Below are 457464 nucleotides of genomic sequence, written 5' to 3'. Positions count from 1 at the left end.
GATGTCGAGCAGTGTCATTCCCGATCGCAGGTCGAGCTTCCCGAGCGAGAGATCGATCTTGGCGCGCTGCGCTTCTTCGAGCGTCATGTCGGGGCGCTCGAAATAGGCGCAGCTATAGGTCATCGAGGGGTCGAGGAACAGCGCGTAGAACTCGTCCGAGACGTCGTAGTGCGTTTGCACTTGCCGATAGAACGGCCGGAGGTCGGTCATCGCGTTTCTCCTGTTCAACGGGTTCATGTCCTGATACCCGCGCACACCGCGAAGCGTTTCACCCCTTGCGGACCGATATCGAACCGATGCCGAGATCTCGGGTGCGCAACGCCCGCAGGATCTGCTTACCTGCGGGGTAATCGACCCCACGCGCGGCGGCAGGGCAGGATCGCGCCCATGATCGACGAAACGGGCACCGAGCTCTTCCACAAGACCATGCCGTTCACCGAACGTCTCGGCATCGAGGTCCTCGCGCACGGAGCCGAGCTGGTACGCAGCCGATTGGCCTGGGACGAGTCGCTGTGCACCCTCGGCGGCGTGCTGCACGGCGGGGTGCTGATGTCGCTTGCCGACGCGACCGGCGCGGTATGCGCCTTCCTGAACCTGCCGCACGGCAAGCAGGGCACCACGACGGTCGAGTCGAAGACGAACTTCCTGCGCGCCGTCCGCTCCGGCTACGCCACGGCAACCGCGATTCCGCTGCACGCCGGACGTTCGTTCATCGTGGTCGAGACGGCGATCCGCGATGACGCGGACAAGCTGGTCGCGAAAGTGACCCAGACCCAAGCGGTGCTCTGACCCCGACACCGTCCCGCCACCGCGGGCGCCACGGCGACAAGATCACCCGGCACGGTCGAACCCGGTCCTGGCCGGCAGCGCCCGCACCAGCGGAATGCCGATGAACATCACCGGCTTTCCCGCCAGGCCGAACCAGCCGGACCGCAGCTACCGCACACACCCCACGAGACCGCGGCCACGGAGCGCGCACAGGCCAGCCGAGGGCTCCCGGAATCGAAGACAACATCGACCGACCTCCCACGGGCGAAATTGTCCCCGGCTAACGATACCGTTGCCGGGTGATTGTGACCGCCACCCCAGAAACCCGGCAGCAGCCGAGTGCCGTGGCGTGTCATCCCTTCTCTGGCGCCTTCGTCCTGGCCGATCCGGACCGTTCTCGGCTCGGCGAGGTCGCTGGTTCCCCATCAGCAAGCCCGAGGTCGATCTTGACAAGTACGCGATCCATTACCCCACCCACCGAGCGCACGTCCGCTTTGTCTGATTCGAGACAGGAGTTGCCGTTCGCCGGGCGGAGACGGAGACCGATTGTCATCGAACCCAGGACGACGCCGTCTCGATCGTCGGATATCACAGCGACGCAAAACATTTGGCATAACGACCGTGGGTGTTACTCTCTATCACATAGAGTCTCAGTGACGACACTCACCTCCGACACGCACCTCCCGGCGGGTGCGCCCGCTCTTCGTAGCCCGCGACCGCGGCCCCACCTCACGCTCTGCCCGCCAATTCGTGCGGCAAGGACGGAGATATCTGTGCGCGATGAACCACGATCAGCTTTCCGGACCGAGCGAATCGATGGTGCATCGATCGGAACCGAAGTCGTTCCCCTGGTACTGCTTCGGCGACGTGGCTGGGTGCACACCACCCTAACGGGCCTATGCGTCACGGCGTGACCGTGTTTGGGGAAGCGGAAGCGATGAGCAAGCAAACTGCCGGAATGACCGAACTAGCCGTGCGTCCGCGCGCCGCACCGGAAGCGATGAACACCGCACTGCGCGATCGCCTGATCGACGCGACCGTGGAGGTCGTGTCCACCGAGGGCCTGCACGCCCTCACCGTCCGCCGTGTGTCGCGCATGTGCGGAGTCTCCACGATGGCGGTGTACTCCAATTTCGGTGGCATGCCCGGCCTGATCCGCGCCGCGGGTTCCGCCGGCTTCGCGCAGCTGGGCAAGCGCATGGCCGAGGCGGGCGTGACCGACGAGCCGGTCGCCGATCTCCTGATGCTCGGCTTGGTGTTCCGCGACGAGGCACAGCGCAGGCCGGAGCTGTTCCAGCTGATGTTCGGCACCGGAACGCGCATCGATATGAAGATCAACCGTGGCAATGTGCTGGTGGCCGGGCATGACTCGGAGTTCGAGCACTACCAGGAAACGTTCGACCACGTGGTCGGGGCGGTGCGGCGGGCGCAGGACGCGGGACTGATCGATACTCCCGACGTCCGTTCGGCGGCCGCACAGTTGTGGATGGGCCTGTTCGGCTTCATCCAACTGGAGATGGCGGGGCACCTCGGTGACGACGGCCTCCTCGAGGTGCTGGTGCCCGCCATCGTGAATCTGCTCGTCGGCATGGGCGCCGAAATGGAGACCGTCGGCACCGCGGTCATCGTGGCGATGGAGCGGTTCACCGCCGCGCCCGGCGACTGATCCCCCGGCTCAGAACGGGAGCCGGGACCTGACCCGCTGGGCGCGCGCCATCGCGCGTTCGGCGGCGCTGCCGCGCGGCGGCATCAGGCCCAGTTGCAGCAGCATCTCCTGCAGGTCCCAGGAGGCCTGGCTGCGCCAGATCAGCCCGGAGCGGAACTGCCAGAGATCGATCACCAGCAGGTCGAACTTCTTGCCGGTGCCGGCGAACCCGGGCGGGTCGATCAGACCGAGATGCGTGCCGGTCATCCGCCACGGCACGATGGCGAGCCGGTTGTCCGCGGCCAGCACCGGTGCAAAGGGATTGGCATAGGCCACGTCCGGAAACGAGCGCACCGTGTCGGCGACGAACTTCTCGACTCCCGCGCGACCGTGCGCGGTCTCGGACATCGACGGATCGTGCCAGATGGTGTCCTCGGTGACGCATTTCGCGACGGCCGCCGGGTCCGCGCTGTTCCAACCCGCGATGTATTTTTCGGTGAATTCGGCCAGCCATGCCACGCTTTCGATGGGTTCGGCCTCCGCCTCGATTCGGAACTGTCCGGTGTTGTACGGATCCACGGCGCGTCGCCTTTCACCCCGAGTGCGTAATCGACGAGTCATAGTAGCCACTCCCCCGCCTCTCCGCACCTTCAGGCCGTACCAGTCGGGTGGCGGGTGGATTTGCGTTCAGGTCCTGCGTTGGGGCCGTTCGAGTTCTGGGGTTCCCGGCGAGTTACCCATGTGCTCACGAAATCAGTTGTCACGTTGGCATGGACATGTCGGCAACCGGATCGCGGCAGGAGTGAATAACGCTGTAATTCTGCGGGATTCGGCACCCGATAACCATGTAATAACAGGGGAATAATGCTGTCATACCAGCTCTTACCTGCGGTGATGCTCGATTTGGTATCAGCAAATGACGCAAGGGTTTTCGCCCGTGTACCGCACGATTACGTATTGACCTCCGCTAATCGACGCTCCTACCATGGGTGGACACTGACCTCCGACCACGGAACTACTTCACCTCCGGACGGCGCCTGCGACGGAACATGTTTGCCGGCGTCTCATTCCGGTTGTCTCCACGCTGATTCGATGGCGCCGTATCTGAAACCGCGGGCGTTTTTCGAATACCTGAGCATCAGGGGATTTTGCATGTCCAATGTAGCAATTGTCGGTATCGGCTGCCGTTTTCCGGGCGGCATCGATGACCCGGCGTCTTTCTGGGACTTCGTCGTACGCAAGGGCGACGGCATCGTGGAAGTGCCGCCGGACCGCTGGAACCTCGCGAAGTTCTATGACCCGGACCCGGACGCGCCCGGCCGGATGTACACCAGACACGGCGGATTCCTGACCCAGCCGCTGTGGGAGTTCGATGCCGAGTTCTTCGGTATCTCCCAACGCGAGGCCTCGATCATGGACCCGCAGCAGCGGCTGTTGCTCGAGGTCGCCTGGGAGGCGCTCGACGACGCCGGGATGGCGGGCCGAGTGAGCGGTCGCGAGGTCGGGGTGTTCGTCGGCGGCTTCATGAACGACAACGCGCTGGTGCGCAGCGGAGCGGTGTCCCGCGCCTCGATCAACAGCCACAGTCCGACCAGCTCGTCGCACACCCTGCTGTCGGCACGCATCGCGTTTCTGCTGGACCTGCTCGGGCCCACCATGACCATCGATACCGCCTGCTCTTCGTCACTGGTCGCATTGCACCAGGCGGTGCTCGCGCTGGAGTCGGGGGAATGCGAGACGGCGATCGTCGGCGGCGCCAACGCGATGTTGCGGCCGGAGGCGTTCATCTCGATGTGCAAGGGACGCTTCCTCTCCGTCGACGGCCGGTGTAAGTCCTTCGACGCCGCGGCCGACGGGTACGGCCGCGGCGAGGGCGCGGGCGCGGTCGTGCTGAAGTCGCTGGAGGCGGCCGTCCGCGACCGCGACCGGATCTACGCGGTGGTGCGCGGCAGCGGCGTCAACCAGGACGGCCGCACGCTGGCCATCCCGGTGCCCAACCCGGACGCGCAGGCGACCCTGGCCCGGCGGGTGCACCGGCTGGCGGGCATCGACGCGCACGACATCCGCTATGTGGAAGCGCACGGTACCGGGACGCCGGTCGGCGACCCGCTCGAATTGGCCGCGCTGGGTGCGGTGTACGGCGCGGTCGAGGGCCGCGACGAGCCGCTGCCGGTCGGTTCGGTGAAGAACAACATCGGGCACACCGAAGCCGCCGCGGGCGTCGCGGGCGTCATCAAGGCGGCGCTGACCTTGCACCACGGCGTCATCGCGCCGCAGCTACGGCTGGACAACCCGAACCCGGAGATCCGGTTCGACGAGCTGCGGGTACGGATTCCGCTGGAAGCCGAGCCGCTGCTCAACTCCGACGGGCAGGCCGCGGTGGCGGTCAACAGCTTCGGCTACGGCGGAACCAACGCGCACGCCGTCCTCACCCGCGCGCCCGAAGCGCCAAGGCAGGATGCCGAGCGGACATCGATCACGGTGCTGCCACTGTCGGCGCGCAATGAGACCGCGCTGCGCACCATGGCCACCCAGCTGCACGAGCTGACCGAGGCCGCACCCGTCGGCGCGGTGACCGAGGCGGCATGGACCCAGCGCGCGCACCATCCGATTCGCGCCGCGTTCGCCTACCGCGACCGCGACGACCTGCGGGCCCAGCTGGCCGATTTCGCCACGGGCGCGGGCAAGTCGCCCGCCCGCGCACTCACCAACGGCTCCACCGAGCCGGTGTTCGTGTTCAGCGGAATGGGCCCGCAGTGGTGGGGCATGGCTCGCGGCCTGCTCGAGGCCGGCGGTCATTTCGCCGCCGCGGCGCGCTCGATCGACGAGACCTTCCGTGAGATCGCGGGATGGTCGATCGTCGAGGAACTCCTGCGGCCGGAAGAACAGTCGCGGATCACCGAGACCGCCTACGCCCAGCCGGCGAACTTCCTGGTGCAGGCCGCGCTCACCGAGGAACTGGCCGAACTCGGCATCCGCCCCGCCGCGGTGGTCGGCCACAGCGTCGGCGAGGTGGCGGCGGCGTATGTCTCGGGTGCGCTGTCGCTGCGCGACGCGCTGCTGGTGAGTTACCACCGCGCCAGGTTGCAGGCCACCACCGCGGGCACCGGCGGCATGCTTGCCGTCGGGCTGTCGGAAGAGCAACTGCGCGAGCGTCTCTCGGGTATCGACGGCGTCTGCGTCGCGGCGGTCAACAGCCATTCCGCGGCCACGCTGTCCGGCGATCCGGCCGAATTGGACCGGATCCGGGCCGAACTCACCGACGAGGGCATCTTCGCCAAGGCGCTGCGCGTCGAAGTGCCTTACCACAGCCATTTGATGGACCCGATTCTCGGTGATCTCACCACGGTGCTGGGCGATCTCGCGCCGCAGTCCGCGCGGGTGCCGATCTGGTCCACCGTCACCGGCGGCGAACTCTCCGGTCCGGACTGGGACGCCGCCTACTGGTGCCGCAACGTGCGCGAGCCGGTGCTGTTCGGCGCGGCTGTGGACAGTCTGCTCGACGCGGGTCACCGGGTCTTCCTGGAAGTGGGGCCGCACCCGGTGCTCAGCGGCAACATCCGGGAGGCATTCGTGCGCCGCAGCCTCGACGGCGCGGCGATCAGCACGCTTTCCCGCGACGCCGACGACCGCGACAACTTGCTGCGCGCGGTGGGCCAGCTGTACCAGGCGGGCGGGATGGACACCACGTCCGTGCCCGGCGCGCCGGAAACCCCTGCCCCGCACCTGGATCTGCCGCGCTACCCGTGGCAGCGCCGCACCCTGTGGACCGAGGACCCCGCGACCGAAGCCGATCGCGTCGGGGCGACCGACGGGTACGTCATGCTGGGCCAGCGCACCGCGGCGTCCGCGCCGGAGTGGCAGGTCGAGCTGTCCGTGGCCGCCCTGCCGTGGCTGCCCGATCACGTGGTGGACGGGTCGGTCGTGCTACCGGGCGCGGCCTACCTGGACGCCGCGCTCAGCGCCGTCGCGGTGCGCACCGGCCGCACGACGTTCGGGCTGGAGTCGGTTCAGTTCGTCGCGCCGCTGGTCATCGGCCAGCACGACGTGCCGGTGCTGCGCCTCACGGTCGAGGAGACCACCCGCCGGTTCACCCTGCGCTCGCGCGCCGCCACCGGCACCACCTGGACGGTCAACGCGCACGGCAGGCTGATCGAGGCGGACGTCGACGCGCGCACGATCGACCTCACCGCGCCGGTGGGCGCGGTGGACGTGGCGGCGGAGACGCTCTACGACGGGCTCGCCGCGCACGGGCTGGCTTATGGCCCGAGCTTCCGGCTGATCACCGCGGCCCAGGTCGGCACGGACTCCGTGCTGGCCCGGCTCGATCTCACACCGTTGGCCGACAGCGCGCCGAGCCTGCCGCACCTGGCTCATCCCGCGGCGGTCGACGCCGCGCTGCAGTGCTTCGCCGCCCTCTACGCCCAGACCGCACAGGGTCCGAGCGTCGTGGTGCCGTCCTCGGTCGCCGGGGTCCGCTGGACCGCGCCGCTGCCCGAGCAGGCCGTGGTCCTGGTCCGCCGGGTCGACGGCGATCCGCTGCACGCCGACATCACCGTGGCTTCGCCGGAAGGCGCTGTCGCGCTGGTGCTTTCGGGCGTCCGATTCGCGACCCTTGCGGCCGAGCCGGATCTGCACGACCAGCTCGACGCGCTGTTCTACGAGCCGGTGTGGTCCATCGTCGAAGACGCCCCGGCCACCGACGAGCCCGCGGACGGCGAGGAGTTCCTGCTCGTGGTCAGCCTGGGCAGCACCGTGTCGCAGCGGGCGAAGGAAATCGCCGGCGCCCGCACCGCGTCCGAGATCCTCACCCTGGTGCCGGAGGAAACCGGCGCCGCCGACCATGTGCTCGCGGCTTTGCGCGCCGCTCAGCAGGAATCCGACGTGGCGCGCACACGCCTCGTCGTGGTGTCCGGCGCCGAACTGGACGCCGTGCCCAACGCCTACGGGCTCGCACTGGTCGCCAAGGCGGTCGGCGAACTGGTGATGGGCGAGGAGGAGCGCGAAGCCCCGGATGCCGAGGTGCGCGCGGTGGTCGTCACCGAGCGTGCCTTCTGCCTGCCGACCGACGACTTCGCGCAGCCCGCGCAGGCGGCGCTGACCGGCGCGCGACGCACGTTGCGCAACGAACAGCCCGCGGTGCAGTGGCGGCTGGTGGACACCGAACCCACCACCCGCGCCGCCGACATCGTCGATCAGGTGCTCGGCGACGGGTCGGCCGACGAAGTCGCGCTGCGCGCGGGCGCGTGCTGGGCTCTGCACCTACGCCGGTCCCTGCGCGAGCGGCTGGCGAGCTGGGACGAGCCCGCGCCGCTGGCGGATCCGGAATCCTCGTTCCGCCTGGAGATTCCGCGTTCGCGGATGCTGACGGATCTTGCCTGGCGCGCCGCGGACCGGGTCGCGCCAGGGCCCGGCGAGATCGAGATCCGGGTGGAAACGGTCGGCCTCAACTACAAGGACGCGCTGAAGGTGCTCGGCGTGCTCACCGAGAAAGAGCTGGCCGGAACGTATTTCGGCACCACATTGGGCATGGACGGTTACGGCGTCGTCGAGCGGGTCGGCCCCGGCGTTACCGAAGTCGCGGTGGGCGACCGGATGTCGGTGTGCACCAGGGACATGGTCCGCCGCTACCTCACGATCCGGCCCGACGACGGCGCCACGATGCCGCTGGACTTCGTGGACGCGGAGATCGACCCCTGCCACTCGAGTTCGGCGCTGCCCGCTCTCACCGCCGAGTACGCCTTCGACGACCTCGCGCACCTGCAACCAGGCGAAACGGTGCTGGTGCACGGCGCAGCGGGCGGCATGGGCATGGCGGCGGTCCAGGTCGCGGTGAACCGCGGCGCGCGGGTGATCGCGACGGCGAGCTCGGACGAGCGGCGCGCGATGGCCACGGCGCTCGGTGCGCACGAGGTGATCAATTCGCGCTCGATCAGCTTCGTCGACGATGTGCTCGCCCTGACCGGCGGGCGCGGCGTCGACGTGGTCTACAGCTCGGCCCCCGGCGAGATCCTCCAGCAGAACTTGCGCGTGGCCGCCGAGTTCGGGCGGATCATCGAGATCGGCAAGGCCGACATCTACGGCGGCGGGACCATCGACCTGCGCCCGTTCGACCGCAACCTGTCGTTCTTCGCCGTGGACATGGACCGCATCCTGGCTGTGCGGCCGGAAATCGTCCGCAACGGGATTCGCCGGGTGACGGAAGCGTGCGTCCAGGGCATCTACGAATACCTGCCCTACACCGCGTTTCCGCTCGACGCGACCGCCGAGGCATTCGAAACCGTGGTGCGGTCCAAGCACACCGGCCGGGTGGTCCTCGATCTGCGCGAGCCGAATCCGGTGGTGCTGCCCAAGCGGCCCGGCCTGCCCATCGATCCCGAAGGCAACTACCTGGTGACCGGAGGGTTCGGCGCGTTCGGTCTGGCTACCGCGCGCTGGCTGGTCCGCGTCGGCGCCCGTCGCCTCGTCCTGGCGGGGCGCAGCGGCGCTACCGGGGACGCGGCCCGTGCCGCGGTGGCCGAATTCGCCGCCGCCGGAGTGCAGGTCGTCGAGGAACGCCTCGACATGGCCGACTACGACGCCGTCGCCGCGCTGATCGAGCGCATCCAGCGCAGCGGTCACCCGCTGCGCGGGGTGTTCCACGCCGCGGGTGTGGTGAACAACCGCGAGGTCCCGCAGATCACCGCCGAGTCGCTGGCGGAGATCTTCGGGCCGAAGGTGGCCGGTGCGCTGAATCTGGACACCGCGATCACCGCCGCGGACATCGACCTCGACATGTTCGTGCTGTTCTCCTCGGCGAGCAGCGTCATCGGCATCCTGCCGCAATTCGGTTACGCGGCAGCGAATTCCGTGCTCGACATGATCGCTGCCGCGCGGCGCGCCCGCGGCGCCGCCGCACTGGCGGTGAACTGGGGCTTCATGAGCGGTGGCGGCGGGATGGCGGACTACGAGGCGGTCACCCGGTACGCGGAGCGGACCGGTTACCGCTCGGTGGACATGGACCTGGCCACCGACCTGCTCGGTGAATGCCTGCGGCTGGACCTTTCCCAGGCCGTGGTGTTCGACGTGGATTGGAGCCAGTGGGCACTGGCGCACCAGGCGTCCGCACGCACGCCGCGCTTCGCCGAGCAGGTGGCGGCCGCGGGCGGAGGAGCATCCGGGGCCGACGCGCTGCGGGCGGAAATCCTGCAGCTGGGTGTCGAGCAGCGCGGCGAAGTGGTCGCCTACCTGCTCGCCGAACAGCTCGCCGCGGTGCTCGGCGTCGACCCCGAGACCGTGGATCTGAACACTCCGCTGCCGGAACTCGGCATGGACTCACTGATGGGTATGGAGTTCGCCGCACGCGTCGTGCAGGTGCTCGGGACCCAGCTGTCGGTGCTGGCGGTGATCGGACTGACGTTGCGGGGGCTCGGCGCGCGAATTGCCGAGCAGATTGCCCAAGAAGAAGAGCGTGCGGCGAGAGCGAGGACGAATTGACCGCCAACAACTCCCGTGACCTGGCCCGCGCGCTGCTGGCCAGGCACGCGGGCGGCGAAACGACCGCCGCCCCGGCGACCACGAAGGTGGCGCAAGCCGGCAACGGCTCCGCCAAGGCCACGAACGGATCCGCGACGGCCACGTCGACCGCGGCCAACGGCAACGGCGCGCGGCGCGGGGCCGCGCACACGTCCTTCCGCGACCACCCCGGCGTGCTCGACGCCGCGCAGCGGTTCGGCCGGTTCGACACCTGGGTCCAGCAGATCGGTCTGGTGAACCCGTACTACCTGCCGCACGAGGGCATCAGCGGTGCGGTGACCCGGATGGCCGACCGGGATGTGGTGAACTTCAGCAGCTTCGGCTACCTGGACTTGGCCGCCGACCCGCGGGTGCGGCAGGCGGCCAAGGACGCGATCGACCAGTACGGCACCTCCGCCGCCGCGGTCCGCATCGTGGCGGGCGAGCTGCCGATCTACCGGGAGCTGGAAGCCGAGCTCGCCCGCATCTACGACACCGAGGCCGCGCTGGTGACCGCGAGCGGTTACCTGACCAATGCCGCCGCGGTCGGATTCCTACTCGGCAAGCGCGATCTCGCCGTCTGCGACGCACTGATCCACCACAGCGTCGTCTCCGGCACCGAATGGTCACGCTGCAAAAGGGTTTCGTTCCGGCACAACGATCCCGAGTCGCTGGAGGCCATCCTGAAGATGTCCCGGCGCAGTTTCGACCGGGCCATGGTGATCATCGAGGGGCTCTACAGCATGGACGGCGACGTGGTGCGGCTCCCCGAGATCATCGAGGTCGCCCGGCGCTACGACTGCTCGATCATGATCGACGAGGCGCATTCGTTCGGCACCCTCGGCGCTACCGGCCACGGTGTGCGCGAACTGTTCGACCTGCCCGGCGACGCCGTGGACGTCTGGATGGGCACGCTGTCCAAGGCGCTCGGCAGCGTCGGCGGCTATCTCGCGGGCAACCGCGAACTGGTCGACGGATTCAAATACGTCGCAGGCGGATTGAGCATGTACACCGCCGCACCCGCCCCCTCGGCCATCGGCGCCGCGCTGGCCGGGCTGGAGGTGCTGCGCGACGAGCCGGAGCGCGTGACGCAGCTGCGGCGAAACAGCGAATACTTCCACCGCCGCGCCAGGGAGTTCGGCTTCGACATCGGCACGTCCGAGGATTCGCCGATCATCCCGGTCATGACCGGCGCCGACGAACCCGCCGTGCTGGCCGCGCTGGCGATGTTGCAGCGCGATTTCAGCGTCAACGCCATCACCCACCCGGTCGTCCCGGCCGGGGAGGCCAGGCTGCGGTTCTTCATCAACTGCAGGCACACCGAGCAGCAAATGGACCAGGCGCTGGCCACGCTGCGCGAGGTGCTCGACGGTCTCGCGGATACCGCGGGAAAGCAATTCACTCTCGCTCATGAGGAGGAACAGCGCTCGTGAAAATTCCCATCAACCCATCCCTCCTCCGAAAAGCCGTGGTACCCGCGGTAGCCCTGCTGCTGATGGGCTCGCTGTTCATTCCCGCCCGCTCGGCGCTGCTGCCCATCCACGACGACGCGGGCGGGCCTATCGCGAGCAAGTTCGACTTCACCCCGATGCCGATCGCCCTGCCCAAGGGACTGCCGACCGATCGCAAGATCCGCCATGTGCGTCCGGCCTACGACCACCTGGCGGCCTGGATCTCATCGATCGGCGCGGCCATCGCGATGAACGACTTCGACGGCAACCGGCTGGCCGACGACCTGTGCGTCGTCGATCCCCGCTCGGACACCGTCTTCCTGAGCCCGACGCCGGACAGCAACACCAGCCGCTACGAGCCGTTCGTGCTGGATCCCAAGCCGCTGCCGATCGACGAGTCCAGTGTGCCGTCGGGCTGCACACCCGGCGACTTCAACGGTGACGGCCGGATGGACGCGCTCGTTCAGTTCTACGGCCGCACGCCGATCCTCTATCTCCAGCGCTCGAACGCCAACCGCTTGGACAGCAAAGCTTTCCGTCCGGTGGACCTGGTCCCATCGCCCGAGTCCCCGCCGGGCAGCTATCACGGCCAGCGCTGGATCACCGCGGTGGTCTCGGTCGCCGACTTCGACGGTAACGGCAAGCCGGACATCTTCCTGGGCAACTACTTCCCCGACATGGACGTGCTGACCGACGACGCCAAGCTCGCGCTGCGGATGAGCGACTCGCTGTCCAACGCGCGCAACGGCGGCAAGGCCCGTATCTTCACGCTGGCCTCCGCCAAGTCGGGCGACGAGCCGACCGCCGACTTCCGCGAGGCGGCCAATCCGTTCCCGATCGGCACGGACACCGGATGGGCGCTGGCCGCCGCGTCCAGGGACCTCAACGGCGACCAGCTCCCGGAGCTGTACGTGGCCAACGACTTCGGCCGTGACCGCCTGTTCGTGAACCAGTCCACGCCGGGTGACATCCGCTTCCATCTCGCCGAAGGCGAGCGCGGCCTCACCGACCCGAAGTCATATGTGATGGGCCATGATTCGGACAAGGGCATGGCCGCGGAATTCGGCGATCTGAACGGCGACGGCATGCCGGACCTGTTCGTCAGCAACATCGCGGTGCGGTTCGCGCTGATGGAAGGCCACTTCGCCTGGTACAACACGGCCAAGGACACCGCGGACGCCGCCCGTCAGCTGGCCGAGGGCGTCGCGCCGTTCGAGAACCGCGGGACCGATGTCGGCCTGGCCTGGGAGACCTGGGGCTGGGACGCCAAGACCGGCGACTTCGACAACGACGGCCGCAACGAGCTGGTCCAGGCCACCGGCATGATCAAGGGCGACACCAACCGGTGGCCGCAGATCCAGGAACTCGGCACCATGAACGACGAACTGGTCAAGTACCCGTGGGCCTGGCCGGTCGTCGGTGCGGACGCCGATCTGGCCGGCAGCGATCCGATGGGCTTCTTCAGCCGCGGTGACGACGGCAAGTTCGCCAACCTCACCCACGCACTCGGGATGGACACCCCGGTCCCCTCGCGCGGCATCGCCGTCGGCGATACCTCCGGCAACGGCGCGCTCAGCTTCGCCGTCGCCCGCCAGTGGGGCGATCCGACCTTCTATCACAACAACAAGGCGAACAACGGCCAGTTCCTCGGCCTGAAGCTGGTCAAGCCGACCTGGGAGGGCACGACCACCACGACCACCGCGGCCGGGCTCCCGGTCCAGGGTGTTCCCGCGGTGGACGCCCAAGTGGAGGTGCGCACGCCGGACGGCCGGCTGATCACCAGCTACGTCGACGGCGGCAGCGGGCACACCGGAAAGCGCGCAACCGAAGTACATCTCGGCCTCGGCGATGTCGATCCGGCCGCACCGCTGAACGTCCTGATCCGGTGGCGTGCGAACAACGGCACGCCGCACGAACAAACCCTCCAGCTCGCGCCGGGCTGGCACACCGTGAACCTCGCCTCGGACGCGCAGGAGGTCAAGCAGCGATGAGCGACAACGACAAGAAGGATCCGGACGACGCGGTGGCCGCGTCGAACGGCCATCCCGAAACCACTGGCAGTCCGGACGGCAACGGCAGCGCGGCCAACGGCGGCCCCGGCGGCAAGGGCACGGCCACCACCGCGGAACGCATCTCGGCCCTGCAGAAGTCGGGAACCGAGTTCGCCAAGGAGTGGGTGGAAGCGCCAGCGCCCACGAAAGATCCGCGTTACCTGGCGCTGCGCAACTTCGCCATCTCGATCACGGTCTTCAATGTGATCGGGTTCCCGCTGCTCGGTTTCGAGCAGCCGTTCCTGTGGCCGTTCATCGCGCTGGCCACCGCGTACTCCACCGAAATCGGCTTGGAAGTCCTCGCCGCCTGGGCGTACAAGCGGCCGCCCGCCTTCATGGGCCGCGGCCCGCGCGGGCTGTTCGAGTTCCTGCTGCCCGCGCACATCACCGGTCTGGCGTTCAACTTCCTGGTGTTCGCGCACGACAAGCTGTGGCCGGTGATCTTCGGCGTCGTGGTCGCGGTGGGTACGAAGTGGGTGCTGCGCGCCAAGATCAACGGCAAGTGGCGGCACTTCATGAACCCGTCGAACTTCGGGATCGTGGTCGCCTTCCTGGTGTTCCCGATGATCTCGGTGGCGCCGCCGTACCACTTCACCGAGTACATCTCCGGGCCACCGGACGCGATCATCGTGCTCCTGCTGCTGACCACCGGCACCATGCTGAACGCCAAGCTGACCAAGAAGATGCCGCTGATCTTCGCGTGGGTGACCGCGTTCGCGTTGCAGGCCATCGTGCGCGGGATCTTCGAACCGAACATCTCGATCCTGGCCGGTCTGAGCATGATGACCGGCCTGGCGTTCGTGCTGTTCAGCAACTACATGGTCACCGACCCCGGCACCACGCCATCGGGCAAGAAGCAGCAGATCATGTTCGGCGCGTCGGTCGGCATCCTGTACGGCGTGGTCACCGCGCTGCACATCTCCTACGGGTTGTTCTTCGCGCTGGTCATCGTGTGTTCGGCCCGTGGCATCTACTGGTGGGTGCGCAGTGGCGTCGAATGGTGGCAGCAGCGCTCGGAGACGCCGAGGGCACCGGAGCCGACCGGGCCGGTCGCCCCGGATGAGGACGAGCCCGCCGAGTTGGCGACGGAGGCGGCCCGCCCATGACCGACAGCGCCGAGCTGCGCCGCGTGCTCGGCGCTTTCACCACCGGTGTCACCGTGGTCACCACCGGGTGGCCACGGCCACACGGGATGACCGCCAACGCGTTCACGTCCGTCTCGCTGGATCCCCCGCTGGTCCTGGTGTGCGTCGCCCACACGGCGCGCCTGCACCGGGCGATCCACGAGGCGGGCGCGTTCGCCGTTTCGGTGCTCTCGGCAGGACAGGAGCCGGTGGCACGGTATTTCGCCGACTCGGCGCGGCCCGACGGCAGCGCGCAATTCGACCAGGTCGAGTGGTTTCCCGGACCGCACACCGCCGCGCCGATGCTGGCGAACGCGGCGGCGGGCCTGGAGTGCAAGCTCGACGCCGTCTTCGACAGCGGCGACCACAGCATCGTCATCGGCGAGGTCGTACACGCCGAACGCGACGCCGAACTGGCCGCCTCGGGAGCGCTGACGTTCTTCGACGGCGGCTTCCGTCCTTTCATCCCTCGAATCCCTTGACGATTGGAGAACCCCATGTCCTCGCCGTTGGGTCCGCTGCGCGCGGCCCTGTTCGTCCCAAGCCCGGCCAGCGTCCGCCGAGTGATGAGCGGATTCGAGCAGCCCGACCAGCAGACCGCGCTCGAGCTCGAGCAGGTGACCATGCATTTGGTCAGCGGCATCGACTCCGCGGTGCGCAGCTCGAACAATGACGAGCTGATCGCCGCTCTGCTCGCGGTGCCGCCGAAGTACCGCGGGTTCGCCTACGAGGGCGCCGCGGTCGGCCTTACCGCGATCGACTCGCTGTCCCCCGGCCGCCGCGCCGCGGAACTGATCAGCGGCCCGGCCAGTCAGTACGCCCTGACCATGTACGTCGGGGTCGGCCTGGCGATGTCGAAGATCCCGAAGTTCCGGTGGAACAAGGTCTTTCCGGAGCACCCGCTGTTCCGCTGGCTCGCCATCGACGGCTACGGCTTCTTCAAGGCGTTCTTCCAGATGCAGCGTTACGTGCGCGACAAGCACGTCGAGAACCGCTTCCCCGGCTGGCTCGGTGACCGAGACAATCTGAAGCGCATCATGACTCAGGGCACCGGCCGTGCGCTGTGGTTCATCGGCGGCGGCAGCCCGGCCGGTGTGGTGCGGATGATCAGCGAGTTCGACCCCAAGCGGCACGCCGATCTGTGGAGCGGCGTCGGCATCGCGGTCACCTTCGCAGGGGGTGTCACACTCGACGCTATGGAAGAACTCTGGGACCAGGCCGGTGAATTCCGTCCGCAGCTCTCCTTGGGTTCGGCGATGGTGGCGCGGATCCGGCAGCAGACCGACAGCGTCAACGAGCACAGCGAGGCGGCCGCGCAAGTGTTCTGCGGTACCACCGTCGCGAAAACCGATGCGCTGATCGAGAGTGCGCTCGAGGGCCTGCCCGACGACGGCACGTCCGGCACCTATCTGCTGTGGCGGGACCGGATCGCCGAGATCGTCACCGCGAGCCGGGCCTGAGGATCGCCGCGATGGCACGAGGCAGCGACTGGGTCGGCAAGCACGTCATCGTCACGGGCGGATCGGAAGGGATCGGCGCCGCGGTGGCGGGTGCCTTGGCGCGGCGTGGCGCGCGAGTCTCCGTCATCGCGCGCCGGAAACAGCCGCTGCGCGACACCGCGAAGGATCTCGGCGCGGACTGGGCCACCGCCGACGTGACGCGTCCGGACCAACTCGCCTCCGCCATCTCGGAATTGGAGCGGCGGAACGGGCCGTGTGAGGTCATCGCCTGCTGCGCTGGACTCACGCTGCCCGGCCGGTTTCTCGAGGTGGACGCCGGCGAGTTCGAGGTGCAGATGTCGGCGAACTATCTCGGCGCCGTGCAGGCGGTGCGTCAGGTACTGCCCGGCATGGTCGAACGGTCGCGGGGGAAGATCCTTCTGGTCAGCTCGACGTCGGCGTTCCTCGGCATTCCGGGCTACAGCGGCTACGGTCCGACCAAGGCGAGCATCCGGCAGTTGGCGCTCTGTCTGCGCTACGAGGTCGAGCCGAAGGGCGTGGACGTCACGGTGGTCTACCCCGCCGACACCGATACGCCCGGGTTGGCCAAGGAGAACCTGCGCAAGCCGGTGGAGACCAAGGCCGTCACCGGATCGATCGAGCCGATGCCGGCCGAGCGGGTCGCCGAGGCCGCCGTGCGCGGCATGGAACGGGGCAGGCATCACATCGCCCTCGACCCGCTGACCCGGTTCTTCCTGACCTGGGCGAATCTGCCCGAGGATCTGGCGCGGCCGTTCCTGCGCCGCACCATCGCGAAGGCGCTCGGCTCGGAGTGAGCGTTCGCCCCGGTCGGCGTCCCTAGCCGAAGCCCGGCCGGGCAGGTCCCAGTGGTGTTGTGCTGTTCCGGGGCCTCGGTCAGCCGTGGAGGCACGGTAGGTAATCACGCTGGCGGCGAAAGGCCCGCCCGCGCATAGGATTTCGATGCGCGGGCGGGCCTTCGTCGTGTTCAGCCGATCAAGACGATCACGCAGGCCCCGATGAAGACAACTTGGACCAGCGTCCGCAGCGGCAGCGGCATGGTCTTGATGCCCAGGTCGGCACGGGCGGCGCGGACGTTCGCCGGGAACATCACCACCAGCAGCGCGATCAGGCATGCCGCCGCCAGGTCGGCGGTCGCGGGGATGAGCAGGCCGACCGCGCCCACCGCTTCGAGCACGCCGGTCAGCGTCACCAGTGCGGGCGGATTCGGCAGTCGCGGCGGCACCATGGCAATCAGTGCGTCGCGACGTGGCTGGAGGAAATGCGCGCTCGCCGTGAGGACGAACATCGCGGCCAGCCCGAGCGCAGTCGCGTGCGCCCACGAATCGAGCCAGGCGGGGCCGAGCAGCCAGCCGATGAGCCGGGTGGTTGCGGTGACGACGGCGAGGACAACCAGCGGTGCCATCGGGACTCCTGTGGATCGGAACCAAATCTTGACAGTGACAAGATACGACTGCGCGCACAAACTTGTCAATGTCTAGATAATCGGCCACCATCAAGGTATGGCGAAGGACAGCTACCACCACGGCGATCTGCGCGCGGCATTGCTGACCGCGGCCGCGGAACGCATCGCCGCCGACGGCGTCGACGCCCTCTCCCTGCGCAACTTGGCGCGGCACGCGGGCGTCTCGCATGCCGCGCCCGCACATCATTTCGGCGATCGAGCGGGCCTGCTCACCGCGCTGGCCATCGAGGGCTTCGAGCTGCTGGCCGAACGACTCGAACAGGCCGGCGGGGATTTCCGCGAGGTCGCGGTGGCCTACATTCGCTTCGCGCGCGAGCACCCCGGGCATTTCGACGTGATGTACCGGCACAGCCTGCTACACGCCGATGAGCCGAAACTGCGAGCGGCACGGGAACGTTCGGGCACAGCGCTGCGCTCGGGCGTCTCGGCGATCCAGCCGGAGCACAGCCGAACGCACCAGCAGGCGACGCAGCTCGCCGCATGGTCCTTGGTGCACGGCTTCGCGTCGCTGTGGCGCGAAGGGGCACTGCACAATTCGGAGCTGGTCACCGATCCCGATCCCGAAGTCCTCGCGCGTACGATGCTGTCCACCGTCCGGCTCGACTGACCGGAAACCGTGTCGCGCCGAGCCACCACCGTGTTAGCTGGACATCCGGAAGGAGCAGGCGGCCCCATCCCGGCTGCCGTCGACACATGGACATCCACGCCTACCCGACCGAGGCGCCCACGCCCGTGGACCTCCCCGAGGCCCACCGGATCACCGACCGCTACCTCACCGGCGACGACCACACCGCACGCGGAATCACCTACCGGATCACGGAATTCGACATCTGCTTCGTCGCCATCGCCGTGTTCGACGGGCCGCCACACGCCGACCCGAACGCACCGGTGGTAGTCGGCGGCTCGGTCTGCGTCATCGACAAACCCACCGGCGCGGTCTCCTATTGGCCCACCTACCCGGCCACAATGATCGCCGACCAGTACACCGCCGCGCTCCAGGACGGCCGTCTGATCATCGAAGACGGTTGGCCAGAGGAGGACGAACAGTCCGGTGGCGCCGAATCACCTTCCGGCTGAAGCGAGTTCGCCAAACCCGTCGACAGCAGAGCTGCGCCACCAGTTCGATCGGCTGCCGCCGAGGGGTACTCCACGATTCCGCCCTGCGGTACGAGAACCGTTGGTAGCCGTTTCCTCATGCCGGCCGGAACGCTGTCCCCCAGTGTGTCCAGGACCACCAGACCTGTAGCGTGACCGGACCGCGGAGACCAGTTCGGCAGGTCATTCATACAGCGTCGGCACGTCGATCAGTGTGACCTCGTCCGACTCCGCCGCCCTTCGGGCATTGCCGTTGAAACCGGCGCCGCTGAAGCACAATAGTCGAGTCCGGCTGGTGTCGTACCGGCCGTTTCGCGCCACGACATCCCGGATATGCCTGAGACGATCAAGATGACCTTGCCCCATCGTGTCGTTCCACTTCGCCTCACCGATCGCCAGGAGCGGCGGCTTGCCGCCGTCCGATATCCCGATGACGGCGACATCGATCTCGTGATTTGTTCGAGTCCTGGCGTCGTGTACCACCCCATGGCCGACTTTGGCCGGGATTTCGGCGAACAGTTCAGGATCGGCGTGGTGCAGCGCCCAGTCTCGGCATATCTGCTCGAAATGTGGCCCCAGCACGTTGCTGGCGAACCTGCGGCCGCTGGCACGCCACACGCGGTTCGCACTTCCAGGACGTTCGAGCTGATCCCAGACCGGACGCATGATCGCGTGGTAGAACCGAATCAGTGGCTCGGAGATGCGATATATGGATCTATTGTCGCGGAAGATGTCGGCGTCACGGTAGAGAAGTCCGACATCTTCGAGAACATTGAGGGGGTGGGCGATATCGGCCGCCTTACGCTCCAAGTAGCTTGCGATGCCGCCGCGCGTCGTATTGCCGTCCGCGACAGCACCCAGCACGGAGAGATACAATGCGGTGTCCCGTAATTCGGGTTCCTCGGCCAACAGATATCGCGGCTCGCGAAACAGTGGCGTCTCCGGATTCATGACGGTTCGAACAACCCAATCGTCGAAATCCTCGGGGCCGGTAGGGGCATCGCCACGCGCGAACTCCCGCCGATACGCAGGGGTACCTCCGACGATCGAATTGACCTGCAGCGCCAGACGGGCATCCGTGATTCCCCAGAACTCGGCCGCCGAACGATAGTCGAGCGGACGAACCAGCAACTCGAGCCCGGCGCGACCACGCAAAGGTGCGCTACCGGACAGGATTCGCCCCATGAACGACAGGGCGGAACCGCACAGCAGCAACCGGGTCCGTGAGTTCGTTCGCTGTTCACGCAGAGGCCGCAGGGCTTCCTGAATCACCGACGGAAGCTCAGGATTCGCCTTCGCAAGATAGGGGAACTCGTCGATGACCACAGGTACCGGCCGTTCAGCTCCCAGGCTGAGCAGCGTGTCGATCACCTCCGCCCAACCATGGAAATGGAACGGGCTCGCAGGCCGGACATGAGCAGTCAAGGCAGTGCTGATGCGCCGCAGCGATTCGGCTTCGGTCGCCTCGGTCGCACCGAAGTAGAACCCTCCCGCCGCCTGGCAGATCGCTTCCAGCAAGAAGGTCTTGCCCTGGCGGCGCCTCCCCGAGACCACTCCGAGCGTCGCGCCCGGCTGCTCGTCGGAGACGAAGCGGGTCAGCGCCGACCACTCGTGGTCACGATCGAACATGTCCGTCGGTTTCCGCACGACCCTCCTCACAGTTTGTAGGGTTACAGTTTATATAACTGTACCCCTACAAACTAGCGAATGGTCGTAGGACGCACTACCGAACGCAACAGCGCATTCAGGCTTCAGCCAACTTGACCAGCAAAGGTAGCCGAGGTGGCAACCGCGTTCCCCGCTCGATGCCCTTCAACCAGGAGGCAGACATGCCGACCAGCCCCGCGAGGACCGGTCGGCTGAGCCCCTTGCGCTCGCGCAGGATTTGAATACGCTCACCAGTCCGCTTCCCGGCGAGATCATCATCGGTCACCTCGGGCTTGTGCTCGGTCACTCGTAATCGCCAGCGTAGGTCCGAACAGGCGATCAGGACGCCGGTCACCATGCTTGATCGGCTATATCTGTCGATTCCGGCGAGATCGCGCGACTTCGGCCGCGTCCCCGCCGTCGAGACTGGGATTCATCGGTCAGCGGAGCCCGGCGGCCTGTTTTGCGGTTATCTCCAGCTTGGCGCGATATTGCTGCCACCAGGTCGAGTCGCTGGTGGGCATGTTGTCGTTGCCGTCGAGCAGGCCGACGACGCCGTCGATGAGCTCGCGGATGATGTCGGCGTGTCCGGCGTGCCGGTTGGTTTCGGCCGCTACGTGTATCAGGATCCGATGGAGCGTGACGGTCCGCCGGTCCTCGGGCCACCACTGGACCGAGCCTTCGGCGGTGAGGTCGAGGCTGTCGATCGTGGCGTCGGCATGCGCCCAGGCCCGACGGTAGAACCCGATGATGTCCTCGCGCGACTGTTCGGGGGTAGCCCACATGTCGGCCGTGGGATCGGCCTCGAAGTCGTGTTCGGTGAGGGGTTCGTCGTATGGGCGGGCGAAGGTGTCACCGAAATAGCCGAACTCGACGGTGCCGAGATGTTTGACCAAGCCGAGCAGGTTTGTGCCGGTTGGGGTCATCGGGCGACGCACGTCGTACTCGGATAGGCCGTCGAGCTTCCACAGCACGGCTTCGCGGGCATAGCGCAGGTAACGGTGCAGATCCGCTTTGGGGTCGAAGACAGTCATGTCGGAAACTCTGCCAAGGCACGCCTCCGATCCCCGACTGATTTTCCCTCTCAGCCAACACCATTCACTCGACAGACGCGGTCTGCTCGGTCAGCTCTGTTCAACGGAGACGATTTGATCACACCCACGTCGGCATTGTGGTGCGTTCGGCGTCGAGGTCGGTCACGGCTGAACCGGAGTCGCTGTGTAGCTCTGGCCGGGCGTCGCTTTCGGCGAGGACGGGTACAAGGACAGCCGGGATATGGGCCGAACTTGCTGCGGCGTGTTGTAGTGCCTGGCCGGTGAGCTGGATGTCGGTGAGGATGTGCAGGGGCGAAGAAGGATGCGCGTGGAGGTCGGCGCAAGCGCTGCCGTCAGCAGAGCTGTCCTGTCGGTCGCCATGTCATGGTCACGGTTTGCGGTCGCCGCATCGACGCTGTCAGGATTCGGCGGTGACGACAGAGTACAAAGCGACATACAACACCCTGGCTGTTCGTTTGATCTCGCTTGGCATGATCTCGACTGATACCGCGCGCCGTCTGCTCGCCGACCCCGACGGGCTGGACGACGAGCTGGACGGCGAATACTTGTCCGAGGCACTAACGGATTTCGGGGTGGCGATCGCGGTGCACGGCGACAAAGTCGACGATCTGGAGGGCAGCTACGATTACCTGTTGCGCGATGCGGCAGCTTGCACCGGTGGCGCCGTCGTCGTCGACGATGTCGAGCTGAGCAGCGATCCCGACGGTGGGGAGATCCTTCGGTTCGTATGCAACGGCTCGGTTGTGGAGTGGTCACTGCAACACGATTTCGACGGCTATCTCGACTACATGGGTATCCTGAACCACATTCATTATCTCGATCCGCCCGGTGCGGATGATCACAGGAGGTTCCGGTCGGTCGAGGTCGATGAGGCGGGGGCCAACTATTACGTACTCGCCACCGACGAGCAGGCGCTGGCGCTGGTGAACGAGTTCGGTCTGCGCCTCGACTGAGGCCTGAACGCGACTTTCTCGTCGGCATCGGCATCCCTCCCGACTCCTGCCCCACCACCAGACCCCCCGATGACGAGCCGCCCTTTCGACCAGAGCCCGCTATAGCGGTTTCCGGGACTGGCGATCATGGTCGGCTGGTGCACAGTCTGGTCGGTCGCTGCGGCGCATCGCGGTGTACTGCACCCAGGTTCGGGCGGACAGAGTGGCCCAGCGGCTGGCGGTGGTGGGTGAGATTCCGAGGAGTTCGGCGAGGACGGGTGTGGGCATGCCCGCAGCGAGGTGGAACATCGCGGCGTGGCGAGCGTGGTGGGGGCGTATGCCGTGGGCGACGAGTTCGCTTCGGATGTTCTCGGTGACCAGATGCTTTCCGGGCAGGCGACCGGGGAAGAGCCAGGTACCGGTGTTGGCGTAGGAGGCGGGCCCGCCCTGGTCGAGGTGTTCGCGTAGCAGTTGGTCGAGCGGTTCGGGCATTTCGATGGCGACGGTGTCGAAGGTGACGGTGACCGTGTCGGGTAGGAGCGCGATTTGGTCGGGGCGCATTCGGCAGATCCGCGCCAGCGGCTGGGCGAACAGCAGCATGAACAGTCCGGCGATGCGGGTATATCTGCGGATCGTGCTGTCGTGCAGCAGGGTCTCGACGTGCTGCCATCGTCGGTCATCGGAGAGCAGAACTTTCGGTGCGTCACGGCCCGGAGCGGAGATCTGCAAATCGTGGGTGAGTCTGGTGTGGTTGGTCCACTTCAGGAACCGAATCAGGACGGGCCCGCGGCCGGGGGGTAGTGAGCCAGGTAGCGGTCGAGGTCGGACTGGGTGGCTTGGCCGATCGCGATGTCATGTTCGTCGAGCCATTCCAGCAGCCGGATGGCTGTCAGGATGTCGGCCCGAGCTCGTTGGACGGCGCCGCGGGTGACCTTGTCCTGCGCTTCGAGCATCCGGAGGCGCCGCAGCAGTTGCCATTGTGCGAACGGGCGGATGACCTCGGCGTGATGCTTGGGGCAGTTGGGCGATGAGGTCGTTGAGCCAGTGCGTGGTCCGGGCGATCAGTGGTTGGTAGGGCTCGATCACGCCGGTGGCGGCGAGCAGATCTCGGATGTAGCTGACGCGGCGGTTGCAGGGTAGATCGTCGAACACGGCGTGTGAGATCGGCAGTTCTCAGGCGTCTGCTTGGAGGGGAAGAGGTCGCCCTACGCCACGTGACCGAGCCGAAGGCCGTCGGTCCCGGCTTGCCCTTGGCGAACGAGAGCATCGGCGACGCGGTCAGGCCCGGGCAGAAGCCACGAACCTGTCGTACCCCACCGTTAGCCTCGGAGCCATCAGGGTTGCTCGCTTAGCGAACTCAGTTGGGGGATTGCATGTTCGACACTTCATCAGCCGACGGGATCGGTCAGCGGCGAACGGAGCAGCCACCGACGGCGCCAGAGATAGACGAGCTGATTCGCGACTGGCACGAAACCAGCCCGGGCGGCGTGCCAGACACCAAATTGTGCCTCGCCGTCACCTTGACGACGCTGCTCGGCGCGGACGATGCCGCCGAGGCGGATCGGTTGATGACACTGGACCTGGGAGATGGAGCCGACTCAGCCGCCCACCGGACTGCGGTCTCGCAGTGGCTGCACGCGCGTTACCCGGGTGACCGGTATCTCAACCCGCCGCCCGACCGGCTCGGCGATTCGCTCGTCGGCCGCGTGCTGCGCGATGAGGACGACGGTGGTGTGCGACTGCTGGCCGACAGCGTGCACGGCGCCTCAACCAGTCAGTTCGAGCGGTGTCTCACGGTCCTCACCCGGCTCTGCACGGACGACCCGCACATAAGATCGGCGAACGCGAAATATGTTGCGGCACATCACCGCCAATTGGTGGAACACGTCTCGAGCTCATCGCACGGCGACCGGAAGGCTTCGAGCCGCAGCGCGCTCCTCGGCACGATCGCCCGCTTCCTCACGCGATCGATGCCCGGAGACCCGCGCATGGACGACAGTATGATCGCCGAGAACAAGCACGAACTCTCGCTTTCCGCTGTCCAATTGGGCGATATCGCCCGGGCCGAAGGAAACACGCGCGCCGCCGGGCGGCTGTACCGCCACGCGTTTCTCTTCGGCCGTGACGATGACGAGCTCGCAAGCCCGGGCGGCGAAGAACTCTTGTCCAACGACGAACTCACACCGAACCCGAGCGGGCCCGCCGAGGCGAAACGCCTGTACAGTCGCTCCATCGCGATCGGCGAACGCATCGCCGCCGCCCAACCGTCCGACTCGGGACACCGTCGCGAGCTTTCGGTGTCCTACGGCAAGCTTGCCGATCTCGAACGGACAGCGGGCGACATCGATGCGGCAGCCCGACTGCATTACTGCGCACTGGCCATCGCCGAGGAGCTCGCCGAGGCCGAGCCTTCCAACCGCTTGTATCGCCGTGACCTCGCCGTCGTCAACGAGAAGGTGGGCGATATCGCCCATGCCGCGGGCGATATCGACCTGGCCATGCACCACTACCGGGCCTCGTTCCTCCTCACCGAGGAACTCGCCGCCGCCGAGGCCGGAAATCCGCTCTACCGGCGGGACCTTTCCGTGTCCTACGCCAAGCTCGGCAATCTCGCGTTGTCCGGCGGTGACCTGAACGAGGCCGCACGGCTCCATCAGCTGGCGCTCGCCGTGACCCAAGAGCTGGTCGATGCCGCCCCGGACAACGTGCAATACCGTCGCGATCTATCGATCGGTTACGACAAGTTGGGCGAGGTGTCGCGCGCCCGTGGTGATCTGGCCGAAGCGATCCGCCTGTATCGACGCTCGGTGCAGGTAGCTGAAACGCTCGTCGCGGCGGAGCCGTCCAACCATTCCTACCGGCGCGACCTCTCGGTGAGTGTGGACCGGCTGGCCGGGGCGATCCGCGCGAACGGCGATCCGCACGACGCCATCCGGCACTATCACCGCGCCCTCGCCCTCACGGAGGAACTCCTCGGCGCCGACCCCACCCATCCGCAGTACCGCCGCGACCTCGTCGTCACCTGCAATGTGCTCGGTGATATCGCCAGGGAATGGCGCGACTTCGCCGAAGCGGCCCGTCTCTATCGACGTGCGCTGGACGGTACCGAGGATCTGATCGCGAGTGCACCCGGCAACCTCCAGTACCGCCGCGACCTTTTGATTGTCCATGAGGCACTGGGTTCACTCGGGATTGATCAGGGCGACCACGATGCGGCCGCGACACACTATCGTCGCGCTCTTGCCCTATCGGAGGAACTCGTCGCTGCCGCTCCCTCGAACCTCGGGTATCGACGCGATCTGCTCCTCGCCTACACCGCCCTCGGCAAAGTCGCAGCGGTGCAGGGAGATTTCGACGAAGCGAGGCGGATGTCCGAACATGCCACCGCGGTCGCCGCGAGCCTGGCCGAGTCCGCGCCGGATAATCTCGCCTACCGCAGAGATCTCGCGGTCTGTTACCACAAACTGGGCGACAACGCCCGCGCCCGAAACGATCTCGCCGAAGCCGAGAGAGCATACCGAAACGCGCTGGTCATCGATCTCGCGCTGGTGGACGCCGAGCCCTCGAACCTCTCCTACCGCCGCGACCTCTCGATCACCTACGACCGGCTCGGCACGCTTGCGCGCTCGGCAGACGACCACCCCACCGCGCGCGACTGGTACCGCCGCTCGGCCGACATCGCCGACGAACTGGCGGCCACCGACCCCGGCAACCTCGGATACCAGCACGACCTGCTCTCTTGCTGCGACAAGCAGGGCGCCCTCGCACGCGACACCGGAGACCTGGCAGGCGCAGCCCGGTATTTCCGCCGCGGCATCGCCATCGCCGATCATCTGGTGCGAGCCGCGCCATCCGACATCGGCTACCAGCGTGATCTGGCTCTGATGTACGAGCGTCTCGCCGACCTGGCGAGCGGAATCCGATGAATCCATCGCGGTGATGATCACCGAAATGTCGCTCACGGACGCCATCCGCGCTCGCTTGCCCCGCAGATACAGAAGCTTGTCACTGCGCGGCCGCGGTGGCGAATACGTCAGTGTCCTATAGCTCTGTGATGGCAAAATGCTCATGCAACCGGCCCCGCCAAGTGCGCCCTTAGATCACAGAAGTTTCGCATTCACTGGCTGGGTGGACCGAACAAGGCTGGGAGGTTGCGAATCTAATTGTCGCAGTGGATGACACGGGTACATAACAAGTCGCTATAGACGTAACGGAAGCCACAGCCGGAACGGTGTGCACGGTGTGAAGCTCACCAGAGGAGGGAACGCTGCGGTTACCGCACCGAGCGTTACCGTGCTGCTCGAATGGGGGTCCCGGCACGAGATCGATCCGCAGGCTCTACTACTGGCCGACACCGGGAAGATCCGGACCAACGACGACTTCGTGTTCTACAACGCGGCGAAGCATCCATCCGGTGCCGTCTCCCTGGAGGAGTCCGCGGCGGGTTCGGCGACACTCACTGTTTCCCTCGCTACCGTTGAAAGCTCGGTTTCCCGCATCGTCATCTCGGGATCGGTCGACCAAGGAACGTTCCGAGACATCCGCGACCTCACATTGACCGTACGTGACGAGACCAGCACGCTCATCGTGTTCGACGTCGACCAACCCGATGCCGTCACAGCGATGATTCTCGGTGAGTTCTATCGCCGAAACGGGGCATGGAAGTTCCGCACAGTCGGCCAAGGGTGGGTGAGCGGACTACGCGGGCTCGCCGAGGAGTTCGGTGTCGAGGTCGACGATTCGCCCGCCGCCGACAATGCGCCTACCGCGCCGAGAGAGCCATCCGCTCCCACAACTGGCTATACCGCCGCGTGGGAACCGTCGACACGGATGGAACCGGCGTGGTATCCAGACTCAGCCGATTCCGGTCGTGTCCGCTGGTGGAACGGCACCTCGTGGACCGGCGACACCAGACAGCTGTTTCCCTCCGATCCGTCGATCTGCGAACGCTGCGGCCGAGCGAAACGGACTCCGCGGTTCGGCACCCCGCCGCCATGCCGCTGGTGCGAGTCCGACGTCAATGGCTTCATGGAGACGTGGAGGTCGCAGGCATGGCAGGTGCTGACCACTTCGGGTCCGCGCGGCACCGCGTGGGACGAGCTGTGGGTCGCCCTCCGATTCCAACGTATTCATGAAAACAGCGGGAGGGAAGCATTGCGGCCGCTCGCCATGGCCTATCTGGAGCGAGTCGTCGCCTTCGCTTTCGCGGACGACGAGATCGAGCAGCATGAGCTGCGCAGCTTCGAGCAGGCCGTGACCGAGCTTCAAGCGGCCATCGATCTGGGCGCAGCGCAACTACGCGTCAACGAGCTTCGACAGCGCATGGTCCGCGGTCGGTCGCTCACCCAGGTACGGGCGGGAGACCTGCCCCGCTTACAACGATCCGGGCTGCACCTGGAAGCCGACGAGACGCTTTACATCGACGTCGCCGCGGCACAGGTCAAGTACCTGGCCAGCGGTCCTCGCCACACCAGCGGCAGGCTGATAGGCAGCAGCAAGAAACTCCGGTTCGTCGGTGCAGGGGCGGGCACCGAACTGCCATGGTCCAGAATCGTGTCCATCGCCAGCGAGTACGGGAATGTCATCGTCTCAGCCACCACCGCGCGCGGCGGTGGAACGTACAGCGTCGCGGACCCCCAGTATGTTGCCGCCGTGCTCGAAGGGGCACTTCGGATCGCAAAGCGATTGGTACTCGCTCCGGGGCAACGCGACGCCCGCTCGATACCGCCGGACGTGAAATCCGAAGTCTGGCAGCGAGATGGCGGCAAGTGCTGCCAATGCGGGGACAACCACTACCTCGAATTCGACCACATAATCCCATTGAGCCGCGGCGGCGCTACGAGCGTCGCGAATCTCCAAATCCTGTGCCGTAGGCAAATTCCCGAAAAGGGAGCCCGCCTCTGACCGAATCATGCCCGCGGTAAGCGCTCATTTCCTCGCATGTACAGGAACATCTGAGGCGTTCACGGAGCGGGCGATGGGAGCCCGGATGCCGGTTGGGCAGGCAGGTTCGGGGCGGGCTCGCCCGCGTCGGGGACCTCGGTGCCGCGCAGGGAGGTTCCGGCGGTTTCGCGGAGGAAGGTCCAGGCGACCAGGCCGATGAGGGATGCGCCGATCATGTAGACGGCGGGGAACAGGGACCAGCCGGTTGCCTCGATCACCGCTTCGTTGATCAGCGGGGCGGTGCCGCCGAAGGCCGCGGTGGAGACGTTGTAGGCCAGCGCGAAGCCCGCGTAGCGGACGTGGGTCGGGAAGATGGCCGGGAAAGTGGAGCTGATGGTGGACAGCTGTGGCACGTAGAACAGCCCGAGCACGATGAAGCCGGCGATGGCCCACCCGGTGCCCTGCCCCATCAGCCAGTACATCGGCACCGCGAGCACCGCGAGACCCACCAGCGAGAACAGCCACATCGGGCGTCGCCCGACACTGTCGGACAGCCGGCCGAAGAACGGCAGCACCAGCATCATCACCAGCTGCCCGACCAGCATCATCGCGGTGGTCGCCGACTCGCCCATGCCGATCGTGTTCTGCAAGTAGGTGGGCTGGTAGGTGAGCAGCGTGTAGTTCACCACGTTGAGCGCGACGACCAACCCGGCCAGCGTGAGGGTTTCGCGCCGGTAGGTGGTCAACACTTCACGCAACCCGCCCGGCGGACGCTTGTGCTCGGCGACCTCGCTGAATACCGGGCTCTCGGTCAGCTTGGCCCGCAGATACCAGCCGGTCAGGCCCAGCGGGATGGCGATCAGGAACGGGATGCGCCAGCCCCAGTCGTGCATGGCGTCCGAGCCGAGCACGAGCTGGCAGGCCAGCACGGTCGCGGAGCCGCCGACGAAACCGGCGAGCGTGCCGAACTCCAGGAAGCTGCCGAGGAATCCGCGCCTGCGGTCGGTGGCGCACTCGGCCAGATACGTTGCGGCGCCGCCATATTCACCACCGGTCGAGAATCCTTGCACCACACGCAGGGTGATCAGCAGGATCGGAGCCAGCACACCGGCGGTGGCATGGGTGGGCAGCAGGCCGATAGCTCCGGTTGCCGCGGCCATGAGCAAAATGGTGGTGGCCAGCACGGCTTTTCGACCGATCCGGTCACCGAGCGGTCCCCACACCATGCCGCCGAGCGGCCGGAGCACGAACGAGATGGCGAAGCCGAGCATGGTGCCGAGCGTCCCCAATTCCCCGGGGAAGAAGACGTCGGTGAGGTACGTCGCGGTGGCGGCGTAGACGCCGTAGTCGAACCATTCGGTGGCGTTGCCCATGGCGGACGCCGCCACGGAACGCCGCAGCGGGAAACTCTCGGATGTGGTCACGTGCACGTCCTCTCCAGCCCGTACACGGACCTAGGTTCGTTCCACCTCCGGTTCCTGGCTTCCGGAGGTTCGGCACGAAACAGGGCGATACCCAGGTTTCTCACCCAGCAAACAGCAACCCCTGGGAGGCCCCTCCGGAACAGCCGCCCTGAACTGCTGATTCAGCAATTTTGTGACGCCAGTCACAAATGAGTCACCAGACGTCGTGGGTGGACGGAAAACTACAGCGGCGTCACATACGCACCCGCGATGCCGCCATCGACCAGGAACTGCGAGGCGGTGATGAACGAGGCATCGTCACTGGCGAGAAACGCGACGGCCGCCGCGATCTCCTCCGGTTCGGCGAACCGCCCGAGCGGCACGTGGACCAGACGGCGGGCGGCGCGCTCCGGGTCCTTGGCGAACAATTCGCGCAGCAGCGGCGTGTTCACCGGACCGGGGCACAGGGCGTTGACCCGAATACCATTGCGCGCGAACTGGACTCCGAGTTCCCGGCTCATCGCCAACACCCCGCCTTTGGAGGCGGTGTAAGAGATCTGCGAGGTCGCCGCGCCCATCACCGCGACGAACGACGCGGTGTTGATCACCGAGCCCTTGCCGCGCTCCAGCATGTGCCCGATCGCGTACTTGCTGCACAGGTATACCGAGGTCAGGTTGACCTCTTGCACGCGGCGCCAGGCGTCGATGCCGGTGGTCAGGATCGAGTCGTCCTCCGGGGGCGAGATGCCCGCGTTGTTGAACGCGATGTCCAATCCGCCGTAGGTGTCCACCGCGGTCTGGAACAGCGCCTCGACCTGCGCTTCGTCCGTGACGTCCACTTGGACGTACCGCCCTGCGACCTCCTCGGCCGCCGCTTTGCCGGTCTCGGCGTCGATGTCGGCGACGACCACCTTCGCGCCCTCGGCCGCGAATCGGCGGACCGTGGCCAGACCGATACCGCTCCCGCCGCCGGTGACGACGGCGACTCGATCCTGTAAGCGCTGCAACGTATCTCCTGTCGGATGTGCTGGGGTCACTGGGTGGCGAGGAAGACGTTCTTGGTCTCGGTGAACGCCAGCGCGGCGTCCGGCCCGAGCTCACGCCCCAGCCCGGACTGCTTGAAGCCGCCGAACGGCGTCCAATACCGCACGGACGAATGCGAATTCACCGACAGGTTGCCCGCCTCCACGCCGCGCGCCACCCGCAAAGCACGGCCAACGTCATTGGTCCAGATCGACCCGGACAGGCCGTAGTCCGTGTCGTTGGCGATCCGCAGCGCGTCGGCCTCGTCCTCGAACGGAAGCACCGCGACCACCGGGCCGAACACCTCCTCGGTGAGCACCCGGTCGGTGGGCGCGCCGGGCAGCACGACCGTCGGCGGATACCAGAATCCGGGGCCGCCTGGCGCGTTCCCGGTGAACGCGACCTTGGTCGACGGCTGCACGAACTCGGCGACACGCTCGCGGTGCGCGGCCGAGATCAACGGGCCCATCTCGGTGGACTCGTCGGACGGATCGCCGACCCGCACGCCACGCACCGCCGGTTCCAGCAACTCGAGGAAACGGTCGAACACACTGCGTTGCACCAGGATTCGAGAGCGGGCGCAGCAGTCCTGCCCGGCGTTGTCGAAGACGCCGTACGGCGCCGTCGCCGCCGCCCGCTCCAGGTCGGCGTCGGCGAATACGATGTTCGCGCTCTTGCCGCCGAGTTCCAGCGTCACCCGTTTCACCTGCCGCGCGCAGCCCGCCATGATCTGCCTGCCCACCTCGGTGGAGCCGGTGAACACCACCTTGCGGACCGCGGGATGGGTGACGAAGCGCTGACCCACCACCGAGCCCTTGCCGGGCAGCACCTGGAACACGCCCTCGGGCAGCCCCGCCTCCAGCGCGAGTTCCCCGAGCCGCAGCGCGGTCAGCGGCGTGAGCTCGGCGGGCTTCAGCACCACCGTGTTGCCCGCCGCGAGCGCGGGCGCGAACCCCCACGCCGCGATCGGCATCGGGAAGTTCCACGGCACGATCACCCCGACCACGCCGAGCGGTTCGTGAAAAGTGATGTCGACCCCGCCCGCGACCGGGATCTGATGGCCCAGCAATCGTTCCGGCATCCCGGCGGCGTAGTGCAGCACGTCCCGGACGTTGCCCGCCTCCCAGCGCGCGTTGCCGATGGTGTGCCCGGCGTTCTCGACCTCGAGCCGCGCGAGGTGCTCGAGGTCCGCGTCGACCGCTTCGGCGAACCGGCGCAGCAGCCGGGCCCGGTCGCCCGGCGCCACCTCGCGCCACGCGACCGAAGCGCGCTGGGCCGCGGCGATGGCCAGGTCGGTCTCCGCTTCGCCGAGCAGCTCGATGGACGTGACGACCTGTTCCGTCGCCGGGTTGACCACTTGCGCTGTCGTCACGAGTTCCGCTCCCTTCGGTAGGTGTCCGCCGACTCGACCAGGGCCCGGGTCAACCGGCGATCGGTGGCGTCGGCCTCCGGATGCCATTGCACACCCACCAGGAACGACCCGTCGGACGCCTCTACGGCCTCGATCGTGCCGTCGGCGGCGTGGGCGGTGGCGGTCAGACCGTCCGCGAGCCGGTCCACGGCCTGATGGTGGTGGCAGTAGACCTTCACCTCCGGACCGGCGAGTTCCGCGACCCGGCTGCCCGCGGCGGTCAGCACGCGGGTGGCGGTGAACCCGCCCGCGACGCCGGAATGCTCCTCGTGGCCGACGACGTCAGGTAGATGGGGAATCAAGGTGCCGCCGAGTGCCACGTTCGCCAGCTGGAGCCCGCGGCACACCGCGAGGATCGGCATGCCCGCGGCTCTGGCCAGCTCGAACAGACCGAACTCCGATTCGTCGCGATCCGGCCTGGTGTAGCCGGGAACCCCGGCCGATGGGCCACCGTAGCGGGCGGGATCGATGTCGGCGCCACCGGTGAGCACCAGCCCGTCGAGCCGCCGCACCAGCTCCGGACGCGCGGCCCCCGCGGGCGGCAACAGCACCGGGATGCCGCCTGCGGCCACCACCATGTCGACGTAGGCGTGCGGCAGCACCGCGCTGGGCATATCCCACGCGTTGAAGCGGGTTTGCTCCACATAGGTGGGCAAGCCGATCACGGGACGGGCTCCCGCGACCTCAGAGTCGTTCGAAACCACGGATACGCTCCCAATCGGTGACCGCGGCGTCGTAGGCGTCCAACTCCACCCGGGCCGCGTTGCGGTAGTGCTCCACTACATCATCACCGAAGGCCGCGCGCGCCACCGTGCTGTCGCCGAACAGCTGGGCCGCCTCGCGCAGCGTGTGGGGCACGCGCGGGCGCTCCGAGTGGTAGGCGTTGCCGTGGAATTCCGGCTCCAGCGGCAGCCGCCGATCGATGCCGTGCAGGCCCGCCGCGATCAGCGCGGCGACGGCCAGGTACGGATTCACGTCACCGCCGGGCACGCGGTTCTCGAACCGCAGCCCGTGGTCCTCGCCCACCACGCGAATCGCGCAGGTCCGGTTGTCCCGGCCCCACGCGATCGCGGTGGGCGCGAAGCTGCCCGCCACGAATCGCTTGTAGGAGTTGATGTTCGGGGCCAGCAGGTAGGTGAACTCGCGCAGGCAGTCCAGCTGTCCCGCGATGAAATGCCGCATCAGCGCGGATGTTCCGTCGGCTCCGTCGCCCGCGAACACCGGCTCCCCCGCCTCGCTACGCAGGCTCAGGTGAATATGGCACGAATTGCCCTCTCGCTCATTGTATTTCGCCATGAACGTGAGGCTGCGCCGCTCTTGGGCGGCGATCTCCTTCGCGCCGGTCTTGTAGATGCTGTGGTTGTCACAGGTGACCAGGGCTTCGTCGTACCGGAACGCGATCTCGTGCTGGCCGGGATTGCATTCGCCCTTGGCCGACTCCACGTACATCCCCGCCCCGTCCATCTCCTTCCGGATGCGCCGCAGCAGCGGCTCGATCCGCCCGGTCCCGAGCATCGAGTAGTCGACGTTGTACTGGTTGGCCGGTGTCAGCCCGCGATATCCGGCGTTCCAGGCCGCCTCGTAGCTGTCGTCGAACACCAGGAATTCGAGTTCGGTCCCGACGAACGCGCGCAGTCCACGCTCGGCCAGCCGGTCCAGCTGCTTGCGCAGCACCTGGCGCGGTGAGGCGGCGACCGGTCGACCCTGCGGCACCACGTGCTCCACGTCGCACAGCACCAGCGCCGTGCCCGGCCACCACGGCGCCATCCGCAGCGTGCGCAGGTCCGGCCGGAGCACGACGTCCCCGTACCCGGTTTCCCAGGACGAGAGGGCGTAGCCGTCGACGGTCGCCATGTCCACGTCCACCGCGAGCAGGTAACCGCACGCCTCGGTCGCGTGCTGGAGCACCTCGTCCAGGAAGTAGCGTGCCGCGCAGCGCTTCCCCTGCAGCCGGCCCTGCATGTCGGTCATCGCGACGAGCACCGTGTCGATCTCCCCCGTGTCGACATGGTCCCGCAACTGCGCCACACTCAGCATCCCGCTACGCATCCAACGACCCCTCTCGGCACCAACCGTGCTCACGCTAGATCAAAACGGACACGTTCGTGACCTGACACACGAATCTCGGACCAGGACGTCGTGTGAGATCTTGCCTGTTCAGCGGCGCGATGCGAGGGAAGGGATCAGGTCAGGACAACGGGTTGCGCAGTGCCGCGGGAATGATGGACAGGCGGCGGGGACGGATACGCGGTGCCGCGAGCACGCGCGGCGCGCGGATGGGCAGTCCGAGCCACATCCGGACCAGCAGGCCGGCGAAGCGCAGGTGACCGGTCAACCACGGTCCGGCGAAGGCGAGCGACCAGACGGTCTCGGTGCCCGCGGGAGGCAGCTCGCGGTCGGCGAAGCGCGCCGCGATCCAGTCGACCATCACCGGCAGTGCCTGGAATTGCAGCAGCAGGTGGGTGCTGAGCCGGTCGCGCAGGTAGCGCACGTGCACGCCCGCGTCGGCGTAGCGCGCCACGTGGCCGTCGACGTCCTCGACCGCGATCACCTCGTCGTGCACGCCCTGCAGCACGAACATGGGCATGGCGGGGGCGCGACGGCCGGGATGGATGTCGTCGAGAATGCGCCGCACTCCGGGCTGGGCGAGGATGGTGGCGAGGTCCTTCCCGCTGTGCTTTTCGACGTCGCGCCGGGCGAATCGGTAGAGCAGCGGGAAGGTCGCGGACTTCTCGGCCTGGGCCATCCAGCCGAGGTACCTCGCGTCCAAGTGTGCGGTCAGCAGGCGGTCCAGTTCCGGATACCCGCGCCGCAGTCCCGCGGTGAAGACGGCGGCGAACCCCGCGAACAGCGTGCCGTTGAGCCGGACGAACGCGGCCGCCGGGTCGCCGACCGGCGATCCGGCGACCGCGCCGACGATGTTCAGCTCGGGCGCGTACTCGGTGGCCATCTCCGCGGCCCAGGCGGTTGCCAATCCCCCGCCCGAATATCCCCACAGCGCAACGGGTGTCGTCGCGTCCAGCCCCAGCGGGGCGAAGGCAAGAGCCGCGCGGACGGCGTCGAGCGCGCGATACCCCGGCTCTCTGGCGACGCCGAAACGGCCCGTGGTTCCCCCGTGATCGGGGATCGATACCGCCCAGCCGCGCGCCAGCGCGCTGACGATCAGCGGCAGCTCGAGCTGCGGAATCGACCCCGGCGCCCGCGCACCGCGCCGCAGCGCATACGACGGAGAGCATTTCGAGGCGACCGCGTCGATCGCGCACTGGAAGGAGACCAGCGGCCGCGGTTCGGCAGGATCCGCGCCCCACGGCAGCAGTACGGTGGTCACCGCGACCTCGGGAACGCCGTCGAGATCACAGGTGCGATAGAGCAGCTGCCACGCCGAAATACGCTGGCGCACAAGACCGAAGAACCCGATGTCCACTGCGCGCGAGCGGATGATGGCGCCGGGACGCAATCGTCCGACCGCGGGAGGCGGTGTGTAGAACGGATCGTCTTCGGGCAGGATCGGCCGATGCGAGAACGCCGCCGGATCCGGCGACACCGCACCCGCATCCCACTCGGTTTCCACACTCATCCGGTTCATCCTTTCCGACGGCACCGCGGTGGTTTCCGGCAGCGCCGGCGATAAATGCCGGCGTGCCCTTACTCCACCCAACCAATGCGGCGGACGGAAAAGAATTGTCCCGGGTGCCAATTAGCCGGTCGTGGTTTCTCCTGTCGATGCAGTGACAGCGCCGCTCACAGGCTGCCGTTGCCGCCGACCATCCACGGATTGAAGGTGCATTCCAGCGCCGGGTGCGCGACCGGATCGAGCGAATGCAAAACGATGGACGCCGAACGCGGGGAGTACATGATCGTCAGATGGTCGGAATAATCCTGCTCACATCCGTCCTGCAGCGTGATGTTGTCCACCGTCGCGCCGGGGCCCGGCTGCAGGAAGGTCCAGTGGTAGGGGTTCATGATTTCGTCGTAGCGGGAGGCGACCGATGTGTAGGCCACACCGGGTACCGTGTCGCCCTGCGCGTTCAGCTTGGCGTAGAACGGCGAGCCCACCGCCTGCTGGATATTCGACAGGCCGACCAAGGGTTCGTAGAAGCCGAGGATGTCGACGCCCAGGTTGTTGATGGTCCGTCCCAGCGTCGCGATGCCCATCAGCGAGGTGCCGTGGTGTGTGGCGCCGAAGCTGATCAGCTTGCCGACTTTGCCCTCGCCGCCGTCGAATTTCAGATAGTGGTTGGCGACCGTGCCGCCTTGGGAATGCCCGACGATGTCGACCGCCGACGCGCCCGTCGCGGCCAGCACGCGATCCACGAAATCGCGCAGCTGGCGGGATGAATCCTCCATCCGGCCCAGTCCGTAACGTCCGGGCATGATCGCGCCGAGCCCCCCGCCGTCCAACAGAGCGGAGCGCCCGAAGTTGAAGGCGAACACGCAGTAGCCGGCGCGCGCCAGGCGCGGCGAGAGGTAGGCGAAGCTGTCGTAGGCGTTCAGCCACGTAGCGTGCAGCAGGACCACCGGCCGCGGGTGTTCGGCCGTCGGCGTGCAGTTCCAGCGATTCGCCCCTGGCGGGGCGACGTCGGGATGGACCAGGCCGTAGGCGTACGCGGCCAGATACGCCGACATCTCCGGCCCCTCCCCCACCGTGTCGGAAGCCACGCTGGTCGCCCATCCCGACGAGTTGCCGGAGTCCACGATCGCCCGCGGCTGCCTGCCGTCCGGAGCTGGGGCCAGGCCCGCGTCGATGTACTCCGCGAGCGCCTGCTGTGTCGGTTCGACCTCCTCCTGCGCGTGCGCCACCCCGGTACCGAGCGCCGTCGCGATGGTCATGCCCGCGATCACCGCGGCCCCCAGAATTGCCCGTCGAGCGTTGTGCCGCATTGCAAACATCCGATTCACTTCCGTTCCCGCCGAAGATGCGCGGCCCCGGCGCCGAATAGACCACCGCCACACAATGTTTGCCACGACACATTCGAACGGTTATGTGATCGGGACCATATTCACGAGCCGCGGTCCGAATCTATGGCGATGCCCGGGCCGGTGTCACTGCACCGCGAGGAGAAGATTCCGTCCGGAAATTGGTGTCGGAGCCAAAATTCGGGCGCTGCCTCGCAGAACCTTGCCGCAGGTTGTGTGGTCGGAAACAATCGGCCCATGTCCGTCGCGTTGTCCCCGGTTGCCGGTGATGCCCCCTTGGTTGCCCGGCTGCTCACCCGCTGGCCGCAGATCGCCGAGCGCATGTTCGCCGCGGGGCTCGGCACCACCCCACCGGCCGCCGATCTGCCGGAGGGGCATTTCACCGCCGAGGTGCTGCCCGCGATCTACGCCTGCGGCCGCGCGGTGCTCCAGGCGATCGGCGAACAGCGCAGCTTCACCAAGGCCGAGGTCGCGACGTTCGTCGCCCCGGTGGCCGAACGGCATGCCGAGGACCGGTTTCCGCTGCCCATCCTGATCGAGGCCATTCACGGTTCCGCGCAGTCGGTGCTGAAAGAGGCCGCGGCTCTGGCTTCCCGCGAGGAGCTCGACGACCTCGTCCTGATCGGCAGCCGCCTGCTCGATCTGCTGATGCAGATCAACATCACCGTCGTGGAGACCTACACCGAGGTCGAGCAGTCCATCTACAACGCCGAACGGGAAGCACGGCGCGCGCTGTGCTCGGCGCTGCTGCACGGGTTGCCCGCCGCGGAGCTGGCAGCCAGGGCGGACACCGCCCTGGCGGAGCACTACACCGTGCTCGCGATCCACATCCGGCACGACGACCAGCCGAGCACCGTCGCGACGCTCGTGGGCCGGCGCCGCATCCGCATCCTGCACCGCGCACTGGACGCCCTCGCGGGCACGACGACGCTGGCCACCTTCGACGGCTGGACGGGTATCGCGTTGCTGCCCAGCGCCTCCGACGCCGAGCTCGACGACACGCGCTACGCGCGGCTGGCCGCGGAGCTGACCGAACAGTTCGGCGTGCCGGTTTTCCTCGCCGAGTACCCCTCGGTGCCGATGAATGCCATACCGCAAACCGCGAAGGAAGCCACCGACCTCGCCGAACTCGCCCGGCTGCTCGGCCGTCCCGCGGGTGTCTACCAGCTCGACGACCTGCTGTTGGAATACCAGCTCACCAGACCGGGCACCGCCCGCGCCCGGCTGGCCGAGCGCATCGCCCCGATTCTGGACAGCCCGCACCTGCTCGAAGCGCTCGACGCGCACCTGCGTCACGGCTCCGACCGCAAGGCCGCCGCCGCCGAGATCCACGTGCACCCCAACACCTTCAGCTACCGCTTGCGTCGCGTCGCCGAACTCACCGGTATAGATCCCACCGATCCGCACGACTCACGGTTGCTGGCCGCCGCGCTGACGATCCAGCGCCTGTATCCGGGCCAGCCGACCGGCTCCGGCCAGAGTTAGCGCGCGGAAACTCGCTCTTGCTTTCCGCAGATGCGGAAATAAACTGCTCTCCATGTCGAATTTGCGGATCAGTGAGGCGGCGGCGCTGCTGGGGGTCAGCGACGACACCGTGCGGCGCTGGATCGATCAGGGCAAGCTGACCGCCGTCCAGCTCGACAGCGGGCGCAAAGGCGTCAGCGGCCGGGAACTCGCCGAATTCCTCCGGGCCAACGCGGAGGCGCCGGAGCCCGGCGTCACCGTGGCCGCGTCGGCACGCAATCGGCTGCGCGGCATCGTCACGCGGGTGGTGAAAGACACCGTGATGGCGCAGGTGGAGATGCAGGCCGGCCCGTTCCGGTTGGTCTCGCTGCTGAGCCGGGAATCGGTCGACGAACTCGGACTGGAGGTCGGCAGCGTCGCGGTGGCGTCGGTCAAATCGACGCACGTCGTGGTGGAGGTACCGGAAAGTTGACCAGGATGATTCGATCGCTGAGCGTGGCGGCCGCGGCTGTGGCGTTGACGGGCTGCGGCACGGACCAGGCCGGACCCGCCGGTCCGGACGGGATCGGCGGCACCGTGACGGTGTTCGCCGCCGCTTCCTTGACCGAGACGTTCACCGAACTCGGCACCCGGTTCCAGGCCGCGCACCCCGGAGTGCGGGTCGTCTACAGCTTCGGCGCCAGTTCCGCGCTGGCCGAGCAGATCATCCAGGGCGCCCCCGCCGACGTCTTCGCCTCGGCCGCGCCGAAGAACATGCAGCAGGTCGTGGACAAAGGCGAAGTGACCGCCGTCCCGGCCACGTTCGTACGCAACCGGCTGGAGATCGCGGTACCCAAGGGCAATCCCGGCCGGATCACCGGGTTGGCCGACTTCGGCAAGACCGAGCCGAAGATCGCGCTGTGCGCCGAGCAGGTGCCGTGCGGGGCCGCCGCCGAGACGGTCTTCCAGGTGGCGGGCATCAACCCCGAGCCCGATACCCGTGAGACGGACGTGAAAGCGGTCCTGACCAAGGTGAAGCTCGGCGAAGTCGACGCCGCCCTGGTCTATCGCACCGACGTGCAAGCGGGCGGCGGCCAGGTGGAGGGCATCGCCTTCCCGGAGGCCGACAAGGCGGTCAACGATTACCCGGTCGCGCCGCTGGCGCACGCGCCGAACGCCGCGGCGGCGGCCGCGTTCGTCGAGTTCGTCCGGTCCGAGGAGGCGCGGGCGGTATTCGCGAAGGCGGGATTCGACACACCGTGATCCGATCGGCGCGGCGCCGGGCACCGTCGGGACGACGACCGCTCGTTCTGGTGCTGCCCGCACTGTGTGCGCTGGCATTCCTGGTCGTCCCGCTGCTCGGGCTGCTGCTGCGGGCGCCGTGGCGAACCCTGCCCGATCGGCTGTCGACCGCCGAAGTCGGCCAGGCGCTGCGGCTTTCGCTGCTGTGCGCGAGCCTGGCCACGGTGCTCTGCCTGGTGTTCGGCATTCCGCTGGCCTGGCTGCTGGCCCGCGGGGAGGTGCCGGGGCGTGGGCTGATCCGGGCGCTGGTCACCGTGCCGCTGGTGTTGCCGCCGGTGGTCGGCGGCGTGGCCCTGCTCCTCGTGCTCGGCAGGCGCGGGCTGGTCGGCCGGTACCTGTACGAATGGTTCGGCGTCGCACTGCCGTTCACGACCGCGGGCGTGGTGGTCGCGGAAGCCTTCGTGGCGATGCCGTTCCTGGTGATCTCGGTGGAGGGTGCGCTGCGGGCGGCCGATCCGCGGTTCGAGGAGGCGGCCGCGACGCTCGGCGCGTCACGCTGGCTGACATTCCGGCGGGTCACGCTGCCGTCGGTACTGCCGGGCATCGTCGCGGGCGGGGTGTTGTGCTGGGCGCGGGCCCTCGGCGAATTCGGCGCCACCATCACGTTCGCGGGCAACTTCCCCGGGCGGACCACCACGATGCCGCTGGCCGTCTACCTCGCATTGGAGACCGATCCCGACGACGCGATCGTGTTGAGTCTGGTGCTGCTCGCCGTTTCGGTGGCGGTGCTGGTCGCGTTGCGGGAGCGGTGGATCCGGGGTGCGATATGACGCTCGAAGCGCATCTGCGGGTCAGCCGGGAGCGGTTCCGGCTCGACATCCCGCTGAACGTCACGGCTGGCGAGGTGATCGCCCTGCTCGGGCCCAACGGCGCGGGCAAGACCACGGCGTTGCGCGCGCTGGCCGGATTGACGCCACTCACCGGCGGAGCGATCCGCCTGGACGGCGACACCTGGGACGCACCACCGAAGGTGTTCCTGCCTGCCGAGCATCGCCGGGTCGGCGTCGTCTTCCAGGACTACTTGCTGTTCGCGCATCTGAACGCGCTGGACAACGTCGCGTTCGGCCTGCGCGCCCGCGGACATCGTCGCGCCGCGGCACGCGACCGCGCCGCGCATTGGCTGCGCCGCGTCGGCCTTGCCGAGCAGGCCGGGGCCAAACCGCGCACCTTGTCCGGTGGCCAGGCCCAGCGAGTCGCGCTGGCCAGGGCGCTCGCCACCGACCCGGCGCTGCTGCTGCTCGATGAGCCGCTGGCCGCGCTGGATGCGAGTACGCGTGCACGGGTCCGATCGGATCTCGCCCACCACCTCGCCGACTACCCCGGTCACACCGTGCTGGTCACGCACGATCCGCTCGATGCGATGGTTCTCGCCGATCGCCTCGTGATCATCGAACACGGCGCCGTGGTGCAGGAGGGCCCGCCCGCCGAAGTGGCCCGGCGTCCGCGCTCCGACTACGTCGCCAACCTGGTCGGCCTCAACCTCTATCGCGGCACCGCACGCGGCACCACGGTCGAGCTCGCCGACGGCGGCGTCTTCACCGTGGCCGAGCCCGGCCGAGGACCGGTTCACATCGCCTTCCCGCCGACGGCGGTCGGTCTGCACCCCGCGCCCCCGGAGGGCAGCCCACGCAACAGCTGGCCCGTCACCATCGCCGGTATCGAGCAGCACGCCCACACCATCCGGGTCCGCCTGGACGGGAATCCGCCCGTGCTCGCCGACGTCACGCCCGCCACCGTCGCGGAGCTGCGCCTACGGCCGGGCATGCGACTGTGGGCCGCGGTCAAGGCCACCGAAACACACACCTACCCCGCCTGAGAACGTGCCTCTGGACGACATGGCCGGTGCTCGGCCAGCCGGTAACGCCGTGGTATCGGTCGTCGTGATCGCCCGGGCAGGCGACCGGGTCCGGGTGAGTGGCGCAGTCTGCCGTGTGAGATCACGGGACCATCCCGGCCGGGCGGCGCGGATAACGAATCGAACTTCAGACGCCTGCGGCTCCAGCGAGAGCGCCCGCGCGAACGCGAATGCGCTTCTTGCGTACCGCTCAGACCTGCGGAAATGCGACCCGTTTCACGATTTCGCGGTGATCTCCATCACATAACGGAGTCATAACAGCAGATCCGTATCGGCGTGTTTCCCGCAATCGACCAGCGAGTATGGCTATTACTCTCGACCAGTGGTTCACGCTATTCGGACGTTATCGACACGTGATCTGTCGCGACTTCTCCGCTAACGTCGGTCACGGCTCGGAGCAACACCGAGATCGAGCTCGAATCGCTGAACGCCGGAAACCCTGTCCCGCGGTTCGAGTATCCCCGACATCACCTGGGGGCAGGGACGCGGCGAACTTCGCCGAGTCGGTGGGCGCAGGCGGGAATCCACATGTCGCAAAACCGTAAATTCACCACTCGTGTCCTCGGCTTCACCGCGGCTCTCGGCGCCCTCGTCGCCGTTCCGTTCGCTCTGTCCACTGCCACCGCCACCGCGTCCGGCCACAACTGGGATGCCGTCGCACAGTGCGAGAGCAGTGGCAACTGGAGCACCGACACCGGCAACGGTTTCTCCGGTGGTCTGCAGTTCACCCAGAGCACCTGGGAGGCCAACGGTGGCACCGGCCGCCCGTCCAACGCGAGCAAGGCTGAGCAGATCCGCGTCGCGGAGAACGTGCTCGCCACCCAGGGCCCGGGCGCTTGGCCCGTGTGCGGCTCCTACCTCTGATGATGCGTGATCCGGCGCCTACCGTGCAATGCGGTAGGCGCCGGGCTATTTCATAGCGACACTGCCGATCGCCGTATTCACTCGGTGCGTCCGCAATTCGCAATTCAATTATCGAGCCGGATCCGGATATCTCACGCGAGGATTCGCCATTGTCTTCGGTACCGGATCTCCTCAGTCCGATCGCGGCCCGGTAACGGGGCGCAGGCCCGCCCGACCAGGGCGCGCGCCACTGGCGCCGCAGTGCCGTTACTTCCCGTGTGCCCGCAGCTGATAGAGCCCCTCGGTTTCGGCGACCACCACGCCGTCGGCGTCGGTCACCACCGCCCGCAAGGTGAAGTCGGCCTTGCCGTTCGCGGAGGCCTCGGCGGTGATGCGCGCGATCTCGTCCTCCGACAGCGTCGCCTCCGCGCGCACGTCGGTCTTGGCCGGCTTGCGGAAGAAGATGTGCAGGTCCTTCACCAGCGGATAGAACGCCGCGGTGTCGAAGGTGGCGATGGCGATCGCGCCGCCGAGGATCTCCGCGACGGTGAACAGCACGCCCGCGTACATCACGCCGAAGTGGTTGCCGTTGCCCTCGGCGGGCACCGAGGTGGCCGCGAAACCGCGCCGCACCTCGACTGCCTGTACGCCCATCTTGTGCGCGATCGGAATGGTGAATTCCAATGCCCCGTTGACGACATCCTTGAACGGAGGCGTATCGACGTCGCTCATCCGCGCGACCATCCCTTCACACCGGAGGTGGCCAGCACCTCGTTGTCTCTGCCACGGCCACCTCGGTGGACCTCAGCGAAGCGTAGGCCCTCGTCAGCCGCGTCAACAGAGTATTGGCGCATTGCCAATACTTGCGACCCGGGGTTGGTCGGCGCGACCAGCGGTTGCTCGCCCCGTCGGTCTCGTCACGTCAGCGCGAGGCGGGAACCAGTTCTCGCGTGATGGCGGTGATGAAGTCGGGCAGGTCGCCCGGGTTGCGTGAGGTGAGCAGGGTCCAGCCGTCCTCCGCGGAGCGGACCGCCGGTTCGTCGACCCACGCACCACCCGCGTTGACCAGGTCGGCGCGCAAGGTGAAGTACGAGGTCAGCGTCTTACCGCGGACCAGTTCGGCATTCACGAGCAGCCAGGGGCCGTGACAGATCGCGGCGATCGGCTTGCCCGCACCCGCGAACTCCTTGGCCAGCTCGACCGCCCGGTCGGTGACCCGCAGCTTGTCCGCGTTCACCGTGCCACCGGGCACCACGAGCACGTCGAAGTCGTCCACGGAGACCTCGTGCAGCGACGAATCCGGTTGCACGACAGTGTCTTTGTCCACGTCGTGCCGGAACGTCTGCACCTGTTCGTTCTTGGGCGCGGCATGGGTGACCTGCGCGCCCCGCTTGCGCAACTCATCGCGCGGCACCAAAAGTTCGTCCCGCTCCACCCCGATGTTCGAGGTGATGATCAGGACCCTCGTGCCGTCGAGCTGATCGGTCATGAGCGATTCCCTAAGTTGTAGGTGTCTGGGGTTGGTGCCCTGGATGCCCAGGACGGTGGGGTGTAGCTGATGTGGCGCTTGCTTCTGTTGTGGCTCGGAAGGAATGGCTGCCCCACCGTGCTGGACGCTCCGGCCACTGATTGAGATCTGATGCGGTTCGTCGCTGGTTAGGGACCTGATGGCGGGGTTGTCCACGGGCTTCGGTTGGGTGAACTGGAGTGTGAGAGTGGCGCTGCGCCAACGGATCTGGGTCGGTATCGATGTCGGCAAGGCCGGCCACCATGTGTGCGTGGTCGATGAGAACGGCAAGGTGTGCTGGTCGGGCAAACTCGCCAACGATCAGCGGGCGATCGAGGCGGTGATCGACCGCGCTCGCAAGACCGGGATCGAGTTGCGGTGGGCGATCGATCTGACCAGCCCACTGGCCGCGCTGCTGATCACGGTGCTGCTGGCCGCCGGTGAGTCGGTGGTGTACGTGCCCGGCCGCATGGTGGCCACCATGACCGGCATCTTCCGCGGTGAGGGCAAGACCGACGCCAAGGACGCCCGCGTCATCGCCGACACCGCCCGTATGCGCTCGGATCTGCAACCGGTGACCGCACCCGACGAACTGATCGCCGAGCTGACCCAGCTGTCGAGCTACCGCACCGACCTGATGGCCGAGTGGGTGCGTGGAGTCAACCAGCTGCGCGCCATGCTCGCCGCGATCTTCCCGGCGTTGGAGGCCGCGTTCGATTACTCGACGCGTTCGCCGCTGATCCTGGTCGCCGGACTGTGCACCCCGGCCGAGATCCGCAACGCCGGAATCAACGGTGTCACAACATATCTCACCGACAATGGGGCGTGGCGCAAAGGGATCGGCGCGATGGCCGCGCAGGCGGTCGCCGCGGCCGGAACCCAGGACATCGCCGTGCCGGGCGAGGCCACCACCGCCGCGCTGATCAAACGGCTCGCAGGCAAGCTGCTCGACCTCGACCGCGAGATCAAAGACCTCGACAAGCAGACCACCACCCGATTCCGGCAACATCCGCAGGCGGGGATCATCGAGTCGCTGCCCGGCATGGGCCCGCACCTGGGCACCGAGTTCCTCGTGAGCACCGGCGGTGACGCCCTGGCCGAGTTCACCACGCCGGGCCGGTTGGCCTCCTACGCCGGGCTGGTGCCGGTTCCGCGCGACTCCGGCCGGATCAGCGGCAACCTGCACCGGCCCAAACGCTACAACCGCAGGCTGCGGCGTGTGTTCTTCATGGCCGCCTTGTCCTCGATCAAGAACGAGGGGCCCTCGCGAACGTTCTACCAGCGCAAACGCGCCGAACGGCTCATTCATACCCAAGCCCTCCTAGCGTTGGCCCGACGCCTGGTCGACGTGCTGTGGGCCCTGCTGCGCGACAACCGCCCCTTCGACACCAAGCCCCCGAGCATCAACCAGGTCCCCACTGCGGCTTGACATCGTCATTGAGATTCCTTTCGATCGGAAATGGTCCTACTTCGGACATGCCGCTCGACGTCGCGGCTAAACCTCGCCGGAGGCGGAAGACGTGGCCTCGCGCGGCGGCAACAGCGTGCTGGAGAGATGTTCCTGAGCCAGGCGGCGCAATGCCGAGAGCAGAGTGTCGCCGAGGATCGTTCCGACGATCGCGGTTTCGGTCATCCGCTCGAGGCCGCGTTCGTTGCCGACCAGGGCGATGTCGGTGGCGGCGATGGCTTCGCTGGCGCCCGCGTACTCGTCCATCGCCGCGACCACGTCGGCGTGACCGAGCAGGCGCAGGGCGGCGCAGACGTCGACGAGGGTGCCGCGAGCAGGGCTGTCTTCGTGGATTCGCCAGCCCCGCCGGTCGAGCAGGGCGGCGACATCTCGGGCGGCCGCGTCCCGCTGCTCGTCACCGACCGGCGACCTACGCCCGCCCAGCGCGTACTGGACGTGGCCGAGTGAGTCGCGCGCGGACAGGCTGCCGCTGTCGAGCACCGCGAGCAATTCCTTGGCCGCCTCGATGGACAGGCCGCCGATATCGAGCAGCGCCCTGATCAGCCGCAGGCGGCTGACGTGGTCGTCGCTGTATTCCGCCTGGTTGCGATGGGTTCGCACGCCCGGAGGCAGCAGCCCCTCGCGCACGTAGTACTTGATCGTCGCGGCAGAAACGCCGCTGACGCGGCTGAGTTCGGCGATCCGCATCGGAGTACCTCGGTCTCGGTCCATGTATTGACAGTGGAGAGTACAGCTATCCATAATCATGGTGATAGTGCAACTATCGATAGCTCATCTTCCGAAAGGCTGCGACTCGTGACCGCCCTCTTCCAGCGCTATCCCGCTCTCTCCTGGCATCGCCCGCTGATGCTGCTCGCCGTAGCGATGGCGTTGCTCGTCGTCTGGTCGATCGCGGGCATGGTGGTCGACGATCGCACCCTCACCGGTCTGCCGATCTGGGCCAAATCGGCCAAGTTCGCCCTTTCCGTGCTGATCTACGCCGTGACCTGGGCATGGTTGATCGCCCAGCTCACCCGCTGGCGCCGGACCGCGTGGTGGGCGGGCACGATCGCGGCGCTCGGCCTCGCGCTGGAGTTGGTCATCATCGTGACCCAGAGCGTGCGGGGTACCACCAGTCACTTCAATTTCACGACGCCGTTGAACGCGGCGCTGTGGGAGATCATGGGCTCATCGATCGTGGTGGTCTGGATCGCCACTTTGGTCGTGTCGGTGGTGCTGTTCGTCCATCCGACGGCCGACCACGCCCGCAACACGGCGATCCGGTGGGGCACCGTGCTTGCCCTCGCAGGCGCAGCACTGGGGTTCTTGATGCTTCGGGAAACGCCGGAACAGAAGGCCGCGGGCGGCTCGATCAGCGGGGCCCACACCGTCGGACTTCCCGATGGCGGACCAGGGTTGCCGATTCTCGGCTGGAGCACCGCCGGAGGCGATCTGCGGATTCCGCATTTCCTCGGAATGCACGCGTTGCAGGTGATTCCCCTGGTTCTGCTCGCGGTGGAACTGGCGGCGCGGTGGATGCCGGTACTGCGATCAATGGAGACCAGAAGAACGCTCGTCAAGATCGCCGCGACGACCTATGGCGCTGTGCTCGCGGTGCTCACCTGGCAGGCGTTGCGGGGGCAGTCGGTGGTGCATCCCGATGCGGCGACGCTGGTGGCCTTCGGTGTGATCGCAATTGCCGCCGCAGGTTCGGCGGCTGCGGCACTGCGACCGAAACCGGTGGTAGCGGAACGCGCACCGGTAGGTGCCAGCCGATGACGAACCTTCTTTTCGACCTCACCTTCTGGTTCGCCGCGCCGTTCTGGGCCCTGATGATCCTGGCGCCGAGATGGGAGCGGACAAGCGCTGTGGTCGCGTCACCGCTCATCTGTCTTCCACCGCTGATCATCTACACGGCACTGGTCGCCCCCGAGTTCGGCGCATTCGCCGGTGCACTGATCAACCCGAATCTGCCGGGGCTGCAGGGCATCCTGGGCGACGGAACCGGCGCGGCGGCAGCCTGGGCACACTTCGTGGGATTCGATCTGTTCCTCGGACGATGGATCTTCCTCGACAGCCGCACTCGCGGTCTGCCGTCACTACTGATCAGCCCACTGCTGGTGCTCACCATCCTGTTCGCGCCGATCGGCGTCCTGCTCTACCTGCTCATCCGGCTCACCAAAGCTCCGGCGCCCAACCGATCCGTCCCCATGGAGGCATGATGGAAACCCTGCTCGTTCTCCTGACCACGCTGCTCTTGCTGCGCGCGGCAGGCGCACTCGGCGCTCGCCGGTTCACCGACTGGCCCACCTGTGCCGCATACGCCCTCGGCGTGATGCTGATCATGACCGGCACCACGCACTTCCTTCCCGAGGCATTCGCGGACTCCCCCGCGCCCACACACGCGGATTTCATCCCCATGGTGCCGCCGTTCGTGCCGCTCCCCAGCCTGATGATCTATCTGACCGGGGTCTTGGAACTGCTCGGCGCACTGGGGCTGTTCCGCACGCGAACCCGCAGACCCGCCGGACTCGGGCTCGTCGCGCTGTTCGTCGTGATGCTGCCCGCCAATATCCACGCCGCCGTCTCCGACGTGCCGTTCAATGGCGCGCCCGCGACACCGCTGTGGGCGCGAATCCCCGAGCAGGTGCTGTACATCGGCGTCGCCCTGTGGGCAGCCGGAGTGCTGCGGCTCCCGCGACGAGACCGTACGCGAATCGCGGGCGACCACGTGATCGCCTGACGGCAACCATGACCGCACGTGGCTCGCCCAGCGGACCTCGGTGATTCCGGTGCGTCGTACTTGTCAACGGCCGGAAGCCATGAAGTCGACCGCCTGTCTCGATTCCGGAGCGCCCGGATCGACCGACACCGCTGGCCTATCGCCAGGCCAGCGGTGACCGAGCGCACACCCAATCGGACATCCCATACGGTATGGTATGGACATCGGCGGTAGAGGAGGTTCCGATGGCCAAGCGGGATTGGCTCGACGCGGGGTTCGCGGTGCTGGCCAAGGACGGAGCGCGCGCACTGACGGTCGATCGTTTGTGCGCCGACCTCGGACTGACGAAAGGGTCGTTTTACCACCACTTCCGGGGCATGTCGGGGTACAAGACGGCCCTGCTCGAGCATTTCGAGAGCGAATTCACCGGCCGCTACATCGCCGAAGCGGAACAGGGTGATGCCCCCGCGCACGACAAGCTGACTCGCTTGCGGAATCGCATCCTCGCGGATCACGAAGCCGAGCGCGCGGTGGAGATCGCGATGCGTGCCTGGGCGATGCAAGATCCCGAGGTGTACCAACTCCACCAGCGCGTGGACCAGCGGCGAGTCGACTACGTCGCATCCCTGCTGCGCGATATCGGCGAATACGGCGACGAGACAGAGCCTTTGGCGCGCCTCTACTACCTCGCGCTGATCGGGGCGCAGCAGGTGATTCCGCCGCTGCCCCCGCAGGACCTCGCCGAGATCTATGCCTTCGTCAGGCGACTGGCGACGAAGAAGGAGAAGTGATGTCTGCACTCGGCCCCTGGGTACCACGGCTGATCTTCGCGACGGCCGCCATCCATTTCGTGTGGGCTTTCGTCCAGCCCAACGATTGGGCGGGCATCGCGGGCGAAGGGTTCTGGGCGACCGCCGCCGATGTCGACGATCCGGACTACTTCGCGCGCGACGCCAGCGTGTGGTTCATGATGTGCGGAATCGCACTGTTGTCCATCGGCACGCTCACACGCGACGCTCTGGCCGCCACCGGCCGCGTTCCCGCCCACGTCGGGTGGTACATGATCGCGATCGGAATTCCCTTGACCGCCATCTACTTTCCCGTCACGGGCGGATGGCTGATCCTGGCCATCGGGGCGGTGGCGATGGGAGCCGCGCGCCGCTCAGGCAAGGAGCTGGTCGCCGGTCGGCCACACGGGACCTGATTCCGACTTCTCTTCCTGCACAACTCTTCAGAGCTCGGCCTAGCGATATCTCCCCCGGCTCAGCCGCTTCTCCGACCCGCGGTCATCGCGTCATTCGCCGCACGTAACCGGGGTAGCGCTGTCGCGCGCTGGATGCGGATCACTGCGGCGTGTCGCCTCCGCCGATACCGCTCTCGAAATTCACCGCCACGCCCGTACCGGCACTTGGTCGGCAACCGAGGCCAGACGTGCCTGCCGGGCTGATCGATAACCGATTCGCACGAGATCGAAAGGACTCCCCCATGAGGGTTGTGCTCGCGGGAGCGACCGGAACATTGGGATCAGAGCTGCTCCCCCTCCTGCTGGCCGCCGGTCACAGCGTCACGGCGCTGACACGGTCGACGACCGGCGCGCGGCGTGTGCGTCGTGCCGGTGCATCCGCGCTGGTGGTCGACGTCATGGATCGGCAGGCGTTGCTGCGAGCCGTCGACGGGCGCACCGCCGACGCGGTGATCCACCAAGCAACCGCGCTGTCCACCCTGCCGCGCAGGCATCGTGACCTCTACGCCACCGACGCCCTGCGCGAAGAGGGCACCGCGAATCTGCTCCGCGCCGCCGAAGAGCTCGGCGCGCGGCGTTTCGTCACACAATCCTTCTTCCTCGGTTACGGCTATCACGATCACGGGGACGAACCGGTCACCGAGGAGGCGCCCTTCGCCCCACCCGCCCGCGGCGAGTTCGAACGACATGCGCGGTCGATGCGCGCCAACGAGCAGCAGGTGCGCAACGCCCACGGCATCGAAGGGATCGCGCTGCGCTACGGGCTGTTTTACGGGCCGGAACCGAGTACCCGAACGCTGATGGACATGGCCCGTGCCCGTCGGCTGCCGATCGTCTTGCCCGGCGGTACGACGTCGCCGATCCACATCGCGGATGCCGCGGCGGCGACCGTCGCGGCTCTCGAACACGGACGGCCCGGCGCGGCATACAACATCGCCGACGATCATCCGCTGCCGTTCGCCGAGTACGTCCAGGCGCTGGCCGCGGCCGCCGCGGCGCCGCCGCCACTACGGGTGCCCGCCCTGTTTCTTCGTCCGCTTCCGTACATGTACGCCCTGATGGTGCGGAGCCGGATCCGGCTCTCGAACGCGAAGGCGAAGGACGAACTCGCCTGGACACCGCAATTCCCGTCGGTGCACGACGGCCTCGCCGCCATGACGGAATCCCGCTGACCCTGCCCTGATCCGAACTACGCGAAAGCCGAGGAGCAATGAATCCACCAGCTACGAAACAGATCGCAGCGACCGATCCGGCCGTGTCGGCGATGTCGGTGTCGCGCAGGGTGTTGTCGCTTGCGGTGGCCCCGGTGGGCGCTCTGCTCGGTGCCGTGCTGGCCTTCCGCATGTATCACCCGCCGCGGCGCAAGCACCACCGTTCTCCGGAAGATTTCGGGCTGAACGCGACGGAACGGACGGTCGAGTTCGCGCCGGGAAAGCACATCCACCTGTGGCTGTGCGAGGGCGATGCCGATCGGGTCGTGGTGCTCGGTCACGGCGTCGGGCTGAGCAAGTCGGCGTCGCTCGCCCACGCGAAATTCCTCCACGAAGCCGGGTACACGGTGTGCCTGTTCGACCACCGCAACCATGGCGCCAGTAGCGCCGATCGCCGGTTCCGCCGGGTCGGTGAGCATTTCACCACCGATATCGTTTCCGTGGTGTCGGCGCTGCGTGGATCGCCGACCTACCGTTCGGCCAAGATCGCGTTGTACGGTTTCTCGTTCTCGACCTTTCCGTCGGTGAACGCGCTGACCCGACACGAGTTCTCGGTAGACGCCATCGTCTGCGACAGCGGACCCGGTGACGACGGACGCGAGATCTTCGAAAGCTTCCTCCGCGCCGGCGCGTTGCCACTGCCGGGCCTCTTCTCGGCGGGCCCCGCCGGAAAGGTCACGGCCGCCTCGATGAGCGCCACCGCGCTGCTCATGCTGGGTGTCGACTGGCCTCCGGCTCCGACACCAGCCCTCGAACGCGTTCCAGCCCTACTCATCTCAGGTGGCGACGATCAGATCGTCTCGCCCGGCTCGGTCCGATCCTTCGCCGGACGCTACCCACGATTCCGAGCCCGCATACTGGCCGACGTCGAACACCTGGCCGGACTGAAGACCGAACCGCGTACCTACACCGAGACCGTCCTCGAATTCCTCGATCGGGCCCTGCGGGTCGACCGGAACACTGTCGACTGATACGCCCTCCGGGGCATCCTTGCCGCAACGACTACGCAGCCGAAGGGACCGGCTCGCGAATTGGAGTCGGTCCCTTCGGTGATCGCCCATACGCTCAGGCCGAGGCCCGTGCGGGCGGTGCCATCAGCTGTAGGTGTAGGACACCCCAGCGCTGACACCGCCTGGGCCGACAACCGTGACGGGCACGGTACCGAGGCCCGCTGGAGCGACCGCGGTGATCTGCGAATTCGAGTTGACTGTGAACGACGTCGCCGGAGTAGCACCGAACAACACCGCAGTGGCGCCCGTGAACCCCGTACCGGCCAACGTGACCGTAGTCCCTCCGGACGCCGACCCGGAAACCGGACTGATCGCAGTCAGCGTCGGAGCCGGCACATACGTGAACGAAATCCCGGCACTCGTACCAGCCGCAGTCGTCACCGTGACCGGCACCGTCCCCGTTCCGGGCGGAGCAAGCGCAACGATCAACGAATCGGAGAACACGCTGTAGAACGTCGCCGGAGTAGCACCGAAATTCACCGCGGTAGCACCCGTGAATCCCGTACCGGTCAAGGTAACCACGACCCCGCCGGTCACCGGCCCCGAACTCGGACTGATCGAAACCACCGAAGGGACTAACGGAGCTCCCACATACGTGAACGGAAGCCCGTTACTCGTACCCGACGCGGTGGTGACCGTCACCGCCACCGTACCCGTCCCGGGCGGAGCCACAGCCGTGACCTGGTTATCCGACACGACGGTGAACGAAGTCGCTGGAGTGGCACCGAAATTCACCGCCGTAGTACCCGACAGGCCCACACCCGTGAGAGTCACGGTAGTCCCGCCGGTTTGCGGTCCCGACAGCGGACTCGAGAAGAACAGGATCGGCGGCAGCACATAGGTGTAGTTGACCGCGTTACTGATACCACCTGGGGTGATCACCCTGACCTGCACGGTACCGAAGCCCACTGGAGTGACCGCGGTGATCTGCGTATCCGACACGACGGTGAACGACGTCGCCGGAAGAAAGCCGAAAAGCACTGCTGTCGCACCCGTGAACCCCGTGCCGGTCAACGTGACCGTCGTCCCGCCGGTCACCGGACCCGAGGTCGGAACGATCGAAGTCAGCGTGGGAACCGGGACATACGTGAACGAAACACCGGCACTCGTCCCAGCCGCTGTCGTCACCGTGACCGGCACCGTCCCCGTTCCGGGCGGAGCAACCGCAATGATCAACGAATCGGAGAACACGGTGTAGAACGTCGCCGGAGTAGCACCGAAATTCACCGCGGTAGCGCCCGTGAATCCCATACCGGTCAAGGTAACCAGGGCCCCGCCGCTCACCGGCCCCAAGGTCGGACTGATCGAAACCACCGTGGGAACTACCGGAGCCCCCGTATATGTGAACGGAAGCGCGTTACTCGTACCCAACGCGGTCGTGACCGTCACCTGCGCCGTACCTGCACCGGCGGGAGCTACCGCCGTGACCTGGTTATCCGACACGACGGTGAACGAAGTCGCGGGAGTGGCACCGAAATTCACCGCCGTGGTACCCGACAGACCCACACCCGTAAGAGTCACGGTCGTCCCCCCAGCGGGCGACCCTTGGGTGGGGCTGAGCGAGGTCAACTGGGGAAGCTGAACGTAGGAATAGGGAACCCCATTACTCGTTCCGTCCGCGTTGGTGACGGTGACCTGTACCGTACCCGTTCCCGACGGAGCGACCGCCGTTATCTGCGTAGGGGAATTCATCGTAAAAGTGGTTGCGGTGGTACCGAATCGCACCGTGGTCGGTATGAATGCAAACCCGGTACCGGTGATGACGACGTTGTTGCCCCCGGAGGTCGGCCCCGAGGTCGGTGATACAGAAGTGATAGTAGGCATAGTGCTGCCTCCTTGTTGCTGGTTCCTCTGCACCGGGGGGTGCGCAACCTTTTAGGCGCCCGGCTCTACACCATTAACTGCCCTGGACCAGTGCCGAGGCAATGCGTATTCCGTTCCGGTTTCGTCCGTTTTCGGATTTGCTGTCGCGAGTTGACGACACACGCGCGTTCACGGCTGATGCGTGATCGACAACATTCGGCAGGTAGTCGGGTAGTCGGTGTTCGGTACCGTGGGGAGCGGCGTAGTGCAAATTTGCTGCCGAATTACCTTGCAGGGCAAGAGTCTATCCACAGTCTCGGCGGTTCGAGCTTCGTGGCGTTTGCGATGAGCTCGGGCACTGCCGGATGTCTGTGGCACGGCACCGACAACGGACCTGTTGCACCGGAGGTTCTTTCGCGCTCAGCCGTCTCTGACCAGATGCATGCGCGGTTGATGTGTCGAGTGCATCGCCGACGGATGGGTACAACGTAATCGTGAGTGCTTCAAAGTATTTGGGCGCGCTGCTCAGCGCGCTGGCGACCGCTGTTGCGGCGTCCGTGTTCTCCGTCAACCCTGCCGAAGCCACCCCCACGCGAGCGCACGTGGTCGGCCGGACTTCCCTCGGTGGTTCCGTATCGCAGATCGATGTCTACTCGCCCGCGATGGATCGTGTGGTCACCCATCGGGTGATCCGGGCCGCAGGCGGCGGACCCGCGCCTACGCTGTACCTGCTCACGGGCATCGGTGGTGGTGTCGACGGGATCTCGTGGTGGGACGACACGGACGTCCGAGAGTTCTTCGCCGACAAGCATGTCAACGTGGTGATGCCGCTCGGGGGCGCCTACAGCATGTACACCGACTGGCTCGCCGATGACCCAGCGGTCGGCCGCAACCGGTGGCAGACCCATTTCACGCGAGAACTTCCGGCGACCCTCGACCACGAGCTGGGCGCGACCGGACGAAACGCGATCGCGGGAGTCTCGATGAGCGCGGCCTCCGCGATCGACCTCGCGATCCAAGCACCCGATACGTACCGCGCCGTGGCGGCCTACAGTGGGTGCCCCTGGGCAGCGGATGCCGCCGGCGTGGCGATGGTCAGCGCGCAGGTGATTCGCGGCGGGGGCAACCCGGCGAACATGTGGGGCGCACCCGGCGAGGCGATCTGGCGGGTCCACGACGCGTTCGCCAATGCGTCCGCTCTCGCCGGGAAGACCATCTACCTGTCCGCCGCCTCCGGCACTCCCGGCGAGATCGATCGAGGCGGGCTGCCGTTCCCGCCGATCGAGGCGATCGCGAGCTCGTGCACGGCGGCCTTCGCGGACCGTCTCGCCGATCTCGGCCTTCCCGCGATCCATGTCAACCGTCCGGAGGGCTCGCACACCTGGGGCCAGTTCGAGACGGACCTGCACGATTCCTGGCCACACCTGGCCCGCGCGCTCGGCGCGTGAAAGACGCCGCGTGGGGCGAACCGAGGCAGGCGTGCGTATCTCGGCTCCTGCGGTCAGCGCTGGGTGGGCGGTGCGGCCTCGCTGCCCTGTGCCGCAGCAGAATCGGTTCGCCGAACACGCAGCAGCAGGACCGTGAGCAGGCAGCCGAGCAGCGCCAGCGTGGCGGCGGTGGCGAAACCGGCACGGATACCGTCGACGAAGGCCGCACTTCCCGTGGATCTTTCGGTCACCGTTTGGGCGAGCAGCAGCACTGCGGTCACACCGATCCCGGAGCCGACGCGCTGCGCGGTGTTCACGACACCCGCGGCGATGCCGCGATCGGCCTCGTCCACCGCGGTGACGGCCGGGACCGTGACACCGACGAAGGCGGCGGGTAGCCCGATGCCGAACACGATCGCCGCGGGCAGCACGTCCGGGACGTACGACACGTGGTCGGGCAGCCTGGCGAACCAGGCCAGTGCCGCGGCCTGCAACGCCATTCCGGCAGCCAGTACGCCGCGCGGGCCGATCTGCGCCAGCGCGAACGGGATCAGCGTGCGGGAGACGGCGATGTTGACCACCGCGACGGGCAGCACCGCCAAGCCGGACGATGTCGGGCTGTAGCCCTGGGAGTTCTGCAGATACAGCGCGAGCAGCGCGAACGCGGGAACATGCGCCGCACCGACGAGCGCGTTCACCGCCGAGGAACCGGTCACCTGGCGAATCGCGAACAGCCGCAACGGCATCAGCGGGTGCGGGCTGCGCATCTCGATGACCAGGAAAGCGGCGAAGAGGACGACGCCGAGACCGAGCAGGGCCGTGGCCGGAACGCGGGTACCGGGATCGCCCCACGCCCCGATCGCGTATCCGATGATCAGCAGCGCGGCCGTTCCGGTGAGGGCACCGGGCACGTCGAGCCGCCCGTCGGCCCGTTCCGTGGCGGGCGGATCCGCGGGCAGCGATCGGAGCAGCGCCAGCGCCAGCACACCGACCGGCAGGTTGATCAGGAAGATCGACGGCCAGCCGAAAGCGTCCGTCAGCGGACCGCCCACCGCGGTGCCGATCGCCGCACCGGCCGCGCCCATCGCACTCCACACGCCGAATGCCCGGCGGCGCGCGGCGGGTTCGGTGAACGCCGCGGTCAGCAGGGCCAGCTGTGCCGGAATCACCACGGCCGCACCGACACCCTGCAAGGCCCGCGCGGCGATCAGCAGCCACGCCGTGTTCGCGAATCCGGCCAGCGCCGAGGCGACGGTGAAGACCGCCAACCCGATGCCGAACATGCGACGTGGACCGTACAGATCGGTCGCACGACCACCCAACAGCATGAACCCGCCGAACGCGAGGAGATAGGCGTTGGTCACCCAGCCCAGTCCTGCTTCACCCAGGTCGAAGTGCCTGCCGATCTCGGGTAGCGCCACGTTCAACACCGTGGTGTCCAAGAAGATCACCAGCTCGACAACGGTGATCAGCAGCAGTCGCAAACGCCCTTTCCCACCCATCGCTTTCCCTTTCGCTAGAGCATAGGTCTAGCGAAATATTCCACTAGAGTCACACTCCAGTCAAGTAACATGTGATCTATGCCGAAGAACACCGGAGTGCGCGCCGCTCGGACCTCAGCCAACCGCGCCCGCATGCTCGCGGCCGCGCGGGAACTGTTCACCACCCGCGGCTACACCGCGACCACCATGAAGGCCATCGCCGAGGAAGCCGGAATGGCCGTGCAGACCCTGTACTTCACCTTCGCCACCAAGCGCGCGATTCTGACCGAGCTGCTCGACGTCGAGATCGCGGGCGACACCGAGCCCATCGCCACGCTCGACCGCCCCTGGTTCGCCGAGGCCGTGAATGCACCTGCGGCCGAACAGATCCGGCTTCAGGTGGCCGCGGCAGGCGCGATCCTGGGCAGGGTCACTCCCCTGCTGGAGGCGGTCCGCTCGGCCGCGGCCACCGATCCGGAACTGGCCGAGCTGTGGCAGACCAACATCGCCCAGCGCCATACGGTGCAACTACGCCTCAGCGAGGCCCTGGCCGCCAAGACCGCCCTCCGCGCGGGAATCGATCCCGAGCGCGCCGCCGACATCGCCCTGGCCGTCCTCGCGCCCGAGACCTACCACCTACTCGTCCACGAACGCGGCTGGACCAGCCAGGACTGGCAAGACTGGGCCACCGACGCGCTCACCCGGCAACTGCTGCCCTGACGGGAACGCATGCGGATCTGCGGGTCGTGCCGCCCGGAGATGATGCGCCGGAGGATGTTCCGATTCCCGGCACCGAGGAGCGGTGAGTTGGGCTATTCCCCTTGGTTCTTCCGGTCGGGTGCAGGCCGGTGCGCGTCGCGCCGGGGCATGCGCAGCCACAGGACCATGGCCAGTCCCAGGGTCACGAGGAGAGCCGCGAGGGCGAAGACCCGCTGAGTTCCCCTGGCGACCTCCGCCGAGGCGGCCGAAGTGACATCACTCGTGCCGACCGCGAACGTGAAGACCGCCCCCATGACCGATGCGCCGGTGATGAGACCCAGGTTCCTGGACAGATTCAGCATGCCCGACACCAGGCCACGCTGGTCCGCGGAGACGTCCTTCATCACCGCGGTGTTGTTGGCCGCTTGGAATATCGCGTATCCGGCAGTCGTGAGGACCAAAGGCAGGGTGTATCCGAGAACGCCTGCGGCCGTCGGCATCACAGCGAGCACCGTGGTGCCGCCGATGACGCCACAGAGCCCGGCGACCACCATGAATTCGGCGCCGAAGCGATCGGTGGCGCGTCCGGCCGGGACACCGGTGAGGGCGGACACCGCGGGGCCTGCCGACATCACCAACCCGACGACGGCCGGATCGAGGTCGAGTGCCAGGCCGAGGTGAAATGGGCCGACGACGAGGGTGGTCATCATGACGGTCGAGACCAGCGCACTGGTCGTCAGACCGGCGGCGAGCACGCGATCACCGAACATCGACAGAGTGAGCAGCGGGGCGGCGACACGGCTCTCGGCCAGCACGAACAGGCCGAGGCTTGCCCCGGATGCGATGAGCAATCCGATGGCGAGTGGGCCGAAATCATTTCCTTCGATTGTCATGGCCAACGCGTACGCGCCCAGGGTGATCGCCAGCAACGCGGTACCCGTGACGTCGAAACGCCGTCGCGCGGAACTCGTTACCGGTGCGGAGGCGGGCAGCACCCATATCGTGAGCATGAGCGCGAGCAGCCCGAGCGGCACAACGAGGAAAAAGATCGCGCGCCAGCCGAAGAGGGCGATGAGAGCTCCACCGGCCGAGGGTCCCAGCGCGGTGCCGACCGCCGACATCGTTCCGAGCAGCCCCATGACGCTGCCGGTGCGGTCCTTTGGCACGGTCTCACCGACGAAAGCCATGGTCAGCGCCATCATGCACGCGGCACCGACGCCTTGCAGCGCCCGGGCCGCGACCAGGGAGACCAGATTCGGGGCGAGACCGCACAGCAGCGTCGCGATCGTGAACACCGTGATACCGCCGAGCAAGAGGCGACGCCGGCCGGTGAGGTCACCGAGTCGGCCTGCCCCGACGATCAGTGTCGTGATGGCCAGCAGATAGGCGATCACGACCCACTGGACCTCGTTGAAGGAAGCGTCGAATGCCACGGCCATGGCGGGCAGGCCGACGTTGGCGATGCTGATGCTCAGCGAGGGCAGCAGCATGGACAACGACAGGGCGGTCAGCGTCCAGCCCAGTGGTGGACGTCGCGCAGGCGAGGCCTGCTGAGCTTCGGGGCCCGGAGGCGTTGCTGATCTCACGGGTGTCCTCTTCTTGGGGTCGATGGGGTCGTCATGGACGGTAGGTCTCCACATGACCTGGCGGAAGACGCAAAGATGGAAAGGTATTTGTGCACGCGACGCCAGGTATGGCTGATTTGTGAGATCGTGGGCGCATGGCGCGGCCCGATCTGAATTTGCTGGTCACCCTGGATGTTCTGCTCGAGGAGGGCAGCGTGACCAGGGCGGGGGAACGACTCGCGCTCAGCCCGTCCGCGATGAGTCGCGCGCTCGCTCGGTTGCGGAGAGCCACTGGCGACCCACTCCTGGTGCGGGCCGGCCGAGAACTGGTGCCCACGCCCCGCGCCCTGGAACTCCGCGATCGGGTCCACGGCCTGGTCCGCGCGGCCGAAGAGGTCCTGCGGCCGGCGGCGGAGCTGAACCTGGCGACCCTGAAGAGAACTTTCACCGTGCGCAGCAGCGATGGGTTCGTCGAGAGGTTCGGACCCGAATTGGTGGCCGAGGTCGGGGCCGACGCACCCGGAGTGCGGCTGCGTTTCGTGCAGAAGACGAAGAAAGACGTCGGTCCCTTGCGAGATGGCAGCGTCGACTTGGAGACGGGCGTCATAGAGCAGGCTCCGCCTCCCGACATCGTGAGCAGCCCGCTGTTCACCGACCGGTTCATCGGTGTGGTGCGCGGCGAGCATCCGCTGAGTACCGGGAAAGTCACCACCGACCGGTATGCGTCGGCACGGCATGTGCACGTCTCACGACGCGGGCTGACCGAGGGGCTGGTGGACGAGGCACTACGCCCGACCGGACGCCAGCGGGAAGTCGTGACCGTGGTGGACGGCTTCAGCGCCGCCTTGGCTCTGGCACGAGCCTCCGATCTGGTTGCCACCGTCCCCGGGCGGCACACCACCAACCTCCGGCGCGGAATGCACTCCTTCGAGTTGCCTTTCCGCGCCCCGGAGGTGACGGTGTCACTGCTCTGGCACGCCCGGCTCGACGCGGACCCGGCTCACCGGTGGCTGCGCAGCCGCGTGCTCGACGTGTGTCGACGGCGGACCGAACCGGGAGAGACCGGTAGCGAACGCGACGTCTCCTAGCCCTGATCGCTGCCGATCTTCACAGACCCTCGTCGAGCGGATACCGGGCGCTGAGGGCGGACCGATCGCCGATCGCGAAGTTCATGACGAGATCGTCGGCGACCTGGACCAGCACATCGCGTCCCTCGACCGCGCCGGCCCAGTCCAACGGCAGCGCCGAAACACCATGGACGGCACCGATCAAGTTACCGGCAACCGCACCGGTGGAGTCGGAGTCACCGGAGTGGTTGACCGACAGCAGCAGCGCCGCACGCACATCACCGGTCTTCGCGGCGTGCAGCGCGCAGTACACCGCGATGGCCAGGCACTCCTCGGCGACCCATCCGGCGCCGACCTGCTCGACCAGCTCGGCGGCGGCCGGTTGCTCGGACAGCTCGACGGCTCGGGTCAGCGCGGCCGTCGTCTCCTCACTCGCGGGGAACTCCGTGAGCTGAGTGACCGTCTGCTGCACCGCGATCGGCAGCTCGACACCGCTCAGCACGCGATCAACCAGCGCCGCGAACGCACCCGCGGCGATGTATCCGGTTGGATGCCCGTGGGTCAACTGCGCGGCCCGTGCGGCGGCGGTGAAAGCACGATCAGGCCCCAGCCCGGCGAGCCCGAACGGCGCGGACCGCATTACCGTGCCGCATCCCTTCGACTGCGGATTCACCCGACCGGCCGCACCGATCGGACGCGGTGCGAGGTATCCCCGTGCCTGCTGGCCGAGCCCCGACATGCACGCATTTCCCGGCGCGCGGACCGCGTAGAGAAACGGCAGACTCACCAGCCACCCATCCGCCTGTGCCGCGGGCTCGTCCTGTCGCTGGGTTTGCAACCAGCGCAAGTACGCCCGGCGCAACGCGGGCACCGGATCAGCGCCCGGCTCCGACCGCAACAGCCCTTCAGCGGTGAACAAGGTCATCTGGGTGTCATCGGTGATCTGCTGCGGCGCACCCGCGACGTGTTGCGGCAGAAAACCCGTCACCCCTTCGGCCCCGTAACGTTGGCGAATCTGCTTCAGCTGCAGGAATTCGATGGGCCACCCGAGCGCGTCACCAACCGCCCCACCCAGCAGAGAACCCCTGACCCGGTCGAAAACCGTCATGTAATCCACCACAAGACCCCATCATCGCATCCAGTCCGCACGGAACTGACCATCGCAGCCCTCGACGTCCGGGCCGGACAGCCCGCGTTCCTCCGAGTAGGGCGGTCGGGGCACACCTCGCGGGAAGCGGTGGCGGTCCGACCAATTACGTTGGAGGACAGCAGATTAGCGCGTGCCCGCCGTCCGTCGGCTCGGATATCGGTGGTGCCGCGATCATCAAGATCGGACAGGATCGTTCCATGACGACACAAGGACCGTATGTTGCGCGGTGAGCTCTACCGCGACAACGATCCGCAACTGATTGCCGAGCGCCGGTCCTGTCAGGAGCTCCTGGATCGCTTCAATGCGACGCGGTCGGGCGAGGACGACGAACGCCGCGAAATCCTCGAGAAGCTGCTCGGCGCCATCGGTGCGGGCTCGTGGATCATGCCGCGGTTCCAGTGTGACTATGGCTATCTGATCCGCCTGGGCCGCAATAGCTTTCTGAACTATGACGCGATCGTGATGGACTGCGCTCCGGTCGTCATCGGCGATGACGTATCCATCGGTCCTCGGGCCCAGCTACTGACGGCCCTGCATCCTATGCAGGACCATGAACTGCGCCGTGAACGCTGGGAGACCGCCGCTGCGATCGAGATCGGCGACAACGTGTGGCTCGGCGGCGGAGTCATCGTCTGCCCCGGCGTCACGATCGGCGCGAACACCGTCGTCGGCGCCGGCAGTGTCGTCACCAGGGATCTGCCGGCGCGCGTCTTCGCCGCAGGCAATCCGTGCCGGGTCATCCGGCAGCTATAGGCCCGGTGTCTGGTTCTCGGCAGCGCCGGCGCGGCCGTTCTGGGTGAGCGGCGCGGCACAGCCGGAACAAGATCCGGGGCGAAAGCTTCAGTGGCTCAGTGACTTGCGCCTCCGATCATCCACGGGTTGAAGGCGCAGTCGAGGTTCGGATTCGCGTCCGGATCGAGAGCACGCAGGGCGATCGAGGCCGCGCGCGGGGAGTGCACCAAAAACTAGCAGCGTAAGTTTCCGTCTAACCGTAGGACAGGGAATCCAGCGGCGCAAGCTTCACTGCGAGAATGCGAGGATCGAAAGGAGGCCCATGGCCAGACCGCGCAAGCCGCTGCTGACCCGCGAGCGCATCATCGAGACCGCGCTCGCCCTCGTCGACGCCGAGGGGCTGGCGGCCGTCTCCACGCGGCGGCTGGCCACCGAACTGGGCGTGCAGGGACCGTCGCTGTACAACCACGTGCGCACCAAGGACGACCTCATTGACGCCGTGGTCGACGCGGTGCTCGGCGAAGTCGACATCTCCATGTTCGATCGCCTTTCCGCCGACAACCCGGACTGGCGATCGGCACTGCTCGCCTGGTCGCGCTCCTATCGCACCGCGATGGCCGCGCACCCCCGCATCGTCCCCGCCCTAGCGGGCGGCCCAGGACACCGACCGAACGCACTGCGCATGGCCGACGCGGTCTTCGGCGGCCTGGTGGCGGCGGGCTGGCCGCGCCGCGAGGCCACCACCGTCGGCACGCTCATGCGCTATTTCCTCACCGGCGCGTCCCTCGGCTCGTTCGCCGGGGGCTTCCCGTCCGACGCGGCCGTCTACGCCGACGAGTATCCGCACTTGAACGAGGCGCACCTGCTGGCCGATCGGCAGCAGCGCATCGATCGGGACGCCTTCGAGGTCGGCCTGGAGTCGCTGCTCGACGGTTTGGCGAGCAGGTACCGGCTACTTGCTGGTGACGTGTAGCTCGATCGCCACATAAGTCGCGACCACATGAAAACCCCGCCGCCCTCGTCTCATCGGCGAAGGGGCGGGGCTATCCGTTTTTCGACTACGCGCGCTTGAACTCGCCATCGGCTACGCCAGCGGTGAACGCGTCCCACTCGCCAGGGGTGAAGACCAGCGCGGGGCCGGTCGGGTTCTTGGAGTCCCGCACGCCGACCATGCCCCTGTCGAGAAACGCAACCTCAACACATTCCCTTCCGGACTGGCTACGGCTGCTCTTGAACCACTTTGCCCCGGATAGATCAACGTCCACGCTGCTCATGCTCCCTTGCTACCTGCCTCAGCAGGCTTCTACTCGCGTTCGCATCCAAGGCGGCTTCCCGGATGCGGTCGTACCGCTGATTGTAAAGCCGCAGGTCGGTAGCATCCTCAAGGTACATGTCACCGACTATGGCTTCGAGGTAGACCACCGGCGGTTCGACCTGTCCGCCAAGAGCGGTCTCGCCGAACTCCAGGATGACAAACGGCGGCATAGAAATTCCTCCGGGGAACCCGGCATCGAACGGCAGTACGCGAATCGTGACGTTGTCTCTGGTGGACATGTCCGCCAAGTGACGCAGTTGGGCGGCCATGATCGCAGGGTTGCCCGCTACGCGCCGTAGTGCGGCTTCGCCGATCACAACGTCGAGCGTGACCGGCTGTGCCTTGCGGGTCACGATGTTCTGTCGCTGCTGCTTGATCTGTACACGCTGCTCCCACTGCTCGGGCGTTTCATCGGGCCAGGCAAGCGGCGCGAGCGCGCGATCGTAGTCGGCGGTTTGGAGCAAGCCCGGAATCAGATCTGGCTGGTATGACACCAACTTGACCGCTGCGGCTTCGAGCCCGACGTAGAAATCGAAGGTCTTGGGGATGAGATCGCCGTACTGGTGCCACCAATTTTTGACGTTCGCCTGCTTCGCCAGCCCGATGAGTGCCTCTGTCAGATCCTTCGGGACGCCGTACAGGTCGCAGGCTGCCCGGATGTCACGCGACTTGATCCGCGAGTTCTGTCCAGTCTCCAACCTTTGAACACTGCTCGCTCCGATCTCCAACAGCTCGGCAGCCTTCACCTGCGTCAAGCCTGCACGTGTGCGCCACTCGAGCAGGTACCGACCAAGCTGACGACGCGGCAGAGTGGAACCGGTCTCTGACATGTTGACCTCCCCTTACCCGTTGCGGGTACACCGAAATACCCGCCTCGCGCACATCGTCGCACCGTTTGCGGTGCGCATGCTGGGCTTTCGGGGAACTTCTTTCGGTGTACCCGATTCGGTGGGCCATGGTGTGCGCGTGGGTGTCTCATGATGATGCGCCTGGTAGGGAGCGCGGAACCGCCGACACCGCAAGGCTTCCCGCCCTCGGGTACCGCTCAGGGGGTTGTCGAGGACCGGGCGCACCCCTAAGTCTTTCCGATACGAGTAGAGGTCTTCATGGGCCACATAGCGTTTGGAGACACCCCGGTGTCTCGATGCCACTTCTACCGGCGAGTGTGTGACCTGCCCGCGGTGATCGACCCGCCCGAACTGGGCCGCATCATCATGCGCACATCGCACGTTGGAGCGCTGACCATGCCAGCGCCGTTAGGGCGAGCCGTCAGGCAAGTCATGCAGCGCCGGAGAGACGCGTCAGGGCCGATCGTGGCGCATCCTCGCTCGAACAGGTGGACCTATTTGGTGAGGCACGATCTACCCGAGGACACAAGGCTTTTCGCGGAGTTGTTCCGGCTCGACGTGTCGATTGTCCGCGAGGGCGGAACGGTCGCGTTGCCCTCGCCCACGGCAGAGTCCGGAGCGATCCGGCATTGGATAGAGACACCCCGAGACAGGTTCCGCCCGTCCGGAATGGTTGTGGTCGAGTGCATCCGGGCGTGTAGTGGTCCGGGTAGGCGTTGGACGGTGGCTCATTTCTAACTGCACGGTTCTGTTGACGCAGTGTCGATGGTGGGCGACAGCGGACGGAACACCGAACGGGAGCGGTTTCGTGACGCACGTCCGCTGCCCGGACAGCCGACATTGCCTGCGCCTGGTCCCGTTGGTCGACGGCACCATCGGACAGCACGAACGCAACATCCCCGGTGCCTGCCCGTGGATCGGGTACCGGGTGGTTGACGACCGGAGGGAAGGGCGATGACTTCCCCGCTCCCGGACGATCCGGATGTGCATCTGTCGGTGTTCCTGCACGGCGTCCGGTTGGACTTCGCGGCGTGTCTCACCGCTGCGCTGACGTTCGTTGAAGAGCACCGGAAACGCCACTACGTCGACGCGGTGGACGTGCTTCCGGATGCTGAGGGCTGGCCCAGGTTACCGAACGAGAGGTTGTACCTGGAGCGATGATGGTTCGGATTCGGACACGTCAGGAACGTGCCCCGCCCGCCCGGCTGGACGGCAGAACACACGCGTTTGGTCATGGTCCCTCTAGGACCCCTCATCAGCTAGAGGGACAGTCACAGTCAACCCCGGTAGCCGACGATGTGCACATTCCTAGATCCCGTGGGGGAACGAATGCAGGATGACGAACTGGGTGAGCCGATCGCAACCCGTGAGCTGTGCTGTGATGGCAGCCCTGTGGTTGTGACATTCGGTAAGCCGGTGCAGGAGAAGGACGGCTGGTCGTGCGGTTTCCGCATCGAAGGCATTGGCCGTAAGCCGGTTACGCGGCGGAGCCGTGGCGTCGACTCGGTGCATGCGTTGTTGCTGGCGATGTCGGCTGCTCGTCGCATACTGGCCCACCGGAAAGAGCTGTACACGTACAGGGGCAGCGCCGACCTTGGATTCCCGTCAGTTGTGTAGCGGCGGTGTTTGTCACTGTGGCATGCGACACTGACCTGTTCGGGTCACGACGCGAAGGAGGCAGACGTGGGGAATGACGAGCAGATGACCATGGATCTCGGCGTACCCGTCGAGCAGACCGCATGGGGAAAATGGGTCGACCCTGAACGGCGCAAGGCGCAAGCCCAGAAGTTCATGGACCACGCCGGATTGCAACGTATTCCGCCGGAGCCATGGCCGGAAGGTTCGGAGGAAGTGAAGCGGTTAGACCCAATTGTCGCCGAACTGTTCCCCACCAGGGCTGCCGCTGCGGCGGCACCCGATGACGCCGATATGGTTGATGCGTTCGTTTGTTTCATCGGCGCGTGCTTCGAAAAATTCGCAGGGGCTAGATTTATAGATGAAGAATGGTTCGGCCGCGAATACTCGTTTTACGACGACGTGAATCCAGCATTAGTGATGGACACGGGCGACGAAGAAGACGTCGAGACCGTATGGGGATTAATCGGCCGCATGATCGAATATAGCCCAGAGGAGCACGAGGGGATGTTTTCCAAAATGTCTGCGGCCATTCGCGAGTACGCATCGCTCCACGAGGACTATCACAGCCGCTGAGCTGCCCTAACTGCTTCCCAACGGCTACGGCCAAGAATTTCTCGATATCGCTCCACGCTCCTGGGGGATCGGTTGGACGAATACGAAAGAGACCGAGAGAACTATAAGCCTCACGAGCGTGGGAGGATATTCGAGAACGGTATCGAAGCGTACTTCAAGGACCGTGAGCGTGGATATCTCCCCAGTTCCCGCATATACAAGACCCCGGAAGGTCGGATTAAGTTCGACCACGTCAGAGAGGAGCAGGGTAAAACTTTCTCCATCGAGGATAAATCCGGCAGAATTGAAGGACCCAAGGACGAAAAGCAGCTCAAGGCGTTGCGTGTTCTTCTCGAGACAGGCGTCGTGCAGGAACATACGCTACGGTCAGTAGAAGGTGAGACAGTATCGAAAGACTGTCAGGTACTTATCAACGGTTTGAAGCAAGACTTCCGCGACAGATTCACCCACCTAGAAATCTCGCGAGCTGAAGCCCGGACAATTTGGGCATTGGGTGTGGATTTGGAGCGAAGTAAGCAGCTCGAACTGCCAGGGCAAGGTAAGCAGCTTGAGTTACCGGGCGTAGCAGAGAAGGCGCGAGAGGAGAAAGCGCAGGAGCTACAAAAGCGGAGAGATAAAATCGCGTTGCTGGCGAAGGCGCGGGGGCAAGCCGAGAAGTTCCGGAATATGTTGCGATTCCGCGACGGTGCTACACGTGGCCGAGCGGAAGCCCCCGAGCGAGTCGAGCGCGAGCGACAAGCGCGAGAAGAAGCCAAGCTAGCCAGGCAGGCACGCGAAACACCGAGTGCGCGGATTGAACGGGCGGCGGCCGAACGCGTGGCGCTGGAATTCCCGGTGCCCGAACAGTTTCAGGAACGGGAAGCCGCCGACACTGGGGAACATGCAGCCCGAGATGCGGCCGACGCTGCCAGCCTGGAGCGTGCAGCAGCCGACGCCCGCGCAGCGGAAGAGAAAGCGCGCGAACAAGCCCGCATCGAGCGTGAGGCAGCCGACAACAAGGAACGCGCGGAACAACTGGCGCGACTGCAAGCGCGGGGAGTGCCCCCGGAAGTGGTGAAGCTTCTCGGGCTCGGGCAAGCGCGACCACCATCAGCGGCGGTGCGGGAGCCGCCGGGGCAGGCTCCGCAGGTGCAGCGCGGCGGCACTGGCTACGGGCACGAACGCAGCCGGGGAGTCGAGCGCGGCCGGTGAATCGCATGCGCCCCATCGACGCCGTGGTGTCGGGGCAAACGTGGACACTTCCGGTGACAGAGTCGGGTGCTTCCGGCGTATCGAAGTCGACCAACTCAGCGAACTTCACTCGGCGGCGCTGAGCGAAACCGCGCTCCGCTGCCGCCAGGCTGCCGAAATGCGCCGCCCGATCACACCCTGCCTGGGCGCGAACAAATACGCGGCCGTGAAGGCGAGGCCCTGGACGACGACGACCATGCCGCCCGGCGCGGTGTCGAGGTGGTAGCTCACGTACAGACCCGTCACCGCACAGGCCACCGACACGGTCGGAGCGATGATCAGCATGCGGCCGAAACGGTCGGTGAGCAGGTAGGCGGTCGCTCCCGGGATGATGAGCATGGCGACCACCAGGACGACGCCGACCGCCTGGAGAGCGACGACAGCCGTCAAGGCCAGGAGGCCGAGCAGGGCGGTGCCGAGCAGCCGGGGACTGAGACCGATGGCGTGCGCGTGCGTGGGATCGAAGGCATACAGCGTGAAATCGCGGCGTTTGAGGATCAGCGCGGCGAGGGTGATCGCCGCCAGAAGCACCACTTGGATCAGCTCCGCGCGGCTGACGCCAAGCAGGTTGCCGAACACGATGTGGTTGAGGTCGGTCTGGCTGGGCGTCACCGACACCAGCACCAGCCCGAACGCGAACAGCGTGGTGAAGACGATGCCGATGGCGGCGTCCTCTTTGATCCGGCTGGTGTCGCGAACCACCCCGATCAGCGCTACCGCCAGGAACCCGAACACGATCGCGCCCACCGCGAACGGCAGCCCGAGGATGTAGGCCAGCACCACACCGGGCAGCACCGCATGGGAAACCGCGTCCCCCATCAATGACCACCCGATGAGGACCAGCCAGCAGGACAACACAGCGCACACCACCGCCGCCGTCACGGTGGTCGCCAGCGCGCGCACCATGAATTCGTAACGCAGTGGGTCGATGAAGAATTCGATCGGAGTCATTGGCCTGTCTCGCACTCAGCCGGGTTCACACCCGGTCCATCACATCCAGGCCGAACGCCCTCGCCAGGTTCTCCGGCCGCAGTACTGAATCGGGATCGCCGTGTGCGAGCACCGTGCGCATCAGCAGCACTGCCTCGTCGGCGAGGCCGGGCAAGGCGTTCAGGTCATGCGTCGACACCAGGATCGTGGCGCCATCGGCGGCCAGCCCACGCAGCAGCGTGGTGATCGTGGCCTCGGAACGTTTGTCGACCCCGGCGAACGGCTCGTCGAGCAGCAGGACGGTCGCACCCTGCGCCAAGCCGCGCGCCACGAACGCGCGCTTCTTCTGCCCGCCGGACAGTTGGCCGATCTGCCGGTCGGCGAGGTCGGTCAGCTCCACGCGTTCCAGCGCATGTGCGACAGCCTCGCGGTCGGCCTTGCGCGCGCGGCGGGTGAATCCCAAGCGGCCGTATCGACCGGTCATCACCACGTCGCGCACCGAGAGCGGGAAGCTCCAGTCGACATCCTCGCTCTGCGGCACATAGCCGAGGACGCCCGCCCGCCGCGCCGCCACCGGCGCACCGCCGTTGATCCGCACGGTTCCACGATCGGGCTGGACCAGGCCCATGATGGACTTGAACAACGTCGACTTGCCGGAACCGTTCATGCCGATCAGACCGCAGACCCGGCCGGAATCCAGGGCGAGGTCGACCCCGTCGAGCGCCAGCACGTCGCCGTAGCGGACCGTGACGCCCCGCACCTCGATCGCCGGCGCGCTGATCGCCTGCGCCTCGCTGACGCTCGGCTCCGGCATGACCACCGGGGTGGCTGTGTCGATGGTTCGCTCGCTCATGGCCTGCGTCCCGTCAGCGCAGAACCGATCGTCTGCGCGTCGTGGCGGATCAGCGCCAAGTAGGTCGGCACCGGGCCGTCGGCCTCCGACAGCGAATCGACGTACAGCACGCCACCGAACCCGGCGCCGGTGGCCTCGACCACCCGCCGCATCGGCGCGTCCGACACGGTGGACTCGCAGAACACGGCAGGCACCCGGCGCTGCCGGACGAAGTCGATGGCCGAGGCGATCTGCTGCGGCGTGGCCTGCTGCTCGGCGTTGACCGCCCAGATGTACTTCTCGGTGAGGCCTGCGTCGCGGGCCAGGTAGGAGAACGCGCCCTCGCACGTCACCAAGGCGCGTTCGTTCGGCGACAGCACGCTCAGGGTGCCGACGAGTTCGTCTTGCACCTGGCGCAGTTCGGTCTTGTACCGCTCGCCGTTGGCACGGAAATCGGCCGCGTGCTGCGGGGCCAGCTCCTCGAAGGCGCGCACCATGTTGTCGACGTAGATCTGCGCGTTCTGCGGCGACATCCACGCGTGCGGGTTCGGTTTGCCCTGGTAGGCGTCCTCGCTGATGCCGATCGGCGCGACGCCGTCGCTGACCACGGCGTGCGGCACGCGCACATCGGCGACGAACTGGGTGAACCACGCCTCCAGGTTCAGGCCGTTGTCCAGGATCAGGTCGGCCTTCGAGGCCTTCTTGATGTCGCCGGGAGTCGGCTCGTAGCCGTGGATCTCCGCGCCCGCCTTGGTGATCGACTCGACGGTCAGGTGCTCGCCGGCCACATTCCGCGCGATGTCGGCGAGCACGGTGAACGTGGTGAGCACCACCGGTCGATCATGACGCCCGGCCTCACTCGCCCCGCAGGCGGTGAGGACAAATGCCAGGGCGCCCACGGTGGCGGCAGCGACCAACCGGCGCGGGGACAGAGCAAGCAAACGCCGAGCCTTCATACACTGAGATCATAATGTTCGCCTCCCCTAACTTTCAAGTTGGAGTCATTGAAACCCCGCCGTTACTCCACAGGCAGCGGAGGTGCCGGCTCGAACACGACCGGCAGAGCGGTCAACGCGCGGTGGAAGGGGCCCGGCCGCCAGGTCAGCTCACCGGGCGACACCGCGAGGCGAATCTCCGGCAATGCGTCGAGCAGCTGGTCGATGGCGTCCTGGGCGATCAGGTAAGCCAGCGAACGGGCAGGACACACGTGTGGCCCGCCACCGAAAGCCAGATGGGCGCGATTGCCCGCGTATTGGTCCGTCCTGATCGCCGGGTCGGTGTTGCAGGCGGACATGCTGATCACGACCGGTTGATGGGCGGGTACCCAGAAGTCCTCGATCAGGATCGGCTGCTTCGGGAAGCTGAAACAGAAGTTCGCCATCGGCGGGTCGTTGAACAACACCTCGTCGAGAGCGTCCCTGGTCGAGAGGCTCCCGCCGAGCACACTGCCACCGAACCGCTCGTCGGTCAGGATGAGCCGCAGGGTGTTGGCGATCAGATTCTGTTGCGGTTCGATGCCCGCGCCGTACATCGTGCCCACCTGATTGGCCATTTCCACATCGGTCAGCTCAGCCGGATGTTGCAGCATCCGAGTCGTCACGTCATCGCCGGGTTCGGCCTTCTTGTGTTCGATCAACTCCGCCAGCGCGGCCATCAACAGCTTGTTCCCACGCTCCGCGTCGACGGCGTTGAACATCGCGGCCATCGCGGTCGCGGCGCGCTGCGCGATCTCGGCCGGGCAACCGAGCATAGCGTTCAGCACCGCGAAGGAGAGCGGAAGCGCGTACTGGCGGACCAGGTCCGCGGACCCGTCCGCACAGAACGAGTTGATCAGTGGGACGGCGAGTTGCGCCACGGTGTCGTGCAGTTTGTACCGGTCGACTTTGTCCAGAGCCGCGGCGTTGGCCTGCCGGTAACGGGCGTGCGCCGCGCCGTCGTTACGCCGCGCGTTCGGCCGCCACTGCATGAGCGGCAGCACCGGGCAGTCGGCCGGAACGCTCTTCTGCCAGGTGCGCGGATCGGCCGGAAAGTGGTCCGGGTCGTTGAAGATCCGCACCGCGGTGTAATACCCGATCACCAAGGTCGCGGGCACGCCCGGCGCCAACTCGATCGGCACCAACGACCCGTAGCGTTCGCGCATCTCGCGATAGGCGCGTTGCGGATCCGCCGCGAACTCCGGTGCGTACAGCGCAATCCGCGGACCGTCGGTATCGGCCGGTGAACCGTGCGGCGCGTGACCGGTTCGGCTGTGCGTTGGGGACGGAGGCATCGTCATCGAAGAAACTCCATGCGGTCGAACAACAAGACCAGTGAGCCTAGGCAGCTTGCGCAGCGTGCGTACCGAAAACGGCCGGTATGAAATCCCGGCCGCTACTGGGCAGGCAGCGGAGGCGACGCCGGGAAGACGACCGGCAGTGCGGGCAATGCTCGGTGAAACGGGCCTGGTCGCCAGGTCAGCTCGTTCGGTGGCACCGCGAGGCGAATCTCCGGCAATGCGTCGAGCAGCTGGTCGATGGCATCCTGGGCGATCAGGTAAGCCAGCGAACTGGCCGGACACGCGTGCGGCCCGCCCCCGAAAGCGAGATGGGCGCGATTGCCCGCCAACCGGTCCGCGCTGATCGCCGGGTCGGTGTTACAGGCGGCGATGCTGATCACGACCGGTTGGTGAGCGGGCAGCCAGAAGTCCTCGATCAGGATCGGCTGCTTCGGGAAGCTGAAACAGAAGTTCGCCATCGGCGGGTCGTTGAACAACACCTCGTCGAGAGCGTCCCTGGTCGAGAGGCTCCCGCCGAGCACACTGCCACCGAACCGCTCGTCGGTCAGGATCAGCAGCAGGGTGTTGACGATCAGATTCTGCTGCGGTTCGATGCCCGCGCCGTACAGCGTGCCCAACTGGTGCACGATTTCCGTATCGCTCTGCGAGGCAGGGTGCCGGAGCATCCGGGTGGTCACGTCATCGCCGGGTTCGGCGCGCTTGAGTAGGGTCAGCTCCAGCAGCGCATCGATGAGCATCTTGTTTCCGCGCTCCGCGTCGATGCCCTCGAAGATCGCGGCCATACCACTTGCGGCGCGCTGCGCGATCTCGGCCGGACAACCGAGCAAGGCGTTCAGCACCGCGAAGGAGAGCGGAAATGCATACTGGCGAACAACATCCGCGGACCCGTCCGCACAGAACGAGTTGATCAACGGGATCGCGATCTCCGCCACGGTGTCGTGCAGGCGGTAGTGATCGACCTTGCTGAGACCCGCGACGTTGATTTGCCGGTAGCGGGCGTGCTCGGCGCCGGCATTCCGCAGCGCGTTCGGCCGCCACTCCATCATCGGCAGCACTGGGCAGTCGGGCGGAATGTCTTGCTGCCAGGTGCGCGGATCGGCCGGAAAATGGTCCGGGTCGTTGAGGATCCGCACCGCGGTGTAATACCCGACCACCAAGGTCGCGGGCACGCCCGGCGCCAACTCGACCGGCACCAACGACCCGTACCGTTCGCGCATCTCGCGATAGGCACCGTGCGGCTCGGTCGCGAACTCCGGTGCGTACAGCGGAATCCGCGGTCCTTCGGTATCGATCGGCGAACTGAGCGGTGCGCGGCCGGATGGGCTGTGCGCTGGGGACGGGGACATCGTCATCGAGCAAACTCCAGGCGGTCGAACAACAAGCCCCGTGAGCCTAAGCAGCTTCCGGAGCGTGCGCACCGCAAACGACGGGTCTGGTCACCGGACCGACCCCACCCGCAGAATTTGCTATAGAATTGCCAGATATTCGACTCGTATGCCTGATCGAAGGCTGATCGCACCCGTTGGGGTGCGGCGATCGCGCGACGACCGCGGGCCGGTGCCGCGCAGAACTCCAACACGAGGGCGGCTTCCATGACAGATGTCGACTATTGCGTAATCGGCGCCGGATTCGCGGGATTGGCGGCCGCGCTGCGGCTGAAACAGACCGGCCGATCGGTGGCCGTGCTGGAAGCGCGCGACCGGCTCGGCGGGCGGACGTTCACCGAAGTGCGCCCGGACGGGTCCTGGATCGATCGCGGCGGCGCCTGGATCGGGCCGGGGCAGGACCGGATCCAGGCCTTGATGACCGAGTTCGGGGTACCGAGTTACAAGCAGTACACCGACGGTGAGGCCATGATGGTGGTGGACGGCAAGCAGCACCGCTACACGGGCACGATTCCGTGGACCATGAGCCCGTGGGCGGCGATGAACCTCGGCGCGGTCCTGCTCGAGCTGGGGCACCTGTGCAAGTCGGTCCCGCTGGAAGCCCCGTGGGCCGCGAAGAAGGCCGACAAGTGGGATCAGGTCAGTCTGGCGCATTGGCTGGATGGCAACGTCCTGTCCAAACCCGCCCACGACCTCCTGGAGACCGCCATCGCCGGCTGCTACACCTCGGCCGCCTCCGAGGTGTCGATGCTCTTCGTGCTCTACCAGATGGCATCCGGTGGCGGGCCGGGCTTCGTCCTCGGCGTCAAGGACTGCGCGCAGGACGCCCGCCCGGTCGGCGGCATGGGCGCCATCTACCGGCCCATGGCCGCCGAGATCGGCGAGTCCATCCGTCTCTCCCAGCCGGTCCGGCGCATCGAGCAGGACCCGGACGGAGTGACGGTTCGCACCGATCAATTGAGCGTGCGCGCACGTCGTGCGATCGTGGCCGTTCCCTTGGCGGTCGCGAGCCAGATTTGCTACGAACCGATGTTGCCGGTCGATCGCTCGTTCCTCCACCAACGCATGCCGAGCGGCTCGATCATCAAGATTTCCGTCGTGTACGACGAACCGTTCTGGCGGCACGACGGGTTGTCGGGTCAGTCGGTCTCGCCAGGATCACCCGCGACCATCACCATTGACGCCTGTACGGACACCGGGCGACCCGGAGTTCTGTGCGTCATCATCGAGGGCCCCATCGCGCGGCAGGTCGGACAACTCGACGCGACCGAACGAAAGAAGGCGATACTCGGCGAACTCGGCGATCGATTCGGCGAAAAAGCGAGATCTCCCATCGACTACATCGAGCAAAACTGGAGCGCCGAGCGCTACTCCGGCGGCGGGATGCTCAGCCACGCACCGACCGGCGTGCTCACCCAGTTCGGCCACGCCCTGCGCCAACCTTGCGGCCGGATCCATTGGGCCGGAACCGAAAGCTCCGCGGTCATGTGCGGTTGGATCGACGGAGCCATCCGCTCGGGCGAGCGGGCGGCGAGCGAAGTGCTGGAACATGAAACCGCGGTGGTGGGCTGAGGAACGCCGCACCGCAGCCCACTCCCCGTGCGCATGGGCACCATCGATACATGCTGCTTGCGGATGTGGACGAGGTCCGGCGCGTGCTCATCGTCGCCTATGACGACGCTCAGATTCTCGATATAGCCTGTCCGAGTGGAGCTTTGGATCTGGCGAATCGGTTCGGGGCGCAGCCGTCCTACCTGATCGAACTGGTCACCGTCGCCGGGCGGCCGGTGCGGACCTCCGCTGGGATCGGAATGGGAAGCGGCCGGTTGGAAGCGGTGAACGGCCCATTGGACACGCTCATGGTGGTCGGTGGAGTCGGGGCCGAACACGCCGCCGCGGATGAGCGGTTGCTCGTGCAGCTGCGGAGGCTGGCGCGGCGCAGCCGGCGGATCGCATCGATCTGTACGGGCGCTTACATATTGGCGGCCGCAGGCCTGTTGGAGCAGCGGCGGGTCACCACGCACTGGGGTTACGGGGCCGAGCTCGCGGCCCGCTTCCCGACTGTGGCGGTCGACACCGCGCCTCTGTACATCCGCGACGGGAACGTTTACACCTCGGCGGGCGTCACCAGCGCCATCGACTTGACGTTGTCGCTGATCGACGACGACCACGGTCCCACCCTGGCGCGCACGGTGGCCCGTGGGCTCGTCACCTATCTGCATCGTCCGGCCGATCAGGCGCAGATCAGCATGTTCCTGGCCGCACCACCGGCCGAGGAGCGGCTGGTCGCGGACCTGATGCGGTATGTCGCCGGCAATCTCGCACAGAATCTGACGCCGCGCGCGCTCGCCGCCCGCGCCGGTGTCAGCACGCGGCATCTGACCCGGCTGTTCGCCGCCCATCTCGGCATCACCCCGGCGCGCGCCGTCCGCACGGCTCGCGCGGAAGCCGCCGCGCAACTGATCCGCTCGACGAGTCTGCCGCTGGCCGCGATAGCCCGGCGATGCGGATTCGGCTCGGCGCAGACGCTCCGGTCGGCGCTGCTGGACCGGTACGGCATCAGCGGGGACACGATGCGCAAGATCGCGGACATGCCGGTGGCCGAGAGCAACGCGGGTGACGACACTTCGGTGGCGTGATCGATTCTCCGACTTCCCCGCGGCGAAATGTCTTGCGCGGCGCCGCGGCACTGGTCGCGGCCGGTGTCGCCGGTGCCAGCGCCGCCCACGCCGCAGCCCGCCCGGATGGCGGCGGCCCAGTCGTCGGCATCCTGCTCTATGACGGTTTCAGCCTGCTCGATCCCACCGGTCCGGCGGAGATCCTGTCCCGGGTGCCGGGCGCGCGGGTGCGGATGCTCGCCGAGCGGCCGGGGCCGGTCCGCACCGATACCGGTGACGTGGCCGTGGTCGCGGATTGTGCTCTCGACGAGGTGGACCGCCTCGATGTCCTGCTCGTCCCCGGAGCCGGGAACCGCGGCACGGTGAGCGCCATCGGGAATACTGGCCTGCTGCAATGGATCCGGGCCGTGGACGAGACCACCACCTGGACCACCTCCGTCTGCACCGGTTCGGTGATCCTCGCGGCCGCGGGACTACTGGACGGGCGCGAGGCGGCCACCTATTGGGCCGCCGCCCCCTACCTGGAGGCCACCTACCCGGTGAAGTACCTGCCGCACCGCTACGTGAGATCCGGCAAGTACATCACTGCCGCGGGCGTCTCCGCAGGCCTGGACATGGCGCTCCACCTCGCGGCCCAACTCACCGACGACGACACCGCCCGCGCCATCCAACTGGGAATCGAATACGACCCCCAGCCGCCTTTCGACGCGGGCGACGCCGCTCGCGCCGACCCCGGCCTGCGCGCGCGGGCCCTCGCAGTGGTGCAGCAGTCCCAGCTGTAACCGCCCGGCTATCGCCCGACACGATCGCCTTGCCGCCGTCTGCGTCTGCCGCTCGACCAGCAGGCCATCCGGCCGCGGTAGCCACCGGCACCAGCCGATGTGCATGACCGTGTGCGCGGTCTGTTGGCCTGCCTGATCCTGACGCTGCCGTCTCAGTGGTGTCGGCCGAGACGGAGGTGTTCGGACACGGTCGATGCCACCGCCGATGAGGTCGGGGACCGGTCATCGCCGGGTCCGACGGCGGGATGACGCGCCTGCTGCTGGACCGATTTCCGGAAAGAATACGGCCGCTGCGAGCGTTCTCCTGATACGAGGAGCTTCGTATCGAGCGTGGGCGACCAGCGATGTTCGGTTTCTACGATTCCGGCTATGTCCTGGCCCGGCTGATCTTCGAGCGGCTGCTGGGCCTGGTGTATCTCATCGCATTTCTGTCGACTTTGGCCCAATTCCGGGCACTGTGCGGTGAGCGGGGCTTGCTGCCCGCGCCCCGGTATCTGCGCGCGGCGGGGTTCCGGCGGGCGCCCAGTCTCTTCCATCTCCACTACTCCGACCGGATGGCCGCCGCGCTGGCCGCTCTGGGTGTGGTGCTGTCCGGCGCGGTCGTGCTCGGTCTGACCGACATGGTGCCGCTGCCGGTGGCGATGGCGGTGTGGGCAGCGCTGTGGGTGCTGTACCTGTCGTTCGTCAACGCCGGGCAGACTTTCTACGGCTTCGTCTGGGAGATGCTGCTGCTGGAGGCAGGCTTCCTGGCGATCTTTCTCGGGAACGCGGACACGGCCCCACCGATCGCGGTGGTGTTCCTGCTGCGCTGGGTGCTGGTGCGGCTCGAGGTGGGAGCGGGCCTGATCAAGGTCCGCAACGATCCGGCGTGGCGAGATCGCACCGCGCTCTACTACCACCACCAGACCCAGCCGATCCCGAACCGGTTCAGCTGGTACTTCCACCATCTGCCCAAGCCGATCCATCGCCTCGAGGTACTGGGGAACCATGTCGCGCAGCTGATCGTGCCGTTCGGGCTGCTGTGCCCCCAGCCGATCGCGTCGGTGTCCGCCGGGATCATCATCGTGACGCAGCTGTGGCTGATGATCAGCGGGAACTTCGCGTGGCTGAACCTGCTCACGATCGCACTGGCCACGCTGGCGCTCGACGGCCGGTTCCTCGCGGCGCTGCTACCGATCGAGCCGACGCCGGCGCCGGACGGCCCGCTGTGGTTCACGATCATGGTGTCGATCCTGGCGGTGGCCATGGTGGTGCTCAGCTGGGCGCCGGTCCGCAATATGGCGTCACGGAACCAAGTGATGAACGCCGCCTTCAACCGGCTGTACCTGGGCAACACCTACGGCTTGTTCGGGCACATCACCCGCACGCGGCTCGAGCTGGTCATCGAAGGCACCGACGACCAGCCCCAGCCGGACACGATCTGGAAGGCGTACGAATTCAAAGCCAAGCCCGGTACCCTCACCCGCCGCCCGCGGCAGGTGGCCCCCTATCACCTACGGCTGGACTGGCTGATGTGGTTCGCCGCCATGTCCCCGCCGTACACGGAAGCCTGGCTCCTGACGATGGTGGTCAAACTGCTGCAAGGCGACACCGCCATGTTGCGCCTACTGGCGACGAACCCCTTCCCTGAGCGACCCCCGAAGTACCTGCGGATTCTGCTCTACGTTTACCGCTTCACCACGCGCGAGGAGCGCCACCGCACCGGGGCTTGGTGGACTCGCCGCTGCGTTGTCGAGTACCTGCCGCCGGCCACACTGCGCGCGACCCCGGATACGGACCGGTCCGCACCGGCGTCTGACGCCGCCGAACCGGAGACGTCGAATCCTGCCGATCGATCCTCCCGAAAGGCTGAATGAGGCGTGCTGATGTGCGGGCGCGGCCCGGCTCTGGGCGCACAGTGCGTCTCTCAGTGAACCGCGCTGTGGGGCTCGCCCTGGTTACTGACAGCCGTGTCAGTGCGCGCGGAGCGCGTCGAGGATCATCGGACGAGCCGTAGCGAGCGCTTGCTGCCAGTAGGGCCACGTGTGCGTCCCGTTGACGAAGTCGATGCGAGCGGCGATGCCCAACGCCGCGACTCGATCACGGAACATCTGGGCGGCGGTCAAGGTCATCGCCTCCAGACTCATCGCGTTCACCGTGTTGCCGACCCCGTTCGGCAGGTCGAGCGGGCCAGGCGCGCCATTACCCGTCGAGACGTACATCGGCAGTCCGCGCAACAATTCGGCCTGCACAGTGGCATCGTTGCGATTCCAGGCAGGATCACCGGCGGTACCCCACATGTCGTCCACATTGAAGTTGCCCTCGTCCCACATGGCAGCGCGCATCGCTTCGTTCCAGAGCGGAAACGTCGGGTGCACGAATCCCGAGAAGGACCCGGCGAACTTGAACTGGTCACGATGGTGCCCGGCCAGCGTCAGGGCGGCGTTGCCGCCCATGGAGGCCCCGACGATGGCGTTGTTGGTGCGCGACACGCCATACCCTGCCAGGAAGGCAGGCAGCTCCTTGGTGAGGAACGTCTCCCACTTGTACGTCGTCGCCTGACGATTGGTGCTGCTCGGCCGGTACCAGTCGGTATAGAAGCTCGACCGACCACCGACCGGGAACACCAACGTGACGTTGTCACTGGCGAACTGGCGCAGTGCGTCGGTGTCGCTCGTCCACTGATTGTGATCGCCCGGCGCACGCAGACCATCGAGCACATAGAGCGCCGCGCTCCCACCACGAGCCGCCCACTGCACCTGAACCTTGATCGGCCCCATGCTCGACGGCACCAAGAGCTCCTGGTAACCACCTGCCGGCGCGCGCAATACCGGCGCGTGGGTCGGCGCGGCAGTAGCCACCGCCATACCGATCCACGACACCAGCGCAGCTATTGCAGTGACAGCACCGGTCTTCCTCACCCAACCACGTACCCGCTGGCTCCCAGATCGCGCTGCCGCGCCCACCCCGCACCTCCTACTTCCCCGGCAAGCCGCCGAAGAGACCCGAATCCGGCTTTCGCTCAGGAAAGCGTACTTCCTGCGAGTTTGCGGCTGCGCCCACGAGCGGGAACACCGTGTGGTCACGCCATGAGTGCGTGGTGTCGGAGTTGTGTCGCGCCTCGTCGGCGACGATCGGCCCGTGTCAGCGGTGTGCCCATGGTCCGACGCACGAGCTTGCGTTCTGGGATATTGCCGGGTGCGCGTCAGTTCATCGTGCCCTGCATGGGGATGTAGATTTCGGCGGCTTCGACGAAGGCCGAGCCGGTCAGTTCGGCCAGCGCCAGGGCTTCGTCGATCTTGCGGAGGGCCTTGCGGACGTAGGGTCGGTCGTCCCATTGGTCGCCCACCGCGGCGAGCGGTTCGGCATTGCGGGACAGCCAGTTTCGCAAGGGCTGGATGTTCGAGGGCGCGGCGTAGCCGCCGATCGCGTAGTTGGCCGGGATGGTCCAGTTGGATTCCCAATTCAGCGACGGGAATTCGGTGGGCAGGGACCCGAACAGTGGCGTGTTGTCCGACAGCGGTGCGTAGCCGTCGGTTGTGGCGTGTTCGGCCAGTTCGGTGGGCCACACCTTGCCGCGCTCGATCCAGCCGGGGAGCAGGGCGGCGAGGAATTCGACCAGGCAGAATTGGGCGTTGCCGGTCAGCGCGCCCGCAGCGGAGATCTCATCGCCATCGCCGTTACGGATGGTCGGGCGGCCAGCGCGGACCGCCGACGCCGCCCCGCGGAGCAGGTCGAGCTTCCAGCGGAAGCCGACGGCGAGGTCTTCGTCGGCGGGCAGGGTGCCGTTCATATCGGGTTCGACATGTTTCAGCAGGGCCGGATCGAGGAGCGCGATCTGGCTGCGGGCCAGGTCGTCGACCTCGTCGACGGTGGAATTGCAGTAGCGGACAACGGTTTCGGCGACCGTCGCCGGATCGTCGGCGGTGACGAAGAAGGGCCGACCCCAGATGTAGAGCGACGTGTCGAAATCCGTGCCGTCGTATGCCTTTCGGACACCCAGACCCCACGCATTCGCGCGGAAGCGGACTTTCGCCTGCCGTACCGCGTCGGCGATCAGATCGTCCAGATCGTCATCGCTGCCGCGGCCGGCCAGGAATGGAACGACCCGTTCGTCGACCAGGCGCATATCGACAGGGTGAAAGCTGATGTCATAACCCACGTTCGGCCCCCGTTGTAGCAGTTCTCCGCGGTCACTGTAGTGGCCGTGGCGGACATGTTGCGATGGCGGTATCCCAGGCGCCGGGAGGGACCGAGACGAAACTCGGTTTGCGGCGGTCGAGTCGGGCGCGCATTCCTTCTGCGGCGTCGGGACTGCCCATGACCCGCAGGTGCAGTTCGGTTTCGAGATCGGCGACGCGGGTGGGGTCGTAGCCGTGGATCGCGGTGTCCCACAATAGTCTTTTGCTCAAAGCCGCCGACATCGGTGAAACGTTGACGGCCATGTCAGCGGCCATCGCGAGAGCGGCAGGCAGCACGTCGGCGGCGGGTAGGCAGCGGGTGGCGAGGCCGAGTCGCACCGCTTCGGCACCGTCGAAAGTCCGTCCCGACAACAGGATGTCGGCCGCGACCGACATCCCCGCCACCTTGGCGACGGTCCAGTGCGCCATCGCGTCGGGTACGACGCCGAGACGCACCTGGGGAATGGCATAGCTGGCATCGTCGGCGACGATGCGGATGTCGGCCTGCATGGCCAGGGTCAGCCCGATGCCGATCGCGTGCCCGTTCACCGCGGCGATCACCGGTTTATGCAGGGCGAAGGCGGGCGGGTCGACCGGCGACGCGGAAAATGTTGCGCTGTCGGGCTTTTCGAACGTCGTCGCACCACCATCTAGATCCGCTCCGGCGCAGAAGGCCGGGACGGCCCCGGTCAGCACGATGACCCGGACCGCGTTGTCGGCGTCCAGATCGCGGTACGCCAGGCCGAGCGCGCGGCCCATCGCGGCGGTGAAGGCATTGCGGCGCTCGGGCCGGTCCAATGTCACCTCCGCGACGCCGTCGGCGATGTCGATCCGCACGCCGCTCATGCGACCTGCAATTCGGCGACCAGGTCCCTGATGTACGCGTCGGCGACGGCGTAACCCGGGAAATAGCAACAGATCCGGTCGGCGACGGCACCGAAGCGCGCTACGATCTCGGCGGCACATTCCTCGGGCGTGCCGTATACGGCCAGCGTCTCGAGCATCCGCTGATCGATCAGCTCGGTCATCGCGCCGACCTGGCCACGCTTGGACAGCGCGTTCAGTTCGGGCTGTAGCTCACCCCAGCCCTCGACATCCAGAACCGGACGGTAGGCGGGCGTCGACCCGTAGAAGGCCAGCAGACGACGAGCACCGACGGCGGCGGCCGCCAGCTCGCTCGGGGTCCGGCCCATCGCGACGATCACCTGCGGATAGATCGCCAGCTCGGCGGCATCGCGACCGGCGCGGGCAAGACCCTCGTCGATGGCGGGCTTGGTGCGCTCGGCGAAATGCCGGGCACTATTGAACGGCATGACCAGCAGCCCGTCGGCCACCTCGGCCGCGGTTCTGGTCATGATCGGGCCGAGCGCGCCGAGGCAGATCTCGGGCGCCCCATAGGGATTAGGGCCGGGATCGAAGGTGGGCGGCATCAGGGTGTGCCGGGTGAATTCGCCCTCGAAGCGCAGCGGGGTGCCGTGCTGCCAGGAGCCGAGGATGGCCTTGACCGCCAGCACCACCTCCCGCATCCGCGCCGCCGGCCGCGACCACTCGCCGCCGTACCGCTTGTCGATGTGCGCTCGAGTCTGCGAACCGAGCCCCAGCCGGAACCGCCCGCGGCTGAGCAGGTGCAGGTCGTAGGCGGCGTGCGCCAGGTGCACCGGGCTGCGCGGGAGGGCGATGGCGACATTGGTCATCAGGTCGACGGGTTCGGCACCGGTCGCCGCCAGGGTCAGCGGCAGGAAGACATCGTGGGCGCCCTCGAAAGTGAACAGGCCGTCGGCGCCGCACCCGATCAATTCAGCTGCCCGCGAGACAGCTTCGTCGGGACGACCGTTCAGCTGGAGGTCGATCTTCATCGATCCACCGCGAGCTGCGGAAGCACTGCGATCACAATTACATAGTAGCATGTAACGTTATAGAACGTAGATCACAGCCCCCGCCTACCGGACTCAGCCGCGATCCGGCGCCGCGCCCGCGGCTACGAGCGCGTACAGAGCATCGGCCATGCTCGACACGAACAGTTCGGCGTCTTCGCTGCCACGCGAGAGCGCGTGGAACGTTGTTGTCCCCGCGAGTATCTCGAAGACGAGTTCGGCATCGACGCCGGGCGCGATCCGGCCGTCGTCGACCGCGCCACCGAGCAGCTCGGCGAACGCCTTGCGCACCGGCGCCCCGATCGCCAGCAGTCGCCGCCGCGCCTCCTCGGTCTGCGAATCGGCCAGCAGGCCCGGCACCCCGGCCCGCGCGGCGGGACTGTCCGCACGAGCGAGGAAGATGCGCACCCAGGTCGCCAGGTCGGCCCGCAGATCCCCGGTGGGCTCGGGCGGTGCATGCCCGCCCGGACCGTGAATGGCCTCCTCCAGCAACGCCTGCCGAGTCGGCCAGCGCCGATAGATCGCCGGCGAGTTCACCCCGGCACGCTTGGCGATCGCCACGACCGTGGTCTGCGGGTATCCCACTTCGGCCAGCAGCTGCCGTGCCGCGATGAGCACGGCGAGGTCTTTGTCGGCATCACGCGGCCGACCGGGGCGCGGCGAGGTCTCCGAAGGCACAATTACATACTAACCTGTAACGTTATTCAACCAGCCGCGACCCACGGCCCCACCTAGGCGTCGGGGAGCAGCTGATCGATCCGTGCGGCACAGAACGCGGTCACATCGGTTTCCGGCGGCAGCTGCAACCGGTGCGCCATCCGCAGCAACGGGATACTGAGCAGGACGGCTGCCAGAATCTCGTTGTAGCGCAGGTTGCGCACCGTCATCCCGCTGCGTTCCTCGTAGCGAGCGATCGTCTCCTCCCGGGTGGGTGTTCCCGGAAGTCGTTCGGTTTCCTGGAATTCCGAGCACGCCCAATCCAGGAACAGCATCCAGGCGAGGTCGGCTTCGTGGTCGCCGATGTAGGCGATCTCCCAGTCGAGGACACCGGTGACCCGGAATTCGGTGTCGTAGAGGATGTTCGACATGCGAGCGTCGCCCCAGCAGAGGGTGACGTGCTCGGGCTCGTAGAGGTTGGCCCGCAACCATCCGGTCGCGCGGCGCAGGGCGGGCGGCGGGGTATCCGACGCCCACGCCAGCGCGGACTCGATGTAGCCGATGAGCTGTTCGAGCGGGGCCTCGCCGAACTGAGGGAACGCCAGGAAGTCCAGATTCAGCGCACGCCAGTCGAGTTGATGGATCTCGGCGATGGTGTCGACACACCCCCACCACATCCGGGCCCGCTCTTCCGGCTCGGCGTCGAAGTACAGCCCGGCGCAGTGATAGGACGGCAGATCGCCGGGCGCGCTGCCCTCGATGCGGTCCATCACGAAATACGGACTGCCCAGCGCGGTTCCCTCACGGTCGAGCCAGCGGACGGCGGGAACGGCGATGGGGGTATCGGCGAGTCGTCGCATGACCAGCACCTGCCGCAGCAGGTCGTAGTCGGGAAACAGCGCGACCTCGGGGGGCCTGCGCAGGACCAGCGATACCGTGGCGTCGTCGGCGGCGAGATCGAACAGAAAGGTTTCGGTGGCCAAGCCGCGCGGACTGGCCGTCCAATTGCGAACCTCGGCCGAATCGGCGCCGGGAAACTGGGTGCGCAGCACCGGGGCCACCGCGAACGGCAGGTCGTCTGCCGTGGGACGTGCTGTCATCAGTACCCCTCGTACCCGTAGCGGGCGTTGCGGCCCATGAACACCATCTCCACCAGGCCGTAGCCGACCTTGCCGTCATTGCTCTCGACCTTGCAGAAGGTTTCGGTGAGCATGCTGACCTGCCGCAGTTCGTCGGTGTCGTTCAGATCGACGGTGAACCCGTCGCTGTAGAACGGGCCCTTCCAGATACCGGAGGCATAGCCGCGATACATGTCGTAGCCGGCCAGACCGGGCCAGAAGTCCGCGATCGGGGTGACGGTGAACGAACGGGTGGTGCCGTCGGCGGCGTCCGCGGTGAAGGTGCCCGCGGACACGATCCGGAAGTCGTCACGGAACTCGAGGTCGTGGGTGACGCCGACGATCGGCACGGTCGGCGCCGCGACCTCGATGGGCTGCTGAATGGAACCTTCGAAGTGCCAGCGCTGCCCATCGGCGGTCTCGCGCTGCGCGAAGTGCACCAGCTCGTCGTCGAACTGGAAGATGCCCATGAAGTACAGGACGCCGTCCGGGATCTCCGGGGGCTGCAGGCCATCGCCCTCACCGAGGCTGCCGCCGCCACCTCCGTGCCGGGTACCCCACGAGTGGTCGCGACCGAACCACCAGGTGCTCGGATCGATGTCGATGCGTTCGCCGTCGACCTCGAGCCAGCCGGAGATCTCGCCGTTCTGGTAGTAGCGCCGCGCGTCCTCGCGGACCCGGCCGCGGGTGCGGAAGAAGGCGGGTTCCTGCTCGTAGGCGGGGAACTGGCCCGAGAAGTTGAGCTCGAGGCGGAGACCGTGGTCGTTGTCGGCCAGGGTGGCCCGTACCCCGCGCAGCGGCTCGGTGATCTCGTAGCGGTAGGGGCCGACCTGCCAGGCGCCCAGGTCGTCGTAGCTGCCACCGATCTCGCGCGACAGGCGAGCCACGTGCGCCTTGCCGTCGACAGTGACCATCGCGTACGCGTCCATGACATTGCGGTTGGGGTAGCGGGCCATGCCGGTCATGACGCTCACCCGGCCGGTGGTGTCGAAGCCGTAGAGCACGATGCGCTCTGTCCAGCGCAAATCGCTCTGGACAACGTGGTCGAACGTCGTCGGCAATTGATGGCAGAGCAGTTCGTCCTGGGGAGTCAACATGGGCGTTTCCTTCGAGAGTGGGGGGGTGGAACACGTTTCAAGTTAGCTAATTCGAATACACTATGAAGCGTTTTTAAAAAGATCCCGATCTCGGCTACGCTCGGCCGACGTCGAAGGAGGAATGAACGGTGAGTGAACGCCGCGAGGCCCGACCGGGACCGGGCCGCCCTCGGGACCCGCAACTGGATGATCAGGTGCTGCGCGCCACCCAGGAACTGCTGGTGGAGCAAGGTTTTCAGGCCACCACCATCCAGGGGGTCGCGCGGCGGGCCGGAGTCGTCGCCACCTCGATCTACCGTCGGTGGCCGAACAAGATCCACCTCGTCGAGGACGCGATCTTCGCCCTCGACACCGGCGCCGTCCCGCAACCGACGGGCGATATCGGCGCGGATCTGCTGGCGTGGACCCGCCTGTTCTTCGCCGCCGCCACCCATCCCGCCGCCCGGTCGGGCATCCCCGGCCTGCTCTCGGCCTACCACGACGACGAGCAGAGCTACCGACGACTGCGAGAACGCGGCGAAGACCTCGCCCGGGTCGGGCTGCGCGCCACCCTCGACGCGGCGATCGAGTCCGGTCAGGCCGCCCCCCGCTGCGATCCCGACCTGATCTTCGAATTCCTGCGCGGCGCGACGCTGCTGCGCGCCCTCACCCGCGGCGACGAGGACGGCGAGCACTTCTGCCGCCAGACCGCCGCGGCCCTGGTCACGCTGGCTACTCACCACGAAAGTACGACATGAGAACTTCCCATCGCCGCCTGCTCGTCGCCGCCGCGGCCGTGCTGCTGGTTCCCTCCGCCGCTGGCATCGCACAGCCCGACTCCCCGGGAGTCGTTCTGGAAAACCGCGACATCGCCGATACCGCTGTCGCCCGCGCCACCTGTGCCGGCGACTCGCTGCCCGAACCCGGCCTGCAGGGCGACGTGCCCGCCGCCGAACGCGACAGCGGCCGCAGCACCCAGGGCTACCGGTGCAATATCAGCCGTATCGGCGGCTACGCGGGCCGCGGCGCCGGGATCACCTCGACGCAGTTCGAGCACTGCGTCTACCTCGGCAGCTTCTTCCCCGGCAACCTGCTCGGTCCCGCGCAGGGTGTGCAGGTGATCGACGTCGCCGATCCGGCGAACCCAGTGCTCACCACCACGCTCACCGAACCCGCCATGCTGGCGGGAACCTGGGAGAGCCTCAAGGTCAACGCCGCGCGAAAGCTGCTTGTCGGCACCGGAGCGCCCGCGTTCACCGGAGCCGGGCTGATCTCGGTCTACGACATCTCCGACTGCGCGCACCCGCGCCTGCTCAACCCGGGTCCCGGCACCGATCTGAGACTGCCGGTCCCGATCACGGCACACGAGGGTGGCTTCTCCCCCGACGGCCGCACCTATTGGGCTTCGGGCGTCATCCCCGGCATCGTCAGCGCCGTCGACCTGACCGATCCGGCCGATCCCCGCGTGATCTGGCAGGGCATGCCGGGCCAGTCCATGCACGGCATGGGCCTGCGCGCCGACGGCAGCCGCCTGTACCTGGCCGACAACATGGGCGGGCTGACCATCCTCGACACCTCCGCGGTGCAGCGGCGCGACCCCGACCCCCATGTGCCGATCATCGCCCAGCTGACCTGGACCGACGGCTGGGCGACGCAGCAGAACGTCCCCGTCACCTATAACGGCGTGCCCTACTTGTTCAGCGCCGACGAGGCCGGGTCCGGCGGCGTCAAACTCATCGACATCTCCGACGACACGCATCCACGCGTGGTCAATACGATCAAGTTGGAGATCAACCTGCAGCAACACCGCGACAGCGCACTCGCCTCCGGGATGGGCGGATCGATCTTCGCCTACGACGCCCACTACTGCTCCGCCGACCGCCCGGTGAACCCCACCGCGCTCGCGTGTGGCTGGATCTCCTCCGGTATCCGGGTATTCGACGTGCGCGATCCGTTCCAGGTGCGCGAGATCGCCTACTACAACCCGCCCGCGCGCACCGGCCAGAACAGCGAACTGTGGAACTCCCCGCATGCACTCGCCTCGATCATCGGCATGCCGCTACTCAGCGCTCCCTCGGTGATGCAGGCCGTCGAGGCGGGCGCCTTCGATCCCGAGCAGGCCCAGAGCTCGCGCACCGGCGACGTGGCCTTCGGTGACCTCTCCACCGATTGGTGCTTCTCCGCCCCCGAGTGGCGCGGCAATCAGCTGTGGGCCGCCTGTGCCGACAACGGCCTGCTCACCCTGCAGTTGTCCCCCGAGGTGTACACCCCACCCGCCGACCAGCACTCGACGGTCGGCTCATGAGCGAACTAGTTGAGTACAGCATCGCGGAGCGATTCGATGAGGGGCGGTGGCCGGGCGGAGGGTGGGCGCGAATCATGTGCCAGCGCGCCGTGCGCATGCCGGAGCCGAGCGTCAGCGAGGCGCAGGCATGAGCCGGCGGGTGCTGCTCGGCGCCGCGGCCGCCGCGTCGGTCCTGTTCCTGCTGGTGCTCGGCGCGGCTATACGACCGCTCATGGTCTCCGAGACCGCCACTGCCGCACAGATGTTGACTCCTACCGAGGTCGGCTTCGCGCAGGACATGGCCGGTCACCATCAGCAGGCACTGATCCTGGTCGAGCGCCTCGCCGCAGACGTCGACCCCACCGTGCGGCGACTGGCCGACCAGATCGCCAATGCTCAGCGCCTCGAGATCGGCATGATGCTCGGCTGGCTCCGGTTGGCCGGAGCGACCCCTACCAACCCGCACCCCATGGCGTGGATGCCCACCGGCCACCACACGACCGCGTCGACGACCATGCCCGGCATGGCCACCCGCGCCGACCTCGACGCCCTCGCCCGAGCGCGCGGCACCGAAGCCGAAGCGATGTTTCTGCGCCTGATGTATCGCCACCACCAGGGCGGCGTCGCCATGGCTCAGACGTTCGACGAGTTGTCCACCGGCGGCCCGGTCGAACAGGCGGCCCGCGACATGATCAGCACGCAGAGCCAGGAATCCGGGATCATCGGCCTGTTGCTCACCCAGCGCGGTGCGACAGCGACCGGCTGAGTAGCTGAACTCAGGGGTGCGCGACCAGCTCGCGGATCGTGGTACGGACCTCGCCGACTGCCGGGACCGCGGCGAATTCGACCGACTCGTGCAAGAAGTCCGACAGTCGGGCGGCCGCGCGGCCGTGCGGGCGGCCGTCCAGCGACAACGCCAGACCGACCTGCTCGACGGCGTGTTCGGGCTCGCCGAGCATCAGCTGGAGGCGTGCCGAGGAGATCGCGGCCATCGCCGGTGTCACGAATTCCCGCGGCAGTGGCGTGTGGATATCGCCGAAGGCGATGCGTGCCAGATCGGGGCGGGTGGCGATGAGGTGACGGTAGCTCTTGCCGAGTAGCCGCGACTGCTGCCCCGGCCCCGGCCAGTCCCGGCGCGGTCCCAGGAGCATGCCGAGTGCGGCCGCGGTGAGACTGCGGTCGGCAGCGCAATCACCGGCCGCGGTCTCGGCGGCTTCGCCACGGCACTCCGCGGCGACGACGATCGCGCGCTGGAACGCGGCCTGTTCACCGAGAATGCCGTGCGCGTACGCCTCCAGCTCGGCGAGGGCGACCCGCAGCAGGGGCGTCGCCGTGCGGCGTGCCAGATACTGGGCGAGCTGGGCCACCTCCAGTCCCTCCGCCGGCCTGCCGCTGTCGAGTAGCTGCCAGGTCGACTCGGTAAGGATCGCGGCGGTCAGCACCGTGTCGCCCGCGGTGTGGGCCAGCCGCGCGGCGGCGACCGAGTACCGGCGCGCGGCGGTGATGTCCTCCACGTCCCAGCTCATGGCGGCCGCGACAGCGGCAAGCTCCGCGCCGACCCGCAGGGCGCGTCCGTGCCTATTCGAGGCCGAAAGCTGCTGTAACCGGGACAGATTCGCGGACAGCCAGGCCATGACGGCGCGGCGCGGCGCCGGCCCGTCGTCCCACTGCCTGGCGCGCGCCCAGGTCACGAGCTGCTCGGCGGCCGCCAGCTCTGTCGCGGCGAAGGTCGGATGAGCACCGCGCGTGTGCGCGACGGGCGGCAACAGCAGCGACGACAGTTGTCTGGGCAGATCATCCAGCTCGTCGACCGATTCGACGGTCAGCCGGTCGCGCAGGTGATCCAGTGGCGTGTGCAGCGCCGACTCGTAGGCGGCCACGTGCTCGGCACGCACCACACGGGCCCCGGTCTCGAGCTGGCCGAGGTACGGCTTGGAGTAGTTCGTGCGCGCGGCCATGCCCTGCAGACTGATCCCCGCAGCCGTTCGTGCGACGCGCAGCGCCGAGCCGACCTCGCTCATGCCCGCGCCTCGCTGGCGCTCGGCTCCGGCATGCGCGATGCGCGCTGGCACATGATTCGCTCACGTCGTTCGCTCATGCCTGCGTCTCGCTGGCGCTCGACTCCGGCACGAGCGAGTGCTCGGCTGTGTCCATCGTTCGCTCGCTGCGCTCGCTCATGCGAGGTCCGCGACAGTGCGGGTCGACTCGTTCATCACTTCGAGAATACGTGGCCGGTATTTCCCCGCGTGGGGTGTCTGCAAACAGTCTGCAAGATGGCGCTGCGCGCCTTGCGGACCTGTTCATCTCCCTATCGTCCGACATCGTGAGCAACAAAAATGTCCCATCCGGTCGGCGCCCGCGCGATGGCGCGCGGGTCGCGCTGACTTCCCTCGCGCTGCTCGTCGCCACGGCGACCGGGGTGACACCGTCAGCGGCGACGCCGTCCTACCAACCCGCCGCCCAAGTCGAAGCCACCTATTACGCGCCGGGCCCCTGGACGGTGGCCGAGCGGACCGGCGTCGACTGCTGCACATCGACCGGCGACAGCTACGACATCTGGTATCCGGCCGAGCTCCGGGCGGGCGGCGTCCTCCACCCGGTCATCACCTGGGGCAACGGCACCATGGCCCACCCGCGCGAATACGCGTACCTGCTCTCGCACCTCGCGTCGTGGGGATTCGTGGTCATCGCCGCCGACCGGACCGATACTGGCACCGGCATCCAGATGCTCGACGCGGTGCGGTACCTCGCCCACCAGAACAGCGACCCGAACAGCATCTTCAGCGGCAAGATCGACACCAGCGCGGCCGGGGCGACGGGGCATTCCCAGGGCGGCCTCGGCGCGATCAACGCCCTCGCGCGCGGCGGCGGCGCCGTCAGCACCGCGGCGACCCTCGAGATGCCGTTGTCGGCGGCCTGTGCGTCGCTGCCGTCCGTCAACGGCCAGAGCGCCTGTATCGACCCCACCGCGGTGACCTCGGGTTCGGTGCTGCTGGTCAACGGTTCGGCCGACGGTATCTCGCCCGCGACGCAGCCACTCCCGCCGGAGCTGATCGGTCTGCAGTCGATGCAGGCGTACTACGACGCGCTGCCCGGCGAGCTGCCCAAGGCCCGCGCAGCGCTGGTGGGCGCCCAGCACAACGACATCCAGGGCCAACCGGACTGCACCAACTACAGCTGCACCGAGGGCGTCTACCGCTACCTCGGCTACCTGACCGCCTGGTTCATGGACCGGCTGCGCGGCGATTCGGCCGCCCGCGGCGCGTTCCTCGCCGGCACCGGCGAACTCCTGCACAACCCCCACTGGTCCGATCAGGCCAGCACCATCACCCGCTGACCGACGAAAGGTTGCACTCTTCATGGAAGACCACATCGAGGAACTACTCGCCAAACTGGATCTGGACGGCAAGCTACGGCTGATCTCCGGCGCGAGTCTGTTCCGGATGGCCGGTGACCCCGCGCTCGGACTCGCCGAGATGCCGGTCTCGGACGGACCCTCCGGTGTGCGTGGCGAGAACTGGGACGAACGCGACCCGTCGGTGAGCCTGCCCTCCGGCACCGCGGTCGCCGCGACCTGGGACACCGAACTGCTCACCGAGATCGGCGCACTCATCGCCGCCGAGGCCCGCCGCAAAGACGTCTACGCGGTACTCGGCCCGACGATGAACCTGCACCGCTCCCCGCTGGGCGGCAGACATTTCGAGTGCTTCTCCGAAGACCCGCTGCTCACCGCCGAGATGGCCGACGCCTACGTACGGGCGGTGCAGGCGCACGGGGTCAGCGCGTGCCCGAAACACTACGTGGCCAACGATTCCGAGACCGATCGCTTCACCGTCGACGTCCGCGTCGATGACCGGGCACTACGTGAGCTGTACCTCTACCCATTCGAGCGCACCGTCGAAGCCGGGGTGTGGATGATCATGGACGCCTACAACGCCGTCAACGGCACCACCATGACCGAGAATCCCCTGCTCGACGAACCACTCAAGGGCACATGGGGATTCGACGGCGTGGTGGTCTCGGACTGGACCGCCGTCCGCACCACTGAGAGCGCGGCTCGGGGCACCGACCTGTGCATGCCCGGCCCGCCCTACCTCTGGGGTGAGCCGCTGGCCGCCGCTGTCCGCGCCGGCGAGATCGCCGAGTCGGCCATCGACGACAAGGTGCGCCGCATCCTGCGTTTCGCCCAGCGCGTCGGCGCGCTGAACGCAACACCGCAGCCCACACCGGTTTTCAGCGACGAGCAGGCCCAGGACCTTGTCCGCCGGGTCGCCGCGCAGGCGATGGTCCTGGTGCGCAACGACGGCGTCCTGCCCCTGGCGCCGAACACGACCGTCGCCCTGCTCGGACCGTCGGCGGGCGAACCCCGCTTCCTCGGCGGCGGCAGCGCGACCGTGATCCCCGGTCACACCACCACACCGGTGGAGGGCCTGGCAGGCCAGCTGCCGCTGACCCACACCGCGGGGGTCCACCTGTCCGAGGACCTGATTCCCGCCCCGCTGGCGATCATGACCGATCCCGAGACCGGCGAACCAGGACTGTCCGCGCGGTACCTGACGGGGGACACCGTGCTCGGCACCCAGCACCGCACCACCAGCCGCCTCGTGCTGCTCGGCGAACCGCTGGCCGCGCAGTCGAATGTGGTCGAGATGCGCACCCGCCTGCGTGCCGACATGGCCGGTGACTGGCAGATCGGTTTCGGCGGCGTCGGCCATATCCGGCTCGGCATCGACGGCGAGACCGTGCTGGACGAGAACGTGACCCTGGATTCCGGCGATCCGGCGGCGGCGCTGCTCAACCCACCCCAGCGTCACGTGACCCGCACGCTCGCCGTCGGCGACGAGCTCGAGGTGCGACTAGTGACCAGCATCGAGGAGGCGACACCCGGCCTCGGCATCATCCTCGGCGCGACCCTCGGCATCCGGCGTCCCCAGCGCGACGACGACGAGGAGTTCGCGGCCGCGGTCGAACTGGCGCGCGCGGCCGAAGTGGCCGTGGTCGTGGTCGGCACCACCGAACAGATCGAGAGCGAGGGCGTCGACCGCACCTCCCTGCGACTGCCCGGCCGTCAGGACGACCTCGTCGCCGCCGTCGCGGCGGTGAACCCGCGCACCATCGTGGTGGTGAATTCCGGTGCGCCGGTGGAGATGCCGTGGCGCGACGACGTCGCCGCGGTGCTGCTGGCCTGGTTCCCCGGCCAGGAATTCGGCGCGGCGCTGGCCGACGTGCTCACCGGCGCCGCCGAACCCGGCGGCCGACTGCCGACCACCTGGCCGAAGACCATGGCCGACGTCCCCGTCCTGAACACCACGCCGGTCGACGGCGTCCTCGACTACACCGAAGGCATCCACATCGGTTACCGCGCGTGGCTGCAGGCGGGGACCGAACCTGCCTACCCCTTCGGCCACGGCCTCGGCTACACGACGTGGTCGACCGACGACCTCGTCATCGAAGGGCGCACCGTCTCGATCACGGTGACCAACACCGGTGATCGCGAAGGCAAACAGGTCATTCAGGTCTACCTCTCGCGCCCGGACAGCGCCGTGGATCGACCGGTCCGCTGGCTGGCCGGCTTCACTACCGTCACCCTGCCGCCCGGCGACTCCCGCAGGGTCTCCATCGCCCTGCCCGAGCGCACCTTCCAGCATTGGGGACCCGGCGGCTGGGAGACCGAACCGGGCGAATTCACCGTGCAGGTAGGCACCTCGGTCGCCGAACTCCCCCACACCGCCTACATCTACTGACCCAATTGATCGACCATCTCGAACGCAGTTCCCGAACAACGGAGCGTGGCCATGTCCACCAGTACCCCTCAACTCGACAACGACAACGACACCGGTCGGCTCGACGGCGCCTCCCGCACACGGATCTTCACGGTGCTAGCCGTGATCGTCCTGTTCTCCGAGATCGCCCCGATGCAGTACACGATCGTCGCGGCGGCACTACAGAAGATCGCGCCGAGCTTCCCCGGCGTCGGGGCCAATATCAACTGGGCCATCATCGTTTTCGGGTTGATCGGGGCGGCCGCGTCTCCGTTGATCGGCAAGATGAGTGACGTGTGGGGCAAGAAGCGGATGTTCCTCATCTGCGGCGCCCTGTTCGTCATCGGCTGCGTGCTCGACGCGACGACCTCGAACTGGGCCGTCTTCCTGTTCGGTCGCTGCCTGCAGGCCACCGCGATCGCGACCGCGGTGATCGCCTACGGTCTCATCCGAGACCTGATGCCGCGCAACATCGTTCCGCTCGCACTCGGTCTCACGGCGACCGGTTTCGGTGTCGCCTCCATCGCGGGCCCGATCCTGGGCGGCTACCTGGTCGACAACCACAGCTGGCGAGCCATCTTCTGGGTACTCGGCTCGTTCACCTTGGTGATGCTGCCGCTGGTGTGGCTCATCGTGCCCGAATCCGATCTTCGCGTTTCCGAGCGCATCGACGTCATCGGCGCCGCACTGCTGTCCGGTGGCGCCGCCCTCACCCTGATCTACGTCGACAAGGGCCACGACTGGGGTTGGGCGAAGCCGACCACGCTGGCCTGGCTGATCGCGGGCATCACGCTGCTCGTGCTGTTCGTCGTCGTCGAAAAGCGCGTGTCCACACCGATCATGGACATGGAGCTGCTGTTCCACCCGCGCGTCGCGCTTGTCCTCGCCGGTGCGCTCCTGGCGTCCCTGCAGATCGGCATCGTCTCCTACGCCATCGCCTACATGGCCCAGACTCCACCGGAGTCGACGGTCGTCGCCGGCGTCGGCCAGGGCACGCTGGCCGAGATCCAGGAGATGACGGGTCAAGCGCTGCCGCCCGAGGCCGTGCAGGTCGCCCTCGATCCCGGCTACACCTACGGCAGCGGGTACACCCTGCTCGAGTTCGCCTTCCGAATCGCGCTGCTCGGTTCGGTGATCACGATGATCTTCGGCGCGGTAGCGGGACTGCTGGCCAAGCGGGTCGGCGCCCGCTTGCCACTGGTCGTCGCCCTGTTCATCTTCGCGGGTGCGGGCATCGCGTTCGCGATGCTGCCGCTGACCACCACCAACTTCCTGATCGTGAACTCGATCTTCAGCATCGGATTCGGCATGTACTACGCCTGCATGCCGATCCTGCTGGTCGAGGCAGTTCCCCAGGAACAGCAGGGCATCAGCCTCGGCATGCTCGGGGTCATGCAGTCCATGGGTGTGGCGATCGGTCTCGCCGTCGTCACCGCATTCCTGCACAACAACGGCATGAGCGCCTTGGTAAGCGTCGGCGGGCAAGCCCAACCGGCTACCCCGCTGCCCGACCTGTTCGGTGATCACGGCTACCGGTTGAGTTTCTGGGTCTGCGCGGCCGCCTCGGTGCTCGCCCTCTCGCTCGCGCTGGTGATGAAGCACGGCCGCACCCCGGCCACCGGTGGCATCGCGCACTGACATCGTGGTGTTGGTTGCGGCACCGGGCTGGACTCTCAACGACTTCGACTTCTCCGCTCAGTCCGGCGTCGACGGCCGCCGCACGGTTGCTGTTGACCCATCTCCCCTGCCGATCTCATTACCCCCGACACGCGGATGCCGACCTTCGGTGAGGCGATCCGGAAGGTCCGGGCACGGTTGTCCGAAGGCGCGCTGCGCACCTGCAACACGCATTTCGAGCACCTGCTCGCACACTGGTCCGAGCGCCGCCTGGACGAGCCGACCAAACCCGACTTCGAAGAGATGGCGGCCGGTATCAGGCCGGTCGTCCCACCACTTGTGCGTCGCGGGGATCGTCGAAGGTCTCCGAGGATTGCCGGCGTCGGCCGTCGGTGTCGTAGTCCCGTTGTTGTGGCCGTGACGCCGGTGCAGCTTTCGCGACATCTCCCGAGTCACACCGTGTACAGATTGCTCCACGTGGTGACCGTCGGTCGGAGCCGCTCGGGGAACTGATCGCTCGACATCCGCGCGCGGCCCGCCTTCGGTTGCGCCTGGGCTTCGTAGAGGGCAATGGCGCTTTCTGTAACCAGTACGGCGCAGGCAATCGCGTCGGCAATCATCGAAAACACGTTGCCGTTTCGGCCGTAATCGACTGTCCACGGGAGGCCATGAGTGAAGCCAGACGTCAACGAGTACAGCATCGTTGCGAGATCATGAAGATTGGCACGCACGAGATCGGTGGCATGGGGCGGAGGGTTCGCGACCAGCCATTCGCCTGCTTCGGTCGTCGCGTCGAGGTGACCGATCATTTTCGGAAGTCCAGTGGCATGAATCCTCAGGTCGTTGAGGTATCTTTCCTGTTTCGTCTGACGCAGTTTCGCATCGATATCGGCTGGGTTGACCGCCGTCAGGAATTGAAGGAAGTTGCTTTCCTGACGTGCGTCTTCACGCATCGCTCGCGTGATCCGGTTGCGGCGTTCTGCGCGGTCCAGCGGGCTTAGCAGCCAGACCGCCCGTGACGCGGATTCGAGTGCACCGCGACACTCGGCAAGTACCGGACCGACTCGAGTCTTTCGGGTCTCATGCCGTTGGCCAAATATGTATCCGGCTGCCGCCATGCTCTCTGTTGCCATGGCTATCGGGTAGGACGCCATCCACATAACAGGGTTGCTAGAGAAGTCGGTGAGAAATCCGTTCTCGTCAGCAGCCATGACCGAGCCCGGTTCTGAGGGATGCGGATTGGTGCCCCATCGGTGGAGTTCAGCGGCTCGATCGAACCGTTCTTCGATCCGGTCGACAACCGGCCCCAGCAATGTGCGTTCAACCATCCGAAGTTGATCGGGGGTCATTGATGTACTCATGGGCTCTTCCTGGTTGATAGGTTGCGGGAGATCTGAATTCCCTTGCTGATGAGCGCCGGTCATCAGTACCACGCCACCGCGTGTCGCTCGGAAGCGATACGCATTGACCTGGCGTCGGCTTCTTCTCGATTTCTAATCCGCTCTTGAGTATCCGCGGACACCCGGCGGCTCAGAGACAGCCCAGGCAGGCGATACCGGGGGCGATTCGCCGCACCTGTGACACCGCGGTGACACCGAGGACTATCTCGGGAATCTGCCTCACAGTCCATCGAGATCAGTGTGATGGCGGCCATCCTGGCACAGGCAAGGACTCGGTCCCCAGAGAGGCAACGCGCCACTCATCGCCATCGAACCGCATCGCGATCGGGAAGATGTGCCGGACTTCGCCCGGTTGCCAGGCGCTACCCTCGCGGCCCGCTTGGTCGTGTATGTGCAGCAACTCGACATCAGGTGCCAGTAGCCGAGTGTTGGTACCAGTGCCGCGGACGGCGGGTATGGCTGCTTTGATCGAGCGCACGTGGACTCGTTCGAAGTGTGTCCACAACGGATGGTCTGGGTTTTCCTCTGCGAGAGCGGCTGCAACCGTGTCGCGGTCATAGCCATCAGCATCGAACTGTGCGGCGTTATCGAGGATCCATCGCTGGGCCATGGCCAACCTGAGTGGCGGGTCGACTATGGACCATACCGCCTTGAGGTTGCCCTCCTTGCACACAGAATCGAGGAAGGTGTCAGCCGCCTTGGCTATCCGCGCGTGCCCGAGAAACCTTGCGCGCTCGGCGGGACCCATCTCGCGCAGCTGTTCGTACGCGCCTCGTTCAGATTCGGACATATCCGCGCGCTGTTCGGGCGTCAGCTCTGGCAACTCGTCGAAACCGCTCAAAAGTCGTGGTCCTGTCGGTGGGTTGTGGGCTACGACTGGATCTCGGTGATGTCCGACACAGCGTTACGCCAGGGCGGATTTTAAGGTTGCCCTTTCGGATCCTTGCAGGTCACGGCAGTGTTGGTGGTTGTGGGCAGAGTAGCGCGACCTGGGAAAACAGCCGTTGTTGACGTTGGGTTGGTTGGTGGGGGCCGCTGCTGCTGCGGACTCAGTGCGGACTGGCGTACACCGTCGGCCTTCTGATTGGTACGCATAGACGCGCCTTGCGGTCCGTTTCGAGCTAGTTCTCATCTGGGCCGAGCCTCACGTGGTGTATCAGCGGCGCGAGAGCCAGCGATACTGAACTTATAGGCGCCAAGAAGGGGTTGAAGTGGACAATTTCGAGGCAGAATTCAAATCTATCAACAATCACACAAGAAATCTGCTGAAAGAATACGTAAAATGGGGTCCCAAGATTACTATCGCAGACACTCAGCAATTGATGTACAGCGAGCTGGTAGATTTCGTAAATTTCAGAATGGAGACCGCCGATAGCTGCCTCCTCTTGTCACAGTCAGACAGGATTGCGGACTGTTTAGGACTGTGCCGCTCCCTGTTGGAGAATTATCTATTGTTCATTTTGATGTGCCGCGGACGCAAGACATTCCAGATACGCGATTGCTCACATCTTACCAATGGCCAGTTTAAAGTCCTCCTAGAAGAAGAGCGAGTGAAAGTTTCGGAGAATTATACTTCTGGCAAGAGTAACTACATCGCCGTTATGAAGCATCCCAAGCTGACACGTCGGCTCATATACATATTTGAAGGATTTCGCGGTGAAGATGACCCGGAATTCATTGTTCCTGCACACTACTTCCAGTTCCAAGAATTTCGACCCGACGCTATGCGCCTGACCGGGAGGGCGTACTTCGAGTACATAGAGCATTCGTCAAGGTTCACAGAATCGGAAAGGGAGTACCAGGAAGAGTTGACCCTCCTGTATAGAGAGTTTCTGTCCTACGATGGACTACTCAGGTGTTTAGATATAAATGGGCTTGCAGATTCGGATGATATCGACCGCATCGAAGTCCACTACGTCTTCACCGGTCAATTCTTGCACCCAACGCACGGAGTATCCCGCAACCTGCATGAGAGAAGTAACCATTTCGATGGTAACCCAGCCATCGGATTGAGACATGCTCATCTCCCTCATGCGCGCCTGCTGGCCGCCCTCTACGTCTGCTATCTAACTGCTGGCATTCTCGATGAAATCGTCAGAGTCCACGAAAATGCACCTGCGAAGTACATCAAAGATGCCGGGGTGTCGAAAATTAGAGAGCTAATACAAGAGGTACCGCGTCGGTTTGACTACTTCTGGTTTATATTCAATAAGCCGGCGCCATTCGATAAATACAGGCGCTTTCAATACTCGACTCCCGCTGAGCGTGCACAGTGGAGTGACTGGATGACTGTCCCCGACAATGAACCGAAGTTCAATAAGGACATCTTGAGACATCTCCGAGAATCATTCACGTACTCTCAGGCGTTGCGGTAGGTCAAACAGTCTGTCTGAAAAGCGGAAGGTCGCCGGTTCGATCCCGGCCCTGGCCACCTGTTTCCCCCCTGGCATATCACCTGGTCAGGGGGATTTTTCGTGTCCAGCGCCTGATAGCGCATCCTGCACGTCTTGACCGTGGTTTACCGGCGAGAACCGGGCTGTGATGCACGCAGGGTGCACAGGGTTGGCCCTGTTGGGTGGTGGGTTGCACCCATAGGCGGGCTGGCTGCGCCTGCCCCTTATCGGCCTGCCCTTCGCGCGTAGAGGCTCCGGGGTCAAGAGTCGGCGAATGCCGATCACGCAGTGACGCCGTAGGCGCTCTTGACGCTGGAGGGGCGCGGGAACACAATGCAGGCCACCACACAGCAGGGCCAAGCGGCCGAAGGACGCTCAGAATCGTTCCTGGACACCGTGAAAGGGGCCGAAGCCCCCTCCGGGATCAGTACGGGTGCCGGGCCATGGTCTCGATGTTACGGCGGATGCGGGCGTCGCACTGGTGGCAGCGCCAGCGGATCTCCTGGCGCTCGCCGTGGGTGGGGAACTCGTAGAGGAACGGGACCGCGGCGGGGTTGCTGCATCCGCGAAGCTGGCAGGTGGTGGGCTCGGTGACGTTCATTTCGGTTCCTCTCCGGTCGGGGTGGTCTGGCTGAGGGCGTCTCGATCACGGCTCCGGCGGGTGTCAAGAGTGGCGGTAGCCATCACGGAGTGACGCCGTAGGCGCTCTTGATGCCCGCTGGTGGCGTGATAGCCCTCGGATCAGTCAGACCGCCACGGCCGGAGAGGAACTGGTGACCACCGAGCCCTGTCGGCTGGATGCGGTAACCCTGCTCGTGAATCGGGGGAACCTCGACGGGACCACAGCCGGTCGACCGGGCAGGGCGCCGACGGATTCGTGCACGGCTGCGGGAGGTAAGTCGGGTACGGCTCCCGGCGTGCCCAGCACTGCGAGGACGTTGCGAAAGCGGCCAGACAGGAACGAGGGACGTTCTGCCACGTCGCCAAAACGTGGGGCAACGCACCGACGCGCCCGCCTGCCGCAGCCTGCGGAGGCCGGCGGTTGCGCGTCGCGGCGCGGTGCGCCGCGGAGGCGGCGCGCCAGCGCCGCCCTTGTGGGCGGTGGCGTTGGCGATGGGATTGCGCCGCGGTGAAGCGCTCGGTTTGGAGTGGCATCACGTCGACCTGACTGTCGGGCGCCTGGTGGTCCGTCGCGGACTGCATCGGGTGGACGGAGAGCTGAAGCTCGAGGAGGTCAAGACCGATGGCTCTCGTGCGACGCTGCCCATCCCCCGGCCGCTGCTGGCGATTCTGCGTGAACATCGCAAGCGGCAGATGGAGGAACGGTTCACCGCCGGCAACCAATGGCGTGAGTCCGGGTTGGTATTCACGACGAAACTCGGGCGTCCGATCGAGCCGCGCAATGTCAATCGCATGTTCAAGCGGCTGTGCGAGAAGGCGGGTGTGCCGCAGGTACGAGTGCAGGATCTTCGCCATTCGTGCGCGACGCTGCTGTTCACGAAGGGTGTAGAGGCCGCGACGGTGCAGAAGATACTCCGACACAGCTCGATCACCGTGACGACCGGCATCTACTTGGAGGTGATCGAGGCGGTGAAGCGTGACGCGCTGGATTCAATGGACACCCTGTTCGACTCCACCGACGACACCGCGATCTGAACTGTCGTCAGTTGTGTCGTCAGCCCGGGATTCGAGAGGTGCCGGAACGGCAACGACCAGACCCGGAAACTCGCCGGACCTGGTCTTTTGTTCGAGTGGAGCTAAGGGGACTCGAACCCCTGACCCCCACACTGCCAGTGTGGTGCGCTACCAGCTGCGCCATAGCCCCTAGTGGGTTGCGCTCCGGGCTTTCCCCGCCGCGCTTGAATGAAGTTACACCAACGGTGTGTCGGCCACCAAATCGCCCCGATTCGGGGGCGACAAGACCGGGCTTACGGGATATACTCGAACATGCGTTCGATCATAGGTGGGACGATATGACATCTCGAGGTGCGGTCTAGGAGCAGGGGGCCAGACCGTGCTGTCGAGTGCGCGGGCCGGGTGTCGGCAGGTGGAGCCGACGCCCGGCCCATTGACCAACTGAAAGCTCGGTGGTGGCGATCTCGGGGGCTGGGATGTCGGATTGCGCCGTCGAGTGGGCCGGGGCGTCGACGTGGTGGAGTCGGCGTCTCGGCCCTTCCGTTGGAGATGTCCGTACCCGAGGGTCGATGGACGGACCCACTGATCACTGGGTGAGTGAAGTCACCCAGTTCTCGTCGTTGGCGTCGACCTTGGTCGTGCCGTCGAAGACGGCGGGTGTGGCCGCGGAGCCGCCGAGTGCTTCGCCGAGCGCGGCGGTCTGGGCCATGGCGGTGGTGCGTGCGACGTCGACCTTGGCGCCGGTCGTGATGCACTGCAGCGCCGGTTCGGGGGCTCCCGCGTCCCGGGCGATGGCGGCGAGTGCTTCGTTGTTCAGGTCGCTGCCGCCCTCACTGGGCCGCTTCGTGGTGAACAGCTCGGTGTGGAACTTCGAGTAGACCGGGCCGGAATCGGCTTCGGCCACACACTGATTCGCGGCGACGGCGCGGGTCGAGTAGTCCTTGCTCTGGGAGCGGGCATCGAGGAAGTTCACCAGGCGGTAGCGCACCGCGAGCGCGCCCGCATCGATCTTCTGGGCGATTTCCTGGCCGTAGATGCGCTCCAGGTTGCCGCAGCCGGGGCACAGCGGGTCCTCGAAGAGGTCGATGGTCTTCTTCGCGTCCGGCCGGCCGAGCAGGATCGAGCCGTTCTGCTCGAGCACCGAGTGCACCGCCGGGTCCCGCACCGGACCGTAGCCGTCGTTGCGGACGGTCGCTTCGTCCCGCCCCCATCGGATCGCCGCGATCACGATGAACACGATCAAGGCAAGTGCGACCGCACCCAGCGCATACGTGGTCGTACTCGACATCGGCCGGGGCGTGTAGTTCGAACGAGATTCGCTCACATTGACACTTTGCCGCACCGAACCACTCCAGCCGCCGCCGGGCCATATATCCGCAGGTAACAAGCACCTTGCCGCATACCCCTGATTGCCAGCACATGCCTGCGCCACATGTAGGCACGTGCTGCCGGTCGGCCGCCGCTGCGACGTCCTCTACGCCATGCTCAAAAGCAAACAGCCCTACCGAAATACGGTGGTCCAAGCATCGCCGTGGTGCCACGATGACCTGATCCGATTCGTCATGATGATCTCCGCTGAGAGGATGCCGCATGATCGAGGATCTCCGCATCCGTTTCTCCGTCGACGATGCGATGCTCTCGCGGCTCCACACCGAGGCATTCGGCGGTGACCACGTGCTCAGCCCGTGGAAGGCGCGTCTGGAACGGCACAGCAGATCGTGGGTCGGCGCATTCGTCGGCGATCGGCTTGTGGGGTTCGTGCACGCGGTCTGGGATGGAGGTCGGCATGCGTTCCTCCTCGACGCCATGGTCGCCCCGGACCTCCAGCATCGACGCATCGGAACCAGCCTGGTCACGGCGCTCATCGGCGACCTACGCCAACTCGGTATCGAGTGGCTCCACGTTGACTACGAACCGCACCTCAACGGCTTCTATCGCGACACATGCGGGTTCCGAACCACCGACGCGGGCCTACTGCGACTGAACTGACATCGACAGGCCACGACGAGCGCCGCAACCGCTCAACGAGTCACCGATGTCAGCCTTCGCGTCCCACCGACCAGCTACATAGAGCCTGCCGTTGCGCTTGGACGAGCGCGGCGACAAATCACGAGATCCGTTTCACCGAGTGCGCCCGGTTCGTGGGGCGGCCCGTCGGCGTTTGCGGCGGGAGACAGCACTGCGTGGAGTGGTCGGTGATGCATCCGATTCGGCAACTGCTGTGCCCGGCACGGCCACTGCAGCTCGGAAGTCGCCCGCTCGAGGGTCACGCGACTCACCTGCCAGCGCTTCGTTTCCACCGCCGACCGTCGCGGGCTCACCTGGCACCGCTGTTCCAGGGTCACGATCTCCCGACGAACCGCTCACTATCGCTCCGGACTCCGGCGCAACCGGCACCGGCCGCTCGGCCACCAATGCACCAGGCGAGCCGGCCTCTCGGCCAGGTACGGAGTAATCACCACCGAGCCGATCCGATGGGCTTTCCGCGTGCACCGGACGGCGTCGCAGCGGCTCGGGGACGACGGACCAGACGATCGCGGCGAGGGCGAGCAGGGCACCGGTCACGCCGAGCGCGAGCTCGTAGGACACCTGCTGCGCGAGGGCGCCGACCGCGACCGGGCCCAGCACGGTGCCGAGGTCGGCGGCCATCTGGAAACCGGCCAGAACAGGTCCGCCGCGCGCTTTGGGGCCGATGATGTCGGCCACCGCTGCCTGCTGGGTCGGGGTGAACATGCCGGAACCGAGTCCGGCGAGGAACGAGGTGGCCAGCAGCCACGGCAGGCTCGTCGCCATGCCGAGTCCCGCGGTGCCCGCGGCGCACACCAGCGAGCCTACGATCACGAACGGTTTCCGCCCCCACCGATCGGACAGCCGTCCCGAGGCGAACAGCACCGCGACGTTGCCCGCCGCGAATACCGTCAGCGCGACGCCCGCCATCCCGGGCGCCTGGTGCAGCACCTCGACGACGAGCAGCGGCACCAACGCCATCCGCACTCCGAACACGGCCGCGCCATTGGCGAAGTTCGACAGCAGCACCGCCCGGTACTCCGGCCGCGCCCATCCCTCCCGGAACGACATCATCCGGACGCCGCCGACCGGCTCGGGCGCGGCCAACGCCGAATTCCGCAGGCTCAGGTGCACGACGACGCTCACGACGAGCAGCGCGACCGCGTAGATCACGAACGGCCACCGCAACCCGAGGCCGGACAACGCGCCGCCGACCAGCGGACCGCTCACCGAGCCGACCAGGAAGCTGGTCGACCACAGGCCGGATACCCGGCCGCGCTGTTCGGGCGGAGACATCCGGATGACCAGTGCCAGCGACGACACGGTGAACATGGTCGACCCGATGCCACCGAGCGACCGCAACACCATCAGCTGCCAATAACTTTGGGCCAGCGCACTGGCGCCGGTGGACAGCGCGACGATCAGCAGCCCGCCGAGGTAGACCGACCGCTCCCCCAGCCGCTGCACCAGCCGCCCGCTCACCGGCGCGAACAGCAACCGCATCAGGGCGAACGCGGAGACGATCGCCGAAGCGGCCGCCACGCCGACACCGAACCCACGCGCGAACTGCGGCAGCACCGGGGCAACCAGACCGAACCCGATGGCGATCACGAACGCGCCCCCGACCAGCACCCAGATCTCGGTGGGCAGGGGCTTGGATCTACCGGTCACCGGACAACGCCCGCCCGACCAATTCCTCCGCGGCCGTCTGCACCTCGGCCAGGTGCTCGGGGCCGTGGAACGACTCCGCGTAGATCTTGTACTTGTCCTCGGTGCCGGAGGGGCGGGCGGCGAACCACGCGTTCTCGGTGGTGACCTTGAGGCCGCCGAGTGGCGCGCCGTTGCCCCGCGCCCTGGTGAGCACGGCGGTGACCGGTTCTCCGGCGATCTCCTTCGTGGTGATCATGTCCGGAGTCAACTTCGCGAGCAGCTGTTTCTGTTCCGCGGTGGCGGATGCGTCGATCCGCGCGTAGGCGGGGCTGCCGTAGCGGCGTTCCAGTTCGACGTAGCGCGCCGAGGGGCTCTGCCCGGTGACCGCGGCGATCTCCCCTGCCAGCAGTGCCAGCAGGATGCCGTCCTTGTCGGTGGTCCACACGGTGCCGTCCATCCGCAGGAACGACGCGCCCGCGCTCTCCTCGCCGCCGAAAGCCAGGCTGCCGCTGAACAATCCGGGTACGAAGAACTTGAATCCGACCGGCACCTCGTGCACGTCCCGGCCCAGCACGGAGACCACCCGGTCGACCATGGACGACGTCACCGCGGTCTTGCCGATCTTGGTCAGCGCGTCCCAGCCCATCCGGTTGGCGACCAGGTATTCGATCGCCACCGCCAGGAAGTGGTTCGGATTCATCAACGCACCGTCGGGCGTGACGATGCCGTGGCGGTCGGCATCGGCATCGTTGCCGGTGGAGATGTCGTAGTCGTCCTTGATCGCGATCAGCGAAGCCATCGCATAGCGCGAGGACGGGTCCATCCGGATCTTGCCGTCACTGTCGAGCGTCATGAACCGCCAGGTGGGATCCACGAACGGGTTGACCACCTCGAGCTCGAGGTCGAAGCGCTGACCGATCTCCTCCCAGTAGTCGACGCTGGCGCCGCCCATCGGGTCGGCGCCGAGCCGGATACCCGCTCCGCGGATGGCGTCCAGGTTCAGCACGTTGGGCAGGTCGTCGACGTAGTGGCCCAGGTAGTCGTAGCGTTCCACGCCGGTTTCCAGCGCGCGCCGCAGTGTGGTGCGTTTGACCTCGGCCAACCCGCCCAGCAGCAGTTCGTTGGCACGGGCGGCGATGGCGTCGGTGGCCGTGTTGTCGGCCGGACCGCCGTGCGGCGGGTTGTATTTGAAGCCGCCGTCACGCGGCGGGTTGTGCGACGGGGTGACCACGATGCCGTCGGCCTGGTGCCTGGCGCCGCCTCGATTGTGGCGCAGCACAGCGTGACTCAGCGCCGGGGTGGGGGTGTAGCGATCGCGCGCGTCGATCACCGCGGTGACGTCGTTGGCGGCGAGCACCTCGAGCGCGGTGGTCCACGCGGGCTCCGACAGCGCATGGGTGTCCCTGGCCAGGTAGACCGGTCCGGTGATGCCGCGGGTGGCACGGTATTCGACGATCGCCTGGGTGATCGCGAGAATGTGCGCCTCGTTGAATGCGCTGTCCAGGCTGGAGCCGCGATGCCCCGAGGTACCGAACGCCACACGCTGGGACGGATCCAGCACATCGGGGACGCGGCTGTAGTACGCGGTCACCAGATGCGCGATGTCCTCCAGATCGGTGGGACGCGCGGGACGCCCGGCTCGATCGTGGGCCATGCTCGGGTCTCCCTTCCGTATCGGCTGTGCCCGGCTCGTCATCAGGATCATGTCCACGACCGCCTGGCCACCGCCGACCCCACGGCCACGTCGATCACGTCGGCCACCAGCCGGATCCTCTCGTAGCCGAACGTGCTGAACGTGGTCGGCGCGGTGCGGGAATCCGAGCCCGCGGCGGCGAGCCGCCGCATGCCGGTCCTCGCGTCGCTGCGATCACCGAGCCGCGCCGAACCGACAATGGTAACGGTCGACACCGCCTCCGGCATCGGCGCGTCGAAACCCGCTGGTACGCCGCACGGTACTGTCATCGCTCACCTCCCTGCCACAGTTCCACCGGTGCCAGCGTGACGTTGACCGACGCGAGCAGTTCGGCATTCTGTTCGACGAACGCGCGAAGGCGTTCCGGCTCGTCGACCAGCACCAGCATCAGCGGAAGATGGTCGGCCATATCCAGGATCCGGGTGGTGTGGACGTGCGAGGACGCGCCGTACCCCTCGATGCCGCGCCACACGCTGGCACCCGCGAGCCCAGTGTCCCTGGCCCGCCGCACGATCTCGTGGTACAGGGGCGTGTGCCGCCACTTGTCGTCCTCGTCGAGCAGCACGGTCAGCCGTGCCGCCGGCCGCCACTGTCCCGCTGCGGGAGAACCCGTTTGCGGACCACTCACTGCCTGACCCCCTTTCGTCGTGCCGTTCCCGTCGATCGCCGAACCGAACCAGGTAGCCGCCGTGCATGCCCCGCGCCGGGCTTCGACGTCCCGGCTACGCCACCGCCACTCCCCTGGCGGACGAGCGCGAGGAGCACCGCGCCCGATCCGAGGAGTCTACGAACCTCGCGGGTTGGGTGGAGAGGGTGGTGCCGCCGCCGCGTACGCCGATGCCCCAGAAGGGGACGTAGCAGTCTTTTAGCTACCCACGTTGCGGCGGCCGGAATCATCGGGATTCCTATTGCAAAGCATCCCACGACAATTACGGTGTGGGTCGGACGGGGCCCGTCCCATGCGGTGGGAGAAAACTTCCCACAGACAAACGGCCGCCGCTCCCGCGATCAGGTCGCGGGAGCGGCGGCCACTGCTCGAGCGCCGGATCGACGGCGCCGCCTCGGCGTCAGTGAGCGAGTACCGGCTCGCCCTCGGCGGGCACGGGTGCCGTGCTCGGCATGAGCACCGCGGTGAGGATGCCACCAGCCACGAAGATCGCGGTGGCCCACCAGAAGCTGGTGGTGTAGCTCTCGATCGCGGACTGGGCGATGGTCAGCGGATCCGGCTTCCGGGCGGACAGGTAGTCACTGGCCGCGGAGGCGGCGATGGTGCTGAGCAGCGCCGTGCCGATCGACCCGCCGACCTGCTGGCTGGTGTTGATCATGGCCGAGGCCACGCCCGCGTCCTCGTGCTGCACGCCCGAGGTCGCGCCCTGGAAGGCGATCGCCATCGCGCCGCCGAGGCCGAGGCCGAGCAGGATCAGGGCGGGCAGGATGTGGGTGGCATAGCCGGTGTCCAAACCGATCCGGGTCAACCAGAGCATGCCTGCCGCCGCGACCAGGAAGCCGCCGCTGACCACGATCTTCGGCCCGATCTTCGGCAGCAGCAACGACGGGGCGGTGGTGGAGGATGCGATCATCGCGGCGACCATCGGCAGGAACGCCACACCGGTCATGATCGGCGAGTAGCCCAGCGTCAACTGCATGTAGTAGGTGAGGAACAGGAAGATCGCGAACATCCCGATGCCCATGACGAAGACCGTCAGGTAGGAGGTGCCGCGCATCCGGTCGAGCACGATCCGCACCGGAAGCAGCGGATGCGCGACCCGGGTCTCCAGCCAGGCGAACACCGCGAGCAGCGCGGCACCGCCGATCAGGAAGGCGAGAGTGACGCTGTTGGTCCACCCGTCCGATTCCGCGTGCGAGAACCCGTAGACGATGCCGAACAGGCCTGCGGTGACCACGACGGTGCCGGGGATGTCGAGCTTGGGCCGCTCGGTGCTGGCGTGCTTGGCCAGCAGCAGCACCGCACCGACCAACGCGACGGCCGCGAAAGCCAGGTTGACGAACATCACCCAGCGCCAGGACGCCCACTCGGTGAGCGCGCCGCCGAGCAGCAGGCCGATGGCGCCGCCGGTACCGGCGACCGCGCCGAAGATGCCGAACGCCTTCGCCCGCTCGGACGGTTCGGTGAAGGTCACGGTGAGCAGCGACAGCGCCGCGGGCGCCAGCAGCGCGCCGAAGACACCCTGACCCACGCGTGCGGCGACGAGCATCTCGAAACTGGTGGCCGCGCCGCCGATGGCGGAGGCGACCGCGAAACCGACCAGGCCGACGTTGAAGGTGTTGCGCCTGCCGAACAGGTCACTGAGACGTCCGCCGAGCAGCAGGAGGCTGCCGAAGGCCAGCGCGTACCCGGTGACCACCCACGAGCGGTCGCCGTCGCTGAAGCCGAGGTCCTGCTGGGCCGCGGGCAGCGCGATGTTCACCACGGTCGCATCGAGCACGACCATGAGCTGAGCGACGCCGAGGACGGCGAGTACCCACCAGCGCAGGGCGTGCGAGCCGCGCCTGCCGCTTCCCGTCTTCTCGGGCGCGGACGCCCCACGGTCGATCGCGGTAGTCATGTGTCCCCTTTGTCCGAGCGGTGATCCGGAGGCGATCCCTCCGCTTGATGAAGAATCTACCACTTTAACGGAGACAACGCCTCCACTTAATCCCGGACATTGATAGAATGGCTTTGTGAATCACGCCACGGTCGCCTCCCCACCCCGGCGCCTGCGGGCCGATGCCGCGCGCAATCAACAGCGGATCATCGCCGCGGCGCGCGAACTGTTCGCCGACCACGGGCTCGAGATCACCCTCGACGACGTGGCCGAGCGCGCGGGCGTGGGCGTCGGCACGGTCTACCGCCGCTTCGCGAACAAGAAGGAACTGATCGTCGAAGTCTTCGATCAGAACCTGAACGATTTCGCCGATGCCGCCGACGCCGCCTACCGGCACCCGGATCCCTGGTTCGGGCTGGTCGAGTTCTTCGAATACGCCTGTCGACATATGGCGACCAACCGTGGGTTCAGCGAGGTGATGCTCGAACTCGAGGACGACGAGACCGACCGCTTCGTTGTCGTGCGTGATCGCATCAAGCCCACCGTGACGGCCATCTGCGCCCGAGCACGCGACGCGGGAGTTCTCGCCGAGGGCATCGAGCCGTCGGACTTCTTCGCGCTCGTGCACATGGTGGACGGCGTCGCCGAGTTCGCAAGGCCGGTCAATCCCGATGTATGGCAGCGCTATATGGCCATCGCGCTCAACGGCGTACGCGCGGACGGCACGCCGCGCCAGCATCTCGTCGTCCCGCCGCTGAGCGACGAGGAAGTCGAGCAGGCCAAGCAGCACGCCTGCGGGGGACGCAAGCGGTAGCGAAATCACAGCATAAGTAGCGCGCGTCACGATCGCTCCCGTAGAGTTGGTCATATGACCAATTCGTGGGTGAACTGGGCCGGCGATCAGCAGTGCGCGCCCGCGATCGTGGCCACGCCGCGTTCCGTCGACGAATTGGCCGATCTGCTCGGCAGCGCCGAGACCGAGGGCCACACCGTGCGCGTGGCGGGCACCGGTCATTCGTTCAGCGACGCCGTCCTCACCGACGGTATGGTGCTGAGCCTGGCGCGGCTGAACCGCGTGCTCGACGTGGACTCCGCAACCGGTCTCGTCCGGGTCGAGGCGGGCATCACCCTGAACGCCGCGAGCACCGCCTTACACGAACACGGCCTCGCCTTCCCGAACCTCGGCGACATCGACGTGCAGACCGTGGCCGGCGCTACCGCCACCGCCACCCACGGCACCGGCGCGAAGTTGCAGAACCTTTCCGCCGCAGTGCAATCGGTGGAACTGATGCTCGCGGATGGCAGCCGGGTCGAGTTGAACGAGCAGACCGACCCGGACGGCTGGCGCGCGGCGCAGGTGAGCGTCGGTGCCCTTGGCGTCGTCACCGCCATGACGCTGCAGATGGTGCCCTCTTTCGTGCTGGAGGGCATAGAGCGCCCGGTCCCGGTGGAGGACGTGCTCGCCGACCTGGATTCGTTCGTCGACGGCAACGAGCATTTCGAGTTCTACATGTTCGCGCACAGCTCGCTGGCCATGACAAAGCGCAACAACCGGGTATCCCTGCCCGAGCGGCCGCGCGCCAAGTCCGTCGACTGGTTCGCCGACATCCTGATGTCCAACTACCTGTTCGACGCGCTGTGCAAGCTGAGCCGCCGAGAGCCGCGTCTGGTCCCGTTGATCCACCGCAGCGCCGCCTACGCCGGCAGCTACCGGCGCCAGGTGAACCGGTCCTACCGCGTGTTCGCGTCGCCGCGGCTGATCCGCTTCACCGAGATGGAGTACGCGATCCCGCGCGAGCACTCCGCCGACGCCATCCGCGAGATCAAAGAACTGGCGACGAAATTCGACACGCCGATGCCCATCGAGGTGCGGTGGGTCGCGCCGGACGACGCGTTCCTCTCCCCCGCGGGCGGCCGGGAAACCTGCTACATCGCCGTGCACCAGTACCGCGGGATGGACTTCGATCCGTACTTCCGTGCCTGCGAAGCGGTTTTCGATCGCTACCAGGGACGACCGCACTGGGGTAAGCGCCACTTCCAGACCGCCGCCACCCTGCGCGACCGCTATCCCGACTGGGATCGGTTCGCCGAGGTGCGCCGTCGGCTCGATCCCAAGGGACGTTTCGCCAACGGCTACCTCGATCGGGTGCTCGGCCCGGTGGGCTGAACCGGATTCCGCGGCCGCCGCGGCCGGTTGGCAGATAGAGCGATCAGGCGGCGAGAATCTCCGCTACGAGGCGCGGCACGGCGGTTCCGATCGGCTCGCGGATGATCTCGGTGGCCAGTTCGTCATACGGCGTCGGCTCGGCGTTGACGATGACCAGGTCGGCGCCGCCGCGCACGGCGACGGCGCACATCGACGCGGCGGGCTCCACCTGTAGCGACGTTCCGATGGCCAGGAAGATGTCGCTGGTCTCCGCGGTGATGACGGCCTTGGCCATGGTGCGTCGGTCCATCTGCTGACCGAACATCACGGTGGCGGCCTTGAGGATGCCACCGCAGCCGGGACAGGCCGGATCCGGTTCGCCCGCGGTCACGCGCTCCAGAGTGGCGGCCATCGTGGTCTGGAAGTCGCATTCGATGCAGACCACGTCGAACATGTTGCCGTGGATCTCGATCACCCGCTCTGGCGAGGACCCCGCCCGCTGGTGCAAGCGGTCGATGTTCTGCGTGATGATGGTGACCGCCCGACCAGCCCGTTCCAGATCGGCCAGCGCATTGTGCGCCGGGTTCGGCACGGCCTGCCATGCCGGATTGTCCCGCCGGGCCAGCCAGGCACGCTTCCGCAGATCCGGGTCGGACACATAGTTCTGATAGGTGGAAAGCAGTTCGGCGATCGGGTCTTTCGTCCACAACCCGCGCGGGCCGCGGAAATCCGGGATACCGGAATCGGTGGAGATACCCGCGCCGGTGAGCACTCCGATCCGGCCGGTACGACTGCGCCACTCGGTCGTCATGCTTGCCAGCCTAGGGGCAGCGGCGGGAGGCAGGATCGGGCTCGGCCTTCCTGCTGCAGACCATGGAGCCGACCATCTCCGCGGTGGTCGACGAGTACTCCACCTTCCGCACCGACCCGATGGGCCGTGCCGTGCGCAGCCTGGCCTCAGTGATGATGTGGATCTACGGCGGCGACGAGGCGCTCGCCGAGGCCGACCGGCTTCGGGAACTGCACGCGTCGCTGAACACCACCGACGCCGACGGCGTGCGGCGCACCGCGCTGTCCAGCGGCCCGTGGGCCTGGGTACTGCACACCGGGACTTTCGCGTTCACCGAGAGCGCGGAGTACTTCGCCCGCCGCCCGCTTACCGCGCCCGAGAAGGAGGCGTACTTCCAGGAGACGGTGCAGCTGATGCGCAATTTCTCCGTGCCGCCCAAGGAGATCCCGGCGAACTACGCCGCGTTCGAGGAGTTCTTCGCAGACACCGTCGCCAACCACCTGGTCGCGACCGACACCGCGCGGGACTACCTCCGGGTGATCCGCTCGGTCGCCCCACCGAAGCAGCTGCCGCGCGCGCTACGACCGGCCTGGAAGGCGGCGGTGGCGCCCGTGGGATGGCTCCAGTACTTCGTGACGGTGGGCACCACCCCCGAGGCCGCGCGGGAGAAGCTGGGACTGACCTGGACGGCGTCCGATGAACGCAAACTTCGCGCACTCGGCCGGCTGATCGCGCGGATCGTCCCGCTGCTGCCGGAGCGGCTGCGCTACTTCCCGATCGCCTATGAAGCACGCCGCCTGGAACGCGACCGGCGGCGACTGCGCAAGATGATCGATATGCGTCCGATCTGACGTGCCGCCTCCTGAACGCGTTCCGGACACCTCATAGGGCGGTGCGACCGGTTCGGCATGACGGTCCGGCCGGATCGAAATCCACAGGGCAACAACACATCCCGAAGAGGCGGAGCCCACGGCCGCCCATTCGGCAGCGAACGGTCACGGATCAGTGACGGCAAACGCCGGGCCACCATCGTTCGGTCCGATCCGCCACGCCACGGCGCCGACATCTCGCAACAGCTGTACGACAACGCCTTCGAGCCGGTGACCTGCGATCTTTCGGTGCTTCCTCGCGTCAACGCACGGCCAGCGGTAACGATTCGCGGCGCGCTGGTATACGTATCTCGTACGCTACGACAGCGTTTCGGCTCCACCACCACACCGGACGGCCCGTCCGGCGGCCAGCACACGCAGGCTCCACCCTGTTCATCGAAAGGCGTTCGCATGTCCCACAAGCCCAGTGTGCTGTTCGTCTGCGTGGAGAACGCGGGCCCTTCGCAGATGGCCGCCGGGTTACTCACCACCCTCGCCGGGGAGCGGTTCGACGTGCGATCGGCGGGCAGCGCACCCGCCGAGACCCTCGACGCGACCGTGGTCGACGCCATGGCCGAGATCGGCATCGACATCTCCGGCTACACCCCCAAACCACTCACCATGGATGCGGTCGGCATTTCCGACGTCGTGATCACCATGGGTTGCGGGGACGCCTGCCCCTTCTTCCCCGGCATCAGCTACCGCGACTGGGTACTGCCCGACCCCGCCGGCCAGACCATCGACGTGGTACGCACCATCCGCGACCGCATCCGCATCCTGGTGGAGAACCTGATCGCCGAGCTGGTCCCCGCGCCTGCGCGCTGAAGGCTGTCCGATTCGTTCAAGACGGTCCGGCCCGCCGCTGCTTACCCTGCCGGTATGACTCCACGACTCGACGTCATCGGCATCATCGTCACCGATATGGCCGCCTCGGTGGCCTTCTACCGCCGTCTCGGCCTCGACTTTCCTCCGGGCGCGGAACAGGAAGGGCACGCCGAGGCCGCGTTGCCCAATGGCCTGCGGGTCACGCTGGACACCGAGGCCGTCATCAAGTCCTTCCACTCCGAGTGGGCGCCTCCGACCGGAGCGGGCCGCGTCGGGATCGCGTTCCGCTGCGCCGACCCCGCGGAGGTCGACGCCGTGTACGCCGATCTGGTGGACGCCGGGTACCACGGCGAATTGAAGCCGTGGGACGCGTTCTGGGGGCAGCGGTACGCGGTGGTGCAGGATCCCGACGGCAACGGCGTCGACTTGTACGCCGCGCTTCCCACGGCTACCGAATAACCGCCTGGCACCGCCGTGGAAGTCGGCGGGCCGGTAGCCTTGATCGCGACCATAGGCGGGACCAGGTGCGCTCGGATCAACTAGGACCGGGCGAGAAACTCCCCCAACGGAATCCCGGCCAGTGCGCGCACCTCTCGAGACAGGTGTGCCTGGTCGGCGAACCCCGCCAGCATCGCGGTTTCCGCGAGCGGGACACCGTCGCGCACCGAGGCCAGTGCACGTTGCAGGCGCAGCACCCTGGCCAGAGTCTTCGGGCCGTAGCCGAAGGCGGCCAGCGAGCGCCGGTGCAGGGTCCGCTCGCCCAGGCCCGCCGCGGCGGCGACCGCGGCCACCGACCAATCGGCCGCCAGCGCGGCGACCACTCGCCGCATGAGCGGATCGGCCCGTTCGGCATCGGTCGCCCGCCGCAGCACGATTCGTTCCAGCGCCATGCTCTGATCGTCGGCGGACTCGAGCTGACCGATCAGCGACCGGACCGCCGCCGACGGCCACAGATCCGCGAGATCGACCCGTTGATTCAGCAGTTCGTACGCGGGGACGCCGAGCAGTGCGGGTGCGGTACCCGGGAAGAATCGAATGCCGACATACCGGCCGCCCTGGGGCCCGGCAGGGTGGTAGGCCTGCGTATCCGGACCCGCGACGACCAGCCGCCCCGCCATCCAGATCAGATCCATGCACCCGTCCGGCAGCACGGGCGGCGCCGGGTTTCGGCCATCGACGGTTTTGGTCCACAGCACAGCGCCCTCGTACCACGACCTCCGCTCCCGGTAAGCGCCCACGACGACCTCGTTCACCCCGCCGACGTTACGCCCGCCCACCGACAGAACCGCGACGCAATTTGTCTCGAAAATGATGTCTCAAAAATTCGTACTATTTGAGATAGCGATAGAGCGTCGCACGGGAGACACCCAGAGCACGGGCGATAACCGGGACGCTGCGCCCCTCCTCCGTGTGCATTCGGCGCGCGGCCTCGACCTGCTCCGAGGTCAGCGCCGCGGGCCGCCCTCGCGGTGCGGACGCGCGCGGAGCATGCCCCGTTGGCGCCAGCAGCAGGCGCACCCCCTCCAGCACCTCCGCACGCAACTGCTCCACCGGAGCGTCGGCGTACAGCACCACCGGATCACTGAGCCCGGCGACCGCCTGTGCCGCGCGAACGCGCTCGGCGAAGCCGGCGTCCGGGCCCGCGACCAGCACATTGGCCTGCATCATGACCTTGCTGAAACGGTCGAGAATGCTTCCGGGAGCGGCTAATGCCAGATCTCGGACATTGAGCCGCAGCAGATAGCGGTGGGCGAGGAAGACATCGAGCAACCCTTCCACGACCCGGCGGCGCGCCACCCGAGGATCAGGGTCGCTCGCGTCGGCGACCGTCCGCTCCATGGCGACCAGCAGCGGTTCGGTCAAACCGGCGAGGATGTCGTGCTTGCTCGGATAGTGATACAGCACGCCGGCCTTGGTGATGCCGAGTTGCTCGGCGATGGCGCGGACCGTGGTGCGGTGATAGCCGTGCGCGCTGAACAGATCCATGGCCACCTCGAGTATGCGCGCGCGGGTGGTCTTGTCCTCGGTCACCGCCCGGATTCTACCGTTGACTGACCGATGGTCAGCGATCTACATTCGGCACTGACCAATGGTCAGTCAAAGACGAGGAGCTTCCCATGGCGAACCAGCCCAGAATTCTCATCTCCGGCGCGAGCATCGCCGGACCCACGCTCGCGTACTGGCTGGTGCGCCACGGTTTCCGGCCCGCGGTGGTCGAGCGGAGCCCTGCTCTCCGCCCCGGCGGCAACGGCGTCGATATCCGCGGAGCGGCGGTGCACATCGCGGACCGGATGGGGCTGCTGTCGCGGCTGCGTGAACAGGCGACCGACATCCGCGAGCTGACCTTCGTGAACGCCGCTGGACGGCGCGTCGCGGGGATGAGCACCCGCGCCTTCAACGCGGAGGGCGACATCGAGATCATGCGCGGCGACCTCGCACAGGTGTTGTACGAGGCGACGGCCGACGACGTCGAGTTCACCTTCGGGGACTCGATCGCCGCGATCAGCCAGCGCCGAGACGCCGTCGAGGTGACCTTCGACAGCGGCGCGGAGGCGGAATTCGACCTCGTCATCGGCGCCGACGGGCTGCATTCGCGGACGAGAAACCTCGCCATCACCCCGGAAGCCGATGCCGTGCACCATCTCGGCCTGTATTTCGCTACCGCGCGGGCCGACGCCGAGCTCGGACGTCCGCGTGCGGTGGACCTCTACAACACACCGGGGAAAGCGGCGGGCGTCTACCGGTCGGGGGCCCACGACACCGCGACCGCGTTCTTCGCGTTCCGGGAAGCCCGCGTACTGGACGTGGACTACCGCGACCAGAACGCGCAGAAATCATTGCTCCGCGACTATTTCGACGGCGCTGGATGGCGGGTGTCCACGCTGCTCGACCAAGCCGCCGCGGACGACGGCTTCTACTTCGACGCGGTGAGCCAGGTCCGCATTCCCGCCTGGTCGAGCGGCCGGGTCGCGCTGGTGGGGGACGCGGGTTACTGCGCGACGCCGCTGTCCGGCGCGGGTGCGGCGCTCGCCATCGAGGGCGCGCATCTGCTCGCGACGGAACTCGCCGCGGCCGAGGGTGACCACCGTATCGCCTTCCGCCGCTACGAGGAAAGGCTGCGGCCGAGGGTGTCGCGGGCGCAGCGATCGGTGCGCGCCGGCCGCGCCATGCTGATTCCGGCCACCAGCGGTCAGATCTGGTTGCGCAATCAGCTGACCCGTCTGATGGTGCTGCAAGCCCTGGCAGCCAGGGTGTTCCGGCCGACCACCGAACGGGCCGCCTGAACGGACCGATTCGCTGCCGCTTCGGATCAGCGAGCCGGCGGAGGGATCGGAACGATTCCGCGCGGGACGACCCGGAGGTACGGATGCGCATGTGCTGCGGCGATTTTCGCGGCCGGATCCTTGCAACCGACGGTGACGTCGGTATCCGGCGCGGAGGAAAACGTCCACAGCGTCATCCATTCCGTCCCGCCGACCGTCTCGGTCTTCTTCACGTCCGACGAACGCAGATCTTCATTCCGTCCGGAACTATCGGTAACCGTACAGCGAATACCGTTCGCCGCCTGCCCCCATGCGGCCGGCGCACGGATATCGAGCACCGCGTCCGCGGGCACCGGGACTTTCTTCGTGTCACCGAGCAAAACGCGAACCACGCCACCCGCTTCGTCATGATCGCGTGCTGCTGTCGTCGTCGCGGCGGCGCTCGCCGCGGCGACCGCGCTCGTCGATGCCGATTCCTTGCTCGCAGGCGCGTCGTCGGAACACCCCGCCACGGTGACGGCGAACAGCGCGGGAAGCGCCACCCAGCTCAGTTTCACAGTCGGACCTCTCGTCGCGCCCACTCCCCAGGCGAGTGGTTCGGATCAGCCAGAGCACTGAGCATGACAACGTCGACGGGGAAAATCCTGGCTACACGCCGAGAAACCGGCAATTGTGCGGCAATCGTCCGAATCCGCCTCTCGATCGCGCTTTTCCGCGACTCCTGCCGTCGCGCCCGTGGCCGGTTCCGAGATGGCATTGCTCCCGACGCCGCCGGGTCCGCATAGTGTGTCGGTAGATGATCATCGGGAGGCCACCATGGCGATACCGTCGTGGGCGGGGGGATGCGGCGCGGGGCGGAGCACGGCCATGTCTGACGAACAGGAAATGGCCGGCTCGCACACGCTGCGCGCCACCGCACTGAGCGGGCGCCGGGAAGCCGCGGTCACCGCCACGCCCGCGGCGCGGGCCGCGCTGATCGTCGCGGCGCTCCTGATCGCCGTGGCGCTGGCCTACGAGGCCCGCGCGACCTCGAACGACGGCATCGATCACAGCTGGTTCGCCGCCACGGCCCTGCTGAGCCTGGAGTTCGCGCCGCACCGCCGTGAGTACTCCCGCGCGACCCAGACAATTTCCGAAGGAGCGTTATGGGACTGACCCACAGCGACGTGAAGGCCGCGGCCGAGCGGGTGGCGGACCGGGTCAGGCCGGTCGCCGTGGCGCAGGCCGACAGCGCAGGCGAGCTGTGGTTCGCGCTGGAATTCCTGCAGCACACCGGAAGCTTCAAAGCCAGAGGCGCGCTGAACTTCCTGCTCACCCACCGGGAGAACGGCACGCTACCGCCGGTGGGCGTGACGATCGCCTCCGGCGGAAACGCCGGGCTGGCCTGCGCGTGGGCGGCCCGCAACCAGGGCATTCCGGCGACCGTGTTCCTGCCGGCCACGGCGCCGCGGGTCAAGGTGGACCGGCTCTCCTCCTATGGCGCCGAAGTCCGGTTGGTGGGTACCCAATACGCCGACGCGCTCGCCGCCAGCCGCGAGTTCGCGGACAACACGGGCGCTCTGCTCTCGCACGCCTATGACAACCCGCTCATCGCGGCGGGCGCAGGCACGCTGATGACGGAGATCCAGGAGCGTATCCCCGATCTCGGCACCGTCGTCGTCGCGGTCGGCGGAGGTGGACTGTTCTCCGGCGTCGCCACCGCCGCCGATCACTACGGCGTCCGCACCGTCGCCGTGGAGCCCGCCCGCTGCCGCGCTCTGCACGCCGCGATCACGGCGGGCCGGGTCGTCGACGTGGAGGTCGACTCGATCGCCGCCGACTCGCTCGGCGCCCGGCGAGCCTCGGAGATGGCGCTGGCGGCCGCGCGGCAATACGACGTCGAGTCGGTGCTGGTCGAGGACGCCGCGATCAGCGCGGCCCGGCGCGGTCTGTGGGAGGAGCGCCGTATCGCGGTCGAGCACGGCGCGGCGACCGCGCTGGCCGCGATCCTCGGCGATGAACCGGCGTTCCGGCCTGCCCCCGGCGAGCGGGTATGCGTGGTCCTCTGCGGGGCGAACACCGATCCGTCGGACTTGGCCAGGTAGGCATACCTCCGCCTTCGCTCCGGCCGTGCGCTTTATGCGTACCTGCGCCGCTCCAGCCATGCGCGTTATGCGCACCTCCGCCTCCGCTCCGGCCATGCGCATTATGCGTACTCCGCATCCGCTCCGGCCATGCGCGTCATACGTCCTCCGCCTCCGCTCAGCGCCCACTAGACTGGTCCGCCACGCGGTTCATCGGCGTATTTCCGACGAATCGGACGACACGGGGTTAGGCTCCCGCTGTCGTCTTCGATCCGGACGGAAGGCACACCATGGCGCATACCTCCCTCATGGTTCCCCTAGGCACCGCACTACCCGATTTCTCGCTTCCCGACCTCGACCAGCGGATCTACTCCCGCGACGACTTCGCGGGTGGACCCGGACTGCTGGTGGTCTTCGCCTGCAACCACTGCCCCTACGTCAAACACATCGAGGCGGCGCTCGGCGAACTGGTCGACTCGCTGCCGTCCATGCCGACCGTGGCGATCTGCAGCAACGACGCGACCGCCTACCCGGACGACGCGCCGCTGCGGCTGCGCGACCAAGCGATCCGGGCGGGCTGGACCTTCCCCTACCTCGTCGACGAGGACCAGCGGGTCGGCCGGGCATTCCGGGCCGCCTGCACCCCGGACTTCTTCCTCTACGACGCGAACCTCGAACTCGCCTACCGCGGCGCCTTCGACGAATCCACCCCGGGCAACGGAAAGCCGTTGACCGGCGAGGACTTGCGTGCCGCTGTCGAGGCAGTGCTGGACGGCAAGCCCGTCCCCGAACCGCACCGGCCAAGCATGGGTTGCTCGATCAAATGGCGGGATGCCTGAAGCCACGGTGCCCGCACCACAGCCCGAAGAGGACCATCGGTGACGAAACCAGCTGACCCGGGCTCGGTCGCGCGCCGCTACGTGGAGGCGATCGGCGCGCAGGACTGGGCGACCGTGGCGGAATGCTGGCAACCCGGTGCGCTGGATGTGTTCGTCGGCGTCGCGGACCTGCACGCTCCCGGCGAGATCGTGGCCTTCTTCCGCGACGTCCATGCCGCGGTGCCCGACCTGACGGTGGAGATACTCTCGGTCACCGCACAGGACGAGCGCGCCGTGGTGCACTGGCGGATGCGCGGCCGGTTCGACGGCACCGCGCAGCTGATCGGGCTGGCCCCGAACGGAAGGCAGCTGAACCTCCTCGGCACCGACGTATTCGTCGTTCGCGACGGGCTGATCGTGTCGAACACCGCGATCGTCAATGGACTCGACCTCGCCCGGCAGCTCGCCGTTCTGCCGCCGCAGCACTCGATCGCCGAGCGAGTACTGTTCGGACTCACCAATTCGATTGCCCCACTGGGCAAAGCAATCCGTGCCCGGAACCGGTCCGGAAAATAACCCTGCCGATTCGGCCGCGATGGGGGAAACTGTCGAAGACACCGGGGACACGGAAGGGGTGGGACGTTGGCGACGATCGTCCTCGTACACGGCATCGCACAGGAACAGGAATCGCCCGACACGCTGGAGGCGCGCTGGCTGCCCGGGCTCGCGGGAGGCGTACGCAACCACGGCGCACCGGAACTCGCGGATCGGCTCTGGCGCAACGGATCTCCCGGCGACATCTCGACCCGGATGGCTTTCTACGGCAAAAAATTCCTGGCCGTGGGCGCCCAGGGCACCGGGACCGAATTCGATGACGCGCAACTCGACCTGATGGAGGCGCTCGCCGCCGAATGGCTGGCGACGGCGACCGTGCATGCCGGCGACGCGCGCGACCGCGCGACCGCCCGTCGGCTCGGCACTCCTCCGCCGCCGGACGCGGCGGCGCAGGGAACGCAGGCGATGCTGCGGCCCGCCCTCAACGCGCTGATGCGATTGCGCTGGTTCGCACCGTTCGGTTTCGGGCTGGCGCAGAAGTTCGTCGTGGGCGCCCTGTCCCAAGTCGCCCGCTATTTCACCGACGACGAGCTCCGGGCGTATGCCCAGCAGCAGGTGCTCGACCACGTCGGTCCCGACACCCGGCTGGTCATCGCGCATTCGCTCGGCAGCGTGGTGGCGTACGAGGCTCTGCACCGCACCGAGCACCCGGTGACCCTGCTGACCATGGGCTCGCCGCTCGGCCTGCGCACCGTCATCTACGACAGGTTGCGCCCGCAGCCGTGCACCGTGCCGAAATCGGTGACGGGCTGGCACAACCTGGTCGACGAGGACGACCTCGTGGCCGCCCACCTCGACCTCGCCCAGTTCTTTCCGCCCTACCCCGGCGCCGCCGTCACCCCGGTCACCGAACAGCACTTCGACAACGGCGCGTCGCCACACGACTCCACCAACTATCTGACGAAAGCCGTCACGGGCGGCATCGTCGCGAAAGCTCTCGGCCATTAGCCGTTCTCGAATTCCGGCTGCCGTTCCGGTTCGCGGCGCGACTTCACTCGGCGCTCCCGCCACAGCAGATAACCCGCCACGGCGACCCCGCATCCGGTGAGCGCCGCACCTACCGGATACAGAGCCCGCAGGCCCGCGCCGTCGCCGATCACCCACCCGCCGATCCGGCCCGCGCCCGCCGCGGCGAGCTGGAATCCGGACGCGTTCACCGCGACGGCCAAGGTCGGCGCGGCCGTCGCCGTGGCCACTACCCGCGCCTGCATGCCGGGGAGGATGGCGAAGGCCAGTGCGCCCAGCACGAAAGTCAGTGCGGCCGCGACGATCCGGATGCCGCCCGCCAGCCAGAACAGAACCAGTACCCCGGCGAGCGCGGCCAGCAGCCCGGTCACCGAGAGCAACAAGGCCCGGTCGGCGAGCTTGCCGCCGAGCTGGTTGCCGAGCACCGCGCCGACGCCGTAGACCAGCAGCAGGATCGGCACCGCACCCACGGGGAAGCCGCCGACCTCGGTCAGCAGCGGCGTGATGTAGGTGAAGACCATGACGACACCGATATTCCCGACGGCGGTGAGCGCGATCGCCCACAGCACGTCACGGTCGGTGAAAACGCGCAGTTCATTCCCGATCGAGCCCGCCGACGACCCCGGCTGATCCGGCATGAAACGCAACACCAGCGGCAACGCGGCCGCGGCGCAGAGCGCGACGGCGGCGAAAGTCGCTCGCCAGCCCAGACTTTGGCCGATGGCCGCGCCGAGCGGGGTACCGAGCACGATGCCCAGATTCATGCCGAGAGCAACGCGCGCCACCGCCGTGGCCTCGGCACCCGGCTGGGCGGTCGACACCGCGGTGGCGATCGCGACCGCGAAGAAGGTGGCGACCACCGAACCCGCCGCCCCGCGCATGGCCAGCAGCACAGCGTAATTCGGGGCGAAGGCCGAGCCGAGATTGGCCAGTATCGCGATCGACACCAATCCGACGACCAAAGGCTTGCGCGCCACCGTGGCGGTCAGCACCGTCACCACCGGACCGCCGATGATCATGCCGATCGCGTACGCCGTCACCAGCGCTCCCGCGGACGCCACCGAAACCGCCAAGCCGCCCGCGACCTCGGGCAGGATGCCCGCGATCACGAACTCGCCGGTCGTCAGGCTGAACACCACGAGCATCAGAGAAAACACCGCGGGTCGCATCACGCGCCTCCAGATAGTTATAACTCGAATGATACGAACTAGAACTATCACAGTTCGAACCGAGGGCGCTAGACTCGGAGCAATGACGCGGCAGCCCGATCCCGTGGTGGACACCGAACTCGACCGCGACGTGTGCAAGCTGGTGCACCAGTTCACCCATCGGCTCGACGTGCACGTCCGCCGCGTCGCCGAACGGCTCGAACTCACCCCCTCGCAGGTGATCGCACTGCGCGAACTCTCCGAACCGATCACCGCCAGAGAACTGGCGGCGCGGATGTCCTGCGAGCCGTCCAACGCGACGTTCGTGCTGGACCGGCTGGAGCAGCAAGACCTGATCCGCCGGGAGCCGCACCCCACCGACCGCCGGGCGAAGCAGATCGTGCTGACCCCAGCCGGTCAGCGCCGACGCGACGACGCGCTCGAATTGCTCGGCGCGGACTCCCCCCTGACCTCGCTTACCGAAACGCAGCAGCAGGCGTTACGCGACCTGCTGCTCACCATGGCCGCCGATGCCGAGCGCTGAGGCGGAAGATGATCCGCTCCGGCCCGGCAGCGACCTGAATCCGATCCCGCATTCGCCCGCCGCGGCGCATCATCCGGGCGGCTACTGATCATCCTGCGACAGATGGGTTTTCGCGTCCTCGTAGGTTCCGGCGGGCGCCGCCTCGTCGCGGGTGTAGACCAGGTGGAGCACGCCGGTTGCGAAGGTCTGCGACGACAGCAGGCGCAGCGGGATCGTGGGCCCGCCATCCTCGAACAGCCGCTGGCCCTTGCCGACGGCGATCGGGTGGACGAGCAGGTGCAGTTCGTCCAGCACGCCCGCGTCCAGCAGCTGACGGACCACTGAGACCGAGCCGCTCATGCCGATATCGCCGCCCGGCTCGTTCTTCAACGCGGTCACCGCCTCGATCAGATCGCCCTTCAGCACTTCGGAGTTGCGCCAGCTGAAGTCGAGATCCTGGTGTGACACCACGATTTTGCGCGCGTCGCCCAGCTTCTTCGCGAACGGCGCGTCCGGTCCGCCCGCGGCTTCCCGCTCCGGCCATGCGCCCGCGAAGCCGTCGTAGGTCTTGCGCCCGAGCAGCAGCGTGTCGGCGGCGCCGAGCTGAGCGTCGACGGCCGCGCCCATGTCGTCGTCGAAGTACGGGAAGTGCCAGTCCTGCGGGTCCTCGACGACGCCGTCGAGCGCAATGAACAGACCTGCGGTGATTTTCCTCATCGCGTTACTCCTGGATCAGTGTGTGCGTGTGTCGCTTGATCCGACGGAGCGGCGCGCGAGAACTCATCGGTCGCCGAGAACGCCTCGGTTCCGATCGGTCCCCCTACCCGGCCGGGCCGGAGCCGTGGAAGGCGGCCCGGTAGCTGTGCGGGCTGGTGCCGACCACCCGCTTGAAGCGATCGCGGAACGCGGTCGGTGAGCCGAATCCGACCTGGCCCGCGATCCGGTCCACCGGGTGGCTGGTGGCTTCGAGCAGGTGCTGGGCCTGCCGGATGCGCGCACGCAGCAGCCACTGCAACGGCGTCGTTCCGGTGTGCTCGCGGAAGCGGCGGTTCAGTGTGCGGGTGCTCATCCCGGCGTGTGCGGCGATGTCGTCGAGGGACAGATCCTTCGCGGCGTTGTCCTGTATCCACCGCAGCACCGGTTCCAGGGCCGAGCCGCGCGGTGTCGGCGGCTGGTCGTGCACGATGAATTGCGCCTGTCCCCCTTCCCGTTCCAGTGGGACGACCGACGTCCTGGCCGCGTCGGCCGCGACGGCGGAGCCGTAGTCGCACCGAATCATGTGCAGGCACATGTCGATTCCCGCCGCCGCGCCCGCCGAGGTGAGCAACGATCCGTTGTCCACGTACAGCACGTCCGGGTCCACCTCGATGTCCGGATAGCGGGCGGCGAGTTCCGCCGCGGCGAGCCAGTGTGTGGTCGCCCGGTGACCGTCCAGCAATCCGGTCGCGGCGAGAATGAAGGCGCCGGAGCAGATGGAGGCGATGCGGGTCCCCGCGGCCGCCGCGCGGCGCAACGCGTCGATCACCTCGTCCGGCACCGGCAGGCCGGGGTCCGCGCAGCCGGGCAGGATGATCGTGTCCGCCTCGAGCAGCGCCTCGAGCCCCCAAGGCGCTCGCAGCGTGAACACCCCGGCATCGACGGTCGATCGGTTCGCGCAGACCCGCACGCGATAGGCGGCCCGCCCGTCCGGGAGCCGGGTGCGACCGAACACCTCGACGGGCGTGGCCAGATCGAACGGGATCACCTGGTCCAAGGCGAGTACGGCCACGGTGTGCATGGCCACAGCGTAGTTTTCCGCTCGATTCCAGCCAATGCCTCGCAGCTGGCACGATGCAGATCTTCCCAGTTCCCACCACTTGGCGAGAATCGACCGGTATATGGCAGTTCCGCCAGTTCCCCTGATGCGTCGCTCTGGCTAGTGTCGACCGCCGTGACGAAGTTCCTGCTCTCGGTCCACGTGCTCGCCGCGATCATCGCCGTAGGCCCGGTGACGGTCGCGGCCAGCATGTTTCCCGCCACCACCCGCCGTGCGCTCGCCGCGACCGCGACCGACCACAGCCCGGCCGTCCTCGGCACCCTGCATCGCATCTGCCGGGTCTATGCCCTGATCGGCATCGTCGTTCCGGCGTTCGGCCTGCTCACCGCGCTCAGCCTCGGCGTGCTCGGCGATGCGTGGCTGGTGGTGTCGATCGGGTTGACCGCGGCCGCGGCGGGGGTGCTCGCCCTGCTCGTGCTGCCCGGCCAGCAGAAGATCCTCGCCGACCTCACCGGCACCACCCCGGCGCTGATCCGCCGCCTCGCCATGGACACCGGGGTGTTCAACCTGCTGTGGGCGGTGGTCACCGTCCTGATGATCGTCCGTCCCGGCTCGACGACCGGCGCGTGAGGCTCAGTCGGGCAAGTGCCGGACCGCGATCGTGCGGTCGCGAACGATCATGATCGGACACTGCACCGACAGCAGCAGTGCCTGACTCGTCGAGCCGAACAGCATGCTGGCGAACCCGCCACGGCCCCGGCTGCCGACCACGAGCAGCTGCGATCGCTCGGAGCGATCCAGCAGACAGCGTTCCGGGCGGTCGGTGACTATCTCGCGACGGATCTCGACATCGGGAAAACACTCCTGCCATCCGGCCAGGCTTTCCGCGAGCACGATCTGCTTCTCCGGGTCGGCTGCGAGCTCGGCGCCCGCCGCGGGCAGTTCGACACCGGTCCACACATGCAGTGCGAGCAGCGGCACACCCCGCGCCGATGCCTCCTGCAGCGCCGCCTCGATGGCGGGTTCGCTGATTTCGGTGCCGTCGACGCCGACGACGATCGGCTGCTTCCTGGCTTCCGGCGCGAGCGGTGCGCCTTCCCGGACCACGACCAGCGGGCAGTACGCTCTCCGTGCCAGCGCCGCGCTGACCGAGCCGAGCAAGGCGCGCCGCATGGTGCCGCGCTCGCGGGTGCCGACCACCATCGTCCGGGCCTCCTCGGTGCGGTCCAGCAGTGCCGGACCGACCGGCTCGTGCACCAATTCGGTGGTCACCTCGATGTCGTGCAGGCCGCGGACCGCGATCCGCGCCTCTTCGGTGGCGGTGTCCAGCACCCAGCGCCCATGGCCCTCCATCCGCGCGTAGTCGGTGCTCGTCAGTGGTTCGGTGATGCCGGGCCCGTAGTCGGCGACCGGATCGATGACGTGGACCAGACGCAGCGGCGCTCGATGCTGCGCGGCGGCCTGCGCCGCCCACGCGATCGCCGCCGCCGAGCCCGCGGACCCGTCCACACCGACCACGATCGGTCGCTTGGTTTGCATGATCACTTCCTTCCAGTACGAAAGGTCGAGCTCATAGCACCGCGCAAAAGACATTACCGGGGCATAAGCCCTGGACCAGCGAACCCTAGGGCTCGGTCATCCGCCGAAAACGGCGCAGGCGTACCCCAGATGAACCCCGTTGCCCACCGTGACATCGATGCTCGCCACCAACGACGCGTCCGGCTCCTGCACCGCGCTGACAGTGTGCGGGCCGGGAGTGGCGGGCACCCAGGTGAGCAAAGCGACGCCGCCGGAAGGGCGGACCACGCCGAAGGGAACACCGTTGTCGTAGAAGACGACCGGTGCGACGACGTCGGTCACGACGGCCCGCGCGGTGTACGTGCAACCCGTTCCGTAGTTCGTCGCCAACCCGAAGTTGATGCCGGGATACATCCCGACCTGCGTCACCGTGGCTCCCGCCGTGGGCATGGCAGCCATCGTGACGGCCGCGGCGCCGAATACCGCCGCTGCCGCGCCTACTCGCATCCGCATCCCACTGGTCCTATCATTCGCTCGTCGAGGCGCCGGCCACCTGCGCCGGCGAGATACCTAGATCCTCACTCCCGGCCGGCCCCGACAGGGTGCGAACCGCCGAAGATCGATCAGAACATCGACCTTCGCTCCGTCCGCTGCGGGGTCTACGGCGTGCTGCTGCCCGGCCACGTACGGCAGCGGAACATCCCGCGCAACCGCTGAGTCAACCCTTCGCTTCGGTCCGCGTCGCGCCCGCGGACGCCGCGACCACACACGCCACCCCGGTCCACTGTCCGAGATTCATGACCTGGCCCAGAACGACCAAGCCCGCGACCGCCGCGACGGCCGGTTCCAAGCTCATCAGCACGCCGAACACCCGGGGTGAAATCCGCCGCAAGGCTTCCAACTCCACGGAGTACGGCAGCACCGACGACAGCATCGCCACGGCGAACCCGGCGGCGAGCACCGCCGGCTGCAACAGCGCGGTTCCCGCGTCGGCAATGCCGACCGGCAGCATGACCACCCCGCCGAAAGCCATGGCCAGCGCCAGTCCGCCGCCGCCATCGGTTTTCTCGCCGAGTGCGGCGCTGAGCAGGATGTATCCCGCCCAGCATGCCGCCGCGGCCAGCGCGAACAGCACTCCGACCCAGTCCACGTCACCGTCCGCCCTGGTCAGCAGCAGTACACCGGCACCGGCCAGCACCGCCCACACCGGATCGATCCAGCGCCGCGACCCGGCCAGCGCGACCGTCAGCGGCCCGAGGAATTCGATCGTCACCGCCATCCCGAGCGGAATCCGGTCTATCGCCGCATAGAACGAGAGGTTCATCAGTGCCAGCACCGCGCCGTACCCGAACACCACCGGCAGCGCGCCGCGCTCGACCCGCAGCGACGAGCGCCAGAACACCAGCAGAACGAGGCCGGCGAAAACCAGCCGCAGCGTGACCGCTCCGCCCGCGCCGGTCGCCGAGAACAGCTGCTTCGCCAGCGCCGCCCCCACCTGCACGCTGACGATCCCCGCTAGCACCAGCGCCGTGGGCGGTACGCCACCGAGGCCTTGCGCGGTGATCGAACGCCAGACCGATACCGGTGTGATCCCGCGCCCCGTCCGCTCGAAGTCGATCGCTACCACGCCCACCTCCGTCGTCCTCGAAAGACTGCTCAGCACAGCCAATCACGCGGCTACGACAAGTCCAATCGCGTTGCACCCACACCGGAAAACCTCGCCCGCCGGAGCCCGCACTCCTTCCCTCGACTTCATTCGCCCGCGGCGACGACCTGGATGCCGTGTCGTCGTCGGAGGTCGGCAAGAGTCACGTGCGGCCGGAGACGAAGCTGCATGCGAAATGCCTCCGCCCGAACGAGATCGATAGTCGGCACTCGCTGCCCGGCATCGAAAGCCCCAGCAGCGGTACGGAATTCGTCCTTTTGCGCCGCAGCAAACACCCGGTATGAGCTCGCGCGGTGCGCACTGCCGGTTGGGCATACGCGGCAACGTTTCTGCCGTCGGCTCTGACAGCGACAAGCACGATGTGCCGCCCCAGCCGCATCAACTGGTCACCGCGGTGAGTTCAGCTCAATCCTTTTGCCGGTAGGCACCCTGCCCGGCGGACTGTTGCTCGTCCCGGTCCTCGCCGGACGCGTTGTCCGCGATCAGGCTGCCGAGCAAGGCAAGTGAGCGTTCGGAGGGGGACCCGGGTTCGGCGTGGTAGGCGATGAGCATCTGCCCCGGCGCGCCGTTCACACTGAACGTTTCGTACGAGAGGGTCAGCTCGCCGACCATCGGGTTGCGGAACCGTTTCACCCCCGCGGTCTTCACCCGGACGTCGTGGCGCGCCCACAACTGCCGGAAATCCTCGCTCTTCAGCGACAACTCCCCCACCAGTTCGGTCAGGCGCGGATCGTCGAGGTCGGCGCCCGCGGTCGCCCGCAGGCTCGCGACGGTATCGGCCGCGATGGTCGGCCAATCGGCGTATACGTCGCGCGCCTCGGGATCGAGGAAGACCATGCGCACCTGGTTGACCCCGGGAACCGAGCACGAGTTGACGGCCTCGGCCAGCGGGTTCGCCGCCAGCACGTCCAGGTACCTGCCGAGCACCAGTGCGGGTGTGTGCGGCCACGCATTCATCAGCCGCAGCAAGCCGGGCGCGACACGTTCGGGGCGGCGCGGCCCTCTCGGCCGCCGCACCGCGGGTCGCGCCAGCTCGCGCAGATGTGCCGTGCCCTCGTCGTCGAGTGCGAACACCCGGGCCAGCGCCGTGATGACCTGTTCGGACGGATGCCTGTCACGTCCCTGCTCCAGCCGCACGTAGTAATCCGCGCTCACCCCCGCGAGCAGCGCGATCTCCTCGCGACGCAGGCCGGCGACTCGGCGCTGACCGCCGCCGGACAACCCGAAGTCCTCCGGCCGCGCCAGCTCACGACGCGCCCGCAAGAACGCGCCCAGTCGATTGTCGGAGTCCATGATCCGAGCGTAGGTGAGCCGCACCCCGGCTGGGTGGCCCCGCGACTACCAGGAAGTCCGCGACCTGGCAGGCGAGCGCGGCCAGGCCGAACGTAGTGGCCATGACAAACAACCTCACCGGCCGCGTCGCGGTCATCACCGGAGCATCGAGTGGAATCGGCGCCGCCACCGCGCGGCAGCTCGCGCGGGGCGGCGCCAAGGTCGCGCTGCTCGGCAGGCGCAAGGATCGGATCGAAGAACTCGCCGCCGAGATCGGCGGGGACGCGCTCGCCGTGGTCGCCGACGTCGGCGACCAGCAGTCGGTACGCGACGCCGCCGCCACCGTGCGTGCGGCGTTCGGCCCCGCCGACCTGATCGTCGCTAATGCGGGCGTCATGCTCGCCGCGCCGTTCGAGTCGGCGCTCACCGACGAGTGGGACCAGATGGTCGGGACCAACATCAACGGGCTGCTCTACACCGGACGCGCGTTCATCGACGACCTGCTCGCGGCGGCGAGTGCGGGCAAGCAAGCGGACCTGGTGCTGGTCGGATCGATCGGCGGGCACACGGTCTTCCCCAACTACGCCGTGTACACCGCCACCAAGGCCGCGGTCGCGCACCTGACCCGCAACCTGCGCGCGGAGTTCGGGCCCCGCGGTGTCCGGGTGAAGAACATCGAACCCGGCTTCGTCGGCACCGAACTCGGCGCGGGGATGCAGGACGAGCAACAGCGCGCCGGGCTGGAGCAGTGGCGCACCCAGATCGAGATCCTGGAACCCGGCGACATCGCCGACGCCGTCGCCTACGCCGTTGCCGCGCCGAAGCGCGTCAACGTGGCCGAGCTGATCCTGGTCCCCACTCAGCAGGGCTGAGCACCGGTGCACCCGCTGCTACAGTCCGGCGGATGACGGATAGTGCCCCGGTTCTGCGCCGAGCCCGGCCCGAGGACGCCTCGGCGATCGCCGAGATCTGGTACCACGGCTGGCGCGACGGCCACCTGGGCAACGTCCCTGACGCCTTGCTGGCCGTCCGGCCGCGCGACTCGTTCGACGTTCGCGCGGCCGGCCGGGTCGCCGACACCACCGTCGCCACCGTGGACGGCACGGTCGCGGGATTCGTCATGGTCGATGGGGACGAGGTGGACCAGGTCTACGTAGCCGCCGGGCACCGGGGCACCGGCGTGGCCGCGCTCTTGCTCACCGCGGCCGAACAGCGTGTGCACGCCAATGGCCACGACCGTGCCTGGCTGGCCGTCGTCCCTGGCAACACCCGGGCCCGCCGGTTCTACGCCAGCCATGGGTGGACCGACGAGGGCGCCTTCACCCACGCGGCACCCGGCCCAACCGGCCCCGTCCAGGTCCCCGCCCACCGCTACGTGAAGCACCTGCACTGACGGCCCTCCGCGAGCCGAACCAGTCGCCCGTTGAGTAGGCGGTTCGAGCATCAGGTGCCGAGTGGACGCCTCCCAGCTCGCGGCTGAGGGGCTGCGAACACCGCCTAGTCGAGATCCGCCCACCCGGGCCACGGGCGCATGCCCTTGTCGCCTCGGATGTATTCCAGGCGGCGCAGTGCTTGCCCCTGGTAGGCGGGATTTACCGTGGCCGCGCGCAGCGATTGCAGAGCCAGCCGGAATTCTTGGATATCGCGCAGCAGGTAGAAACCGTCCCAGCGGGTCACGTCGCGGCCGTACCCGGCGCAGAAGTCGGCGTACTGCGCGGCGGTGATCGTGGCCGCCGTCCAGCAGTCGATCGCCGTGTGCACCAAGTCCCACTCCGGCGGGCCGATCACCGCCCGGCCGAAACCGACCAGGATCACGTCACCGTCGTCACCGACCACGACGTTCTCGCCCCATTCCGTGCCCTGGATCACCGACCACGGCATGCCGTCGGGCCGCGTCTTCCAACGACCCCGTAGTTCCTCCAGATGCCCGCGCAGCCACCGCCGGTCTTCCTCCGTCACGGTCTGCGCGGCGGCGATCTCTTCCTCCAGGCGAGCCAAAGGCATCATTCGACGCAACTCGAACCCCGGCAGTGGGAGGCGGTGCAGCTGCCCCAGGACCTTGGCGATCTCGACGGGCGTCCCAGGATGATGGGGCGGCAGGTCCCGCCAGAATGTCACCGCACGGCGATCCACCACCACCGGCTGCGGGATGTCCGGCACCAAGCGCGCCGCGGACACCCCACACGTCTCCAGCCATCGGGCCATGGCGACCTCCCGCCCGACCGCCAGCTTCTGCCCCCGCCCGCCGATCCGCGCGACAATGCCGCCGGGCAGCTTGAATACCGTCTGCGATCCGACGGGCTCGGCGCCCGCGGAGTCGATCCCAACGCTCACACAGGCGGCCCGCAGAACCGACCGCATCCCGTTCTCCGTGATCCCTGCAGTCATGACAATCCTCCAAGCCCCCGCCGACCCCCGCTCCCACCCTGGGAGCGATAGCACCGCGTCTCGGCTTCGAGCGTCATAGCAGCCGTCCAGATACCAGGGGGCTAACACCCCATTTTCCCTGCTCAGTTAGCGTTACTACCGCTATTCCACCACCCATAGCAATCAAACAGAATCCGCTAGATTCGCCCGATTCCTCCCATTCACGATCTTTCGGTAGACCGTCCACACCGCACACATGCCCAGCCATCAGCGAGACAAACACGGCATTGCACGGAGGGGCCCGAGAAGCAGCCACGCCGGACAAAGTGACGGAGATCACCTCGAGTGCGAAACAGGCACCTCGATGGCGCAGCGGAAGGTGGAGCACCGCATGGTCGAGCGAACGGGGCCGCAGCTGCCGCGGGACACGCAATCCTCGCCGGACCACGAGGCGGACGACCTCCTGCGCGTCCGATACGGTTGCGGAATAGAATGCCGATATCCCTTCCCGCACAACATCTCTCAAATCATCTGTGGTGCGCCGAAGGATGGTACGGTGGCAATCGGAATACCGGTGGTGCGGGGCGTCGCGGAAAGCCAGTGGCATCGCAGCCGCAGCCGACCTGCCGTGGGGCCGCCCAGCCCTCCGATCCCGATGTCGGCGGGCAGCCTCGCATCGAGGGGGAGATCGTGACGCAACGCAGGCGGGTCGGGCGTGCACTCGCACGCCATGAGGGCTGGCTCTCGATAACCGTGTCGACCACGTCCGCCATCTCCTTCAGTATCTACACCGGGGTACTCACCGCGGGTGCGGGTCCGGGATCCCCGCCGCTGACGACGCGAATCCACGAGCTGTCCTGGGCGAATGCACTCTTCTTCGCCGGATTGATACTGGCCGCGTCCCAGATCCTCCTCGTAATCTTGCGCGGCCGATTGAGCCGAAGTCAGGTCCAAGTCCAGGGCGACGCGCTGTGCAGCATTCTCCTGTCGAATACGGTCCGGATGCTGCACAGCAAGTATCCCGCGGTCACCTTCCGCAGTCTGGTCACCGTATTGGACCGCTCCGGCATGAAACGTGTCACGGTCTGCGGGGCCAATATTCTCACCGATCCCGAACTGACCCTCGAGGTGCCGCGGGAGTTCGGCATTGCCGGGCAGGCGTTCAAAACACGTTCGATGCAAGTCGGCGACCTGGACAACAGCAACCGGTCGATAAACACCGACGGGTCGGTCGTTTCCGGAATCTGGCCGGGCGTCCGCTGTGTGCTAGCATTCCCGATGCTCTCAGAAGATGGGACGCCGTTCGGAACAGTGAACTTCGACTGCGACCACACTGCGGCGGACTCAGGGCTCGGAGATCGAGAAATCCAACAAATACTCGGTTCGACCGCAGAGTTGGCATGTTATCTCATGAGAGGCTATAGCAAAGATGGCACTGCCCGATTCCCTCGATAAACTCGGAGAGTACGCCTTGCACGGCGAGATCGCCCGCGTGCTCAATAACGGACCCGGGCGGAGAGTGGTCGGCGACGACTCCGCTGTACTCACAATTCCGGTCGCCGACGACACACGCCTTCTGGTATCCACGGACCGGCTTGCGTCCGGAGTCGCTCCCGGACTCCGCGCACGCCTACTGGTAACCCAAACTCTGTCCGATATCATCTGCATGGGCGGATATCCGCTCGGTATGTTGCTCGCGATACAAGTCCCGAGGGACTTCGATCCGGCGACCGTCCTCACTCTGGTCGAATCCGTCGACCAGAACTGTCGGCAGTACGGTTGCTCCCTGGTCGGCGGCGATACCAAAGAGGGCGATACTTTCAGCGCCGTCGGCGTCGGGTTCGGAACGGCGAGAGCCGATAAAGTCGTTCGACGGGTACGAGTCGAGCCGGGCGACTTGATCGGCGTAACACTCGCGAACGGCAACAAGTGGGGCAGGCGCTGGGCAAACCATTTGGTAAACCATTTTTCGCTCGACCTCGAGCTCGATGTCCGACAAATTCTTGCCGACAGCGACAATGAATTCAGCCTGCCGGTGGCAGAATCGCGGACGCTGATCGAGCGCGATTTTGCGGTCGCCGGACTCGACCTGTCGGACGGCATCGGCAGTTCTTTGCGGATATTGGCCGAGGCGAACGGTATCGGATTCGATCTGCAGTCGAAATCTCTGGATGAGCTCATCGATCCCGCCGTCGCACCGGTCGCCGACGCGCTGGATATCCACACACGCTGTTTCGCGCTCACGCCGGGGTATATGTGGAACAACATGTACGCAGTGCGCGCCGCGGATGCCGACGCTGCTCGAGCGTGCGCCCGGGCAGCAGGCGGAGACTTCGTCATCATCGCGGAAGCAACCGACAAGACCGGCGAGGTGTTGTATGACGGATCGGCCAGCGGAGCGGTAGCTGCCGCCTCCGATGAGAAGTTCCGCGCGTGGGCCTGGTCGGACCGCACCGAATGGTGGCTGAACAGCATGCGGACCAATCCGGTATGAGGAGCGAACGAGCCGAGGCCACCGAACCAGCGGATCGGCGCATCTCACTGCGGGTACTGCTGTCGGAGCAGTGCGACCTGTCCTGCACGTTCTGCCACAACGAGGGACAGCCCGGCCAGTCGGCCGAACTCGGCATCAGTCCGCCGTTCCTCGGCGAGATCGTCGCATCATTGAAACGACTGGGCTCCGTACAGGTGAAGTTGTCCGGCGGAGAACCGACCAGACATCCCGATTTCACCGAATTCGTCCTCAGCTGCTTGGGCGCCGAGCCGCGAGAGGTCGTCGTCATATCCAACGGAAACAATTCCAGCGCATTCGACAAGGTGCTCGGTCGCAGCGGACTGAGAGTTTCACTGAACCTACCGGCGAGTACCCCGACCGACTACAAACGCATTACCGGCGGAAATTTCGGTGCCGTCATTTCGACCGCACGTCTACTCGGGCGAGCCGGGCACTCGGTGGCCTTGAACTCATACTGGCCTCCTCGGCGGCCTGTTCAGAAGCTCGACGAATTGATCGATCTGGCAGAAAGCATCGGTGTAGACCTGAAGATCCTTTGCCCTTGCCAGCTCACAGAGGGCTCGGTTCAGCAAGAATACGCATCCGCCCTGTCCGCGTACATACAAACCCGTGGATTCGAATTGACGAATTTCCGGGATCATGTTCGATACTTCGTGCGCGACAACCGCGTCGTCCGGATTCAGACGCCGTGGTGCCCCGACACCTGCCGGAACTCGAGCGGCAAGGACATCACACTTCGCATCACGGCCCGCGGACTCATCCACAGCTGCCTGTCCCGCGACCTCGGGTATCACGGCTCGGTGCACGCTCCGCTGGAGGTCGTCATGAAACGGCTGGAACGAGCGACTTCCGCCGCCGGCCATACCTGCGACTTCCATCGAATGTCCGTCCCAATCCTTCGTCGCCCCAGAAAATCGAACGACCGATCGGAGAAGCTCGATGATTGAGCGGGAACGCCGATTCCGCATCAGCGCCAAAACCAAGAAGCAGATTGACGAAGCTTTTCCGACCAGCGCACCGATACGCATCATCGATGTAACGTTCGGCCCCGACGGCAGTCGGTCCATGGATACCGTCGGATGGATCGTACGGGTCAGAACCGAAGGCCGGAACACCAGGATGGAATACAAACGAAGAATCGATGACGAGACGTGGGAAGAAGTCGGTATCGCGGTCGACAGCGCGAACGCGGCGGCCTCGATCCTCCAGAAGACGGGTCTGACTCCCGGACTGCTGATATCTCGGGACAGGTATCGGGTCGATCAGGATTTCGGAACATTGGTCATCGATGACGTCGACGATCTGGGACTTTTTCTGGAGATCGAACTGGGGTCATCGGACACAGATTTTCCGTCTGTTGTCGAGAAACTAGCGGCCAAAGACATATATCTCGGTGAAGCAGCACCGCCGTATGGCGACCAGATACTCCAGCGATCAGCGGAGAGCGACGAATACGCCGCACTGCTGGACTGCCGACTGCAATCGTTCTTGCAAGAGCGAGGCCAGGTCGATCCCACGCCGCAGCAGCAACACGTCTCCCGGCCCGATCATGAGGTCGACGCACTGTTCAGGCGGGCACAGGAGAATCGCGCGAACTCCTACGCGCGATACTCCGAGTATCCGGTCGGCGCCGTTGTCACCACGTCGCTGGGTCAGGTTTTCGACGGCTGCAGCGTAGAGAACGGGTCATTCGGGCTGACCTTGTGTGCCGAACGGTCGGCGTTGAGTGCGGCGATCGCGGGCGGCTTCGATCCGGGATCCGGCGTCCGGATCGAACAGGTAGTCGTAGCCGGTCCCGATGGCGCGTCGTGCCCACCCTGCGGAGCGTGCCGTCAATGGATATCAGAACTCGCAGATGGATCCGTGGTGTCGTTCTGGTGGGAGGGCGAGCTCGTCTCCGTTGCCGCCAGCGCACTGACCCCATTCACGTTCACGTACGCTCCGCCCAACGGTTGAACCCCTCCGGCGACTCATGACGGTCCGTCTGCCCGGCGGCGGACGCACCGGCATCCGCGCGTCACCTGCTGCGCGACCCAACTGGTGCACATGGCGGGAATCCGGTGGAACGATAACCGCCCAACGCAACCACAGACACGGGGGTGGGGCGGGCCGCCGGGCGAGCGCGGGGTTGCACCCCACAAACACTCAGCGGAACGAAAGGCCCATGCCCTCCATGGGCATGGGCCTCACCTCGTGGACCTTGCGGGAACTACTCGAACCATGACCACCCGACGCAACCACCGGCGCGGGGTCGAGGGAAGCCCGCCAGGCGGGGCGTGGGGTTGCACCCCACAAAACACTCAGCGGAACGAGAAGGCCCATGCCCTCCATGGGCATGGGCCTCACCTCGTGGACCTTGCGGGAACCTCGAACCATGACCACCCGACGCAACCACCCGGCGCGGGGGTCCGGGGGCGAAGCCCGCCGGGCGGGGCGTGGGGGTTGCACCCCCACAAAACCCTCAGCGGAACGAGAAAGGCCCATGTCCTCCATGGGCATGGGCCTCGTACTCGTGGAGCTGCCGGGAATCGAACCCGGGTCCTCCGCCGCGTCTTCAGGGCTTCTCCGTGTGCAGTCCGCTGTGCCTCTACTCGGATCTCCGGGTCCCGCGAACAAGCCCGGATGACGATCCCAGTCGCTGTGCGATGTCCCGTCCTACTCCGCGACCGAGCCGGACGGTGAGCCCTCTAGCTGATGCCGGCACCGGAGCCGAGGGCATGCCCCGGGCCGACAGAGACGCTCTGCTGGTTAGGCAGCGAGAGCGTACTCGCGCTGATGAGAATCGGCGCTTAATTGGTTGCAACGACGCTTACGGTGGTCTCTTGCCTGCACCGACACGCTTCCCCTAAATCTACGTACGCAGTCGAAACCGTTCAGCCCCGTACGCCCCGGCGTCTTGCCGGGCTGTTCATATTAACACCGCGCAGCCGGCGGATCATCCCGATAATCGGCGGTGTCCGAGGCCACACTCAGGCCGGCTCAGCGGGGCGGCTCGGCAGCCATCGACGCAAGTCACGTGGGATCCATCTGGGCAGTACCCGCCCGGCGCCCGGGGCGAGCGGCGCTGTCTCCGGGTCCGGGACCGGCTCGGCGCACGCCTGACGCCTCGTCACGCGTCCCGATCTCCCACACCCAGGTTGCCGGCGTGCGACACCGACGGGCGGTTCCCGCCGCCCAGCTGAGCACCGCCGGGCCGGAACACCCGAGGCTTCCCGGATGCTGGTAGCCAATTCCACTGGCCTGAAGCCGAACCCGACTTACACTGCACGAGCCGTACGATCGGCTCTGAGCAGCGGATCTCGATTTCAGACTAAGGAAACACTTTGGCAGTTCGCACCATTCGGGACAGGTTGCTGCGCCTGTCCGCCCTCGCCGTCATAGCCGGGCTCGTTCTGTCCGGTTGCTCGGCCATGCGAGACAGATCGACCCAGGCCGTCGAGCCCGGTGTCACCTCGGACCCGTGCCCGAACGCGGTCGACTCCCGCAAAGGGTGCATCTATCTCGGCGTGCTGTCCGATCTGACGAGTGGGCCGTTCGCCGCGCTGGGAAAGGACATTCACAACGGTCAGCTGGCGTTCTGGAAGGCGGTGAACGAAGCGGGCGGGATCGGCGGCAAATACGAGGTGGATATCACCACCTACACCGAGGACACCGCCTACGGTCTGCAGAAGCATGCCGAGGCGTACGAGCGAATCGAGCCGCATGTGCTGGCCCTGTCGATGAGTTTCGGCACCGTGCAGACGCAAAGGGTACTCGCCAAGATGGACGCGGCGAACATGGTCGCCATCGCCGGAACTCTCTGGTCGGGCTGGCAATTCGAGAACAGCGACAAGGGCCTGCTCCTGGAATCCGGCTATTCGTACTGCTCCGAGGCGATCATCGCCCTGGACTGGATCGCGGAGCATCTGGCGAAGCCCGGCTCGCTCGCCACGGTCAGTTACCAGGGCGACTACGGCGGCGACTACTCCACCGGCGCGAAGAAGTGGGCTTCCGCCAACCGAGTCGACGTGGTGGCGCAGATCGACACCGAACCGAACACGCAGATCGGCAATCAAGACGCCGCGGTCGCCAAGATCCTCGCCGCCAAAGCGGATCTCGTGCTGCTGGCCACGGGCCCAGCGGAGGCGGGCGAGATCATGGGCAAAGCGGCGTTGGCCGGATACCAGGGCCGGTTCCTCGGCTCGGGTCCGACCTGGAACGGCGGCCTGCTGAAAAGCCCTGCTGCGACGGCGATCACGGCGCGATACAACATGTCGTCGCCGCTCGATGGCTGGGACGGCACCAGCGTGGGCGCCAAGAAGGCGCGGGCCTCGGCCACCCGGGAGCCCTCCACCTGGGGTTACAGCGCGGGCTGGATGTTCTCCTACCCGATGAAGGCACTGCTGACCCGGGCGGTGGTCGAAGGCAAGCTGACCAGAAGGGGCGTCCGCCAATCGGTGCAGGGCCTGCGCGTCGATTACGAGGGCGCGATCCCCGAATACACTTACGGCGCACCCAAACCCGACCTGTCCCGGCAGCGGGCGGTCATCGAGGCGCCCGACCAGACAGCGCCGCTGGGCGCGAAGACACTGGCGTCCGGATACCACGGCCCGACCCAGGACCGAATCACCCTGACCGAGCCCTGCGTCCAGCCGTAAGCGAGCAAGACATGCGTTTCAACAGCAATTTCCGTCACCTTTTTCGGCTGGTGGCCGCGCCGCTCGCGCTCGCACTCGTGCTGACCGGTGCGTGCTCGACCTCCTCGCCCGCCGCCTCGCCCGGCGTCACGCGTGAGCCCTGTCCGCGGGCGATACACCGTGACAAGGGCTGCATCTACCTCGGCGTCCTGTCGGACCTGAACAACGGGCCCTTCGCCCCGCTCGGCAAGTCCCTGCAAGATGGGCAACTCGCCTTCTGGAACGAGGTGAACAAGCACGGCGGGATCGGGGGCTACGAGATCGACATCGCGACCTACACCCGCGACACCGCCTACGACCCGCGCAGACACGTCACGGAGTTCGAGAACGTGGCGCCGCACGTCTTGGCCCTCGCGATGAGTTTCGGTACCGCGCAGACGCTCGCGGTGCTGCACGAGATGGACGAGGCCGACCTGGTGACCGGCGCTGGCACGCTCTGGTCGGGCTGGCAGTATCGCTCCACCGACCGGGATCTGGTGCTGGACGACGGCTATTCCTACTGCACCGAAGCCGTGCTGGGCCTGGACTGGTTCGCGCAGAACCACTATCAGCCGCACACGCTCGGCGTCGTCGCCTATCGCGGCAACTACGGCGGCGATTACGCCAGCGGCGTGCTCAAATGGGCCTTGGACAACGGGGCGACGATCACCTCGCGCATCGACACCGGACCCAATGCCGAAGTCGGCAACCAGGATTACCCGGTCGCCGAGATCATGGCGGACCCACCCGATCTGGTCCTCTTGGCCACCGGCCCGGCCGAAAGCGCCGAAATCATCGGCAAGCTCGCCAGGGCGGGCTATACCGGCCGGTTCCTGGGATCCACCCCGACCTGGAACAGCGCGCTGCTCAAGACACCGGCCGCGCCTGCGCTCATCTCGCTGTACAACTACACCTCGCCGTTCGACGGCTGGGACGGCGTCAGCGCCGGAGCCCAGCGCGCCAGAAACGCCGCCACGAGCGAACCGACCAATTTCGGCTACAACCTGGGCTTCGCCATCTCCTATCCGATGAAGGCGCTGCTGAGCAAGGCCGCTGAGACGGGCCGCCTGGACCGCGCGGCCATGCGCAAGGCCATCGCCGGGCTGACCGTGGATTCAGAAGGGATGGCGGCGCCGCAGGTCTACGGGCGAGAGGAGCCCGACGTCGCGGCGCAGCGCGCGGTGGTCAACGTCCCCGATCCGACCACGTCGCTGGGTTCGCGGACGGTCGTCGCCGATTACCGCAGTCCCACCCTCAAGCGGATCTCGATGCACGAACCCTGCACGAGGTGATCCGCCGGATGGCCGGTTCGCAGCGGCCGATTCGAGCCGCGGAAAGACGCGGGCGGCGGGCGGTCCCTGCGACTCCCGCCGCACCAGTCATATCGACTCACGCGGCGGATATCCTCCCGGAGCACCCGCAGGATCGGCGAAGACCTGAGGCTGGGCGACGCGCGGGTCACCACCGCGAATCGCGGCCCGACTGAGCAGCGTGCGGCGCGGTAACCGGCCGCGCCGCCACACGGGAGAGCTTGCTCACCCTGGTACGTACAGCACCGACAGGTAGGCCTGTTCCTGTTTGCACGGCGAGCGCTCTTGTGCCCGGAGTGGCCGTCGAGCACGGCGACCGCAGCGTCGAGGACTGGCGTGACCAGGCCGTCAGCGCATGCCTTTCACCCGGCGTCCCAGTTCACGGGTGACCTCTCGCTCGGCGGTCCGCCGGGCCAGGTCCTGGCGCTTGTCGTAGTCCTGCTTGCCCTTGGCGAGGGCAAGCTCGACCTTCACCTTGCCGTCGGAGAAGTACATCGACAGCGGAACCAGCGTCTGGTTGCCCTCACGCGATTTGCCGACCAGTCGCTCGATCTCGCGTTTGTGCAGCAGCAGCTTGCGCACCCGCCGTGGAGAGTGGTTGGTCCAGGTGCCATGGCTGAACTCGGGGATGTGCAGCCCGCGCAGCCACACCTCGCCGTTGTCCACCGTCGCGAAGGCGTCCACGAGGGAGGCCTTGCCCTCACGCAGGCTCTTCACCTCGGTGCCGACCAGCGCGATCCCGGCCTCGTAGATGTCCAGGATCGTGTAGTTGTGCCGCGCCCGGCGGTTGGTCGCGATGACCTTACGCCCCTTCTCCTTCATAACGGTCCACTCTAAGTGACCCGGCAACCGGTTTATTCCCGCAGGTCGCGGACGCGCTAGCGGCCGTGGCCCAGCACGAGGTAGAGCGCGAGGACGGCGAAGAACGCGACGACCAGCACCACCGTCGACATCCGCGGCATGCCGGGACGGTCGGGCGGCGGCCGATGTCGCAGCCACACGCCGTCCACCGACGGATCGATCCTGTTACCGACGTTCGGCGGCGCGTCCGGGGACTCGCCACCCGACGAGCCAGAGGAGACCTCGCCGCCCTCATCACTGGAACCCTCACCCGGTGCCATGCCAGCACGGTAGCCGCCGCGACGGCGACACGCCGCAATTCCCGCGCCGCGCAATACAGTTGGAACTCAGGCCAGCCGGCGCCGGACCGCCTCGGCAGCGGTTCACGCCTCGGCGAGTACTTCGAGCACCTGTTCCCCGTACTTCGCGAGTTTGTTCTCGCCGACACCGCTGACCTTGCCGAGTTCAGCCAGGTTCGCGGGTTTGCGTGCCGCGATCTCACGCAGGGTGGCGTCATGGAAGACGACGTAGGCGGGGAACCCCTGTTCCTTGGCGGTGGCCGCGCGCCATTCGCGCAGCTTCTCGAACAGCGGCAGGTCGGTGGGCGTCATCTCGGCGGCTACCGACTTGGCGGCCTTCGCGGCGCGGGCGGGCTTGGCCACCCGCTCGGGTTCCCGGCGCAGCAGCACCTGGCGTCCGTCGAACAGCACCTCGCTGCTGGCCTCGGTGAGCGTCAGCACTCCGTAGTCGCCGTGCACGGCCAGCAGGCCGCGGGCGAGCAATTGCCGGACCACGCCGCGCCATTCGGTATCGCGCAAGTCGGTGCCGACGCCGAAGACCTTCAGCTCGTGATGGTCGTACTGCAGGACCTTCGGGTTCTTCTTGCCGAGCAGGACGTCCACGATGTGGCCGGCGCCGAAGCTCTGGCCGCGTTCCCGCTTGAGCCGCAGCACCGCCGACAGCAGCTTTTGCGCGGCCACCGTGCCGTCCCAGGATTGCGGCGGGGACAGGCAGGTATCGCAGTTTCCGCAGGGCAGGCCGGGCTCGCCGAAGTAGGCCAGCAGCTGGGTGCGGCGGCAGCTCACCGTCTCGCACAGCGCCAACATCGCGTCCAGGTGCAGTTGGAGCTGGCGGCGGTGTGCGGCGTCGCCCTCGGAGGCATCGATCAGTTTGCGCTGCTGCACCACGTCGCTGAGTCCGTACACCATCCACGCGGTCGAGGGCAGCCCGTCCCGGCCCGCGCGACCGGTCTCCTGGTAGTAGCCCTCGACGGATTTGGGCAGGTCGAGGTGAGCCACGAAGCGTACGTCGGGCTTGTCGATACCCATGCCGAATGCGATGGTCGCCACGACGACCAGGCCGTCTTCGCGCAGGAACCGCGACTGGTTCGTCGCACGGGTGCGATTGTCCAGGCCCGCGTGGTACGGCACCGCGGCGATGCCGTTCTCGGTGAGGAAGGCGGCGGTCTTCTCCACCGAGTTGCGCGAGAGGCAGTAGACGATGCCCGCGTCACCTTCATGTTCGGTGCGGATGAATTCCAGCAGCTGGCGCTCGGGGCGGTTCTTCGGCTCGATCCGGTACTGGATGTTGGGCCGGTCGAAGCTGGACACGAAGCGGCGGGCCGCGCCGAGGTCGAGGCGCTGGATGATCTCGTCCCGCGTCTTCTCGGTGGCGGTCGCGGTGAGCGCGATCCGCGGCACGTCCGGCCAGCGCTCGTGCAGCACGGACAAGCCGAGGTAATCAGGGCGGAAATCGTGGCCCCACTGGGAGACACAGTGCGCTTCGTCGATGGCGAACAGTGCGACCTTGCCCCGCTCCAGCAGTTGCACGGTGGATTCCAGGCGCAACCGCTCCGGCGCCAGATACAGCAGGTCGAGTTCGCCCGCGACGAATTGCGCCTCCACCATGCGACGCTCGTCGGGGTACTGAGTGGAGTTGAGGAAGCCCGCCCGAACACCCAGAGCGCTGAGCGCGTCCACCTGGTCCTGCATGAGCGCGATCAGCGGCGAGATCACCACGCCGACGCCGGGACGTACCAGGGCGGGCACCTGATAGCAGAGTGACTTGCCGCCACCGGTGGGCATGAGCACCAGCGCGTCACCGCCGGCGATCACGTGCTCCACGATGGAGCGCTGGTCGCCGCGGAAGCTGTCATAACCGAAGACTCGGCGTAGAACCTGTTGCGCCGCAACGGATCCGGCGTCCGTACCGGACGCGTCGTCGATCGCTACAGCCGCGAAATCATCGGGGGAAGTCACCCGGCCCATCCTACGAGCGCTCGGCCCCGGAGGTACCGGTACCGTTCGGCGTTCACCTTGGTCGACCGCTGAGTTCCACACATGGGGATAACTGGATTCGACTCACCCCAACGCGACCCGCTGACGTGCGAATTTCCAGCACAGGCCGGAAATCGCCGCCCTACCCGACTCGCACCGCGCTGTTATGTTGTCGCTCATGGCAACAGGGATAGGAAACCGGACGCGAGCGGCACTGCTCACCGCTGCCGTCGTCGCCGGAGTCGCCGCCGCGATGCCGATAGCGCAGGCGGAGACATTTCCCGCGATGTGTTCCGACGGGTGGGAAGCCACCACCGTGGTCGAGGGTGTCGGCAATCTGGAGAACCTCGATGCGGACGGGCACGGCGGCTTCTATGTCACCGGGCTGATGGATGGGTACCTTGCGCACGTCGACCGCACCGGACGAATGGAGCAGCTGGTGACCGGTCTGCACCGGCCGGCGGGCGTGCGCGTCGCGGGGCGGTACGTCTACTTCCTGACCGGCGACGGACTCAGCGAGCCGCCGGGCACGCTGCAACGGTACGACACCGAGTCCGGCGCGGTGCGCGTCCTGCTGACCGGGCTGAACGGCCCGAACGGCCTGCTGTTGCTGCCCGACGGCAGCCTGCTGTTCACCACCATCGGTCTTGCCGGTCCGAACGGAATCTCGCGCTACTGGCCCGAGACGAACGAGTACGAGCGGGACTGGTCGAGCCTGCCCCCTTCCAACGGCATCGCGCTGGCCGCCGATGGCAAGTCGGTCTACGTCGACACCATGACGCTGCAGATCCTCCGCGTTCCGCTGGACGATCCCGCCCACCCCGGTCTCGTCTCGGGCATCCCAGAACTGGTCGCACTGCCCGACGACATGGAGGCCACCCGCGCGGGCACCCTCTTCGTCGCCGATCACATGCTCGGCGCCATCTACCAAGTGGACACCGCCACCGGCGCCACCTGCGCGATCATCACCGGCCTGATCAAACCCGGCCCCTTCCGCAATCCACCCGACGGCGCCACATCGGTGCGCATCGACCGCGACGGGGACTCCTGGGCGCTGTTCGTCACCAGCATGGATGGCACCCTGCGCCGCCTGCGGCCACCAACCGGAGTCGATCTCACCCCGGCGACGCCCCGCCGGGCTGAATAGGCGTACCTCCGCCTTCGCTCCGGCCGTGCGCGGGCTGACGACGGACTACGTCCGACAGCGCCCATCATGCGTACTCCGCCTTCGCTCCGGCCGTGCGCGGGCTGACGACGGACTACGTCCGACAGCGCCCATCATGCGTACTCCGCCTTCGCTCCGGCCGTGCGCGGGCTGAGGACGGACTACGTCCGACAGCGCCCATCATGCGTACTCCGCCTTCGCTCCGGCCGTGCGCGGGCTGACGACGGACTACGTCCGACAGCGCCCATTAGGGTCCGGCACTCTCGGAGGCGGCTGGCCGCCTGATGTGCACATCCACGGGAAAGGAAGATCGTGGTCGAATCGGCGCCCATGGTGGTGGCTACCGCGGCCGACGCCGATGATGTCGCGCGGTTACGCGACCGGCTGGCCCAGTGGATGGTCGACAACGGCATCGGGCAGTGGCTGCCCGGAGAGTATGCGGCGGCAACCGTGGCCGAGGAAGCGGCGCGGGGTGAGTGGTACGTGTGGCGCGACGAGTCCGAAACGCTCGTGGCCGCCGTTCGCCTCGTCTGGCGGGACCCGGAGTTCTGGGGTGCGGACGACGACACCGAGGCCGGATACATCCACGGTCTGATGGTGGCTCCGGAACAACGCGGCCGCGCCTTCGGTCCGCGAATCCTCCAATTCTGTGCCGACCGCACCCTCGCCCGCGGTCTCACCCGGCAACGCTTGGACACCGCCGCGGACAACCAGGTTCTCCGAAAGTATTACGCCACTCAGGGTTTCGTCGAACTCCGGGAAGCAACGCTGCCACCCCAGTTCCACGGCACCACCCACGTCATCCTGATGGAGAAAACCCTGAGCACACCGGCCCAGACCCGACCTACCTGATCCGTCGAGCGCTGGCCGGTGACATCGAGTCCCACGGAACCGGCCTCGGGCAGCTATTAGACGGTCACCGCGATCAGCCACGAAGGCGGTGCAGGACCTCGTCCTGGAGTAAGCCGTTGGTGGCGACGGCATCGCCACCGTGCGGGCCCGGTGTGCCGTCCAGAGCGGAGAAGCGACCACCTGCTTCGCGGACGAGGATATCCAGGGCGGCCAGGTCCCACAGGGATACTTCCGGTTCGGTGGCGATGTCGACGGCGCCCTCGGCGAGCAGGCAATAGCTGAGGAAATCGCCGTAACCACGCACGCGCCACACCTCGTCGGTCAGCGCCAGGAACCCATCGCGCAGGCCGCGCTCGCGCCAACCGGACAAGCTGGAGAACGCCAGGCTGGCCGAACCCAGTTCGCCGACGGCGGAGACCGAGATCTCCTTGGCCGGCTGCGCTTCGAAGCTCGACCACGCCCCTGAGCCCGCGGCGGCCCACCAGCGCCGGACCAGCGCGGGCGCGCTCACCACACCGACGACCGGTTTCCCGTCGACCAGCAGCGCGATCAGCGTCGCCCAGATCGGCACCCCGCGCACGAAGTTCTTGGTGCCATCGATCGGGTCGACCACCCACTGCCGTCCGCTGAATTCGGCGGCGCCGCCGAATTCCTCACCGAGCACCGAGTCCTCCGGCCTGGCCTCGGACAGCACCTGCCGAATCGCCTTCTCCACGGCCAGATCGGCATCCGACACCGGCGTCAGATCCGGCTTGGCGTCGACCTTCAGGTCCAGCGCACCGAAGCGAGCCCGGGTGATGGCGTCGGCCACGTCGGCCAGCCGCAGGGCGAGTTCGAGATCGGAGGAGTACACAGCCACGCCCCGCACCCTATCGGCTGGGCCGGCCACCCCGATCGCCATCCCGGTTCACGCCACCGGCAGTGACCTGGCCGCGGTCAACGCGCTTGCCCACCAGTGCAACTGGTCGAGCATCGCCGCCGCCGCGGCCGCGGGCTCGTCGGGTTCCAGCAACCGGCCTTCGCTGTCGAAGAGCAGGTAGTAGCGCGGGAACGAGACGTAATTGCGCACCGTGTGCGCGTTGAGTTCATTGAAGATCTGGCGCAGGTGCTCGATGGCGAGCAGGCCACCGCTGGCTCCGCTGTAGCCGACGAAACCGATCGCTTTGGCGTCCCACTGGGTGAAGTGCCAGTCGATGGCGGCCTTGAGCGAAGCGGGGACACTCCGGTTGTAGTCCGGCGTGACGATGACGAAAGCGTCGGCCGCCGCGAGCCGACGGGTGAGGTCGGTCATCCCCTCGGGGCGCACCGGGGCCGGGTCCAGCGCCGGCGGCTCCGCGGGCAGTTCCAGGGGGATCTGCGCCTCGGCCAGATCGATGACGTCCACCTCGAACGAACCGTGCCGCCGCGCCTGCTCGGTGAACCAGCTGGCCACGACGGGGCCGAAGCGTCCCTCCCGGACGCTGCCGATGATCACCGCGAGCTTCAGTGGGGCGTTGGACATGCTGTTCCTCCTCGGATCACTGCCAGCGACCCGGATCGGCCGCTGCAACCCAATCTGCGGCCCGCCGCCCGGCCCAGGGAGACCGCTGTAAGAGTGGTAGTGGCAGGGACACCCTCCGGCCGCTTCGCCTTGTTAGGTTCGAGACGTGGACGAGCGTCAGCGAGTGAACCGAAAGCACAGCGCGTCCTCGCGCACGACGGGGCCGAGCGCCGGCGAGGCGCAGTCGTGAGCGAGCGTCAGCGAGTGAACCGAAAGCGCAGCGCGCCGTCGCGCACGACGGAGCCGAGCGCCAGCGAGGCGCAGTCGTGAGCGATAACGAGCTCGGCTTGTTCCTGCGCACCCGCCGTGAAGCCGTGACACCCGCACAGGTCGGCCTGCCGACCGGAGCGCGGCGGCGCACCCCCGGATTGCGCCGCGCCGAACTGGCCACGCTGGCCGGTGTGAGCGTGGAGTACGTGACCCGTCTCGAGCAGGGCCGCGACCGTCATCCCTCGCCGCCGGTGCTGTCCGCGCTGGCCGACGCGCTGCGGCTGACCCCCGCCGAGCGCGTCCACCTGCACCGGCTGAGCAAGTCGGTCGACAGCGGGTTCAGCTGCATGGGCGACGCGCAGCCGCTGCGTGACGTGCGGCCCACGGTGCGCGCGATCCTGGACCGTCTCGAACCCGCGCCCGCCGTGGTGGTCAACCGCCTCACCGAAGTTCTCGCCTACACCGACGGCTACCACCGGCTGATGGCGCCGACCGGCCTCTTTTCCGGACCCGATACCCCGCCCAACCTGGCGCGTCTGGTGTTCTGCGCGCCGGACGCCCGTCGTTTCTACGCGGACTGGGAGCATGTCGCCGATGAGACGGTCGCCACGTTGAAGCAAGGCCCGTTTCGCGCCGATCCGCATATCGCCGCCCTCGCGGACGAACTCACGGTCACCGTCGGTCCCGCGTTCGCCGACCGCGTGGACAATGTGCCCAGCTTGGCTGCCGCCACCGGTGTCACCCGGCTGGCGCACCCCGATGCCGGGCCACTCCGCCTCGCCTATGAGGTTCTCGATCTTTCCGCCGACGACGACCAGCAAGTGATCGTCTATCTCCCGGCGGACGACGCCAGCGCGGCCGCGCTCGACACGCTCGCCGGCCGCCGCCCCGGCGCACTGCGGGCCGTCTCCGGCTGACGGAGCGGCATCCTGCCGAGAACACGACAGCGGAAGATCGACAGCTGCGGTCGGTCGCCGAACCGACCACCGCAGCAAGCATTCGCGCACCGTGACGGCGATGAGAACGGTCCAACTCTCCCGTGCAGTGGCTCGAAGTCCGCCAGAAAAGTCGTCGGCGGAATCCCCACAGACCGGGCAGCGTCCTTCCCCGGGACTCGGCACTGAACTGATAGGTGGCTCACATCGCGTCGGGCGCATACCGCCTCGTGCAGGAGGGAGTCGCCAGATACCGATCCTGTTGGGTTTCGACAAAGATACTCATCGTCAAGTGAATCCGACGGCTCGTGGCCGCATCGCTGATCAGCGGCGACCGAACAGCGGGCCGACCACCACGCCCAGCACGCCGAATTCCAAACAGCAACTGCGCCAAGCGCGGTCGACGTTTAGGGTAGGAACCCATGAGGCGTCCATCACACCGCACCCGCCCGGTGCCGGGTGAAGGGAGAGCGCACGACGCTCGGGCGATCTGTCCACTCGGACCACGGATGGCGCAGCTCAGACGCGCCGGTGCCGTGCTGGATCACCCCGCGTGCACTCGTGTGCTGCGCCCGTCGACGGGCAGCTAGGCTTGACGATCGTGCATCCTGACGTTTCCGCTGATCTCGCCGAACTCGACGCCACACTCAAGACGGTCGAGTCGGTCCTCGACATCGACGAGCTGCGCCGTCGTATCGACGAGCTCGAGCATCAGGCCGCCGACCCCGACCTGTGGAACGACCAGGACCACGCACAGCGGGTCACCAGTGAGCTCTCGCACGCCCAGGGCGAGCTGCGCCGGGTCGAGGAGCTGCGCCAGCGCTTGGACGACCTGCCGGTGCTCTACGAGCTGGCCGAGGGGGAAGAGGGCGAGGCCAAGGCCGCCGCGATCGCCGAGGCCGACGCCGAGCGCGCCGCGCTGCACGGCGACGTGGAGGCAATGGAGGTCCGCACGCTGCTGTCGGGTGAATACGACAAGCGCGACGCGCTGGTGAACATCCGTTCCGGCGCGGGCGGCGTGGACGCCGCGGACTGGGCCGAGATGCTGATGCGCATGTACATCCGCTGGGCCGACCGGCACAAGTACCCGGTCGAGGTCTACGACACCTCCTACGCCGAAGAAGCGGGCATCAAGAGCGCCACCTTCGCGGTGAAGTCCCCGTACGCCTACGGCACCTTGTCGGTGGAGATGGGCACGCACCGCCTGGTGCGGATCAGCCCGTTCGACAATCAGGGCCGTCGCCAGACCTCCTTCGCCGAGGTCGAGGTGCTACCCGTGGTGGAGACCACCGACCACATCGAGGTGCCCGAGACGGAGATCCGCGTCGACGTGTACCGCTCGTCGGGTCCGGGCGGCCAGAGCGTCAATACCACCGACTCCGCGGTCCGTATCACCCACATTCCCACCGGCATCGTGGTCACCTGCCAGAACGAGAAATCCCAGCTGCAGAACAAGATCTCGGCCATGCGCGTGCTGCAGGCCAAGCTCTTGGAGCGCAAGCGGCAGGAAGAGCGCGCCGAGATGGACGCGCTGAAGACCAACGAGGGCGCGTCCTGGGGCAATCAGATGCGCTCCTACGTGCTGCACCCCTACCAGATGGTCAAGGACTTGCGGACGAACCACGAGGTCAACAATCCGTCGGCGGTGCTCGACGGCGACATCGACGGGTTCATCGAGTCCGGTATCCGCTGGAGAATGCGAGAGCAGGCGAGCTAGATGAATGTCGCGGGAATCCAGGCGATCGCCTCCACCGGTTTCACCACGTGGCTACGCGGTTCGGGCCTGGAGATCGTGCTGCTCATTCTCGGGGCGGTGCTGTTCAGCCGGTTCGCCACGTACGTCAGGGACCGGGTCACCCGCAAGATCGACGCCGGGTTCCGCAGCAGCGACGCGCTGGTGCGCACCGAGGCGGCCAAGCACCGGCACGCGCTGGCTCAGGTGATCACGTGGGTGGTGCTGACCATCGTCTATGTGCTGATCACCATGGAGGTGCTGCGGCGGCTCGGTTTCGCCGTCACCGGCCTGGTCGCGCCCGCCGCGGTGCTCGGCGCCGCGCTCGGTTTCGGCGCCCAGCGCATCGTGCAGGACATTCTCGCGGGGTTCTTCCTGATCACCGAGCGGCAGTACGGATTCGGCGATGTGGTCCGCATCGCGGTGACTGGAGCCGCGGAGCAGGCCGAGGGTACGGTCGAGGACGTCACGCTGCGGATCACCACGTTGCGCAACGCGGACGGTGAGGTGATCACCGTGCCCAACGGCCAGATCGTGAAAGTCACCAATCTGTCGAAGGATTGGGCGCGCGCCGCGATCGACGTGCCGGTGGCCGCGAGCGCTGACATCACCAGGGTCAACGAGATCCTGCACGAGGTCGGTACAAAGGCGTACGAAGACGCTCGTCTGAAGCCACTGCTGCTGGACGAGCCCACCGTCATGGGTGTCGAAGACCTCACCGTAGACCAAATGAACATCCGAATGGTTGCCCGCACGTTGCCGGGCAAACAATTCGAAGTCGGACGCGAACTGCGGGTGCGGGTAGCTGCAGCCTTGCGCCGGGAGGGAATCAGTGAGACCGCGTAGATCCACGGCGATCCTCATGGCCACCTGGGTCGCCACCTTCGTGCTGTACGTATTCGTGAAACCGGATGAAACGACCACCGTGCCGACCACGCTGATCAACGCCGTTCCGGCGGCGGTGCTATCCGATCAGCCGAGCCCCTGACGGGCGTACCGGCGCGCCACGCTGTCACCCGCGGTTGACGACGCAGGCCGCGCGCGGTTGCTGGTTACACTGGCTCCCCGTGATCACCATGCGGAACGTGACCAAGTCGTACCCGACCTCGACGCGACCCGCGCTGGACAACATCACCGTCGATGTGGGCAAGGGCGAGTTCGTCTTCATCATCGGACCGTCCGGCTCGGGTAAGTCGACCTTCATGCGGTTGCTGCTCAAAGAGGAGTCGCCCACATCCGGCGAGATCAGAGTCGCCGACTTCCGGGTGGACCGGTTGCCGGGCCGCAAAGTGCCCAAGCTGCGTCAGCGCATGGGATGCGTCTTCCAGGACTTCCGGCTGCTGCAGCAGAAGACGGTCTACGAGAACGTGGCGTTCGCGCTGGAGGTGATCGGCAAACGACGCCAGGTCATCCAGCGCACCGTCCCCGAGGTGCTCGACATGGTCGGCCTCGGTGGTAAGGCCGATCGGCTGCCGAGCGAGCTGTCCGGCGGCGAACAGCAGCGTGTGGCGATCGCGCGCGCGTTCGTGAACCGGCCGCTGGTGCTGCTGGCCGACGAACCGACCGGCAACCTCGATCCCGACACCAGCGCCGACATCATGATGCTGCTGGAGCGGATCAACCGCATCGGCACCACGGTGGTGATGGCCACCCACGACAACCACATCGTCGACGCGATGCGCAGGCGGGTGGTGGAGCTCGATCGCGGCCGCCTGGTACGCGACGAGGCGACCGGCGTCTACGGGGTGGGCCGGTAATGCGCGCGAGTTTCCTCTTCGGCGAGGTCGCAGCGGGCCTACGCCGCAACGTCACGATGACCATCGCGATGATCCTGACCACCGCGGTCTCGCTCACCATGCTCGGTGGCGGTCTGCTCGCGGTGCGCATCGCGGACAAGACCGAGCAATACTTCCTCGACCGCCTCGAGGTGCGGCTGTACCTCACCGAGGACGTCTCGGCCAGCGACCCGGACTGCTCGCAGGACCCGTGCCGATCACTGATGGCCGATCTGAAGGCGACCGGCGGCGTGGAGTCGGTCCAGTTCCTCAACCGGGACGAGGCGATCCGCGAGGCCAAGGAGAAGACCTTCAAAGACCAGCCGGAGCTGGCCAAGTACGTCAGCGAGACGCCGCTGCCCGCGTCGCTGCGCGTGAAGATGGAGAACGCGCAGCTGTATCCGGCGATCTACGAGAAGTTCTACGATCGGCCCGGCGTCGGCATGGTGCGCAACGACAAGGACATCGTGGACCGGCTGGTCAGCCTGTTCGACGGGTTGCGCAACGCGGCATTCGGCTTGGCCGTGCTCCAAGCGCTGGCCGCGTTGCTGCTGATCGCGAACATGGTGCAGATCGCCGCGTTCACCCGGCGCACCGAGGTCGGCATCATGCGGTTGGTCGGCGCGACACGCTGGTACACCCAGCTGCCCTTCCTGCTCGAAGCCATGGCCGCGGCGCTGGCCGGTTCGGCGCTCGCGATGATCGGTCTGCTCGCCGCCCGCCCACTGGTGATCGACCGCGCCCTCGGCGACCTGTTCGCCAGCAAGGTCTTCCCCCGCATCACCGGTGACGACATCGTGATGACCGCGCTGATCATCGCCCCGGTCGGCATCGTGTTCGCCGCACTGACGGCATACGGGACGTTGCGGTACTACGTCCGGGAGTGATCGTCCGAGCCGGAGATCGCTTCAGCCGATGAACCGGCTCGGCTACACCTAAACGCGGTGAAGACAGTTGGGCGACCGGACTGCAAGGAGTGTCACAGCACCGGGTCGGTCAGCTGGTCCCAGTCGAGTTGGATCCGAATAGGGAGATCGACGGCGAACGCCGTGCCGGGCCTGAGCACCCGGGCCAGTCGATAGTGCCCCACACTGTGGTCGAGGCCATAGGTCTCGATCGAGATTACGTCGCTGTCCGACACGCTGACCAGCCAATACCAGGGGATACCAGCAGCGGCGTACTCGCCCATCTTCGCGAGCCGGTCGGTTTTGACATGACTGGGCGAGATGACCTCGACGGCGACCTTCAGATGCCGCGCGGGTACCGGTCGGACATCCGCCGGTACACATTCGAACAGCGCGATGTCGGGACGTCGAATGGTCGCTCGTGGCACCTCCCAGAGCACCACATCGAAATCATGGTTCGCGTCCAGGTACGCCGACGGGTCTCCGGCCATGTGCTCGCGCGCCGCGGTCTCCAGCATCGCGAGCAGCCGATGGACGGCTTTCTGATGAGCCCGGGTCGGTGATTCGGAGCGAACCGCGTCTCCGTTCACTACCTCCACCAGTCGGCAGAATTCCTCTGGGAGCTCACACCAGATGTCGACCGTGATCGGCTCGGGCTGGAGGTTGTCCGGCCGGGCCCAGTCGAAGATCGCTGACATGAGGCGGATCCTATCTGCGACGATGCGGTCGGCCGCTCGGATCGGCCTGCCGTCTTGGTCCGGCAAGGCGAGCTCGAGCTCTCCGTCCGTCGCGCAAATTCACGCGGCATCAGTCTCCGCGCGCACGACCCAGCCGGGATCGCCGGAACGCGACAGCAACGAATCGGCATCGGTCGATGCCATTGCAAGAGTAAGCAGCGGAGTCAACCGCAGCTGGTTCGGTCGAGGTGCCGTTACACCGACAGAACTACAGCTCATCGTGGTGACCGCCGTAGCGCGAGCAGAGGGCGGAGCACCACCGGCGCGATTATGGGCACTTGTCCAGCCTGACCCGGATTCCCCGCGTAAGGTGCACCTCGACGCTCTTCTTACTCCGAAGTAAGATAGCCTTACTCAAGAGTAAGATTGCTGGGGACAGACCGCTCCACCCATCCGAGAAATCCGAGAAACAGGTAGATGATGAGCACTCGAGACAGCGCAACGAAGCGACGTCCAGACACGTCCGCGGTCGGCCTGAACCAACCCAAGCGGGATTGGATGGGCGCGGCGATGCGAGTCATGACGACCATTACCGGGTCGGAACTGGCCGAGAAGTACAACCTGCGCAAGCCGATCGAGCGCGTCACCTACGAGGGCACCAAGACCGGCTTCCGCACGCTCGGCGCCGCGACCCGCGCCTTCGCCAAGGTCGCAGGCACCGGTGCGCCCAAGCGTCTGGCGGCGAACGAGGCGAAGACCAAGGGTTATTTCGACCTCACCCCGACCGACGAGCAGCAGATGATCGTCGAGACGGTGAAGGAATTCGCCGCCGAGATCCTGCGCCCGGCCGCCTACGAGGCCGACAACGCCGCCAAGGCGCCGCGCGACCTGCTGGAGCGGGCGGCCGAGCTCGGCATCACCCTGATCAACGTCCCGGAGGAACTCGAGGGCGCGGCCTCGGAGCGTGGTGCGGTCACCAATTCGTTGGTCGCCGAGGCGCTGGCGCACGGTGACATGGGTCTGGCCCTGCCCATCCTGGCGCCCAGCGGCGTCGCGGTCGCGCTCGCTCAGTGGGGCAGCGACGCGCAGCAGAAGACCTACCTGCCCGCGTTTACCGGGGAGAACGTGCCGCAGGCGTCGGTCGTGATCAGCGAGCCGCGCGCCCTGTTCGACCCGTTCGCGCTGCAGACGAAGGCGGTGCGCTCGCCGAGCGGCTACCGCATCTCGGGGGTGAAGTCCCTGGTACCCGCTGCCGCCGACGCCGAACTGTTCTTGGTCGCCGCCGAGCTGGACGGCCGTCCCGCACTGTTCATCGTCGAATCGGACGCGCCCGGCCTTGTCGTCGAGGCCGACCCGAGCATGGGTCTGCGCGCGGCTGGACTGGGCCGGGTGATCCTGGACAACGTCGCGGTCGGCGCCGACGCCATCCTGGGCGATGGTGACGCCAAGTCCCGCGCCGAGGAGTACGCCGACGCCGTGCGCCTGGCCCGCCTCGGGTGGGCCTCGCTCGCCGCGGGCACCGGGCAGGCCGTGCTGGACTACGTGATCCCGTACGTGAACGAGCGCGAAGCGTTCGGCGAGCCGATCTCGCACCGCCAGGCGGTGGCGTTCATGGTCGCCAATATCGCGATCGAACTCGACGGCCTGCGGCTGGTGACCCTGCGCGGCGCCTCCCGGGCGGAGCAGGGCCTGTCCTTCGGCCGGGAAGCGGCGCTGGCCCGCAAGCTCGCCACCGACAAGGGCATGCAGATCGGCCTCGACGGCGTGCAACTGCTCGGCGGCCACGGATACACCAAGGAACACCCGGTCGAGCGCTGGTACCGCGACCTGCGGGCCATCGGCGTCGCCGAAGGTGTCGTGCTCGTCTAACCGGCCCGTTCCGTTTTCCAGGAGACCTCACCCATGATCAACCTCGAACTCCCCAAGAAGCTGCGGGCCAGCGCGAACCAGGCGCACCAGGTGGCCCAGGAGATCTTCCGCCCGATCTCGCGCAAATACGACCTCGCCGAGCACGACTACCCCGTCGAACTGGACACCATGGCCGCCATGGTCGAAGGCCTGGCCGACTCCGGCACCCAGAAGATCGGCGGGGCGGCCGGTGGCCGTTCGGAAGACAGCGAGAGCGACCGCCACGCCACCGAACTGCTCGGAAACACCAACGGCGGCAACATGTCCGCGCTGCTCAACGCGCTGGAGACCTCGTGGGGCGACGTCGGCCTCATGCTGTCGATCCCCTACCAGGGTCTGGGCAACGCGGCGATCGCCGCGGTCGCGACCGACGAGCAGCTGAAGCGCTTCGGCAAGGTGTGGGCCTCGATGGCGATCACCGAGCCGTCCTTCGGCTCCGACTCCGCCGCGGTGTCCACCACCGCCGTGCTCGACGGCGACGAGTGGGTGCTCAACGGCGAGAAGATCTTCGTCACCGCGGGTCAGCGCTCGACCCACATCGTGGTGTGGGCCACGCTCGACAAGAGCCTCGGCCGCGCGGCGATCAAGTCGTTCGTCGTGCCGCGCGACGCCCCCGGCCTGTCGGTGGCGCGTCTCGAGCACAAGCTCGGCATCAAGGCTTCCGACACCGCCGTGCTGCTGCTGCAGGATTGCCGGATTCCGAAGGACAACATCCTCGGAAGCCCGGAAGTCAACGTGGAGAAGGGTTTCGCCGGGGTCATGCAGACCTTCGACAACACCCGTCCGCTGGTCGCCGCGATGGCGGTCGGCGTCGCCCGCGCCGCGCTCGAGGAGCTGCGCTCGATCCTGACCGCGGCGGGCGTGGAGATCTCCTACGACACCCCGGCCAACAGCCAGCACGCCGCCGCGGCCGAATTCCTGCGGATGGAAGCCGATTACGAGTCCGCCTACCTGCTCGCCCTGCGCGCGGCATGGATGGCCGACAACAAGAAGCCCAACTCGCTCGAGGCGTCCATGTCCAAGGCGAAGGCGGGCCGCACCGGCACCGACGTCACCCTCAAGGCCGTGGAACTGGCCGGCGCGATCGGTTACTCGCAGCGCACGCTGCTGGAGAAGTGGGGCCGCGACTCGAAGATTCTGGACATCTTCGAAGGCACCCAGCAGATCCAGCAACTCATCGTCGCGCGGCGCGTCCTGGGCAAGACCAGCGCCGAGCTGAAATAGGCTGGTAGACAACGGAAACCGGTGCGAGTCTGGTTGGCGACTCGCACCGGTTTCCTTGTTCGGGTCCCAACAAAATGATCAACGTGGTGGCGTCGGGCGTGTCTGGTAGCGGAGGCTGCTGCGGTTGAACAGACCTCAGTCGGCGAGATAGCGCAGCATCACCACGGTGTTGAAGTGCCTCGTCTCGGCCAATCGGAGCTGGACCCGCTTGTCCAGCGATGGAAACAGCGGTGTGCCGCCGCCGAGCACCACGGGCGAGAGGAACAGCTGGTACTCGTCGATGAGCCCGTGCGGCATCAGCGAGGCCGCGAGGCTCGCGCCACCGACCTCCATGACGCCATCACCTTCGGCCTTGAGCCTGCGGACCTCCTCGACCGCGTTCTCGCTGATCAGCGTGCTGTTCCAGTTGACATCGGTGAGCGTCCGGGAGAAGACGACCTTCGGCTTCTCCGTCCAGAGCCTGCCGAACTCACGCTCGATGCGCGGCGCATCCTCGGGCACGTGCGGCCAGTACTCGGCCATCAGCTCGTACAGGCGACGGCCGTGCAGCGAGACCTCGATCTCGCGGTAGCGGTCGTTGTGGAACTGGTGCAGCTCCTCGTCCGGATTGGTCCAGTCGATGCTGCCATCGCGGTCGTTGATGTAGCCGTCCAGGGACACGCTGAACCCGTAGATCAGTTTCCTCATGACCGGGTAGACCTCCTGCGCGCTCGAAACTCATCGGCGCTCATCGGCCAAATTACACCGGCCGTCACCAGCCCGTGCGACGTTCGAAACGCGCAAGAACCAGCGAGCATCAGCACGACCATAACGCCCCGGTCGGACACGATTTCCGCACACTCCGATCAGCAACCGCGAACCGCCAGCAAGATCCTGGACATCTTCGAAGGCACCCAGCAGATCCAGCAAGTCGCGCGGCGCGTGCTCGGCAAGGCCAGCGCCGAGCTGAAGTGATGCTTGAATTGGACAGTGCGGCAAAGCGATCCGGTGCGGGTTTCAACTCGCACCGGATTGCTGTTACGACCCACGAAGTGTTGTCTCGGCTATGGACCTGGAGCCCTACGCTCCGTAGCCTTCGCACCCATGTGGAGCATCGTCGTCATCGCCATTGTCAGCTGCATTGTGATCGCAGCGGGATTCGCCTGGGGGCTGCCCTGAGGCCGACTTCCCGGCCCGCGGCGAGCTCGCGGGCGGCCGATTCGAGGCACCGGCCGCCCCGCATGATTCCTACTGGTCGCCCTCAGCAGCGCCCGGGGCTTGGGCCGCTCCGGCGGCAACGTACCCGGCGGTGGCGAGCAGCTGGCCGATCTGCTCATAAGTAGCGCGCTCCTGTGGCGCGATCGTGGCGAGGCCGTCCACGTAGCGATTGAACATGCAGAACGCCGCGGCGACCAGGACCGCGTCGTGGATGTCCTCGTCTTTGGCGCCCGCCGCGCGAGCGTTCTCGACATCCTCCTGGGTGACGTCGAGGCCCGACTGGCGAACCTTGTCCGCGATCCGGAGCAGCGCGCGCAGTTTCGGATCGATGGCCGCGGACTCCACGTCATCGATGACGGCGTCGATCGCGTCGCGACCGCCCTCCACCAGCACCGCCGCGGTCGCCGCGTGCGACTGCGTGCAGAAGTAGGTTTTGTTGCGCGACGACACGTACGCGGCGATGGTTTCGCGCTCCCCCGGGCTGAGCGGCGAGGACCCGCGCAGCAAAGTCTGCGCGAATTCGCTCAGCGCAGCGCCGGTTTCGGGTTTGAAGGCGAACAGACCCCGGATACCGGGCAGATCGCCGGGAACATCGATGAACGGTTCACGGTCCTTCGAATCGGACATTGGCCGCGTCTCCCTTCGAGCGGTCTCGAGCCGTTGCGAGGGTAGCCCGCCCGCCCGGTGACACAGGACAAAAAAGACAGAATCGAGTCCGTGACCCGCCCATCGGTGCCGTCGGACGGAGTCCGTCCTCACCCCGCGCACGGCCGGAGCGAAGGCGGAGTTACACAGCCGGAGCGAAGGCGGAGGTTACGCCCACCCACGTCGGTCGTGACCGCTCCGAGACGGATTTGTCTGATTTCGTTGTGACCTCTCACACTCTGCACTGCTACGGTGGCGGACAACACGCCGTACTGGTTCGCTAGGTCGAGTACCGACGCGAGGGTTTTGTGGAGGTTTTGTCGACATGAAAGTGGCCCACACGCTGGAGATTGTGAAGGCGCTAGGGGTGCTGCGCGCCGCGGGCGTCAGCGACCCGAGGAAGCCGCTGGAGACGCTGCGGACCATGAAGGAGTCGAAGATCCTCGGCCCGCAGGCCACACTGATCCGGCACTCCGCGCGAGTGGCGCCGGACGCGCCCGCCATCGCCGACGAGGCGGGCACGCTGACCTACCGTGAGGTAGACGAGCAGTCGACCGCCATCGCACGCGGCCTGCAGGCGGCGGGCATCACCGAGGGCACGGTGATCGGCGTCCTGGCGCGCGACCATCGCGGTCTGATCCTGTCCATGGCCGCCGCGGGCAAACTCGGCGTCCGGGTGGCGCTGATGAACACCGGGTTCGCCAAACCGCAGTTCGCCGAGGTGTGCGCGCGCGAGAAGGTCAAGGCGGTGCTGCACGACAGCGAATTCCTCGGTCTGCTCGATGCCCTGCCCGCCGACATGCCGCGCTACCTGACCTGGGTCGATGAGGGCACCCCCCTTCCCGCCGGCACGCAGACGCTCGACGACCTGGTCGCGGCCAATTCGGCCGAGCCGCTGCCCGCGCCGAGCAAGCCCGGCGGCTTCATCATCCTGACCAGCGGCACCACCGGCTTGCCGAAGGGCGCGCCGCGCACCAAGGTCACTCCGCTGTCCACGGCGCAGTTCGTGGACCGCATCCCCTTCCCGCAGCGCGGCACCATGATGATCGTGTCGCCGATCTTCCACAGCACCGGTCTGGCCACCTGGCTGGTCGGCGCGGCACTGGCGAACAAGGTGGTGGTGCGCCGCCGCTTCGACGCCGAGGCGACGCTGAAGGCAATCGCCGACCACAAGGTCGACATGCTGGTGGCGGTGCCGACCATGCTGCACCGGATGACCGAACTCGATCCGGCGATCCGGGCGAAGTACGACACCTCCTCGCTGAAGGTGATCATGCTGGCCGGTTCGGCGCTGTCCCCCGAGCTCACGATCAAGGCCACCGAGGCGTTCGGCCCGGTTCTCTACAACCTCTACGGCTCCACCGAATGCGCGGTCGCGACCGTGGCCAACCCGGAGGACCTCGCCCTGGCACCCGGCACCGTCGGGCGCCCGCCGATCACCTGCGAGGTGCGGCTCTTCGACGACAACGACCAGCAGGTCACCGCGATCAACACCACCGCGCGCATCTTCATCCGCAGCGGCGCGCCCTTCGAGGGCTACACCGACGGCCGCACCAAGCAGGTCATCGACGGCTTCATGTCCAGCGGCGACGTCGGCCACTTCGACGAGAACGGTCTGCTCATGGTGGACGGCCGCGACGACGACATGATCGTCTCCGGCGGCGAGAACGTCTTCCCGCAAGAGGTGGAGAACCTGCTGCTGGAGCGGCCCGACGTCTTCGACGTGGCCGTGGTCGGCGTGGACGACGTGGAGTTCGGAAAACGGCTGCGCGCCTTCGTCGTCCCGGAGCCGGGCCACACGCCCGACGGCGAGGAGATCAAGTCGTACGTCAAGAACAACCTGGCGCGCTACAAGGTGCCGCGTGAGGTGGTCTTCCTCGAAGACCTGCCGCGCAACGCGACCGGCAAGCTGCTGCGCCGCGTGCTGGTGGACTACGAGGTCAAGGCCTGATCGACGAATGGGCGCGGTGACATGGCGCCAGCCATGCCACCGCGCCTCTTCCGTGCAGCGACCACCACGCGCGAGACCATCGAGCGCCACTCGCGTTCCCCAGGCGCTGCCGACGGATACAGCCGCGAAGACCGAAGACCTGCGAGCGTGATCGCCGCGTCCGCGGCGCATTCGCCGGCGATGATCGCTCAGCAGCGAGCCACAAGGGGCAGCGAACACGCAGCGCCGCAGGCGTTGCAACACAGCGCATTACCCGCCGGTAGGAATCCGCGAGATACGTGACACATCCGGTCACAGAAGCTTGCTACTGTTAGCGGCAGCACTGGCTCTCGAAATTGCGGCCCGCACCACTCGGAGGACCGCCGGGTGCGCCGCCGGAAGGTTGTCGATGTCTCTCTCCCTCCCCCCGCTGGCCGACACTGCCCGTAAGGCGGGCGATCTGGCCCTTGGCGTGAACGTTATGGTGAAGCGGCGGTTGTTCAATCCGCTGCGCCCGGACCATGCGGCGCGCTCGGCGCGCAACGTGCTGAAATTCGGGCCGTTCGCCGGAGTCGTCATGCACGCCGCGCAGACCAGGCCGCACGCCGCGGCCATCGTCGACGAGCGCGGCGAGCTGACCTTCGGGCGGCTCAACGAGCAGTCCAACGCGTTGGCCCGAGGATTGCAGGCCCAAGGCATCAATCCCGGTGACGTGGTGGCCATCCTGGCCCGCGACCACCGCGGCATGGTGCTGAGCCTGCTGGCCACCGGCAAGCTCGGCGTGCGCGCGGTGCTGATGAACACCGGTTTCGCCAAACCGCAGTTCGCCGACGTGGCCGAGCGCGAGCACGTGAAAGCGGTGCTGCACGACAGCGAGTTCATCGACCTGATGAGCGCAATCCCCGCCGCGATCCCGCGCATACTCACCTGGGTCGACGAGACCGACAACGTCGATCCGTCGATTCCGACCGTCGAAACGCTCAGCGCGGGCCACTCCACCGCGCCGCTGCCCGCGCCGGTCAAACCCGGCGGCATGGTGATCCTGACCAGCGGCACCACCGGGACTCCGAAGGGCGCGCCCCGCGATCGGGTCAGCCCATTCGCCTCCGCTCAGTTCGTCGACCGGGTACCGCTGCCCAACAACGGAACCATGATCATGGCGGCGCCGATCTTCCACGGCACCGGCCTGTCCCAGTTCACCCTCGGTCTCGCCCTCGGCAACCGGGTGATCTTCCAGCAGCGCCGGTTCCACCCGGAGCAGACCTTGGCCAATATCGCCCGGTACAAAGCGGATTCGCTGGTGGTGGTGCCCACCATGCTGCAGCGCATCCTCGACCTGGGCGAAGACGTGCTCGCCGAGTACGACGTGAGCAGCATCAAGGTGATCTTCGCGGCGGGCTCGGCCATCGCGCCGGACGTGGTGACCCGCACGCTGGACTACTTCAACGACAGCCTCTACAACCTCTACGGCTCCACCGAGTGCGCCGTCATGACCGTCGCGACCCCTGAGGACCTGCGCAAAGCGCCGACCACAGCGGGCCGCCCTCCGGTCGGCATCCGCATCGTGCTGCTGGACGAGAACCGCAAGCCGATCACTCAGCCGAACGTCACCGGAACGATCTTCGTGGACAACGGGTTCGCCTTCACCGGCTACACCGACGGCCGCACCAAGGAGATCGTCGACGGCATGATGTCCAGCGGTGACGTCGGGCATTTCGACGCCGATGGGCTGCTCTACATCGACGGACGCGACGACGACATGATCGTCTCCGGCGGCGAGAACGTCTTCCCGCTCGAAGTGGAGAATCTCATCGCGGGCCGCGACGACATCTTCGAAGCCGCGGTGGTGGGCGTCGACGACCGCGAGTTCGGCAAGCGGCTGCGCGCTTTCGTGGTCCCCGGCCCCGATTCCAAACGGGACCCGCAGGAGATCAAGGACTACGTCAAAGCGAACCTGGCCCGCTACAAGGTCCCGCGCGAGGTGGTCTTCCTCGACGAGCTGCCCCGCAACGCGACCGGCAAGCTGCTGCGCAAGCCGCTGATCGAGATGGAGATCGAAGCGGGCTGATCCGCGCGCGTCCAGGACTATCGAAGCGGCGTACTCGACGTCCGAACGCCAGCTGACGATTCGTTGGATCTGTGGCCCTGAGCGGATGCTCAGGGCCACAGTCGCATCCGGCAGACTGGTTCGCACGGTCGTGGCCGCATACGCCGAGAATTTCGCGCCCTCGCAGCCGTCACCGGCCCACAGCCCGAGAATGTCGCCCGCTTGCGCACGATCTGCGGATCGAGACTAGCGTCGCGGTCGCGGGGCACGTCGATCTCGACCGGACCCACGTCGTTCACCACGCCGTCATCGCATATGGAACGTCGCCTCTACCCCGTAGGGGTATAACGCGAAGGACACCGTCGTCGGTCGAGGTTCTCGACGCTCGATGCGCCCATACTCACGGTTGTTCGGCGGCCACCAGCGCTCGAGGTCGCGTATCAGCTCCGTGCACACTCCGATCACGATTTCCTGAGGATCCGAATCTCCAGATTGTCGCGACGACAACCGTCCGAGCACTAGCCGTATGTGACGGACCAACATCCTATTGCAGGAGATACCCTAGGGGGGTATGGTACGGATCTGGTTACTCGCTCGGAAGAATGGAAGTAGTCGTTATGAGTACGCAGACACAGCCCGCTACCGCCCGGCGGTGGTGGGCCTTGGCGGTGATCGCCGCCGCTCAGTTCATGGTCATCATGGACACCTCGATAATCGGGATCGCGCTGCCGAAGATGCAGGCCGAACTCGGTTTCTCCCAGGAGAATCTGTCCTGGGTCTTCAACGCCTACGTGATCGCTTTCGGTGGTTTGCTCCTGCTGGGTGGACGATTGTCGGACCTGCTCGGCGCGCGGCGGGTGTTCGCGGCGGGCTGGGCGGTGCTACTCGCGGGTTCCGTCATCGCGGGCGCCGCAGGCAATGTGGCGATCGAGCTGGCGGGACGGGCCGTCCAGGGCGGTGGTGCGGCCCTCATCGCCCCCTCGGCTCTGACCCTGCTGATGATGCTGTTCGGCTCTTCGCCGCAGGAATTGACGAAGGCGCTCGCCGTTTACGGCGCCGCGGCACCCGCCGGTGGCACCGCGGGGGTGTTCCTCGGCGGTGTCATCACCGAATACATCAGCTGGCCGTGGGTTTTCTACATCAATATCCCGATCGCCATCCTGGCGTTGATCGCGGTTCCCGCCCTGATGCCTGCCGCCCCGGCTCGTTCCGGATCGGTGGACCTGCTCGGTTCGGTCACTGTCACCGCGGGCTTGGCCGCGGCCGTCTACGCCATCGTGCAGGCACCGGAGATCGGCTGGGCTTCGGGACGGACCTGGGGTGTCCTCGCTGTCGCGGCGGCACTGCTGGCCGGATTCGTGTTCATCCAGACACGCCGCGCCGAACCGTTGATGCGGCTGGGCATCTTCCGTGCCCCGAACCTGGCCGCCGCCAATATCGCGCAGCTGCTGCTGGGGGCCGCATGGGTGCCGATGTGGTTCTTCCTGAACCTCTACCTGCAGCAGGTGCTGGGTTACAGCGCCTTCCCCTCGGGCGCGGCACTGTTGCCGATGACGACCCTGATCATGCTCGGCATGGTGGTGCTGGCTCCGCGGGCGATGCAGCGATTCGGCGCCAAGCCGATGATCGTGACCGGCCTGATCGTGCTCGGACTCGGGCTGGCGATGATGTCACTGGTGCGTCCGACGGGCAATTTCTGGGTCGATGTCCTGCCCGCCTCGCTCGTGGCGGCGGGCGGAATGTCACTGGCCTTCATTCCTTCCCTCGGTACCGCGATCTCCGCGGCCCGCCCGGAGGAGGGCGGTCTGGCCTCGGGCATCGTCAACGTCAGTTACCAGGTCGGATCCGCCGTCGGGCTGGCCGCGATGACCGCCGTCGCCGCGGTGTTCGGCGCGGATCAGACCGGTGGCCTGCCGGACTTGACCAACGGGTTCTCGGCCGCCTTCCTCAGCGCGGCCGTCATCGCCCTGACAGGCGCGGGCATCACCGCGATGACCATGCGCGCCACCGCACAGGAGCAGGTCACCGAAATCGCATGATGATATACCCTAGAGGGGTATGTTTATGGCACCAGGAGGCAACACCATGAGCACCGCGACCACCACCACCGTGACGGTCATCGGCATGACCTGCGGTCACTGCGTCTCGTCGGTCCGCGAGGAGGTCGGAAAGATCGACGGCGTCACGTCCGTCGATGTCCACCTCGCCAGTGGACTGGTCACGATCGACAGCGGGGCGCCCGTCGAGCGCGACGCGATCGCCGCGGCGGTCGATGAAGCCGGCTACCAACTCGCCGACTGATCACTTACCCGCATTGCCTGGAACAAGGAGCCTCCCGATGAACGCGACCCGCAAGTTCGCCGGCTTCGTCCTCGGCCTCGCGGCGGTCTTCGGGATCGCGCTCGGTGTCGGCGCCGCAATCGGGCCGGCACCCTCCGAGCCGGTCGGTCACGATGCCCACGCGGCCGGACCCGCCACACCCGGCGGGTCCGGCCTGGACAGACTGCCCGGTGGAATGCTCACCAGCGACCGCGGCGTCGCTACGATTGGTTCACTGTGAGCGTCATAGGTCGATTGCGGCGCGGTGGCTATGTTGCGGCACTGCTGATGGCCGTGTTGCTTGTAGCGCCGATGATCGACTGTGCGCTGTTGGGTGACGCTGGACATCTGCATCCGACGCACACCTCGGCCGCCGGGCATGTCACACATTCTGTGTCGGCGGATCTCGAGCATGGGGTCATCGACCTTTTCGACGATGACTGCGGTCCGCATATGGTCCACTGCATCGTCAAGTCGGTGTTGCCGGGCACCGCTGCTGGGCCGCTGCTGGTGCAGCTGTTGACCTTGATCCTGGCTGTGGTCGTGGTTGTCGCGACCGCTCTGTGGTCTACCGGCGGTGGCGTGCGTGGCCCGCCGGTGGCGTGTCTGCCCGTTGCCGATGGGCGGGACATTCTCACGCGGTTCTGTATCTCGCGACGCTGATCGGTCAGCGCCAAGCCGACGCTTATTGCGTTGTCGGCTGGTGTTCGCTGCCCGCTCACGTCTTAGCCGCCTTGTTGCGGCGGTCTCGATACAGGAAGCCACAAGATGAACAAGGTTGTGCTGCACAATCCCAGGCTGATGCCGGCGGCTCTCGTCACCGCACCGGATGCTGCTCGGCAGCCGCGCGATTTGGTGGGAAATACCCCGGTGCTGTGGGTCGGCGCTCCGCTGGCGCCCGCAGGCCGCGGGTTCTGGGCCAAGCTCGAAGGATTCAATCCCGGCGGCATGAAGGATCGCCCGGCACTGCACATGGTGCGCCGCGCCGAGGAACGCGGCGATCTGGCACCGGGGGCGCGGGTGATCGAATCCACCAGTGGCACACTCGGTTTGGGATTGGCACTGGCAGGGATGGCCTACCGGCACCCGGTTACTGTGGTGACCGATACGGGTCTGGAGCCCATCGTCGCGCGGATGCTCGCGGCCTATGGGGCGCGGGTAGATCTCGTGGCGCAGCCGCATCCGACCGGAGGCTGGCAGCAGGCGCGCCGCGACCGGGTGAACGAACTGCTCGACCGGGAACCCGATGCGTGGTGCCCGGACCAGTACACCAATCCGGACAACGTCGCCGGCTACGAATCCCTGGCGCTCGAGCTGATCGAACAGCTCGGTTCAGTCGATGTGCTGGTGTGCGCGGTGGGTACCGGTGGGCACTCGGCGGGAGTGGCGCGGGTGCTACGCCGGTTCAACCCGGACCTGACGCTCATCGGCGTGGATACGGTGGCCTCGACGATCTTCGGCCAACCGGCGGGTCCCCGCCTGATGCGGGGCCTCGGCTCCAGCATCTACCCGACGAATGTCGACTACGGCGCCTTCGACGAGGTGCATTGGGTAGCTCCGTCGGAGGCGGTGTGGGCCTGCCGCGCCTTGGCCGCGACGCACTATGCCTCCGGCGGCTGGAGTGTGGGTGCCGTGGCGTTGGTCGCCGGCTGGGCGGCCCGCGTCCACGATGACGATGCTCGGATCGCGGCCGTGTTCCCGGACGGGCCGCACCGCTACTTCGACACCGTCTACAACGACGCCTACTGCCACGAGCACGGTCTGCTCGATGCCGACCCGCCGGTGGAACCGGACACCATCGCGCATCCGGCCGAGCGGGTGGTCCGTTCCTGGACTCGCTGCGCGACGGTCGTCGATCCGCGCGACTCGGCCGGCATCGGGGAGTCGGCCTCGTGACGGTATTCCGAAAGTTTCGTAGCTTCGACCTCGCCGCCAGGTTGTTGATGGTCAACCAGTTCGGCATCAATCTCGGCTTCTACATGCTGATGCCCTATTTGGCCGGATACCTGGCTGGTCCGCTCGGTTTGGCGGCGTGGGCGGTCGGGCTCGTGCTGGGAGTACGGAACTTCTCCCAGCAGGGCATGTTCCTCCTCGGTGGCACCCTGGCCGACCGGCTCGGCTACAAACCGCTCATCGTCGCGGGTTGCCTGCTGCGCACCGGCGGTTTCGCGCTGTTGGTGTTCGCGACGTCACTGCCGGGGTTGCTGATCGCTTCGGCGGCGACGGGTTTCGCCGGTGCGCTGTTCAACCCGGCGGTGCGGGCGTATCTCGCGGCCGATACCGGGGAGCGGCGGGTGGAAGCGTTCGCGGTGTTCAACATCTTCTATCAGGCGGGCATCCTGGCGGGACCGCTGGTGGGTCTGGCACTGATGGCGCTGGATTTCCGGGTGACCGCGGGCGTGGCGGCGGTGGTGTTCGCGGCGCTGACGGTGGCGCAGCTGTTCGCGCTGCCCGCGCGCCGGGCCGAGGTGGCGGTCGAGAAGACCCGAGTGCTCGATGATTGGCGGACGGTAGCCGGTAACCCGCGGTTCGTGTGGTTCGCGGTGGCGATGATCGGCTCGTATGTGCTGTCGTTCCAGGTGTATCTCGCGCTGCCGCTGCAGGCGGAATTCGTGGCGGGCGCACAATCGCAGCTGCTGGTGTCGGCGGTGTTCGTAGTGTCGGGAGTGGTAGCTGTGGCCGGGCAGTTGCGTATCACCGGATGGTTCGCCGCCAGGTGGGGCTCCGGGCGCAGCTTGGTTGTCGGGATGGGAATTCTTGCGGCGTCGTTTCTGCCCTTGATGGCGATCCCGGACTCGCAGCGATTCGGTACCGGTGCCGCGGTGACGGCGCTACTGGTGTCGGCCGCGTTGCTGGCCGTGGGCACGGCGGCGGTTTTTCCGTTCGAGATGGACACCGTCGTGTCCCTGGCAGGCGGAAAGCTGGTGGCGACCCACTACGGGTTCTACAACACGGTGGTGGGTGTCGGCATCTTGGCGGGCAACCTCGCCACCGGCGCGGTTGTCGGAGCCGCCCGCGACCTCGGAGCAGACTGGGCGGTCTGGCTTGGGCTCAGCATGATCGGTGTCGTCGCGGCCTTCGCATTACACCGGCTCGACCGGCCCCAACCCACCTCGCACAGTGCAATCAGCACCGGTCGGTCCTTGCCCGGGAAAAACGCCGGCGGCGGCCGCCCGCTCACCGACATGGCGAAGCCACGGCCGGCGCCGACCGTTGGGCGCCCCGAAGGCGATGGAGCCCTCGAGGAGCCGTCGCCTACCAGGACGGGGCAGCAATAGTACCGCCACGTCGAGGTTGGTCCGAGAGCTTCACGAGCGGCGCGTGCAGCGCCACCTCGCACTGCCGTCCGTGACCGGATGCCCCTTCATCGAGGATCGCGTGCAATTGGTCGGCTATCATCAGCGGGTGAGTATCGACCGGCCTGCCGCGGGACGACGCGGCGCCGTCGCGCAAGTGCGCGGTGGTTCGGCCGGTGCGATCTCAGGTGCCATTTCCGTTGCGGCACACGGGTGGGCGTCCGGCGGAATGTCACCGGATACCACCACGCTTGCGCTGCTCGCCGCCGCGTCCGCCGTGGTCGGCGCCTTGGTTGCCGGTCTGGCCCCGCTGCGCGAGTCCTCGACCGGGCTGGTCGCGGCGCTCGTGGCCGGACAGTTACTCGGTCACTTCAGCATGGGCATCAGCTCGGGACACGTGCATCACGGTGATGCCCAGCTGACCCCCACCATGCTCACCGCACACCTGTTCGCGGCGCTCGCGGCGTCCGTCGTGATCCGCGGCGCGGAGGCCGCGTACCGGATCGGCACGGCGGTGCTGTCCCGTGTGCTGCCGGTGCGCCACATTCCGCCTGTGGTCGCGGACCGCGCGCCGCTGCGCACGGACCATCGCGACCGCGTCATCCTGCGGGTGCTCGCCGTCGAATCGCTGCGCACGCGCGGTCCGCCGCTTCCGGTCGCTGTCTGATCTTTCCCCACACCCGGTGTAAGGAACGCCGTGGCCTGAGTCTTGCTCGCTCGCATCCTCGTGCCCACGCCTGAGCGTGCGGAGACGACGCCGTTGCGCGGGTTCGCATGGCAACCTTCCGCGTATCGCGGCAGATATCGCGCCCCCGAGAGGTGAGCGCGTCCGCCGCCCTCGACCTCGACCGAGACGTCCGTCGCCGAACGTAGTTCCGCGACGTGCGACCGGCTGCGTGCGAGGTACGCGCTGTCCGCCGTCGGCAAGAGCGCCACATGCGCATCGGCCACTCAGGACGACGGTCTGCTTCCCGCGCCCGGGTTCCCGACGTCAGAAACGAAACGACCGTGAGTACAACAGAAATAACCACGTCCGACGCCTTACCGGAGCCGTCGGACACCCCCGCCGCCACCGGCCGGTCCGGCCGCAATGGCCTGTACGCGCTCACCATGCGGCTGCATTTCTACGCAGGTGTGTTCGTCGGACCGTTCATCCTGATCGCGGCCCTCACCGGTGCGCTCTACGCGATATCGCCGACGCTCGAGTCGATCATGTCGCGCGACCTGCTGACAGTCACGCAGACCGGAACACCGAAGCCGCTCTCGGAGCAGGTCAGTGCCGCCGTCACCACACAGCTCGCTATCCAGCCGGATTTGCAGCTGGTCGCGGTCGCTCCGGCCGCTGGCGCCGAGGACACCACCCGCGTGCTGTTCAGCGATCCCTCGCTGGGTGAGTCCGAACGGCGCGCGGTATTCGTCGACCCGTATACCGCATTGCCGGTGGGCGATTCCGTCGTCTACGGCAGCTCGGGTGCGCTGCCGATGCGCACCTGGATCGACAAACTGCATCGGGACCTGCACCTGGGCGAGCCGGGCCGGATCTACAGCGAGCTCGCCGCGTCCTGGCTGTGGATCGTGGGGCTGGCCGGTCTGGTCATCTGGGTGCGCCGCGTGCGGAGCCGACGCGCCCGCAACGGCTGGGGTTGGCTGTTCGCGGCCGACCGGTCGCAACGCGCGCGCGGGCGCACACTGAATTGGCATGGCGCGGTGGGTATCTGGGTGCTCCCCCTGGCGCTGCTGCTTTCGGTGACCGGTATGACCTGGTCTACGTACGCCGGTGAGAACATCACCGAACTGCGTCAGCAATTGAGCTGGACCACACCGGCGGTCAGCACCACGCTGCCCGGAAGCACTGCCTCCGCGCATGATTCGGGTTCCGATCATCACAGCGGCGGCCATGTCGAGCACACGTCCGCCGACCCGGCCGACCGGATCGCCCAGCTGGATCAGGTATATGCGGCCGCCCGCGCCGAGGGGATCACCCAAGCGGCCGAGATCGCCATTCCGGGCGCACCCGGGAAGGCATTCGCGGTGAAGGAACGCCGGATGCCCGGCACCTACACCGTCGACGCGGTCGCGGTCGACGGCGCTACCGGCACGATCACCGACCGCTTGGCCTACGCCGACTGGCCGCTGATGGCCAAGCTCACCAACTGGGGCATCCAGTTCCATATGGGGCTGATGTTCGGGCTGCTCAACCAGCTGTTGCTGCTCGCGGCGATGATCGGCCTGATCACCGTGATCGTGCGCGGCTACCTGCTGTGGTGGCGCAGGCGACCGACTCGCGACGCGGGGCGGTTCGCCATGGGCCGGGCTCCGCGGCGCGGCGCGTTGCGCCAGAGCGCGCCGTGGCTGGCCGTGCCGCTGTTGGCCGCCGCGCTGGTGGTCGGCTGGTTCGTCCCGCTGGTCGGGTTGAGCCTGCTCGCCTTCCTCGCCGTCGACATCCTGCTCGGCCTCGTCGGACGGGTGCGCGCCACCTCCTAGTTCACACATCCACCGGGCGAAGGCCCGTTACCCACGACCTACCGAACGTCATAGGTATGGCCGTCGTACCGCCATGCCTCCGAAACCAAGGAATTCCCATGCAGATCACGAAACTAGCCCTGGCCGCCGCGTTCACCACCGCCGCGGTGAGCATTGCCGCGGGCACCAGCTCGGCCGCTCCCGACGTCGCTCCCGCCGACACCACGTCCGTCGAGACCACCTCCGGCGAAGGCACGTCCGTCGAGGCCGATTCCGCCGAGGCCGCGTCCCCCAAGGCCGAAGCCGTCGGTTTCACCGCCTACGCCACCGAAACCTCCAGCGTCATTACCATCGACGCCGGTTCGCTGGTGGTCGAGGACCACATGCTGAAGGTCAAGGCCGCCGACGGCACCGTCGTTGCCGGCGCGCCCCTGACCTTCCGCATCGACGACTTCGAATTCCCCATCGCCGCCGAGATTTCCGACCGCACCGCCACGCTGACTCCGCAGTTCGATATGGCGCACGCCACCTACAAGCCGGTCGCCCTCCCTTTCGAGGACAAGGCGCCGTGGAAGACCGAGTACGACCGTGAGCAGGCGGCCTGGTCCCGCATGACCAGCACCATCTCGGTGGGCGCCTCGATCGGCACCCTGGTCGGTGGCATCGGCGGCGCGTCGGTCGGCTGCATCCTCGGCGGCATCGCCGGAGCCACCGTCGCCGCCGCCACCATCGTCGGCATGTTCGGCCCGTTCATCCCGGCGGCGGCTGTCGGCTGCCTGGGCGGCATCGTCGCGGTCGGAGCACTGGGCACCGTCGCCGGCCAGATCCTGGTCACCGCCCCGGTCGCCATCGGCGCGGCCATCCAGTACTTCACCACGATCAACTCGCCCATGCCGGGCAAGCCGGCCGAACCGCAGAAGTAGTGGCATGGCCCGGCGAGCAGCCGGGCTCTACTCGCACACCACTTTGGCCCTCGGTACCGAGACTGCACGTGTCTCGGGCCGGGGGCATTGCCGACCCCCGGCCATCTGATAGTGAGACTTTGCGCGCCAACGTGCTTGCACTAGCGCGCCTCCGAGTAGTCCGAGTGGGAGATCAGCTCAGAACCGTAATTCGCGGACGGTGTTGAGGTCGATGCCGTGCCGGGCGTAGATCTTGATCGTGTTCTCGCCGGTGAGGTCGGCTTCGGTGTAGCCGAGCAGTTCGGCGATCCGGATCACTTCATCCTTCGTCGCGGCTTCGATTTCCAGGTACGGCGGGATCTGCGGCCAGGTGTCGATCTCGAGCTGGGCGCTGTCGAGCACGAAGCTGATCCGCCTGGTTTCCTGGTAGGACTTCGCGGTGAAGCCCAGCATCTCGAGCAGTGCGTTGGTGGCGGTGAAGTCGTCGACGCCCACCTCGACTTCGTGGGTGCCGTCGATGGCGTCGCTGGTGATCTGCTTGACGGCGAGCGTGGTTCGGGTTCCGTTGTCACGCAGCCTGATCCACTTCGATTCATCGCCCGGCGTGATGTCGTAGACGTAGCGGCGCATGAATCGCTCGCCGAGTTTTCGGCCGCCCTTGTCCACGATGTGCTGTCCGATGGTGTCGGGGTCGATGCCGAGGATTTTGGCTTCGTGCTCGATAGGCACTACTGGCTCCTGTTCAGGTTGGTCGGTCGCCTGAACTTATCCGGCGCGGCGGGTGGCGAGCCGCTGGCACTCGCACGGGCGTGGTCAGCCGCGGCTGATTCCGCGACTTCGCTCGGGTCCGTAGCCGCGACCACGTTCCACTCGGGGTACTCGCCCGTCCGTATCACGCCGAACGGCGGCCGAAGGTGCTGCGGCTCGGCCCACACGCTCACTCCGATTCGACGGCCGCGCCTCCGGCTCGCCCCTCGGCCAGGACACCGTCCGGGTCGGAACGGTGGCGGGCCAGGACCCTTGTGCCAGGTCCCGAGGCGGCGCCGGGCCCGGGCAGTGCCGTCACGGTCGTCGCGGTCACCGGCTTCCCGCATGCCGAACAGCTGACCTGTGGGGTGAACGTCTCGCCGCAGTCGTCGTGCAACAGACGCACCGGCGGCCCGCCCGGCGGCGTAGCCCACTTGTCGCCCCATGCCATCAGCGCCATCAGCACTGGCACGAGTTCGCGGCCGGCCTCGGTGAGGTGGTACTCGTGCCGCAGCGGCCGTTCCTGATACACCCGGCGCTCCACGATGCCGTTTCCGACCAGCGTGTCGAACCGGCGGGTGAGCAGGTTGCGGGAGATGCCGAGGTTCTCCGCGATGTCGTCGAACCGGTGCAGACCGAGGTAGAGGTCCCGCACGATCAGCGGAGTCCACCACTCCCCGACGAGTTCCAGGGACTGCCCGATGGAGCAGTGCATCTCCGCGAAGCTGGTTCGGTGCATGACCCCATTCTAGAGGGTTGATTCATTGAACTCACAGGGGTAGCTTCGGTTTCATACCGAGTTCAATGAAAGGACTAACTGATGCCGTTTGTGGAGTTGTTCATCCCCAAGGGGTCGCTCGACGACGCGCGCCGCGAAAAGATCGGCGCGCGACTGGTATCCGAGGTGATGGTGGCCGAGGGCGCACCGGACACCGAGGCGGCCAGATCCATCTCCTGGCTGGTGGTCAACGAGATCGACGCATGGTTCGTGGGCGGTCGGCAATTGCCTGCCGGAGAGAAGCCGAAGTACGTGGTACGAGTCGGAGTTCCGGCCGGCTCGATGAACGACGACAAGCGCAAGGACATCGTGGAGCGAGTCACCCAGGTGCTCGCGGACGCCGATGACGATCCCACGCGATTCACACAGCCCGCGACCGCGTGGGTGCACATCAATGAGATCCCGGAGGGCAACTGGGGAGCGAGCGGGAAGGTCGTGCGGATCGAAGACATCGCCGCACTGACGGCGAACGGGTAGGCGCTCGATTCGGCCGCCGAGCGGCGACACCTGGGCGCTGTGTTCCAGCGCACCCGCCCGATGCTGGGCGACGTCAACGGCCTCGGCGTTGTCGACGGCGCCCAGCGCCGAACAGGGGCGGCGGATCGCTGCGAGCGATGCAACGGCCGGACGGCGAGATCGAGCGAGCCTGCCGGGGTGATTCAGGAACCGAGAATCCGGTCGGGGTAGAACAGTCCCGCGTGAAAGCCTGTCGTCTCCAAGCGCCGGTGGTCAGGCAACCGGCTTGATCCCCAGCTCGTCGAGCAAGTCGCGGATGCGTTGTTCGATCTCGTCGCGGATCGGGCGGATCGCTTCGATGCCCTGGCCCGCTGGGTCGTCGAGTTTCCAGTCCAGATACTGCTTTCCGGGGAAATAGGGGCAGGCGTCGCCGCATCCCATCGTGATCACCACATCGGATGCTTGCACTGCCTCGTCGGTGAGCACCTTCGGCACTTCCGCGGACATATCGATGCCGATTTCCCGCATCGCCTCCACCGCGACCGGATTGATCCGATCGGCGGGGGCGGAGCCTGCCGAGCGGACATCGACGCGGTCGCCGGAGAGGTGGGTGAGGAAGGCGGCGGCCATCTGGGAGCGGCCCGCGTTGTGGACGCAGACGAAAAGGACACTGGGTTTGGAAACCATGGGGGGACGGCCTTTCAGCGGCTGGGGTCTGGTGAGTAGGGCGCGGACGCGGGTTTCGATCTGGTCGCGGATCGAGCCGTTCAGCGGGAATCGGGAAGCGAGTGGTCGGCGCCGTGCGGGACGACGACGTTGTCGGCCGCCGCAGCGGCGGTCGGATACAGGACGCCGACCAGCGCCAATCCGATCAGTGCACCCACGATCTGGGCCGCAATGAAGCCAGGCGCCGAGGCCGGGGCGATTCCGGCGAAGGTGTCGGAGAAAACGCGGCCGATCGTGACGGCGGGGTTGGCGAACGAGGTGGAGCTGGTGAACCAATAGGCCGCCCCGATGTATGCGCCGACCGCTGCTGCGGACAGTGCGGCGCGGCCGCTGCGGGCGAGGGCGAAGATGACCGCGATCAGTCCGGCGGTGGCGACGATCTCGCCGACGAGGTGACCGCTGGTGATGCGGTGGTGGGTGGAGATCTGTAATGCAGCCTGGTCGAACATGATGCTGGCCAGCACCGCTCCCACGATTCCCCCGCCGACCTGGACGATGAGGTATCCGCCCACATCGCGGCCGGTGAGGCCGGTGCCGTGGCGGCGGCCCAGCAGCCAGTCGGCGGCGGAGACCACTGGGTTGAAGTGGGCGCCGGAGACCGGTCCGAAGACGAGGATCAGCACGGCCAGCCCGAACACGGTCGCGGTCGAGTTCTGCAGCAATTGGAGGCCGACATCATTCGGCGAGAGCTGCTGGGCGGCAATGCCGGAGCCGACCACGACGGTGACCAGTAACGCGGTGCCGGTGAATTCGGCGATCAGCCGCCGCGCGAGGTCGTTCATCGGGCGACCGCGATGTCGAGCAGCTGCGACAGCTGTCGCAGGGCGGCGGGTTCGACGCGGTAGTAGACCCACGATCCGCGCCGCTCACTGCTGAGCAATCCGGCTTCGCGCAGGACCTTCAGATGGTGCGAGATGGTCGGCTGGCTGACGTCGAACCCTTCCGACAGATCGCAGACGCAGGCTTCCTGCCCGGCGCGGCTCGCGACGACGGACAGCAGCCGCAACCGGACCGGATCCGCCAACGCTTTGAACACAGAGGCCAGGTCGGCGGCGGCCGCGGCGGTCAGCGGTTCGCGAACCAGGGGCGTGACCTCGCACGACGGCGAGGTCACGTCCGTCAGCGGCAACTCGAATATAGACACGCATCGATATTGATGGCCATCGAATCCGCAGGCAAGCGAACACCTGGTGAACAACCTGCGCGGAGAACGCGTCAGCTACAGCAGCCGGCGCCGGAGGCGACGGCTTCCTTCTTCGCGGTGGCGCTGCAGCACGATCCCTCGGCCGCGGCGTCCTCAGCGGTGCCACAGCACGCCTGGACCGCTTCGGCATCGCCGAGTTCGGGTGCGGTACCGAGTTCCGGTGCGGTGCCGAAGGTTTCGCTGTCCGCGAGGACGGTGTAGACCTCCCAGCGCTCCTTGTCCGGCGCGGTGACCCAGACCTTGTCCTGGGTGGCGAAGCAACAGGTGGTGGCGATCTGTTCCTCGGTGAACAGACCCGCCTCCGACAGGCGCGCGATCTCGGCATGGACCTGGTCCGAGGTCTCGACCTCGACACCCAGGTGATTGACGCTGCCGCCCTGGCCTGGATTCTCGATCAACACCAGTTTCAGGGGCGGCTCGGCGATGGCGAAGTTCGCGTAGCCGGGCTTGCGCTTGGCCGGTTCGGCATGGAACAGGGTCGAGTAGAACTGCACGGCCTGCTCGATGTCGTCGACGTTGAGGGCGAGCTGGATACGGGACATGATGACAACCTCCACTTGTGAGACATATATCGAAGAACTGACGCTGTCGAGTCTGCTCACCTTTTCGACATATGTCAATGCCGCGGGTAGTGTTGATCCCATGCCCAAGACGTTGCCCGTGATCGATATGTCCGCTCCGGTCTGCTGCCCGCCGGTCGCGGCCGGGCCGGTGGACGAGAACGCCGCGCTGGAGGTGGCGCTGCGCTTGAAGGCGATCGCCGATCCGGTGCGCGTCCGGCTGCTGTCACTCCTGCTGACCAGTTCGGACGGGCAGGAGAACGGCGGCGATCTCGCCGCGGCGGTCGGGTTGTCCGAATCGACGGTCAGCCATCACCTCGGCCAGCTCCGCAAGGCGGGCCTGGTCGAATCCGAACGCCGCGGCATGAACACTTTCCACCGCGCCCGCCGCGATGCCCTCGCCGCGCTGTGCGTGGTACTGGATCCCAACTGCTGCCGATGAATTCGGCCGTCGATCCGATCGCGGATCTCGGCGCTCAGTAGACACAGCAGACCACATCGCCGGCGAATGGTCTTCGCACACCATGGATTACCGCGGCAACGTGCCGCGAGGCATTGGAGAAGCCGGGGCCGGTCAGGCTTCGTTCGCGATGTGCGAGGCGACGAGCACCGGCACCAAGAGGTCCAGGATGGAAAGTTCGTCGGCGGCGGGTGCGTCGTCGAGGACCGAATCGAGGATCGGCGCCGCGTACAGGCGGCCGCCGTCGGGACCGACCACCGTGCGCGCACTGGCGATCAGCTCGTACAGCACGACCGCGAAGACATGTGCGCGCCGAGTGTCGGGGTGCCGGTCGCGGTGGGCGGCATCGGCCAGGGCGGTGTCGATCGCCGCGATGAGGTCGGCGAGAACAGCGATCTCGGCCATGGCTCGATGGTCGTAGTTCATGAGGCCGCCTGTGGTCGCGGGGAATGGATTTCGGCCGTCATCGTCGTGGGGTGACCCGGAACCGAGGCGCGGGGGTACGCCAGCCGACTCCATGCTTCGTGCACGAGTCGGATGTCCCGTCGCATAGGGGTTCGGTTGTGCGACAAGGTTTCCCGGTTCCGGGTACGCATACGATCATGCCGGGTCAAAATGCCTCGTGGAAGGTAACGAGCACGCAGCCTTCAGCAATCGACAGCAATGACCGTCTGACAGTGCAAGGGGGCACCGTGGCAGATATGGTGACGATGTGGACCGGCGCGGAAGTGAAGGCGCTCCGGGACGCGTGCAGGCTGACCCAGAGCGAGCTCGCTGAGCTGCTGCGTTGCGGTCAGCGAACGGTCAGCTTTTGGGAGAGCCGGCTACACCGTCAGGTGAGCGTCGGGTTTCAGGCGCGGCTGGACAGCGTTCTCGAAGATGCGGACCATGGGGCACAACAGCGTTTTCGAGCGTTGATTGGAGACTTGGACGTGAACCGGCGAGACTTCATTGCCACCACCGGCGCGGTCGTCGGCGCGGCGACACTGAGCGCGAGTGGTTCTCCGACTGTCACGCCGGACGCGATCGGCCATCTCCGAAGTACCCTGCACTCGGCGCAGCTGCTGGACGATCAGCTGGGCTCCGACGCCGCTCGATCCATTATCGAAGCTCAGGCACAGACGTGCGCGGCGCTGCTGCGGGAGTGCCCCGCGACCTTGCGTCCGGCGCTGCAATCATTGACCGGCGAGGCCACGGCCAGCAGCGCGTGGGCGGCGTGGGATCAGGGCGACCTGGGGCGGGCCGACCAGCTGTTCCGGATCGCCTACCAGCACGCGGAGGAATCCGGTGACGCCGATATCGCGACCGGCATTCTCTGCCACCGCACCCAGCTGGCGGTGGAACTGCGCCAGTTCCGCACCGCCGCGGGTATCGCGGATGGCATGCTGCGCATGCCGGTCCGGGACGGTCGCGTCGATGACTTCCGAAAGCTTTGCGCAGCACAGGCATTCGCATCCGACGGACGGAAATCCGAGGCGTGGCTACAGCTCTTCCGGGTGAGCGACGACTTCGCCGGGCAGACGACACCGGATGAGTCGTACTGCTACTACCAGAGTGCGTGGACGACGGGCGCGATGACCGCCCGGTGCCTCGAGACGGGTGGCGAGGTGGGCGTTGCGGCCGAGACGATCGAGGACGTGCTGAGCCTGATCCCGGCCCACGCCAGTCGCGACCGGGCACTGTGGAGCCTCAGCCTCGCACAGCTGACGGTCGCGCACGATATCGACCGCGCGTGCGAGGCCGCCAGAACCGCGCTGGAGCTGGCCGCACAGAACACCTCGCCGCGTGTGCGGCAGGCCTATGCGCAGACGCGAGCGAAATTCGAACCGTGGGCGTCGACGCAACCCGTGCGCAACCTGGACTCCTACGCGGCGAGCGTGTTGCTGGTGTAGTCGGTCGGCGCTTGTTTGTGCCCACGGTGCCCGGGTACGCGGTCACTGTCCGAGTCGCCCTCCGAGGTGTCCACCGGAGATACCCGACGGGCGCTGCCGGACGAAGTACGACCGCAGACCAGCGCCGGGCCGCGCGAGGGCGAGGCATCCCATACGCCTGCGCGGCCGGGCGAGGAAAGGAGTACGCAGTGAGCACAATGGCCGCCACGGTAGACGTCGAGGTCCCGGTTCGCACCGCCTACAACCAATGGACGCAGTTCGAGTCGTTTCCGCAGTTCATGGAGGGTGTGGAAGCTGTCGAACAGCTCGATGACCGGCACACGCACTGGCGTGTCCATGTCGGCCCGTCGACGCGGGAGTTCGACGCGACCATCACCGAGCAGCATCCCGACGAACGAGTCGCCTGGAGGTCCGACAGCGGGCCCAATCACGCGGGCGTCGTCACGTTCCATCGGCTCGACGACACCCACACCAGGGTGACCGCGCAGATGGATGTCGATCCCGAAGGGTTCGTGGAGAACGTCGCCGACAAACTCGGCGTCCTCAAGCACCGGGTGAACGGTGATTTGAAGCGCTTCAAGGACTTCATCGAGGGCCAAGGCCGCGAGACCGGCGCTTGGCGCGGTGACATCCCCCGCCCGGACGCCTGATCCGCCCGACAACGGCGGCGCCACCCACCTCTGGGGGCGCCGCCGTTCACACGGAGTCCGTGCCCGCGGCGGTGTGGTCCGCGGGCACGTGCGGTTCGGGCGGCACCTGGACCGGACGCAGCAGCGTCCAGGCCACGAAGGCCAGCGCAACCACGCCCATGCCGATCCCGGACCACAAGTTCACGTTGACGCCACCGGTCTTGACCTGGTCGGCCGCGGTGTCGTGCACCAGGCCGGTGACGATGAGGACGACCGCATAACAGCCGAGTAGCGCGCCGACAATGGTGCGGATGTCGAAAAGCATTGCGGCAGCTCCTTATCCGATAAAAATGTTGAGGGCGATCACGAGCACGAGCGCGATGCCGGCCAGCAGGACCGGACGCTGATACCAGGGCAGCGCGTCGGCCTCCGGATCGGTACGCACCTCTTTCGGCGTCTCCGAGTACACCAGCCCGATCAGCTCGGCCGCCGGTTTCGGCTGCGTCACCTGGGTGACCGCCACGCTGACCACGATATCGACCACGAACGCGACACCCGCCGCGACGAAACTCGATCCCTGGCCGGACAATTCGAACACCTCGGCTTCGTGCAGGATGAAAACCACGATGGCCGAGCCGGTTCCGCAGACCAGACCCATCCAGCCCGCCGCGGGCGTCATCCGCTTCCAGAACATGCCGAGAATGAACGTGGCGAACAGCGGCGCGTTGAAGAAGCTGAACAGGGTTTGCAGGTAGTCCATCATGTTGCTGAACCCGGAGGCGATGAACGCGGTGAAGATCGCGGCCACCGTCGCGCCAACGGTGGCCAGCCTGCCCACGCCGAGGTAGTAGCCATCCGGCTGTTCGCGCCGCACGTACTGCTGCCACAGGTCGTAGCTGAACACGGTGTTGAACGCGGAGACGTTGGCCGCCATGCCCGCCATGAACGCCGCGAGCAGGCCTGCCAGCCCCACGCCCAGCAGCCCGTTGGGCAGCACGTCCTTCATCAGGTACAGCAGTGCCTGGTTGTAGGTGGTGTCGCTCTGGAGGTCCGGATTCGCCGTCTCCGCCGCCTTGTACTCGGCCATCTGCGGCACCAGGACGGCGCTGATCATGCCGGGGATCACCACGATGAGCGGGATGAACATCTTCGGATAGGCGCCGATGATCGGGGTGCGCCGCGCCGCCGAGATGGAGTGCGTCGCCATCGCGCGCTGCACCTCCACGAAGTTCGTGGTCCAGTACCCGAACGAGAGCACGAACCCGAGCCCGAACACGATGCCGAGCACCGAGAGGAAGTTGTCGCCGAACCCGCTCAGCGCGTTGCCCGGCCAGGAATCCAGCTGCTGCGCTCCGCCCGGCGACGCGGTGATCTTGTCCTGCAACCCTTCCCAGCCGCCGGCCTTGTGCAGCCCGACCAGGGTGAGCGGCAGCAGCGCGGCCACGATGACGAAGAACTGCAGCACCTCGTTGTAGATCGCGGCCGACAGGCCGCCGAGGGTGATGTAGGACAGCACGACCGCCGCCGCAACGATCACCGACACCCACAGCGGCCAGCCCAGCAGCACGTTCACGATGGAACCGAGCAGATACAGGTTGACGCCCGCGATGAGGATCTGCGCGATGGCAAAGCTCAGCGCGTTGACCAAGTGGGCGCCCGTGCCGAAGCGCCTGCGCATGAACTCCGGCACGCTGCGCACCTTGGACCCGTAGTAGAACGGCATCATCACCACGCCGAGGAACAGCATCGCCGGAATCGCGCCGATCCAGAAGTAGTGGAAGGTCGGGAAGCCGTACTCGGCGCCATTGGCCGACATGCCCATGATCTCGACCGCGCCGAGGTTGGCGGAGATGAACGCCAGACCGGTCACCCAGGCGGGCAGCGAGCGGCCGGACAGGAAGAAGTCGATGCTGGAGGACACGCGCTGCCTGGCCAGCAGGCCGATGCCGAGCACGAACACGAAGTACAGGGCGACCAGCGCGTAATCGACCGGCTGCGCGTCCAGCCGGAGCGTCTCCGCGGCTTCGAAATGCGTGCTCGGTGCGCCCGGGTGCGAAACGACCGGCACGGCGGCGAGTACGTATGGGTCGGCAAGCGGCACAGCGTTCCTCCTGGCGGTGAAACCCGGGCGTCGAGCGAGATCGTTTCGTCGTGCGAGATCGTGCGTCGTGCTGGTCCTGCCGGCGCGCGCGACCTCCTCGTCGCCCGCCGAATGGTGTCGGCTGACACATACTGTGCGTGATCGTGCCCTACCCGCGTGGCACATTCACGCAGAAATCTGGACGGTCGCTCAACCGACCCGGTGCGCTCCGGCCGACGGCACCACCACGAACGTGCGGGGATCGGGCAGATCCGCGTGCGCGAAACGTCTTCGCACCGACTCCACCACGGCCTCGGTCCGCTCCTGATCGACCAGGGCGATGGCGCTTCCGCCGAATCCGCCGCCCACCATGCGCGCGCCGTACGCACCCGCGGCCAGCGCGGCGTCGACCGCGGCGTCCAACGCGGGGGTGGACACCTCGAAATCATCCCGCAGCGAGGCGTGCCCCGCGGTCAGGATCGGACCGATGCCGCGCGGGTCGACGCCATCTCGCAATTTCTCGGCAACCGCAAGCACCCTGGCGTTCTCGGTCACCACGTGCCTGGCCCGGCGGCGCAGCACGTCATCGGCGATCCGGTCGGCATCAGCCGCCGACGCGACGTCGCGCAAGGCGGCGACGCCGAGTGCGGCGGCCGCCGCGGCACATTGGTCGCGGCGCTCGGCGTAGCGGCCGTCGACCAGCTCATGCGGTTGCCCGGTATCGATCACCAGTAGCTGGAGTCCGACGCTGTCCAAGTCGAACGGGATCTGTTCGTGCGCGACACCGCGCGGCGCGGTGGTGTCGGCGGCGAAACCCCGCACGTCGAGCAGCAGCGCGTGCCCGGCCGTGCACAGGATCGCGGCCGACTGGTCGAGCAGGCCGGTCGGCGCACCGACGTAGTCGTTCTCGGCGGCCCGTGCCACATCGATCAACGCGCGGTCGGTCAGGCTGGGCGCGAACAGGTCCCGCAGCGCGACCGCCACCGCGCACGACAGCGCCGCCGACGACGACAACCCCGCGCCGATCGGCACCTCGCCGTCCAGGTCGAGGTCGACGCCCGGAATCCGGAACCCGCGCCGCGCGAACTCGGCGACCACACCGAGCGGATACCGTGACCATCCCGGGACCCGCGCCCGCTGCGCGGCGAGCTCGGACACCGCGACGAGCACCGGCTCGCCGGGCCGCTGCCGCGAGCCGACGCGCACTCGCCCGTCCGTGCGCGCCGCCGCCGTGCAGCGCACGACCAGCGGCAGCGCGATGGGCAGGACATAGCCCTCGTTGTAGTCGGTGTGCTCACCGATGATGTTGACCCGCCCCGGCGCCACCCATGTCCGCAAACTCGTACCTCGCTGTCCTCGTCGCTGCTGCCAGGTTACGAGACACGCCGCAGGAGCAGCGCTTTCGGCGTGTTCGGATGCGCGATCGGCGTTCGTCGCGCACAGTCGATTTTGACGGAAGGCTGGCCTGCAAATCTGTGGCCGCCCCGGATCGGGAGGGCATGATGATTCACGACACCCAGCGCGGCAAGTTACGCGCACGACCTCGGACCGATCCTTTGCGTCCGATACCGGCGCCACTGACGATCGAGATAGGCGCGGCGACCGGAGCCGGGCCGACCGCCATGTCGGCGTTCGACGCGGCGCTGCGCGGCCTCGGCGTCGGTGAGGCCAACTTGATCCGGCTTTCGTCGGTCATTCCGCCGCGCGCGACCGTCGAACGCGTCGGCCGGGTGCGCAAGCCGATCCCGTGGGGCGATCGCCTGTACTGCGTCTACGCCGTGCGGCACGTGCACGAACCGGGCGCGACCGGCGCGGCGGGCATCGGCTGGGCGCTGCGCGACGACGGCTCCGGCGCGGGGCTTTTCGTGGAGCACGAGGCCGAGACGGCCGAGGAGGTGACCGCCCTGATCCGGGCCAGCCTGGCCGACATGACCCGCCACCGCGGCGTCGGCTTCGGCCCGGTTCAGCTGTGCACCGTCGACACCACCTGCGACGGCGATCCGTCCTGCGCGCTGGTCCTCGCGGCCTACCACACCAGCCCATGGGGTCCGCGATGAGCGAGCGAACAATGGACACAGCCGAGCACTCGCTCGTGCCGGAGCCGAGCGCCAGCGAGGCGCGGGCATGAGCGAGATCGCCGTGACCGTCGAGACGACGATTCCGGACGACCGCATCGAGATGTTCCATCGCCTCTACGAGGAGGCGTTCGGCCCGCTGCGCGCGAAGGCCATCGCACGGCAAGTGCTGCATCCGGAGGAGTTCCGCGAGGAGATGAGCGATCCGCGCGTGCAGAAACACGTGGCGCACGCCCGCTCCGGTGAGCCCGTCGGCGTGACCACCCTGACCAGGCACCTCGAGACCGTGCCGTGGATCAGCCCGGACTATTTCGCCGCCCGCTACCCTGAACACGCGGCGCGCGACGCGATCTATTACGCGGGTTTCACCCTTGTTGCGCCAACTGCCCGACAAGGGGCCGCGTTCCATGCCATGATCAAATCAGTTGTCCAGGTTTTGGTTGCCGAACGCGCGGCGGTCGGTTGGGACATCTGCTCGTACAACAACACTCGGTTCTCGTTCGCCGACAGTATTCGGGCAGTGCTCGACGAACAGGCGAACGTCGAAGTCGCGGTGGAGGATTCACAGATCTACTACGCGGCCCGGTTCACCGGGGACGGAGCGACCAAGGGGGGCTGATGACACCCAGCGAGCAGCCGCAGACCAGCTGTCGGCGCCACCTCGGATTTCGCTGGTATGCAGTACTTGTGGGCGGCAGCTCGGCCGCGATCGCGATACACCTGACGATCGACTCGCGGCTGGTGTCGTTCGTGACGATGGCGGTCATCGTCGGCGAGACGCTCACCATGATCGGGGTCGGTCTGCACACGCACCGGCCGGCGCACCCGCTGCCGTGGTATCTGCTATCGGCCTCCGCGGTGCTGTTCGCGACCGGCACCACGCTGCGCGACGCGTCCGGTCACTCTCTTCATCCGATCGATGACGCGTTCACGCTGCTCGGCTATCTCGGTGTCGGTCTCGCCGCGCTGATCTGGCTGTGGCCCCGCCAGGTACACGGCAACTACGACCTGATGCTCGACTCCGCGCTGATCGGGCTCGGCGCGCTGCTCGCCTCCTGGACCTTCCTCATCTCGCCGATCCTGCGATCGACCGAAACCGGCGTGGACGTCGTGATTGCGGCGATCTACCCGGTGCTCGACGCGCTGCTGCTCACTCTGGTCTCGCACTCGATGGCCACCTCCACCCGCGCGGAGACCTCGCTGTGGCTGCTGCACGCCGGGTTGGTCGCCATATTGCTCGGCGATCTGGGCTACAGCTTGGAGGCCGCCGGCGCCACCGTCCTCGGACCCGAGGCCCTGCTGGCTCCGCTTCTGGCCGCCTACGCCATCGTGGGAGCCGCGGCGCTGCATCCCACCATGGCGACGCTCGGTGCGCCGCGGCGCATCCATCCGCACCACTCCAGGCAGCGCGCCAGTCTCATCGCGATCGCGCTGATCGTGGCCTCGTTGGTTCCGGTGGTCGGGTCCAGCCTCGACCCGCTCGACCGCGTGGTGGTGTCGTCGCTGTTCGCGCTGTTACTGATCGGCATGCTGGTGCGCAGCGAGCGTGCCATCGTGCGCAGCGCCCGCAGCGAGCGGCGCGCGCAGTACCAAGCCGACCACGACATGCTCACCGGGTTGCTGAACCGCGCCGCGCTGCTGCGCACACTGCGGCAGCATCGCGAACGCTGGGCCGAGCAACCGATCTGCCTGCTGTTCATCGACTTGGACGACTTCAAACGAGTCAACGACAGCTACGGACACGCGGTGGGCGACGAGCTGATCGCGACCGCGGCGGCCCGGATCCGGCGTGTGGTGCGCCGCGAGGACGTCGTGTCCCGATACGGCGGCGACGAGTTCGTCGTGCTGTCCCCGCTCGCACGGCCGGAGGCGTCCGTGCTGGCCGAACGGCTGATCGGCGCGTTCGTGCGGCCGTTCGGGTTGAGCGCGGGCGAGATCCCGATCACCGCGAGCGTCGGCATCGCCTGCGCGGGTCCGCACGGCTCCGACCCGGCCGTGCACAGCCTGATCCGGGACGCGGACGCGGCCATGTACCACGCGAAGCAGTACTCGCTGGGGTACGCGTTCCATGGGGACGCACGGTGCCCGTCCCCCGACGCCAAGCGCCGGGTCTGGCGCGCGGCAACCCCGTCCACCAGCACCGCGGTGTGACTCAGTCGCTCAGTTCCTCCAGCAGGCGCTTGGCCTCCTCCAGCTCCGCCTGTAGCTGCTGCACCTTGGCCTCCTGCGCGCCACGCAATGTCTCCAGGACCCCGTCGACCACCTCGGCGACCTCCGGATGCAGGATCTTGGCCGCCTGCGCGACCGCGGGACTGGCCACCGGAAGGCCGCGCACCGTGCGCTTCTTGCCGCTCACCACGTCGACCGACCACTCGCCGTCGGCGGTGCCGCTCAGCGTCACCGTGACCTCGGGCGCCTTCGGCTTGCGGGCGGCGGCCTTCGCGGGCTTGGCCGCGTTCGCCGCAGGGGCCTGTTTGGTCGCACCTCTGCCCGTGCTGTCGGGTTCGCCCGCTTCGGGGGTGCTCGCCTGCGGTTTCGGGGTGGGGGTGCTCGCGGGAGCTGGCGCGGCGCTCGTCACGGTCGACGGCTGGGTCACGGCGGATTCCTTCCTGGTTGTCGACTTCGGCTGGGCAGCGCTACCGGCCGCCCCTCGCGGCGGCTTGGTCAATGTCACCTCGGTCGGCGAGAAGGACAGTACATCCTTCGATCCGGTCGGCCGGACCTGTAGGAAGTCTCCGTCGGCCGGGTCGCCGAGCGCGACCACCTTGCCCGAGCGGCCCTCCGGGACGCCGACCGCGGCCGAGGTGAACCACACCATGGGCGGGCGGCCACCGGCGATGTCCGTGGCGATCTGCTGAATCTCGCTGTCCGACAAGGGCTGCGGCTTGGTTCGTGGCGACGGCATGATGACTCCGAGCAATGTTCGTGGTTGGCTGCGTGCACAGATGATGCCGTACCACGCCGACAGATTCTCGGGGCAGGCGTCGAATCGAGTCATCCGCACCCAGATCCGCGCGGACAGCGAACTTCTGGCTACATTCGCGGTGCCCCTGTCGCGGCGCCCGGTGACTCGCTTTGACACCCGCGTGAACGGCATGATCTGATTCCGGCGAATCCGTTTGCCAGCACCGGTGATCCGACGGCGACCCGCAGCGGCCCGCTTCGAACCGGTACTGGAACGAGGCAACCAGGGGGGCCAGATGACCCATGCGCGGCATTCGGCGGTGCTCGCCGCCGCACCACTACACACCGGCCTGCTCTTCGGCGCGGTCACCGTCACCGTGCTCGCGGCGGGCGTGATCGTCCTGGCGATGATCGCCGGAAACCGCAGGCCGCCATCGCCTTTCGACACCGGACACCGCTATGGCTCGCGGACTCGGCAGCCGAGGATACGGTTGCTCGCCGACGGCGCACCGCCGCCGCGGCCAGGGCCGTCTCCGAGCATTCTCCCGCGCTCCGCGCTACCGAGTCCGTCGCATACGAACACGCGCGACATTCCGTTCCTGGTCGGCGCGGCAGCGGGCGTCGTGGCGCTGCTGGGCAGCATCGCCTGCCTGGTTCTCATCACCCCGGTGGCGACCGACGACACCACTGCGGAAGCGCCCGATCCGCTGACCGCGACGCGACCCGGCGATTGCGTGGCGATTCCCGCGCCGCACGCCTCCGGCGGCATCCCCGCCACCATCGTCCCCGCGGCCTGTGACACGCTCCCCGCCAACTTCCGCGTGCTCCAGACCGGATCCTGCACCGATCCGCGAGTCGACCGGGAACACCGGCGAACCGACCGCGCCGGGCGGGAGCAGGTCCACCTGTGCCTCGCGCCCGATTGGCGAGCGGGCACCTGCTACGACGTCACCGACTGGCATCTGCCCCGAAAGGTGGACTGCGCCAGAGTCGGCAAGAAGATCATCCGGATCACCGCCGTCCTGCCCTACGCGGCCGACGCCGACGCCTGTCCGCGTGACGCCGACGGCTCGAACGCGGTCGCCCGGCCGAATCGGGGAATCACCCTCTGTATGCGCGGTTTCGACCGGCCCGACGAATAGGTCACGGAGCTCGATCGCCCTCGGCGTCACGCTGGAGATCCGCGACAGCTCGGGCAACACCGCCCCGACGGCACCTAAGGCGAGATCAATCTGCGCAGCCCGTACGTGATGCTCGGTTACGTCTATCCCACCGAGATCGAGCAGTGCCTCGAGAAACATCCCGCGGTGCGCGAGTGCGCGGTCGTCGGCGTGCCGGACGCCGACCTCGGGCAGCAGGTCGCCGCGCTGGTCGTGGTCGAAAGCGTCACCGCGACAACCGAAGACGAGCTGCGCGCGTGCACCGCCGAACGGCTCGCCTACTACAAGGTGCCCGCGCGCTGGCGGCTCACCACCACCGCACTCCCCCGCAACGCGACCGGCAAGGTGGTGCGCTCCGGTCTCACCGTGTGAAATCCCCGGTGCGAAACATGCGCCTGTACGTGCGCGTGCAGGCCATCGTCCGGTGTGCCCCGAGCGCCCGCTCGACCGGGTACGGCCACGTAAAATCGCGACACACCCGGCGATTCGTTCGCCGGGGCGCTCGCAGGGAGTCGGCGTGGACATTTTCGAGCATCGAGGCAGGGCCGTGGTCTTCGACCGCGCGGGTAGCGGGTCTCCGGTCGTGTTCCTGCACAACGCCGGTGCACAACACCGCATCTGGGACGACCAGGTCGCGGCGCTGCGGCGCGAGCACGAAGTCTTCGCGCTCGACCTTCCCGGGTACGGGCGATCCGATCCGCCCGCGGCGGGCTACCGGCTCACCGACTACGTGACCATGCTCGGCGCGTTCCTGATCGCTCACCGGCTCACCGACGTGGTGCTGATCGGCAATTGCCTCGGCAGCGCCACCTCGCTGCGTTACACCATGGACCATCCCGCGGGGGTGCGCGCCCTCGTCCTGATCAATCCGCTGACCTGGGACACCGTGAGTTCGGGACAGTCGGCGGGACTGGCCTGGGTCGACGCGCGGCTGCCGCTGGCTCCGGTGGCTCGCCGGATCAGCCTGCCCGGCTGGGCGGTCTCGCTGATCGTCGCGAATCAGCTGGGCCCGCGTGGTCGCGCCCGGAAACAACAGTACGAGCCGCGCGTGCGGGCGCACTGGTCCGACCGGGGCAGATTGACCGCGTTGCACGGCTTGGTCCAGGATTTCCCGGCCTACCGCGCGTTGGACACGTTCGATCCGCCCGCCGGCTTCCCGCCGATCTGCACGATCTGGGGTCGGCGCAATCGCATCCTCTCGGCCGAGGCGGGCAAGCGCCTCAACCGTGCGCTGCGCCCGCACACCGCGGTGGAGATACCTGACTGCGGTCACCTTCCCATGGTGGAGGACCCGGATCGGGTCACCGAGATCATCAGCGGTTTCCTGGCGGCGACCGGCACGGCAGCGGTCCGCGAACAAGCGAACGGCTGAGCCGCGCTCAGAGGGGAGCCGCGGTCGGGCACAGCTCGGCGAAGCCCGTGGAGCGCACGCCGCAGCCGGTGCACTCGAACGCCATGCCGAGTTCGAGCATCCAGTTGATGCGGGCATGACAGGTCTCGCAGAGGAAATCGACGCCCGCCGTGTGGCAGCAGGACCGTTTACGGATCAACCATTCCGCGCGATGACGGCACCGCACGCCGTCGAAGCGGAACGTGCACACCGGCGCGATGGCTTCGAAAGTCGTTGTAGCGGCAGCTGTTCGCACAGCGGATACCTTCCGGCAGAGCAGGGTGGAATGTGGGCGAACCGGCCCGGATCCGGGCGCGGCACCCTCTCGATCATCGGCCGCCGTGGATTTGCTGTTATCCGGGTGAGGCGGTATTCACAGGGCGGCGTCCGGGCGTGTTTGCGCACGCGACTTGCGGGAATCCGGTCGGTAACGGCATCGAGAGAAGGGGATTTGTCATGTTGTTGCGCCGACTCGCCCGGCCTCTACTGGCCACTGCGTTCGTCGTCGATGGAGTCGATACGCTGCGGCACCCGGACGAGCGGGTCAAATCCGCGAACCAACTGGTAGAGCGCGGGCGGCGGCAGCTTCCGGACGAGATTGCTGGAAAGTTGCCCGCTGATCCGGCAACCGTGGTGCAGATCAACGCCTTCGCCCAGGTGGGCGGCGGCGTGTTGCTGGCACTCGGGAAGGCGCCGCGCCTGGCCGCCCTGGTGCTGGCCGCGACCGTCGTGCCCGCGACCGTCACCGAGCAGGATTTCTGGAACGAACAGGATCCCGCCCGGAAATCGGCGAAACGGACCGCGTTCCTGAAGGATCTCGGGCTGCTCGGCGGCCTGATGATCGCCGCGGCCGATACCGAGGGCAAGCCGTCCTTGGGCTGGCGCGGACGCCGGGCCGCCCGCGACGCGGCCGCCACGGTGTCGGCGGCGCTTCCGTTCGGGGCGGCCTCGAACGGCCCGACCGGAGCCGCATTGCGCAAGCACGCGCATGAGGCCGCGGAACGGGCGCGAGCGCTCGGGTCCGTCGCTGCGAGCAAAAGCGCGGAGCTGGCCGAGACGGCACAACGCCACGGGCCGGAGTGGGCGGAGGCCGCCAAGGAACACGGCGGCGATCTCGCCGAGTCCGCGAAGCTGCACGGCGCCGAATGGGCGGAAATCGCCAAAGAACGGGGCACCGACTGGGCCGAAATCGCGAAAGAATACGGCGCGGACTGGGCCGAAATCGCCAAAGAACGGGGTGCCGACTGGGCCGAAATCGCCAAAGAGCGCAGCGCCGACTGGGCCGAAATCGCCAAAGAGCGCGGGGGTCACCTCGCGGAGCTGGCCAAGCAGCGCAGCGCGGAATGGGCCGAACTCGCCAAGGAACGTGGAGCCGAGCTGGCCGAGCTGGCCAAGCACCGCGGACCCGAGATCGCGGGCGAAGCACGGGAACGCGGGGCGCACACCGCGCACCTAGCGCGCGAGCGGGGCGCCCGGGCCGCGCACGCCGCACGCGAGAAGCTCGAACAGCGCCGCTGACCCGACGTGCGAGGTGGCCGCGTCGCCTTTGTCCGGCTTGGGCGCGGCCTCGGGCCATCTCCCGCCGATGATCGCGTCAGGCGGTCTCGTCGTAGCCGGGCGCGATATCGGCGAGCGCGGCGTCCAACGAGCCGACGCGATGGAACCCAGCGGAGAGGCCGGTGATCTCGATGGCCCGGTCCACCGAACGCACCTTGGTGATCAGGATGATGCGGCGGTGTGCTCGTGCGGCTTCGGCTTGCGCCTCGACCAGGACGGTCAGTCCCGCCGCCGCGAGGAACGTGACCGGCGACAGATCGAGCACGAGCGTCCTTGTGTCGCAGAGCGATCCGCGGGTCAGCTCGGTGCGCAGCCGGGGTGCGGTCGCGAGGTCGATCTCGCCGACCACCATCAACATCGTCACGTCGCTGCGCGGTCGGCACACCGAGAACCGAAGCGGGTCAGTCCGTTCGGTGTGACGGGACATGCACTGACTCCTGGCCGGACGCGGGCACTGCACAGACCATGTGCTGTCCAGTGAAGCACTGCCCAATAAGGTCTGTACAGGCGCGCCCCACCCGGTCTTCGCTCGCGGCCTGCCCTTTTCGGCCGGATGCACGCACGGAGCGGCGCAGGTCATGACGTGTTCGCGCTACCCCCGCAGGAAATCGTCACCGCTTCACCATTGAAGTGGCGGCCATGCTCGGAGACCAGCAGCAGCACGGCCTCGGCCACTTCAGCGGGCTGGATCAGATCCGCGTTCGGCGGACCGGATTCGATGATCGCCATCCAGTCCTCCTTGGTGGGATTCTCCTTGTCCGGCACCATGAGGCGCCAGGTGGCGGGGTTCTGGATCATGTCGGTGTCCACGCCAGACGGCAGCAGCGCGTTCACGGTGATGCCGTACTCGGCTACCTCGAGCGACAGCGATTTCACCAGGCCGAGCACACCCCATTTGGTGGCCGCGTAGTGCCCGGCGTTGCGCGCGCCCATCTTGGCCACGATGGACGAGGTGGCGATGACGCGGCCCCAGCGGCGCTCGATCATATGCGGGACCACCGCACGGAAGCTGTGGAATACGCCGGTCAGGTTGGTGTCGATCATGTCCTGCCACATCTGCTCGTCCATCTCGGCGATGGGCGAGCTGGACGCGATACCCGCGTTGGCGATCAGGATGTCGATGCGGTCGAATTCCTCGATCGCGCGCTCGGCCACCGAGCACATCTGCTCGAGGCTGCGCACGTCGGCCCGCACGGCGATACCGCGGCGGCCGGTCCGCTCGACCAGCTCGGCGGTCTCGGCCAGATCATCCGGGGTGCTCAGCGCGTAGGGAAGACCCGGCACAGGTGCGGCGATATCGCACACCACGATGTCGGCACCCGCGCCGGCGAGTGCGAGCGCATGCGCGCGGCCCTGGCCGCGTGCGCCGCCGGTGATCACCGCCACCCTGCCGTCGAGATTCCCCATGTCGGGCCCCTCACCAGTCGATATCCGCTTCGGCCGCCACCCATCGTGTCACGCGGGGGTGCGGTCGGCGCCCGATTTTCGGTATGCGCCGCGTGTGATCGAGCGGGGCGCGTCTCCGGTTCCGCCTCGCCCCGGCCCGGCACCAGCACCGGCGGTACGCCGAGCAGTGCGGCTCGGATCCCGGCGGTTTCCCACGAATGGGTACCGGACACCGGGTGTACGGTCCACCATCGTTCCGGGCCCGATCAGCGGAACGCATGGCGTTGACAGGGGGCGGTGCGTCGAAATCCACAGGGGCGGTGGAACAATGCGTAATGTCCCCGCTCCGGAGCGGGCACGGCTACGGCACGGGTGAGCCGACCCGACTACGGCAGGGACAGCACGTGCAACCCTTCCGACCCGGCCCAGTGACGAAGTGAGTGCGAGGTACGCTGCGCCCCGGAACGACCGTGCCTGCACGTCGTTCCGGAGCGCGGTCCAGCGCATCCACCATGGTTCCTGGAGCTCGATGACCGATTGTGAGTACCTTGGCGTGAATCTCGACCTACAGCTCGGCGCCACACCGCCCGAGCACGACTTCCCGACCGAGCACGATTGCGCGGTGGCCGACCGGTTCGCCAGCCAGCGACTACGCAGGCTGATCCACACGGCCGTCGGCCTTTCCGACGACTCCATCGACTTGCTGACGGCGATGACCGGTCGCCTCCGCGCCGCCGAGGGCATGCTCCCGCGCGACCCGCTCGACGACTGAGGAGCAACGCGACCGAACCGGAACGCCCGTATCGCGCCGATCACTGGGGGTAGTTGCCGAAGCGGCAACGTTATTTGCCGATTCTCCACAGTCTGGCGGATCGTGGGGTTCATGGAATCGACACACCACCATGCGGACGGGCCGACGCCCACGACGGTCGAGTACTGGGAGGCCTTCTACTCCGAGCGCGAGCAGGTCTGGTCGGGACGACCGAATGTCTTGCTCGTGCGGGAGATCGCGGCGATCGCACCCGGTTCGGCACTGGATCTGGGTTGCGCCGAGGGCGCCGACGCGATCTGGCTGGCCGAGCGCGGCTGGCGGGTCACCGCCGCCGACGTCTCGGAGACCGCGCTCGCCCGCGCGCGGGCCGAGGCGCGGCGGCAGGGGTTGTCGGATCGGATCGAGTGGCAGCGGCACGATCTCGCCGAGAGCTTCCCGTCCGGGAGTTTCGATCTCGTCACGGCGCAGTACCTGCACTCACCGCCCGCTCGGGACGGTGAGCGGACGAAGATTCTGCGCCGCGCGGCCGAGGCGGTGGCGCCGGGCGGACAACTGTTGATCGTCGGGCACGCGGAATGGCCGAGCTGGGTGGTGGAGCCGCCGTTCGACGTGAGCTTCCCGACCACCGCCGAGGTGCGTGCGGGACTGGCGTTGGACCCCGCCGAATGGCAGGTGGAGGTCGACGAAGTCGTCGAACGCGAACACCCGGGACCGGAGGGACAGCCGAGCACCAGGAAAGACAACATCCTACGAATTCACCGTCGCTGACGGTTCCGCGTGACTGGCCGCCCACCTTCTCATCCTGGCCTCTCGCCCACCCGGACCATAGATCGTCCGGCCGCGACCTACTCACCGGCGGTATAGCGGAGCTCACGCCATCCTCGGCGTGCAGGCTGACTTCTCCGTCGCGGCACTTGCTGTCACGGATGGCGTGAGTGCAGGCGCAGGCGCAGTCCCGCTGGTTTGAGGGTGAGGGTTTCCTGGACGTCGAGTCGATAGCCCGGGTCGGGATCGAGGTCGAACTCGTGCAGGAGGGCGGCCAGCGTCACCATGATCTCGTGTTGGGCGAACTGTCGCCCGATGCAGGCCCGGGGGCCGGTGCCGAATGGCTTGTAGATGCGGGGAGGGAGATTCCGAAGGTTCTCGGGCAGGAACCGATCGGGATTGAACTCGTCCGCGTCCGGTCCCCAAGCCGGATCCCGATGCGCGGCGAGCAGCAGCACCAGTACCCAGTCCTTCTTCTTGAAACGGTACCGCCCGTGACAGAGCGTCGTGTCTTGCCGGGCGCGGCGGAAGTAGCCGGGACCGGTTGGCCACAGACGTAGCGTCTCATCCACAACCCGCCGTAGCCGGCGGAGTTTGGCTACATCGTCGAACTCGATGGCCGGGTATCCCTTGGCGGGCCAACGCTCGTCGAGCTCGGCGCGGACACCGTCAGCGATGTCCGGTCGGATGGACAAATAGTGCAAGGCGAAGGAGATGATGTTCGCAGATGTCTCGCTGCCCGCGACCAAGAAAGTCAGAATCTGGTTCCGGATATTCGTGACATCGAGTGCGTCACCGGCCACCGAGTCACCGGCGTCGAGCATCAGATCGAGTATGTCGCGGTGTTCGGCACCGGACTGGCTTCGGCGGGCTTCGATGATGCCGTCGACGACCGTGTGCGCATGTGCTACATCGGTCCGATGCTGACGTTCCCGACCTCTGCGGAAGATCAGTTCGAACCACGGAAGAACATCAGTTCGCCGGTTCGCGTAGGTCAGTTCACGAACCATCGCCTCGACGAACGGATTTCCGCTCGGATCGGACATCGAACGGAACGAGTGTGAGAACCCAGCGCGAGAGATGATCTCGAACGTCAGCCTGTTCGCGTGCGCGGGAATGTCGATCCACGTGCCCGACGGTAACGCCGACCAGGAATCGGTCAACTCGCGCACCGTGCTCGCGATCGTGTCGTGGTAGTTGGCCATCGCAGTCCGCGTGAACGCGGGCATGAGGACGTTGTGTGCCTTCTCCCAATTCGCCTCCCGATTGAAGGCGGTGAACAGACCGTCCCCCGCAAGAGGCCGAAGCTTCATCAACGAGTGGCCGATGTGCTTCTCCCACAGCGACTCATTGTTCACCTCCTCCACCGCCTCGGTACCGGTCACGATGACCGCGGGAAAGCCGAAGAGCTTCTGTTCGAAGACTGGGCCCAGTTCCCGCGCCTGCTCGGCCAACCGCTGGCAGGGCTTGGCGAAGTCGGTGGTCAAGACGTCACCGAGCAGGGGCAATCGGAAACGCGGATGCGGCAACGCCGCGGGTTCGGCCCCGACGGTGCTGGACGACACCTCGATCATGTTTTCTCCCCCGCTTGTCGGGTTGATTCGGCGATTGTGCGGTTCTGCCGAGTCGCGGCGAACATCTCTGCCGCTCGCCACCACTTGGCCAGTGCGAGAAGTTCGGCCACCTCGTCGTCCAGGGTTGCAGACGACGAGGGTGGCCGCCACCGGACCACCTCGTTGGCTGGCGACGCGGTATCCATCCTGTCACGCGCCGCACCAGCCAACTGCACAGCAAACCTTGCCATGTCCCGCTCGTGATCTGGAACATGCTGGCGGGCAACAAATCGCGCGAACTCGATCGGCTCCACATCGCGGCAGTAAGGACGGAGTTGGAGGATGGCATCGCGTATTTCCACGATGACGCGATGAAGTTGCAGCTTCGTGCCTCGGCCTGCCGCCGCACCGGCGTCCAGCGGGAGCCGGCTGTCCGGGAACATCGAAACCATCGTGCGCCACAGGGGCCGCAGTCGTCGCAGTCGTCGACCGGCGTAGTCGCAGCCGAGATACTCGACGACCGCTTTCACCAGGGGCGCGGCAGACACCAGCGATATCGTTGTGGCAATCCAGAAAAAGTTCCGTGAATGTGTTCGGAGCCGAAACTCGACCGAGTCGACGACGTGGAGTTCCTGAAGTATGGCGAGTACGAGCGCGATCATTGTCGAGACCCCGATGGCCGCTCCTGCCGCCGCTATTCCGGCGAGAATCAATTTCTCGGTATCGGACACGCGTTGCTGCTTGATTTCCAGATAGCATCTGCGCAGCATCTGGAACGACAAATACAGCGGTAGCACCGCGAACCCGACCCATGCGACCACCTCGTCCCATCCCCCGGAGATCTCCAGCAGCTGTTCATCGCGCCGCGCCCGGGTTCCGGCCACCAGAATCACGGATGCGAGGAACCCCGCGGCGAAGTACCAAAGAAATTGCCGCCGCCGGACCTTCGCCGGATCTCTGCCGGAAAGAAGATCCACTACGCACAGGAAGGGCGCGATCGAGACAACGATCGTGCACAGTGATAGCTGTTGGACCATCGTCACGGTCAGCGGCGAACTCTCTGCGATGAGAGTCTCTACTGCTTGCTCCCGCAGCAACTGGGTCGACAAGATGATCGTGAGTGTGGCGTTGAGGTACCGCTCGGCCGACGTACTGTTGAACCATCGCCATCGAGCCAGGACGACGAGAACCATCACACCGATGAGCGGCCACGCGATTGCCGCGGAGACCGATGATGTCATCGCCTTTTGAAGAGGACGTTGCGAAAGTTCTGGTCCCGCTTCGTGCTGACCGAGGAAACCATCACCATGCTTGCGAACATCTCCGCTTCGCGTTCCGGCCCACTTTCATAAGCCGAACGGCCGAGGACGGCTCGAACCGTCGAAGGATCGATATCCGGAAACGCAAGCCGGAAGAGCTGATCGGCTTCGGGGGTGTCCACGCCGCCCCGGTATGCACGATCATGACCGAGTACCATATGACCGATCTCATGGCACACGATTTGGTCGACATGGTATTCCGATGTCGCGTCCTCGTGGATGATGACGTCATCGTGCTTGCGAACCAACCACAGACCGCAGGGGCTTTCGATCGAACCGAGGATTCTCAACGGAAGCACGGTTATCGGGCGTCCGCGCAACTCGGCCACCTTCTCGACAAACTGGTTCCGGTCCCACGGGTCCGGTATCGGAAGCCGTTCCAACACCTTCTGGATCTCCCTCGCCGAGGTGCCCATTCAGATTCCGTCCCCAGTCGGCCCACTATCCCTCTGCATGCACACCTGATCCGTTGGAACCGGTGTGTACTCTGTGCCCCACGCGCGGTCGGCAGTTGATTGCGGCCCGGTCCAGCCCAATCCTCCACCTGGTCGTCGACTCTCCTCGATCAGAGCGATAGACGAACTGTTCACCATCACCGCAGATTCCCTTCCGCTCCGTGCCACACCAGTCTTGGACGCACGGGGCACGGACTCGGTTCCATCGAAGCACAGCGAGCCCGCCGCATGCAGGCAGACCGGACCCGGTATGAAACCAAAAGTACACAGCCGCAAGGTTTTCCGATAACGCGTAGGCCAGTCAGAACGTACGCGCCCGGCTATTTGTCGGGAGGGCGGCCGGTCCGAGTCGTCGATGCCCGCGAGAACAACTCACGGGCATCGTCGTCCCGCACTACCCGTCTGGACCGGCTCACACGCCGCTGAGCTGGGGCGTTGATTCGGTGAAGCGTGCGCGCCGAGCGGCGACCGCCAGCAGACCGACCGCGATCCAGGCGAGCACCCAGGGGGCGGGCTCGAGGATCACGGCAGCGAGCACCGACCAGATGCCCAGCATCCAGGCGATGAACGACGGCGGCACGATGCCCCGGCGATCCAGCCACAGCACGACCATGCCGAGCACCATCAGCGGCACGCCGAAGCTGCCGGTGGTCAGCCAGAACGAGCCCATGGCCGAACTCATCTCGGTGATTCCCTCTTCCGGTTGCCACAGCTCCGCGCTGAACCACGAGTCCCCATGTTCCGCGGCGGTCAATGCGTAACTGCCCAGCGTGTGCCCGAATCCGAGCAAAACGAGAATGCCACCTGCCCACTTGATCATGTGAAGTCCACCCATCCATCTATTACGGAACCGAGAGTTCCGATACTGATAGTTCCGTATAGTAGAAGCGTGCCGAAACCGAAACAAGGCGTGGGCCGCCCTCGCAACAGTGAGGTTGATCTCGCGATCGTCGATGCCACGCGAGAGCTGCTGGCCGAGCGCGGCTACGCCGGACTCACCGTCGACGCGGTGGCGGCGCGAGCCGGTATCGGCAAGGCCGCGATCTACCGCAGGTACGCGACCAAGCAGGAAATGATCTTCTCCGTCGTGGTGCACGACATGCGGGAGCAACCGCCGCCCGACGCAGGCTCCCTGCGCGCCGACCTGGCCGCCGTAACCCGCACCATCGCAGCACAACTCGGCCGCGCCCCCACCGACGTTCTCGCCGGTTTACTAGCCGACATCTACGCCGACGACACGCTGGCAACCCGCTTCGCCGAGACCTTCCTCGAACGCGAGCGACTCGTACTGACCGAGGTGCTCCACCGCGCGGTCACCCGCGGCGAACTGACCACCCTCCCCGACCCGACCACCGCGCAGGCACTCCTCCTCGGCCCGATCTTCGCCTGGCTATTGATCCTCGACGGCAACCGCGACAAACTACCCGCCCTCACCCACACGGTCGCCGAAGCGACAGCCGGCATCCTGCTGTCCGAGAACTCCGACTAACTCAACCGATGCCGCCGATGGGCGAAAAGCGTTCACGCGAACCCAGATCGGATGGCAGACGTCGGCTACTGGGGTCTACCGCGAGAGAAGGTGGACAAGGCGGGGTCGCCCGGGACCGGTCAGATCGGCGAGGACGGCGGGGCGCCCGGCCATCGCCATGAGCAGCGCCTCGCCGGTCCCGCGCACTTCCGGGCCCGCACCGTGGGTCCACGTCAGATCGGTGGCGACCAGACGAACCCCTCGAGTTCGCCACGCGCCACGAATGAGCGGTGCATCGTGCGAAGAAATCGCATGTGGGCGGCGGGCTTCGGGGGCGCGGCGGCTGGGCGCGCAGCAGTTGGTAACGGCCGGTTTCAGCGATGTGCGGGTTGGAAGATGTCGTCCAGTGGGGTGCTGGGAGTTGGGGCGGCGCCTTCCTCGGCGAACCATTCCCAGTGGACGACGCGAGCGAGGATCGGGGTGGGGATGTGTAGTAGCGCGTTTGCGATGGTGGCGAAGCGGCTGGAGCCATCGATGATCGAGCGGTGGGCGGACAGCGCGGTTTTGCGTTGGGCGGCAAAAGGACTGACGTCGATGCGGTGGGTGATTTCCGAGCGCGGGCTGTACAAGGTGGCGAGAGTGGCCGGGTCGTAGCGCAGCGGAATCCGCAATCGTTCGAGTACACGCAGGGTGCGCGTGTAGTTTTCGCGTGGCATCGTGGCGTCCAGGACGCGCGACACCCCGGCCAGTTCGGCCGCCCGCTTGCCGACCTCGTGCACCCGGACATGGTCGCGGTGGCCGTAGCCGCCGTTGCGGTCATAGCTGAGCAGGACGTCGGGATTCTCCTCGCGCAGGATCGCGGCCAACCGCTCGGCCGCCTCCTCGGGATCGGCCCGCACGAACCGCACCCGATCCGGTGGGTCCGCATAGAGCACCGCGCCGTGGCCGCTGTCGGCATACCCGAGGTGCGCCACCCTGGCCACGCCGAGCGCGGCGGCACTGGCCTCCAACTCGCCCAGCCGAATAGCTTTCCGGCCATCCAGATCGGCCATGTGGCCGTCGGTGGCGACCACGATCACCGTCCGGTGCCCGGCGGCGGCCAGCTTGGCCAGCGTTCCTCCGGTCAGCAGCGTCTCGTCGTCCGGATGCGCGTGGAATGCCACAACGGTCGCCATCGCCCCAGTGTGCCAGGGACGCTCACCACAGGTCTCTGGCCAATCTGGTGGCGCCGACGAGCATGTAGCCGCCGGTCAACGCGACCATGGCGATCGCGGCCGGGCGTGGGACGTCACCGCGGGCCACACGCACGCCTCCATGGGTGGTGTCGAGTATGTCCACCATGAGCGCGAGGCGCTGCCAGCGCGGCAATTCATCCTGCGGCGCGGTCAGGTAGCCGAGACCGAGCGCGACCGCCCTGGCGCCGAATATTCGCGTCATGTAATCGAGTTCGGGCGTTGGACGCACACCCAGCGCCCTGGTCAGTGTCCGCGGCGCCGCGAGGGCGGCCGCGCCGAGTGCGACACGACCGAGCGCGAGGCCGCGCAGGGCACCGGCCAGCGGGGAGCGGGACTGCTGCACGCTGTTCGTCGCCATATCCCGAGCCTGGCCGAAAACGCAGATCGAGTCGATTACCCGCGAGGTAATCGACCTACGCGGCCGCCCCGCCCACCCTCGTCCGCTCGCCGGGCGCCGCGGCGGAGATCACCAGATCAGCAAAATCAGCGCTTTCTGCAGGGTGTCCAGAATGCGGCCGATGGTGATCGCGATTTCCACGGTGCCCATGACGAGCCCCTTTCCTCGGGACGGCAAATCCTCGACACATCAATTCAAGCTCGCCCGAACACGATTCGGAAGCTCCAGCCTTGCACAATTGATGCACGGCGCGATGTCGAAGGGCTCCACTGCCGGTGTCGATGCTCTGCCGCGCCGGATCATGCTCGTCGCAGGCGGTCGACCGACCTGGCTCAGCCCGCGGACCTGCCGAGCAGATGACGCAACGCCGGTTCCAGTGCGGGCGCTCGGAACTGATGACCGGCCTGCACCAGCCGGGTGGGAACGACACGCTGGCTCGCGGACGCCAGCTCCCGGTTGCCCTCGCGGCCGAGCAGCAGCGCGGGTCCGAGCCGTGGTACCGGGAGCAGCGCGGGACGATGCAGCACCGCGGCCAGCACCTTGGTGTACTCGGCATTGCGAACCGGTTGCGGCGCAACGGCATTGACCGGACCCGACAGTGTGGTATCCCATAGTGCGCGGTAATACACGTCGATCAGGTCGTCGATCCCGATCCACGAGAGCCACTGCCGGCCGTCGCCGATGCGTCCGCCCAGCCCGGCCGTGAACAGCGGGCGCAGCAACCGCAGCGTGCCACCCCGCGGGGACTGCACGATCCCGGTGCGCACACGCACCACCCGGACACCCGATTCCGCGGCGGGGGCCGAGGCCGCCTCCCAGCTGTCGACCAGGTCGGCGAGGAAGCCGTCACCGCGCGACGCGCGCTCGGTCAGCGTCTCGTCGCCCCGATCGGAGCCGTAGTAGCCGATCGCGGAGGCGCTGGCGAAGACCGGCACCGCCGCCCGCGCCGCGACCTCGGCCAGCTTTCGAGTCGGGCCGATCCGGCTGTCCGCGACAGTACGCTTGTGCCGTTCGGTGAACCGGCCCGCGATCGATGCTCCGGCCAGGTGCACCAGCGCATCCACGCCATCGAGCAGACCCGGCGCGGGATCGGCGGGGTCCCAGTGCCTTTCGTCGGCAGCCCGCGGCGGGTGGCGGACCAGCCGCACCACGCGATGTCCTCCGGTGGTCAGAAAGGCGGTCAGCGCCGAACCGACCAGGCCCGACGACCCGGTCACCGCGATGGTCTTGGACACGAAACCCGCCCGCGTCGCCCGCGCATGCGCCGCAAGATCGTCGGCGAGCTGACGATGCCGGTAGGCGAACATGGGGCGCAGCACCGTGGCGGGCACCGGCGCGTCCACCTGGTCCACCACGCGGGTGTGCCGCTCGTCGACGACCTCGAAATCATGGGTGTGCCGCCAGGGCAACAGCCCCGCGGGCAGCGAGCCGATTCCGTCGACCGTTACCTCGTCGACGAACCGGTGCGGAGGGTCGTATTCCTCGGGGTCGTGCCGTGCCACCCAGCGCAATCCGCCGGGCAGACCGAGTACCGCCTGTCCGTCGGACAGCGAACCGGATTCGGCGCGCGGTGACACCGGCTGCCAGGGCGGGGCCAGCCGGGTGAGCGCGCCGGGGCGGGCGTGCCAGGCGAACACCTCGGACCGAGGGAGATCGATGACGCTCGCATACTCGATGCCCATTCCGCGACTGTAGTGCGAAACCAACCGTAGGCAGTGTTTGCTAAGCGTTTGCTGTGTCGAAAACTTTCCAAACCGTAATAGACGGTCTATATCCGATTCGCCCGATATGGGGCACTGCCCCGAAGCTCGGTGTGGTCGAATTAGAACCCGTTCTACCATGGATCGAGTCCCGGCCCACGCCAATGGAGGTACCGCCATGCCGCTGGATCCCTCGGTCGCGGCGCTGCTGACGACCGTCGAGGCATCACCGCGTGCGGTCGCCGCGCACGACAAGTCCGCCTGGGTCGACCTGTTCACCGAGGACGCCGAGATCAACGACCCGGTCGGCTCGCGCCCCCATATCGGCCACGCCGCCATCGAACGCTTCTACGACACCTTCATCGGGCCGAACACCATCACCTTCCGCGTCGACCGCGACCTGGTACACCCGCCGACGGTCCTGCGCGACCTGACGATCGCGACCACGATGTCGACCGGCGCCACCGTCTTCGTCCCGATGCACCTGCGCTATCGACTCGTCGAGCGGGATGGCGTCTGGAAGATCGCCCACTTGGCCGCGCACTGGGAGCTGGCGAGCATGGTCCGGCAACTGCTGCGCACCGGATTGCCCGGGATCGCCGCCGCACTGAAGCTCGGTCCGCAGTTGATCGCCAACCAGGGCTTCGGCGGATTGCTCGGGCTCATGCGGGCGCTCGGCGGCGTGGGCCGCGGCGGAAAACGTTTCACGACACAAGTTTTCGCCGCGGCGGCGAGTACCGACGTGCGCCGGGTCCGCGTGCTGCTCGGCAACCGGGCGGACATCGAGCTGCCCGTGGGCACACCGGTCTCGGCGGAAGAATTCACCAATCGGGCGCGAAATATGCGCTGGAGCAAGATGATCGCGGCGGGCCGCACGGTCACGGCGAGCGTCCGGCTCGGCGACGCATCCGGAGTCGCGGTAGTGGAGTTCGCGACCGATAGCAATCACATAGCAACCATTCGGTTCCACCTCGCCACGGTCTGATCTCAGCTGTCCAGGACGTCGCCGTGCTCAGCCGTGCGCGACGACTCGATCGGACATCGCCTCCTGGACGCGATCGGGTTCCGACGCCGGGTGCTCGGTCCAACCGGGCGGGCCGAAGATGTACCCGAGGCGTCCGCGCCAAGTAGTGGCGCCGCGCACGTCACGGACCAGTCCGGCGAGCTCGTGATAGTTGACCTTCAGCGGATTGTCGGTGCCGATGTTCTTGGTGAGGCCGTAGCGGATGGGCTCGGATTCGGCGGCGAAACTGCCGAACATGCGGTCCCAGATGATGAAGACGCCGCCGTAGTTCTTGTCGATGTAGGGCTGGTTCGAGCCGTGGTGGACGCGGTGATGTGCCGGAGTATTGAACAGGAACTCGATCGGGCGCGGCAGTGTCGTGATGCGCTGGGTATGGATCGGGAACTGGTAGAGCAGGCCGATGCTCTGCAATAGGAAGATCATCCAGGCCGGGAACCCGAGCAGAGCCGCGGGCACCCAAGCCACCCCGCGCACAGTGCCGGCCACCGGATGCAGCCAGGGCAGCCGGATCGCGGTGGAGAGATTGAAGTACTCGCTGGAGTGGTGCACGCTGTGCGCGGTCCACAGCAGGCGGACCCGATGGTCGGCGCGATGCGCCCAGTAGTAGCAGAAATCCGTCACGACCAGGCCGAGTGCCCAGACCCACCACGATCGCGGTGAGAGGTGCAGCGGCGTGACCGCGGCGGCGGCGACGACAGCCGAGAACGGCAGCAGATGCTGTAGCAACGGTTTCGCCAGCCTGCTCAGGGTGAACGTCACCACGTTGGAGGCGGTGTCGCGGGCCGAGCCGCTGCTGTCCGGCCGGTCGGGATCGCGGCGGTAGGCGATCCACTCCACGAGCATCAGCACCGCGAACGCCGGTATGGCCCAGATGAACAACTCCACACGGCCCATGAGTTCTCCTTCACCGTCTGCCGTCGGCCTCGACGCTACGGGCGCCCCCCTGCACGAACATCGCGCCAACGAGGGATTGCGCGTCCCCCGCGCGGGGGACGCGGACGGCCTGGATCGCGGGCACCCTGAGCACTCGGCATACGGGGAAGGTCCGGGCTCGCTCGCTAGGATCGCCCGCGAAACCCGACGAGACCAGAGATGGAGGCGGTGGCGAACTGATGGATGTGAGCAGATCGCTGGCCCGCCAGTCGCTGGTGGTCGCCGTGGTCGCCGCGGTCATCGACGCGGTGGTGCTCGGACTGTCCGGCGTGTTCGCCGTGGCCTCGTGGCAGACCGCCGCCGCCATCGCCGTGGTCGTCGCCGCCGACCTGGCCTTGGCGGCGCCGCCGCGAACGGCGGGTGTGGTGGCTGTGGCGCAGGTGCTGGTGCGATTGCTCGCCGTACTGTTGCTGTACCGGTACGGATTCCCGGTTCGGTTCGCCGACGTGGGATTCCTGGTGGCGGGATATCGCGCGGGAGCCTGGTTGAGCGGCCCGAAGTCCGCGCTGACCATGCTCGTCCTGTGCGGCGGCGTCGCCTCGGCCCATTTGTTCACCGACAGCGCCGCGGCGCATGACTGGCGGCTGCTACTCGCGTCCACCGTGGCCGCCGGATGCGTACCGTGGCTGGTCGGCCGCTACACGGCCGCGCGCGGCGCCTACATCGCCGACCTCGAGCAGCGCGCCCGGCTGCGCCACCAGGAGCACCGGGCCGCGCTGGAGCGCGCCGTGACCGAGGAGCGGGCCGCGATCGCGCGGGACCTGCACGACGTGATCTCCCATCACGTCAGCGCCATCGGCATCCACGCGGGCGCGGCGCGACTGGCGCTGGGCGGGACGGCGAGCTCGGCGGCCGCGCGATCGCTGGCGGCCGTGGAGTCCAGCAGCAGAGCCGCGATGACCGACCTGCGCCGCCAGCTCGATCTCTTGCACGGACGCGAGGACGAGGGGCAGCGCCAGCCGGGACTCGCGGATATCGACGGGCTGATCGCGCACGTGCGCGAAGCCGGGCTGGAGGTCGAGGTGACCGTGCGTGGCACCCCCGTCGACCTACCGGAGTCGCTGAACCTCACGTTGTATCGCATCGTGCAGGAGCTGCTGACCAACTCGCTGCGGCACGGCGACGGAACGCGGGCGCGGCTGGAGGTGGAGTACCTCCCGAAGCGGGTGGTGCTGCGGGCGACCAATCCCCTTCCGCCGGCACCGGCCGCCGCCGACACCTCGGTCCCACGCGGTCTCAACGGCATCCGCCGCCGCGCGGAGCTGTTCGACGGCGAACTGGACTACGGCCGTGCTGCCGACCACTGGCACACCACGGTCGCCATGCCGATCGGAGGGTCATGAACACGCCCATCCGCGTCCTGATCGCCGACGACCACAGCATGTTCCGCTCCGGACTGCGCGCCGTCGTCGACAGCCAGGACGATCTGGACTGCGTAGCCGAGGTGAGCGACGGGCGAGCCGCGATCGCCGAGACCGCCCGCCTGCGGCCGGATGTCGCGATCCTCGACGTCCGGATGCCGAAGCTGGACGGACTGGCCGCCACCGCCGCGATCGTCGCCGCGGGCGGCACCCACGTCCTGGTACTGACCACCTACGACAGCGACGCCAATCTGTATCGCGCGTTGCAAGCCGGCGCGAGCGGGTTCCTGCTCAAGAGCCTGCCGCCGGAAGAACTGGTCGCCGCCATCCGCATCGCGGCGCGCGGCGACGCGCTGATCGACCCCTCGATGACCCGCCGCCTGGTATCCCGCTTCGCGAGCAGTCTCGCGCCGCCGCGCACACCACCGGAGGTGCAGCTGCTCACCGCTCGCGAGCTGGAGGTGCTGCTGCTGCTCGCCGACGCGCGCAGCAACGCCGAGATCGCCGCGGTGCTCGGTGTCGGCGAAGAAACGGTGAAGACGCACGTCTCGCGCATCCTGGCGAAACTCGGCGTCCGCGACCGCATCCACGCGGTCGTCTACGCCCACCAGCACGGCCTGGTCTCCCTGGGACCGCCGCGCGCGGACCGAGCGGACCCATCCCGCCGGGTCGATCTCGGGTAACGGAACGGCGGGGTGGCGCCACCACCCCGCCGTCATACCTCAAGCGCCGGTGGGTGGTTCGCCGACGGTGGTGCTGGGGTCGATGATGCCGAAGACCTCGCCCTGCGCGCCCTGCACGATGCCCATGCGGCCGAAGGGGCTGTCGTCGGGCCCGGACAAGATCGTCGAGCCGAGATCGCGGGCCTTGTCCAGCGCGGTGTCGGCGTTGTCCACCTGGAACCAGGCCAGCCAGTAGGACGGATTGTCGCCCGGCATCTTGGTCGAATCGTTGACGCCGCCGATGGCGTCGCCGTCCTGGGTCCGGCTGAAGGTGGAGTAGATGAAGTTCTGGCCGTCGCCGATCTCGGTGTAGTGCCAGCCGAAGACGTTGGCGTAGAACTCCTGGGCCTTCTTGTAGTCGCTGGTGTGCAGCTCGTTCCAGCAATAGGCGCCGTGCTCGTTGTAGATGCCCGCGCCGCTGTGGGCCTTGGACTCCCACACCCCGAATACCGCGCCGGTGGGATCGGCGGCGACGAACATCCTGCCGACGTCGAGCACGTCGAATGGCGCCATCATCAGCGCACCGCCCGCCGCGGAGACCTTTTCGGCGACGGTGTCGGCGTTGTCGGCGGCGAGATACGTGGTCCACACGGAGGGCATCGGCATGCCCTCCGGCTTGGGTCCGATGCCGGCGGCCGCGCGGCCGTTGCGCATCGCCATGAGATATCCACCCGCCTCGGGCGGACTGTCCTGGACATCCCAGCCGAAGAGTTCGCCGTAGAAATCGCGGGCACGGGCGGGGTCGTCGACCTGGCAGTCGACCCAGCACGGCGTTCCCTGCGGCCAGCTTCCATCATGAGTGGGCATTGCGGTGCCTCCTGACATGGGTTGCTGAGGTGCGGCCGAGACAGCCGGCACACGGCTAGTCAACCACCGGTACTCCGCCGAGGTGGCCCGAATCGGCCGACCACTCCGGCTCGATTCCCGAGCCGCGATCCCCCACGTGAAAAGCCCCCAAAAAGATCAGTCCCCGGTAGTCTTCGTCGAAACCATGAGCCTCAGTCGTCGCTGACAGCTCCGGTATCTCGACTGGCTTGCCGGGGGCCTAGCCGGATCCTGGGTCAGTATCTTTCATTGCCAACAGACGTCTCCGTCGACAATGCGACACTGTCCGGTGCTCCGGTGTAACTTCTTATTTTTCTCCCGATTTCTCCTCGAGTCAATAGGTCCGTGCGCCCGAATTACGGCCGCATACGACTCGGCTTTCCTGAGCTCGCACCGGGGCCATGAGGTGCGCCGCGCTGCGGTCATCGATGACCGCAGCGCCGAGGGAACTCCTGGGCTACGACAACCGAGGTCCGCCGTCCTGGTTCGGCACATCAGCGGCTCCCCGAGCAGCGATCCGCGCGGAACTACCGGGCACGGAATAGCGCGATACGCGTAGTTCGCTCCGGCGGGCTGCACCGTAATGGGTTGTGGCACAATCGCCTACACATGCCGACCGAGGGGAGTGGCAGTGATCGGGGACCAGGCCGCCGCCGAAACGACAGCCGCCGGAGATGATCCGGAGGATGATCCCGCACTGCTGCGCCGGGTACTCGGGGCGCGATTGCGGCGGTTGCGCGAAGCGGCTGGGATCAGCGGGGAAGCCGCGGGCCGAGCACTACGAGCCTCACACTCCAAGATCAGCCGCTTGGAGGCAGGCCGGGTGGGCTTCCGCGGGAGGGATATCGATGACCTGCTGACCCTCTACGGCGTGCACGACACCGACGTCCGGGCCGAGTACCGACAACTGGCGCAGCGAGCCAATGCCGTGGGGCGCTGGCAGGGCGAGGCGAGTCTGACGCCGCTACGGCTGGACACCTATCTCGCGCTCGAGGACGCCGCCACCTTGATCCGCTGTTACGCGCCGGGTTTGGTGCCCGACCTGGTGCGGACACCGTCCTACGCACACACGGTCTTCGCCATCGCCCATCGCGAACCAGCAGCCGACATCCAGCGGCGCGTCGAGTTGCTGATGCGGCGCCAGCGCCTGCTCACCCGCTCCGACCCGCCCAGGGTGTGGTTCGTCATCGAGGCGGCGGCGTTGCGCCGCCCGATCGGCGGGCATGAGGTATGGGATACGCAACTGGACCACCTCGCCGACTTGGCGGCGCGCCCCAACATCACCGTGCAGGTGCTGCCCGACCACGTCGGTGGTCCCGCCATCAGCGAAACCCCCTTCACCCTGCTTCGTTTCGCCGCGTCCGAGCTCAGCGACCTCGTCCACCTCCCGCACGCCACCGGGACCCAGTTCCTCGACAAACGCGGCGACCTCGACCACCACAACGCGATCTGGGATCGACTGTGCGTGTGCGCCACACCGCCAGAACAGACCACCGAGCTCATCGACGCGCTCCGAACCACCCAGTTCCCCACCGCATAACAGCAACGGCCAGAGGCAGTACCCACACGCATGTCCGACAATTACATCAGCACGCAGCCGCCGACCAAGATCGACATCACCATCGCCCACGAAGCCCGCGTCTACGATTACTGGCTCGGCGGCAAAGACAACTATCCCGCCGACCGGGCACTCGGCGACGCCATCGCCGAACACATCCCCACCATCAAGACCATGGCCAGGGCCAATCGGGCCTTTCTCACTCGCGCGGTCCGCTACCTGGTCGGCGAGGCCGGGATCACGCAATTCCTCGACATCGGCACCGGCATCCCCACCGCGGGCAACACCCATGAGGTCGCCCAGCACCTCGACCCGGCCGCGCGCATCGTCTACGTCGACAAGGACCCGATCGTGCTCGCCCACGCCCGCGCGCTCATGACCAGCACGCCGCAGGGCCGCACCCGCTTCATCCACGCCGACCTGCACGATCCCCGCTCCATCCTCGACCACCCCGCGCTCGCGGAGACCCTCGACCTGACGAAACCCGTCGCCATCATGCTCGTCGCGATCATGATGTACTTCCGCGACAGCGACCACCCCGAGGACATCATCAGCACGCTCCTCGACGCCGTCCCCTCCGGCAGCCACCTCGTCATCACCCACCCCACCGCCGACTTCGACGCCGCCGCCATGGCCGCCGTCACCGCCGCCGCGGAAGCCTCCGGAATCGCATTCCACCCCCGCAGCCACACCGACACCGCCACCCTGTTCACCGGCACCACCCTCGTCGATCCCGGACTCGTCCCCGTCGCCACCTGGCGACCCGAACTCACCGACCGCCCCACCCCCGTCACCAACGCCGACAGCGCCTGGTACTGGGCCGGCATCGGACACAAACCTTGACAACTGGCCGCGATCGTCACCCGCGACACGATGATCGGCGTGGCGCTGCCCCAGGTCGATTGGACCGCGCGGCAACCACCGGACCAAGTCGAGGCCGCGACGCGAAAGGACGCGCAACAGTGACAAGCCGTCCGTACGAAATCCTCCTGGACACCATGGATCCCGCGTCGCGCCGGGAAACCACGCTCCCCGAACTCGACCGCGCACCCGACCCGTGGGAGACGAGCATGGAGTTACGCGCTCGCACCGACACGGTTCGGGAGCGGTTCAACATGCGGTAGATAGGGCGGGCCACGCGAGAGCACGGCCGGAGAATCCGGCCCACGTCCACCGGGCCGCGGGCCGGATTCGCGCGAGAGCTGCTAGGAAACGGCTTGACTGACCGCGTTCGGGCCGTCGTAGGTACGGTCGGGGATCGCCTTCAGAGCATCGAGAATGTCCTTGTCTGCACCGTTGCCCTTGGCCGCGGACACGATGCCGTCGCGATCGCACGGATAGTCGACGCCGGACAAGAACTTTTGCACCTGAATCGGATTGACCTGGCCCATGCTGTGCTCCTCTCTCCGATATGCAGAACCGATCGGCGGACATCCAGCGCACTACCACGTCATCGGCAGGCCAAACCAGGCAGCGGCGGCGTCGCCGGTTTAGCCCGGAAAGCCGGTGGAACCTCGAGAACAAGCATCGGACCGGATGGGAGGACGCAATGGACCCCGAGTACATCGCGTCCACCGCGCACGCCGGTATCGGTCTCGGACCTGACGCGGCGGAGCGGATAGCCAAGGGGCACCCCGTGGTCGTGGTAGTGGGTGACGCGGTTCTGGACGTGTGGAAATGGGGACATTGCGAACGGCTGTGCCGGGAGGCGCCGGTCCCGGTGATCGACATCGAACGCAGCTCGACAGTGCCGGGCGCGGCGGGAAATACGGCGGCCAACCTGGCGGCGCTCGGCGCACGGACGCGATTGGTCGCTCTCACCGGCGACGATTGGGCGTCCGCGGCCTTGCGTGACGCATTGGAGCGGTCGGACGTCGACGCGACCCGGCTGCGGCGGGCCGCTGGCCGCGCGACCCCGGTCGAAACACGCATCGTGGCCGATGACCGGATCATGATGCGCTACGACGAGGGCAGTATCACCGCTGTCGACGACTCCGAAGCCGACGCACTGCTCGCGTCGCTCGACGAGGCGCTCACCGGCGCCGCCGCGGTAGTGGTCTGTGACCATCACGGAGCGCTCGGCGACCGCATGTGCCGCGCCCTCACCGCCCGGCGCGAGCGATTACCGCTGCTGATCGTCGCCGGCCACCAGCCATGGCGCTGGCGCCCCCTGCGTCCGGACCTGGTGACCCTCGACGCGGACGACGCCATCGCCGTGCTCGGCCTGTCCCGCGCCGACGGAGATCTGCCGCGGACGAATTCCATGCAGCGCATCGAACTCTTCGACCGTCATCGGCATCGCCTGTTCGAGGCGATCGGCACGAGCACGGTGGTCGTCACCCTCGACCGCGCGGGCAATGTGCTCTTGGACGAGGATCGTCCGGCACACCGGACATGGGCGCAGCAGGTGCCGGACAGTCGATGCGCGGGCACGGGAGACACTTTCGTAGCCGCCCTGACTCTCGCGTCGATCAGCGGCATGCCGCTCACCTCGGCCGTCGAGCTCGCGCAGGCCGCCGCCGACGTGGTCGTCCGTCGGCCGGGCACCGCGGTCTGCACGACCGGCCACCTGCGTGAGCGGCTCGATCGCAGCAGCGGGGCGGTACTTCCGCAGCAGGAATTGGCCGAGGTCCTCCGCAACCATCGTGCCGACGGCAAGCGCATCGTGTTCACCAACGGTTGCTTCGACATGCTGCACGCCGGGCACATCGCCTACCTCAACGAGGCCAAACGCCTCGGGGACATCCTGGTGGTAGCGGTCAACTCCGACGGGAGTGTGCGGAAACTCAAGGGTCCCGATCGTCCGGTGAATGCCGCTCAGGACCGCTGTGCGGTGCTGGCCGCACTGGGCTGTGTCGACCACGTGACGATCTTCGACGAAGACACGCCGGTCGGATTGCTGCGCGCCACCGAGCCCGACGTGTACGTCAAAGGCGGCGACTACCGGATCGAGCTGCTGCCCGAAACACCGATCGTGCGCGGATACGGGGGTGAGGTCAGGGTGCTGGGCTATCTGGCGGACCGCTCTACCTCCGCGGTGATCGAACGGATACGCGCCCGTGCGGCGACCGAGTGATTGCACCCGAGCCGCGCTGTCGGCCATCTCGGATTGATCACCGGCGCAGTGGGTACGCGCCGGTCATGGATTTCCTCGTGATCGCCGCAACAGGTCCGGTCGCCGCTCGCGGAAGACCCGCGAACAGACCGCGCCCGGCAGCGGCGACCACGGACATGGAGGCCATGGCGAGCGGTTGAGCAGGCAACCGGCAGGCACGATTCCCGACCCGCGGGTACGACGACGAGGAGGGAGAACGTCGTGAAGATCGCCATGGTTTCCGAGCACGCCAGCCCGCTCGCCCAGCTCGGTGGCGTCGACGCCGGTGGCCAGAACGTGCACGTCGGCGAGTTGGCGGCCGCGTTCGCCCGCCGCGGGCACGAAGTCTCCGTCTATACCCGCCGCGAGGCACCCGATATCGACACCGAGGTCGTCACCGACGCCGGTTATCGCGTGGTGCATGTTCCGGCCGGTCCGCCCGAGCCGATTCCGAAGGACAGCATTCTGTCCCACCTCGGCGAGTTCACGACGTTCCTGCGGGAACACTGGTCGAAGCGTCCACCGGATCTGGTCCATGCGCACTTCTGGATGTCCGGGCTGGCCTCCGAGGCGGCCGTGGCGCGGGGCCCACGCATCCCGGTGGTGCTGACCTTCCACGCGCTGGGCACGGTCAAGCGCCGATACCAGGGCTCCGCCGACACCAGCCCGCCGTCGCGGATCGAATTCGAACGACTCGTCGGCACCCGCGCCGACCACGTGGTGGCCACCAGCACCGACGAAGTCGAGGAACTCGCGCGCATGGGCGTTTCCCGGGCACGCATCTCCGTCGTGCCGTGCGGTGTCGATCTGACGTCGTTCGGTCCGCACGGGCCTGCCGCCGAGCGGGGACCACACAGACGTCTGGTCTCGGTGGGAAGGCTGGTCCCCCGCAAAGGATTCGACACCGCCATCAAGGCTTTGGTGTACGTGCCAGACACCGAATTGCTGATCGCGGGCGGCACGGACAACGACAAGGACGCGACCGGCGCCGAATCCCAGCGGCTGCGTCGGGTAGCGGTCGAACACGGCGTCGCCGACCGCGTCCACCTACTCGGGCAAGTACCGCATGCCGCGATGCCTCCGCTGCTGCGTTCGGTCGACGTGGTCGTGTGCACACCCTGGTACGAGCCCTTCGGCATCGTGCCGCTGGAGGCGATGGCCTGTGCGAAGCCGGTTGTGGCCAGCGCGGTCGGGGGGTTGCTCGACACCGTGGTCGACGGTGTCACCGGCGCGCTGGTCGCCCCCGAGCCGCACAAGGTGGCGCGTGCGTTACGCCCCCTGTTGGAGGACGACTCGCTTCGCCGAGCTTGGGGTACCGCCGGATATCGACGAGCGCGCGACCGCTACTCCTGGGATCGAGTCGCCGAAGAAACACTCGCCGCCTACCGCCGCGCCACCCCGGCACCCGAGAGTCCCCTCGCGACCGCTGGCTGAAGCCGACAATCCACCTGGAAAGGATCTCGTGTGAGCCGACCGGAGAACACAGCACTCGGCAATGTCCTGATCACCGGAGGCGCCTCCGGATTGGGCGCCGCCACCGTCGAGGCGGTACGCGCCGCGGGTGGCGTCCCTTTGGTCATCGACCGGCACAAACCCGAAACCGACGTCATCTGGGAATACGCGGATCTGGCGCACTCCGAGGACGCCGAACGAGCCGTGCATACCCTCCTGCGCCGCGCCGACGGCCGCCTGAACGCGGTGTTCACCGCCGCCGGTATCGACTCGTGCGGCAAGCTGGACGAAGTCTCGACCGAGGACTGGGAACGCGTCATCCGAGTGAACCTGTTCGGAACCGCTGCCGTCATCCGGGCCGCGCTGCCCGCGCTGCGGGCCAGCCGCGGCACGGTGGTCACGTGCGCGTCCACGCTCGGCATCAAGGCGCTGCCGGACGCGACCGCATACTGCGCCTCGAAATTCGGGGTGGTCGGCTTCAGCAGGGCGCTGGCGGCCGAAACAGCCGGCGAGGTCGGCGTCACGCTGCTGATCCCCGGCGGGATGCACACGGCGTTCTTCGACGGGCGACCCGCCCAGTACGTCCCGCCCCCGGATGTCCAGCTCAACAAACCCGAGGACGTCGCCGCCACCGCGGTTTTCGCCATGACCCGGCCGCGCGGTTGCGAAGTCAGAGAGCTGGTCGTCTGCCACTCCACCGAGCAATCCTGGCCATGACGATCTGGAAATGGCTCCCACTGCCGGCCGAGGTCGCCACCGCCCACCCGGTGCGGACATGAGCGGACACGTGCTGGCAGCCCGGCTCGACAGCGCCGGAGACGTCCTGATCACCGGTCCCGCGGTGCGGGCGGTGGCGGCGCGCGCGAATCGGGTCACCTTCCTGGCCGGGCCCCGCGGTCGCGCCGCCGCCGACCTGCTGCCCGGCGTCGACCAGGTGATCGAATTCCAAGCCGGGTGGGTGGACTTCGATCCTCCACCGGTGACCGCGGCCGCGGTGGAGGAACTACGGAACACGATCGCCGCGCTGCGCTTGGACGAGGCGCTCATCTTCACCTCGTTCCACCAGTCACCGCTGCCCTTGGCCCTGATTCTGCGCACAGCGGGGGTGCCGCGCGTCTGCGCGATCAGCACCGACTATCCGGGGTCTCTCCTGGATGTCCGCCATCTGGCCGACGAGGACGCGCCCGAACCGATCCGAGCGCTGTCACTGGCGCGTGCGGCAGGGTATCCGGCGGCGGACGCGCGGTTGCGTGTCCGTGCGGACCTGCCCGACGTGCGTGCACTCACCGGCGACCCCGGCTACGTGGTGGTGCACCCCGGCGCCGCCGTACCGGCCCGGCACATGTCCGCGGCTCGCTCGAGGTCCGTGGTCGCGGCGCTGACCAGAGCGGGCCACCGGGTGGTGGTGACCGGTGGCCCCGGCGAGAAGGCACTCACCGCCACCGTGGCAGGCGACCTCGCCACGGACGCGGGTGGCGCGACCGACTGGCCGATGTTCGCCGCCGTGCTGCGGGACGCGTCCGTCGTCGTCGCCCCCAACACCGCCGCCGCGCACCTCGCGGCCGCGGTCGGCACACCGGTCGTTTCACTGTTCGCGCCCGTGGTCCCGGCCCGGCGCTGGGCGCCCTACGGCGTGCCCTCGATCGTGCTCGGCGACCAGTCCGCGCCGTGCGCGGGCTCACGCGCGCGGCGCTGCCCGGTACCGGGGCATCCCTGCCTGAACAAGATCGCCGATACCGCCGTCGTCGCGGCGGTCGACAAGCTGGCCGAGATCGCCGCGAGCGGTCCACCCCCTGCCGACAGCGAGAAGCGTCCTGCCTGAACCAGGCGGTTTCAATTTTGTCAGGCCGGGCATGACACACGCATCAGCGCCGTCGAACCGTACCGACGCGCGTCACATGCGTGACGGGGACGAGGAGGGTGGATGAGCATCACAGAACCCCTGGTTCCTCGTCTCGCCCAGGTGCCAGCCCCTCCCGCGGCCGTGTTGTTCGATCGTGATGACACGCTCATCGTGGATGTCCCGTACCTCGCGGACCCCGGCCTCGTGCGGCTGGTGCCGGGAGCGCGTGAACAACTGCGCCGGCTGCGCGGCGCCGGAATCCGTACCGGGGTGGTGAGCAACCAATCCGGCGTCGCTTCCGGTCTCATCACCCCAGCGCAGCTCGCGGCCGTCAACGCCAGAGTCGAAGCCCTCCTCGGCCCCTTCGACACCTGGCAGATCTGTGTGCACGCGTCCGCCGACAGCTGCGGCTGCCGCAAGCCCGAACCAGGACTGATTCTGGCCGCCGCGCAAACCTTGGCGATCGAACCCGCACGCTGTGTCGTGATCGGCGACATCGGCTCCGACATCGAGGCGGCCCTGGCCGCGGGCGCCGGCGCCATCCTCGTACCGACACCGCGGACACGCCCCGCCGAGATCGCCCACGCTGAGCGAATGGCCGCCGTCGCGCCCGATCTCACCGCCGCCGTCACCCTCGCCCTCACGGGCGTGCGCAAGGAGGAGGGTCCGTTGTGAACGCACACGAGCCAACCCAGGGCAGCCGTGGGATCCCCGACGGGCGTGCCGACCACCGGCGCATCGCCGCGGTGGAAGAACATTTCGACGCGCTCGGCGTGGCACTGAGCCGGAACCTTCGACCCGCGGCGGCCCGGATCGTCTCGTGGGCGCAGCAACTGGCCGAGGTCTACGAACGCGGCGGCCGGTTGTTCGCGTGCGGCAATGGCGGCAGCGCCGCGGAGGCCCAGCATCTGACCGCCGAGCTGACCGGGCGTTTCCACGCCGAACGCCGGCCGCTGTCGGCCATCGCGCTGCATGCCGAGACCTCCAGTCTCACCGCGATCGTCAACGACTACGGGTCGCAGGAAATGTTCGCCCGCCAGATTCGGGCCCATGGGCGCGGCGGCGATATCCTGCTGGCGCTGTCCACCAGCGGTTGCAGCGCCAACGTTGTCGCCGCCGCCAAGGCGGCGCAGGAGATCGGCCTCCCCACCTGGGCGATGACCGGTCCCACCCCTAATCCGCTCGCCGCGCTGTGCGACGAGGCGATCACGATCGAAGCGGACACGACGGCCACCGTGCAGGAATTGCACCTGGTGCTGGTTCATTCGCTGTGCATGGCGCTGGACGCGGCGCTCGGGGCGGACTCATGACTTCCCAGGGCCCGCTGGTCGTGGTCGGCGACGTACTGCTGGACATCGACATCGAGGGCCGCGCGGACCGGCGCAGTCCCGACGGGGACGTGCCGGTGGTGGACGTGGCGACGCGCACGCTTCGACCGGGTGGGGCCGGGCTGGCCGCTGCCCTCGCCGCGCAGGACGTCGCGGATGTCGTGCTGATCGGCGGGTTCGCGACCGATCCCTCGGGTGATCGGCTGCGCGCGCTGCTACCGGAGCGGATGCGCGTGGTGTCCTTGCCCTTTCGCGGCAGTACCATCCGCAAAGAGCGGATTCGCGCCATGGGGCCCTGCGCGGGCGGCGAAGGGCCGGAGCTGAGACCGGCGACGATCACCCGGCTCGACTTCGGTGACGGCGGTGTCACCGCGGACCGGTTGAGCGACGACGTGCGTGCGGCGATCGATGCGGCACGTGCTGTGCTCGTCGCGGACTACGGCCGCGGCGCTGCGGCCCATCCGCAGGTCAGGGCACTGCTCGAGGCGCGGGCGGGACAGATTCCGCTCGTCTGGGACCCCCATCCCAGAGGACCGGTGCCGATCCGCGACGCCACATTGGCGACCCCGAATCGCGACGAGGCGCAGCGGTTCGTTTCCGGCACGCCGGGTCCCCGCCGGGCCGCCCGAACACTGACCGAGCGATGGTCCGCGCAGGCGGTCGCGGTGACGCTGGGCGCGGAGGGCGCGATGCTGTTCTGCCGCGGCCGTCGAGATGTCCTGCACATCCCGACGCCGTCCGGACTGCTCATGAGCCCGAGATCCGATACCTGCGGCGCGGGCGACCGATTCGCGGCTGCCGCGGCCGGCGCGCTGGCCGACGGCGCGGACGTGGAGAAGGCGGTGCAACTCGCCGTCGCGGCGGCGACGGAATTCGTCAACAGCGGCGCGGCGTCCGCACTCGCTTTCCCCCCGGATCATGCGCCTGTCGCGCCGCGGATCCCGGAATATCCGATGTGACAGCCGAGCGCCGATGCGCGTGTGAACAACCGCCCACCGCCACCGACCAGAGTTCGCTTAAGCTGCTGCTGCTATGGCCCTCAACGCGACTCTGCACAACTTCGCCGTCCAACTGGCCGACGTCGACCGTGACGTCTATCAGGAGCTGGCGTTGCGGGTAGCGCGTCATCCGTCCGAAACCGCAGAGTTCATGGTCACGCGACTGCTGGCCTACTGCCTCGAGTACGAGGAGGGTATCGCCTTCAGCGACGGCGGCGTGTCGTCCACCGACGAGCCCGCGGTACTGGTGCGCGATCGCACCGGGCGTCTCACCGCATGGGTCGAAGTAGGCGCGCCCGACGCGGAACGCGTGCACCGAGGCAGCAAACTGGCGCAGCGGGTCGCCATCTACACCCATCGCGACCCCGTCAAGGTGCTGGCGCACCTCGACGGCAAGCGGATCCACCGCGCCGATGCGATCCCGCTGTACAGCTTCGACAGCGACTTCGTCGGTTCCGCCGTCGCCGCGATCGAACGTCGCAACACCGTCACCATGTCCATAACGGAGCGCGTGCTGTACCTGGAGTTCAACGGTGCGGTGCTCAGCACCTCGGTCGCCGAGCATCGGTTCGGATAGTCCTGCGCGACGAAGCCTCGGGCGGCCATGGTCACGGTGGCTGCGCTGGGACGGAAGGGCAGAGGGCCGAAGGGCCGAAAATGACTCAGGCCGGAGAGTTCGAATCTCTCCGGCCTGGGCCGTTTGTAGCGGGGACAGGATTTGAACCTGCGACCTCTGGGTTATGAGCCCAGCGAGCTACCGAGCTGCTCCACCCCGCGTCGGTGAACACAACATTACACATGAGTTCGCGGAGACTGCAAATCGCCAGCTCAGCGGCGTTTTCATACTGTTTACCAAGGCGCTGACGCCGCAAACCGAGGCGGGAGATGCCGGGCGGCCCAAATCCGAGGGCGATGACGTCCGAGCAGGCGCTGTAGCGCCATATAGACACAGGCGACCCCTTTCAAACGTGACACATATCACCATTTCCTAGTGATCTCGAACACATAACGATGCGATAACTTCGTGCACTATCGGCGTGTCAGGGCGTTTGTCACCTGGCAAAACGCCGATATTCGACTTATTCGCTTCATGCAATTCTGGCGTTATCGAGATGTGATCTGCTGAGATTTCTTCGTTACCTTCAGTCCACGGCCCCGATCAACCGTGACGGGCTCGAACTCGAACCGCCGAACACCGGTAACCCTGTCCCGCGGTTCGAGGATCCCCGACGACCTGGGGACAGGGACACGGCAGAGAGCTCCATCGCCGTGCCGGCGGGCGCAGGGAGGGAATCGACCATGACTGAGAACCGGAAGTTCAGCACCCGCGCCATCGGCTTCGCCGCCATCACCGGCGCCCTTGTTGCCGTCCCGTTCACATTCTCCACCGCTTCGGCCTCCGCCGCGCCGACCCACGACTGGGACGGTGTCGCGCAGTGCGAGAGCGGTGGCAACTGGGGGATCAACACCGGTAACGGCTACTACGGTGGCCTTCAGTTCTCGCAGAGCACCTGGGCCGCCAACGGTGGTCAGGGCTACGCGCACAACGCGAGCAAGGAAGAGCAGATCCGCGTGGCGGAGAACGTGCTCGCCACCCAGGGCCCCGGTGCCTGGCCGACCTGCGGCAAGTTCCTGCGTTCCGGCACCTCCGAGCCGGAGCCCGCCGTCCAGCCGGAGCCCATCCCCGCCATCCCGCCGTCCCCGCCGTCCCGCCGTCCCGCCGTCCCGCCCCGAGCGACAACCAGACGGTGGTCGACCAGGCCAAGTCCGCCGCGGGCGAGCTGGCCAAGCGGTACGGCCTCGAGGGCCAGTTCCAGCAGGTTCTGGACCAGCACAGCACGCTGATCGACTCCTTCGGTCGCTGACGCGACCTGCGCCGGATCGCACCGGTGCACACGAAAGACGCCGCCATCGCAACGATGGCGGCGTCTTTCGTGTCCTACCTCAGCGGCGTCCTACTACCTCATCGGCCCGCGTCCTGATACGCCTTGACCGCGGCTTCCAATTCGTCGAGCGCCCGGCCGAAGTCCTGGAAGTTTCCGCTGCGCATGGCATTTCGCACGTTCTCGATCTTCCGGTTCAGCTCCGCCGCCGCCGCGTCCTTGGCGGAGGACGACCCCGTCGCCGGCGGCGGGACGGAAGCGGGGGCCGGGGTTCCGGCGTTCGTCCCGTTGTTGCCCTGCTCGACCGGCGGGGGAACGGTGCCGGGCTTCGGCCTGGTGCCCGAGTCACCGCCGAACGGCGTCGCCAGCGCGCCCGCACCGGGGATGACCTGGTTCAACGCCTCGGCCAGCGTGGAGGCATAGCCCACCTTGACACTGCCCGCCTCGTCCCGGTAGCTCACCAGTACGCGCAGCAACTGCGGGAAGGTCGCGGTGTTCGGACCGGTGTTGCGTTCGTTGTAGAACGGCTCCACATAGAGGATGCCGCCGTCGGCGACCGGCAAGGTCAGCAAATTGCCATATTTGATCTTGTTCGAATTGGACAGCAGCGTTTTCTCGCGGGAGACCTCCGGCGCCGTCGTCATTCGGTTCTGGGTCTGCTGCGGGCCCAAAGTTTGTGTGTCCGTTGGCAATCGCAGAATCGTGAATTTCCCGTACCCGTCCGGATCCGACCGCACCGAGATATAGGCCGACAGGAACTGCCGGTTGTACCCGACCATGGCGCTGGTCAAATTGAACGTGGGCTTGTTCGTTTTCGGATCACCCAGCAGCACGTAGTACGGCGGCTGGCTCGCGGACGTCCCACCCTCGGTGGTGGGATCGGCGGGAACCGACCAGAAGGCGTTGTTGGTGAAGAACTCGCGCGGGTCGTCCACGTGGTACTTGGTGAGCATCTCGCGCTGCACCTTGAACAAGTCCTCCGGGTAGCGGAAGTGCGCCCGCAGTTCCGGCGAGATCTCGCCCTCCGGCTTCACCGCATCGGGGAACACCCCGCGCCACGCCTTCAGCACCGGGTCCGACGAATCCACCTCGTACAAGGTGACGGTGCCGTCGTAGGCGTCGACCGTGGCCTTGACCGAGTTGCGGATGTAGCTCACCGACTTGCGCGGCAGCAAACGGCCCGTCTTCTTGTCGATGCTGTCCTCGAGCGCGCCCTCCAGTGAGGTGGTCTGCGCATAGGGATAGTTGTCCAAGGTGGTGTAGGCGTCGACGATCCAGACGATGCGTCCGCCGACCACGGCGGGATAGGCGTTGCCGTCGGGGGTCAGCCACGGCGCGACCTTCTGCACCCGCTCACGCGGGCTGCGGTTGTAGATGATCTTGGAGTCGTCATCGATGGCCGAGGAGAACAGGATGTTGCGCTCGGCGTACTTCGCCGCGAAAGCGAGACGGTTGAGCCAGTTGCCGATCGGCACACCGCCCTTGCCGGTGTAGGTGTACTGCGCGGTGTCGGAGTCGTATTCGCGCGGACGCTGGCCGTCCATCGCGCCGACGATCGCGTAATCCGGATTGGACTGCGAGATCAGCTCGCCGAAGTACACGCGCGGCTGGTCCACCTTGATCCGCTGCTTGTCCGAAGGCGTGAACAGATCGCTGACCATGAAGATCGGGTACCCGCTGTCGCTGCTGCCTCCGGTGGCGTTGGGGTCCTCGGACTGCGGCTTGTTCACCCGGTTGGCGGGAGCGGCGACGAAGCCGTTGCCGTGGGTGTACACGGTGTGCCGGTTGATCCAGTCGGTCTGGTTGCCGCTCAGCGCCGCGGGTGAGAGCTCACGGGCGGCGACGATGTAGTCCTGCACGTCGCCGTCGAGGTTGTAGCGGTCGATGTCCAGCGACTCCGGGAAGCCGTAGAAGTTCTTCAGCTGGCGCAGCTGGGTGAAGGTGGGCGAGAGGATGTTCGGGTCGAGCAGCCTGGCGTTGCCGATGGTCGCGGCGTCCACCGGAACTTCGAGCGGGCTCTTGCTGCTCTCTCCCTTGAAGTCCTTGTAGTCGATCCTGTCGTCGGTGATGCCGAACGCCTGCCTGGTCGCCGCGATGTTGCGTTCGATGTACTCGCTCTCCTTGTCCGCGGCGTTGGGGCGCACGGAGAACTGTTCGACCACCAGTGGCCACACCGCGCCGACCAGGATCGAGGACAGCACCAGCAGCGCCGCGGCCATCGCGGGCACGCGCAGATCGCGCAGCACGATGCCGGCGAAGAAGGCGAGCGCGCAGATCACCGCGATGGACAGCAGGATGAGCTTGGCGGGCAGCACCGCATTGATGTCGGTGAACGAACCACCGGTGAAGGTGGGTTCCTTACGGCTGCTGGACAGCAACTCGTACCGGTCGAACCAGTACGCGATCGCCTTGAGCAGCACGAAAAGCCCGGCCAGCACGGCAAGTTGGATGCGCGCCGGACGGGTCAGCGTGCCCTCGCGTCCGGTCAGCCGCAGGCCGCCGAAGACGTAGTGGGTGACCAGGCTGGCGAAGAACGCGATGACCACCGCGACGAACAGCCAGTTCAGCACCATCCGGTAGAAGGGCAGATCGAAGGCGTAGAAGCCGACGTCGAGGCCGAATTCCGGGTCCTTCTCGCCGAACGAGCCGCCATTGAGGAACAGCTGCACCGTCACCCAATTCGACTGCGCCACCAAGCCGGACAGCAGACCCAGCAGCACCGGGATACCGACGCCGAACAGCCGCAGCCTGCTCATCACGGTGGTGCGGTACCGAGCGATCGGATCGTTCGGTCCGGCCACCGGCACGAACACCGGCCGCGACCGATAGGCCAGCAGCAGCGCCAGCCAGACCACCAGGCCGACGAACGCCGCCACGACGATGAACAGCAGGATGCGCGTGCGCAGCACGGTGAGATACACATCGCGGAAGCCGACCTCGCCGAACCACAGCCAGTTCGTATAGGTGTCCGTCAGCCGCGGCCCGAGCAGCAGCAGCGCCGCTAGGACGATGGCCGCCACCAGCAGCACACGGCTGCGTCGGGACAGCGAAGGTAAGCCGGTGGGGGGCCGCATGCCCACGATGCCACTCTCCAAGGTCCGGCGACGCTCGCACCGATACGCCCGGCCGATGCGCCGCAGTCCGATGTTGCGGGTGGTCCTTGCGGACCGTCTCGGCCCCACTCTACGGAAATCGGACACCGAGCAGCTGGCAGGGTTGCGCTCGCCGCGCCGCATGGATCGCTGACCGGGTTCCGAGGTTGTCCCGAACGCCCGTTTGATTGGATGTTCGCGTGACGCCAGACCTGCACGCCGAACTCGTCCTAGCCCGTACCGTCCGAGAGGTGGCGGAATTCGTGGATGCCGAGGGGTGGGGTCGGCCACCGCAGATGTTCGCGCTGGTGCCTACGGCGGACCTGGTCGCGGCGCAGCCGGAGCTGGAGGATCAGCTCGACGCGGGCGATGAGCTGACGCCGGTCGCCCAGGAGGCCTTCCCGGACGACGTGACCGGCGGATCGATGGCGCTCGACGAGTTCCTGGCCACCACCAGCTGGCCGCCCGCCGTGGAGGGTTGCGTGCTGGTGCAGGAGATCGTGGTGCTCCCGCCGGACGCGGAATCGACGCTGGACGACGCCCTCGCCCCGCTGCTGGCCGACCACGAGGCCGCCGACGCGGCCGCGCGCGCGGCAGCCGAAGCACACCCCGGACGCAGAGAAGCGCGGCTGTTCGCCGCGGTGCTGCGTGACGGCGCGTCGCTGTGCCTGCTGCAACTGCGTCCCGAGGAAGACGCCGACGACTTCGGCGACCTCGATCTGCGCACCTACCCGAACCTGGCCCCGAACCTCGTCGAGGCACTGCGCCATACCTTGGACTGAGCAGTTACCCGCAGGTGACCGGTTCCTTGCCAGCGGTGATCTCGTTGAGCGACTGCACCGCGCCGGTGAGGTTCTCGACCTTCACCAACCGGAGACCGTCCGGGGTCCGCTGCCTGGCTTCGTTGCAGTTGGCCGCGGGGACCAGGAAGGTCTCCGCGCCCGCCTCGCGCGCGGCCATCATCTTGTATTGGATGCCGCCGATCGGGCCGACCTTGCCCTCCTGATCGATGGTCCCGGTGCCTGCCACGAACTTGCCGCCGTCCAGGTCGCCGGGGGTGAGCTTGTCGATCAGTGCCAGGCTGAACATCAGGCCGGCCGACGGACCGCCGATGTCGGCGAGGTTGAACGTGACCTCCATGGGCGGGCGAGCGCCCTCGCCCGGCGTCACGCCGAGGTAGCCCTTGGCCGCGTCGTCGGGGCGGGCAGCGAGCGTGATCGTCGCGGTCTGCTCGGCGTTGTCCCGCCGGTACACCACGGTGAGCGGGGTACCGGGCGTCTGCGAGGACACCGCGGCGACCACGTCCTTGGGCGCGGTCATCGGCGTGCCGTTGATGCTGACCAGCTCGTCGCCCGCGCGCAGCACGCCACCCGCGGGGCCGTCGTCGGCGACCTTGCGCAGCAGTACGACCGTCGGCAGGTTCAGGTGGTGCAGCGCGGCGACTTCGGCGTTGCCCTCGGAGTCCTTGAAGTCCTGCTGGTTGGACTTGTCGATCTCCTCGCGCGACACGCCGGGCGGGTAGACCTCCGAGCGCGGCACCAGACCGTGCTTGCCGCTGGCCCAGAAGCCGAACGCCTCGAAGATGGTCAGCCCGTCGCGCACCGACACCGTGGTCATGTTGAGATGCCCCGTGGTCGGATCGACCTCCGTTCCCCGGACGTCGACGACTTCTTTACCGTCCACCTTGCCGAGCGTGTTGAAGGTGGGTCCGGGACCGAGTGCGACGAACGGCACGGTCAGCACACTGCCGACGACACCGAGCACAAGCACCGGGATCAGGGCGGCCACCAGGGTGAGGATCCGACGATTCACCCGGACCACAGTAATGACACCGGGCGCCGCGAAGCGGCAGAGGCGGTCATTTCGCCCGCGCGCGCCGTCGCCGGTTTCGCGCCGCGCGAACATGGAGCCACGGTGCTACGCGCGTAGATTAAGGACTATGAGCGACCACCCCTTCGGATTCTCGAACCGCGATGACGATGACGAACGCAAGCGCGGCGACGAGCCGAGCGGTCCCGGTCCGAACGACGCGTTCGGCTTCGGGATCGGTGGGTCCGGCGCGGGCGGATTCGACCCGGCGCAGCTCGGGCAGATGCTGACCTCGCTCGGCCAGATGCTCAGCGGCATGGGACAACCGGGCTCGGCGCAGGCCGGGCCGGTGAACTACGACGTCGCCAAGCGGCTGGCCCGCCAGCAACTCGGCTCGACCATCGCCCCGGTGACCGCGGGCGCCGCCAGCGCCGTGGCCGACGCCACGCACTTGGCCGAACTGTGGCTGGACAGCGCGACCGCGCTGCCCGCGGGCGCCACCAAGACGGTGGCGTGGACCGCCAACGATTGGATCGAGCAGACCTTGCCCACCTGGCAGCGGCTGTGCGACCCGGTGGCCGAGCAGATCTCCGGGATGTGGACCGCATCGTTGCCCGAGGAGGCCAGGCAGTTCGCCGCGCCGATGGTCGGCATGCTCGGCCAGATGGGCGGCCTGGCGTTCGGCTCGCAACTCGGCCAAGCGCTCGGCCAGCTCGCCAAGGAGGTGCTGACCTCGACCGATATCGGCCTCCCCTTGGGACCCACCGGCACCGCCGCGCTGCTGCCCGCGGCGATCTCGGAGTTCAGCGCGGGCCTGGAACAGCCGGAAAGCGAGATCCTGGTGTTCCTGGCCGCACGCGAAGCCGCCCACCAGCGGTTGTTCGGCCATGTGCCGTGGCTGCGTCAGCAGGTGCTCGGCGCGGTCGAGGATTACGCACGCGGTATCCGGATGGACTTCTCCGCGCTGGAGCAGGCCGCGCAGGACATCGATCCGATGTCACTGACCGATCCCGCGAAGCTCGAGGAGATCCTGTCCCAGGGCACGTTCGAGCCGCAGACCACGCCGGAACAGAAGCAAGCGCTGGAACGGCTGGAAACGCTGCTGGCGTTGATCGAGGGCTGGGTACAGGTGGTGGTCGGCGACGCCGTCGGCGATCGGTTGCCCGGCGCGGGCGCACTGGCCGAGACGCTGCGCAGGCGGCGCGCCACCGGCGGGCCCGCCGAGCAGACCTTCGCGACGCTGGTCGGCCTGGAGTTGCGTCCGCGCAAGCTGCGCGAGGCGGCGGCGTTGTGGCGCAGGCTCACCACCGACGCGGGCATGACGGCGCGCGATCGCGTCTGGTCGCACCCCGATCTCCTGCCGGATTCCGGCGACCTGGACTCCCCGGCCGGTTTCATCGACTCGGTGATCGGTGGCGGGACGACCGCGTTCGACGATCCGCTGGCGCAGCTGGCCGAGACCGAGGCGCGCGAGCAGGCCGAACGCGAACGCAAGGACGGAGGCTCCGGCCCGGATCTGGGCAAAGAGGGCGACGCGCCCGCTTGATCCGCCCTGTGGATGACGCGAAACCCTGTGGATAACCGCGGGTTTCGAAACGAGTCACGCATTGCGTGTTTCGCATACTGCTGACATGACAACGATGTGTCGCGGTCCGCGATTGCGTCCGAGAGTGACCGTTCTGGTTCGCCCGGCCGGCGTCGTCCAGCTCGGATGTGATCCCGAGACCGCCGTGGTGCTCGGTCCGGAAGGCATGGACGCCGAGGCCGTCCTGACCTTCCTCCGCCTGCTGGACGGCTTGCGCACGAAACCGCAGATCATCTGGCGAGCCGGGGAATGCGGTATCGACGCCGAACGTGCCGTGGCGCTGCTCACCCTGATCGACGAAGCCGGGCTGCTCGACCATCCCGAGGACCGCGCCGGGCGGGCCCTGGCGGTGCGGGTGCACGGGCTGGGCCCGCTCTCCGACGCGGTCTCGACCGGGCTGCGCGCACTCGGGGTGCGGCCGAGCCGTTCCCGGGACTACCCGTCCGGCGCGGCGACGGTACGCACCTGGCGGTCGGACCTGGTGGTGCTGGCCGACGCGCTGATGCCGGACCCGAAATTGGTGAACGACCTGTTGCTGCACCGGATTCCGCATCTGCAACTGCGCATTCGGGACAACAAGGGCGTCATCGGGCCCCTGGTGCTGCCCGGCGCCACCAGCTGCCTGCGCTGCGCGGACCTGATCCGCTCGCAGAACGACGCCGACTGGCCGCATCTGGCCGCCCAGCTGCTCGGCCGGGTCGGCCACGCCTCCCCCGCCGGGATCGCCGCGACGGCCGCGGTCGCCCTCGGCGAACTGGAGGCGATCCTGGATTGTTCACCGCGCCGCACCCCGGCCACGTTGAACGCGACGGTGGAGTTGGATCTGGATTCACACGTCCTCGACCGGCGCGTATGGCACCGTCACCCCGCGTGCGCGTGTGTACGAGTGCCCGCCTAATGGGCGCAGTCGGACGAAGTCCGTCCATAGCCCGCGCCGGGCCGAGCGAAGGCGAGGCAGCCGCAGAAACAGCGCAGTCGGACCAAGTCCGTCCATAGCCCGCGCCGGGCCGAGCGAAGGCGAGGCAGCCGCAGAAACAGCGCAGTCGGACCAAGTCCGTCCATAGCCCGCGCCGGGCCGAGCGAAGGCGAGGCAGCCGCAGAAACAGCGCAGTCGGACGAAGTCCGTCCATAGCCCGCGCCGGGCCGAGCGAAGGCGAGGCAGCCGCGTACCTCGGCGCGGGAGTCCGTCAGTGATCAAGATTGCCATGGCCGATTCGCTGGTCCGTCCGCCATGATGGGTACGTGTCAGAGATCGCGCGCAGTCGCTCGTCCCGCAACGCCAAGTTGGCCCGGATTCCGCTCGGCATCGCGGGCCGGGCCGCCGTGGGATTCGGCAAGAAGCTCGCCGGAGGCGACAAGACCGAGATCAACGCCCAGCTCAACCAGAGAGCCGCCGAACAGTTGTTCACCGTGCTCGGCGAACTCAAGGGCGGCGCCATGAAGTTCGGCCAGGCGCTCAGCGTCATGGAGGCCGCCGTTCCGGAGGAGTTCGGCGAGCACTACCGCGAGGCGCTGACCAAGCTGCAGGCCGCCGCGCCGCCGATGCCGGCCGCGACCGTCCATCGCATGCTCGACCAGCAACTCGGCACGCAGTGGCGCACCCGCTTCCGTGAGTTCGACGACATCCCGGCCGCATCGGCCAGCATCGGCCAAGTGCACCGGGCGGTGTGGTCGGATGGGCGACCGGTCGCGGTGAAGGTGCAGTATCCCGGCGCGGATGACGCGTTGCGGGCGGACCTCAAGACCCTGTCCCGCATGACCGGCCTGATCGCCTCGGTGGTCCCCGGCGCGGACGTGAAACCGATTCTCGCCGAGATCACCGAGCGCACCGAAGAGGAACTGGACTACCGCAACGAGGCGGCCAACCAGCGCGCCTTCGCCAAAGGCTTCGACGGACACGGCGAAATCGTCGTGCCGAAGGTGGTGGCGAGCGCGCCGAAGGTGATCGTCACGGAATGGCTGGATGGGACCGCCGTTTCCGCGATCATCAAGCAGGGCGGCGAGGATCCGGCGGGTACCCTCGCGCTGCGCAATCGAGTCGCGGCTCTGATGGGCCGCTTTCACTTCTGCTCCCCGGAAGTCGTCGGCCTGCTGCATGCCGACCCGCATCCGGGCAATTTCATGATGCTGCCCGACGGCAGACTCGCCGTCATCGATTTCGGTGCCTGCGCGCCGATGCCCAACGGCTTCCCCCCGGTATTGGGCCGGATGCTGGCCTTGGCGGTAGAGGAACGCTTCGCCGAGCTCACCGAGTTGCTGTACGACCACGGCTGGGTGATCCCGGGCCGGGTGGTCACCCATCAGGAAATCGCCGACTATCTGCGCCCGTTCACCGATCCGATCCGCGCCGACTCGTTCCACTTCACGCGCAGGTGGATGCAGCGGGTGGCGGGCAAGGCTTCGGAGTTCTCCAGCCCGGAGATGAAAACCGCTCGGGCGCTGCAACTTCCGGCGGAGTACGTGATGATCTTCCGGGTGCTCGGCGGTTCGGTGGGCATCCTGGCCCAGCTGGACGCCGAGCTGCCGTTCATGCAGCTGGTCCGCACCTGGATGCCCGGCTTCCGCGAGGAACGCACTGCCTCCTGAGCTGTGTTCGATTTGCAGCGCCTGCGGCGCTGCGTGTTCGCGGCCCCGGGAAGTCTCGCGTCCGAGCGACCGAGACTCGCGCCTGCGGCGCATGCGCTTCGGTCACTCGGACGCGAGACGGGCCGCGAACGGTGCTCGTAAGACTCGCACCCGACGGGACGGGAGTGCGATGGAAATCGGGATTGCGTTCGCGGCTGAGCCAGATCGGCGGTGATGACAACCGCATGCATCAGTCTTGTCGCTGACGGAAAACGCAGGGCAGCCGCCCACCGGACAAGGGTGAGCGGCTGGCCTGCTTTCTCGTTCGTTGGCTCGGCCCGTGCCGGGACCGACCGAATCGAGCACATCGACCGGAGGGAGGGAAGTCACTCCCCGACTCACGCCGGGACCGCGACCTTGCGCGGACGACCACGCGGACGCTTGCGGGCGATCACGACACCCTGGTCGAAGATCTCACCGCCCCAAACACCCCATGGCTCACGCCGATCGATGGCCGCGCTCAGGCAGCCCTTGCGGATCGGGCAGGTCGCGCACAGCGCCTTGGCCTGCTCCAACTGGACCGGGCTCTCGGCGAACCAGAGATCCGGGTCGCCGGCACGGCAGGGCAGGACCTTGGTGGGGGACTCCTGGGGACGAGTAGTCGACGCCACGGTTCGGCATGTCACGTCAGTAGCGGCTTGTGGCCAACCCTGTGCGGTGAACACGTCGTTCTCCTTCAGCTCGTTTGCAGCGGTTCGTTTCGTTGTCGCGAAACCGGTGCCTGGTGGCTGAAGGGCCGGAGAAGATTGGCCACGGTTTCGCTGTCGTGCGATCCGTGGCCAGGAGGTCGGGGAGGAGTTCCCTACCTAGGTCGACATCTCTGTCGAATCCTGTTCACGGTCGCTGGGTGTGCGGTGCGGAGGCGTGCTGCCCGCGGATCCGCCGGCTCGAAGCCGAACTCGTCCGCGAAGACGCCGACTGCTGCCTCGGCAGCCGTCGGGTGCCAGCCCGCGCTGGGCTTGTCCTGGATTTCGGTGCAAATGGATGCGGGCATGACAGCCGAATTCACTTTCGTGCCGAACATGCCGCAAACACCGATTCCGGACAGACCGATCCCCTGCAAGGCGAGGATCCCCCGGGAGGCCGCCATGGGCGCATAGACCGCAACGCCTTGGGCGTCGAAGTTCATGATGTTGTCCATTGCTCTGCCTCCCTCCTGTACTCGTTGTCGGTAACTGTGCGCGCCGAGATGACCTCCCGGTGCGTGAAATCCACCATAGGCAAGATCGCCCACGGCGACAACCTATTTTCTACCTGCGCTTTTGTGATGTGGATCGGATCCGGGACGCGACGATCCCGAGGACGTCCGCGCCGAACTGATCGATCTTCTTGGCGCCGATGCCCGCGATCGAGGCCAGCGCGGCGTCGTCGGCGGGCAGTTGTTCGGCGATCGCGGTGAGGGTGGTGTCGGTGAACACGACGAATTCGCGCACGCGCAACGCCTCTGCCTTCTCCGCGCGCCACTCCCGCAGTGCGGCAAGCAATTCCGCGTCCAGTTCGGCCGGGCAGCGGCGGCATCGGCCGAGCATGGTCGCGTACGTGCCGATCAGCGGTTTGGCGCAGACCCGGCAGGTCGGTCGGGCTTGTTTCGACGCGGGGGCGACCGGTGCCGCGATACGCGAGGCGGGCGACTCGTCGGGGACGAGGCCGTTGAGGAACCGGGAGCGCCGCCGCACGCGCCTGCCACCCTCGTTTCTGGCCAGCGCCCAGGACAGCCGTAACTGCTCCCGCGCCCTGGTGACTCCGACGTAGAGCAGCCGCCGCTCCTCCTCCAGCGCGGCCTGATCGGCCACCGAGCCGTCGTCGGCGAGGACATGCTGGATGGGCAGGGTGCCGTCGGAGAGGCCGACGAGGAATACCGCGTCCCACTCCAAGCCCTTGGCGGCGTGCAGGGAGGCCAGCGTGACGCCCTGCACCGTGGGTGGATGCCTGGCCTCGGCGCGGGCAGCGAGTTCGCGCAGCAGCCCGGGCAGGTCGAGACGATCGTCGTGGCCGACCAGTTCCTCGGTCAGGCGTACCAAGGCGACCAGCGAGGACCAGCGCTCGCGCGCCTGCGCGCCCGCGGGTTCGGTGGCGGTGAGGCCGATCGGGGCGAGCGCCGCGCGAACCAGCGAGACCAGGGCTCTACCGCTGCGCGCCTGGTCGGGTAGATCGTCGCGGGACGCGGCCTGACGCAGTGCCTGCACGGCCTGTTTGACCTCGGTGCGCGCGAAGAAGCCCTCACCGCCGCGCACCTGGTAGGGGATGCCGCGCTCGGTGAGTGCCTGCTCGTAGCTCTCCGATTGGGCGTTGATGCGATAGAGCACCGCGATCTCGGCGGCGGGCGTGCCCGCCTCGATGAGCCTGGCGATCGCCTTGGCCACCGCCGCGGCCTCGGCGGGAACGTCGTCGTACTCGGCGAACCCGGGTTCGGATCCGTCGGGCCGCTGTCCGATGAGTTGCAATCTGGTGCCCGCGATGCGGCCGCGCGCCGCGCCGATCACCCGGTTGGCCAGCGAAACCACCTGCGGAGTCGAGCGATAATCGCGTTCCAATCGCACCACCGTCGCGTCGGGGTATCGGCGGGAGAAATCGAGCAAGTAGTTCGGCGTGGCGCCGGTGAACGAGTAGATCGTCTGATTGGCGTCGCCGACGACGGTGATGTCATCGCGGTCGCCGAGCCATGCGTCGAGCACCCGCTGCTGTAGCGGTGTGACGTCCTGGTATTCGTCGACGACGAAACTGCGGTAGCGGCCGCGGAATTCGTCGGCCACCGCCGGATAGTCCTCCAGCGCGGCCGCCGTGTGCAGCAACAGGTCGTCGAAGTCCAGCAGCAGCCCGTCCGGCGTGGCTTTGAGTTTCTCGTAGCCCGCGTACACGTCGGCGACGCGCATGGCGTCGTAAGGCGTCTCGCGCCTGCGCTCGGTGACCGCCGCGGTGTAGTCCTCCGGCGCGATGAGCGATGCCTTCGCCCACTCGATTTCGCTCAGCAGGTCGCGAACGCTGTCGGTGGAAGTGGACAGTCCGGCCCGGTTCGCCGCCTGCGCGACGATCGGGAACTTGGCGTCGATCAACCGCCACGGCACGTCGCCGACGATCTGCGGCCAGAAGTACTTCAGCTGCCGCAACGCCGCCGCGTGGAACGTCCGCGCCTGCACCTTGGCGGCCTCGCCGCCGAGGCCGAGCGCGCGCAACCGGGTCCGCAGCTCCCCCGCCGCTCGCGCGGTGAACGTCACCGCGAGCACCTGATCGGCCTTGACCTGCCCCTGCGCGACCAGATGCGCGATGCGGTAGGTGATGGTCCTGGTCTTGCCGGTGCCCGCGCCCGCGAGCACGCACACCGGACCGCGCGGCGCGCGCACGGCGGCGTCCTGCTCGGGATCGAGGTCGGCGAGGTCGAGTGCGGGCACGCGGTCCATCATGACAGCGCCCACCGACACAGACAGTGTCGCCGTCACGGCCGGACCCGCCGCCGAGTGCTCAGCGTGCGCTTCGATCGCGCAGCAGCCGCAGCGAGCGCGCGAAGGCACCGCCCTGCCTACCGAGCGGTGCGAAGAACTCCTGGTCGCAAGTCTCGACCGCCAGGATGGCCCGGTTCGCCAGTGTCACCCCGGCTTCGGTGGCGACGAGGGCCTTGGCCCGGCGATCGCTCGGGTGGTCGCGGCGCTCGATCAGGCCCTTCTCCGCGAGCGCACGCAGTACCTGGGAGGTCATCATCGGGTCGGTGGCGGCGTGCTCGGCCAGGTCACGCTGACGCACCGGATCGTCGCGGCCCGCGGCGAGGTAGACCAACGAGGCGAGCAACACGAACTGCACGTGGGTCAGGTCGAACGGGGCCAGTGCCGCCCGCTGCGCGGCCTGCCAGCGGTTGGTCACCTGCCACAGCAACAGTCCTGGACTTTCCTCGGCCGTGCGGAACCTGCTGCGCAGTCCCGCGTCCGGCGCCTGCTCATGCATCGGTCTCCCTCACTCCTGCGCCATGGTCCGCGCGATCAGCGCGTAGTCATGCGCGCTGAGTTCTACCAGGCCGCGGCGCAGCACCATGCCCCAGTTCGGCACGCTGGTGAGGTCCAGGTCGTCACGCAGCGCGTCGATCGGCGTCTCCCGCGCCCCCTGCCGATAGCTCACCGACCGTCGCCACGGCCGGAAGCAGCCGCCGTCCTGCGGGTCGGCCTGCCAGGCAGGCCGGTCGTCGATGGTGCCGATCGCGGTGAACGAGCGGACCGGCGCTCCGGCGCGCATTCCCTCGCGCGGCGAGTAGTAGACCAACCCGTCGCCCGGCCGCATGCGCTCCACCGCCGCACGCTTCCCATGGTTGGCCTGCGCGATCCCGAGTGCGACGCCACGCAGGACATGTTCCCGGGATACGACGGCCAGCCAGTACCTTGCGCTCACGACTCCGCCTCGAAGAAGGCAGCGGGCGGTGCGGTGGAGATGGCATGAGCAGTGGGGATTATCGGCATGAATTTAGTATGCGCGCATATCAAATTCTGGGCAAGTGACCCAGAAGAACGTTCGAGTTGGAACAGTGCGGGGTGCTTCGGCGTTGCATCATCCGTGACGGATGCGAACCCCACTCTGACGATGTACTCGACCACCTGGTGCGGCTACTGCCGCAGGCTGAAGACACAGCTGGACGAGGCCGGTATCAGCTACGTCGAAATCGACATCGAACAAGATCCGGCGTCGGCCGAGTTCGTCGGCAGCGTCAACGGGGGCAACCACGTCGTGCCCACCGTGAAGTTCGCCGACGGCTCCACCGCGACCAACCCGTCGCTGGCCACCGTCAAGCAGACCCTCGCCGGTCTGTCCTGATCGCCCACTCCGTGCGGACCGTGCCGGTCCCCACGGAGTGTGCGCTTTCAGTCGATCGCCGCCCAGGATTCGACGATGGTGCGCGCGATGGAGATCGAACCCGGCAGCAACAGCCGCGCACCCTCGCCGCGCGCGGACCAGTCGCCCATCGCCAGCGCTTCGCGCACCTCGGCGCGGGTGAACCAGTTGGCCTCGGCGATCTCGCCGTCGGAGAAGGCCAGCGGCTGGTCGGGGTCGGCGACGGCGGCGAAGCCGAGCATCAGTGAGCGCGGGAACGGCCACGGCTGGCTGCCCAGGTAGGTGATCTCGCGCACGTCGAGGCCGACCTCCTCGCGCATCTCCCGCTCGACGCAGCGCTCCAGCGACTCACCCGCCTCGACGAACCCGGCCAGCAGGGAGAACAGCGACTTCGGCCAGCTGTGCTGGCGCGCGAGCAGCACCCGATCGCCGCCGTCGTGGATCAGGCAGATCACCGCGGGGTCGATGCGGGGGAATTCCTCGTAGCCGCTCTCGGTGACGCGCGACCAGCCGGCCTTGGATGCGGTGGTCACGGTGCCGTCCGCGCCGTTGAACCCGGCCTTGTCGTGCCAGTTCAGCAGCGCGATCGCGGTGGACAGCAAACCGGCGGTGCGGTCGTCGATGCTGCCGCCCGCGAGCGCGCGCAGATCGGTGAGCGTGCCCTCCAATTCCGGATCGCGGATCGCCCACAGGTGGACGCCGTCCTCGACGCCGAGGAATACCGCGGCCGGGCTCGGCTCCGCGGACAGCTCGAGCGCGGCGTCCAAGACCAGCACGCCGTCGTCGAAACGGACCTGCCCGCGCCGATTGATCCGCAAGAGTTTCGCCTCGCTCCAGCCCTCTTTCAGGGCCTGGGCGTCGCCCCGGATCTCCTCCGCGCGATCGACGACGGAACGGGACAACAGCGGAACACCATTGAGCTGAAAAGCGGGCACGGTTCGAGACTATCGCGCCGGAGTTACCGCCCGGCTCGCCGCCGGTGTCACTTGCCCGCCCGGCGGATGTACAGCAGCTTGTCGCCCGCCTCGATCGCGTCCACCTCCGGCTCGCCGACGCGGACCAATACTCCGTCGCGCACCACGCCGAGCACGATATCGCTGAGATGCCGTGGCGAGCCGCCGATCTCGGCGGGCTCGACCTCGCGTTCGGCGACGGCGAAACCCTCCTGGGGCGTCAGCAGGTCCTCCATCATCTCCACCACGGTCGGCGTGGTCGTGGCGATGCCGAGCAACCGGCCCGCGGTCTCCGAGGACACCACCACCGAATCAGCCCCCGACTGACGCACCAGGTGGGTGTTCTCCGCCTCGCGGACCGCGACCACGATCTTGGCCGTCTTGTTCAGCTCGCGGGCGGTCAGGGTGACCAGCACGGCGGTGTCGTCGCGGTTCGTGGCGACCACGACCGACGCGGCGTTCTGCACGGTCGCCAGCCGCAGCACGTCGGACTGGGTGGCCGAGCCGTGCACCGTGACCAGCCCGGCGTTCGCGGCCGCCTCCAAGGCGACCACGTCGGTGTCGACCACGACGATGTCGGCGGGCTGTACCCCGTCGCCGAGCATGGCGTCGATCGCGGTCCTGCCCTTCGTGCCGTATCCGACGACCACGGTGTGATTGCGCACGCTGTGCCTCCATCGCTGAATCTTGAAAGCCTGCCGGGAGCGTTCCGTCAGCACACCGAGCGTGGTTCCGACGAGGACGATGAGGAACAGGATGCGCAGCGGCGTGATGATGACGATGTTCGCCAATCGCGCCTCGGCCGATACGGGGTGGATGTCGCCGTATCCGGTGGTCGACAGCGACACCGTGGCGTAGTAGAAGGCGTCCAGGAACGACAGTTCGTTACCCGAATTGTCGTGGTAGCCCTCGCGACCGACATAGACCACGACCGCGGCCAGGAGCAGCAGTGAAGCCGCGAACAGCACCCGCCTTGTCAGCGAAATCCATGGGCTCATCTGCACTTCCGGGATGCGCAGCACCCCGACAAGCGCGAAGTGGGGACGGCTGGACAACCCGAGGCCACGTGCTCGATCACCGAACATCGGACACACCTGTGTTCGTTCTCCCGGCGCCCGCGGCGCCGCGTGTTCGCTCCGCTCGCAAACCGGAGTGGGACCGCGGGGTCGGACGGTCGCTCGTGTCGGTCATCTCGGTGTTCCTTGTAGCTCCGGCACAGGACGGGAGCCTACCCGCGTCCGATTCGCCGCGCCTGGGGCGCACTCGGCAATCCCGCGCCCGCTCTCGACGCGAACACGGATGAATGCAAGGGTGCCCTCATGGCAGAAGACACGCTGACACCCGCGCACGACACCGGGCGGCACCCCGCGGCGCCTTGGCCGCCCTGCTGTTCGGCACCGGGGTGCTGCATTTCCTGTGGCCCAAGCCCTTCGATGCGATCGTGCCGCGCGTCCTGCCCGGACGTGCCCGCGACTACACCTACGCATCCGGCGTGGCCGAACTCGGCGTCGCCGCCGCGCTCGCGATCCCGCAGACCCGCGGCTTCGGCGGACGCTTGGCCGCGCTGCTGTTCATCGCGGTGTTCCCGGCCAACGTCCAGTTCGCCGCGGACATGCTGGCGAGCCAGAAGGCGCCCCGGCTGGTCAAGATCGGCTCGGCGCTGCGGCTTCCGCTGCAGATCCCACTGATCACCGGGTCGCTGGCGGTGAGTCGACGGGCGCGGCGTTCCTGATCAGTCCGGCCAGTTCGGCGGGACCGGCCAGCGTGGCCGGCGCGATGGTGCGTCCGGTGCGCACGTAGTGGAACGCGGCGCCGATCCGCGGCAGCATCTCCTGTTCGGAGCGGCCCTCGCGGGCGGCCGTCAACCGTGCCCAGGCCAAGCGATAGACGGCCAGCTGCATGGCGACCGCGGGTTCCTCGGCGGGGCTCGGCTCGGCGCCGGTCTTCCAGTCGACCACGATCCAGCGGCCGCCCGGTTCGGCGAACACCGCGTCCATGCGCCCGCGGATCACGGTGCCCGCGATCGAGGTCTCGAACGGGATCTCGACCTCGATCGGGCTGCGGTTGGCCCACGGCGAGTTCAGGAACGCCTCCTGCATCGCGGTCAGGTCGGCGTCCAATCCCGAGTCGGCCGCGCTGTCGGCGGCGCCCGGCAGTTCATCGAGGCCGAGCAGCCGGGTGGAGCTGAACCACCGCTGTACCCAGGCGTGGAAGGCGGTGCCGCGGCGGGCCAGCGGATTCGGCGGGTAGGGCAGCGGACGACGCAGGCGCGCGGCGAGTTTCGCCGGGTCGGCGCGGAGCTCGACCAGCGCCGTCGCCGCGATCTGACCGGGCAGCTCGACCACCTCGGCGGCGGCCGCGGCCGCGTGATGCTCGGCCAGCAGGGCGTCGACGTCGGCGGCCCAGCCTTCGGGGTCGTCCGGGTCCGGCGCGCGATGTGCCTGCTCGGGCGAATAGGTGTCCACCGGTGGCGGCGGCGCGAAGCCGGTGGCGAAGGCGGGCTCGTCGGCCGACAGGTACTCCTCGACCGGGTCCGGGCCGGGTCCGTAATAGGGCTCGAGATCCGCGTACGGGTCGGCATACTCAGTTGCGCTGAAATCGAAGTCGGGTGGGTCCGCGAACTCGTCGAGTGGATCCGGGGGGAAGTCGTCATCGGGCGGGTAGTGGTCAGGGGCGTGGATCGCATCCCGGTGTGCGGCCGGGTCGGTAGCGGGTGTGTCCGCCACCTCGTCGCGGAGTGATTCGGTGCGGCGGTCGTCCCCGTCGCGAAGCGATTCCGCAATGCGGTCGTCCTCGCCGCCAAGCGATTCCGCGACGCGGTCGTCCCCACCGCGAACGGATTCAGCGCGGTCGTCCCCACCGCGAACGGATTCAGCGCGGTCGTCCGCACCGCTAAGCGATTCCGCGACGCGGTGGTCCGCGGCGCCGCGCGCATTCGGGCCGTTGTGTGCGGCGGTTGGGTGCGCACGAAGATCGGCGAGAGCGGCGCGGACCAGATCGGCGCCCTGTTCGATGGGGTCGCGGCGGGTGCCGAGTGGGTCGCGGGGCCATTCGGCGGTGGCCGGGTTATCGGTGAAAGGGTTGACGGCGTCGGGCGCGGGCGGGTCGTCCCACCGATCGATCGCCAGGACATCGTGCGCCGGGCTGCCGGGGTCTTCGTTCGCGCGCTTCAACTCCAGCAGGAAATCCGAGGGACCCTTGGGGGAGCCGCCGGTCTCCGCCCAGTGGTGCGCCGAAACCAGCAGCATGCGTTCGGTTCTGGTGAGCGCGACGTAGAACAGGCGGCGCTCCTCGTCGATCCGGCGGCGCTCCAGCGCCTCCTTGTGCGCCTTGATCGCGCGGTCGAGGTCGGAGCGGTCGTACAGATCGCTGAGGTCGAGCACCGGAACGCCTTCGGCCGCGTCGTCCTGTCTGCGGTCGCCCCGCAACGACGTGGGCAGCTCGGCGAGCGCGCCCAGCCAGGTGCCGGAACCGACCTTGGACGGGAAGACGCCCTCCACCACATGCGGGACCGCGACGATCTCCCATTCCAGGCCCTTCGCGGCATGCACGGTCAGCACCTGGACCCGGTCCTTGGCGACCTCCACCTCCCCTGGTTCCAGCCCGTTCTCGACCTCCTCTGCGGCGGCGAGGAACGCGAGAAGCCCGCCAAGGGAGGCGCCGGTGTCCGCGGCGTAGCCGGCCACCACCTCGGCGAACGCGTCCAAGTGCTCGCGTCCGGCGCCTGTCCCCGCCATCGCCCGCCGCGTCTGGGTCTCCACACCCACCCCGATGGTGCGTTCGACATCGGCCACCAATTCCGCCAACGGCTGGCCGCTGCGTTCGCGCAACGCGGCCAGTTCCCGGCCCAGCGCCTCGATGCGGGCGAAACCAGCTTTCGAATAGTGCTGCGCCGGACCGGGATCGGCGATCGCGTCGGCCAGACCGGCTTTTTCCGCCGGTTCCGGTGCCACCTCGCGCAGCGCCTCCTCGAGTGCGGCGCGGTCGGCGATCTCGGCCGCGGCATCGGACCCGGGACGCCGGATCGACAAGTCCCTGGCCCGGCGGGCGAGCGCGGCGATGTCGGCGACACCGATGCGCCAGCGCGCGCCGGTCAGCACCCGCATGGCGGCGGTGCCCGAGCCCGGCTCGGCGATCAACCGCAGAGTCGCGACGATATCGGCGACCTCCGGCGTGGCGAGCAAGCCGCCGAGGCCGACGATCTCCACCGGAAGCCCTTGCGCACGAAGACCTTCCGCGAGCGGCGCGGCATCCGCGTTGCGGCGCACGAGCACCGCCGAGGTCGGCGGCGGCTGCTGGTCCGCGCGCCGGGCCGCCCATTCCGCGGCGATCCGCTCGGCCACCCACTCCCGTTCGGCCGCCACGGTCTCGGTCAGTACCAGCGCCACGACACCCGGCGCCGCATCAGGTTTCGCGCGCAACGCGTCAACGGTCACCCCGCCGCCCTCGATCGCCTTGCGGCGCAAGGGGTCCGCCACCAGATTCGCCAGTGCCAGCGCCTCCGGCGGATTGCGCCAGCTGGTCAGCAGCGCCAACGTGGGAGCGGGAACGCCAGGAGCACTGGGAAAGTCGGTGGCGAACCGGGGCAGATTCGCCGCGGACGCGCCGCGCCAGCCGTAGATCGATTGCATCGGGTCGCCTACGGCGGTCACGGCAAGACGTCGCGTACCCGGGTCATCCGGACCAGGCGGCCGAGCGTCTGAACCGGCGCGTGACGAGGGCGCGTCCCGCGCCGGGCGGACTACGCGCGGATCGTGCGCACCGGCACGCTGCGACTCGCCTTCTCCCATAGGCGGATCGAAATGCGCGGCATGTGTATCGCCGCGCCGCGACTTCGCCTCGCCCATCGACGAACCGAACGGCAGGTCTTGCGTATCATCGCGCGACGGTGCCGCGTTCCCCGGCGGAGAAGCCGAAACCCGCCCCTCCGCAGCTGAGTGCGGCAGCGGCCCACCCCGCTCGGACACGGCGACCTCGCGGCCTGGCGCACCCGCTTGCCGCGCCTGTATACCCGGGGGCGGATCCGAGTGCACGTCAGGTGCACCCGAAGGGGATGGCGCAACCCCGGTCAGGGACCCCGGAACTTGGTCCCCCGCAACAACCGACGGATCAACCGGCATCGGCCCGATATCTCGGCCCTGCGCACCAGGACGCTCCGATCGCGCAACCCGCGTCTCCGGATCGAAGTGCACGTCGTACCCGCCCCCGAGCGGCGGCGAATCCGGGTCATGGGTATCCGCGCGTGTCGACCGACCGTCCGGCAGCGCCGCGTCGGAATCCGGACCGGGTGGGCCGGGGCGGATCGGGGCGTTCCCGGGCCGGGACTCGGGTCCCTCGGCTCGCTCCTCGCCGCCGAACAGGGCGGCGAGCAGGACTCGCTGGGCGTGGCCGGTGTCCTGGTATTCGTCGAGCAGGACCAGACGGAAGCGGGCTCGTTCGGCGGCGGCTACTTCGGGGTGGTCGGCGGCCAGCCGGGCGGCCAGTGACATCTGCGCGCCGAAATCCAGTGCGCCGCGGCGGCGCAGCGCCTCCGAGAGCTCTTGCACAAGCGGCAGCAGCGCCACCCGTTCCCGCTGCACCTGCACGATATTCAGCAGCGTTTGGCTCGGCCCGCCGCGCTGGCGCGGACCCGCGGGCAGCGTGTACACCAGCTTCTCCAGCTCGGTGTGCGCCTCGGCCAATTCCTCGGGTTCGACCAGATGCTCGGCCAGCTGCCCGGACAGCGCGAGCACCGCCTCGGTGACCGACACCGGCGTGCGATCGGTGTCCAGGTCGCTGTCCCAGGTCCGGACCACCTGGTGGGCGAGCTGCCAGAGCTGGGTCTCGGTGAGCAGCGTCGCCGAGGGTTCCACCGGGAGCAGCAGCCCGTGTTCGGTGAGCAACCTGCCCGCGTACGAGTGGTATGTGCTGATTTCCGGTTCCGCGCCGGTCAGCTCCGTGCGCAGCTGACCGCTCGGGTCGAGCTCGCGCAGCAGTGGCGCACCGGCGAGCCGGGCCAGCCTGGTGCGGATGCGGGTGGTCAGCTGTTGTGCGGCTTTGCGTGTGAAGGTCAGGCCCAGCACCTCGTCGGGCCGGACGATCCGATTCGCGACCATCCACACCACGCGCGCGGCCATCGTCTCGGTCTTGCCCGCACCCGCGCCCGCGACCACCAGGGTCGGACCCGGCGGCGCCGCGATCACGGCCGCCTGCTCGTCGGTCGGCGGCGGCAGACCGAGCGCCTGCGCCAGCTGGTGCGGAGTCACCCGGCCGCCGCTCACGACTCCGCCTCGCCGACGCTCGGCTCCGCCATACGCGACCGCCCGCTGTGTCCTCGGTTCACTCGCTGACGCTCACTCACGACTCCGCCTCGCCCGCGCTCGGCCACGTCACGTCGATCACGGCCCACACCGGGTGCGCGCCCACCGGCTCCATGACCACTCCCGCTCGGTCGGTCATCGCCTCGCCCGGGGGTGTCCGCACCCCATCCGTGACCACCCGCGGCGGATACGAGCGTGCGGCGGCCTCGGTAGACCCGCTCACTCGTCGGTCACCTGTCTTCCCTTGTCCTGCACGGGGCAGCTGCCCGCGACCGCGCAGTGGCGGCAACCGTCGTTGCGCATGGCGAGGTAGCTGGGTCCCTGGGTGGCCGCGGCGGCTTCGTGGATCGTGTCACGCCACTTGCCGAGGGCCGCGGCGTCCAGCGGGGGCTGCATGCGCTGGGTCGCACCCTCCGCCTTGCTCGGTTTGGCGACGTACACCAACCGCGCTCCACCAGGTTCGGCGGTCGCGTCGGATTCAGTTGTGGCAGGAGTATTTTCAGCACCGGCATCGAGTGCGCCGTTGGCCGCCGCGACCTGGTAGGTCGCCAGCTGGGCGTGATCGGCGGCGGCCTGCTTGGTGACCGGGGACTTGCCGGTCTTCACGTCCACGATCACGAAGCGGCCCTGCGCGTCCCGTTCCAGACGGTCGACTCGGCCCCGAATCCGCACGGCGCGTTCGTCTTCCGTGCGCGCGGGCAGCACGCAATCGACCGGCACCTCGACACCGGCCTGGGTGAGTTCGCCGCGGGTGCTGCGGACCCAGGCCTGGAAGGTTTCCAGCATCGCCTCGGTGCGGCGCAGCTCCTGACGGGAGTGCCAGCCGGTGCCGGGATCCACCGCCCGCCAGGCACGATCCAGCGCCGCGCGCACCTGCTCCTCGGGCACCTTGCCCGCCAGCGCCTGCACCAGTGTGTGCACCAGGTTGCCCTTGACGGCGTGTGGATTGTCACCGTCGGTGCCGCCATGGCGTTCCAGCGCCCAGCGCAGCGGGCAGGTGCGCAGCAGTTCGACGGTGGAGGGCGACAGCGCCACCGCGCCGTCGTCGTCGGTCCACAGCGAACGCGGCGAACTGAGGTCGGCGGTGCCGTACCAGTCGTCGGGATGACTGCCGCGCACGCCCGCGTCCGCCAGCCGGGCCAGCTGATGCGCGGCCCGTCGCCTGCGGTCCGGGTCGGCCTCGGGATCACAGACCACGCCGCGCAATTCGGCCACCAAGGAATGCATCACCAGGGCACGCCCGGGATCGACGACCGGAAGCGCGCCGGGCTCGCCGTCGTCACCGTGCCCGAGCAACTCGGCGAGAAAACGCGACGGCACCAGATCTCGTTCCCCCGAAACCGATTCCACGGCCGTCACCAGCAACGATCTCCGTGCCCGGCTACACGCGACGAGCAGCAGCCTGCGTTCCTCGGCGAGGATCGGCGCCGCGCGGCTCACCCGCTCCCCGGCATCGGAGACGCCGGTGGTGAGATCGACCAGGTCCTCGGTGTGCAGTAGAGTGCCGCGCGAGCGCGGGTTGGGCCAGATCCCCTCCTGGACGGCGGCGACGGCGACCACGTCCCACTCCCGCCCGGCGGCGGCGTGCGCGCTCAGCAGCGCGACCGCCTCGCCCGGCGCGGTGCGGGGCGCGGCATCGTGCGGAATTTCCTGCCGCGACAGGTAATCGACGAAACCTTCGATGCTGGCCCGCGGCAGCCGATCGACATAGGCGGCCGCCGCGTCGAACAGCGTGACGGCGGCGTCCAGATCGCGATCTGCCTGCATGCCGACCGCGCCGCCGCGTTCGGATTGGGCGACCCAGCGCCGCTCCAGCCGGGACCCGGTCCACAGCGCCCACAGCACGTCCTCCAAGCCCGCGCCGCGCGCCCGCGCCTTGCGCGCCCGGTTCAGCGCGTCCAGCACCCGGCGCAGCGGCGCGGCCTCGACCTCGGTGAGCAGGTCCAGGATCGCCGCGTCGCCGGTTCCGATCAGGAGATCACGCAATACCTGTGCGGAGGGACGGTCGATGTCCGCGTCGCGATCCGGCGGCGAATCATCCTCGGTATCCATGGTTCTCGACCCCGCCTGGAGCACCGCGCGCCGGATGCCGCGCCGCAGGCGGCGCAAGGTGATCTGATCGGCGCCGCCGAGCGGCCCGGCCAGCAGATCGAGGGCGTCCTCCGGCTCGAACTCCGGTTCCGCTCCCCGCCCTACGGCCTCGCCCGCCAGCACCGCGCGCAGCGACAGCAGCATCCAGGCCGCGCCGCGCCTGCGCGCCAGTGGCGTGTCGAGCGCGGGCTGCTGCACCGGCACGCCCGCGGCCAGCAGGGCGCGGCGCAGCGGTGCCAGCGACAGCGGCACCGAACGGACGATCACCGCCATCCGCGACCACGGCACCCCGGCGGTGAGGTGCGCGCGGCGCAAATGGTCGGCGATCAGCGCGGCTTCCTTCGCGGGTGTGGCGAGCACGCGGACCCGCACCTCGGCGCCGTCGTCCTGCGGCGCCACCTGGTCGGAGACCGGAAAGCGCTGCGGCGCGGCGCCTGGCAGACGGGCGGCGATCCGCGCGACCGCCAGCCCCAGCTGACCGCTGAACCGATGATTGTCCCGCAGCACGACGCGCTGCCCTTCCGGCGCGTCCAGGTCGGCGACGAACCGCGCGTCCGCGCCGCGGAAGGCGAAGACGGCCTGATCGGGATCGCCGGCGATCACGGTGGTCCGCGCGCTGCGCCCGATCGCCTTGACCAGGATCGCCGCCTGCGGGTCGAGGTGCTGGGCGTCGTCGACCAGCAGGTATCCGATCCTGGAGCGTTCCGCGGCAAGCAGGTTCGGGTCGGCGGCCAGCGCGTCCAGCGCCGCGCCGACCAGCTCGGCCGCGTCCAGCGCGGGCGCCGTCGCCTCCGGCGCCTCCACGCCGACCGACCAGCGCAACAGCATGGTCTGTTCGTAGCGGAGGGCGAATTTGCCCGCCGCCACCCATTCCGGCTTGGCGTGCTCGCGGCCGAGCCGGACCAGATCCTCCGGCCCGATACCGCGCTCGGTGGCCCGGAGCATGAGATCACGCAACTGCTCGGCGAATCCGCCGAGCGCCAGCGCGGGCCGCAGTCGCTCCGGCCACAACCCGTTCGCGCCCTCGGCGATATCCGCCAAGTCGCCGCGCAACATTTCGCGTAGCACGGCGTCCTGCTCGGCGCCGGTCAGCAAACGCGGCGGCGGGTTGCCGTGCGCCATCGCGTGTCTGCGCAGCACCGAGAAGGCGTACGAGTGCACCGTGCGCACCAGTGGCTCCCGTGTGGCGCCGGGCACACCACCCTCGGCGCCGGGCTCGGATCCGGCCAGCCGCGCGGTGATGGCGTCGCGCACCGCGCGTGCTGCCTGCTTCGAATGGGCCAGCACCAGCACGGATTCGGGATCGGTCCCGGACGCGATGCGGGCGGCCGCGATATCGACCAGCAAGGACGTTTTGCCCGTACCAGGGCCGCCGAGCACCTGCCAGGGCCGCCACCCGGGGCGCGCCGGCCCGTCCTCGGCCGTGGCGTCCACCAGCGCGCGAACGTCGGCGCCCCAGTCTCGCGGCCGGGGCGCCACCATGTTCCGGCGAACAAGTCGCACCGCGCCATCCGATCGCACCACGCGGGCTATTGCAACAGACACGACCGACACGCCGGTACACCCCTCCGCTCGGCTGGCTCTGCGACCCATTCCGGCGCAGGTCACAATGAACCGGTGTCTGTTTTGAATGTCCATCGGTTCGGCCCGACGACCGGACCGGTGGTGCTCGCCCTGCACGGTGTGACCGGTCACGGCAAACGCTGGGAAGACCTGGCCACCCGGCATCTGCCCGACGTCCGTGTGCTCGCCCCTGACCTGCGCGGACACGGTCGCTCGACCTCGCTGCCGCCGTGGAACTTCGAGACCATCGTCGCCGACCTCGTCGAACTGCTCGCCGCCGAGGCCGACGGATCGGTTGTGGTGGTCGCGCATTCGTTCGGCGGCGCATGCGCGCTGCATCTGGCGCACCGACATCCGGAATTGGTGCGCAAGCTGGTGCTGCTCGACCCGGCGATCGCGCTGGAACCGGAATGGCTCAATCAGATCGCGCTGTCCACGCTGGTCTCGGCCGACTACGACAGCGTCGCGGAGGCACGCCAGGACAAGCTGGACAGTGGCTGGAGCGACGTGGAGCCGCGCCTGCTGGAGGCCGAGCTCACCGAACATCTGATGCCGATCGCGGACGGACGCTTCGGCTGGCGGATGAGCCTGCCCGCGATCAACTCCTACTGGGGCCAGCTGGCACGGCACTGGGTGCTGCCGCCACGGGAGCTGCCCACCGTGCTGGTGCAGGCGATGAAGGTCGACCCGCCGTTCGTCACGCCGGAGTTCCGCGCGGCGCTCACCGAGCACATGGGCGCCAGCCTGACGGTGCTGGAATGGAATTGCGATCACATGGTCGCCCAGGCGTACCCGGCCGAGACCGGTGAACTCGTGCGCTCGGTGCTCTGAACCGATGCCGACGACCGACGCCCAGATCGAGCAGGTGCGCGCGCTGGTGGCGTCGATCCCGCGCGGCAGGGTGGCCACTTACGGCGACATCGCCGCCGCCGTCGGCCTGTCCACGCCGCGCACGGTGGGCTGGATCATGCGCACCGACGCCGCCGACCTGCCCTGGCATCGCGTGCTCGGCGCCAGCGGCCGGCCGGCCGCGCACCTGGCCCATCGCCAGCTGCGCCTGCTCGCCGACGAGGGCGTGCCGATCCGGGACGGACGTGTCGACCTGCGCGCCGCCCGCTTCCCGTTCCCCGATCGCCCGGACCGCTGAGCGAGTACCGTTGACCCATGCCCACCCGCCTGGCGTGTGTCGTATTCGATGCCGACCGGCCGCGGTTGGTCGCGGACTTCTGGGCCGAGCTGCTCGGCTGGAGCGTGACGCTCGAGTGTCCCGATCGAGTGGACGTCGCGGCCCGCGAGGCCGACGGCCCCGGACTGGTCCTCACCTTCCTGCCCGCGCTGCGGGCCAAGATCGGCAAGAACCGCCTGCACCTCGACCTGGCCACCCGCTCGCTCGACCATCAGCGCACCCAGGTGGACCGGGCGCTGGCGCTGGGGGCGCGACGGGTGAACATCGGCCAGGGCGCGGTGCCATGGACGGTGCTGGCCGATCCCGAGGGCAACGAGTTCTGCGTACTCGAGCCCAGGGAGGAGTACGTGGACACCGGCGCCGTCGCGGCGATCGTGGTCGACACGCGCGACCCGGCGCGCCTGGCCGAATTCTGGTCGGTCGCCACCGGCTGGCCGTTCACGCACCGCGGCGCGCGACTGGCCGGGCTGCGTTCGCCGGCCGGGCTCGGCTCCTGGCTGGAGTTCGTGCAGACCCCGGACGCCGGGTCCGGCCGCACCAGGCTGCATCTGGATCTCACCTCCTTTCCGGCCGACGACCAGGCCGCCGAAGTGGCCAGGCTGCATGCCGCGGGCGCCAGGACGATCGATCGGGCCGCCCCGGCTCCCGACCGCGAGACCGATCTCGTGCTCGCCGACCCCGAAGACAACGAGTTCCGGCTGCTGCGGTCCGCCCGCTTCTGGTCGAACGCCTGATCCGGCGCCGTCCGCTCCCTGGGTTCCCGGCACCGACGAATTAGCATGGCCGCCATGGTGTACCTAGCTCGAGGTTGTGGCGTGTGACGGCCGTCGACGCGATCGTGCTCGCGGGCGGGCGGGCCAGCCGGATGGGCGGTGTGGACAAACCCGCGATCGTCATCGGCGGCCGTTCCATGCTCGAGGTGGCGCTCGCCGCGGTCGCCTCCTGCGCGCACACCGTGGTGGTCGGGCCGCACCGGCCCGAGCTGCCGCCGCAGATCATCCAGGTCAGGGAGGTGCCACCGGGGTCGGGTCCGGTGGCCGCGATCGATGCGGGGTTGCGTGCGCTCGGCTCCGCCGCGCCGCTGGTGGCGGTGCTCGCCGCGGACCTGCCGTTCCTCTCGGAGTGGGCACTCGCCGAACTCCTGCGGCACGCCAACGAGTCCGGTGCGGACGCGGTGTTCGCGGCCGACGAATCGGGTCGCCCGCAGTACCTGATCGGAGTGTGGCGGCGCTCCGCGCTGGCGGCCGCGCTGGACGGGCTCGGCGCGCTGATCAACCAGCCGATGAAGGCGCTGGTACCCGCCGACGCCGCGATCATCCCGCTGCCCGGGGTCGGCGACTGCGACACCGAGGAGCAGGTACGGCAGGCGAGGGCAGCGGTCGAAGCACCGCGCAGGCCTCCGTCGCTCGATCTCGACGAGGCGCGAAATCTCCTGCGCGGCGGGCTTTCCCGGCTGACCGCGTACGAGGCCGACCTGCGTTCGGTGACCGGCGCCGCGCTCGCGGGCCCGCTGACGGCGGCCGGGCCGCTGCCCCGCTTCGACGTGTCCGCGATGGACGGCTACGCGGTGGCCGGTGACGGGCCGTGGCGCCTGCGCCGCGATATCGGCTTCGCGGGCGGGCGGCGTCCGGTGGGACTGCTGTCCGGCGAGGCGGTGCGGATCGCGACCGGCGCGCATGTCCCGGACGGCACCACCGGCGTGCTGCGCGACGAGTTCGCGCACGTCGCCGGGCAAACTATCGACCGGCTGCCGGGCACTCCGCCGCGCGACGACATCCGCTGCCGCGGCGAGGACCGCGAGGTCGGTGATCTCGTCGCGCCGGAAGGCACGCCGGTCACCGCGGCGCTGATCTCCGCGGCCGCGAGCGTCGAGGTCACCGCGGCGCCGGTGCGCGGCCCGGTGCGCGCCCGCATCGTCATGACCGGCGACGAGATCCGCAGCGAGGGTCCGCTGCAGGCGGGCCAGACCCGCGACTCGATCGGCCCGATCCTGCCGGACCTGCTGTCGTGGTACGGCGTGCACACTGTCGACCGGGTGCACCTGCGTGACACTCCGCACGGCTTCGACGAGGTCCTGGCCACCTCGCCGGACGGCGACCTGCTGGTGATAGTCGGCGCGACCGGCGGCGGGGCCGCCGATCAGCTGCGTGCCGCACTGGCCCGCGCCGGGGCCGAGATCGTCGTGCCGCGCCTGCGCCTGCGTCCCGGCGGTTCCACCGTCGTCGCCGAGCTGGGGTCCGGTACCACGGTGCTCGGTCTGCCCGGAAACCCGTTCGCCGCCGTCGCGACGCTCATGGCCTTGGCGCCCGCGATCGTCGAGGGTCGCACCGGCGCGTCCGTGGCGCGTCCGCCGCGCGGGCCGTTGCGCAACGCCGCCGAGGTCGCGGGCCAGGTGCCGCGTATCGTCCCCGCCCGTGCCGTCGACGAGGGCGGATGGATCGGCGACCCGACCATTCGCACCGCGCACTTGGGCGGCCTGGTCGACCGCGACGGTCTGGTCGTCGTCCCGCCCGATGCCGTCGACGACGCGATCGTCGAGTTCCTTCCGCTGCGCTACTGAGCGCCGAGAAGGCGTCCGGGATGTGGACCGGTGCGATACATGATCACCACGAAGAACGAAAAAGGCTGCGATACTTGGGCTTCCAGCCGAGAGTGCGGAAGGTTGCGGTCATGCACTCAGCTCCTGGACCGCGAGGCATATGGAACCCATTCCACAGCAAGGTGTTTCGCATGCCCACGACGGTTGTCCCGGCCGACGACCGCATGCACCACGACAGCGGAATTGAATTCGTCGACATATGCGCGGCCCGGGTTCAAGACCATATCGGCACCGCGAAACTCTCCCTACGAGAGGGGCAGACTGTTCCTTATTACATTTCGATAGAGCACCTCCCGAGAGGCCTGAGAAAATGTATCATGCGCCGCAAGTGCAGCCGGATTCGCTAGTGAATACCGACACCAATAGCGCTTCTACCTGGGACGATGCAAACACTCGGCCGCTAAAGGCCATATTTTTCACTTTCTCTTCCCACAAGCCATATCCGCTCGCTATCGTGTGATCGTTAGGCGAATATCAATCCCCCGGAAAGGACCGAGTGGAGATGGCTGAAAAGTCGAAGAAAACGCCTAAGAAAATGCCGAAGCAGATGCCGAGGCAGCAGCAGCAACAGCGCCAGGAGCAGGGCATGCCCGAAGGCGCGAACCCGGAAAGCCGTCGCGGCAGCAAGCCCGAGGCCGACCGGCGCGGCGAGCAGGACCGTCGCTACAGCTGATCTGCGCCACGACGCGCCGCCGGTCCCCTCTCCTCCCGGGGCCGGCGGCCGCGGTCTGTTCGCCGCTTACCACGGAGGTAATTGCCGCCCCGCGCAGCGCGGACCTACGGTCGGTTCGACGCCATCCCCGGCATCATCGAACGAAGGAACGCCATGCCCGCCTATGGCTTCGCCCACCTGCGCAATCGCAGGCCCCACCCCGACATTCTGGAGTACCTGGAGCGCATCCAGGCCACGTTGGACCCGTTCGGCGGTCGTTTCGTCATCCACGGACCCCCGGCGGAGGTCGTGGAAGGCAACTGGCCCGGCAGCATGGTGCTGATCGAGTTCCCCGGCATGACCGAGGCGCGGGAGTGGTACGACTCGCCCGCCTACCAGGAGATCCTGCCGCTGCGCGCCGATCACATCGACGGCGACCTGCTGCTGATCGAGGGCGTCGGCCCCGACTACGACCCGCGCGAACGCGCCGCGAAGCTGCGCGCCGACGCGCCTGGGGCAGCCTGACGCGATTGCGGGCCATCCAGCGCCGTCCGATACCGTTGACCAGGCACGACCCTGCTCGACGCGATGAAGGATGCGCCTGATGGACGACAGCTCTCTGCTCTGGGACGACGGTGCGCTCGTCACCATCGACCAGCGCGGACTGCCGCAGGAGGTGCGTGAACTGCGGCTGAGCACGGTCGATCAAGTCATCGACGCGATCATGACACTGGCCATCCGCGGCGCGCCCGCCATCGGCATCGCAGGCGCGTTCGGCGTAGTCATCGCCACCGCCGCCCACACTGTCGCGGGCGTGGTCGACGAGGCGGCGGTGCAGGCCGAGGCCGATCGGATCGCCGCCGCGCGCCCGACCGCCGTCAACCTGGCCTGGGCGGTGCGGCGGGTCCGCGCGAAGGTGGCCGAGGGCGCGGACGCGGTGCTCGCCGAAACGCTGGACATGCTGGCCGAGGACGGCCGGGTCAATCGGGCCGCCGCCACCAACGCCGCCGACTTGGTGCAGCGTCTGTGCCCCGACCGGCCGCTGCGGGTGCTCACGCACTGCAACACCGGCAGGCTCGCGACCAGCGCGTTCGGCACCGCCATCGGCACGCTGCGGGTGCTGTCGGAGCGCGGCGCGATCGCGCAGGTCTTGGTCGGCGAGACCCGCCCGCTGTTACAGGGCGCGCGCCTGACCACTTGGGAACTGGCCGAGGCGGGCATCCCGCACCGGCTGACCATCGACTCCGCCGCCGCATGGGCGATGGCGACCGGGCAGGTCGACTGCGTGCTGGTCGGCGCCGACCGGGTCACCGCCAACGGCGACGTCGCCAACAAGATCGGCACCTACGGTCTGGCGCTGGCCGCCCGGCACCACGGCATCCCGTTCGTCGTGGTCGCCCCGGAGTCGACCCGCGACCCGGATATGGCCACCGGACGCGAGATCGTCGTGGAGGAACGCGCGGCGCATGAGGTAACCGGATTCGGCGGTGTGGCAACAGCTCCCGCGCAGACCGAGGTCTTCAATCCGGCGTTCGACGTGACGCCGGGCGAGCTGGTGACCGCGGTCGTCACGGAGAACGGCGTGGTGTACCGCAGCGATCCTTCCCACGGCACAGCGATCGCGGACATCGCCCGGGAGCTCTACCGGCGCGGGTGGATGCCGGGCACGGCGGGCAATATCTCGGTGCGCACCGGCACGACCGCCGTCGTCACCGGCAGCGGGCTGTCCAAAGGCGAACTCACCGAGCGCGACATGGTGACCGTGCGGGTCGCGGATTCGGCGCCGGTGTCCGACCATGGGCGCAAACCGTCGGCGGAGACCACAATCCACACCGCCGTCTACCGGACCCGCTCCGCCCAAGCCGTGGTCCACATCCATCCGCCGTTCGCCACCGCGTTGGCCACCCGCTCGGCGGTGCCCGGCGCGCCGACCACTCTTCGGATCACCGACTACGAGCTGATCAAAGGGCTCGGCGGCAGTGATCCGGCCGTCGCGGACATCCCCGTGTTCCCGAACTGGCCCGACGTGCCGCGCATCGGAGCCGACATCGAGCGCTACCTCCTCGACCACCCCGGCGCTCTCCCGGTCCTGTTCATCGCCGGGCACGGGATCACCGCCTGGGGGGATAATCTCCCCCAGGCGCGTGATCGCGCCGAATGCCTGGAAGCGTTGTGCGAGCTGGTGTCCCGCACCGGCAGTCCGGCGGCGTTCGGCGCGCGCGACGACATTCTCGAGATTGGACTGACATGACCCTGCTGCAGGTGATGGCCGCCGAGAACGCGGCCGACGTGCGCGTCCGCACCACCGACGACGAAGTGATCGGCACCGAACTGGCCCGGCACGGCATCACGTTCGGCCGCTGGCCGGTGGTCGAGAAGGCCGCGTCCGTGTCCTCCGAGGACCTGCTCGCCCACTACACGAGCAACGTCGCCGAGCTGAACGAGTCCGGGCGCTACAAGCACATCGACATCGCCCGCATCCACCCAGACGACACCGACCCGAACTGGCCGGAGGTCGCCAAGGGCGCGCGCGGGAAGTTCCTCGACGAGCATCGGCACGCCGAGGACGAGGTGCGCTTCTTCGCCGCTGGACGCGGCTGCTTCTACCTCCATCTCGGCCATGAAGTTCTCGCGGTGGTCTGCGAAGGCGGCGACCTGCTCTCGGTCCCCGCGGGCACGCTGCACTGGTTCGACATGGGCGAGCGCCCGGATTTCATCGCCATCCGCTTCTTCGAGGAGGAGGACGGCTGGGTCGGCGACTTCACCGGCGACAAGATCAGCGCGGGCTTCCCCACCCTCGACGAGCTGCTGACCGCGTCGTGACCGGCGCCGTCGTCGTCGACATCGAGGGCACCACCAGCCCCACCGCCGCGGTCCGCGAAGACCTGTACGGCTACACCCGGCAATGGCTTCCGGCGTGGCTGGCCGAGAACAGCGCCACCGCCGCGGCGCCCGTGCTGGCCGCGACCAGAGAGCTGGCCGGGCGACCGGACGCCGACCCCGCCGAGGTCGCCGCGATCCTGCGCGAGTGGCTGGACTCGGACGTGAAGGCCGAGCCGCTCAAGACCGCCCAGGGCCTCATCTGCGCGGAGGGTTTCCGCAGCGCAGCGCTGTACGGCGAGTTCTTCCCCGATGTGCCGCCCGCGCTCGCCGCGTGGCATGCCGCGGGCTTCGCGCTGTATGTCTACTCGTCGGGATCGATACGCAACCAACAGGATTGGTTCGCCTTCGCGCGCGGCGGCAGTCTGTCCGGGTTGATCAGCGGGTACTTCGATCTGTCCACGGCAGGCGGCAAACGCGAATCTGCTTCGTACGACAAGATCGCGAGCGCCATCGGCGTACCGTCCGAGCGCATCCTGTTCCTGTCCGACCACCCGGACGAACTCGACGCCGCCGTCGCCGCGGGCTGGCGGGTGATCGGGCTGGCCCGTCCCGGCGAGCCCAATCCCCCACGGCCACCGCACCATTGGGTCGATACGTTCGCCGACATCGATCCCGCTGCCTGAGCCGGATCCCCGCCGGATTCCTCCGGCGCGCATGACTTCGCGGCCCCGCGCCAGAGACGCGCAGACTCGGGCCCGCACTGGAGTCGATCGACGCGGCACGCAATGCATCGGTCGGCAAAGTCTGCGCTCGATCGAAGGACATCGCCGAGGCACCCCTCAGCGGACCCGACCCGAGCAGAGGTTCGGACCTATCGCATGCCGAGGGACAGCCGAACTGGATGCCCTCGTCAGCACGCCGTTTCCCTGGCTCGAACCCGCCCCGGTCCGGTCGCGCTTTCCGTATGCTATTTCCGATCATTCGCAAACTCTCCGCGAATTGTGATCCAGGCAACTCGACGCGGCCGGGAAACCACTGGGGAAGCGACCGAAAACAACTGAAACGAGCACCGCCGAAGCACGTTCAGTTGTGTTAACAAATGTAAAGCGCCAGAGAACCAGTCGTTTCCAAAGCATCACCGTCCCCGCGGCGACCGACCCCCTCGGACCCGCTTCAGGCCAGGTCATCGCCTATCCGCCCTGGTCGCCTCACCGGGCGCACCCCGTTCGCGCCGCGCGGGGATGACCACCACGTTGCGCCGATCTCACAACTCACCACATGCCGGAATGGGCTGTGAGAGAGTTGTTTGGCGAGCCGTCGACGTCTCCTTACAGTCGAAACATCAGCCCGATTTGCACAGCTCGAAGGGGACGTCGTGGTTAATTCGCGTACCCGGGGTCGCGTATCCTCCGCCCCGGCCACCGACGCCGGGGACGCCCTCCTGCGGCTGGGGAAATACTTCCACCGGGGCGAGGTGTCGGCCGATCAGCGGACGCTGCACAAGGTCGGCGGTCGCAGTGCCGACGAGTTCTACCGGGACCGCTGGTCGCACGACAAGGTGGTGCGCTCGACGCACGGCGTGAACTGCACCGGATCGTGCTCCTGGAAGATCTACGTCAAAGACGGTGTGATCACCTGGGAATCGCAGCAGACCGACTACCCGTCCGTCGGCGCCGACAAGCCGGAGTACGAGCCCCGCGGCTGTCCCCGCGGCGCGTCCTTCTCCTGGTACACCTACTCACCCGCCCGGGTTCGCTACCCCTACGTGCGCGGCACGCTGCTGGAGTTGTACCGGGAAGCCAAGTCCCGGCTGAAGGACCCGGTGCTGGCCTGGGGCGAGATCGTCGAAGACCCCGAGAAGGCGCGCAGCTACAAGGCCGCACGCGGCAAGGGCGGATTCGTCCGCGCCGAATGGTGGGAGGCGGCCGAAATCGCCGCCGCGGCACACGTCTACACGATCAAGCAGTACGGACCGGACCGGGTCGCCGGGTTCTCGCCGATTCCGGCCATGTCGATGGTCAGCCATGCCGTCGGCGCCCGGTTCATCTCCCTGCTCGGCGGCTCCATGCTGTCGTTCTACGACTGGTACGCCGACCTGCCGGTGGCCTCGCCGCAGGTGTTCGGCGACCAGACCGACGTGCCGGAGTCCGCCGACTGGTTCGACGCGGGCTACCTCATCATGTGGGGCTCCAACGTGCCGGTCACCCGGACGCCGGACGCGCACTACATGACCGAGGCGCGCTACCGCGGCCAGAAAGTGGTGGTGGTCTCTCCCGACTACGCCGACAACACCAAGTTCGCCGACGAGTGGGTGCCCGCGCGTCCCGGCACCGACGCGGCCTTGGCCATGGCGATGGGCCACGTGGTGCTCGAGGAGTTCTTCGTCAAGAAATCGACACCGCGATTCCTCGACTACGTCAAGCGCTACACCGACCTGCCGTTCCTCATCACGCTGGACGAGCGCGACGGGACGTACGTGCCCGGAAAGTTCCTCACCGCGGCCGACCTCGGCCACACCGGCGAGAACGTGCAGTTCCAGACGGTGCTGCTGAATGACGAGGCCCAGCCGGTGGTGCCCAACGGGTCGCTCGGCCATCGCTTCGGCGACGCGGGCGCGGGCAAGTGGAACCTCGACCTCGGGGACGTCGATCCCCTGCTGACTCTGTACGGCCGCACCGACGACGCTGCGGCCGTACAGGTTCCCCGCTTCGACAGCGACACTCCCGGCGTCCTCACCCGCGGTGTGCCGACCACGACGGTCGCGGGCAAGCGCGTGACCACGGTCTTCGATCTGCTGCTGGCCCAGTACGGCGTCGGCCGCGACGGCCTGCCCGGCACCTGGCCGAGCGGCTACGACGACGCGGCCGAGCCTTACACCCCGGCCTGGCAGGAGGCCATCACCGGCGTGCCCGCCGTGCAGGCCCAGCGCATCGCGCGGGAGTTCGCCGACAACGCCGACCGCTCCGGCGGACGGTCGATGATCCTGATGGGCGCTGGTACCAACCACTGGTTCCACTCCGACCAGATCTACCGCGCGTTCTTCACCCTGACCCTGCTGACCGGCTGCCAGGGCGTGAACGGCGGCGGCTGGGCGCATTACGTCGGCCAGGAGAAGTGCCGCCCGGTCACCGGATGGTCCACGCTGGCCTTCGGGCTGGACTGGCAGCGTCCGCCGCGGCAGATGCAGGGCACGGTGTTCTGGTATCTGACCAACGACCAGTGGCGCTACGACCCGTTCACCGCGGAGTCGTTCGCCTCCCCGCTGGGCGCCGGGAAGTTCGCCGGTCGCACGGCCGCCGACAATATCGCGCTGGCCACCCGGCTGGGCTGGATGCCGAGCTACCCGACTTTCGACCGCAATCCGCTCGACCTGGTGGACGAGGCCGAGGCCGCGGGCAAGACCGCGCCCGAGCACGTGGTGGACGGGCTGAAGTCCGGCGACCTGCGGTTCGCCTGCGAGGACCCGGACGCGCCGGAGAACTTCCCGCGCTGCCTGACCGTGTGGCGGGCGAACCTGCTCGGCTCCTCCGGCAAGGGCAACGAATACTTCCAGCGCCACCTGCTCGGCGCCGACTCCAACTTGCAGACCACCGATGCCACCGGCGTCCGGCCGCAAGAGCTGACCTGGCGCGAGACCGCCGCCACCGGCAAGCTGGACCTGCTGTTGTCGCTGGACTTCCGGATGACCAGCACCACGCTGTTCTCCGACATCGTGCTGCCCGCCGCCACCTGGTACGAGAAGCACGACCTGTCCTCCACCGACATGCACCCGTTCGTGCACGCCTTCTCCCCGGCCATCTCGCCGCCGTGGGAGGCGAAGACCGACTTCGACGCCTTCCACCGGATCGCGCGCGGCTTCTCCTGGATGGCCGAGAAGCACCTGGGCAAGCGCAAGGACATCGTGGCCGTGCCGCTACAGCACGATTCGCCGGACGCCACCGCGCAGGCGGGCGGGCGCGTGCTGGACTGGAAAGCCGGTGAGTGCGAGCCGATTCCGGGCAAGACCATGCCGAAGCTGGTGGTCGTCGAACGCGACTACCCGAAGCTCGCGGAGAAGATGGCCGCGCTCGGGCCGCTGATCGACACGCTCGGCGTCACCACCAAGGGCATCACCACCTACCCCGACCAGGAGGTCGAGTACCTCGCCGGGGTGAACGGCACCGTGGTGTCCGGCGTCGCGCAGGGACGCCCGTCGCTGGCCAAGGACACGCACGCGGCCGAGGCGATCCTCGCGCTGTCGGGCACCACCAACGGCAGGCTCGCGGTGGAGGGCTTCCACGCGCTGGAACGCCGCACCGGCACCAAGCTGGCCGACCTGGCCGCCGAGCACGAGGGCAAGCGGATCTCCTTCGCCGACACCCAGGCTCGCCCGGTACCCGTGATCACCTCGCCGGAGTGGTCGGGCAGCGAGACCGGCGGACGCAGGTACTCGCCGTTCACCATCAACACCGAGCGGCTCAAGCCCTGGCACACGCTGACCGGACGGCAGCACTTCTACCTCGACCACGACTGGATGATCGAGCTCGGCGAGCAGCTGCCGATCTTCCGCCCGCCGCTGGACATGACGGCGCTGTTCCGCGAGCCCTCGGTGGGCGAGATCGGCGAGCAGGGCGTCACCGTGCGCTACCTGACGCCGCACTCGAAGTGGTCGATCCACTCCGCCTATCAGGACAACCTGCACATGCTGACGCTCTCCCGCGGTGGGCAGACGATCTGGATGTCCGACCGCGACGCCGCGAAAATCGGTGTGGCGGATAATGATTGGATCGAGGCGATCAACCGCAACGGCATCGTGGTCGCCCGTGCCATCGTCAGCCACCGGATGCCGGAGGGCACGGTGTTCATGTACCACGCCCAGGACCGCGCGGTGGACGTGCCGCGCATCGAGGGCATCGGCGAGGACACCAAGGGCCGCGGCAAGCGCGGCGGCATCCACAACGCGCTCACCCGCATCATGATCAAGCCCTCGCATCTCATCGGCGGCTACGCGCAGCAGTCCTTCGCACTGAACTACCACGGCCCCACCGGAAATCAGCGCGACGAGGTCACCACGATCCGCAAACGCTCGCAGAAAGTGGAGTACTGACATGAGTCCGACGAGGTCACCACGCTCTGTCCGTAGACGTTCGCAGGAAGTGGAGTACTGACATGCGAGTCATGGCACAGCTGGCCATGGTGATGAACCTGGACAAGTGCATCGGCTGCCACACCTGCTCGGTCACCTGCAAGCAGGCGTGGACCAACCGCGGCGGCACCGAGTACGTCTGGTTCAACAACGTGGAAACCCGTCCCGGACAGGGCTACCCGCGGCAGTACCAGGATCAGGAGAAGTGGAAGGGCGGCTGGACGCTGAACAAGCGCGGCAAGCTCACCCTCAAGTCCGGGTCTCGGCTGAAGCGGCTGCTGAACATCTTCGCCAACCCGGACCTGCCCACGGTCGAGGACTACTACGAGCCGTGGAGCTACGACTACGACAACCTGCTGTCCTCGCCGCCCACCGACACCACGCCGGTCGCCCGCCCGAAATCGCTGATCACCGGCCAGGATACGAACGTCACGTGGGGCGCCAACTGGGATGACGACCTGGGCTCCGGCCCCGAGCAGGTCGGCAAGGACCCGCTGCTGGCGAAGCTCTCGAACCAGGTGAAGCTGGAGTTCGAAGAGACCTTCATGTTCTACCTGCCGCGGATCTGCGAGCACTGCCTGAACCCGTCGTGCGCGGCCTCCTGCCCCTCCGGCGCGATCTACAAGCGCGCCGAGGACGGCATCGTGCTGGTCGACCAGGACAAGTGCCGCGGCTGGCGGCAGTGCGTGTCGGGCTGCCCGTACAAGAAGATCTACTTCAACCACAAGACGGGCAAGGCGGAGAAGTGCACCTTCTGCTACCCGCGCGTGGAAGTCGGCATGCCGACGGTGTGCTCGGAGACCTGCGTCGGACGGCTGCGCTACATCGGCGTCATGCTCTACGACGCCGACGCCGTGCTGGAGGCCGCGTCGGTCACCGAGGACAAGGATCTCTACCCGTCCCAGCTCGGGGTGTTCCTCAACCCGCACGACCCGCGCGTGGTCGCGGAGGCGGAGCGGGCCGGGATCTCGCCGGAATGGATTCAGGCGGCCCAGGATTCGCCGGTCTACAAGCTGATCGTGGACTACCAGATCGCGCTGCCGCTGCATCCTGAGTACCGCACCATGCCGATGGTCTGGTATGTGCCGCCGCTGTCACCGGTGGTGGACGTGCTCACCGAGACCGGGCACGACGGCGAGAACGTATCGAACCTCTTCGGCGCCATCGACGCGCTGCGTATCCCGGTGGAATACCTGGCCGAGCTGTTCACCGCGGGCGATGTGGGGCCGGTGCGCGCGTCGTTGCAGCGCCTGGCGGCGATGCGCTCGTTCATGCGCTCGGTGAACCTCGGCGAGGAGCCCGATCCCTCGATCGCACCGTCGGTGCGGCTGGAGCCGGAGGAGATCGAGGCGATGTACCGGCTGCTGGCCATCGCCAAGTACGAGCACCGGTATGTCATCCCGACCGGCGCGGGAGCCCGTGCGCACGAACTGGATTCGCTCGCCACCGGGTGCAGCCTGGACACCGACGGCGGACCGGGCATGACGGCGTTCGACCAGATGGTGGAGAAGTTCCACCTCACCGACAGCAACGGCGCGGCGCCGGAGGAGAAGTCGTCCCGGATCAACTTGTTGAACTGGGACGGCAAGAGCACCGAAGGCCTGGTGCCGACCAACGGCGAGCACAACGGGCACGCGAGCAACGGTGTTCCGGCCGATGGCTCGACAAACGGCCGGCCCACCAATGGCTCGGGCATCGGCGTGGTCGCGAATGGCGACAGCGCCCTCGCCGATGACCCGACCTCCACGCCCAGCGGGGCAGGCCGATGAGCCTGCTGAAGCTGCGCCGCCGCCCGGAACCGTCCGTCGAGCTCGCCCAACGCGACCGGCAGCTGGTCTGGCGGATCGCCGCGCTGCTGCTGGACTACCCGAGCGAGCAGACGCTCGCCATGGTCGGCCAATTGGCCACCGCGGTAGCGGAATTGCCGGACGAGGTGCGCGCCCAGCTGAGCGAATGCCTCGACTACCTGCGGACGACCCCACCGCTGGAGCTCGCGGCCGCCTACGTCGAGACCTTCGACATGCGCCGCCGCGCCAGCCTGCACCTGACCTTCTACGCCTACGGCGACACCCGTAAGCGCGGGATGGCGCTGTTGCGGTTCAAGCACGCCTACCGGCACGCCGGTGTGGAACTCGGCGACGAAGAACTGCCCGACCATCTGCCGGTGCTGCTGGAGTTCGCCGCCACCGTCGATCCGATCGGCGGTGAGCGACTGCTCGGCGAGCACGTTCCGGTGCTGGAGCTGCTGCGACTTTCGCTGTCCGACAGTGGTTCTCCGTATGCCGGGGTGCTCGCCGCGGTAGGGGCGACGCTGCCGCCGCCCACTACCGCCGACCGGCGACGCATCGCCGAACTCGCGGCGCAAGGACCGCCGGAGGAAGAGGTCGGGCTGGAGCCCTTCGCGATGGACCCCTCCCTGTTCGACGGATCGGAAGGCCGACGATGAACGCATCCCCGAATCTGCCGACCTCGCTGTGGCTGATCCTGCCGTACATCGCGTTCACCTCGTTCGCGCTCGGGCACCTGTGGCGCTACCGCAACGATCAGTTCGGCTGGACCACCCGCTCCTCGCAGATCTACGAGAGCCGTCTGCTGCGCTTGGGCAGCCCGCTGTTCCACTTCGGCATGGTCGGGGTGTTCGGCGGTCATGTGCTCGGCGTGCTGATCCCGGAGTCGTGGACCGCCGCGGTCGGGATCTCCGAGCACACCTACCACGTCATCGCGGTCGGAGCGGGTTCGGTGGCCGGTCTCGCCGTGCTGGCCGGGGTCGCCATCCTGCTCTACCGGCGCATCACGGTCCCCGCCGTCCGCAAGGCCACCACCGGCAACGACAAGCTGATGTACGTGCTGCTGGCCGCGGCGCTGATCACCGGACTGCTCAACACCTGGGGCAGCAACCTGCTGTGGGGCACCTACAACTACCGCGAGACCGTCTCCCCCTGGTTCCGCAGCCTGTTCACCCTCAGCCCCCAACCCGAGCTCATGGTGGACACCCCGTGGACCTTCCAGCTGCACGGGCTGGTCGTGCTCGCGCTGATCGGGTTGTGGCCCTACACCCGGTTGGTGCACATGTTCAGCGCGCCGGTCGGGTATCTGGTGCGGCCGTACGTGGTGTACCGCAGCAAGGAATACGACGCTCTCGACAAGCGCCGCTACGCCCGCGCCTGGGAGGCGCCGGTCACGCCCGAGCGCTGGCGCTGACCGACGCCGTCGCGCCACGCGAATACCCGCCCGGCCATCGTCGTCCGGGCGGGTTTTCGTGTGTCAGGCGTTGTCGTACGCGTCCTGCAAGGCCTTGACGTCCAGCTTGGACATCGTGCGCAGGGCGGTGCCGACGGCGATGGTCTTGGCGGGGTCGTCTCCGCTCATCAGCTTCGGCAGCGCCGAGGGCACCACCTGCCAGGACAGGCCGTAGCGGTCGGTGAGCCAGCCGCACGGGCCGGGCGTCCCGCCGCCGGAGGTGAGGGCGTCCCACAGCCGATCGACCTCGTCCTGGGTATCCACGATCACCTGCAACGACGCCGCGTCGGTGAGCGGATGGCCCGGTCCGCCGTTCATCAGCGTGACCGCTTGACCGTCCAGGTCGAGCGAGACGATGAACGCGGAGCCGTCGGAGTTGCGCGAGATGTCGACCACGCGCGAGTTCGGAAGGACCGAGGCGTAGAAAGCACCGGCTTCCTCGGCGCCGCTCTCGAACCAGAAGAACGTATTGACGGACATGATGTGCTCCTTGTGGGTTGCTGTGTGTCCTGCTGTCACCCCTTGGTCGGAGCCGGCGGCACGGTTTCGACGTAGCTCGCGAACTTTCTCGAGAAATATTTTCGACCCCGTCGACGACATCGAGCACTCATAAGTCGCTGGTAGACATCACGCAATCGGATCGAGCGGACTTTTCGCAGGCAGCACGTGCCTCTCAGGCGGTAACCCAGCGTGCGCTGGGAGGTTTGGGTAGTGCGATGTGGTCTAACCCGCACGTGGGGCACAGAGGACCTCGGCTGCCTCCTTGTCTCTGTGCAGCGGCAGCCGAAGGCAAGCAAGGAGTGATGATGAAGGGCGGAGCGAAGATAGCTTTAGGGGTGGGTGCCGGGTATCTGCTGGGCCGCACGCGCAAGATGCGCTTGGCGTTGTCGCTGGCGGGCGCGGCGATGGCCAGGCGGTCTTCCGGCGGGCCAACCCAAGAATTGCTGGAGCGTGGGACGTCCCTGCTCAAATCGTCGCCGGAGCTGGCCGGGATCACCGAAACGGTCCGTGAGGAGTTGATGGGCGCCGTGCGGGCTGCGGCGGTCACCGCCGCGAGCAACCGCATCGATGCGTTGAACGCCCGCCTGCAACGGCAGGCCGCGATGCCCGAGACGGTCGAAGAACCACGAGACGAGACCCCGGACACCGACGAAGAAGAGTACCCGGAGGAGACGACCGAGGACGAGGAGCAGGGGTACGCCGACGAGGACATCGAGGACGAGTACCCGGCGGAAGAAGAGGACGAGTATCCGGAAGAAGAAGGAGAGACGGAGGAGGACGAGTCCGAGGAGAGTCAGGACGAGTCCGAGGAGTCCCGGGCGCCTACCCGGGCACGCCGGACCTCGTCTCCCACCCGGCGCCGTACCGGTGAGCCCCGCTCCAGGAGATCGGGTGCACCGGATCGGACGACGGCGTCGCCTCGTCGGCAGCGGATTCGCGCCGAGGCCGAGCAAGCGCCCATACGGCGCACGGGGAGGTGAGTCCGATGGCGTCGAGATCTCTGTCGGATGCAGCGGACAAGGTAGGCAAGACCGCCGTCCGCACTACGGGTAAGGCAGGCGAGACCGCCGTCCGCACTACGGGTAAGGCAGGCAAGACGGCCGCCCGCGCTACGGAGAGAGTGGGCAAGACCGCTGGACGCGCCGCGGGAAAGGCAGGCACGACCGCTGGACGCACCGCGGGAAAGGCAGGCACGACCGCCACCCGCGCAGCGGGCCGGGCGAGCGGAGTCGCGACCCACGCCGGCGCGACGGCCCAGAAGACGGTTCGGGAGGCCACCCCGGCAGGCCACTTGCAGCAATCACTGCAGACCCTGGCCGGAACCGTGGTCGACCGCGCTCTCGCCGGAGTCTCCGACAAAGTGTCGGGCACGGCCGACCGCCTCACCGATTACGCCGAAGGACGCGGGAGCCTCCTGTCGGCGGTGACCGGGGTGGAGAAGCTCGCAGGTGGAGCGTCGCCGATGAAGGCGGCCATGAGCGCTGGGCTGGCGCAGGTCACGCACACGCTCCAAGACAAGCTCCAGGAAGCCAAGGAGAACCTGACAGGTGGGAAGGAGAAGGGCGCCGGAGGCAAGAAACTGAAATTGACCAACATCGTCGAGCAGATCGACGTCGGTGTTCCGATCGACCTCGCCTACGACCAGTGGACGCAGTTCGCGGACTTCCCGAAGTTCATGAAGAAGGTCGAGCAGGTCGAGCAGGTATCCGACGAGAAGCTGGCGTGGACCGCCAAGGTGTTCTGGTCCAAGCGGTCCTGGGAGTCCACCATCGTGGAGCAGGTGCCGTACGAGCGGATCGTGTGGCGCTCCAAGGGTCACAAGGGCTATATCGACGGCGCGGTGACCTTCCATGAGCTCACGCCGGACCTGACCCGCATCATCATGGTGCTCGAGTATCACCCCGGCGGCCTGTTCGAGAAGACCGCCGATCTGTGGCATGCGGTCGGCCGCCGCGCCCGTTTGGAACTCAAGCATTTCGAACGGCATGTGATGACCCAGAGCGCACTGCACCCGGACGACATCGAGGGGTGGCACGGCGAGATCCACGACAGCAAGGTCGTCAAGGACGACGAGGCCGCCCGCCGCGAGGAGCGGGACAACGCCGAAGACGAAGACACCGAAACCGAATACGACGTGCGGGACGAGGAAGAGGCCGAGGACGAGGAACCCGAGCCACGCCGTCGACCCGCGACCCAGCACCGCAGCACCGCCGCACGCCGACAGAGTGACAGGCAAGGAGACCGGACATGACAATCGAACCCGTAGGTGGCGGAGGTGGCGGCGCAGGCACGATGGCGCGCCCGAGCTCGTCCAGCTTGGCCGACGTCATCGATACGATTCTCGACAAAGGGCTGGTCATCGACGCGTTCGTGCGCGTGTCGCTGGTCGGCATCGAACTTGTGACCGTCGACGCCAGGGTCGTCGTGGCCAGCGTCGACACGTATCTACGCTTCGCCGACGCCGTCAACCGGCTCGAACTCGGCACTGAGCCGAAGGGCCTTTCGGATCTGGTCGGCGACGTCACCAGCGGCGCCGCGAAGCACAAGACGAAGGGCGCGCTCGAGGCCGCGGGCGAGAAGGTCTTGGGCTTCCTCAACGAGGTCGAGGACAAGCGCCAGCCCGTGAGCCGGCCCAGGCGCAAGGAGGAATGATGGCCACTCAGCACGCAACCGAAGCACGGGAAACCGAGAGCGGTCGGCGCACCGGCGTATACGTCTACGGCATCGTGCCCGCCGACGTGGAGCCGGAGCAGGACGCCGCTGGTGTCAGCGACCCCCCGAGCACCATCGACGTGGTGCGGCACGGCGAGATCGCCGCGCTGGTCAGTGCCGTCCCGGTCGATCGGCGGTTCGGCACACCCGATGACCTGACCGCGCACGCGCGGCTGCTCGACGGTGCGGCAGCCGTCGCTCCGGTGCTGCCGCTGCGGTTCGGAGCGGTCATGTCCGATCCCGAGGCGGTGAAAAAGGAGCTGCTCGAGGCGCACAACGACGAGTTCCGCGCCGCGCTCGAGGAGCTAGAGGGCCGAGCGCAGTTCGTGATCAAAGGACGCTACGTCGAGGGCACCATCCTGCGGGAGGTGCTCGACGAGAACGCCGAGGCAGCGCGGCTGCGGGACGAGATCCGCGACAAGCCGGAGGACGCCACCCGGAACGAGCGGATCGCCCTGGGCGAGATCATCAATCAGGCGATCACGGCCAAACGCACGGAGGACACCCGCCGGATGACCACCCTGCTCGAGCCGCTCACATCCCTGGTCAACCAGCGCGAACCCAGCCATGAAGAGGACGCGGTGCACGTCGCGGTTCTTCTCGAACTATCCCGGCAGCGTGAATTGGAGGAGGCGCTGACTCAACTCGCCGAGGGGGAATGGGAAGGGCGCGTTGAGGTGAGCCTGCTCGGCCCGATGGCGGCGTACGACTTCGTGACGAAGCGAGCGCCGGAGGGCTGACATGGGCTTGCTCTCGTCGATTCTCACGCTGCCGATCGCTCCCGTCCGTGGCGTGATCTGGCTGGCTGAAGTGATCCAGGATCAGGTCGAACAGCAGCTGCGGGATCCGGCCACCATGCGGCGCGAACTGGAGGCGATCGACGAAGCCGCGGCGGCCGGCCAGCTGTCCGAAGAAGAGCGGAAACAAGCGCAGCAAGCGGTCATCGATCGCATGATCCAGCCGCCCGGCGACACGACGTCGACCGATCGGAAGGAGTGACCTCGCGTGAGCCGCAATACGACATCGGAAGACTCCGAGGACGTCCACTCCGAATCGGATGAGCCGCCGCTGGCCGCGCCGAAAGCCGCCGCGGCGGTGGCGACCGAGCGTCTGCTGGAGCTGACCGCGAAGCAGGCGGAGGGAGTCACCTCCATGGAGCCGACGGAGGCCGGCTGGCTGCTGGAGATCGAGGTGCTCGAGGACCGCCGCATCCCCTCGTCGGCGGACATGCTGGCGCTCTACGAGGTGGAGATCGACATGGACGGGAATCTGCTGGCCTACCGCAGAACCCGGCGTTATTCCCGCGGCAGCACCGACATCGGCCGAAGGGATCTGCGATGACGGTGGTCGGAGGCGGGTCGTCGGCGCCGATGCCCTACGAGGGTGGGCGTCAATCGACGAACCTCGGCGACATTCTGGAGCGGGTCCTCGACAAGGGCTTGGTGATCGCGGGCGACATCCAGGTGAATCTGCTCGACATCGAACTTCTCACCATCAAGCTGCGATTGGTCATCGCGTCGTTGGAGACGGCCAAGTCGGTGGGCATCGACTGGTGGGAGACCGATCCCTGGCTCAACAGCAAGGCCCGTAGCCTCGAGCGGCAGGATCACGACCTCGAACTCGAGAACCGGAAGCTCCGCGAGCGGATCGCGGAACTGGAAGCCACGGGCGAAAGGCGCAAATCCCTCGAACGCGAACCGAGGGAAGCGAGGGGACGTGACTGACGGCGTCGGCGTGTGGCTGTACGCGGTGACGACCGCCGGAAACATCGCCGAGGAGCTGGGCGAGATAACCGGGGTGGCGGGCGAACCGGTGCGGGCTGTGCTCTCGGACGGCTTGGCGGCCGTGGTCGGTACGGTGCCGCTCGAGGTTTTCGGGGAGGAGCCGCTGCGCCGGAACCTGGAGGATCTGACCTGGCTGGAGGCGACGGCCAGGGCGCACGACGCCGTCGTCTCGGCCGTGGTACGCCGAGGCCCGGCCGTCCCGCTGCGCCTGGCCACCATGTTCCGCGACGACGATCGGGTACGCGAGATGCTCGATGAACGGCGAGCGGACTTCGATTCGGCGCTGACCCTGGTGAGCGGCCGGACGGAGTGGGGTGTGAAGGCGTACGGCGACCGCGCCGCACTCGTCTCCGCCGTCGCCGACGCCGCGAGCCGCGACGAGGGCGGTGGAAGGGGAACGGGCACAGCGTATCTGGCGCGCCGACGCGCACAGCTGGCCGCACAGGAAACCGTCGAACGCGACGCCGCGCTGCGCGCCGACGAGATCCATGCGCGTCTGGTCCGGTACGCCGCCGCCGGCCGCCGTCAACCGGCGACGGACCCGGCGCTGACCGGCCGCCGGGAGTGGATGGTGCTCAATGGCACCTATCTGGTGGACGACGATCGCGCGGACGATTTCACGGCGATGGTCGACGAGCTCGGTAAAGAATTCCCCGGCATCCGGCTCGAGCTCACCGGTCCGTGGCCACCGTATTCGTTTGCCGGAGTGGAACGGGAGCCGACATGAGACACGTCGCCCAGAACGTCGACGGCGAGCGCCGCGTCGCGCTCGTCGACCTGCTGGACCGGGTGCTGGCCGGTGGGGTGGTCATCACCGGCGACATCCGGCTCTCCATCGCTGACGTCGACATGGTCCAGATCTCGCTGCGAGCCCTCATCTCCTCCATCAGCGCCCTGTCCACTCCCGCGCTGGAACCCTCGGCACACGGCGCGCTGGAGCCGCCCCCAGATGACTGAATTCGGCGGCATCCCACCCCGTATCGACACCGATCCCGAATCGGTCGAGCGTGGGCTGGTCACACTCGTCCTCACGTTGGTAGAGCTGCTGCGGCAACTGATGGAGCGGCAGGCGCTGCGCCGCGTGGAGGAAGGCGACCTGAGCGACGCCCAGATCGAGCGAATCGGCACCACCTTGATGCTGCTCGAGCAACGCATGGACGAACTACGCGACCATTTCGGCCTCACCCCCGAGGATCTCAACATCGACCTGGGCCCGTTGGGCACCCTGCTCCCCCAATACCCGGATGAACGCTGAACGCTCCACGGCGAAATTCGTAGCCGCCCAACCTCTTCGACATACGTCATCGCGTCCGGTGAGCCAGTCGATCGCCCTCGGCGCGGGTGCCGGTTCGAACAGCTCGGAACGTTTCACTCAGAGCTGCGGAGAAGGGGTGAACGCGACCGGCAGAGCCGCCAAGGCCCGGTGGAAGGGGCCAGGCCGCCAGGTCGGTGCGCCGGTTGGTAGGTCAAGCCGCATCTCGGGCAGCGCATCGAGAAGTTGATCGATGGCCTCCTGAGCGATCAGGTAGGACAGGGATCGGGCGGGGCAGGCGTGTGGTCCGAGGCCCCATGCCAGATGCGAGCGATTGCCGGTCTGATCCTTGGCCCGGATTGCGGGGTCGTTGTTGCAGGCGGTCATGCTGACGAGGACCGGCTGGTGCGCGGGCAGCCAGACGTCGTCGACGAGGATCGGCTGCCTGGGGTAGGTGATCAACATGTTGGCCAGCGGCGGGTCGTTGAACAAGAGCTCGTCGAGGGCGTCGCGGGTGGACAGGCTCCCGCCCAGGACAGTTGCGCCGAACCGGTTGTCGGTGAGGATCAGCAGCAGGGTGTTGACGATCAGGTTCAGTTGCACCTCGATCCCCGCACCGTAGAAGCTCACCACCTGGTGGACCATCTCCAGCTCATCGAGTTCGGCTGGATGCTGTAGTAGCAGCGTGGTGACGTCGTTACCAGGTTCGCCCCGTTTCAAGGTCACCATTTCCAGAATCGCCTCGCTGAGCATGGCGTTGCCCTTCTCGGCCTCGATGCCCTCGAAGATCGCGGCCATACCGGCGGCGACCCGGCCACCTATCTCCGGCGGGCAGCCGAGCATGGCATTGACGACCTCGAACGTCAGCGGGAAGGCGTACTGACTGATCAGGTCGGCCGTACCGGCCTGGCAGAAGCCGTTGATCAGCGGGATGGCGATCTTCTGCACAGTGGCTTGGATACCGTACAGATTTACCTGATCAATGCTCGCGGTGATGGCCTGCCGGTAGCGCAGCAAGTCCACCCCGGCGTTTCTACTCCCGGTGGGGCGCCACTCCATGATCGGAAGGACCGGGCAGTCGGCGGGGATGTTCTTCTGCCAAGTACGGGGATCGGCCGGAAAGTGCTCAGGATCGTTGAGGATCCGCAGCGCGGTGTGATAGCCGATCACCAAGGTGGCCGGCACGCCTGGCGCCAGCTCCACCGGTACCAAAGATCCGTACTGCCTCCGCATTTCACGGTAGACACGGTGCGGATCGACGGCGAACTCGGGTGAATGCATCGACACCCGCGAGTCGACCGAACCGATCGGCGAGCCGTGGACGACCGGACAGGATGGGGCATGCGCCGGGAACTCGGGCGTGCTCAAAAGGAACTCCAGACCATTCGCGTGTACTGCCGGATCCCCCCGATCACAATGCCGTTCAGCTTGTCTGTCTACCAAAGGCGAGCCGCTGATGCCAGTTGAGCGGGCCCACAACACCTTCCGCATCGACACGTGGCCGCGCCGGGGGCACCGCCCGTCCTGTCTTCCCGCACATGGTGTGGGTGGCGAGTTGCCCGGGTGCGCCGCGCCCGTACAGCATCAGCGGTATGCCGTCCACTCCGCTGAATCCAGCAGGCGACATTCCCGACACCGGAATTCCCGGCCGTCTCGCCACCGACATGACGATGACCGAGCAGTACGAATGGCACCGCGCCTATCTGCGCCGCCATCCGGTGTCGCGGCGCAACATCCTGCGTGGCGCCGCGGCGGCAGCGGCCGTGGCCGCGGTCGGCGCCGCGCCATTCGGCAGTCGCGCCTACGCCGAGGAGGCTCAGCTCGCGGTCGGCGGACGGCGGGTGGCGTTCGGCCCGGACGCGGCGAGTCAACTGCGTTTCGCGGCACAGCTGTCGCGGCGACCTGCGGGCGCGACGGTGTATCTGGACCACGGACCCACGCCGGCGCTGGGCGCGACGGTCGAGGCCGAGGTGCGCAATCTGCTCACCCAGGTGCCCACGGCCGATGGCGGAGTGCTCGCGGCCGAACAGTTCTACGTCCACGCGCCGGTGGACGGCCTCGCGGGCCGGGTGCCGCACTTCTACCGCTGGCGCACCTCCGACGGTTTCGTCGGCGACATCCGCGCCGCCGCGCCCGCGATGCCCACCAGCCGGGCCGCGATTCTGCCGTTCCGCTTCACCATGATGGGCGACCAGGGCACCGACGAGACGCCCGCACTGCCGGACGGCGTCGCACCCGGCGACTACGACGACAAGTACTACAAGGCCGACAACGATCCGGCCGCACCGCACGCGACCAACGTGCTGCGCCAGATCGCAGCGGCCCGGCCGGATTTCCACATCCTCGCAGGCGACATCGCCTATGCCGACCCGTCCGGCAAGGGCAAGCCGGGGCAGTTCGTCGCGCACGGCGCGCACCCGTCGAGCGGGTTCGACAAGTACAACCCGTACGTGTGGGATGTCTACTTCAACGCCATCGAGCCCAGCGCCGCCCAGACCCCATGGATGTTCACCACCGGCAACCACGATATGGAAGCCACCTACGGCGACCACGGCTACCGCGGACATCTGGCGCGGCTCGACTTCCCCGGCAACGGCCCCGCGGGCTGTCCATCGGCGTACTCGTTCACCTACGGGAATGTCGCGGTACTCTCGCTGGACGCCAACGACGTGTCCTACGAGATTCGCGCCAATTCCGGCTATTCCGGTGGAGCGCAGACGGGTTGGGTGGAGCGTGCGCTGGCCGGCTACCGCGCCGACCCCGATATCGACTTCATCGTCTGCTTCTTCCACCACTGCGCGTATTCGACCACCGAGGCGCACGCCAGCGACGGCGGCGTGCGCGACGCTTGGGTCGGGTTGTTCGACCGCTATCAGGTGGACCTGGTGCTGCAGGGGCACAACCACGTCTACGAGCGCACCGACCCGATCCGTGCGGGAAACACGACGAAGGTCGCGGGCGACAATTCGATCGTCTACCCGGAGACCGACGGAACCGTCTACTACACCGTGGGCGGCGGCGGACGTCCACGCTACGAATTCCAGCCGGGTTCGCCGGAGTCCTTCCGCGGCAACGAACTACCCGACACCACGGTGCCGAACAGCTACGTGTGGACGCCCGGCGGCGGCAAACAGGACGAGGCCGCGCCGTGGTCGCGGGTGCGCTTCCGCAACTACTCGTTCCTGCGCGTCGACGTCCGGCCCGGCGTCTTCGCCAGCGAGATGGACGTGGTCGCGGTCGACGAATACGGCCGCGAATTCGACCGGGTGCTCTTCCGTCGCCTGGTCCGGTCCTGAGGCAGGCTACTTCTTCTTTTTCGCCGGGAGGGTCCGGGCGTAGGCGACACCGCGCTCGACCCATTCCCGCAGGACTTCGTCGTCGTCGGTCGCCGCGGCGGTGACATGCAGCCAGCCGACCATCTCGCGTCCGCCCATGACCATGGGCTCGACCGACTCGCTGAGCAGCCGTTCGCCCTCGTCCCGGCCGACCCGGACCAGCAGGCCGCCCTGACGGCTGGCCGCGACCGCCATATTGCCGCCGATCAGGAACGCCAGGCCACCGAACATCTTCTTCTCGGTGAGTTCCGGCCCCGGCACGATCAGTTCTCGGATCCGCTCGGCCAACTCTTCGTCGTATGCCATAGCGGCATTGTTCCCCCTCGGTACGACAGGCAGGCTCAGGCCCGCTGACTCGACTGTTCGGTTGTGAGCGGCCGGACTCGGTAGTGTGCGCCGAATCCAGGCAGTTGGGACCGCACGTCTTCCGTCCGGCCGAGAACCTCGCCCGCAGATCTGCAAACCAAGCGGCCGATCGGTATCCGAATCAGCCTGCACCACAGAGTATTTGGCTCTCCATGCCCGGCACACCTGCCCAAGGTGCTTACGTACATTCCCGAGCCGCATGGATGTCACCGGACGTTCAAGCGGATGTTTCCGTACCTGTCTGTAATACACGGCGTGAGACCGGGGCGCGGAGTGTCATTACCGCTCGCGCACAGCCAGTTTCAGGACTCGCAGTCGACCGCGCTCCCAGAACCGGGACGAAGGACTCTTCCGTGCACATCTGCTCCCCGGTGGTGCTATCACGCACTGTCAGCCGCAGTTCATCCAAGCGGCATTCGGTTCGAGTTCCGGGCCAGTTCCGCCGAACCCGATATGCACATCGCGCCGGTGTGCCGGGCCGGTGGTTGCGCTCGGGCGCGAGCGCTCGGCGGCGGGCAACCTGGCTCGTTCTGATCGCCTTCGCGCTTTTCGTATTTCCCGGCTTCGTCGGTGCGATGGCCGTTGCCCAGGACGCCGCGGGTACGACGGCCCAGGTATCCGGGATCGACGGGCTCAGCTGGATGAATATCCGTGACTCCTCGGGAATTCCGCTGTCCGATTATCGGTTCGCGACCGGCGACGAAAGCCTGTTCAAGCCTCGCGCCACCGTCCTGTGGGCCGTGCTGGGCTTGGAATTCATCGGCTACATAGCCATTGTGACGACCGCGATCTGGTTGATCGGCTACGCGTTGAGCTTCCGGTGGCTGGACATGTTCAGTGCGGCGTTGCGTGGCGTGGCCGATGCTCTGGCGGCGCAGCTCGCGACGCCCATCATGCTGGTCACCGCGGCGACCATCGGCGCGTTCTGCGTCGCTTGGTTCATCGTGCGCGGCTACCACGCGAAGGCCACCATGCAGGTGGTGACGATGATGGGGGTGGCAGTACTCGGGCCGGTGTTCCTGGCCGAGCCTCTGGCGGATGTGCTGTCCTCGGACGGGTTGCTGGCGCAGGGCCGCGATCTGGGGATCTCCGTGGCGGCCGGCTTGAACGGGAACGCCAACCCGAATCCGGGCCAACTGGTGGCGACCATGCAGAGCGATCTGGCCGACAATTTCGCCCGTCAGCCGCTGCAAGTGTGGAATTTCGGACATACCGTCGACGCGCGGCCGGCCTGCCGGTCGGCATGGTCGGCTGGGGTGGCGGCCGGCGACGACGGCCGGGTGATCAGCGGCATGAAGTCATGCGGAGACGCCGCCGCGTACGCGAAGGCCGAGAATCCCACCATGGGGCAGGTCGCCACCGGGCTCATGCTGTTGATCTGTGGCGGCATCCTTTTGGTATTCGCGATGTACCTCGGACTCAAGGTGATCAAGGCCGCGCTGGACACGATCTATCACGGGATCATGTCGATATTCGGCTTCGCCGCGGGCGGATTCGTGTACGGCCCGACCCAGACGTTCCTGGTCCGCAACCTCGTGGACGGCTTCGTCGCGGCGGCACGGATGACGGCGTACACCATCTTCCTCGGTGTCTACGTACTGTTCATGGGCAACCTGTTCGCGCAAGCTCGCGGCCAGGTCATGGCGGTGATCATCATCGCGGGCACGGTCGAGATCGTCGCCGTCTTCCAGCTGAAACGACTCAGCAGCGGCCTGTCCCGCGGCAACGACTGGATCGCCAACCGATTCTCCCTGGCGATCCAGGGCAGCCAGACCAAGTCGTCGAGCAGCAGCGGCCTGGCCCTCGGCATGGGCGGTGGTGGCGGGAAACCCTCGTCCGGTATGGGGTTCGTGAGCACGATCGGCGCACTCAACACCATCAACACCTCGCCCGTGACGGCTTGGCTCGCCGGGGGAACCGTCAATCCGTTGAATCCCTTGGCCAACACACGCAAGAGGATCGAACGGTCCACCAGGAGAATCTTGGCCAGCCGCGAGGAGGGCTACATCGAGCATCAGCTCTCCCGCACGAACTGGCGGGGCGTCGCGGTTACCGCGGCCAGGCAAGCCGGGGGCATGCGCACCCAGCTGGGTGTCTCCCGTGCCCTGAAAGCCCTGCGCGACAACAAGGTACCCGAATCGCGTGTGCATCACGTGCTGCTCGCCTCTGGTGCCGACCACGAGATGGTCAACCATTCGCTGGCCGCGCTTTCAACCCAGGAATCGACGGTGTCGCAGAATCCGTACGGTTTCGCACCGTTGCAGAAGGCGATCGCGACAGCATGGGCCGTGGAAAACCATGTCGGCCACGAGGCGCACGAGGCCTACGCCGCCCAGGCGGTCATCGCGGCGGACAGCTTCGTCCGGCACAGCAACGCGCCTGCCCCGGGCGCCACGATCGACCATGCGTTCGTGCAAAGGGTCGAGAACAACTGGCATTCGGACCGGGCACTGCGGGCGGCGATCACCCCGGACGAGTGGAACGCCGCGGGCCGGGACACCCGCTGGCACATCGGACACCGGGTGGCGACCATGCACCGGGACGCGGCCCAGGCCTACTACGCGAATCCGACCGATATCAACCGCGAAGCCCTGGTGCGATCGGCCAGGCGAGTCGCCAATCTCGATCACCTGGATCCCGAGGGGGGACTCGATCCCTGGAATCCGTGATCAGGCCGGATCTCGACGGTCCGCGCAGGTCCATTGCCGTACCGGATTCGTAACCCGCTCGGTTCGGGCGACCGCCCACCTCGCGGGTGCGATGGCCGATCAGACGCCGAGCGCGGCGGCGAACATCGGCCAGGACTGGTGCACGTCGTCTTGCCAATACGTCCAGGCATGCGTGCCCGCGGGGCGGAGGTTGGTCGTGACCGGGATGCCGAGCGCGTGCAACCGGTCGACGAACTGACGGGTGCAACCGCCGATCACCGTCTCCATGGTCCCGCCGACCAGCAGCCGATCCACCAGGCGAAGGGGGTTGCCGTCGATGCCGGGATCGCCGAGCGTGTCACGCGAACCCGGTGCGCCGGTGCCCGCCGAAACGTAGAGCGCTACGCCGCGCAGCCGTTCCGCCTGCACCGTCGGATCGTTCTCGGCCCAGGCCGGATCGGTCGGCGGGCCCCACATGTTCGCCGCGCTCGCGCCGAACACCGCCAATTGCGAGTTGACGATCGCCTGACCCATCGGATCACTGGTGCGTGGGCACCCGCTATAGGAGCCGACCGCCCGATACAGCCCCGGCGCGGCGATCGCCAAGTTCAACGCCGAGGTCGCCGACATGGAGGTTCCCGCTACAGCGTTGCGGCCGTTCATCCCGAACCTGGCCGCGAGCAGCGGTGGCAGTTCCCTGGTCAGGAAGGTGGTCCACTTGTTGCGGCCGAGTACCGGGTCGTCGTGCAGCCAATCGGTGTAGTAACTGGCCCGCCCGCCCATCGGCACGATCACGTTGACCGGCTTGTCGGCGAAGAATTCGGCGACGTCGGTGCGCCGGGTCCACGGCCCGCCCTCCTCTCCGCCGTCCACGGCGTTCAGCAGGTACAGCGCGGGCGCGCCGGAACCCGGATGCGACAGCCACAACGTGACGGGTCGGCCCATCGCTCCCGACTGGACCACGACTTCGAACTGCCGCCCGCCCAGTGGCCGCACATCGAGAATGGCCGCGTCGGGGTCCGCGGTGGCGGTCGCGGCCGGAACGAGGGCGGCGCCGACGGCGAGGAGGGAAACCAGGCATCGCATGAGCCGGTACATGGGCCGAAGTTCTATCACGGCGCGACCGCCGCACCCAGCATTCACCGGGCGTGTTTGCCTAAATGAAATGAATTCGCAGGTACTCGACGAAATAATCAAATACGACGAGAATCAGCAGGCGCTCAGCAAGCGAACAGCGAAGCAACCGAGACCAGTGCACGTCCGACCTGTCCGCGCGACTCATCGCACTTTCTTTGCGTCGAAACCACGCCGACATCGCACAGCAGTGGGCGATTCGTGGACGCCCCACTGCCTCCGGAAAACGGCGTGACCCTGGCGGCCACCCGCACCTGGGCGCTGCGACGCCTGGACACGCCACTGTCGCTGGAAGACCTGGCCGGACACGCCGGCCCGAATCGGCGCGAAGCGACAGGGATGCGCTGTGGCGGCGAACGCCGCAGCGGAATCAAGGCCGGACCGCATGACCTGAGACGTGCTCACTGCGCTTTCCCGGAACCGCGGCTCGGGGCATGTGCTGAGCAGGCGGATCAGGCCCAGGAATGGGAACAGATTCGGGCGGGAGGGCCCCGGGATGTGGATATCCTCTGCTCTTTGCGGCCGCTCGAAAGCGTACGCCCCGAGGAGAACTTGATGGATTCCGAGCACACTGTCGGCGAAGTGGTGGACCTGATCGTCGAACTCGGTCTTGTCGATCGGTCCACCGCCGGGCAGACCGTGCAGCCCGACGATCGCGACAAGCCGCTGAGCTACTACAGGAACACGCCCTACCAAGCCGTACTCAGTCTGCTCGACGACCTCGGGATCCGATACGCATTCGATTACAAGACGTTTCGCGGCATCGGCGAGGCCGACGACGACGAGCGGCTGGAGTGGTATCAGGACGTGTTACAGACGATCGCCTCCTGCACCCGCGGCCTGGTGACCATCACAAACGTGCGGCTGGTCGAGAACGACGCGGACTGGGAGCTCCAGTTCGACTGCAACGGCGAGACCGAGTCATGGCCGGTGTACCCCGGCGACGAGGACGAGGACATCGAAGCCCGCGATCACCTTCGCCACGTACCTCGCCGGCCTTCCCGCAGACTCCCTCGAGTGCTTCTGCGCCGTGGACCCTCCTGACGACGACTACAGCGGGCAAGCCGTCTTCGGCGACCCGGAGGCGCTCAATCGGCTGGGCGCGCAGTTCGGGCTCACCTTCACTCGGTAGCCGATCGAGACAGCCGGAACGAACTTCCCGGAGCGTCTCCCGGACTGCTCAACGAGCGCGGGTCCGGACCATCTCGTTGGCGGCGACGCGGTAGCGCTCGGCGATGAGGCGGACCACGGCCGGGTGCACGCCGATCGGTTCGGCGACGCCGTCGGCGCCCGCCTCGTGCAGGCGCTGCTGGAACAAGCCGTGTGCCAGCAGGTACGAGGCGACGAAGACCCGGCGCGCCCCCGCGGCGCGCAGTTCGGCGACCACCTCCGGCACGCGCGGCGCACCGGTGGCGACGTAGGCGATCCGGACTCCGGTACCGAGTCGTTCGGCCAGCAGCGCGGCCGCGCGCCGGACGTCTTGGCGGGCGCGGGCGTCCGACGAGCCCGCGGCGGCGAAGACCACCGCGTCACCCGGGGTCCAGCCCGCGGCGCGCAGACGCATCTTCATGATTCGCGCCAGCGCGGGATCGGGGCCCATGGCCGGGGTGATCACCGTCGCGGGATGAGCGCTCTCGGCGACCTCGCGCGGTACGTCCTGGTAGACGTGATAGCCCGAAGCCAGGAACGCCGGAACCACCACGGCGGGCATGGATTCCCCGGTCGTTGTCGCCAGATCGCGCAGCACCTCCGCGGGTGACGGACCGAGCACGTCCACGAACGCCGTACGCACCCACGGCTTTTCCTCGGTGCCAGGCCCCGAAATCCCAGCACCGAGTTCCTTCGACACGGCCTCGGCGAGCGCCGCGATCATCTGCACGCCCTTGGTGCTGCGGGTCCCGTGGGCCACCAGCACCAGGGCGGGCGCGGTCACCAGCTCCCCGCAGCCTGGATGTACCGCGGTGCCCGGGTCGGAATTCCGACGCCGGGCACCTGCGGGCCTCCTGTCGCGGTGGGCGGTGGGTTGTTGTCGGTGCATTCCGCCGGGTCCAGCGCGAGCCGGTACCCGCGTTTGACCACGGTCTGAATCGCTTTCGGCGTGCCGAGCCCGGCGCGCAGGCGGGCGATGGCGGTTTCCACCGCGTGCGTGTCGTCCCCGCCGCCGGGCAGCGCGGCGAGCAGGTCTTCGCGGGAGACGACCCGGCCGGGCTGGCGGGCCAGCGAGCGCATCAGCGCCATCGGCGCGGGCGCCAGCTGACGCACCTGACCGTCGACCACCACGCACGCGCCGCGCACGCTGATGTTGTGTCCCGCGGCCTGAATCCGATTGGCGCGCCTGGGCAGTTCCTCGGCGACATGGCGAGCCAGAGCTCCGAGCCGAGCACGCCCTGGCATCGAGGTGGGCACCCCGAGTTCCTCCAACGGCGCAGCCGTGATCGGACCGACGCAGGCGGGCAGCACCCGGCCGCGCAGCGCGTACAGCAGTCCTTCCAGCAGCCCGGTTTCCTTGGCGCGCATCAACATGGACGCGACCGCGGGAGCGCTGGTGAAGGTGACGCAGTCCAGGCCGGAAGTGACGATGCCCTCGATCAGGTGATCCATCGGGCCCTGGTCGTCCGGCGGCACCCAGCGATACACCGGCACCGGCACGACATCCGCACCCGCGCAACGCAAGACCTCACAGAAGTCCGGGACCGGTTCCCACTCGGTGGTGGCCCCATGCAGCTGCACCGCGATCCGGACACCTTCCACACCCTCGGCGAGCAGGTGGTCGAGCACCTCGGCGGAAGACTCGGAGGCGGGTGACCATTCCTCGCGCAGCTCGGCGGCGCGGATGGCGCCCTTGGCCTTCGGGCCGCGCGCGAGCATCCGGGTGCTGCCCAGCGTGTGGCGCAGATCCTCGGCCAGGCCCCACCCTTCGGCCGCCTCCATCCATCCGCGGAAGCCGATACCCGTGGTGGCCACCGTGATCTGCGGCGGATCGGTGACCAGCTGCCGGGTGACGCGCTCCAGCTCGTTGTCGTCGGCCAGCGGGATGATGCGGATCGCCGGTGCGGTCACGATGCTCGCGCCGCGCCGTTCCAGCAGCGTGGCGAACTCTTCGGCTCGCCGGGCCGCCGTGATGCCGACCGTGAATCCGGCCAGGCTCGCGCCCGAGTCAGGTGTTGTCATGCCAGTCATCCATCCGACGACGCGAGTCCGGCTGCCACCGGCTCGTTGGAAACCGAAACGATGCCGTCGTCCACGCGCACCGCGTACACCGGCAGCATCGCCGATTCGTCGTCCAGGCAGCGCCCGTCGACCAGGGAGAAAGCCTGCTTCAGCAGCGGCGAGGCCACGACGGGCACGCCGCCGCGATCGCCGACGATCCCGCGCGACATGACCGCCGCCCGTCCGATCGGATCGATATTGCCGACGGCATACAGCATGCCGTTCGTCAGCAGGAACACGGCAGCCTGTCGGCCACCTTTCAGCAACACCGCAACGCCGCGGCCGGGAATCAGGTAGTCGAGACGGCATGCCTGCGTCCACCCAGTGGTGGTAGCTGCGGCGATGCCGGTGGTGTCGATCACGGTCATCGGTGTCATCCTCCAAACGCCTTACTCATTGGTACCGGCGTTCTGTTTCCATGCGGTTAAGCGGTCATTTCCCCTGCGTGGCGACCGGGACTTCGGGCAGTCCCAGCAGCACGGGAACCTTCCGCTCGCCGGATTCGTCGAACGAAATCGTCGGATCGGCCTCTGCCGGGGCGTTGACGAACGACACGAAGCGAGACAGCTTCTCTTCGTCTTCCAGCACCGCCGCCCACTCGTCGCGGTAGCCAGCGACATGCTGAGCCATGGCCGCCTCCAGATCCCCGGCGATGCCGAGGCTGTCCTCGCAGATCACCTGCTTGAGGTAATCGATGCCGCCTTCCAGCGCCTCCTGCCACGGCGCGGTGCGCTGCAAACGATCAGCGGTGCGGATGTAGAACATCAGGTACCGGTCGATGTACTTGATCAGCGTCTCGTCGTCGAGGTCGCCGGCCAGCAGCACCGCGTGCTTCGGGGTGAGGCCGCCGTTGCCGCCGACGTAGAGGTTCCACCCGTGCTCGGTGGCGATCACGCCGACGTCCTTGCCGCGCGCCTCGGCGCATTCGCGGGCGCAGCCGGACACGGCCAGCTTCAGCTTGTGCGGCGAGCGCAGGCCGCGGTAACGCTTCTCCAGCAGCACCGCCATGCCGACCGAATCCTGCTGACCGTAGCGGCACCAGGTGGAGCCGACGCAGCTCTTCACGGTGCGCAGCGACTTGCCGTACGCGTGACCGGATTCCATGCCCGCGTCGACCAGGCGCTTCCAGATCAGTGGCAGCTGCTCGACGCGCGCGCCGAACAGGTCGATGCGCTGGCCGCCGGTGACCTTCACATACAGCCCGAATTCCTTGGCCACCTCGCCGATGGTGATCAGCTGCTCGGCGGTGACCTCGCCGCCGGGCATCCGGGGCACCACCGAGTAGGTGCCGTTCTTCTGCAGGTTGGCCAGGAAGTGGTCGTTGGTGTCCTGCAGCGCGGCCTGCTCGCCGTCGAGGATGTGGTCGCTCGAAGTGGAGGCCAGGATGGAGGCGACGGTCGGCTTGCAGATGTCGCAGCCGGTGCCCTTGCCGTATTTGGCGATCAAGCCCGAGAAGGTGCGGATGCCGGTGACCTGGACGATCTGGAACAGCTCGGCGCGCGACTGCTCGAAGTGCTCGCACAGCGCCTTGGACATCTCCACGCCGGACTGCTCAAGCAGCTTCTTGAGCATGGGAACGCAACCGCCGCAGGAAGTTCCGGCGGTGGTGCAGCTCTTGATCGCGGGGACGTCGCAGGCGCCCTCCGCGATCGCCCCGCAGATCGCGCCCTTCGAGACGTTGTTGCACGAGCAGATCTGCGCGTCGTCCGGCAGCGAGTCGGCGCCCAGCTCCGCGCCCGCGGGCGAGATCAGCGCGGCCGGTTCGGCGGGCAGCGGGCGGCCGACCAGCGGACGCAGCGCCGAGTAGGCCGTGGCGTCGCCGACCAGGATGCCGCCGAGCAGGGTCTTCGCGTCGTCGGAGACGACGAGTTTGGCGTAGGTGCCCTTGGCCGCGTCGTGCAGCACGACCGACAGCGCGCCTTCGGTGACGCCGTGCGCGTCACCGAAGCTGGCCACGTCGACGCCGAGCAGCTTGAGCTTGGTCGACATGTCCGCGCCGGGGAACTCGCCCTCGCCACCGAGCAGCCGGTCGGCCACGATCTCGGCGGTGCTGTAACCCGGCGCGACCAGGCCGTAGCACACGCCTTCGACCGCGGCGCATTCGCCGATGGCCCAGATGTTCGGGTCGGAGGTCTGCAGGCCGAGGTCGGTGATGATGCCGCCGCGCGGGCCGATCTCCAGGCCCGCGTCGCGGGCGATCTGGTCGCGCGGGCGGACACCGGCGGAGAACACGACCAGTCCGGCCTCGATGACCGACTCGTCGGACAGCGTGACCTTCAGCCCGTTGTCGGCCGCCTCGATCGAGGAGGTGCCGACGCCGGTGTGCACGTGCAGGCCGAGGTCGGTGACCAGCCGCTCCAGGATGGCGCCGCCGCCCTCGTCGACCTGGGCGGGCATCAGCCGCGCGTTGAACTCGACCACGTGCGGGGTGAGCCCGAGCAGCCGCAACGCGTTCGCGGCCTCCAAGCCGAGCAGACCGCCGCCGACGACCACACCGGCGGCGCCGGGTCCGGCGGCCTCGGCGGCAGCACGGATGCCGTCCAAGTCATCGATGGTCCGGTAGACGAAGCATTCCGGGCGGTCGTGGCCGGGAACCGGCGGCACGAACGGATAGGAGCCGGTGGCCAGCACGAGCGCGTCGTAGGCGAGAGTGTCGCCCGCCGACGTGGTGACCTTGCGCGCTTCCCGGTCGATCGACTCGGCGCGCTGCCCGAGCCGCAGCTCGACCAGGTCGTCACCGGCGTACTCGTTGCCGGGCAGCGCGAGCGCGGCGGCGTCCCAGCTGCCGACGTAGGCCGAGAGGCCGACCCGGTCGTAGGCGGGCAGCTGCTCCTCGCTGAGGATGACCACCTGCCAACGGCCTTCGGTGTCGCGCGAACGCAACGCCTCGACGAACCGGTGCCCGACCATGCCGTGGCCGACGACCACCGCGGTCTTGCGAGCGACTGTGGGGTTCATCTGTTGGTCCTCCTGGACTTGATCGAGTGTCAGGCGCGGGCCGACGAGCTGTTGGACTGGGACGGGGCGCTTCCGGACTGGGAGCGGCTGGCTTCGGCTTCGAGCACGAAGTTCTCGGCTTCGACCACGACATCGGAGTCGGCGACGACGCGGGCGACCGGACGGCGCAGGAAGACCGCCCAGACCACCAGCGCGCAGGCCACGTAGAAGGCCATGAACACCCAGAACGCGGTGGTCGCCGACTTGGTCGAGGCGTAGGAGGTGCGCAGGACCAGGTTGATGCCGACGCCGCCGAGTGCGCCGATCGCGCCGACGAAACCGATGAGCGCGCCGGAGGTGTTCTGCGACCACGCGGCCCGCGCGGCGGGGGTGGCGTCCAGGCTCTTGGACTTCGCCTCGAAGACCGAGGGAATGATCTTGGTGACCGATCCGTTGCCGACACCGGACAGCACGAACAGTGCGATGAAGCCGATGACCAGCGCGGTCATCACCGGACCGCTGGCCACGCCGTTGTTGCGGTCGGCCATCGTGCTGGCCACTCCGACCAGCACCGCGGCCCCCATCATGGCACCGAACACGTACAGCGTGACCCGGCTACCGCCGATTCGGTCGGCCCATTTGCCGCCGTAGGGGCGGGCGAGCGAGCCGAGCAGCGGACCGAGGAACGCGATCTGCGCGGCATGCAGGGTGGCCTGCGCGACACTGTCGCCACCGGCCTTGAAGCTGATCTGCAGGATCTGGCCGAAGGCGAAGCTGTAGCCGATGAACGAGCCGAACGTGCCGATGTAGAGGAACGCGATCGCCCAGGACTGCGGCACCTTCAGGGCGGTGATCATGTAGGACAGATCGGCCTTCTGGTTGGGCAGGTTGTCCATGTACAGCGCGGCGCCGAGCCCGGCGAGCACGACGAACACCAGGTAGACCGCGCAGATCAGCGAGGCGTAGCTGTTGCCGAGGGTGGCGATCACCAGCAGGCCGATCAGCTGGATCACCGGAACGCCGATATTGCCGCCGCCCGCGTTCAGGCCGAGGGCCCAGCCCTTGAGCCGCTGCGGGTAGAAGGCGTTGATGTTGGTCATCGAGGAGGCGAAGTTGCCGCCGCCGAAGCCCGCGAACGCGGCGATCACCAGGAACGTCGTGTACGAGGTGCCGGGCTGGTTGATGAAGTACAGCGTGAGCAGCGTCGGGATGAGCAGCAGGGCCGCGCTGAAGACGGTCCAGTTGCGCCCGCCGAAGCGCGCGGTCGCGACGGTGTAGGGAATCCGCAGGAACGCGCCCACCAGCGTGGGCATCGCGACCAGGAAGAACTTGCCGGCCGGATCGATGCCGAACTTGTCGGTGGGCATGAACAGCACCATCACCGACCAGATCGACCAGACCGAGAATCCGACGTGCTCGGCGACGACCGACCAGATCAGGTTGCGCTTGGCGACGTCCTTGCCGCCTGCTTCCCAGGCGGCGACATCCTCGGCATTCCAGTGCTCGATGCGCGGCCTGCGGATCGTCGTCCGTAGCGCTTCCCAACGGTTACGCGTCAGCGTGCTCAACAGGGCCTCCCAAAGTCGGTTGGCCCCACGGTAGGAAATGGGTATTGCCGAAATGCTGCGCGAAATGACCGTCAAATCAACGGTTGCTCACGATTCCCCATGACGACGGGTGAGTTTCGAGGGAATGTTTCGGCCATGTGACACAGCGGTTTCCGTGCGTGACAAAATGGCCGATCTCGAATCGGACGGCCCGTGAGGTGTGACGCGCGCTACCCGCCTGTGCGTGTCGCCCACATCCTTACCCGCTTCGCACAGCCCCGCAACCCGAGTTGTGAGATTCGGTGAAATAGGGCGGAGCGTCAGCCCCAGGTGTCTTCGAGCATGCGAGGTTTGCAGGCTTGCCAGGCGCCGGCCAGCAAGACGAGTACGGCAGCGCCGAGCATCGCGAACGGAGCGAGCCATCCGCCGGTCGCCGTACGCAGCATGCCGAACAGCAGCGGACCGGCACAGGCCACCGCGTATCCGACGCCCTGGGTGAAGCCGGACAGCGCGGCCGACCCGCCCGGTGTGCGGGTGCGCAGGTTGATCAGCGTCAGCGCCATCGGGAACGTGCTCGGGCCGAGACCGAGCAGCACCACCCACAGGATCGGTGCGGCCATCGGCGCGATCAGCAGCCCGGCGAACGCGGTGAAGAACAGCACCGCGCAGCCGACCACCACGGGAAACGGATTACCGAACCGGGCTACCACGGTGGGTGCGGTCAGCGCGGCGACCATGCCGACCACGGCGAACAGCCCCACCATCGCGCCGCCGTACCCGGCACTCGCACCCGCCTCGCGCAGGATATTCGGCAGCCAGGTGAACATCGCATAGGTGATCAGCGAGGTCATACCGAACATGCCCGCCATGCCCCAGGCGATCGGCGAACGCCACACGCGTCCGGCGCGCGGCGCCCGCTCCGGTGCGGCGGTCCGGTCCGCGTCGTCACGTCCGCGCAGCACCACCAGCCACGGCACCGCCGCCGCGAAGCCGAGCATGGCCCACACCCCGAGCGAGACGCGCCATCCGTGCGCCTCGGCGACCGGCACCGCGGTGAAGGCGGGCACGACGGTGCCGAGTTGCACCATCACGATGTACAGCGAGCTGACCATCGCGAGGCGATCCGGGAAATACCGCTTCACCAGCGGCGGGATCACCACGTTGCCGATGCCCATGCCCGCGAGCGCAAGGGCGGAGAAGATCAGCAGCTCCACGGTGCCCGACATGAGCACCCGGATCAGCATGCCCGTACCGGCCATCAGCATGGCGGTCAGCGCGGTGCGCTCTAGCCCGAGCCGGGTGGCCAGGATCGGAGTGAGCAGTCCGGACAGCGCGAACATGGCGGTCGGGATCATGCCGAAAACACCGACAACAGCGGTGCCGTAACCGATTTCGCCGCCGATCCGCTCGGCCAGGGGGCTGAACGCGGTGACGGCGACGCGCAGGGTGAGCGCGGACATCACGATCGCGGCCAGTACCAGCAGGCGGCCCTCCGTCAGCGCACGTCGACGGCGCTCGATCAGGACGGATTCCTGGCGAGGCACGATTTCCGGGAGGGTCGCAGTCACCGAGAAATCATAGGATGACCGGATGATGAGCGGCAATAATTTGTGATGGGCGGTACTCTATCGAGGTGCAACCCGTCCGGCGCACCAGCCTCATCGCCCAGGTCACCGAGCAGCTGCGGGCCGAAATTCGTTCCGGCCGTTGGCCGATCGGCTCCCGCATTCCCACCGAGCCGGAGCTCACCGAGCTCACCGGCACCGGCCGGAATACCGTGCGCGAGGCCGTCCAGGCCCTCGTGCACGCGGGCATGCTGGAACGTCGCCAGGGCTCGGGCACCTATGTGATCGCCGCTTCCGACCTCGGCGGAACCTTGGGCAAGTATTTCGCCGACGCCGAGGAACGCGACGTGCTCGAGCTGCGCCTCGCGCTGGACACCACCGCCGCCGCGCTGGCGGCCCGCCGCCGCGACGACTCCGACATCGCGAACCTGCTGCGCCTGCTCGCCGAGCGCGACAAGAAGTGGGACGAAGACCAGGCCGCCGCGATCGAGGCGGACGTGCAGCTGCACCGCGCGATCGTCGTCGCGAGCCACAACGCGGTGTACCTCGAGTTCTACGATTCGCTGCTGCCCATCATCGAACAGGTCATCCGGGCGCGGACGGCGAAGTCCGACGACTCCTATCCCGAGGAGCACGCGGCCTTGGTGCACGCGGTGATCGACGGCGATCCCGAACGGGCCGCCTCGGCGACACGATGCTTCCTCGATTCCCTCATTGCCGAATATCCGGACGCGCGGTAATCGCAAGACCGGCGAGGTAACCAAGAGGTCACCATCGGTATCCGGCCAATGTGAGTCGGAATTGCCGGGAATGTCATCGAAAGCCACGGGGACGCAACAACCGGCTTTTACCTTTGTCTCGACCGTAGCTAGGCACTCGACAGCCGCCGGCGGCAATGCGCCGCGATGAGGGCCGGTCGAGCCGAATCGAGAGGAAGCCGATGACCGCCGTAGCCACCGGCCAGCAGTCGCAGCCAACGACTTTCGAACATAAGAAACGCGGACGCTGGATCGACCACTGGGATCCGGACAATGCGAAATTCTGGGAATCCGGCGGTGCGAAGACCGCGCGCAAGAATCTGATCTTCTCCGTGTTCGCCGAGAATCTCGGCTTCAGCGTCTGGGTGATCTGGGGCACCGTGGTGACCAGCATGGGCGCCGCTGGCTTCGACTTCCTCGCCGGCCTCGGCAAGGGCAACCCCATCGCGGTGAGCAACGCGCTGCTGCTGACCTCGACCCCCACCCTGGTCGGCGCCGCGCTGCGCATTCCGTACACCTTCGCCATACCCAAATTCGGCGGACGAGCGTTCACCGCGTTCAGCGCGGCCATGCTCTTGTTCCCGACCCTCGGCCTGGCGTACTTCGTCAACCAGCCCGGCACGCCCATGTGGGTCTTCCTGCTGCTGGCCGCGCTGGCCGGCGTCGGCGGCGGTAACTTCTCCTCCTCGATGGCGAACATCTCGTTCTTCTTCCCGGAAGGGAAGAAGGGTGCGGCCCTCGGCATCAATGCCGCGGGCGGCAACCTCGGCGTCGCGCAGACTCAGCTCGTCCTGCCGCTGCTGATCACCCTCGGCACCCACCTCATGGCGAAGGACCCCGCAGGCTACCGGTTCGGCATCACCCTGTCGGTGCTGGTCTGGATCCCGTTCATCCTCGTCGCCACGTTCGGCGCGCTGCGTTACATGGACAGCATCAGCACCGCGAAATCCGACGGCAAGTCCTACAAGCTGGCGCTCACCAGCCGGCACACCTGGGTGATGTCGTTCCTGTACATCGGCACCTTCGGTTCGTTCATCGGGTTCTCCTTCGCCTTCCCCACCCTGATCAAGGCCAACTTCCCGGACCTGGCCAAGATCGGCTGGATCACCACGCTCGGTAACCTCGCCTTCCTCGGCGCACTGGTCGGTTCGTTCAGCCGTCCGTTCGGCGGCTGGATCTCCGACAAGGTCGGCGGCGCCAAGATGACCGCGTTCGTGTTCGGCGGCATGTCGGTCGCGGTCGCGCTCATCATGGTCGCGCTGGAGCTGAAGAGCTTCCCGCTGTACCTGGCCGCGTTCCTGCTGCTGTTCGTGCTCACCGGTATCGGCAACGGCTCCACCTACCGGATGATCCCGATGATCTTCAGCGCGCAGGCCAAGAAGTACGCCGCCGAACACGGCCTCGACCTCACCGAATCGGTGGCCTCGGCCAAGCGTCAGGCCGGCGCGGCCATCGGCGTGATCGGAGCGATCGGCGCCTCCGGCGGCTACCTGCTCCAGCAGGCGCTGCGCCTGTCGAACATCAACTTCGGCACCATGGCTCCCGCATTCTGGGCCTACGCCGCGACCTTCCTGGTCATGGCGGGCGTCACCTGGTGGTTCTACCTGCGGTCCTCGTTCGCCATCCAGCGCGTCCCCTCGCTGGCCTACGCGAACGTGTAACCGCCACAGCGTGTCCCGCGGTCCGGACCCCGCGGGACACGGGCGCGGCGGTCGCCGTTCCCCTCCGGCTGCTCCCGCGCCCACCGCAAGAGACCGAACGTCCGCCCCATCGCCCGGGTGAAATCCCGGGTCCGGCAACGGGTCCCGGCCTGCACCGGGACGACGGGCGGGCGTTCGGTTTCGTCGTGCCGCCCCGGCGACTCAGAGGTCGAGGCTGGACGATTGCGACGTCAGCTGGGTACTCCTAGCTTGGTCCTGCGACTGGAGATTGTTGGCCGCGGTGGTCAGCGATTCCGAAAGCTCGGCGAGGTTCTGTTGCAACATGTTCCGGCGACCGTCCAGGTAGGCGGTGAACCGTCCGAACGCGCTCGCCGCCGATTCCTTCCATCCGTCGCGGTTTTCGGCGATCGCTTGATCGAACTCTCGAAGCTTCGTGCCGGAGTCGTTGAACAGAACGTCGAGCCGCCCGGCCGCACCGCGTAGCAGTTCAGGATCGACAGATACGGAATCAGCCATCAATGCCCCCTGTGTCTAGCGAATACGCGTAATTGCCCGCTACGATACCGGTCGGCGCAAGCGATGCGATTTCTATGGGGGGACGCAGATCGATGCTGTTACCGGACATCCGTTGGTGGAACGAACTCGCGCTCGACATGCTCGAAACGTCGCTGTCTCGCCGCCTCACCACACTGGAAGATGTCGACAACCAGCTCGCGGACATCGGCAAACTCCCTGGCTGGCAAGGCGAATCGGCGGATGCGGCTCGTCGCCGGTTCACCGTCACCGCCGACCAGTTGACCGACGAAGCCGCAGCGCTCGGCGCGGTCCGGGAGCTGACAAAACAGACCCGGGAAGCCGTCAAGCACCTGAAGGCGACCCTGGCCACGATCGACCAGACAGCCGCGGCAAACGGTCTCGAAGTCTGGGACAACGGGCACGTCACCATCGCGGACCAGCCCAACGCACCTGATCCGGCTTCGGTGGAACCTTTGCGACTGGAGCTGATCGAAGCCGCACGCGCGGTCATGCGCCAAGCCGACGACATCAACGCGGACGCGGCCGCGGTACTGAACAAAGCCGCCGACGGGCAAATCGACGACAAGGACGCCACGGACGTGGCCGCCGCATCCACCACCGGCGCATCGCAAGGCGGACTGACCGCGCCCGCTCCCCCAGAGAACGGAACTCCCCAGCAGAACAAGGAGTACTGGGATGCGATGGACGAACAGCAGCGCCGCGAGGTCATCGAGCAGCATCCCGAATGGATCGGCAACCGGGACGGCATACCGTCCATGGCCCGCCACGAAGCGAACGTCAACCGGATCGATGACGAACGCACTCGGTTAACGCACGAGCGCGACAGACTGCGAGAGGAGCTGAAAGACGCCCCCGACGGGTCGAGGTACCCGAACGCACCGGATCCGTATGCCAAGGATAAAGCGGAATTGGCCCGCGTCGAGGCGAAGCTGAAAGATCTCGATGCGATCGAGGGCATCTTGAAGGACCGTCCGCTGGACCCGGCCGACCCGGACAAAGGTGCCCGTCTGCTGTTGTTGGATATGCAATCGGGAGAGAAGGGCATGGCCGCGATCGCCGTCGGCGACCCTGATAACGCGGACCACATTTCAGTTACCACGCCTGGCGTATCGACAACGGTGCAGTCGTTGGGGGGAATGACCCGCGAGGCGGCAGCCGTGCAGGAAGAAGCGATGGACCAATTGAGGGCCGAGGGCCGTCCGGGCGAGCGGGTGGCGTCAATTGCTTGGCTCGGGTATGAGCCTCCGCCGGAGATCGGACCGGAGGCGGCAAGCGCCGATCGAGCGAAGGAAGGCGCACCCAAGCTGGCGAACTTCTTCAACGGTCTCGATGCCGCCTCGAACAAACCGGATCCGCACATCACGGCCCTGGGCCACTCCTACGGGTCCTACACGACGGCGCTCGCATTGCAGGATCCTGGCCCTGGCCAGCCAGTCGACGACGTTGTCTTTTACGGCTCACCCGGCATCAATGCCGACGACGAACCAGATCTCGGTCTGCCACAGGGCCGTGGCTATGTGATGCGCGCACCAGACGACCCGATCACATGGGCTGATGGTACCGGCGTATTCGGCCCCGATCCTGTGACGACGAACCTGGAGCAACTCTCGGTTGCCGAGGCTACGACGAAGGACGGCGTCCATCGCGAGGACTCGAACGGCCACAGCGAGTACCCGCGGCCGAGCGCGAACGGCGAACTTCGTACAGCCGGATACAACATGGCTGTGATCGTCGCTGGACTGCCGCACCTGGCGGTGCGCTGACATGGCGACTAAGACAACTGTACGAATTCTTGCGACGATCGTGGCCGCGACGATCATGAGCGGATGTGGAAGCAACTTGGACGACCCAGACCACCCGGTGACCAAAGACGAGATCACCCAAGCCGAGGCCAAGATGCGGCAGTTGCCGTCTGTGGAAGCCAGCGAGCGACAACTCGCCGCGATAATCCAGCAGATCGCAGATGCCGCGAAAACCCGTGCGCCTGGACTGGACTGGCGAGTCGATGCCAACCGCGGACAGGACACGCTGGGTTGCCCATCTCCGTACCTGGAGACCGACGGGGTATCGATGTCAACCGACCGCCTCGTCTCATCGGTACCCATTGCTGACAGCGAGTGGCCCGGCGTTCTGAATCTCGCGCGCGACATCGCCGCACAACACGGCATAACGTCGCTTACCATTCGCGTCGACACAGCCGGACATCACGATGCGGTACTGCACTCCCCCAACGACGGCAACGAGCTCAAGATCCTTACCCGTAAGGCTGCTGTCATCGGCGGCTCAACAGGCTGCCGGTTCCGCGAAGAAGACCTGCGAAAGCCGCCCGGAAACTGATTCGCGGCTGTCGATTCGAGCCACTCACGGCGACAACCACCTCGCCATGACAGCCATCGCGATCGACAGCACCGACACCTCGAGACGATCCCCATAGTGGCCCCTTCGGGCTTACGAACCCAGCCTCCGTCTCGCAGAATTGCTCGTGCCGTTCCCGGATCGGTTCCGGCCATGCCATCAGGCTGCCCCAACGAACCAGTCGCGCAGCTGCGCGTCGTCGCTGAGGCCGATCAACTGAACCAACCCCCAGTTCTCCCGATGGTTCGGCGCAACCCGCAAACGGCTCTGCCAGTCGTCGGCGTACTCCCGCAGCGCAAGAACCGCCTCGTCCACCGCTTCATCGAAGGTGGCGCCGTCTGCCGCGATGGGAAGTCCCGGCAGAAACACAGACCAGCCCCCGTTCTCGGCCACCACCTGGGCATTGGCGGCGCACAGCTTGGTCAGGGCATAACGTAGGCGTTGCGCATCGACGACCGCGGCGTATTCGTCGTCCCGCCGGACCGTGGCAACTCGCCCCTGTCCGGCAGCATCCAGCAGGTCCTCGAGGTGTGCACGGGCTTCGGTGTAGCTCTCGTAATGCACGGCGGACATGGCAAACCTCCATTTGCTGTATACAGCGATGCCGACCAGGTCGCGGTACGTCAAGTACGTAACGTGGCCAAGGCTGATTCGAGCGCTGTATCGATCGAACGTGTGGTACGTCCCGGACCCGTGTCGGTCAATAAGGTAGGTGGACGCCGTCGCGCACTTCCGTGACGGTCCGGGTGATCATTTGCTGCAAGGTGGCGGCGACGCGTTCGTTGGTGGTGGGTTTGACGGTCAGCGTGTCGGTGCCGAAGGTGACGTAGCGGCCGTCGTTTTCGACGTCGTTGAGCTGGAAGTCCTTGCGGCCATGGATGTGTCGGTTGTCCGCGCTGCCCATGGCGTAGACGCCGACGTGGGTGATCAAGGTCATCGCGCGGGTGAAGAACCGCTCGAACTCCTCTCGCGGCGTCGGGCGCCACGCGTCGCGGACCGGCGGCCGTGGCCGCCCCAGTTCTTCGGCCGAGACCTGTATTTGCTTGCCCCGCCCCGGGGTACAGCTGGGGAGCACGTCGACCACCGCCCGCGCGACCTCGCCGGCGGGCAGCAACGTCAACATCACGTCGCCGCCGGTTTCGTGATCGGGACCGGGTTCCTGCACCGCGATCGCGCCGTGCTGATAGTGCACTCCGGCGTGCGCACGCAGCTTGCGGTCGCGGCGTGCGCCGGCGAACCCGGCCAGTTCCACCCTCGCCTCCGGCGCCAGCAGCACTTCGACCGTGCGCAGCAGATCGTCGTCGATACTCGGGCGCAACGTCCGCGCCGCCTCCTGCCGCAACCGCACAGTCTCCGACCGGAACTCTGTCGTGTACTGGTGCCGCAATGGATAGGGCAGCACGTCCCGGCCGGTGGACTCCCACAGCGTCCGGAATTCGAGCGCGGTGAACCGCCAGCTCCGCATTTCAGGCATGGGAAATGTCCTTACGGGGCCGGGTTGTCACCGATGACCGGCGGCACCGTCCTGGGCAGCTCGTCCAGCCCGGTGAGCTCATCGCCGTGTTCCTGGGTGATCAGGTAGTCCGGAATGCCCTTGCTGGATTCCTCTTCGGACTTGCCGCCGCGTGCACCGGGCGCCATCCCGCCCGGCATGCCGCCCATGCCGGGGCGGCCGGACGGATTTCCCGATCGGGCGGCCGGGACCGCTCCGGAACTGTTCGGTGTGCCCGGAGTCGGACGCCCCTGGGGCGGCACCGAGACTCCCGGCGCGCCGGGACCGGTGGGACTTCCCGGACTTCCGGGGCTGCCCGGCGTGCTGAGATTCGGGCTGCCGGGCGTGCCAGGCGCGGTGGTCGAGGCGGGTGTGGTCGAAGCCGGTGTCGTGGACGCCGGGTCGGTGCTGGTCGACTGCGGTGTCCCGGCGGGATTGTCCGTGGGCTGGGTGCTCGAAGGAGTGGTCGGATTGTCGCCGGGGTTGGTGCCGGGAGGGTTCGAGCTGGGAGATGGTGTGCCCGAGGGGTTTCCGTTACCGGAATTCGTGACACCGGGGTCGGGACCGCCAGGGTTGGGGCCGCCGGGGTTCGTGACAGGCGCCGGACGGGGGATCACCGGCACATTGGTATCGGACTCCATCACGACGGGCGCATACACGGTGCGCAGCACCCGCAACGCCTCGGCCTTCGCATTGTGCTCGGCGACATCGTCATTGCGCCAGCCACGCCCGGCCACCCAGGCACGGGCATTGTCCACGCCGCTGCGATGTTCCGGCGCGTGCGGGACCAATTGCACGGTGGGCTCCAACCCGGTCCGCAATTCAGCCAGCTTGCTGCTGGTCAGACGGGCCGCATTCGTCACCTGGGCACCTTGGGCGGCGTAGTCGCGGACCGCGCTGGCCGCCGCGTCACGCGCGGCGCCCCGCCAGACGCTCTCGTCGGTTCCGCGCGCCATTTCCTTCGTGAAGTCGGTCAGCGAATTATCGTTGCGGTCAGCGATGTTGTTCCAGCTGGCGATAAGGTCATTGACCGCGCTCAAGCCTATTTTTTCGACTTTGTGGCGCAACGTGGCGACGTCGTATTTTTCGAACTCATCCGCGTCGAGCACTTCCCTGGGCCGGAATTCGCCCTGGAACCCGAGGCCAGCGGCCCCACTGCGCACGCCGTCGCGCTGTTGGTTGTATCTGTCCTGCACAGCGTACGGGTCGATATCGGGCCGCAATTCTTCACCGGAGATCCAGTTGGTGACGTTGCGGAGCACCGTCGAACCCAGATCGACGTTGACGTTGAGGACCTGCAGGCCACTGAACGGGTTGCCCATCAGCGCACCTGCTCGGTGGTGTTGGCGATCGGGGCCGCGCTCTCGACATCCCGCCCGGTGATGCGCTCGAACGAGATCGCCATGACCTCACGCATGCTCTTCACGGTCCGCATCATCGGGAATTCCCGTGCGGGGTCGAAGAGTGCCGCCGCAGCGCTGCTGATGCTCGTGCTGGGCGACCCGTCGTGGAATCCCCACATCCGACGGCAGTCGATGCCAGCACAAAGCCGAGTCCCATCAACATGATTCGACGGCCCATCCCCACCCTCTCGCCCCATGACGACTCAAGTTGCGCCAACAGTAGCAGACGACCAGCCGGGTCTCACTCGCACGCGTCTCCAGCTATCGCCGCTCGCACGACCGAACTGCTGTGAGAGCTCACTCGAATGGACACCGGACCCTGTGACAATCACCATGATTGCCAACAGGCACAAAGAGATTCCGCAGTCAAGCCTGTACATTTCGGACTCCCGTCAGTGCCGACGGCTGCGTACTTTTCGATTCACATCGACACCCGAGAGCGGCCGCGTTCAGTCACGACAGATCAGACCTCCTGATCGGCATGTTCTTACGGTGTCATCCCCGGCACACCTGGAGCTATACGCCGATGAGCAATCCACCCTCGCCGCCGGTCCTTTCCGTCGTGATCCCCGCGCTGAACGAAGCGGCGGGCATTGTCCGCACACTGGACCGCCTCGCCGCGCAGGACGCGATCGACGAGATCATCGTGGTCGACAACGGCAGTACCGACGAAACCCGCCGGATCGTCGCGGAATACGCGATCGATCATCCCAAGGTCGTACTCCTCGAAGAGCCCCAGCGCGGTGTCGCCCGCGCGCGTAACACCGGATTCGATAAGGCGCGCGGTGATTTCATCGGCCGCACCGACGCCGACACCCTGGTCGCCTCCGATTGGGGCGAGGTCATCGCGCGGCATCTGACCGAGCACCCCGACACCGCGGCGGTCACCGGCATCACGACCTACTACGACTCACCGGTCGGATTCTTCCTGAAATTCGGCTACTACTTGCAGGAACGGCGTGGAAAACTCGGCGGCCGGGTCGGCAATATGCACGGGCCGAACATGGCGATTCGCCGAACGGCGTGGGAGAAAGTCCGCACGGAAACCGCGACTCGGCCGGATGTGATCGACGACCTGGATCTGGCGCTCTGCCTGACGAAGAACGATCTGATCATCGATCAACTGACGCACATGCGCGCCGAGACCTCCGCCCGCCGCCGCAGGACGAACCCGCTCCGCTGGTGGCATTTCCAGCTCGCCGGTCTGCGCACCATCACCAACCAGGGATATACGGTGGTCCCGTTCCACCGCGCCGTCATCGTCGGCGCCTGGCTGACCCACACCATCCAGTGGCCGATCTACTGGCTGTGGGATTTCGATCGACGCCGCTTCAGCCTCCGGCCCGACGCGACTAGGGAATTCCCGCTCTCGAACTGAAGTGCGGCACAGAGCCGCCCGGTCGACACTGCCGGGCGGCCATATGCCAGAGCCCGCATCCGCCCACGGCGACATTTCGTTCGCCAAAATCCTTCTCCAGCATGAGAATAGCGATCCAATAGTGTATCGGCTGGGTACGGTAGCATTTTCGGCCAAACACGTTGATCGTGAAATCCCAGTCCGATAGCCCCTGAAGAGTGGATGCGACCTGGGTCGGGAGGAAGTCGATGGATATGCGTTCTTTTGCTGTCACGACAACCATGGCCGGCGCCCTGGCCGTGGGCTCTGCGGTGGGTGGCGCCGGTCCGGTGTCGGCGGCACCGTTGCCGCCGGAATGCACCGCGGAAGGCCATCACGTCACCTGCACCTACACCGCCAACCGGCCGCTGCCGGTCGGCTTCGGCAGCGGTACATTTCTGCCGCTGCCGAGGTCGGTGGTCCATGTGCGCGTCGATGCCGTCGGCACTTCGGGCCAGGACAGCTGCTGCCACACCATCGCGCCGGGCGGACGCGCCGCCCGCGTGACCGGCGATGTCTGGGTCCCGCCCGGTGCGCGGCTGATCATCCAGGTTGCCGAGCCCGCGAGTGGCAGCCGTGGTGGGCGCACGCGCCCCTATCCTGGCGCGAATCCCGCCGCGTACCCGAATGTTCAGGGCGGCAATGGTGGTGGCGCGTCGTCGGTGCGGCTGGACCTCGGTGTCGCCCTACCGCCCAGCGCGGTCCCCAGCACCGTCGAACTCGCCACTGCCGCCGGTGGTGGCGGCGGCGCGGCGACCTGGGACGGGCGGCTGTCCCCGGGTGGTGACGCGGGTATGCCGGGTGCCGGTGCCCGTGGTGGCGCGGCGGGCGGTCCGGATACTTCGCTGGCACCGTGCGGCGGCCGGGACGTGTTCGGTCCCGAATCGCATGCGGGCGGCGACGGCGGCCCCGGATACGGGGGCTTCGGCGGCGACGGGGTCGCGGGCACCGGCAGCGGGATCGGTGGCGGCGGTGGGGGTGGCGCGGGTTGGCGCGGCGGCGGTGGTGGCGGGGTCGGCGGGCAGAGCGACGACGGTCGCGGCGACCCGGACACCCCACCCGGCGCCGGCGGTGGCGGCGCATCACTGATTCCGCCCGGCGGCACGGTCGGTCTCGCCGAACGCAACGAACAACCGCGGGTCGTGATCAGCTTCGACATGCTGCCGATCCCAGGCAGCTAGCACGCGGCGCAGCTCCCTGGTCGCCGTGCGGCACGGGATCGCCTCGCTGGCCCGCGGTGAACGCCCAGCCTTCGACCTCGCTGTGTCCAGCACATGTTCGGGGCCCTGCACCTACGCAGCGGCCAGTTGTATTACCAGATCCGGGACCGGAAACGGTGGACGGAGTTCCTTGCCTTCTCGAGCTCGTTGCGGTCCGCCATCGCAGCCACGCCGAGCAGGACGCGGCGATCGGTGACTACGTCCGGTGGCGCAACCAGCATGCCGATCCGGTCCGGGATTTCGCAGTCGGCTCCACGATCCGTCGGCGAGATTATCTACTCAACGTTGCTCGACGCGGCACTAGCAGCGTTCATACTGACGCGCGAAGGGCTCCGACTCCGGTGCAACCTCGCGCCCGGATTCTGGGCAGCCGCCGACAAGGACGGCGAAACGGGGGCCGTTGCGCGTAATGATCGCGTAGTCGACCACGCCACCGCGCTGGGACAAGTAGCGAAGATGCCGGTCGGCGAGTTGTGTCGCCTGCGCAGCGCTGAATACCTTTCCGACGGACGGGAAGACCGTGACGCCCAGTGTGCGGCCTGCTGTGTCGGGCGGGTCGAATACCGACACCTCGACGATGGCCGGGGTGGGTTGATCGGTCAGGAACCACTCCCACAATTCGAGTTCGGCGTTGGAGGGGAAGCGGGGGCGGCGGTGCGAGTAGATCACACTGGGTGCCAGTCTCGAGTGTTGCACAAGAAGGCCGTCCTTATGAAGGGGGGACACTGTCCAATCGTTGGATGCCAGTTCCGGGAAGTCCTGGATGATTCGGCGCATGGCCGCGGTGGCACGCTGGGGTTCGGCCTCGGAGCCCGCTCGGACACTGATGGATTCGGTCAGCCCGTCCGCGTCTCCGGTGAGCTTGACGCCATGGGTGGCCCAGTGAATCTCCGCACCGGTATCGGCCGATGACACTCGGGTCCAGGTGTATGCCGCGTTCGCTTCCACGTCCACGTCCCGCCCGAACCGCCAGCCCCCGAAATAGGAGTCTGTCATCCGGTGGATTTCGACCAGGGTCGAGTCGTCTTGATAGTGCGGCGGCAGTTGCTGAGCGCCCATGACACGCACGACAGACGCGGTCTCGGCTGGTGTGGCGCCGTCCTCGAGCTGCACGTCGAGTAGGGATGTGTAGTACGAGTTGGGGCCGTACGGGTGGTACTGGAACGTATGCGACGCGTCGGCCACCCCCGGAAGGGCCTCGATGGCCGTTTCGATCACCCGGGACCAGCTGTCACGCTCGGCCTGATCGGGCCCTCGCGCATAGAGCGAACATCCAGTCAGCAGGACTGCCGCCATCATCAACACGATGGTGGGCACGGTGAAACGCATAGCGTTCATCCTGCCAGCAGTCGGCGTGTGTCAGGTCGCTGCGGACACGCACCCGCCTCGCGGCAATCGTCTCGCGTAGAGTCACTCCACGAAGCCGAGTCTCGGGCGAGTACCTCACAACCATCGGCGACGAGGATTCACGAGCTGCAACCGCACAGGCATTGACGAGCCGGGCCGATTGATATCGCAACTACAGTCCCTCGAACTGTAGGGCGCAAAGAAGATACACGGGGGGACCATTGGAATTCGATATGTCGATACTGACGCCCAGGGAGCATGAATTCGTGGACGGGGCGCTGGCCAGCTGGACCGGGGTAGCACATGATGCGCCGATTCCCGTTCGGGCCTTGGGATTTCCGGACCGTAACGCGTTCAACGACGAGGTCAGCAGGCTTCGACGCGCGGTCAGCGGCCGAGCGACGTTGACCGAGGTGGAGACCGCCAGAGTACTGTTTCTGAGCGAGCTCGCTTTTGGCAGTGATCTGTTCGGTGCTGGCATCGAGTTTCAGATAGTCAACGCGATGCGAGATGCCGAAGCGCTGACACTACTGCGCTCGCTGCAACGAAAGCTGTTCACACGTGCCGGGGCGAAGGCACTGTTCGAGCCGGAGTTGTACGCGCCCGAGCAAGACTCGAGTTACTAGCGCTCAGAGGCAGGAGTTCGGATTTCTGCGATGTCCGATCGACTGAGCGTGGCTGCTCATCAGCCCGGCTGATCGGTGGTGTTCGCGATTTGGGTCGCGTTCTCGATGTCTTGGCCGGTGATGCGTTTGAAGGAGATCGCCATGACCTCGCGCATGTTCTTCACGGTATCGATCTCCTCGAGGATGACACTGTCGATCGAATTAGCTTCGCCGGTGGCCTGTTTCAGGAACTTCTTTTCCAGGTCATTGGCCATCTTGAAATCACCGAAACCGGAGACGCGCTGAGTTCTGCGAGCCAACCTGAGTATTTCTTCCAGATCGGCGATGCGCTGATCACAGGCTTTCGCGCAGTGGTACGCGGCGTTCTCGTCGTCCAAGTACAGCTCTCCAGCCCGAGCTTGGCCGACAAGCCGACTCCACAACGACGCGTTGTCCTCACTCATGGGTCCCTCCCCCGCTCAACCTGGCAGTGCAGGCACAATCGACTTGCCGACGCGATACAAGACTGTGCACGGGTCTTCGAGATTATCCAGGCTAGCCCGGTTCGAAACGGACAATTGCAGAACGCCTTGGGCCGCTGGGAATACGACATCGCACTCCAGGTACTTCGCTGCGCCATCGACCCTGAACTGCCGACCTTGACGGCCCGCGACCGTGACATCCTTGAACTCGACGTTCCCGGGCTTACTCTCGAACTCCGTAACCGTGCGACCCGTTGAATACACCGTAATGGAGTACGTGGGTCCATCCCAGGCGCAGATCTCCCAGCCGGACTGGTGCACTCCACCGATGCCAGTCTCCTCAGTCGCCGGGTCAGCGCCCGCCGCCCGCACCGCATCATCAGGTATTCCTGTACATGGATCGAAGAGGGCTTTCGCCGCAGTGGTGGTTGTCGTAGGCGATCCGCTCATGGTGTCCCCACAGGCAACGGCACCTGCCGCAAGCAGAGAACCGAGCAGCACCAATGTGATCCGACGGCCCATCCCCACCCTCTCGACCCGTGACGACTCAGGTTGCGCCAACAGTAGCAGACGACGGCGTTGACCATGGTGCGCCAATCGCGCGTCGCCTGCTCATGACGCAGCTCGACTGATCAGGCGGGCGAAGAGAATTCGCCTTCCTTCACCCCAGCGACGAATGCGTCCCATGCGCCTGGCGCGAAGACCAGCGCCGGACCGGCCGGATTCTTTGAATCACGGACTCCAATCTGATCAGCGAGCCAAGTGACTTCGACACACGCCTCACCCCCGGAGCTCCGGCTCGATTTGAACCACTGCACGCCGGATAGGTCGGTGATCACTGGTCATATCTCCTTGCTATGTTCCTGAGCAGATCTCTCGATGGCCGTTCTTCCAATGCGGCATTCTGCAGGGTTTCGTAGAGCTGCCGATAGTGCTCCACGGCATCGTTCTCCTCGAAGATCATTGTCCCTGTGGCGCTTTCGGTGTAGACAACGGACGGCTCGGTGTGCGGCAGGTCGACGATGATGTGCGGTGGTTGCGCGCCACCGGTCGGGAACCCAGCAGTGAACGGGAGTATCCGGACCGAGACGTTCTCTCGCGTACTCATATCCGCAACATGGCGAAGTACGGAGGACATGATCCGATTGGAACCGACTACAGTCCGCAACACCGATTCATGCAATACAAACTCGGCCCGGACCGGTTTGTGTCGACGAGTCAGTATTTTCGATCGCTGTATCCGCAGCTCCACGCGCCGATCCATGTCCTCCTTCGTGTCTGTAGGCAGGTACACTTCAACATTTCGCGCGTAGTCGGCAGTCTGCAGCAATCCGGGTATGATCAGAGATTGGAAGAAGTGCAATTCCGTCGCCACTACCTCCAATTGGAGGTAAGTGTTGAATCCAGGTCGAATCAGACTCCGGAAGTCCTGCCACCACACCTTCGCATTAGACTGCGTTACAAGCGATTTCAAATACTCTGTCAAATCTTTTGGCAGTCCATAGAACTGGCAGATGTAGTCCACATCCCGAGCCTTGACCTTCTCGTTCTGGCCCAGCTCGAGCCGACTGAGTGTGGAGCGGCTGATCTCCAGAACTTCGGCTACCTGTTCGAGGGTGTAGCCGCGAGCGTGGCGCGCGTCGCGCAGCGCTCTCCCCAGCTGGCGATGCTGCAGCGTCGTCCTGCTGCGGTCCGACTTGGTACCCACCATTCCGCGTTCCTCCCCTGCTTCCCACATTGTGACCTGTGTTTTCCCACGGCGAGAGTCCCCGTGCGCCGAACTCAGGAAGCTTCCAGGGCATACACACCGATTGCCGCGCACCGGCCGTTTCGAGCCTCGCTTCGTGAGTACGCCCGCAGCATATGCGCATGCCCGAGCAACACGGAAGAAAACTCGAGATCATGACGAATTCCCGACTGGCAGAACGAACTACGTCTGGCATCGAGGTCCACCTGGAAGCAGTGTGCCCATCCACCAAGTGGGCACATGTCGCCGCACCGGCTCCGACCATCGAGAGGGTGGCGGGGCGATGAATCAGTATTCCCTGCTCACCCCACCCGACGTTTGCCGCCGGGCCGACGTGCGGCTGGCACACGCGCAGATGCAGGCTCATCGCACCTGCCGCGTGCAACGGTGCGTGTGGAAAGCGGCGGCGTATCACACGCTGGTGGCAGCGGGACGGCTGACACCGCAAACACTCAGCCCACGCGAACGTGCCGCCGCGCGCGGTATACCGTTCCCGCCCCATGACGGATCCGGTGTCGCCGACCCGCGACCGGCCGCGCGCACACTGCATGAAGTGCTGGAACGGCTGTCGGAACTGGCAACACCGCCGGAACCGCTGCGGGGGTGAACGTTGCATCGGACCACTGTCGACGACACCCACGCGGGCTGGCGGTTGGCGGGGCATCGCATCGAGATCCTGTTCTTGCGCGACGAACGCGACTCCACACCCGCCTACCGGCTGCGCAACAACGGCGACATCGTGCCGATTCCGTTGGGCCAGTCCGGTTTTGTCGCCTTCGATGAGCGCGCACTACCGGATCTGGCGCAGGTGCGCGAATGGTTCCCCCGCCACTTCCAGCTCTGGGACGCCGTCCGCAAGCACTATTGGCACGTCCTGCTGCCCGCCAACGGCGCCCGCACCACCGACCTACCCATCCCACCCCAGCCGCCGTACCCACCGGGATGAATGCATACACAGCACTGGCAGGCGCTGCTCCGCGGGCTATACCCGCACCGCAGAACCCACGCCACCCCCCATACGCGGCACAGCACCCCGGTCCTGCTGCCCGGCGAGTGGCACAGGGCTGCGGCAAAACGCGAGTAGGCCCCTCCATGGTGTGCCACTCGCCGGGGCGACGGGCACCTTTGCCGGGCGAGAACAAATCGTCGGCGTTGTCCTGCGGTGGCACGAGACGTCGGCGGAGATCGGACCGCCAGAAGACCTTCCGTTCCATCCCGCCCGACGCACACGCCGGGCGGATCCGCCTGACCAGACCCCACGGCCTCGTGGCGGGGTCTATTGATTGAAGAGGGAAATGCCCAAGCGACGAAATCGGCTGCGACACAAGCCGAAGACACCCCGGAAGCCACCGGAATCCACCATCCGCTACCCGCCGGACACCATCATCGACGCGCTCCTGGCCACCATGCTGGCCGAACGCCGAGCCGCCGAGGCAGATCCGGATGCCGACGCCCTCCACTTCTGGGGCTTCGCCAGCACCGACGACCCGGCTACCCAGGAGACAGCCCACACCGTGATCGTCCTCGACCCCGACGCCGAACGCTCCCCCATCCTGGATTCGGCCGAATGGCTCATCCACAGATTTCCCGGCCGACTGTGGGGATTCGGGCTCGCCTACCGCACCATCGGGGAAATGTTCACCGGCCCCGGCGGCGTTCCCGACGACGCGATACGGGCGGCGACATCGGGCAGACTGCACGAACGCGCAGGAGCCGACGAGATGTGCGCGGCGACTATTTTCGACGCCCGCGCACGCACCTATACCTCACTCACCTACACCCACCTCCCCGAGCTCGGACCGACACCCACCTGGGTGAACGACACCCGCACCAACACCGACACCTGGATCGAGCTGTTCGATCAACGTGTCGTCGCGGCACACGCGTGGGCAGCGGCGATAACACTCGACCCCGACCGCAACCACGCCGCTATCGCCCGGCTACGGACACCGTAGGGTCGGGTCACGGCTGCGGCGGGACCGGTCGTCCGAGATCCGTGCGCTCGGGCAGCGCATTCGCCGTTCCACCGGACCGGATCAGCGGATCGCTGCCCCCGCGGGTATACACCGACCTGATCGCCAGCCAATTCGCTGAGCAACGCCGGGAGAACGCCCGCTCAGAGTACGGCTACCCGCGGGGTGAAGTTGTTCGGAATCTGGGTGCCGTCGAGCACCTGGATCCGGTCCGGCTCGAGGCGCAGGGCGGTGACGCTGTCCGGCCCTGGAATGCCGAAGGCGCGCAAATCGTAGCCGAGCGGCGGCGGCGTGGTCATGAACAGGTCCCACACGTGCTTCTTCTGCTCCGGGTCCTCGACCCAGGTAGCGATCGCTTCACCCTGCACGGCATGCTGATCCGGGCACCAGTACGAGAACGCCACCACCGGGTTGGCGGCCAGATGCGCGACCTTGACCGGCGTCTTGCCGGTGACGATCCAGCCGACCGGGCGGCCGTCGACAGATTCCCAGATCGGGTGCAGAATTCGCGATCGGGGCCGCCCGCCGCTGTCCACCGTGGTGACCGTGCACCAGATGATGTCGGAGGTGAATCGGAAGAAGTCATCCGAAATCACCGCGAAATCAGTCGCCATACCGAGCTCCTCGCGTCATGTTGTCGCCAGATACTCGTACAGGGCACCGACATGTTCGGTGATTGCCGGAACCGGTTGTGCCACATGATGTTCGACTCGTCGTCGAAGCAGTCTTGTGCCCGGCGAGCTGTGCGGTCCGGTCGAGCCGTTGCTGCCGAAGTTCACTCCGCGTCCGCTCGCCGTCTGACGCGCGCGCGTGATGCACGCTGACCTCGGCGTCACTGCATCACCGCGGCTTCGTCGTGGACGGCACCACCCGGCGGGCCTCGACCAGGGTTCGATCGCCCTCAGGCGCAACGCGAATCGGGTGATGCGCGCCGAGCCTGGAGACGTGCTCGAACTATCGCCGACGGGCTGACCGTCGTGGTGAGCGTTTATGTATGGGTGTAGGTGTAGGAGACGCCATTGCTGGTGCCGCCCGGGGTGGTGACCGTGACGGCGCGTACGCCCGTCCCGGCAGGCACCGTGGCCCTGATCCGGGTGTCGGAGGTGACGGTGAACGATGTCGCCGCCGTCGTGCCGAAACGTACCGCGGTGGCGCCGGTGAATCTCGTGCCGGTGAGGGTGATCGTGTTGCCACCGGAGGCGTGCCCGTGGTTCGGGCTGAGCTCGATAAGCGTCGGTGCCGACAGATAGGTGTAGAGGACACTGTTGCTGGTGCCGCCCGCGGTGGTGACGGTGACCGTGACCTGTCCGGCGGTCCCGGCGGGCACGACGGCACTGATCTGGGTTCCGGAGATCACCGTGAAGGATGTCGCCGGGGTGGCGCCGAACCTCACGGCGCTGGCTCCGGTGAATCCCGTGCCGGTGAGCGTGACGGTGTTGCCGCCCGCGGCCGCACCCGAGTTCGGGACTACCGAGGTCAGTGAGGGTGCGGCGGCGTAGGTATAGCCGACGCCATTGCTGGTGCCGCCCGCGGTGGTGACGGTCACCGTGACCGGTCCCGCGGTGCGGGCGGGCACCACGGCACTGATCTGGGAAGCCGACACCACGGTGAAGGAAACAGCCGCCGTCGCACCGAAGCGCACGGACGTGGTTCCGGTGAGGTTGGCGCCGGTGAGGGTCACCGTGTTGCCGCCGGTGGACGGACCCGTGCTCGGGACCACCGAAGCCAGTGTGGGTGCGGCGATGTAGGTGTAGACGACGCCATTGCTGGTGCCGCCCGCGGTGGTGACGGTGACCGTGACCGTTCCGGCGGACCTGGCGGGCACCACAGCGGTGATCCGGGTGTCGGAGACCACGGTGTAGGAGGTCGCCGGTGTCGCGCCGAAGTGGACGGCGGTCGCGCCGGTGAATCCGGTGCCATCGATGGTGACGGTGTTGCCGCCGGTGGTCGGACCCGAGTTCGGGACCACCGAGGTAACCGTCGGCGCCGGGACGTAGGTGTAGAGGACGCCGTTGCTGACGCCGCCGGTCGCGGTCACCGCGACGGTAGCCGTCCCGGCGACCCCGGCGGGCACCACGGCGCTGATCTGGGTATCCGAGACCACGGCGAAGGAAACCGCCGCGTTCGCACCGAAGGTCACCGCGGTCGCATCGGTGAATCCCGTGCCGGTGAGGGTGACGATGTTGCCGCCTGTCGTGCGACCCGCGTTCGGGACCACCGAGGCGAGTGTCGGTGGCGGGACGTGGGCGTAGAGGACCGGGTGGCTCGTGCCACCGGCGGTGGTGACGGTGAGGCCCACCGTCCCGCTTCCCGGAGGAGCGGTGGCGCTGATCTCGCTGTCGGAGACGAGCGTGAACGCCGCGGACACCGCACCGAAACGCACCGCGGTCGCACTGGCGAGATTCGTGCCGGTGAGGATAACCGTGTTGCCGCCGGTGTCCGGCCCCGAGTCCGGGACGGCCGAGATCAGTGCGGGTGCCGGAACATAGGCGTAAGAGACGCCGTTGCTGGGCCCACCGGGAGTGGTGATCGTGACGTCGACCGTGCCGGCCCCGGCCGGCACCACCGCGCTGATCTCGGTGTCGGACACCACCGTGAAGGAAATCGCCGCCGTCCCACCGAAATCGACCGCACTCGCCCCGGTGAATCCGCCACCGATCAGCGTGACCGAGTTGCCACCGGCCTCCGGACCGGAGTCGGGATCGACGGAAGCAAGGGTCGGAGCCGGGACGAACGTGTAGAGAGCAGCATCACTGGCACCACCGACGGTCTTGACGGTGACCGCGGCCGTGCCGGTACGCGCCGGAGCAACCGCCCGGATCTCGGTATCCGACACCACCGTGAACGCAGGCGCACGAGTCTGCCCGAAGGTCACCTCAGTGGCGGTGGCGAACCGAGCCCCCCGGATCGTGACGGTATTGCCACCGGTCTCCGGGCCGGAATCGTCCGCCACCGAAGCGACCGTCGGCGCCGGAACGTAGGCATAGGCCAACGGATTGCTGACCCCACCCGCTGTGGCGACGGTGACATCCACCGAACCCGTCCCCGCGGGCACGACGGCACTGACCTCGGTGTCCGACACCACGGTGAACGAAACCGCCGTGTTCGCCCCGAAATTCACCGCGGTAGTGCCAGTGAATCCCGTACCCGTGAGGGTGACGGTGTTGCCACCGTCCTCCGGGCCGGAATCGGGGAGCACCGAGGTGAGTGTCGGTGTGGGGACGTAAGCATAGGAGAAGCCGTTGCTGGTGCCGCCGGTGGTGGTGACGGTGACCGCCGCTGTGCCTGCGCCCGCGGGTGCGACCGCGCTGATCTCGGTATCGGAGACCACCGTGAAGGACGCGGCCGGTGTCGCGTCGAAGGAAACCGCGGTCGCACCAGTGAAATTGGTGCCGCTCAGGGAGACGGTGTTGCCACCGCTCTCCGGCCCGGCCTCAGGGACCACCGAGGCAAGGGTCGGCGCCGGAACATAGGTGTAGAGAACACCATCGCTGGTACCACCGACAGCCGAGACGGTCACCGCGGCCGTACCGGTACGCGCTGGAGCGACCGCGCTGATCTCGGTATCCGACACCACCGTGAACGACGCCGCCGGAGTCAGGCCGAAGTTCACCGCAGTGGCGGTGGCGAACCCGGTGCCGGTCAAGACGACGGTGTTGCCGCCGGTCTCCGGACCGGAATCGGGAGCCACCGAGGCAAGCGTCGGCACCGGGATATAGGTGTAGGGCACACCATTGCTGACGCCACCCGCCGTAGTGACGGTGGCATTCACCGACCCGGTGCCCGCGGGCACGACCGCGCTGAGCTCGGTATCCGACACGACGGTGAACGAAACCGCCGCGTTGCCACCGAAAGTCACCGCGGTAATCCCAGTGAAGCCCGTACCGGTCAGGATGACCGTGTTGCCGCCCGTCTCCGGGCCGGAGTCCGGGACCACCGAAGCCAGCGTGGGTGCCGGGACGTAGACGTAGGTCACCAGGTTGCCGGCACCACCTGGAGTGGTGACCGTGACCGCAGTGGTCCCGGTCCCCGCAGGAACGACCGCGCTGATTTCGGTATCGGAGACCACCGTGAACGACGCGGCCGGTGTCGCGCCGAAGGAAACCGCGGTCGCGCCAGTGAGATTGGTGCCGGCGAGGATGACGGTGTTGCCACCGGTCTCCGGACCGGAAGCGGGAACCACCATCGCGACGGTGGGCGCCGGAACGTAGGTGTAGAGGACACCATCGCTGGCACCGCCGACGGTTGTGACGGTCACCGCGGCCGTACCGGTCCCCGCGGGAGCAACCGCCCTGATCTCGGTACCCGACACGACAGTGAACGAGATCGCCGGAGTCAGCCCGAAGTTCACAGCGGTCGCACCGGTGAAGTTCGTCCCGGTGAGGGTCACGGTATTGCCACCGGTCTCCGGACCGGAGCCGGGAACGATCGTGGCGACGGTCGGCGCCGGAACGTAGGTGTAGAGACCACCGTTGCTGACGCCACCCGCCGTGGTGACGGTGGCATTCACCGACCCGGTCCCCGCGGGCACGACCGCACTGATCGCGGTATCCGACACCACGGTGAACGACACCGCCGCTCGTGCACCGAAATTCACCGCCGTCGCGCCGGTGAACCCAGTGCCGGTCAGGGTCACCGTGTTGCCACCGGTTACCGGGCCGGAGCCAGGGACCGCCGAAGCCAGAGTGGGTGCCGGGACGTAGGCGTAAGTCAGCGGGTTGCTGGCACCACCCGTGGTCGTCACCGTGATCGAGGTTGTCCCGGTGCCCGCAGGAGCGACCGCGGTGATCTCGGCATCCGAAACCACCGTGAACGACGTGGCCGGTGTCGCGCCGAATCTCACCGCCGTCGCACCGATGAATCCGGTGCCGATCAGGCGGACGGTGTTGCCACCGGCCTGCGGACCGGAGCCAGGGACCAGCGAGGCGAGGGTCGGCGCCGGAATGTAGGTGTAGAGAACACCGTCGCTGGTACCGCCGATGGTCGTGACGGTCACCGCGGCCACACCGGTACGTGCGGGAGCAACCGCCGTGATCTCGGTATCCGACACCACGGTGAACGACGCGGCCGGTGTCAGCCCGAAGTTCACCGCGGTCGCACCGGTGAAGTTCGTGCCGGTGAGGGTCACGGTATTGCCACCGGACTCGGGCCCGGAGCCGGGAACGATCGTGGCGACGGTGGGCGCAGGGACATAGGTGTAGGGCACACCGTTGCTCACGCCACCCGCCGTAGTCACGGTGACATTCACCGAACCGGTCCCCGCGGGCACGACCGCGCTGATTTCGGTATCCGACACGACAGCGAACGACACTGCCGTTCGGGCACCGAAATTCACCGCCGTCGCGCTGGTGAACCCCACGCCGGTCAGGATGATCGTGTTACCGCCCGTTTCCGGACCTGAATCGGGGGCTACGGTGCTGAGGGTCGGTGCCGGGACATATGTGTAGGAGACGCCGTTGCTGGTGCCACCCGGAGTGGTAATGGTGACGGCGACCGTGCCGGTCCCGGCGGGCGCGACGGCGCTGATCTCGGTATCGGAGACCACCGTGAAGGAAATGGCCGCTGTGCCAGCGAAATCCACGGCACTGGCCCCGGTGAATCCGGTGCCTCGCAGCGTGACGGTGTTACCGCCGGAGGTGGGACCCTGGTTCGGGTCGACCGAGGTAAGCGCTGGGACTCCGAGGTAGGTGTACGGGACCTCGTTGCCGACGCCGAACGGATTGGTGACGGCGACCGGCACCGTTCCGGTCCCGGCGGGGACGACGGCGGTGATCTGAGTATCGGAGTCGACGGTGAAGGACGTCGCGGCGGTGGCGCCGAAATCCACTGCGAGGGTCCCGGTGAAGTTTTCGCCCTGAAGTACGACCGTGTTGCTGCCCGCTTCGGGGCCCAGGTCGGGGACCACTGCCAGAAGAGCGGGGGCACCACCGTAGCTGTAGAGGACTTGGTTACTGGTACCGGTGGGCGAGACGACGGTGACCGGCACCGTACCGGTCCCAGCGGGGACGACGGCGCTGATCTGAGTATCGGACAGGATTGTGAACGAGCCTGCCGCGACCGCACCGAACAGGACCGAGGTGACATCGGTGAGGTTGGTGCCGGTGAGGATCACGGTGTTGCCACCCTCGACCGGACCCGCATTCGGGACGACCGAATCGAGGGTGGGGACGAGAACGTAGGCGTAGGAGACGCCGTTGCTGGTGCCGCCCGTGGTGGTAGCCGTGACCGCGACCGTGCCGGTACCCGCGGGAGCGAGGGCGCTGATCTCGGTGTCGGAAACCACGGTGAAGGAGGGCGCTGGGGTGGCGCCGAAAGTGACCGTGGTCGTACCCGTGAGGTTGGTGCCGGTGAGGGTGACGCTGTTGCCGCCGGTATCCGGACCGGAGCCGGGGACGATCGCGGCGAGTGCCGGTGCCGGGATGTAGGTGTAGGAGACACCGTTGCTGGTGCCACCCGGGGTGGTGAGGGTGACCGCGGCGGTGCCGGTCCCCGCGGGTGCGACCGCGGTGATCTCGGTGTTCGACACCACGGTGAACGAGGTAGCGGGCGTCGCGCCGAAGTGGACGGCGGTGGTGCGGGCGAGATCGGTACCGGTGAGAGTGACGGTGTTACCGCCGGTTTCCGGCCCGGAGTCGGGGTTCAGGGCGGCGAGGGTGGGTGCCGGGAGGAAGGCGTAGAGGACGCCGTTGCTGCGGCCGCCGGTGGTCGTGACGTTGACCGCGGCCATGCCGGTACGCGCAGGGGCGACCGCGGTGATCTGGGTGTCCGAGACCACGGTGAACGACGTAGCGGGTGTCGTGCCGAACCGGACGGCGAGGGTCCGGGTGAGGTTGGTACCGGTAATCGTGACAGTGTTTCCGCCGGTCTCGGGCCCGAAACGGGGAGCTACCGCAGTGAGTGTCGGCGGCGGGCCATATCCGTAAGCCACCGCGTTGCTGGTACCACCCGTCGTGGTGACGGTGACCCCAACTATCCCAGCGGCACGCGCAGGAGCCACCGCGGTGATCTCGGTGTCCGAGACCACGGTGAACGACGTAGCGAGTGTCGTACCGAAGCGGACGGCGAGGGTCCGGGTGAGGTTGGTACCGGTAATCGTGACAGTGTTTCCGCCGGTCTCGGGCCCGAAACGAGGATCAACCGCAGTGAGTGTCGGCGGCGGGCCATATCCGTAAGCCACCGCGTTGCTGGTACCACCCGTCGTGGTGACGGTGACCCCAACTATCCCAGCGGCACGCGCGGGAGCCACCGCGGTGATCTCGGTGTCCGAGACCACGGTGAACGACGTAGCGAGTGTCGTACCGAAGCGGACGGCGACGGTCCGGGTGAAATTGGTACCGGTAAGGGTGACGGTATTGCCACCGGTGACCGGCCCGAAACGGGGAGCGACCGTGGTCAGCGTCGGGGCCGGGGTGAAGCCGTAGAGAACACCATTGCTCCTACCACCCCGCGTGGTGACGGTGATCGCGACAGTGCCGGTGCGCGCGGGAGCGACGGCCGTGATCTGGGTATCGGAGACCACGGTGAACGAAGTGGCGGGCGTGACGCCGAAGCGTACGGCCGTAGCTCCGGTGAAGTTGGTACCGGTCAGGGTGACCGTGTTGCCACCGGTCTCCGGCCCGAAGCGGGGAACGGCGGTGGTGAGTGCCGGCCGTGGCACGTAGGCGTAGGCCACCGGGTTGCTGGTGCCGCCTGCGGTGGTGACGGTGGCGTTCACCGAGCCGGACCCGGCAGGCACCACCGCTGTGATCTGGGAATCCGAGACCACGGTGAACTCGACCGCCGGGTTCGCACCGAAGTCCACCACGGTCGCGTCGGTGAATCCGCTGCCGGTGAGGATGACCGTGTTGCCGCCGGTTTCGGGTCCTGAGCCGGGGACCACCGTGGTGATCGTCGGGGCCGGAGCGTAGGCATAGCGGACGCCGTTGCTGGTCCCGCCCGGAGTGGTGATCGAGACGTCGACCGTGCCGGTCCCGGCAGGAGCGACCGCGCTGATCTCGGTGTCGGACACCACCGTGAAGGAAATCGCCGCCGTCCCACCGAAATCGACCGCACTCGCCTCGGTGAATCCGCCACCGGTCAGCGTGACCGAGTTGCCACCGGCCTCCGGACCGGAGTCGGGATCGACGGAAGCAAGGGTCGGAGCCGGAACGAACGTGTAGAGGACAGCGTTGCTGGTGCCGCCGGTGGCGGTGACGGTGACCGCGGCTGCGCCGGTACGCGCCGGGGCAACGGCGGTGATCTCGGTATCCGACACGACCGCAAACGAGACCGCCGGGGTGACACCGAAATTCACCGCAGTCGCGTCCGTGAATCCGGTACCGGTGAGGACTACGGTATTGCCACCGTCCTCCGGACCGGAATCAGGAACCACCGAAACGAGCGTCGGCGGCGCGACATAGACGTAGATGACCGGGTTGCTGATGCCAGCCGCGTTGGTAACGGTGACCGCGGCAGGGCTGACACTCGCAGCAGCGACCGCAGTGGCCGCGGCAGTGCCGGTACGCGCAGAAGCAACCGCGGCAGCGTCCGGATCCGCGGGTATGACCGCACTGATCTCGGTGTCCGACAGAACGGTGAACGAAACCGCCGGCCTCCCATCGAAGAGCACAGCGGTCGTACCGATCAGGTCCGTACCGATCAGGATGGCGGTGTTGCCACCGGTCTCCGGACCGGAGTCCGGGACCACCGCGGCAAGGGCCGGCGCCGGAACGTAGGTGTAGGAGACGCCGTTGCTGTCACCACCCGGGGTCGTGACCCTGACCGTCGCTGTCCCGGTGCCCGCCGGAGCGACCGCGCTGATCTCGGTATCCGAGACCACCGTGAACGAAACCGCCGCCGTCCCACCGAAATCGACCGCACTGGCCCCGGTGAACCCCGCGCCGGTCAGCGTGACGGTGTTGCCGCCGGTGTCCGGTCCGGAGTCGGCATCGACGGAGGCAAGGGACGGCGCCGGAACATAGGTGTAGAGGACGCCATTGCTGGTACCGCCGATAGCCGTGACGGTCACCGCGGCCGTGCCGGTACGCGCCGGAACGACCACCCTGAGTTCGGTATCCGACACTACGGTGAAGGAAGGCGCCGGACTCAGGCCGAAGTTCACCGCAGTCGTACCGGTGAAGTTCGTGCCGGTCAGGGTCACGGTGTTGCCGCCGGTCTCGGGACCGGAATCGGGAACCACGGACGCCAGGGTCGGTGCCGGAACATAGGTATACGCCATCGGACTGCTGACGCCACCCGCCGTGGTGACGGCGACATTCGCCGACCCGGTTCCCGCGGGCACGACCGCGGTGATCTGGGCATCGGAAACCACGGTGAACGAAACCGCCGTGTTACCACCGAAAGTCACCGCGGTAGTCCCAGTGAAGCCCGTACCGGTCAGGATGACCGTGTTGCCGCCCGTCTCCGGGCCGGAGTCCGGGACCACCGACGCCAGCGTGGGTGCCGGGACGTAGGCGTAGGCGACGCCGTTGCTGTCACCACCCGTGGCGGTGACCGTGACCGTGACGCTACCGGTCCCAGCAGGCACGACCGCGCTGATCTCGGCATCCGAAATCACCGAGAACGATGTCGCGGACGTCCCGTCGAAGCGCACGGCGGTGGCGCCGGTGAGGTTTGCGCCGCGCAGCGTGACGGTGTTGCCACCGGTCCGCGGACCGGAGTCCGGGACAACGGACGCGAGTACCGGTGCGGGGACATAGGTGTAGGTCACCAGGTTGCTGAGGCCACCGGCGGTGGTGACGGTGACGTCGACCGAGCCGGTTCCCGTTGGCACGACCGCGGTGATCGTGGTGTCGGAGACGACGGTGAAGGAGATCGCCGGTGTCCCATTGAAACGCACGGCGGTGGCGCCGCTGAGGTCGGCGCCGGTCAGAGTGACAGTGTTGCCGCCGGTCTCGGGACCGGAGCCGGGGACGATCGAGGCGAGCGTCGGCGCCGGGACATAGGTGTAGGCCACCGGGTTGCTGGTGCCGCCCGCGGTGCTGATGGTGACGTCGACTCCGCCGACACCTGCGGGCACGGCGGCGGTGATCTGGGTGTCCGAGACGACGGTGAAAGCGATCGCGGTGTTCGCGCCGAAATGAACGGCGGTGGCGCCGCTGAGCTTCGTGCCGGTGAGGACTACCGTGTTGCCACCGGTCTCCGGGCCGGAGTTCGGGACAACGGAGCCGAGAGCGGGTGCGGGGACGTAGGTGTAGGCCACCGGGTTGCTGGTACCACCTGCCGCGGTGACGGTGACGTTCCGTCTGCCGGTGCCCGCGGGGGCGACGGCCCTGATCTCGGTGTTGGAGACCACGGTGAAGGAGGTCGCCGGGGTCGCACCGAAACGGACAGCGCTGGTGCCGGTGAATCCGGTGCCCCTGATGACGACAGTGTTCCCGCCGGTCTCGGGCCCGGAGTTCGGTGTGGTCGAGATCAATGTGGGTGCGGCGACATAGGTGTAGACGACCGCGTTGCTGGTGCCGCCCACGGTGGTGACCGTGACGACGACAGGTCCTGCGGTCCCGGCGGGCGCCACGGCCGTGATCGTGGTGCCGGAGACGACGGTGAAGGAGATCGCCGGTGTCCCATTGAAACGCACGGCGGTGGCGCCGGTGAGGTTGGTGCCGGTCAGGGTGACAGTGTTGCCACCGGTCTCGGGACCTGAGCCGGGGGCGATCGAGGCGAGCGCAGGTGCCGGTACATAGGTGTAGGTCACCGGGCGGCTGGTGCCACCCGCGGTGGTAACGGTGACATCGACGATGCCGGTCCCCGCAGGCGCCGAGGCGCTGATCTGGGTGTCCGAGACGACGGTGAAAGCGATCGCGGTGTTCGCGCCGAAATGGACGGCGGTGGCCCCGCTGAGATTCGTGCCGGTGAGGACGACGGTGTTGCCGCCTGTCTCCGGACCGGAGCTCGGGACCACTGTGCTGAGTGCCGGCGCTGGGACGTAGGTGTAGGCGACGGTGTTGCTGGTGCCGACGCTCGTCGTCACGGTGACATCGGCGGTGCCGCTTCCGGCCGGCGCTATGGCGGTGATGCGGGTATTGGAGTTGACGGTGAACGAAATCGCCGGTGCGGCACCGAAGTTCACGGCGGTGGCTCCGATGAATCCGGTGCCGGTGAGCACAACGGTGTTGCCGCCTGCCGCCGGGCCGGAGTCGGGGCTGACCGAGACCAGTGCAGGCACGGTGAAGTAGGTGTAGGTCAGCGCGTTGCTGGTGCCGCCCGAGGCAGTGACGGTGACCGGCACCGTACCCGTTCCAGGCGGAGCGACCGCGACGATCCGCGTCGGGGAATCGACGGTGAAGGTGGTGGCGTTCGAACCGAACCGCACGGTGATGGGACCGGTGAACCCGGTGCCGGTTATCACCACCCTGTTGTTCCCGGACGGTGGCCCCGAAGCCGGTGCGAGCGAGGTGAGAGTGGGGAGTACGACGAAGATGAAAGGCACTGCGTTGCTCGTGCCGACCGCGGAGGTGACGGTCACCGGCGCAATGCCGGTCCCCTGTGGAACCACTGCGGTGATCTGGGTATCCGATACCGTCGTGACCGAAGTCGCCGGAGTGCTACCGAAATTCACCCCGGTGGCGCTGGACAGTCCCGATCCGTTGAGAGTGACCGTAGACCCAGCAGGCCCTTGGCTGGGATTGATCGATGTCAGAGACGGAACCGCCACATAGGTGTAGGGCAGGGCGTTGCTCGTGCCGTCCAGCAGTGCGGTGACAGTGACCGGCACCGTACCGGTTCCGGCGGGGGCGATGGCCGTGATCCGGGTGCTGGAGTCGACGGTGAACGTGGTCGCCACCGAGCCGAAGCGCACGGTCAAGGGACCAGGACCGAACCCGCTGCCGGTTATCACCACATTATTGCCTCCGGTAGCTGGACCCGAAGTCGGTGAAAGCGAGGTGATAGTAGGCATGGACCTGCCCTCCGACGGTGACTCGAAGTGGAACGGCTCTACGCATCGGCGCCGACGTGTCGTAGACGGCTCTATCCAGTAACACCTGGCCGGCAACACCTTCGCAATAAATCCGCGATCCGATTTCGTCCGTTTTCAGATGCACCCGATCCAGACCGACTGTCGAGGCGAACGGAAACCCTTCCCTGCCAAGGCTATTGCCGAGCGCTGCTTTCGGCCGTCTCGGCCCGATGAAGGCTGCCCGCGCACTACTCTGGAAGCCGGACTCACAGCGGGGTGACAGAGGGTGGGCATTTGAACATCGCGAATGGGGTTGGGGATCCGGTGTTCCGGTCGGCGTCGCTGGGTGACCTCGCGGATATCTCCGCACTGGAGCAGACGGAGTTCGGCGAACTGGCGTACCCGTACTTCGCGCTGCGCCAACTCTTCGACTTACACGGAAACCATTGGCTCGTCGTCGATCTCGACGGCACGATCGGCGGGTATGCGATGGTGGCGCTCGGATCGTCGCGGTGCGCTTGGGTGATCGGGCTCGCGGTCGCGCCGCAGTGCCGTGGCCGCGGCTACGGACGAGCGCTGCTGGACGGCGCGTTGGCCCGCTGCCGGGTCGCCCGGGTGGACGACGTGTTCCTCACTGTCCGGCCGAACGATCAACCGGCCTCGAACCTGTACAAGACGGCCGGATTCGTCTGGACCGGACACGAAGAAGGGTACTTCGGCGCGGGTGAACCGCGCGACGTCCTGGTACGGCGAATCCGGCACCGTCCGGGCGCACCACCGATCGCCGATCCGTCCTCGGCAATCTGGCGCAAGCGCGATCCAGCTCCGGACTAGACCGCGACACTGTTCGCCGTGGACGTGGTGGCCACATCGGCGGCTCGGTCTCGCACACTGTCGCCGCCGTTCGAGCACCGCTCGCCAGCGAATTCCGTTGCTATGGTGGATATCACGCCGCTATGGCGCGGCGTGAGATTTCGGGGGAGGGAAGGCACATGACCGACTACGAGAACCCGGTCACCCACGTGCAGTTCGGGAACAGTCCCGACATCTGGATCGACCAGCACGCCACGGGCTACGCCCAGGAAGTCGCGGACTACCTGGACGAGTTGAGCGCCGGGACCAGACAGCCGGATGAGAAGCCGCTGCTGGATTCGTTCCACAATCACGTCGAAAAGGTGGTCACCGCTTTCGATCACACGAAGGTCAAGCATCGTGGTGACAGCCTGCTCTTCACCGATATCTACGACGCCGCCGACGACAACACCGCGATGGACGAGGTGCTCCAGCGCGCGCACGTCGAACTGCTGATGGCGCTGCTGGCCGCGGAGGTCGAGCTACGCGGACCGCTGAGCCTGAGCCGGACCCAGAACATCCGGTTGGCCGAGATCTACGAGGAACTCGGCCACCGCCTCCTCACCGCTACGCTGCCCGGCTGGCGGACCAGGACGTTTCTCCCCGGGCACGCGGCCATGGCCTTTCTGCGCGCCTCGGGTCTGTACGCGCTCGACGAGGACGTCGACGCCCAGGACCGGTGCGGTCTCGCCTTGGCCAGAGCGCGCAGGTCGGCGACCTATCCAGCCTGGCGCCGCAGCATCGGCTGGATCTCGGACCTGTTGTGCGGCTATGGCTATCGGCCGTTCCGCCTGCTCGGCTTCATCGCCGCGCAACTACTCGTGTTCACCGTCGCGCTGTGGCTGAGCACATCACTTCCGATCACCACATCGCTGCACATGTGCCTGATCAACTTCCTCAATCCGGTGGGCCTCGGCGATCTGCAACAGGTCGGCCTGATCGGACGAACCCTGCTGATGATCGAGGCGTACGCCGGGATCGTGTCCACCTCGGTGTTCTTCGCGCTGCTGGTGAGGCGGTGGTTCCGGCTGTGACCGGAATTCAATCCGATGCGTTGATCGTGGAGGCGCGCATCGCGGCCAATGTCGCCACCGACATCCGGTCGCGCAGCTGACCCACTCGCGCCGACCATTCCCGGGTGAATCCGGGGTCGCGATCCAGTTGCTCCCAAAGGCCGCGCAGCGCCACGGGCGCGTGCGCGCCGGGCATCCAAAGGTGCGCCAAGTTCGTCAGCAGCGGCGCGATGAGTGCGGCCGACTCCGCGCTGGACGGCGGGTAGAGGTCGGCCTCCTCGACCACCGTGTCCGCAACGGTGAGCAGCCAGTCGTGCAGCGCGAGGTCCTCGCAGAAGCGATGCGCCACAGCGAGTTCCGACTCGTCGCGCACGGTCACCAGGACCGTGCGCACCAGCTCGTCCTGCAACTGGAACGTCAGCACCGGCCGGGGCACCTCGGCGATCCGCGCTGCCCAGCGCAGCCGCGCCGTCCGTGTCTGCATCGGCGCGTGCTGGTCCAGGCGCATGTCCATCCGAATCTTGGCGAGCAATCGCTGACTGATCGAGGCCAGATCCAGGACGCCGTCCGGCTGCTCACCGGCGGCGAGGAAGCCGTCGGCCAGCTCGCCGCTGGTCGCCTCGGTGACCTTCGAGACCACCTCCGTCACCCCGACCCGGGTGAGGTAGTGCGACCAGGTCTGCCGCTGCTTCACCTCGGCGGGGACGACCGTGGTGTGCGCCGAACTCTGCAGCACCCGCCCGCCGACTACCACCGCGTTGGTCGCCACCGTCCCGATCGCGCGCACACTGCCGCGCGGCTTGGTGGCCAGCTGGCAATCGACGCCGACCGCGGAGGTCGGCGACGTGGCCAGCGTCGTCGGACGCTCACGCCACAGCACCCGGCGGCCGGGTATCACCGCGAGCAGTTCCTCCAGCAAGTCGCGTCCGAGCGCCGTCGAGTCCGGCACCAGGCAGGTGCGGACCTCGCCGAGCAGAATCAGCGGCCCGGACGCGGAAGTCGCTGGCGCCGAGACTGTTCCGGGCACCGCCCGCTGGGACCTTCCGGCCAGCGTCGGCCTCCGGACCGACCGGTGGTCACGCCTCTCGCGGGCCACGGCCGCCAACCGGCGCAGCCGCTCGCCATGCGAGGGCTGGTCGGCGCCGGAACAGGAGTGCGATGCTCCGCTCATGTCAGGACCCATCCAGCAGATAATGGCTCATCCGCTCGGTCACCTTGCGCGGTACCGGGACAGCCTCGACCAAACCTCGATCGATGATCTGCTCGACCACTTCCTCCTCGAGATCGATGTGATCCAGGATTACCCGCACCGCGTGTTCGATACCCAGATACCGCTGCGGTAGCAGCGACAGCGACCGATAGGCGGCGAACGGTTTCGCCTGCGGGTTGAGTTTGACGACGGCGGGCATCTCCCACCACTGCGACGGCCAGCCGTCCTCCGGCCGCCACAGCTGCGGGTCGACGATGGGTTCGCCGTCGTAGCGCAGCATCCCGAGCCGCAGCAGCTGCCAGATCGACGCGAGGAAGGGACACGACCATTTGGTGTGCACCTCGGCCCGCCCGTTCACCTTCTTGGTCTGCTTGCTCCACATCTGCACGTCGAGGAAGATCGAATGCTCGCGCCTGCCGAACTCCTCCGGCGGCTCGTACGGCAGGCGGTGCATGGCCTGGCCGGGCTCGTCGTCGGATGCCCTGCGCCCGTTGCACAGCCAGCCGGACTCCGCGGTGGGCGGGCGCCGTCCGTTCGAGCCCTCGGGCGGCTCGGCCACGATGCGCGCGGCCACCATCTCCGCCAACGGGATACGGCGATCACCGGCGGATGGCGCCTCGAAGCATCCCGCCTCGCGTGCCAGATAGTCGATGGTCACGCCGCACTCCGCCGCGGCGCCGAGCAGCCTGCCGAGGATCTCCCCCGGATCGGTGTCGTGCCGGAAGTAGTCGTCGATCAGGAAGCAGGTGCTCACCCGCGCCCGCGGCCCGAACTCGGCCTGCGCCGCGGCGGTGAACGCGGGGATCAGCGGAGCGATCTTGCGGAACTGCGCACGGATACGATCCGCACCGTTGCTGAGATCGTTCATGTAGAAGTGGCCCACCTCGATGGACAGGTGGGACAACGGGACCTGGGCGACCCGAGGACGCTCGGTCGCCTCGCTATAGCCTGCTACGTGATCCACTGCTGATCGACAACCCTTCCGGGATCGTGCTTTCGCGAAAGCGTGGGCGAGTTCGGATCTATTCCCAGGTGGCGGCGTGCAGGAGACGACCGGCAAGCTGGTTGAAGGCGGCGGCGGTCTCCTCGTTGGCGATGCTGTTGGCCACGTCGGCATCCAGGATGATCTGTTCCCGCCATTGCAGCACGGGCTCCACCGGGGTTTTGCCGAGCAGCGATGTCGCGCCGAGCCGGTTCTTGCCCGCCAACGTGACCAAGGCCCCGTTCTGTTCCTGCAACCACTTGACCTGCGCCGCGCCGGGGCCGCCGGTCATCTCGTTCACTTGTGGCACCGCGGTGCGCACGTAGCGAATGTTCGCCAGCAGCTTCTGCGGGTCGTGCTTCCAGTGGTTGCCGGTCTCCAGCAACCCGTGCGGACCGTGGACCAGTCCGCTGGCCGCGAGGATGTGCTGGCGGGTCCAGCGGTGGAAGACCAGCCAGCGCACGGTCTTCGAGGCCAGTTGTGGCGCCGCCGTCGCGCGCAGCGCCAACTCCATCGCCAGCGAGCGGCCCGCGCTCAAGTCCACGAAACAGACCTTGAACTCCTGTTCGAGGCCGACGAACAGTTCCGTGCAGCGGCGGACCACGTCGTCGTTGATGCTGTCGAACTCCGCGCCGCCTTCGTCACCGGGGAACAGGACCAGCCGTCCGGTCCTGGTCCGCATCTTGCGCAAGCCGACGCGATCGGTCTTGGCTCGCACGTCGATCTGCCTGGCGATGCCGTTCTTCCCGAGCAGATACTCGTGCAGTCCGTCTCCATCGGGGGTTCCCCGCTCCACGGAACCGATTTCGAACAGGGCGCCCGCGGTCGGCGAACCGAAGTCGAAATCGAGATACGCCACGCTCATCCCGCTCAGGCACAGCCGGTAGGCGAGATTGCAGCTGGTCACCGAGCGTCCGGTACCGCCCTTGTCGGAGGTCGCGAACACGATCATGGTTACGTGGCCCTTGTCGCGTCCATGCGGGCATAGGCCAGTTTGTGCAGTTCGCGCAGCGCGTCGGCGGCGAGCACGAACGCCGTGCCCGCCTGCCTGCGGGTGACCAGTTGCCTGGCTTGCTCGAGGTTCTCCTCCACCCGGTCGAGGGTGATCCGGTTCTCCGAGACGTCGTCGATGCTGACGCTCAGCATCTCCTGGTTGAGCAGGTGCTCGGCCTCGTTGAGCAGTTCGACCGCGCGCACCACCATCGCCGGGGACGTCAGCGGTGGCTCGCGGAACGTGCGGTCCGCGCTGACCAGGCATTCGATCACGCGCTCGGTCATGTACCAGGACGGCTGCGTCTCCCGCGCCGTGCCGTTGCCGAAGACTCCGGCGGGATCGTCCCAGAGCCCGGCCGCCTTACCGGAGGTGATGATGCGCGCTTCCAGATGATCCATCGTCGATTTGGCCAGATCCATCAGCCGGTCGCGGGCGGTGATATTGCTGGAGAGCCGGGCGGCCTGCAACAGGCGCTTCAACAGCACAGCGGCGAAATCCGAGACCTCCCACTGCAACAGCGGCCCATTGTCGACGGCTTCGGTGCCTCGCAGGGACATTCGCACGCCGGGCGCGTGCATATGCACCGCGGGGTCGTCGCGTGTGGTCCTGCGGATGATCCGGCCGCGTCTGGCCAGTTCGTCGAAAATCGACACGGCTCTGGTCAAGTCGTCATCGGAGGCGGTGCGGTTGATCAGATCCTGGATCAGCACGGCGGACACGATCAGACTGAAGTAGTCCGACTCCTCGCCGTCGGAGGTGCGCCACGGGATGTCCTCCAGCGGCCACGAATCGGAACCGAACCGGGCGACCGTCGACCAATAACGCTGGGTGAGGTCCCAGCGGATCCGCAGCGCCTCGGCCAGCCGGTACTGCTGTTCGTCGAGCAGGTCCAGTTCCCTGGTGCGCTGGGAGATCAGGTCGTTGATGCCGTCCAGCGCGATGACGGTGAAATACAGGTAGGGGCGTGGATCGGCGATGCCGGGCTGCATGGCGATGGCGGCGTCCACGAAGCCGACCGGAGCCGCGTCGCGAACCAGGCCCCAGCTCCAGCCGCATTCGAACAGCAATTCCTCATCGTCCAGCTCGGTGTCCGGCGTCTGCCCGAGCGTGATGTCGTTGCGCAGCCGTGCGCGGACCCGCTCCAGGCTGCGTGTGATGCCCTCGGCGACCGCCTTCTGGGGCATATCGCTCTGATTGAGCATGCCCAGCATCACTTGTCCCGCCTCGGATTTCGGCTCCACCGTATTGACCACGAAACTGCGGACCAGACCCGTCATCGCGGCGGTGAGGCGGGCACTGAGCCTGCCGGTGAGCTTCTCGATCCGGTCGATGAGATTGGCGCGCCCCTCCGCGCGGACCCAGCCCTCGTAGACCCGCAGGAAGCGCAGCCCGGCCAGACACAGCGTCAGCGACATGGAGTACGAGTCGACGACCTCGATATCACGCTGCGCCGCAGTGGGTTCGCGCTCGTCGGCCGAGCGCAGGTAGCTGCCCGCGGCGAAGATGGGCTCGCCGTCCGGTTCGCCGTCACTGTCCGGTTCGCCGTCCGGTCCCACCCGGTGGGTATTGCGGAGGATGTAGTCCTCCAGCAAGGTGATCACGACGGTCCCGATCTTCGTCTGGCCGCCGAACGGCGACAGGACCGAACCGACGTCGTCGGCCATGCTGTCGGGACGATCCAGCGCGAGGCTTTCGATCTCGGTCGCCGGATACAGCAGGCACAGCAATTGCTCGGAATCGCTGATCGAATTGGCGGCCATGCGGCCACCCCAGTGCCATGTGACACCGTCCCAGGACACGGATAGCGCGGAGCGCCACAGATCCAGAATCTGTTGCCGCGGTTGAATTCTCACCCTACCCCGTCCTCACACCCCTCGTCGCGGACCGCGCTGATCTCCTACCCGGCGGAGACTCACGGCGGCGATACTGCGGAAAACTTATCACGGGGCCACCCACCGCGTCGGGCTCCGCGCGATTCTCTATAACACTGTACGGAAAGCCATTCCGAACAGCGCATATTCCGAACTCAGAGAGTCAGCCGGACCATGTCGGCGGTGCGGGCCAGACCGGGAAACGCCTGCGGCGTGGAGCGCGGGTGCAGCGCGTGCACCGCGAGCCGGAACATCACCGCGCGCAACAACATCTGCGGCCACTCCGGAAGATCGGTCCAGCGATCCAGCAACCCGTCGTCCGCGCCGCCCCAAGCCAGTGCGTCGACCACGACCACCGCCGCCGCCCACGGCACCGGCCGCCAGTACGGGGTGATGTCGGTGAGGCCGGGAGTGTGCGAACCGGCGAACAACACGGTGCCGAAGAGGTCGCCGTGCACCAGCTGCGCCGGCGTCTGCACCGGCTTGCGCAGCGTGGCCAGCTGACCGATGAGTTCCAGGCTGCGCTGGCCGTCCGGCGAAGTCGACAGCAGCCCGCCGCCCGCCCGCAAACTGCGCAGCGGCACCGCCTCCCACGCGGCGCGGTCCGCGGCGACGAACACGTCCACGTCCACCCAGGGCACGACCGGCGGCTGCGATAGGAACCGGGGCCGCTCCAACTTCGCCGTGGCCTGATGCAGCCGCAGCGACACCGAAACCACCTCGTCGTGCCGCGGTTCCGGTGCGCCCTCCAGATAGGTGTCCGCGCGCCAGCCGGACACGACATAGCGGCCGTCGGTGGCGCGCACCGGGCGGGCCAGCCGCAGCCCGTCCACCTGCAACGTCTCCCGCACCTTCGCCGACCACGCCGCGCGCGCGTGATCCGCGACCGGACTGAGCACCACGTCCCCGCAGCGCCAGCCACCTTCCCAGTCGCCGAGGGAAACCGGAGTCACTTCGCGCAGACCGAACGTGGCGCGCACGTGCTCGGGAGGTTCCACAGAAGTCACGGCCGTACGGTACGTCGTGTCTGATTTGGCGCGCTTGCGGCGCGCCGTGCGCTCCGGTCCGAAACGGGTGCTAGTACACCGGCAGGGACTTGTCGATCTGGTTGGCCCAGGCGATCACGCCGCCTTGCAGGTGGGTGGCGTCGGCGAAGCCCGCTCGCTTCAGGGCGGCCAGTGCCTCGGCGGAGCGCACGCCGGTCTTGCAGTGCAGCACGATCGGGCGGTTCTGCGGCAACTCGGCCAGCGCCTCGCCGGACAGGATGCGGTCCTTCGGGATGAGCTTGGCGCCCTCGATGTGCACGATGTCCCATTCGACCGGCTCGCGCACGTCGATCAGCTCGATCTCCTTGCCCGCGTCGAACAAGTCCTTGAGCTCGCGCGCGGTGATGGTGGACCCGGCCGCGGCCGCCTGGCCCTCGTCGGACACCACGCCGCAGAACGCCTCGTAGTCGATCAGCTCGGTGATCGACTGGCGCTCCGGGTCGCGGCGCAGCTTGATCGTCCGGTAGTTCATGTCCAGTGCGTCGTACACCATCAGCCTGCCCAGCAGGGGCTCGCCGATGCCGGTGATCAGCTTGATCGCCTCGGTCACCATCACCGACCCGATCGACGCGCACAGCACGCCGAGCACACCGCCCTCGGCGCAGGACGGCACCATGCCGGGCGGCGGGGCCTCGGGGTACAGGTCGCGGTAGTTGATGCCGCGCCCATCCGGCGCGTCCTCCCAGAACACCGAGACCTGGCCCTCGAACCGGTAGATCGAGCCCCACACGTACGGCTTGCCCGCCAGCACCGCGGCGTCGTTCACCAAGTAGCGGGTGGCGAAGTTGTCGGTGCCGTCCACGATCAAGTCGTACTCGCGGAACAACTCGATCGCGTTCTCGGGTTCCAGCCGGAGCTTGTGCAGCCGCACATCGATACCGGAGTTGATCTCCAGGATGGAGTCGCGCGCGCTGTCGGCCTTCGAGCGGCCGATGTCGGATTCACCGTGGATGATCTGGCGCTGCAGGTTGGAGGCGTCCACCTCGTCGAACTCGACGATGCCGAGCGTGCCGACGCCCGCGGCGGCCAGATACAGCAGGGCCGGCGAGCCGAGGCCGCCCGCGCCGATCACCAGCACTTTGGCGTTCTTCAGACGCTTCTGCCCGTCCACGCCGAGATCCGGGATGATCAGGTGTCGGCTGTACCGGGCTACCTCATCCCTGGTCAGCTCCGCGGCCGGCTCGACAAGTGGCGGCAGGGACTTGGGTGATGACACGTCCAGGACTCCTCGAATCGCTTGGCCGATCGGACGGCGGTATGGCGCCCCTTCGCGGGCGCCCAACTGTGCAACACCGACAACCGGGCCCTTCTTCCCTGCCTATCGTCGCGCATCGCCGACCAGCGGCGACAACCGCCCTGTCGGTAGATCGGACACAGCTAGCCGCGCGGATAGGGCCAGGGGTTGAACCGGCAGCGCTTGCCGTCCATCGGGACGACGCCGTGCGGATCCAGGGCGGCGATGTCGTTGTTCTTGGTGCCGAAGGTCTGCTGCATCATCACCGGCGCCAGCCCGCCGTCGGTCTCGCACGGTTGGTGCTGGTGATAGCCGATGGCGTGGCCGACCTCATGGTTGATCAGGTACTGCCGATACGACCCGATATCGCCCTCGAACGCCAGCGCGCCACGCACCCAGCGAACCTCGGAGAGCACCACCCGCCGGCTGCTGGCGTTGTAGCAGGAGGTGTCGATCGGAATGTCGAAACCGCATTCCTTGCGGCTGGATCCCCGCGAGGTGAGCGAGATGCGGAAGTCCACCCCGCCCTGGTCGACCCGCAGGAACGCGAACTTGCGGTCGTGCGCCCAGCTCTTCGGATTGGCGAGGGTGGAGTCGATCATCTTGGCCACGGCCGCGTCACCGCCCAAGGCGGAGGTGTCCACACCGTCCTCGATCTCCACGCTGTAGCGGAAGACATTCTGAGTTCCGGTGCCGACCTGGGCGGTGGCGCCAGCCACCACGCGCCAGGTGCCCGCGCCGATCTCGGCGAACGCGCCGCCTTCGGGCAGCGCCCCGGTGGGCAGATCGGTGGGAAAGTGCCCGTCCCCGGGCGGAGCGCCGATGATGCCCACGCTCGCGGTGCGCGGACTGAGGCTGCCGGGTGCGGGGGCCACGGTGACACTGCCGGTGCCGGTGGCGCGGACCGCGTCGACGACCACCAGGACGGTGATCACGACCAGCACCGGGAGGGCGTACGCCCGCCAGCCGTAGGTCGAGACGAATCGGCCGAGCGCGCTTTGCTTCTTGGCGTCCCGATCCGGACGGGTTCTGGCTCTGCTCTCGTCGGGGGCGGTGGGGTCCCAACGGGCGCGCAGCGGCTGGTGGGAACGCTCGCCCTTCTGGCGGTAGAGGCCGAGCGGATCGTAGATCTCGACGCCGTCCCGATCCCGCTGCGGTGGGATCGAATCGAACTGTGGCACAGGTGATTCGGGAGTTTCCGTGGAGCGCTTCCGCTTCCGTGCCGCGCGTCCGGGTGATCCACCGCCCGCACCGGACCGCTTCGCCGCCCCGGTTCGAGCCGCCGCGTTCGATCGCGCCTCTGGCCAGGTTCTCGCCATGGGATCCGACCCTACGGAACCGGACGCGCCGGAGCCAGCCGGGCCGCGCGCACCACGCCTCCCGGCGGACTCGCTCTCCGGTCGGTCGATCACGCCGACCAGCGTCTCACAGGACCGGCACCGCACTCCCGACTGCGACAATTCTCACCGGGTGGGATCAGTTCTCCGGCCCCGATCTGTGGGCTGGCGACAACCGGGTATCGTTCTTGGGATAACCCGGTGCACACCCCTTCTGCCGGGGAATCGACTGGGAGAGCCGAAATGACTGACCTCGTGGACCGGATGACGTCCCGCAGATCGTCGTCCGAGGCCTTGGCACCCGCCAAACGCGGTACCCGGCTTCCGCGCGACGAGAGACGTCAACAGCTACTCGCGGCGGCAAGTGAAGTCTTCGTGCAGCGCGGCTACCACGCTGCGGGCATGGACGAGATCTCGCAGTGCGCCGGAGTCAGCAAGCCGGTGCTGTACCAGCACTTCACCAGCAAGCTGGAGCTCTACCTGGCGGTGCTGCAGAACTACGTGGACATGCTGGTGTCCAGCGTGCGCCAGGCGCTGCGGTCGACCACCGACAACAAGCAGCGCGTGCGCGCGGCGGTGCAGGCCTACTTCGATTTCGTGGACAACGAGATGCAGGGCTTCCGCTTGGTCTTCGAGTCCGACCTGACCAGCGAGCCGCAGGTGCAGCGCCGGGTCGAGCAAGCCACCGAAGCATGCGTGGACGCGGTCTTCGACGTGGTGGCGCACGACTCGGGCCTCGACCCCTACCGCGCGCGCATCCTGGCCGTCGGGCTGGTCGGCGCGAGCCAGTTCACCGCGCGGTACTGGCTGGAGGCCGATCGGCCGATCCCGAAGGAGGAGGCGGTGGACACCACCGTCTCGCTCGCGTGGGGCGGCCTGAAGCACGTGCCGCTGCACCCGATCGACTGAGCGGGCACGAGCAAAGACGAACGAGCCCCTGTCCCCGAGCGATCGGGGGCAGGGGCTCGATGCGTGCGGGCCGGAGGCCGGGGATCAGACCGCGGCGAAACCGACGCGGCCGCTGGCGGGCGAGCCGATCTCCACGTAGGCGACCTTCGAAGCCTGAATCAGGAACTTGCGGCCCTTCTCATCGGCGAGCGACAAGACCCCGCCGTCACCGCCGAGCGCACCGGACACCAGCGCCTCGACCTCTTCCTGGGTCTGCGCGCTGTTGATCACCAGCTCGCGCGGGCTATCCGAAATGCCGATCTTGACCTCCACGGCCAACCTCCGAACCTGAGAGTCCTGTGCTGTCGATTCCCAGGTTAGTTGGGACTCGGCGCGCCGTTTACTTCGGCTCTGTCCGCCGAGATCAGGCGTCACCCTTCGGCTCGATGAGCTGGATTTCCAGTTCGATCTTCACGGTGTCGCTGAGCATGCCGGGCAACGGGCCGCCGACGCCGAAATCGGTGCGCTTGATGGCGCCGGTGGCGGAGAAGCCGGCATGCCGGTCGCCGGTCGGGCCGAAGTCCTGCACGCCGCCCCACTCGACCTCCAGAGTGACCGGCTTGGTGATCGTGCCGATGGTGGCCTCGCCCTCGACCTCGAAGGTCTCCGCGACGACCACCGGGTTGGTGGCGCGGAAGGTCAGCGTGGGACGGTTGGCGACATCGAGGAAATCGGCGGCGCGGACGTGCGCGTCCCGGTCGGCATTTCCGGTGTCGAAGGAGTCGAGGTGGATCGTCGCGCCGATGGTGGCCGCGCCCGACTCGTCGACCACGAACTCGGTCTCGAACCGGCTGAATCCGCCGCGCACCTTCGAGATGCCGAGATGGCGAATGGTGAAGGCGACCGTGGAGTGCGCGGCGTCCAGCGCCCAGGAACCGGCTTTCAGCTGAGTGGAGGTGGTGGATTCCGAAGTAGATGTCATACCTCCGACAATGACCGGACCACGGTCCGTTAGCCACACCGCGGTTATCCTGGACCTGGCAGGGCGCGGCTAAGCGTCCCAGGACCGGGCACGATGGGACGCATGGCTCGTAACGGATTCGCGGAGTTTCTCATTGCACGGCGCGCCGAGTTGCGACCGTCGGACGTCGGGATGCCCGAGGGCGGACGGCGCAGGACGCCGGGCCTGCGTCGTGAAGAGGTCGCCGTCCGCGCCGGCGTCAGCGCCGACTACCTCGCCCGGCTGGAGCAGGGCCGCGACACCAACCCTTCGGCCGCGGTGATCGACGCCCTGGCCAGCGCGCTGCTGCTGCGCGGCGACGACCGCCAGTACTTCAACATGCTCGCACTCGCCTCGGGCAATGAATCCCGCTGCGCCCAATGCCCGGGTAGCGAATCCACCGAGCAGGTGGCCGCGACGATCGAGACGATCCTGCACGCGTTGCAGCCGACTCCCGCCTTCGTGGTCGGCCGGAAGCTGAACGTGCTGGGCTGGAACGAGGCGTGGGCCGATTTCGTCGCCCCGCTCGGCCTGCTGGACGGCCCGGATCAGCCCAATCTGGCCTGGTACACCTTCATGCACCCCGCCGCGCGGCGGGTCCTGCGCAATTGGGAGCACGCCGCCGACACGTTCACCGCCGCACTCTGCCGCGCCAAACTCCTTCGGCCAAGTGATGATTCACTATTGGAGATGATCGAGACACTGCGCCGGCTCCCGGATTTCGCGGACCGCTGGAAGCCGCATCGGGTCGGTGCTCCCAGCTCCGGCACGCTCCAACTCGACCATCCGGTGCACGGACTGGTCGAGGTACCGTTCGAGACCCTGGAGACCGATCGCGACCAGAGCGTCGTCGTCTGGCTGATCGACCGCGCCAGCACCCACGCGCCCGGCCTGCGGCTGGTGCCCACCAACCGCGCGGTCAACGAGTAGCCCCCGCGTCAGATGCCCAGGACTGCCATGCGTTCGGCGTGACTGTTCTGCATCCGCTCGAAGAGCGAGGCGATGCCGTTGAGATCGCCGGTGGCGGTGAGGACCAGATCGGTGAGCTCGTCGCGCTGGGCCATGACGTATTGGGCCTGGGTGATCGCCTCGCCGAGCAGCCGCCTGCCCCACAGCGTGAGGCGGTCGCGTTCGGAGCGGCTCTCGGTGACCGCCCGGCGCACCTCCTCGATGACGAATTCGGAGTGCCGGGTCTCGGCGAGCACGTCGCGCACCACCGCGGCGACGTCGGGAGCAAGCGCGCCGGCGATCTGGGTGTAGAAGTCCGCGGCGATGCCGTCACCGACGTAGAACTTCACCATCGACTCGAGCCAGGTGGAGGGATCGGTGGACGCGTGATAGGCATCCAGCGCCCGCACGAACGGCGCCATGGCGTCGAAGATGTCGGCGCCGCGCGCGGCCAGCGCGGACTCGAGCATCTTGAAATGCTCCATCTCGGCCGCGGCCATCGTCGCCACCGCCACCTTGCCCCGCAGGGTCGGCGACAGCTTCGCCTCCTCGGCCAGCCGGTAGAACGCGGAGATCTCACCGTAGGCGAGCACCGCGAACAGATCGGTGACGCCGGGATGGCTCGGGGGGATGGAGAAGTTGGTTGGGTCGGTCGACGAAACACCTAACGCGGCAGGTGACTGTGCTCCCATGCGCCCCAGCGTAATACTCGGCGCGGGTTACGCGGTCTCGGCCAGGAACTTCTCCAGATAGCTCCATGTCGTGTCGCGCGCGGCCGGTCCGGCCAGGATCCCCAAGTGGCTGCCCGGCGCGGATTCGTAGCGAACCAGCGCCGCCCCCGTGAGGGTGCGAGTGCCCGCCTCGACGGCGGCGGCCGGGGTGATCACATCGGCGGGTCCGCCGACCAGCAGGACCGGCGCGGTCACCCGCGCCAGCTCGATGCTCCGCTCGCCGAGCCGGACGACGCCGCGTCCGATGTCGTTGCCGAGAATCAACCGGTTCCACAGCTGGCCGTAGAAGCGACCGGGATAGCCAGGCATCTCGGCCATGAAGCGATCGATCGACTCCATCTTGGCCAGCGCCTCGGTGCGGGCGATATTGCTCGCGACGAACCACGGCCTGGTCAGCTCGCGGTCCCAGGCGGTGATCTTGTAGCCGATCCGGGTCAGCGCCGCGGGGACACCGCCGGTCGCGCGGATGACGGTCGAGGTGACCCGGCCGCCGGTGAGTTTCGCGACCGCGCGCAGCTGCGGGACGCCGGTCATCCGGTCGTAGTCCAGGGGCGAGCCGACCGCCGTGATGGACCGGATCGGCAGCTCGGGGTGCGCCGCCGCGGTCAGCAGGGCCAGCGTGCCGCCGATCGACCAGCCGACCAGGTCGACGGGACGTCCGTCGCGGTCGGCGCTGGTGCGCAGCACCGCCTCGGGGAGGATGTCGTCGATCCAGTCCTCGAAACCCATGCGCCGGTCGGCGAAGGTGATCTCGCCGTAGTCGATGACGTATGGACCGTGACCGATCTCCAGCAGGAACCGCGCCAGGCTCTGGTCGGGACGCAGGTCGAAACAGGTGGCGGGCGCGGCGAGCGGAGGAACCAGCAACACGGCCGAATCCGCTTCCACCGCAATGCCGTCCGCGCGCTCGAAGCGCCGCAGTTGCCGGTGCGGCTGATCCCACAGCACCGTCGAAGGAGTGGGGTCCGGCGCCTCGATGCCGGAGCCGAAGGTCAGCGCCCACGCGTTGCGCGCGGCAAGGGAGACAGTGTCGGCAAGGCTCACGACAACGAATGTCTCACATGGCGGTACCGACGGTAACAGGCAAGTCCCGGTTCCACGTCTATCGCTGTCCCATGCCGACGGGGTTGAGCGGCGGAACCACAGCTTCCCGCACGCTGCGCACCAGCGGCTCGAGCGACGTGATCAGCTCGGCCATCGCACCGGCAGGCAACATCGCGAGCGCGCCCGTCCACGCGGCCTCGTCGGTGTCGGCCTCCACCCGTTCCAGCAACTCGGCTCCGCTGGCGGTGAGCGTCGGATCGACCGGCTCTCCGTCCACCACACCCCTGGCCCGCAACTCGTCGAAGGCCTCCGCCCATTCCGCTTCCGACACCCCGCGCGCGGGCCGCATCACCGATTCCGGCGCTTTACCCGCCGCCACCTGCGCGACCAGCGCCTGGCGACCGGTCAGGCGGTGGGTGACCAACGCGGCGACATGGCCGTCACCGCGATGCTCGCGCAGCGAGGTGGTCAGCTGCCAGAGCGCGGCCACCGGGTCGGCGGGCAGCGGCAAGGCCGCGTTCGCGGCGAACAGCGCCCGGCCGGTCGGGTCGGCCGCGCGCTGCACCGGAGCGAGCAGTTCGACGGCACGGGCGCACACCGCGTCATCCGCGCCGATCCCGCGCAGCAGCCCGGCGACCAGCTCCAGCCGGGCCGCCAGACACCGCTGCGGCGTGGCCCGCTCCCATGCCTCCGGCAACGCCCGACGCACCATGTCGGGATGGAATCCGGCGAAGACCGCCTGCACCGCCGCCGGCGTCACCGCGCCGAGCGGAGCGGCGCGAAACGCGAAGTAGGTCTGCCAGTAACCGCGCAACCCGATGCCGACGCCCGCCTCCTTGACGCCGGTTCCGAAATAGACGACGTCGTGTAGCGGTTCGAGTGTGGTCCAGATTTGCCGCGCGGGATGAATTGCCATGTCGCGCAGCGTACGTCGGCACCCGGTGCGGCGAAAGCGCACTGCCGGTTTCCACCTTTTTCGATAGCGCGCCGTGGTGGCAATTCGAGCGGCGCACAATATCACGCTACAATCACCGTGGACAACGGAAAGTTTCGCTCGACAGAGTTGCCGGACGCCGCGCTCATGCGAGCCCGCGGGGAGGCCGCTGGGACCGCTGACGGGTTTCGGGTGCGAGGTTTTCGTTGGACAAGAAAATGTGCGCGCACCAGTTCCGCGTCACCATTGCGCCGCGCCGATGTCTTGCGAGGTAGCCGCCGTTTTTTGGCAGGCGCCCGGCATCCGGAGCGTGGCCGGGTGAGTATCGCTTGCGGAGTCGTGGTCATCGCGGACCGCCCGGTCCGCCCCACCTCGTGCGTGCGGGACGTGATTACGAGGAAGGCACGAACCTGAGCAAGATCACAGTCGATCAGGAACCGGGACTGGCGGACACCCTGTTGACGGCCGAACTGGACGCAACGCATACCGCCCCGACTTTCGCCGAATTGGGCGTGCGCGCGGAAATCGTCCGCGCACTCGGCGAGATCGGCATCGAACGTACTTTCGCCATTCAAGAACTGACCCTTCCGCTGGCGCTCGCCGGCGAGGATCTCATCGGCCAGGCCCGCACCGGTATGGGTAAAACCTTCGGATTCGGCGTGCCGCTGCTGCACCGGATCGCGACCGCGGAATCCGGCACCACGCCGCTGGACGGCACGCCGCGCGCGTTGGTCATCGTGCCGACCAGGGAGCTGTGCCTCCAGGTCACCCAAGACTTGGAGAACGCGAGCAAATACCTGACCAACCACCAGGGCCCGCTGCGTGTCGCATCCATCTACGGCGGCCGCCCCTACGAAGCGCAGATCGGGGCGCTGCGGGCGGGCGTGGACGTGGTGGTCGGCACGCCGGGCCGACTACTCGACCTCGCCGACCAGCAGCACCTGATCCTCGGCAAGATCGGCGTGCTCGTGCTCGACGAAGCCGACGAGATGCTCGACTTGGGCTTCCTCCCGGACATCGAGCGCATTCTCGGCATGGTCCCGGACAAGCGCCAGACCATGTTGTTCTCGGCGACCATGCCCGGCCCGATCATCACGCTGGCCCGCACGTTCCTGACCCGCCCGACGCACATCCGGGCGGAGGAACCGCACGATTCCGCCGTGCACGACCGCACCGCCCAGTTCGTCTACCGCGCCCACGCGCTGGACAAGGGCGAGCTGATCGCGCGGATCCTGCAAGCCGAGAGCCGCGGCGCCACGATGATCTTCACGCGCACCAAGCGCACGGCGCAGAAGGTGGCCGACGAGCTGGCCGAGCGCGGGTTCGCGGTCGGCGCGGTGCACGGCGACCTCGGGCAGATCGCCCGCGAGAAGGCGCTGACCAAGTTCCGCAAGGGCAGCATCGACGTGCTCGTCGCGACCGACGTCGCGGCGCGCGGCATCGACATCGACGACGTCACGCACGTCGTCAACTACCAGTGCCCGGAGGACGAGAAGACCTACGTGCACCGGATCGGCCGCACCGGTCGAGCCGGGCGCACCGGCGTCGCGGTGACCCTGATCGACTGGGACGAGCTCAACCGCTGGTCGGCGATCAACAGCGCGCTCGGGCTCGGCATTCCCGATCCGGTCGAGACGTATTCGCGCTCGCCGCACCTGTACACCGATCTCGGCATCCCCGAGGACGCGGCCAGTGCGATCCGCAAGCCGAAGCCGGAGCGCGAGCCGGACGCGGTCGTGGTCGAGCGCCCGGCCCGCGCCCCGCGCAAGCGCAACCGCAGGCGCACCCGTGGCGGGCAGCCGATCGACGGCACGCCGGACATCGCCACCACCGACGAGGGCGACGCCGACTCCACCGGAGACGACGCTCAGGACGCCGCGCAGACCGATGCCGACACGGCCGACCGGCCCGCACGACGCAGGCGCAGGCGGCGCAAATCGGCCGGTGACGCGGCGGACCCAGCCGCGACCGGCGAAGCAGGCACCGAAGACTCCGACGCCTCGCCCGAGAGCGATGCCGACGAGACCGGTTCGGTCGACCGGCCCGCCCGTCGTCGGCGCAGGCGGCGCAGGTCCGGGGAAGGCGAAGCGGCGGCCGACGGCACCGAGAGCGCGGCCGAGCCCGCCGCCGCCGCGTCGGCTTGACCGTTCTGATCCGCTAGTCTCGCACTCGTGCTCGCACCCGAGCGGCGGACACGCGCCGACATCATCTCCGCCGTGGCGATCGCGGTTGTCGTGATGGTCGCGGGGGTCGTGGTCTGGGTACGCGGGGACGCGCACGGCACCGAATCGGTGACCGCGGCGACCACGGTACCCACCCCGGTCGCGGCCGATCGGCTGCCGACCTCGCTGCGCGAACTGTGGCACGCGCCGGACCGCGCGAGCGCGCGAGCGCTCGTGTCCGGCGGTGTCGTGGTGACCGGCGACGACGACACCGTCACCGGCCGCGATCCGAGCACCGGCGCTCAGCTGTGGAAGTACCGGCGCGACATGCCGCTGTGCGGGATCGAGGGACAGTACGGCATGGTCGTCGCGGTGTACCGCGACGACCGCGGGTGCAGCCAGACCACGCTGCTCGCCGGGGACAGCGGCGACCGGCGCACCGCGCGCAGCAGTTACATGGATTCCACCGTGCGGCTGTCGGTCGACGGCACCTACGTCCTCGCGCAGGGGCCGCGGCGGCTGGAGATGTGGCGCTCGGACCTGGTGCGCACCGTGGAGTACGGCTTCGTCGACGCGCCGGTGAACGTGAAGACCCAGCCGCGCAAAGGCTGCACACTGCTGTCGTCGAGTTCCAGTCCGTCCCGCCTCGCCGTGCTGGAACGCTGCCCCGGAGGCCAATCGGCGGTCGCCGACCCCGCCAACCGGCTCACCGTGCTCAACCCGGCTCCGAAGGACAACACGGTCCCCGAGGAGTACGGCTCCCACGTATTGACCGGACCCGGAATGGATTCCGCCGATGCGACGGTGGTCGCGGTGTCCGACAGCCGGATCGTGCTGTACGTCCCGGGTACCACCGCGGGCGCGGAATTCGTGCCACCGCGCCTGGCCGTCTACGACGGAAACGGCAATCCCATTGTGACGCATCAGCTTTCCGCGCCACTGAGCCCGGACACCATGGCCACCCGGATCGGATCGGCCTACCTGGTCTTCACCGGCAACAGCGTGATCGCCTTGAACGGCAGCACATTCGACCCGATGTGGACCTCGGGCGCCGCCCTCGGCGCGCCCGCGCTGATGGCGGGCAGACTGCTGCTGCCCACCTCCGGCGCGCTGGCCGTCCTCGACCCGGCCACAGGCGCCGAAGTCGGGCGCATCCCGGTGGAGCGGCCGGGCTACACCGGCAGGCCCATTTCCCTTGCGGTGCTGGGTAACACCGTGCTCGAACTCCGCGACGGAGAGCTGCACGCCCTCGGCTGAACGTCGCGGACGCGGTGCCCGCTCGGACGCGAGCCGGCTGCGAACGGGACATCGGTCTCGGTTCGCTCCGCAGGGCTGGCCGCTGCTGGTGTTTCCCATGGGTGGCCCGGCATACGCCGCCGCACCATCGACCCGCTCGGCAGACCACCCGAACTTGTCGGTGCCCTCCGGCATACTGCGGCCATGAGCGAAAGCGAATCCGCCGCAGAGGAATCCAAGTCCGCCATCACGTCCTATGACGATCCGGACGCGCCGTGGAACCAGGAATACACCGACGAAGAGATCACCCACTGGAACGACGGTGTGATCCAAGAGTTCCGCGACAACAGTGGCAAGGTCGGCGGCGCCTACGAGGGCGGTGAACTGTTGCTGCTCACCACTACCGGGGCCAAGAGCGGTAAGCGGCACGTGGTCCCGCTCGGCCTGCTGCGGCGTGGCGAGACCTTGTACGTGAGTTCGTTCATCGAAGACAAGTACCCGGCCTGGTACCACAACGTCAAAGCCGATTCTCGCGTCACCATCGAGTTGGGTTCGACCACCTACCAGGGCACGGCCCGAGCGCTGGAGGGTGCCGAGTACGAGGAGTTCGCAGGCTGGGTGCTGGCGAACAATCCGTTGCTCGCGGACTTCCAGTCCAAGATCACGCGTCCGATGCCGCTGGTAGTGCTCGAACTCGGAGAGCCGATCCCGGCGTGACCCGACCCGGTGCGGGCGGTGCCGCGCGGTCGTGGCCATGATGGGAGGCATGTCCGTACATGATGGCGCCCGACTGGTTCTGCTCCGGCACGGCGAAACGGCCTGGTCCCGCGAGCGGCGCCACACCGGTCGCACCGATCTGCCGCTCACCGAGCACGGCGAGCGGCAGGCCGAGGCCGCCGGACTCCTGCTCACCGCACTGAAGCTGCGAAATCCGCTGGTGCACACCAGCCCTCGGCAACGCGCGGTCCGCACCGCGGAGCTGGCCCGGCTCACCGACGCGGTGATCGACAATGACCTCGCCGAATGGGATTACGGCGCCTACGAGGGCCTGACCACCCCGCAGATCCGCGAGTCCGCGCCGGGCTGGACCATCTGGACCGGCGAGGTTCCCGACGGCGAGACCGCGGATCAGGTCCGCGCGCGGGCCGACCGGGCACTGGCCACCGTCGAGCCCGTGCTTTCCGAGCGGGATATCGTGCTGGTGGGGCACGGCCACTTCTCCCGCGCGCTGATCGCCCGCTGGGCTGAATTCGAGGTCAGGGAGGGCCGCCGTTTCGCCATGTCGACCGGCGCGCTGACCGTCCTCGGCTACGAACACGACGCGCGCACCATCCACGCGCACAACCTGGTACCCAACGGAGCATCACTGTGACCCGAACCGCCGACCCCGCAAGCGGTGCGACCGATCCGGACGCAACCGATCCGGGCGAACTCAACGCGACGGAACCCAGCGCGATCGATCCTGGCGCCGCCAAGCCCCGCGTGGCCGAGCGCACCGCGACCGACCTCAGCGCGACCGATCCGAACGCCGTGGATCTCGGCGACGCGGTCTTGCGCCGCGCCGTCCCCTCCGACGTGCCCGCGCTGGTGGACCTGGTCTACGACCTGGCCGAGTACGAGAAAGCGCGACATGAGTGCTCGGTGACGGCCGAGCAGTTGCATACCGCGCTGTTCGGGCCGGAGCCGAAGGTGTTCGCGCACGTGGTGGCGGACGAGACGGGTCTGCTCGGCTGTGCCATCTGGTTTCTCAACTTCTCCACCTGGGACGGCGTGCACGGCATCTACCTGGAGGACCTGTACGTCAAGCCGGAGACCAGGGGCAAGGGCTACGGCAAGGCGCTGCTCACCGCGCTGGCGAAGGAGGCGGTGGACAAGGGCTACAGCCGCGTCGCCTGGTCGGTGCTGACCTGGAACCAGCCCTCCATCGACTTCTACGAGTCGATCGGCGCCGTGGCCCAGGACGAATGGGTCGGCTACCGGCTGGCGGGCCAGGCGCTCGGCAAGCTGGTCGCCGAGGCGCGGTAATGCGGATGTCCTGGCTCGCGCGGGTCGACCGAGCGTCCTGGCCGACCACCGCCGAGGCGGCGATGGCGATGCAGGACGATCTGCGGCCGCTGGTCGATCCGGTGACGCCGCCTGAAACCCGGTTCCGCACGGTGGCCGGACTCGACTCCGCCTACCACGACACCGGCGCCGTGGCCGCCGCGGTCGTCGTCTTGGACGCCGCCACACTGCGCCCGGTATCGTCCGCCGTCGCGCACGGCGTCGCCGCCTTCCCCTACGTACCCGGCCTGCTCGCTTTCCGCGAGATCCCGACCACTCTCGCCGCGCTCGAAAAGCTCGACCCCGCACCGGATCTGCTGATCTGCGACGGACAGGGACTCGCCCACCCGCGCCGCTTCGGCCTCGCCTGCCACCTCGGACTGCTCACCGGGATACCGACGATCGGCGTGGCGAAAACCGTCTGGGGCGACTACGCCGAACCGGGCCCGCAACGTGGCGCGGCCACCGATATCACCATCGACCGCGAGGTGGTCGGGCGCGCGCTCCGCACCAGAACCGGCGTCAAACCGGTCTTCGTCTCCGTCGGCCACCGCATCGACCTCGACACCGCCTGCGCGCAGGTGCTCGCCTCGACCCCGCGCTACCGGCTGCCGGAAACCACCAGGCTCGCCGACCAGCTGTGCCGTGCGGCGCTGCGCGAAGCGGCCGAGACCTACTCCGGTTCCACCCCGTAGTCCTGCGCCATCCAGCGCGTGGACGGCGGGGCGAACAGCAGCACGAGCGTGGTCACCGCGACCAGCCCGAGCAGCGTGCCGTAGACCGGCTGGTTGGAGTCGGTGAGCAGCGACCAGGTCACCGGGAGCAACAGCAATTGCGCGATGACGGCGATGGCGCGGCCCCAGCGTTTCCCGAGCAGCAGCCCGGCGCCCGCGGCCAGTACCGCGCCGCCGAGGATGCCGAACCAGGCTGCCGTGCCGTAGCCGCTGGTCGCGGTCTGGTCGTGACCGAGCAGCCCGCGCACGATCAGCACGACCGCGACCACCACGGCGACCACCCCTTCGAGCGTCACCAACCCTCCGGCCGCACGGACCGTCGTCGGCACCGCCGCCGAACCCGCACCCTTGGCGCTCACGACCACCCCTCCCCGGCACTCCCCTGCCTGCTGCGCGCCCGCGCGCTGTGTCCTGGGCTCACTCGCCGACCCCGCGCTGTGTCGATGGTTCGCTCGCTCCGCTCCCTCACGCGGCAAGCCTACGACCCGGAGGACCAGGACTCGTCCCTGGCGTAGACCGATGGCCGGGTCCCACCCGGGCGTCGCTCGCCGCTTTTCCGGCCCGGGTCAGCGGCCAACTAGGCTGCGAACGTGCGGACGCTGCTGATCGTGAACCCGAATGCCACCTCGACTACGCCGGCGACCCGGGACCTGCTGGCGCACGCGTTGGAGAGCCGCACCCAGCTGACCGTTGCGCACACCCAGCACCGCGGCCACGCGGCGGAACTGGCGCAGTGGGCGGCAACCAATGAGATGGATCTGATCGTCGTGCACGGTGGCGATGGGACGGTCAACGAGACCATCAACGGCTTCCTTCCGCTGCCCGAACTGGACGACGGCCAGGCCTGGCTGCCGCGCTTGGGCGTGATCCCCGGCGGCTCGGCGAACGTCTTCGCCAGGGCGCTCGGCATCTCGCCGGACCCGGTGACCGCAACCAACCAGCTCATCGACCTGCTCACGGTGGACTCGGATCGCCGCATCGGCCTCGGCACGGCGGACGACCGCTGGTTCTGTTTCAGCGCGGGCGTCGGGTTGGACGCCGATGTGTGTGAGGCGATCGATGCCAGCCGCGCGCGCGGCCGCACCGCCACCCCCGCCCGTTATCTTCGAACAACTGTGCGACAATTTTTCCGGGCAAAACGCTTGGAACCGAGCGTTCGGGTCGAAATTCCCGGCCGCGAGCCGGTCGATGGCGTGCATTTCGCCTTCGTTACGAACACCACACCCTGGACCTACTTGAACGCCACGCCGGTGCACACCAACCCCGGAACCCGCTTCGAAACGGGGCTCGGCGTGTTTGCCGTGCGATCCATGGCAGTACTCCCGACGCTGCTGCTCGCGCGTCAACTTCTCATGCCCAACGGAAACCCCAAGTCCCGCAATTTATTTCGAGAAGACGACGTTCCCACCGTACGAATCGAGTCCAAAGAACCCATCGGCCTGCAAATCGATGGCGACTTCATCGGCAAGCGCAACGTGGTGGATTTCACCGCGGTGCCCGACGTCCTCGCCGTGGTCGCACCACAGCCGCACTGAGCACGAAACGCCGCGAAAAACATCGCGGTTGTGCTGCGAAAACCAGGTGGAGCGAGTACAAAGGACCGGGCAGGCTCCCCGTGCGGGGGCCTTTGGAGCGTGACCTTCCCCACGGTGCACCGCGTGCCTATTGACATCTACGGTGTTCGTGAAAGCATTCACAAGCAACCGTGCGGAAACATTCGAGTCGCACAAGTGAACGAACCAGAAACCATAGGCGCCCTGTGCGGCGCCCAGCAAAGGAGCAGAGGAATGGACTGGCGCCACAAGGCCATCTGTCGCGATGAGGACCCCGAGCTGTTTTTCCCGGTGGGTAACAGTGGTCCGGCGCTCGCGCAGATTGCCGATGCCAAGCTGGTCTGCGCTCGCTGCCCCGTAACCGCCGACTGCCTGTCCTGGGCCCTGAAGTCCGGACAAGACGCCGGCGTGTGGGGTGGTATGAGCGAGGACGAGCGCCGGGCGCTGAAGCGCCGGAACGCGCGCACCCGCACCCGCACCGTCGTTTAAGACGAACCGCCTTACCGGGCCATTCAGCAGCCCGGCCCGGTAAGCATTTTCAGCCCGGCACCTACAGGTGCCGGGCTCTTTTGTATCTCGGGCCGAGTTGTGCCGAGTTGTATTGCGGCGCTGCATGTTCAGCACCGGCCTGATCCCCCGCCACCAAGACACCGCGACACCCGGGTCGTGCGGCTACCGTCCCACGCAACCACACCGGCCCAACCCCCGCTTTCGAGCGAAGCGAGACCAAGCATTACCAGTTCGCGGCCCGGCTGGCGTCCGAGTGGCCGACGTGCAAGCGACGAAGTCGCAAGCGGCGGTCGCTCGGACGCGAGCCGGGCCGCGAACACGCAGCGCCGCAGGCGCTGCCAAAATCAACGGCCCGAGCGGCGCCCCAGAGGGACGCGGAGCACGGCATCGGTGCCGATGTCGGCGCCAGGATGCAGGCCGATGGAGCCGCCGAGTTCGGCGGTGACCAGGGTGCGGACGATTTGGAGGCCGAGGCGGTCGGAGGAGTCCAGGCTGAAACCCGGTGGAAGGCCGCGCCCGTCGTCGCTGATGATCACGTCCAGCCAGCGGGCGGAACGCTCGGAACGGATTGTCACCGTGCCGTTTTCGCCGGAATCGAAGGCGTGCTCGATGGCGTTCTGCACCAGTTCGGTCAGCACCATCACCAGCGGAGTCGCGCGTTCGGCGGAGAAGACGCCGAGCGAGCCGGCGCGGCGCACTTTGATGCGCGTGGTGTGCACGGTGGCGACGTCGGCCATGATCGGCAGCAGCCGGTCGACGACCTCGTCCAGGTCGACCTCCTCGTCCACCGACATGGACAGCATTTCGTGCACGGACGCGATCGAGGTCACCCTGCGCACCGACTCGGTGAGCGCGACCTGCGCCTCCTCGTTCTCGGTGCGGCGGGCTTGCAGGCGAAGCAGGGCGGCGACGGTTTGCAGGTTGTTCTTCACCCGGTGATGGATCTCCCGGATGGTGGCGTCTTTGCTGAGCAGGGCGCGATCGCGCCGCTTGACCTCGGTGACGTCGCGAACGAGCACGGCGGCGCCGGCCAGTTCACCGTGCGGGCGCAACACGAGCGTGCGCAGCAGCACGGTCGCGCCGCGCGCCTCGACCTCCATGCGCCGCCCGGTCCGGCCGGCCAGCGCGGCCTGGATGTCGCCGACCACCTCTTGCGCGTCGAACGGGTCGGTGATCAGGGAGCGGGTGGTGACGGCGAGATCCTGTCCGGCCAGATCGGCCTGCAAGCCCATTCGGTGGTAGGCCGACAGGGCGTTCGGGCTGGCGTAGACGACGATGCCTTCGGTGTCGAGCCGGATGAAACCATCCCCCGCGCGCGGGCTGGAATGGGTGGCCGCGCGGTCCTCGGTGGTCGGGAAGGTGCCGTCGGCGATCATCTGGCACAGGTCGTCCGCACATGCCACATAGGCGGTCTCCAGTTGGCTGCGCACCCGGGGACGTTGCATATCGGTATCCCGGCTGAGCACGGCGATCACGTCGTCACCGCAGCGCACCGGGATCGCCTCCCGGATCGCGTGCATCGGATGCGGGTGATACACGCCGGATGCCTCGACCTCGCTGTCGGCGCGCACGGTCTCGCCGGTCATCAGCGCTTGCAACACCTGCGGATAGTCGGCCCGCCGGGCGACCGTGCCGACCAGGTCCTCCTGGTGCACGGTGGGGGCGGTGGTCGGGCGGCACTGCGCGACGCACACGATATCCGCGCCCTCGGTCACCGGGCCCGCACCGACCCACAACAGCAGGTCGGCGAAGGACAGATCGGCCAGCAGCTGCCAATCGCCCACCACCCGCTGCAAATGGTCAACAGCGACGCCGGGTAGGTCGGTGTGCTCGGCCAGCAACTCGCTCAGTGTCGCCATGAAGATCTACCGCCGGAATCGATCAGGAAATGACCGCGATGAGATGGCCGGCCTTGATCGCGTCGCCTTCCTTGACGCCGACCGAGGTCACCGTGCCGCTGGACTCCGCGACCACCGGAATCTCCATCTTCATCGACTCGAGGATCACCAGCGTATCGCCCTCCTGGACCTCGTCGCCCTCCTCGACGACCACCTGGTAGACGACCGACACCAGCTCCGCGAGCACTTCCTCAGCCATGGCACCCCATTCACTCGTTGCCCAGTATCCGCTGACGGTACAGCCAACCACACATGAAACAATGGCCTTCAACCAGAAGGGAGACTACTCATGGGTAAGCGCGGACGTAAGAAGCGTAGTCGCAAGGGAAACGCGGCCAACCACGGCAAGCGGCCCAACGCCTGAGCGCACGCTCGGCCCGCAAACACGAAGCGGCACGCACTTCCACAGGAAGGCGTGCCGCTCGGCGTTTGCGACCGGCTAGTCGGAGGTCTCGACGGAAGCCTCGGTGGCGCTGAACGCCCGGCGCAGTTCGACGGTCAGGCGTTCGCGCAGCGACTCGGGCGCGCGGTCACCGCCGCACTTGCGACTGAGCAGACCTTTGATCTTCTCCTCGATGCCGTAGGCCTCGATACACGGACTGCAGTGCTCCATGTGGTGCTGCAACCGGGCCCGGGTCGCTTCATCGCACTCCCCGTCCAGCATCAACCACACGTCGGCCAGAACCGCCGTGCAGTCGAGCTCCATATCCGGGTCCTGGCTCACTGGTTGACCTCCTGGCGTTCCCCCGAACGGTTGAATCCACGCTCGCGCGCCACATCGGCGAGCAAACCCTTGAGTTGTTTCCGGCCGCGGTGGAGCCGGGACATCACCGTACCGATGGGGGTGCCCATGATGTCGGCGATTTCCTTATACGGGAAACCCTCGACATCCGCGTAGTACACCGCCATCCGGAATTCCTCCGGCAGTTCTTGCAATGCCGCCTTGATGTCGTCGTCCGGCAACGCGTCCAGCGCCTCGACCTCGGCGGAGCGCAGGCCCTGCGAAGTGTGCTCTGCGGTCGCGGCCAACTGCCAGTCGGTGATCTCGTCGGTCGGGTACTGCGCGGGCTGGCGCTGCTTCTTGCGGTAGGAGTTGATGTAGGTGTTGGTCAGGATCCGGTACAGCCAGGCACGGAGGTTGGTGCCTTCCCGGAACGACTTGAACCCCTGATACGCCTTGACGTAGGTCTCCTGGACCAGATCCTCGGCGTCCGCCGGGTTCCTGGTCATGCGCAGCGCGGCGCCGTAGAGCTGGTCGAGCAGGGGCAGCGCGTCCCGCTCGAACCGCTGTGCCAGTTCGGCATCGTCGACGGCGGCGACATCGTCGGCCACCACGTCATCGTCGCTCGTCACACCTGTCCCTTCGATTGCCGTACCTGCCAAATCTACCGGCAACGGCATATCGACCGGGAATCCGCCTTCCGTCGGTGACACCTGGGTCCATACCGGACGATCGTCGAGCAGCACGGGCACCGGCATCTCCTTCACGTCTCCATAGGGCCTGCTCACGCGATGGAAATCCATCCGAGCGCTGTGTATCGCCTACAACATGCGCGGCCCCCGCGGTGTTCCCGTGACCACGGGATCGTGGCGAAATCCCAGGAAACACCGTTTGCGGCCCCCGAACGGCCCTGCGCTGGGCGGCTCGCACCGCCGCTAAGGTTTCGGCCATGGCAGCAGGCTCGACACCGGCGATCCGCACGTTGACCCAGGCCAAGGTGCCCCACCGGGTGCACGCCTACACGCACGATCCGCGCGCCGACTCCTACGGCACCGAGGCGGTGGATGCGCTGGGCGCCGAACTCGGCGTCGCGGCCGAGCAGATCTTCAAGACCCTGGTCATCGAGCTGACCACCGGCTCACTCGCCGTCGCGGTGCTTCCCGTGCCGAACACGTTGTCGCTCAAGGCCGCCGCCGCTGCGCTGGGGGCCGCGAAGGCGAGCATGGCCGACAAGACGCGAGCGGAGAAGACGACTGGGTACGTGCTCGGCGGTATCTCCCCGCTGGGCCAGCGCAAACGGCTGCCCACCGTGATCGACGACTCGGCGTTGTCCTGGGACCGCGTGTTGTGCAGCGCGGGGCGGCGAGGTCTGGAGATCGAGCTGGCGCCCGCCGATCTGATCCGGCTGACCAGCGCGGTCACCGCACCGGTGATATCCGCGTAATCCAGCCAGAACCGCCGCGATCTGTGCGTTACTTGGAAACGGCCAGATTGATCCGACTCGAGGATGTGATGCGAATGTTCGTGCACCAGCGTTTGCGCACCATGATCATCGTGTTGTTCGGAACTCTCGTCGTGGCTCTCGGTTCGGTGTCGGTCCTCGCCCCGGAAGCCGCCGCCGCTCCGAACACCCCGGCGGTCACGCAGGTCAGCGATTCCCCCTTCGATTTCGACGGACAGGGCAACGATGACGATTCCGTCTTCGACTTCGACGGACAGGGCGACGATGACGATTCCGTCTTCGACTTCGACGGCCAGGGCGACGACGACCTGACCGGTCAGGGCCTGTTCAAGAAGGACGAAAAAGCCGAGAAGACCGAGAAGCTCGGCGGGACTCTGACGACCAAGATCATCGATCTGCTCGCCGGGGTGATCAAATGCGGGCTGAATATCGCCACGCCTAGCGTGAAGTGCTCGCTGTAGACCCGCAAACATGAATTCCGCGTCCGCGCTTGCCATCGCGAACGGCCTCTCGGGCCCACCCCCGGGTTGCGAGCGCAGCGAGATCGAGCATTGCCCGTTCGCGGCCCGGCTCGCGTCCGAGCGGCCGCCGCGTCCGCGACGAAGTCGCCAGCGGCGGTCGCTCGGACGCGAGCCGAAAAGGGGGCCGCGAACACGCAGCGCCGCAGGTGCTGCCACACAGCGAGCTCACAGCAAGCTGATCTGCCCGGATTGCTCTTGGTCGTCCACTCGGGCCAGCAATTCCGGGCCGTTGTTGCGCACGCTGTTGACCAGCGCGGGCACCGGCCGCGGCACGATTCCGGCGACCGTCTCCTCGCTCGGGGTCTCCAGCAGCGTCGCCGGGGCCGGGTGATCCGGGTCCAGCCACGCGTCCCAGTGTTCCCGCGGCATGGGCAGCGGCATGCGGTCGTGAATGCGGGTGAGGTCGCCGACCGCGTCGGTGGTGAGGATGGTGCACGACAGCAGCGGCTCACTCTCCGGCTGGGAACGGTCGCGCCACACCGACCACAGCCCCGCCATGTAGAGCCGCGAACCGTCGGCGTTGGCCAGGTAGTACGGATGTTTGAGCACTTTGCCTTTCGCCCCCGGCTCGGTGTTCGGTTCGACGACCCACTCGTACCAACCGTCCATCGGCACCAGGCAGCGCCGGTACTTCACCGCGTCGCGGAAGGAGGGCGTGGTGGCGGCCTTGTCGGCGCGGGCGTTGAACAACGGCTTGCCCTTGACCGGCACACCGGGTTCGGCGGCCTTGGTCCACACCGGGATCAGCCCCCAGCGCATACGCCGGATACGACGCTTCGGATCGTCGTCCTTACGCCCCTGGTCGTGCCGTTCGACCACGGTGAGGACCTGGGTGGTGGGAGCGACGTTGTAGTTGGTGAAGGTGCCCTGGTCCGTCGTCTCGGTCTCGTCGATCGCGTCCAACTCGGCCGCGAGCCTGCCCGGGTTGGTGGTGGTCGCATATCGTCCGCACATATCCCCGATACTCCCACCCGCCACCGACAGTGTCGGGGACAATTGGCCCATAACTGATGACCTGTTGAGAGTTTTGACATAACATTCTCTCATCGGAGGGGTGGTCTGCCCATCCATTCCGGCGTGCGCAGCGACCGCCCACCGCAAGACGGCAAGAGGAGACCCACTGTGACATCAACCGACACCAGACCGGCCGACCACGACACGGCCCTCACGTCGGTGAATCCGGCGACAGGCGAGGTGATCGGCACACACGTCATCGCCGACGACGCCGCGGTGGCCGCCGCGGTCGCGAAGGCCCGCGCGGCGGCCGCCACTTGGGGGGCATTGAGTTTCGACGAGCGGCGTACGCATCTGCTGCGCTGGTCGAGCAAGCTGGTGCAGAAGTCGGAGGAGTTCTGCGCACTGATCCACGCCGAGAACGGCAAGCCGCTCGACGACGCGTTCCTCGAACTGATGCTCGCGCTCGAGCACATTTCCTGGGCGGCCAAGCACGCCAAGAAGGCGCTCGGCCCCAAGCGGATCTTCCCCGGCGCGCTGATGTCGAACTTCAGCGCCCGGCTGGAACTGCGCCCGCTGGGCGTCGTCGGCGTGATCGGCCCGTGGAACTACCCGGTCTACACGCCGAACGGCTCGATCGCCTACGCGCTGGCCGCGGGCAACACCGTCGTGTTCAAGCCGAGCGAATACTCCACCAGCATCGGCAATTTCCTCGCCGCCGCGTTCGCCGAGGCCAACCCCGAACTGCCCGAGGGCGTCTTCATCACGATCAACGGTTACGGCCCGACCGGCGCGGCGCTGGTGCGCTCGGACGTCGACAAGATCGCCTTCACCGGCTCGACCGCCACCGGCAAGCGGATCATGGCCGCGGCGGCGGAGAAACTCACGCCGGTGCTGCTGGAGTGCGGCGGCAAGGACGCGGTGATCGTCGCCGCCGACGCCGACATCAAGGCCGCCGCCGACGCGGTCGCCTGGGGCGCTACCGCCAACAGCGGCCAGACCTGCGCGGGCGTCGAACGGGTGTACGTGGACCGCGCGGTGCGCGAGGAGTTCGTCGCCGAGGTCAAGCGCATCCTCGGCGACATCAAGCCCGGTTCGGACGACAAGGCAGCCTACGGGCCGATGACCATGCCGAGCCAGGTCGACGTGGTGCGCCGCCACATCGAGGACGCGCTGAAGAACGGCGGCACCGCCGTGCTCGGCGGGCCCGAGTCGGTCAAGGCGCCGTTCATCGAGCCGGTGGTGCTCGTCGACGTGGACGAGAGCTCCGAGGCGGTGTGCGAGGAGACATTCGGCCCGACCATCACCATCCGTACCGTCGACGGCGTGGACGAGGCGGTCGAGCTGGCCAACAAGTCCAAGTACGGCCTGTCCTCCGCGGTGTACTCGAAGAAGAGCGGCTTGGACATCGCGCGCCGGCTCCGCGTCGGCGCCACCTCGGTGAACTCCGTGCTCGCCTTCGCCGCCATCCCCGGCCTGCCCTTCGGCGGCGTGGGCGACTCCGGCATCGGCCGCATCCACGGCGAACCCGGCCTGCGCGAGTTCGTCCGCCCGCACTCGATCGCCGTGCAGCGCTTCGCCATTCCCGGCATGGCGCTGCTGAGCTACACGCGCACCGCCTCCACGATGAAACTGCTGCGCAAGCTCGTCCCCCTCCTCCACGGCCGCCACAAGTAAGAACGCCCGCGGCAATCGGTCCGGGTACTCGATGCCATGGAGTACCCGGGCCTGTCCTGCCGCGCGGCTGGGCGGGCGCATAGCGCTGGTCGGCGCGGGCGCAGCTGAGCCGTCGAGTCTCGACTTGGCGACGAACGCGCCGCTCGACATCGAGGTCGACCGGCCGCCATGTGCGCGGCTTTCAGCACAGCTCGCGGCGAATCTCGCGTCCGGGCCGAATGGCCGCAACTGGGCACGGTGAGCAGTGCTGCCGCAGCCCTTGGTGCCGCGGTTTCCGCGCCAACGCAACAGCATCGGCCCAACTACCGCTTTCGAGCGGAGCGAGATCGAGCATTGCCCGTTCGCGGCCCGGCTCGCGTCCGAGTGGCCGCCGCGTCCGCGACGAAGTCGCCAGCGGCGGTCGCTCGGACGCGAGCCTGAAGGGGGCCGCGAACACGCAGCGCCGCAGGCGCTGCAAATCGAACACAGTGCATGATGGACGGGTGAACTTCTGGCCAGCGCCCCATGTCGATGTCCCCGTGCACGCGACCGTGACCCTGCCCGGATCGAAATCGATCACGAACCGGGCGCTCATCCTGGCCGCTCTGGCCGATGGCCCCTCGACGATCACCGGTGCGCTGCGTAGCCGGGACACGAACCTGATGATCGGCGCGTTGCGCGCGCTGGGTACGCGCATCGAGGGCGAGCGTGACACGTTGACCGTCGCCCCGGCGCCGCTGGGCGGTGGCACGGTCGACTGCGGGCTGGCCGGCACCGTGATGCGATTCTTGCCGCCGCTCGCGGCGCTGGCGTCGGGCGACGTCGCGTTCGACGGTGACGAGCAGGCCAGGATCCGACCGCTGCGCACCATCCTGGACGCGCTGCGCGCGCTCGGCGCGGACATCGCCGGTGACGCGCTGCCGTTCACCGTGCACGGCACGGGCGCGCTGCGCGGCGGCACGGTGACCATCGACGCGTCCGGGTCGTCGCAGTTCGTTTCCGGACTGCTGCTGTCGGCCGCCCGCTTCGACGAGGGCTTGGTGGTGCACCACGACGGAAAGGCGCTGCCCTCGATGCCGCACATCGAGATGACCGTGGAGATGCTGCGCCGCGCCGACGTGCGGGTACAAGCGCCCGCGGCCAGCTTCAAAGCCCAGACCTGGACCGTGGAACCCGGGCCGATCCGCGCGGTGGATTGGGAAGTCGAGCCGGACCTGTCCAATGCCACCCCGTTCCTGGCCGCGGCCGCGATCACGGGCGGCACGGTGAGCATCCCGCACTGGCCGCGGCTGACCGCCCAGCCGGGCGACGTGATCCGCGAGATCCTGGTGCGGATGGGCGCCGAGGCGAGGATCTTCGACGGTGTGCTCACCGTGCACGGCCCCGACCGGCTCGCCGGGATCGACATCGATCTGCACGACGTGGGCGAGCTGACCCCGACCGTCGCCGCGCTGGCCGCGCTGGCCGACTCCCCGAGCGTGCTGCGCGGCATCGCCCATCTGCGTGGCCACGAGACCGACCGGCTGGCCGCGCTGTCCACCGAGATCAACCGGCTCGGCGGCAAGGTGACCGAGACCGAGGACGGACTGGAGATCGTGCCCACCGAGTTGCACGGCGGCAAGTGGCATTCCTACGCCGATCACCGGATGGCCACGGCGGGAGCGATTCTCGGCCTCCGCGTGCCCGGCGTCGAGATCGAGGACATCGGGACCACGGCCAAGACGCTGCCGAATTTCGTCGCCTTGTGGGAGCGGATGCTCGATCCGGCGTTATCCGACGAAGGAGCGGCGCCCTGAGCGGAAGACGTTCCACGGCCAGCTACGACGAATCCGACGTGCGGGTTCGTCCGGGGCGTAGTTCGCGTCCGCGCACCAAGACCCGGCCGCAGCACAGCGATGCCGAGTCCGCCATGGTGGTCTCCGTCGACCGGGGCCGCTGGGGGTGTGTGCTCGACGGCGACGCGGATCGCCGCATCGTCGCCATGCGGGCGCGCGAGCTTGGCCGCACCCCGATCGTGGTGGGCGACCAAGTGGACGTGGTGGGCGATCTGTCCGGCCGGCCGGACAGTCTGGCCCGCATCGTCCGGGTCTCCGACCGCCGAACGGTGTTGCGCCGCACCGCCGACGACACCGATCCGTACGAGCGGATCGTGGTGGGCAATGCCGAGCAACTGTTCATCGTGGTCGCGCTCACCGACCCGCCGCCGCGCACCGGCTTCGTGGAACGCGCCATGGTCGCCGCGTATGCCGGTGGGCTGCAACCGATTCTGTGTTTGACCAAACACGATCTGGCCGCCGACTCCGAATTCGCCGCTGCCTTCGACGATCTCGACCTCACCATCGTCTACGGCGGCATCGACGATCCGCTCGACCCGGTGCTGGACCTGCTCACCGACCGCCTCACCGCGCTGATCGGCCACTCCGGCGTCGGCAAATCCACTTTGGTGAATCGCCTTGTGCCGGACGCGGATCGAGCCGTCGGCGAGGTCTCCGGCGTGGGCAAGGGCAAGCACACCTCCACCCAGTCCGTCGCGATCCCCTTGCCCGGTAGTGGATGGGTCGTCGACACTCCTGGCGTCCGGTCGTTCGGCTTGGCGCACATCACCCCCGACGACGTCATCGCTGCCTTCACCGACCTCGCCGAAGCCATCGAGGACTGTCCACGCGGCTGCACCCACCTGGGCCCGCCCGCCGACCCCGAATGCGCATTGGACGAGCTCACCGGCAAAGAGCACCGCGTGGCAGCCATCCGCCGCCTGCTCGTCGCCCTCGGCTCCAACGATCCCTGGTAGGCCGACCTCCCCCGCCGACGATCAGTGCCCGTCCGGCTGCCCGGGCGCGAACGGCCATTCTTCGAACCACGTGCAGCGGCCGGCATCGTCGAAACGCAGAATCCACAGGTCTCGCCAGTGCGACGGGGTGTCCCGCGCGTACTCCACCTCCACCCGCACCACGGCGATATCCCCGTCCACCGCGACGATATGGGACCGCATGGTGAACGGCTCGTCGGGCCCGTCCCTGCCCTCCTCCCAGAATTCGGCGAGAGCGCCGAGACCGGTGAGCGGCTGCGCCCACGGCGACACCAGGTACCCGGCGTCCGCGGCGAACAGCTCGGCAAGCTGTTCCGTGCCCGCCGACCGCCAGGCTCGCTCGTACCCGGTCACCCATGTTTCGACGGCTACGCGGTCCATTCCAGGAAGATACGCCGATTCGCGGCCCCGGCGCGCCGATCGAGCAGAACGGTCAGCGACTGTCGAGGTGGGTGACCGGTGCAACATTCATCGCGGACTCGCCGCGGCGTACGCGCGATCGTAAGGGTCGTAGATGGAGTCGTCGATGAAGTCGGCGACGTCCGGTGTAGTCGCTCGTTGGCCCATCCCTGAGAAGAGCGCCAGAGCCTCCGCACGGGGCACAGCCATCCGTCGGTGAGCGCGCCGATGCGGAACCAGGTCCGCGACGGGAGCACGCACCCGCCTGGTGTCACTCACGTCCATAGCGGGACAGACAGCCGGTGTCCAATGGGAAACCAAAGGGTTCGGGCAACGGAATTTCGTCGCCGTACGTCCCGTCGAGCTGGCCGTGATACGTGCCGTCCTTGGGATGGGTGTACAGCGCCCAACGGCCATAGCGTGGATCGACCGATAGCAGCATGCGAACGCCCGCCGCGCTATACCAACCGTTCTTGTCCGTAATCTGCTGGGCCTTCTCCGTCTTGGAGATCACCTCGACGGCGAGCTCGACATCATGGGAATCGGCCAACCAATCATCGTCCTCATCCCATGCCTCGGGCAGGACGACGAGGTCGGGTGTGCAGTAGTCGTCGTCATCGTCTGGCATCTGGATCGACGAAACTTCGTATGCCGCCAGCCCGCCCGGCATCCGTGCCTCGATCTGTTGCCGCAATCGCCGAATCGTCCCCGCGTGCTTGCCACGAGGTGTCGGTGACATCACGAGACTTCCTCCCAGAATCTCGACCCGCAGGCCCGTGGCGCGCTCGATCTGCTCGGCGACAGCACGCAGGTGGCCTGGGCGCGGGTGCATGGCAGGGACGGTCACGGACGATCACTCCAACCCTTGCAGACGGCTGCGCACGACTTCACGATACGGCAGGACCGCGCGGACGAGTCCGCGCCGACACAACCGTCTGCTCAGTGCCGGCGGCGGGACTTCGGGCCGCGCTTGCCCTTCGCCTCCGCACGGGCCGCCTCGCGGCGCTCGCGGCGGGTGGGCTGGGGGCCACCGTCGACGCCGTACTCCTCGGTGTCGCTGTGCACCGCGGCGTGACCGCCCTCGTCGGGACCCGAGTAGCTGAAGCCGCGCGGTGCGGATTCGTCGATACCCCTGGCGCGCAGGGCGGCTGGAGCGGCGTGGCCGTTGGCGACGCGGGCCTCCTCGGTGGGCAGCGGACGCGGGGCGGCGGCCATCGCGCCGACCGGGGAACGCAGGCCCGGCTCGACCGCGACGCCTTCCGGCTGCGGCTGCGCGACCTCGACCTGCAGGTTGAACAGGAAGCCGACCGACTCCTCCTTGAGGCCTTCGAGCATCGCGCTGAACATGTCGAAGCCCTCGCGCTGGTACTCCACCAGCGGGTCGCGCTGCGCCATCGCGCGCAGGCCGATGCCCTCCTTGAGGTAATCCATCTCGTAGAGGTGCTCGCGCCACTTGCGGTCGAGCACCGAAAGCAGCACTTGCCGTTCCAGATTGCGCATGCTGCCCTCGCCCGCGAGACCATCGATCTCCGCCTCGCGGCGTTCGTAGGCCTCGTGCGCGTCGTCCAGCAGCGCCTCGAGCAGCTCCTCGCGGGTCAGCTCGCCCGCCTCGCCGATCTCGGTCACGCCGGTCAGGTCGCGGTAGTCCAGGCTCACCGGGTACAGCGTCTTCAGCGCCGTCCACAGCTTCTCCAGATCCCAGTCCTCGACGTAGCCCTCTGCGGTGGCGCCGTCCACATAGGCGGTGATCACGTCGGTGATCATGCTCTGGACCTGGCCCTCCATGTCCTCGCCGCGCAGGATCCGGTTGCGCTCGCCGTAGATGACGGTGCGCTGCTGGTTCATCACCTCGTCGTACTTGAGGACGTTCTTGCGGATCTCGAAGTTCTGCTGCTCGACCTGGGTCTGCGCGCTCTTGATGGCCTTGGAGACCATCTTCGCCTCGATCGGTACGTCGTCGGGCAGGTTCAGCCGCGTCATGATCGCTTCCAGCGCGGCGCCGTTGAACCGGCGCATCAGCTCGTCGCCCAGCGACAAGTAGAAGCGGGACTCGCCCGGGTCGCCCTGACGGCCGGAGCGGCCGCGCAGCTGGTTGTCGATGCGGCGCGACTCGTGGCGCTCGGTGCCGAGCACGTAGAGCCCGCCCGCATCGCGCACCGCGTCGGCGTCCTCGGCGGTCTGGGCCTTGACCTGATCCAGAGCGGGCAGCCAGGCCCGCTCGTACTCCTCCGGCGTCTCCAGCGGGTCGAGGCCCTGCTTGCGCAGCAGGATGTCGGCGATGATGTCCGGGTTGCCGCCGAGCACGATGTCGGTACCACGACCGGCCATGTTCGTCGCGACGGTCACCGCGCCCGGCCGCCCGGCCTCGGCGATGATCTCGGCTTCCTTCTCGTGGAACTTGGCGTTCAGCACGTTGTGCGGGATGCCGCGCTTGGTGAACTGCTTGGACAGGTACTCCGAGCGCTCGACGCTGGTGGTGCCGATCAACACCGGCTGGCCGTTCTCGTGCCGCTCGGTGACGTCGTCGACCACGGCGGCGAACTTGGCCTCTTCGGTCTTGTAGATCAGGTCCGACTGGTCGGCGCGGACCATCGGCCTGTTGGTCGGGATGGGGACCACGCCGAGGTTGTAGATCTGGTGCAGCTCGGCGGCCTCGGTCTCGGCGGTGCCGGTCATGCCGGACAGCTTGTCGTAGAGGCGGAAGTAGTTCTGCAGCGTGATGGTGGCCAGGGTCTGGTTCTCCGGCTGGATCTCCACCCCTTCCTTGGCCTCGATCGCCTGGTGCATGCCCTCGTTGTAGCGGCGCCCGACCAGGATGCGGCCGGTGAACTCGTCGACGATGATCACTTCACCGTCGCGGACGATGTAGTCCTTGTCGCGGGTGTAGAGCTCCTTGGCCTTGATGGCGTTGTTCAGGTAGCTCACCAGCGGCGAGTTCGCGGCCTCGTACAGGTTGTCGATGCCGAGCTGGTCCTCGACGAACTCGACACCCGCTTCGTGCACGCCGATGGTGCGCTTCTTGATGTCGACCTCGTAGTGCAGGTCCTTCTTCAGCAGCGGCGCGATGCGCGCGAACTCGGCGTACCACTTCGAGGAGGCGTCGGCCGGGCCGGAGATGATCAGCGGGGTACGGGCCTCGTCGATGAGGATGGAGTCGACCTCGTCGACGATGGCGAAGTTGTGCCCGCGCTGCACCAGGTCGTCCAGCGAGTGGGTCATGTTGTCGCGCAGGTAGTCGAAGCCGAACTCGTTGTTCGTGCCGTAGGTGATGTCGGCGTTGTAGGCCACCCGGCGCTGGGCCGGGCTCATGCCGGACAGGATCACGCCGACCTCGAGGCCCAGGAACCGGTGCACGCGGCCCATCCACTCGGAGTCGCGTTTGGCCAGGTAATCGTTGGTGGTGACGACGTGAACGCCGTCGCCGCTGATCGCGTTGAGGTAGGCGGGAAGCACCGAGGTCAGGGTCTTGCCCTCACCGGTCTTCATCTCGGCGATATTGCCGGTGTGCAGCGCGGCGCCGCCCATGATCTGCACCTTGTAGTGCTTCTGGCTGAGCACGCGCCAGGACGCCTCGCGCGCGACCGCGAACGCCTCTGCCATCAGCTGGCCGAGCGGATCGGGCTCGCCCTCTTCGACCATCTCGGCGTAGCGCTCACGGAACTCGTCGGTCTTGGCCCGCAGCTCGGCGTCGCTGAGGTCTTCGTAGTCCGGCTCGAGGGCGAGGACCTGGTCGGCAAAATGCGAGAGCCGCTTGACAATGCGACCCTCACCAATCCGAAGCAACCTCGTCAGTGTCAGCGCAGGCACGGGTCTCGTCAGTCCTCTGGTCGGTGTGTCTGTGTTGTTTTGCAATGCTCGGTCTCGCTTCGCTCGGAAGCGGGAGTTCGGCCGAGTGGTCACGCAGAGTGACAACATCGGGACCTCGACGTTTGCTGGCCCGTCGTAGCCGGATAGGTGACCGCTGCTGGCCACTTTACCGTTTTATACGGCGGCCGCTCAGACGCGAGCCGGGCCGCGAACAGCAATGCTCCGATCTCCGTTCGCTTTATCCGTTCTCTCGAAAGCGATCGAATGATCACGCATCAGTGACGACAGCAGGACCGCGAACGTTCGCCAGCCCGTCGTAGCCGGACCGCTCTGGCCACTCTAGCGTTTACGCGGCGGCCCTTCAGGTGCGAGCCGGGCAGCGACCATGCCGGGTGTCGTCGACTCGAATCGGTGTCGAGCGGGTGCGGTTGCGTAGGCCGACGACCGCGGCGGCGGATGCGCGGGGTTCGAACGCTCCAGCGGTGCCCAGCGGCTGCTTCGACACGTCGAGCGGCCGGACGCGTTCACTGTGCATGCCCGTTCCGGCTGTGATCGAATCGGTTTGCCGGGCTCGAAGGCAACAGCGTGGCACAGCGCCGTGGGCAGGCAAGGCAGTGCACGAATTCACCGGATATGCCACAACGACCGGGGTAACGGTTGTTGCGGCAGCACAATAGGCGGGGGGCGGCATCGGGCAAAGGAGTACCGGGCAGCGTGATCACGAGACTGACGCCGCAGGACACGGCGTTCTACCGGCTCGAATCGAGCAGCAATCCGATCCATATCGGATCTCTCGCGATCGTCCGGAACACCGAGCCCGGCGACAGTGCCATGCCGATCCTGGACTACGACCGGCTGGTCGATCTGGTCGAGAGCAGGCTCGCGCTGGTGCCGCGGTACCGGCGCAAAGTGCGGGAGATCCCGCTGTCGCTCGGCCGCCCCGTCTGGGTGGAGGACAGCCGGTTCGACATCACCTACCACATCCGGCGCTCCGCGCTGCCCGGTCCCGGCACGGATGAGCAGCTGCACGAACTCGTCGCCCGGCTCGCCTCGCACCCGCTCGATCCGGCCCGGCCGCTGTGGGAGATGTACCTGATCGAACGGCTGTCCGACGGCCGCTGCGCGATCTTCACCAAGTCGCACTCGGCGCTGGTGGACGGCGAGACCGCACTGGAGATCGGCCACGTGATCCTCGACACCGGACCCGCGCCGCGCGAGCTGGCCGACGACGCCTGGATCGCGCCGCGCGAACCCGGCGACCTCGAACTGCTGGTCGGCGCGCTGGGCCACCTCGCGGCTCAGCCGCGCAAGGCGCTGGAGGTGGCCCGCGACGCGAGCGCGAGCGCGTTCGCGGTGCTCGGTACCGCGGGCAAGGCGGTGGAGTCGGTGATCTCGGCGGTGCGCGCCGCCGCGGCGACCGGCGCCCCGGACAGCCCGCTGAACACCCCGACCTCACGGACTCGGCGCTTCGCGGTGGTGCGCACCGACCTGGAGGACTATCGCGCGATCCGCGGGCGCTTCGACTGCTCGATCAACGACACGATCCTCGCGGTGGTCACCGGCGCGCTGCGCAACTGGCTGCTGTCGCGCGGTGAGGCGCTGACCGAATCCACGACGTTGCGGGCGGTGGTGCCGATGTCGGTGTACGTCGACGGGAGCGAAGGAAACCAGGCGCAGGCGGCGAGCGAGGTGTCGTCGTTCCTGATCGATCTGCCGGTCGGCGAGCCGAATCCGGTGATGCGGCTGTCGCACATCGCGCACGCCACCGAGCCCAACGGCCGCCAGCGGCGCGCCGTCCGCGCACGCACCCTGGTGCACCTGGCCGGGTTCGCTCCGGCCAGCCTGCATGCGATGAGCGTGCGCGCGGCGAGTACGTTCGCAGAACACACGTTCAACTTGGTGATCACCAACGCGCCGGGTCCGCAGGCGCCGATGTACATCGGCGGTGCGCGGATGCTGGAGATGTATCCGGTATCGCCATTGCTGCGCAAACAAGCATTGAGCATCGGGATCACGTCCTACGACGGACATGTCTTCTACGGTCTCAACGCCGACCGCGACGCGATGGCCGATATCGGTGTGCTGGCCGCGGCGGTGCGCGATTCCATGGAGGAGATGCTCGGTGCCTGCATCTGATCAGAACAAGCTGCGGGTCTATATCCCGGTGACGGTGCCGATGTTGCGCAAGCTGGTCGCCGACCGGGTACTGGCCGCCGTCAGCGGGACCGCGTTCGCGGTGACGCCCACGCTGCGCGAGGCGTATGCCTCCGGCGACGACGAGGAACTCGGCGAGGTGGCCATGGCCGAGGCCGCCCGCGCCTCGCTGCGGCTGCTCGCCGCCGAACGCGAGACGATCGGCGAATCGGCGGACATCGCCGAATCGGAGCAACCGGACGACGCCGCACCGGTCACCGGCGGCGGCCCGGTCTACCGGCGCGCGGTGGTCGCCGCCGACGTGACCGGCGCGAAGCTGCGGCCCGACCTGGACGACGCGGTGGTCCGGCTGAGCGGCCCGATCACCTACCAGCAGATCGCCTCGGTGCACGTCGACCTGGCCGACGCCGAACCGCAGGTCGCCAAGGCCGTCGACGTGGTCGACGCGGCCGATCTCGGCGACACCGACGCCGAGTTCGTCCTCGGTGACGCCGAAGACCACCAGCTGGCCTGGTACGCCGCGCAGGAGTTGCCGTTCCTGCTCGAACTGCTCTGAATGCCACGCCGTTCGCGGGCTCGCCCACCCGCCGTAACCTACGATGCCGTAACCTTGCTGCCGAGGCCGCGTCCGCGCGATGAGACGGCCGCGCAACCGACAACAGGGAGACCGACGGCAGCGATGGGTTCGAAAATTGGCAGCTTCTCGGTGCGAGGCATCCGCGCGTGGCTGGAGGCGCCCGCGGCGAGTGTCGCCGAGCGCGGCGGCAAGCTGAACGTGCTGCGTGGCGCCGTGGCGCGGGTGACCACCCCGTTGCTGCCGGACGACTACCTGCACCTGGCCAACCCGCTGTGGTCGGCGCGAGAGCTGCGCGGGCGCATCGTTGAGGTCCGCAAGGAAACCGCCGACGCCGCCACGCTGGTGATCCAGCCGGGGTGGGGCTTCGACTTCACCTACCAACCCGGCCAGTACATCGGCATCGGCCTCCTGGTCGACGGACGTTGGCACTGGCGCTCGTACTCGCTGACCTGCCCGCCGGACTGGTCCGTGCCAGGGCGCGGCGGCAAGCGGCTGATCTCGATCGCGGTGAAAGCGATGCCGGAAGGTTTCCTGTCCAGCCACCTGGTCAGCGGCGTTCCGGTGGGCACCGTCGTCCGGCTCGCCGCGCCGCAGGGCGGTTTCGTGCTGCCGTCCCCGCCACCGGAGAAGGTGCTGTTCCTCACCGCGGGCAGCGGTATCACCCCGGTGATGTCGATGCTGCGCGCGATGGACCGCCGCGAGAACTTCACCGACGTGGTGCACCTGCATTCCGCGCGCACCGCCGACGACGTGATGTTCGGCGCTGAGCTGCGCGACCTGCACGATCGCAATCCGGGCTTCCGCACCCGCCTGCATCTCACCGCCGAACGCGGCAAGTTCGCACTCGCCGATCTGGACACCGAGTTCCCCGACTGGCGCGAACGGCACACTTGGGCGTGCGGACCCGCCGGGATGCTCGACGAGATCGAGAAGCATTGGCGCGACGCGGGCCGGTCGGACCGGCTGCACGTGGAGCGGTTCGAGATCGAGCGCTCCGCGGTCGGCGCGGGCGGCACGGTCACCTTCGGCAAGACCGGACGCACCGTGGAGGTGGACGGCGCGACCAGCCTGCTGGAGGCGGGCGAGTCGGTCGGCGTGCAAATGCCGTTCGGCTGCCGGATGGGCATCTGCCAGACCTGCGTCGTCACGATCAGTTCCGGTCATGTGCGCGATCTGCGCAACGGCGACGAGCGCCGCGCGGGCGACAAGGTGCAGACCTGCGTCTCGGCCGCCGCCGGCGATTGCTCCCTGGACGTATAGCCCGGCAGGTACCCTCGATCTGGATCGAGTAGGGAAAGGACCCCGGTGGCCATCACCGACATCAAGACGTTCGCCCACCTCACGGTGACCGACATCGAGACACTGGGGCAGGAACTGGATTCCATCCGGCGCTCGGTGGAGTTGTCCCGTGGTGAGCGCGACGCCAAGTACATCCGTCGCGCGATCGCGGCGCAGCGCGGTCTCGAAGTGGCGGGCCGCGCCGTGCTGTTCGGCAGCCGCAAGCGCTGGGCCTGGCTCACCGGCACCGCGCTGCTCTCGGTCGCCAAGATCATCGAGAACATGGAGCTCGGGCACAACGTCAGCCATGGGCAATGGGACTGGATGAACGACCCGGAGATCCACTCCACCTCCTGGGAGTGGGACATGACCGGTCCCTCCTCGCAGTGGCGCCGCGCACACAACTACTCCCACCACACCTACACCAACGTCCTCGGCAAGGACGAGGACCTCGGCTTCGGCATCCTGCGGATGACCCGTGACGTGCCGTGGCGTCCGATCCACCTGATCCAGCCACTGGCGAACCTGCTGCTGGCCGCCACCTTCGAGTGGGGCATCGCGCTGCACGACTGGAGCATCGAGAAGGAGCTGTCCGGCACGCCGCGCAAGCAGCTGATGTCGCAGCCGAACCGGGATTTCGGCCGCAAGATATCCCGTCAGGTCGCCAAGGATTACCTGATCTACCCCGCGCTCACCGGACCGGCTTTCAAGCAGACGCTGAAGGCGAACGCGATGGCCAATCTGGTGCGCAACCTGTGGGCGTACGCGGTGATCTTCTGCGGCCACTTCCCCGACGGCGCGGAGAAGTTCACCATCGAGCAGCTGGAGAACGAGACCCCCGGCGAGTGGTACCTGCGCCAGATGCTCGGCAGCGCCAATTTCAAAGCCGGTCCCGCCATGGCGTTCATGAGCGGCAACCTCTGCTACCAGATCGAGCACCACCTGTTCCCGGATCTGCCGAGCAACCGGTACCCCGAGATCGCGGTGCGGGTGCGCGAGCTGTGCGACAAGTACGACCTGCCCTACACCACCGGTTCGCTGGGCAAGCAGTATCTGCTCGCCTTCCGCACCATCCACAAGCTGGCGATACCGGACCGGTTCCTCAAGGCGACCGCCGACAATGCCCCGGAGACCTCCTCGGAACACAAGTTCGCGGGCATCACGCTGCCGTCGCTGGGTGGCATGACGCTGCCGGGCGCGGAGTCCACGCACTGGCTGCGTGTGGATCCGGAGACGGGCAAGCGGCGCGGTCTGCGTTCGGCGCTGCACGAGGCGAAGGTGGTGCTCCAGGAGAAGGCGCGGCAGGAAAAGGAGATGCTGCGCGAGGCCAAGGCGGCGCTGAAGGAGAAGGCCGAGCACGAGCGGCAGCACTTGCGCGATGCCAAGCTCGCGCTCCAGGAAAGAGCCCGGCACGAACAGGCGGCGCTGCGCGAAAAAACCAAGCGGGACAAGCCTTTTCGCTTCCGCCGAAGGGCACGCTAATTTAGCAACCCTGACCCTGGATCGCAATAGGAGATCCGACACATCGGTGCGGCCGACTTCGTAACCTACGATCTCGTAACTTACGGTAAGGTAACCCGCATGGCGATCTCCGATGTCAAGGAATACGCGCACCTCACCGAGGCCGACGTGGAAGCACTCGGCGCGGAATTCGACGCGATCCGGCGGGAAATCGAGGCGTCGCGCGGCGAGCGCGACGCGAAATACATCCGCAATGTCATCCGGCTGCAGCGAGTTCTCGAGATCGGCGGCCGAGTGGTGCTCTTCGCCAGCCCGGTGCGTGCCGCCTGGCTGGCGGGGGTGGCCCTGCTCAGCACCGCCAAGATCATCGAGAACATGGAAATCGGCCACAACGTCATGCACGGGCAGTGGGACTGGATGAACGATCCGGAGATCCACTCCAGCTCGTGGGAATGGGACAACACCGGCGCGGCCAAGCACTGGAAGCACACGCACAACTACCTGCACCACAAGTACACCAATGTGCTCGGCATGGACGACGACATCGGCTACGGCCTGCTGCGGGTGACCCGCGATCAGCGCTGGAAGCCGTTCAACCTGGGCAACCCGGTCTACAACCTGGTACTGCAGCTGTTCTTCGAGTACGGCGTGGCCATCCAGCACCTGGAGCTGGGCAAGCTGGCGGCGGGCCGGTACAAGCCGGGCACTCCCGAACGCGCCGAGTTCGAGCGCAAGCGCAGCGAGGCGCTCACCAAGATGGGCAAGCAGATCCTCAAGGACTACGTGGTCTTCCCCGCGCTCACCGGTCCCGCGTTCTTCTCCACACTGACCGCGAACCTGGCCGCCAACGCGGTCCGCAACGTGTGGTCCAACGCGGTGATCTTCTGCGGGCACTTCCCCGACGGCGCGGAGAAGTTCACCAAGGACGATATCGACGGTGAGACGAAGGGCCAGTGGTACCTGCGCCAGATGCTGGGCAGCGCCAATATCTCCGGCGGCCCGGTCATGCACTTCATGACCGGCAACCTGAGCCACCAGATCGAGCACCACCTGTTCCCCGATCTGCCGAGCAACCGGTACGCCGACATCGCCGTGCGGGTGCGCGAGCTGGCCGACAAGTACGACCTGCCCTATACCACCGGCTCCCTGCCAGTGCAGTACTTCAAGGCGTGGCGGACCATTCTCAAGCTGGCACTGCCGAACAAGTACCTGCGTGCCACCGCCGACGACGCCCCGGAAACCGCCTCCGAACGCAAATTCCGCGGCCGCACCACCGCTGCGGTCGACCCGGTGACCGGCAAGCGCCGCGGTCTGCGCACCGCGCTAGCCCAGGGTCGCCGGAGGTTCACCCGGCGCGCCAAGTCCGCGGCACGATGATCCCGCCTCTGGTCCACGACCGCTGGCGCATACAGCATCGACCGGAGTCGCCTCCGCATCGTGCCGCGGCACCGGCACCTGTGTCGAGACCCACGGGCCGACCGCGGCGCAGGTCACTGAACGTGCGGACTGATTTCGAAGGTACATGGGTAACTCGCCGGGAACGCCCAGAACTCGACCGGCACCCGACGCAGGACCTGAACGCAAATCCCATGCCACCCAACCAGTACGGCCTGAAGACCCGGAGAGGCGGAGGTGCTTGACTCGGGCGGTGCATGCTGCTGAGGGTCTTAGCGTCTACGAGGCTATTCGTCGCCGCCGCGACGTGCGCGCGGAGTTCACCGGCGAGGTGGTGGACGAAACGACGCTGTGGCGGCTGCTCGATGCGGCGCACCGGGCGCCGAGCGTAGGGAACTCGCAGCCGTGGGACTTCGTGGTCGTCCGCGAGCAGGCGACACTGCGCACGTTCGCCGACCACGTGGCGCAGCGGCGCCTCGAGTTCCGGGACGCGCTGCCACCGGAGCGCGCGGCGACATTCGAGCCGATCAAGATCGAAGGCATTCTGGAGAGCGGCACCGGCATCGTGGTCTGCTACGACCACGACCGGGGCGGACCGCAGGTGCTCGGGCGGGCCACCGTGCCGGAAACCGGCGTCTATTCGGCGGTTCTCGCGATCCAGAACTTGTGGCTGGCGGCCACGGCCGAGTGCGTCGGCGTCGGCTGGGTGTCGTTCTACGACCCCGGTTTCCTCGCCGATCTGATCGGCCTCCCCGAAGGCATCCGCCCGGTCGCCTGGCTCTGCGTCGGCCCGGTCCACCAGTTCCAGGACATTCCCGACCTGGAGCGCTTCGGCTGGCGCGCCGGACGGCCGCTGACGGACGCGGTGCATCGCGAAACCTACCGTGGCTGAGGCTTGCCAGTTAATTCATGGTTCAATCGCCCGCCGACTGGGTACGACAAGGACGAAACTGCTTCTGACGCAGCGCTCTTCGTTTGTGGTGTTTTTCCAGGAGGTTTGTGTAATGGCCAATGTCGATGCTGTTCGCCTGTCGAACGAGCTGGGCATCGATCTGGCACAGGCGATGTTGCGCCTGCGCCGGGAGGGCGTTCCCGGCGAGACCAAGCACCAGACCTGCCTGCGGATCATCGCCGACGAAGGACGCCATCGGCGGCCGGGCACTCCGGGCAGGCCCTGAACCCGCGCTCCGCTGATCATCGCGGCACGCCCGGCCACCGACGCGGACAACCGCTCGATCGCCGGGAACGGTACCCGCGTCGGTGAAAAGAAAGTTCACCGTCGGCCCCCTTCGCCGACGGTGAACCCGCGCAGCGGCGATCCCCTCCACCGCCGCTAACCGGCCTGCCACGCGCCGTTGCGCGACAGACCGGGACGCCCGTCCCGGCGAACGCCCCTGCCCGTCCCGGAACCCGGCGCATGGCCGCCCCTCCGGGCCTCAGCGCAAAATTACCGTACCAACTTTCGACTGACTTTCCAAACACTTTCTATTCATTTGCCTATGGCCTGCTGACGGCTTACCATGGGCCTACTATGCATAGCCCTTCGGAGCTGTCGCGGCAGAAGAGATTCGGGCGAATCATCAAGGAACGCCGGGACGAGCTCGGCCTCACCCAGCTACAGATCGGCGACCTCGGGGGACCTTCGGCGCCGACCATCCGGAAGATCGAAGACGGCGAGGCGACGATCAGCGTGCACACGCTGAACAAACTCGACGCGCCGCTGCGATGGCTGCCGGGCAGCGCCGCACGCACCTACGCGGGCGGAACCCCCGCCGCCGACGAACCAGCCGACACCTCTCGAGGCGAAGGCAAGTCGGTGGTGGCCGGACCCGATGCGATCCGATTCGACATCGCCGATCTCACCGGGCTGCTCGCCGCCTCGGGCCGGCTCAACGACGCCGTCGAGCACGGCCGCACCACCGACCCACAGGTGGTGGCGGCGATCGCCGAACTCAATCGAGTGGTCTCCAAGCTATCCGCGCGCTACGCGACCGCGATGCTCGAACGCAACGGCGGCCCGGGCAGGCAACTGCATCCGCTGGTCGAGATGGCCTTCGCGCACTTGCTCGCGGTGCCGGCGGAGGCCAGTGACGCCATCGAAGTACAGGAACGCCGGTACCGCCGCTGGCTGGCCGGCCGATCGGAGGATCTCGATGCGGCGACCGAAGCTCAATTCCGGGCACGCTGGCTGGCGGCGAACATGGCGACGACCGCGGTTCGAAACGGCGGGAACTGAGGGGACGAACATGACCGACGACGAGCCGACCGGCGCCGCTCCAGCCCTGAGCCACAAGATCAATCGGCTGTTCGCCGTGGTGCACCCGCGATCGGCTCCGGAGCGCAGCACCGCGTCCGTCGCCGCGCAGGTCAGCGAATTCCTCGGACGCGAGATGCCGGCGAGCTACCTGACACGCCTGCGCGACGGCGAATTCGACCACGAAAACGCCGGGCGCACGGTCGATGTCGAGATCCTCGTCGCGGTGGCGCGCAGCTTCGGTGTGTCCGCCGACTACCTCGTCACCAGCGGCCCCGCCGCCGCGGCGATCGATCGGGAGCTCGAATTGCTCGCGACCATGCGGGACGCGAACGTCGCCAGCATCGCACTGCGCGGCTCCAACATCGACAAATCGATGCTGGCCAAGATCATCCAGGGCACGGAAGCCGCCGCGCCGCCGAGTCGGTAACATGCTTGCCTACATGGGCCACTGAGCGAGCGAACGATCGACGCAGCCGCGGCGAGCCGAGCGCCAGCGAGACGCGGGCATGAGCTTTGTAGGAGACCGATCACATGGCCATCCAGGCCCGGTTCCGGAGCTTGACACGGGACCTACCGATTCCCCACCCATGGGATTTGTCCACTTACCTCGACGACGTCGCGGCCTACCGCGGGCGGAGCATCAGCCTGCTGCCGATCGACACCGTGCTGCTCGCGGGCACCGGGTGCGGCACGGGCAGCGGCCTGTGGATCGCCAAGCAGGACAGCGACGTCATCGTCTACGGCGCCGACACCACCGAATGGCATGCCGAGCACATCATCGTGCACGAGCTCGGGCACATGCTGCTCGGACACGGCCCGGAGCAGTCCGATCCCGGCGAGCCGTCCGCGAGCACGCCGACCGTGGCCGCAATCGCCGAGCTGCTGCCCTCGATCTCGCCGGAGTCCATCGCGCACGTCCTCGGACGCACCGACTACGGCACGCTGCGCGAGCGCGACGCGGAAACCTTCGCCGACATGGTGATGCTGCACGCCATGCGCCCCCCGCGGCGCGACTCGCTGCTGCACCGGACATTCTTCCGCGACCGCCGGCGGTGAGTAGAGGAGAAACGTAGCGATACCCCCACCGCCGATCGTGCCGACTGATCTCGCAGGTACACGGGTAACTCGCCGGATACGCCCTGAACTCGAGCAGCACCACACGCAGGACCTCAGCGCGAATCCCGCGCCACCCAACTCGTACGGCCTGGAGACATGGAGAGGCGCGGGAGCCGTTTCAACGCAGATCTCCGGGTATTCAGCCGGCGAGCTGAACACCCGGAGAATCAGAGACGGACGGTGTCGTCAGGCGAGCCTGATGAGGCCGTAATCGAAGGCGTGGCGGCGGTAGACCACCGAGGGCCGATCGGTCTCCTTGTCCTGGAACAGGAAGAAGTCGTGACCGACGAGCTCCATCTGGTAGAGCGCGTCGTCGACGGTCATCGGCGTGGCCGCGTGCACCTTGGTGCGCACGATGTGGCCGGGACCCTCGGCGTAGTCGGGCTCCTGCGCCTCCTCACGCTGCTCCTGCGTGGCGCTCGACCCGGTGGGCTGCGCGAACAGCGAGTCGTCCACCAGGTCAGCTGTGGCCTGAGCGACGGAGACCGGCGTCTTGTCGCCGTAGTGCACCCGGCGGCGATCCTTGGTGCGACGCAGCCGACTCTCCAGCTTCGCCGTCACGGACTCGAACGCGGCGTAGAAGCTGTCCGCGCGGGCCTCGGCCCGGACGACGGGACCCTTTCCGCGCGCGGTGATTTCGACGCGCTGGCAGCTCTTTCGCTGGCGGCGATTGCGCTCGTGGAACAGCTCCACGTCGAAGAGGAACATCGAGGGGTCGAAGCGTTCTAATCGGGAGAGTTTTTCCGCGACGTAAATTCGAAAATGATCAGGCACCTCCACGTTGCGGCCCTTCACCACGATGTCGGCGCGCATCGCTGGCTGGCGTTCCGCTGGGGGTTGCTCTGGTGCTTCCTGGGTGCCGGAATCCAGCACCGACGGAGCGGGATCTTTCACTGAAGGTCGTGAAGAAGTCGTCACGCGTACCTCCCGGATCTGGCCGCACAGACCGATTCACGTGCGGCGGGATTGAGCAGTGCCGATCGACAATCGCTCGGCACGAGTTGTCCGAGGCGCCACCTCCAAACTCCCGGTTCGGGTGTGTGTTCGCGACGCTAGTACGCCAACCGGCCGATCGCCAGTGTTCACGCAAATTTCCCACCGGTCACGCAGCGCACGTAACCAGAACGCCACATGCCGGCAATCCGATCAGTGCCAACGCGCGAACCGATTCGCGGGCCGTCGCACCGGTGGTCAGCACGTCGTCGACGACCACTACCTCGGCATTCCCCGGAATTCCCCGGTCAGCGGCACGATCGGGTACGGTGACCCGTCCGCCCAGGTTGAGCGCCCGCTCCGCGGGCGTCAAGCCCACCGAATCGCGCACACCCCGCCCCACCTGCAACAGGGATACCACTCGGCTATCAGGCAGCCATCGGGTGGCGAAGCGTGCCGAACGCAGCACCGGATCGCCGCCTCTGCGCCGCGCCGCCACCGCCCTGCTCGGGGCGGGCACCAGCACCAGCGGCCGCCCTGCCGACCGCAGCTCGGCGAGCCCGCCCGCGAGCGCGGCCCCCAGCGGCTCCGCTAGATCCCGCCGCCCGCGTTCCTTCGCCGCGAGCACCGCCCGGCGGGCGGGACCGGCGTACGGCGCGAGCGCCCAGCACGGGACTCCGGGATCGGTGCGCGGCCATACCCGTAGCGGCGGACCGGCCAGCGCGGCAGCGCACTCGGCGCACCACCCGGAGCCCGGCCGCCCGCAGCCCGCACAGGCGGCGGGCAGGACCAGATCGAGCAGATTCCGCATCGCCCGAGTGTGCACCTGGCCCCCGACAAGGTCGGCTCCCCTGCCTACGTCACCGCCTGATGCAAGACCTTGCGCAGAGCCCTTTCGCCACATTCCGGCGCCGGATTGCCGTCGCCGAACGTGCCGACTGATTTCGCATGCACATGGGTAACTCACCGGGCACGCCCAAGAAGCCACCCGTCACCCCGACGCAGGACCTGAACGCAAATCCCGCGTCCCCTGACTAGTACGGCCTGAAGACGCGGAGAGGCGGGAGTGCCTAGCCGGGAAGCACCGGAAGGGCGTTCGCGCCCAGTCCGGGTACCTCGCGCCAATAGGGCTGCCCCTGATCCGGTGCGGTGGTCAGCTCGAGCACCGCGCGCGAGTCGGCCACGTATTGATGGTCCGGACTCGCGCTCACCGAGCGGACCGGCGCGGTCAAGTTCTGCGACGTCAGCGCGGTCGGCTCCGAGCCGTCCACCGAGACGGTGCTCACCGGGTCGACATTGCCTTCGCGCGCAATGATGATCGTGTCGGCGTCGAGCCAGTCCACCGACACCGCGGCTGTGCTGAGGCCGACGCCGACGGGAAGCGCCGAGGTCAAGCTCAACTTCCCGTCGGGCTGTGGCACGACGACCGCGACGTAGACCTTGCCGTCGGCGATCATCACCGCGCGCACACCGGTCCGGGAGATCCGCAGTTCTGTGATCGGTAACCGCGGCGCCGTGGCCGACGAGGCCGCCGTCAGCGCCGAGGTATCGACCTCCTGGACCGATACGTTTCCGGTGGCGCGGTCGTGGACCGCGCGGATGACCCGCCCACCGTCGAGCACCGCCCATGCCGCGCTGCCGTCGGCGGTCCAGGACGGCCGGGTGATGGTGAAGCCTTCGGCGACGGGAAAGGCGTTGCCGCCGTACGTGCCGACCATCAGGGCGCGCGACGGCTCCCCCGCGGGCCTGCCCGCTTCCGCCACCGCGGCGACCAGTTGGCCGTCCGGGGACAGCGCCGCCGACTGCAGGTTGTTGACCCGGCCGAAGTAGCCCGGCGTCGGCGCGCTGCCGCCACTGTCGGTGACCTGCACCAATCCCCCGGCGCGCAGCGCGTGCAAACCAGCTTGGTTGCGCGTGGATGTGCCGGTATTGAACTGCTGCACGTCCGCGGCGCTCCAACCGTTCGCGGCGAACCGCTCGTCCAGCGGTTTGCCGTCGGCGAGCAGCATGTAGGGGCCGAGGATGTCGGCGCCGGAGAGCGTGAGCACCACTTGCGCGGCCAGCAATTCCCGCTCGCGCGGATTCAGCGCCGACGCGCCGGCGAAGTCGATCTTGACGCCGCCGAGTCCGATGCCAACGCCCTCCGGGTCACCGTTGATCTTGGTGATCGCGCCGCGCAGCGCGACCGGCGGCGCCAGCTCGTTGCGCAGCACCGGCGCGAGGGCGGGCTGCGGCCCCTCGATCAGCGAACTCAGCAATCGCTGGGTCAACTGCCCCTTCGGCACCGAGATCCAGCGCAGATCCGGCACCGCCGTGTTGCCGCCCGGATCGAGGAAGTACAGCGCGTAACGCCGATAGGACTTGAAGAACGCGGTGGAGTCCATCACGACGCCGTCGGGCAGCTCGTCGATGCGCCACTCGCCGTCGACCTTGGTCAGCTCGATCTTGTTCTCGACGATGACGATGTCGTCGCTGGGCCGGTATCCGCCGTCGGCGGCCAGCTCACCGACCTTGCGCGCGCGGATCTTGTAGGTGGCCTTGTCGCCGGAGCGCGATTCCCGCAGCGTGTCGGGTTTCTCCACGATGACGGTGCCGGCGGCGTCGTCCCACCCGGTAGAGGCGGCCGGCGTCATGTACTGGCGCGCGGCCAGATGCCGGTTGGCCGGGTCGGCGGTGGCCTGGAGGAAGTCGCGCAGCAGGAGATCGGGATCGCGGTTGGCGACCGGCGGCGGCGGGCCCTCGGGAGTGGGCTCGCGGTTGAGGGTGCCCAGTGCCTCCGGCGCGGAGGACTCGGGCAGGCTGGCGCACGCGGCAAGCGGCGACAAGGCCACCGCCACCACCGCGACCAGCACCGTCAGCCGCCGCATCCGCGCGGACCCGACACGCATTCGCATCACTGTCCGTCCCCGGATTCGCGCGTCGAGCCGCCACCGGCCTGCGCCGACTCGGGCGCCTGTGATCCATTCGGACCGGACGCGGGCGCGTCACCGGACGAGGTGCTCTCGCCGGGTGTCGCGATATCGCCCGATTCCGCGTTCTCCGCCCGTGCCGCGTCCGGCTTCGGGGACTCGACGCTCACTTCGTCCGTGCGCACACCATCCACTCCGGCAGTGCCCGATTTCGTGCTCACGTCTTCCGTGCGGACACCATCCGCCCCAGCGGTGCCCGCCTTCCTATCGTCCGGTCCGGCCTCTGGGCTCACGTGCGCCGCATCCGATCCGGTAGTGCTCGATTCCAGCGGATCCCGTCCAGCATCCGGCGTACGCGCGGCACCCGGTTCGGCGACGTTCGACTCCGAGGAACCGGCCTGCGCACCCGCGCCCACGTCTTTCACGCTGTCCAGCTCGGAAACGCTCCGCTCCCCGGAATCTCGCTCGGCACCCTCCGCAGCCGTCGCGCCGGCCGGCTCGGCGGGCGGCTCCTTCTCGACCAGCCGCATCGGCGTGCGGGCGGGCTCCAGCGGCAGCGGACTCGGGCCGAGCTTCTTCCCGCGCACCAGCGGCAACGTCAGGCGGAAGCTCGCGCCGAGCCCGACCTCGCCCCACGCCTCGAGCTTGCCCTCATGCAAGTTCGCGTCCTCCACGCTGATCGACAGACCCAGACCGGTGCCGCCGGAGCGGCGCATCCGGGACGGGTCCGAGCGCCAGAACCGGTTGAAGACCAGCTTCTCCTCACCGGGCCGGAGGCCGACGCCCTGGTCGCGCACGACGACGGCGACCGCGTTGGCCTCGCCGTCGCCGCGCATGCGCAGCAGCACCGGCTTGCCCTCGCTGTGGTCGATCGCGTTGGCGAGCAGATTGCGCAGCACCCGCTCCACCCGGCGCGGGTCGACCTCGGCGACCAGCGGCTCGTCCGGCATATCGGTGATCACCTCGACCCCGGCGTCCTTGGCCAGGTGCCGCACGGTGGAGATCGCGGCCCGCGCGCACATCCGCACGTCCAGCGACTCCACCTGGAGTTCGGCGACGCCCGCGTCGTGCCTGCTGATCTCCAGCAGGTCGTTGAGCAGGCCCTCGAACCGGTCCAGCTCGTTGACCAGCAACTCGGCGCTGCGCGCCAGAGCGGGGTCGAGGTCGTCGCTGCTGCCGTGGATCAAGTCGGCGGCCATCCGCACGGTGGTGAGCGGGGTGCGCAACTCATGGCTGACGTCGGAGGTGAACCGGCGCTGCAGGTTGCCGAACTCTTCCAGCTGGGTGATCTGGTTGGACAAGCTCTCGGCCATCTCGTTGAACGCCTGGGCCAGCCGCGCCATGTCGTCCTCGCCGCGCACCAGCATGCGTTCCTTGAGCCTGCCGTCGGCGAACCGGCCCGCGATCCGCGCCGCGGAGCGGATCGGCAGGACCACCTGCCTGGTGACCAGCGCGGTGATCGCGGCAAGCAACACCAGCAGCACGATGCCGCCGACGAGCATGGTGCCGCGCATCAGCGCCAGACTGCGTTCCTCGTTGGCCAGCGGGAAGATCAGGTAGATCTCCAGCGTCGGGATCTCGGCGCTGGGACTGCCGATGATCAGCGCGCGGCCGTGGTACCCCTCCGCGTCGGCGACCGTGGCGAACTGGTAGCTGACCTGGTTGCGCTGCACGAACCGGCGCAGCTCCTCGGGCACCTCCTGGATCGGGCCGCGGCCAACCTGCTGCGGCGGCATCCCACCGATGACACTCAGCGCCGAATCGAAGCTGCCCGCGGCACCGGTGGACTGGCCGGTGTTACCACGGTTGGACAGCGCGTTGCGGGCCTCTTCCAATCGCTGGGGCTGGGCGCCGACGTCGTGCACACCGGCCAGCTGGCTTTCCACCGTATTGCGCGCACGGTCCATCTCCTCGACCGCCGCGTTGATCTTGGCGTCGAGCAGCCGGTCGGTGATCTGACTGGTCAGCACCACGCCGAGGATCGTGATGACGATCAGCGACAGGGTCAGCGTCGATACGATGACGCGCAGCTGCAGGGACCGGCGCCAGAGGTGGCCGAGAGCGACGCCGACCTCTTGGAACCAGGCCACGACGGGTGCCAGCGATCGTTGCAGACGCGCGAGCACGCTGGTGAGATCCGCCGCCCGGCCTTGGCGGGGCCCTTCGTGGTCAGGCAAGCTACCGCCTCCGGGCCCTGAGCTCAATCCGGATCACGGCGGTCCGGCCTTGTAACCGACACCGCGGACGGTCAGCACGATCTCCGGATTCTCGGGATCCTTCTCGACCTTCGCCCGCAAACGCTGCACGTGAACGTTCACCAGCCGGGTGTCGGCGGCGTGCCGGTAGCCCCAGACCTGCTCGAGCAGGACCTCACGGGTGAACACCTGGCGCGGTTTGCGAGCCAGTGCGACGAGCAGATCGAACTCGAGCGGCGTCAGCGAGATCTGCTGGCCGCCCCGGCTGACCTTGTGCGCGGGCACATCGATCACGATATCCGCGATCGACAGCAGCTCGGCGGGCTCCTCCTCGGTGCGGCGCAGGCGGGCGCGCACCCGGGCGACGAGTTCCTTCGGCTTGAACGGCTTGACGATGTAATCGTCGGCGCCCGACTCCAGACCCAGGACGACGTCGACCGTGTCGGTCTTGGCCGTGAGCATCACGATCGGAACCCCGGAATCGGCCCGCAGCACGCGGCACACGTCGATGCCGTTCATGCCGGGCAGCATCAGGTCCAGCAACACCAAATCGGGGCGGATCTCGCGAACCGCCGCAAGGGCCTGTGTGCCGTCGCCGACCACGTGCGGGTCGAACCCTTCCCCGCGCAGGACGATCGTGAGCATCTCAGCGAGTGCCATATCGTCGTCGACGACCAGAATCTTCGGCTTCATAACTATATGTTGTCATCTCCCAGGCGAGGATCGGGCCGCCACGCCAACACTGGTGCGAACCCGTGGCAGAGCCAACCTTATCGACCAACGATTTCGGTGATCCGCGCGGCCAGCGTAGCTGGGTCGTCCTCGGATCGATGTGTCCACCATGGCCCATGCCAGGCACGTTCGGCCAGCTCACGGTACACCGCACCGGTCCGGTGCTGCAGACCGCCGTCTCGCTCGTAGGCGTCGAGCGCGCGTTCGGCGTCGAGTTCGCCTCGCCTGCGGGCTCGCTCGACGGCCAGTTCGGTCGGCACGTCCAGCAACACTTGCAGCGCGGGCGCGGGCAGGGCGAATCTGCCGAACTCCAATTCGCCCACCCACTGCACAATTTCGCCGTCGGCCGACTGCCCAAGCCGGGCAGCCGAGTAGGCGGCGTTGGAAGCGACGTAGCGGTCCAGGAGCACAACGTCGTTGTCGACCAACAGCTTCGACAGCTCCTCCACAGCGCCCGCGCGGTCGAGCGCGAAAAGCACGGCCATGCCGCTGACCGAGTCAGCGAGATCGCCGTGCGCGCCGCGCAACGCCTCGGCGGCCAGGTCGGCGTGCACCGAGACGCGGTAGCGTGGGAAGGCCATCGTCGCGACGTGCAGCCCGCGATCCCGCAGATCGGCGACCACTTGCTCGATCAGGGTCCGCTTGCCCGCGCCGTCGAGGCCCTCGACTGCTATCAGCACTCCCATGACCAGGCAGAATACCCCGCCGACCGCGGGCCGCTAACACCGGCGAGGCGGCACTTTCGGCAAACCGCAAAAGTGCCGCCTCGAGTGACGACCTCGGCCGCAACGTGGCTATTAGCAGTTGACTTGGTACGTCCGATCGTAGCTATCGCGCAACACATACCCTTGTCCGTTGCCCACCTCGGCTGTGATCTTCCACTGTTGGCCATTGACGTTGACGATCTGGCCGTAGTGATACCTCGGAATGCGTTGTCGGAACTCCCTTTTCGACGGCCGCCAGCCAACACAGCACAGCCGACCGCATCGCATCATGTGGAATAGGCCGAGCCCGCCGGCACCTTTCGGTGCCGACGGGCTCCCGGAGTTCTGCGCCTCAGTAGCGGTAGTGGTCCGGCTTGAACGGGCCCTCCACGTCCACGCCGATGTATTCGGCTTGGTCCTTGGTGAGCTTGGTCAGCTCGCCGCCGAGCGCCTCGACGTGGATGCGAGCGACCTTCTCGTCCAAGTGCTTCGGCAGGCGGTAGACCTCGTTGTCGTACTCGTCGGGCTTGGTCCACAGCTCGATCTGCGCGATCACCTGGTTGGAGAAGCTGTTCGACATCACGAACGACGGATGCCCGGTCGCGTTGCCGAGGTTCAGCAGACGCCCTTCCGACAGCACCAGGATCGAGCGGCCGGTCTCCTTGAAGGTCCACAGGTCGACCTGCGGCTTGATGGTCAATTTCGTTGCGCCGGAACGCTCCAGCGCGGCCATGTCGATCTCGTTGTCGAAGTGACCGATGTTGCCCAGGATGGCCTGGTCCTTCATCGCCTTCATGTGGTCGAGGGTGATGATGTCCTTGTTGCCGGTGGCGGTGATGACGATGTCGGCCTCGCCGATCGCCTTCTCCACGGTCACCACGTCGTAGCCGTCCATCAGCGCCTGCAGCGCGTTGATCGGGTCGATCTCGGTCACCTGCACCCGGGCGCCTTGTCCGGCAAGCGATTCCGCGCAGCCCTTGCCGACATCGCCGTAGCCGCAGATCAATATCTTCTTGCCGCCGATGAGCACGTCGGTGCCGCGGTTGATGCCGTCGATCAGCGAGTGGCGGGTGCCGTACTTGTTGTCGAACTTGCTCTTGGTGACCGAGTCGTTGACGTTGATCGCCGGGAACACCAGTTCGCCCGCCGCCGCGAACTGGTAGAGCCGCAGCACGCCGGTGGTGGTCTCCTCGGTGACGCCGCGGACCGATTCGGCGATCCTGCCCCACTTGCCGCGGTCGGTCTCGAACCGCTCGCGCAGCAGGTTCAGGAACACCTTGTACTCGGCCGAGTGGTCGGCGTCCTCCGGTGGCACCACGCCCGCCTTCTCGAACTGCGCGCCGCGCAGCACGAGCATGGTGGCGTCGCCGCCGTCGTCGAGGATCATGTTGGCCGGCTCGTCCGGCCAGGTGAGCATCTGCTCGGCGGCCCACCAGTACTCCTCCAGGGTCTCGCCCTTCCAGGCGAACACCGGAGTGCCCTTGGGCTCGTCGACGGTGCCGTGCGGGCCGACGACCACGGCGGCCGCCGCGTGGTCCTGGGTGGAGAAGATGTTGCACGAGGCCCAGCGCACCTGCGCGCCCAGCGCCGTGAGGGTCTCGATCAGCACCGCGGTCTGCACCGTCATGTGCAGCGAGCCGGAGATGCGCGCGCCCTGTAGCGGCCGCACCTCGGCGTACTCACGGCGCAGCGCCATCAGACCGGGCATCTCGTGTTCGGCGAGACGGATCTCCTTGCGGCCGAATTCGGCCAGCGACAGATCCGCCACCTTGTAATCGATGCCGCCTCGGACATCGGCGGTCAACGACGTGCGTGCGGGAAGTTCTGAGGTGGTCATCAGCCTCTCCTGGTTCGGCAAGTACCGAGGCAAGGCTAGTCGCTCGCGACCGGGCGCGGACCACGCGGCTGCCTCTCCCGTGCTCGGCCCGGCCCGGTCCGCCGACGGACTTCGTCCGACCGCGCCGTTCACGCGGCTGCCTCGGCCTTCGCTCGGCGTCTTACGCGATCACCCCGCGGGCAGCGAGGATCCGGCGCCGCTTGCGCGGCTGGATGTTCGCCAGGGTGACGTCGCCGCCGTAGTGGGCGAGGACGCGCTCGTCCATCACCCACCGCCACAGCGGCGGGATGGCGGCGAACACGATCATGGTGGCGTATCCGGCCGGCAGTTGCGGGGCCTGCTCCGAGCTGCGCAGCGTCTGGTAGCGACGGCCCGGGTTGGCGTGGTGATCGCTGTGGCGCTGCAAGTGGAACAGGAAGATGTTGGTGACCAGGTGGTCGCTGTTCCAGCTGTCCCGCGGCGAGCAGCGGGCGTACATGCCGTTCGGGCGGCGGGCGCGCAGCAGGCCGTAGTGCTCGACGTAGTTCACCGTCTCCAGCAGCCCGATGCCGATCACCGCCTGCAACGCGAGCCAGGGCAGCACCTGGTAGCCGAACACCGCGACCAGGGTGCCGAACAGCACCACCGTCATCGACCACGCCTGCATGATGTGGTTGCCGACGCTCCACCAGCCCTTGCCCTTGCGGGCGAGACGCTCGCGTTCCAGGGCGATCGCCGAACGGAAGCTCCCGGAGACGCTGCGCGGCAAGAACTCCCACAGCGACTCCCCCAGCCTGGCGCTGGCCGGATCCTCCGGGGTCGCCACGCGCACGTGGTGGCCGCGGTTGTGCTCGACGAAGAAGTGCCCGTACCCGGACTGGGCGAGGGCGATCTTGGCCAGCCAGCGCTCCAGGTGCTCGACCCGGTGGCCGAGTTCGTGCGCGGCGTTGATGCCGATGCCGCTGACGAAACCCAGGGTGGCGGCCAAGCCGAGCTTGTCGACCACGCTCAGCTCGTCACCGGCCCACATGTAGCTCGCGATCACCAGCCCGATCAGCTGCACCGGCAGCATCAGATAGGTGCACCACCGGTAGTACCTATCGTTGGACAGCAGCTCGTAGTCCTCGTCCTTCGGGTTGCTGCCGTCCTCGCCGATCGTCCAGTCCAGCACCGGAATCACGATCAGCACGATGATCGGTCCGATCCACCAGAACACCTCCACACCGGTGTGGAGCACGAGCTGCGACGGCAGCAAAGCCGAGGATGGTGCCAGCAAGCCGAGAACCCACAGATGGCGTTTGGGATCGGGCGATCCCACCGGATTGCCAACCGTTTGCACTTTTGCCCCACTCAATGAAGACATGAAACTCCGACGACCCGACCCGCCTGAGAATACTGGCAGACTTTCCGTCTGTTACACACCGTTGGCGGTGAAACGTGTCAGCGATTACAAGCCGTGCAGTCGGTTTTCAAGTCGCCGCACAGATGCTGACGCGTCGCGAGCCGGTTGCCGGCGCCCGCTCAGCTCGGGATCCGCGCGGCGAGGATGGCCTCCACGTACGGACTCAGCAGCGCGCTCAGCTCCGCGGGCGCATCTCGCCCCGGAGCAGGCGGAGTGGGGATATAGCTGAGGGCGATCCGCACCAGCGCGTGCGCGATCACGTCCGATTCGGCGGCCGTCACAGCCACCCAGCTGTGCTGGAAGGCGCGCGACAGCCGCTCGGTCGCATGCTCGAGCAACGGCCCGGCATCGAGGGTGATCAGCCGCAGCAGATCCAGCTTCACCTCGCCCGCGACCAGCGACTGGACCAAGGGGTCGGCGGCGGCGTCGACGAAGAAGTTGGCCACGCCATCGTGGAACGCGGCGCGGACGTCACCGACGTTGCCGTTGATCGCCGCGTCCACGTGATCGACCAAGTCGTCGGCCAGGCGCAGGGCGTAGGCCTCGGCGAGGCCGGCCCGCGAGCCGAACTCGTTGTAGAGCGTCTGCCTGCTCACGCCCGCCCTGCCCGCGACGTCACCGAGCGTGATCTTGGACCAGTCCCGCTCGGTGAGCAGCTCGCGCATCGCGTCCAGGACCGACGTCCGCAGCAGTTCCCGCGCGGCCTCCTGGTAGGGAATCCTGGTTCCGTTGCGCGGCATACCCGCGACACTGTCACGGGGAACTGCCGCAGTCAAAATCTCACGACCGCTCGATTTCGACCATGAAGAAGTCCGCCTTGGCGGCACCACAGTCCGGACAGGTCCAGTCGTCGGGAATGTCGTCCCAGCGGGTACCCGGCGCGATGCCGTCCTCCGGCCAGCCCTCGGCCTCGTCGTATTCGAAGCCGCACTGGATGCATTGGTACAGCTTGTAGTCATTCATTTGCTCGCCCCTATCGGCTCGAAGTCGATTTTCTCCCGCACGCCGCAATCCGGGCAGCACCAGTCGTCCGGCACCGTCTCCCACCGGGTGCCCGGCGGAAATCCCTCGTGCGGCGCGCCTTTCGCCTCGTCGAAGACGTAGTCGCAGACGGGGCAGCGGTACGAGCTCATGCCTGCGCCTCGCTGCCGCTCGGCTCCCGCGCTCATGCGCCACCCCCGGTGGCTGCATCTTGGACGGCGACTTCGTCGTGGACGCCGTAGCGCGCGAGCACCTTGCCCCGCTTGCCCGGATCGATGTTGGCGCGGGTGATGTCGCCGCCGTAGTGCGCGAGAACGCGCTTGTCCATGACCCGGCGCCACAGCGGGGGGAAGTAGGCCAACAGGATCATGCTGGCGTAACCGCTCGGCAGGTTCGGCGCGCCGTCCCAGCTGCGCAGCGTCTGGTAGCGCCGGGTCGGGTAGGCGTGGTGATCGCTGTGCCGCTGCAGGTGGTACAGGAAGATGTTGGTGACGATGTGGTCGCTGTTCCAGCTGTGCACCGGGGCGGGCCGCTCGTACCGTCCGCTCGCCGTGCGCTGGCGCACCAGGCCGTAGTGCTCCAGGTAGTTCACCGCCTCCAGCAGGCTGAAGCCGACCACGGCCTGCAGGATCAGGTACGGCAGCAGCTCGATGCCGAACACCGCGAGCAACGCCGCGTACAGCACCGCCGACATCAGCCAGGCGCTGAGCACCTCGTTGCGCAGGCTCCACGGCTTCGTGCCGAGCCGCTCCAGGCGGGCCTTCTCCAGCTGCCAGGACGATTTCAGGCTGCCCCACACGGTGCGCGGCCAGAAGGCCCAGAACGACTCGCCCACCCGGGAACTGGCCGGATCCTCCGGCGTCGCGACGCGGACGTGGTGGCCGCGGTTGTGCTCGATGTAGAAGTGCCCGTAGAACGACTGGGCCAGCGCGATGCGGGAGAGCCAGCGTTCCAGCTCCACCTTCTTGTGACCGAGTTCGTGCGCGGTGTTGATGCCGATGCCGCCGATCATGCCGACGGTGATCGCCAGGCCGATCTTGTCCACCACCTGCAACCCACCGTCGATGCCGAGCCAGCTCACGTCGGTCGCGGTGATCAGGTAGGCGCCCATGAGCAGCGTGGCGTACTGGAACGGCAGGTACAGGTAGGTGAGGTAGCGGTAGTACTTGTCGTTCTCCAGGTACTCCATCACCTCGTCGGGCGGATTGGCGCCATCCGGACCGAAGAAGACGTCGGCGATCGGAATCAGGACGTAGACCAGGACCGGCCCGAGCCAGAACGGCACGTGCGCGAGGCGATGCCAGCCGAGTTCGTTCAGCGCCCAGATGAGCGGAAGCCCGATGGTGAACAGGCCCGTAGGGGCGAACAACCCCCACAGCCACAAATAGCGCTTGCGGTCGCGCCAAGCCGGTACCTCGACCGGCCGCACGGCCCTGTCGGCGTTCGTCGACATCGTTGTCTCCATTCCCAAGGACACGCCACATGTGACGTGCATAACCTCTCGAATTGGACGATAGACGGCAATTTGTCGTCTGTCTAGACAAATCAGGCAATTTGTAAACCAAGTGTGGTGCGGGCACGCCAGAGCCCCGGCCGGATGGGGCGTCCGACCGGGGCTCGAGCGCTGGGCGTGTCAGCGCAGCAGAACGTCGGCGTCGGCGGGCAACGCGTCCACCGGCCACCAGCGCAGATCGGTGGATTCGTGGCTGCGCACCGGGACCGCGCCCGCGGGAGCGGTGATACGGAACAGCAGGTCGAGGTGCCGGGTGGGCACACCCAGCGAGCAAGTGATCGGATGCGCTTGGGCGCCGTAGAGACCCGGATCCAGGCGCAGACCCGCGATGCCGGACTCCTCGGTCGCTTCGCGCAGCGCGGCGGAGGCGACGGTGTCGTCACGCTCCTCGCAGTGGCCGCCGAGCTGGATCCAACGTCCGACGCGCGGATGCAGGGTGAGCAGCACCTCGCGACCGTCCGCGGAGAAGACCACCGCGGAGGCGGTGATGTGGCCCGGCGCGTGCTCGCGCAGGCAGCCGCGCGGAGCCGAGCCGAGGAACGCCAGCATCGCCTCGCGCAGCGACCGATCGGAATCGACTGCCGGACACCAGGATTCGAGCAGTGCGGTGGCCGAGGCGTGCAGGGATTCCGCGCTCACCGGCGGCGCCCCGGTTCGCCGGACTTGCCCCTGAGCACCGTCACAGCTCGACCAGCCCGGACCCGGCGCCGACCACCGGCCGTGGGGTCAGCTCTTCGAGCGGATGGCCGATGGCGATCGCGCCCAGCGGACTCCAATCCTCGGCCAAGCCCAGGACGTCGCGGGTGATTTCCGGCGCGAAGATGGTCGAACCGATCCAGCAGCTGCCGATCCCCTCGGCGGCCAGGGCGACCAGCAGCCCCTGCACCGCCGCGCCCACCGCGACGGTGAACATGGTGCGCTCATGGGCGCGCCTGCGCTCGTCTGCATAGTCGTGCGCCCCGTCCGGCACGCAGAACGGGATGATCACCTCGGGAGCGTCGAACAGGATCCGGCCGCGGGCGACCCGGCGCTCGATCCGCTCCGGCGTGAGTCCGTCGGCGGCCAGATCCGCGCGCCACTTCTCCGCCATCGCCTCCAGCAGCTGGGTACGCAGTCCCGGCTTGCGCAGCCAGACGAATCGCACCGGACGGGTGTGATGCGGGGCGGGCGCGGTCAGCGCGACCGACACCGCCGCCCGAATGCGTTCGGGATCGACCGGAGCGTCGGCGAACTGACGAATCGAGCGACGCAGCAGGATGGCCTCTCGACGCCCGCGCTCGATCGCCTCGGCGGTGCCGAGCCAGAACAGGTCCTCGGTACCGCCGCGCAGCAGGTCGGCGGCGCTGGATCCGTCGTCGACGACCGGCAGCCCGCGGACCACCGCGACCGGAACACCGCCGAGCTTGCCCTTGACCAGATCCGCGGCGGCGGCCAGCTCATCGGCTACGGCCACCTGGGTGACGGCCAGCTCGTTGCCCTGACCGTCCACCGCGCCCGCGTAGTCGTGCAGCACCCGAACCCCCGCCGCGCCGATGGCCGCGTCGGTCTGTCCATTGCGCCACGCACGGCCCATGGTGTCGGTGACGACCACCGCGACCGTCACGCCCAGCCGTTCGGCCACGGCAGCGCGCAGCGCCTTGGCGCTGGCGTCGGGATCGGTGGGAAGCAGCACCAACTCACCCTGTTCGACGTTCGAGCCGTCGACGCCGGAAGCCGCCTGCACGATGCCGAGCTTGTTCTCGGTGATCAGCGTGCGGCCCTTGCGGGCGAGCACCCGCACCGCCTCCTGGTCGATGAGCCTGCGCCGGGCGGCATCGCGTTCCTCGGGGTCGAGCGGCGCGTCCACGATGCGCCCTTCGACCTTCGCGACGATCTTGCTGGTGACCACGAGCACGTCGCCGTCGGCCAGCCACGGCGCGCAGCGCGCGATGTGCTCGGCGAGGTCGTCACCCGGCCGGAACTCCGGCAGCCCGGTGATGGGCAGAATGCGCAGCTCTCCGGCCGCGTGATCGGTCGGTGTGGTCGTCACGGCTTCACTCCGGCGAGCTCGAGCGCCTGACGCACCATTTCGGCGGTGGTCGGCGGGTCGGTCATCAACAAGGGCACGCTGCGCACCTCCACACCGGGCACGTCGGCGGTGTCGGTGCTGTGGATCAGCCAGCCGTCCAGGATTCCGGTGGCCGAACGCGCGCCGTAGTAGCGGCCGATCGCCTCGGCCGTGGTCTCCACCCCGATCACCGACAGGCACTCGTCGGCCATGCCGCGCAACGGCTTGCCGTCGATGACGCCGGAGACGCCGATCACTTTGGCCGCGGTGGTGCGCAGCGCGCCGCGGATACCGGGCACCGCCAGGATGGCGCCGATGCTCACGACGGGGTTCGACGGTGCGAGCAAGACCACATCAGCGGATTCTATGATTTCGATCACATTTGGCGCCGGTTGGGCTTCCTCGGCGCCAATTGTGGCGAATCCATGGGTCTCGATGTTCGCGCGGTAGCGAACCCACCACTCCTGGAAATGGATCGCGCGTCGTTCGCCAGGGTTGTCCGGATCGGTCACAACGACATGCGTTTCGCATCGATCGTCGGTTGCCGGGATCAGTTTCACGCCCGGCTGCCACCGGTTGCACAGCGCCTCGGTGACCGCGGAGAGCGGGTATCCGGCGCGCAACATTTCGGTGCGGATCAGATGCGTGGCGATATCACGGTCGCCCAAGCCGAACCAGTCCGGCTGCACGCGATATTTCGCGAGCTCCTCCTTGGCGTGCCAGGTCTCGCCGACCCGGCCCCAGCCCCGCTCGGTATCGATGCCGCCGCCCAGGGTATACATGCAGGTGTCGAGGTCGGGACAGATCCGGAGGCCGTGCATCCAGACGTCGTCGCCGACGTTCACGATCGCGGCGACGTCGGCCTCGGGCAGCAGTTCCCGGACGCCCTGAAGGAAACGCGCGCCGCCGACACCGCCGACCAGCACGGCGATCCGTGGTCCGTTCGCGGGTGTGCGGCCCGCTTGTTGTCCAGTCACATCCGCACAGCCTATGCGGTGGCGTGGCAACCCCCATTCGCGGCAAATTTGCTGTTTATTTGCTATTGCACGGTGCAAGATCAGTTCGGAATGCGGCTGCGGATAGTAACGGAATAGCGACGGCGGCTTGACCATCGACGCGTCCGGCGTGTCTAATCACAGTCATGTCATTCCGGGTTCGCGCGAGAGTTCAAGGCGCGAGCGGCATTTCGAACAGATGTTCGCATCGGGATGACAAGCTCGGGGACGTCCGCGGGACAACGTCGCGGGGTATGGCCGTCGGTGTGCGTGTTGGTCCGACGGAAAGAATCATTCTGCGCTAACACACAGTGAGGAGGCGGAGCGTGGCCAACGAGATGGTCTCGCCGACCGATTCCACAGCAGGCGCAGCACGTGGCGTCTGCGCAGACAACGGCTGGAAGGACGGAGAGGGGGGTGACGGAGTCGCGGCGCCCCGGCTCAGCCTGGTCGTGACCGGCTTCGACGAGATGTTCGAATCCATCGAAGAGCAATGGCAGGAGCGCGCTCTGTGCGCGCAGACCGATCCGGAGGCGTTCTTCCCCGAGAAGGGCGGCTCCACCCGTGAGGCCAAACGGATCTGCATGGGCTGTGAAGTACGCGACGAGTGCCTGGAGTACGCACTCGCGCACGATGAGCGCTTCGGCATCTGGGGCGGTCTCTCCGAGCGGGAGCGCCGCCGCCTCAAGCGCGGCATCGGCTGACCGACGTACGCGGCGCCCGGAGTCGTGGTCCCCACCAGGGCGGCTCCGGGCACAGCGACACGACCAGAGAAGATCTCGCCGCCTCGATGCGGACGCCCTCCGCCTGCTGGCCTAGATTTTGTGTCATGGCACGTTCCCGTAAGCGTCGACCGCCGACCGCCCGGTCGGTGACCCGCCGCGGCCGCGGGGTGCGCGGGCCGATGCTGCCACCCACGGTGCCGGCGTGGCGGACCCGCGGCCAGAAGTTCGACCGGCTGGTGCTGGAGGCGTTCGCCCCGCTGGACAGCCGCTGGCACGACCGGCTCACCAAGCTGGACATCGCCGTCGACGACGTTCCGAAAATCCGTCCGCTGCATCCGGATTCGGTCACCTGGCCGGACGAGGTCGTGGCCGACGGACCGGTGCCGCTGTCCCGCCTCATCCCGGCAGGCGTCGACCGGCACGGCGCGGCGACCCGCGCGCGGGTGGTGCTGTTCCGCAAGCCGCTCGAGCTGCGCGCCAGCGATCCCGACGACTTGGTGGACCTGCTGCGTGAAGTGCTGGTCCAGCAGGTCGCCACCTACCTCGGCGTCGACCCGGACGTGATCGATCCGGAAGCCGAGTGATTCGCACCCATCCACCCGGCCACGGCCCCCGAATGCCGTTGCGGAGTAAGCGTTACCTCCGCCTTCGCTCCGGCCGTGCGCGGACTGAGGATGGACTACGTCCGACAGCGCCCGTAAGGACACGTGCGGCCGCACGTGTACGCCGGCCACCCACTGGGTACCCGGTGAGCTCCAGCTCCGCGACACACCGCCGGCCGTGTCCTGCGCGGCCGCGGAATGCCGTGCTGCCCTCGTTCTGCTGAAAGCAGACCGAGATTCTTCAAGCGTGTCTGTCCCCATCGATGCGGCAGGGGGGTTACTCTCATCGGCGTGATTCCCATGCGTCGTTGCTGCCGTCCCGGCTGCAAGAATCCGGCCGTCGCGACGCTCACCTATGTGTACTCGGATTCGACGGCAGTGGTCGGGCCGCTCGCGACGGTCGCCGAACCGCACTCCTGGGATCTCTGCGAAACGCACGGCTCCCGAATCACCGCTCCGAAGGGCTGGGAACTGGTCCGCCACGAAGGCGGATTCTCCTCCAGCACACCGGATGACGACGATCTGACCGCGCTCGCGGAGGCGGTGCGCGAGGCCGGCCTACGCCGCCGCCCGCCGGAACACGAGCAGCGCGGCTACCGCGACTACACACCCCCGCCACCGCGCACCACACGCACCGGCCGTCGCGGCCATCTCCGGGTGCTTCCCGACCCGCCGTCCTGATCCGGCCAGGAGGGTGTCGGACCGGCCCGGCGCAACCACTAGGGTGTTGGGCATGACAGTCGCCCGCTCTGCCGAATTCGTGAACGCGGTGATCAAGGCTTACGACGTTCGCGGTGTGGTCGGTGATCAGATCGACGCGGAATTCGTCAGGGACGTCGGCGCGTCGTTCGCCAGGTTGATGCGCGCGGAGGGCGCGAGCCGGATCGTCATCGGACACGACATGCGGGACTCCTCCCCCGCGCTCTCGGCCGCCTTCGCCGACGGCGCGCTCGGCCAGGGACTCGACGTGGTGCACATCGGCCTCGCCTCGACCGACCAGCTGTACTTCGCCTCCGGCCACCTGGATTGCCCTGGCGCCATGTTCACCGCCAGCCACAACCCGGCCCGCTACAACGGCATCAAGCTGTGCCGCGCCAAGGCTCTCCCGGTCGGCCAGGACACCGGCCTGGCCACCATCAAGAACGAGCTGATCGAGGGCGTGCCCGATTACCCGGGCGAACGCGGCACCGCGACGGAACTGGATCTGCTCACCGACTACGCGGCCTACCTACGCGGCCTGGTCGATCTCGGCGGCATCCGCCCGCTCACCATCGCCGTGGACGCGGGCAACGGCATGGGCGGCCACACCGTGCCCGCGGTGCTCGGCACGCTGCCGCAGGTGACCATCGTCCCGCTGTATTTCGAGCTGGACGGCAGCTTCCCGAACCACGAAGCCAACCCGCTCGACCCGGCGAACCTGGTGGACCTGCAGAAGCTGGTCCGCGGTTCGGGCGCGGACATCGGCCTGGCCTTCGACGGCGACGCCGACCGCTGCTTCGTGGTCGACGAGAACGGCGACCCGGTGTCGCCATCGGCGATCACCGCGCTGGTCGCCGAGCGCGAGCTGGCCAAGGAGCCGGGCGCGGTGATCATCCACAATCTGATCACCTCGCGCGCGGTACCGGAGCTGGTGCACGAGCTGGGCGGGACGCCGGTGCGCACCAGGGTGGGCCACTCGTTCATCAAGCAGGAAATGGCCACCACCGGAGCCGTGTTCGGCGGCGAGCACTCCGCGCACTACTACTTCCGCGACTTCTGGGGCGCCGACTCCGGGATGCTCGCGGCGCTGCACGTGCTGGCCGCGCTCGGCGAGAAGGACCGGCCGGTGTCGGAACTGATGTCGTCGTACGCGACCTACGCGGCTTCCGGTGAGATCAACTCCACGGTGTCCGACGCGGCTGCTCGGACGATGGCCGTGGTGGATGCTTTCGCGGACCGGGCGCACTCGGTGGACCGGCTGGACGGGGTGACCGTGCAACTGGCCGACAACGCCTGGTTCAACCTGCGCGCGTCGAATACCGAGCCGTTGCTCCGGCTGAACGTCGAGGCCCGATCGGCGGAGGAAGTAGACGCACTCGTAACCGAGATCCTGAGCATCGTGCGCTCCTGACTGGAATAGTGGAATCACAGGCCTTGGATTCGCCCGACTCGGTCTCGGTATGGCAGCCCTACCGGGTGGGCGCGGGGGCGGAAACGACACAGCGCGATGAGGGGAGGTGGGACGCCCGATGATCGCTGGAACACCGGTGCTCGACCTCGACGATGCCGCTTCGCTCGAGGCAGCCGATGCCGGCGGCGCCCTGCGCTCGGCCGCCTCGGGCGGCGCCCAGGTGCGCGCCACCGCGGCGGCCGTTGGTGAGGACGCGCTGGCCCGCTTGGCCGATCTGCGACCGCGCAGCGTGGTACTGGTCTCCGGTTCCGGGCGTGCCGCGCGGGCCGCGGGCCTGCTCGTCGCCGCGCTCGGCGACCGTGCCGGCCTCCCCGTCGTGCCCGCCGCGGCCCTACCGCCGTGGGTGGGGCCACTGGATGTCGTGCTGGTCGCCGGCGACGACGCGGGCGACCCGCGGCTGATCGACGCTGTCGATCGGGCGTTGCGCCGCGGCGCCGAAGTGGTCGTCGCCGCGCCGCACGAAGGGCCGCTGCGTGCCGCGGCAGCCGGTCGCGCCGCACTGCTGGAGCCGAGAGTGCAGGTACTCGGGCACAATCGCCTGCTGCGCTTCCTGGCCGCCGGAATCGCGGTGCTGCGCGCGGTCGACCCGGTGCGCACCGGCGTGGCCGTCCCCGAGCTCACCGAGCTGGCCGACGTACTGGACGCGGAGGCGCTGCGCGACGGTCCACACAACGAGGTCTTCCACAATCCCGCCAAGACGTTGGCCGCGCGCATGCAGCAGCGCGGCATCGTGCTGGCGGGCGATTCACCGGCCGCCGCCGAATTGGCCGAGCACGGCGCCGAGGTGCTGCTGCAGTCCGCAGGCAAGGTGGCCACCGCGGTGGACCTGGCCGAGGCCGTGGCAGCCAAGGCCAGGATGAACGAGGCCGCAGGCGAATCCGCGCCCGATTTCGATCCGCTGTTCCACGACGAGGAACTCGACGGACCCGCTCCGGTGGAGCGCATGCGGGTGTTCGTGCTCAGCGCCGATCGCGATCGTGCCGCCGCGCGCCGCCGCATCGCGGTGTTCGGCGGCGAGTCGAATCTGGTGGACGCCGATCTGGTGAACGCCGACGTCGACGTGCTGCATACCGATATGACCGACCCCACCGCGCCCGGGCCGACCCGCGCCGAGGAGTCCGCGCCCGGACAAGGCACCGAACTCGAACAGCTCGCCGTGCTAGCGCTGCGGCTGGAGATGGCCGCCGCCTACCTGCGGCTGATCGGCTCCCGCGCCGTCGCGGCCGACAGCCAGGGGCAGTTCGGGGGAAGCTACTAGTGCACGAACTGGTTGGTGCGCTGCGTTCGTATGCCTGGGGGTCGCGCACCGCGCTCGCTCAGCTGTGCGGCAGGCCGGTGCCGTCCGCCCATCCGGAGGCCGAACTGTGGTTCGGCGCCCACCCCGCCGACCCCGCGTACGTGCGGCTCGGCGACCGCACCACCTCGCTGCTGGAGCTGGTCGCCGCCGACCCGGATCGGGAATTGGGCGCCGCCGCGGCGGAATTCGGCGGCAAGCTACCGTTCCTGCTGAAGGTCCTGGCGGCCGAGGAGCCGCTGTCCTTGCAGGCGCATCCGAGCATGGCGCAGGCCAAGGCCGGGTTCGACCGGGAGAACCGGGCCAAGGTGCCCTTGGACTCGCCGCTGCGCAACTACCGCGACGAGAACCACAAGCCCGAGTTGGTCGTCGCGCTGGATCGCTTCGAGGCGCTGGCCGGTTTCCGCGACCCGCACCGCACGGTCGCGCTGCTCCGCGCGCTGGCCGTGGACGCGCTGAGCTCCTACACCGATCTCCTTGCCGCGCAACAGGATTCGGATGGGCTGCGCACCTTGTTCACCACCTGGATCACGCTGCCGCAGCACGTGCTCGCCACGCTGCTGCCCGCGGTGCTGGACGGCTGCGTGCGGTATCTGTCCGGCAAGGGCACGCGCGAGTTCACCGCCGAGGCGCGCACCACGCTCGAACTCGCCGAGGCCTATCCCGGCGACGCGGGTGTGCTCGCATCGCTGCTGCTGAACCGGGTCACCCTGGAGCCGGGCCAGGGGTTGTTCCTCGCGGCCGGGAACCTGCACGCCTACCTGCGCGGGGTCGGCGTGGAGATCATGGCCAACTCCGACAACGTGCTGCGCGGCGGTCTCACGCCGAAGCACGTCGACGTGCCGGAGCTGTTGCGAGTGCTGGACTTCGAGCCGATCAGCCTGCCCGTCGTGCTGCCGGAGCCGGCGGGCGACGGGTCGGTGCGCTATCGCACGCCCGCGCCGGAATTCGCGCTGCGGCGCTTCGACCTCGTCGCGGGCTCGGCGCGGGTACCGCTCACCGCGGCGGGACCGGGCATCGTGCTGTGCACCGCGGGAACGGTGCGCCTGTGGCAGAACGACTCCTCGCTCGAGCTCACCCGCGGCGGCGCGGCCTGGATTTCCGCCGCCGACACCGACATTCGGGCCCAAGCGGTGGACGGTAACGTCCAGCTCTTCTGCGCGTGCGTCGGCGCGACCGCATGACCGGTCCGGGGCCTGCGGCCGTGCGCGGGCTGGAGACTGCGTCCGACCGCGCCCGTTAGGCTGTTCGCGGATAGCTCGAAGACAGAGAGGACATGCGGCCATGTCGGCTGGCGGTGGCAAGAAGGCGATCATCGCGGCGTTGACCGCGAATGCGGGAATCGCCGCGGCGAAGTTCGTCGGTGCGGCGATCACCGGCTCGGGATCGATGCTCGCCGAGGCCGTGCACTCCGTGGCCGATACCGGCAATCAGGGATTGCTGCTGCTCGGCCAGCGGCGCGCCGCGAAGGAAGCAACGGAGCTGCACCCATTCGGCTACGCGCGCAACCGCTACTTCTATTCGTTCATCGTGGCGCTGGTGCTGTTCACCCTCGGCTCCGGATACGCCATCTACGAGGGCATCCACAAGGTCCAGCATCCGGAGGAACTGACTTCGCCGATCGTGGCGATCGTGATCCTGGTGATCGCGATCGGGCTGGAGATCTACAGCTTCACCACCGCGGTCCGCGAATCCAAGCCGCTCAAGGGCGACGCGAGCTGGTGGCGGTTCATCCGCAATTCGCGCAGCCCGGAGCTTCCGGTGGTGCTGCTGGAGGACACCGGCGCGCTGGTCGGCCTGCTGCTCGCGTTGGCGGGCGTCGGGTTGACCATGCTCACCGGCGACCCGGTGTGGGACGGTCTCGGCACCCTGGCCATCGGCGCGCTGCTCGGTGTCATCGCCATCGTGCTGATCGTGGAGATGCAGAGCCTGCTGATCGGCGAGGGCGCCACGCCCGACGAGAACCGGCTGATCCAGGCGAACCTGGTCGACGACACCCGCATCGATCGCGTGATCCACCTCAAGACCCAGTATCTCGGTCCGGAGGAGCTGCTCGTGGCGGCGAAGGTCGGCGTGGTCCCGGGCCTGGACGTCGGCGCGATCGCGACCGCGATCGATGACGCCGAGTCGCGCGTCCGCGCGGCGGTACCGGCCGCGCGCGTTATCTACCTCGAACCCGACCTCTACCGCGCGGAACCTGCCAAGGGTTAGGTCCCCGCGAGGCGTGGCATGCCGCATACAGGCGCCGCACGGCGGGACGGCGAGGTCACCGGCATGATCTGCGAAAATCTCAGCGAACCTGAGGGGCTGGGGTGCGCAGGAGGTCGAGGGGGTCGGTGCGGATGGCGAAACGGTCGCGTAGGGCATGGCGTGCGGCATGCAAGCCGTTCATGCCGTGCACGCCCGGCCCGGGCGGGGTGGCCGAGGAGCACAGGTAGACGCCGGGAATGGAGGTGGCGTAAGGGTTCCAGCGCGGGGCCGGGCGGAATGCGAACTGGCGCAGGGTCATCGCGCCCGCGGAGATGTCGCCGCCGATGTAGTTGGCGTTGTGGGCAGGCATTTCGGCCGCGGTGCGCACGTTCTTGGCCACGATCAGGTCGCGGAAACCCGGTGCGAAGCGCTCGACCTGGGCGATCACGTTCTCGCTGATGTCGCGGGTCGAGCCGTTCGGCACGTGGGCGTAGGTGTAGAAGGTGTGGCCACCGGCTGGCGCGCGTGTGGGGTCGACCACGCCGGGCTGGATGGACAGCACATAGGGGCGTTCGGCATGTCGTCCCATGGCGACGGCGTGCTCGGCCGCCATGGCTTCGGCGCGGGTGCCGATCACGTGCACCGTTCCGGCCAGCGCACAGCCCTCGGCCTGCCACGGCACCGGACCGGAAAGTGCGAAGTCGACCTTGCAGGCCGCGCCGCCGTAGCGGAAACGCCGCAGTCGCTTCGCATAGCGGGCGGGCAACCGATGCTCCGCGATGCGCAGCAGTTCGGCCGGGGCGATGTCGAGCAGGATCGCGCGGGCGTCGGCGAACTCGTCCAGCGAGTCGACCCGGTGCCCGGTGTGCACTCGGCCGCCGAGACGTTCGAGCTCGGCGATCAGCGCGTCGGGTATCGCCTGGCTGCCGCCGCGCGGAAGAACCCAGCCCCCGGCATGGGCCAGGGTGGCCAGCATCAGCCCGGCCCCGGCCGCCGTGATCGCGCGGGGCGGGATGATGGCGTGGGTGGCGACGCCGGTCAGCAGGGCGGGCGCGACCTCTTCGCGGAACCTGATGTCCCACAGCGGAGATCCCTGCTCGAACGTGCGCAGGCCGAACCGGATCGCGGTCGCGAGCCCCGATGGCACGCGACGCAGATCCGACATCCCGACTTCGACCACGTCCGGCCAGTGCCGCACCAGCGGCGCGAGCAACCTGCGCCAGGCCGCGCCGTCACGACCGAGGTCATCCACGGTCCGCTCCAGATCCCGCCAGGCCAGCCCGGCCACACCGCCGTCGAGCGGATGCGCGTAGGACACCTCCGGGGCGAGCAGCTCGACACCGTGCGCGGCCAGATCGAACGCGCGGAACACCGGTGACGCCAACGCCATCGGATGCGCCCCGGCGCACACGTCGTGCCGGTAGCCGGGCAGCGTCAGCTCGGCCGTCCGCGATCCGCCCCCCGGCGTCGCCTCCGCCTCGTAGACCTCCACTGCCAGCCCTGCCCTGGCCATGATCACCGCGGCGGCGAGCCCGTTCGGCCCGGAGCCGACCACCACCACATCAGCCATACCCCCACGCTACCGGCCGATGGCGGCAAGCCATTCCGCGACGAGCAGGGTGAGGCGTTGGTCCAGCAACTCGGGACGCAGGCGTCCGGCGCGTTCGAGCGTCGCCAGCCCGTGCACGGTGCTCCAGGCCACCTCGGTGCGGGCACCGAGGTCGGGATCGTCGACCAAGGGGCGGAACATGGCTTGCAGCTCGGCGAAGCCCTCGCGCAGCGGCAGGGGTGCTTCGAGTCCGAACGTGAGGTCGGTGCTCATCAGGAACATCGCGTCGTAGAGCGCCGCGTTGGCCGTGGCGAATTCCAGGTAGGCCCGCGCGACCCGGCGCAGCCGGTCGGCGCCGTCGCCTGCCTCGGCATGCGCCTGGCGCAGGACCGTGGTGAGTTCGGCGAATCCCTGTTCCGCGACAGCCGAGACGATCGCCGACTTGCCCGCGAAATGGCTGTAGAGCACGGGCTGGCTGTATTCGATCCGGTCGGCGAGACGGCGCACGGTCACCGCTTCCCAACCCTGAGCTTCGGCGAGCTCGCGTGCGGTGTCGACGATGCGCTGCCTGCGTTCGGCCCGCTCTCGTTCCTTACGCATCTGAGTGGTCATGCCGGAATTCTAGCTCCGCTAGACAAACTATCGACGCTCGGCTAACCTCACTATCGGACTAGCAACGCTAGATTTCAGAGCAGAGATAAGAAGCCAGGAGCATCGCCATGAACCTCTCCCGTATCGCCACCGTCCTGTCCCTGATCGGCGCCGCATTCATCCTCTACATCGGGATCAGCTACCTGGTCGCCCCCGACACCATCGCCCCCGGCTTCGGCCTTCCCGCCTGGCCGGACGGTGACGCGGCGGCGTTCATGAACCTGAAAGGCGTACGGGATACCGTCTTCGGCGTGCTGATCCTGGTCCTGCTCGGCCTCCGGCAGCGGTACGCGCTCGGTGTCGTGACCCTGGTCGTCGCGTTGGTGCCGGTCGGCGACATGCTCACCGTGCTGAGCTGGAACGGTTCCGCCGCCGCGGCATTCGGCATCCACGGCGTGACCGCCGCGGTGGTCGCGCTCACCGGCGCGCTGCTGATCCGCGAGCACGGCCTGCGCGACGGTCGCGAGGCAGGTGCCGTAGCCGCGACCGCGTGATGTCCCCGCCCAACCGATGAGTTGCCGGAACTCGTCCCGTCATCACAATCGAACGCACGACGAGCAAGGAGATCGACCATGGCGACCAAGCCGCACGGCCCCGCGTCCTACTTTCCCTCCATCGAGGCCAAGTACGGCCGCACCATCGACGAGTGGAAGGCCGCCATGCGCGCCACCGGTCTGACCTCGCACAAGGAACTCGTCGAGTGGCTGAAGACCGAGCACGGCTTCGGGCACGGCCACGCCAGCGCGATCACCCAGCACCACCTCCACCCGGAGAAGTGGGCGGCCTGACCCGGACGCCACGAAGGGCCCGCAGATCATGCGGGCCCTTCGTCGTTCACCGTGCGGTTTACGCCTTGACCAGATCTGTGGCCTCGGCCTCCTGGGTGAGCGGTGCGCCGGGCGTCCCGTGGTCGTCGTCGACCATGGTGCGCTCGTCGAACGGCAGCTTGCGGTCGAGCACCTCGCGTACCCGGTCGGCGTCGACGGTCTTGGTCCAGGTACCGATCAGCACCGTGGCGGCCGCGTTACCGGAGAAGTTGGTCAGCGCCCGCGCCTCGGACATGAAACGGTCGATGCCGACGATCACGCCGACGCCGTCGAGAAGCTCGGGCCGGTGGCTCTGCAATCCGCCCGCCAGCGTGGCCAGGCCCGCGCCGGTGACGCCCGCCGCACCCTTGGACGCGACGATCATGAACAGCAACAAGCCGACTTGCTCGCCGATGGACAGCGGCTTGCCCATCGCCTCGGCGATGAACAGCGACGCCATCGTCAGGTAGATGGCGGTGCCATCGAGGTTGAACGAATACCCGGTCGGCACGACGACACCCACCGTCGTGCGCTCGACACCGAGGTGATCCATTTTCGCGATCAAACGCGGCAGCGCCGATTCCGAGGACGAGGTCGCGACGATCAGCAGGTACTCCCGCGCGAGGTAGCGAACCAGCTTGAAGATCGACACCCGCGAGACGGCCCACAGCAGCACGCCCAGCACACCGAAGACGAAGACCAGGCAGGTCAGGTAGAACGCGATCATCAGCGTGCCCAGCTTCACCACCGCGTCCAGGCCGGTCTTGCCGACCACGTTCGCGATCGCGCCGAACGCGCCGACCGGGGCCAGCCACAGGATCATCACCAGGATCCGGAACACCAGCTTCTGCAGCAGCGCCACCCCACGCACGATCGGCTCGCCCGCCGTGCCCATGGCCTGCACCGCGAACCCGACCAGCAGCGCGACGAACAGCGCTTGCAGGACGTTGCCCGCGGTGAGTGAGGACAGCAGTGTGGAAGGGACGATGTTCTGGATGAAGTCCCAGGTGCCGCCCGCGCTGTGCGCCTTGTCGGCCAGATCGTGACCGGCTTTGGTCGACTTGGCGATACTCAGCCCGGTGCCCGGTTGCAGCAGGTTGCCGACGACCAGGCCGATCCCGAGCGCGATGGTCGACATGACCAGGAAGTAGCCGAGCGCCAAACCGCCGACCTTGCCGACCGTGGTCGCCGCCCGCACCGAGCCGATCCCGAGCACGATGGTGCAGAAGATGACCGGAGCGATCATCATCTTGATGAGATTGACGAAGATGGTTCCCAGCGGCGCGAACGACTGCGCGACGCCGGGCGCCAGCCAGCCGACCAGTACGCCCGCGACCACCGCCACGATGACGGCCAGGTACAGCCAATGGGTGCGGTCGTGCCGCGTTCGAGTCGAGTCGCTCATGGCGAGGGTTTCCCTTCGAGAGGTACCGAAGTGAGGTGGCTCACGCCCCCCAGGCAGAATGATGGTCGGCCGGGTGACTCCGGTCACTGTTTGGTGCATTACTTTCAGTGGAGGAAGAGCGTGTGAGACTCAGGCGGCTCTCCCTCGCCGGTCAGGCCTTCGTCTTCCAGTTGGTCGTGCTAGCGATGATGGTCGTGATCGCCGCGGTGCTGGCGGTGCTGGACGCCAGGCGCGACAGCGACGTCATCACCACCCGCGAGGTCACCGACGTCGCGGTGACCGTGGCCGATTCGCCCTTCACCATCGAAGCCGTCCGCAGCCCCGACCCGGCGGCGCTGCTGCAGCCGGTGACCGAGGAGATCCGGCGCGAGACCGGCATGGACTTCATCGTGATCATGGCGCCGGACCGGACCCGCTACACGCACACCAACCCCGCGATGATCGGACTGCCGTTCAGCGGCACCATCGATCGCGCGCTGGCGGGTGAGACGTTCACCGAGACCTACACCGGCAGCCTCGGTCCCTCCATCCGGGCGGTCACCCCGGTCTACGACGACGGCAGGATCGTCGCTCTGGTCGCCGTGGGGGTGACCCGCGCCAAGATCGGCGACCAGGTCGCCACCCAGTTCCCCGTGATCCTCGGCGTCGCGGGCGCGGGGTTGCTGATCGCGGCGATGGGATCGTTCCTGCTGAGCCGCCGGCTACGGCGGCAGACCCACGGCCTCGCGCCCGACGAACTGCGCGTGATGTACGAGCACCATGACGCCGTGCTGCACTCGGTCCGCGAAGGATTGATGGTGTTCGGACCGTCCGGCGAGAACGCCGAGGTGGTCAACGACGAGGCGCGCCGCCTGCTCGACCTGCCCGCGGGCGCGGTGCGGCGCAGCGACCTCCCGCTGTCGCTACAGCGGATGAGTTCGGGCACCGTGCGCGACGAGATGCATGTGACCACCGATCGGATCCTGCTGGTCAACCAGGACACCGTGGAGTGGGAGGGGCGCCAGATCGGCACGGTGATGACGATTCGCGACCACACCGAATTGCAGGCGGTGATGGGCGAACTCGATTCCGTTCGCAGCTTCGCGGAGTCGTTGCAGGCGCAGGCGCACGAAAGCGCGAACCGGCTGCACACGGTGGTCACCATGGTCGAACTCGGCCGTCATCAGGAGGCCGTCGAGTTCGCCACCTCCGAGCTCCAGATGTCCCAGGCGCTGATCGACCGGCTGTTCGCGGCGGTCGGCGCGCCCGCGCTCGCCGCGCTGCTGCTCGGCAAGGTGAATCAGGCGGCCGAACGCGGCATCGAGCTGACCATCACCGACGACACCGCCCTCGGCTCGGTGGACCCGCTGTCGCCGCAGGAAACCGTCACGTTGGTCGGCAATCTCGTCGACAACGCGATCGACGCCGCGGCCGACAGCCCATCCGGCTGGGTGGAGGTGACGCTGCGGCATCAGGATGTGGACGCAGCAGCCGACGGCGCGTCGATGCTGGTCGTCCGGGTCGCCGACAGCGGGCCCGGGATGTCGGCGGAGATGTTCGCGCGCGCGTCGCAACGTGGCTATTCGACCAAAGCGGCCCATCACGGGCTCGGTCTCGCACTGGTCCACCGGCTGGTGGCCCGCCACGGCGGAACCATCCGCACCCAACGGGATCCCGAAAGCGCGGTGACCGTGACGATTCCACGAAAGGAAGCAGGATGATCCGAGTACTGATCGTCGAGGACGAGCCGCTGATCGCCGAAGCGCATCGCGCCTATGTGGAGCGCATCGCCGGATTCACGCCCGTCGGCGTTGCCCATACCGGACGCGAGGCGATGCGCGCGGCGGCCGACGCCGCGGCCGAGGGCACTCCGATCGACTTGGTGCTGATGGACATCGGGCTGCCGGACGCGAGCGGCTTGGACGTCGCCGCCGCGCTGACCGGGCTGGCGCCGCGCCCGGACGTCATCGCGATCACCTCCGCGCGCGACCTCGCCATGGTGCGCTCCGCCGTGTCGCACGGGGTCGTGCTCTATCTGCTGAAGCCGTTCACCTTCGCCGCGTTCCGCGACAAGCTGGACCGCTACCGCGAGTTCCGCACCGCGCTGCCCGCGGGCGAGAGCGCCATCTCGCAGCACGACATCGACCGGGCGTTGAGCGCGTTGCGCACTCCCGACCAGCGCGCCGCCACTCCCAAGGGCGTCGCGCCGCAGACGCTCGACGAGATCTCCCGCGCGGTGCGCGCCGCCGAGAGCGAGGGCGTCACGGCCGCGGACACCGCGACCGCGATCGGGGTCTCCCGCATCACTGCCTGGCGCTACCTGGAGAAACTGGCCGACGACGGCTTGGTGGTCCGGCGCTCGGACTACGGCAGAGCAGGTCGTCCGAAGACCCGCTACGTCTGGAAGAGCACCGGCTGATCACACCGCCGACGGTTCCGGCGCGGACGCACGGCGGCCGAGCTGGACGGGCATCCGCTCATAGCCGTGCAGGGTGAACAGCTCGCGCCGCTTCGGCGCACCATCCAGGCGCAGGTCGGGGAACCGCTCGAACAACGCCTGCAGCGCGTGGACGCCCTCCATCCTGGCCAGGCTGGCGCCGAGGCAGACATGCACGCCGCTGCTGAACGACAGATGGTCCTTCGCGTTCTCGCGCCCGACGTCGAACCGTCCGGGATCGGCGAAGACCGCGGGGTCGCGGTTGGCGCCCGCCAGCGACAGCACCACCGTGTCGCCCTTGCGCACCAGGACGCCGTCGAGCTCCACGTCGGTCAATGCGGTCCGCGCGGTGGTGTGCACCGGCGAGTCGAAGCGCAAGATCTCCTCGACGGCATTGGACCACAGCTCCGGCTCGGCACGCAGCCGCTCCAGCTGGTCGGGATGGGCCAGCAGCTGTGCCACGCCGTTGCCGATCAGGTTGACCGTCGTCTCGAAACCGGCGCCCATGAGCAGGCTCGCGGTGGCCTTCAGCGCGAAGGAGTCCAGCTCGCCCGCGGTGACCAGGCTGCTGAGGATGTCCTCGCCCGGCTCGCGGCGCAGCCGTTCGATGTGCCGGTCGAGGTAGTCGTTCATCACCTCCATGGACCGCAGGGCCGTGCGGTACGCGCGCCATGGGATGCCGATGTCCAGCAACGGCGTCATCCGATCGCCCCAGTCGAGGAACCTCGCCTTGTCCTCGTCGGGGAAGCCGAGCATCTCGGAGATGATCGCGATCGGCACCTGCGAGGCGTAGGACTCGATCAGATCGGCGGAGCCGTGCGCGGGCAGCGCGTTCAGCAGTTCCTCGGTGACCGTCTCGACGCGGTCGCGCAGCCTGCGGATGGCGCGCGGGGTGAACGCCGAAGCGACCGGCTTGCGCATCCGCGTGTGCTCCGGCGGATCGATCACCAGCATCGACGGCGGTTCCACCGGGTTCGGCGGGAGCGGAAAGCGCTCGGCCAGCTTCTGCAGCGGTTTGGGGATGTTGAAGCTCTCCGTGGTGCGCACCCCGAAGCGGGGATCGCGCAGGATGGAACGGCACAGCTCGTGGTCGAAGATCGCCCACGCGATCGAGGTCCGCAGCAGCCTGCCTTGCCCGCGCAACTGCTCGATCAGCGGATAGGGGTCGGCGCAGCCGGCGGGCCCGCCCATCAATTCGGCGAACGGGTCGCCCTGGCGGGCCTGTAGACGCAGGACGAGGCGAGGCGCGCCCTGCACCGACAACCAGCGGAACCAATACTGCGGCTTCATAGTTCAACCCCGTCGTTGTGCGATGACTCCACCGTACGGAAGTCCGCGAACTTGTGGAACGTCCTATGGTCGGATCGGTGCCTATACCGCGGTAGGAGCCGGCGCCGTACGGGGATCGCTCACAGACGCTGCGCGGTCACCCGTTCGGAAGTGATGCGCCGGTCGCGCAGCGCCGGATCCGGGTTGACCACCTGCACCAGCGAGGCGCCCGCGGCGAGCACCGCGACGTAGCCATCGATGAGCTCGGCCGGGGTGTCCCACGGCGTGCTGGACAGCACCCGGTCACCCTCGGCGAAGCCTTGCCGCAGAGCCGATTTCCGTGCCTCGGCGAGCACCTCGGCGACCGGCATGCCCTCCAGCGCGACACCGGCGCCACGGGGCAGGAACTGGTCGCCGTGCACACGCACCGAGGTGGCGAAATCGGTGACGCCCACCGGCAGATCACGCACCGGGGCGCCCATGGCGTCCAGCGACAGGGCCGCGACCTCACCGGCGCCGTCGGTGTCGTCGAGGCGGTCGGGGGTCGCCAAGGCCAAGTCGGCGTCCTCGTCCGGGTGCAGCACCACCTCGGTGCCCGCCCACCAGCAGCCGAGCAGCACCGCGGCGGTCTGCCAGTGCGCGGGCAGCAGCACGGCGACCCGGGCGCCCGGGCTCAGGCCGAACTCGTCGCGAATCAGGTTGGCCGTCTTGGCCGCCCAGTTCGCCAGCGTCAGGCCGGACAGTTCGATCCGAGCGCCGGTCGCGTCGTCGTAATAGGTGACGCGCGGGCCCGCCGGCTCGCGGGCGAGGATCGGATCGAGTACCGCTTCGGTGAGTGTGTGTGCCTGGTGGATGTCACGCATGGTTCAGTTCACGCATTTCGGTCCGTTCTGGCCTGCATCGATCGGTGGGGCGGGTGGGACAGGTGTCGCGGAGGTCGACGTTCCGGAGAAGTCGAACACCCGCCCGGCCGCCGAGCCCGGACCAGAATAGTCGCTCGCCAGCACGACGCTCACCGAATCCGGGGACAGTGTCGGATCCGCGAGAACCGGCAGCCCGCCCAGCGCCGTGGCCACCGCCTTGGCCTTCGAGTTCGACGGGTCCGCCGCGAGCACCCGGCTGCCCGTGACACGCTCTCCGGTGTAGTTGGACACCGCGCCCGGGCGGAATCCCTTGGCACTCAGCGCCTGCGCCACCTCCGCCGCGAGTCCGCCGACGCCGCCCGCGTTGTAGACGTCGACGGTCACCGTCGCGGGATCGCTACCCGGCTTGGGGGTCCGCGTGGGTTCCACCTCGCCGACCAGCGAGGCGATGTAGGTCTTGACCGCCTTCGGCTCCACCTTGACCACGGATTCTCCGCTGCTGGTCTCGCCGTTGAGGTCGGCCACCGGAATGGTCTCGAAGGTCACCTGCCCGCCGGAGAGATCCTTCAGTTGCTGGAGGAAGGCGAGCACATCCCAGCCCTCGTCCACCACGATCGTCCGTCCCACCGCGTCGCTGAGCTTGTGCAGCGTGCCCGGACTGCTGAGCGTCTTCGCGCTGAGGATCTGCTGGACCAACTGCGCCATGAACACTTGCTGGCGCACGATGCGATCGATGTCGCCGCGCGGCAGATTGTGGCGCTGGCGCACGAAACTCAGCGCCCGCGACCCGTCCAGGCGCTGACGGCCCGCGGGGAAATCGGCGCCGGACATCCATTCGTCGACCGGGTTGCGCAGGCACACCTCGACGCCGCCGACCGCGTCGGTGAGCAGCACGAAGCCGAGCAGGCTCACCTCGGCGTAGTGGTCGACGGTGAGCCCGGTCAGGGTCGCCACGGTCTTGATCAGAGCGTGCCTGCCCGCCTGGGTGGACTGCCGCTGCGCGTCGGTCTCCGAGACGCCCTGCTCGGTCAGCTTCACGTACTGGGCCGCCTTGGTCGCGCCGTAGGCCGAGTTGATCTTGCCCATGCCGAGGCCGGGAATGTCGACGTAGGAGTCGCGCGGAATGGAGATCGCGGTGGCCGAGCGCCCGTCGTTCGGCACGCGCAGCAGCACGATGGTGTCGGTGTTGGTGCCGGACTCGTCGCCCGCGTGCAGGATGGCCCGCTCGCGATCGGACAGCGGATTGCCGTGCGCGTCGGTCCGGCTGTCCACGCCGACCAGCAGGATGTCCACCGCGCCGTCGCGGCCGCCGCCGAGCCCGAGGTCACCGATGCGCTCGATGTTGGCGACCAGCGCATCGACGCTGCGCCAGGCGAATCCGGTGAGCACGAGCACGAGGACGGCGGCGGCCGCTGCCAACGAGCGCAACGGTCCGAACGACTGCGTGCTGGGCCGGGGCGGCCGCGACGAAACCGATGTGCCCCTCCGCTGCGACAACTCTGCATCCTCTCGCCGAAACTGGGTTCATGGCGACGTATGCGCAATCGCTCCGCCACCTATGGTTCCCGCCCGCCCCGCCCCGGTTTCGGGATCCCCCCGACGCCTCGAGCTAACGAACGGTTATTGCGAAGGACCTCAACCGCGAGTGCGGCGGCATGCCAGACTTGCGCCCGTGACCGACCTCACCGCGCCCGAAACCACCGTATCCGCACGCCTCGTCGTCACCGGGGCGCACGGGCAGGTGGGCCGGGAACTGCTGCGTCTCGCTCCGGCCGCCCACGGCTACGGGCGCGCCGAACTCGACATCACCGACCCCGCCGCCGTGCGCGCGGTACTCACACCCGGCGACGTGGTGCTGAATTGCGCCGCTTACACCGCCGTCGATCGGGCCGAAACCGAGACCGAGGCAGCGTACGCGGGTAACGCGACCGGACCGGCCATGCTCGCCGAGGCCTGCGCGGCGCTCGGTGCCCGGCTGATCCATCTGTCCACCGACTATGTCTTTCCAGGTACCCACCAGCGGCCATATGACACCACCGATCCGCCCGGACCCGCGTCCGTCTACGGAAAGTCCAAGCTCGCGGGCGAGCAGGCGGTGCTGGCCGGGTGCCCGAACGCACACGTGGTGCGCACCGCCTGGGTATACACCGGGCGCGGCGGCGATTTCGTCGCGACGATGCTGCGGCTGGAACGGGAACGCGACACCGTCGACGTGGTAGACGACGAGGTCGGCTCACCCACCTACGCCGCCGATCTGGCCGCGGCACTGCTGGAGCTGGCGGGGCGGCCGGACGCACCGCGCGTCCTGCACGCTACCAACGCGGGCCAGGCCAGCCGGTTCGAACTCGCCCGCGCGGTGTTCGCGGGGATCGGCGCCGACCCGGAGCGGGTCCGGCCCTGTGACTCGTCCGCGTTTCCCAGACCCGCACGGCGCCCGGCATATTCGGTGCTGTCGCCGCGTGCCTGGGACAACGCCGGGCTGACTCCCCTGCGCGCTTGGCGGACGGCACTGGGGGACGCACTGGCGCACCGGTCCGGCTAGGGTTGACGGTCGTGAGTGATTCCGATTCCGCCGCGCCCGCGAGCCTGGCCGTCGTCACGGTGACCTACTCGCCGGGTGAACACCTCGAGCACTTCATCACCACCCTCGCCGCGGCCACCGCGGAGAAACCGCAGGTGATCCTCGCCGACAACGGCTCGGTGGACGGCGTTCCCGAGCTGGTCGCCGAGGCCAACTCGCACGTGCGGCTACTGCGCACCGGCGGCAACATCGGCTACGGCGGCGCGATCAACCGGGCCGTCGCGGAGATCGATCCGGCCATCGAGTTCATCGTGATCGCCAACCCCGACATCCGCTGGGGCGCCGATTCCATCGACAAGCTGCTCGCGGCGGCCAAGCGCTGGCCACGCGCGGGCGCCCTCGGGCCGCTGGTGCTGGAGCCGGACAGCACCGTGTATCCGTCCGCCCGGCGGGTCCCGGGACTGCTCGACGGCGCCGGTCACGCGATCCTGGGCACGGTGTGGAAGTCCAACCCGTGGACCCGCCGGTACCGGCAGGAGAACGAGGAGATCTCCGAGCGGGCGGTCGGCTGGCTGTCCGGGTCGTGCCTGCTGGTACGGCGCGCCGCGTTCGACTCGATCGACGGCTTCGACTCGCGCTACTTCATGTACATGGAGGACGTCGACTTCGGCGACCGGATGGGCAAGGCGGGCTGGCACAACGTGTTCGTGCCGGACGCCGAGGTCACCCATGCCAAGGGGCATGCCGCGGGCCGCCATCCCGAAGTCATGCTGCCCGCCCACCACGCCAGCGCCTACCGGTTCCAGGCCGACCGGCATCCGCACTGGTGGCAGGCGCCGCTGCGGCTGGCGCTGCGGGCCGGACTTGCGCTGCGCTCCAAGGTTGCGGTTCGATCTGCCCTGCGCCAACAGGCGCGCGATGCCGGATAGCCGGCGTCACGACGTTGTGAACAGGGGAGCTTGATGGCAGGAAATGCAGGCACCGACGCCGTGATCCTGGTCGGCGGACAGGGCACGCGGCTGCGTCCGTTGACCCTCTCGGCGCCCAAGCCGATGCTGCCGACGGCCGGGTTGCCGTTCCTGACCCATCTGCTCGCCCGCATCGCGGAAGCCGGGATCACCCACGTGGTGCTGGGCACCTCGTTCAAGGCGGAGGTGTTCGAGGAGCACTTCGGCGACGGCTCGGAGCTGGGGCTGGAGATCGAGTACGTCACCGAGACCGAGCCGCTCGGCACCGGCGGCGCCATCCGCAACGTGCTGCCCAAGCTGCGCGCAGACAACGTGATGGTGTTCAACGGCGACGTGCTCGGCGGCACCGACCTCGGCGCGGTGCTCGACACGCACGAGTCGACCCGTGCCGACGTGACATTGCACCTGGTCCGGGTGAGCGATCCGCGCGCGTTCGGCTGCGTGCCCACCGACGAGGACGGCCGGGTCACCGCGTTCCTGGAGAAGACCCAGGATCCGCCGACCGACCAGATCAACGCCGGGTGCTACGTCTTCCGCCGCGAGTACATCGAGAAGATCCCGGCCGGGCGTCCGGTGTCGGTGGAGCGCGAGGTGTTCCCCTCGCTACTTGCCGAGGGGGCCCGCCTCCAAGCGCATGTCGACACTTCCTACTGGCGCGACATGGGCACCCCCGAGGACTTCGTCCGCGGCTCCGCCGACCTGGTACGCGGTATCGCCCCCTCCCCCGCGCTGCCTGGTCAGCGCGGTGAATCGCTGGTACACCCCGGCGCGGGCGTCGCCCCGGGTGCGGTGCTCATCGGCGGCACGGTCGTCGGCCGCGGCGCCGAGATCGGCGCGGGCGCACGCCTGGACGGCGCGGTCGTCTTCGACGGCGCGAGGATCGAAGCGGGCGCCACCGTCGAACGCACCATCATCGGCTTCGGCGCCCGGATCGGCCCACGCGCCCTCGTCCGCGACGGCGTCATCGGCGACGGCGCGAACATCGGCGCCCGCTGCGAACTCCTCCGCGGCGCCCGGGTCTGGCCCGGCGTCGAGATCCCCGACGGCGGCATCCGCTTCTCCACCGACGTCTGACGCCACTTCACGCGCTGCGGTGGAGCTCTTCCGGGGCCTCGGCCTCAGCGGCTTCCGTTTCCTCGTCGGCGACCTGCGCGCGGATGGCGTCGTGGCGGGCGCGGCGGGCGGCCTTGGCGGGATCGGTCATGCGCCTGGCTCGGCGCACCTTGCCAGCCACGACGAGCGCGTCGTGCGGGGCTAGCTGAAGCCGACTGCTTGCTGGCCCCAGGCGGTGTGCTGGTCGCGGTCGGGATCGTCGACGACTCGGTCGGCGGTGTCGATGACCAGGGTGGTGCGGGCCGGGAGGCGGTAGGGCGGCCAGTGTTTGGAGCCGTCCAGGGCGGCGGGGACGCCGTAGGTGGCGAAGGCCAGCCAGCGGCGCATGATGCGGCCGGAGATGTCCATGGCCGTCTTGCGGCCGCCGAGCCAGAAAGTCGGGTCGTGGTTGATCGTGCCGAAATTGCCGAAGACATAGGGCAATTCGGTGGCGTGGCCCGCGCCGACGCGGGCCGCCCGCAACATCGGGGTGGCGTAGTCGAAGCGGTACATCCAGGTCGGCGAGTGCTGGGCATGGCCGTCGGCCACCCAGTGCGCGGGCATCCGGAATGCCGCGTCGGTGGACATGGCCAACGCCCCGCGGGCCTTGTTCAGATCCGGATAGGCCGACGTGATCTCGGCGACCCGCTCCGGTGACATTCCCGGATGGCTCGCCGCGACGTCGCGCAGCATCGCGTTCACCGCGTCCGGGGTCACCGGCATGATCGGCGAGCGCAGCAGGCGGAACAGCGACGCCTCATCCTTGTTGGTGCCGATCATCAACGGCACCCGGTGCGAACGCCCGCGCTGGAACTCCTCGATCGGGTAGGCCGGCAACAGGTCCCCGTCGACTACGGGAGCGGCCGCGAGCCTGCCGGGCTCCTTCAACGGGATCTCGTCGAGCAGGACGCCCGCCGCCGCCACGATCCGATCGATCGGGCACTCCAGCAGTTCCTTGGCCCGCGACGCGGGCAACTCCATCAACTCCAGGAATCGCCGCGCCACCGTCGCCCCACGCTCCGGTCCGAACACCGTGGTCGCGGGCGGGCTCTGCGCAATCGCCCGGTGGAACAGGCCCTCGGCGCGCGGCGAGGTCAGCAAGGCGGTGACACAGCCCGCGCCGGAGGACTCGCCGAAGAGCGTGACGTCGCCGGGATCGCCGCCGAACGCGGCGATGTTCTCCCGCACCCACTCCAGCGCGGCGATCTGATCGTGCAGGCCGAGGTTCGGCACGAAGTCGTCGCCGAGCGAGGACAGGTCAAGAAAGCCGAGCGCGCCGAGCCGATAGTTCACCGAGACGACCACGACGTCACCGGTCAGGGCCAGCTTGCGCCCGTCGTAGATCTCCTGCGCGGCAGTCCCGAGGCAGTACGCGCCACCGTGCAGCCAGACCAGCACCGGGCGCGGCTCGCGCACCGAGTCGCCGCCCGTATACCGCGGCGACCAGACATTCAGCCACAGGCAGTCCTCGCCCATCGTGAGACCCGAGTCGATGGGCACCATCGGGCCCATCGACTGCGGCGCGATCCGGCCGAAGCGGGTGCAGTCGCGGGCTCCATCCCACGGCTGCGGTGGCTGCGGTGGCGCGAACCTGGCCGGGCCGGTGGGCGCGGATGCGTAGGGGATGCTGCGCCACACCGAAACGGAGCCCTCGCGCACGCCGCGTACGTCGCCGTACACCGTTCGCGCGATCGGCTCGGCAAGATCGTCGGGACCGGGCACCGCCTCGGAGAACTGGGCTCGCATCGCAGACCTCCTCATACTTCTTTTTCGAGAGTACGACGAAGATCAGTACGGCCATATTTCGATGCCGATTCATTGCCGCGTCGGGCGGCATTCATCCGCTGTTCAGGCTGCTGCGCCGGTACACAGTGTCGAATCGGTCACGGTAGCGGGAGTCACACCGGATGCCTTCCAATGGGTTCATTTCCGTGAGGCGTGGCAATGCGCGTCCGGCCGCCGAGCATCAGCGCCCGGCACATGACCGTCGATCCGTGTTCGACGAACTCGGCGATCGGGGCGGCGAGAGCATCGGGGAGGACGTCGGTGTGCCAGACGACCAGTGTCCTGCCGCCTTTCTCGGGCAGAGCCTGCATCGAGGCGTGGTGATGGGAGGGGTGCAGGCTCCCGCCGACATTCGTGTAGGCGACGCGCCTGCTCAGCGGATCGAGATCGACGAGCCGTTCGCAGACGACGGTGCCGTCGGCGAAGGTGACGGTACGGATGTCCGCGTTCAGCTGTGTGCCGGTGACGAAACCTGGGGCGAGGCGTTCGTGCACGGCTCCGAAGTCGCTGAGTACGTCCCAGACCTCGTCGGGTGTGGCGTCGGCGACGAATTCTTTGTGAATGGATGCCATTGGGTCCTCCCGATCAGGCCGCGGCGATGCAGAACAGGTGTCCTTCGGGGTCGGCGAAGACCGTCCACCGGCCCTCGCCCGGCTGGAAGCCGGGTTTGATCGCACCGAGCGCGAGCAGGTGTTCGGTCGTGCTTTCCACATCGGCGACCGTGAAGTCGAGGTGGGCATGCTTGCCGGAATCCGGCCAGCCGGGACCCCGGTAGCCGTCGACTCGTTGGAAAGCGAGCTGGACCGGGCCTTCGCCCAAGTAGGCGGAATCGTCGTCGACGTGGGTGATCTTCCATCCGGTGATGTTCTGGTAGAACTCCGCCAGCATCTTCGGAGAAGCGCAGTCGAGGATGATCGCGGCGAGTTCCGCGTGGACAGTCATGTCAGTGTCTCCCTGGTGTGGTTGCTTGCCCACCAAGCATTCATTCCGGACTATCCCCAGGTCTTGAAGATCCTTGCGGGTCGTTCAGAGGTCGCGGTAGCTGGCGGAACCCCGTTTGGTCGTACCCCCGGCGTAAGGTCCGCGTGTGCTGTCCGCCATGACCCTCGCCGCCCGACCGGAATTCGCCGTGACCACGGTGGCTTGCCACGCCGACCACACCCGATGGTCCGAGCCGGAGGCGCGCGATGACCACCGCATCGTGCTCGTGCGGCGCGGCAGATTCCGGCGACAGGCCGACGGGGTTGACGCCGATCTGGACCCCACAGTCGGCTACCTGGGCGCACCGGGTGAGGAGGAACGGTTCGCGCATCCCGCCGGTGGGGACGTCTGCACCTCGGTGACGGTCACACCCGGGCTCTGGGAAGGGCCTGCGGGCGCGAGAGCGGTGTACGTCGACGCCCGGATCGAGCTGGCACACCACCGTCTGCTCCGTGCCGCCGCAGGTGGCGACATCGACTACGCGCTGACCGAGGAGTTGCTCCGGCTCGTCGCGGTCGCCGCTGGACAACCGACCCCGCGTCCGCGTCCCGCCGACCAGGCGCTGGTCGCAGCGGCCCGCGAGGCGATCATCGCCGGTGCGCCGGAGGCAGCCGGGCTGCGCTCACTCGCCGGGCTGCTGAAGGTCTCGCCGTACCGGCTGAGCCGGTTGTTCTCACAACACATGGGCCTGTCGCTGACCCGCTACCGCAACCGAGTACGCGTCGGCCAGGCCATCGACCGGCTCAACCAAGGCGAAACCAGCCTCGCCGACCTGGCCGCACACCTCGGCTTCGCCGACCAAGCACACCTGACCCGCACCGTCCGCGAGCACCTCGGCCACACCCCGACCACGCTGCGCCGACTACTCGCCCAGGGAGCGCAGACCACTCTTCATCACCGCACCGCCCAGCCACAATACGGAAGCCGCGCGAGGGCGCGAAGGGTTTAGCGCCGTTCGATCCGAACGCATCGGGGGCGCAGGCCCTAAAATGAGTGGATGCCGAGTTACAGCTATCGGTGCCGCAGCTGCGGCGACACGTTCGAGGTGACCCGCCCGATGGCGCAGTCGTCGGCGCCCGCTGCTTGCCCCAGCGGTCACGACGACACGGTCAAGCTCCTGACCACGTTCGCCACCGTCAGCCGGGGCGGCGGCAACGCGCCCGCGCCGAGCCCCGTGGCGCCCCCGCAAGGCGGCGGTTGCTGCGGTGGCGGCTGCTGCAGCTGATTCCCTTCCAGGGGCTGCGGGTTCAATGGGCCCCACGCCCAGCCCGCAGGCTGCAGCTGCTGTTGCGGCTGACGCTCCTCGAGCCGCTACTGCTTCGATCACACTGCGGCGCCTCTTCGGCGGCGGCTGCTACGGCTGGCTTCGTTCCGGCCCGCCCGCGGGTGCTGCGGGTTTCAGTCGCGCCGGTCGACGTGACCGAGGTCGCGCTCGGGTGCCACTCGGTCGCGCACCCGCTGCTTGAGCACCGCGATGTCGGGGAACCCGCCGTCGGCCTTGCGCTCCCAGATCTGTTCGCCGTCGACGGTGATCCGGAAGATCCCGCCGGAACCGGGGATGAGCGCGACCTCACCCAGTTCGGTGGCGAACGTGCTGAGCAATTCCTGCGCCATCCAGCTCGCCCGCAGCAGCCAGCGGCATTGGGTGCAGTACTCGATCGCGACGCGTGCCATGCCCGGTGACGCTACCGGTCAAGCGTCGTGTGTGCCGTCCAGATAGACCCATGCACCGCCGGACCGGGCGAATCTGCTGGTCTCGTGCAGTGCGCCGCGGCCGTCCGCGTCCCGGTAATGAGCGACGAACTCCACGGCGCCGGTGTCGTCGAACAGGCCGCCGCGCTCGGTGCGGGTGATCTCCAGAAAGAGCCAGCGTTGCGCCGGGTCGAGAGCCAGTTCCCGCGGACGAGTGCGCGGATGCCAGGAGCGCAGCAGGTAGTCGGCGTCGCCCAGCGCGAACGCCGTGTACCGCGACCGCATCAGCGCCTCGGCGGTCGCGGCGGCGCGCTCGCCCCGCAGTACCGGACCGCAGCAGTCGTCGAATGCCTCACCGCGCCCGCACGGGCACTTGCGCGGCCCACTCATACCGTGCTCCCTTCCGCATGAGCGGATCGTCGATCGTTACGCAGGCTGTGCCGCCGGACCCGGCGCTCGTGCCTGCCGACTTCCGGAATAAGCAAGCGATCCGTGGTTACACGGGCTGCCCGCGGATCTGACGCTCATGCCCACGATCTTGCCGCCGCTCGCATCACGCACGCGCGGCGGGTGTCCCGACCTCCGGTCCCCGGAGGCGATCAGCCACATCGCACGACCGCGTCCGTTTCGGACGGTTCGCGAGTTCTGCTATTCGATCGCGGAACCCGATCGATTTCCTACTGTGGATGGTTCACCGACCGCGCTGAGATAGCCGATCGCACAATTTGCGCGCCTTTTTTCGCGGGGCACGGAGTATAGCGACCGGAACTGTGATTTGCTTCGTATAGCCGTCGAATTGGTCCTGAGTCTGAGATGCGTTTTCAGGAGGATCGTTGACTGAGGTAGCGCCCCGACCAACGCCCGAACTGGAGGCGGTGCGTCCCTATCCGGCCAGGCTGGGCCCGAAGGGCTCCTATATCTGGAAGATGGTGACGACCACCGATCCCAAGGTGCTCGGCGTCATGTACTTGACCACGTCCATGGGTTTCTTCCTGGTCGGTGGCCTGATGGCGCTGTTGATACGCGGTGAGCTGGCGCGGCCCGGCTTGCAGTTTCTCTCCACCGAGCAGTACAACCAGCTGTTCACCATGCACGGCACGATCATGCTGCTGTTCTACGCCACTCCGATCGTGTTCGGCTTCGCCAATGTCATCCTGCCGCTGCAGATCGGCGCGCCCGACGTCGCCTTCCCCCGGCTGAATGCGTTCAGCTATTGGTTGTATCTGTTCGGCGCCACCATGGCGACCGCCGGGTTCACCACTCCGGGTGGCGCCGCGGATTTCGGGTGGACGGCGTATTCGCCGCTCACGGACATGTTGCACTCTCCTGGCGTGGGGGGAGATCTGTGGATCATGGGCCTGGCCGTCTCCGGTCTTGGCACGATTCTGGGTGCGGTCAACATGCTGACGACCGTGATCTGCCTGCGTGCACCGGGCATGACCATGTTCCGGATGCCGATCTTCACCTGGAACATCGCCATCACCAGCATTCTGGTGCTGCTCGCCTTCCCGCTGCTGACCGCCGCGCTGATGGGTCTGGCGGTCGATCGTCGCCTCGGTGGCAATATCTACGATCCGGCCACCGGCGGAACGCTGTTGTGGCAACACTTGTTCTGGTTCTTCGGCCACCCCGAGGTGTACATCATCGCGCTGCCGTTCTTCGGCATCGTCTCGGAGATCTTCCCGGTGTTCAGCCGCAAACCGATCTTCGGTTACACCACCTTGGTCTACGCCACGCTGGCTATCGGGATGTTGTCGATCGCGGTGTGGGCGCACCACATGTACGCCACCGGCGCGGTGTTGCTGCCGTTCTTCTCGTTCATGACCTTCCTCATCGCGGTGCCGACCGGTGTGAAGTTCTTCAATTGGATCGGCACCATGTGGCGGGGTCAGCTGACCTTCGAATCGCCGATGCTGTTCTCGATCGGCTTCCTGGTGACGTTCCTGTTCGGTGGTTTGTCCGGTGTCATCCTGGCCAGCCCGCCGCTGGACTTCCATGTGACCGATTCCTATTTCGTCGTGGCGCACTTCCATTACGTGCTCTTCGGCACCATCGTGTTCGCCACCTTCGCGGGCATCTATTTCTGGTTCCCGAAGATGACCGGGCGAATGATGGACGAGCGTCTGGCCAAGTGGCACTTCTGGACGACGTTCGTCGGCTTCCACACCACCTTCTTGGTGCAGCACTGGCTGGGTGCGGAGGGCATGCCGCGCCGCTACGCCGACTATTTGCCCACAGACGACTTCACCCTGCTGAACACGGTCTCCTCGATCGGCGCGTTCATCTTGGGCGCTTCGCTGCTGCCGTTCCTGTGGAACGTCTTCCGGAGCTTCCGCTACGGCGAGGTGGTCACCGTGGACGACCCGTGGGGTTACGGCAACTCGCTGGAGTGGGCCACCACCTGCCCGCCGCCGCGGCACAACTTCTACGAGCTGCCGCGCATCCGCTCCGAGCGACCGGCGTTCGAACTGCACTACCCGCACATGGTCGACCGCATGCGCGCCGAAGCCCATGTCGGCTGGGGTACGACCGTCCACTCGGAGAAATTGGTCGACACCGAGACCAAGACGGGTTGAGCTGAGCCCGCAGAGTCCATCCTCAGCCCGCGCCGGGGCGAGCGAAGGCCGAGGCAGCCGCACAAACAGCGCAGTCGGACGAAGTCCGTCCTCAGCCCGCGCCTGGGCGAGCGAAGGCCGAGGCAGCCGCAGAAACAGCGCAGTCGGACGAAGTCCGTCCTCAGCCCGCGCCGGGGCGAGCGAAGGCGAGGCAGCCGCCTATCACCGGTGCGCGTCGACGGCCGCCAGCTCCGCGGCGAGCGCGAGGGTCTGTTCGCGCCAGCGGCGCAGATCGGTGACGCTGGGCGCGAGTTCGTAGTCGTGGTGGTGCGCGGCACGCGACAGTGCCGCCCACAGCACCGCGACCCGCGCCGCCACGTCCGGTCCCGCGAAGGCGCGCAGTGCGATCAGCTGCGCCCGCATCGGACAACGGATCAGTGCGGGCGCCAGCCGCAGCCACAGTTCGTCGACGGCCTGCTCCAGAGCGATCCGCAGAATCCATGCCGTCGCCCGCGACCACAACCCGCCCGCGTCGGTCACCGATCCGGCGAGCAGCAGATCCACGGTCTGCAGCCGCTCGGCCACCGATGGATGATTCGCGAGCTTGCGACGCCCCCCGTTCTTGGGTCCGCCTGGCCCGTGCCGAGAGGCACGCCCGCCGCCCCCGTGGCCGCGGCGCGCGCCAGCCGGGCGACGCCGCCCGCTCATGCCTCCGCCTCGCTGGCGCTCGGCTCCGGCACGAGCGGGAGCCCGGCTGCGTCCATTGTTCGCTCGCTGCGCTCACTCATCCCTGCGCCTCGCCGGCGCTCGGCTCCAGCATGAGCATCACCGCGCCAACCACGCGACGAACTTCTCCGTCTCACCGATCAGCTCGCGCATGTCGCGGCCGATCGGCACGTGCGCCCCCGCCGTGGCGTCGCGCAGTGCGTCCACCACCCACCGTCCTTCCCGCGCGATGAGATTCTTGTTCAGATCGTCGACCTTGCTGCCGACGCCGAAGACCGCCAGCGCCACCTTCGCCCTGGTGGAGTGCGCGGCGTCGATGTGGCGTTCCACCTCGCCGTGGTTCATGCCCGCGGCGAGCAGGGTGCGTCTGGCCCTGGCCAGGCTGGCCGCCTCCACCGCGGAGCGGCAGCACGTGGCAACCAGTTCGTCGGCGATCGCCGCGGGCAGCTGCGGAGTGCGCACCAGCGCGCGGGCGTCATCGAGGTACCGGCGGATCGGGTCACTGGACACCCGCACTTCGACCACCGAACGATCGCGGCGCTGCACCTCGAGCACGGTCGCGTCGAGCTGCATCCGCCGCACCGCCTCGGCGAGGCGCTCGTCATGGGTGAATACCACCACCTGACGGCTCCACGCGACCGTCGCGAGCACTTGGGCCAAGCCGTCCACCTTGGCCGGATCCATCGCCTGCACCGGGTCATCGATCATGACGAAACGGAACGGGCTCTCCTCCACCGTGGCGCGCGGCAGGAAGAGCGAAAGCCCGAGCGCGTGCAGCTCACCCTGGCTCATCACACCCAGCGCGGCGCCGTCCACCTCGTCCACGGTCACGTCGAGCAGCACTCGGCGCGCGGTGCCCGCGTTGCCTTGCAGGCGGATCGCGCCCAGCTCGACATTGCTCTGCTGCCGCAGTGTGCGCCACACCCAGCGGGCCGTGGTCTCCAGCGGCGTCATGCGCTCGCCGCGCAGGCCCGCCGTCGCAGACTTCAGCCAGTCCTCGGCCTTCTTCACCGTGCGCAGTTCGGGCGTGTGCGCGGCGACCTCGCGGGCGCCCTCCAACCAGTTCACGATCCGCGGGACCAGCGGCGTCCACACCTCGTCCAGGCGGTCGAGTTCCTTGCGGGTGCCCTGTTGCAGCAGGTCGAGCTCGTCGACCAGCCTGGCGTGCGCGCGGCGGAGCCGGTCGGGCAGGTCCGGGGTGTAGTCGGTGGTGGTCAGCGCGGCCCAGTCGGCCCAGGCTTCGCGCACCGCGGTGGTGTCCACGGACGGCGGGTTGCGCGGGTCGAAATCCAGTTCGGCCGGGACGAGATCCGGCAGCGCCCGTGCGGCCCGCACCGCATTGCCCAGTTCGACGCGAGCGGTGGTGAGCGCATCGACACGGGCGGCGAGCTGCGCAATGGCGGAGTCGGTGTCGCGCGCCCAGTCCTCGTCGAGCGCGCCCCGGCCGCATACCGGGCACGGACAGGTCCCGCTCGCCGCCTGGTGTTCCCGCGCCTTGCGCAGCAGCTCGAGCACACGCAGATCGGCCTCGGCGTCGGCGGTGGTGCCTTCGGTGAGTGCCGAGCCCCAGGTCTCGAGACGGGCCGCGACCGCCTCCACTTCCGTGTCGGCAGGCAGCGCGAGCCGCACGATCGCCCGCAGGCCGTCCCGCCCCACCGGGTCGTCTACCGAACCGAGCACCTCTCGGCCGATAGCGGCGAGATCCGGCTGTGCCGGTCGCAGCAGACCGGCCACCCGTACCGCCCGGTCGTCGGCCACCGAGGCGAGCAGGTCGAGCAGTTCCAGTCGCTCCTGGCGGGAATCCCGGACGGCGCGTTCCAGCTCCAGGCGCCGCATCCGGATGCGCTCCTGCGCCAGGGTGAGTTCGTCCAGCCCGAGCAGCTGGTGCAGCGCGTCGAACAGGTCGCTCGGCTTGCCGTCGACCAGCGCGCCGAGTTCGCTGTAGGACAGGAACGGGCGGTAGAGCTCGAGTTGCGCCGCCCACCGGTCGGTGTCGAATTCGGTTGGCGGGGCGGGCGGATACCGCTGGGTCCAATGCGCGTCGGACAGGTCCGCGTCGGCGGCCCATTCTTTGGCGATGGTCAGCCGCGGCGCGTCGCCCGCCGTGAGCAGTTCCAGCTCGATGCGGGCCGCGGCGCCGTCGTGCAGGTTGCGCCACCCTTCCCGCCACGCCGCCGACCGGCCGTCCCAGCGACGGTTCCCGCCGGTCAGAGCCAATTCGGCGGCCTCGGCGAAACTGGATTTACCGCTGCCGTTGCGACCGACGACGAGGGTGAGGCCGGGACCTGGCGGCAGGTGCAGTGTCGTCTCCGGCCCGATACCGCGGAAGCCGCGGACGCGAATGGCGCTCAGGAAGATGCCGGAGTGCTCGAACGCCGTTGCCGCGTCATCTGATTCGGCGGCGCCCAAGGCGCGCAGCACGGTACGCGTGACCGACGGCGTTACCGCTGGATCCTCGGCGAGGCGCCTGGTCACCACCTCCGACAACCGGGGCGGCGCATCGGAAGGACCGCCGGCCTGGACGGCATCGGGATCCATGCGCATGCGTACAACCCCTCCACCATTGAGGCCGCCACACGTCCTCCGACCCCGTGCGCGGCGCCTTTGTCGAAGCTGTGCGAAACGCTACCCGATCGCGTCCGAATCGCCCACAGTGTCCATGCGAATCTGCCCGCGGGGATGGATATGGTCATCGAAACGCCTGCGCCGCGCCTCGATGTCCACCCCTCGTGCCAACCCCGGCGGGCAGCTCGATGGTGTCAACACCCGTCCGGGTGGCTCGGTCGAGCCGAACAGGACAGGATGCCAGAGCACATCATCCGGCGCAACATTTGCCGGACCGGCGAATCCGGCACCGAGACAAGCGGTTCCGTGCGCGATGCGGCACCGGCCGCGGCACCTGTCGGTGCGCTGCGGTAGAACTCGGGTGAACCGAGGAATGAAGGAAGGCGATGAGCCACCACCGAGCTGGAGCCATCCGATGACAACGCCGTGGACCGAAGACCAGGTCGCGGCGGTGGCGCCGGACGCGAGTTCGCTGTCGGCGGCGCGCAAACTGGCGGGCCGCTGGCGCGAGAGCGGGCAGCACGGCGACGCGCTGTGGGGGCGATGCCAGGGCAGCGGCGCCACGCCGTATCAGACGATCGTCGATCTGTCCGGTCCCGCGTATCGGTGCTCCTGTCCGAGTCGCAAGTTCCCCTGCAAGCACGCGCTGTCGCTGTTGCTGCGGTGGGTCGTCGGCGAGGTTCCGGCCGTCACGGAGATCGCGGACTACGCGGCGTCCTGGATCGGCGGCCGTGCCGCGCGGGTCACCTCCGCCGACCGGTCCCGTACCCCCAACCCGGCCACCGCCGAGCAGCGCAGAGTGCGCGTGACCGCTGGGCTGGAGGAACTCGACGTCTGGCTCGGTGATCAGGTGCGCACCGGCCTCGCCCAGAGCGACCGCTCGTTTCGCGCGTTCGAGACCATCGCCGCCAGGATGGTCGACGCGCAAGCCCCCGGCCTCGCCTCGGCGCTGCGGCAGCTGCCGACCACGGTGGCCACCAGGACCGACTGGCCCGACATCGTGCTGCGCGAATACGCGCGGATGCACCTGCTGGTCGCCGCGCACCGGCAGCTCGATGCGGTGCCGCCCCCGCTGAGCGCCAGCATCCGCACCCACATCGGTTATCCGAACCCGGCCGAGGCGGTGCGCACCGAACCCCCGGTCCGGGACCGATGGATGGTCTTCGGGCTCCGGATCACCGAGGAGGAGCGCCTCTACACCCGGCGCACCTGGCTGTACGGGCGCGTGACCAGGCGTTGGGCGCTGATCGTCGACCATTCCTTCGGTTCCCCGAGCTTCCCCGCCGACCTTCCCGCGCTGGGGCAACTGGCCGACGCGGAGCTGCATTTCTATCCGGGCGCGGCGCCCCTGCGGGCGCTCTGGGGCGAACGGCACGGCCCCACCGAACCCTTCACCACGCTGCCCGCCGACGCCGAGCGACCCGCCACCATCGCCGCCGCGCTGGCCGATCACGCCGCGGCGCTCGGCGCCGATCCGTGGCTGCGCTCCTGGCCTATGCTGCTGGTCGACGTGGTGCCCGCCCGGACCGAACAGGGCTGGTACGTCACCGAATCCGAGGGCACGGCGCTGCCGATCCGCGCCACCGAGAGCCCGTGGACGCTGCTGGCCGTCTCCGGCGGACATCCCGTGACGGTGCTCGGCGAATGGAACGCCGATGGGCTGGCGCCGATTTCGGTATTCGCCACAGGTGAGGTGATCGACTTGGCGCGCGCGGACATGTTCGGACATGACGTGCCACGATCCCCAGCCGGGCACGCGGCGAGCGCCGACCTGACCTCCGCGGCCCTGCTCGGCACCGCGCGCCGGACGCCGGATCTCGCCGCGCTGGCTCCTCCGATAGCGCGGGCGGCAGATCGATTGTCGGGCGACCCAGCCCTTCGACTACTCGAATCCGCCGCTCTCCAAGACCTTTTCAGCCGCGGCGGGGTCGCGCCCGCCACCGCGACCGCACCAGAGCCCGCGGCCGACGACGCCCGGCGGCTGCTGCCGCGCCCGGCGGCCACGCGTCTGGCGCGCATGCTGCGGGAGCGCTCGGCTTTCCTTCCCGAATGGTTCGACGCGGCGGCTCCGCACGACTATCGGGCCCCGGACGCGCTGTGCGAGCAGCTGCTCGAGCACGCGAAGATCAACGCCGCCCTGCGCGAGTCTCTGCTGCGCCTGGCGGGCGCGCGCGGCAGTTGGCTGGCGGCGCAGCATCCGGAATGGCGTGACCTGGTGCGGCGGCCTGCCGCCACGGTTTCCGTGGACATCTGGCGGTTCGGGCAGCCGCCCGAACGGCGCGACTGGCTCGCACGGCTACGACGCGACGACCCGGACGCCGCCAGGACACAGCTCGCGGCGGCGTGGCCGAAAGAATCCGGTCCGATCAAGGCCGAACTGCTCGCCGTGCTCGCCGATGGCCTCGCGCCAGAGGATGAACCGCTCCTGGAAACGGCGGTGGACGACCGGCGCGCGGACGTGCGCCGCACCGCGGCCGGACTGCTCGCGCTGCTGCCGGAATCGGCGTTCGCGCAGCGCATGCGTGCCAGGGCGAGCGCGTGGATTCGCGTCGAGCACCGGATGCTGCACACGAATCTGGTTCTCGCGCTGCCCGACACACTCGACGCCGCCACCCAGCGCGACGGGATCACCGACCGCACAGTCGAATTCGCCTACCGCTGGAACGGCGCGCCCGACGTGCCCGCGGCCTGGCTGCGGCAGATGGTCGCGGCGACGCCACTGCCGCACTGGGCGGCGCTGCTCGGCACACCGGGGCAGGCGGTGCGGGCCACGATCGAGGACCGGTTCCGGCAACCGGTGTTCGACGGCTGGGTGGACGCCGCGCTGGCCCAACGTGATTCGGCCTGGGCGCGAGCGCTTTTCGACGCGGGCGTGCCGACCGACCTGGCCATGCTGCGCAGGCGGGAGCTGTTCGCGCTGCTGCCGCTGCCGGATCGGACGGCACACCTGGTGCGGTTGGACGGCTCGTGGCTCTCCGAGATCGAGGCGCTGCTGCCCGCGATGGGGCATCCGTGGCCGGAAGCGCTGGCCCAGCATGTGGTCCTGCTGCTGTTCGAGCGGGCGCGGGCGGCGGCACGGCGCCCGGACGCGCACGGTGTCTCCCCGAACGCGCACCGCTCGCTGCTCGCCTCGGCCGCCGTCCACCTGCCGGTCGCCGCGGCGGCCACGCTGTCCGCGGTCGCGCGCCGATGCGACGATCCCGCCTGGGAGCGGGCCTTCGACCAGCTCGCCCACGACCTCAACCACCGCTCGATGATGCTCGAGGAGTTGCAGTGACCACCACCGAACCGAATCCGGATCTGCTGCGCCCGCACGCCGAACAGGCGTACGCCGACGAGCTGCGCGCACTCGCCGCCGCCGACGACCGCCCCCGCCCGCCGTCCTGGCGGCTGTCGCCCTGGGCGGTGGTCACCTACCTGCTCGGCGGCACCCTCGACGACGGCACCGTGATCACACCGAAGTACGTCGGCCCGCGCAGGCTCATGGAAGTTGCCGTCGCGACGCTGGCGACCGACCGGGCGCTGCTGCTGCTCGGCGTACCTGGCACCGCCAAAACCTGGGTGTCGGAACATCTTTCCGCCGCCATCAGCGGTGCGTCGACGCTGCTGGTGCAGGGCACCTCGGGCACAGCGGAGGAGGCGATCCGGTACGGCTGGAACTATGCGCGGCTGCTCGCCGAAGGACCGAGCGAAGGCGCGCTGGTGCCGTCGCCGGTGCTGACCGCCATGCGCACCGGCGCCATCGCGCGGATCGAGGAGCTCACGCGCATCCCGTCGGACGTGCAGGACGCGCTGATCACCATCCTTTCGGAGAAGACCCTGCCGGTGCCCGAACTCGGCATGGAGGTGCAGGCGGCCAAGGGCTTCAACGTGATCGCCACCGCCAACGACCGCGACCGCGGCGTGAACGAACTGTCCTCGGCGTTGCGCCGCCGGTTCAACACGGTGGTGCTGCCGCTGCCCGCGAGCGAGGACGAGGAGGTCGCCATCGTCAGCAGGCGGGTCGAGCAGCTCGGCTCCGCTCTGGAACTGCCCACCGTGCCCGCGGCGGCCGAGGAAGTACGGCGCGTGGTGCGGGTCTTCCGCGAACTGCGCTCGGGTAGCACCGCCGACGGCCGGACCAAACTCAAGTCCCCGTCGGGAACGCTGTCCACCGCGGAGGCGATCTCGGTGATCACCAACGGTATCGCGCTGTCGGCGCATTTCGGCGACGGTGTGCTGCGCGCCGCCGATATCGCGGGCGCGGTGCTCGGGTCTGTGATCAAGGACCCGGTCGCCGACGCGGTGGTGTGGACCGAGTACCTGGAGGCCGTGGTCCGCGAGCGGCCGGACTGGTCGGATTTCTACCGCGCTTGCCGTGAGGTCACCGGGTGAATCCCGAAGCCACGCCGGTGACCAAGGTTTTCGGCATCCGGCACCACGGCCCCGGGTCGGCGCGTTCGCTGCGCCTGGCCCTGGAGGCGTTTCGACCCGACATGATTCTCATCGAGGGACCCGCCGACGCCGATCCGCTGGTCGGTTACGTCGCCGCCGACGGTATGACACCTCCGGTCGCCTTGCTGGCATACGTGCCCGACGCCCCGGCCAAAGCCGCGTTCTGGCCGTACGCGGTGTTCTCCCCCGAATGGCAGGCGCTGCGTTACGCCGTGGACAACGATGTGCCCGTCCGATTCTGCGATCTACCGGCCACTATCGTGCTCGCGGTTGAGGACGAACCTGGCGACCGATTCGATCCACTCGCCGCCCTCGCCGAGGCAGGCGGCTACGACGACGCCGAACGCTGGTGGGACGCGGTCGTCGAATCCGTCCCCGACGCCGACGCGTTCGAACCGATCACCGAGGCGATGGACGCGCTGCGGGAGTCAGCCGAGCGCAGTGGGCGCGATGGAGAGTCCGGGCCAAGGCCCCTCGCCGAACCGGCGAACGCCGAGTCGCCGCACGACGAACCCACGCGCGGTCCATCCATGCCGGACCTATCCGCCCATGACGATCCGACGCACGACGAATCGTCGGATGCCGCAGCGCCGGAACCGGATTCGGTCGAGGAGGCACTTTCCGACACCGAGCTCGTCCGCCGACAGCCGCACGACCCGATCACCCTCGACGCCCACACCCTCCGACGCGAGGCCTATATGCGTCAAACCATGCGCAAGGCGCTCAAGGACGGCGCGATGCGGCTCGCGGTGGTCTGCGGCGCGTGGCATGCGCCCGCGCTGACCGGCGCGCTCGGTCCGGCCGCGCCGGATGCCCGGCTGCTGAAAGGACTCCCGAAGACCAAAGCCCGGCTCACCTGGGTGCCGTGGACGCACTCGCGGCTGTCCACGTCCTCCGGATACGGTGCCGGGGTCACCTCGCCGGGCTGGTACCACCACCTGTTCACCGAGACCGAGCAGCCGATCGTCCGGTGGCTGACCAAGGTCGCCGGGGTGTTGCGCGCTCACGATCTGCCTGTCTCCAGCGCGCATGTCATCGAATCCGTCCGCCTCGCCGACACCCTCGCCGCGCTGCGCGGGCGGCCACTCGCGGGATTGTCGGAGGTCACCGAGGCGACCCGGTCGGTGCTGTGCGGCGGCGACGAGACGATGCTGCGGCTGGTGGTGAGCGAGCTCGTCGTCGGCGAAGCGCTGGGCGCGGTGCCGGAGCAGACGCCGACCGTGCCGCTGGAGGCGGACCTGCGCGCCACGATCCGTTCGCTGCGCATGAAGCAGGAGCCGCTGGCCCGCACCATCGACCTCGACCTGCGCAAAGAACGCGAGGTCGCGCGCTCGCGCCTGTTGCACCGGCTGCGTGTGCTCGAGATCGACTGGGGCACGCTCACCACGAGCGATGTGCGCAGCACCGGCACCTTCCGGGAAACCTGGACGCTGGAGTGGCGCCCCGAGTACGCCATCTCGATCATCGAGGCGTCCCGCTGGGGCACCACCATCCGCACCGCCGCGGAGGCGAAGATCCTCGACACCGCCGGCCGCGCAGACCGCACCGTCGGCGAGCTCACCGCCGCCCTGGAGGTGGCGCTGCTCGCCGACCTCGGCGGCGCCACCGACGGACTGATCGCCCGGCTGGAGTCCACCGCCGCACTCGACCACGATGTCACCCACCTGCTCGCCGCGCTGCCCGGCCTGATCCGGACGTTGCGTTATGGCGACGTACGCGGCACCGACACCAAGGCGCTGGCCCACGTCGCCGACGGACTGCTGGTGCGCATCTGCGCGGGCCTGTCCGCCGCGGTCACCGGGTTGGACACCGACGCCGCCACCGAGCTGCGCACGCTGCTCGACGCGGCACACACCGCCATCCACACCAGGGACGACAGCTGGGCCACCGGCGAGTGGCTGGACGCCTTGCGCCGCATCGCCGAACGCGACGACGTGCACGGCGCCTTGGTGGGGCGCGCCGTCCGGCTGCTCGCCGACGCGGGCCGCATCGATGACGCCGAATCCGCGCGCCGGCTCTCCGCCGCCCTGTCGGTGGGCAACCCCGCCGCGGCCAAGGCGGCCTGGATCGATGGGTTCCTCGGCGGCCGCGGACTGCTGCTCGTCCACGATCGAGAGCTGTTGCGGCTCATCGACGACTGGCTGCGGGGACTCCGCGACGACACATTCGTCGAAACGCTGCCGCTGTTACGCCGCACCTTCGGCGCGTTCGAGTCGGGCGAGCGCCGCGCCATCGGCCAGGCGGTGCGTGACGGCGGATCCGTCGCCGTCACATCCACGGCCGCGGGTATCGACCTGGACCGCGCAACAGTCGCGGTGCGCACCGCCGCGGAAATCCTGGGAGTGACGGTATGAGCGTCAGGTCAGGAAGCCGCAGCTTGCGCTCCCACCGAGGGCATGGCACTCATGCCGATAGAGGGCACAGTATGAGCGTCAGCACTCGGGACAGCAGCTCGAGCAACCACCGAGGACTCGACGCTCATACCGACAGAGGTCACAGCGCGCGGGGTCGGGCTCGGAGGCAGCAGCGGGGCATGACCGCATGGCCCCGGCCGATATCAGAGGTAAAGGGGGGCACCGCATGACCGACGAAACACAAGCCAGGCGTTGGCGCTTGGTGCTGGGCGCGGCGGCGGAGGAAGGGCTCGGCGGGCTGGGCTCCAGCGCGGACGCTGCCATGGACCGGGCGCTGTCGGCGCTGTACAACACCGACGACGAGACCTCACCCGGGAAGCGCACCGGCGGCCTGCAAGGCTCGGCTCCGCGCGTGGCCCGCTGGCTCGGCGACATTCGCAACTACTTCCCCTCCACCGTCGTCGAGGTCATGCAACGCGACGCTGTGCAGCGGCTCAACCTCACCCAGCTGCTGCTGGAGCCGGAGCTGCTCGAAGCGGTGGAGCCGGACGTGCACCTGGTCGGCACCCTGCTGAGCCTGAACCGGGTGATGCCCGAGACCACCAAAGCGACCGCGCGCATGGTGGTGGAGAAGGTGGTGCGCGAGATCGAGCAGCGCATCGCGGCGCAGACCGTCGCCGCGGTCTCCGGAGCACTGAACCGCGCCGCCCGCGTCACCCGGCCCCGACTGCGAGACATCGACTGGGACCGCACCATTCGCAAGAACCTCGCCACCTATCTGCCCGAGCATCGCACCGTCGTGCCGGAACGCCTGGTCGGCTACGGCCGCAAGGCCCAGGCGGTGCGGCGCGACGTGGTACTCGCCATCGATCAGTCCGGCTCGATGGCCGCCAGCGTCGTGTACGCGTCGGTGTTCGGTGCGGTGCTGGCCACGATGCGCTCGCTGCGCACCTCGCTGGTCGTCTTCGACACCGAGATCGTCGACCTCACCGACAAGCTCGACGACCCGGTGGAGGTCCTGTTCGGCACGCAACTCGGCGGCGGCACCGACATCAACCGCGCCCTCGCCTACTGCCAGTCCCTGATCACCCGCCCCGCCGACACCCTGTTCGTCCTGATCTCCGACCTCTATGAGGGCGGCATCCGCGACGAGATGCTGCGCCGGGTGCACGCGATGCGCGAATCCGGCGCACAGATCGTCGTGCTGCTCGCCCTGTCCGACGACGGCGCCCCCGCCTTCGACCACGAAAACGCCGCGGCCCTTGCCGCCCTCGGCATACCGGCTTTCGCCTGCACCCCCGACAAGTTCCCCACCCTGCTGGCCGTGGCCCTCGATCGCGGCGATGTCCAATCCTGGGCAAACGCCAACGCCGCACACCACTAGTTGCGTTGCCCGAGGCCTGACGACATTCCCGAGTCCGCCGCTGCGTCCCGCCGGTGAGCTGGAATGTAGAGGTGGTTGGCGTGCGGACCGATGAGCTCGTCGATGCGGTGCCGGACGTGGTTGTCGCGACAGGCACCACGATGGGTTTCGCGGACGCTGTCTCCGCGCAGCGATAGCACCTGTGCGCGACTGGGTTTCACCGATCGGTTCACACGCCAACCACGCGTCGGTCAGTCGGTGAAGCCCTCCAGGAGGGAGAAAACCTGGATGGTGAGGTTGAGCAAGGTGTTCAGGATGGTGATCGGTTCCATGGCAACTCCTTGTCCGGGCTGGCGAACAGGATGGCTCTGCGATCGTACGCGGCCGGGAGCGTTTTCCGAGTGAGCGCCGCGGGGCGTGTACGGGTCGGTTATAAGCTGCTCAGGGGGGGTTTCCGCGGAGCAGGACCCATCACGCCCCATGCCGTGGCCGCAGCCGGGACCACGAAAGGATGCAGTGCTGCCGACAGGGCCAGCAACAGTACGGCAATGATGGCGTCGAGCCAGTAGTGGTTGGCCGTGCCCACGACCACGAGCAAGGTCAATGCCGGGTGGGCCAGGGCGAACCAGCGCCAGCGCGTGCGGGTGGCGGCCACCATCGCGACGGCGAGCAGCAGCGCCCAGCCGACGTGCAGCGACGGCATGGCGGCGAACTGATTCGACAGCCCGCCGGAATCGACTTCGCCGTAGACGGATTGGCCGTACATCGCGGCCAAGTCGATGAAGCCACGATCAGGAAGCATCCGCGGCGGCGCGAGCGGAACCAGAATATGCACCAGAAGCGCAGCCCCGGTCAAAGCCACCATGAGGTTTCTGGTCCAGCGGTAGTGTTCCGGCCGAAACACCCACAGCCATAGCAAGACACCGACCGCGACGGTGAAATGCGCACTCGCGTAATAGAAATTGGCCGGGACGGCGAGGAAGTCACGGTCCAGAAACAACCCCTGGACCGCACGCTCCTCCAGGAAACCGAGCCGCTCCTCGAACCCGAGCACACTGTGCGCGTTCGCCATCGCGCGACCGGTGTCGTCAGCGGTGACCAGTCGACCGGCGCGATAACCGAGGTAGAGCACCGTGATCAACCCGAGCTGCCCGATCGCCTCCCCACCGCGACCGCGCACGGCCGCCCGAATCCGTTCGACGATCCCGCCCGGCGCGAACTCTAATCCGACACCGGGTCCACCGAGACCCACGGCAACCATCGCGCGGCCTCCTTCCCCGTTGAACCAGGCCGTTACCCTGAATTAAGTGGAGCTTTAACCTCCGTTTAAACTAGCACCACCAAACCGGCAACTTCAGCAGGATGTGACGGGGCATACACGCGCCTCATGACACCCGTATTCGCTTGCTACCAAGGCGAACTCGCGATAATTGCCGTCCCCACTCGGCCGAGTGGACACCCGGGCCGCGGACGCCTCGCATTGGGCGAATTCAACTGGAGTTGGGCCCGAAAACGAGCGTGAGCAGGTCGCGAACCAACGCGCGGCCAGACCGCCGACTGAGTAGCGATCATGGCTGCCCGCCCCGCCGCGCGAAATCGAAGCTGCGCGGCAATCGCCGATCTCACCCCACGGCGAGACCGCGGGCGAGCACCGGCCATGAATCATGCAGCGGTGCTTGCCAATACGGCCAGGAGTGCGTGCCGATCGGGTAATACTTCACCGTGGCCGGGACGTTCTTGACGCGCAGTTCGGCGTCGAATGCCACGGTGCAGTCGTTGGCACCCTGTTCGAGGGCGATGGCCGCGGCCAGCGTCGTGGGCCAGGTGAAACTCGGGTCGAAATTACCGTCGGCCGGTCCGGGCACACCGGTGGAGGTCGATACGAACACCGGCTTGCCCCGCAATCCGTCGGTGTGCAGGCTCACGTCGTGCGCGGGCCACTCTGGATCAGTCGCCTTCCCCCACATGTTGTCCGCGTTCCCACCACGCTCCGCGACCGCGCCACGGACATACCCCTGGCCGATGTTGCTGGTGAACAGGCAGCCGCTGTAGGCGGCCACGGATCGGTACAGCGCCGGATTACGAAATGCGAGCGCCAACGCCGCCTGACCGCCCATCGACACTCCCGCCACCGCATTGACGCCGTTGCCGTGAAACTGAGTGTCGATCAGGGGCGGAAGCTCTTGGGTGAGAAAGGTTTCCCATTGGTTGTGCCCCAAGCCGGGATCGTCGCGCAGCCAGTTCGTGTAGAAGGTGCCGCCACCGCCCACCGGCAGCACCACCGTGACGGGTTTGTCGGCGAAGAACCGGACCGCGTCGGTTTTCATGGTCCAGGTGCTCTGCCCCGCGGACGCGTCGGCGCCGTTGCCGTCCAGCAGATACAACGTCGGATGCGGCGTCGCGGCATCCGCAGGCAACAGCACGTCCACCTGCACGATCCGCCGCATCGCCGGCGACTGCACGAAGACCTGCAACCACCGGTCGGTGCGCTTGACGATGTGATCGATCTGCGCCTGCGCCGTGGCGACGTGTGACGCAACCACTGTCATGGCGAATGCGGCACAGGCAATCCCGATCACCGCGAGCAGTCGCCGGCCTGGCAAATGATCCCGGGATGCGCTGCGGCGGTACCGAATGACCCTAGGTACGACGAACTTCCGTACAGGTCGGAAACGGACCGCCATATTGCTTCCCTAACGTCGAAATCGAATCAGGGAGGCACTTTACCGAGTGTCGGCAACCCGGTGGCTGTACTTCACATAACCGGCGACAGCCGAATGTCCTCGAACCGAGGCGAATCCGCGGTAACCACTCAGCTGTGGTATAGGTCGTCGAGGCCGATCAGAACCGTTTCGCCGACGGCGGCCGCCTCGTGCAGGGCCGGCATGAATCCTGCTGCGCTGTAGCACGCCAACCGGGTATGGCTGGTGTCGAATCGCGATGAGAGAAGATCTTTGATTCGGCGGAGTCGGTCGAGATGACCCATGCCCATCGTGTCGTTCCACTTGACTTCGCCGATCGACAGGAGGGCTTCGCTGCCGTCGGAGAGTTCGCCGAAGACCGCGATGTCGATGTCGTGGGTTGTGCGCGCCCCAGGATCGTTGACCATTCCGCTGCCGACCCGCGTGATATGGCCGCCGAATACCTCGTCGCTGGCATAGACGGCGACCCAGTTCCGGCAGATTTCCTCGAAATGTGGTCCCAGCACATTGCTTTCGAACCGATGTCGGCGTCGCTGCCACTGACGTCCGGTATTACGGGCCCGCTCCCACTCGGCCCAGTCGGGCCGCAGGATCGCTTGGTAGAAGGTGACCAGCGGCTCGCTGATGCGGTAGATCATGCGGTTTCCGCGCAACATGTCGTGTTCCCGGCGCAGCAGACCGCAGTCTTCGAGCACGGCCAGCGGATGGGTGATGTCACTGGCCTTGCGCCCGACGTAGGAGGCGATGCCGCCGCTGGTCGCGTTCCCGTGTGCGACTGCGGCCAGCACCGAGTGATACAGACCGGGATCGCGTAACCCGGGTTCCTCGCTCAGCAGATACCGGGCTTCACGGAAAAGGGGGCTGGCCGGGTTGAGCACGGTCCGCACCACCCAGTTGTCGAAGTCATCGAGATCGTTCGGTGTGTCGCCCTCGACGAACTCGCGTCGGTAAGCCGGTGTTCCGCCGACGATCGCATGGACCTGGATTGCCAGGCGAGAATCATGGATTCCCCAGAAATCGGCCGCCAGCCGGTAATCGAGCGTGGGCACGATCAGTTCCAAGCCGGCGCGGCCGCGCAAGGGAGCGCCGCCGGACAGCAACGACCCCATGAATGACATCGCGGAACCGCACAGAAGCAGCCTGGCCCGTGAGCGGAGCCGTTCGGCTCGGCGAGGCGCCAGGGCCGCCTGGATGATCGACGGCAGCGAGGGGCTGGCCTTGGCCAGGTACGGGAACTCGTCGATCACCACCGGAAGCTCTCGTTCGACGGTCACCGCGAGCAGCGTGTCGATCGCTTGGCGCCAGTCATCGAACCGGACCGGCAGCGGTGAACCGGTGAACGCGGCGACCGCCGAGGCGAGATACCGCAACGACTCGGCCTCGGTGGCCTGGTCGGCCGCGAAGTAGAACCCGCCCGTGGCCTCGCACAACGCCTCCAGCAGAAACGTCTTGCCCTGCCGCCTTCGGCCGGACACCACACCAAGAGTGGCATGCGGCTGTCCACTGGTGACGAAACCGGTGAGCGCGCGCCACTCGCGATCACGGTCGAACATGTCTACCGGCTTGGCGACCACGAAACCATCTCCATATTTGAGGAAGTATATTTACACGGACTATACTTCCTCAAATATGGTCCATGGTCGGACACACCGGCCCACACTGCACAGTCCGAGTCCCGCCCCCTCCCGCGGAGATCGGCCGGTAGTCCGGCTTCCGGGGGCTTCGGGCTGGTCCCTCGGTTGACGGATCGACTTGACTTGGAGTGTGCTCCAAGTCGTAGCGTCGCAGATCGTGAGCGCGGCTCACCATCGAATTTCGGCGTCACCAAGGAGGACTTCCCGCATGATCGCGACCAGGAAACTCGGCGAGTTGACCGTCGGCGCGCAGGGGCTCGGCTGCATGGGAATGAGCCAGGCATACGGCGTGCGCGGAAATGACGACGAGTCCGTCGCTACCATCCACCGCGCCCTCGATCTGGGTGTCACGCTGCTGGACACGGCGAACGTCTACGGCCCCGAGACCAATGAGCGGCTCGTCGGCCGCGCCATCGCCGACCGCCGCGACCAGGTGGTGCTGGCCACCAAGTTCGGGATCGTGTGGGGCGAGGGCGGGAGTATGGGCGCGCGGGGCGACGCGGCCTACGTCAAGGAGTCCTGCGACGCGTCGCTGGCCCGGCTCGGCGTCGACCACATCGACCTGTACTACCAGCATCGCGTCGACCCCGGCGTGCCGATCGAGGAGACCTGGGGTGCACTGGCGGAGCTGGTGGCCGCCGGCAAGGTGCGCTACCTCGGCATCTCCGAGGCGTCGGCAGAGACCATCCGCCGCGCCCACGCCGTGCATCCGGTGACCGCGCTGCAGAGCGAATGGTCACTGTGGACCCGCGACATCGAAGCCGAGGTCCTGCCGACCTGCCGCGAGCTGGGCATCGGCATCGTGCCGTTCGCGCCGCTGGGCCGTGGCTTCCTCACCGGCGCCATCACCTCCACCGCCGATCTGCCCGCCGACGACATGCGTCACCGACTGCCGCGCTTCGCCGACGGCAACCTCGACCGCAATCTCGCCATCGTCGCCGCGCTCCGCAGCCTGGCCGACGAAAAAGGCGTCACCGCAGGACAATTGGCGTTGGCATGGGTGCACAACCGCGGCGCCGACGTGGTCCCGATTCCGGGCACCAAACGCCGCGCCTACCTGGAGGAGAACGTCGCCGCCGCCGACATCGAGTTGAGCGACGAGGATCTGATCCGCATCGAGGCTGCTGCTCCGGCCGAAGCCGTCGCCGGCGCTCGCTACCCCGAGGAACTCGCACGCGTCGCGAGCAGGTGACGAGCGCCCCGCACGGTATCGACTGCACACGCCGATCCGCGTCAACCACCAGGAACCCTCGACACGGTCGCTGTCCAGGTCGTTGGGCCAGAGTCTCGAAGAACCCGACCAGTCCCGCGCTGATTTCCACACCTGACGAGTGGGTGCTCTCATTGTTGGCATCCAAAACGGCGAGTCCACCCATACCGCCTGAACCCACTCACGGTCAAATTAGTGCGCACCTCTGGTGGGCGTGCTGATAATTGTGCGGCCTCGTGGAGGTCGGTAAGGTCCCGTTTCCGGCGCGGATCACGAATTCCGTGATGCTCCAACCAGTTTGACAGGTCCTGACCGACCCGGCGTCCGGGCTCATCGTCGGGCGTGGTCGTCGATGAGCCGCGCGAGTAGGCCGACCAGCCGGCGGCGCTCGTCCCCGGATAGAGCGGCGAGCAATTCGTCTCGAGCACGGTCGAGTCTTCGGTCCAACTCCTCGAGATGATCGGCGCCCAGTGCGGTGATGGAGACGACGTTGCGACGGCGGTCGCCGGGGTCGGGGCTGCGCTCGACCAGACCGCGCTCGGCCAGGTCGTTGAGCGCGGCCACGATATCGCTGCGATCGATGCAGGTGTGGCGGCCGAGGTCCGCCTGACTGGAGGGGCCGAACTCACGCAGAGTGGGTCCAATCTATCAACACTTGTTGGTCCCACCCTGTTATTGTTGGCCTCACCCACGTTGGAGAGACCAACAATAACTGAAAGGGCTCGTCCGATGAACAAGCTCCGCCACGCACTCCCGGTCCTTGCGCTCCCGTTGGCCGTTCTGGCCACCGCGTGCTCGACCGGCGCCACCACGACCGAGCAGGAATCCACCCAGCGGCAATTGCGAGAACTGCTGGACCGTCACGAGATCTATGCCTTGATCAACCGTCTCGCAACCACCCTCGACGAAGGTCGATTCGACGCGTTCAACACGATCTACACCGCCGACGTGAAGGCCAAGTCCCCCGGCGGCGAGGCGCAAGGACTTGACGCCGTGATCGCGCTGGCCAGCCGGAACCATTCGAGCGAACGGCGAACTCCGCACTACATGAGCAACGTGCAGATCGACTTGGCGGGCGACCGTGCGGCGGTCCGGGCGAACTCGGTCCTCGCAATCGTTCCGACATCCACCGTGGACGGAAGGCTTGCCCCGGAACCTCTGTTCACAGCCGGAGGGACCTACCGCTTCGACGCAGTCCGGACACCCGAAGGCTGGCGATTCTCACGCATAGAAACCGCACCCGCCTGGACCATGGGCACCCTGCCGTCCTGATCCGGTCACACCGATTCGCGGGGCTCCTGGCCGACGTGACCACCACCATGCTCCCCGTCCGCCAGGAACCACTGGTACGCACGTACGTGGGCTTCCGCAATCGTGAACGGCTCCGGCGGGGCCGCACAGGTCCATGCCGCCGGCCACGGCACTGTCGGCACCTTGCCGGCATCGGGATGTCCGCTGCTGGACTTGCCGTAGCCAACGAAAGGGCTTAATCGGACCCCGGTCCGGAAACATCCTCCGTCCTGGCGGCGAAGTGCTCATACTTCGATCATCAGGCAGACATCCGAGGTAGTGTGGATGTCATGAGCGCTGCCTACGACGTGGTCCCTTTCAGCGAATTACTACACAAGCCGGCAGTCACGACGGACCGGCTCGATCGTGTGCGCGCCCTTCGTCTACGCCGCCGCGACGCGGGTGATCTGGCCTTGATGCGGGTCGAGCAATTGGATGCGGAAGGCGCCGTCGTCGACTTCACGGCCCGGCTGCTGGCAAGCGTCATGCGCAGGCTCGGACCCACCGCACTGCGACAGGTGCTGCCCGACGCGGTCCCCTGGCTCACCTTCCTGCCGGATGCAGACGTCGACCAGTTCGTCAGTGAACTCATGGACGTCGCGCAGGGCGCGGCGGCGCTGGATAACCTTGTTCCCGTAGCCACTCTGCTGACCCAATGGCGTCATAGCGCGGAGATCCACGCGGATCCCGCACTGCGGGAACTGGTAACCAAGGAGCCCGAAGGCGATTTCGGCCCGGTGCCAGAACCATCCGGAGACGGCGAATGAGCCCGAAGCGCGGCGACCGGGCTGCACCACCGGCAGTCGGCAAAGAATTCGAGATCCGTTTCGCCACAGCCGAAGCTGCCAAGGGCTGGGAGCAACTCGCGCATCAAGCCCCAGCGAATCTCCGAAAAGCATTCGATGTCATTCGTTCCGATCCGAGAGCAGGCAGCAATCCGGACCGACATCACCGGCTCAAAGGCGAACTCGGTTCGGCCACTTGGAAAGGGGCCGTTCTGGAGCGCTGGCAGTACGAAGTGACCAATGGGGGCCGAATCTGGTTTCTGGTAGACGATGACGGGCATACGGTATGGATCACATACGCAGGAACCGGACACCCCAAGGCGACGGACTGAACGCGCGATCCACACGGCGTCGGCAGCCCGCCGAAGAAGGGGAAGAAGAGATGGATCGGTACTACCAGCGCAAGAGCTGGCTCGAATAGCGAATCAGATCCTCAGCTCACGGCCTTCTTCACCAGTTCGGCGATCCTCGCCTCGTCGGCGGCGGTCAACTTCGTCAGGGCGAAAGCGGTCGGCCACATGGTGCCTTCGTCGAGGTTCGCGATGTCGTTGAAGCCGAATGTCGCGTACCGCGACTTGAACTTCGCCGCGCTTTGGAAGAAGCAGACGACCTTGCCGTCCTTGGCGTAGGCGGGCATGCCGTACCAGAGTTTCGGCGTAAGGTCCGGTGCGCTGGCTTTGACGACGGCATGGAGCCGTTCGGCCATGGTGCGATCCGATTCCGACATCTCGGCGATCTTCGCGAGCACGTCTTTCTCCCCGTCCGCCTTGGACGCGCGCGAGCCGCGGCGTGCGGCCGTCTTCAACTCCTGGGCGTGCTCTTTCATCGCGGCGCGTTCTTCGTCGGTGAATCCGACGGAGGACTTGTTCTTCGCGATGGTTTCGTCGGCGGACTTCTGCGCGTTCTTCATGGGGTTCTCCCTGCCAGTCTTGATGAGGACGTTTCTCATGCTATGAAGCTGTAGCGGCGGGGGCTTCTTCAAAACTGATCAATCGTCGTGAAGGTAGTACCACAGCGAGCGCAACCTGATGGAACTCGCTCGGTGGATCGCTGCCGGACTGCTGGCCGTAGTGGCCGACGACCAGATCGTCGCGCCGACGTGGATCAGGCGCTCAACCGATCAGCGACATGTGCGTGCGCCGGTGGTTACTCCGAACCATCGTGCGTGACATCGTCGTCATCGATGACCCACCCGCGCTGATACCAGGGAAAACGCTCACGGAGGAGCTGTGTGGAAAGTTCTATTCGCCCGGCGCGGGACGCCAGCATCTCCGCATAAGCGAAATCGGCGGTCAGCAGCGTCCACTTGGTTCGGCTGCCATCCGGATTGCGGTCGTAGATGAACAACGCGCCCCATGTGTTGTCCGGGGGTTGCCCCAGCTTGCGCAGCTCGTCCAGCACATCCGCTTCGAGTAGGTCACCGAACAACCTGGCATAGCCGGCTATCACCATGTCGAATTCTCCGCTATCCACCATGCACTTCTTCCCGATGGATGGGCGCCACCTGCACCTTGCGCTCGGCGAAACCCACTGTCACACCGAATTCCTGGCGCCGTGCCTGCCATCCTCGCACGAGGGTGGTCAACACGACGGGCAACGGAGGTTCTGGTCCGCATTGCCCACCGAGCAGGAGCCCGTGCGGCGCACAATCGCATTGCGCCGCACGGGCTTTCAGAGGTCGGCGATCGCCGCGAGCGGGGGTGTGCGTGCGGCGCGCACCGCGGGCCAGAGTGCGGCCAGCACCCCGACGACGGCCGAGCTGATCAAGACGAGCACCAGTTGCGTCCACGGGATGGCGATCTGGTCCAGGCCGAGATCGCGCAGGGTGCGCAGGAAGCCGACGCCGAGTCCGAGTCCGAGCAGCATGCCGACGATCGCACCGAACACCGCGATCAGCATCGACTCGAGATAGATCGTCCTGCGCACCTGCATGCGCTGCATGCCGACCGCGCGCAACATGCCGATCTCCCTGCGCCGCTCCACGACCGACAGCGCGAGCGTGTTCACGATGCCCAGGATCGCGATCACCACCGCCAACGCGAGCAGGCCGTAGAGGATGGCCAGCAGTGTGTTGATCTGCCTCCCCTGTGCGCCCTTGTACTCCTCGCGGTCCTGCACCTGCACCACGACGAATTGCTCGGTCGCCTTCTCCAGGTCGGTGCGCATCTCGGTGATGTTCGCGCCCGGCTTCGCCTTGACCAGCACCAGGAAGTTGGTCCGGAAGTTGAGCGGAACCACCTCGTTGTAGACGGCTTGCGACACCACCATGGAACCGAGCAGCGGAGTGTTCTTGTACACGCCGGTCACCGTGAGCGAAACCTTCTTGCCGTCGAAGCTGGTCAGACTCACCGGTTCGCCCACCTTCCAGCCCCGTTTGTCGGCTTCGTCGTCCGACACGAGCAGGTCGCGGTCGCCGAGAGTGTTGCTCCCGCGCACGATTTCGTAGTTCAGCACGCTGTCCAGCGGCCCATCCGCGGACGCGGCGAACACCTGCTCGTTGCCGATCTTGAACCCGGCGCCGCGGAGTCCGACCGCCTCGGCCACCCCGGGCACTTTCGTGCGGGCGGCGTCGGCCGCGCCGAACGGCACCCCGAGCAACTGCGGACCCGCGAGCGCGTAGTCGGCTCGCACCCCCTTGTCGATCAGCACGCCGACGCTCTCCTTGGCCGACGCGCCCAGCATGCCGATCGCCGAGACCAGCATCAGCCCGAGCGTGAGCGCGAACGCCGTCGCGGCGGTGCGCCGGGGATTGCGCGCCGCGTTGTTGCGCGCCATGTGGCCGATCGACCCGAACGGCCGCACCAGCACCCCGAGCGCGGCCACCACCGGCCGCGACAGCGCGGGCCCGGCGAGCAGCACCGCGAAGATCAGGCCGAGCGCGCCGACGCCGACCGTCGCGGCCGCCGTGCCACCGGTGCGTTGCGCACCCAGCGCGACGAACGCGACGCCGAGCACGGCGAGCACCACCCCGATGATCGTGCGCACGCGCAGCGACTCACCGGTGGACGCGAACTCCTCGCGCATAGCCTGCACGGGTGGAATCCGCGCGGCGCGGCGCGCGGGCGCGTACGCGCTGACCATCGTCACCACAAGACCGACGAACAGCCCGACCAGGATGGTGCGCGGCAGCACCGCCATGGATCCGGTCGGCAGCCCCAAGTCGAAGGCGTTCAACACCGCCGACAATCCGAACGCAAGCCCGACGCCGCCCGCGAGCCCGATCGCACTGCCGATCAACCCGATGACGAACGCCTCGGCCACCACCGACCGGCCGACCTGCTGACGGCTCGCGCCGACCGCACGCAGCAACGCCAGCTCGCGCAAGCGTTGCGCGACGATCATCGAGAAGGTGTTGTAGATGATGAACGTGCCGACGATCAGCGCGATCGCGCCGAAGGCGAGCAGGAAGTAGTTGATGAAGTTGAGCGCGTTGGAGACTTCCTTTTTCAGGTCGGCGCGGACCTGGTCGCCGTTCTGCACCTTGTAGCCGGGCAGGTCCCTGCCCAGGTTGTCGCGCAGTTCGTCGCCGGGAATGCCGGTGGCCGCCAAGTCCACGTAGGCGACGTGCAGACCGTCGGTGAACAGCTTGCGCGCCTGGGTGTCGTCGAACAGCACGCCGATGAAACCGCCGGTCTCCGAAGGGATTTCGTAGATTCCGGTGAGGGTGACGTCGATCGGATCTGGCTGCGACGGGATCAGGATCTTGGTCCGGTCGCCGATCTTCAGCCCGGCCCGCTCGGCTCCGCCGGTGTTGAGCCCGATCTCACCGGGGCGCGCGGGCGGGACGCCGAGGATGAACTTCTCCGGCTCCGCGACGGCCTTCTCCGGCGGCAGGTAGGACCTACCGAAGGTGGGCGCTCCCCCGGTCTGCACGGCTTTCTTGCCCGCCGGATCGAGCAGCACCACCGGCCCGTTCACGCTCGGGGCCACCGTGCCGACGCCGGGGTATTTCGCCAGCTCGTCCACCACGTTGTTCGGAACGCCCTGCGCTTGGCGTTCTTTCGGGCTCACCCGGACGTCGATGCCTTTGGCCTCGGTGGCGAAGATCCCGTCGAAGGTGCGCTGCAGCGTGTCGGTGAACACGAACGAGCCCGCGATGAATGCGGTGCCCAGCACCACCGACAACAGGGTCAGGGCGAGCCGGACCTTGTGCGCGGCGAGGTTGCGCAGAACCACTTTGCGCATCGGATTTCCAGCCATCATGCCCGCCCCTGGTTCTCCCGCGACCGCCCGGTCACGCCTGCTCCAACGCTTTCATCCGGTCCAGCACGGTGTCGGAGGTCGGATCGCGCATCTCGTCGACGATGCGTCCGTCGGCCAGGAACACCACCCGGTCGGCGAACCCGGCCGCGTGCGGCTCGTGCGTGACGATGACCACCGTCTGCCCGAACTCGTCCACCGCGGCGCGCAGGATCGACAGCACCTCCTCCGACGCGCGGGAGTCCAGGTTGCCGGTCGGCTCGTCGCCGAAGATGATCTCCGGTTTGCCCGCCAGCGCCCGCGCGCACGCCACGCGCTGCTGCTGTCCGCCGGACAACTCACTCGGCCGGTGGGTGAGGCGATCGGTCAGGCCGAGCCGCTTCAGCACCGTGTCCAACCAGTCCTGGTCGGGTTTGCGCCCGGCGATGTCCAGCGGCAGCGTGATGTTCTCCAGCGCCGTGAGCGTCGGCACCAGGTTGAACGCCTGGAAGACGAACCCGATCCGGTCGCGGCGCAGGCGCGTCATCTGCTTGTCGGACAGGGTGGTGAGGTCGGTGTCGCCGATCCGGACGGTGCCGGAACTGGCGCTGTCGAGCCCGGCCAGGCAGTGCATCAGGGTCGACTTCCCCGATCCGGACGGGCCCATGATCGCGGTGAACTCTCCCTTCGCGAACTCGGTCGACACTCCGTCCAAGGCCCTGACCTGGGTATCACCCGATCCATAGACCTTCGTCAGTTCGATAGCGCGGGCCGCGACATCGGTCGTGACCGCCGTGTCGGTGGTGCCGCCCAAGGCTTGCGAAGTCATGCCGTCCAGTCTTACCGGGATCGCGGCCACATGCCATCAGGGAAAACCCTGTGTTTTCGCCTACCTGGGAGGCGGATGCCGCTGGGTGGTCACTCCTGCGGCAAGGGCCTGCGGAGTTCGGTGACGGCGATGCGGGCGGTCTCGGCGATGGCGGCGTCGACGACGGGCAGGTGCGGGTCCGCGCGCGCCGCGCGGGTGAAAACCGCTACCGCGACGGGATACTCGCCGGGGAACTCCACCACCGCGACTTCGTTGCGGATCACGCCGATGGTTCCGGTCTTGCCCGCGACCGACACGCTGCGGTGCGGGAAAGCGGCGGCGATGCGATGCGGCCAGACCTGGTAGCGCATGACGCTGCGGACGAACTCGGTCTGTTCGGCAGACAGCACCGTGCCGCTCCACAGTGCGCGGAGGAAACGGGTCATTTCCTCCGGTGTCGTCGCGCTCGCGTAGGAGGGGTCGTATGCCGACACCGACCATGCTTCGTCGTTCTCCGCCAGGACCGCGAACGCCTCGGCGGTGGTGTGGGTGTCGGTGTCGCGGACCAGGCTGCGTTGCATGTCGGCGGTGCCGCCCACGATCCGGGTCTGGGTGAGACCGAGGTGGTCCAGCAGTGCCTCGACCGCGCCGAGACCGGTCGCGCCGAGCAGGACATCGGCCGCCGCGTTGTCGGAGACGGTCATCATCGAGGTCGCCAGGTCGCGCAGGCTCATGGTCACCGGGTCGCGCATGACGGCGATGCCGGTGGGGCCGGGCGTGCAGTCCGACGGGGTCACCGTGAGCCGAGCCGTGGGATCGATGCGCCCGGCGTCGACGGAGCGGCAGAACGCGACGAACAACGGCAGCTTGTACACCGACGCGACGACCACCCGCTCGCGGCCTCCGATGGAGATTTCGGCCCCGGAGTCGTCGCAGCGGCGGGCGTGCAGCCAGCCGGTGCATCCCGCATCGGCGAAGACGGCGCGGATCCTCTCCTCGGCGGTGCGCCCGTCCGATGCTTTCCTCATTGGAGGCGCTCCCGGTACAGCACCCGGTCCACCGCATCGGCTTGGGCGTCGGCCCCTGGCCGGTGGACGACGCGCACTCGCAGGGCGACCGCCTGCGGCGCAATGCGCAGCCATGTCACGCCCGGAGTGGCGGACGGAGGAGTTGCCGTGAGCCCGAAGCTTGTCCCGGCGGCCACCGCGGCGAATACGGCGCGGTCGTCGGGCGCAGGCACGGTCGGTGCGTCCAAGCCGCGCTCGCGCAACAGGTCCAGCACGGTATCGAAGGCGGGCGGGTTGGTGGCCCGCGGCGGATGGGCGAAATTCAGTCCCGCGAGCATGGGGAACGTGGGACGTTCAGCCCCGGCGCTGCGGTGATCCGACGGCACGACGAGCCACCGCGGCACCTTGACGACCGGGCGGGCCTCGACGCCGTCGACGAGGGCCGGATGCTCGATCACCGCGACGTCGCAGAGGCCGGCGCGCACGTCGGCGACGAGGTCGACGGTCGCGCCCACCGTCGTCGATACCGCGGCGTCCGGGGCGACCACGGTCCGCAGTGCGCCCACACAGGCCGTGACCACCCGGTCGGGCAGTGCCGCGGTCGCGCCCCAGTGCACGGCACCGTGGGCGTGCGCGATGCGGTGCGACTCGGCGAGCAGGCGCTCGGCGTCGTCGACGAGCAGGCGAGCGCGAGGGAGAAGCTGGAGACCGGCAGAGGTGAGCACGGCTCCCTGGCGGGTGCGGTGGATCAGGTCGACACCCAGGTGCCGTTCGAGCCGCCGAAGTCCCTGGGACAGCGGCGGTTGGGTCATGTCGAGCGCGGCCGCCGCCCTGCCGAAGTGCCCCTCGTCCGCAACGGAGACGAAGAAGCGAAGGTGGCGGATCAGGTCCATGCGGTCATTGAACCAGTGGGGTTCCGGACGTCGATTTCGTCGTCCGGCCGCGGTCTGCGCCGAAACAGAACCGCGCGGGTGAACCTGCGGCGATATCGAATCGAACTCGTCCGCGCCGGAGTCTGGTATTGGCGCGTGCCGCTGTGTCGATGGTGTGGTGCAGCGGTGACCTTCGCACCATTCCCTCCCCCGCTCCGTCGTCGCCGACTTCTCACTGCCGCGGCGGTGGCCGCGCTGACCGCCGTCACCGCCGCGTGCGGGTCCGGCGGCGATGCGCCGGCGAACCCGAACCCCACACCTGCTGCCGCGACCCCGTCGTTCACCGAAATGGAGACGAGCCACGCGGCGCGGCTGGGTGTGTACGCGATCGACACCGCCTCCGGCCGCACCGTCGCCTATCGGGACAGTGAGAGGTTCCCGATGGCTTCCACCTTCAAGGGTCTCGCGTGCGGTGCTCTCCTGCGCGACCATCCGCTGTCGACGGGTTACTTCGACCAGGTGATCCACTATTCGCGCGCCGATCTCGTCGAGTATTCGCCGGTGACCGAAAAGCACGTCGACACCGGCATGACCGTTGCCGAGCTGTGCGACGCCACGATCACCGTGTCGGACAACACCGCGGGCAACCAGGTGCTGAAGCTCTTGGGCGGCCCTGCGGGTTTCACCGCGTTCCTGCGTTCCATCGGCGACAACATTTCCCGCCTGGACCGCTGGGAAACCGAACTGAACACCGCCATCCCCGGCGACGAGCGGGACACCACCACACCCGCGGCGCTCGCCGCCGACTACCGCGCCCTGGTCCTCGGCGATGTTCTCGGCGAGCCCGAACGGGAGCGATTGAAGTCGTGGCTCATCGCCAATACCACCGGGGACAAACGTATCCGTGCCGGGCTGCCCGCAGGGTGGACCGTCGGCGACAAGACCGGCAGCCCCGCATATGGCGGAGCCCTCGACGTCGCCATCGCGTGGCCGCCCGGACGCGCCCCGCTTGTCATCGCGGTCCTGACGACGAAATTCGAGCAGAACGCCCAAGCCGACAACCCTCTTGTCGCCGAAGCCGCCCGCGCCGCCGTCGAGGCGCTCAGGTAAGGGGGGACCATGACTTCTCCGCCCATCGCTCGCCGCACACTGCTCGGCGCGGCATTACTTCTCCCGCTGGTCGGATGCGCGAGCCGGACGACGCCTGCGCCCCCATCCGACGCGCTCGCCGGGTCGGGCACAACGACACCCGCGCCCGCCACGGTGAACGACTCCGACGTCCGCCTGGCCGAGTTGGAGCGGAAGTTCGACGCGCGCCTGGGGGTGTATGCCCTCGCCACCGGCACCGGTGTCACCGTCGCCTACCGAGCGGACGAAAGATTTGCGTTCTGTTCGACGTTCAAGGGATTGGCCGCCGCGGCGGTCTTGCAACGTAATCCGTTGTCGCACTTGGATACCGTCGTCACCTACACCGAAGCCGACCTCACGAAGAACGCGGCCATCACACCGCGGCATGTGGCCACGGGGATGACCATCGCTCAGCTATGTGACGCCGCGATCCGCTACAGCGACGGCACCGCAGGCAATCTGCTGCTCCGTGATCTCGGCGGCCCGGCCGAGCTGACCGCGTATGTCCGCGGCCTCGGCGACACGGTGACTCGGATGGACCGGATCGAGCCGCTGATCACCGAGGCAACTCCGGGAGACCCGCGAGACACGTCGTCTCCCCAGGCATTGGGCACCGACTACCACAAGATCGTGCTGGGCGACACGCTGCCGGACGACAAGCGCGCCTTCCTCCGAGATCTGTTGGAACGCAACGCTACCCGCGCGGGCGCTCGACGAATCCGGGCTGGTATCCCGCAGGGCTGGACCGTCGCCGACAAAACGGGGACCGGTGACTACGGGACATTGAACGACATCGCCATCGTCTGGCCTCCGGGTTCCGCACCGCTGGTCATCGCCATCATGTCGAGCAAAGCCGACCGGGTTGCCGCATACGACGAGGCCCTTATCGCGGAGGCCGCGGCATATGTGGTGAGCGTTCTCACGTGACTCGGACGTCCCAAGTCTGATCCGTGCAGTCCTGGCGACATCTCCACCAGCGCAGCCAGCGTGGCGGGACCGGTCCCGGCCGGCTGGGCGAGGATCGGGACGTGACGACACAGACGCATTCGCCGACCTCGGCTGACGGTCCCGGAGACTGCGGCAGCGCATTGTCGTCACCCGCCTGCGTGATCAGCCGCAGAGTTTGCGCGGTGGACAGCACACGCGGCGAGTCGGATGAGCTGAATAGATAGCCGCAGGTACTTTGACACCGACGCACTGTTTGCTCACGAATTGCCCACTATGGCGAGAGGGGACAGGGAATGAAACGTGTCGGATCCATCGTGACGGTGCTGGCGGGTGTGGTCTGTTGTGCTGCGCTCGCGGCCGCTCCGGCATCGGCGGCGATTCCGACCGGGGTGTGGTGTGCCGGGATGACGTGCGTGAACTCGACCTCCGTACCTCAGGTGGTGAGTGGCACGGCGGTGTGCCCGACCGGAAGCTCCCTGCCGGTCAATGCGCTGATCGGGCCGCTCGGCGTTCACGTCATCAGTGTCGTGTGCCCGAACGGCGCCCAACCGATGGGCATCAGCTTCTGACCTGGGCAGGCACATCTACTGTTCAGTGAGCAGCACGACCCCTGTCGACGACCCACTCGAAGGCCGAGGCTTTCGAGCGGGCGCCTTCGACGGCGCGGGAACGATTGGGTTCACCGAGTTCGGCGAGCAATTCCTCCGACATCTCCACTAGCTCGGCCAGCGTTGCGGGAGTGAACCATCCGGGTCTGGCCGCGAACAGGATGTCCTCGGAGGAGGTGTTGCCGCTCGCCCCCGGCGCGAAGGGGCAACCGCCGAGTCCGCCGAGCGCGCCGTCGACCATGTCCGCGCCCGCCGTGATGGCGGCGAGGGTATTGGCCACACCCATCCCCCAGGTGTCGTGGCCGTGAAAGACGATGCGCCGCTGGGGCGTGCGATCCCGTACCGCGGCGACGAGCGCGGCCACCTCTCCCGGATGCGCCTGTCCGAGTGTGTCGGCGAGGACGATGTCGTCCGCGCCCTCGGTGCGCGGATCGGAGGCGATGGCGAGTACTCGCTCCGGGTCGATCGGACCGTCGAACGGGCAGGTGAAGGACGTCGCCAGGCACAGCTGGATCGATCCGCCGACCTGGCGGGCCATCCGCACCGCGTCCGGCATCGCGGCGATGCTGGCCTCGGTGTCGCGCCCGATATTCGCCCGGTTGTGCGCGTCCGAGACCGAGAAACAGTATTGGAAGTTGCGCACGCCCGCCGCCGCGGCTTTCTCGACATGCCGCGGGGTCGCCACCCACACCCAGCAGTGGCGCAGCTCCTCGGGCGTCAGCGCGGCGACCAGCTCCATCGTGTTCGCCATCGGCGGGACCAGGTCCGGGCGCGCCATCGAGCCGATTTCGAGCGCGGGCACCCCGAGCGCGAGCAGGCGGCGGACGACGTCCACCTTGCGCTGCACCGGCAGCAGCTTGCCGGTCAGCTGCAATCCGTCGCGCAGCGTGACGTCGCGGAGCACCGGCGCGGTCATCGTTGCTCCCGCGCCTGGCGACGGCCGCACATCACGCCACCCCAAGGTTTTTCGCCCGCCCCGGTAGGATTCGGCTGCACCGTGGGTCTGCTGCTGCCCGGCGAACGCAGTTCCCATATATCCCGTCCCCGGGGACGCCTGCGGTCGTACCGATGTGTGCTCATGCCTCCGCCTCGCTAGCGCTCGGCTCCGCCATGACCACCAGGGTGGCAGCGGCCTCCGCCATGACCACCAGGGTGGCTGTGTTGATTGTTCGCTCGCTGCGCTCGCTCATCACTCCTCCAACGCGTCTATCTCGGCGTCGCTCATACCGAGCAACCCGGACAGCACCTCGCGGGTGTGCTCGCCGAGATCGGGGCCGATAGTGCGGATGGGCAGGGACTGTTCGCCGATCACCGGGACGATGCCGGGGAAGCCGACCGTCTTCGGTTCCGGTGCACCGACATCCACGGCGAACGGCTGGATCATGTTGCGTGCCCGGTACTGTTCGTCGGCCACGATATCGGCCGCCGTGTAGATCGGTCCGCACGGAATGGCCGCGGCTTCCAGGAGTTTCAGCGCTTCGGCGCGGGTGTGGCGGATCGTCCACTCGCCGATGGCCGCGTCGAGGCGCTCGCGGTGGCGCCAGCGGCCCGCGTTGTCCTGGAGTTCCGGGTCGGAGGCCAGATCGGGGCGGTCGATGACCTTCATGTAGCGCTGGAAGATGGCATCGCCGTTACCGCCGATGATGATGCTGGTTCCGTCCGCGCACGGGTAGGCGTTGCTCGGCGCGATGCCCTCCATCCGGCCACCCACGCGTTCGCGCTGGATGCCGTAGGCCAGGTAGTCCGGCACCAGCGACTCCATCACCGACAGGATCGCCTCGTTGAGCGCCACATCGATCACCCGCTCCCGCAAGGGCGGCGGTCCATCCGCGTCGGGGCGGCGCTCGCGCTGGAACAGCGCCATCACGGTCCCGAACGCGGCATAGATTCCCGCGATGGAATCGCCGATCGAGACGCCGGTGCGCACCGGCGGACGATCCGGGTCGCCGACCAGCTCACGCAGGCCGCCGACCGCCTCGGCCACCGCGGCGAACCCGGGCCGCGCCGACATCGGTCCGGTCTGCCCGTACGCGGAGATCCGGGTGATCACCAGGTCCGGATTCGCCTCGTTCAGCACCTCCGGGCCCAGGCCCCACTTCTCCAGCATGCCGGGCCGGAAGTTCTCCAGCAGCACATCGCAGCGCCGGATCAGGTCCAGCACGACGCCGCGCCCCGCTTCGCTGCGTAGATCCAGCGTGATGGACTTCTTGTTGCGATTGATCGTCCGGTAGAGCATCGAGGTGTCGCCGCCGTAGAGCCGCCAGTTGCGCAGCTCGTCGCCCACCTTCGGGCGCTCCACCTTGATCACCTCGGCGCCGAAATCGCCGAGGATGCGCCCCGCGGTCGGCGCGGCGATGTAGTTGCCGAGTTCCAGGACGCGCACCCCGTCCAGCGGCCTAATACTCATGGCCACCAGTGTGGACCATGCCGCCATCGGCCTCGGCGCTACCCGCGCTTCAGCGACGGCGTGGCGTGAACTCGCACCCCGCTCAGGACACGAGCAGCCGCGTGTCCTCGATGATCGAGTAGTGCTCGGCGCTGCCCGCGATGCTGGTGCTCGCCGCGCCGTCGACACCGACCGGGACGTCGCCGGCCAGCGTGATGCGGGTCAGCTTGCGTGGCTGGTCGTCGTAGTCGTCGATGGCGTAGTGCTGGGTGGCGCGGTTGTCCCAGATGGCGACGTCACCGGGTGCCCAGTTCCAGCGGGCGGTGTTCTCCAGACGGGTGACCCGATCCTGGAACAGCCGGAACAGCGCGTGCGATTCGGTGCTGGACAGCCCGGCGAAGTGCTTGACGAAGTGGCCGAGCAGCAGCGCCCGCTCCCCGGTCTCGGGGTGCACCCGCACGACCGGGTGTTCGGTCTCGTAGTAAGTGGACTCGAACTCGGCGCGGTAGACGGCGGCGTTCGGCCGCGGCGCCGCACCGGTGCGGGCCGCGTAGTCGTAGACATTCGTGTGTACCGCGCGCAGGGACTCCGCGAGCCGCTTCAACGGCTCGGGCAGCGAGTCGTAGGCCGCGACGGTGGAAGCCCAGGTGGTGGCGCCGCCGTAGCTCGGCAGGTGCACCGCGCGCAGGATGGACGCCTTCGGGATGCGGTCGACGAAGGTGACGTCGGTGTGCCAGCTGTTCGCACGGCCGTGCTCGGAATCGATGGCCAGGCTCTTCACGCCGTGCGAAGTGACGGTCGGGTGCGGGGTGGTCGGCGTGCCGAGCAGTCGGGCGAACTCGTACTGCCCGTCCTCGGTGAGGTGGTCCTGCCCGCGGAAGAAGATGACCTTGTGCTCCAGCAGGGCGCGATGGATCACGTCGACGGTGGCCGGGTCCAGGTCGCCGCCGAGCCGGACATTGTCGACCCGCGCGCCGATACGGGCGCCGAGCCTGGTCACGGAAGCGGTGGATGGGGTGGCGGGTGCGACCGTCATGAGATCACCTTCGCTGTCGAGATCGGTTACTGCTCACCCGAGCACATCACCGAAACCAACCCGCCGACCAGGGTTTTCGTCGCGCTGATCACAAACGAACACCGATCGACCAAGCCCACCAAGCCCGCCGGGTGCGAGTCTCGCCCGCACAGGTAACGGACGAAGCCCACCCAGTCCGCGGCGTGCATGCCTCTCCCGCAAGCTCAACCGATCACCGGCAAACAACCCCGTAACGGACGAACCCGACCTGGCCCCGCCGGGTGCGAGTCTTACGAGCACCGTTCGCGGCGCCGCAGGCGCTGCACATCAAACACAGTGTTCGCGCAAGTAGGCCAGATCCTCCGCGACGCCCTCGGCAGGGGTTTCCAGGATCACCGGAGCGCCCGCCGTTTTGCACACTTCGGCCAGCAACTGTGGATCGATGGTGCCGTCGGCGAAATTGGCGTGGCGGTCGGCGCCGGAATTGAACTCGTCGCGTGAGGAGTTCAAGTGCACCAGGTCGATCCGGCCGGTGATCGCCTTGATCCGGTCGACGACGCCGATCAGTTCCTCGCCGCCAGCCCAGGCGTGGCAGGTGTCCAGGCAGAACCCCGCGCCGTAGTCGCCGACCGCGTCCCACAGCCGGGCGATGGAATCGAAGTGCCTGGCCATGGCGTGGTTGCCGCCCGCGGTGTTCTCGATCAGGATCGGCACCGCGAAGCCGCCTTTGTCCTGCTGGCGCTCGAACAGCTTGCGCCAGTTGTCGATTCCGGTCTCCAGCTCGGCATCGGAGCGCACGTGCCCGCCGTGCACCACCAGGCCGAACGCACCGAGGTCGGCGGCCGCCTTCGCCTGCTGCGCCACCGCGTTGCGCGAGGGCATGCGCAACCGGTTGTTCAGGCTCGCCACGTTGATCTGATAGGAGGAGTGCACCACGACCTCGATCGGGCTGGCGAGGATCTCCTCGGTCCGCGGGTGCGGAGTGGGTTTGTCCCAGCTCTGGGGGTCGACCACGAACATCTGGATGAGATCGGCGCCCAGTTTCTCGCCGAAGCCGATCGGGTCGCTGTCGAGCCGGACATGTGCTCCAATGCGCATGCGGTCAGCTTATCGGGGGTCACTGACAAGCAAAGGCGGAGGTCGCGCCGTCGCTGTTGCATCCCGATCCGGCGATCCGGTCCGGCGAGATACATGGTTGAAGCGTGTCTGATAACCCGTGTGGGTTGGTCGGACACCGCCCTTCTCGGGCGTCGTCGGCTCACACCGGTATGGGGTGAGCGTCGGTTCCCGCGTCCACCGGGCTGGTTGCACCGGCACCCGTGGGGTGCCGGTCAGTGCCTTCCCGTCGGCGGGCGTTGGTGACCCGGCCTCCTGCTTGGGGGTCCGGGGATCGTGGAGGGTCTTGATGGGTCGCCGCCCAGGCGGCGAGGTTGACCGCGGCATTCAGATCGCGGTCGGCGCGGTACCCGCATCCGCAGGTGAACACCCTCTCCGCCAGTGTCAGACCGGTGTTGACGACACCGCAGGCTGAGCAGCGTTTGCTCGACGGGTACCAGCGATCGGCTATCGCGACCGCACCGTGGCGCCATTGTTGTTTGTAGTGCAGCAGCCGCGCGAACTGCGCCCAGCTCGCGTCGCCGATCGCGCGGGCCAGGCGGGAGTTGCGGAGCATGCCCGCCACGTGCAGGTCCTCGATGACGAGCCGGTCGTGGGTCTGGACCAGCTTGTTGGTGATCTGATGCAGGAAGTGGCGGCGAATGTTGGCGACTCGGTGGTGGTGGCGGCCCAGGCGGGCGGCGGCGTCTCGACGGTTGCGTGATCCTTTCTTCGTGCGGGATAACGATTTCGCCAGCCGCCGCTGCCGGGCCATCCCGGCAGCCAACGGTGTGGGCGGGTTGTCGATCCGGGCGACTTCGCCACCGTCGGCGGTGGCAGCGACCAGGTACGCCGACAACCCCCGGTCGATACCGACCCACCCGTCGTGGTCGCCGGTGTCGCGGGGCGAGTGGTGGTGGGCTGTGTGGAGGTCGGCGGCTTCGGTGCTCACGCTGATCCACCAGCGGCCCGCCCGCTGCGACACGGTGGCGCACAGGATCTTCGCCCGCCGGGTTGCGAGCATGCGGCGCAGGCGGCGGGTGTCGTCGCGCACCCGGATCATCCCGATGCTGGGCAGGGTCACCGACCGTGGTGTGTCGTTGTCGCCGACGCGGATCACCGGGCGTTTGCCTTGGCGGTGTTTGTTGCGCAGCCGGAACGACGGGGTGGCGGTGTGTTTCTTCTTGAACCGGGGAAAACCGACCCGTCTGCCCGGGCGCTTGCCGGTGCGGGAGTCCGACCAGGCGGCCAGCGCGCGGCCGCAGTCGACGGCGGCTTCCTCGAACACCTGCTGGCACACCTGATTCCGCCACGCCAGCCCGGTCACCTCCACTTCCGCGACCCCGCCGGGGTCGACGGCGAACACCCGCCCTGCGGCTTCGGTTTTCTTCCACGTGTTGAACGCGTTGATCAGATCAAACCCGGTCCACGGCACCGGATGCTGCGGGTCGGTGTTGCGGTGTGTGAGTGCGGTTTTCACCATGTCCAGGCATTGGTTGAACGCGAACCGCGCTGCGCCCGCGTGGCGGGTGAGCACGGACTGCTGCTCGACCGTTGGGTCGAGGCAGTACCGGAACGTGGTGTGCCTGCTCATCGCCGGAAGTGTGGCAGAAGCCACCGACAACAACGCCAGTCACGAGGCGATGATCGACATCGCCTCACTCCAACCACACACCGACCCGACGACTCGCCCGAGCCTCCGACCAACACCAGAGCTCTCAGACGCCCCTCTTTGGTGTCCGCGCACTTGACTCGACAAGGGGGTGTCAACGGTGCTGGAGAATGGCGATGTCTCCGCGGGCTACGTCATCAAACGTGTGTCTCGGCGTGGCGGCATGGGCACCGTCTACTGCTATGGTTTCGATGTTTTCCGTGGTCCAGCCCGTCCTGGATCGCACATTCTAATTGCTGTACGCCTGTTCGCCGGTGGGTCCCGGCGAGCGGCGGGAAGTGGAGCAGTCATGCTGGCCAGCGGTGACGTTTTCGCCGGCTATGTCATCGAGCGGCAACTCGGGCGCGGTGGCATGGGATCGGTATACCTGGCGAAACATCCGCGGCTGCCGCGGATGACCGCGCTGAAGCTGCTGAATCGGGAGATGTTCTTCGACAAGGAGGTGCGGGCGCGGTTCGAACGGGAGGCGGATCTGGTCGCGCAGCTCGATCACCCGAACATCGTCACGGTCTACGACCGCGGGCTCGAGGACGAGCAACTGTGGATTTCGATGCAGTACATCGACGGCATCGACGCCGCCTCGGTGCAACCGGCGTCGCTGCCACCCGAACGCGCGGTCCAGATCATCAAGGAGACCGCCGACGCGCTGGACTACGCGCACGGCAGCGGCGTGCTGCACCGCGACGTGAAACCCGCCAATATCCTGCTGGCCCGCTCCAGCGCCGGGCGTGGTGAGCGGGTGTACCTCACCGACTTCGGTATCGCGCGACTGCGCGACGACACCGGTCACCTCACCCAGACCGGCACTTTCACCGCGACCCTCGCCTACGCCTCGCCCGAACAGCTCACCGGCGCCGCGCTCGACCACCGCTCCGACCAGTATTCGCTGGCCTGCTCGCTGTTCTGGCTGTTCACCGGCACCGGCCCGTTCTCGGCGACCAACCCGGCCGCGGTCATCCAGGGGCATTTGCAAGGTGCGCCACCTGCGTTGAGCAGCGTCCGGCCCGGACTGCCCTACGCGCTCGACAGCGTGCTCGCCAGAGCGATGGCCAAGCGTCCCGACGACAGGTACGGCAGCTGCGCGGAGTTCGCCGCGGCCGCCAAGCAGGCGCTGACCGGTCCGAGCGTGCCGTCGATGCCGGTCGTCGGCGGTCCACGGCCGGTCACGAGCCCACCGCAGCCGACCATGGGTCCGCGCCCGACCACCGGGCCGCAGATCCCGACGACCGGCACGCCGCACCCGGTGGCGCACGGGTCCGCGGTGAGCGGCCCCGGCTACCAGGTGAACGGCCCGCACACCAGCGGACCGAATTCGCTTGCCGCGACGGCGTCGCCGATGACTCCGCCACCCGCGACGCTGGTGAACTCCAGTCCGCACATCGGCCCGGCGCCACAGCCCGCAGCCACCAATCCCTACAGCCAGCAATCCGGGTTCTCCGGCTTCGCCGCTCCGCCGCACGGCGCGCACCTGCGTCCCCCGGCCGGACCGCCGGGCAAGAAGAACACCGGTCTGATCATCGGCATCGCGGTGGGCGTCGTCGTGTTGATCGTGGTGACGCTCGGCATCATCGGCGCGGTCTCCGATTCGGGCTCGAACAACGCAGGCCCGACGACTACTTCGGCTGTCAAGCCGTACATCGTCGACCCGACCCCGGAAGCGGTGGGCGCGGAGTTCCCGCGGATGGTGCCCGCCTCCCAGACCGAGGAGATCGGCTACAACGGCGCCGAATGCTGGCTGGCCTCACCGAGTTCGCCGCCGTCGCCGTCCAAGGGCGAGCCGGACTTCGGCGACTGGGCCGTGCAATGGCGCTGCTTCAAGGGCGGCAACAACGACGATCCGTACTACCGGATCTACGCCTACAAGACGCCCGCCGACGTGCAGACGGTGCTGAAAGGGCTGCCCTCGCAGGCCGCCAAGTCCACCGACACCAATGGCGGAAAGTCCTACACCAACTACAAATACAACGAGGACGGCGCCAAGATGGTCACCGCGTTCACCGGCGACCCGGATCGCGCCCAGTTCCTGATGTACACCGACGGCTTCAGCTTCACCACGATCGACGAGCTGCTGCGCTGGTGGCGCTCGGCTCCGCTGAACTGACCGATGCTGCACACCGGTGAGGTTTTCGCCGGGTACACCATCGAACGCCTGCTCGGCCGCGGCGGGATGGGATCGGTGTACCTGGCGCGGCATCCGCGGCTGCCCCGGCTGACGGCGATGAAGCTGTTGAACCCGGAGCTGTTCCACGACAAGGAGATCCGCGCCCGCTTCGAGCGGGAAGCGGATCTGGTCGCACGGCTGGACCACCCGAACATCGTCACGGTGTTCGACCGCGGCGTCGAAGGCGAGCGGCTGTGGATCTGTATGCGATTCATCGACGGCACCGATGCCGCCGCGGTGGAGACGCGGACGCTACCGCCGCACCGGGCGGTGCAGATCATCGCCGAGACCGCCAAGGCGCTGGACTTCGCGCACAGCCGCGGCGTGCTGCACCGCGACGTGAAACCGGCGAACATTCTGCTGGAACGCGCCGAGGGCGGGCCGGAGCGCGTCTACCTCACCGACTTCGGCATCGCTCGGTTCCGGGACGACACCGGACGCCTCACCCAGACCGGCTCCTTCACCGCCACCCTGGCCTACGCGGCGCCGGAGCAGCTGTCCGGCGGCGTGCTGGATCATCGGGCGGATCAGTATTCCCTGGCCTGCACACTGTTTCGGCTGCTGACCGGCACGGTGCCGTTCGACGCCACGAATCCGGTCGCGGTGATCCAGGGACATCTCATCGCACCGCCGCCACCGGTCAGCGGGCTGCGTCCGGGACTTCCGGTGGCGCTGGACGCGGTGCTGGCCAGGGCCATGGCCAAGCACCCGGCCGACCGCTTCGACTCCTGTACCGAATTCGCCGCCGCGGCATGGCAGGCGCTGACGGGTCCCGCAGCGTGGCAGCCGTCGCCTCCGCCGAACCACCCTGCCCCCCAGCCGGATCCGTCGGCAGGGCGCTCGTGGCAGCCGCCTCCTCCGACAAATCTCCCTGCCCCCCAAACTGATTCGTCGGCAGGGCGGCGGGCGGCACGCGCCTATCTCGGCCCGGTGCGACGTTCCCGCTGGCATGCCTCGGTAGCCGGGTGGATCGGCATGCTGCTGGTGCTCGGCCTCATCGGTCTCATCATCAAGGCGGTGCTCGACGACACCGGACCCTCTGGTTCCACCAGTCCAACGACCACGGTGCGCGCCCAGAACGTCGCGCCCTCGGCCAGCGGCCGTCCGACCACGACCGTTCCGACGACGACCGTTGCGGCCACCACGGACCGTGCCACGACCGGCGCCCGCGCCGCGGAACTGAGCGGCGCGTTCCCGGACATGTTGCCCGAGACCACGGCCGACAGCTTGGTGCACGCCGGCACCGGATACAACAAGGCGGGCTGCTTCGCCCACGAGCCGGATGAAGTGACTCCCGACCACGAGGACCCGGATCTCGGCGCCTGGGTGCTGATGTGGAGCTGCTTCGGCGGACCGAACAAGGCGGCCTTCGACTTCTACCTCTACGGCTCCCCCGCCGACGCGCAGGCCGTGCTGGACGCCTTGCCCGCCAACCACCGCGCCACCGCCACCAACAACAGCGGCCACACCTACACGAACTACACCCTGCGCGACAGCCGCAACCTGCGCCCCCGCATGATCACCGCGTTCCCCGGCGACGCACGCCGAGCGGCCATGCTCATGTACAGCACCGGCTTCATCGCCACCGACGCCGAGTTCATGAACTGGTGGAACTCGGCGCCGCTGAACTGAGCAAGCACTTCTGCTCCATGGAGACATGGACCAGCGCCTAGCGCGGCTATTCGGCGGATGGCCGAGCAGCAGGCGTGCGAGCCCACCGACGGGACCGCGGCCGGTCCGCACCCCGAGCCGTCCGCGAACGGGTCGAGCCGGGTATCGCGGCCGACTCTTCCGTGTCGGCGCGCCGGGCGAGGAGTTAGTCGAAGACGTAGTGCGCGAAGTCGTGGGTCGGATGGAAGCCGATCGTGCGGTAGATCCGGGTGGCCGTGGCGTTGGCCGTGTCGGCGAACAGGCAGACGTCCAGTCCCTCGGCGCGGAGCAGCTTCGCCACGTGCGCGGTCACGGCGCTGGCATAGCCGTGCCCGCGCGCGGCGGGCGGGGTGTAGACCGGTCCGATCCGCGACCAGCCTTGGATCGGGATCTGGTGGGCGGCAAGGCTCACCGGCTCACCGTCGCGCTCCCACAGCCACCAGCGGCCCGCGACGATGCGGCGCCGGATCGCGGCCTCGCCCAGTCCGGGTCCCATCTCCGACTCCTCGCGCATGGCGGCCAGCCATGCCTGCAACAGCGCGATATCGGATTCGATCGCCTGACGCGGGTTTCCGGCGACGTCGGGCATCCGCAGAGCGCCGAGCCGGTACAGCCTCGTCGTGTAGGACTGGTGAAATCCCGTGCCGAGCAGCGCACACCAGTGCTGGGCGAAGGCGGTCGCGTCACCGACGATCCCCTCGACACCCGCGCTTTCGGGAACCACGTCGGCCAGCGACCTGGCCACCGCGGCGATGCTGTCGGGCGGTAGCTCACCGAGGTACACGTCGCGGCCCGCCACCCGCATGGCGGCGCCGATCACCGAAGCGTCCTCGTCGTGGACGGAGAGGAATCGCGACGGCTCCGCCGAGGCATCGATCCCCGTGACGTGATTGGCGATGCTGGTGGTGATCACGGTATGGCGCAATGGATCACGCAGCAGGAGCGACTCGGCGCGCGAGCGGAACTCGGTGGCGTCGGTGGTGATCTCGATCCTCATACAGATCACGGTAGGCGCCTAAAGTGTTGCGCACCCTGATTTTTCGCACCAGCACGGGAAACCGGGCCGGGTCAGTCTGCTTCGCCACCACCCGCACGGAGCTTGAGCAGGACCAGCCCCGCGGTGCACGCGAGAATGAGTCCGGCCACGGTGATTTCGACGTGCAGGCCCGCGATGCCGAGCACCGCCCCGACGATTCCGCCGATGAAGATCAGCCAGGCCAGCGTCCGCGACAGAATCGTGGACAGCGTGCGCGCCTGCTGATTCGACGCCAGATGCTGCGCAGTTGCCGACACCGCATCTTCCGCGGCGCGGGATGAACCACGCCGGGACGCTGTCGAGTAAGCTCCCATCATCTACTCCTCGATGACGCCGGTCAGAGAACCACTGTCACGTTCTCACACAACGTGTCTCTCAGCCCGATACCGGCGTCTCACGCGTAACTTTGCTCACACACGCTACGACTCCGGCACGCCGGAAGATAGCGACACGTGCCCGCGACACGCCGACGAGACCAATTCGATATCTGAATTATCAGCGTTTAACGCGTCCTCCGGGCGCATACCCAGCGACCGCTCACCTCGCTCGACCAACCGGCCTCGAGTAAGGTGAGGCCACTCGAAACACACGAGGAGTGTCACCGATGGAGAGCAGCAGGGCCAAGATCGCCGGTCCGGCGATCGCCGCGGGAGCGGTTTCCATCGGACTCGTCCTGATCGGCGCGTGCGGGGTCGGCAAGCACGACACCTACGTCCCGCCACCGCCGTTGAAGGCGGGTCAGCATGCCGAGCCGGTCGTCCAAGAGGACACCACCGGCCCGACGACCCCCAAGGTGATCATCCCGCCCTCGCCGACCTGGAAGGTCGCGCCGTACAACCAGCAGCGCGCAACACCATTCGCGGGTTTCATCACCAGCACCTCCGCCGACCCCTCCGGACGAGCCGACGACCCGGCGCACGCCGCACCGCCCGAGGACACGCGACCGCCGTCCACCACGCGTGCGGCCGAACCAGCGGACGAGCCGACCGCCACGCAGCGCAGAACCACCACCGCGCGAGACGAAGACGAGTGACCCGCGGTGGTGTGCGCGAAACGCACACCACCGCACGGTTCTACAGCTCGGGCAGCTCGTAGTCGCCGACTCGGGAACTGAGCACTCGCAAATGCTCGAGCCCACCGCCGAGGGTGCGCTCGATCGCGGTCAGCCGGGCCACGTAGTGGCCGACCGGGTACTCGGCGGTGACGCCGATGCCGCCGTGCATCTGGATCGCTTCCTGCCCGATGTGGCGGGCCGCGCGGCCGACCTGCAACCGTGCCCGCGAGGCGATCACCGGGTCGTCGGCGCCGTCGGCCACTGACGCCGTGGCGTACAGGCTCATGCTGCGCGCCAGCTCGAGCGAGACGTACATGTTCGCCGCGCGCTGGGTGAGCGTCTGGAACTTCGACAGCGTGACACCGAACTGCTTGCGCTGCTTCAGGTACTCGGTGGTGAGCCGCAGCGTCTCTTCCATCGCGCCGACCGACTCCGCACAGAGGCTCGCCTGCGCATGCGTGAGCACCGAGGCGATCGCTTCGGCCGCGTCCCCCTCGCCGAGCCGCTCGGCGGGCGCGTCGGTCAGTTCCAGCTGCGCGCCGCGCTGGCCGTCCACCGTGCGGTAGGACTTGCGGACCACGCCCGCCGCGTCCGGCGCGACCAGGAACAGCCCCACCGCGCCGTCCGGCAATACCGCGCTGACCACCAGCTCGTCGGCGCAGTCACCGTGCGCAACGGGATTCTTGACACCGGTCACTGTGTACGAGTCACCGTGTGCTTCGGCTGTGGTCGCCAGTTCGGTGGACGGCCAGCGCACCCCGGGCTCGGAGTGGGCGAACGCGAGCAGTTTCGCGCCCGAGGCGACCTCCGGCAGAATCCGCTGCCGCTGCTCGGCGCTGCCCGCCTCGGCGATCAGCCCACCTGGCACCAGCACCGCGTCCAAGATCGGTTCGGGCGCGAGCCTGCGGCCGACCTCTTCCAGCACGACCATCGTCTCCACCGGACCGGCGCCGACGCCGCCGTCCTCCTCGGCGAAGCTCAGCCCGAGCACGCCCAATTCGGCGAGCTGACGCCACACGTCGCGGCTCCAGCCCAGGTCCGAATCGGTGATCTTGAGCCGGGATTCGGCGTCGTAGGTGCGTGCGAGCAGGTCGCGAACCGTGTCGCGGAGCATGACCTGTTCATCGGTGAGATCGAAATCCATGGTGACGCCTCACAATCCGAGGATCGTGGAGGCGATGATGGTGCGCTGCACCTCGCTGGAGCCTCCGTAGATGGTTGTCTTGCGGTAGTTCAGGTAGCTGGCGCCGCTGCGCTGCGCCCAGCCGGGCGAGGCGATGTCGTCCGCCTCCACCGGGATCGCGTCGGGTCCCGCGATGTCCAGCAGCAGCTCGGTGGCCGCCTGCTGGAGCTCCGAGCCGCGCAGCTTCAGCACCGACGAGGCCGGATTCGGTTTGCCGTCCGAGGAGTTGGAGACCACGCGCAGCTGGGTGAGCTCCAGCGCGAGCAGTTCGTTCTCCAGCTCGGCGACCCGCGCCGCGAACACCGGGTCCTCCAGCAGCGTTCCGTTGCCGGACTTGATCTGCGCCGCGTGCTGCTTCGCGACGCCGATCTTGACCTTGGTGCGGCCGACGCCGGTGATGCCGGTGCGTTCGTTGCCGAGCAGGAACTTCGCGTAGGTCCAGCCCATGTTCTCCTGGCCGACCAGCTGATCGGCGGGCACCCGGACGTTCTCGAAGAAGACCTCGTTCACCTCGTACCCGCCGTCGATCAGCTTGATCGGACGAATGGTCACGCCGGGCGACTTCACGTCGAACAGCAGGAACGAGATGCCCGACTGCTTCTTCGGCGCATTGGGGTCGGTGCGGACCAGGCAGAAGATCCAGTCGGCGTACTGGGCCAGCGTGGTCCAGATCTTCTGGCCGTTGACGATGTAGGAATCGCCGTCGCGGACCGCGGTGGTGCGCAGCGCGGCCAGGTCGGAGCCGGCGTCCGGCTCGGAGAAACCCTGGCACCACCAGATGTCCAGCGCGGCGGTCGGCGGCAGGAAGCGCTCCTTCAGCTCCTGGGAACCGAAGTGGGCGATCACCGGTCCGACCATCTGCGCGTTGAAGGTCAGCGGCTCCGGCACCGAGGCGAGCTGCATCTCGTCCTGCCAGATGTGGCGCTGCATCGGCGTCCAGTCCTTGCCGCCCCACTCGACGGGCCAGTTGGGCACCGCGAGGCCGTGGTCGTTGAGGATCTTGTGCGCGGTGACGAAGTCCTCGCGGGACAGCTCACGGCCGGTGCGCACGCGCTCGCGAATATCCTCCGGGATCTCGGTCCGATAGAACTTTCGCAGTTCGTCGCGGAAGGCGACGTCGTCGGGGGACAAGGATAGTTTCATACGTAGCTCCCTGTGTGTCTCGTTCGTCCCGAGTCAAACGTACCCTGCCGGAAACGTCCACTGTCGACTGGATCACACCGAGTGGACGAACGGACCTGGTTGCCGGGCGGCGGCCAGGGACGAAGGCCGCCGCAGACCCGCGCCGGAAGGCGCCGCATGAAGGGCGCAGCGGGCGTAGTCCGGCCGCGGACCCATGCCGGCGTGAGCGAAGGCGAGGCAGCCGACTATCCGGTACGACAGAACCGGCGACCTGGTACGTTGCTGCTCGTGGGTCGGGGACCACGCAGGATTCGGTATCGAGGAGAACGAGTGAACGGCAGGACCATCGCACGCGCCGCGGCGGCCGCGGCATCTCTCGGCATCGGCGCGGTTCTGACGTTCTCCGTCCCGGCCGCCGCCGAGCAGACCCCGGCGCCCGTCGACACGGGCTTGGCCCACCTGACCGAGATCGCCGGATCCGATACGACCGCGCAAGAAGGCGTCGCCGCGCTCACCCGGTACGCCACCTTGGTCGACGCCGCGAACCTGCGTGACGTCTCCAGCGTGTTCACCCCCTTCGCCTACGCCGCGCCCACCTTCGGCTGCGGCAGCAACGGGCCGATCACCACGATCATCGCCGCCGCGACCACCGATGGATCCGGCAATGCCCGGGACCTGAACGTCCCGCCCGGTGCGCTGCGGTTCAGCGCCACCCCTTCGCACCCCGGCGCGCCGCTGGCCTCCGGGCTCGTCGTCGCGTGGGTCAACGTGAACACCGGCGCCAGCGGCCTCGCCCCGCTCGACGACGTGACCGAATACCGCTTGCCGTCGCTGTCCAAGACGGTCAACAGCGGTCCGGGCACGGTGCTTGCCTCGATGTGGGGCATCATCGACTACCCGTTCGCGCACTGTGTGATGACACCCACGGTCGGCCTCTTCACGGTGCCGTTCCCGGCTCCCGCGGCACCGGTCGGCACCGAACCAGCGCCCGCCCCGGCAACTCCATAGCCCACGCCAGGCCCAGCCGGGATGGCCGTTCGCGCCCCGATCGCCGCGGTTACCAGGGACCCCTACCGAAGATGATCTCGGTCCCGGACGGAATGATGAGTTCGGAGTTATAGGTAACCCGCGACAGTTTGTCGATGGTCGTCACCTGAACCGTGTCCGTCACCCTGGAATATGTGTCGGTGACCGGGTCGTGCACCACTTCGTGCTTCGGCGGAGGCCAAAACGAATACACCTCGGGAGATCCATCCGAGCCCACACGTCCAGTGGCCATCGAGACGTGGAGGGCGTTCCGGCCCCACATGACGAGATCACCACGTTGCGGCCGCGGACCTCCCGGCTCTCCGGCGTAAATAGTCCGCTCCCCCGGAATGAGCCGGTCCCCCATACGGTTCAGCCAAGAATCCAGGATTCCTTTCGTGAATCCCCCATCAGGATCTTTCGGGCCTTTCCAGAATCTCCCGCCGGGATCCCTGGGCGGATCGAGCAACTCACGGAGCGTGGGTTTATCCAGCACACCCGCCCGAGCTGCCGCATAGCAGATCATCTCCCAACAGTTCAGACCGTAATGCTGGTTCAGCGGAGCGAGCGGACCCTCTGTTCTCAGCCACCTTTCGAAGGTTCTCAGATCATGTCGAAATGCTCCGGGATCATAGTTCGCCCACCGCGCATCCCCACCCTCTCGCCACATTCTTTCGAATTCATCCGCGACCAGCAGCGGCGCATTTTCCGGCGTCGAAGCCCGCTCCGGCGGGTCCGGCCACCGGAATTCGGTTACGTCGAACTTGCCGTTGTCCGACATAGGTTTTTCATTGCCGACTCCAACCTCATCGAGTGTGCGTGAGTTAACCGCGTCGGTTTCCGCGAACACTCTGGTCGCGCGAACGCCTTCGGCCACTTCCTCCAGGTCACGCCGGAGAATGCCACTCGCATCGCCGATTCCACGGTTCAGCCGACGCAGCATTCCAGCGATTGTCTTGCTCAATTCACCAGCGAACATCGGGTCACTCCGATCCAGACCTCAGAGCGCATCCGAGTAATCAGGCTCGCCGACGCGAGTACCGGAAAGATTCGGACAGTGAGTTATGGAACGCATGAATGCTCAGGGTAACCCGCGGAATGTCACCGAGACGCCGGAACCGGCGCCTCTGCCCCGCACCGCAACTTCGAAGCCGCGGAACAAAACTTCGCAGTTGCGGTGGGGCGAAGCCCGCGGCCTTCGACGTCTCCTCCGCGCTCAGCGCAGCAGGGCGAAGAACGTTCGGATGTCCGCGGCGTGCTGGTCCGGGCATTCCATCGCCACGAAGTGGTTGCCGGCGTTGCCCTCCGGCCAGTGCACGATGGTGTTGTCCCGCTCGGCGAGCCGCCGCATGAGCGCGGAGCCGCCGCCGTAGGTGCCGGTTGGCACCAGCTTCTGGCCTTTCGGCCAGGCGAAACCGCCGTCGCCGAGGCCGTTGTACATCGGCCAGGACGACGAGGCCGCGGTGTTGGTGAACCAGTACAGACTGATGTTGGTCAGCAGGTGGTCACGGCTGATCACGTCCTCGACGCGGTCGGCGAGCGGGGCGAACTCGGTGAACTTCTGCATCAGCCAGGCGAGCAGACCCACCGGGGAGTCGGTCCAGGCGTGCGCGAAGGTCTGCGGGGCGTCGTGCAGCAGCACGTGGTGGTTCACGCCGGTCATCCACGTCTGCATGAGGTCCCACTCGGCGCGTTCGTCCGGGGTCATGGTGGGCACGTCGGCCTCGCTCGGCATCCCGATCCCGCCGTCGAGGTGCACACCGATCACCCGGTCCGGTGCGGCGATGGCGAGTTCCGGCGCGACGTAGGCGCCGAGGTCGCCGCCCTGCGCGCCGAAGCGCCGGTAGCCGAGCCGGTCCATCAGCACCAGCCACATCTCCGCTACTTTTCCCGGTGTCATGCCCGGCTCACGCGGTCCTTCGGAGAACGCGAAGCCCGGGACCGAAGGCACCACGACGTGGAAGGCTTGCGCCGGGTCGAGACCGTGCGCGCGCGGATCGGCCAGCAGGCCGATGGTCTCGGTGAATTCGACGAACGAGTTCGGCCAGCCGTGGGTGAGGATCAGCGGCGTGGCGTCCGGCTCCGGCGAGCGAACGTGCACGAAATGCACGCCGAGGCCGTCGATATTCGTGACGAACTGCGGAAACTCGTTGAGCGCCGCCTCCTGCGCGCGCCAGTCGAATCCGGTCCGCCAGTACTCGGCCAGCTCGCGCAGGTAGTCGACCGGCACGCCGCGATCCCACCCCGTCCCCGGCAGCTGGGCCGACCAGCGGGTGCGGGCGAGCCGGTCGTGCAGGTCATCCAGGTCGGCCTGCGGGATCGCGATGCGGAACGGGCGGATGTCGGTGGTCATCGGTACGGCTCCTTGCCGGTCGGTCCTGCGTTACTACGACGACAGTAGGGAGCATCTAGGACTATTCAGGTCCTAGATTTTTGCGATCCTGAACCGGTGAACGACACACCCGCCCGATTGCTCCGCCTCCTCTCGCTGCTACAGACTCCACGCGAATGGCCGGGCAGCGAACTGGCCGAACGCCTCGGCGTCACCGACCGCACGGTGCGCCGCGATATCGACCGCCTGCGCGAACTGGGCTATCCGGTGACCGCGACGCTGGGCGCGGCGGGCGGCTACCGACTGGTGGCGGGCGCGGCCATGCCGCCGCTGCTGGTCGAGGACGACGAGGCCGTCGCCATCGCGGTCGGGTTGCGCGCCGCCGCCGGGTCCGCCGTGGCCGGGATCGAGGAAGCCTCGGTCCGGGCGCTCGCCAAACTCGAGCAGGTGCTGCCCGCGAAATTGCGGCGCAGGGTGCGGGTCCTCGGCACCGCGTTGACCCCGCTCACCGACGACGGCCCCGCGGTTGATCCCGAAGTGCTCGCCACGCTCGCCGCGACCGTGGCCAACCGGGAGCGGGTGCGTTTCGCCTATCGCGCCGAGTCAGGTACCGAGACCCGGCGCAATGCCGAGCCTGTGGGTCTGGTGCCTGCCCGGCGGCGTTGGTATCTGGTCGGCTACGACCTCGACCGCGCGGACTGGCGGGTCTATCGCGTGGACCGGATCTCCCGCCCACAGCCCACCGCCGCGCGCTTCACCCCGCGCCCACTACCCGCCGCCGACGCCGCCGCCTACGTGACTGGACGCCGAAGCGACTGGGGCACACCGGTATTCCGGATTCGAGCGACCATCGACGCCCCGGTCCACCGGGTAGCGGGGCGACTGGGCGACGGTCCAGGCGAGGTCGTCGCGATCACCGAGCACTCCTGCCGGATCGATGCGGTCCGGGACGACTCGCCGGAATGGCTGGCACACCGGCTCCTCGGGCTGGGAGCGGACTTCCAGGTGTCCGAGCCACCGGAGCTGATCGCACAACTGCGCGTCATCGCCCGGCGGATCGACCGCGCGGTGACCACGAACCCAGGGGCGAGCACCGGCGCCAGACGAGCTCTATGAGCGGATCGTGCCGATCACCGGCGCACGGCTCATGCCGGACCGTGTGGGACGCCCCATCGCCGCGATGACGAACCGACGCCCGAGAGCCTGCGCCCGACTTGCCACGACACAGGGACTTCAACCACGTGGCCCGGTTCTTCCGCCCCACGACCAAGCGCGCGTCCCGGCGTTGGGTTGGCGCAACCAGGGCGGATGGTCCGCGCAACCTGGCCGCATCCGGCGAGTTCAGGTCTGTTGTCGATTCGGCATGATTCCGGCGAGCACCTTGCCGGACAGTCGGCGGAGGGTTTCCAGCTCCTCGTCGGACAGCTGCCCTGCCAGCGTTTCCGCCAGGACCGAACCGTAGACGCGGCGGGCCTTTCGCAGCGCGACACGCCCCTCGGGGGATAGCGCCGCCCGCACCTCCCTGCGGTTGCGCTCCACCGGTCCGCGGACCACCCACGCGCGCTTCGCCAATCGGTCGACGATCCGCGTGAGCCCGCCGGGAGTGACGGCGAGCGCCTTCGCCAGATCGCTCATCCGCAGGCCGTCCGGCTCGGTTGCCAGCCAGGCCATCAGATCGTGCTCGACGAGCGAGCATGCGGCCTCCGCGGTGAGCCGGGCGTCCAACTGCTGTCGCACCGCGGCATGGAGCAGGTGGAGGTTGCGCCAGCTGAGCATGGCGGGGCTCGGTCGGCTCATGCCGGACAATGTAGCCGACTCATCGATACTTTCCTCGACAAGTATTGCCGAGGAAAGTATCGTCAGGGGCATGGTGTTCGACAGCAGGCGCGGAACCTATGGCCGACGCAACCAATCCGCCGGGCCGGTCACTCGATGGCTCAGCAAGCGCATGATGAACTGGCATCGGCGCAAGGGCGGGAAATTTCAGGGAATGGACGTGCTCGTCCTCACCACGGCAGGAGCCAAGACGGGACAGACGCGGCAGACGGCGCTGGCCTGGTTCCCGGATGGCGAGGACGCGTGGCTGATCGTCGCATCGGCGGCCGGAGCGCGAGGTAATCCCGCGTGGTTCCACAACATCGCGGCGCACCCGGACCAGGTGTGGGCCGAGTTTCCCGATCGGACGATTCATGTTGTGCCGTCGCAACTTACCGGCACGCGCAGAGCGGCTGCCTGGGAGCGGATCACCGCGGCCCAGCCCCGTTACGCGAAATATCAACAGGCCACCGATCGTGTCATTCCGATCATTCGACTTGTTCCCGCGGAAAAGGACTGAACCTCCCCGCTTCCACGCCCCACAGCGGCGGCCGAGCATCGGCCGCCGACAAGTACGAGCCGACCGCGTGTCCGGATCTGTGGGCAGGAAGTCCTTGAGCAGTCGCGCGAGCACGAAGACACTTGTCTGTGGTGTCCGAGCGGCTCGCGACTCGGCGGCTACGCGCCGCTGCGTTGTGCTGTGCGTTCCGGGACAAGTCATTCCGGTTCGGCGGGGCGGTGCGCGTTCGGCTACCGCGAGTTCTCCGGTCACGTAGAACCCACCAACGGATAGGCAATCGTATGACGGACAACGGAATCACCTTCATCAACGTCCTCGAAATACCCGCCGAGCAGATCGATGAATTCATCGAGAACTGGCACGAACGGGCAAAGATCATGCGGAAGGCACCCGGCTTCCGGGACGTTCGTCTGCACCGGGCGCTCCTGCCGGACGCACGATTCCAACTCGTCAACGTCGCACACTGGGACAGTGCCGAAGCCTGCGAAGCCGCCGGGACCAACGCGGCGGTCGTGGCGTCGGTCGACGCCGCCAGACAGGTCGCCAGCGCGAACCCGGCCCTCTACCAGGTCGTAGCCGAATACCTCTGAAACACGGGTCCTTCCGCAGACTGCGGAGTCGAATGGTGGCTCAACCGCGCAGCTGAGCCACCATTTCACTACGCTCGGCGCATCGCGCTGCCGGGTCGCCGGCACGAACCCGGCTCGCTTCGAGGTCGTAGCCGAATATCTGTGAGCTCGGCCCTGGGTCGCTCGCCGAGCACGTTCGGGCGGCGCGCGCCCATCCGCCAGGCCGGGTGCGTCGATCAGTCCGAGACAGTACGCGGGCGCGGCCGGGGGCCGATCTGATCGAGTAGTGCGTTGACCTCGTCCGGGAAGCCATTGGTGACCGGCTTCGGGGTCTTGTTCGGAAACCGCCGCGTGACGTGTTCCTCGGCGGCCGATCCCGGCAGTACGTAAACGGGTTCCGGTTTGTTCTGCAACGGACGCACGACCTCGTCGAGGTGTCCCTTCCGGTCATCGAGGAAGGCACCGATCACGTCCTCGCCGGCCGGGCACACCGCCATGCAGTAACCGGCCTTGTAGCTGGGTTTGAACGATAGGCTCTGCCACATCGAAAAGGACTCGCCCGTGGTGACGCGTTCGCGATACTCGTCGCGGTCGGCGCTGTCGGCGACAGTTTCGGCCCAATCGGTGAAGCCGCCCATGAACTCTCGGTAGTTGTGCGTGTAGCACGCCTGAAAATCGAAACCACCATCGTTGGTGATCGCGCCGACCGGGCACGCGGACACGCACAGCTTGCACTCGAGACACGGGTTGAACTCCAGAGCGGCGCTCGGCTCGTCGATTACGGCATCGGTGACAACTGTGCCGAGCAGGATGAAGTTGCCGAATTTCGGGTGAATGACGTTGCGGTGTATACCCATGACGCCCAAGCCCGCGGCCTGCGCTACCACCTTGTGGGCGATCACCCAGATGCGCCCTGGGAACTGAGCGACCTCCATCGGGTATCCCGGTGCGGGGTAGACAGCGCGGTAGCCGGCATCTTGGAGCGCCCTGGTGATACGGCGCGACACGTCGTTGGTTTCGTCGTCGGCATGGTTGAATTCGGTATTGGCGAGGCTGCGCTGCGGACTGCGCAGATTGTCGCGATTCATCCGCACGCAGAAGGCCACGAACGTGCGGGCCATGGGCAGAATCCCACGCGCGTGCTCGAATTCTTCCGCCACCCGCGGATCGTCGACCGGAACGAAGCCCACATCGTCCGCGCCGGCGGCGAGGCAGATCTCGCGCAGGCGGGAGGTGGTCAGTGCCGGATCAGGCGTCTTCCGCGCCCGCGCGGCAATCTGTTTGACGGTGGGGTGGTCCGCCAGCCGCCGCCTTGTCGGTTCCTGGTCCGTCGACATCGGTGCCTCCTGGTCTCCACGAGACCGGAACGGCCTCAACAAGTTAGACCCCGTGAGTTACCGAAACTCATCGCTGCGCACGCGGGGCTCAGGATGACTCTCCGTATCGGGTGGCAATCGCGGCGGCGCGGTTGCGCAGGGAAGTGCGCAACGACCGCGGGGCCAGGGCTTCCGCGTCCGTGGCGAGCTGCCACAGCGCCCATTCGGCGTGTCGGGAATCTTGGAAGGTCACCTCCAGCCGCAGCCAGCCGTCTGCGTCGGGTTCCTCGGTGCGGACGGCCAGTGCGGTGCTCACCAGGTCCTCCCGTCGCGCCGGGTGCACCCGTACCAGCACGGCGATCTGGTCGCCGCTGGTCCGAAACTGTGTGCTGCGTTCCTGCCAGGCCAGGTCCAGATCGACCCGGTCTGGTCGCTGCGCCGGTTCGGGGAGTTCCTGTGCAGCCAACACCCGCGACAGCCGGTAGGTGCGGTCCGCGCCGGATCTCATGGCCAGCAGGTAGCCCCGCTCGCGAACGATGACCAGGCCGATCGGGTCCACCGTGCGCCACTTCGGGGTCTGGTCGAGGGCCGCGTAGTGGATGCGCAGCTTGTTTCCGGCGAACACCGCGCGCCGGACCTCGGCCAATATGGTGCCGGGCACCTCCTCGGCGACCAGCCGACGCGACAGCAGATCGGTCTCCGGGTCGATGAGCAATCGCTCGGCCACGTCAGCTGCGGTGTCCCGATAGCTTTCGGGTAGCGCGTCGACCACCTTGAGCATCGCCGAAGCAAGCGCCGAGCCGAGGCCGAATGCCTGCGCGCCGCGCCGCGATCCGGCGATCAGCAAGGCAAGCGCCTCGTCGTGGTTCAGCCCGGTGAGCTCGGTTCGAAACCCGGGTAACAACGCGAAACCGCCGCGCCGGCCGCGTTCGGCGAAGACCGGGACACCGGCCGCGGACAGCGCCTCGATGTCGCGCAACACGGTGCGGGTGGACACCTCCAGCTCGTCGGCCAGCTCGGCCGCAGTTAGCCGACCGCGCTGGCGCAGCAGCAGCACCAGTGACACCAACCGGTCGGCGCGCATACGAAAACTTTACCGAATACACGACACAGGATGTCGTAATTCGCTGGGAGGCTTACCACCACGGCGTCAGCGGCTACCGGGCCGATGGACGTACGTACTTCAACGAATCGAATGGAGCTGATGTGGTAGCGGAACGAACGGCAGTCAACCCGGTGACGTGGTCGGTGGAGATGGGATTCAACCAAGGTGAGCTCGTCTCCGGGCACACCCGGACCCTGTACTGCTCCGGCCAGACCGCGATGAGCGGCGACGGCAAGCCCCAGCATGACGGTGACATGGCAGCGCAGTTGGCGCTGAGCCTCGCCAACCTGGAGGCCGTGCTCGGCGAGGCCGGCATGTCGCTGGCGAACCTCGTCCGGCTCAACGTCTACACCACCGACGTCGATCTGCTTTTCCAGCACTACGGCGTGCTGGCGTCGCGGTTGGGCGCTTCCGGCGTGGCACCGACTACCACGATGCTCGGGGTCACACGGCTGGCGATCCCGGGCCAGATGGTCGAACTCGAGGGAACCGCCGTCGAGTGATGCCACCTCGCCGCCTCCGGTAGGGCCGCCGGAGGCGGCGAGGCCGGGCACCAGCCCTTCGCGCGATCGGGCCGATCGGTCAGTGGGACAGGCGGATGCGCAGGATCGCGCCACCCTCGGTACTCGCGAGCAGTTCATCCGAGCGGCCGGGGATGGCCGCCACGGCGGTCAGCGGCTGGCCGTTGAGGACCGCGCACCCGGCGCCGGTAGCGGGATCGACGCGGACCAATTGGCCTGCGAGGGTCGTCACGTAGAGGATGCCCGCCTGATCGACCAGGAGGTCGTCGGCGAAATCCGGCAGTCCGGGTAGCGGCGAGGACAGGTCGGCGACAGTACCGCGGTCGGCGGGCGCGGCGAGCGGGATGCGGACGACCCGGCCCAGCGGGCCACCGTTGGCGGTCACGTACAGCACGCCGTCGTGGACGGCGGCGCCGTTGGCGGCGAGCCCGGCCACCGCCTCGCTCCACGCGGCGTCGACAACTCCGTCCGGACGAACCTTGACCACGCCGGAAAGGGTGGCGACGTAGAGGTTTCCGGCCGGGTCGAACGCGGCGCCGTTCGGCATCGTGAAGCCGGAGACGAAGACCTCCGGGTTCGGCGCGGCCGCGCTCGGATCGAAGCGGATCACCCCGCCGGGGCGAACGACGCTGCTCGGCGCGTCACCGTAGACGACGTAGAGCAGTCCATCCGGGCCGAGCCGGACCGCGCCGGGAAATTCCACCGGGACGGTCGCGGTGAGCCTGCCCGCTGCGTCGTAGCGCTGGACTTCGTTGCGGTACAGCCGGGAAACCCACAGATTGCCGTGCGCGTCATACCCCAGGTTCTCCGACCAGTCGAGCACCGGCAGTCCGGCGGGCACGGCGGTAGCCGCCACGGCGGGCGCACAGGAAGCGACCGGCGGCGCCGCGGTGGCGGCCGGCGCGAGCGCACCGCTGAGGGCTACCGCGGCGGCGGGCAAGAGCAAGGCGCCTCGACGGAAGAAGGTTCGCAACGGGCACCTCGGCTCGGAAAAAGGGCTGGTCGCCGGGCAGTGTAGCTGCCTTTCGCCGAAAATTGTGCGGTCCCATCCGCGACACGATCTTTGGCACTATCGGTGCATGCCATTCTTCGACGGCACGCGCGGCCGGATGCACTATCGGCGGTGGCCGATCGAAAACCCGCTGTACACGGTAGTTCTGCTGCCCGGAATGGGTCAGCACAGCGGTCACTATCACCGCTTCGCCCACACCATGAAACCGGCTGAGGCCGAAGTATGGGCGTTGGATACCTCCGGGCACGGACTGAGCGAAGGCGACCCACAGCATCCCGGCGCCCTGGTCGAACTGGTGGACGACGCGACGCGGTTCATCGAGGTGGTCCGGGCGACGCAGCCGAACCGGCCACTGATCCTGATGGGCCACTCGCTCGGCGCGGTCACCGCGCTGGCCATGCTCGGCGCCGCGATACCGGATTCCGGAGAAGCGGCGCCGGATTCGGCAGTCTTGGAACGGGACTATCCACTGCGGCCCGCCCTGCCGGAGCAGGCATTGGCAGGGCTGGTGCTGTCCGGCGTCCCGAAGCGCGCACTTGGTGGTGGAGCGCCAGGCGCGCCGGGAACGCCGCTGCCCCGCGAACTTCCGGTGCTCGCGGTGCACGGCGTGGATGACCGGCGCGCGCCGATCGATGCGATCAGGGTATGGACTAGCCGCCACGAATCGGTAGATTTGCGTGAGTACACCGACGCAGGGCACGACCTGCTACACGAGCCGGTGCACGCGCGGGTCACTGCCGACATCGCGAACTGGATACAGGATGTCGTCGTGGGGTTGGCACGACGTCCGTGAACCGAACACGCTCTTCGGATGAGGAAGGGGGACGGGGCAGATGCCATCGCAGGAGAACGGGTTCGGCGGAGAGCCACCCGCCGAGGTCACCGCGCCCGGTATCGACGTCGCCGCGCTGAACCAGGCGGTCGACGACGGCTCGCTGTGGATCGACGGACTGCTGGTCGCCGACGGCGCACACGAACGGTGCGCACGGCAGTACGAGCAGCTCGCCGACCGGGTCGAGGCGCAGATTCGTATCCTGAGCGCGGCCACGTCGCTACCCGGTTTCGGCGGATTCGCCTCGGGTGACGCGCTGCGCGGCGGGTTCGAGCGCAAGGCCGACGGCGCGATCGCCCGGCTCGCCGAATATGCCACCGCGGCACGGGAACTCGCGCAGACCTTCCGCGCCGCCGCCGCTGCCTACCAGAACGCCGACCAGGCGCTCGCCATGGCGGTCGAGCGGATCGACGTGACGGGAGCGGCTCATGCGTGAGATGCCGCGCGCCGGCGAGCGGGCAACGCACCGGCGCACCGACCCCGCCTACTCGCCCAACGTCGAGGTCTTCGACAACCTCACCCATGCGGAGATCCACGCCAAGGTCCAGCTGCTGCATCCCGGCGTCCTCGCGGGCGGCCAGCAGGCCTGGGGCGACGCAGCGGCGAGTCTCGCCGACGCGATCTTCCAGGCGCACAACGAGATTCGCGCGGCCATCGCCGACGGCTGGCGCGGCGCCGCCGCGAAGAGCGCGGACGCGGTGGTGCGTGTGTTCGAGCAGAGCGGCCAAGACCTCGCCGACGTCTTCGCCGTGGTCTCGCAACGCCTCGGACAGGCCGGCGACGCCGCGGAGGCGCTGCGGGCCGCGGTATCCGAACCCGCCGACAGCACGCCGGATCTCGGTGCGGCGCTGCTGGATCCGGACCGGGCGACCAGCAATGTCGAGGGCCAGAAGGCGAGCGAGCACGCGCGTCAGGACGTCGTGCGCGCGATGAACGACATCTACGCTGGCGTGTTCATCCGGACCGGCACCGACGTGCCCGCGTTCCCCGACGAGCTGGACGACCAGGCACCTGCCCCGTCCGCTGCCGCACCGGCGAGCAAAGCCACCGGAGTCGACCCGATTTCACCGGATGCGCAGCCGATTTCGCTCGAGAACACCCCGCAAGGTCCGAACCGGACAACGGACCCGAGCCCGCGCTCGGGCGAGGCGCCAACCGCTCGAACCTCCGCCGACGACAGCCCGGCGACGACAACCGCGGGACTCGCGCCGACCGGCACCCCGGTCGCTGCCGACTCGCCGACGACCACGCCCCGGGTCGGACCCGTCGCCGAGACACCGCTCTCCACGGTCCCGGCCGCATCCGGAATCCGCACCGTTCCCACCGCGAGCGCACCCGCACCGACGACCGCACCGGCTTCGGCGACCGGCGAGCCGGTCATCGTGCCCGGCGCGGGTAGCCAGCTCCCGCCGGAGGACCAACGCAAGCGTGACGAGCGGCGCAAGGACAACGACAGCAGCGATGCGGTCACCGGTCTCGGCGCGGGCGCGGTGGGCGGGTTGATGGGCGGCGCGCTGGCCGCGGCCGACGCCCCGCGATCCGGGGCGAGCCCGGCCGCGAACGCGGCGAGCGCGCGAACCGTCCCCGTCGACGACGAAGACGACGAGTTCGACCTCGACGACCTCCCGACCTTCCTGGAGCCCTCCGACGACGGCGGTGAACTCATCGGGTCGATGGATCCGACCACGCCGCCCGTGCTGGGCGAATGGGCCGAGTACGAGTGAACTGGACGCTGACCCCGGACCAGTTCGCGCTGGCTTGGTCGCGCACCGACGGCGATCGCATTCCCTATCCCCTCGCCGTGCGCCTGTCCGCACGCGACACCGGCGAGCGCGCCGCGCAACTGCCCGCGCTGGAGCGGTGGTGCGATGCGGTGCTCGACGCGGATCTGGAAGCGGCGCTGCGCGTTCTCGCGCAGCCGGACCTGCGGATCGAGGTGTTCGGGCAGCGTGAATCGGCACCGGTGACGTCTGTTCCGCACCGGGATGGCAGGCCGTTGACGCCGCCTCCGGCCCCGCCGACGGACAGCGAGCAGGCACCCGGTACGGCTTCGCGTCCGGTCCGGATTCTCGGCGCCGTCACCGGCAACGTCGCGGTGGTCGCGGCGCAGCGCCCGGGGGCGACACTCGACCACGGCGGCGACGTGCGGTTGTTCGTCGGCAGCTCGAAGACTCTGTGGAGCCCTTGGTGGAATACGGCGTACCGAAGTCCTGGTGGAACTGGCTCGGCGTGGCGAAAGCTGCCGGGGCGGTCGGCCTCGTGGCCGGCTTCTTCATCCCGGCCGTGGGCGTGGCCGCTGCCA

At 67.7% G+C, this 457464-nt stretch carries 425 protein-coding genes, 2 tRNA genes, 1 other RNA gene and 7 pseudogenes (1 of these 435 only partly in view); 233 read left to right on the top strand and 202 right to left on the bottom strand.

From position 1 onward, the window contains the following. A protein-coding gene (locus ACWPXK_RS10510; protein ID WP_454195874.1) for a cyclopropane mycolic acid synthase family methyltransferase crosses the window boundary here: on the bottom strand, positions 1-210 show its start. The gene continues 663 nt to the left of window position 1, outside the view; the window shows 210 of its 873 coding nt (coding positions 1-210); it begins with the start codon at positions 208-210; its stop codon lies off the left edge, out of view. A gap of 177 nt (positions 211-387) precedes the next feature. On the opposite strand from ACWPXK_RS10510, the gene ACWPXK_RS10505 reads away from it, so the two are divergent. Together ACWPXK_RS10505 and ACWPXK_RS10500 are read left to right on the top strand one after the other, a co-directional pair. Next, a complete protein-coding gene (locus tag ACWPXK_RS10505; protein WP_454195873.1) occupies positions 388-789 on the top strand; it encodes a PaaI family thioesterase in 402 nt (133 codons plus the stop codon). Positions 790-1726: 937 nt separating this feature from the next. Next, complete coding sequence (locus ACWPXK_RS10500; RefSeq protein ID WP_454195872.1) at positions 1727-2434, top strand: TetR/AcrR family transcriptional regulator; 708 nt, start codon at positions 1727-1729, stop codon at positions 2432-2434. 9 nt (positions 2435-2443) lie between these two features. Here ACWPXK_RS10500 and ACWPXK_RS10495 read toward each other — a convergent pair whose 3' ends face one another. Next, positions 2444-2992 carry an ester cyclase gene (locus tag ACWPXK_RS10495; RefSeq protein ID WP_454195871.1) on the bottom strand — a complete coding sequence of 183 codons (549 nt, stop codon included), beginning with the start codon at positions 2990-2992 and terminating at the stop codon, positions 2444-2446. Positions 2993-3565: 573 nt separating this feature from the next. On the opposite strand from ACWPXK_RS10495, the gene ACWPXK_RS10490 reads away from it, so the two are divergent. The 7 genes from ACWPXK_RS10490 to ACWPXK_RS10460 are packed head-to-tail and all read left to right on the top strand — an operon-like array spanning position 3566 to position 16808. Next, positions 3566-9889, top strand: coding sequence for a type I polyketide synthase (locus ACWPXK_RS10490; RefSeq protein ID WP_454195870.1), 6324 nt, complete (start codon positions 3566-3568; stop codon positions 9887-9889). After that, on the top strand, positions 9886-11340 hold the full coding sequence (locus ACWPXK_RS10485; RefSeq protein WP_454195869.1) for an aminotransferase class I/II-fold pyridoxal phosphate-dependent enzyme: 1455 nt from the start codon (positions 9886-9888) through the stop codon (positions 11338-11340). The genes ACWPXK_RS10490 and ACWPXK_RS10485 overlap by 4 nt, the downstream gene beginning before the upstream one ends. Further along, entirely contained in the window at positions 11337-13349 is a 2013-nt protein-coding gene (locus ACWPXK_RS10480; RefSeq protein ID WP_454195868.1) for a CRTAC1 family protein, read from the top strand. Before ACWPXK_RS10485 ends, ACWPXK_RS10480 begins: the two co-directional genes overlap by 4 nt. Next, positions 13346-14515: an enediyne biosynthesis protein gene (locus ACWPXK_RS10475; RefSeq protein WP_454195867.1), complete on the top strand. Its 1170-nt coding sequence runs from the start codon at positions 13346-13348 to the stop codon at positions 14513-14515. Before ACWPXK_RS10480 ends, ACWPXK_RS10475 begins: the two co-directional genes overlap by 4 nt. Next, the gene (locus ACWPXK_RS10470) at positions 14512-15015 is read left to right on the top strand and encodes a flavin reductase family protein (RefSeq protein WP_454195866.1); all 504 of its coding nucleotides are present in this window, start codon (positions 14512-14514) and stop codon (positions 15013-15015) included. The genes ACWPXK_RS10475 and ACWPXK_RS10470 overlap by 4 nt, the downstream gene beginning before the upstream one ends. Before the next feature lie 15 nt (positions 15016-15030). Next, complete coding sequence (locus ACWPXK_RS10465) at positions 15031-15993, top strand: DUF1702 family protein (RefSeq protein ID WP_454195865.1); 963 nt, start codon at positions 15031-15033, stop codon at positions 15991-15993. Positions 15994-16004: 11 nt separating this feature from the next. Continuing rightward, complete coding sequence (locus ACWPXK_RS10460; protein ID WP_454195864.1) at positions 16005-16808, top strand: SDR family oxidoreductase; 804 nt, start codon at positions 16005-16007, stop codon at positions 16806-16808. Positions 16809-16978: 170 nt separating this feature from the next. Here ACWPXK_RS10460 and ACWPXK_RS10455 read toward each other — a convergent pair whose 3' ends face one another. Continuing rightward, positions 16979-17416, bottom strand: a complete 438-nt coding sequence (locus ACWPXK_RS10455) for a DoxX family protein (protein WP_454195863.1) — start codon at positions 17414-17416, stop codon at positions 16979-16981. Between the two features lie 97 nt (positions 17417-17513). Between ACWPXK_RS10455 and ACWPXK_RS10450 the strand changes: the two genes are divergently transcribed. After that, on the top strand, positions 17514-18083 hold the full coding sequence (locus ACWPXK_RS10450; protein ID WP_454195862.1) for a TetR/AcrR family transcriptional regulator: 570 nt from the start codon (positions 17514-17516) through the stop codon (positions 18081-18083). A gap of 86 nt (positions 18084-18169) precedes the next feature. Beyond that, positions 18170-18553, top strand: coding sequence for a hypothetical protein (locus ACWPXK_RS10445; protein ID WP_454195861.1), 384 nt, complete (start codon positions 18170-18172; stop codon positions 18551-18553). A gap of 201 nt (positions 18554-18754) precedes the next feature. Here the strand turns inward: ACWPXK_RS10445 and ACWPXK_RS10440 are convergent, their stop codons facing one another. The 3 genes from ACWPXK_RS10440 to ACWPXK_RS10430 all read right to left on the bottom strand — a co-directional run bounded on the left by ACWPXK_RS10440 (position 18755) and on the right by ACWPXK_RS10430 (position 21252). Continuing rightward, positions 18755-20218 carry an AAA family ATPase gene (locus ACWPXK_RS10440; protein ID WP_454195860.1) on the bottom strand — a complete coding sequence of 488 codons (1464 nt, stop codon included), beginning with the start codon at positions 20216-20218 and terminating at the stop codon, positions 18755-18757. Positions 20219-20315: 97 nt separating this feature from the next. Then, a complete protein-coding gene (locus ACWPXK_RS10435) occupies positions 20316-20525 on the bottom strand; it encodes a helix-turn-helix domain-containing protein (RefSeq protein ID WP_454195859.1) in 210 nt (69 codons plus the stop codon). Positions 20526-20658: 133 nt separating this feature from the next. Continuing rightward, complete coding sequence (locus tag ACWPXK_RS10430; protein WP_454195858.1) at positions 20659-21252, bottom strand: mycothiol transferase; 594 nt, start codon at positions 21250-21252, stop codon at positions 20659-20661. A gap of 281 nt (positions 21253-21533) precedes the next feature. On the opposite strand from ACWPXK_RS10430, the gene ACWPXK_RS10425 reads away from it, so the two are divergent. After that, positions 21534-22226, top strand: a complete 693-nt coding sequence (locus tag ACWPXK_RS10425) for a hypothetical protein (RefSeq protein WP_454195857.1) — start codon at positions 21534-21536, stop codon at positions 22224-22226. A gap of 99 nt (positions 22227-22325) precedes the next feature. Here the strand turns inward: ACWPXK_RS10425 and ACWPXK_RS10420 are convergent, their stop codons facing one another. Together ACWPXK_RS10420 and ACWPXK_RS10415 are read right to left on the bottom strand one after the other, a co-directional pair. After that, on the bottom strand, positions 22326-22934 hold the full coding sequence (locus ACWPXK_RS10420) for a hypothetical protein (RefSeq protein WP_454195856.1): 609 nt from the start codon (positions 22932-22934) through the stop codon (positions 22326-22328). 44 nt (positions 22935-22978) lie between these two features. Continuing rightward, positions 22979-23158: a hypothetical protein gene (locus tag ACWPXK_RS10415; protein WP_454195855.1), complete on the bottom strand. Its 180-nt coding sequence runs from the start codon at positions 23156-23158 to the stop codon at positions 22979-22981. Positions 23159-23692: 534 nt separating this feature from the next. Here ACWPXK_RS10415 and ACWPXK_RS10410 point away from each other — a divergent pair. Together ACWPXK_RS10410 and ACWPXK_RS10405 are read left to right on the top strand one after the other, a co-directional pair. Continuing rightward, positions 23693-26131: a tetratricopeptide repeat protein gene (locus ACWPXK_RS10410; protein WP_454195854.1), complete on the top strand. Its 2439-nt coding sequence runs from the start codon at positions 23693-23695 to the stop codon at positions 26129-26131. Between the two features lie 316 nt (positions 26132-26447). After that, entirely contained in the window at positions 26448-28109 is a 1662-nt protein-coding gene (locus ACWPXK_RS10405; RefSeq protein ID WP_454195853.1) for a TerD family protein, read from the top strand. A 59-nt stretch (positions 28110-28168) separates the two neighbouring features. Here ACWPXK_RS10405 and ACWPXK_RS10400 read toward each other — a convergent pair whose 3' ends face one another. The 7 genes from ACWPXK_RS10400 to ACWPXK_RS10370 all read right to left on the bottom strand — a co-directional run bounded on the left by ACWPXK_RS10400 (position 28169) and on the right by ACWPXK_RS10370 (position 36806). Further along, positions 28169-29461 carry an MFS transporter gene (locus ACWPXK_RS10400; RefSeq protein ID WP_454196409.1) on the bottom strand — a complete coding sequence of 431 codons (1293 nt, stop codon included), beginning with the start codon at positions 29459-29461 and terminating at the stop codon, positions 28169-28171. Between the two features lie 272 nt (positions 29462-29733). Next, positions 29734-30528 (bottom strand): 3-oxoacyl-ACP reductase, encoded by a 795-nt coding sequence (locus ACWPXK_RS10395; RefSeq protein ID WP_454195852.1) that lies wholly within the window; start codon positions 30526-30528, stop codon positions 29734-29736. Next, a complete protein-coding gene (locus ACWPXK_RS10390; RefSeq protein ID WP_454195851.1) occupies positions 30525-31886 on the bottom strand; it encodes an aldehyde dehydrogenase family protein in 1362 nt (453 codons plus the stop codon). The genes ACWPXK_RS10395 and ACWPXK_RS10390 overlap by 4 nt, the downstream gene beginning before the upstream one ends. Continuing rightward, positions 31883-32629, bottom strand: coding sequence for a gamma-glutamyl-gamma-aminobutyrate hydrolase family protein (locus ACWPXK_RS10385; RefSeq protein WP_454195850.1), 747 nt, complete (start codon positions 32627-32629; stop codon positions 31883-31885). The genes ACWPXK_RS10390 and ACWPXK_RS10385 overlap by 4 nt, the downstream gene beginning before the upstream one ends. Next, positions 32610-33974: a glutamine synthetase family protein gene (locus ACWPXK_RS10380; protein WP_454195849.1), complete on the bottom strand. Its 1365-nt coding sequence runs from the start codon at positions 33972-33974 to the stop codon at positions 32610-32612. The genes ACWPXK_RS10385 and ACWPXK_RS10380 overlap by 20 nt, the downstream gene beginning before the upstream one ends. A 139-nt stretch (positions 33975-34113) precedes the next feature. Beyond that, a complete protein-coding gene (locus ACWPXK_RS10375) occupies positions 34114-35502 on the bottom strand; it encodes a lipase family protein (protein WP_454195848.1) in 1389 nt (462 codons plus the stop codon). Between the two features lie 164 nt (positions 35503-35666). After that, positions 35667-36806 carry an esterase/lipase family protein gene (locus ACWPXK_RS10370; RefSeq protein WP_454195847.1) on the bottom strand — a complete coding sequence of 380 codons (1140 nt, stop codon included), beginning with the start codon at positions 36804-36806 and terminating at the stop codon, positions 35667-35669. A gap of 273 nt (positions 36807-37079) precedes the next feature. On the opposite strand from ACWPXK_RS10370, the gene ACWPXK_RS10365 reads away from it, so the two are divergent. The 6 genes and pseudogenes from ACWPXK_RS10365 to ACWPXK_RS10340 form a co-directional block, all read left to right on the top strand. Further along, positions 37080-38327, top strand: a complete 1248-nt coding sequence (locus tag ACWPXK_RS10365; protein ID WP_454195846.1) for a PucR family transcriptional regulator — start codon at positions 37080-37082, stop codon at positions 38325-38327. 52 nt (positions 38328-38379) lie between these two features. Continuing rightward, entirely contained in the window at positions 38380-38778 is a 399-nt protein-coding gene (locus ACWPXK_RS10360) for a TOBE domain-containing protein (RefSeq protein WP_454195845.1), read from the top strand. 5 nt (positions 38779-38783) lie between these two features. Continuing rightward, positions 38784-39548, top strand: a complete 765-nt coding sequence (gene modA / locus ACWPXK_RS10355) for a molybdate ABC transporter substrate-binding protein (RefSeq protein ID WP_454195844.1) — start codon at positions 38784-38786, stop codon at positions 39546-39548. After that, positions 39545-40357: a molybdate ABC transporter permease subunit gene (modB, locus tag ACWPXK_RS10350; RefSeq protein ID WP_454195843.1), complete on the top strand. Its 813-nt coding sequence runs from the start codon at positions 39545-39547 to the stop codon at positions 40355-40357. The genes modA and modB overlap by 4 nt, the downstream gene beginning before the upstream one ends. Beyond that, complete coding sequence (locus ACWPXK_RS10345) at positions 40354-41403, top strand: ABC transporter ATP-binding protein (protein WP_454195842.1); 1050 nt, start codon at positions 40354-40356, stop codon at positions 41401-41403. The genes modB and ACWPXK_RS10345 overlap by 4 nt, the downstream gene beginning before the upstream one ends. Positions 41404-41970: 567 nt before the next feature. Then, positions 41971-42303 (top strand): annotated as a pseudogene (locus ACWPXK_RS10340) (transglycosylase family protein); the annotation flags it as partial. Positions 42304-42552: 249 nt separating this feature from the next. Here ACWPXK_RS10340 and ACWPXK_RS10335 read toward each other — a convergent pair. Both ACWPXK_RS10335 and ACWPXK_RS10330 read right to left on the bottom strand, forming a co-directional pair. Continuing rightward, positions 42553-43017, bottom strand: coding sequence for a PaaI family thioesterase (locus ACWPXK_RS10335; RefSeq protein ID WP_454195841.1), 465 nt, complete (start codon positions 43015-43017; stop codon positions 42553-42555). 190 nt (positions 43018-43207) lie between these two features. After that, positions 43208-43774 (bottom strand): type 1 glutamine amidotransferase domain-containing protein, encoded by a 567-nt coding sequence (locus ACWPXK_RS10330; RefSeq protein ID WP_454195840.1) that lies wholly within the window; start codon positions 43772-43774, stop codon positions 43208-43210. A gap of 226 nt (positions 43775-44000) precedes the next feature. Between ACWPXK_RS10330 and ACWPXK_RS10325 the strand changes: the two genes are divergently transcribed. Next, positions 44001-45221, top strand: coding sequence for an IS110 family transposase (locus ACWPXK_RS10325; RefSeq protein ID WP_454195839.1), 1221 nt, complete (start codon positions 44001-44003; stop codon positions 45219-45221). A 66-nt stretch (positions 45222-45287) separates the two neighbouring features. Here ACWPXK_RS10325 and ACWPXK_RS10320 read toward each other — a convergent pair whose 3' ends face one another. Beyond that, positions 45288-45947: a MerR family transcriptional regulator gene (locus tag ACWPXK_RS10320; RefSeq protein ID WP_454195838.1), complete on the bottom strand. Its 660-nt coding sequence runs from the start codon at positions 45945-45947 to the stop codon at positions 45288-45290. A gap of 108 nt (positions 45948-46055) precedes the next feature. On the opposite strand from ACWPXK_RS10320, the gene ACWPXK_RS10315 reads away from it, so the two are divergent. The 7 genes from ACWPXK_RS10315 (at position 46056) to ACWPXK_RS10285 (ending at position 51386) form a co-directional block, all read left to right on the top strand. Further along, complete coding sequence (locus ACWPXK_RS10315; protein ID WP_454195837.1) at positions 46056-47018, top strand: hypothetical protein; 963 nt, start codon at positions 46056-46058, stop codon at positions 47016-47018. Next, the gene (locus ACWPXK_RS10310) at positions 47015-47461 is read left to right on the top strand and encodes an ABA4-like family protein (RefSeq protein ID WP_454195836.1); all 447 of its coding nucleotides are present in this window, start codon (positions 47015-47017) and stop codon (positions 47459-47461) included. The genes ACWPXK_RS10315 and ACWPXK_RS10310 overlap by 4 nt, the downstream gene beginning before the upstream one ends. Next, positions 47461-47982 (top strand): DoxX family protein, encoded by a 522-nt coding sequence (locus ACWPXK_RS10305; protein WP_454195835.1) that lies wholly within the window; start codon positions 47461-47463, stop codon positions 47980-47982. The genes ACWPXK_RS10310 and ACWPXK_RS10305 overlap by 1 nt, the downstream gene beginning before the upstream one ends. 224 nt (positions 47983-48206) lie before the next feature. After that, positions 48207-48752 carry a TetR/AcrR family transcriptional regulator gene (locus ACWPXK_RS10300; RefSeq protein WP_454195834.1) on the top strand — a complete coding sequence of 182 codons (546 nt, stop codon included), beginning with the start codon at positions 48207-48209 and terminating at the stop codon, positions 48750-48752. Then, positions 48752-49165, top strand: a complete 414-nt coding sequence (locus tag ACWPXK_RS10295; RefSeq protein ID WP_454195833.1) for a DUF6463 family protein — start codon at positions 48752-48754, stop codon at positions 49163-49165. The genes ACWPXK_RS10300 and ACWPXK_RS10295 overlap by 1 nt, the downstream gene beginning before the upstream one ends. A 281-nt stretch (positions 49166-49446) precedes the next feature. Beyond that, a complete protein-coding gene (locus ACWPXK_RS10290; RefSeq protein ID WP_454195832.1) occupies positions 49447-50376 on the top strand; it encodes an NAD-dependent epimerase/dehydratase family protein in 930 nt (309 codons plus the stop codon). Positions 50377-50414: 38 nt separating this feature from the next. Further along, positions 50415-51386, top strand: coding sequence for an alpha/beta hydrolase (locus ACWPXK_RS10285; protein WP_454195831.1), 972 nt, complete (start codon positions 50415-50417; stop codon positions 51384-51386). A 123-nt stretch (positions 51387-51509) separates the two neighbouring features. On the opposite strand, the gene ACWPXK_RS10280 is transcribed toward ACWPXK_RS10285, so the two are convergent. Further along, positions 51510-53249, bottom strand: a complete 1740-nt coding sequence (locus ACWPXK_RS10280) for an IPT/TIG domain-containing protein (protein ID WP_454195830.1) — start codon at positions 53247-53249, stop codon at positions 51510-51512. Between the two features lie 473 nt (positions 53250-53722). Between ACWPXK_RS10280 and ACWPXK_RS10275 the strand changes: the two genes are divergently transcribed. Then, positions 53723-54676 (top strand): alpha/beta hydrolase, encoded by a 954-nt coding sequence (locus ACWPXK_RS10275; protein WP_454195829.1) that lies wholly within the window; start codon positions 53723-53725, stop codon positions 54674-54676. A 53-nt stretch (positions 54677-54729) separates the two neighbouring features. On the opposite strand, the gene ACWPXK_RS10270 is transcribed toward ACWPXK_RS10275, so the two are convergent. Beyond that, the gene (locus ACWPXK_RS10270; RefSeq protein WP_454195828.1) at positions 54730-56157 is read right to left on the bottom strand and encodes an MFS transporter; all 1428 of its coding nucleotides are present in this window, start codon (positions 56155-56157) and stop codon (positions 54730-54732) included. 78 nt (positions 56158-56235) lie between these two features. On the opposite strand from ACWPXK_RS10270, the gene ACWPXK_RS10265 reads away from it, so the two are divergent. Beyond that, positions 56236-56856 (top strand): TetR/AcrR family transcriptional regulator, encoded by a 621-nt coding sequence (locus ACWPXK_RS10265; RefSeq protein WP_454195827.1) that lies wholly within the window; start codon positions 56236-56238, stop codon positions 56854-56856. Positions 56857-56948: 92 nt separating this feature from the next. On the opposite strand, the gene ACWPXK_RS10260 is transcribed toward ACWPXK_RS10265, so the two are convergent. Beyond that, complete coding sequence (locus ACWPXK_RS10260) at positions 56949-58421, bottom strand: MFS transporter (protein WP_454195826.1); 1473 nt, start codon at positions 58419-58421, stop codon at positions 56949-56951. Between the two features lie 134 nt (positions 58422-58555). On the opposite strand from ACWPXK_RS10260, the gene ACWPXK_RS10255 reads away from it, so the two are divergent. Continuing rightward, positions 58556-59488: a LysR family transcriptional regulator gene (locus ACWPXK_RS10255; RefSeq protein WP_454195825.1), complete on the top strand. Its 933-nt coding sequence runs from the start codon at positions 58556-58558 to the stop codon at positions 59486-59488. Between the two features lie 19 nt (positions 59489-59507). Here ACWPXK_RS10255 and ACWPXK_RS10250 read toward each other — a convergent pair whose 3' ends face one another. After that, a complete protein-coding gene (locus tag ACWPXK_RS10250) occupies positions 59508-60575 on the bottom strand; it encodes an ADP-ribosylglycohydrolase family protein (protein ID WP_454195824.1) in 1068 nt (355 codons plus the stop codon). Between the two features lie 258 nt (positions 60576-60833). Between ACWPXK_RS10250 and ACWPXK_RS10245 the strand changes: the two genes are divergently transcribed. Together ACWPXK_RS10245 and ACWPXK_RS10240 are read left to right on the top strand one after the other, a co-directional pair. Then, positions 60834-61370 (top strand): sugar O-acetyltransferase, encoded by a 537-nt coding sequence (locus tag ACWPXK_RS10245; protein WP_454195823.1) that lies wholly within the window; start codon positions 60834-60836, stop codon positions 61368-61370. A 301-nt stretch (positions 61371-61671) separates the two neighbouring features. Then, on the top strand, positions 61672-62322 hold the full coding sequence (locus tag ACWPXK_RS10240) for a TetR/AcrR family transcriptional regulator (RefSeq protein WP_454195822.1): 651 nt from the start codon (positions 61672-61674) through the stop codon (positions 62320-62322). A gap of 85 nt (positions 62323-62407) precedes the next feature. On the opposite strand, the gene ACWPXK_RS10235 is transcribed toward ACWPXK_RS10240, so the two are convergent. Together ACWPXK_RS10235 and ACWPXK_RS10230 are read right to left on the bottom strand one after the other, a co-directional pair. After that, a complete protein-coding gene (locus tag ACWPXK_RS10235) occupies positions 62408-62614 on the bottom strand; it encodes a DUF397 domain-containing protein (protein WP_454195821.1) in 207 nt (68 codons plus the stop codon). After that, complete coding sequence (locus ACWPXK_RS10230; RefSeq protein ID WP_454195820.1) at positions 62604-63494, bottom strand: helix-turn-helix domain-containing protein; 891 nt, start codon at positions 63492-63494, stop codon at positions 62604-62606. Before ACWPXK_RS10230 ends, ACWPXK_RS10235 begins: the two co-directional genes overlap by 11 nt. A gap of 972 nt (positions 63495-64466) precedes the next feature. On the opposite strand from ACWPXK_RS10230, the gene ACWPXK_RS10225 reads away from it, so the two are divergent. The 4 genes from ACWPXK_RS10225 (at position 64467) to ACWPXK_RS10210 (ending at position 66914) form a co-directional block, all read left to right on the top strand. Continuing rightward, positions 64467-64673, top strand: coding sequence for a hypothetical protein (locus tag ACWPXK_RS10225; RefSeq protein WP_454195819.1), 207 nt, complete (start codon positions 64467-64469; stop codon positions 64671-64673). Positions 64674-64841: 168 nt separating this feature from the next. Beyond that, positions 64842-65129 (top strand): DUF6968 family protein, encoded by a 288-nt coding sequence (locus ACWPXK_RS10220; protein ID WP_454195818.1) that lies wholly within the window; start codon positions 64842-64844, stop codon positions 65127-65129. 66 nt (positions 65130-65195) lie between these two features. Next, positions 65196-65723 (top strand): hypothetical protein, encoded by a 528-nt coding sequence (locus tag ACWPXK_RS10215; RefSeq protein WP_454195817.1) that lies wholly within the window; start codon positions 65196-65198, stop codon positions 65721-65723. A gap of 72 nt (positions 65724-65795) precedes the next feature. Then, the gene (locus ACWPXK_RS10210) at positions 65796-66914 is read left to right on the top strand and encodes a hypothetical protein (protein ID WP_454195816.1); all 1119 of its coding nucleotides are present in this window, start codon (positions 65796-65798) and stop codon (positions 66912-66914) included. Positions 66915-67019: 105 nt separating this feature from the next. Here the strand turns inward: ACWPXK_RS10210 and ACWPXK_RS10205 are convergent, their stop codons facing one another. The 5 genes from ACWPXK_RS10205 to ACWPXK_RS10185 all read right to left on the bottom strand — a co-directional run bounded on the left by ACWPXK_RS10205 (position 67020) and on the right by ACWPXK_RS10185 (position 72342). Then, complete coding sequence (locus ACWPXK_RS10205) at positions 67020-67904, bottom strand: metal ABC transporter permease (protein WP_454195815.1); 885 nt, start codon at positions 67902-67904, stop codon at positions 67020-67022. A gap of 25 nt (positions 67905-67929) precedes the next feature. Then, positions 67930-68697 (bottom strand): metal ABC transporter ATP-binding protein, encoded by a 768-nt coding sequence (locus ACWPXK_RS10200; protein WP_454196408.1) that lies wholly within the window; start codon positions 68695-68697, stop codon positions 67930-67932. A gap of 35 nt (positions 68698-68732) precedes the next feature. Continuing rightward, on the bottom strand, positions 68733-69671 hold the full coding sequence (locus ACWPXK_RS10195; protein WP_454195814.1) for a metal ABC transporter substrate-binding protein: 939 nt from the start codon (positions 69669-69671) through the stop codon (positions 68733-68735). 62 nt (positions 69672-69733) lie between these two features. Continuing rightward, positions 69734-70990: a cytochrome P450 gene (locus ACWPXK_RS10190; protein WP_454195813.1), complete on the bottom strand. Its 1257-nt coding sequence runs from the start codon at positions 70988-70990 to the stop codon at positions 69734-69736. Between the two features lie 95 nt (positions 70991-71085). Beyond that, entirely contained in the window at positions 71086-72342 is a 1257-nt protein-coding gene (locus tag ACWPXK_RS10185; protein WP_454195812.1) for a cytochrome P450, read from the bottom strand. Positions 72343-72582: 240 nt separating this feature from the next. On the opposite strand from ACWPXK_RS10185, the gene ACWPXK_RS10180 reads away from it, so the two are divergent. The 4 genes from ACWPXK_RS10180 (at position 72583) to ACWPXK_RS10165 (ending at position 77631) form a co-directional block, all read left to right on the top strand. Continuing rightward, positions 72583-73947 (top strand): flavin monoamine oxidase family protein, encoded by a 1365-nt coding sequence (locus tag ACWPXK_RS10180; RefSeq protein WP_454195811.1) that lies wholly within the window; start codon positions 72583-72585, stop codon positions 73945-73947. Positions 73948-73997: 50 nt separating this feature from the next. After that, positions 73998-75014 (top strand): GlxA family transcriptional regulator, encoded by a 1017-nt coding sequence (locus ACWPXK_RS10175; RefSeq protein ID WP_454195810.1) that lies wholly within the window; start codon positions 73998-74000, stop codon positions 75012-75014. Beyond that, entirely contained in the window at positions 75011-75775 is a 765-nt protein-coding gene (locus ACWPXK_RS10170; protein WP_454195809.1) for a DJ-1/PfpI family protein, read from the top strand. The genes ACWPXK_RS10175 and ACWPXK_RS10170 overlap by 4 nt, the downstream gene beginning before the upstream one ends. Positions 75776-76119: 344 nt before the next feature. Then, entirely contained in the window at positions 76120-77631 is a 1512-nt protein-coding gene (locus ACWPXK_RS10165) for a lipase maturation factor family protein (RefSeq protein ID WP_454195808.1), read from the top strand. A 96-nt stretch (positions 77632-77727) separates the two neighbouring features. On the opposite strand, the gene ACWPXK_RS10160 is transcribed toward ACWPXK_RS10165, so the two are convergent. The 7 genes from ACWPXK_RS10160 to ACWPXK_RS10130 all read right to left on the bottom strand — a co-directional run bounded on the left by ACWPXK_RS10160 (position 77728) and on the right by ACWPXK_RS10130 (position 84681). Beyond that, on the bottom strand, positions 77728-78621 hold the full coding sequence (locus ACWPXK_RS10160; RefSeq protein ID WP_454195807.1) for an alpha/beta hydrolase: 894 nt from the start codon (positions 78619-78621) through the stop codon (positions 77728-77730). 338 nt (positions 78622-78959) lie between these two features. After that, positions 78960-79883 (bottom strand): hypothetical protein, encoded by a 924-nt coding sequence (locus ACWPXK_RS10155; protein WP_454195806.1) that lies wholly within the window; start codon positions 79881-79883, stop codon positions 78960-78962. Between the two features lie 64 nt (positions 79884-79947). Next, the gene (locus tag ACWPXK_RS10150) at positions 79948-80781 is read right to left on the bottom strand and encodes an enoyl-CoA hydratase/isomerase family protein (protein WP_454195805.1); all 834 of its coding nucleotides are present in this window, start codon (positions 80779-80781) and stop codon (positions 79948-79950) included. After that, positions 80778-81791: a TIGR03617 family F420-dependent LLM class oxidoreductase gene (locus ACWPXK_RS10145; protein ID WP_454195804.1), complete on the bottom strand. Its 1014-nt coding sequence runs from the start codon at positions 81789-81791 to the stop codon at positions 80778-80780. The genes ACWPXK_RS10150 and ACWPXK_RS10145 overlap by 4 nt, the downstream gene beginning before the upstream one ends. Before the next feature lie 93 nt (positions 81792-81884). Next, a complete protein-coding gene (locus tag ACWPXK_RS10140) occupies positions 81885-82487 on the bottom strand; it encodes a TetR/AcrR family transcriptional regulator (RefSeq protein WP_454195803.1) in 603 nt (200 codons plus the stop codon). A 53-nt stretch (positions 82488-82540) separates the two neighbouring features. After that, the gene (locus ACWPXK_RS10135) at positions 82541-83566 is read right to left on the bottom strand and encodes a phosphotransferase family protein (RefSeq protein WP_454195802.1); all 1026 of its coding nucleotides are present in this window, start codon (positions 83564-83566) and stop codon (positions 82541-82543) included. Further along, a complete protein-coding gene (locus ACWPXK_RS10130) occupies positions 83566-84681 on the bottom strand; it encodes a hypothetical protein (protein WP_454195801.1) in 1116 nt (371 codons plus the stop codon). Before ACWPXK_RS10130 ends, ACWPXK_RS10135 begins: the two co-directional genes overlap by 1 nt. A 128-nt stretch (positions 84682-84809) precedes the next feature. Between ACWPXK_RS10130 and ACWPXK_RS10125 the strand changes: the two genes are divergently transcribed. Genes ACWPXK_RS10125 through ACWPXK_RS10110 form a run of 4 tightly spaced genes read left to right on the top strand, consistent with a single transcriptional unit; the run spans position 84810 to position 87710 of the window. After that, complete coding sequence (locus ACWPXK_RS10125; RefSeq protein ID WP_454195800.1) at positions 84810-85418, top strand: TetR/AcrR family transcriptional regulator; 609 nt, start codon at positions 84810-84812, stop codon at positions 85416-85418. Continuing rightward, positions 85415-86965 (top strand): LVIVD repeat-containing protein, encoded by a 1551-nt coding sequence (locus ACWPXK_RS10120; RefSeq protein ID WP_454195799.1) that lies wholly within the window; start codon positions 85415-85417, stop codon positions 86963-86965. Before ACWPXK_RS10125 ends, ACWPXK_RS10120 begins: the two co-directional genes overlap by 4 nt. Continuing rightward, the gene (locus ACWPXK_RS10115) at positions 86962-87096 is read left to right on the top strand and encodes a hypothetical protein (protein WP_454195798.1); all 135 of its coding nucleotides are present in this window, start codon (positions 86962-86964) and stop codon (positions 87094-87096) included. The genes ACWPXK_RS10120 and ACWPXK_RS10115 overlap by 4 nt, the downstream gene beginning before the upstream one ends. After that, complete coding sequence (locus ACWPXK_RS10110; protein ID WP_454195797.1) at positions 87093-87710, top strand: DUF305 domain-containing protein; 618 nt, start codon at positions 87093-87095, stop codon at positions 87708-87710. Before ACWPXK_RS10115 ends, ACWPXK_RS10110 begins: the two co-directional genes overlap by 4 nt. A gap of 10 nt (positions 87711-87720) precedes the next feature. Here ACWPXK_RS10110 and ACWPXK_RS10105 read toward each other — a convergent pair whose 3' ends face one another. Continuing rightward, a complete protein-coding gene (locus ACWPXK_RS10105; RefSeq protein WP_454195796.1) occupies positions 87721-88965 on the bottom strand; it encodes a helix-turn-helix domain-containing protein in 1245 nt (414 codons plus the stop codon). A 302-nt stretch (positions 88966-89267) separates the two neighbouring features. Between ACWPXK_RS10105 and ACWPXK_RS10100 the strand changes: the two genes are divergently transcribed. The 3 genes from ACWPXK_RS10100 to ACWPXK_RS10090 are packed head-to-tail and all read left to right on the top strand — an operon-like array spanning position 89268 to position 94344. Continuing rightward, on the top strand, positions 89268-90281 hold the full coding sequence (locus ACWPXK_RS10100) for a poly(ethylene terephthalate) hydrolase family protein (RefSeq protein ID WP_454195795.1): 1014 nt from the start codon (positions 89268-89270) through the stop codon (positions 90279-90281). A 22-nt stretch (positions 90282-90303) separates the two neighbouring features. Continuing rightward, complete coding sequence (locus tag ACWPXK_RS10095) at positions 90304-92688, top strand: beta-glucosidase (RefSeq protein ID WP_454195794.1); 2385 nt, start codon at positions 90304-90306, stop codon at positions 92686-92688. A 51-nt stretch (positions 92689-92739) separates the two neighbouring features. Next, entirely contained in the window at positions 92740-94344 is a 1605-nt protein-coding gene (locus tag ACWPXK_RS10090; RefSeq protein ID WP_454195793.1) for an MFS transporter, read from the top strand. A 431-nt stretch (positions 94345-94775) separates the two neighbouring features. Here the strand turns inward: ACWPXK_RS10090 and ACWPXK_RS10085 are convergent, their stop codons facing one another. Further along, the gene (locus ACWPXK_RS10085; protein ID WP_454195792.1) at positions 94776-95684 is read right to left on the bottom strand and encodes a hypothetical protein; all 909 of its coding nucleotides are present in this window, start codon (positions 95682-95684) and stop codon (positions 94776-94778) included. A 274-nt stretch (positions 95685-95958) separates the two neighbouring features. Then, positions 95959-96564, bottom strand: coding sequence for a hypothetical protein (locus ACWPXK_RS10080; RefSeq protein WP_454195791.1), 606 nt, complete (start codon positions 96562-96564; stop codon positions 95959-95961). A 370-nt stretch (positions 96565-96934) separates the two neighbouring features. Between ACWPXK_RS10080 and ACWPXK_RS10075 the strand changes: the two genes are divergently transcribed. Beyond that, complete coding sequence (locus ACWPXK_RS10075) at positions 96935-98098, top strand: hypothetical protein (RefSeq protein WP_454195790.1); 1164 nt, start codon at positions 96935-96937, stop codon at positions 98096-98098. 442 nt (positions 98099-98540) lie between these two features. Here ACWPXK_RS10075 and ACWPXK_RS10070 read toward each other — a convergent pair whose 3' ends face one another. Beyond that, positions 98541-98717 carry a hypothetical protein gene (locus tag ACWPXK_RS10070; protein WP_454195789.1) on the bottom strand — a complete coding sequence of 59 codons (177 nt, stop codon included), beginning with the start codon at positions 98715-98717 and terminating at the stop codon, positions 98541-98543. Positions 98718-99229: 512 nt separating this feature from the next. On the opposite strand from ACWPXK_RS10070, the gene ACWPXK_RS10065 reads away from it, so the two are divergent. Next, positions 99230-99772 carry a tyrosine-type recombinase/integrase gene (locus ACWPXK_RS10065; protein ID WP_454195788.1) on the top strand — a complete coding sequence of 181 codons (543 nt, stop codon included), beginning with the start codon at positions 99230-99232 and terminating at the stop codon, positions 99770-99772. A 96-nt stretch (positions 99773-99868) separates the two neighbouring features. On the opposite strand, the gene ACWPXK_RS10060 is transcribed toward ACWPXK_RS10065, so the two are convergent. Together ACWPXK_RS10060 and ACWPXK_RS10055 are read right to left on the bottom strand one after the other, a co-directional pair. Then, positions 99869-99941: transfer RNA gene (locus tag ACWPXK_RS10060), tRNA-Ala, on the bottom strand. Between the two features lie 396 nt (positions 99942-100337). Further along, a complete protein-coding gene (locus ACWPXK_RS10055; RefSeq protein ID WP_454195787.1) occupies positions 100338-101075 on the bottom strand; it encodes a DsbA family protein in 738 nt (245 codons plus the stop codon). Between the two features lie 266 nt (positions 101076-101341). Here ACWPXK_RS10055 and ACWPXK_RS10050 point away from each other — a divergent pair, with 266 nt between their 5' ends. Next, positions 101342-101740, top strand: a complete 399-nt coding sequence (locus tag ACWPXK_RS10050; protein ID WP_454195786.1) for a GNAT family N-acetyltransferase — start codon at positions 101342-101344, stop codon at positions 101738-101740. Between the two features lie 501 nt (positions 101741-102241). Here the strand turns inward: ACWPXK_RS10050 and ACWPXK_RS10045 are convergent. The 5 genes and pseudogenes from ACWPXK_RS10045 to ACWPXK_RS10025 all read right to left on the bottom strand — a co-directional run. Next, positions 102242-103429 (bottom strand): annotated as a pseudogene (locus ACWPXK_RS10045) (MFS transporter); the annotation flags it as partial. Continuing rightward, the gene (gene pgm, locus ACWPXK_RS10040; protein ID WP_454195785.1) at positions 103419-105062 is read right to left on the bottom strand and encodes a phosphoglucomutase (alpha-D-glucose-1,6-bisphosphate-dependent); all 1644 of its coding nucleotides are present in this window, start codon (positions 105060-105062) and stop codon (positions 103419-103421) included. The pseudogene ACWPXK_RS10045 and the gene pgm, both read right to left, overlap by 11 nt. A gap of 47 nt (positions 105063-105109) precedes the next feature. Continuing rightward, positions 105110-105370 (bottom strand): hypothetical protein, encoded by a 261-nt coding sequence (locus ACWPXK_RS10035; protein ID WP_454195784.1) that lies wholly within the window; start codon positions 105368-105370, stop codon positions 105110-105112. Further along, on the bottom strand, positions 105367-105729 hold the full coding sequence (locus ACWPXK_RS10030) for a DUF190 domain-containing protein (protein WP_454195783.1): 363 nt from the start codon (positions 105727-105729) through the stop codon (positions 105367-105369). Before ACWPXK_RS10030 ends, ACWPXK_RS10035 begins: the two co-directional genes overlap by 4 nt. Before the next feature lie 439 nt (positions 105730-106168). Next, positions 106169-107668 (bottom strand): MFS transporter, encoded by a 1500-nt coding sequence (locus ACWPXK_RS10025; RefSeq protein WP_454195782.1) that lies wholly within the window; start codon positions 107666-107668, stop codon positions 106169-106171. A 115-nt stretch (positions 107669-107783) separates the two neighbouring features. On the opposite strand from ACWPXK_RS10025, the gene ACWPXK_RS10020 reads away from it, so the two are divergent. Beyond that, on the top strand, positions 107784-108461 hold the full coding sequence (locus tag ACWPXK_RS10020) for a TetR/AcrR family transcriptional regulator (protein ID WP_454195781.1): 678 nt from the start codon (positions 107784-107786) through the stop codon (positions 108459-108461). 54 nt (positions 108462-108515) lie between these two features. After that, a complete protein-coding gene (locus ACWPXK_RS10015; protein ID WP_454195780.1) occupies positions 108516-109814 on the top strand; it encodes a D-arabinono-1,4-lactone oxidase in 1299 nt (432 codons plus the stop codon). A 43-nt stretch (positions 109815-109857) separates the two neighbouring features. On the opposite strand, the gene ACWPXK_RS10010 is transcribed toward ACWPXK_RS10015, so the two are convergent. After that, a complete protein-coding gene (locus ACWPXK_RS10010; protein ID WP_454195779.1) occupies positions 109858-110604 on the bottom strand; it encodes an SIR2 family NAD-dependent protein deacylase in 747 nt (248 codons plus the stop codon). A 41-nt stretch (positions 110605-110645) separates the two neighbouring features. On the opposite strand from ACWPXK_RS10010, the pseudogene ACWPXK_RS10005 reads away from it, so the two are divergent. The 3 genes and pseudogenes from ACWPXK_RS10005 to ACWPXK_RS09995 all read left to right on the top strand — a co-directional run. Next, positions 110646-111434 (top strand): annotated as a pseudogene (locus tag ACWPXK_RS10005) (oxygenase MpaB family protein); the annotation flags it as partial. Positions 111435-111863: 429 nt separating this feature from the next. Next, a complete protein-coding gene (locus ACWPXK_RS10000) occupies positions 111864-112277 on the top strand; it encodes an arsenate reductase ArsC (RefSeq protein ID WP_454195778.1) in 414 nt (137 codons plus the stop codon). Between the two features lie 54 nt (positions 112278-112331). After that, on the top strand, positions 112332-112736 hold the full coding sequence (locus ACWPXK_RS09995; RefSeq protein WP_454195777.1) for a VOC family protein: 405 nt from the start codon (positions 112332-112334) through the stop codon (positions 112734-112736). 80 nt (positions 112737-112816) lie between these two features. On the opposite strand, the gene ACWPXK_RS09990 is transcribed toward ACWPXK_RS09995, so the two are convergent. After that, complete coding sequence (locus ACWPXK_RS09990; protein ID WP_454195776.1) at positions 112817-113530, bottom strand: helix-turn-helix domain-containing protein; 714 nt, start codon at positions 113528-113530, stop codon at positions 112817-112819. A gap of 76 nt (positions 113531-113606) precedes the next feature. Continuing rightward, positions 113607-114308, bottom strand: coding sequence for a TetR family transcriptional regulator (locus ACWPXK_RS09985; protein ID WP_454195775.1), 702 nt, complete (start codon positions 114306-114308; stop codon positions 113607-113609). Positions 114309-114394: 86 nt separating this feature from the next. Here ACWPXK_RS09985 and ACWPXK_RS09980 point away from each other — a divergent pair, with 86 nt between their 5' ends. Beyond that, positions 114395-115561 (top strand): FAD-dependent monooxygenase, encoded by a 1167-nt coding sequence (locus tag ACWPXK_RS09980; RefSeq protein WP_454195774.1) that lies wholly within the window; start codon positions 114395-114397, stop codon positions 115559-115561. A gap of 26 nt (positions 115562-115587) precedes the next feature. Here ACWPXK_RS09980 and ACWPXK_RS09975 read toward each other — a convergent pair whose 3' ends face one another. Next, on the bottom strand, positions 115588-116097 hold the full coding sequence (locus ACWPXK_RS09975; protein WP_454195773.1) for a hypothetical protein: 510 nt from the start codon (positions 116095-116097) through the stop codon (positions 115588-115590). Between the two features lie 310 nt (positions 116098-116407). Between ACWPXK_RS09975 and ACWPXK_RS09970 the strand changes: the two genes are divergently transcribed. From ACWPXK_RS09970 to ACWPXK_RS09950, 5 genes are all read left to right on the top strand, one after another. Further along, the gene (locus ACWPXK_RS09970) at positions 116408-116695 is read left to right on the top strand and encodes a hypothetical protein (protein WP_454195772.1); all 288 of its coding nucleotides are present in this window, start codon (positions 116408-116410) and stop codon (positions 116693-116695) included. Further along, positions 116686-117624, top strand: a complete 939-nt coding sequence (locus tag ACWPXK_RS09965) for a threonine/serine dehydratase (RefSeq protein ID WP_454195771.1) — start codon at positions 116686-116688, stop codon at positions 117622-117624. The genes ACWPXK_RS09970 and ACWPXK_RS09965 overlap by 10 nt, the downstream gene beginning before the upstream one ends. A 269-nt stretch (positions 117625-117893) precedes the next feature. Then, positions 117894-118442 (top strand): thioredoxin family protein, encoded by a 549-nt coding sequence (locus ACWPXK_RS09960; protein ID WP_364324454.1) that lies wholly within the window; start codon positions 117894-117896, stop codon positions 118440-118442. Positions 118443-118481: 39 nt separating this feature from the next. Further along, positions 118482-118997, top strand: a complete 516-nt coding sequence (locus ACWPXK_RS09955) for an ester cyclase (protein ID WP_454195770.1) — start codon at positions 118482-118484, stop codon at positions 118995-118997. A gap of 66 nt (positions 118998-119063) precedes the next feature. Then, complete coding sequence (locus ACWPXK_RS09950; RefSeq protein ID WP_454195769.1) at positions 119064-119984, top strand: hypothetical protein; 921 nt, start codon at positions 119064-119066, stop codon at positions 119982-119984. Here ACWPXK_RS09950 and ACWPXK_RS09945 read toward each other — a convergent pair. Beyond that, positions 119981-121147 (bottom strand): MFS transporter, encoded by a 1167-nt coding sequence (locus tag ACWPXK_RS09945; protein WP_454195768.1) that lies wholly within the window; start codon positions 121145-121147, stop codon positions 119981-119983. The genes ACWPXK_RS09950 and ACWPXK_RS09945 overlap by 4 nt on opposite strands. Positions 121148-121253: 106 nt before the next feature. Here ACWPXK_RS09945 and ACWPXK_RS09940 point away from each other — a divergent pair, with 106 nt between their 5' ends. Further along, positions 121254-121694 carry a MarR family winged helix-turn-helix transcriptional regulator gene (locus ACWPXK_RS09940; RefSeq protein WP_454195767.1) on the top strand — a complete coding sequence of 147 codons (441 nt, stop codon included), beginning with the start codon at positions 121254-121256 and terminating at the stop codon, positions 121692-121694. 81 nt (positions 121695-121775) lie between these two features. On the opposite strand, the gene ACWPXK_RS09935 is transcribed toward ACWPXK_RS09940, so the two are convergent. Both ACWPXK_RS09935 and ACWPXK_RS09930 read right to left on the bottom strand, forming a co-directional pair. After that, positions 121776-122390, bottom strand: a complete 615-nt coding sequence (locus ACWPXK_RS09935) for a dihydrofolate reductase family protein (RefSeq protein WP_454195766.1) — start codon at positions 122388-122390, stop codon at positions 121776-121778. Between the two features lie 103 nt (positions 122391-122493). Beyond that, positions 122494-123450 carry a GlxA family transcriptional regulator gene (locus tag ACWPXK_RS09930; RefSeq protein ID WP_454195765.1) on the bottom strand — a complete coding sequence of 319 codons (957 nt, stop codon included), beginning with the start codon at positions 123448-123450 and terminating at the stop codon, positions 122494-122496. Between the two features lie 153 nt (positions 123451-123603). On the opposite strand from ACWPXK_RS09930, the gene ACWPXK_RS09925 reads away from it, so the two are divergent. Beyond that, complete coding sequence (locus tag ACWPXK_RS09925) at positions 123604-124059, top strand: hypothetical protein (RefSeq protein WP_454195764.1); 456 nt, start codon at positions 123604-123606, stop codon at positions 124057-124059. Positions 124060-124062: 3 nt separating this feature from the next. Here the strand turns inward: ACWPXK_RS09925 and ACWPXK_RS09920 are convergent, their stop codons facing one another. The 4 genes from ACWPXK_RS09920 to ACWPXK_RS09905 all read right to left on the bottom strand — a co-directional run bounded on the left by ACWPXK_RS09920 (position 124063) and on the right by ACWPXK_RS09905 (position 127906). Then, complete coding sequence (locus tag ACWPXK_RS09920; RefSeq protein ID WP_454195763.1) at positions 124063-124968, bottom strand: universal stress protein; 906 nt, start codon at positions 124966-124968, stop codon at positions 124063-124065. 96 nt (positions 124969-125064) lie between these two features. Then, positions 125065-125460, bottom strand: a complete 396-nt coding sequence (locus ACWPXK_RS09915; protein ID WP_454195762.1) for a hypothetical protein — start codon at positions 125458-125460, stop codon at positions 125065-125067. A 205-nt stretch (positions 125461-125665) separates the two neighbouring features. After that, positions 125666-126574, bottom strand: a complete 909-nt coding sequence (locus ACWPXK_RS09910; protein ID WP_454195761.1) for an EamA family transporter — start codon at positions 126572-126574, stop codon at positions 125666-125668. A gap of 444 nt (positions 126575-127018) precedes the next feature. Further along, positions 127019-127906: a helix-turn-helix transcriptional regulator gene (locus tag ACWPXK_RS09905; protein ID WP_454195760.1), complete on the bottom strand. Its 888-nt coding sequence runs from the start codon at positions 127904-127906 to the stop codon at positions 127019-127021. 101 nt (positions 127907-128007) lie between these two features. Between ACWPXK_RS09905 and ACWPXK_RS09900 the strand changes: the two genes are divergently transcribed. Together ACWPXK_RS09900 and ACWPXK_RS09895 are read left to right on the top strand one after the other, a co-directional pair. Continuing rightward, positions 128008-128757, top strand: coding sequence for an SDR family oxidoreductase (locus ACWPXK_RS09900; protein ID WP_454195759.1), 750 nt, complete (start codon positions 128008-128010; stop codon positions 128755-128757). 32 nt (positions 128758-128789) lie between these two features. Beyond that, the gene (locus tag ACWPXK_RS09895) at positions 128790-129278 is read left to right on the top strand and encodes an N-acetyltransferase family protein (protein WP_454195758.1); all 489 of its coding nucleotides are present in this window, start codon (positions 128790-128792) and stop codon (positions 129276-129278) included. Between the two features lie 104 nt (positions 129279-129382). On the opposite strand, the gene ACWPXK_RS09890 is transcribed toward ACWPXK_RS09895, so the two are convergent. Further along, entirely contained in the window at positions 129383-130273 is an 891-nt protein-coding gene (locus ACWPXK_RS09890) for a phosphotransferase (protein WP_454195757.1), read from the bottom strand. 579 nt (positions 130274-130852) lie between these two features. Between ACWPXK_RS09890 and ACWPXK_RS09885 the strand changes: the two genes are divergently transcribed. From ACWPXK_RS09885 to ACWPXK_RS09870, 4 genes are read left to right on the top strand one after another with little or no spacing between them, the layout of a single operon-like run. Then, positions 130853-131707 (top strand): hypothetical protein, encoded by an 855-nt coding sequence (locus tag ACWPXK_RS09885; protein WP_454195756.1) that lies wholly within the window; start codon positions 130853-130855, stop codon positions 131705-131707. Beyond that, entirely contained in the window at positions 131682-132746 is a 1065-nt protein-coding gene (locus ACWPXK_RS09880) for a thiamine-phosphate kinase (RefSeq protein WP_454195755.1), read from the top strand. The genes ACWPXK_RS09885 and ACWPXK_RS09880 overlap by 26 nt, the downstream gene beginning before the upstream one ends. Then, positions 132743-133714 carry a radical SAM protein gene (locus ACWPXK_RS09875; RefSeq protein WP_454195754.1) on the top strand — a complete coding sequence of 324 codons (972 nt, stop codon included), beginning with the start codon at positions 132743-132745 and terminating at the stop codon, positions 133712-133714. The genes ACWPXK_RS09880 and ACWPXK_RS09875 overlap by 4 nt, the downstream gene beginning before the upstream one ends. Next, positions 133707-134723 (top strand): cytidine deaminase, encoded by a 1017-nt coding sequence (locus tag ACWPXK_RS09870; protein ID WP_454195753.1) that lies wholly within the window; start codon positions 133707-133709, stop codon positions 134721-134723. Before ACWPXK_RS09875 ends, ACWPXK_RS09870 begins: the two co-directional genes overlap by 8 nt. Positions 134724-135277: 554 nt before the next feature. Here ACWPXK_RS09870 and ssrA read toward each other — a convergent pair. Further along, positions 135278-135648, bottom strand: a transfer-messenger RNA (tmRNA) gene (gene ssrA / locus ACWPXK_RS09865). Positions 135649-136090: 442 nt separating this feature from the next. Between ssrA and ACWPXK_RS09860 the strand changes: the two genes are divergently transcribed. Both ACWPXK_RS09860 and ACWPXK_RS09855 read left to right on the top strand, forming a co-directional pair. Continuing rightward, the gene (locus tag ACWPXK_RS09860; RefSeq protein WP_454195752.1) at positions 136091-137404 is read left to right on the top strand and encodes an ABC transporter substrate-binding protein; all 1314 of its coding nucleotides are present in this window, start codon (positions 136091-136093) and stop codon (positions 137402-137404) included. Positions 137405-137415: 11 nt separating this feature from the next. Next, on the top strand, positions 137416-138714 hold the full coding sequence (locus ACWPXK_RS09855; protein ID WP_454195751.1) for an ABC transporter substrate-binding protein: 1299 nt from the start codon (positions 137416-137418) through the stop codon (positions 138712-138714). A 366-nt stretch (positions 138715-139080) separates the two neighbouring features. Here ACWPXK_RS09855 and smpB read toward each other — a convergent pair whose 3' ends face one another. The 3 genes from smpB to recQ all read right to left on the bottom strand — a co-directional run bounded on the left by smpB (position 139081) and on the right by recQ (position 141839). After that, a complete protein-coding gene (smpB, locus tag ACWPXK_RS09850) occupies positions 139081-139554 on the bottom strand; it encodes an SsrA-binding protein SmpB (protein WP_445092641.1) in 474 nt (157 codons plus the stop codon). A gap of 56 nt (positions 139555-139610) precedes the next feature. After that, positions 139611-139853, bottom strand: coding sequence for a hypothetical protein (locus ACWPXK_RS09845; RefSeq protein WP_454195750.1), 243 nt, complete (start codon positions 139851-139853; stop codon positions 139611-139613). 102 nt (positions 139854-139955) lie between these two features. Then, a complete protein-coding gene (gene recQ, locus ACWPXK_RS09840) occupies positions 139956-141839 on the bottom strand; it encodes a DNA helicase RecQ (RefSeq protein ID WP_454195749.1) in 1884 nt (627 codons plus the stop codon). Positions 141840-142026: 187 nt separating this feature from the next. Here recQ and ACWPXK_RS09835 point away from each other — a divergent pair, with 187 nt between their 5' ends. Together ACWPXK_RS09835 and ACWPXK_RS09830 are read left to right on the top strand one after the other, a co-directional pair. Further along, complete coding sequence (locus tag ACWPXK_RS09835) at positions 142027-142995, top strand: SMP-30/gluconolactonase/LRE family protein (protein WP_454195748.1); 969 nt, start codon at positions 142027-142029, stop codon at positions 142993-142995. A 330-nt stretch (positions 142996-143325) separates the two neighbouring features. Next, positions 143326-143865, top strand: coding sequence for a GNAT family N-acetyltransferase (locus ACWPXK_RS09830; protein ID WP_454195747.1), 540 nt, complete (start codon positions 143326-143328; stop codon positions 143863-143865). 73 nt (positions 143866-143938) lie between these two features. Here the strand turns inward: ACWPXK_RS09830 and hisN are convergent, their stop codons facing one another. Together hisN and ACWPXK_RS09820 are read right to left on the bottom strand one after the other, a co-directional pair. Beyond that, positions 143939-144766 carry a histidinol-phosphatase gene (gene hisN / locus ACWPXK_RS09825; RefSeq protein WP_454195746.1) on the bottom strand — a complete coding sequence of 276 codons (828 nt, stop codon included), beginning with the start codon at positions 144764-144766 and terminating at the stop codon, positions 143939-143941. Between the two features lie 6 nt (positions 144767-144772). Then, positions 144773-145366, bottom strand: a complete 594-nt coding sequence (locus ACWPXK_RS09820) for an NADPH-dependent FMN reductase (RefSeq protein ID WP_454195745.1) — start codon at positions 145364-145366, stop codon at positions 144773-144775. 305 nt (positions 145367-145671) lie between these two features. Between ACWPXK_RS09820 and ACWPXK_RS09815 the strand changes: the two genes are divergently transcribed. The 6 genes from ACWPXK_RS09815 to ftsX all read left to right on the top strand — a co-directional run bounded on the left by ACWPXK_RS09815 (position 145672) and on the right by ftsX (position 150944). Further along, the gene (locus ACWPXK_RS09815; RefSeq protein ID WP_454195744.1) at positions 145672-146532 is read left to right on the top strand and encodes a helix-turn-helix transcriptional regulator; all 861 of its coding nucleotides are present in this window, start codon (positions 145672-145674) and stop codon (positions 146530-146532) included. Positions 146533-147151: 619 nt separating this feature from the next. Beyond that, positions 147152-148267 (top strand): peptide chain release factor 2, encoded by a 1116-nt coding sequence (prfB, locus tag ACWPXK_RS09810; protein ID WP_454195743.1) that lies wholly within the window; start codon positions 147152-147154, stop codon positions 148265-148267. Next, positions 148268-149128, top strand: a complete 861-nt coding sequence (locus tag ACWPXK_RS09805) for a mechanosensitive ion channel family protein (protein WP_454195742.1) — start codon at positions 148268-148270, stop codon at positions 149126-149128. A gap of 16 nt (positions 149129-149144) precedes the next feature. Next, a complete protein-coding gene (locus ACWPXK_RS09800) occupies positions 149145-149270 on the top strand; it encodes a hypothetical protein (protein WP_454195741.1) in 126 nt (41 codons plus the stop codon). A 79-nt stretch (positions 149271-149349) separates the two neighbouring features. Next, on the top strand, positions 149350-150039 hold the full coding sequence (gene ftsE / locus ACWPXK_RS09795) for a cell division ATP-binding protein FtsE (protein WP_040781303.1): 690 nt from the start codon (positions 149350-149352) through the stop codon (positions 150037-150039). Further along, complete coding sequence (gene ftsX, locus ACWPXK_RS09790; RefSeq protein ID WP_454195740.1) at positions 150039-150944, top strand: permease-like cell division protein FtsX; 906 nt, start codon at positions 150039-150041, stop codon at positions 150942-150944. Before ftsE ends, ftsX begins: the two co-directional genes overlap by 1 nt. Before the next feature lie 92 nt (positions 150945-151036). Here ftsX and ACWPXK_RS09785 read toward each other — a convergent pair whose 3' ends face one another. Then, positions 151037-151660: a Uma2 family endonuclease gene (locus ACWPXK_RS09785; protein WP_454195739.1), complete on the bottom strand. Its 624-nt coding sequence runs from the start codon at positions 151658-151660 to the stop codon at positions 151037-151039. A gap of 456 nt (positions 151661-152116) precedes the next feature. On the opposite strand from ACWPXK_RS09785, the gene ACWPXK_RS09780 reads away from it, so the two are divergent. Both ACWPXK_RS09780 and ACWPXK_RS09775 read left to right on the top strand, forming a co-directional pair. Continuing rightward, the gene (locus tag ACWPXK_RS09780; RefSeq protein WP_454195738.1) at positions 152117-153508 is read left to right on the top strand and encodes an acyl-CoA dehydrogenase family protein; all 1392 of its coding nucleotides are present in this window, start codon (positions 152117-152119) and stop codon (positions 153506-153508) included. A 33-nt stretch (positions 153509-153541) separates the two neighbouring features. Then, complete coding sequence (locus ACWPXK_RS09775) at positions 153542-154771, top strand: acyl-CoA dehydrogenase family protein (RefSeq protein ID WP_454195737.1); 1230 nt, start codon at positions 153542-153544, stop codon at positions 154769-154771. Positions 154772-154906: 135 nt separating this feature from the next. Here the strand turns inward: ACWPXK_RS09775 and ACWPXK_RS09770 are convergent, their stop codons facing one another. Together ACWPXK_RS09770 and ACWPXK_RS09765 are read right to left on the bottom strand one after the other, a co-directional pair. Continuing rightward, entirely contained in the window at positions 154907-155458 is a 552-nt protein-coding gene (locus ACWPXK_RS09770) for a dihydrofolate reductase family protein (protein WP_454195736.1), read from the bottom strand. A 540-nt stretch (positions 155459-155998) separates the two neighbouring features. After that, a complete protein-coding gene (locus ACWPXK_RS09765) occupies positions 155999-156595 on the bottom strand; it encodes a carboxymuconolactone decarboxylase family protein (protein ID WP_454195735.1) in 597 nt (198 codons plus the stop codon). Between the two features lie 343 nt (positions 156596-156938). Here ACWPXK_RS09765 and ACWPXK_RS09760 point away from each other — a divergent pair, with 343 nt between their 5' ends. The 11 genes from ACWPXK_RS09760 (at position 156939) to ACWPXK_RS09710 (ending at position 169591) form a co-directional block, all read left to right on the top strand. Next, complete coding sequence (locus tag ACWPXK_RS09760) at positions 156939-158564, top strand: acyl-CoA synthetase (RefSeq protein WP_454195734.1); 1626 nt, start codon at positions 156939-156941, stop codon at positions 158562-158564. Between the two features lie 388 nt (positions 158565-158952). After that, positions 158953-160611, top strand: a complete 1659-nt coding sequence (locus ACWPXK_RS09755; protein WP_454195733.1) for an acyl-CoA synthetase — start codon at positions 158953-158955, stop codon at positions 160609-160611. Between the two features lie 596 nt (positions 160612-161207). After that, entirely contained in the window at positions 161208-162629 is a 1422-nt protein-coding gene (locus ACWPXK_RS09750; protein WP_454195732.1) for an MFS transporter, read from the top strand. Between the two features lie 46 nt (positions 162630-162675). Continuing rightward, entirely contained in the window at positions 162676-162891 is a 216-nt protein-coding gene (locus tag ACWPXK_RS09745; protein WP_454195731.1) for a heavy-metal-associated domain-containing protein, read from the top strand. 37 nt (positions 162892-162928) lie between these two features. Beyond that, positions 162929-163150 carry a hypothetical protein gene (locus ACWPXK_RS09740; RefSeq protein WP_454195730.1) on the top strand — a complete coding sequence of 74 codons (222 nt, stop codon included), beginning with the start codon at positions 162929-162931 and terminating at the stop codon, positions 163148-163150. 14 nt (positions 163151-163164) lie between these two features. Beyond that, on the top strand, positions 163165-163572 hold the full coding sequence (gene lpqS / locus ACWPXK_RS09735) for a putative copper homeostasis (lipo)protein LpqS (protein ID WP_454195729.1): 408 nt from the start codon (positions 163165-163167) through the stop codon (positions 163570-163572). A gap of 105 nt (positions 163573-163677) precedes the next feature. Beyond that, on the top strand, positions 163678-164805 hold the full coding sequence (locus tag ACWPXK_RS09730; RefSeq protein ID WP_454195728.1) for a PLP-dependent cysteine synthase family protein: 1128 nt from the start codon (positions 163678-163680) through the stop codon (positions 164803-164805). After that, on the top strand, positions 164802-166187 hold the full coding sequence (locus tag ACWPXK_RS09725; RefSeq protein WP_454195727.1) for an MFS transporter: 1386 nt from the start codon (positions 164802-164804) through the stop codon (positions 166185-166187). The genes ACWPXK_RS09730 and ACWPXK_RS09725 overlap by 4 nt, the downstream gene beginning before the upstream one ends. 127 nt (positions 166188-166314) lie before the next feature. Further along, positions 166315-166872: a hypothetical protein gene (locus tag ACWPXK_RS09720; RefSeq protein WP_454195726.1), complete on the top strand. Its 558-nt coding sequence runs from the start codon at positions 166315-166317 to the stop codon at positions 166870-166872. A gap of 341 nt (positions 166873-167213) precedes the next feature. Next, complete coding sequence (locus ACWPXK_RS09715) at positions 167214-168689, top strand: PepSY-associated TM helix domain-containing protein (RefSeq protein ID WP_454195725.1); 1476 nt, start codon at positions 167214-167216, stop codon at positions 168687-168689. A gap of 98 nt (positions 168690-168787) precedes the next feature. Next, positions 168788-169591 (top strand): hypothetical protein, encoded by an 804-nt coding sequence (locus ACWPXK_RS09710; RefSeq protein ID WP_454195724.1) that lies wholly within the window; start codon positions 168788-168790, stop codon positions 169589-169591. A gap of 177 nt (positions 169592-169768) precedes the next feature. On the opposite strand, the gene ACWPXK_RS09705 is transcribed toward ACWPXK_RS09710, so the two are convergent. Both ACWPXK_RS09705 and ACWPXK_RS09700 read right to left on the bottom strand, forming a co-directional pair. Then, positions 169769-170299, bottom strand: a complete 531-nt coding sequence (locus ACWPXK_RS09705) for a class IV adenylate cyclase (RefSeq protein ID WP_454195723.1) — start codon at positions 170297-170299, stop codon at positions 169769-169771. A 208-nt stretch (positions 170300-170507) separates the two neighbouring features. Continuing rightward, positions 170508-171056 (bottom strand): winged helix-turn-helix transcriptional regulator, encoded by a 549-nt coding sequence (locus ACWPXK_RS09700; RefSeq protein ID WP_454195722.1) that lies wholly within the window; start codon positions 171054-171056, stop codon positions 170508-170510. Between the two features lie 81 nt (positions 171057-171137). Here ACWPXK_RS09700 and ACWPXK_RS09695 point away from each other — a divergent pair, with 81 nt between their 5' ends. After that, positions 171138-171572 (top strand): tautomerase family protein, encoded by a 435-nt coding sequence (locus ACWPXK_RS09695; protein WP_454195721.1) that lies wholly within the window; start codon positions 171138-171140, stop codon positions 171570-171572. Positions 171573-171824: 252 nt separating this feature from the next. On the opposite strand, the gene ACWPXK_RS09690 is transcribed toward ACWPXK_RS09695, so the two are convergent. The 4 genes from ACWPXK_RS09690 to ACWPXK_RS09675 form a co-directional block, all read right to left on the bottom strand. Continuing rightward, positions 171825-172238: an arsenate reductase ArsC gene (locus ACWPXK_RS09690; RefSeq protein ID WP_454195720.1), complete on the bottom strand. Its 414-nt coding sequence runs from the start codon at positions 172236-172238 to the stop codon at positions 171825-171827. A gap of 80 nt (positions 172239-172318) precedes the next feature. Then, the gene (locus ACWPXK_RS09685) at positions 172319-173059 is read right to left on the bottom strand and encodes an aquaporin (protein WP_454195719.1); all 741 of its coding nucleotides are present in this window, start codon (positions 173057-173059) and stop codon (positions 172319-172321) included. Further along, positions 173056-173421, bottom strand: a complete 366-nt coding sequence (locus ACWPXK_RS09680; protein WP_454195718.1) for an ArsR/SmtB family transcription factor — start codon at positions 173419-173421, stop codon at positions 173056-173058. The genes ACWPXK_RS09685 and ACWPXK_RS09680 overlap by 4 nt, the downstream gene beginning before the upstream one ends. Before the next feature lie 71 nt (positions 173422-173492). Then, entirely contained in the window at positions 173493-174023 is a 531-nt protein-coding gene (locus ACWPXK_RS09675; RefSeq protein ID WP_454195717.1) for an ArsI/CadI family heavy metal resistance metalloenzyme, read from the bottom strand. Between the two features lie 100 nt (positions 174024-174123). Here ACWPXK_RS09675 and ACWPXK_RS09670 point away from each other — a divergent pair, with 100 nt between their 5' ends. Next, complete coding sequence (locus ACWPXK_RS09670) at positions 174124-174483, top strand: Rv2640c family ArsR-like transcriptional regulator (RefSeq protein ID WP_364324571.1); 360 nt, start codon at positions 174124-174126, stop codon at positions 174481-174483. A gap of 132 nt (positions 174484-174615) precedes the next feature. On the opposite strand, the gene ACWPXK_RS09665 is transcribed toward ACWPXK_RS09670, so the two are convergent. After that, positions 174616-174927 carry a hypothetical protein gene (locus tag ACWPXK_RS09665; protein ID WP_454195716.1) on the bottom strand — a complete coding sequence of 104 codons (312 nt, stop codon included), beginning with the start codon at positions 174925-174927 and terminating at the stop codon, positions 174616-174618. A gap of 275 nt (positions 174928-175202) precedes the next feature. Between ACWPXK_RS09665 and ACWPXK_RS09660 the strand changes: the two genes are divergently transcribed. Next, positions 175203-176393 carry a helix-turn-helix domain-containing protein gene (locus ACWPXK_RS09660; RefSeq protein ID WP_454196407.1) on the top strand — a complete coding sequence of 397 codons (1191 nt, stop codon included), beginning with the start codon at positions 175203-175205 and terminating at the stop codon, positions 176391-176393. 197 nt (positions 176394-176590) lie between these two features. Further along, positions 176591-177043, top strand: coding sequence for an SRPBCC family protein (locus ACWPXK_RS09655; RefSeq protein ID WP_454196406.1), 453 nt, complete (start codon positions 176591-176593; stop codon positions 177041-177043). Positions 177044-177089: 46 nt separating this feature from the next. Here ACWPXK_RS09655 and ACWPXK_RS09650 read toward each other — a convergent pair whose 3' ends face one another. From ACWPXK_RS09650 to galK, 3 genes are all read right to left on the bottom strand, one after another. Then, positions 177090-177347 (bottom strand): hypothetical protein, encoded by a 258-nt coding sequence (locus ACWPXK_RS09650; RefSeq protein WP_454195715.1) that lies wholly within the window; start codon positions 177345-177347, stop codon positions 177090-177092. 12 nt (positions 177348-177359) lie between these two features. Beyond that, on the bottom strand, positions 177360-179090 hold the full coding sequence (locus ACWPXK_RS09645) for a sodium:solute symporter family protein (protein ID WP_454196405.1): 1731 nt from the start codon (positions 179088-179090) through the stop codon (positions 177360-177362). A 222-nt stretch (positions 179091-179312) separates the two neighbouring features. Then, positions 179313-180440 carry a galactokinase gene (galK, locus tag ACWPXK_RS09640; RefSeq protein WP_454195714.1) on the bottom strand — a complete coding sequence of 376 codons (1128 nt, stop codon included), beginning with the start codon at positions 180438-180440 and terminating at the stop codon, positions 179313-179315. Between the two features lie 164 nt (positions 180441-180604). Between galK and ACWPXK_RS09635 the strand changes: the two genes are divergently transcribed. From ACWPXK_RS09635 to ACWPXK_RS09625, 3 genes are all read left to right on the top strand, one after another. Continuing rightward, a complete protein-coding gene (locus tag ACWPXK_RS09635) occupies positions 180605-181159 on the top strand; it encodes a pyruvoyl-dependent arginine decarboxylase (protein WP_454195713.1) in 555 nt (184 codons plus the stop codon). Between the two features lie 67 nt (positions 181160-181226). After that, entirely contained in the window at positions 181227-181796 is a 570-nt protein-coding gene (locus tag ACWPXK_RS09630) for a hypothetical protein (protein ID WP_454195712.1), read from the top strand. After that, positions 181796-183328, top strand: coding sequence for a diguanylate cyclase domain-containing protein (locus ACWPXK_RS09625; RefSeq protein ID WP_454195711.1), 1533 nt, complete (start codon positions 181796-181798; stop codon positions 183326-183328). The genes ACWPXK_RS09630 and ACWPXK_RS09625 overlap by 1 nt, the downstream gene beginning before the upstream one ends. A 1-nt stretch (position 183329) precedes the next feature. Here the strand turns inward: ACWPXK_RS09625 and ACWPXK_RS09620 are convergent, their stop codons facing one another. Continuing rightward, positions 183330-184082, bottom strand: coding sequence for a DUF6319 family protein (locus ACWPXK_RS09620; protein ID WP_454195710.1), 753 nt, complete (start codon positions 184080-184082; stop codon positions 183330-183332). Between the two features lie 295 nt (positions 184083-184377). Here ACWPXK_RS09620 and ACWPXK_RS09615 point away from each other — a divergent pair, with 295 nt between their 5' ends. The 3 genes and pseudogenes from ACWPXK_RS09615 (at position 184378) to ACWPXK_RS09605 (ending at position 186613) form a co-directional block, all read left to right on the top strand. Next, positions 184378-185223 carry a hypothetical protein gene (locus ACWPXK_RS09615; protein ID WP_454195709.1) on the top strand — a complete coding sequence of 282 codons (846 nt, stop codon included), beginning with the start codon at positions 184378-184380 and terminating at the stop codon, positions 185221-185223. A 25-nt stretch (positions 185224-185248) separates the two neighbouring features. Next, positions 185249-185613 (top strand): annotated as a pseudogene (locus ACWPXK_RS09610) (AMP-binding enzyme); the annotation flags it as partial. 145 nt (positions 185614-185758) lie between these two features. Further along, complete coding sequence (locus tag ACWPXK_RS09605) at positions 185759-186613, top strand: alpha/beta fold hydrolase (RefSeq protein ID WP_454195708.1); 855 nt, start codon at positions 185759-185761, stop codon at positions 186611-186613. Between the two features lie 7 nt (positions 186614-186620). Here ACWPXK_RS09605 and ACWPXK_RS09600 read toward each other — a convergent pair whose 3' ends face one another. Beyond that, positions 186621-186887, bottom strand: coding sequence for a hypothetical protein (locus tag ACWPXK_RS09600; protein ID WP_454195707.1), 267 nt, complete (start codon positions 186885-186887; stop codon positions 186621-186623). Positions 186888-187087: 200 nt separating this feature from the next. On the opposite strand from ACWPXK_RS09600, the gene ACWPXK_RS09595 reads away from it, so the two are divergent. Then, positions 187088-188149: a DoxX family protein gene (locus ACWPXK_RS09595; protein ID WP_454195706.1), complete on the top strand. Its 1062-nt coding sequence runs from the start codon at positions 187088-187090 to the stop codon at positions 188147-188149. Between the two features lie 76 nt (positions 188150-188225). Here the strand turns inward: ACWPXK_RS09595 and ACWPXK_RS09590 are convergent, their stop codons facing one another. Together ACWPXK_RS09590 and ACWPXK_RS09585 are read right to left on the bottom strand one after the other, a co-directional pair. Then, the gene (locus ACWPXK_RS09590; RefSeq protein ID WP_454195705.1) at positions 188226-188615 is read right to left on the bottom strand and encodes an STAS domain-containing protein; all 390 of its coding nucleotides are present in this window, start codon (positions 188613-188615) and stop codon (positions 188226-188228) included. A gap of 149 nt (positions 188616-188764) precedes the next feature. Beyond that, positions 188765-189595, bottom strand: a complete 831-nt coding sequence (locus tag ACWPXK_RS09585) for a mycofactocin-coupled SDR family oxidoreductase (protein ID WP_454195704.1) — start codon at positions 189593-189595, stop codon at positions 188765-188767. A gap of 508 nt (positions 189596-190103) precedes the next feature. On the opposite strand from ACWPXK_RS09585, the gene ACWPXK_RS09580 reads away from it, so the two are divergent. After that, complete coding sequence (locus ACWPXK_RS09580; protein ID WP_364324626.1) at positions 190104-190346, top strand: hypothetical protein; 243 nt, start codon at positions 190104-190106, stop codon at positions 190344-190346. Between the two features lie 111 nt (positions 190347-190457). Further along, complete coding sequence (locus tag ACWPXK_RS09575; RefSeq protein ID WP_454195703.1) at positions 190458-191114, top strand: class I SAM-dependent methyltransferase; 657 nt, start codon at positions 190458-190460, stop codon at positions 191112-191114. Positions 191115-191266: 152 nt separating this feature from the next. On the opposite strand, the gene ACWPXK_RS09570 is transcribed toward ACWPXK_RS09575, so the two are convergent. The 4 genes from ACWPXK_RS09570 to ACWPXK_RS09555 form a co-directional block, all read right to left on the bottom strand. After that, positions 191267-192685 carry a cytochrome P450 gene (locus ACWPXK_RS09570; RefSeq protein ID WP_454195702.1) on the bottom strand — a complete coding sequence of 473 codons (1419 nt, stop codon included), beginning with the start codon at positions 192683-192685 and terminating at the stop codon, positions 191267-191269. Next, positions 192682-193905, bottom strand: coding sequence for an MAB_1171c family putative transporter (locus ACWPXK_RS09565; protein WP_454195701.1), 1224 nt, complete (start codon positions 193903-193905; stop codon positions 192682-192684). Before ACWPXK_RS09565 ends, ACWPXK_RS09570 begins: the two co-directional genes overlap by 4 nt. Then, positions 193902-194399 (bottom strand): hypothetical protein, encoded by a 498-nt coding sequence (locus ACWPXK_RS09560; RefSeq protein WP_454195700.1) that lies wholly within the window; start codon positions 194397-194399, stop codon positions 193902-193904. The genes ACWPXK_RS09565 and ACWPXK_RS09560 overlap by 4 nt, the downstream gene beginning before the upstream one ends. 451 nt (positions 194400-194850) lie before the next feature. Continuing rightward, positions 194851-195258 carry a DUF6463 family protein gene (locus ACWPXK_RS09555; protein WP_454195699.1) on the bottom strand — a complete coding sequence of 136 codons (408 nt, stop codon included), beginning with the start codon at positions 195256-195258 and terminating at the stop codon, positions 194851-194853. A gap of 69 nt (positions 195259-195327) precedes the next feature. On the opposite strand from ACWPXK_RS09555, the gene ACWPXK_RS09550 reads away from it, so the two are divergent. Continuing rightward, complete coding sequence (locus ACWPXK_RS09550) at positions 195328-195927, top strand: TetR/AcrR family transcriptional regulator (protein WP_454195698.1); 600 nt, start codon at positions 195328-195330, stop codon at positions 195925-195927. A gap of 75 nt (positions 195928-196002) precedes the next feature. Here the strand turns inward: ACWPXK_RS09550 and ACWPXK_RS09545 are convergent. The 4 genes and pseudogenes from ACWPXK_RS09545 to ACWPXK_RS09530 form a co-directional block, all read right to left on the bottom strand. Next, a pseudogene (locus ACWPXK_RS09545) lies at positions 196003-196200 on the bottom strand (maleylpyruvate isomerase family mycothiol-dependent enzyme); the annotation flags it as partial. A gap of 80 nt (positions 196201-196280) precedes the next feature. Beyond that, positions 196281-197081, bottom strand: coding sequence for a PIG-L deacetylase family protein (locus ACWPXK_RS09540; protein ID WP_454195697.1), 801 nt, complete (start codon positions 197079-197081; stop codon positions 196281-196283). A 22-nt stretch (positions 197082-197103) separates the two neighbouring features. Beyond that, on the bottom strand, positions 197104-197499 hold the full coding sequence (locus ACWPXK_RS09535; protein WP_454195696.1) for a hypothetical protein: 396 nt from the start codon (positions 197497-197499) through the stop codon (positions 197104-197106). A 371-nt stretch (positions 197500-197870) separates the two neighbouring features. After that, positions 197871-199220 (bottom strand): TIGR01777 family oxidoreductase, encoded by a 1350-nt coding sequence (locus ACWPXK_RS09530; RefSeq protein WP_454195695.1) that lies wholly within the window; start codon positions 199218-199220, stop codon positions 197871-197873. 196 nt (positions 199221-199416) lie between these two features. On the opposite strand from ACWPXK_RS09530, the gene ACWPXK_RS09525 reads away from it, so the two are divergent. Then, positions 199417-200223: a nuclear transport factor 2 family protein gene (locus ACWPXK_RS09525; protein ID WP_454195694.1), complete on the top strand. Its 807-nt coding sequence runs from the start codon at positions 199417-199419 to the stop codon at positions 200221-200223. A gap of 27 nt (positions 200224-200250) precedes the next feature. Here the strand turns inward: ACWPXK_RS09525 and ACWPXK_RS09520 are convergent, their stop codons facing one another. After that, positions 200251-201156 (bottom strand): sterol desaturase family protein, encoded by a 906-nt coding sequence (locus tag ACWPXK_RS09520; protein ID WP_454195693.1) that lies wholly within the window; start codon positions 201154-201156, stop codon positions 200251-200253. 218 nt (positions 201157-201374) lie between these two features. On the opposite strand from ACWPXK_RS09520, the gene ACWPXK_RS09515 reads away from it, so the two are divergent. Both ACWPXK_RS09515 and ACWPXK_RS09510 read left to right on the top strand, forming a co-directional pair. Then, on the top strand, positions 201375-202538 hold the full coding sequence (locus tag ACWPXK_RS09515; RefSeq protein WP_454195692.1) for a sensor histidine kinase: 1164 nt from the start codon (positions 201375-201377) through the stop codon (positions 202536-202538). Next, positions 202535-203239, top strand: coding sequence for a response regulator (locus ACWPXK_RS09510; RefSeq protein ID WP_454195691.1), 705 nt, complete (start codon positions 202535-202537; stop codon positions 203237-203239). Before ACWPXK_RS09515 ends, ACWPXK_RS09510 begins: the two co-directional genes overlap by 4 nt. A 39-nt stretch (positions 203240-203278) precedes the next feature. Here ACWPXK_RS09510 and ACWPXK_RS09505 read toward each other — a convergent pair whose 3' ends face one another. After that, positions 203279-204085 carry a VOC family protein gene (locus ACWPXK_RS09505; RefSeq protein ID WP_454195690.1) on the bottom strand — a complete coding sequence of 269 codons (807 nt, stop codon included), beginning with the start codon at positions 204083-204085 and terminating at the stop codon, positions 203279-203281. Between the two features lie 649 nt (positions 204086-204734). Here ACWPXK_RS09505 and ACWPXK_RS09500 point away from each other — a divergent pair. The 3 genes from ACWPXK_RS09500 (at position 204735) to ACWPXK_RS09490 (ending at position 206785) form a co-directional block, all read left to right on the top strand. Beyond that, positions 204735-205643 carry a helix-turn-helix domain-containing protein gene (locus ACWPXK_RS09500; RefSeq protein WP_454195689.1) on the top strand — a complete coding sequence of 303 codons (909 nt, stop codon included), beginning with the start codon at positions 204735-204737 and terminating at the stop codon, positions 205641-205643. Positions 205644-205673: 30 nt separating this feature from the next. Beyond that, complete coding sequence (locus ACWPXK_RS09495) at positions 205674-206504, top strand: SAM-dependent methyltransferase (RefSeq protein ID WP_454195688.1); 831 nt, start codon at positions 205674-205676, stop codon at positions 206502-206504. A 119-nt stretch (positions 206505-206623) separates the two neighbouring features. Then, complete coding sequence (locus ACWPXK_RS09490; protein ID WP_454195687.1) at positions 206624-206785, top strand: hypothetical protein; 162 nt, start codon at positions 206624-206626, stop codon at positions 206783-206785. Between the two features lie 81 nt (positions 206786-206866). On the opposite strand, the gene ACWPXK_RS09485 is transcribed toward ACWPXK_RS09490, so the two are convergent. Further along, positions 206867-207052 carry a DUF2795 domain-containing protein gene (locus ACWPXK_RS09485; RefSeq protein WP_454195686.1) on the bottom strand — a complete coding sequence of 62 codons (186 nt, stop codon included), beginning with the start codon at positions 207050-207052 and terminating at the stop codon, positions 206867-206869. 158 nt (positions 207053-207210) lie between these two features. On the opposite strand from ACWPXK_RS09485, the gene rfaE2 reads away from it, so the two are divergent. The 8 genes from rfaE2 to ACWPXK_RS09445 all read left to right on the top strand — a co-directional run bounded on the left by rfaE2 (position 207211) and on the right by ACWPXK_RS09445 (position 214953). After that, positions 207211-208737, top strand: coding sequence for a D-glycero-beta-D-manno-heptose 1-phosphate adenylyltransferase (gene rfaE2 / locus ACWPXK_RS09480; RefSeq protein WP_454195685.1), 1527 nt, complete (start codon positions 207211-207213; stop codon positions 208735-208737). A 240-nt stretch (positions 208738-208977) separates the two neighbouring features. After that, positions 208978-210189, top strand: coding sequence for a glycosyltransferase (locus ACWPXK_RS09475; protein ID WP_454195684.1), 1212 nt, complete (start codon positions 208978-208980; stop codon positions 210187-210189). Positions 210190-210219: 30 nt separating this feature from the next. Beyond that, positions 210220-210924, top strand: coding sequence for an SDR family oxidoreductase (locus ACWPXK_RS09470; RefSeq protein WP_454195683.1), 705 nt, complete (start codon positions 210220-210222; stop codon positions 210922-210924). 58 nt (positions 210925-210982) lie between these two features. Further along, positions 210983-212029 carry a glycosyltransferase family 9 protein gene (locus ACWPXK_RS09465; RefSeq protein WP_454195682.1) on the top strand — a complete coding sequence of 349 codons (1047 nt, stop codon included), beginning with the start codon at positions 210983-210985 and terminating at the stop codon, positions 212027-212029. A gap of 102 nt (positions 212030-212131) precedes the next feature. Further along, the gene (locus tag ACWPXK_RS09460) at positions 212132-212725 is read left to right on the top strand and encodes a D-glycero-alpha-D-manno-heptose-1,7-bisphosphate 7-phosphatase (RefSeq protein ID WP_454195681.1); all 594 of its coding nucleotides are present in this window, start codon (positions 212132-212134) and stop codon (positions 212723-212725) included. A gap of 71 nt (positions 212726-212796) precedes the next feature. Then, a complete protein-coding gene (locus ACWPXK_RS09455; RefSeq protein WP_454196404.1) occupies positions 212797-213360 on the top strand; it encodes a D-sedoheptulose-7-phosphate isomerase in 564 nt (187 codons plus the stop codon). Then, positions 213357-214337, top strand: coding sequence for a PfkB family carbohydrate kinase (locus ACWPXK_RS09450; protein WP_454195680.1), 981 nt, complete (start codon positions 213357-213359; stop codon positions 214335-214337). The genes ACWPXK_RS09455 and ACWPXK_RS09450 overlap by 4 nt, the downstream gene beginning before the upstream one ends. A gap of 73 nt (positions 214338-214410) precedes the next feature. Beyond that, positions 214411-214953: a YaeQ family protein gene (locus tag ACWPXK_RS09445; protein ID WP_454195679.1), complete on the top strand. Its 543-nt coding sequence runs from the start codon at positions 214411-214413 to the stop codon at positions 214951-214953. 126 nt (positions 214954-215079) lie between these two features. On the opposite strand, the gene ACWPXK_RS09440 is transcribed toward ACWPXK_RS09445, so the two are convergent. Next, positions 215080-215153, bottom strand: a tRNA-Met gene (locus tag ACWPXK_RS09440). A 522-nt stretch (positions 215154-215675) separates the two neighbouring features. Here ACWPXK_RS09440 and ACWPXK_RS09435 point away from each other — a divergent pair. After that, positions 215676-216221, top strand: coding sequence for a transglycosylase family protein (locus ACWPXK_RS09435; protein WP_454195678.1), 546 nt, complete (start codon positions 215676-215678; stop codon positions 216219-216221). Positions 216222-216339: 118 nt separating this feature from the next. On the opposite strand, the gene ACWPXK_RS09430 is transcribed toward ACWPXK_RS09435, so the two are convergent. Beyond that, on the bottom strand, positions 216340-219339 hold the full coding sequence (locus ACWPXK_RS09430) for a UPF0182 family protein (RefSeq protein WP_454195677.1): 3000 nt from the start codon (positions 219337-219339) through the stop codon (positions 216340-216342). A gap of 212 nt (positions 219340-219551) precedes the next feature. Here ACWPXK_RS09430 and ACWPXK_RS09425 point away from each other — a divergent pair, with 212 nt between their 5' ends. Then, positions 219552-220133, top strand: coding sequence for a PPA1309 family protein (locus tag ACWPXK_RS09425; RefSeq protein ID WP_454195676.1), 582 nt, complete (start codon positions 219552-219554; stop codon positions 220131-220133). A 4-nt stretch (positions 220134-220137) separates the two neighbouring features. Here the strand turns inward: ACWPXK_RS09425 and ACWPXK_RS09420 are convergent, their stop codons facing one another. Next, positions 220138-221163 (bottom strand): YlbL family protein, encoded by a 1026-nt coding sequence (locus ACWPXK_RS09420; RefSeq protein ID WP_454195675.1) that lies wholly within the window; start codon positions 221161-221163, stop codon positions 220138-220140. A 127-nt stretch (positions 221164-221290) separates the two neighbouring features. Here ACWPXK_RS09420 and ACWPXK_RS09415 point away from each other — a divergent pair, with 127 nt between their 5' ends. From ACWPXK_RS09415 to ACWPXK_RS09405, 3 genes are all read left to right on the top strand, one after another. Further along, positions 221291-222706: a zinc-dependent metalloprotease gene (locus ACWPXK_RS09415; RefSeq protein ID WP_454195674.1), complete on the top strand. Its 1416-nt coding sequence runs from the start codon at positions 221291-221293 to the stop codon at positions 222704-222706. Between the two features lie 85 nt (positions 222707-222791). Beyond that, positions 222792-223643 (top strand): hypothetical protein, encoded by an 852-nt coding sequence (locus ACWPXK_RS09410; protein WP_454195673.1) that lies wholly within the window; start codon positions 222792-222794, stop codon positions 223641-223643. Positions 223644-223987: 344 nt separating this feature from the next. Continuing rightward, positions 223988-225331, top strand: coding sequence for an ABC1 kinase family protein (locus ACWPXK_RS09405; protein WP_454195672.1), 1344 nt, complete (start codon positions 223988-223990; stop codon positions 225329-225331). Between the two features lie 377 nt (positions 225332-225708). Here ACWPXK_RS09405 and ACWPXK_RS09400 read toward each other — a convergent pair whose 3' ends face one another. From ACWPXK_RS09400 to ACWPXK_RS09380, 5 genes are all read right to left on the bottom strand, one after another. Then, positions 225709-226035: a WhiB family transcriptional regulator gene (locus ACWPXK_RS09400; RefSeq protein WP_454195671.1), complete on the bottom strand. Its 327-nt coding sequence runs from the start codon at positions 226033-226035 to the stop codon at positions 225709-225711. Between the two features lie 137 nt (positions 226036-226172). After that, a complete protein-coding gene (locus ACWPXK_RS09395) occupies positions 226173-226511 on the bottom strand; it encodes a hypothetical protein (RefSeq protein WP_454195670.1) in 339 nt (112 codons plus the stop codon). A gap of 109 nt (positions 226512-226620) precedes the next feature. Continuing rightward, positions 226621-228771 (bottom strand): ATP-dependent DNA helicase UvrD2, encoded by a 2151-nt coding sequence (locus ACWPXK_RS09390; RefSeq protein ID WP_454196403.1) that lies wholly within the window; start codon positions 228769-228771, stop codon positions 226621-226623. 58 nt (positions 228772-228829) lie between these two features. Next, complete coding sequence (locus ACWPXK_RS09385) at positions 228830-229306, bottom strand: MarR family winged helix-turn-helix transcriptional regulator (protein ID WP_454195669.1); 477 nt, start codon at positions 229304-229306, stop codon at positions 228830-228832. A gap of 9 nt (positions 229307-229315) precedes the next feature. After that, complete coding sequence (locus ACWPXK_RS09380) at positions 229316-229744, bottom strand: EVE domain-containing protein (protein ID WP_454195668.1); 429 nt, start codon at positions 229742-229744, stop codon at positions 229316-229318. Between the two features lie 189 nt (positions 229745-229933). Here ACWPXK_RS09380 and ACWPXK_RS09375 point away from each other — a divergent pair, with 189 nt between their 5' ends. Beyond that, on the top strand, positions 229934-230164 hold the full coding sequence (locus tag ACWPXK_RS09375) for a mycoredoxin (protein ID WP_364334189.1): 231 nt from the start codon (positions 229934-229936) through the stop codon (positions 230162-230164). Positions 230165-230211: 47 nt separating this feature from the next. Here ACWPXK_RS09375 and nudC read toward each other — a convergent pair whose 3' ends face one another. Continuing rightward, positions 230212-231117: an NAD(+) diphosphatase gene (nudC, locus tag ACWPXK_RS09370; protein WP_454195667.1), complete on the bottom strand. Its 906-nt coding sequence runs from the start codon at positions 231115-231117 to the stop codon at positions 230212-230214. A gap of 47 nt (positions 231118-231164) precedes the next feature. After that, on the bottom strand, positions 231165-232220 hold the full coding sequence (locus tag ACWPXK_RS09365; RefSeq protein WP_454195666.1) for a potassium channel family protein: 1056 nt from the start codon (positions 232218-232220) through the stop codon (positions 231165-231167). A gap of 290 nt (positions 232221-232510) precedes the next feature. On the opposite strand from ACWPXK_RS09365, the gene ACWPXK_RS09360 reads away from it, so the two are divergent. Then, the gene (locus ACWPXK_RS09360; protein WP_454195665.1) at positions 232511-232867 is read left to right on the top strand and encodes a DoxX family protein; all 357 of its coding nucleotides are present in this window, start codon (positions 232511-232513) and stop codon (positions 232865-232867) included. Here the strand turns inward: ACWPXK_RS09360 and ACWPXK_RS09355 are convergent. From ACWPXK_RS09355 to ACWPXK_RS09345, 3 genes are all read right to left on the bottom strand, one after another. Beyond that, on the bottom strand, positions 232824-237395 hold the full coding sequence (locus ACWPXK_RS09355; protein ID WP_454195664.1) for a UvrD-helicase domain-containing protein: 4572 nt from the start codon (positions 237393-237395) through the stop codon (positions 232824-232826). The two genes, ACWPXK_RS09360 and ACWPXK_RS09355, sit on opposite strands and share 44 nt — an antisense overlap. 76 nt (positions 237396-237471) lie before the next feature. Next, complete coding sequence (locus ACWPXK_RS09350; RefSeq protein ID WP_454195663.1) at positions 237472-237657, bottom strand: hypothetical protein; 186 nt, start codon at positions 237655-237657, stop codon at positions 237472-237474. Next, positions 237654-241070 (bottom strand): ATP-dependent helicase, encoded by a 3417-nt coding sequence (locus ACWPXK_RS09345; RefSeq protein ID WP_454195662.1) that lies wholly within the window; start codon positions 241068-241070, stop codon positions 237654-237656. Before ACWPXK_RS09345 ends, ACWPXK_RS09350 begins: the two co-directional genes overlap by 4 nt. Positions 241071-241142: 72 nt before the next feature. Here ACWPXK_RS09345 and ACWPXK_RS09340 point away from each other — a divergent pair, with 72 nt between their 5' ends. The 13 genes from ACWPXK_RS09340 to narI all read left to right on the top strand — a co-directional run bounded on the left by ACWPXK_RS09340 (position 241143) and on the right by narI (position 256674). After that, positions 241143-241919, top strand: coding sequence for an alpha/beta hydrolase (locus ACWPXK_RS09340; protein ID WP_454195661.1), 777 nt, complete (start codon positions 241143-241145; stop codon positions 241917-241919). Between the two features lie 4 nt (positions 241920-241923). Further along, positions 241924-242235, top strand: a complete 312-nt coding sequence (locus ACWPXK_RS09335; RefSeq protein WP_454195660.1) for an MGMT family protein — start codon at positions 241924-241926, stop codon at positions 242233-242235. Between the two features lie 17 nt (positions 242236-242252). Further along, positions 242253-243008: a VOC family protein gene (locus ACWPXK_RS09330; protein WP_454195659.1), complete on the top strand. Its 756-nt coding sequence runs from the start codon at positions 242253-242255 to the stop codon at positions 243006-243008. An 83-nt stretch (positions 243009-243091) separates the two neighbouring features. After that, a complete protein-coding gene (locus tag ACWPXK_RS09325; protein ID WP_454195658.1) occupies positions 243092-244834 on the top strand; it encodes an NTP transferase domain-containing protein in 1743 nt (580 codons plus the stop codon). Positions 244835-245375: 541 nt separating this feature from the next. After that, positions 245376-245546: a hypothetical protein gene (locus tag ACWPXK_RS09320; protein WP_445092706.1), complete on the top strand. Its 171-nt coding sequence runs from the start codon at positions 245376-245378 to the stop codon at positions 245544-245546. Positions 245547-245699: 153 nt separating this feature from the next. Next, positions 245700-246050, top strand: coding sequence for a DUF1330 domain-containing protein (locus tag ACWPXK_RS09315; RefSeq protein WP_454195657.1), 351 nt, complete (start codon positions 245700-245702; stop codon positions 246048-246050). Between the two features lie 79 nt (positions 246051-246129). Then, positions 246130-247776 (top strand): S-methyl-5-thioribose-1-phosphate isomerase, encoded by a 1647-nt coding sequence (mtnA, locus tag ACWPXK_RS09310; protein ID WP_454195656.1) that lies wholly within the window; start codon positions 246130-246132, stop codon positions 247774-247776. Beyond that, positions 247773-248348, top strand: coding sequence for a 1,2-dihydroxy-3-keto-5-methylthiopentene dioxygenase (locus tag ACWPXK_RS09305; RefSeq protein WP_454195655.1), 576 nt, complete (start codon positions 247773-247775; stop codon positions 248346-248348). The genes mtnA and ACWPXK_RS09305 overlap by 4 nt, the downstream gene beginning before the upstream one ends. Then, positions 248345-249031, top strand: coding sequence for an acireductone synthase (gene mtnC, locus ACWPXK_RS09300; RefSeq protein ID WP_454195654.1), 687 nt, complete (start codon positions 248345-248347; stop codon positions 249029-249031). The genes ACWPXK_RS09305 and mtnC overlap by 4 nt, the downstream gene beginning before the upstream one ends. 692 nt (positions 249032-249723) lie before the next feature. Further along, positions 249724-253434 carry a nitrate reductase subunit alpha gene (locus ACWPXK_RS09295; RefSeq protein ID WP_454195653.1) on the top strand — a complete coding sequence of 1237 codons (3711 nt, stop codon included), beginning with the start codon at positions 249724-249726 and terminating at the stop codon, positions 253432-253434. 71 nt (positions 253435-253505) lie between these two features. Then, positions 253506-255242 carry a nitrate reductase subunit beta gene (gene narH / locus ACWPXK_RS09290; protein ID WP_454196402.1) on the top strand — a complete coding sequence of 579 codons (1737 nt, stop codon included), beginning with the start codon at positions 253506-253508 and terminating at the stop codon, positions 255240-255242. Then, complete coding sequence (narJ, locus tag ACWPXK_RS09285; RefSeq protein ID WP_454195652.1) at positions 255239-255919, top strand: nitrate reductase molybdenum cofactor assembly chaperone; 681 nt, start codon at positions 255239-255241, stop codon at positions 255917-255919. The genes narH and narJ overlap by 4 nt, the downstream gene beginning before the upstream one ends. Next, positions 255916-256674, top strand: coding sequence for a respiratory nitrate reductase subunit gamma (gene narI, locus ACWPXK_RS09280; RefSeq protein WP_454195651.1), 759 nt, complete (start codon positions 255916-255918; stop codon positions 256672-256674). Before narJ ends, narI begins: the two co-directional genes overlap by 4 nt. Before the next feature lie 63 nt (positions 256675-256737). Here narI and ACWPXK_RS09275 read toward each other — a convergent pair whose 3' ends face one another. Next, positions 256738-257193, bottom strand: coding sequence for a VOC family protein (locus tag ACWPXK_RS09275; RefSeq protein WP_454195650.1), 456 nt, complete (start codon positions 257191-257193; stop codon positions 256738-256740). A gap of 326 nt (positions 257194-257519) precedes the next feature. Between ACWPXK_RS09275 and ACWPXK_RS09270 the strand changes: the two genes are divergently transcribed. Genes ACWPXK_RS09270 through ACWPXK_RS09225 form a run of 10 tightly spaced genes read left to right on the top strand, consistent with a single transcriptional unit; the run spans position 257520 to position 262965 of the window. Next, positions 257520-258194 carry a hypothetical protein gene (locus ACWPXK_RS09270; RefSeq protein ID WP_454195649.1) on the top strand — a complete coding sequence of 225 codons (675 nt, stop codon included), beginning with the start codon at positions 257520-257522 and terminating at the stop codon, positions 258192-258194. A 5-nt stretch (positions 258195-258199) separates the two neighbouring features. Further along, positions 258200-259465: an SRPBCC family protein gene (locus tag ACWPXK_RS09265; RefSeq protein ID WP_454195648.1), complete on the top strand. Its 1266-nt coding sequence runs from the start codon at positions 258200-258202 to the stop codon at positions 259463-259465. After that, entirely contained in the window at positions 259462-259866 is a 405-nt protein-coding gene (gene gvpJ, locus ACWPXK_RS09260) for a gas vesicle protein GvpJ (RefSeq protein ID WP_454195647.1), read from the top strand. Before ACWPXK_RS09265 ends, gvpJ begins: the two co-directional genes overlap by 4 nt. Beyond that, entirely contained in the window at positions 259863-260666 is an 804-nt protein-coding gene (locus ACWPXK_RS09255) for a GvpL/GvpF family gas vesicle protein (RefSeq protein ID WP_454195646.1), read from the top strand. Before gvpJ ends, ACWPXK_RS09255 begins: the two co-directional genes overlap by 4 nt. Position 260667: 1 nt before the next feature. After that, positions 260668-260925: a gas vesicle protein GvpG gene (locus ACWPXK_RS09250; RefSeq protein ID WP_454195645.1), complete on the top strand. Its 258-nt coding sequence runs from the start codon at positions 260668-260670 to the stop codon at positions 260923-260925. Positions 260926-260931: 6 nt separating this feature from the next. Further along, on the top strand, positions 260932-261267 hold the full coding sequence (gene gvpO / locus ACWPXK_RS09245) for a gas vesicle protein GvpO (protein WP_454195644.1): 336 nt from the start codon (positions 260932-260934) through the stop codon (positions 261265-261267). Then, positions 261264-261650, top strand: coding sequence for a gas vesicle protein (locus ACWPXK_RS09240; RefSeq protein ID WP_454195643.1), 387 nt, complete (start codon positions 261264-261266; stop codon positions 261648-261650). The genes gvpO and ACWPXK_RS09240 overlap by 4 nt, the downstream gene beginning before the upstream one ends. Further along, positions 261643-262437: a GvpL/GvpF family gas vesicle protein gene (locus ACWPXK_RS09235; protein WP_454195642.1), complete on the top strand. Its 795-nt coding sequence runs from the start codon at positions 261643-261645 to the stop codon at positions 262435-262437. The genes ACWPXK_RS09240 and ACWPXK_RS09235 overlap by 8 nt, the downstream gene beginning before the upstream one ends. Continuing rightward, on the top strand, positions 262434-262667 hold the full coding sequence (locus ACWPXK_RS09230) for a gas vesicle protein (protein ID WP_454195641.1): 234 nt from the start codon (positions 262434-262436) through the stop codon (positions 262665-262667). The genes ACWPXK_RS09235 and ACWPXK_RS09230 overlap by 4 nt, the downstream gene beginning before the upstream one ends. Continuing rightward, a complete protein-coding gene (locus ACWPXK_RS09225; RefSeq protein ID WP_454195640.1) occupies positions 262660-262965 on the top strand; it encodes a gas vesicle protein K in 306 nt (101 codons plus the stop codon). Before ACWPXK_RS09230 ends, ACWPXK_RS09225 begins: the two co-directional genes overlap by 8 nt. Positions 262966-263082: 117 nt before the next feature. On the opposite strand, the gene ACWPXK_RS09220 is transcribed toward ACWPXK_RS09225, so the two are convergent. Continuing rightward, positions 263083-264330 carry a cytochrome P450 gene (locus tag ACWPXK_RS09220; RefSeq protein WP_454195639.1) on the bottom strand — a complete coding sequence of 416 codons (1248 nt, stop codon included), beginning with the start codon at positions 264328-264330 and terminating at the stop codon, positions 263083-263085. 224 nt (positions 264331-264554) lie between these two features. Here ACWPXK_RS09220 and ACWPXK_RS09215 point away from each other — a divergent pair, with 224 nt between their 5' ends. Next, complete coding sequence (locus tag ACWPXK_RS09215) at positions 264555-266258, top strand: metallophosphoesterase (protein ID WP_454195638.1); 1704 nt, start codon at positions 264555-264557, stop codon at positions 266256-266258. A gap of 6 nt (positions 266259-266264) precedes the next feature. Here the strand turns inward: ACWPXK_RS09215 and ACWPXK_RS09210 are convergent, their stop codons facing one another. Further along, positions 266265-266603, bottom strand: coding sequence for a TfoX/Sxy family protein (locus tag ACWPXK_RS09210; RefSeq protein WP_454195637.1), 339 nt, complete (start codon positions 266601-266603; stop codon positions 266265-266267). 263 nt (positions 266604-266866) lie between these two features. Between ACWPXK_RS09210 and ACWPXK_RS09205 the strand changes: the two genes are divergently transcribed. Continuing rightward, positions 266867-269332, top strand: coding sequence for a hypothetical protein (locus tag ACWPXK_RS09205; RefSeq protein WP_454195636.1), 2466 nt, complete (start codon positions 266867-266869; stop codon positions 269330-269332). A 99-nt stretch (positions 269333-269431) separates the two neighbouring features. On the opposite strand, the gene ACWPXK_RS09200 is transcribed toward ACWPXK_RS09205, so the two are convergent. Next, entirely contained in the window at positions 269432-270409 is a 978-nt protein-coding gene (locus tag ACWPXK_RS09200; protein ID WP_454195635.1) for an alpha/beta hydrolase, read from the bottom strand. Positions 270410-270676: 267 nt separating this feature from the next. On the opposite strand from ACWPXK_RS09200, the gene ACWPXK_RS09195 reads away from it, so the two are divergent. Then, positions 270677-271489: a hypothetical protein gene (locus tag ACWPXK_RS09195; RefSeq protein ID WP_454195634.1), complete on the top strand. Its 813-nt coding sequence runs from the start codon at positions 270677-270679 to the stop codon at positions 271487-271489. A 136-nt stretch (positions 271490-271625) separates the two neighbouring features. On the opposite strand, the gene ACWPXK_RS09190 is transcribed toward ACWPXK_RS09195, so the two are convergent. The 6 genes from ACWPXK_RS09190 to ACWPXK_RS09165 all read right to left on the bottom strand — a co-directional run bounded on the left by ACWPXK_RS09190 (position 271626) and on the right by ACWPXK_RS09165 (position 279599). Continuing rightward, positions 271626-272378, bottom strand: coding sequence for a sirohydrochlorin chelatase (locus ACWPXK_RS09190; protein ID WP_454195633.1), 753 nt, complete (start codon positions 272376-272378; stop codon positions 271626-271628). Next, positions 272375-273616 carry a uroporphyrinogen-III synthase gene (locus tag ACWPXK_RS09185; protein ID WP_454195632.1) on the bottom strand — a complete coding sequence of 414 codons (1242 nt, stop codon included), beginning with the start codon at positions 273614-273616 and terminating at the stop codon, positions 272375-272377. The genes ACWPXK_RS09190 and ACWPXK_RS09185 overlap by 4 nt, the downstream gene beginning before the upstream one ends. Positions 273617-273621: 5 nt before the next feature. Further along, entirely contained in the window at positions 273622-274023 is a 402-nt protein-coding gene (nirD, locus tag ACWPXK_RS09180; protein ID WP_454195631.1) for a nitrite reductase small subunit NirD, read from the bottom strand. Positions 274024-274087: 64 nt separating this feature from the next. After that, positions 274088-276613, bottom strand: a complete 2526-nt coding sequence (gene nirB, locus ACWPXK_RS09175) for a nitrite reductase large subunit NirB (protein ID WP_454195630.1) — start codon at positions 276611-276613, stop codon at positions 274088-274090. A gap of 29 nt (positions 276614-276642) precedes the next feature. Beyond that, complete coding sequence (locus ACWPXK_RS09170; RefSeq protein WP_454196401.1) at positions 276643-278163, bottom strand: nitrate/nitrite transporter; 1521 nt, start codon at positions 278161-278163, stop codon at positions 276643-276645. Positions 278164-278459: 296 nt separating this feature from the next. Continuing rightward, entirely contained in the window at positions 278460-279599 is a 1140-nt protein-coding gene (locus tag ACWPXK_RS09165) for an MFS transporter (protein WP_454196400.1), read from the bottom strand. A 173-nt stretch (positions 279600-279772) separates the two neighbouring features. Here ACWPXK_RS09165 and ACWPXK_RS09160 point away from each other — a divergent pair, with 173 nt between their 5' ends. Both ACWPXK_RS09160 and ACWPXK_RS09155 read left to right on the top strand, forming a co-directional pair. Then, positions 279773-280444, top strand: a complete 672-nt coding sequence (locus tag ACWPXK_RS09160) for a FadR/GntR family transcriptional regulator (protein WP_454195629.1) — start codon at positions 279773-279775, stop codon at positions 280442-280444. A gap of 200 nt (positions 280445-280644) precedes the next feature. Then, the gene (locus ACWPXK_RS09155) at positions 280645-282123 is read left to right on the top strand and encodes an MFS transporter (RefSeq protein ID WP_454195628.1); all 1479 of its coding nucleotides are present in this window, start codon (positions 280645-280647) and stop codon (positions 282121-282123) included. 201 nt (positions 282124-282324) lie between these two features. Here ACWPXK_RS09155 and ACWPXK_RS09150 read toward each other — a convergent pair whose 3' ends face one another. Then, positions 282325-282639 (bottom strand): WXG100 family type VII secretion target, encoded by a 315-nt coding sequence (locus tag ACWPXK_RS09150; protein ID WP_454195627.1) that lies wholly within the window; start codon positions 282637-282639, stop codon positions 282325-282327. Between the two features lie 92 nt (positions 282640-282731). On the opposite strand from ACWPXK_RS09150, the gene ACWPXK_RS09145 reads away from it, so the two are divergent. Together ACWPXK_RS09145 and ACWPXK_RS09140 are read left to right on the top strand one after the other, a co-directional pair. Continuing rightward, positions 282732-284423: an alpha/beta hydrolase gene (locus ACWPXK_RS09145; protein WP_454195626.1), complete on the top strand. Its 1692-nt coding sequence runs from the start codon at positions 282732-282734 to the stop codon at positions 284421-284423. Position 284424: 1 nt separating this feature from the next. Continuing rightward, complete coding sequence (locus ACWPXK_RS09140; protein WP_454195625.1) at positions 284425-284997, top strand: LppA family lipoprotein; 573 nt, start codon at positions 284425-284427, stop codon at positions 284995-284997. 177 nt (positions 284998-285174) lie between these two features. On the opposite strand, the gene ACWPXK_RS09135 is transcribed toward ACWPXK_RS09140, so the two are convergent. The 3 genes from ACWPXK_RS09135 to ACWPXK_RS09125 all read right to left on the bottom strand — a co-directional run bounded on the left by ACWPXK_RS09135 (position 285175) and on the right by ACWPXK_RS09125 (position 287829). Continuing rightward, positions 285175-285642, bottom strand: a complete 468-nt coding sequence (locus ACWPXK_RS09135) for a type II toxin-antitoxin system HicB family antitoxin (protein WP_454195624.1) — start codon at positions 285640-285642, stop codon at positions 285175-285177. Positions 285643-285715: 73 nt separating this feature from the next. Next, positions 285716-286489 carry an ESX secretion-associated protein EspG gene (locus ACWPXK_RS09130; RefSeq protein WP_454195623.1) on the bottom strand — a complete coding sequence of 258 codons (774 nt, stop codon included), beginning with the start codon at positions 286487-286489 and terminating at the stop codon, positions 285716-285718. Positions 286490-286500: 11 nt separating this feature from the next. Next, positions 286501-287829 (bottom strand): hypothetical protein, encoded by a 1329-nt coding sequence (locus tag ACWPXK_RS09125; RefSeq protein ID WP_454195622.1) that lies wholly within the window; start codon positions 287827-287829, stop codon positions 286501-286503. Positions 287830-288436: 607 nt separating this feature from the next. Here ACWPXK_RS09125 and ACWPXK_RS09120 point away from each other — a divergent pair. Both ACWPXK_RS09120 and ACWPXK_RS09115 read left to right on the top strand, forming a co-directional pair. After that, positions 288437-289288 (top strand): glycosyltransferase family 2 protein, encoded by an 852-nt coding sequence (locus ACWPXK_RS09120; RefSeq protein WP_454195621.1) that lies wholly within the window; start codon positions 288437-288439, stop codon positions 289286-289288. 233 nt (positions 289289-289521) lie between these two features. After that, positions 289522-290487, top strand: coding sequence for a hypothetical protein (locus ACWPXK_RS09115; RefSeq protein WP_454195620.1), 966 nt, complete (start codon positions 289522-289524; stop codon positions 290485-290487). A gap of 339 nt (positions 290488-290826) precedes the next feature. On the opposite strand, the gene ACWPXK_RS09110 is transcribed toward ACWPXK_RS09115, so the two are convergent. Beyond that, a complete protein-coding gene (locus ACWPXK_RS09110) occupies positions 290827-291855 on the bottom strand; it encodes a hypothetical protein (RefSeq protein WP_454195619.1) in 1029 nt (342 codons plus the stop codon). Positions 291856-292106: 251 nt separating this feature from the next. Between ACWPXK_RS09110 and ACWPXK_RS09105 the strand changes: the two genes are divergently transcribed. Next, on the top strand, positions 292107-292499 hold the full coding sequence (locus ACWPXK_RS09105) for a hypothetical protein (RefSeq protein WP_454195618.1): 393 nt from the start codon (positions 292107-292109) through the stop codon (positions 292497-292499). A gap of 59 nt (positions 292500-292558) precedes the next feature. On the opposite strand, the gene ACWPXK_RS09100 is transcribed toward ACWPXK_RS09105, so the two are convergent. The 4 genes from ACWPXK_RS09100 to ACWPXK_RS09085 form a co-directional block, all read right to left on the bottom strand. Further along, a complete protein-coding gene (locus tag ACWPXK_RS09100) occupies positions 292559-292942 on the bottom strand; it encodes a hypothetical protein (RefSeq protein WP_454195617.1) in 384 nt (127 codons plus the stop codon). Positions 292943-292957: 15 nt separating this feature from the next. After that, positions 292958-293482 carry a DUF3558 domain-containing protein gene (locus ACWPXK_RS09095; RefSeq protein WP_454195616.1) on the bottom strand — a complete coding sequence of 175 codons (525 nt, stop codon included), beginning with the start codon at positions 293480-293482 and terminating at the stop codon, positions 292958-292960. Positions 293483-293592: 110 nt separating this feature from the next. Next, on the bottom strand, positions 293593-293778 hold the full coding sequence (locus tag ACWPXK_RS09090; protein ID WP_454196399.1) for a DUF397 domain-containing protein: 186 nt from the start codon (positions 293776-293778) through the stop codon (positions 293593-293595). Positions 293779-293795: 17 nt separating this feature from the next. Then, on the bottom strand, positions 293796-294671 hold the full coding sequence (locus ACWPXK_RS09085; RefSeq protein WP_454195615.1) for a helix-turn-helix domain-containing protein: 876 nt from the start codon (positions 294669-294671) through the stop codon (positions 293796-293798). 319 nt (positions 294672-294990) lie between these two features. Here ACWPXK_RS09085 and ACWPXK_RS09080 point away from each other — a divergent pair, with 319 nt between their 5' ends. The 3 genes from ACWPXK_RS09080 to ACWPXK_RS09070 all read left to right on the top strand — a co-directional run bounded on the left by ACWPXK_RS09080 (position 294991) and on the right by ACWPXK_RS09070 (position 296662). Further along, positions 294991-295314 carry a hypothetical protein gene (locus ACWPXK_RS09080; RefSeq protein ID WP_454195614.1) on the top strand — a complete coding sequence of 108 codons (324 nt, stop codon included), beginning with the start codon at positions 294991-294993 and terminating at the stop codon, positions 295312-295314. A gap of 3 nt (positions 295315-295317) precedes the next feature. Then, a complete protein-coding gene (locus tag ACWPXK_RS09075) occupies positions 295318-295653 on the top strand; it encodes a hypothetical protein (protein WP_454195613.1) in 336 nt (111 codons plus the stop codon). A 349-nt stretch (positions 295654-296002) separates the two neighbouring features. Further along, positions 296003-296662, top strand: coding sequence for a hypothetical protein (locus ACWPXK_RS09070; protein ID WP_454195612.1), 660 nt, complete (start codon positions 296003-296005; stop codon positions 296660-296662). A 161-nt stretch (positions 296663-296823) separates the two neighbouring features. Here ACWPXK_RS09070 and ACWPXK_RS09065 read toward each other — a convergent pair whose 3' ends face one another. Together ACWPXK_RS09065 and ACWPXK_RS09060 are read right to left on the bottom strand one after the other, a co-directional pair. Beyond that, entirely contained in the window at positions 296824-297294 is a 471-nt protein-coding gene (locus ACWPXK_RS09065) for a pyridoxamine 5'-phosphate oxidase family protein (protein ID WP_454195611.1), read from the bottom strand. A gap of 374 nt (positions 297295-297668) precedes the next feature. After that, entirely contained in the window at positions 297669-308579 is a 10911-nt protein-coding gene (locus ACWPXK_RS09060; RefSeq protein ID WP_454195610.1) for an IPT/TIG domain-containing protein, read from the bottom strand. 294 nt (positions 308580-308873) lie between these two features. Here ACWPXK_RS09060 and ACWPXK_RS09055 point away from each other — a divergent pair, with 294 nt between their 5' ends. Together ACWPXK_RS09055 and ACWPXK_RS09050 are read left to right on the top strand one after the other, a co-directional pair. Next, positions 308874-309413, top strand: a complete 540-nt coding sequence (locus ACWPXK_RS09055) for a GNAT family N-acetyltransferase (protein ID WP_454195609.1) — start codon at positions 308874-308876, stop codon at positions 309411-309413. 158 nt (positions 309414-309571) lie between these two features. After that, positions 309572-310465: a hypothetical protein gene (locus ACWPXK_RS09050; RefSeq protein WP_454195608.1), complete on the top strand. Its 894-nt coding sequence runs from the start codon at positions 309572-309574 to the stop codon at positions 310463-310465. Positions 310466-310472: 7 nt separating this feature from the next. On the opposite strand, the gene ACWPXK_RS09045 is transcribed toward ACWPXK_RS09050, so the two are convergent. From ACWPXK_RS09045 to ACWPXK_RS09015, 7 genes are all read right to left on the bottom strand, one after another. Continuing rightward, positions 310473-311471: an SCO2521 family protein gene (locus tag ACWPXK_RS09045; RefSeq protein ID WP_454195607.1), complete on the bottom strand. Its 999-nt coding sequence runs from the start codon at positions 311469-311471 to the stop codon at positions 310473-310475. 145 nt (positions 311472-311616) lie between these two features. After that, positions 311617-312618: an SCO2522 family protein gene (locus tag ACWPXK_RS09040; protein WP_454195606.1), complete on the bottom strand. Its 1002-nt coding sequence runs from the start codon at positions 312616-312618 to the stop codon at positions 311617-311619. A gap of 58 nt (positions 312619-312676) precedes the next feature. Further along, positions 312677-313588, bottom strand: a complete 912-nt coding sequence (locus ACWPXK_RS09035) for an SCO2523 family variant P-loop protein (protein ID WP_454195605.1) — start codon at positions 313586-313588, stop codon at positions 312677-312679. 2 nt (positions 313589-313590) lie between these two features. Continuing rightward, positions 313591-315483 (bottom strand): SCO2524 family protein, encoded by a 1893-nt coding sequence (locus tag ACWPXK_RS09030; RefSeq protein ID WP_454195604.1) that lies wholly within the window; start codon positions 315481-315483, stop codon positions 313591-313593. 173 nt (positions 315484-315656) lie between these two features. Next, a complete protein-coding gene (locus ACWPXK_RS09025) occupies positions 315657-316508 on the bottom strand; it encodes a TIGR02569 family protein (RefSeq protein ID WP_454195603.1) in 852 nt (283 codons plus the stop codon). Positions 316509-316578: 70 nt separating this feature from the next. Further along, the gene (gene moeZ, locus ACWPXK_RS09020) at positions 316579-317763 is read right to left on the bottom strand and encodes an adenylyltransferase/sulfurtransferase MoeZ (RefSeq protein WP_454195602.1); all 1185 of its coding nucleotides are present in this window, start codon (positions 317761-317763) and stop codon (positions 316579-316581) included. Between the two features lie 161 nt (positions 317764-317924). Continuing rightward, positions 317925-318962 (bottom strand): DUF3152 domain-containing protein, encoded by a 1038-nt coding sequence (locus ACWPXK_RS09015; protein ID WP_454195601.1) that lies wholly within the window; start codon positions 318960-318962, stop codon positions 317925-317927. Between the two features lie 399 nt (positions 318963-319361). Between ACWPXK_RS09015 and ACWPXK_RS09010 the strand changes: the two genes are divergently transcribed. Then, positions 319362-320027: a TetR/AcrR family transcriptional regulator gene (locus ACWPXK_RS09010; RefSeq protein ID WP_454195600.1), complete on the top strand. Its 666-nt coding sequence runs from the start codon at positions 319362-319364 to the stop codon at positions 320025-320027. 84 nt (positions 320028-320111) lie between these two features. Here the strand turns inward: ACWPXK_RS09010 and ACWPXK_RS09005 are convergent, their stop codons facing one another. Both ACWPXK_RS09005 and ACWPXK_RS09000 read right to left on the bottom strand, forming a co-directional pair. After that, a complete protein-coding gene (locus tag ACWPXK_RS09005) occupies positions 320112-320339 on the bottom strand; it encodes a DUF3107 domain-containing protein (RefSeq protein WP_040781779.1) in 228 nt (75 codons plus the stop codon). Between the two features lie 91 nt (positions 320340-320430). Further along, positions 320431-320988 (bottom strand): YceI family protein, encoded by a 558-nt coding sequence (locus ACWPXK_RS09000; RefSeq protein WP_454195599.1) that lies wholly within the window; start codon positions 320986-320988, stop codon positions 320431-320433. A gap of 102 nt (positions 320989-321090) precedes the next feature. Between ACWPXK_RS09000 and ACWPXK_RS08995 the strand changes: the two genes are divergently transcribed. Further along, the gene (locus tag ACWPXK_RS08995) at positions 321091-321936 is read left to right on the top strand and encodes a helix-turn-helix transcriptional regulator (protein WP_454195598.1); all 846 of its coding nucleotides are present in this window, start codon (positions 321091-321093) and stop codon (positions 321934-321936) included. Positions 321937-321944: 8 nt separating this feature from the next. Here ACWPXK_RS08995 and ACWPXK_RS08990 read toward each other — a convergent pair whose 3' ends face one another. From ACWPXK_RS08990 to ACWPXK_RS08980, 3 genes are read right to left on the bottom strand one after another with little or no spacing between them, the layout of a single operon-like run. Further along, entirely contained in the window at positions 321945-322646 is a 702-nt protein-coding gene (locus ACWPXK_RS08990) for a ferritin-like fold-containing protein (protein ID WP_454195597.1), read from the bottom strand. A gap of 27 nt (positions 322647-322673) precedes the next feature. Further along, entirely contained in the window at positions 322674-323729 is a 1056-nt protein-coding gene (locus ACWPXK_RS08985; RefSeq protein WP_454195596.1) for an alpha/beta hydrolase, read from the bottom strand. 58 nt (positions 323730-323787) lie between these two features. Continuing rightward, positions 323788-324645, bottom strand: coding sequence for an SCO6745 family protein (locus tag ACWPXK_RS08980; protein WP_454195595.1), 858 nt, complete (start codon positions 324643-324645; stop codon positions 323788-323790). 461 nt (positions 324646-325106) lie between these two features. On the opposite strand from ACWPXK_RS08980, the gene ACWPXK_RS08975 reads away from it, so the two are divergent. From ACWPXK_RS08975 to ACWPXK_RS08950, 6 genes are all read left to right on the top strand, one after another. After that, entirely contained in the window at positions 325107-326807 is a 1701-nt protein-coding gene (locus ACWPXK_RS08975) for a DEAD/DEAH box helicase (RefSeq protein WP_454196398.1), read from the top strand. A gap of 27 nt (positions 326808-326834) precedes the next feature. Then, positions 326835-328082 carry an Rv3212 family protein gene (locus ACWPXK_RS08970; protein ID WP_454195594.1) on the top strand — a complete coding sequence of 416 codons (1248 nt, stop codon included), beginning with the start codon at positions 326835-326837 and terminating at the stop codon, positions 328080-328082. A gap of 183 nt (positions 328083-328265) precedes the next feature. After that, the gene (locus ACWPXK_RS08965; RefSeq protein ID WP_454195593.1) at positions 328266-328778 is read left to right on the top strand and encodes a nitroreductase/quinone reductase family protein; all 513 of its coding nucleotides are present in this window, start codon (positions 328266-328268) and stop codon (positions 328776-328778) included. Between the two features lie 49 nt (positions 328779-328827). Then, positions 328828-329433, top strand: a complete 606-nt coding sequence (locus ACWPXK_RS08960; RefSeq protein WP_454195592.1) for an acid phosphatase — start codon at positions 328828-328830, stop codon at positions 329431-329433. Positions 329434-329591: 158 nt separating this feature from the next. Then, positions 329592-330086 carry an N-acetyltransferase family protein gene (locus ACWPXK_RS08955; RefSeq protein WP_454196397.1) on the top strand — a complete coding sequence of 165 codons (495 nt, stop codon included), beginning with the start codon at positions 329592-329594 and terminating at the stop codon, positions 330084-330086. Beyond that, complete coding sequence (locus ACWPXK_RS08950) at positions 330086-330799, top strand: endonuclease V (protein ID WP_454195591.1); 714 nt, start codon at positions 330086-330088, stop codon at positions 330797-330799. Before ACWPXK_RS08955 ends, ACWPXK_RS08950 begins: the two co-directional genes overlap by 1 nt. Here ACWPXK_RS08950 and ACWPXK_RS08945 read toward each other — a convergent pair. After that, positions 330778-331203 (bottom strand): hypothetical protein, encoded by a 426-nt coding sequence (locus ACWPXK_RS08945; protein WP_454195590.1) that lies wholly within the window; start codon positions 331201-331203, stop codon positions 330778-330780. The genes ACWPXK_RS08950 and ACWPXK_RS08945 overlap by 22 nt on opposite strands. 225 nt (positions 331204-331428) lie before the next feature. Between ACWPXK_RS08945 and ACWPXK_RS08940 the strand changes: the two genes are divergently transcribed. Further along, entirely contained in the window at positions 331429-332373 is a 945-nt protein-coding gene (locus ACWPXK_RS08940) for a diacylglycerol/lipid kinase family protein (RefSeq protein WP_454195589.1), read from the top strand. Positions 332374-332625: 252 nt separating this feature from the next. Continuing rightward, the gene (locus ACWPXK_RS08935; protein ID WP_011211115.1) at positions 332626-332880 is read left to right on the top strand and encodes a WhiB family transcriptional regulator; all 255 of its coding nucleotides are present in this window, start codon (positions 332626-332628) and stop codon (positions 332878-332880) included. 365 nt (positions 332881-333245) lie between these two features. Here the strand turns inward: ACWPXK_RS08935 and ACWPXK_RS08930 are convergent, their stop codons facing one another. Further along, complete coding sequence (locus tag ACWPXK_RS08930) at positions 333246-334760, bottom strand: sensor histidine kinase (RefSeq protein ID WP_454195588.1); 1515 nt, start codon at positions 334758-334760, stop codon at positions 333246-333248. A 22-nt stretch (positions 334761-334782) separates the two neighbouring features. Beyond that, positions 334783-334998, bottom strand: a complete 216-nt coding sequence (locus ACWPXK_RS08925) for a biotin/lipoyl-binding carrier protein (protein WP_043730715.1) — start codon at positions 334996-334998, stop codon at positions 334783-334785. 90 nt (positions 334999-335088) lie between these two features. On the opposite strand from ACWPXK_RS08925, the gene ACWPXK_RS08920 reads away from it, so the two are divergent. Beyond that, on the top strand, positions 335089-335163 hold the full coding sequence (locus tag ACWPXK_RS08920) for a 50S ribosomal protein bL37 (protein ID WP_022597109.1): 75 nt from the start codon (positions 335089-335091) through the stop codon (positions 335161-335163). A gap of 75 nt (positions 335164-335238) precedes the next feature. Here ACWPXK_RS08920 and rsrA read toward each other — a convergent pair whose 3' ends face one another. Both rsrA and ACWPXK_RS08910 read right to left on the bottom strand, forming a co-directional pair. Further along, entirely contained in the window at positions 335239-335505 is a 267-nt protein-coding gene (gene rsrA / locus ACWPXK_RS08915) for a mycothiol system anti-sigma-R factor (RefSeq protein ID WP_454196396.1), read from the bottom strand. Between the two features lie 14 nt (positions 335506-335519). Continuing rightward, on the bottom strand, positions 335520-336200 hold the full coding sequence (locus ACWPXK_RS08910; RefSeq protein WP_454196395.1) for a sigma-70 family RNA polymerase sigma factor: 681 nt from the start codon (positions 336198-336200) through the stop codon (positions 335520-335522). Between the two features lie 269 nt (positions 336201-336469). On the opposite strand from ACWPXK_RS08910, the gene ybaK reads away from it, so the two are divergent. Further along, complete coding sequence (gene ybaK / locus ACWPXK_RS08905) at positions 336470-336964, top strand: Cys-tRNA(Pro) deacylase (RefSeq protein WP_454195587.1); 495 nt, start codon at positions 336470-336472, stop codon at positions 336962-336964. A gap of 74 nt (positions 336965-337038) precedes the next feature. Beyond that, positions 337039-337443, top strand: coding sequence for a hypothetical protein (locus ACWPXK_RS08900; protein WP_454195586.1), 405 nt, complete (start codon positions 337039-337041; stop codon positions 337441-337443). A 225-nt stretch (positions 337444-337668) separates the two neighbouring features. Here the strand turns inward: ACWPXK_RS08900 and ACWPXK_RS08895 are convergent, their stop codons facing one another. Then, positions 337669-338457, bottom strand: coding sequence for an SOS response-associated peptidase (locus ACWPXK_RS08895; protein WP_454195585.1), 789 nt, complete (start codon positions 338455-338457; stop codon positions 337669-337671). Positions 338458-338625: 168 nt separating this feature from the next. Between ACWPXK_RS08895 and ACWPXK_RS08890 the strand changes: the two genes are divergently transcribed. The 3 genes from ACWPXK_RS08890 (at position 338626) to rsgA (ending at position 342904) form a co-directional block, all read left to right on the top strand. Continuing rightward, positions 338626-340134, top strand: a complete 1509-nt coding sequence (locus ACWPXK_RS08890) for an aldehyde dehydrogenase family protein (RefSeq protein WP_454195584.1) — start codon at positions 338626-338628, stop codon at positions 340132-340134. A gap of 482 nt (positions 340135-340616) precedes the next feature. Then, positions 340617-341909 (top strand): 3-phosphoshikimate 1-carboxyvinyltransferase, encoded by a 1293-nt coding sequence (aroA, locus tag ACWPXK_RS08885; RefSeq protein WP_454195583.1) that lies wholly within the window; start codon positions 340617-340619, stop codon positions 341907-341909. Beyond that, positions 341906-342904, top strand: coding sequence for a ribosome small subunit-dependent GTPase A (gene rsgA, locus ACWPXK_RS08880; RefSeq protein ID WP_454196394.1), 999 nt, complete (start codon positions 341906-341908; stop codon positions 342902-342904). Before aroA ends, rsgA begins: the two co-directional genes overlap by 4 nt. Before the next feature lie 21 nt (positions 342905-342925). Here rsgA and ACWPXK_RS08875 read toward each other — a convergent pair whose 3' ends face one another. The 3 genes from ACWPXK_RS08875 to secA all read right to left on the bottom strand — a co-directional run bounded on the left by ACWPXK_RS08875 (position 342926) and on the right by secA (position 347128). Beyond that, positions 342926-343303: a YybH family protein gene (locus tag ACWPXK_RS08875; RefSeq protein ID WP_454195582.1), complete on the bottom strand. Its 378-nt coding sequence runs from the start codon at positions 343301-343303 to the stop codon at positions 342926-342928. Between the two features lie 289 nt (positions 343304-343592). Continuing rightward, entirely contained in the window at positions 343593-344168 is a 576-nt protein-coding gene (locus ACWPXK_RS08870) for a Uma2 family endonuclease (RefSeq protein WP_454195581.1), read from the bottom strand. A gap of 92 nt (positions 344169-344260) precedes the next feature. Next, complete coding sequence (gene secA / locus ACWPXK_RS08865; RefSeq protein ID WP_454195580.1) at positions 344261-347128, bottom strand: preprotein translocase subunit SecA; 2868 nt, start codon at positions 347126-347128, stop codon at positions 344261-344263. A gap of 714 nt (positions 347129-347842) precedes the next feature. Here secA and ACWPXK_RS08860 point away from each other — a divergent pair. From ACWPXK_RS08860 to ACWPXK_RS08815, 10 genes are all read left to right on the top strand, one after another. After that, positions 347843-349264 carry a WS/DGAT/MGAT family O-acyltransferase gene (locus tag ACWPXK_RS08860; RefSeq protein WP_454195579.1) on the top strand — a complete coding sequence of 474 codons (1422 nt, stop codon included), beginning with the start codon at positions 347843-347845 and terminating at the stop codon, positions 349262-349264. Positions 349265-349274: 10 nt separating this feature from the next. Further along, positions 349275-349838 carry a DUF6912 family protein gene (locus tag ACWPXK_RS08855; protein ID WP_454196393.1) on the top strand — a complete coding sequence of 188 codons (564 nt, stop codon included), beginning with the start codon at positions 349275-349277 and terminating at the stop codon, positions 349836-349838. Between the two features lie 123 nt (positions 349839-349961). After that, on the top strand, positions 349962-351119 hold the full coding sequence (locus tag ACWPXK_RS08850; RefSeq protein WP_454195578.1) for a ferredoxin reductase: 1158 nt from the start codon (positions 349962-349964) through the stop codon (positions 351117-351119). Between the two features lie 45 nt (positions 351120-351164). Continuing rightward, positions 351165-352619, top strand: coding sequence for a fatty acid desaturase (locus tag ACWPXK_RS08845; protein WP_454195577.1), 1455 nt, complete (start codon positions 351165-351167; stop codon positions 352617-352619). Positions 352620-352718: 99 nt separating this feature from the next. Next, positions 352719-353975 carry a fatty acid desaturase family protein gene (locus tag ACWPXK_RS08840; RefSeq protein WP_454195576.1) on the top strand — a complete coding sequence of 419 codons (1257 nt, stop codon included), beginning with the start codon at positions 352719-352721 and terminating at the stop codon, positions 353973-353975. Between the two features lie 271 nt (positions 353976-354246). Beyond that, positions 354247-354885 carry a 5,6-dimethylbenzimidazole synthase gene (gene bluB / locus ACWPXK_RS08835; protein WP_454195575.1) on the top strand — a complete coding sequence of 213 codons (639 nt, stop codon included), beginning with the start codon at positions 354247-354249 and terminating at the stop codon, positions 354883-354885. Positions 354886-354997: 112 nt separating this feature from the next. Beyond that, positions 354998-355171, top strand: a complete 174-nt coding sequence (locus tag ACWPXK_RS08830) for a hypothetical protein (protein WP_454195574.1) — start codon at positions 354998-355000, stop codon at positions 355169-355171. Positions 355172-355524: 353 nt separating this feature from the next. Then, positions 355525-356229, top strand: coding sequence for a helix-turn-helix domain-containing protein (locus ACWPXK_RS08825; protein ID WP_454195573.1), 705 nt, complete (start codon positions 355525-355527; stop codon positions 356227-356229). A gap of 10 nt (positions 356230-356239) precedes the next feature. Continuing rightward, complete coding sequence (locus tag ACWPXK_RS08820) at positions 356240-356677, top strand: hypothetical protein (RefSeq protein ID WP_454195572.1); 438 nt, start codon at positions 356240-356242, stop codon at positions 356675-356677. Between the two features lie 167 nt (positions 356678-356844). Further along, positions 356845-357306, top strand: coding sequence for a hypothetical protein (locus ACWPXK_RS08815; protein ID WP_454195571.1), 462 nt, complete (start codon positions 356845-356847; stop codon positions 357304-357306). A gap of 246 nt (positions 357307-357552) precedes the next feature. Here ACWPXK_RS08815 and hpf read toward each other — a convergent pair whose 3' ends face one another. The 15 genes and pseudogenes from hpf to cofD form a co-directional block, all read right to left on the bottom strand. Continuing rightward, positions 357553-358179, bottom strand: coding sequence for a ribosome hibernation-promoting factor, HPF/YfiA family (gene hpf, locus ACWPXK_RS08810; protein WP_454196392.1), 627 nt, complete (start codon positions 358177-358179; stop codon positions 357553-357555). A gap of 289 nt (positions 358180-358468) precedes the next feature. Next, on the bottom strand, positions 358469-359110 hold the full coding sequence (locus ACWPXK_RS08805) for a ComF family protein (protein WP_454195570.1): 642 nt from the start codon (positions 359108-359110) through the stop codon (positions 358469-358471). Positions 359111-359369: 259 nt separating this feature from the next. Next, positions 359370-361193, bottom strand: a complete 1824-nt coding sequence (gene lpqB, locus ACWPXK_RS08800; protein ID WP_454195569.1) for an MtrAB system accessory lipoprotein LpqB — start codon at positions 361191-361193, stop codon at positions 359370-359372. Between the two features lie 556 nt (positions 361194-361749). After that, positions 361750-363298, bottom strand: a pseudogene (mtrB, locus tag ACWPXK_RS08795) (MtrAB system histidine kinase MtrB); the annotation flags it as partial. Between the two features lie 120 nt (positions 363299-363418). Further along, entirely contained in the window at positions 363419-364096 is a 678-nt protein-coding gene (gene mtrA, locus ACWPXK_RS08790; RefSeq protein ID WP_040781845.1) for an MtrAB system response regulator MtrA, read from the bottom strand. 77 nt (positions 364097-364173) lie between these two features. Beyond that, positions 364174-364821, bottom strand: coding sequence for a dTMP kinase (locus ACWPXK_RS08785; RefSeq protein WP_454195568.1), 648 nt, complete (start codon positions 364819-364821; stop codon positions 364174-364176). 370 nt (positions 364822-365191) lie between these two features. Continuing rightward, positions 365192-366676 (bottom strand): adenosylhomocysteinase, encoded by a 1485-nt coding sequence (ahcY, locus tag ACWPXK_RS08780; protein ID WP_454195567.1) that lies wholly within the window; start codon positions 366674-366676, stop codon positions 365192-365194. Between the two features lie 160 nt (positions 366677-366836). Next, positions 366837-368018: an alkane 1-monooxygenase gene (locus tag ACWPXK_RS08775; protein WP_454195566.1), complete on the bottom strand. Its 1182-nt coding sequence runs from the start codon at positions 368016-368018 to the stop codon at positions 366837-366839. 158 nt (positions 368019-368176) lie between these two features. Next, on the bottom strand, positions 368177-368797 hold the full coding sequence (locus ACWPXK_RS08770) for a TetR family transcriptional regulator (RefSeq protein ID WP_454195565.1): 621 nt from the start codon (positions 368795-368797) through the stop codon (positions 368177-368179). A gap of 40 nt (positions 368798-368837) precedes the next feature. Next, positions 368838-369020, bottom strand: a complete 183-nt coding sequence (locus ACWPXK_RS08765) for a rubredoxin (protein WP_454195564.1) — start codon at positions 369018-369020, stop codon at positions 368838-368840. Further along, positions 369017-369190, bottom strand: a complete 174-nt coding sequence (locus ACWPXK_RS08760) for a rubredoxin (protein ID WP_040781852.1) — start codon at positions 369188-369190, stop codon at positions 369017-369019. The genes ACWPXK_RS08765 and ACWPXK_RS08760 overlap by 4 nt, the downstream gene beginning before the upstream one ends. A 32-nt stretch (positions 369191-369222) precedes the next feature. Beyond that, entirely contained in the window at positions 369223-370491 is a 1269-nt protein-coding gene (locus ACWPXK_RS08755) for an alkane 1-monooxygenase (RefSeq protein ID WP_454195563.1), read from the bottom strand. A 180-nt stretch (positions 370492-370671) separates the two neighbouring features. After that, positions 370672-371190 (bottom strand): NUDIX hydrolase, encoded by a 519-nt coding sequence (locus ACWPXK_RS08750; protein ID WP_454195562.1) that lies wholly within the window; start codon positions 371188-371190, stop codon positions 370672-370674. 40 nt (positions 371191-371230) lie between these two features. Beyond that, positions 371231-372580: a coenzyme F420-0:L-glutamate ligase gene (locus ACWPXK_RS08745; RefSeq protein WP_454195561.1), complete on the bottom strand. Its 1350-nt coding sequence runs from the start codon at positions 372578-372580 to the stop codon at positions 371231-371233. Beyond that, positions 372577-373710 carry a 2-phospho-L-lactate transferase gene (gene cofD, locus ACWPXK_RS08740; protein ID WP_454195560.1) on the bottom strand — a complete coding sequence of 378 codons (1134 nt, stop codon included), beginning with the start codon at positions 373708-373710 and terminating at the stop codon, positions 372577-372579. The genes ACWPXK_RS08745 and cofD overlap by 4 nt, the downstream gene beginning before the upstream one ends. A 353-nt stretch (positions 373711-374063) precedes the next feature. Between cofD and ACWPXK_RS08735 the strand changes: the two genes are divergently transcribed. The 7 genes from ACWPXK_RS08735 to ACWPXK_RS08705 all read left to right on the top strand — a co-directional run bounded on the left by ACWPXK_RS08735 (position 374064) and on the right by ACWPXK_RS08705 (position 380595). Then, the gene (locus ACWPXK_RS08735) at positions 374064-374297 is read left to right on the top strand and encodes a WhiB family transcriptional regulator (RefSeq protein ID WP_029901515.1); all 234 of its coding nucleotides are present in this window, start codon (positions 374064-374066) and stop codon (positions 374295-374297) included. 125 nt (positions 374298-374422) lie between these two features. Beyond that, positions 374423-374902 (top strand): metallopeptidase family protein, encoded by a 480-nt coding sequence (locus tag ACWPXK_RS08730; RefSeq protein WP_169333889.1) that lies wholly within the window; start codon positions 374423-374425, stop codon positions 374900-374902. 318 nt (positions 374903-375220) lie between these two features. Then, positions 375221-375601, top strand: coding sequence for a DUF3499 domain-containing protein (locus tag ACWPXK_RS08725; RefSeq protein WP_228838094.1), 381 nt, complete (start codon positions 375221-375223; stop codon positions 375599-375601). A 52-nt stretch (positions 375602-375653) separates the two neighbouring features. Further along, a complete protein-coding gene (locus tag ACWPXK_RS08720; RefSeq protein ID WP_454195559.1) occupies positions 375654-377030 on the top strand; it encodes a phosphomannomutase/phosphoglucomutase in 1377 nt (458 codons plus the stop codon). Positions 377031-377148: 118 nt separating this feature from the next. Further along, positions 377149-378348 carry a tobH protein gene (locus ACWPXK_RS08715; protein WP_454195558.1) on the top strand — a complete coding sequence of 400 codons (1200 nt, stop codon included), beginning with the start codon at positions 377149-377151 and terminating at the stop codon, positions 378346-378348. Then, positions 378348-379568: a mannose-6-phosphate isomerase, class I gene (manA, locus tag ACWPXK_RS08710; RefSeq protein ID WP_454195557.1), complete on the top strand. Its 1221-nt coding sequence runs from the start codon at positions 378348-378350 to the stop codon at positions 379566-379568. The genes ACWPXK_RS08715 and manA overlap by 1 nt, the downstream gene beginning before the upstream one ends. 100 nt (positions 379569-379668) lie before the next feature. Further along, positions 379669-380595 carry a cation diffusion facilitator family transporter gene (locus tag ACWPXK_RS08705; protein ID WP_454195556.1) on the top strand — a complete coding sequence of 309 codons (927 nt, stop codon included), beginning with the start codon at positions 379669-379671 and terminating at the stop codon, positions 380593-380595. A 79-nt stretch (positions 380596-380674) separates the two neighbouring features. On the opposite strand, the gene ACWPXK_RS08700 is transcribed toward ACWPXK_RS08705, so the two are convergent. Together ACWPXK_RS08700 and ACWPXK_RS08695 are read right to left on the bottom strand one after the other, a co-directional pair. Further along, positions 380675-382144, bottom strand: a complete 1470-nt coding sequence (locus ACWPXK_RS08700; RefSeq protein WP_454195555.1) for a phytoene desaturase family protein — start codon at positions 382142-382144, stop codon at positions 380675-380677. A gap of 9 nt (positions 382145-382153) precedes the next feature. Next, the gene (locus ACWPXK_RS08695; RefSeq protein WP_454195554.1) at positions 382154-382735 is read right to left on the bottom strand and encodes a TetR/AcrR family transcriptional regulator; all 582 of its coding nucleotides are present in this window, start codon (positions 382733-382735) and stop codon (positions 382154-382156) included. Between the two features lie 107 nt (positions 382736-382842). On the opposite strand from ACWPXK_RS08695, the gene ACWPXK_RS08690 reads away from it, so the two are divergent. Continuing rightward, positions 382843-383268, top strand: coding sequence for a DUF4267 domain-containing protein (locus tag ACWPXK_RS08690; protein WP_454195553.1), 426 nt, complete (start codon positions 382843-382845; stop codon positions 383266-383268). Between the two features lie 78 nt (positions 383269-383346). After that, complete coding sequence (locus ACWPXK_RS08685) at positions 383347-383562, top strand: DUF4287 domain-containing protein (RefSeq protein WP_067479091.1); 216 nt, start codon at positions 383347-383349, stop codon at positions 383560-383562. A gap of 58 nt (positions 383563-383620) precedes the next feature. Here ACWPXK_RS08685 and ACWPXK_RS08680 read toward each other — a convergent pair whose 3' ends face one another. After that, entirely contained in the window at positions 383621-384985 is a 1365-nt protein-coding gene (locus ACWPXK_RS08680; RefSeq protein ID WP_454195552.1) for a cation:dicarboxylate symporter family transporter, read from the bottom strand. Between the two features lie 185 nt (positions 384986-385170). On the opposite strand from ACWPXK_RS08680, the gene ACWPXK_RS08675 reads away from it, so the two are divergent. Then, on the top strand, positions 385171-386685 hold the full coding sequence (locus ACWPXK_RS08675) for an ATP-binding protein (protein ID WP_454196391.1): 1515 nt from the start codon (positions 385171-385173) through the stop codon (positions 386683-386685). Further along, positions 386682-387383, top strand: coding sequence for a response regulator (locus tag ACWPXK_RS08670; RefSeq protein ID WP_454195551.1), 702 nt, complete (start codon positions 386682-386684; stop codon positions 387381-387383). The genes ACWPXK_RS08675 and ACWPXK_RS08670 overlap by 4 nt, the downstream gene beginning before the upstream one ends. Here the strand turns inward: ACWPXK_RS08670 and ACWPXK_RS08665 are convergent, their stop codons facing one another. From ACWPXK_RS08665 to ACWPXK_RS08655, 3 genes are all read right to left on the bottom strand, one after another. Further along, positions 387384-388691, bottom strand: coding sequence for a cytochrome P450 (locus ACWPXK_RS08665; protein WP_454195550.1), 1308 nt, complete (start codon positions 388689-388691; stop codon positions 387384-387386). A 119-nt stretch (positions 388692-388810) separates the two neighbouring features. Then, positions 388811-389533 carry a TIGR03089 family protein gene (locus ACWPXK_RS08660; RefSeq protein WP_454195549.1) on the bottom strand — a complete coding sequence of 241 codons (723 nt, stop codon included), beginning with the start codon at positions 389531-389533 and terminating at the stop codon, positions 388811-388813. A gap of 3 nt (positions 389534-389536) precedes the next feature. Then, positions 389537-390961, bottom strand: a complete 1425-nt coding sequence (locus ACWPXK_RS08655; protein WP_454196390.1) for an LCP family protein — start codon at positions 390959-390961, stop codon at positions 389537-389539. Positions 390962-391205: 244 nt separating this feature from the next. On the opposite strand from ACWPXK_RS08655, the gene rfbD reads away from it, so the two are divergent. Genes rfbD through ACWPXK_RS08640 form a run of 3 tightly spaced genes read left to right on the top strand, consistent with a single transcriptional unit; the run spans position 391206 to position 394096 of the window. Then, on the top strand, positions 391206-392075 hold the full coding sequence (rfbD, locus tag ACWPXK_RS08650; RefSeq protein WP_454195548.1) for a dTDP-4-dehydrorhamnose reductase: 870 nt from the start codon (positions 391206-391208) through the stop codon (positions 392073-392075). A gap of 11 nt (positions 392076-392086) precedes the next feature. After that, positions 392087-392983 carry a glycosyltransferase family 2 protein gene (locus ACWPXK_RS08645; protein WP_454195547.1) on the top strand — a complete coding sequence of 299 codons (897 nt, stop codon included), beginning with the start codon at positions 392087-392089 and terminating at the stop codon, positions 392981-392983. Positions 392984-393016: 33 nt separating this feature from the next. Then, the gene (locus tag ACWPXK_RS08640) at positions 393017-394096 is read left to right on the top strand and encodes a mannose-1-phosphate guanylyltransferase (protein ID WP_040781878.1); all 1080 of its coding nucleotides are present in this window, start codon (positions 393017-393019) and stop codon (positions 394094-394096) included. Positions 394097-394103: 7 nt separating this feature from the next. Here ACWPXK_RS08640 and ACWPXK_RS08635 read toward each other — a convergent pair whose 3' ends face one another. The 4 genes from ACWPXK_RS08635 to ACWPXK_RS08620 all read right to left on the bottom strand — a co-directional run bounded on the left by ACWPXK_RS08635 (position 394104) and on the right by ACWPXK_RS08620 (position 396841). Then, on the bottom strand, positions 394104-394226 hold the full coding sequence (locus ACWPXK_RS08635; RefSeq protein ID WP_454195546.1) for a hypothetical protein: 123 nt from the start codon (positions 394224-394226) through the stop codon (positions 394104-394106). Between the two features lie 50 nt (positions 394227-394276). Next, positions 394277-395860 carry a carboxylesterase/lipase family protein gene (locus ACWPXK_RS08630; RefSeq protein ID WP_454195545.1) on the bottom strand — a complete coding sequence of 528 codons (1584 nt, stop codon included), beginning with the start codon at positions 395858-395860 and terminating at the stop codon, positions 394277-394279. 152 nt (positions 395861-396012) lie between these two features. Then, positions 396013-396471, bottom strand: a complete 459-nt coding sequence (locus ACWPXK_RS08625; RefSeq protein WP_454195544.1) for an SRPBCC family protein — start codon at positions 396469-396471, stop codon at positions 396013-396015. Between the two features lie 13 nt (positions 396472-396484). Beyond that, positions 396485-396841, bottom strand: a complete 357-nt coding sequence (locus tag ACWPXK_RS08620) for a VOC family protein (protein WP_454195543.1) — start codon at positions 396839-396841, stop codon at positions 396485-396487. 145 nt (positions 396842-396986) lie between these two features. Between ACWPXK_RS08620 and ACWPXK_RS08615 the strand changes: the two genes are divergently transcribed. Continuing rightward, positions 396987-397829 carry a helix-turn-helix domain-containing protein gene (locus ACWPXK_RS08615; protein WP_454195542.1) on the top strand — a complete coding sequence of 281 codons (843 nt, stop codon included), beginning with the start codon at positions 396987-396989 and terminating at the stop codon, positions 397827-397829. Positions 397830-397877: 48 nt separating this feature from the next. Next, the gene (locus ACWPXK_RS08610) at positions 397878-398105 is read left to right on the top strand and encodes an FmdB family zinc ribbon protein (RefSeq protein WP_454195541.1); all 228 of its coding nucleotides are present in this window, start codon (positions 397878-397880) and stop codon (positions 398103-398105) included. A gap of 173 nt (positions 398106-398278) precedes the next feature. Here the strand turns inward: ACWPXK_RS08610 and ACWPXK_RS08605 are convergent, their stop codons facing one another. Next, complete coding sequence (locus tag ACWPXK_RS08605; RefSeq protein ID WP_454195540.1) at positions 398279-398554, bottom strand: SelT/SelW/SelH family protein; 276 nt, start codon at positions 398552-398554, stop codon at positions 398279-398281. An 18-nt stretch (positions 398555-398572) separates the two neighbouring features. Continuing rightward, entirely contained in the window at positions 398573-398962 is a 390-nt protein-coding gene (locus ACWPXK_RS08600; protein ID WP_454195539.1) for a YchJ family protein, read from the bottom strand. 443 nt (positions 398963-399405) lie between these two features. Between ACWPXK_RS08600 and ctaD the strand changes: the two genes are divergently transcribed. Beyond that, entirely contained in the window at positions 399406-401148 is a 1743-nt protein-coding gene (gene ctaD / locus ACWPXK_RS08595; RefSeq protein ID WP_454195538.1) for an aa3-type cytochrome oxidase subunit I, read from the top strand. A gap of 201 nt (positions 401149-401349) precedes the next feature. Here the strand turns inward: ctaD and ACWPXK_RS08590 are convergent, their stop codons facing one another. Together ACWPXK_RS08590 and ACWPXK_RS08585 are read right to left on the bottom strand one after the other, a co-directional pair. Continuing rightward, positions 401350-401712, bottom strand: a complete 363-nt coding sequence (locus ACWPXK_RS08590) for a hypothetical protein (RefSeq protein WP_454195537.1) — start codon at positions 401710-401712, stop codon at positions 401350-401352. 240 nt (positions 401713-401952) lie between these two features. Further along, a complete protein-coding gene (locus tag ACWPXK_RS08585; RefSeq protein WP_454195536.1) occupies positions 401953-404397 on the bottom strand; it encodes an AAA family ATPase in 2445 nt (814 codons plus the stop codon). A gap of 436 nt (positions 404398-404833) precedes the next feature. Between ACWPXK_RS08585 and ACWPXK_RS08580 the strand changes: the two genes are divergently transcribed. The 4 genes from ACWPXK_RS08580 to ACWPXK_RS08565 all read left to right on the top strand — a co-directional run bounded on the left by ACWPXK_RS08580 (position 404834) and on the right by ACWPXK_RS08565 (position 412590). After that, a complete protein-coding gene (locus tag ACWPXK_RS08580; protein WP_454195535.1) occupies positions 404834-407695 on the top strand; it encodes a DUF5691 domain-containing protein in 2862 nt (953 codons plus the stop codon). Then, complete coding sequence (locus ACWPXK_RS08575) at positions 407692-408792, top strand: ATP-binding protein (protein WP_454195534.1); 1101 nt, start codon at positions 407692-407694, stop codon at positions 408790-408792. The genes ACWPXK_RS08580 and ACWPXK_RS08575 overlap by 4 nt, the downstream gene beginning before the upstream one ends. Then, positions 408789-411206 carry a DUF5682 family protein gene (locus ACWPXK_RS08570; RefSeq protein WP_454195533.1) on the top strand — a complete coding sequence of 806 codons (2418 nt, stop codon included), beginning with the start codon at positions 408789-408791 and terminating at the stop codon, positions 411204-411206. The genes ACWPXK_RS08575 and ACWPXK_RS08570 overlap by 4 nt, the downstream gene beginning before the upstream one ends. A 226-nt stretch (positions 411207-411432) precedes the next feature. Then, the gene (locus ACWPXK_RS08565; RefSeq protein ID WP_454195532.1) at positions 411433-412590 is read left to right on the top strand and encodes a VWA domain-containing protein; all 1158 of its coding nucleotides are present in this window, start codon (positions 411433-411435) and stop codon (positions 412588-412590) included. Positions 412591-412999: 409 nt separating this feature from the next. On the opposite strand, the gene ACWPXK_RS08560 is transcribed toward ACWPXK_RS08565, so the two are convergent. The 3 genes from ACWPXK_RS08560 to ACWPXK_RS08550 form a co-directional block, all read right to left on the bottom strand. Then, positions 413000-413830, bottom strand: coding sequence for a phosphatase PAP2 family protein (locus ACWPXK_RS08560; protein ID WP_454195531.1), 831 nt, complete (start codon positions 413828-413830; stop codon positions 413000-413002). A gap of 361 nt (positions 413831-414191) precedes the next feature. Beyond that, on the bottom strand, positions 414192-415118 hold the full coding sequence (locus ACWPXK_RS08555; RefSeq protein WP_454195530.1) for an alpha/beta hydrolase: 927 nt from the start codon (positions 415116-415118) through the stop codon (positions 414192-414194). Between the two features lie 263 nt (positions 415119-415381). After that, the gene (locus ACWPXK_RS08550) at positions 415382-416845 is read right to left on the bottom strand and encodes an AAA family ATPase (protein WP_454195529.1); all 1464 of its coding nucleotides are present in this window, start codon (positions 416843-416845) and stop codon (positions 415382-415384) included. A gap of 268 nt (positions 416846-417113) precedes the next feature. Between ACWPXK_RS08550 and ACWPXK_RS08545 the strand changes: the two genes are divergently transcribed. Continuing rightward, entirely contained in the window at positions 417114-418097 is a 984-nt protein-coding gene (locus ACWPXK_RS08545) for an aldo/keto reductase (RefSeq protein ID WP_454195528.1), read from the top strand. Positions 418098-418445: 348 nt separating this feature from the next. Here the strand turns inward: ACWPXK_RS08545 and ACWPXK_RS08540 are convergent, their stop codons facing one another. Then, entirely contained in the window at positions 418446-418748 is a 303-nt protein-coding gene (locus tag ACWPXK_RS08540; RefSeq protein WP_454196389.1) for a MarR family winged helix-turn-helix transcriptional regulator, read from the bottom strand. Positions 418749-418844: 96 nt separating this feature from the next. Between ACWPXK_RS08540 and ACWPXK_RS08535 the strand changes: the two genes are divergently transcribed. The 3 genes from ACWPXK_RS08535 to ACWPXK_RS08525 all read left to right on the top strand — a co-directional run bounded on the left by ACWPXK_RS08535 (position 418845) and on the right by ACWPXK_RS08525 (position 420522). Next, on the top strand, positions 418845-419387 hold the full coding sequence (locus tag ACWPXK_RS08535; protein WP_454195527.1) for a nuclear transport factor 2 family protein: 543 nt from the start codon (positions 418845-418847) through the stop codon (positions 419385-419387). 308 nt (positions 419388-419695) lie between these two features. Beyond that, positions 419696-420172, top strand: coding sequence for a hypothetical protein (locus ACWPXK_RS08530; RefSeq protein WP_454195526.1), 477 nt, complete (start codon positions 419696-419698; stop codon positions 420170-420172). Next, positions 420169-420522: a type II toxin-antitoxin system RelE family toxin gene (locus ACWPXK_RS08525; RefSeq protein ID WP_454195525.1), complete on the top strand. Its 354-nt coding sequence runs from the start codon at positions 420169-420171 to the stop codon at positions 420520-420522. Before ACWPXK_RS08530 ends, ACWPXK_RS08525 begins: the two co-directional genes overlap by 4 nt. 101 nt (positions 420523-420623) lie before the next feature. Here the strand turns inward: ACWPXK_RS08525 and ACWPXK_RS08520 are convergent, their stop codons facing one another. The 6 genes from ACWPXK_RS08520 to ACWPXK_RS08495 form a co-directional block, all read right to left on the bottom strand. Beyond that, positions 420624-421100 (bottom strand): iron chaperone, encoded by a 477-nt coding sequence (locus ACWPXK_RS08520; protein ID WP_454195524.1) that lies wholly within the window; start codon positions 421098-421100, stop codon positions 420624-420626. 236 nt (positions 421101-421336) lie between these two features. Then, positions 421337-421663 carry a hypothetical protein gene (locus ACWPXK_RS08515; RefSeq protein ID WP_454195523.1) on the bottom strand — a complete coding sequence of 109 codons (327 nt, stop codon included), beginning with the start codon at positions 421661-421663 and terminating at the stop codon, positions 421337-421339. A 198-nt stretch (positions 421664-421861) separates the two neighbouring features. Next, positions 421862-424390, bottom strand: coding sequence for an ABC transporter permease (locus ACWPXK_RS08510; protein WP_454195522.1), 2529 nt, complete (start codon positions 424388-424390; stop codon positions 421862-421864). A gap of 34 nt (positions 424391-424424) precedes the next feature. After that, entirely contained in the window at positions 424425-425198 is a 774-nt protein-coding gene (locus tag ACWPXK_RS08505) for an ABC transporter ATP-binding protein (protein ID WP_454195521.1), read from the bottom strand. Between the two features lie 89 nt (positions 425199-425287). Next, the gene (locus tag ACWPXK_RS08500) at positions 425288-426205 is read right to left on the bottom strand and encodes a serine hydrolase (RefSeq protein ID WP_454195520.1); all 918 of its coding nucleotides are present in this window, start codon (positions 426203-426205) and stop codon (positions 425288-425290) included. Next, the gene (locus ACWPXK_RS08495) at positions 426202-427077 is read right to left on the bottom strand and encodes a LysR family transcriptional regulator (protein WP_454195519.1); all 876 of its coding nucleotides are present in this window, start codon (positions 427075-427077) and stop codon (positions 426202-426204) included. The genes ACWPXK_RS08500 and ACWPXK_RS08495 overlap by 4 nt, the downstream gene beginning before the upstream one ends. A 165-nt stretch (positions 427078-427242) precedes the next feature. Here ACWPXK_RS08495 and bla (ACWPXK_RS08490) point away from each other — a divergent pair, with 165 nt between their 5' ends. From bla (ACWPXK_RS08490) to ACWPXK_RS08480, 3 genes are all read left to right on the top strand, one after another. Beyond that, on the top strand, positions 427243-428166 hold the full coding sequence (bla, locus tag ACWPXK_RS08490) for a class A beta-lactamase (RefSeq protein ID WP_454195518.1): 924 nt from the start codon (positions 427243-427245) through the stop codon (positions 428164-428166). Positions 428167-428175: 9 nt separating this feature from the next. After that, entirely contained in the window at positions 428176-429111 is a 936-nt protein-coding gene (gene bla, locus ACWPXK_RS08485) for a class A beta-lactamase (protein WP_454195517.1), read from the top strand. A gap of 335 nt (positions 429112-429446) precedes the next feature. Next, entirely contained in the window at positions 429447-429701 is a 255-nt protein-coding gene (locus ACWPXK_RS08480) for a hypothetical protein (protein ID WP_454195516.1), read from the top strand. Positions 429702-429723: 22 nt separating this feature from the next. Here ACWPXK_RS08480 and ACWPXK_RS08475 read toward each other — a convergent pair whose 3' ends face one another. The 5 genes from ACWPXK_RS08475 to ACWPXK_RS08455 form a co-directional block, all read right to left on the bottom strand. Further along, the gene (locus ACWPXK_RS08475) at positions 429724-430656 is read right to left on the bottom strand and encodes a hydroxymethylglutaryl-CoA lyase (protein WP_454195515.1); all 933 of its coding nucleotides are present in this window, start codon (positions 430654-430656) and stop codon (positions 429724-429726) included. Between the two features lie 273 nt (positions 430657-430929). Then, positions 430930-432147 (bottom strand): CaiB/BaiF CoA transferase family protein, encoded by a 1218-nt coding sequence (locus ACWPXK_RS08470; RefSeq protein WP_454195514.1) that lies wholly within the window; start codon positions 432145-432147, stop codon positions 430930-430932. Between the two features lie 82 nt (positions 432148-432229). Then, complete coding sequence (locus ACWPXK_RS08465) at positions 432230-433162, bottom strand: TauD/TfdA dioxygenase family protein (protein WP_454195513.1); 933 nt, start codon at positions 433160-433162, stop codon at positions 432230-432232. Positions 433163-433468: 306 nt separating this feature from the next. Beyond that, entirely contained in the window at positions 433469-434239 is a 771-nt protein-coding gene (locus ACWPXK_RS08460; RefSeq protein ID WP_454195512.1) for a deoxyribonuclease IV, read from the bottom strand. A 160-nt stretch (positions 434240-434399) separates the two neighbouring features. Further along, positions 434400-435830: an RNA-guided endonuclease TnpB family protein gene (locus ACWPXK_RS08455; protein ID WP_454195511.1), complete on the bottom strand. Its 1431-nt coding sequence runs from the start codon at positions 435828-435830 to the stop codon at positions 434400-434402. 367 nt (positions 435831-436197) lie between these two features. Between ACWPXK_RS08455 and ACWPXK_RS08450 the strand changes: the two genes are divergently transcribed. After that, positions 436198-438009: a protein kinase domain-containing protein gene (locus tag ACWPXK_RS08450; RefSeq protein WP_454195510.1), complete on the top strand. Its 1812-nt coding sequence runs from the start codon at positions 436198-436200 to the stop codon at positions 438007-438009. 3 nt (positions 438010-438012) lie between these two features. Further along, positions 438013-439701: a serine/threonine-protein kinase gene (locus ACWPXK_RS08445; protein WP_454195509.1), complete on the top strand. Its 1689-nt coding sequence runs from the start codon at positions 438013-438015 to the stop codon at positions 439699-439701. A 184-nt stretch (positions 439702-439885) separates the two neighbouring features. Here ACWPXK_RS08445 and ACWPXK_RS08440 read toward each other — a convergent pair whose 3' ends face one another. Further along, positions 439886-440716, bottom strand: coding sequence for a GNAT family N-acetyltransferase (locus tag ACWPXK_RS08440; RefSeq protein WP_454195508.1), 831 nt, complete (start codon positions 440714-440716; stop codon positions 439886-439888). A 71-nt stretch (positions 440717-440787) separates the two neighbouring features. Further along, complete coding sequence (locus ACWPXK_RS08435; protein WP_454195507.1) at positions 440788-441012, bottom strand: hypothetical protein; 225 nt, start codon at positions 441010-441012, stop codon at positions 440788-440790. 347 nt (positions 441013-441359) lie between these two features. Between ACWPXK_RS08435 and ACWPXK_RS08430 the strand changes: the two genes are divergently transcribed. Then, a complete protein-coding gene (locus ACWPXK_RS08430) occupies positions 441360-441788 on the top strand; it encodes a hypothetical protein (RefSeq protein ID WP_454195506.1) in 429 nt (142 codons plus the stop codon). A gap of 40 nt (positions 441789-441828) precedes the next feature. Here ACWPXK_RS08430 and ACWPXK_RS08425 read toward each other — a convergent pair whose 3' ends face one another. Further along, entirely contained in the window at positions 441829-442953 is a 1125-nt protein-coding gene (locus ACWPXK_RS08425; RefSeq protein ID WP_454195505.1) for an acyl-CoA dehydrogenase family protein, read from the bottom strand. Positions 442954-442962: 9 nt separating this feature from the next. Then, entirely contained in the window at positions 442963-444135 is a 1173-nt protein-coding gene (locus ACWPXK_RS08420) for an acyl-CoA dehydrogenase family protein (protein ID WP_454195504.1), read from the bottom strand. 309 nt (positions 444136-444444) lie between these two features. Between ACWPXK_RS08420 and ACWPXK_RS08415 the strand changes: the two genes are divergently transcribed. Next, positions 444445-445122: a hypothetical protein gene (locus ACWPXK_RS08415; RefSeq protein ID WP_454195503.1), complete on the top strand. Its 678-nt coding sequence runs from the start codon at positions 444445-444447 to the stop codon at positions 445120-445122. 49 nt (positions 445123-445171) lie between these two features. Here ACWPXK_RS08415 and ACWPXK_RS08410 read toward each other — a convergent pair whose 3' ends face one another. After that, entirely contained in the window at positions 445172-446119 is a 948-nt protein-coding gene (locus tag ACWPXK_RS08410; protein WP_454195502.1) for a hypothetical protein, read from the bottom strand. Between the two features lie 237 nt (positions 446120-446356). Beyond that, positions 446357-447493, bottom strand: a complete 1137-nt coding sequence (locus ACWPXK_RS08405; RefSeq protein ID WP_454195501.1) for an epoxide hydrolase family protein — start codon at positions 447491-447493, stop codon at positions 446357-446359. A gap of 96 nt (positions 447494-447589) precedes the next feature. On the opposite strand from ACWPXK_RS08405, the gene ACWPXK_RS08400 reads away from it, so the two are divergent. Continuing rightward, a complete protein-coding gene (locus ACWPXK_RS08400) occupies positions 447590-448588 on the top strand; it encodes a helix-turn-helix transcriptional regulator (protein WP_454195500.1) in 999 nt (332 codons plus the stop codon). A gap of 225 nt (positions 448589-448813) precedes the next feature. On the opposite strand, the gene ACWPXK_RS08395 is transcribed toward ACWPXK_RS08400, so the two are convergent. Beyond that, a complete protein-coding gene (locus ACWPXK_RS08395; RefSeq protein ID WP_454195499.1) occupies positions 448814-449269 on the bottom strand; it encodes a MarR family winged helix-turn-helix transcriptional regulator in 456 nt (151 codons plus the stop codon). A gap of 70 nt (positions 449270-449339) precedes the next feature. Here ACWPXK_RS08395 and ACWPXK_RS08390 point away from each other — a divergent pair, with 70 nt between their 5' ends. Then, on the top strand, positions 449340-449807 hold the full coding sequence (locus ACWPXK_RS08390; protein WP_454195498.1) for a nitroreductase/quinone reductase family protein: 468 nt from the start codon (positions 449340-449342) through the stop codon (positions 449805-449807). Positions 449808-450088: 281 nt separating this feature from the next. Further along, positions 450089-450397 (top strand): antibiotic biosynthesis monooxygenase family protein, encoded by a 309-nt coding sequence (locus ACWPXK_RS08385; protein ID WP_454195497.1) that lies wholly within the window; start codon positions 450089-450091, stop codon positions 450395-450397. A gap of 215 nt (positions 450398-450612) precedes the next feature. Here the strand turns inward: ACWPXK_RS08385 and ACWPXK_RS08380 are convergent, their stop codons facing one another. Together ACWPXK_RS08380 and ACWPXK_RS08375 are read right to left on the bottom strand one after the other, a co-directional pair. Continuing rightward, entirely contained in the window at positions 450613-451713 is a 1101-nt protein-coding gene (locus ACWPXK_RS08380) for a 4Fe-4S binding protein (RefSeq protein ID WP_454195496.1), read from the bottom strand. A gap of 88 nt (positions 451714-451801) precedes the next feature. Further along, positions 451802-452776, bottom strand: a complete 975-nt coding sequence (locus tag ACWPXK_RS08375; protein ID WP_454195495.1) for a helix-turn-helix transcriptional regulator — start codon at positions 452774-452776, stop codon at positions 451802-451804. A 170-nt stretch (positions 452777-452946) separates the two neighbouring features. Between ACWPXK_RS08375 and ACWPXK_RS08370 the strand changes: the two genes are divergently transcribed. After that, positions 452947-453300 (top strand): RidA family protein, encoded by a 354-nt coding sequence (locus tag ACWPXK_RS08370; protein WP_454196388.1) that lies wholly within the window; start codon positions 452947-452949, stop codon positions 453298-453300. Between the two features lie 79 nt (positions 453301-453379). Here ACWPXK_RS08370 and ACWPXK_RS08365 read toward each other — a convergent pair whose 3' ends face one another. Then, positions 453380-454291: an SMP-30/gluconolactonase/LRE family protein gene (locus ACWPXK_RS08365; protein WP_454195494.1), complete on the bottom strand. Its 912-nt coding sequence runs from the start codon at positions 454289-454291 to the stop codon at positions 453380-453382. Positions 454292-454397: 106 nt separating this feature from the next. Here ACWPXK_RS08365 and ACWPXK_RS08360 point away from each other — a divergent pair, with 106 nt between their 5' ends. The 5 genes and pseudogenes from ACWPXK_RS08360 to ACWPXK_RS08340 all read left to right on the top strand — a co-directional run. Continuing rightward, positions 454398-455123, top strand: a complete 726-nt coding sequence (locus ACWPXK_RS08360) for an alpha/beta hydrolase (RefSeq protein ID WP_454195493.1) — start codon at positions 454398-454400, stop codon at positions 455121-455123. A 40-nt stretch (positions 455124-455163) separates the two neighbouring features. After that, positions 455164-455598: a hypothetical protein gene (locus ACWPXK_RS08355; protein WP_454195492.1), complete on the top strand. Its 435-nt coding sequence runs from the start codon at positions 455164-455166 to the stop codon at positions 455596-455598. Next, entirely contained in the window at positions 455591-456886 is a 1296-nt protein-coding gene (locus ACWPXK_RS08350) for a PPE domain-containing protein (RefSeq protein ID WP_454195491.1), read from the top strand. Before ACWPXK_RS08355 ends, ACWPXK_RS08350 begins: the two co-directional genes overlap by 8 nt. Then, positions 456868-457287 (top strand): annotated as a pseudogene (locus ACWPXK_RS08345) (ESX secretion-associated protein EspG); the annotation flags it as partial. The gene ACWPXK_RS08350 and the pseudogene ACWPXK_RS08345, both read left to right, overlap by 19 nt. A 50-nt stretch (positions 457288-457337) precedes the next feature. Continuing rightward, on the top strand, positions 457338-457464 hold a 127-nt coding region (locus ACWPXK_RS08340; RefSeq protein WP_454196387.1), incomplete at its 3' end, for a DoxX family protein.

Source organism: Nocardia sp. Marseille-Q1738, from assembly GCF_965283145.1.
This window is presented reverse-complemented; position numbering and strand designations above follow the sequence as displayed.

Bases quoted from the DNA above. Each gene is read 5' to 3' on its own strand.
- recQ (WP_454195749.1), bottom strand. From the start codon at position 141,839: ATGGGCCGGGTGACTTCCCCCGATGATTTCGCGGCTGTAGCGATCGAC.
- ACWPXK_RS09555 (WP_454195699.1), bottom strand. From the start codon at position 195,258: ATGATCAAGTGGGCAGGTGGCATTCTCGTTTTGCTCGGATTCGGGCAC.
- ACWPXK_RS08565 (WP_454195532.1), top strand. From the start codon at position 411,433: ATGACCGACGAAACACAAGCCAGGCGTTGGCGCTTGGTGCTGGGCGCG.
- ACWPXK_RS08635 (WP_454195546.1), bottom strand. From the start codon at position 394,226: ATGACCGATCCCGCCAAGGCCGCCCGCCGCGCCCGCCACGACGCCATC.
- ACWPXK_RS08770 (WP_454195565.1), bottom strand. From the start codon at position 368,797: ATGCCGCGCAACGGAACCAGGATTCCCTACCAGGAGGCCGCGCGGGAA.
- ACWPXK_RS10445 (WP_454195861.1), top strand. From the start codon at position 18,170: ATGGACATCCACGCCTACCCGACCGAGGCGCCCACGCCCGTGGACCTC.
- ACWPXK_RS08675 (WP_454196391.1), top strand. From the start codon at position 385,171: ATGATGGTCGTGATCGCCGCGGTGCTGGCGGTGCTGGACGCCAGGCGC.
- ACWPXK_RS10360 (WP_454195845.1), top strand. From the start codon at position 38,380: ATGTCGAATTTGCGGATCAGTGAGGCGGCGGCGCTGCTGGGGGTCAGC.
- ACWPXK_RS08720 (WP_454195559.1), top strand. From the start codon at position 375,654: ATGACAGTCGCCCGCTCTGCCGAATTCGTGAACGCGGTGATCAAGGCT.
- ACWPXK_RS09510 (WP_454195691.1), top strand. From the start codon at position 202,535: ATGAACACGCCCATCCGCGTCCTGATCGCCGACGACCACAGCATGTTC.
- ACWPXK_RS08705 (WP_454195556.1), top strand. From the start codon at position 379,669: ATGTCGGCTGGCGGTGGCAAGAAGGCGATCATCGCGGCGTTGACCGCG.
- ACWPXK_RS09565 (WP_454195701.1), bottom strand. From the start codon at position 193,905: ATGACATCATCGGTCTCCGCGGCAATCGCGTGGCCGCTCATCGGTGTG.
- ACWPXK_RS08390 (WP_454195498.1), top strand. From the start codon at position 449,340: ATGGTGTTCGACAGCAGGCGCGGAACCTATGGCCGACGCAACCAATCC.
- ACWPXK_RS10205 (WP_454195815.1), bottom strand. From the start codon at position 67,904: ATGACTCCGATCGAATTCTTCATCGACCCACTGCGTTACGAATTCATG.
- ACWPXK_RS09495 (WP_454195688.1), top strand. From the start codon at position 205,674: ATGTCCGACAATTACATCAGCACGCAGCCGCCGACCAAGATCGACATC.
- ACWPXK_RS08420 (WP_454195504.1), bottom strand. From the start codon at position 444,135: ATGAAACTATCCTTGTCCCCCGACGACGTCGCCTTCCGCGACGAACTG.
- ACWPXK_RS10195 (WP_454195814.1), bottom strand. From the start codon at position 69,671: ATGAAGGCTCGGCGTTTGCTTGCTCTGTCCCCGCGCCGGTTGGTCGCT.
- ACWPXK_RS08785 (WP_454195568.1), bottom strand. From the start codon at position 364,821: ATGGGAGTGCTGATAGCAGTCGAGGGCCTCGACGGCGCGGGCAAGCGG.
- ACWPXK_RS10035 (WP_454195784.1), bottom strand. From the start codon at position 105,370: ATGACAGTACCGTGCGGCGTACCAGCGGGTTTCGACGCGCCGATGCCG.
- ACWPXK_RS10305 (WP_454195835.1), top strand. From the start codon at position 47,461: ATGGAAACCCTGCTCGTTCTCCTGACCACGCTGCTCTTGCTGCGCGCG.
- ACWPXK_RS09995 (WP_454195777.1), top strand. From the start codon at position 112,332: ATGACTCCACGACTCGACGTCATCGGCATCATCGTCACCGATATGGCC.
- ACWPXK_RS09570 (WP_454195702.1), bottom strand. From the start codon at position 192,685: ATGATCGAGGTGTCGTCCAGCACCGTCGGGGCCGAACCCGCGGCGTTG.
- ACWPXK_RS09185 (WP_454195632.1), bottom strand. From the start codon at position 273,616: ATGACAACACCTGACTCGGGCGCGAGCCTGGCCGGATTCACGGTCGGC.
- ACWPXK_RS09365 (WP_454195666.1), bottom strand. From the start codon at position 232,220: ATGTTCGGTGATCGAGCACGTGGCCTCGGGTTGTCCAGCCGTCCCCAC.
- ACWPXK_RS09410 (WP_454195673.1), top strand. From the start codon at position 222,792: ATGACAACGATGTGTCGCGGTCCGCGATTGCGTCCGAGAGTGACCGTT.
- ACWPXK_RS09105 (WP_454195618.1), top strand. From the start codon at position 292,107: ATGTCGATACTGACGCCCAGGGAGCATGAATTCGTGGACGGGGCGCTG.
- ACWPXK_RS09935 (WP_454195766.1), bottom strand. From the start codon at position 122,390: ATGAGGAAAATCACCGCAGGTCTGTTCATTGCGCTCGACGGCGTCGTC.
- ACWPXK_RS10285 (WP_454195831.1), top strand. From the start codon at position 50,415: ATGAATCCACCAGCTACGAAACAGATCGCAGCGACCGATCCGGCCGTG.
- ACWPXK_RS09155 (WP_454195628.1), top strand. From the start codon at position 280,645: ATGACCGCCGTAGCCACCGGCCAGCAGTCGCAGCCAACGACTTTCGAA.
- ACWPXK_RS09520 (WP_454195693.1), bottom strand. From the start codon at position 201,156: ATGGGCCGTGTGGAGTTGTTCATCTGGGCCATACCGGCGTTCGCGGTG.
- ACWPXK_RS09540 (WP_454195697.1), bottom strand. From the start codon at position 197,081: ATGGCGACCGTTGTGGCATTCCACGCGCATCCGGACGACGAGACGCTG.
- ACWPXK_RS09385 (WP_454195669.1), bottom strand. From the start codon at position 229,306: ATGCATGAGCAGGCGCCGGACGCGGGACTGCGCAGCAGGTTCCGCACG.
- ACWPXK_RS10150 (WP_454195805.1), bottom strand. From the start codon at position 80,781: ATGAGCGGCGTGCGGATCGACATCGCCGACGGCGTCGCGGAGGTGACA.
- ACWPXK_RS09595 (WP_454195706.1), top strand. From the start codon at position 187,088: ATGTTGTTGCGCCGACTCGCCCGGCCTCTACTGGCCACTGCGTTCGTC.
- ACWPXK_RS09205 (WP_454195636.1), top strand. From the start codon at position 266,867: ATGTCACCGGACGTTCAAGCGGATGTTTCCGTACCTGTCTGTAATACA.
- ACWPXK_RS09690 (WP_454195720.1), bottom strand. From the start codon at position 172,238: ATGGTTTCCAAACCCAGTGTCCTTTTCGTCTGCGTCCACAACGCGGGC.
- ACWPXK_RS10345 (WP_454195842.1), top strand. From the start codon at position 40,354: ATGACGCTCGAAGCGCATCTGCGGGTCAGCCGGGAGCGGTTCCGGCTC.
- ACWPXK_RS08995 (WP_454195598.1), top strand. From the start codon at position 321,091: ATGGCTCGTAACGGATTCGCGGAGTTTCTCATTGCACGGCGCGCCGAG.
- ACWPXK_RS08405 (WP_454195501.1), bottom strand. From the start codon at position 447,493: ATGACCACCGACATCCGCCCGTTCCGCATCGCGATCCCGCAGGCCGAC.
- ACWPXK_RS09915 (WP_454195762.1), bottom strand. From the start codon at position 125,460: ATGCGGATGCGAGTAGGCGCGGCAGCGGCGGTATTCGGCGCCGCGGCC.
- narJ (WP_454195652.1), top strand. From the start codon at position 255,239: ATGAGCCTGCTGAAGCTGCGCCGCCGCCCGGAACCGTCCGTCGAGCTC.
- ACWPXK_RS09070 (WP_454195612.1), top strand. From the start codon at position 296,003: ATGCCCAAGCGACGAAATCGGCTGCGACACAAGCCGAAGACACCCCGG.
- ACWPXK_RS10155 (WP_454195806.1), bottom strand. From the start codon at position 79,883: ATGCGCCTGGTCGACGAACGGGTCGTTCCATTCCTGGCCGGCCGCGGC.
- ACWPXK_RS09265 (WP_454195648.1), top strand. From the start codon at position 258,200: ATGGCGTCGAGATCTCTGTCGGATGCAGCGGACAAGGTAGGCAAGACC.
- ACWPXK_RS09805 (WP_454195742.1), top strand. From the start codon at position 148,268: ATGAATGTCGCGGGAATCCAGGCGATCGCCTCCACCGGTTTCACCACG.
- ACWPXK_RS10050 (WP_454195786.1), top strand. From the start codon at position 101,342: ATGATCGAGGATCTCCGCATCCGTTTCTCCGTCGACGATGCGATGCTC.
- ACWPXK_RS10110 (WP_454195797.1), top strand. From the start codon at position 87,093: ATGAGCCGGCGGGTGCTGCTCGGCGCCGCGGCCGCCGCGTCGGTCCTG.
- ACWPXK_RS08620 (WP_454195543.1), bottom strand. From the start codon at position 396,841: ATGACTGTCCACGCGGAACTCGCCGCGATCATCCTCGACTGCGCTTCT.
- ACWPXK_RS08555 (WP_454195530.1), bottom strand. From the start codon at position 415,118: ATGACAGTGGTTGCGTCACACGTCGCCACGGCGCAGGCGCAGATCGAT.
- ACWPXK_RS09145 (WP_454195626.1), top strand. From the start codon at position 282,732: ATGCTGTTACCGGACATCCGTTGGTGGAACGAACTCGCGCTCGACATG.
- ACWPXK_RS10225 (WP_454195819.1), top strand. From the start codon at position 64,467: ATGACTTCCCCGCTCCCGGACGATCCGGATGTGCATCTGTCGGTGTTC.
- ACWPXK_RS09165 (WP_454196400.1), bottom strand. From the start codon at position 279,599: ATGTCCGCGCTCACCCTGCGCGTCGCCGTCACCGCGTTCAGCCCCCTG.
- ACWPXK_RS08385 (WP_454195497.1), top strand. From the start codon at position 450,089: ATGACGGACAACGGAATCACCTTCATCAACGTCCTCGAAATACCCGCC.
- ACWPXK_RS08630 (WP_454195545.1), bottom strand. From the start codon at position 395,860: ATGCGAGCCCAGTTCTCCGAGGCGGTGCCCGGTCCCGACGATCTTGCC.
- ACWPXK_RS09270 (WP_454195649.1), top strand. From the start codon at position 257,520: ATGAAGGGCGGAGCGAAGATAGCTTTAGGGGTGGGTGCCGGGTATCTG.
- ACWPXK_RS09905 (WP_454195760.1), bottom strand. From the start codon at position 127,906: ATGGACTCCGACAATCGACTGGGCGCGTTCTTGCGGGCGCGTCGTGAG.
- ACWPXK_RS10120 (WP_454195799.1), top strand. From the start codon at position 85,415: ATGAGAACTTCCCATCGCCGCCTGCTCGTCGCCGCCGCGGCCGTGCTG.
- ACWPXK_RS09780 (WP_454195738.1), top strand. From the start codon at position 152,117: ATGATGAGCACTCGAGACAGCGCAACGAAGCGACGTCCAGACACGTCC.
- ACWPXK_RS10025 (WP_454195782.1), bottom strand. From the start codon at position 107,668: ATGACTACCGCGATCGACCGTGGGGCGTCCGCGCCCGAGAAGACGGGA.
- ACWPXK_RS10180 (WP_454195811.1), top strand. From the start codon at position 72,583: ATGACAGATGTCGACTATTGCGTAATCGGCGCCGGATTCGCGGGATTG.
- ACWPXK_RS10265 (WP_454195827.1), top strand. From the start codon at position 56,236: ATGCCGAAGAACACCGGAGTGCGCGCCGCTCGGACCTCAGCCAACCGC.
- ACWPXK_RS09760 (WP_454195734.1), top strand. From the start codon at position 156,939: ATGAAAGTGGCCCACACGCTGGAGATTGTGAAGGCGCTAGGGGTGCTG.
- ACWPXK_RS08600 (WP_454195539.1), bottom strand. From the start codon at position 398,962: ATGAGTGGGCCGCGCAAGTGCCCGTGCGGGCGCGGTGAGGCATTCGAC.
- ACWPXK_RS08530 (WP_454195526.1), top strand. From the start codon at position 419,696: ATGAGCGCTGCCTACGACGTGGTCCCTTTCAGCGAATTACTACACAAG.
- ybaK (WP_454195587.1), top strand. From the start codon at position 336,470: ATGGCAGCAGGCTCGACACCGGCGATCCGCACGTTGACCCAGGCCAAG.
- ACWPXK_RS09820 (WP_454195745.1), bottom strand. From the start codon at position 145,366: ATGTCCAACGCCCCACTGAAGCTCGCGGTGATCATCGGCAGCGTCCGG.
- rfaE2 (WP_454195685.1), top strand. From the start codon at position 207,211: ATGGACCCCGAGTACATCGCGTCCACCGCGCACGCCGGTATCGGTCTC.
- ACWPXK_RS08470 (WP_454195514.1), bottom strand. From the start codon at position 432,147: ATGAGTATTAGGCCGCTGGACGGGGTGCGCGTCCTGGAACTCGGCAAC.
- ACWPXK_RS09225 (WP_454195640.1), top strand. From the start codon at position 262,660: ATGACTGAATTCGGCGGCATCCCACCCCGTATCGACACCGATCCCGAA.
- ACWPXK_RS08585 (WP_454195536.1), bottom strand. From the start codon at position 404,397: ATGCGCATGGATCCCGATGCCGTCCAGGCCGGCGGTCCTTCCGATGCG.
- ACWPXK_RS10300 (WP_454195834.1), top strand. From the start codon at position 48,207: ATGGCCAAGCGGGATTGGCTCGACGCGGGGTTCGCGGTGCTGGCCAAG.
- ftsX (WP_454195740.1), top strand. From the start codon at position 150,039: ATGCGCGCGAGTTTCCTCTTCGGCGAGGTCGCAGCGGGCCTACGCCGC.
- ACWPXK_RS08580 (WP_454195535.1), top strand. From the start codon at position 404,834: ATGACAACGCCGTGGACCGAAGACCAGGTCGCGGCGGTGGCGCCGGAC.
- mtrA (WP_040781845.1), bottom strand. From the start codon at position 364,096: ATGAAGCCGAAGATTCTGGTCGTCGACGACGATATGGCACTCGCTGAG.
- ACWPXK_RS09255 (WP_454195646.1), top strand. From the start codon at position 259,863: ATGATGGCCACTCAGCACGCAACCGAAGCACGGGAAACCGAGAGCGGT.
- lpqB (WP_454195569.1), bottom strand. From the start codon at position 361,193: ATGCGAATGCGTGTCGGGTCCGCGCGGATGCGGCGGCTGACGGTGCTG.
- narH (WP_454196402.1), top strand. From the start codon at position 253,506: ATGGCACAGCTGGCCATGGTGATGAACCTGGACAAGTGCATCGGCTGC.
- ACWPXK_RS08665 (WP_454195550.1), bottom strand. From the start codon at position 388,691: ATGAAGCCGCAGTATTGGTTCCGCTGGTTGTCGGTGCAGGGCGCGCCT.
- ACWPXK_RS08440 (WP_454195508.1), bottom strand. From the start codon at position 440,716: ATGAGGATCGAGATCACCACCGACGCCACCGAGTTCCGCTCGCGCGCC.
- ACWPXK_RS08730 (WP_169333889.1), top strand. From the start codon at position 374,423: ATGGCACGTTCCCGTAAGCGTCGACCGCCGACCGCCCGGTCGGTGACC.
- ACWPXK_RS09335 (WP_454195660.1), top strand. From the start codon at position 241,924: ATGCCGACGACCGACGCCCAGATCGAGCAGGTGCGCGCGCTGGTGGCG.
- ACWPXK_RS10450 (WP_454195862.1), top strand. From the start codon at position 17,514: ATGGCGAAGGACAGCTACCACCACGGCGATCTGCGCGCGGCATTGCTG.
- ACWPXK_RS08825 (WP_454195573.1), top strand. From the start codon at position 355,525: ATGCATAGCCCTTCGGAGCTGTCGCGGCAGAAGAGATTCGGGCGAATC.
- ACWPXK_RS10065 (WP_454195788.1), top strand. From the start codon at position 99,230: ATGGGATTGCGCCGCGGTGAAGCGCTCGGTTTGGAGTGGCATCACGTC.
- ACWPXK_RS10400 (WP_454196409.1), bottom strand. From the start codon at position 29,461: ATGGGCAACGCCACCGAATGGTTCGACTACGGCGTCTACGCCGCCACC.
- ACWPXK_RS10415 (WP_454195855.1), bottom strand. From the start codon at position 23,158: ATGCTCGAAGCGCAGGACAAGGTCACCCGCGGCGCCGTCCAACGAGCT.
- ACWPXK_RS09670 (WP_364324571.1), top strand. From the start codon at position 174,124: ATGCCCAAGACGTTGCCCGTGATCGATATGTCCGCTCCGGTCTGCTGC.
- ACWPXK_RS09920 (WP_454195763.1), bottom strand. From the start codon at position 124,968: ATGCAAACCAAGCGACCGATCGTGGTCGGTGTGGACGGGTCCGCGGGC.
- ACWPXK_RS09450 (WP_454195680.1), top strand. From the start codon at position 213,357: ATGACTTCCCAGGGCCCGCTGGTCGTGGTCGGCGACGTACTGCTGGAC.
- narI (WP_454195651.1), top strand. From the start codon at position 255,916: ATGAACGCATCCCCGAATCTGCCGACCTCGCTGTGGCTGATCCTGCCG.
- ACWPXK_RS09930 (WP_454195765.1), bottom strand. From the start codon at position 123,450: ATGCACACCGTGGCCGTACTCGCCTTGGACCAGGTGATCCCGTTCGAT.
- ACWPXK_RS08395 (WP_454195499.1), bottom strand. From the start codon at position 449,269: ATGAGCCGACCGAGCCCCGCCATGCTCAGCTGGCGCAACCTCCACCTG.
- ACWPXK_RS10465 (WP_454195865.1), top strand. From the start codon at position 15,031: ATGTCCTCGCCGTTGGGTCCGCTGCGCGCGGCCCTGTTCGTCCCAAGC.
- ACWPXK_RS09740 (WP_454195730.1), top strand. From the start codon at position 162,929: ATGAACGCGACCCGCAAGTTCGCCGGCTTCGTCCTCGGCCTCGCGGCG.
- ACWPXK_RS09900 (WP_454195759.1), top strand. From the start codon at position 128,008: ATGACAAACAACCTCACCGGCCGCGTCGCGGTCATCACCGGAGCATCG.
- ahcY (WP_454195567.1), bottom strand. From the start codon at position 366,676: ATGACCACCTCAGAACTTCCCGCACGCACGTCGTTGACCGCCGATGTC.
- ACWPXK_RS09390 (WP_454196403.1), bottom strand. From the start codon at position 228,771: ATGATGGACCGCGTGCCCGCACTCGACCTCGCCGACCTCGATCCCGAG.
- ACWPXK_RS10165 (WP_454195808.1), top strand. From the start codon at position 76,120: ATGTTCGGTTTCTACGATTCCGGCTATGTCCTGGCCCGGCTGATCTTC.
- ACWPXK_RS10370 (WP_454195847.1), bottom strand. From the start codon at position 36,806: ATGCGGCACAACGCTCGACGGGCAATTCTGGGGGCCGCGGTGATCGCG.
- ACWPXK_RS10220 (WP_454195818.1), top strand. From the start codon at position 64,842: ATGCAGGATGACGAACTGGGTGAGCCGATCGCAACCCGTGAGCTGTGC.
- ACWPXK_RS10085 (WP_454195792.1), bottom strand. From the start codon at position 95,684: ATGAGTACATCAATGACCCCCGATCAACTTCGGATGGTTGAACGCACA.
- ACWPXK_RS09940 (WP_454195767.1), top strand. From the start codon at position 121,254: ATGACGCGGCAGCCCGATCCCGTGGTGGACACCGAACTCGACCGCGAC.
- ACWPXK_RS10070 (WP_454195789.1), bottom strand. From the start codon at position 98,717: ATGAACGTCACCGAGCCCACCACCTGCCAGCTTCGCGGATGCAGCAAC.
- ACWPXK_RS09210 (WP_454195637.1), bottom strand. From the start codon at position 266,603: ATGGCATACGACGAAGAGTTGGCCGAGCGGATCCGAGAACTGATCGTG.
- ACWPXK_RS09855 (WP_454195751.1), top strand. From the start codon at position 137,416: ATGCGTTTCAACAGCAATTTCCGTCACCTTTTTCGGCTGGTGGCCGCG.
- ACWPXK_RS09060 (WP_454195610.1), bottom strand. From the start codon at position 308,579: ATGCCTACTATCACCTCGCTTTCACCGACTTCGGGTCCAGCTACCGGA.
- ACWPXK_RS09875 (WP_454195754.1), top strand. From the start codon at position 132,743: ATGAGGAGCGAACGAGCCGAGGCCACCGAACCAGCGGATCGGCGCATC.
- ACWPXK_RS09615 (WP_454195709.1), top strand. From the start codon at position 184,378: ATGACCCATGCGCGGCATTCGGCGGTGCTCGCCGCCGCACCACTACAC.
- ACWPXK_RS08715 (WP_454195558.1), top strand. From the start codon at position 377,149: ATGATCGCTGGAACACCGGTGCTCGACCTCGACGATGCCGCTTCGCTC.
- pgm (WP_454195785.1), bottom strand. From the start codon at position 105,062: ATGGCCCACGATCGAGCCGGGCGTCCCGCGCGTCCCACCGATCTGGAG.
- ACWPXK_RS08380 (WP_454195496.1), bottom strand. From the start codon at position 451,713: ATGTCGACGGACCAGGAACCGACAAGGCGGCGGCTGGCGGACCACCCC.
- cofD (WP_454195560.1), bottom strand. From the start codon at position 373,710: ATGGTCAAGCCGCCGTCGCTATTCCGTTACTATCCGCAGCCGCATTCC.
- mtnA (WP_454195656.1), top strand. From the start codon at position 246,130: ATGGACGACAGCTCTCTGCTCTGGGACGACGGTGCGCTCGTCACCATC.
- ACWPXK_RS09765 (WP_454195735.1), bottom strand. From the start codon at position 156,595: ATGTCCGATTCGAAGGACCGTGAACCGTTCATCGATGTTCCCGGCGAT.
- ACWPXK_RS09120 (WP_454195621.1), top strand. From the start codon at position 288,437: ATGAGCAATCCACCCTCGCCGCCGGTCCTTTCCGTCGTGATCCCCGCG.
- ACWPXK_RS09775 (WP_454195737.1), top strand. From the start codon at position 153,542: ATGATCAACCTCGAACTCCCCAAGAAGCTGCGGGCCAGCGCGAACCAG.
- ACWPXK_RS09395 (WP_454195670.1), bottom strand. From the start codon at position 226,511: ATGGACAACATCATGAACTTCGACGCCCAAGGCGTTGCGGTCTATGCG.
- ACWPXK_RS09530 (WP_454195695.1), bottom strand. From the start codon at position 199,220: ATGGGCATCGAGTATGCGAGCGTCATCGATCTCCCTCGGTCCGAGGTG.
- ACWPXK_RS09050 (WP_454195608.1), top strand. From the start codon at position 309,572: ATGACCGACTACGAGAACCCGGTCACCCACGTGCAGTTCGGGAACAGT.
- ACWPXK_RS09115 (WP_454195620.1), top strand. From the start codon at position 289,522: ATGCGTTCTTTTGCTGTCACGACAACCATGGCCGGCGCCCTGGCCGTG.
- rsrA (WP_454196396.1), bottom strand. From the start codon at position 335,505: ATGGAGCTCGACTGCACGGCGGTTCTGGCCGACGTGTGGTTGATGCTG.
- ACWPXK_RS09845 (WP_454195750.1), bottom strand. From the start codon at position 139,853: ATGGCACCGGGTGAGGGTTCCAGTGATGAGGGCGGCGAGGTCTCCTCT.
- ACWPXK_RS08475 (WP_454195515.1), bottom strand. From the start codon at position 430,656: ATGACCGCGCCGGTGCTCCGCGACGTCACGCTGCGCGACGGATTGCAG.
- ACWPXK_RS09200 (WP_454195635.1), bottom strand. From the start codon at position 270,409: ATGTACCGGCTCATGCGATGCCTGGTTTCCCTCCTCGCCGTCGGCGCC.
- ACWPXK_RS10160 (WP_454195807.1), bottom strand. From the start codon at position 78,621: ATGGCGGTGGCTACTGCCGCGCCGACCCACGCGCCGGTATTGCGCGCG.
- ACWPXK_RS08820 (WP_454195572.1), top strand. From the start codon at position 356,240: ATGACCGACGACGAGCCGACCGGCGCCGCTCCAGCCCTGAGCCACAAG.
- ACWPXK_RS09970 (WP_454195772.1), top strand. From the start codon at position 116,408: ATGTCTGACGAACAGGAAATGGCCGGCTCGCACACGCTGCGCGCCACC.
- ACWPXK_RS09770 (WP_454195736.1), bottom strand. From the start codon at position 155,458: ATGAGGAAACTGATCTACGGGTTCAGCGTGTCCCTGGACGGCTACATC.
- ACWPXK_RS10135 (WP_454195802.1), bottom strand. From the start codon at position 83,566: ATGACAGCACGTCCCACGGCAGACGACCTGCCGTTCGCGGTGGCCCCG.
- ACWPXK_RS08965 (WP_454195593.1), top strand. From the start codon at position 328,266: ATGAGCGAAAGCGAATCCGCCGCAGAGGAATCCAAGTCCGCCATCACG.
- ACWPXK_RS08850 (WP_454195578.1), top strand. From the start codon at position 349,962: ATGGGTTCGAAAATTGGCAGCTTCTCGGTGCGAGGCATCCGCGCGTGG.
- ACWPXK_RS08375 (WP_454195495.1), bottom strand. From the start codon at position 452,776: ATGCGCGCCGACCGGTTGGTGTCACTGGTGCTGCTGCTGCGCCAGCGC.
- ACWPXK_RS09275 (WP_454195650.1), bottom strand. From the start codon at position 257,193: ATGTCCGTCAATACGTTCTTCTGGTTCGAGAGCGGCGCCGAGGAAGCC.
- ACWPXK_RS10430 (WP_454195858.1), bottom strand. From the start codon at position 21,252: ATGACTGTCTTCGACCCCAAAGCGGATCTGCACCGTTACCTGCGCTAT.
- ACWPXK_RS09535 (WP_454195696.1), bottom strand. From the start codon at position 197,499: ATGGCGACGAACAGCGTGCAGCAGTCCCGCTCCCCGCTGGCCGGTGCC.
- ACWPXK_RS10290 (WP_454195832.1), top strand. From the start codon at position 49,447: ATGAGGGTTGTGCTCGCGGGAGCGACCGGAACATTGGGATCAGAGCTG.
- ACWPXK_RS09650 (WP_454195715.1), bottom strand. From the start codon at position 177,347: ATGCTTTTCGACATCCGCACCATTGTCGGCGCGCTACTCGGCTGTTAT.
- ACWPXK_RS10015 (WP_454195780.1), top strand. From the start codon at position 108,516: ATGACCAATTCGTGGGTGAACTGGGCCGGCGATCAGCAGTGCGCGCCC.
- ACWPXK_RS08775 (WP_454195566.1), bottom strand. From the start codon at position 368,018: ATGTCTTCATTGAGTGGGGCAAAAGTGCAAACGGTTGGCAATCCGGTG.
- ACWPXK_RS08640 (WP_040781878.1), top strand. From the start codon at position 393,017: ATGGCAGGAAATGCAGGCACCGACGCCGTGATCCTGGTCGGCGGACAG.
- ACWPXK_RS10185 (WP_454195812.1), bottom strand. From the start codon at position 72,342: ATGACGATGTCCCCGTCCCCAGCGCACAGCCCATCCGGCCGCGCACCG.
- ACWPXK_RS08695 (WP_454195554.1), bottom strand. From the start codon at position 382,735: ATGACCACTCAGATGCGTAAGGAACGAGAGCGGGCCGAACGCAGGCAG.
- nirD (WP_454195631.1), bottom strand. From the start codon at position 274,023: ATGACCGTGATCGACACCACCGGCATCGCCGCAGCTACCACCACTGGG.
- ACWPXK_RS09750 (WP_454195732.1), top strand. From the start codon at position 161,208: ATGAGTACGCAGACACAGCCCGCTACCGCCCGGCGGTGGTGGGCCTTG.
- gvpJ (WP_454195647.1), top strand. From the start codon at position 259,462: ATGACAATCGAACCCGTAGGTGGCGGAGGTGGCGGCGCAGGCACGATG.
- ACWPXK_RS09215 (WP_454195638.1), top strand. From the start codon at position 264,555: ATGCCGTCCACTCCGCTGAATCCAGCAGGCGACATTCCCGACACCGGA.
- ACWPXK_RS09435 (WP_454195678.1), top strand. From the start codon at position 215,676: ATGACTGAGAACCGGAAGTTCAGCACCCGCGCCATCGGCTTCGCCGCC.
- ACWPXK_RS09095 (WP_454195616.1), bottom strand. From the start codon at position 293,482: ATGGGCCGTCGGATCACATTGGTGCTGCTCGGTTCTCTGCTTGCGGCA.
- ACWPXK_RS10295 (WP_454195833.1), top strand. From the start codon at position 48,752: ATGTCTGCACTCGGCCCCTGGGTACCACGGCTGATCTTCGCGACGGCC.
- ACWPXK_RS09700 (WP_454195722.1), bottom strand. From the start codon at position 171,056: ATGCACCGAACCAGCTTCGCGGAGATGCACTGCTCCATCGGGCAGTCC.
- ACWPXK_RS10010 (WP_454195779.1), bottom strand. From the start codon at position 110,604: ATGACGACCGAGTGGCGCAGTCGTACCGGCCGGATCGGAGTGCTCACC.
- ACWPXK_RS08605 (WP_454195540.1), bottom strand. From the start codon at position 398,554: ATGGCACGCGTCGCGATCGAGTACTGCACCCAATGCCGCTGGCTGCTG.
- ACWPXK_RS10175 (WP_454195810.1), top strand. From the start codon at position 73,998: ATGCTGCTTGCGGATGTGGACGAGGTCCGGCGCGTGCTCATCGTCGCC.
- ACWPXK_RS10280 (WP_454195830.1), bottom strand. From the start codon at position 53,249: ATGCCTACTATCACTTCTGTATCACCGACCTCGGGGCCGACCTCCGGG.
- ACWPXK_RS08520 (WP_454195524.1), bottom strand. From the start codon at position 421,100: ATGAAGAACGCGCAGAAGTCCGCCGACGAAACCATCGCGAAGAACAAG.
- hpf (WP_454196392.1), bottom strand. From the start codon at position 358,179: ATGCGCGCCGACATCGTGGTGAAGGGCCGCAACGTGGAGGTGCCTGAT.
- ACWPXK_RS09375 (WP_364334189.1), top strand. From the start codon at position 229,934: ATGTACTCGACCACCTGGTGCGGCTACTGCCGCAGGCTGAAGACACAG.
- ACWPXK_RS09465 (WP_454195682.1), top strand. From the start codon at position 210,983: ATGAGCGGACACGTGCTGGCAGCCCGGCTCGACAGCGCCGGAGACGTC.
- ACWPXK_RS08925 (WP_043730715.1), bottom strand. From the start codon at position 334,998: ATGGCTGAGGAAGTGCTCGCGGAGCTGGTGTCGGTCGTCTACCAGGTG.
- ACWPXK_RS08805 (WP_454195570.1), bottom strand. From the start codon at position 359,110: ATGCGGAATCTGCTCGATCTGGTCCTGCCCGCCGCCTGTGCGGGCTGC.
- ACWPXK_RS08700 (WP_454195555.1), bottom strand. From the start codon at position 382,144: ATGGCTGATGTGGTGGTGGTCGGCTCCGGGCCGAACGGGCTCGCCGCC.
- ACWPXK_RS09100 (WP_454195617.1), bottom strand. From the start codon at position 292,942: ATGAGTGAGGACAACGCGTCGTTGTGGAGTCGGCTTGTCGGCCAAGCT.
- ACWPXK_RS09000 (WP_454195599.1), bottom strand. From the start codon at position 320,988: ATGACATCTACTTCGGAATCCACCACCTCCACTCAGCTGAAAGCCGGT.
- ACWPXK_RS08370 (WP_454196388.1), top strand. From the start codon at position 452,947: ATGGGATTCAACCAAGGTGAGCTCGTCTCCGGGCACACCCGGACCCTG.
- ACWPXK_RS10190 (WP_454195813.1), bottom strand. From the start codon at position 70,990: ATGACGATGCCTCCGTCCCCAACGCACAGCCGAACCGGTCACGCGCCG.
- ACWPXK_RS09945 (WP_454195768.1), bottom strand. From the start codon at position 121,147: ATGCTCGTGGTGTTCAGCCTGACGACCGGCGAGTTCGTGATCGCGGGC.
- ACWPXK_RS10095 (WP_454195794.1), top strand. From the start codon at position 90,304: ATGGAAGACCACATCGAGGAACTACTCGCCAAACTGGATCTGGACGGC.
- ACWPXK_RS08500 (WP_454195520.1), bottom strand. From the start codon at position 426,205: ATGAGGAAAGCATCGGACGGGCGCACCGCCGAGGAGAGGATCCGCGCC.
- ACWPXK_RS10375 (WP_454195848.1), bottom strand. From the start codon at position 35,502: ATGAGTGTGGAAACCGAGTGGGATGCGGGTGCGGTGTCGCCGGATCCG.
- ACWPXK_RS09870 (WP_454195753.1), top strand. From the start codon at position 133,707: ATGATTGAGCGGGAACGCCGATTCCGCATCAGCGCCAAAACCAAGAAG.
- ACWPXK_RS09800 (WP_454195741.1), top strand. From the start codon at position 149,145: ATGGCCACCTGGGTCGCCACCTTCGTGCTGTACGTATTCGTGAAACCG.
- ACWPXK_RS08510 (WP_454195522.1), bottom strand. From the start codon at position 424,390: ATGGCTGGAAATCCGATGCGCAAAGTGGTTCTGCGCAACCTCGCCGCG.
- ACWPXK_RS10115 (WP_454195798.1), top strand. From the start codon at position 86,962: ATGAGCGAACTAGTTGAGTACAGCATCGCGGAGCGATTCGATGAGGGG.
- ACWPXK_RS09620 (WP_454195710.1), bottom strand. From the start codon at position 184,082: ATGCCGTCGCCACGAACCAAGCCGCAGCCCTTGTCGGACAGCGAGATT.
- ACWPXK_RS10330 (WP_454195840.1), bottom strand. From the start codon at position 43,774: ATGACCGATCAGCTCGACGGCACGAGGGTCCTGATCATCACCTCGAAC.
- ACWPXK_RS09460 (WP_454195681.1), top strand. From the start codon at position 212,132: ATGAGCATCACAGAACCCCTGGTTCCTCGTCTCGCCCAGGTGCCAGCC.
- ACWPXK_RS10105 (WP_454195796.1), bottom strand. From the start codon at position 88,965: ATGAGCGAGGTCGGCTCGGCGCTGCGCGTCGCACGAACGGCTGCGGGG.
- ACWPXK_RS09575 (WP_454195703.1), top strand. From the start codon at position 190,458: ATGGAATCGACACACCACCATGCGGACGGGCCGACGCCCACGACGGTC.
- ACWPXK_RS10455 (WP_454195863.1), bottom strand. From the start codon at position 17,416: ATGGCACCGCTGGTTGTCCTCGCCGTCGTCACCGCAACCACCCGGCTC.
- ACWPXK_RS08355 (WP_454195492.1), top strand. From the start codon at position 455,164: ATGCCATCGCAGGAGAACGGGTTCGGCGGAGAGCCACCCGCCGAGGTC.
- ACWPXK_RS08910 (WP_454196395.1), bottom strand. From the start codon at position 336,200: ATGCCGTTGCCGGTAGATTTGGCAGGTACGGCAATCGAAGGGACAGGT.
- ACWPXK_RS10380 (WP_454195849.1), bottom strand. From the start codon at position 33,974: ATGCGTAGCGGGATGCTGAGTGTGGCGCAGTTGCGGGACCATGTCGAC.
- ACWPXK_RS08505 (WP_454195521.1), bottom strand. From the start codon at position 425,198: ATGACTTCGCAAGCCTTGGGCGGCACCACCGACACGGCGGTCACGACC.
- ACWPXK_RS10240 (WP_454195822.1), top strand. From the start codon at position 61,672: ATGGCCAGACCGCGCAAGCCGCTGCTGACCCGCGAGCGCATCATCGAG.
- ACWPXK_RS08535 (WP_454195527.1), top strand. From the start codon at position 418,845: ATGAACAAGCTCCGCCACGCACTCCCGGTCCTTGCGCTCCCGTTGGCC.
- ACWPXK_RS09080 (WP_454195614.1), top strand. From the start codon at position 294,991: ATGAATCAGTATTCCCTGCTCACCCCACCCGACGTTTGCCGCCGGGCC.
- ACWPXK_RS08765 (WP_454195564.1), bottom strand. From the start codon at position 369,020: ATGAATGACTACAAGCTGTACCAATGCATCCAGTGCGGCTTCGAATAC.
- ACWPXK_RS08465 (WP_454195513.1), bottom strand. From the start codon at position 433,162: ATGACGGTCGCACCCGCCACCCCATCCACCGCTTCCGTGACCAGGCTC.
- ACWPXK_RS09515 (WP_454195692.1), top strand. From the start codon at position 201,375: ATGGATGTGAGCAGATCGCTGGCCCGCCAGTCGCTGGTGGTCGCCGTG.
- ACWPXK_RS09230 (WP_454195641.1), top strand. From the start codon at position 262,434: ATGAGACACGTCGCCCAGAACGTCGACGGCGAGCGCCGCGTCGCGCTC.
- ACWPXK_RS09585 (WP_454195704.1), bottom strand. From the start codon at position 189,595: ATGGGGAATCTCGACGGCAGGGTGGCGGTGATCACCGGCGGCGCACGC.
- ACWPXK_RS10470 (WP_454195866.1), top strand. From the start codon at position 14,512: ATGACCGACAGCGCCGAGCTGCGCCGCGTGCTCGGCGCTTTCACCACC.
- ACWPXK_RS09580 (WP_364324626.1), top strand. From the start codon at position 190,104: ATGACCGATTGTGAGTACCTTGGCGTGAATCTCGACCTACAGCTCGGC.
- ACWPXK_RS08680 (WP_454195552.1), bottom strand. From the start codon at position 384,985: ATGAGCGACTCGACTCGAACGCGGCACGACCGCACCCATTGGCTGTAC.
- modA (WP_454195844.1), top strand. From the start codon at position 38,784: ATGATTCGATCGCTGAGCGTGGCGGCCGCGGCTGTGGCGTTGACGGGC.
- ACWPXK_RS10230 (WP_454195820.1), bottom strand. From the start codon at position 63,494: ATGTCAGAGACCGGTTCCACTCTGCCGCGTCGTCAGCTTGGTCGGTAC.
- hisN (WP_454195746.1), bottom strand. From the start codon at position 144,766: ATGGCGATCGGGGTGGCCGGCCCAGCCGATAGGGTGCGGGGCGTGGCT.
- ACWPXK_RS08410 (WP_454195502.1), bottom strand. From the start codon at position 446,119: ATGTTCGCTGGTGAATTGAGCAAGACAATCGCTGGAATGCTGCGTCGG.
- ACWPXK_RS09695 (WP_454195721.1), top strand. From the start codon at position 171,138: ATGCCGTTTGTGGAGTTGTTCATCCCCAAGGGGTCGCTCGACGACGCG.
- ACWPXK_RS09315 (WP_454195657.1), top strand. From the start codon at position 245,700: ATGCCCGCCTATGGCTTCGCCCACCTGCGCAATCGCAGGCCCCACCCC.
- ACWPXK_RS08830 (WP_454195574.1), top strand. From the start codon at position 354,998: ATGGCCAATGTCGATGCTGTTCGCCTGTCGAACGAGCTGGGCATCGAT.
- ACWPXK_RS08725 (WP_228838094.1), top strand. From the start codon at position 375,221: ATGCGTCGTTGCTGCCGTCCCGGCTGCAAGAATCCGGCCGTCGCGACG.
- ACWPXK_RS08545 (WP_454195528.1), top strand. From the start codon at position 417,114: ATGATCGCGACCAGGAAACTCGGCGAGTTGACCGTCGGCGCGCAGGGG.
- ACWPXK_RS10145 (WP_454195804.1), bottom strand. From the start codon at position 81,791: ATGAAGATCGACCTCCAGCTGAACGGTCGTCCCGACGAAGCTGTCTCG.
- ACWPXK_RS09655 (WP_454196406.1), top strand. From the start codon at position 176,591: ATGGCCGCCACGGTAGACGTCGAGGTCCCGGTTCGCACCGCCTACAAC.
- ACWPXK_RS09140 (WP_454195625.1), top strand. From the start codon at position 284,425: ATGGCGACTAAGACAACTGTACGAATTCTTGCGACGATCGTGGCCGCG.
- ACWPXK_RS08980 (WP_454195595.1), bottom strand. From the start codon at position 324,645: ATGGCAATTCATCCCGCGCGGCAAATCTGGACCACACTCGAACCGCTA.
- ACWPXK_RS08455 (WP_454195511.1), bottom strand. From the start codon at position 435,830: ATGAGCAGGCACACCACGTTCCGGTACTGCCTCGACCCAACGGTCGAG.
- ACWPXK_RS08735 (WP_029901515.1), top strand. From the start codon at position 374,064: ATGTTCGAATCCATCGAAGAGCAATGGCAGGAGCGCGCTCTGTGCGCG.
- smpB (WP_445092641.1), bottom strand. From the start codon at position 139,554: ATGAAGGAGAAGGGGCGTAAGGTCATCGCGACCAACCGCCGGGCGCGG.
- ACWPXK_RS09745 (WP_454195731.1), top strand. From the start codon at position 162,676: ATGAGCACCGCGACCACCACCACCGTGACGGTCATCGGCATGACCTGC.
- ACWPXK_RS10270 (WP_454195828.1), bottom strand. From the start codon at position 56,157: ATGGGTGGGAAAGGGCGTTTGCGACTGCTGCTGATCACCGTTGTCGAG.
- ACWPXK_RS09065 (WP_454195611.1), bottom strand. From the start codon at position 297,294: ATGGCGACTGATTTCGCGGTGATTTCGGATGACTTCTTCCGATTCACC.
- ACWPXK_RS09485 (WP_454195686.1), bottom strand. From the start codon at position 207,052: ATGGGCCAGGTCAATCCGATTCAGGTGCAAAAGTTCTTGTCCGGCGTC.
- ACWPXK_RS09625 (WP_454195711.1), top strand. From the start codon at position 181,796: ATGACACCCAGCGAGCAGCCGCAGACCAGCTGTCGGCGCCACCTCGGA.
- ACWPXK_RS09980 (WP_454195774.1), top strand. From the start codon at position 114,395: ATGGCGAACCAGCCCAGAATTCTCATCTCCGGCGCGAGCATCGCCGGA.
- ACWPXK_RS09240 (WP_454195643.1), top strand. From the start codon at position 261,264: ATGACGGTGGTCGGAGGCGGGTCGTCGGCGCCGATGCCCTACGAGGGT.
- ACWPXK_RS09560 (WP_454195700.1), bottom strand. From the start codon at position 194,399: ATGGGCACCTCGGCGAGGGAGATCCAGAAGGTGTTGGAACGGCTTCCG.
- ACWPXK_RS09330 (WP_454195659.1), top strand. From the start codon at position 242,253: ATGCCCACCCGCCTGGCGTGTGTCGTATTCGATGCCGACCGGCCGCGG.
- ACWPXK_RS09635 (WP_454195713.1), top strand. From the start codon at position 180,605: ATGATTCACGACACCCAGCGCGGCAAGTTACGCGCACGACCTCGGACC.
- ACWPXK_RS09710 (WP_454195724.1), top strand. From the start codon at position 168,788: ATGCAGATCACGAAACTAGCCCTGGCCGCCGCGTTCACCACCGCCGCG.
- ACWPXK_RS09110 (WP_454195619.1), bottom strand. From the start codon at position 291,855: ATGCGTTTCACCGTGCCCACCATCGTGTTGATGATGGCGGCAGTCCTG.
- ACWPXK_RS09150 (WP_454195627.1), bottom strand. From the start codon at position 282,639: ATGGCTGATTCCGTATCTGTCGATCCTGAACTGCTACGCGGTGCGGCC.
- ACWPXK_RS10475 (WP_454195867.1), top strand. From the start codon at position 13,346: ATGAGCGACAACGACAAGAAGGATCCGGACGACGCGGTGGCCGCGTCG.
- ACWPXK_RS09630 (WP_454195712.1), top strand. From the start codon at position 181,227: ATGAGCGAGATCGCCGTGACCGTCGAGACGACGATTCCGGACGACCGC.
- ACWPXK_RS09320 (WP_445092706.1), top strand. From the start codon at position 245,376: ATGGCTGAAAAGTCGAAGAAAACGCCTAAGAAAATGCCGAAGCAGATG.
- ACWPXK_RS09130 (WP_454195623.1), bottom strand. From the start codon at position 286,489: ATGCCTGAAATGCGGAGCTGGCGGTTCACCGCGCTCGAATTCCGGACG.
- ACWPXK_RS10130 (WP_454195801.1), bottom strand. From the start codon at position 84,681: ATGTTGACTCCCCAGGACGAACTGCTCTGCCATCAATTGCCGACGACG.
- ACWPXK_RS08930 (WP_454195588.1), bottom strand. From the start codon at position 334,760: ATGGCGACACTGAGCGAGTTGCTGGCCGAGCACACCGACCTACCCGGC.
- ACWPXK_RS08690 (WP_454195553.1), top strand. From the start codon at position 382,843: ATGAACCTCTCCCGTATCGCCACCGTCCTGTCCCTGATCGGCGCCGCA.
- ACWPXK_RS09685 (WP_454195719.1), bottom strand. From the start codon at position 173,059: ATGAACGACCTCGCGCGGCGGCTGATCGCCGAATTCACCGGCACCGCG.
- ACWPXK_RS08670 (WP_454195551.1), top strand. From the start codon at position 386,682: ATGATCCGAGTACTGATCGTCGAGGACGAGCCGCTGATCGCCGAAGCG.
- ACWPXK_RS08625 (WP_454195544.1), bottom strand. From the start codon at position 396,471: ATGGCATCCATTCACAAAGAATTCGTCGCCGACGCCACACCCGACGAG.
- ACWPXK_RS09250 (WP_454195645.1), top strand. From the start codon at position 260,668: ATGGGCTTGCTCTCGTCGATTCTCACGCTGCCGATCGCTCCCGTCCGT.
- ACWPXK_RS09415 (WP_454195674.1), top strand. From the start codon at position 221,291: ATGAGCGACCACCCCTTCGGATTCTCGAACCGCGATGACGATGACGAA.
- ACWPXK_RS09890 (WP_454195757.1), bottom strand. From the start codon at position 130,273: ATGACTGCAGGGATCACGGAGAACGGGATGCGGTCGGTTCTGCGGGCC.
- ACWPXK_RS10490 (WP_454195870.1), top strand. From the start codon at position 3,566: ATGTCCAATGTAGCAATTGTCGGTATCGGCTGCCGTTTTCCGGGCGGC.
- ACWPXK_RS10500 (WP_454195872.1), top strand. From the start codon at position 1,727: ATGACCGAACTAGCCGTGCGTCCGCGCGCCGCACCGGAAGCGATGAAC.
- ACWPXK_RS08935 (WP_011211115.1), top strand. From the start codon at position 332,626: ATGGACTGGCGCCACAAGGCCATCTGTCGCGATGAGGACCCCGAGCTG.
- ACWPXK_RS09085 (WP_454195615.1), bottom strand. From the start codon at position 294,671: ATGGTGGGTACCAAGTCGGACCGCAGCAGGACGACGCTGCAGCATCGC.
- ACWPXK_RS08495 (WP_454195519.1), bottom strand. From the start codon at position 427,077: ATGGACCTGATCCGCCACCTTCGCTTCTTCGTCTCCGTTGCGGACGAG.
- ACWPXK_RS08525 (WP_454195525.1), top strand. From the start codon at position 420,169: ATGAGCCCGAAGCGCGGCGACCGGGCTGCACCACCGGCAGTCGGCAAA.
- ACWPXK_RS10250 (WP_454195824.1), bottom strand. From the start codon at position 60,575: ATGACGGTTTTCGACCGGGTCAGGGGTTCTCTGCTGGGTGGGGCGGTT.
- ACWPXK_RS09960 (WP_364324454.1), top strand. From the start codon at position 117,894: ATGGCGCATACCTCCCTCATGGTTCCCCTAGGCACCGCACTACCCGAT.
- ACWPXK_RS09675 (WP_454195717.1), bottom strand. From the start codon at position 174,023: ATGTCCCGTATCCAGCTCGCCCTCAACGTCGACGACATCGAGCAGGCC.
- nirB (WP_454195630.1), bottom strand. From the start codon at position 276,613: ATGAACCCCACAGTCGCTCGCAAGACCGCGGTGGTCGTCGGCCACGGC.
- ACWPXK_RS08460 (WP_454195512.1), bottom strand. From the start codon at position 434,239: ATGCGCATTGGAGCACATGTCCGGCTCGACAGCGACCCGATCGGCTTC.
- ACWPXK_RS08445 (WP_454195509.1), top strand. From the start codon at position 438,013: ATGCTGCACACCGGTGAGGTTTTCGCCGGGTACACCATCGAACGCCTG.
- ACWPXK_RS09785 (WP_454195739.1), bottom strand. From the start codon at position 151,660: ATGTCAGCGATCTTCGACTGGGCCCGGCCGGACAACCTCCAGCCCGAG.
- ACWPXK_RS09835 (WP_454195748.1), top strand. From the start codon at position 142,027: ATGGCAACAGGGATAGGAAACCGGACGCGAGCGGCACTGCTCACCGCT.
- ACWPXK_RS09665 (WP_454195716.1), bottom strand. From the start codon at position 174,927: ATGAACTACGACCATCGAGCCATGGCCGAGATCGCTGTTCTCGCCGAC.
- ACWPXK_RS10255 (WP_454195825.1), top strand. From the start codon at position 58,556: ATGGCGCGGCCCGATCTGAATTTGCTGGTCACCCTGGATGTTCTGCTC.
- ACWPXK_RS08895 (WP_454195585.1), bottom strand. From the start codon at position 338,457: ATGTGCGGACGATATGCGACCACCACCAACCCGGGCAGGCTCGCGGCC.
- ACWPXK_RS09730 (WP_454195728.1), top strand. From the start codon at position 163,678: ATGAACAAGGTTGTGCTGCACAATCCCAGGCTGATGCCGGCGGCTCTC.
- ACWPXK_RS09660 (WP_454196407.1), top strand. From the start codon at position 175,203: ATGGTGACGATGTGGACCGGCGCGGAAGTGAAGGCGCTCCGGGACGCG.
- ACWPXK_RS09305 (WP_454195655.1), top strand. From the start codon at position 247,773: ATGACCCTGCTGCAGGTGATGGCCGCCGAGAACGCGGCCGACGTGCGC.
- ACWPXK_RS10000 (WP_454195778.1), top strand. From the start codon at position 111,864: ATGTCCCACAAGCCCAGTGTGCTGTTCGTCTGCGTGGAGAACGCGGGC.
- bla (WP_454195517.1), top strand. From the start codon at position 428,176: ATGACTTCTCCGCCCATCGCTCGCCGCACACTGCTCGGCGCGGCATTA.
- ACWPXK_RS08760 (WP_040781852.1), bottom strand. From the start codon at position 369,190: ATGAGCTCGTACCGCTGCCCCGTCTGCGACTACGTCTTCGACGAGGCG.
- ACWPXK_RS10460 (WP_454195864.1), top strand. From the start codon at position 16,005: ATGGCACGAGGCAGCGACTGGGTCGGCAAGCACGTCATCGTCACGGGC.
- ACWPXK_RS10505 (WP_454195873.1), top strand. From the start codon at position 388: ATGATCGACGAAACGGGCACCGAGCTCTTCCACAAGACCATGCCGTTC.
- ACWPXK_RS10245 (WP_454195823.1), top strand. From the start codon at position 60,834: ATGTTGCGCGGTGAGCTCTACCGCGACAACGATCCGCAACTGATTGCC.
- ACWPXK_RS09755 (WP_454195733.1), top strand. From the start codon at position 158,953: ATGTCTCTCTCCCTCCCCCCGCTGGCCGACACTGCCCGTAAGGCGGGC.
- ACWPXK_RS09590 (WP_454195705.1), bottom strand. From the start codon at position 188,615: ATGTCCCGTCACACCGAACGGACTGACCCGCTTCGGTTCTCGGTGTGC.
- ACWPXK_RS09505 (WP_454195690.1), bottom strand. From the start codon at position 204,085: ATGCCCACTCATGATGGAAGCTGGCCGCAGGGAACGCCGTGCTGGGTC.
- ACWPXK_RS10200 (WP_454196408.1), bottom strand. From the start codon at position 68,697: ATGCCGGAGCCGAGCGTCAGCGAGGCGCAGGCGATCAGCGCGCCGGCG.
- ACWPXK_RS08950 (WP_454195591.1), top strand. From the start codon at position 330,086: ATGCGGATGTCCTGGCTCGCGCGGGTCGACCGAGCGTCCTGGCCGACC.
- ACWPXK_RS08425 (WP_454195505.1), bottom strand. From the start codon at position 442,953: ATGGATTTCGATCTCACCGATGAACAGGTCATGCTCCGCGACACGGTT.
- ACWPXK_RS09035 (WP_454195605.1), bottom strand. From the start codon at position 313,588: ATGATCGTGTTCGCGACCTCCGACAAGGGCGGTACCGGACGCTCGGTG.
- ACWPXK_RS10090 (WP_454195793.1), top strand. From the start codon at position 92,740: ATGTCCACCAGTACCCCTCAACTCGACAACGACAACGACACCGGTCGG.
- ACWPXK_RS10320 (WP_454195838.1), bottom strand. From the start codon at position 45,947: ATGCGGATCGCCGAACTCAGCCGCGTCAGCGGCGTTTCTGCCGCGACG.
- ACWPXK_RS08685 (WP_067479091.1), top strand. From the start codon at position 383,347: ATGGCGACCAAGCCGCACGGCCCCGCGTCCTACTTTCCCTCCATCGAG.
- ACWPXK_RS08840 (WP_454195576.1), top strand. From the start codon at position 352,719: ATGGCGATCTCCGATGTCAAGGAATACGCGCACCTCACCGAGGCCGAC.
- ACWPXK_RS10310 (WP_454195836.1), top strand. From the start codon at position 47,015: ATGACGAACCTTCTTTTCGACCTCACCTTCTGGTTCGCCGCGCCGTTC.
- ACWPXK_RS09895 (WP_454195758.1), top strand. From the start codon at position 128,790: ATGACGGATAGTGCCCCGGTTCTGCGCCGAGCCCGGCCCGAGGACGCC.
- ACWPXK_RS10335 (WP_454195841.1), bottom strand. From the start codon at position 43,017: ATGAGCGACGTCGATACGCCTCCGTTCAAGGATGTCGTCAACGGGGCA.
- ACWPXK_RS09125 (WP_454195622.1), bottom strand. From the start codon at position 287,829: ATGGGCAACCCGTTCAGTGGCCTGCAGGTCCTCAACGTCAACGTCGAT.
- ACWPXK_RS08360 (WP_454195493.1), top strand. From the start codon at position 454,398: ATGCCATTCTTCGACGGCACGCGCGGCCGGATGCACTATCGGCGGTGG.
- ACWPXK_RS10365 (WP_454195846.1), top strand. From the start codon at position 37,080: ATGTCCGTCGCGTTGTCCCCGGTTGCCGGTGATGCCCCCTTGGTTGCC.
- ACWPXK_RS08610 (WP_454195541.1), top strand. From the start codon at position 397,878: ATGCCGAGTTACAGCTATCGGTGCCGCAGCTGCGGCGACACGTTCGAG.
- ACWPXK_RS09880 (WP_454195755.1), top strand. From the start codon at position 131,682: ATGGCACTGCCCGATTCCCTCGATAAACTCGGAGAGTACGCCTTGCAC.
- ACWPXK_RS08660 (WP_454195549.1), bottom strand. From the start codon at position 389,533: ATGCGTGACATCCACCAGGCACACACACTCACCGAAGCGGTACTCGAT.
- ACWPXK_RS08350 (WP_454195491.1), top strand. From the start codon at position 455,591: ATGCGTGAGATGCCGCGCGCCGGCGAGCGGGCAACGCACCGGCGCACC.
- ACWPXK_RS09445 (WP_454195679.1), top strand. From the start codon at position 214,411: ATGGCCCTCAACGCGACTCTGCACAACTTCGCCGTCCAACTGGCCGAC.
- ACWPXK_RS08560 (WP_454195531.1), bottom strand. From the start codon at position 413,830: ATGGTTGCCGTGGGTCTCGGTGGACCCGGTGTCGGATTAGAGTTCGCG.
- ACWPXK_RS09965 (WP_454195771.1), top strand. From the start codon at position 116,686: ATGGGACTGACCCACAGCGACGTGAAGGCCGCGGCCGAGCGGGTGGCG.
- ACWPXK_RS09525 (WP_454195694.1), top strand. From the start codon at position 199,417: ATGCCGCTGGATCCCTCGGTCGCGGCGCTGCTGACGACCGTCGAGGCA.
- ACWPXK_RS08960 (WP_454195592.1), top strand. From the start codon at position 328,828: ATGTCCGTACATGATGGCGCCCGACTGGTTCTGCTCCGGCACGGCGAA.
- ACWPXK_RS08875 (WP_454195582.1), bottom strand. From the start codon at position 343,303: ATGGACCGCGTAGCCGTCGAAACATGGGTGACCGGGTACGAGCGAGCC.
- ACWPXK_RS08430 (WP_454195506.1), top strand. From the start codon at position 441,360: ATGGAGAGCAGCAGGGCCAAGATCGCCGGTCCGGCGATCGCCGCGGGA.
- ACWPXK_RS08450 (WP_454195510.1), top strand. From the start codon at position 436,198: ATGCTGGCCAGCGGTGACGTTTTCGCCGGCTATGTCATCGAGCGGCAA.
- ACWPXK_RS09010 (WP_454195600.1), top strand. From the start codon at position 319,362: ATGACTGACCTCGTGGACCGGATGACGTCCCGCAGATCGTCGTCCGAG.
- ACWPXK_RS08755 (WP_454195563.1), bottom strand. From the start codon at position 370,491: ATGTCGACGAACGCCGACAGGGCCGTGCGGCCGGTCGAGGTACCGGCT.
- ACWPXK_RS08990 (WP_454195597.1), bottom strand. From the start codon at position 322,646: ATGGGAGCACAGTCACCTGCCGCGTTAGGTGTTTCGTCGACCGACCCA.
- ACWPXK_RS08900 (WP_454195586.1), top strand. From the start codon at position 337,039: ATGTTCGTGCACCAGCGTTTGCGCACCATGATCATCGTGTTGTTCGGA.